A 461,373-nucleotide genomic window follows, 5' to 3' on the forward strand; every position below is an offset into this window, starting at 1 on the left:
TGACGACGGCATATAAGAAGACGCAACACTCACACTGATCAAGGATGAATACATGCAACCGTCACTCAATCGAATCATGTTGTATGTCCGGAACGCTCAGGCAACCTGCAATTTTTACTACGGTAATTCCATCTCCAGCAGAGCGTTTGCATGCCACTGAGCTTTCATAAGATGCATGCCAATGGCGACGACTTCATTATTGTCGACTCGCGCAATGCAGCCAGCCCAGTGACAAGTGCCCTGGCCCGGCGTATGGGCGATAGGAACCGGGGCGTGGGCTTCAACCAGCTCGCGGTGTTGCTCGATTGCGACGATGCCGATGCGCGGGTGATGTTCTGGAACGCAGATGGCTCCCCGCTGGATGTTTGCGGCAGCGCGACGCGAGGAGCGGCGGATCTGTTGATGCGCGAAGCAAATGCTACTTCGCTGGTACTGCGCACCAACCGCGGTCTGCTGACTTGCGAGCGTACTCCAACCGGCGACATTTCCGTCGCCATGGGCGTGCCGCTTTTCGGCTGGTCGGACATTCCTTTAGCGCAAGCACTGGACACCGCCGCCTTGCCACTGGCCGGCAGTCCCGCCGCGTGCAGCATGGGTAATCCGCACTGCACTTATTTTGTCGATGATCTGGCCAGCGTTGATATCGCGACGATCGGCCCGGCCATCGAAACCAACGCCCTGTTTTCGCTCAAGACCAACGTTCATTTCGTCCAGATCATTGATCGCACGCATATTCGGTTGCGCATCTGGGAGCGCGGTGCAGGGATTGCGCAGGGGTCGGGGTCCTGTTCGTGTGGTGCGGTTGTTAACGGCATCCGTCGTGGTTTGTTGGACAGCACCGTCGAGGTTGAATGTGATGGCGGAAGCGTAACGGTTCAGTGGAATGGCGTGGGTGCGGTCGTTCTTATCGGGCCGGTGGAGGAAAGTTTTTCGGGAACGATGAGTCAAGGTTGAGTGGGTGGTGTTTAAACCCTGATACTGATATTTGCAGGACGTTGTGCATCATTAAATCAAAAGGAAGTTTTACTCATGTCGGAGCAACGCATTCGGCCCCTCGCTCTTTGTATCTTTCATCATCACGGAAAAATACTGGTCAACCAGTTTTACGATGCCAATAAAAAACAGATGTTTTTTCGTCCCGTTGGCGGTGGTATTGAGTTCGGCGAAAGAAGCCATGAGGCCATCGTCCGAGAAGTGCAAGAGGAGCTGGGTGCCTCGATCAGCGACCTTCGACTGATTGGCACCTTGGAAAGCATTTTCACCTACGCCGGCAAGCCTGGGCACGAGATCGTCCAAGTCTACGATGCAAGGTTTGACGACGCCGATCTCTACAAACAACCCTGGCTGGAAGGCTTTGAAAGCGACGGTGCATCGTTCAAGGCCACGTGGTGCTCCAGTGACAGCTTCACGGCTCTGTCACCGCTGGTGCCTGAAGGACTTTACGATTTGCTCAAGTCGGCTTCGCTCCTGGAATAAGTCGGATCAGTGAAGGTCATCCATAATCCGGAGCTACGGCTAAGATGCCTGGACCGGATCGTGCCGCAAAGGCAGCTCTCAACTGATAGTCCTGTGTTTTTTTACACATGATCCGCGAAGCCGGCAGCAAGTACACACATAATCTTAATAGATACACACTCCGTGGCGAGGGAGCTTGCTCCCGCTCGGCGGCGTAGCCGTCGTAGACCATTGTCCCCGTTTTTTCTGAAAAAAGTACTTTGGGGCGGCTTCGCCACCCAGCGGGAGCAAGCTCCCTCGCCACGGGATTATCGAGATTGGCATCATTTCTCCACAATCCTGAGCCACGGCCAGCGAGCCTGATAACTCTTCGCCTTCTCATCGAACAAATCCGGCTGCGGATTATTTGGATTGATACGCAGAAAGCCTTGCTCGATATCCTCTAGGCCAAAGGGCGCATAGACCTCACCGGTTTCAACATCCAGCCCAACACACGTGCCCGCAATCAGGTAACGATCAATGCCATCCTTGGCCGACTGAAGCTGAGGATAAGGCTTGCCAAACCGCTGACCGTACCAAAGGTGGACGCGAGCCTGATTCTTGACCTCAATGTTGACGTCGAGGTCCTGGAAGAGTCGCTGGGCGGCGTTGATCACTTCGTTCTCGGCTTCCCAAGACAGGTCCGGGTCAAAGTAAAAAACATCGTAATCCTTAACGCCCCAAGAAGGCGGTTGCTGTGATTGTTGATTCCAGACGGCTTGGAACAGGCAGCCTGCCGTGAGCATGCATTGATTTAAACCGAGTGCAGGCAAGCGCGAAGTGATTTGTGCGTTGATTGGATTGGTCATTGCTATTTCGACCAAACGTTCGACCGTCAATGTCATGTTCATCTTTGAAATCTATCCAGTCCTGCCGCCCGACAGATGCCTGAGCAAAATCAGCTGAGCTAAGATACCAAACGCATCAATCTCAAGGACGCCCAATGACATTGCAAAGCAGGCCAGTGACGGCCGATGACATCAAGACCATCTGCAGCTTTGTGCTGGACGCTCGGGAACTGTTTTATATGTTCCCGAAAGCCCAATACCCTTTGACCAGTGCTCAGTTGGCTGACGCTATCGCTCAACGATTCGATTCGACGGTCGTGGAGGCAGGGAAGCGTGTCGTTGGTTTTGCTAATTTCTATCGGGCTGAAAAAGGTGGAGTTTGCTGTATCGGTAATCTCATCGTCGCCCAAGAAGCGCGAGGTAAAGGAGTCGCAACCTTTCTGGTGGAAACGATGACGGCCCTGGCGTTCGACCGCTATGACGCCTCTGAGGTACAGATATCGTGTTTCAATGAAAACACGGCTGGCTTGCTGCTTTATCCAAAGCTGGGCTTTTTGCCCTTCGCTGTCGAAGAGCGAGTTTCTCCAGATCATCGTAGAACCGCACTTATCCATATGCGTCGCGGTAGAACGGGCGGGGCATAGGCCTGCGCCTCATCATCCTGACCACGTTTTCATATCTACTCCAACACGCCACAATGCAATCGACGCCTGCCATCGGATCAGCGAATGCTGACGCGGATGACGCCGAGCGAAAACCCAGCAAGGAACGCCCATGAATTTCTTCAAGAAGCTCTTCGGTTCATCAAAAGCCCCTGAAACCCAACACGACCAGCCCGCGCCGCAATCCCCTGAGCTTGTCGACCTGACTGAGGCTGAAGCCGCCAGTCTGGCCGTCCGGGAAGCCGGCGCAGCGTGCCTGGATCGTCATTGGAGTGCTGTCGGCACGGTCGAGCGGGATGTCCTTGCCTACTTGATCAGCCCGACCTTTTCCGGCGGCCCGTACTGGCCTTCGACTCGCCAGGCCTATCGCGTGGTTCGCCGTGGCGACACGATCATCCTCGCCACCGAAGGCCTGTCCGATCCATTCGATGATACGGAAGGCATGGGCAACGGTTTCGAAATGGAGTTGTTCGTCGAAACCGCGGACATCCCCGAACACGCCCATGGCCCCGTGGGCGAGGTCGATCCTTTCAAGGGCAGTTGGGCATTCGAATTGGTGGAACACGTCGCCAAGACGGTGGCCGACGCGGGCGGCATCACCCACCAACTCGACCAGTATGGGGCGCTGTCCCTTGAACTTCCTGGGCTCAGCCAATCGCACCACATGAGCGACCAATTGCCCAAACACTTCGTGACCGATGACGATTCCACCGGCGTTCTGCTCGGTGCCCCGGCGCCGGATTTCCCGACCCAACTGGATGACATGCCGTTGTCGCCGGTCAGATTGGTGCCGGTGGTATTGATCACCGCGGCGGAGCTGGAGTACGTGCGTTCGGGTGGGCGAGCTGCGCGGGAGGATTTGGTGAGTCGTTTGCAGGCGGCGGGCGTTGGGCATTTGAGCAGCTTGCATCGGGCGAGCGTGGTGTGATGGCGCAGGGGTACCTTCTTGGACGCAGCAGTGCTACAGATCCAAGGTTTTCGTCATGATGATCGTGCGCTCTGATTTGTGAAACTCATCCCGGACTTTTTTAAACCCAAGCGAAGCATAAAAGCCTTCTGCGGTGATTGAAGAGGGGACCCGCAGCAGCTTCAGGCCTGCGTTGATGGCGATCGATTGAATCCTCGCCATCAGGTGTCTCCCGAGACCCTTCCCTTGATAGCTCGGGTCGACAAACACGCTTCGGACCACGTCCTGATCGAGACTCGCCGTTGCAACGATATGATTGTCGACTGTTGCTACGAGTATCTGGCGTTGAGCCAATAATTGAAGAATTGCCGGCGGGGAAAAATTTTGCGCCACTTGATCGATAATTTCGGGTGAGTAGTCTTGGGCATTGGACTGGCGCAAGGCATTGATGATCGTTTGACTGATGGCCGGGGCATCGGTATCCATAGCGTTTCGAATCAGGTAATCCATTAGGTGGCTCCTTGCGCATAGTCGCTTGAGCATAGAAGGATTCGGCTTCACTGACCAAAACGGACGGCGCAATGGCTGCTGTCGTCCACAATCTCTCTTTCATAAAGGGCCGCTATGGATGATAGCTCTGCCTTCTTGCTGACCCTTTCAATTCCACGCTCAAGGACGAACCCGTGACCGCATCCCCCGCCAAACTGATCTTCTTGCCCGGCGCCTCAGGCAACACCCAATTCTGGCATCCGGTCGCTGAACGCTTGGCCCACCCGGCGCAGCAAGTACACATCGGCTGGCCCGGCTTCGGAGACACGCCGCCCGTGCCCGGCGTGACCGGCATGAATGACCTAGTGGCGCGAGTGCTGACCGAGATCGACCGACCCACAGCGCTGGTGGCGCAATCCATGGGCGGTATCGTCGCTGTGCTCGCAGCACTTGAACGCCCTGAGCTGATCACCCACCTGGTGCTGACCGTCACCTCGGGCGGTGTGGACATGTCGGCGCTGGGCGCGCACGACTGGCGTCTGGATTTTGCCGCCGCCAACCCGACACTGCCGAGTTGGTTCCTCGACGACTGCACCGACCTCACACACCGCTTGGTCGAGTTGCGCATGCCGGTCCTGCTGCTCTGGGGCGACGCCGATCCGATCAGCCCCGTTCGCGTCGGCCAGCACCTTGCCCAACTGTTGCCTCGCGCTGAACTGCACGTTTTCCCTGGCGCCGATCACAGCCTGGGCTTTACTCACGCAGATGAGGCGGCGAGGCTGATCGAGAGACATCTGGCCAGCGAGTGAGCGGAGCACTCGTCATCGACGTGTCGGACTGATTGTGCGGCGCGGTGTGTTTCAAGACCTCCAGGACTCAATACCTTTTCGAGATAACAATGGCTAACTACCGCGGACTCATCCTCGAAGACACCCGTGAAGGCGCCACCGAGCGTGCCATCGCGCAACTGGAAAGCAGCCTGGGGGCTCGCTTGCCGGACGACTATCGCCATTTCCTCAAGACCTGCAACGGTGCCTACGTGGGATACGATGTGCTGGCGACCCTGGCCAATGGCGACGAGGAGCTACTTAGTTTTTCACTGTACGGGCTGGATCTGGACGAAAAGTATGAATCCAACCCTTTTGAGCTGGAGCAACTGCGGGCCCAGCCCGGCTTCCCCGAGACGGGATTGTTGCCGATAGGTCGCGACGGCGGCGCGAGTATCTTGCTGCTGGATGTGCGGGAAGGGCGCCAGGACGTGGCGGCGATGGTGGCGGGTTTACCGGCCTGGACCGGGCGCCGTCAGCAGGGCGATGAGTACGTGGTGTTGGCGGATTCTTTCAATGGCTATCTGGACTTGCTGCATCTATCTGAAGAGCGGGTCGAGGAGCATATCAATCACTTCATGATCAGCCCTGAGAGTGTTGAAGCGACGTTGGAGTGGTTGGATAAGGGGAGCCCGGGGTGGCGGGAGCGGTATCGGGATTTGTGGAATGCGCGGGTTTTGGATTGGTTGATTTGATGACTTGCCGGTGAGTGACATCCTTGGATGTATACAGGCTCCTTTGGGTCGACTATGCCTGAAGGGGCTGCAGCCGACTCTTTATGGACTCTCAGCGTTATCCATATCGGTCTGTCCCCGATGCTTCGGGGTCTTGGCTCGATAGCTGCGTCGTAGCAGGCAGCAGACGGCAAGTAACGGTCGGTCGACTGATTGGACTGGGACAGTTACGCTGGGGTTTCTCATCTGCACGGAACGGCCTATGACACAGCTATACCGAGGAAGCTGCTTATGCGCTGCCGTCAGTTACGAGCTACTCGTCTCACCAAAAGCAGTGAGTCATTGTCATTGTAGCCAGTGTCGCAAGGGGCACGGGGCAGCATTTGCATCGTACGGCAGCATTCCCCGTAGCGCGCTTCGAGTACTTCGCGGTTCCACCAACATCAAAAGCTATGCTTCGTCAGAGGCCGTATTACGTGAGTTCTGCATTGATTGCGGTTCGACTCTGTTTTGGTCCCGATCTGAAGGTAAATTCTCCGACTGGGTCTCGATAGCGTTGGGCACGCTTGATACACCCTTCCTGCCTCAAAAGCAGAAGCATGTTCATGTCGACTCCGCAGTCCTCTGGTTCAAGTCATCTAACCTGTGTTCTCAGGTCGACTGACGGCTCTGATCGCTTTCTGCCGGTCTCAGTTACCCAGCGTGTCGGTTAAGTCCGATGCAAACGATAGGTCAAGTCGAATTCAAAGAGTGGACAAGCCTGTGCAATACCCAGTTGAGAACAACATGAAAGTTCGAAAAGCCTTACTAACCGATGCAGAATCTGTGTCCAGGCTCCTGGGCCAGTTAGGCTACCAAGCCTCGCCGAAGCTGATCCGAGATAAGCTTGAAGCATTAGAACTTAGCGCTCGCGATACCGTGCTGCTGGCACAAGACGGTAAAAATATTATCGGTGTCATAAGCTTACATGTACTTGAGCTGTTTCATCAGTCGGGTAGGCTCGGACGCATTACCTCGCTTGTCATCGATGAAGACTCCCGAGGACAAGGAGTAGGGGCAATGCTAGTTTTCGCTGCTGATGCATTTTTTATAGAACAACTTTGCGTCCGGTCTGAGGTGACTAGCAGCGACCACCGAATGCAGGCTCACATTTTTTATCAGCAGCAAGGTTACGCGGTCGACGAGCGTCGGTTTGTCAAACGGTATGATTCTTCCGGGGCATAGTAAGTTTAAATTCGACGAGCACGTCACCTTGATCAAGATTTGCAGCTTGATTAGATGGCTGAGTCCCGATTTTTCGAATGACGGCGGTCACCATGGTTGAGCGCCGGCGGATCTGAATATCCCTTCGCGGCTTGAATCCAGCCTTCAGTCGAGACGTTCGATGGCGCGTGCAAGATTGGCGCGCGCCTGCTGCTCAAATGCATCGAAGTACGCTGCGTTCGTATAGATCCGTCCACGCGCCAGGAAGCCTTCAAGGACCTGGCGCCGTTTCTGGCGGTACACAGGCAGAGGCACAAACGAGTACTCGCGGCGAATTTGTTGGTCGTATTCCTCGAACCGCTCGAACGATGCTCCAAGGATCGCCAGATCCGTGTCCACCAAGACCGCTTCGTCTGCCGTTGCCGGGGCGCCGTCGTGTCGCGTCACCATCACCAGGTCGTAAAGCCTGCGTCGCGTTTCATCGTCCAGGCCGCTATCGCGTGCCACGTCGTCCAACCATTGCGCACTGCGCAACTCGTTGTCGCTGCGAAGGGGATCATAGATCGCGTCATGGAACCACAGCGCGAGGTCGACTTCTGCGGGAGCCTGGCAGGCCGCGTTGATGTATCGGCGCACCTGAAGGCATTCCTTCAGATGCTGGAGATTGTGATAGGCGCGGTGCGGCTCGCCGTAGTGTCGAAGGAGTTCTTCGTACGTTTCTCGTGACGCGTCTCTGACGCCAAGCTCTGCCCAGACGCGAACCCAGGGGGCGAAAACTGTGCCATCGGCCACGTCGAGGTCATCGTGTGTGCTGGCCGGGAATAGACCGTTCCTTTCTGGCGAACCCGTCATCGTTTCTCCTGCGCTTCAAAAATGGAAAAAGGGCAATTACCCATGTTCTGCTGCCAACATCGACCTGAACTCAGAAATGATCTCTGAAGATAACCCGGCACCTTCGAACACTGCGCAGGTGAAGCTCACGGGGGCAGGGCCTGGAGCAGTGATGATGCGGTCCGCAACCACAGCGACTGGGCTGCTTCGATAAAACTCATTTCCTTCATAACCCACGGCATTCTTTTGCAAGAAGTCGGCGCTGTTCGAGGTATGAGGAACCGTGTCGAGAAGCCCGGCCCTGGCAAGGGCTAGCGTTCCTCCGCAGATACCGGCAATTGTCGCGCCACTTGATCGACTCGCTTGAAGAAAATCGCGAATGTCGGGTGCTTCGGCACGTTCCCAGACCATTCCTCCAATGACGACGACAACGTCCGGTTTCCAATCCAGGCATTCTTGCAAACTGCTATCAACCGTTACGGCCAATCCACCCTGGGAACGGAACTGCCCCGCAGCGGGAGCGAAAAACCTGAGGTCGATCCCGTAAAAAGGGGACGCAGTTCCAGCGATGAAAGCATATTCCCAGTCCGCAAAACCGGGTGTCAGTATCAAACCCATGCGTGCCATCAGTCAGAATCCTCCATGAATGCCAAATGTTTACCACGGCATTTTCGTTAAGCCGCTGCAAGTCAGTACCACCGGTTACAAACTGGCTTTTTTGTCTGCTGGGGATTGCGCCAGAAACTCCGCGATCAGCGACACAACCTGCTGCTGAATCACCCCCCGAGCACGACCGCCATCACCATCCCGACAAATGATCCCATCCCCTGGCACTTCCTCTTCAAGCATTTCTTCCGCGCCAGGTTTGCACATCGACATGAAGCTGAAATGGCTCGCGTCTTTGATCTCGACGTAACGGCTTGTCGCCGATGAAAGTCGCTTGGCCAAATTGGCAGACTCCAACTCGGCGGGAAGCTCTTGCGACGGTACACCGGCAGCGATCACCAGGGCGGGGACAGGCAGCGTGGCCAAGCTCTCATCGGTCATCCCCCGTGACAGGCCCAAGTCCAACGTCACCACGGCAGTGACGCGTTTATCGCGCCAATCAGCGGCCAGTTCGGTCTTTGCTTCCGAGGTACTGGCGGGGTTCATCTGTTGGTAAACGGTGCAACTGGCTAGCTGCGAATGAGCCTTACAGTCTTGGGCGAAGCGCACAGGGTCGAAGCGCGCGCCGGCGATTTCCAGGGCGGTCCAGCCGCCGAGTGAATGGCCCACGGCTGCAATTCGGCCATTGGCGACACGGCCAAATTTTTCCGGTTGAGCCGTGACCGCATCGATGGCCCGACGCAGGTCAACGGGTCGCTGCCATAGCTGCGCCGCTGCTTGGGGGCTGCGGTCATGGGTGGTGCTGCCGGGGTGATTGAGGGCGGCGACGATGTAACCCTTTTGGGCCAAGGCGCTGGCCAGCCAGATCTGGTTGCTCCAGTTGCCCCTGTAGCCGTGGGAGAGCACCACCAGTGGATGTTCGCCGTCCGTTGGCTGCGCGTTACGCACGGCGGAGGCGCCGACAAATACCGCGTTATCGGCGATCAGTTGCGCGGTTGCGGTGGTTGCGCTGGGGTACCAAACGACCATCTCCAGGGCGCGGTCATTGTTTGGATCCGGCAGGGTGGAGGACTGGAAACCGATGGGGTGTTCGTTAGCGAATGCGGTAGTTGTCAGGCAGGCCAACAGCAGAGCGCCGAGAGCTGTTTTCAATGTCGTTTCTTCCTTGATTAGACGAATGGAGCTGTCGATAGGCCCCGGCATTAAAGCTCAGATTCGAACCGCAGTGCATAACTTTTATCGACCCGAGAAACTAGCTCGAAGGCAAACTTCAAGAGGGAGAATTTATCACCGGTGTCCATACGAATATTGCGCAACGCCACTACGTTTCTTGGCGCGTCTTTTTTCTTGAAGGTACTCACCTTGGAGCGTCAGGATCTCAGACTTGCTCAGAATGCCCTTCCTCTTGAGATTGACGAGCAACTGTTCGACGTTATCCAGTTCGACGACGTCGCCGGTCAGACGGGTGATGGTCACGGCCATACGACTTATGGCGTCTAGCTCAGCAGTAACATTGTGGGTTTCAGCAAGCCTGCGGACCTGAGTTGCGACACTGTCGGTAGCGGTTGGCGTCATTGGGGAGTCCTCCACTACAGCCAAACCATGACATGGAGCTGTTTCTTTTGTGGCGAGGGAGCTTGCTCCCGCTTGAGTGCGCAGCGCTCACAAAAGGGGCCGCTGCGCAGCCCAGCGGGAGCAAGCTCCCTCGCCACAGGTTGTCGGATAGCAGGCTTATTCGGCGGGCAGGCTTATAGAGTGGAACCGGCCGGTGCCGCATCCAATCTTCGGGCAATCACATCGATCACGTCGCACCCATCACGCAGTGGGATGCAGCAAAGCTGTGCCAAATCTTGCAAGGTCGCGGGATCGATGGTCAGTTCATCGCGCATCGCCAAATTCTCCAGGAATTGGGTGGCAGCACGGATTCGGTAGGCGGCTGAGTCGAGCAGGATGTGTAGTGGGGCGGTGGTATCGACGTAGAGGGGTTGGTCGTCGGTGTTGCTGGTAAGGCCCATGTATTGATTCATAAGTAAGCTCCACTGGAAAAGTTTCACCACCTAATCGTCGCCAAACGAAAGGTGGCAACTGTACGCAGGTTGGCGAACCGGAGTGGAAGCCGGCAGACCCGAAGGTCTCCCGCGTACAGCTGCCATAACGACAACTCTACAGATGCAAGAACGCCTGCAACAAAGCAAGCGCTTTTGCATCCCACTGCGGGTCGCCAAACCCGGCCACCATTTGGGCGACGCCAAGACTATAGTCGCCACCGCAAAAAATACGCAAGGGATTGATAGGGAAGGGGATTCCCAATCATATGTAGGACGTCGCCATAGCCCTGACTATCCGAGCTGTATGTCTTACAACCAGGCAAGCCCCTCACGTACATCCGGCCAAAACACAACGATTTGTAGGATATTTCTGTAGCCTTATCGCCCATATCTGCCCGTTACCCCCCATTTACCCCCCGACGCATCCCACATTCCAATCGCACATTCCCACCCCGCGCGGGATAATACGGCCCTGCCTGGGGTCACAAGCTTTCCCCTCGTTGGTATTGGCGTCTCAGAAGGATCGAACGCATGACAGATTGGCTCCAGAGCTACGGAGAAATGGCTGAACGGGTCCGCCGCCATCCTTGGGAGGGCACGTCGCTGGGGCCGCCAGGGCAGTGGCCCGATGTGTTGAAGACCACCGTGGCGCTGAGCCTGGCCTCGCATTTTCCCCAGGCCATCGTCTGGGGCCCGGACCTGATCACGCTGTACAACGATGCGTTCCTGCCGATCCTTGGCAGCAAGCCCGAGGCGCTGGGGCGAGGGTTCGATGAGGTGTGGCAGGAGGTCTGGCGCGATATCGGGCCGATCGTGCAGGCCGCCTTCGAGGGGCAAGCCACTTATATAGAGAACTTCCCCCTGATCATCGAGCGCGGCGGCGGTCCTGAACAGGCCTATTTCACGTTCTGCTACAGCCCCATCCGTGACCAGTTCGGCAAGGTGGTGGGCATGCTGGATACGGTCACCGAGACCACTTCCACGGTGTTCATGACCCAGCGGCTGGCGGTGCTGGACGCCATCGGCACCGCCGTGGCGAACGCCACCGACCCGCAGGCCATCATGGCGACCACCACGCGGATCCTGGCGGCGCACTTGAACCTGTCCAATTGTGCCTACGCCGACATGGATGAGGACGAGGACGGTTTCACCATTCGCGGCGATTGGGCCCGGGTGGGCTCGCCGCATATTCTTGGGCACTATCGGCTGGCTGATTTTGGCCGACTGGCGGTCACGAATCTGCGGGCCGGCAAGCCGCTGGTGCTCAACGATAATCTCAAGGAGCTGCCGCCGGAGGAAGCGGCGGCGTTCCAGGCCCTTGGCATCGCGGCGACCATTTGCGTGCCGTTGATCAAGGGCGGGCGATTGACCGCGCTGATGGCTATTCACGACAAGACGCCGCGGATCTGGTCGTCCAACGATCTGGCGCTGCTGATGGAAGTCACCGAGCGCTCCTGGGCCCACATTGAGCGCGCCCGTGCCGACGCCGCTGTGCGCGAAGGCCTGGCGGCCCTGGCCGAGTTGAACGCGACGTTGGAGGAACGGGTCGAGGAACGCACCACGCGGTTGAAACAGACCGAAGCGGCGCTGCGCCAGTCGCAAAAGCTCGAAGCCATCGGCCAGCTCACCGGCGGCGTGGCCCATGATTTCAACAATCTGCTGACCATCATTCGTTCTTCTGTCGACTTTTTGCGAATGCCCAACCTGTCCGACGATCGCCGGCAACGCTACATGACGGCGGTGTCCGAAACGGTGGAGCGCGCCTCCAAGTTGACCAGCCAGTTGCTTGCGTTTGCCCGGCGCCAGCCCTTGAAGCCGCAAGTCATTGACGTGGGCAAGCTAGTGCAGAGCCTGGGGGACATGCTGCAAACGGTCACGGGGGCGCGGATCCAGGTCAACGTCGAGTTGTGCGATCGGCCCTGTTACATCCGTGCGGATTTGAGCCAGTTCGAGACGGCGCTGATCAATATGGCGCTCAATGCGCGGGATGCCATGAATGGCCAGGGCACGCTGTGGCTGCGGCTCAGCTGCGGCGGTGGCATGCCGCCGATCCGTGGTCATGCCGGCGCCGGGCAATCCTTTGCCGCCATTGCCCTGGCTGATACGGGTACGGGTATCGACGCGCAAGTGCTCGAGCACATCTTCGAACCCTTCTTCACCACCAAGGAAGTGGGCAAGGGCACGGGGTTGGGCTTGTCCCAGGTGTTTGGCTTTGCCAAGCAGTCCGGTGGCAACGTCGATGTTTCCACCGTGGTGGGCGAAGGGACGGTGTTTACCTTGTACCTTCCGGAAGTGGAGCCAGAGAAAAACCACGAGCCGGTCAAGGAAGAACACACGCCCCTGGTGCTGGAAAAGGGCAAGCGTCGGGTGTTGGTCGTGGAAGACAATTTGGAGGTGGGGCGTTTTGCCAACCAGATCCTCCAGGACCTGGGCTACGAAACCGCCTGGGCGACCAACGCCGAAGAAGCGCTGGAGATGGTCGGCCCGGATGCGATGGCGTTCGACGCGATATTTTCTGACGTGGTGATGCCCGGCATCAGCGGGATTGCCCTGGCGAGGGAACTGCGCCAACGTCGCCCGGACCTGCCAGTGGTGCTGACTTCTGGTTACAGCGAAGAGTTGGCCCACAGCGGTCATGAGGGCTTCGAGTTCTTGTCCAAACCCTATTCAGCCGATCAGGTTTCCCGGGTTTTGAACCGGACGATGCTGGGCGCTGAATGAGTGTTTCCTTTCTGAAACAGTGAGTTCCATTCGTCGGCGAAGGGCGTTGTTGAATCAACAGTCTGTTGATGACCGACTAGTCTCACTGTCGTGAAGGTCGATATTGTCAGGCAACCGGTTGTTGCCGGTATGGACCTCAATGAAAGGGGAAAGGCAATGGGAACACCGTACAGCGAGGAGCACGGAGCCGCATATCCGATCAATGAAGGGTTGCAGTGTGGCCAGTCGACCTACCATGCAGACTTTGGCGATGAGCCGATCAAGTCCATCAGGACGAAGGTGGCTAAGGTGGAGCGAGGGGAGAAGGCCAAGTTTTTGCCCAGGGTTCCGGTCAAGAAGTGACGACGAGTCGTGGCCAGAGATCGTTCCCGCCGGGGCTGCGCAGGAGCTATGTGGGAGCTGTGTAGGAGCTGTCGAGTGCAACGAGGCTGCGATCTTTCCCCAGACAATTGAGTCTCAAGCGAAAGATCAAAAGATCGCAGCCTTCGGCAGCTCCTACAAGGATATCCCGGTCGTTACATAAATATTTTTCATCTTTTCTCAATCGGCGGTTTCTTTCACGTTTCTTTCACAAGCAGGTACGTACTCTGAGCTCATCCGTTAGAAAGCAGTACCTGCCCGTTTCCCCAGCGGGCTTTTTTTTGCCTGTCATAAAATAATCCGCCGTTTCGTTGTCCAACCGTCATGGCTGACGTTGTGTGGCGTAAACTCGCGCCCGCACGCATCGGCCATTTCTCCCCGATGCGGCATTCTTGAGGTTTCTATCATGCGTTTGACTTTGTCCACCTTGTTACTGGGGTTAGTGGTTGCCCAGGGCGCGATGGCTGCCGGCGACGGTACCGCCGCGGTCGGCGGTGGTCTGGGCGGTGTGTTGGGCAACGTGGTCGGCCAGCAGATGGGCGGCAGCACAGGCGCCGCGATTGGCGCCGGTGTCGGCGGCGCAGCCGGTAGCGCCGTGGGCGCGCGCAAAGGCAGCCGCACGGAAGCCGCCATCGGCGGTGGCCTGGGCTCGGCCGGTGGCTCGATTGTCGGTAACCGCCTGGGCGGCTCCACCGGCTCCACCATCGGCGCAGGCATCGGCGGCGCGGCGGGCGGCGCGTTGGGCAGCAACCTGTCCAATGACAACGACGGTCACTCCGGTGGCAAGAAGCACAAGCACAAGAGAAAGCACCGCTAAGCGGAGGCTTGGATGAATGGATCCGGCCTCATGCCGTGATGCTGTTCAACTGGAAAAAACGGCGCTTCTTTCAGAAATGAAAAGCGCCGTTTTTTTGGGGGCTTCTTTTGATGCCTAAAGCAAGGGCAACAAACAGCGCCAGCCGCTATGTAACAGCGGCACCGCCATCGCGAGCAGGCTCGCTCCCACAGGGGATTTGGGGTGTTCGTAACATCTGCGTACGACACAAAAAAACTGTGGGAGCGAGCTTGCTCGCGAAGAGGCCAGCACATCCAACATCGTCATCGACTGTGACACCGCCTTCGCGAGCAAGCCCGCTCCCACACAGGGGAACGATTGCCGCCGCCCCGCCTCAAATTCATACATCCATCAGCAATCGCGAGGTGTGTCATGACGCCGGAAACTGAAGGCAAGGAAGAAAAAGGCCCGACGGGCGTTCCCTTCATCAATGACCCAGGCCCCAACGACCCAGGCAACGAAGACCCCGGTTCCCTGATGGACGACGCCCAAGTGCCCTTGCTCGACGATGAGGATGCTGAACTTGAGGACGAATCCTACAAGTGAAAGCCCTTAAACGGATCGCCCGCGTTCTTTAAGCTGCAGAACAGGTGCGTTCACCTGCCAGGAGGTTATATATGACTGCCCATTCGCCCGCCCGCGACGACGAAGAAACCCCGGAATACCCGCTGCCGTCGCCGACCAACCCGCTGAGCCGCGACCAGCTGCCGCCCGATGACGAAGCGGGCGTCGAGCAAGTGCCCAGCGACGACGAGGATGTCGAGGCGACCCCGGATGATCCGGACATCGCCGGTGAAGACGCCTCCGGCAAGCCGAGCTGATCGACAGCCCCGCCCGTCGATCCAGTGGCACCATCGCCCCTTCACGCATGCCACACATCAGGTAAGTACCTTGAAAAGGAGACTCACCATGATGAAGTCCAACATGACAGCGCTGACACTCGCCGGGATTCTTTCGGTCAGTTCGTTGGCCGCTTTCGCACAATCTTCCAGCGGCACGCCTCCCGTGGACAAGGGCGGGATGCCACCTTCTTCGGAAATGGAGGCTGGCTCAACGTCCGGTGCCAGCGGTAACGCCTTGCCCCCAGGCTCCGTCGGTGGTGGCAATGGCGGCGATGCCAGCGGCAGCAGCACCAGCCCCGGCACCGGCAGCGGTTCGATGAGTGGTGGCAGCACGATGGGCGGCGCCGACGCCGGCGGTGGCACCAGCGGAGGAACCGGTACCAGCGACAGCGGTGGCAGCTCGGGCGGCAGCGGCTCGGGATCGGGCGGCTCCGGCAGCTCGGGTCAATAACCGCTGCATCGTCATCCAAACCGATCCGCTTTTGTGGCGAGGGAGCTTGCTCCCGCTGGGGTGCGAAGCAGCCCCACGATCTTACGGTCGCTGCGCAACCGAGCGGGAGCAAGCGCCCTCGCCACAAAACCCGTCCATGGATTTCCCATTGCCGGTTCCAAGCCCCCTTCGTTATCCTGCTGAATCCTTTAAGGCAAACACGCTACCCTGGCCGCACCTGAGCCATCCCTGGAATGTTGTGTTGATAACGGATCAGATGCGATGAATGCACCGCTGAAAGAGTTTGGCCCGATCAAGGCTGTGATTTTCGACATGGACGGGCTGTTGTTGGACACCGAGGGGATCTACACCGAGGTGACTTCCATCATCGCCGAGCGCTATGGGCGCACGTTCGATTGGAGCGTCAAACAGAACATCATCGGACGCGGGGCCGTGGACCTGGCCAATTACGTCGTCCAGGCGCTGGAATTGCCGATCACGCCCCAGGAATTCCTGGCCATCCGCGAGCCCTTGATGCGCGAGCGTTTTCCTCACGCCCTGGGCATGCCCGGCGCCGAGGAACTGGTGCGGCATCTGAAGGCCCACAACATTCCGATAGCGGTGGGGACCAGTTCGTCGAGCCCTACGTTCGAGCTGAAAACCACCTTGCACCGGGACTGGTTCGCGCTGTTCGATTGCATCGTGACGGCGGATGACCCCGAAGTCGGCGCGGCAAAACCGGCACCGGATATCTTCCTCACCGCCGCCCGGCGCCTGGGTGTCGAGCCGCGCGATTGCCTGGTGTTCGAGGATTCCCCGTTCGGCGTGACGGCCGCGAAAGCGGCCGGCATGACCGCCATTGCCATTCCGGATTCGGCCATGGCAGACGAAAAATACGCCCATGCCGACGGGATCATCCGCTCCTTGAGGATGTTCCAGCCAAGCCTTTGTGGTTTGCCGGAGTTGGAGTGGGCCTGAAAAAAAGGGCCGCTGCGCGGCCCAGCGGGAGCAAGCTCCCTCGCCACATGGGATGAAGCCATGACCGGCGTTTTTCCATGCCTGGATCAGGCGCCGAAACCACCGTCTATGGTCAGGCTGGCACCGGTGATGTAACCGGCTTCCGGCCCGGCCAGGTAGGCGACGAAACTGGCGATTTCTTCGACGTTGCCGTAGCGCCCGACCGCCATCAGCGACATCAGGCTCGAGGCGAAGTCGCTGTCGGCCGGGTTCATGTCGGTGTCCACCGGGCCGGGCTGCACATTGTTGACGGTGATGCCGCGCGGGCCGAGGTCACGGGCCAGGCCTTTGGTCAGGCCGACCAGCGCCGATTTACTCATGGCGTACGTGGCGCCGCCAGCGAAGGGCATGCGGTCGGCATTGGTACTGCCGATGTTGATGACGCGACCGCCTTCGGTCATGTGCCGCGCCGCCGCCTGGGTGGCGACGAACACGCTGCGCACGTTGATGGCCAGGGTCTGGTCGAAATCTTCGAGTGTGAATTCCTCCAGCGGTCCCATGGCCAGCACGCCCGCATTGTTGACCAGGATGTCCAACCGACCAAACGCCTCGACCGTGGCGGCGACGGCGTTACGCACGGCGTCGGCATCGGCGCTGTTCGCCTTGATCGCCAGGGCCTTGCCGCCCGCTGCGGTGATGCTGTTCTGCAGTTCTTCAGATTTCGCGCCGGAGCTGACATAGGTGAAGGCCACGGCGGCGCCTTCTGCCGCGAGGCGTTTGACGATAGCGGCGCCGATGCCGCGCGAACCGCCTTGGACCAAGGCGACTTTACCGTTCAGTGCTGGGTTGTTCATGATGTTCTCCAAAGTGTGCCGGGGCGAGATGCCGCGGTGATGGAGCGAGTATCAAGAAGCGGTCATGGGCTGTGTAGACCGTCGTTGCTATAGTCTGTCTAAACCAAAAGTTTAGAGTGGCGCCCATGGAGACCTTCAACAGTATCGAATGCTTTGTGCGCAGCGCCGAAGTCGGCAGCTTTGCCGAGGCGGCGCGACGCTTGAGCGTGACCCCGGCGGCGGTGGGTAAAAGCGTCGCCAAGCTGGAGGCGCGAATGGGCGTACGCCTGTTCCAGCGCAGCACCCGCAGCCTGCGGCTGACCGAAGCCGGCCAATTGTTCTTGACGGAGGTCGGCAGCAGCTTCAACACCATCCAGAACGCTGTCGCCAACCTGGCCAGCGCTGGTGGGCAACCGGCGGGGACGCTGAAGGTGAGCATGGGCACGGCGTTCGGTCGATTGTATGTCGTGCCATTGCTGGGGACGTTCCTGCGGCGCTACCCAGCGATCAACCCGGATTGGCATTTCGATAATCGCCAGGTGGACCTGATCGGCCAAGGCTTCGATGCCGCCATCGGCGGCGGTTTCGAGCTGCCCCAGGGCGTGGTGGCGCGCAAGTTGACGGTGGCCCATCGGGTGCTGGTGGCTTCCACGGACTACCTGCAAACCCATGCCGCGGTGAAAGAGCCGGAAGATCTGTCACAGCACCAGGGCATCCTGATTCGCTCGCCACAAACCGGGCGCGTGCGTTCCTGGCAGTTGACCAGCCGCAGCCGCGAACATAGTCCGTTGACGCTCAAGACGCGCATGACCATGAGTGATTCGGAAGCCGACTGCGCGGCCGCGGCCCAAGGCCTTGGCATCGGTCTGGTGAGCATGCCGATCGCCGTTCCCTTTCTGGAAAACGGGGCGCTGCAGCGGGTATTGCCGGATTGGTACGTCGACGACGGCAACATCTCCATCTACTACGCCGAGCACAAGTTGCTGCCGGGCAAGACCCGGGCGTTCGTGGATTTCATCATCGAGCAGTTTGCCGAGCAGGGGTTGGCGCGGCGGTTTAGTGCGGTTTGAGCCAGGCTTCGGACCGAGTCGCGCCCTTCGCGAGCAAGCCCGCTCCCACATTTGATTGTATTGATCAAAAGATTTGTGTACGACACAGATCTTCTGTGGGAGCGGGCTTGCTCGCGAAGGGGGCGCCCCGGTCTAAAGTCATGCACTCACCGCCCAAACCGCCCCGGCCAGCCAATGATGGTCTTGGGCCGCGGCGTGGCATAGGTGCGCACTTTCGACGTCGACAATCCCAACCGCACCAGCGATTCGGCAATGGTCACCGCCGCCGTCACCCCATCGACCACCGGCACCCCGGTGCGCTGGCGGATCTGTTCATCGAGCCCGGCCATGCCGCCACAGCCCAGGCAGATCACCTCGGCCTTGTCCTGGCTGACTGCCAGCTCGGCCTGCCGCACGATGGCTTCAACCGCCCGCTGCGGATCCTGCTCAAGCTCCAGCACCGCCAGGCCACTGGCCCTTACCGAAGCGCAGCGGTCGAAAAGGCCGGACAGCTTGAGCCGGTCTTCGATCAGCGGCACGGTGCGGTCCAGGGTGGTGACCACCGAATAGGCATGGCCGAGGAACATGGCCGTGCTGGCGCCCGCATCGGTGATGTCCACCACCGGCACGTTCAGCAGTTCCTGCAGGCCTTCGCGGCCATGTTCGCCATAGCCGGCCTGGATCACCGCGTCGAACGGCTGGTCGTAGGACATCACCCGGTCCATCACCGCGATGGCCGCTAGGTAGCTTTCAAAATTGCCCTCGATGGAATCGGCGCCGAAATGCGGCGTGAGCCCGACGATCTCGGTGCCCGGCGCGGCGACGGCCTGGGCTTGGCGGGCGATGGCTTGGGTGATGGATTCGGTGGTGTTGACGTTGACCACGAGAATTCGCATGAGCTGTCCTCCTTAACACACAAAAGTAAGCGGCCCGAACCGGGCGGGCCGTTCGGGCGATCAATGATGAACGTTATCCACAGCGATGGACTCACCGCTGACGTCCTCGTAATACGGCTGGCGCTTGGCGATGATCAGGTACAACAACCCTGCAATCGAAGCGCCAATCAGCCAGGAAAACGGTGAGACGGCGTCAAAACCGGGCACCAGGGCCAGGATGATGGCGATCAGCGCGGCTGGAATGAATGCCGCCACGGCACGCAGGTTGACCCCGTTGCTGTAGAAATACGCACCGTTTGGGTCCTCGCTGTACAGTTGCGGCACGTTGATGCGGCCTTTTCGCAGCAGCCAGTAGTCGACCATGATCACGCCGTACAACGGCCCGAGCAGGGCGCCGAGGCCGGATAGGAAGTACACGATCACCAGCGGGCTGTTGTAGAGGTTCCACGGCAGGATCAGCACGGCGATGGCGGCGCTGATCAGCCCGGCGCGGCGGAAGGTCAGGTACTTGGGCGCCAGGTTGCTGAGGACAAAGGCCGGGGCGACGAAGTTGGCCATGATGTTCACCGCCACGGTGACGATCAGGAAGGCCAGGCAGCCGAGCACGAGGAAGAACGTGTTGGGGATCGAGGCAATGACCTGGGTCGGGCTTTCGATGATTTGCCCATTGATCTGGAATTGGGCGCCGCAGAGCAGGATGGTGATCCCGGCAAACACCAGGATGTTCACCGGCAGGCCCCAGAAATTGCCGACGATGATGGTCCGGCGGCACGGCGAGGAGCGGGCGAAATCGCAGAAGTTGAGAATCAAGGTGCCATAGATCGACAGCCACAGCGCGCCACCGGCAAAGATATTGCGCCACATTTCGCCTCCGGTCAGCGGCTCGCGAATTGACCAGGCAATGGTGGCGTCGGCCTGGGTGTACATCCAGCCGGCGAGGGCCGCGACAGTCACCAGGATCACCGGGCCAGCAAAGCCTTCATAGCGGCGCACCATCTCCATGCCGTAGGCCAGGATCACCAGTTGCACGAACCAGATCGCCACGAAACACACCCAGCCCAGGCTCGACAGGCCGAGGATCGAGTCGCGGTCGTAGTCGGCGAATCCCGGGTGTATCGCCACCAGCAACACGCGGAACACCACCGATGCCAGGTAGGTCTGGATCCCGAACCAGGCAATGGCGATGACCGCGCGGATCAACGCAGGAATCTGCGCGCCGTGGATGCCGAAGCTGATCCGGCTGATCACCGGGAACGGCACCCCGGTTTTCTGGCCCATGTAGCCGGACAGGTTCATGAAGCCATACACCAGCGCCGCGCCGATCCCCAGGGACAGCAAGATTTGCCAGCCACCCAGGCCCAAGGCATAGAGGCCGATGGCGAAGGAGTAGTTGGCGATGTTGTGTACGTCGTTGGTCCACAGGGCAAAGATGCTGTAGCGGCCCCAGCGGCGGCCTTCGGCCTTGGTCGGCGCCAGGTCCTTGTTGTGCAGCCTCGGGCTCAGTGCCAGGGACGCGGTGTGGTCTTCGAGGGCGGGGGTGGAGGAGGGCAGATCCAGCGCGATGTTATTGGAGAGACTTGTACGCATTCCGGCAGGCTCCTGATTCTCGGCGCTGCGATGACTGTGCATGAGCGCGAGGCTCGACAAATCTTCGTCGCGGCGGGCGAGCATCATTGGTTACGGGGCATCTGCAGCCTGTACGGGATAGGGCGCTTCAGGCTTGCGGATCTAAAGTGTGTGTATGTTTTGTAGATCTTGTATACAAAACACTTTTCGACTCAAGCCAGATTTATGCCGCTTACGGACCTATCCGTTGCAGCACTAATTTCGTTTTGTTATGGGCTTTAAATAACTAGCTGAAATACCGTGATTTAAAACTGACCGTTTAAACAGGTATTTATTTTTTGGCGAACGCCAGTGAAGAAGGGAGAACGGATAACGCGGGAGGGAAGGTGTAACCTTTCGGGGCAGTTACGAAGTAAGTGCACACAAAAATGGCACTTGTGGTGACATTTTTGTGTACAGAGTCTGGCGCTCGCTTAGACGGTCTTGGATTTGGCAATGATGTTGCCGGCGTGCAGCCCGCATTCTTTCTGCGTGGCTTCTTCCCACCACCAGCGGCCTTCGCGCTCGTGTTGGTTCGGCAGCACCGGGCGCGTGCAAGGTTCGCAGCCAATGCTGATGAAGCCGCGTTCATGCAGGCTGTTGTAAGGCAGTTCGAGCATGCGGATGTAGCCCCAGACTTCTTCGCTGGTCATCTGCGACAGCGGGTTGAACTTGTACAGGGTGCGCTCGGGGGTAGAGAACGCCGTGTCGATTTCCAGCACCGCCACCTGGCTGCGGGTGCCGGGGCTCTGGTCACGGCGCTGGCCGGTGGCCCAGGCGCGGACATCGGTCAGTTTGCGCCGCAGCGGCTCGATCTTGCGGATGCCGCAGCACTCGCCATGACCGTCCTTGTAGAAGCTGAACAGGCCTTTTTCCTTCACGAAGGGTTCAAGTTTCGTGTGGTCCGGCGACACCAGTTCGATGTCGATCTTGTAGTGCTCGCGCACTTGGTCGATGAACCGATAGGTCTCCGGGTGCAGGCGACCGGTGTCGAGGCTGAACACCTTGACGTTCTTGTTCAGTTTCCAGGCCATGTCCACCAGCACCACGTCTTCGGCGCCGCTGAAGGACAACCACAGGTCATCGCCGAATTCGGCGAAAGCCAGCTTGAGGATGTCCTGCGGGGACTTGTTGGCATAGGTCGTGGCGAGTTCCACGACGTCAAACGATGGGCTCATCAGGGCGGTTTCCTACAGGTCGGTGGCGCTGGGCGCTCTATATGGGGCTGATGGTAACAAAAGCTGTCGGGGCTGGCGCGTCCCTGTGCGTTGCGCGGGCTTCGACGAATGGCTAGAGTCGGCAGGCCTTTTGTTCGCTCAACCGATAAACATCAAAAAAATGGGAGTGTCTTGTGGAAATTGCCTGTCTCGACCTGGAAGGTGTGCTGGTCCCGGAGATCTGGATCGCCTTCGCTGAAAAAACCGGGATTGAATCCCTCAGGGCAACCACTCGGGACATTCCCGACTACGATGTGCTGATGAAGCAACGGTTGCGCATCCTCGACGAGCATGGCCTCAAGCTCTCCGATATCCAGGAAGTCATCGCCACCCTCAAGCCGCTGGACGGTGCCATCGAGTTCGTCGACTGGCTGCGCGAGCGCTTCCAGGTGGTGATTCTGTCCGACACGTTCTATGAGTTTTCCCAACCGCTGATGCGCCAGCTGGGCTTCCCGACCTTGCTCTGCCATCGCCTGATTACCGATGACGGCGGGCGGGTGACCGGCTACCAGTTGCGTCAGAAAGATCCCAAGCGCCAGTCGGTCCTGGCCTTCAAGAGCCTGTACTACCGGGTGATTGCGGCGGGGGATTCCTACAACGACACCACGATGCTGGGCGAAGCCGATGCCGGGATTCTGTTCCATGCGCCGGAGAATGTCATTCGTGAGTTCCCGCAATTCCCGGCGGTGCATACGTTTGCCGAGTTGAAGCAGGAATTCCTCAAGGCCTCGAACCGCAATCTGAGCCTGTAACCCCAACCCCTGTGGGAGCGAGTCTGCTCGCGATTGCGGTATGCCAGCTGGCATTGATGTCGACTGACACACTGTCATCGCGGGCAAGCCTTGCTCCCACAGGTGGCACCACACCAACCTGTGGGAGCAAGGCTTGCCCGCGATGCTTTAGAGGTTCTGCAAGGTTTCGAGCAACACCCGAACCTTGGTAATCGACTCCTGATACTCGGCCTCCCAATCCGAGTCCGCGACAATCCCGCCACCGCCCCAGCAGCACACTTGCCCATCCTTGACCAACAGGCTGCGGATGGCGATGGAACTGTCCATTTCCCCGCGCACGTCCAAGTACAGCAACGAGCCGCAATACAGCCCGCGCCGGGTCGGTTCGAGTTCGTCGATGATTTGCATGGCGCGGATTTTCGGCGCGCCGGTGATCGAACCTCCAGGGAAGCTGCCCGCGATCAGGTCCAGGGCGTCTTTATCCACAGCCAGTTCGCCCGTCACGCTGCTGACCAGGTGATGCACGTTGGGGTAGCTTTCCAGGCTGAACAACTCCGGCACCCGCACCGAGCCGATGCGGCAGGTGCGGCCCAGGTCGTTGCGCAGCAGGTCAACGATCATCAGGTTTTCCGCCCGGTCCTTGGGGCTGGCCAGCAGCTCGGCGGCGTGGGCCGCGTCCTCCTCGGGCGTTGTGCCACGGGGGCGGGTGCCCTTGATCGGACGGGTTTCGACCTGGCCTTCGCTGACCTTGACGAAGCGCTCCGGGGACAGGCTCAGCACCGCGCCGCCCTCCGGCAGGCTCTGGAAACCGGAAAACGGCGTTGGGCACGCCGCCCGCAGCGCCTGGTAAGCGGCCCAGGCATCACCCTGGCAAGGCGCGCGAAAGCGTTGGGCAAAGTTGACCTGGTAGCAGTCGCCGGCCTGGATATACGCCTGGATGCGTTCGAACGCCTGTCGATAGGCGTCGACGCTGAGGTCCGGCGTCATCGGTCCTTCAAGGCTGAACGGCAGAACGGGCGCCGGGGTCGGCTGGCTGAACAGTGTAATCAGGCGCTGGCGTTCGCCTTCGCCGCAATGGGGGTGGAACACCAGTTGGCTGGTACCCGCCTGATGGTCGCTGACCAGCGCCCAGTCGTACACGCCGAAACGTGCGTCGGGCAGTTGCAAGTCGTCCTGGGCGTGGGACGGCAGGGTTTCGAGGTGCCGGCCGAAGTCGTAGCTCAAGTAGCCGATCAGGCCGCCGGCGAAGGGCAATTGCACCGTGGCCGGCAGTACCGCGTCGCCCAGTTGCGTCAGATGAGTACGCAGGCGTTGCAGGAAATCGCCGCCGCTCTCGTTCGGCAACACCGCCAGTTGTGCCAGCGGCCAGGCGCTGAGCAGGTCGTAACGCCCACGCTCGGCGCTTGGCCGGCCACTGTCGAGCAGCACGCTGCCGGGAGCATGACGAATCGCCGCGAAGTAGTCGGCGGGGTTGGCGCGGTAGGGCAACGGGTATACGGAGCAGGTTGGCATGGGCGGGGTGGGTCGGCCGTTCAGGCGGGGGAGCGATTGTAATCCCCTGTAGGATTTGCTCCTAGGGGGATGTCGGTATTGAACAGGTCTGAAGCTTCAATGAGACCCGTGGCGAGGGAGCTTGCTCCCGCTGGGCTGCGAAGCGGCCCCCTGGGCAGTTGAGCGCATCATTCTGATACACCGAGGTGCTGGGCTTTGGGGTTGCTGCGCAACCCAGCGGGAGCAAGCTCCCTCGCCACAGGGTTCAACCTTCAGCTTCGGTTTTCATCCTCAGCTTCACCCCTCAACCGGCGGAATATGCCCAAACAACTCCTGGGCAAACGCCACGCGCTCTTGCGCGGTTTCGATAACGCCGCGGGCCTGGAGTTCTTCCAGGCGGGCTTCCACCGCGTGGGTGCGCAAGGTCAGGCCGCAATCGTTGGCGATCTGGATGTTCAGGCCCGGGCGGGCGTTCAGCTCCAGGATCAACGGCCCTTTCTCCTGGTCCAGCACCATGTCGACGCCGATGTAGCCCAGCCCGCACAGTTCATAGCAACCGGCGGCCAGTTTCATGAAGCCGTCCCAGTAGGGCAGTTGCACGCCGTCCACCGCGTTGGTGGTGTCGGGGTGTTTGGTGATGATGTTGTTCAGCCAGGTGCCGCGCAGGGTCAGGCCGGTGGCGAGGTCGACGCCCACGCCGATGGCGCCCTGGTGCAGGTTGGCCTTGCCGCCGGACTGACGGGTCGGCAAGCGCAGCATGGCCATCACCGGATAGCCCATCAGCACGATGATGCGGATGTCCGGCACGCCTTCGTAGCTGATGCTCTTGAAGATCTGGTCCGGCGTCACGCGGTACTCGATCAGCGCCCGGTCACGGTGACCGCCCAAGGAATACAGGCCAGTGAGGATGCTGGAGACATGGTGCTCGATCTCCTCATGGCTGATGATCTTGCCGGACACCGTGCGGTAGCGACCTTCGAAGCGGTCGGCGATGACGATGATGCCGTCGCCGCCCGCGCCCTGGGCTGGCTTGATGACGAAGTCGGTGCGCCCGCCGATGATCTCGTCGAGCTTGTCGATTTCCTTCTCGGTGGAGATCACCCCGTACAGCTCCGGCACATGGATGCCGGCGGCGATGGCCCGTTCCTTGGTTATGATCTTGTCATCGACGATGGGGTACAGGCTGCGCTTGTTGTACTTGAGCACGTAGTCGGCATTACGCCGGTTGATGCCCATGATGCCCCGGGCCTCCAGGGCCTTCCAAGTCTTCCAGAAGCCGAACATCAGGAGTCTGCCTTGAGGAAGGCCTTGAACCGCACCAACTCGGTCAGGCGGTAGCCGCGATAACGACCCATGGCCAGCATGAAGCCCACCAGGATCAGCAGGATCGCCGGGAAGGTGAACACGAAGTAGACCAGTTCCGGCACGCTCATGATCAGGTGCGCCAGGGACGCGGCGAACAGGGTGCCAATGGCGACTTTCATCGCGTGGCCGGCGCCGCGCTCTTCCCAGGTGATGGACAGGCGTTCGATGGTCATGGTCAGGATCACCATTGGGAACAGCGCCACCGACAAGCCGCGCTCCAGGCCCAGCTTATGGCTGAACAGGCTGATGGCGGCGATCAGCACCACCACGAACGTCAGCACCACCGAGAGCCTCGGCAGCATTTGCAGCTTGAGGTGCTCCAGGTACGAACGCAGCGACAGGCCCAGGGTGGTGATCACCGTGAACAGGATGATGCCGAAGCCCAGTTGGGTTTCGCGGAAGGCCAGGGCGATCAGCACCGGGGTGAAGGTCCCCAGGGTTTGCAGGCCGATCAGGTTGCGCAGCACCAGGATCACCAGCACACCAATCGGGATCATCACCATGATCATGAAGGTTTGCTGGGTCTGCAGCGGCAGGCCATAGAGGGAATATTCGAGGAAGTTGGCGTCGGTGTTCTCGTCCGTCAGCTTGGCCAGGCGAATGGCGTTCATTTCGCTGTTGTTCATGCTGAAGGTGACGGTGGCTTTCTTGCCGCCATCGACGGTGATCAGGTTTTCATCGCCGGTCCACCACAGCAGGCGGTCGGTGGGCAGGCCCTGTTCGCCGGAGTCCGGGTTGAAATACAGCCAGTCGGTGCCGTTGAAACTGCGCAGCCACAACTCAGGTGTCTGCGGTTGGTCGGCCACCAGGCGGATGGTGTGGACCTTTTCCACCGGCACGTGGGCGATGGACAGCACCAATTCGACGATGCGCGCCTTGTTGGCCGACGAAGGGTCACCGGCCAGCAACAGCTTGACGTTGTCGTCGTTGAGGTTGTTGACCCGCTTGATCGCTTCGCTGATGAATGTCTCGACGTCGGCCGAGTGCTGGCGGATCGGTGCGAGCAGGGCTTCGGCGGCGAGTTTTTCCGGGCCTTCGACGGCGATGCTGTCGCGGAAGGTCGGGCCCTTGACCTTGGTTTTCTCGGCGCTGTAGCGCTTGGTCAGCACCAGGCGGTAATACAGGGTCTGGTTGCCCTTGGCGCGACGGGCCGACCAGGTCACCTTGCGGTTGCCGTCGACCCGGTTCACCGCCACACCGTAGTTATTGGAAATGAAACTCTCGTTGAGGCTCACGTAGTCACGGCTCAGGGGCGGCACGAACATCTGGATCTTCACCGGATCCTTGGCGTTGGGCATGAACTCGACCTTGGCGTCGATGTTCCACAAGTCGTCGGTGGCGTCTTCGGTGACCGGGATGCCGAGCACGAAAATCTGATAGGCCGTTACCGACAGGCCCAGCACCACCAGGATGGCGATCAGCATTTTCAGATGGAGGGTAAGGGAGCGCATTGGAATTACTCTGCGGTTTGAGCGGCATTGGCGCAGGCGGGTTTGCCGGCAGCGTATTTAAGACTGGGGTCGACCAGCGCGTCGAAGCGCTTGAGCGCCTCGGAACCGATCAGCAACGGGTATTGGAAGGCGCTGCGGTCGGTCAGGTTCACTTCGATGCTGCGCAGGGCCGAGCCCATGCAGATGTCCAGTTCGATGACCGGCCGGGCCGTGTATTTCTTGCCTTCATCCGGGTCGTAGTCACCGGCGCGGCGCTTGATCTTGCTGACCCGGGCCAGCGGACGTTCGATGGGGTGCGAGTGGGCCGCGTCGATGGCCAGGTAAAAGCGCACCCAGGATTCGCCCTTGCGCTTGAAGCGCTTGATGTCCCGGGCACTGAGTGAGGCGGTCTTGGCGCCGGTGTCCAGCTTGGCGGCGACCTCCAGGTCGATGCCCTGCAGGGCGGCATATTCGTTGAGGCCGTACACGGTTTTTTCACCCGCCACGGCAAGCCCCGGCAGGCACATGAAATAGAAAGCAGCAGATAAGGGCTTGAGTGTCATAGATCCTGGTGCGCAGCGTTCCGTTTATCGGTTCAGGCCCTGGCATTGCTGCACAAGCTCCCTAGGCAGCCTTTCTCTATAAAAGGAGAGCGGCGAATAACCGCGGCATTCTAGCACGGTGGTTTTCTGACGCCACCGCTGGCCGGACGCTACGAGTCTCTTCATGCAGCAGGGTTATCGCTAAGGCGTTTATTAGACGATTGTCGACAATGTTGATTTTTGTTTTGACGCTAAGGGCGATATTGGTTAGTTTTTGCCGTATTGATTTTCAAGGTGTCGACAATATGCTCGATCAGCTCGAAACCCCGGTGATGGTTCAGGACGACTCGGAGACCCTGTCCGAGAACGTCTTCCGGCGTATCCAGGCCGCCATCGTCAAGGGCGAGATCGCCCCCGGCAGCAAGATCTCCGAGCCCGAGCTGGCGCGCACCTACGGCATCAGCCGCGGGCCGCTGCGCGAGGCCATTCACCGCCTGGAAGGCCAGCGCCTGCTGGTACGGGTGCCCCACGTCGGTGCCCGGGTGGTCTCGCTGAGCCACGCCGAGCTGCTGGAACTCTACGAGATCCGTGAATCCCTCGAAGGCATGGCCTGCCGCCTGGCGGCCGAACGCATGACCCTGGAAGAAATCGACGAACTGCGCCGGGTCCTGGAGACCCACGAGCGCGATGCGGCGTTCCAGGCCGGGGTCGGTTACTACCAGCAGGAAGGCGATTTCGACTTTCATTACCGGATCATCCAGGGCAGCGGCAACCGCACCCTGACGCAGATGCTGTGCGGCGAGCTATACCAATTGGTGCGCATGTACCGCATCCAGTTTTCCACCACGCCCAACCGTCCGCGCCAGGCCTTTGCCGAGCATCACCGGATTCTCGACGCCATCGCCGACCGTGACGGCGAACTGGCTGAATTATTGATGCGCCGGCACATCGGCGCTTCCAAACGCAATATCGCGCGTCATTTCCAGGACAGCGCCGCCACTGAACGAGGTGAGTCATGAGTTCCAGCAAGAGCACGCCAGGCCAGCGTTTCCGCGATGCGGTCGCCAACGAGCATCCGCTGCAAGTGGTCGGCACGATCAACGCCAACCACGCGCTGCTGGCCAAACGCGCCGGTTTCAAGGCGATCTACCTGTCGGGTGGCGGTGTGGCGGCCGGTTCCCTCGGCGTGCCGGACCTGGGCATCACCGGCCTGGATGACGTGCTGACCGATGTGCGTCGCATCACCGACGTGTGCGACCTGCCGCTGCTGGTGGACGTGGACACCGGTTTCGGCTCCTCGGCGTTCAACGTGGCGCGCACGGTCAAGTCGATGATCAAGTTCGGCGCGGCGGCGATCCATATTGAGGACCAGGTTGGCGCCAAGCGTTGCGGCCACCGTCCGAACAAGGAAATCGTCTCCCAGCAGGAGATGGTCGACCGCATCAAGGCCGCCGTCGACGCCCGTACCGATGACAGTTTCGTGATCATGGCCCGTACCGATGCCCTGGCGGTGGAAGGCTTGGAATCGGCCCTGGACCGCGCCGCCGCGTGCATCGAGGCCGGTGCCGACATGATTTTCCCCGAAGCCATCACCGAACTTGAAATGTACAAGCTGTTCGCCAGCCGCGTGAAAGCGCCGATCCTGGCCAACATCACCGAATTCGGCGCGACACCGCTGTACACCACCGAACAGCTGGGCGGAGCCGACGTGTCCCTGGTGCTGTACCCGTTGTCGGCCTTCCGGGCCATGAACAAGGCGGCCGAAAACGTCTACACCGCGATTCGCCGCGACGGCACGCAACAGAATGTCATCGACACCATGCAGACCCGCATGGAGCTTTACGATCGCATCGACTACCACACCTTCGAGCAGAAGCTCGATGCGTTGTTCGCGGCGAAAAAATGAACAGATCGCAGCCTCGCTTCGCTCGGCAGCTCCTCGTAGGAGCTGTGTAGGAGCTGTCGAGTGCAACGAGGCTGCGATCTTTTTCCAATCTCTACAAATCTAAAAAATGGAGACAGCCAATGGCCGAAGCAAAAGTACTCAGTGGCGCCGGGCTCCGTGGCCAGGTGGCCGGGCAAACCGCCTTGTCCACTGTGGGCCAATCGGGCGCCGGCCTGACCTATCGCGGCTACGACGTTCGCGACCTGGCGGCAGATGCGCAATTTGAAGAAGTCGCCTACCTGCTGCTGTACGGCGAGCTGCCGACCCAGGCCCAGTTGGACGCCTACACCGGTAAACTGCGCCAGTTGCGCGATTTGCCCCAAGCCTTGAAAGAAGTGCTGGAGCGCATTCCCGCCGACGCCCACCCGATGGACGTGATGCGCACCGGTTGCTCGTTCCTGGGCAACCTGGAACCCGAGCAGGATTTCTCCCAGCAGCACGACAAGACCGATCGCCTGCTGGCCGCGTTCCCGGCGATCATGTGCTATTGGTATCGCTTCAGCCACCAAGGCCAGCGCATCGACTGTGTGACCGACGAAGTGTCCATCGGCGGGCACTTCCTGCACCTGCTGCACGGCAAGAAACCGAGCGAGCTGCAGGTCAAGGTGATGAATGTCTCGCTGATCCTCTACGCCGAGCACGAATTCAACGCTTCGACCTTCACTGCCCGGGTCTGCGCCTCCACCTTGTCGGATCTGTTCTCCTGCATCACCGCCGCCATCGGTTCGCTGCGGGGCCCGTTGCATGGCGGGGCCAACGAAGCGGCGATGGAAATGATCGAGCGCTTCAGCTCGCCCCAGGATGCTATCGAAGGCACCCTCGGCATGCTGGCGCGCAAGGACAAGATCATGGGCTTCGGCCACGCGATCTATAAGGACAACGACCCGCGCAACGAGGTGATCAAGGGCTGGTCGAAAAAACTCGCTGACGAAGTGGGCGACACGGTGCTGTTCCCGGTCTCCGAAGCCATCGACAAGACCATGTGGGAGCAGAAAAAACTGTTCCCCAACGCCGATTTCTACCATGCCTCGGCGTACCACTTCATGGGCATCCCGACCAAGTTGTTTACGCCGATCTTCGTTTGCTCGCGCCTGACCGGCTGGGCCGCCCACGTGTTCGAACAACGCGCCAACAATCGCATCATCCGACCGAGCGCCGAGTACACCGGCGTCGAACAGCGCAAGTTCGTGCCAATCGAACGACGCTGAGCTGGAGGGTTCTAGCCGCCGGAACTGAAGGAACCGAAAACCCCTTGTGGGAGCGGGCTTGCTCGCGAAGACGGACTGACATTCAACATTGATGTCGGCTGATACACCGCATTCGCGAGCAAGCCCGCTCCCACAGGGGAATGTGTTGACTTCAATGGTTGCGCCAACCCTTCTGAAACCACCGTGACCCGAGTCCTGACGATGAACACAGAATTTCGCAAACCGCTGCCCGGCACTTCGCTGGATTATTTCGACGTTCGCGGGGCAGTGGAGGCCATCCGCCCCGGCGCCTATGACGGCCTGCCGTATACCTCCCGCGTGCTGGCGGAAAACCTGGTGCGGCGCTGCGACCCGGCCACGCTGCGCGAGTCGCTGCTGCAACTGATCGAGCGCAAGCGCGACCTGGACTTCCCGTGGTTCCCGGCGCGCGTGGTGTGCCATGACATCCTCGGCCAGACTGCCCTGGTGGACCTCGCCGGTTTGCGTGACGCCATCGCCTTGCAGGGTGGCGACCCGGCGCAGGTCAACCCGGTGGTGCCGACGCAACTGATCGTCGACCATTCCCTGGCGGTGGAAAGCGGTGGTTCCGACCCGCAAGCCTTCGCCAAGAACCGCGCCATCGAAGACCGCCGCAACGAAGACCGCTTCCACTTCATCAACTGGACCAAGAAAGCCTTCAAGAACGTCGATGTGATTCCGCCGGGCAACGGGATCATGCACCAGATCAACCTGGAAAAAATGTCGCCGGTGATCCAGCAGCGTGACGGCGTGGCCTTCCCCGACACCTGCGTCGGCACCGACAGCCACACGCCCCACGTCGATGCCCTGGGCGTGATCGCCATCGGCGTCGGTGGCCTGGAAGCCGAGAGCGTCATGCTCGGTCGCGCCTCGTGGATGCGCCTGCCGGAAATCGTCGGCGTCGAGCTGGCCGGCAAGCTGCAACCGGGCATTACCGCCACCGACATGGTGCTGGCGCTGACCGAGTTCCTGCGCAAGCAGAAAGTCGTCGGGGCGTGGCTGGAGTTCTTCGGCGAAGGCGCCAGCGCCCTGACCTTGGGCGACCGCGCGACCATCTCCAACATGGCCCCGGAATACGGCGCCACGGCGGCGATGTTCCATATCGATCAACAGACGATCGATTACCTGAAGCTCACCGGCCGCGAAGACACCCAGGTGCAGTTGGTGGAAACCTATGCCAAGCACGTGGGCCTGTGGGCCCATAGCCTCAAGGGCGCGCAATACGAGCGTGGCCTGACCTTCGACCTATCGTCGGTGGTGCGCAACATGGCAGGTCCCAGCAACCCCCACGCCCGTGTCGCGGTGTCGGACCTGGCCGCCAAAGGCATCTCCGGCCGGTGGGACGATGTGCCCGGACAAATGCCCGACGGCGCGGTGATCATCGCCGCGATCACCAGTTGCACCAACACCAGCAACCCGCGCAACGTGATCGCCGCCGGCCTGCTGGCGCGCAACGCCAACCGCCTGGGCCTGGCCCGCAAGCCGTGGGTCAAGTCGTCCCTGGCGCCGGGTTCGAAAACCGTGGCGTTGTACCTGGATGAAGCCGGCCTGACGTCCGAACTCGAGAAGCTGGGCTTCGGCGTGGTGGCGTTCGCCTGCACCACCTGCAACGGCATGTCCGGCGCGCTGGACCCGGTGATCCAACAGGAAATCATCGATCGCGACCTGTACGCCACTGCGGTGTTGTCGGGCAACCGCAACTTTGACGGGCGTATCCATCCGTACGCCAAGCAGGCGTTCCTGGCCTCGCCGCCGCTGGTGGTCGCGTATGCCATCGCCGGGACCATTCGTTTCGACATCGAGAAGGATGTGCTGGGCGTGGTGGACGGTCGGGAAATCCGTCTCAAGGATATCTGGCCGAGCGACGAAGAAATCGACGCGGTGGTCAAGGCCTCGGTGAAACCGGAGCAGTTCCGCCAGGTGTACATCCCGATGTTCGCCATCCAGGAAGACACCGGGCCGAAAGTGACGCCGCTGTACGAATGGCGTTCACAAAGCACCTACATCCGTCGCCCGCCGTATTGGGAAGGCGCGCTGGCCGGTGCGCGACCGCTCAAGGGCATGCGCCCGCTGGCGGTGCTGCCAGACAACATCACCACTGATCACCTGTCGCCGTCCAACGCCATCATGCTGGACAGCGCCGCCGGTGAATACCTGGCGAAAATGGGCTTGCCGGAAGAGGACTTCAACTCCTACGCAACCCACCGCGGCGACCACCTGACCGCGCAGCGCGCCACTTTCGCCAACCCGAAACTGTTCAACGAAATGGTCGTTGAGGACGGTAAGGTCAAGCAGGGTTCCCTGGCCCGGGTCGAGCCGGAAGGCAAGGTCATGCGCATGTGGGAGGCCATCGAGACCTACATGGAGCGCAAGCAGCCGCTGATCATCATCGCCGGTGCCGACTATGGCCAGGGTTCGTCCCGGGACTGGGCGGCCAAGGGCGTGCGCCTGGCGGGTGTCGAGGCGATCGCGGCCGAAGGGTTCGAGCGCATCCACCGCACCAACCTGGTGGGCATGGGCGTGTTGCCGTTGGAGTTCAAGCCCGGTACCGATCGCAAGATCCTGGGCATCGACGGCAGCGAAATCTATGACGTGATCGGCGAGCGCACCCCGCGGGCGACGCTGACCCTGGTCATCACTCGCAAGAACGGCGAGCGCGTCGAAGTGCCAGTGACCTGCCGCCTCGATACCGCCGAAGAAGTGTCGATCTACGAAGCCGGGGGCGTGCTGCAACGTTTTGCCCAGGACTTCCTTGAGTCGGCGGTGGCCGTTTAAATCGCTTGGGTGGCCCTTTTCCGGCCACCCGTTTTTTCAGGAGTTGGAGCACCATGGCTCACTCGCCTCAAATCAAGATCCCCGCGACCTACATGCGTGGCGGCACCAGCAAAGGCGTGTTCTTCAGCCTGCAAGACCTGCCCGAAGCGGCCCGCGTCCCTGGCCCGGCCCGGGACGCCCTTCTGCTGCGGGTGATCGGCAGCCCTGACCCGTACGAGAAGCAGATCGATGGCATGGGCGGCGCGACCTCCAGCACCAGCAAGACGGTGATCCTGTCCAAGAGCACCCGGGCCGAGCACGATGTCGATTACCTGTTCGGCCAGGTGTCCATCGATAAACCGTTCGTGGACTGGAGCGGCAACTGCGGCAACCTGTCGGCGGCGGTGGGGTCGTTTGCCGTTAGCCGTGGCTTGGTGGAGCCCGACCGTATTCCGCACAACGGCGTGGCCGTGGTGCGGATCTGGCAGGCCAACATCGGCAAGACCATCATCGCCCATGTGCCGATCACCGAGGGCGCGGTGCAGGAAACCGGTGACTTTGAACTCGACGGCGTGACCTTTCCGGCGGCCGAAGTGCAGTTGGAATTCATGGACCCGGCGGCCGAGGAAGAGGGCGGTGGCGGCTCAATGTTCCCGACCGGCCATTTGGTGGATGATTTGGAAGTGCCCGGTGTCGGCCCTTTGAAGGCGACGCTGATCAACGCCGGGATCCCGACGATTTTCATCAATGCTCGCGATGTGGGCTACGCCGGCACCGAGTTGCAAGGTGCTATCAATGGCGATCCCAAGGCGTTGGCGATGTTCGAAACCATCCGCGCCCACGGTGCCTTGCGCATGGGCTTGATCAAGCACCTGGACGAAGCCGCCCAGCGCCAGCACACACCGAAAGTGGCATTCGTCGCACCGCCGGCGGATTACCTTTCTTCCAGCGGCAAAGGCGTGGCGGCGGGTGACGTTGATCTATTGGTACGAGCGCTGTCCATGGGCAAGCTGCACCACGCCATGATGGGCACGGCAGCGGTGGCCATCGGCACGGCCGCGGCGATTTCCGGCACTCTGGTGAATCTCGCGGCGGGGGGCATCGAGCGCAACGCCGTGCGCTTCGGTCATCCGTCCGGTACCTTGCGCGTCGGCGCCGAGGCCAGCCAGGTCAACGGCGAATGGACCGTGAAAAAAGCCATCATGAGCCGCAGTGCGCGGGTGTTGATGGAAGGGTTCGTGCGGGTGCCGGGGGATGCTTTCTAACTCAATACTTCAGGAATAACCAAAACCTGTGGGAGCGAGCCTGCTCGCGATGGCGGTGTATCAGTCGACGCCAATGTTGAATGCGCCGACCCTTTCGCGAGCAAGCCCGCTCCCACAGTGGATTTGTGGTGAACACAGAATCTTCGAACATCCACGATCAAACCTGTGGGAGCGGGCTTGCTCGCGATGGCGGTGTATCAGTCGACGCCAATGTTGAATGCGCCGACCTCATCGCGAGCAGGCTCGCTCCCACAGTGGATTTGTGGTGAACACAGAATCTTCGAACATCCACGATCAAACCTGTGGGAGCGAGCCTGCTCGCGATGGCGGTGTATCAGTCGACGCCAATGTTGAATGTGCCGTCCCTTTCGCGAGCAAGCCCGCTCCCACAGTGGATTTGTGGTGAACACAGAATCTTCGAACATCCACGATCAAACCTGTGGGAGCGGGCTTGCTCGCGATGGCGGTGGATCAGTCGACGCCAATGTTGAATGTGCCGACCCTTTCGCGAGCAAGCCCGCTCCCACAGTGGATTTGTGGTGAACACAGAATCTTCGAACATCCACGACAAACCTGTGGGAGCGGGCTTGCTCGCGAAAGCGGTGTGTCAGTCCACATCAATGTTGAATGCGCCGGCCCTTTCGCGAGCAAGCCCGCTCCCACAGTGGATTGGTGGTGAACACAGAATCTTCGAACATCCACGACAAACCTGTGGGAGCGGGCTTGCTCGCGAAAGCGGTGTGTCAGTCCACATCAATGTTGAATGCGCCGACCCCATCGCGAGCAGGCTCGCTCCCACAGGTTGATCGTATTTCTTCCGTCAGTTCGCCGTCAGTGCGGTGACCACCAGCCCAACATTGCTTTCCAGCTCGGCCACCGGATCGGGCCCGTCGGTGCTCAACACCAGCAGTTGGCTACCTCCTTCGGTAATGGCGGCCTTCAGCGCATCCGAGGGCTGGCGGTGATGCAGCACCAGCGCCACGTCGTTGTCTTTCAATGTCGCACTCAACTGCTTGAGGGCTTCGGCTGTCCACTCGGCGTCGGGTCGGGTGTCGGTGCTGATGGCGTCCAGGTTGAGTCCGCTGATCAGGTAGCCGAAATGCTCGCTCAGGCTGACCACGCTCAAGTTATCGGCGCTGGCGAGGCGTTTTTCGCTGTCGGCGCTGAGTTTGAGCAGGCGCTGCTTGAGGGCCGCCAGGTTGGCGTCGATTTTCGATTTGTCCGCCGGGGCCAGGCGCACCAGGTCGGCGGCGATCACGTCGGCCATGCGCCCCAGGTTATGGCTGGCCATCCATGGTTGGCTTGCCAGGCCGTCAGCCATGCCCGGTTGCACGGCGATACCGGGCAGGGCGCCGTCCACCGGGCGCGCGGCATCGACTTCGACGATGCGGATATTGCTGCGTCGGGCCATGGGGTACAGCGGATCGTCCGGCCACAGCGAGCGCAGGCCGATCACCCCGTCGGCATTGCTGGCCAGTTTGCTCAAGGCCGGTGCTCCCCGGCCGCTGAAGTAGGCGCTCTGGCGGGTGCCGGGCAGATTGTCGGGCGCGGCCCGCTCCAGGCTGACCTCGGTGCCCTTGAGCAAGGCCTCGCTCAACCCATAGGTGACCGGCAGCGATGCCAGCAGACGGACCTTTTCGTCGGCGAATGACGAGGTGACGGCCACGCCGCACAACGCGACGGCCAGGGTCAGTTGTCGCAATGAAAAAACCATTTATCCAAGATTCCCTTTGAGGCTGGGGACGACACCACGGGCGATGGCGCTCAGGGCGAAGGCGATGCCGGCCACCAGGATGATCGCGGCACCGGACGGGATCGGCAGGTCGAACACAATCGGCGCGAGGATCCCGCACAAGGTACTGACGGTGGCGATCAGCACCGAACACCAGAAGAAGCCTTTCAATGATTGGCTGAGCAAGCGCGCCGCCGCAGCGGGAATCACCAGCAACGCGCCCACTAGGATGGCACCGATGACTTTCACCGCCGCCACGGTGATCAACGTCACCAGGACCACGAACAGGTAGTCCAGGGTCTTGACCGCCACCCCGCGTACCGCCGCCAATTGCGGGTTGAAGCTGGCGAGCATGATGCGGTTGTACAGCGGCAAGGCCAGGGCCATCACCAACGAGCCGACCACGGCCAGTACCAGCAGGTCGTTGCCATTGACCGTCAGCACCGAGCCGAACAGCACGTTCTCCAGGATGTGCACGTTGATCTTGCCCGCCAGGATCAGCAGCAGGCTGGCCCCCAGGGCCAGGGACACCGACAGGAACACGCCGATCAGCGTATCGGGCGCCAGGCCGGTGCGGTTGCGCAGGTAATTGAGCAGGATGCCGAACAACAGGCAGTAGCCGAACAGGCTACCGTAAGGCCCGGTGTAGGGTTCACCGAGCAGGATACCAATGGCCACGCCAGTCAGCGCCGCATGGCCCACGGCCTCGGAGAAAAACGCGAAGCGCTTGACCACCACCAGCGTGCCGAGGCCGCCCAGTACCGGGCCGATCAACAGCCCGGCCAGCAATGCATTGACCACGAAACCGTAGGCCAGCGCTTCAGGCAAGTAACCGGCCGATGCCCAGCCCTGGACCATCAAACGAAAGGCTTCATAACTCATCGGGCCGCGCTCCCGTTCGTGCGTGGATGGGTGGAAAACAGCGTCAGCAGCCGCTCCGGGGTCAGGGTCTGGCGTGGCGGGCCGTCGAACAGCACCCGGCGATTCAGTCCCGTGACGCGGTCGGCCAGGCGCCCGACGGCTTCCAGGTCATGTTCGATCCACAGCACGGTAATCCCGGCCTGGCGCCAGTCCTGCAGCAACCGTTCGAACACTTGGATGCCGGCCTCGTCCAGGGCTGACATCGGTTCATCCAGCACCAGCAGTTGTGGCGAGGGAATCAGCCCTTGGGCCAGCAATACCCGTTGCCGCTCGCCGCCGGACAGCGCACCCATGCGCCGCTTGCGCTTGTCTTGCATGCCGACCCGCTCCAGGGCCTGGCCAATGGCGCCAGCGTAGTGCTTGCTCAAGCCAAGAAAAGCGGGGCGCCGCTGACACATGGCCGCCATGAAATCGTCCACCGTCATCGGCAGGCCCCGGTCGAATTCCAGCGCCTGGGGCACGTAGCCGATCACCCCGGGTTCGCCCGGCCATTGCAGGCTCAAGCGGCCCTGGTGCGGCATCTGCCCCAACAAGGTCTTGATCAGCGAGCTCTTGCCGCCGCCATTAGGGCCGACCAGAGCATGAATGCTGCCGGGCTCCACCTGGAAGGCGACGTTATCGAGAATGGTGGTGCGGCCCAGGTTCAGGCTGACCTCGGCGAACGCAATCAAGGGACCCGCGCGGTGCAGGGTGAGGGGTTCCTGGACAGTCATGCGCCGGACTCCTGGATCGCCCGGACCACGGTGTCGAGGTTGCCGGCCATTTCCTTTTCGTACTTCTCGGCACTGTAGTCGCCGTAGGAAATGTGCGAGAGCGGGTACAGCTTCACGCCCGATTCACGCTGGATGGTGTCGACGTAGGTGGAAGGGAAATCCATCTCCGAGAAGATCACCTTCACGTCCAGCTCGCGCAATTGATCGATGGTTTTCTTCAATTGGCTGGGGCTCGGCTCGATGCCATGGGCCGGCTCGACCACGGCAGTCACTTCCAAGCCGAATTCGCGCAGCAGATAGTCGTAGGCGGCATGCACCGTGGCGACCCGCAATTCGGCATTGGGGGCCTGGGTCAGTTTCGCCAGGGCGGCGGCGCGCATCTGCCGCAGGCGCTTGCCGTAGGCGCGAGCGTTCTGGGTGTACGCCTTGGCATTGTCCGGGTCGAGCTTGCCCAACTCCCGGGCAATGTTATTGACCTGGGCGATAGAGGCGCTGATGGACAGGAAGGTGTGCGGGTTCACCACCTTGCCCGCGCCTCGGGCGGCGGTGCCGGTGGCGGCCAGCAGGGGCACGTTCTCGTTGGCCTCGATGACCTTCACGTTCGGGGTTTCGCTGGCGGCGATCATGCGGTCGGCGAAATCGTCGTGACCGACGCCGTTTAGCACGATCACGTCGAGGCCGCCGATACGCTTGATGTCTTCGGCCCGGGGCTCATAGGCGTGGGGGTTGAAACCGGCCGGGATCAGCGGCACGACCTCGGCCTTGTCGCCGACGATGTTGGCCACGTAGCTGTAATACGGGTGCAAGGTGATACCGATGCGCAGGCGCTTGGCTGTTTCGGCGCTCACCGGCGAGGTGAACAGGCAGGCCAGCAGGCCGATCAACAGCAGGCGCAGCAAGGGTCGGCGTTGGGATGCAATAGGCATGGGCAAACGGTCTTCTCTCGAATGAAGGCGTGGGGTCAGTGCCGGTGCTGGCGGGTTACGCCGGCATCGTATTGCGCGACGATCTGTCGCCAGCCAGCGGCGGACAAAGCCGCGTCGTCCAGGGTGGTGGGCGTCGCGAGGTCCGTGCCGCGGTTGAGCCAGATGTCCGGGGCGGCGTCGGACGCTTCGCCGATGCGCATCAGAAACGAACCGGCCACGGACGAATTGGCACTGGCGCCGAAGTAGGCCTGGTCCTGCAGTTGTTGCCAGGCATGGCCGCCGCGGCTGACGGAACTGGCGTCCTGGGCGAACGGCGCAAAGCCTTCCTCGGCCAGGGTTTGCGGGGCGGGCAGGGTATGTTGGTCTTCGCGCAGCAAGCGGATTTCATCCAGGGTCACCCGCAGGTCGGCATAGATACCTTGCTCGGCGGCGCTGAGATCGCGGCGGGCGTCGAGTTGGTTCGAGGCCAGGTGAGGGGCCTCTTCGGCTTTGCCATGCCACGCCACCACGGACCCGGCCACCAGCACGATGACCAGGCACAGCAACAACACATACAGGGTTTCATGACCCGCGCCGGCGGGACGGATGACTTGAGTCGTGGCGTTGCTCATGGGGCCTCGATGTCGGCTTGGTCGATTTCCACCACGTGGCCGGGGCCGGCGTCGAAGAGTACGTAGAATTCAGCGTTCGGTTTCTTGAAGGTCAGCTTCGAGTCGGCGCCGAGCTTGCCCGGGACGAGGATGGTTTCGTCATAACCGATCACGTCGAGGGTCACCCCCGGCGCACCGCTGCCGTCGGAAAAACCACCGGTGCATTGGATCTGCTCGGCGTCGATGGCCTTGCACTCGCACATCGGGTTGTGGGCCAGGACGCTGGTGCTTGCGCCCGCGCATAACAGCAGCGCCAGGCCCTTGGATAAGGCGCGAAGGGTCATGGTTTGGCTCCTTGATTCTTCAGCCAGGCAACAGTGGCCGGGGAGGCCTGGCTCAGGGGGATGGAAGCCTGATGCATCGAACCGTCCCAACCCTCCAGGGTTATCCACAGTTCGGCGTCGGGCTGGGTCTTTGCCGGGACTGGCAACAAGGCACCCATACGGTAGGGCGAGCCGAAGAAAATCACCCCGGCGGCCCTAAGGCTGCGAGGTTTGCCGATGCGCAGGTAGGTGGCCTTGACCTGGCCGATACAGCTTTGGCACAGGGCCGCGTTGAAGTGTTTCATGGGCCCGGCAGGCCCTTGGACGCGTGGGGCTTCGTTGCGAAATTCCGCCAGGCGCAGGCTCCAGGGGCCGACCTGGACTTCGCCGACTTCCCGCTCGCCCAGCCCGGCATCACCGCGGAACAGCGCGGCTTCGGAGAGGTATTTGGGCATGAACCCCAGGGGGATCAGCAGCAACAGCACGTTGAGGTGGAAGCGCCATTTATGCCAGAACAGGCTCAGGCGCGACGGTGATGAAGCGGCATTGGATGGGTTCACAGGCTGCCCTCCGACGATTCGCGGTGGACGGACGGCTGCAATGCCTGCGTGAGGCGGGCGCCACGGGTAGGTTTCTGGCTACGCTTGAAGGCATTGGCGGTGGCCAGGGCCGTGCGTTTGGTCCAGATCAGCAGCCCGCTGAGGACCATCATGCTCATGATCAAACCGAAGAAAAACCAGATGAGCTTGATCCAGAGGCCGCCAAAATCCCCGGTGTGCAAGGGCCGCATGGATTCGGTGACGAACTCCAGGGTCGTGCGATCGGACAGCAGCCGCGAGGCGGCCACGTCACCGTTGTAGGGGTTGATGGTGGCAGTCTGGAACATCAGCGGATACCAGCCGCGACCGCCGATTTCCAGATGGCTGTAGGCATTGGCGGGCAGGCTGATGAAACTTGCTTCCAGTCCCGGGATGCGTTGCTGGGCGATCTCGATGGCTCGGTCCAGGTTCAACAGCGGGGGGGGCAGGCCGTCGACGGATAACGGCACGTTTTCACGGGCCACCACCGGGATGACCGGTTCGCTGGAAATGGAGATCTGGTTGTCGCCCAGCAAGGCCTGGATCAGGAACCAGGTGCCGGTGACGGAGATGACCGCGATGAACCAGATCGACCAGATCCCGCTGAGCCGGTGGAAATCACCCCAGAAAATCCGCGCGCCATGGCGAATTCGCAGGGTCGGACGCAAGAAGCCTTTCCAGAAACGCTTGTAGACCACCAGCCCGGTCACCAGGGACGCGAGCAACGGCAGGCCCAGGAACGACACCAGGTACCAGCCCCAGCTGTAGCCGTTGGTGAACGGCACCAGCCACCAGCCATGCAGGGCGCGGGTGAAGGCCTGGAAGTTGAACGTCGGCGCCGAGCCCTGGATGGCGCCGCTGTACGGGTTGACGTAGACCGTGTCGGGACGTCCGTCAGGGTAGGTCACGCCGACTTCCAGGGCAAAATGCGACTCGTCCGGGCGAATGATTCTTTGCACCTGGGTTTGCGGCTGGGCCTGCTTGATCGCGCTGATGATCTGGTCGTAGCTGAGCAGCGCGGCATCGTCCGACGGCTTGCTGGCGCGCATCTCAGGGTTGACGAGCCAGACGATCTCCTGGCTGACCACCGCCAGGGTGCCGGTGACGCAGACAATGAGCACGAAGAACCAGATGGGCAATGCCAGCCAGCTATGGACCAGGAACCAGAGTTTGGAGCGGGATTTCTTCGACATGATTGAGCGTCTTGATTCGATGAAAGGTTCCGTATTACGGGCTTCGTAACACCAGTGAACCCAAAAAGCAGGCCGTGGCTTTTGCCGACGCGGCCTGCTGCATCTAATTAAGACGAACGAGCGATCCCAATCCTGAAGGGAAAGATGAAAGAAAATGTTTCGTGTTTAGTTTTAGTACCTCTGTGGCCAGGAACTGAGCCCCCTGGCCACGGACGGTCAGCCTTGTTGAAACATCTCCCTGGCCCGTTGCTCGATTTGTTCCTGGCTCAGATCCTCTTTGTGTGTCGCCAGGAACCATAGATGCCCATAGGGATCCTTCAAGGTGCCGGTGCGATCCCCATAGAACTGGTCCTTGACCTCGGAAATCACCGTGCCGCCCGCGGCAATGGCCTGGGCGAATGCGCTGTCCACATCTTCGACATAGAGATGCAGGCCGACCGATGGCGATGTGTCCGGGTTACTCAGCGGGCCTTGATCGCAAGGCGTGCCGAGCATGATCGGATATCCGTTGATCCGCAGTTCGGCATGCCCGATGCCGCCATCGGGCATGGCCAGGCGCATGACCTCGGTGGCATTGAAGGCTTTTTTATAGAAGTCGATGGCTTCGGCGGCTTTTTGAATGCCAAGGTAAGGCGTGATGTTATGGAAACCTTCGGGAATAGCGTTGACGCCCATGACGTTTCTCCTTTTGTTATGGGAGGCGAAGAGAGTCTTCGTCGATTTGCGCCCCTCCACTATAGGCCTGCGAGCCTGAGTGGGCGTGGAGCCCGACGAACGCTTCAGGGCTGTTCCAGCAGATGGGCTCCCGGCCCGTGCTGGCCCAGCACATCGCCCTGATTGCGCAGCGGACACGCTTCCATCGACAGGCATCCGCAGCCAATGCAGCCGTTGAGTCGATCACGCAGCGCCATCAATTGGCTGATGCGCTCGTCCAGGTCCTGGCTCCACTGCGCCGACAAGGTCTGCCAGTCGGCGGCCGTTGGGGCACGGTTGTCCGGCAGTTTTTTCAACGCCTCGCCGATCTCCGCCAAGGGAATGCCCAGGCGCTGGGCGACCTTGATCAGTGCCACGCGGCGCAATACCGCCCGTGGATAACGACGTTGGTTGCCCTGATTGCGCGTGCTTTTGATCAGTCCCTTGGATTCGTAGAAGTGCAGGGCAGTCACCGCCACGCCGCTGCGGGCGGCCACTTGGCCGACGGTGAGTTCCTTGTGGACATCGATTTGCGCCATCGCCTCAATTCACTGCTTGACCTTGACTTAACTAGAGGTTTTACCCTGCACGCCTTCGGATCGCAAGATCCGCCTGACCTGCATAGGGGACCTTTCATGCAATCGCCAAGGAACAATCGCAGTTTCACCCAACTAATGGAATTCGACATCGAACCTCAATGGCAGCAGGCGCTGGTCACGGCCTTGTCGGAACAGACCGAGCGCCTGGCCCGGGACCACCAGGGTTTCCTGAGTGCGAGTATCCAGGCCAGCGAGGATGGTCGGCGCGTGCTCAACTATTTGCAGTGGCAAACCCGCGAGGCCGGCGAGGCGGCGCTTCGAAGCTTCGAAAGTGGCGACTCGGGTTTCTGGCGGCTGATCCAGGTTCATCGAGCCAAAGCCGTCACATTCGGCTCGTTCCAGGTGCTACGCAACATTGAGCGCAGCCTGGACAACGCGCTGCATTGCCAGTTGGTCGATTAAGCGCAACGGCTGATCCAAGTAGGCAATACCCACTATCGAGAGGGTTGATTTCTGCAGCGCAAGGCCGGCGGGTAGCCTTTGTTCATCGCCCAACTCCAGAACACCGGACACCTGCCATGAACCGTACCTTAGCTGTTTTGCTGCTGTTGACCGCCACCCTCTTGGGCGGCTGCGCCAGCTCCTCCCCGGAGCTGCGCCCCTACACCGCCGACGAGACTCGCGAGCTGGCCCTTGAAGCCTTGAATCGCCGAGGCCTTTCGTTCGAGGAGTACCACGCAAAGAAAGCCGAGCTGCTCGGCTCGTCACAGAAAAACGTGGGGTTCGACGATCAAGGCCAGATGAGCGCCGAGCAGGTCGTGCAACAGCCAGGTCGGTCAAGCTAAGGGACTGTACCGCTCAAAGTTTTGCCTAACTGTCCGTGGGTTTGGGCCAGGACGTGGGGTAGGGTCGTGACTTGACTGACCGCCCCTGATGGACTGACCTGACATGACCCTTTCGCTTGACCTGCTGCTGGGCTTCGCCCTGTTTGCCCTGGTGACTTCGATCACGCCCGGCCCTAACAACACCATGTTGTTGGCCTCGGGTGTCAATTTCGGTTTCAACCGCACCATTCCGCACATGCTGGGCATTACCTGCGGCTTCTTTTCCCTGGTGCTGGCGGTAGGCCTTGGCCTGGGTGCGGTGTTCCAGACTTATCCACTGCTCTATACCGCGCTGCGCTACATCGGTGCCGCATACCTGTTGTACCTGGCGTGGAAAATTGCCCACTCCGGTCCGGTTTCGGACAGCCAGCCGGGGAACAATACGCCGATCAGCTATTGGGGCGCCGCGGCGTTCCAATGGGTCAATCCCAAGGCCTGGATCATGGCCATCGGTGCCATCAGCACCTACACGCCACTCCAAGGCTACTTCTTCAATGTGCTGGTGATTGCGGCGGTGTTTGCCTTGATCAACCTGCCAAGCGTGAGCCTGTGGGTGGTGTGCGGCAGCCTGTTGCGCAACCTGTTGCGGGACCGTCGCTGGCTGCGCGTGTTCAACTGGGGCATGGCGCTGTTGCTGGTCGCTTCGATGTATCCGTTGTTGCTCGAAAGCATCAGTTGAGGGCTGAGCTTCGACGCGATGCCTGCTAAGCTCGCTGTTCAGGAGCGTTCCTACGCACTTTTAAATGAAGTCCGACTTCTTTAAGGTCTTTGATCAGGTATTGCTAGTCTCGAACCCAACGAGGGCGCCTGATCCCGGAGCAGGCTCTGCGAGTTTCCTATGAATAAACGTCCTTTGTATTTCGACTACGCCGCCACCACGCCGGTGGATGAGCGGGTCATCCGAGTCATGGTCGAGTGCCTGGGTTTTGACGGCAACTTCGGTAACCCAGCTTCCAGTTCCCACGCCTTCGGCCAGGAGGCCCGGCGCTCGGTGGAGCGTGCCCGCCAGCAGGTGGCGCAGTTGGTGGGGGCCCAGCCCGAACAGATCGTCTGGACGTCCGGCGCCACCGAATCCAACAACCTGGCCCTCAAGGGTGTGGCCCAGGCACGGGGTGCTTGCGCCGGCCACATCATCACCAGCCTGATCGAGCACAAGGCGATTCTCGATACGGCACGCCAACTCGAAGAGAGCGGCGTCGCGGTCACCTGGCTGGCGCCGGACGCCGAGGGGCTGGTCAGCCCACAGGCGGTTCGCGAGGCGTTGCGTGAAGACACGTTCCTGGTGTCGCTGATGCTGGTGAACAACGAACTGGGCACCGTCAACGACGTCATCGCCATCGGCGAGATCGTTCGCGAGCACGGTGCGTTGTTTCATGTGGACGCCGCCCAAGGCGCCGGCAAGGTACAGATCGACCTGTCCCGCTGGCCGGTGGACCTGATGTCTTTTTCCGCGCATAAAATCTACGGCCCCAAGGGCATCGGTGCGCTCTACGTCGGCGACCGTGCCCGGCCACGGCTGTCGGCGCAGATTCATGGCGGTGGTCATGAGGGCGGTTTGCGTTCCGGGACCCTGGCGACCCACCAGATTGCCGCCATGGGCGCCGCATTCGAATTGGCAGCCACGGCATTCGACGAAGAACTCGCTAAAGTCGCCCGATTGCGCAATCGTTTGCTCGAGCCGCTGCTGGCCTTGCCCGGAGTGTGTATAAACGGCAGTGCAAGCTGCCGGATTCCCCACACCCTGAGCCTGACGTTCAACGAAGGTGAGTTCAATCCGGCGACATTGGGCGCATCGATTGCGTTTTCCGCGACCTCGGCCTGCAATTCGGCGCAGAACACGCCGTCCCACGTGCTGCTGGCCCTGGGGCACGATGCCCGGGCGGCCGGGCGGACCATTCGCTTGAGCTTGGGGCGTTTTACCACCGAGCAGGATATCGATGAGGCGGTGCGGTTGATCAAGGCCGCGTGCGCGACTGCGCCGGCATTCTGGGCCACCACTCAATAAGCCGTCTTCGGCATCGAACAACAATTTCAATGAGCAGGAGAAACAATGAGCACCGAGCCTTTGCCCCATGGACTGGTTCCCCAGCGCCTGGCCCGAATCCGTCAACTGATGAGCCGAGAGGGCGTTCACGCATTGCTGGTGCCATCGGCCGACCCGCATCTGTCTGAATACCTGCCGGGTTATTGGCAGGGACGACAATGGTTGTCGGGGTTCCATGGTTCGGTGGGTACCTTGATCGTCACCGGCAGTTTCGCCGGTGTCTGGGCCGACAGCCGTTATTGGGAGCAGGCGACCAAGGAGCTGGAGGGCAGCGGTATCGAGTTGGTCAAGCTCATTCCGGGCCAGCCCGGTCCGCTGGACTGGCTGGCCGAACAAACGCCCGAGGGCGGGGTGGTCGCGGTCGATGGTGCAGTCATGGCCGTGGCCTCGGCCCGCACCTTGGGCGGCAAGCTCGCCGAACGCGGCGCGCGGTTGCGCACCGACATCGACCTGCTCAAGGAGGTCTGGGACGATCGCCCTAGTTTGCCGGATCAACCGGTCTATGCCCATTTGCCACCCCAGGCGACCGTCAGCCGCGTTGAAAAGCTCGCCAAGTTGCGCGAATCCCTCCAGGAGCGTGGTGCCGACTGGCATTTCATCGCCACGCTGGACGACATCGCCTGGTTGTTCAACCTGCGCGGTGCGGATGTGTCGTTCAACCCGGTGTTCGTCTCCTTTGCCTTGATTAGCCAGCAGCAGGCAACGCTGTTCGTGGCCCTGGACAAGGTTGACGCACCGTTGCGGGCCGTTCTGGCGCAGGACGGCGTGACCCTGCGTGATTACAGCGAAGCCGCCGCCGCGTTGCGTGAAGTGCCGGACGGCGCGAGCCTGCAGATCGATCCGGCGCGGGTGACGGTCGGTTTGCTGGATAACCTGGGCAGCGGCGTGAAGCTGGTCGAAGGCCTGAATCCAACGACGCTGGCTAAATCGCGCAAAAGCCTGGCCGACGCCGAGCACATCCGTCGCGCCATGGAGCAGGACGGCGCGGCGCTCTGTGAGTTTTTCGCCTGGCTGGAAGGGGCCTGGGGCCGCGAGCGCATCACCGAGCTGACCATCGACGAGCACCTGACCGCCGCCCGCACGCGCCGGCCAGACTTCGTCTCCCTGAGTTTCAACACCATCGCTGCCTTTAACGCCAACGGCGCGATGCCTCATTACCACGCGACGGAAGAAGCCCATGCGGTCATCGAAGGTGATGGCCTGTTGCTGATCGATTCCGGCGGCCAGTATTTGGGAGGCACCACGGACATCACCCGTATGGTGCCGGTCGGAACACCCACCGCTGAGCAGAAACGTGATTGCACGCGCGTGCTCAAGGGGGTGATTGCCCTGTCCCGGGCCAAATTTCCGCGGGGTATTCTTTCGCCCTTGCTCGATGCCATTGCTCGGGCGCCGATCTGGGCGGAGCAGGTCGATTACGGCCACGGCACCGGCCATGGCGTAGGCTATTTCCTCAATGTCCACGAAGGCCCGCAGGTGATTGCCTATCAAGCCGCTGCCGCGCCGCAAACGGCGATGCAGGCCGGGATGATCACCTCGATCGAACCGGGCACTTATCGTCCCGGCCGCTGGGGTGTGCGCATCGAGAACCTGGTGCTGAACCGCGAAGCCGGAAGCAGCGAGTTCGGTGAGTTCCTTGAGTTCGAAACCCTCACCCTGTGCCCGATCGACACCCGCTGCCTGGAACCTTCGCTGCTGACCCAGGATGAAAAAGACTGGTTCAACGCCTACCATGCCGAGGTTCAGCGTCGATTGAGCCCATTGCTGGACGGTGACGCACTGCAATGGCTCAACACCCGGACGATGGCGATCTGATCTATAGGATCAGGCGAGGGCTTCACGGACGAAGTCCAGCCGATCCTGGCCGAAAAACAGCTCGTCGCCGACAAACATGCTCGGGGCGCCAAATATGCCCCGGCCGATGGCTGCTTCGGTGGCGCTCTTGAGTGCTTGTTTAACGTGCTCGTCGCTCGTCAGGGCCAGCACGTAGTCGGCGTCGAAACCGCCTTCGTTCAGGACCGATGCGACAGTCGCCGGGTCATTGAGGTTGCGGGCGTCCACCCAAAAGGCGCGGAACAGGCAATCGACGAATACCTCGAAGCGTTCGGGGTGGCGCAGTTGCATGCCGGTCACTGCGCGCATCAGCAACAGTGTGTTGACGGGAAAGTGTGGATTGAACTGGAACGCGACGCCGTAGCGTTTGGCGAAGCGATTCAGATCCTTGAACAGGTAAGGGTTCTTGGCCGGCACTGTTGCCGGCGATGCGTTGCCGGTCGCCTTGAAGACGCCCCCCAATAACATCGGACGGTAGATCAACTGGCTGTTTGTCTGTGCACTCAGCGTTGGCAGCTGGGTGTAGGCCAGGTACGTGGTCGGACTGCCCAGATCGAAGTAAAACTCCACGGATTTGCTCATGGTAACTGTGCTCTTGTTGTTATGAGGGGAGGGGTTACCAGCGTTCGCTCCAAGGGCGCAGGTCCAGCTCGAAGGTCCAGGCGTCGCGGGGTTGGCTGTGCAGGTACCAATAATTGTCGGCAATGTGTTCGGGGTTCAGGATGCCGTCCTGATCCTTGGTGGCATACTTTTCCGGGAAATGATCGCGGATGAAGTCGGTGTCGATTGCGCCGTCCACCACCACATGAGCCACATGGATATTCAGCGGTCCAAGTTCACGGGCCATGCTTTGGGCCAGCGCCCGAATGCCATGCTTGGCCCCCGCGAATGCGGCGAACCCCGAAGCACCACGTAATCCCGCTGTTGCCCCTGTAAACAGGATTGTCCCGCGCTGGCGCTTGACCATGCGCTTGGCCACTTCCCGTGCGTTGAGAAAGCCTGAGAAGCAGGCCATTTCCCAGATCTTGAAATACTTGCGCGCGGTTTCTTCCAGGATGCTGCAGGGGACGTTGGCGCCGATGTTGAACACGAAGGCTTCGATCGGGCCGATCTGGTTCTCTATTTGCTCGATGAGTGCGATCACGTCGTCTTCTTTGCGTGCGTCACAGGCAAACCCGTGGGCTTCGCCGCCTTCGGCGCGGATGCGGTTGACCAGCGGCTCGAGTTTATCGGCGCTGCGACGGGTCACACAGGCCACGTAACCTTCCTGGGCGAAGCGTTTGGCAATCGCTCCGCCAGTGGCATCGCCTGCGCCAACAACCAGTACGACCTTCTTGTTATTCATGGTTAGCCTCATTGGTAAACGATCGTTAACTAAACGGACGTTATGCTAAGATCCGGCAAGCGTCAAGGTGAGCGATCAGGGGCAGGACCATGCGATATTCAGCCAATCACAAAATGGAAACCCGCGAGAAACTGCTGGCCAGCAGTGCCGTATCCGCCAAGAAATCAGGTTTCTCCACGGTCGGTGTCGATGGCCTGATGAAAGCGATCGGGTTGAGCGGCGGCGCGTTCTACAGCCACTTTTCATCCAAGGATGAGCTGTTCAAGGCCATTGTTGAGCGGGAACTGGCCCAAAGCCTCGACCGCTTGAGCGGCGACGGTGCCATGGACTCGATGAAACTGGAGCGCTGCCTCAAGCAATACTTGAGCATGAGCCATGTCGAGCAGCCCGAGGCAGGGTGTGCGTTGCCGGTACTGGGCGCTGAGATCGCACGATCGGATGTCCAAGTGAGGGAGGCGGCGCAAACGTGGATCTGTCGCTTGCACGAAAGTTGGGCACGAATATTGGGAAGCGACAGCCTGGCCTGGGCCATCCTGTCTCAATGCGTGGGAGCGTTGGTGGTTGCGCGGATGCTGGTCTCGCCGCAAGTCCAGCGTGACGTACTCAAGTCCAGCCATGAGGAAATCAGTCGTCGAATGGCCGACCAAGGGCTCGACTAAGGTCGCTTATTTGCAGATGACAATCATGCTGCGGCTGGTATAGCCGGCGGGATTGAGGCCGAAGGGATAGTCCCCGGGTTCTTCGACGGCGTCGCCGGACTTGGCAATGACCTTGTAACCCTTGGGAGCGCATGAGTTGGCGGCGCTGGCGGCGCACTGGTCCCAGGATGAGGACAGGCCGGAGCAGTTGATGTGCAGGCCTTTTTTGCCGCGCTTGACTTCAGTTTTCGATGTCGCCGCACAGCCCGCTACTGCCAGTACGGCGATCAGTATCAAAATTCGTTTCATTCCCGTCCTTATAATCGCCGCGGATCTTGTGTCCGCGTACGATCGTGTTCGCTCTTGCGTGAAGCGTTCATGACGTCCTGTATGAAAAAATCCATGTCTGACATTAGGTTACGGACCTAAACATGGCCTAAATGCGCGGCAAATACCAGAGCTTCGTTAAATCCTGCTTCAATCTGCCGCGACGGCAGGCTTTGCCGTGTTGGCCATGGTCAGCGTTGCACCCACCGACGCGAGGATGATGCAGGTGATGGCCATCCACTGGGCCAGGGACAAGTACTCATGAAGAAAGACGAGTCCCGACAAGGCTGCGATTGCCGGTTCGATGCTCATCAGGGTGCCGAAGGTGCGGGCAGGCATTCGAGTCAGGGAAATCATTTCCAATGTATAGGGTAGGGCTGTGGACAGGATGGCGACGCCGATGGCGATTGGAATCAGGCTCGGTGTGAGCAGTGCGGCGCCCGCGTGGACAATGCCGATGGGCGCGACGAACAGGGCCGCGATCATGACCCCCAGTGCAGCGGTCTGCACACCATTGTCCGCTCCGGCTTTCTGGCCAAACAGGATGTACAACGCCCAGCAGAAGCCGGCACCGAGTGCGTAGCCGGCACCCACCAGGTCGATACTGGCGCTGGTCGCGCCGGTCGGTATGAGCAGCAACAGACCCACCACTGCCAGGGCAATCCAGAGAAAGTCGATGGCCCGGCGCGAGGCGTAAATGGCGACTGCCAGAGGCCCGGTGAATTCCAATGCAACGGCGATGCCCAGCGGAACGGTACGAACTGACATATAGAAGAGGAAATTCATGCCGCCCAGTGCCATCCCATAGACGATCACCGTGCGCAGGGACTGGGCGGTGAGCTTGGCGCGCCAGGGGCGTAGCATCAACAGCATGATGAGGCTGGCAAAGATGAGTCGCAGCGTCGTAGTCCCTTGTGCGCCCACTACCGGGAACATGCTTTTGGCGAGGGAAGCCCCCGCTTGAATGGAAGCCATGGCTATTAATAGCAAGGCAACCGGGTACAGGGTGGAGGCCAGGTTGCGATGTGAAGGGGGTGTCATTGCGAAGTGTCGTCCAGAGTAAGGGCGGAGAAGCTGAGTTGAGCAGTATATTGCGCATCTGCAGCGATTCCGTCTATATAGCGGCCATATTTAAGTGCCGTCTCGACGCGTTAGATAGAAAAATCAAATTAAGGGTTGACGGCAGATTCTGGAAGTCTATAATTCGCCCCACTTCCGGCGCAGTCGAAACGGAAAACTCCTTGAGATTCAACGAGTTAAGTAGGTTTTGAAGGTGCAGGGCTTCAGTTCATCGAAGCTTGGAAGGAGCAGATGGAGCGGTGATGTTTGGCTCTATCGGCGGTTCGATCTTCTCGGTCGAAAGCGGTGAAAAAGAGGTGTTGACAGCAGCGAGTAACGCTGTAGAATTCGCCTCCCGCTAACGAGAGATCGGAAGCGCAAGTGGTTGAAGTTGTTGATGTTTCCGAAGCGAAACTTTGAAAACTTCTTAAAATAACCGCTTGACAGATACACGGGGCGCTGTAGAATGCGCGCCTCGGTTGAGACGAAAGGCTCAGCCAACCGCTCTTTAACAACTGAATCAAGCAATTCGTGTGGGTGCTTGTGGAGTCAGACTGCTAGTCAACAGATTATCAGCATCACAAGTTACTCCGCGAGAAATCAAAGATGTAACCAACGATTGCTGAGCCAAGTTTAGGGTTTTCTCAAAACCCAAAGATGTTTGAACTGAAGAGTTTGATCATGGCTCAGATTGAACGCTGGCGGCAGGCCTAACACATGCAAGTCGAGCGGTAGAGAGGTGCTTGCACCTCTTGAGAGCGGCGGACGGGTGAGTAATGCCTAGGAATCTGCCTGGTAGTGGGGGATAACGCTCGGAAACGGACGCTAATACCGCATACGTCCTACGGGAGAAAGCAGGGGACCTTCGGGCCTTGCGCTATCAGATGAGCCTAGGTCGGATTAGCTAGTTGGTGGGGTAATGGCTCACCAAGGCGACGATCCGTAACTGGTCTGAGAGGATGATCAGTCACACTGGAACTGAGACACGGTCCAGACTCCTACGGGAGGCAGCAGTGGGGAATATTGGACAATGGGCGAAAGCCTGATCCAGCCATGCCGCGTGTGTGAAGAAGGTCTTCGGATTGTAAAGCACTTTAAGTTGGGAGGAAGGGCATTAACCTAATACGTTAGTGTTTTGACGTTACCGACAGAATAAGCACCGGCTAACTCTGTGCCAGCAGCCGCGGTAATACAGAGGGTGCAAGCGTTAATCGGAATTACTGGGCGTAAAGCGCGCGTAGGTGGTTCGTTAAGTTGGATGTGAAAGCCCCGGGCTCAACCTGGGAACTGCATTCAAAACTGTCGAGCTAGAGTATGGTAGAGGGTGGTGGAATTTCCTGTGTAGCGGTGAAATGCGTAGATATAGGAAGGAACACCAGTGGCGAAGGCGACCACCTGGACTGATACTGACACTGAGGTGCGAAAGCGTGGGGAGCAAACAGGATTAGATACCCTGGTAGTCCACGCCGTAAACGATGTCAACTAGCCGTTGGGAGCCTTGAGCTCTTAGTGGCGCAGCTAACGCATTAAGTTGACCGCCTGGGGAGTACGGCCGCAAGGTTAAAACTCAAATGAATTGACGGGGGCCCGCACAAGCGGTGGAGCATGTGGTTTAATTCGAAGCAACGCGAAGAACCTTACCAGGCCTTGACATCCAATGAACTTTCCAGAGATGGATTGGTGCCTTCGGGAACATTGAGACAGGTGCTGCATGGCTGTCGTCAGCTCGTGTCGTGAGATGTTGGGTTAAGTCCCGTAACGAGCGCAACCCTTGTCCTTAGTTACCAGCACGTTATGGTGGGCACTCTAAGGAGACTGCCGGTGACAAACCGGAGGAAGGTGGGGATGACGTCAAGTCATCATGGCCCTTACGGCCTGGGCTACACACGTGCTACAATGGTCGGTACAGAGGGTTGCCAAGCCGCGAGGTGGAGCTAATCCCACAAAACCGATCGTAGTCCGGATCGCAGTCTGCAACTCGACTGCGTGAAGTCGGAATCGCTAGTAATCGCGAATCAGAATGTCGCGGTGAATACGTTCCCGGGCCTTGTACACACCGCCCGTCACACCATGGGAGTGGGTTGCACCAGAAGTAGCTAGTCTAACCTTCGGGAGGACGGTTACCACGGTGTGATTCATGACTGGGGTGAAGTCGTAACAAGGTAGCCGTAGGGGAACCTGCGGCTGGATCACCTCCTTAATCGACGACCGCAGCTGCTTCATGAGCTCCCACACGAATTGCTTGATTCATTGAAGAAGACGATAGAAGCAGCCAAAAGGGTTGTAGCTTGGTTGGTTAGAGCGCACCCCATGCTCTGTGGTAAAGAGCAGGGTGAGGTCGGCCTTAGTAGCTCGAAATTGGGTCTGTAGCTCAGTTGGTTAGAGCGCACCCCTGATAAGGGTGAGGTCGGCAGTTCGAATCTGCCCAGACCCACCAATTTTGTGTGGGAAACGCCTGTAGAAATACGGGGCCATAGCTCAGCTGGGAGAGCGCCTGCCTTGCACGCAGGAGGTCAGCGGTTCGATCCCGCTTGGCTCCACCACTACTGCTTCGATTGTATAAAGCTTAGAAATGAGCATTCCATCGGTTCGATGGTGAATGTTGATTTCTAGTCTTTGACTAGTTCGTTCTTTAAAAATTTGGGTATGTGATAGAAAGATAGACTGAACGTTACTTTCACTGGTAACGGATCAGGCTAAGGTAAAATTTGTGAGTTCTCTTAGTTGAGAAATTCGAATTTTCGGCGAATGTCGTCTTCACAGTATAACCAGATTGCTTGGGGTTATATGGTCAAGTGAAGAAGCGCATACGGTGGATGCCTTGGCAGTCAGAGGCGATGAAAGACGTGGTAGCCTGCGAAAAGCTTCGGGGAGTCGGCAAACAGACTTTGATCCGGAGATGTCTGAATGGGGGAACCCAGCCATCATAAGATGGTTATCTTGTACTGAATACATAGGTGCAAGAGGCGAACCAGGGGAACTGAAACATCTAAGTACCCTGAGGAAAAGAAATCAACCGAGATTCCCTTAGTAGTGGCGAGCGAACGGGGACTAGCCCTTAAGCTTCTTTGATTTTAGCGGAACGCTCTGGAAAGTGCGGCCATAGTGGGTGATAGCCCTGTACGCGAAAGGATCTTAGAAGTGAAATCGAGTAGGACGGAGCACGAGAAACTTTGTCTGAATATGGGGGGACCATCCTCCAAGGCTAAATACTACTGACTGACCGATAGTGAACTAGTACCGTGAGGGAAAGGCGAAAAGAACCCCGGAGAGGGGAGTGAAATAGATCCTGAAACCGTATGCGTACAAGCAGTGGGAGCCCACTTTGTTGGGTGACTGCGTACCTTTTGTATAATGGGTCAGCGACTTATTTTCAGTGGCGAGCTTAACCGAATAGGGGAGGCGTAGCGAAAGCGAGTCTTAATAGGGCGTCTAGTCGCTGGGAATAGACCCGAAACCGGGCGATCTATCCATGGGCAGGTTGAAGGTTGGGTAACACTAACTGGAGGACCGAACCGACTACCGTTGAAAAGTTAGCGGATGACCTGTGGATCGGAGTGAAAGGCTAATCAAGCTCGGAGATAGCTGGTTCTCCTCGAAAGCTATTTAGGTAGCGCCTCATGTATCACTGTAGGGGGTAGAGCACTGTTTCGGCTAGGGGGTCATCCCGACTTACCAAACCGATGCAAACTCCGAATACCTACAAGTGCCGAGCATGGGAGACACACGGCGGGTGCTAACGTCCGTCGTGAAAAGGGAAACAACCCAGACCGTCAGCTAAGGTCCCAAAGTTATGGTTAAGTGGGAAACGATGTGGGAAGGCTTAGACAGCTAGGAGGTTGGCTTAGAAGCAGCCACCCTTTAAAGAAAGCGTAATAGCTCACTAGTCGAGTCGGCCTGCGCGGAAGATGTAACGGGGCTCAAACCATACACCGAAGCTACGGGTATCACGTAAGTGATGCGGTAGAGGAGCGTTCTGTAAGCCTGTGAAGGTGAGTTGAGAAGCTTGCTGGAGGTATCAGAAGTGCGAATGCTGACATGAGTAACGACAATGGGTGTGAAAAACACCCACGCCGAAAGACCAAGGTTTCCTGCGCAACGTTAATCGACGCAGGGTTAGTCGGTCCCTAAGGCGAGGCTGAAAAGCGTAGTCGATGGAAAACAGGTTAATATTCCTGTACTTCTGGTTATTGCGATGGAGGGACGGAGAAGGCTAGGCCAGCTTGGCGTTGGTTGTCCAAGTTTAAGGTGGTAGGCTGGAATCTTAGGTAAATCCGGGATTCCAAGGCCGAGAGCTGATGACGAGTTACCCTTTGGGTGACGAAGTGGTTGATGCCATGCTTCCAAGAAAAGCTTCTAAGCTTCAGGTAACCAGGAACCGTACCCCAAACCGACACAGGTGGTTGGGTAGAGAATACCAAGGCGCTTGAGAGAACTCGGGTGAAGGAACTAGGCAAAATGGCACCGTAACTTCGGGAGAAGGTGCGCCGGTGAGGGTGAAGCACTTGCTGCGTAAGCCCACGCCGGTCGAAGATACCAGGCCGCTGCGACTGTTTATTAAAAACACAGCACTCTGCAAACACGAAAGTGGACGTATAGGGTGTGACGCCTGCCCGGTGCCGGAAGGTTAATTGATGGGGTTAGCTAACGCGAAGCTCTTGATCGAAGCCCCGGTAAACGGCGGCCGTAACTATAACGGTCCTAAGGTAGCGAAATTCCTTGTCGGGTAAGTTCCGACCTGCACGAATGGCGTAACGATGGCGGCGCTGTCTCCACCCGAGACTCAGTGAAATTGAAATCGCTGTGAAGATGCAGTGTATCCGCGGCTAGACGGAAAGACCCCGTGAACCTTTACTATAGCTTTGCACTGGACTTTGAATTTGCTTGTGTAGGATAGGTGGGAGGCTTTGAAGCGTGGACGCCAGTCTGCGTGGAGCCATCCTTGAAATACCACCCTGGCAACTTTGAGGTTCTAACTCAGGTCCGTTATCCGGATCGAGGACAGTGTATGGTGGGTAGTTTGACTGGGGCGGTCTCCTCCTAAAGAGTAACGGAGGAGTACGAAGGTGCGCTCAGACCGGTCGGAAATCGGTCGTAGAGTATAAAGGCAAAAGCGCGCTTGACTGCGAGACAGACACGTCGAGCAGGTACGAAAGTAGGTCTTAGTGATCCGGTGGTTCTGTATGGAAGGGCCATCGCTCAACGGATAAAAGGTACTCCGGGGATAACAGGCTGATACCGCCCAAGAGTTCATATCGACGGCGGTGTTTGGCACCTCGATGTCGGCTCATCACATCCTGGGGCTGAAGCCGGTCCCAAGGGTATGGCTGTTCGCCATTTAAAGTGGTACGCGAGCTGGGTTTAGAACGTCGTGAGACAGTTCGGTCCCTATCTGCCGTGGACGTTTGAGATTTGAGAGGGGCTGCTCCTAGTACGAGAGGACCGGAGTGGACGAACCTCTGGTGTTCCGGTTGTCACGCCAGTGGCATTGCCGGGTAGCTATGTTCGGGAAAGATAACCGCTGAAAGCATCTAAGCGGGAAACTTGCCTCAAGATGAGATCTCACTGGGACCTTGAGTCCCCTGAAGGGCCGTCGAAGACTACGACGTTGATAGGCAGGGTGTGTAAGCGCTGTGAGGCGTTGAGCTAACCTGTACTAATTGCCCGTGAGGCTTGACCATATAACACCCAAGCAATTTGCTGACTCGAAAGAGCGCCAGATTGCGGTGTGTGAAGACGAAACGAACCGAAAGTTCGAATCTCACAAAACACCGACGCTATCACATACCCAATTTGCTGAAGCGAGGCCATCAGGCCACGACTCGGTACCCGAATTTCTTGACGACCATAGAGCATTGGAACCACCTGATCCCATCCCGAACTCAGCAGTGAAACGATGCATCGCCGATGGTAGTGTGGGGTTTCCCCATGTGAGAGTAGGTCATCGTCAAGATTAAATTCCGAAACCCCTATCTGCTGATGCAGGTAGGGGTTTTGTTTTGCCCGTAATAAAAGCGCTGACCAAAAAAAGGATGACCTGCAGAGGTCATCCTTTTTACATCCCGGCTATCAAGCCTCGGGTACAGGGCAGCTCAGATCCCCTTCCTTGCACTTGAGATAGGTTTTGAATGCCTCGACCCGGGCTTTGGTCTGGGCGGTGATGCAATTGCCATAGATCAGCGGATAGACGCTGCCGCCCTCGACGCCAGAGGCGGAGAATTCACATTCGGCATCACGGAAGCCTATCCAGGCACGCTGTGCCTTGACCAGCATTTTCGTGGTCTCTGGATTGTCCTTCAGGCGTGCGGTGATCTGCTTGTACAAGCTGTTCAGCTCGTTGTCGGCGGCTTTGCTTTCCTTGGCTGCGCACTGGTTCATTTCGCCTTGGGTGATGGCGTTGGCGCAGTCGTCGGCCTGGGCGGCGGCGACAAAAAGCAACGGTGTCAGGGTCAGAAGCCAGCGTGGGGACATGTCGGGTCTCTCCTTGAGGGGTGGAAAACGCCGGGGGAGTTTACAACGCTCCATACTGTTTTAACGTCGGCAGCGCTAAACAACTCTCTGATACAACTTTCCGGTTGGCCTTGTGGTCTTACAAGCCTACTGTTGAAACACAGGAGGTGACACATGCATTCATCCGACCGCATCGAACGAAAGATCCTGCTCAAGGCCCCGCGCTCCCAAGTCTGGCGCGCCCTGGCCAATGCCGAAGCCTTCGGCCAGTGGTTTGGTGTCGCCCTTGAGGGGAAACGGTTTGTGGCAGGTGAGCGTACCCAGGGGCAAATCACTTACCCAGGTTACGAACACCTTATCTGGGACGTCGCGGTGGAGCGGGTGGAACCCGAGCGAGTGTTTTCGTTTCGCTGGCATCCTTACGCAGTCGAACCGCAGGTGGATTATTCAAAAGAATCTGAAACCCGGGTGTTATTCGAACTTGAAGACATGGATAGCGGTACTTTGCTCAAAGTCGTGGAGTCGGGTTTCAACAACATCCCCGAGGCTCGCCGACTGAAGGCTTTTCGCATGGACAGCCGTGGCTGGGATGAGCAAATGGCCAATATTGAAGCCTTCCTGAACAAGGCTTGAGATCGAACGGCTGGTGGCGCTAAGGGTTTTCGGAAGGGCAGGTATAGCGAATGTCTTACACGAGATGGTAGCTATGTCGTCTATTTCGCTTTGGATCCGAGGCGTAATCTGGACTCATCCACTGAAGCACAGGAAGTGCTCAGGATCAGGGACGATCGACCATGCAAGGATTAGCTATCGACAGGGAGTCGTAATGGTCTTGGAAAAACCCGCTTCGGCGGGTTTTTTTTCGTCTGCTGGAAAGTGTCAAAGGGTTCTATAGCGAAACGCTTACACGGCGTTGCTGCTTTCTCGTCTTTTCCCAGGACACCGGGAGGCCTAATCTATATTCATCCACTGGGTACAGGGAGTGCTCAGGGTCATGGATGATTGGACCAGGCATGGAATGCCGGACAGGGAGTCAAATTGGTCCTCAAAAAACCCGCTTCGGCGGGTTTTTTTTCGTCTGTGAAAAAGTAGCCTGATGTGCCAAACGCAGGGTCAAGCGCCACTGGCTTGCAGCGCCTGGGCACGCAAACGAGCGATGTCCTTGCTCGGCGAGGCGCCAAATAGACGGCTGTATTCGCGGCTGAACTGCGAAGGACTTTCATACCCCATCTTGTAGCCGATTGACGAAACATCGCTGCTCTGCGCCAACAACAACCGGCGGGCCTCTTGCAGGCGCAGCTGTTTCTGATATTGCAGCGGGCTCATGGCGGTCACGGCCTTGAAGCGGTGATGCAGGGCCGAAGGGCTGAGGTTGATCATTTGTGCCAGGCTGTCGATGTTCAGCGGCTCGGCGTAATGGCTATTGAGCCACTCGATGGCGCGGCTGATGCGATGGGTCTGGGTGTCGGGAATGGCGATATCGTGCAAGCGCCGGCCTTGGACGCCACGCAGCAGCCGGTAGAAAATTTCCTGTTGGGCCAGCGGCGCGAGCGTGGCGATATCGTCCGGGCTGTCCAGCAGCCGCAGCAAGCGCAACACCGCGTCCAGCAATGGCGCATCGATGCGATCGAGGAACAACCCGCGTCCGGTTCTTTCGCTCGGTACGCCGATGGGACTGGCGTCGGCAATCAGGCGACAGATCTGTGCCGGATCGATGTCGAGGCGGATGCACAGGTAGGGGCGCTCGGGACTGGCTTCAATCACCTGGCCGGCCAACGGCAGGGTCACCGAGACGACGAGGTAATTGAGCGGGTCATACACGTAGCATTCATCCGCCAGGCGCACTTCCTTGCGCCCCTCGACAATCACGCACAAACCAGGCTTGTGCACGGTGTGCAGGGCTTCGGTTGGCTCGTCGCTGCGGATCAGGTGCAAGGCCTCGATGGCCGTGGGATGGACGCCGAAGTCTGGAGCGAAGCGCATCATCAGGCTCGCCAGTTCGGCGCGACGCTGACTAACGCCGTCGTCTGACGCCATGTGGATGGACGTGGATACCGACATGCCGATCAATCTCCCAGGCCAAATGAGTGGACCGCGCTAGTAAAACCGATTGCGCGGTTGTCGGCCAGAGTCGGATTTATCGCTACAGGATCGTGCAAGTGCGCAGGAGGATCCGACTAACCCAGGCAAAGGTCGGTTGCCTAATCTGGACCTGTCAAAACGCTCCCACCCGGGGGCCAACACGTCCAGACGAGGAGACCATCATGTCCGATATTCAAAACAAAGTCGTGGTCATCACCGGCGCCAGCAGCGGGATTGGTGAAGCGGCGGCGCGGTTGCTCGCGGCTCGCGGTGCTCGTGTCGTACTCGGCGCCCGGCGTATCGATCGTTTGCAAGCGCTGGTGCAGGAACTCGAAGCCGCCGGCCAGCAGGCGGCCTGCAAATCCGTGGACGTGAGCCGCCGCGATGACGTCCAGAGCCTGATTGACTTCGCTGTCGAACGGTTCGGTCGGGTCGACGTGATCATCAACAACGCCGGGGTCATGCCGCTCTCCAAACTCGAGGCGCTGAAAGTCGAGGAGTGGGACCGTATGATCGACGTCAATATCCGTGGCGTGCTTCACGGCATCGCCGCCGGCCTGCCGCTGATGCAGCGCCAGCGTAGCGGGCAGTTCATCAACATCGCATCCATCGGTGCCTACGCCGTCAGCCCGACGGCCGCTGTGTATTGCGCCACCAAGTACGCCGTGCGGGCGATTTCCGAGGGCTTGCGCCAGGAAGTCGGAGGCGATGTGCGCGTGACGGTGATTTCCCCCGGCGTGACCGAGTCGGAACTGGCCGAGAGCATTTCCGATGAAGGGGGGCGTGCCGAAATGCGTGAGTTTCGCAAGATCTCCATTCCGGCCGAAGCCATCGCCCGGGCAATCGCCTATGCCATTGAACAACCCGCGGATGTGGACGTCAGCGAACTGATTGTGCGACCCACTGCCAGTCCGTTCTAAGTCGAGTTGAACCGACAAGGAAACCCTTTGTGGCGAGGGAGCTTGCTCCCGCTGGGTTGCGAAGCGACCCCAAGATTTTGCGATCGCTGCGCAGTCGAGCGGGAGCAAGCTCCCTCGCCACAATGGGACTGCCTCAAGGTTGTGTCCAACCCGACATAGTCTGTGCGCCGGCTTTGGGGCTTATCGTTACGCCAGTTCCAACCGCGCCGCAGCACGCTGGGTGATCTGCGAGCGCACCCGGAACGACTCGGCCGCACGCCGTTGGGCTTCTTCCAGGACGCGCGTTGGCGCGGTGTCCGGGCTGCCGGCGGTAAACGGCGGGGCAGGGGCGTATTCGAGTTGCAGCTGGACCAGCTCGGCGGTGTCCTGGTCGAACAGTTCGGCCGCCAGGGTCAGGGCAAAATCGATCCCGGCCGTGATGCCACCCCCGGTGAGCAGGTTGCCGTCGCGGACCACGCGGTCCTTGACCGGCGTCGCGCCCAGGGTTTGCAACAGGCTGTGATAGGCCCAGTGAGTGGTGGCGCGCTTACCTTGCAACAGGCCTGCCGCACCGAGCACCAACGCACCGGTGCACACCGAGGTGATGTATTTCGCGTCGGCGGCTTGCCGCTTGATGAAGGCCAGCGTCTGCTCGTCTTCCATCAGCGGCCCGACGCCGGTCCCGCCGGGGACGCAGATCACATCGAGCTTCGGGCAGTCCTCGAACGTGGTGGTAGGCAGCAGTACCAGCCCGGTACTCGCGGTGACCGGGGCCAGGTCCTTCCAGATCAGGTGGACCTTCACATCTGGCAACGAGGCCAATACGTCATAAGGGCCGGTCAGGTCCAACTGCTGGACTTGGGGGAATAACAGCAAACCGATCTGCAACGTCATGTCGCGTTCTCCTTTGGATGATGCCCGAGGGGTGGACGGTTTGACTTTAGATCCGTAGGCTCTGGCGTATACGCCAATAAGCCCACGAATCACGCCAATATGCCCAACCCACCGAAAACCGTTCATGTCCTGGCCTTCGCCAACGTGCAAGTGCTGGATGTCACCGGGCCCTTGCAGGTGTTTGCCTCGGCCAACGATTTGGCTCGCCAGCAAGGCCTGCCGCTGCCCTACACACCAACGGTCATCGCGGTGGGTGGCGGGGCGGTCATGTCCTCGGCGGGCTTGGCGCTGATGGCCGAGCCGCTGCCGAGCGAAGGCAGCGACACGTTGCTCATTGCCGGTGGTTGGGGCGTGTATGAAGCGGCGAAAGACGCGGCGCTGGTGGCCTGGGTCAAGGCGCACGGCCTGCGTTCGCGAAGGGTGGCGTCGGTGTGCACCGGGGCGTTCCTGCTGGCCGCCAGCGGTTGGCTGGACGGACGGCGCGTGGTGACGCACTGGACCCGCTGCGAGCAATTGGCCGAGCAACATCCGCAATTGCGGGTCGAACCCAACCCGATTTTTATCAACGACGGTCCGGTCTGGACCTCGGCCGGGGTGACGGCCGGCATCGACCTGGCCCTGGCGCTGGTCGAGGAGGACTTGGGCCGCGCGGTGGCGCTGGAGGTCGCCCGGCAACTGGTGGTGTTCCTCAAGCGTCCTGGCGGGCAATCGCAGTTCAGCGTGACGTTGTCGCTGCAAAAACAGGGCAGTCGGTTCGATGACCTGCACGCCTGGATCGCCGAAAACCTCACCCGTGACCTTGGCCTGTCGAGCCTGGCCGCCGAGGTGAGCATGAGCGAGCGCAGCTTTGTGCGTCACTACCGCGCCGACACCGGCCAGACCCCGGCGCGGGCCGTCGAGTTGATTCGCGTGGAAACCGCGCGCCGTTTGTTGTCCGACACCGCGGTGTCAATCAAACGGGTGGCGGTGCAATGTGGCTTTGGCAGCGAAGAAACCTTGCGCCGAAGTTTCCTACGGGCCATGGGCGTGACACCCCAAGCCTATCGCGAGCGGTTCGCCGTCAACCCTCAAGCAGATCCAGCAACGCCTTGAGCGTGGCCTCGGGGGCTTCCTGGGGAATGTTGTGGCCGACACCGGCGAGCACTCGGCGCTCGTAAAAACCGCTGAAATGCTCGGCATCTTCATCGTGCTTCGGCGCGGGCCCCACGCCGTCGTCGCCCCCGCACAGGGAAATGCTCGGCACGCTGATGGCCGGTTGCGCCGTCAATTTTTCCTCCATCCACTCCAGCGTCGGATCGCCCGGTGCGTACATGAAGCGATGACGGTAGGAGTGGATTACCACGTCGACGAAGTCCGGGTTGTCGAACGACGCTGCGCTGAGGGGATACAGTTCGGCGCCACGTTTCCAGGTCGGCGACCACAGGCGCCAAAGCAAGCCACACAGCTCGCGCCGGTTCTGGGTCAGGCCCTCGACACCCCGGGCCGTGTGGAAGTAGTACTGATACCACAGCCGATGTTCGGTTTCCGGATCCAGCGGTTGCCTGGAGCGCGGAATATCCTGCAGATTGTAGCCATCGCCGGTCACCAGGCAGCGCACGCGTTCGGGCCACAGCGCCGCGACGATACACGCCGCCCGACCGCCCCAGTCGTAGCCACACAGCGCCGCTTGGGGGATGGAGAGCGCGTCCATCAGATCCAACAGGTCCTGGGCCAGGGCGGCTTGCTGGCCGGAGCGCAGGATGGCCGGGTTGTTGAAACGGGTCGGGCCGTAGCCGCGCAGGTAGGGCACGACGACCCGATAGCCACGTTGGGCCAGGGCCGGCGCGACTTCGTCGAACGCCCTGGGATCGTAAGGAAAACCGTGCAGCAGGATGATCGGGTCGCCGCTGGCGGGACCGTGTTCTTCGTAGGCAATGCGCAGCAACGGCGTGACGGCGAAGTTGATCCTGGGCTCAAGGTTCATGTCGGCCTCCGGCAGTGTGCGGTTGTGTTCAGGCAGGTTCCTGGTTGACGTATTTGGCCCGATCCGGCGTGAACGTCACAATCATATTGGTGTTGGAACAGGTCAGGGTGCGCTCCTGGGTCAGGTCGATGTCCAGGTCTTCACCGCGCAGGCCCTGCCATTGGGCGAGGTATTTGAGGCAACCGAATTTTTCGTTTTTCTTCAGGCTGCGGCTGACGCCACCTTTCCAACCCAGCACCGGCAACTCCCCGGCCACACAGCGTTGCGCCAGTTCGGGAAACTTCGCCGAACGTTCGCGGCCGATTTCCCAGCACTTGATCAAGCCCCGGTCGTGGCCTTCCCAGAGGTCTTCGCGGGTCAGGCCTGTTCGGGGTGGGGTGGTGATGGGGCGTTTGATATGGGTCATGTCAGGTCCTTGAGTCGGGTTTTTATCGGGCAGCTCCGCTGCACCCGTGAGAGCGTCGATCTTAGGAGGGGTTGGCGGGGCTGGCAACTCGAAAGGGGGCGTAACGCTAAATGGGTGACTTGCGGTGATTGCTTCTGTGGCGAGGGAGCTTGCTCCCGCTGGGTTGCGAAGCGACCCCATACCAGACGCTGGTTCTTTGGAGGCTGGAAGATTTTTGCGCCTGCTGCGCAGTCGAGCGGGAGCAAGCTCCCTCGCCACGGGGTTGTGTTCCTACAAAAAAATAGGTGAACCGGAATTTTCTGACGAGTCGCGTCGGTTGTCGGTTCGGAAGGGGCGGGGATAGGCTTTGCCCGTCGCTGCAAAATCAGCGACCGGGTTTGGTCACCCGTCCAATGTCAGGCGCACACGCGCCAACCTCAGCATGTCGGCGCTTTTTTGTGTGCTTGTCGGTATGCTTTGCGGTGGGCTGTGCGCGGGGCACTTTCGAGTGCGCCGGGTGCCTGACTTCCCGGTTGACCAACCTGCGTATAGCCCACCACCCTCGTTTGGTCACGAGGTGGGTGAGCTCAACTTCAAGTCAGGAGTTTCACAATGGTCAAGATCACCCCCAACCCTCCTAGGGCCGAAAACCTCTCCGCCTACACCACCTTCGATACACAAAAACTCCGTGAAGCCGCCGACCGGGCGCTGAACGTTCACTTGTCTCCTCCCGCCCCACCCAAGCCCGACACCCAGGACGGTCAGGTTTTCACCGTGGTTCCCGGCCTCAACGCCGAGTCGGTGCTGACCACCCTCAGCGAAACCCTGGCCTCGGCCGATGCGCTGGTCAGTGACTTGGGGTTCGAGTTGGAAGGTTCCCGGCGTCATGTTGCGTTGGGGATTCAGCAGTTGATCGAACTGGCCAGGTTGCTGGCCAACCGAGCGTTGGATGACCTCGAACTGGCTGACTCAACACAATAGTCAGCCCACCGTTTTCCCTGTGGCGAGGGAGCTTGCTCCCGCTGGGTTGCGAAGCGACCCCAGGATTTTTGCGCCTGCTGCGCAGTCGAGCGGGAGCAAGCTCCCTCGCCACAGGGACTGTGCCCAGTCTGAAGGGCCATTCAGCTCACGGCTGCCAATGATTTTTCTCGCCGCTCAACTTGCGGTCCAGGAAGCTCGCCGCACTGATCAGCGCCAGGTGGGTCAGGGCCTGGGGAGTATTGCCCAGGTGGTAGCCGTGGCTGTCGAACTCTTCGGCGTACAACCCCAGCGGGTTGGCGTAGCGCAGCAGTTGTTCGAATTCCAGCTGGGCTTTTTCCACGCGGCCGGCGCGGGCCAGGCATTCGACGTACCAGAAGGAGCAGGCGGCGAAGGAGCCTTCGGTGCCGCTGAGGCCGTCGATGGGGCTGTCGTCGTTGCGGTAGCGGTAGACCATGCCGTCGCGCACCAGGCTTTTTTCGATGGCATCGAGTGTCGACAGCCAGCGCGGGTCGCGGGCGCTGACGAAACGCACCAAAGGCATCAACAGCATTGAACCGTCCAGGGCGGTGCTGCCCAGGCGTTGGATAAAGTGCTGGTGTTCGTCGTTCCAGAAGTTGGCCCAGATGTCTTGGTAAATGGCCTGGCGGGTCTCGTCCCAGCGAGCGAACGGGGCGGGCAGGGAGCGCTTTTCGGCCAGGCGGATGGCGCGGTCGACGGCGACCCAGCACATCAGCCGCGAGTGCAGGAAATGTTGTTTGTCACCGCGCATTTCCCAGATGCCCACGTCCTTGTCCTGCCAGACAGTGCATACCTGGTCGATCACTTCGACGGTGTGTTTCCAACCTTGATGGGAAATGGCTTCGCCGTATTTGTTGACCAGGTACACGGCGTCCATCAGCTCGCCGAAAATATCCAATTGCACCTGTTGGTAGGCCAGGTTGCCGATGCGCACCGGTTGCGCGTTGCCGAAGCCGCTCAAGTGCGGCAGCTCGGTTTCCGGCAGTTCCTGCCTGCCGTCCAGGCCATAGAGGATGTTGAGTTTGGTCGGCTGGTCGCAGCAGTCGCTTACCCGGCCCCGCAGCCAGCGCATGTAGGCGTTGGCTTCGTCGACGAAACCCAGGCGCATGAACGCATAGACCGTGAACGAAGCGTCGCGGATCCAGGTGTAGCGGTAATCCCAGTTGCGCTCGCCCCCGCGGGTTTCCGGCAGGCCGAAGGTGGCGGCGGCGAGGATGGCGCCGTGTTTGCGCGAGGTCAGCAGTTTCAGCGCCAGGGCCGAGCGGTTGACCACTTCGCGCCAGCGCCCGCGATAGTTGGATTGGCCGATCCAGCCGCGCCAGAACGCCAGGGTCCGCTCCAGGCACATCGCGCTGGCATCGTCCTGCAGGCGCGGGTCGTCGATGCCGCCCAGCAGGAATTCGGCGCGCTGGCCCTGTTCCAGGGTGAACTCGGCCACGGCGGCGTTGCCGTCCAGCGTCATGGGCTGATCGCCGCATAAACGCAGGCTCGGATGCCCTGGCGCGCTGAAGCAAATGTGGCTGCCGTCCTGGCTCGCGGTCGTCGCGGCCCGGGCATAGTCATGCCGCACCGCGCAGCGCAGGCGAAACGTCGCACTGCCGGCGGTCATGTGGACCTTGCGCATCAGCACCGGCAAATCGTCTTCGCTGTCGCCGATGGGCAGCAGGTCGGTGATTTCCACCACAGCGCCGTCGCTCAGCCAACGGGTTTGCAACACGTTGGTGTCGGGCAGGTAGATCTGTTGCCGACGGGCGTTCGGCAGGTCAGGCGCGAGTTGGAAAATGCCCGCCTCCGGGGTGTCGAGCAGGGAACAGAAGATCGACGGGCTGTCGAATTCCGGCCAGCAGAAGAAATCGACGCTGCCCCGGTCGTTGACCAGCGCGGCGCTGCGCATGTCGCCGATGATGCCGTGGTTCTCGATGGGGCTTTGCGGTTCGTCATGATCAGCCATTGCCGCGAAACCCCGGATAAAGGCTCATCCCGCCATCGATGAACAGCGTGGTGCCCACCACATAATCGGACCAGTCCGAGGCCAGCCAGACCACCGCATTGGCGACGTCCTCGACATCGCCGACGCGACCGTAAGGAATCAGCTCCAGCAGTTTCTGCTCCTGCTCGCCCTCGGTGGCTTCGCGGTTGATGGCCGTGCGGATGGCGCCGGGAGCGATGCTGTTGATGCGGATGCGCTGGTGGCTGGTTTCCTGGGCCAGGCTCTGCATCAGCAGATCGACACCGCCCTTGGACGCGGCGTAATTGACGTGGCCGGCCCAGGGAATGCGCTGGTGCACCGAGCTCATGTGGATGATCTTGCCGGCGGCCCGGGACACGCCCTGGCGAATGCCCTGGCGATTGAAGATTCGCAGGGCGGCGCGGGCGCAAAGGAACTGGCCGGTGAGGTTGGTGCCGATCACGGTGTTCCAGTCTTCCAGGCTCATATCGACGGCGGCGGCGTCTTTTTGCAAACCGGAATTGGCCACCAGGATGTCCAGTGTGCCAAAGGCATCGAGGGCTTGGGCAAACAGGTGCTCGACCTCCTGTTCCTTCGACACGTCGGCCCCCACGGCGATGGCGCGGCCGCCGTTGGCGTTGATTTCACGGGCCAGTTCTTGCGCCGGCTCGGCGTTGGAATGGTAGTTGAGCACCACGGAGGCACCCACATCTGCCAACGCCTTGGCCGCGCCTGCGCCAATGCCGGAGCTGGCGCCGGTGACCAGGGCAACCTGTCGGGCGAGGGATATCTGCATGGTCTAGCACCTTGAGTTGAGGGCCTTACCTGCTGACTGGTTTGAGGTGGGTGGAGTTCAGTTGGGTGAGGTGGTCTTCATATTCCAGGTCCAAACACAAACCTGTGGCAAGGGGACTGTGGGAGCAAAGCTTGCTCGCGAAACAGGCGACTCGATTTCCGAAAGACCGCATTGTCTTCATCGCGGGCAAGCCTTGCTCCCACAATCTGTCTGCCAGAAAAAGAATGTGCTTCAGGGCCGCTGTTACCACCCCCGCCCCGAATTCACCCAGAAATTAACCGACAACGACGTCGACACCGACTCCACCTGGTGAAACCAGCCTTCCGGCAAAAACAGCAAATCTCCAGCCTCCAGCGTCACGCGCAGGAAGGTCACGTCACGGGCCCGGGGGAAGCGTTGGTAGTCCGGCGCGTCCGGGTTGAAATCGCAGCCGTCCAGCCCGCCTTGGGGCGCCGTGGACCAGGTGCCCAGGGCTTCGCGGTGATGAGGCGCGGCGAGGGTGAAAGTTTTCTGGCCCCAGACCTGGGCGAACAGATTGTCGGTGTCGTCGCGATGCAGGGGCGTCAGGGTGCCCTTGGGGCCGATCCAGATACGCGGTGGGATGAACAACGACGGGTCGAAGTAGGGCGGGTACTTGATCTGCTCCATCAGCTGCGCCGGCAGGATGTTGTTGCCCATGTAGGCCGGTGGTTCACCGTCGGCACCCTTGGCCGCCGGACTGTCGAGGGAAGCGATAAAGTCGGCCATGGACGTGGCGCGAAAATCCCGCTCGGTGGAGAAGGTCTTCTTCACGTAGTCGCCATGACGGGTGATGCCTTGCAGCTCGGCGAAATGCACCAGGGATTCTTCGCGGCTGAGCTTGAACAATGGCCAGTCCTGCAGGGCATCGCTGATGACCAGCGGAATGCCGTGGGGCAGGTACTGGGCGCGGAACTGCTGCACCGACAGCCCGCTGCGCGGCCGCCGTTCCACGCTGCGTTGGGTCGGCAGGCTGGCGGTGAGTTTTTCGCTGAAGCGCGGCGGGGTCGGGTAGCGCTTGTTCATGTCGACCTTTTCCACCACGCCACCGCCATGCCGGGCATGGTCGATGATCTGCGGCAGCAACGTCGCCAGGCCCATGTTGCCGCCGATTTTCAGGCGACCGCTGGCGAACAGTTCCTCGACATTGGCCATGCCGGCCATGATCCCGAGGAAGTCCTTCTCCGCCACCTCGATGGTCACGTCGGGGCTGGTGTGGCGGCCCGCCTCGGTGCGGCTGCTGGCCTTGACCTCGGACCAGTACGCCTGGTGCGGGCCGAACACGAATTGGAAGACGCCTTCGATACCAACGGCGCCGGCATTGGCGAACAGCTTGCCCAGGATGGTGTGCAGGTCCACGGCGGTCACTCTTGCGGGTTTTTGGTCTTAGCAGGTAACGAGGGCCCGGATCAGAAATTTAGGCCCTGTCGCTGCGTCATCGACCCTCGCCCTAGCGCGTCGCGACCATGAACAGCCGGGGAAACGGCAGCAGCACCGTCCCATCGTCCTGGGCTGGGTAAGTCTGTTCGATCGCCTTGAGATACTGCTCCAGGTATTGCTCGCGCTGTGTTTCGTCCAGCGGCTCGAGAAACGGCCGCAAGGCGCTGCCCTTGAACCATTCCACCACGCCTGCGGCACCGCCGGCCAAGGGGTGATGGTAGGTGGTGCGCCACACATCGACGCGGCTGCAGTGGGGCTTGAGCATCGCGTAATAGGCGCTGGCATCCGCCATCTCGGTACGCGAATCAGCCGCCGCGGCCAGTTGGCTGGCCCAAGGCCCGTTGGCGGCGATTTCCCGCATCAAGCGGTGGGAGGGCTGGTGCAGGTTGTCGGGCATCTGGATCGCCAGGCTGCCGCCGGGGGCGAGTTTGCCGATCAGCGAGGGCAGCAGGGTGGCGTGGTCGGGCAGCCATTGCAGCACCGCGTTGGCGAAGATCACGTCGAACGGCCCGGGTTCATCCCATTGGCCAATGTCGGCCGTATCGAATGCCACGGCGGGCAAGCGCTTGCGTGCGGCGTCGATCATGTCGCTGGAACTGTCCAGGCCGCGTACCGTGGCGCCGCTGAAATGTTCCACCAACAACTCGGTGGAGTTGCCCGGGCCGCATCCCAGGTCGATCACCGTGCGTGCCTCCACGGGAGGAATGGCGGCGAGCAGGTCCCGGGACGGACGGGTGCGTTCCTGTTCGAAGGTGACATATTGCTTGGCGGACCAGCCCATGGCGTTCTCCTGTGCAGTGATCGAGATGTCGCCAGTATAAGGTCGTGTGGGAAGATGAACCGCGTTATCGTTCATCGCGGGCAAGCCTTGCTCCCACATGCCTTGCTCTCACAAGCCTTGCTCCCACATGCCTGGCTCTCACAAGGGGTAGGCATCTCGTCGCGAACGTCACGGTTTTGACTAATTCCATGGGTTAGGATTTCGTTATCTTCCCTACACGACCGATCGGAGAAAACCGCAGTGACCCAACTGACCCTGCTGTGCCTGCCTTATTCCGGCGCCAGCGCGATGGTGTATAGCCGCTGGCGGCGCACGTTGCCGCAATGGCTGCACGTGCAACCGGTGGAATTGCCGGGGCGCGGTGCACGCTTCGACGAGCCACTGCACACCGACATGGGCCCGTTGGCGATGCAACTGGCGCGGGAGCTGCACCCGACGCTCCAGGCCCCGTACGCCTTGTTCGGCCACAGCCTGGGCGCGCTGCTGGCCTGCGAAATTGCCCATGCCCTGCGTGAGCTTGGCAGCCCGGAACCGGTGGCGCTGTTTGCCTCCGGCACCGCGGCGCCGACGATGCGCGCCGACTATGATCGCGGTTTTGCCAAGGCGAAAACCGACGCTGAGTTGATCGAGCAACTGCGCACCCTCAATGGTACGAGCGAGGAGATCCTGGCCAATGAAGAGCTGATGGACCTGACCCTGCCGATCCTGCGGGCCGACTTTTTGCTGTGCGGTCGTTTCCAGCCACGGCAGCGGCCGCTGCTCAAGTGCCCGGTGCATGTATTCGGCGGCACGGCCGACAAGGCCACCACGGAGCAACTGATGGGCTGGCGGCGGGAAACCACGGGCAGTTTCTCGGTGGACATGCTGGCGGGCGGGCACTTCTTCATTCATGAGCACGAGGCCAAAGTGCTGCGGCTGATCAAGGATCAGTTGAGCGTGCATCATCGGCGGCATGGGTTGGCGATCAGCGCCTAGCCCGTTCAAGACCCGCTTCTGTGGCGAGGGAGCTTGCTCCCGCTGGGCGGCGAAGCCGCCCCAAAGAAACTTGCAGTAGTCCAGACAGACCGCATCAGCCGGTTTACGACTGCTGCGCAGCCGAGCGGGAGCAAGCTCCCTCGCCACGGGTTTCTTCCTTTCTGACACTTGTTCCCAAGCGCTAATTTTTCCGGTTTGCATTCGTTTCATAGGGACGACTTGCCTTTGTGCCTTGTGCCCACTGATTCCGGATACCCCAGAAATGAATGCTGAAGACGCCTTGAAACTTGCTCGCCGGTTTATCGGGTTGCCCCTGGAAAAGCGCCGGATGTTCCTGGCCGCGTTGGCCAAGGAGGGCGTGGAGTTCAGCGGGTTTCCCATTCCCCAGGGCGTCGAGGCCGAGGACCGCCAGGCGTCGTCCTATGCCCAGCAGCGCATGTGGTTTCTCTGGCAACTGGAGCCGGACAGCGGCGCCTACAACCTGCCCGGGGCGGTGCGGCTCAAGGGCGCGTTGAGCCTGCCGGCGCTGGAGCAAGCCTTCGCCAGCCTGGTGGCCCGTCATGAAACCCTGCGCACGGTGTTCCAGCGCCAGGCCGACGACAGCCTCCTGCAAGTGCCCTCCAGCGCCGCACTGGTGATCGGGCACAAGGACTTCAGTGCCTTGCCGGTTGCCGAGCGCGAGCAGGCGGTGCGCCAGGCCGCCGAAGCCCAATCGCTGCAGCCCTTCGACTTGTCCAGCGGCCCGTTGCTGCGGATCGAACTGCTCAAGCTCGATGATCAAGAGCACGTGCTGCTGCTGACCTTGCATCACATCGTCTCAGACGGCTGGTCGATGAACGTGCTGATCGACGAATTCATTCGCTGTTATGACGCCCATGAGGCGGGGGTGGAACCACAGCTGGCCGACTTGCCGATCCAGTACAGCGACTATGCCTTGTGGCAGCGCCGCTGGCTGGAAGCCGGCGAGCTGCAACGTCAACTCGATTACTGGCAAGCACAACTGGGCGACGAACATCCGGTGCTGGAGCTTCCTATCGATTATCCACGCCCGGTGCTGCCGAGTTATCGCGGTCGTCGCCTGGAACAGGTGGTGGACGCCGCGCTGGTCGAGCAACTGCGCGGCGTTGCCCGCCAGCATGGGGTCACGTTATTCATGCTGCTGCTGGGGACGTTCAATGTCCTGCTGCACCGCTACACCGGGCAGGACGACTTGCGCGTCGGCGTCCCGATCGCCAACCGCAACCGCCGGGAAATCGAAGGGCTGATTGGTTTCTTCGTCAACACCCAGGTATTGCGAGTGCAACTGGATGGCCGGACGCGCCTCGGCGACCTGTTGCATGACATCAAGGAAACCGCCCTCGGCGCCCAGGCCCACCAGGATCTGCCCTTCGAACGGCTGGTCGAGGCGCTGAAACTTGAGCGCAGCCTCAGCTACAACCCGTTGTTCCAGGTGATGTACAACCACCAGCCGGAAGTGGCCGACGTCACCACGCTGAAAGTCGGCAGCGGTCTGGAGCTGGGGGTCATCGAATGGGAAAGCCGCAGCACCCAGTTCGACTTGAGCCTGGACACCTACGAAAAGGGCGGACAGTTGCATGCGGCGTTCACCTACGCCAGTGACTTGTTCAACCCCGACACCATCGAGCGTATGGCGCGGCATTGGACGCTGCTGTTGCGCAACATCGTCAACGACCCGCAGCAGCGCGTCGGCGAGCTTGCGTTGTTGGCGCCGGCCGAATATCGGCAGTTAGTCATGGATTGGGGGCGTCACGACGCGACCTGGCCGAGTGATCGCCCGGTGCATGAACTGTTCGAGGTGCAAGCTGAGCGCAGCCCGGATGCCGTCGCCTTGATCTGCGATGGACAACGATTGAGCTATGGCGAGCTCAACGCCCGCTCCAACTGCCTGGGGCGCACGTTGGTGGCGGCGGGCGTCGGTCCGGACGTGCTGGTGGGCATCGCCGTCGACCGGAGCCCGGACCTGGTGGTGGCCATTCTCGCCGTGCTCAAGGCCGGTGGTGCCTACGTGCCGCTGGACCCCCAATACCCGGTCGATCGCCTGCGCTTCATGATCGAAGACAGCGCCAGCCGTTTGCTCTTGAGCCAAAGCCATTTGCTTGAACGGCTGCCGGTGCCCGACGGCGTGCGTTGCCTGTGCCTGGATCAGGCCGAGTCCTGGGAAAGCGCCGAACCCGGCAATCTGCAACGCAAGGTGTGGGTCGATAGCCTGGCCTACGTCATGTTCACGTCCGGCTCGACGGGGCGCCCGAAAGGTGTCGGTATCAGCCACGGCGCGCTGAGCAAGCATGGGTTCGCCTCGCAGCACTATTACGGCTTGAGCAGCGCTGATTGTGTGCTGCAATTCGCGACCTTCAACTTTGATGCTTTTGGCGAGCAGCTGTTCGGTCCGCTGACCTGCGGCGCCTCGGTGGTGTTGCGCGGCAACGAGGTGTGGGACAGCGAAACCCTGTACCGCCAGATCGTCGAGCAGGGCATCACGGTCATGGACTTGACCACTGCCTACTGGAACATGATCGCCAAGGAATTTGCCGCTGTCGGTCCGCGTGACTATGCGGCGCTGCGCCAGGTCCACAGTGGCGGTGAAGCCATGCCGCCCGAAGGCGTACAGGCCTGGCGCCGGGCCGGGCTGGAGCAGGTCAAGTTGCTCAACACCTACGGTCCGACCGAGGCCACGGTCACGGCCACCACCCTGGATTGCAGCGATTACGTCTTCAATCGTCGGCCGCTGCCGCTGACCTTGCCCATTGGTCAACCGCTTCCTGGCCGGCATACCTATCTGCTGGATGCGCATCTGGCGCCCACGCCGGTTGGGGTAACCGGCGAGCTGCTGATTGGCGGCGAGTTGCTGGCGCGTGGTTACTTCCAGCGTCCGGCCTTGACCGCTGAACGTTTCATTCCCGATCCGTTTTCCACCACGGGTGCGCGCCTGTATCGCACCGGCGACTTGGCGCGCTTCAATGCCTTGGGCCAAATCGAATACGTGGGCCGCGTAGATCATCAAGTGAAGATCCGCGGCTTGCGCATCGAACTGGGCGAAATCGAAGCGCACCTGCTGGAACTGGAGGCGGTCAGCGACGCCGTCGTACTGGCGGTGCAAGGTGGCAGCAGCCTGCAACTGGTGGGTTACGTGGTGCCCAAGGATGCAACGCTGGTGTCGGCCTCGGCGGATGAACAGGGCGCTGCGCGGGAATCCCTCAAGGCGCAACTCAAGGACCGCGTGCCAGACTACATGGTCCCGACCCAATGGTTGTTCCTTGGGCGATTGCCGCTGAGTCCCAACGGGAAGCTCGACCGCAAGGCCCTGCCTTCAGCCGATGCCAGCCAACTGCAACAGGCCTTTATCGCCCCTCGCAGCGAACTGGAGCGAGGCATCGCGGCGATCTGGCAGGACGTGCTCAAGCTTGAACAGGTCGGCTTGACCGACAACTTCTTCGAGCTGGGCGGTGACTCGATCATCTCGATCCAGGTGGTCAGCCGCTCGCGGCAGGCCGGGATCCATTTCACCCCCCGTGACCTGTTCCAGCATCAAACCGTGCAAGGCCTGGCGAGCGTCGCGCAACAAGGCGGCAGCGAGCTGCAGATCGATCAGGGACCGGTCAGCGGCGAACAGCCGTTGCTGCCCATCCAGCAGATGTTTTTCGAGGAGGCGATTGCCCAGCGCCACCACTGGAACCAGGCCGTCTTGTTGCGCAGCCATCTACCCTTGCAGGCACCCGCGCTGCTGCAGGCGCTCAACGCCGTGTTGGCGCATCACGATGCCTTGCGTTCGCGCTTCGTCGAAACCCCGGCGGGCTGGCGGGCCGAGGTGGTGCCGATCGTGGTCGATCCTGAGGTGTTGTGGACGGCGGACAACCTGAGCGCCGCTGAGCTGCAAGACTTCTGTGCCAAGGCCCAGTGCAGCCTCGGCCTGCACAACGGCCCGTTGCTGCGTGCGGTGCTGGCGAGCATGGCCGATGGCAGCCAGCGTCTGTTATTGGCCGTGCACCACCTGGCCGTGGACGGTGTGTCGTGGCGCATCCTGTTGGAAGATCTGCAACGGGCTTATCAACAGGCCAGCGTCGGCGCCGCCGTCAAGCTGCCGGCCAAGACCAGCGCCTATAAAGCCTGGGGTGAGCATTTGCAGGCCTACGCCACGACCGAAAACGTTCAGTCCGAGCTGACGTTCTGGCAGCAACAACTGCAAGGCGCTGTCGTGGATCTGCCATGGGATAACCCCCAAGGCAGCCGACAAAGCCGTTACGCCAAAGTGCTGCACAGCCGTCTCGACAAAACCCTCACTCAGCAACTGCTGCAACAGGCGCCCGCGGCGTATCGCACCCAGGTCAACGATCTGTTGCTAACCGTCCTGGCGCGGGTGATCTGTCGCTGGACCGGCCACGTCGACACCTTGATCCAACTGGAAGGCCATGGCCGCGAAGAGTTGTTCAGTGGCGTCGACCTAACTCGTACGGTCGGCTGGTTTACCAGCCTGTTCCCTGTGCGCCTCACACCGGCGGATGGCGTGGCCGCCACGATCAAGCAGATCAAGGAGCAACTGCGGGCGATCCCGAACAAGGGCATCGGTTTCGGTGTGCTGCGCTACCTGGGCGACGAGGCGGCGCAAGCCTGTCTCAAGGCCTTGCCATTGCCGTGCATCACCTTCAATTACCTCGGCCAGTTCGACGGCAGTTTCGATGCCCGGGAGGGGGCGCTGTTCAGCCCGGCGGGGGAAAGCGCCGGGCGCGAGCAGAGCCTTGATGCGCCCCTGGACAACTGGTTGGGTGTCGAAGGCCAGGTCTATGACGGCGCGCTCGACTTGCGTTGGACGTTCAGCCATGAGCAATTCAACGAGGCGACCATCGCCCGCCTGGCCGATGACTATACCCGCGAGCTGGAAGCGCTGATTGGCCATTGCTGCCAGGCCGATGCCATGGGCACCACGCCGTCGGATTTCCCGCTGGCGCGCATCACCCAGGCGCAGTTGGACGCGATCCCAGTGCCGGCGACCGCTATCGAAGACATTTATCCACTGTCGCCAATGCAGCAAGGCATGCTGTTTCACACCCTGTACGAGCAGGGCACCGGGACCTACATCAACCAGTTGTGCGTGGATGTCGATGGCCTGGACCCCGAGCGTTTCCGCGCGGCGTGGCAGGCGACAATGGATGTCCACGAAATTCTGCGCAGCGGTTTCATCTGGCAGGGCGAGTTGCAGCAACAGTTGCAGATCATCCACCGCCGCCTGGCGCTGCCCTACACACTGCTCGATTGGCGCCAACGCCGTGACGTCGACCAGGCTCTCAAGGATTTCATTGCCGCTGATCTGGCCATGGGCTTCGACCTGACCCAGGCCGGGCTGCTGCGGGTCACGCTGATTCAACTGAGCGATGAGCGTCATCATCTGATCTTCACTAACCACCATATTTTGATGGATGGCTGGAGCAGCGCGCAGATGCTCGGTGAAGTGCTGCAACGCTATGCCGGTCAACAGCCGCCGCGGCCGGTCAGCCGCTATGCCGATTACATCCAGTGGTTGCAGCGCCAGGACGCCGCCCTCAGCGAAGCGTTCTGGCTGGCGCAACTGGCCGATCTCCAGGAGCCGACTGTACTGGCGAACGCCGCTGCGGCGAGTGGCGAAATGCGCAGCGAAAGCGCTCATGCGCTCAGGCATTACCACCTGGATGCGCCGGGCACTGGCCGTCTCAACGCCTTCGCCCGCCAGCAGAAAGTCACCGTCAACACCCTGGTGCAAGCGGCGTGGCTGCTGCTGTTGCAGCGCTACACCGGCAGCGACTGCGTGGCATTTGGCACCACCGTGGCCGGGCGGCCGGCAGAGCTGGTTGGCATCGAGCAACAGGTCGGCCTGTTCATCAACACCTTGCCGGTGATCGCCGGCTCGCGTCCGGACCAGACCGTCGCGGCCTGGCTGGCCGCCGTACAGGCCCGGAACCTGAGCCTGCGCGAGTTCGAGCACACGCCGCTGGCAAGCATCCAGCGCTGGGCCGGGCAGGGCGGGGGAGCGCTGTTCGACAGCCTGCTGGTGTTCGAAAACTTCCCGATTTCCGCGGCGTTGCAACACGGCACCGCCCAAGGCGTGGTGTTCGGCGAAGTCGCCAACCAGGATCAGACTCACTACCCACTGACCCTGGGCGTGACCCTGGGAGAGACGCTGGCCCTGCACATGAGTTTCGACCAGGCGCATTTCAGCGTTGCAACCATTGAGCGCTTGAGTGCGCAGTTGCTGCTCCTGCTGGAGCGGTTTGCCGAATCCGCCGAGCGTCGCCTCGGCGAGATAGCCCTGGCCAATGACGAGGAGCACAGCGGGCAACAGGCCGCCAATCATCCGCAGCCGTACCCGACCGACATCCCCGTACATCAACGCATTGCCGATCTGGCGGCGCACAAGCCCCACGCCACGGCAGTGATCTTCGACGGCCAGCGTTTCAGCTATGGCGACATCGACCGTCGCGCCAACCGCCTGGCCCACCAGCTCATCGAACTGGGCGTGGGGCCGGAAACCCGCGTTGGCGTGGCCCTGCCGCGCAGCGAAGGGGTGATCGTCGCGCTGCTGGCGGTGCTCAAGGCCGGCGGCGCCTATGTGCCGCTGGACACCAGCTACCCACGGGAACGCCTGGCGTACCTGATCGAGGATTCCGGGCTGGCGCTGTTGCTCACCGACTCCCGGGTGTCGGCGCAATTACCGCTGGAGGGTGCCGACCAGGTGCTGGAGCTCGATCGCCTGGACCTGAGCCAGCAACCGAGCAACGCCCCAGCCGTGTGTATCGATCCGCAGAACCTGGCCTACGTCATCTACACCTCCGGCTCCACCGGCAACCCCAAAGGCGTGAGCGTGGCCCACGGTCCGCTGGCGATGCACTGCCAGGCCATCGGCGAGCGCTACGAGATGCGCGACAGTGATTGCGAATTCCATTTCATGTCCTTCGCCTTCGACGGTGCCCATGAGCGCTGGCTCACCAGCCTGACCCACGGCGCCTCGCTGCTGATTCGCGACGACAGCCTGTGGACCCCGGAACAGACCTACAACGCGATGGGCGAGCACGGCGTGACGGTAGTGGCGTTCCCGCCGGTGTACCTGCAACAACTGGCCGAGCACGCCGAGCGCGAGGGCAACCCGCCGAAGGTGCGCATCTACTGCTTCGGCGGCGATGCGGTGCCCAACGCCAGCTTCGAACGGGTCAAGCGTGCCCTCGACCCGGACTACATCATCAACGGCTACGGCCCGACCGAAACCGTGGTCACCCCGCTGATCTGGAAGGCCGGCCGCGATGTAGCGTGCGGCGCCGCCTATGCACCCATCGGCAGCCGCATCGGCGACCGCAGCGCCTACGTGCTCGACGCTGACTTGAACCTGCTGCCCCAAGGCATGGCCGGCGAGCTGTACCTGGGCGGCAGCGGCCTGGCGCGGGGTTACCTGAACCGTCCGGGCCTGACCGCCGAGCGATTTGTCGCCGACCCGTTCAGTCGCAGCGGAGGCTTGCTCTACCGCACCGGCGACCTGGTGCGCCAACGCGCCGATGGCACTTTTGATTACCTGGACCGTATCGACAATCAAGTGAAGATCCGTGGCTTCCGCATCGAGCTGGGGGAAGTCGAAGCCAGCCTGCAAGCCCTTGAAGGCGTGCGCGAAGCGGTTGTCGTGGCGCAGGAAGGTGCTGCTGGCAGCGGCAAGCGCCTGGTCGCCTATGTGGTGGCCAATGAAGCCGTGCAAAAGGATTTCGCCGAGCACCTGCGTGGACAACTCAAGGCGACGTTGCCGGCGCACATGGTACCGGCCTATCTGCTGCTGCTCGATCGCCTGCCGCTGACCCCCAACGGCAAGCTCGACCGCAAGAACCTGCCCAAGCCCGACGTCAGCCAATTGCAGCAATCCTATGTGGCCCCGCGCAGCGCGCTGGAGCAGCAACTGGTGTCGATCTGGCAGGACGTGCTCAAACTTGAACGCGTGGGCCTGCGGGACAACTTCTTCGAACTGGGCGGCGATTCCATCGTCTCGATCCAAGTGGTTAGTCGCGCGCGGCTGGTCGGTATCCACTTCACGCCGAAGGATCTGTTCCAGCACCAGACCATCGAGGCGCTGGCCGCCGTGGCACAGACGGGCGCGCGACTGCAATTGATCGACCAGCAACCCGCGACCGGCGAAACCGCACTGCTGCCGATTCATCAATGGTTCTTCGCCCAGCCGATCCCCGACCGCCATCACTGGAACCAGTCGGTGATGCTCAAGCCGACCCAGGCCCTCGATCCCCAGGCATTGGAGCGGGCCTTGGGTGCGCTGGTCGTGCACCACGACAGCCTGCGCCTGGACTTCATCGAGCAGGACGAACGCTGGACCGCGCGTTATCGCGATGTCGAGGCGCAGGCCGCCGACACGCTGCTCTGGCAAGCCGATGTCGCCGATCTCGCCGCACTCGAAGTGCTGGGCAACCAGGCCCAGCGCAGCCTGCGACTGGCGGGCGGGCCGCTGATCCGCGCACTGCTGGCGAACCTCGCCGATGGCACCCAGCGGCTGTTGCTGATCGTCCATCACCTGGTGGTGGACGGTGTGTCCTGGCGGATTCTGTTCGAAGACCTGCAAAGCGCTTATCGGCAGGTCCTCACCGACGCGACGGTGCAATTGCCGGCCAAGACCAGCGCGGTCAACGCCTGGACCGCTGCGTTGCAGGACTATGCCGCCGGTGCGCCCCTGCAGGCCGAACTGAGCTTTTGGCAGCAGCAGTTGCACGGCGCCCCGGTCGGTTTGCCGTGGGACAACCCCCAGGGCGGGCAGCAACAGGGCCAAGCCGTGACGATTCGCACGGCACTGGACAAAAAGCTCACCCGGCAATCGCTGCAGCAAGCCCCGGCGGCCTATCGCACCCAGGTCAACGACCTGCTGCTGACGGCGCTGGCGCGGGTGATGGTGCGCTGGACCGGCGATGACAGTGTGTGGGTGCAGCTCGAAGGCCACGGCCGTGAGGATCTGTTCACCGACATTGACCTGAGCCGTACCGTCGGCTGGTTCACCAGCCTGTTCCCGGCCCGATTGACGCCGGTAGCGGATGACATTGGCGCCTCGCTGAAGCAGATCAAGGAACAACTGCGGGCCATCCCCAACAAGGGCGTTGGCTTCGGGGCCCTGGCGCACCTGGGCGATGACCTTGCGCGTGAAACCCTGCAGGCCTTGGCGAAACCGCAACTGACCTTCAATTACCTTGGTCAGTTCGACGGCAGTTTCGATGCGGCCGCCGATGCCTTGTTCGTCCCGACCACAGAGCGCGGCGGCGAGGAAGTGAACCTGCAAGCCCCGTTGGGCAGCCCGCTAGCCCTCGACGGCCAAGTGTTTGGCGGCGAGCTGGACTTGAGCTGGACCTTCAGCGGCGAGCTGTTCAATACCGCGACCATCCAGCGCCTGGCGGATGACTATCTGCAAGAGCTCACTGCGCTCATCGTCCATTGCTGCGACAGTCACAGCCGGGGCGTGACGCCGTCGGATTTCCCGTTGGCGCGGCTGACCCAGGCGCAACTGGATACGCTGGTCCCAGCCCCCCAAGCCATCGACGACCTCTACCCGTTGTCGCCGATGCAGCAAGGCATGCTGTTCCATTCCTTGCTTGGGCAGGGCAGCGGCGACTACATCAACCAGATGCGCCTCGACGTCGACGGTCTCGATCCGCAGCGTTTTCGCGCCGCCTGGCAAGCGGTGGTCGATGCCCATGACATCCTGCGTACCGGGTTCTTCTGGCAGGGCGACCTGGAGCAGCCAGTGCAAATCGTCCAGCGTCAGGTCGAGGTGCCGTTCCGTGTGCTCGACTGGAACGGGCGGACGGAGATTGAGGGTGCCTTGCAAACCCTCGCCGATGAAGAGCGGGCCCAAGGCGTGGACCTGACCCAGGCGCCGCTGATGCGCCTGGTGCTGGTGCGCACGGCGACTGATCGGCATCACCTGATCTACACCAACCATCACATCCTGATGGATGGCTGGAGCAGCGCGCAGTTGTTCGGCGAAGTGTTGCAGCACTACCGCGGCGACAGCGTGGCCCGCCCGGCTGGCCGTTATCGCGATTACATCGCCTGGCTGCAACGCCAGGACGCGAGCCTCGGCGAAGGGTTCTGGATGCAACAATTGCGCACACTGGATGAACCGGTGCGCCTGGCCCAGGTGTTTGCGCGCCCGGCCCAGGACGTCTCGGCGAACCTGTACGGTCATCATCATGTGCAACTGGATGCGCAGCAGACCCAACGCCTGGCCGAATTCGCCCGCGAATCCAAAGTGACCGTCAATACCCTGGTGCAAGCGGCCTGGCTGTTGCTCTTGCAGCGCTACACCGGCAAAGCCAGCGTGGCGTTCGGCGCGACGGTGGCGGGGCGGCCGGCGGACCTGGTGGGCGTCGAGGGCCAGATCGGCCTGTTCATCAACACCTTGCCGGTCATCGCCAGCCCGCGTCCCGAACAGGCGCTGGGCGACTGGCTGCACAGCGTCCAGGCGCAGAACCTGGCCTTGCGCGAGTTCGAGCACACGGCGTTGTTCGACATCCAGCGCTGGGCCGGGCTGGGCGGCGAAGCGTTGTTCGACAACATCCTGGTGTTCGAGAACTACCCGATTTCCGAAGCCCTGGAGCACGGTGCGCCTGACGGCTTGCGTTTCGGTGCCGTGGATAACCTGGAACAGACCCACTACCCGCTGACCCTGCTGGTCAGCCTTGGTGCCGAGCTGGCGGTGCAGTTCAGCTACCAGTGCGCCAGTTTCGCCCCGGCCTCGGTCGAGCAGATCGGTGCGCATCTGCGGCGCTTGCTGCTGCAAATGACCGCCGGCACGCAACGGCCCCTGGGGGAGCTGAGCTTGCTCGACAGCGGTGAAACCCACCAGCAGGTGCAAGACTGGAACGCCACCGCGGCCGACTATCCGAACGAGCGTTGCGTCCATCGCCTGTTCGAGGCCCAGGCCCGCCGAACGCCGGATGCCACCGCGCTGGTGTTCGCTGAACAGGCGCTGACCTACGCCGAACTCAACGTCCGGGCCAACCGCCTGGCCCATCGCTTGATCGAGCAAGGCGTCGGGCCCGATCAATTGGTCGGCGTCGCCCTGGAGCGTGGCGTGGAGATGATTGTCGCCTTGCTGGCCATCCTGAAGGCCGGTGGAGCCTACGTGCCGCTCGACCCGCAGTACCCGGCCGACCGGCTGGCGCACATGATCGAAGACAGCGGCATCGAACTGCTGCTGACCCAACGTTCGCAACTCAACCAGCTACCGCTGTCCTGTGGGAGCGAGCCTGTGGGAGCAAAGCTTGCTCGCGATGGCGGTGGTTCAGTCAATGGTGATGGTGGGTGTGCCGACGCTATCGCGAGCAAGCTTTGCTCCCACAGGCTATCCCCCACAGGGGCCGGGGTTGGGGTCGAGACATTGGTATTGGACCAGGAGGGCGGCTGGCTCGACGGTTATGCCGACGAGGCGCCGGCGACGCGCCTGGATGCGGAGCACTTGGCCTACGCCATCTACACCTCGGGCTCCACCGGAAAACCCAAAGGCGTGATGGTACGGCATGGGGCGCTGGTGAATTTCGTCGCGAGCATGGTCCGCGAACCGGGTATCGCTGCCAGTGATCGGGTGCTGTCACTGACCACGTTCTCGTTCGACATCTTCGGCCTCGAACTCTATGGCGCGCTGTTGAGCGGTGCCTGCGTGGTGCTGGTGGACAAGCAGAGTGCCCACGACCCCGAGGCGCTGCTCAAGACCATCGACCAGCAACAGGTCAGCGTGGTCCAGGCCACGCCATCGACCTGGCGCATGCTGCTCGACCACCCGGCGTCCGCCTTGCTGGCCGGGCGCAAATGCCTGTGCGGTGGCGAGGCGTTGGCCGAGGACCTGGCGGAGCGGTTGCTGGATGTCGCCGGCGAAGTCTGGAACCTGTACGGCCCGACCGAAACCACCATCTGGTCGGCGGCCTACCGCTTGACCGCAGAGCAGCGCCTGCCGTACCTCGGCCGGCCGATTGCCAACACGTCGCTGCATATCGTCGGCGATCACTTCGCGCCGAACCCGGTCGGGCTGATCGGCGAACTGTTGATTGGCGGCGACGGCCTGGCCCGGGGTTACCACGACCGTGCGGCGCTCACCGCCGAGCGCTTCCTGCCGGACCCGTTCGGCAACGGCGCACGGGTGTACCGCACCGGTGACCTGGCGCGCCAGCGGGGCGACGGCGTGATCGAGTACATCGGCCGGGTCGATCATCAGGTGAAGATCCGCGGTTTCCGCATCGAACTGGGGGAAATCGAAGCCTGCCTGCTGGCCCAGGCGTCGATCCGCGAAGCGGTGGTGGTGCCGCAACAAGGGCCAGGCGGCCTGCAGTTGGTGGCATACCTGATCGCCGCGCATCCAGAAACGGCGGAACCGGCGGCCCTGCGCGACGCCCTCAAGGCCCAGCTCGCGCCTTTACTGCCCGACTACATGATGCCGGCGCACTGGCTGTTGCTCGAACGCTTCCCGCTGACCCCCAACGGCAAGCTCGACCGCAAGGCTTTGCCGCTGCCGGACGCCCAGCAACTACTGCGTGCCTACGTGGCGCCCGAGGGCGCGCTCGAGCAGGGCATCGCCGCCATCTGGCAAGACGTGCTCAAGCTCGAGCGAGTAGGGCGCGACGACAACTTCTTTGAACTGGGTGGGCATTCCCTGCTGGCGACGCAAGCGACGGCGCGCCTGCAAATGCAGCAAGGCGCCGCGGTGCCCCTGGACTTGCTGTTCAGCACCCCATCCCTGGCCGACTACGCCGCGCAACTGGCGGCCCACCTGAGCCCTCACTCCAGCGACGACCTGAGTGAGATGCATGATTTCCTGGCAGACCTGGAGACCCTTTGAATGACTCAGCTCGATAACCTGTCTCTGGTTCAGCGATTCATCCGTTTACCGCTCGCCCAACGGCAAGCGTTCCTGCACAAGCTGCACAGCAAGAACATGAGCCTGGCGGCATTGCCGATCCCGGCGATGCGCGACGAGTTCGCGACGCTCGACCTGTCCTACGCCCAGGAACGCCAGTGGTTCCTCTGGAAACTGGACCGCCACAGCGCGGCCTACCACGTGCCCACGGCGCTGCGCTTGCGCGGCGCCCTCGACCTGTCGGCGCTGCAATGCAGTTTCGACGCCTTGCTGGCCCGTCACGACGTGCTGCGCACGGTCTTCATCGACAGCACGGAGGGCCCCCAACAAGAGGTGCAGGCCCACTTGAGCCTGGCGATCGAACCCCAGGTGGTGTCGGGGCCAGCGGATGAGGCTGCGCTCAAGGCCCTGATCGATGATGAAATCGCTGGATTGTTCGACCTGCAACAGGGGCCGCTGTTGCGGGTCAAGCTGCTGCAACTTGACGCGGACGATCATGTGCTGGTGCTGACCCAGCACCACATCATTTGCGACGGTGCGTCGGCGCAGATCATGGTCAATGACCTGGTCCAGCTCTACGCCGCTCACCGCAGCGGTCAGACGCCGACCCTGGCGCCTTTGCCGATCCAATACGCCGACTATGCGATCTGGCAGCGCAAATGGATGGAGGCCGGCGAGCTGGAGCGGCAACTGGCCTATTGGACCGAACGACTGGGGGACGGCGGCGAAGTCCTGCCGTTGCCAACGGACCGCCCGCGCCCGGCGGTGCAGAGCCATCGCGGCGCACGCCTGGACCTGACCGTTGACGCCGGGCTGACCCAGGGCCTGAAGCAATTGGCCCAGCGCGAAGCCTCGACGCTGTTCATGGTCTTGCTGGCGTCGTTCCAGGCCTTGTTGCACCGCTATAGCGGCCAATCGGACATCCGTGTCGGCGTACCGGTGGCCAACCGTAATCGCCCGGAAACCGAAGGCCTGATCGGATTTTTCGTCAACACCCAAGTGCTTAATGCCCAGGTGCGCGGCGACCTGCCTTTCGACCAATTGCTGGCGCAGGTCAAACAGGCTTCGCTGGGCGCGCAGGCCCATCAAGACCTGCCGTTCGAGCAGTTGGTGCAGGCACTGGCACCCCAGCGGCAGGCGAGCCACAGCCCGCTGTTCCAGGTGATGTTCAACCACCAGAGCGGCGGCGCGGCCCAGGCCCTGCAACTGCCGGGGCTGCAGGTCGAGAGCCTCGACTGGAGTTCCCACACCGCCCAGTTCGACTTGACCCTCGACACTCACGAAACCCACGGTGAACTGGGCGCATCCCTGAGCTACGCCACTGACCTGTTCGACGCCAGCACCGTGCAGCGCCTCGCCGAGCACTGGCTGAACTTGCTGCACGGCATCGTCGCCAATCCCGGCCAACGCATCGGTGAATTGCCGTTGCTGACGGCCACCGAGCACCAGCAACACATCACCCAATGGAACCCGGCGCCACGCAGTTTCCCGGGCGAGGCCTGCCTGCATCAGCGCATCGCCGAACAGGCGCGCTTGCGTCCCGACGCCATCGCGTTGCGTTGCAACGCCCAAACCCTGACCTACGGTGAACTCAACACCCAGGCCAACCGCCGCGCCCATCAGTTGATCGCCCACGGCGTCGGCCCGGATGTACGGGTGGGATTGGCCGCCGAGCGGGGCTTCGACATGCTGGTGGGCCTGCTGGCGATCCTCAAGGCCGGCGGCGCCTACGTGCCGCTGGACCCGACGTATCCCCAGGATCGTCTGGCCTACATGATGCAGGACAGTGGCATTCGCTTGCTGCTGACTCAAGCGGCCCTGGTCGGTCAGTTGCCAGTGCCGGAAGGCGTGCAGACGCTGCTGCTGGACGCCGATGTCGGCACGTTTGCCGACAGCGATCCGCACGTAGCGATGGACGCTGCGAACCTCGCCTACGTGATCTACACCTCCGGTTCCACCGGTAATCCAAAAGGCACCTTGCTGCCGCACCACAACGTGCTGCGCCTGTTCGAGGCCACCGAACCCTGGTTCAACTTTGGCGCGGAGGATGTCTGGAGCCTGTTCCATTCCTACGCGTTCGACTTCTCGGTCTGGGAAATTTTCGGCGCACTGCTCCACGGTGGCGAGTTGTTGATCGTGCCGTATGACGTCAGCCGCTCACCGCAGCAGTTCCATGAACTGCTCTGCGACGCCGGGGTGACGGTGCTCAACCAGACACCGTCGGCGTTCAAGCAGTTGATGCACGAAGCCTGCGCCGATGACCGGGCCAACGCCTTGCGCTACGTGGTGTTCGGCGGCGAGGCGCTGGACGTCAAGTCCCTGCGCCCGTGGTTCGACCGTTTTGGCGATGCCGCGCCGCAACTGATCAACATGTACGGCATCACCGAAACCACCGTGCACGTGACCTACCGTCCGCTGTCGATAGCGGACCTGGAACAGGACGCCAGCAGCCCGATTGGCGAGCCGATTGCCGACCTGTCGTGGTACTTGCTGGACGGTGATTTGAACCCAGTGCCGAAAGGCTGCATCGGTGAACTGTACGTCGGTCGTGCCGGCTTGGCCCGGGGTTACCTGAACCGTGGCGACCTCACCGCGTTGCGGTTCATCCCTGATCCGTTCGGCGAAGTCGGCGCACGGCTGTACCGCACCGGCGACCTGGCGCAGTACCGCAGTGATGGCGTGATCGAGTACATCGGTCGCATCGATCATCAAGTGAAGATCCGTGGTTTTCGCATCGAACTGGGCGAGATCGAAGCACGCCTGAACGCCCTGGCAGCGGTGCGCGAAGCGCTGGTGCTGGCCCAGGAAGGGCCGAGCGGCCAGCAACTGGTGGCGTACGTGATCTCGGCGCAAATCGGCGAGGATAAAGCTGGCCTGCGCGACCAGATCAAGACCCAGCTCAAGTCAGATTTGCCGGACTACATGGTGCCGACGCACCTGTTGTTCCTCGACCAATGGCCGTTGACCGCCAACGGCAAGCTCGACCGCAAGGCCTTGCCCACCGCCGACGCCAGCCAGGTCCAGCAGGACTATGTGGCGCCGCGAAGTGAACTGGAACAACAGATCGCGGCGATCTGGCAAGACGTGCTCAAGGTCGAGCGGGTCGGCTTGAGCGATAGCTTCTTCGAACTGGGCGGCCACTCGCTGCTGGCGACGCAGATGGTGTCGCGCATTCGCCAGGCCCTCGGCCTGAACCTGCAATTGCGCCAGTTGTTCGAGAACGCCAGCCTTGAGGCTTGTGTGGCGGCGCTGATGGACGGCGACGTGGCACGGCCGGCGAGCATCCCGCGTCTTTCCCGGGACCAGGCACCGTTGCCGTTGTCCTACGCCCAGCAACGCCAGTGGTTCCTCTGGCAGATGGAGCCCGACAGCGCGGCGTACCACATTCCGGCGGCGCTGCGGATTCAGGGCAACCTGGACCTGGAGGCTTTGCAGCAGAGTTTCGCCGCCCTGGTGCGGCGCCACGAAAGCCTGCGTACCACCTTCGTCCAGGTCGACGAGCAAGCGTGCCAGGTCATTCACCCACAGATGAACCCGGTGGTAATCCCGCAGATGCTCGAGGGCGGCAATGAACAGATCCAGGCCTTCGTCCGCCAGCAGATCGCCCAGCCCTTCGACCTGCAAAACGGCCCGCTGCTGCGGGTCGGCCTGCTGCGGGTGGCGGCCGACGAGCATGTGCTGGTGCTGACCCAGCACCACATCGTCTCCGATGGCTGGTCGATGCAATTGCTGGTGCAAGAACTGATGCAAGGTTATGCCGCGTGCCGCCAGGGTGAGTCCCTGGCATTGGCCGAGCTGCCGATCCAGTACGCTGATTACGCGGTATGGCAACGTCAGTGGATGGACGCCGGCGAGCGGGAACGGCAACTGGCGTATTGGACCGATGTGCTGGGGGGCGAGCAGCCGTTGTTGGCGCTGCCCACCGACCGGCCGCGCCCGACCCGGCAGAGTTTTGCCGGCGCCCGCCTGGCGATCGACTTGCCGCAGGCCTTGGGCCAACAACTGCGACAGCTGGCCCAGCGCGAAGGCAGCACGCTGTTCATGGTCTTGCTGGCCTCGTTCCAAGCCTTGCTGCACCGCTACAGCGGCCAGTCGGACATTCGTGTCGGCGTGCCCATCGCCAACCGCAACCGGGTGGAAACCGAAGGCCTGATCGGCTTTTTCGTCAACACCCAGGTGCTCAAGGCCGAGGTCGATCCGCAGCAGCGTTTCAGTGAATTGCTGGCGCAGGTCAAACAGGCGGCCATCGGCGCCGAGGCCCATCAGGACCTGCCGTTCGAACAGTTGGTCGAAGCCCTGCGGCCTGAGCGCAACCTGAGCCACAGCCCGTTGTTCCAGGTGTTGTACAACCACCAGAGCGTGGCTCGCCAGGCACTGCCGGCGCTGCCCGGTCTGGTGATCAAGGCCCAGGAATGGGAAAGCCAGACTGCCCAGTTCGACCTGACCCTCGACACCCTGGAAGCCGAGGGTGAACTCGGTGCGGCACTGACCTATGCCACTGACTTGTTCGACGCCAGCACCGTGCAGCGCCTCGCGGAACACTGGCTGAACCTGCTGCACGGCATCGTCGCCGATGCCCGCCAACGTATCGGTGAATTGCCGTTGCTGACGGCCACCGAGCACCAGCAACACATCACCCAATGGAACCCGGCCCCGCGCAGCTTCCCGGGCGAGGCCTGCCTGCATCAGCGCATCGCCGAGCAGGCGCGCTTGCGTCCCGACGCCATCGCGTTGCGTTGCAACGCCCAAACCCTGACCTACGGCGAACTCAACACCCAGGCCAACCGCCGCGCCCATCAGTTGATAGCCCACGGCGTCGGCCCGGATGTGCTGGTGGGATTGGCGGTCGAGCGGGGCTTCGACATGCTGGTGGGCCTGCTGGCGATCCTCAAGGCCGGCGGCGCCTACGTGCCGCTGGACCCGACGTATCCCCAGGATCGTCTGGCCTACATGATGCAGGACAGCGGCATTCGCTTGCTGCTGACTCAAGCGGCTCTAGTCGATCAATTACCGGTGCCGGATGGCGTGCAGACGCTGCTGTTGGACGCCGACGTCAGTGCTTTCACCAACAACGATCCGCACGTAGCAATGGACGCTGCGAACCTCGCCTACGTGATCTACACCTCTGGCTCCACCGGTAATCCGAAAGGCACCTTGCTGCCGCACCACAACGTGCTGCGCCTGTTCGAGGCCACCGAACCCTGGTTCAACTTCGGCGCGCAGGATGTCTGGAGCCTGTTCCATTCCTACGCGTTCGACTTCTCGGTCTGGGAAATCTTTGGCGCGTTGCTGCATGGCGGTGAGTTACTGATCGTGCCGTATGACATCAGCCGTTCACCGCAGCAGTTCCACGAATTGCTCTGCGATGCCGGGGTGACGGTGCTCAACCAGACACCGTCGGCGTTCAAGCAATTGATGCATGAAGCCTGCACTGACTCGCGAAGCAATGCCTTGCGCTACGTGGTGTTCGGCGGCGAGGCGCTGGACGTCAAGTCCTTGCGCCCGTGGTTCGAGCGCTTTGGCGACGCGGCGCCGCAACTGATCAACATGTACGGCATCACCGAAACCACCGTGCACGTGACCTACCGTCCGCTGTCAGTGGCGGACCTGGAACAGGACGCCAGCAGCCCGATTGGCGAACCGATTGCCGACCTGTCCTGGTACTTGCTGGACGGCGATTTGAACCCGGTACCAAAAGGCTGCATCGGTGAGTTGTACGTCGGTCGCGCCGGCCTGGCCCGGGGCTACTTGAATCGTGGCGACCTCACCGCATTGCGGTTCATCCCCGACCCGTTCGGCGAAAGCGGCGCACGGCTGTACCGCACCGGCGACCTGGCGCAGTACCGCAGCGACGGTGTGATCGAGTACATCGGTCGCATCGACCATCAAGTGAAGATTCGCGGTTTCCGCATCGAACTGGGGGAGATCGAAGCGCGCCTGAATGCCTTGGATTCCGTGCGCGAAGCGTTGGTGCTGGCCCAGGAAGGGCCGAGCGGCCAGCAACTGGTGGCTTACGTGATCCCAGCGCACATCGGCGAAGACGAAGCGGGCCTGCGCGAGCAGATCAAGACCCAGCTCAAGGCCGATCTGCCGGACTACATGGTGCCGACGCACCTGTTGTTCCTCGAACAATGGCCGCTGACCGCCAACGGCAAGCTCGACCGCAAGGCCTTGCCCACCGCGGACGTCAGCCAGGTCCAGCAGGATTACGTGGCGCCGCGAAGTGAGCTGGAACAACAGATTGCGGCGATCTGGCAAGACGTGCTCAAGGTCGAGCGGGTTGGCTTGAGCGATAACTTCTTCGAGTTGGGCGGCGACTCGATTGTCTCCATCCAGGTGGTCAGTCGCGCCCGCCAGGCGGGCATTCGCTTTACTCCCAAAGATTTGTTCCAGCACCAGACCGTGCAGGCGCTGGCAGGTGTCGCCCAGACCGGTGGGGAAGCGTCGGCAATCGATCAGGCGCCGGCCGAAGGGTCGACGCCGCTGCTGCCGATTCAACAGGCGTTTTTCGCCGAGGCGATTCACCAGCGTCACCATTACAACCAGTCGGTGCTGCTGCAACCGGCCAGTCCGTTGCAAGCATCCGTGGTGGAGCAGGCTTTGCAGGCGTTGGTGCTGCACCACGACGCCTTGCGTTTGTCCTTCAATGAAACCGCCGAAGGTTGGCGCGCCGAGCACCGTGAGGTGGCGGCGCAACAGCAAGCTTGGGGGAACGACGGTTTGCTGTGGCAGCGTGACGTGGCCGATGCCAGCGCGTTGGAAACCCTCGCCAACCAGGCCCAGCGCAGCCTCGACCTGCACGCCGGGCCGCTGCTGCGCGGCGTCCTGGCGACCTTGGCCGACGGCAGCCAGCGCCTGTTGCTGGTGGTCCATCACCTGGCGGTGGACGGTGTGTCGTGGCGGATCCTGTTCGACGACCTGCAAACCACCTACCAGCAGTTGCTCGCCGGCCAAAGGCTGCAACTGCCGGCCAAGACCAGCTCGGTCAAGGTGTTTGCCGAGCAGTTGCAGGCCCACGCCCGCAGCGCGGAACTGCAACAGCAATTGGCCTACTGGCAAGGGCAACTGCACGACGCCCCGACCGACCTGCCGTGCCTCGACCCCGAGGCGATCGGGCAAAACCACGAGGCCGTCACCGTTCATACACGGCTCGACGCGCACTTGACCCGGCAGCTGCTGCAAGAGGCGCCGGCGGCCTATCGCACCCAGGTCAACGACCTGTTGCTCACGGCCCTGGCCCGGGTGATCTGCCGCTGGACCGGTTACGACAGTCTGTTGCTGCAGCTCGAAGGCCATGGTCGCGAAGAGCTGTTCGCCAATGTCGACCTGACCCGCACGGTGGGGTGGTTCACCAGCCTGTTCCCGGTGCGGTTGTCGCCGGCCGTCGAACTGGCGGACTCGATCAAGTCGATCAAGCAGGGGCTGCGGACGATTCCCGACAAAGGCGTGGGGTTCGGTGCGCTGCGTTACCTGGGCGACGACGCCAGCCGGGCGGCCCTGGAAGCACTGCCGGTGCCGCGCATCACGTTCAACTACCTCGGTCAGTTCGACGGCAGTTTCGATCAGGACCAAGGCGCGCTGTTCAGCCCGGCCAGCGAAAGCGCCGGTGACGAGCAAAGCCCGCTGACCACCTTGGGCAACTGGCTGACGCTCAACGGCCAGGTGTTCGATGGCGCGCTGCGGTTGGGCTGGACGTTCAGCCAGCGACAGTTCGAGCCGGCGATCATCCAGCAGCTGGCCGATGACTACGCCAGCGAGCTGGCGCTGCTGATCGCCCATTGCTGTGACCCGACGAACCAGGGCATGACGCCGACGGATTTCCCCCTGGCCGGCCTGACCCAGGCGCAGCTCGATGGCCTGGCGCTGTCGGCGCGCGGGGTGGAAGACCTTTACCCGCTGGCGCCGATGCAGCAGGGCATGTTGTTCCACAGCCTCTACGAGGCGGGCAGCGGCCAGTACATCAACCAGATGCGCCTGGACATCGAAGGCCTCGACCCACGGCGTTTCGAGGCCGCCTGGCAAGCGGCGGTCGATGCCCATGACATTCTGCGCAGCAGTTTTATCTGGCAGGGCAGCGAGCGCCCGGTGCAGGTGGTGCACAAGCAGGTGCGCGTGCCATTCACCTCCCTGGACTGGAGCGCCCGTGCCGATGTCAGTCAGGCCCTGGACGCACTGGCGGATGCCGAACGCGAGCAGGGCTTCGACCTGGCCTGCGCGCCGTTACTGCGCCTGGTGCTGGTGCGCACCGCCGAGCGGCGTTATCACCTGATTTACACCCATCAACACATCCTGATGGATGGCTGGAGCAACTCGCAGTTGCTCGGCGAGGTGCTGCAACGCTATGACGGCCAGGCCCTGCCACGCCCGGCCGGGCGTTATCGGGACTACATCGCCTGGCTGCAAGGCCGCGACGCCCAGGCCAGCGAAACCTTCTGGCTGGCGCAACTGCAAGATTTGGAGGCACCGACCCGTCTGGCCGAGACCCGCGTTGCGACGCTGCAACCAGCGTTGGAAAGCAGCCACGCCAGCCACTATCACCACCTGACGCCCGAGCAGACCCAAGGCCTGAGCGAGTTCGCCCGCCAGCAGAAAGTCACCCTCAACACCGTCGTCCAGGCGACCTGGCTGTTGCTGCTGCAACACTACACCGGACACGCCACCGTGGCCTTCGGCGCCACCGTGTCGGGGCGTCCGAGCGAGCTCAAGGGCGTCGAACAGCAGATCGGCCTGTTCATCAACACCTTGCCGGTCATCGCCAGCCCGCGTCCGGAGCAAGCGCTGAGCGAGCTGCTGCTACAGGTCCAAGGCCAGAACGTGGCCTTGCGCGAGCACGAACATACGCCGCTGTTCGAGATCCAGCGCTGGGCCGGGCAGGGCGGCGACGGTTTGTTCGACACCTTGCTGGTGTTCGAAAACTACCCCGTGTCCCAGGCCCTGCAAGAGCAGGCGCCCTCGGGCTTGAGCTTCGGCAGCGTGGCCAGCCAGGAACAGACTAATTTCCCGTTGACCCTGGCCGTCAATCTAACTGACATCCTGAGCCTGCACTTCACCTATGCCCATGCTGCTTTCCCTACACACACCGTCGAGCGCCTGGCTGAGCAGGTGGCACACATGCTCGCGCAGATGGTGAGCCTGCCGGCTGGCGGTTGCGTGGGCGACATCCAACTGCTGGATGCGACGACCCGCGACAGGCTGCTGGGCGACTGGAACGCCACGTCGGTGGTGGAACCGCCTCGGCGCCTGGTTCATCAATGGATCGAGGCCCAGGCCCAAAACAGCCCCGACGCGGTCGCCCTGGTCAGCGAGCAGGAAACGCTCACTTACGCCGAGCTCAATGCCCGGGCCAATCGCCTGGCCCATGGCTTGATCGAACGCGGCATTGGCCCCGATGTCTTGGTGGGCCTGGCGTTGTCGCGCAGCGTGCAGATGGTGGTCGGCTTGCTGGCGGTACTCAAGGCCGGTGGCGCCTACGTGCCGCTGGACCCGGCCTATCCCCGGGATCGACTGGCGTACATGGTCGAGGACAGCGGTATCGCCTTGCTGCTCACTGAAACCGAGGTGCTGCCGCTGTTCGGCGACGCTGCCGTGGCCGCGCTGCTGTTGGATCAACCCGGGCAATGGCTGGCCGGCTACAGCGAGCGCGACCCTGGCGTGGTCATCGACGGCGAGAACCTCGCTTATGTGATCTACACCTCCGGCTCTACCGGCAAGCCCAAGGGCGTGACCTTGCGCCATGCCGCCCTGAGCAACCACATGGCGTGGATGCAAGGTTGCTTGAAACTGACGGCCGCCGACCGCGTCCTGCAGAAAACCGCGATCAGTTTCGATGCCTCGGTCTGGGAGTTCTGGCTGCCGTTGATGAGCGGCGCGCAGCTGGTGCTCGCCAACCCGCACCTGAACCTCGACCTGACCACCCTCTGGGCCGACGTGGCGCGGTGGCGCATCAGCGTGCTGCAAATGGCGCCGTCGCTGTTGCAGGCCTTGCTGCCAGTGGCGACCCGCGAACAGCTGGCCTCCCTGCGCCTGCTGCTGTGCGGTGGCGAAGCCCTCAGCGCGCACCTGTCGCGCCAGGTCATGGCGCTGTTCGAGGGTGAACTGCGCAACCTGTATGGCCCGACCGAAGCGACCATCGACACCAGCAGCCATGCCGTGGTGCGCGACAGCGAGGACGACGCCGAGCGAATCATCGCCATTGGTCGTCCCATCGATAACGTGCGCACCTACGTGCTGGATGCGGCATTGCAGCCTTGCGCCGTGGGCGCCGTCGGCGAGTTGCACATCGCCGGTGATTCCCTGGCCCGTGGTTACCACCAGCGACCGGCCCTGAGCGCCGAGCGCTTCATTCCCGATCCGTTCGCCCCCGTTGCGGGCGGTCGCCTGTATCGCACCGGTGACCTGGCGCGTTATGGCGCGGACGGGGTGATCGAGTACCTCGGCCGGATCGACCATCAAGTGAAGATCCGTGGCCTGCGCATCGAACTGGGGGAAATCGAAGCGCGCCTGCAGGCCGATGCCGAGGTGCGCGATGCGGTGGTGCTGGCGCGGGACGACGTGAGCGGACCGAACCTGGTGGCCTATCTGGTCGGCCAGGACGGCTCCCTGGATTCGGCCAGCCTGGGCGACCGACTCAAGGCGCGACTGGCGGCCCAGGTGCCGGACTTCATGGTGCCGACCCATTGGGTCTTCCTCGACCGCTTGCCGCTGACCCCCAACGGCAAGCTCGATCGCAAGGCCTTGCCGGCACCGGACACCCGTGCCCTGCAACCGGCTTACCTGGCGCCCCGGAGCGACCTGGAATGCCGGGTCGCGGCGATCTGGCAAGACGTGCTCAAGGTCGAGCAGGTCGGGCTGGGCGACGACTTCTTCGAGCTGGGCGGGCATTCGCTGCTGGTGGTGAGCGTGGTCTCGCGCCTGCAACTGGAACTGGGCTTGACCTTGACCCCGCAACTGATTTTCCAATTCCCGGTACTCGGCGCGTTCGTGGCGCAACTCGAGCCTGCCGGCGAACCCATGAGTACGTCGAAATTGAGCAAGCTTGAAGCGCTGCTCGATGAATTTGAGGAGGTTTGATGGACACCGCTGTCGCACAACGTATTGCCAGGCGCTTCATAACGCTGCCGCTGGAAAAACGTCGCTTGTACTTGCAGAAAATGCTCGAAGAGAACGTTTCCCCGGCGAACCTGCCCATTGCGCCTGTCAGTGCCGAGTTCGACACGTTGTCGCTGTCGTTTGCCCAGGAACGCCAATGGTTCCTCTGGCAGTTGGACCCCGAGAGCGCGGCTTATCACATGCCCACGGCCCTGCGCTTGCGCGGGCCGCTGGACATCGCTGCGCTGGAGCAAAGTTTCACGGCGTTGGTGGCGCGTCACGAGAGCCTGCGCACCACCTTCCAGATCCATGGCGAGCAGGTCGTGCAGCAAGTGCACGCGGCGGCGCCGGTGCGTTTGCAGGCCGACGCCCTGGAACCATTGCCGGACGAGACGCAGCTGCGCCGGTTGATCGAAGCAGAAACTCGCCAGCTCTTCGACCTACAACAGGGGCCACTGCTGCGTACGCGCCTGCTGCGGTTGGCTGCGGATGATCACGTGTTGATCGTGACCTTGCACCACATCGTTGCCGATGGCTGGTCGATGCAGGTGATGGTCGAGGAATTGGTCAACGGCTACGCCGCCTTCAGCCAGGGCCGCGCGCTGGAACTGCCGGCGCTGCCGATCCAGTACACTGACTACGCCATCTGGCAGCGGCACTGGATGGAAGCGGGCGAGCGCGAGCGCCAGTTGGAATACTGGACCGCACGCTTGGGGGGCCAGCAACCGGTGCTGGAACTGCCGACCGATTTCCCGCGTCCGGCGGTGATGAGCTATCGCGGCGCGCGGCTGGAGCTCGCCATCGACGGGGTACTGGCCGGCGACCTCAAACACATGGCCCAGCGTGAGGGCGTCAGCCTGTTCATGATTTTGCTGGCCTCGTTCCAGGCGCTGCTGCATCGCTACAGCGGCCAGAACGACATCCGCGTCGGCGTGCCGACGGCCAACCGCAACCGGGTCGAGACCGAGCGCCTGATCGGCTTTTTCGTCAATACCCAGGTGCTCGACAGCGATGTGCAGAGCGAGGATGCGTTTGGCGCCTTGCTGCAACAAGTGAAACAGACAGCCCTGGGCGCCCAGGCTCACCAGGAGCTGCCGTTCGAACAATTGGTCGAAGCGTTGCAGCCTGAGCGCAACCTGAGCCACAGCCCGCTGTTCCAAGTGATGTTCAACCACCGGACCCAAGGCCCGGCGGGTGAGGGGCCGGTCGGTGCGTTGAAAGTCGAGGGGCTGAGCTGGGATTCGCACACGGCACAATTCGACCTGACCCTGGAAACCGTCGAGCATGGCGAAGGCCTTTCGGCTGCACTGATCTATGCCACCGACCTGTTTGGCGCCGAGACGATTGCGCGCATGGCCGGGCATTGGCAGAACCTGTTGCGGGCCATCGTGGCCGACCCGGCACAGCGCATCGGTGAATTGCCGTTGCTCGACGCGGCCGAGCGCCGGGCCTTGCTCGACGACGGCCAGCGCACCGCGGTGCCGGCGCCCGAGGCGGGTTTTGTCCACCAACTATTCGAAAGACAAGCGGCGCGCACCCCGGACGCCCCGGCGCTGGTGATTGACGGCGAGCGCTGGAGCTACGGCCAACTCAATGCCCGGGCCAATCAACTGGCGGGGAAACTGCAAAGCCTCGGCGTGACTTCCGATGTCCTGGTGGGCATTGCCGTGGAGCGCAGTGCGCACATGTTGGTGGGCCTGCTGGCGATCCTCAAGGCCGGCGGCGCCTACTTGCCGCTGGACCCGGCGTTCCCCCAGGACCGCCTGGCATACATGATCGAAGACAGCGGCATCGAGCTGCTGCTGACCCAGAGTTCACTGCTCAACCAGCTACCACTGTCCTGTGGGAGCGAGCCTGTGGGAGCACAGCTTGCTCGCGATGGCGGTAGTTCAGTCAATGGTGATGGTGGGTGTGCCGACGCTATCGCGAGCAAGCTGTGCTCCCACAGGCTCGCTCCCACAGGGGCCGGGGTTGGCGTTAAGACATTGGTATTGGACCAGGAGGGTGACTGGCTCGACGGCTATAGCTGCGAGGCGCCGGCAACGCGCCTGGATGCGGAACACCTGGCCTACGCGATCTACACCTCCGGCTCCACCGGCAAGCCCAAGGGCGTCATGGTGCGCCACGGCGCGCTGACCAACTTCGTCGCGAGCATGGCCAAGGCACCGGGCATGACGGCCCAGGATCGGGCGTTGTCGCTGACCACGTTCTCGTTCGATATTTTCGGCCTGGAAATCTACGTGCCGCTGATGGTCGGCGCATGCATCGTGCTGACCGGCCAACACGTCGCCCAGGACCCATACGCGGTGTTGGCGTTGATCGCGGCCGAGCAGGTCAATGTGCTGCAGGCCACGCCGTCGACCTGGCGCATGTTGCTGGACAATGAAAACGCCCAGGGTCTGCGCGGCTGCAAATGCCTGTGCGGGGGCGAGGCGTTGCCCCGGGAACTGGCCGTGCGCATGCTCGCCCTCGGCGGTGAAGTGTGGAACCTCTATGGCCCGACGGAAACCACCATCTGGTCGGCCTTGCACCCGTTGCAAACCCAGGCCGCGCAACCGTGGCTCGGCGGGCCGATCGACAATACCGCGCTGTACATCGTCGGTGCCGACCTGATGCCAGTGCCTTATGGCGTGGCCGGTGAATTGCTGATCGGCGGCCAGGGCCTGGCCCGTGGTTATTTCCAACGTCCGGCGCTGACCGCCGAACGTTTCGTGCCCCATCCTTTTATCGCCGGCGAGCGTTTGTACCGCACCGGTGACCTGGCGCGCCAGCGTGCCGACGGGATCCTCGAATACCTCGGGCGCATCGACCATCAAGTGAAGATCCGCGGCTTTCGCATCGAGTTGGGAGAGATCGAGGCACGCCTGCTGGAACAGGGCAGCGTGCGGGAAGCGGCGGTGCTGGCCCAGGACGCGCCGGGCGGCCAGGCGTTGGTGGCGTACATCGTGCCGAGTACAGAGCTGAGTGACCTGGACGCCACCGCCCAGAGCGGCCTGCGCGACAGCCTCACCACACGGCTCAAGGTCAACCTGCCCGACTACATGGTGCCGTCCCACGTGGTGCTGTTGCCGCGCTTCCCGCTGACGCCCAACGGCAAGCTGGATCGCAAGCAATTGCCCAAGCCCGATGCCAGCCAATGGCAGAAAACCTATGTCGCGCCGCAGACGTCCAGGCAGCAGGCGGTGGCGACGATCTGGGCGGATATCCTCAAGGTCCAGCGGGTCGGCCTGGACGACAGTTTCTTTGAGCTGGGTGGCCACTCCTTGCTGGCGACCCAGGTGATGTCACGGATTCGCCAGCAACTGAATATTCAGGTGCCGTTGCGCCTGTTGTTCGCCCATCACAGCCTGCGGGCGTTTGTCGAGGCCATGGGCACGGCATCGGCGCACGATGAAGCGAGCATCCCACGCATTGCTCGCGACCAGCCGCTGGCGCTCTCGTTCGCCCAGCAACGGCAGTGGTTCCTCTGGCAACTGGAACCCACCAGCAGCGCCTATCACATTCCCGCGGCCCTGCGTTTGCGCGGTACCCTCGACCGTGGAGCGTTGCAACGGAGCTTCGATGCGCTGGTGGCGCGTCACGAGAGCCTGCGGACCCGCTTCGTGCTCGATAACGAGCGCCCCCTGCAAGTGATCGACGAACCGGCGCCGCTGGCCCTGGCGGTCGAATCAATCGACGCCACTGTCGATGACCAGGCCTTGCGCGGCTTGATCGAAGCCGAAACCCGGCAGTTGTTCGATTTGCAGCGCGGCCCGTTGCTGCGGGTCAAGTGGCTGCAACTGGGCGCTGATGACCATGTGCTGATCCTGACCCAGCACCACATCGTCTCCGATGCCTGGTCGATGCAGATCATGGTCGACGACCTGCTGCAGCTGTACGCAGGTTTCAGCCAGGGCCAGGCCGTGGAACTGGCGCCGCTGCCGATCCAGTACGCCGACTACGCGCACTGGCAGCGGCAATGGCTGGCGGCAGGGGAGCAGCAGCGTCAACTCGATTACTGGATCGAGCAGTTGGGCGGCGAGCAACCGATTCTCGAACTGCCGACCGACCATCCGCGCCCGGCCCAGCAAAGTTATCGCGGCGCACGGCTGCCCATCGTCATCGAACCGGCGTTGGCCGAAGGCCTCAAGCGCCTGGCCCAGCAGCACAACAGCACGCTGTTCATGCTCTTGCTCGCCGGCTTGCAGACCTTGTTGCACCGCTACAGCGGCCAGGACGACATCCGCGTCGGCGTGCCGATTGCCAACCGTAACCGGGTGGAAACCGAGCGCCTGCTGGGTTTCTTCGTCAACACCCAGGTGCTCAAGGCCGACATCGACGGCAACCTGCGATTCGACCAGTTGCTCGATCAGGTCAAGCAACGCGCATTGGGTGCCCAGGCCCACCAGGACCTGCCATTCGAACAACTGGTGGAACGGCTGGAGCCAGCGCGCAACCTGAGCCACACGCCATTGTTCCAAGTGATGTTCAACCATGCCAGCGATGCCCGCCGGGACCTGTCGGCGTTGCCGGGCCTGAGCCTGGAGCCACTGACCTGGGATGCAGGCACCGCCCAGTTCGACCTGACCCTGGACACCTTCGAATACGCCGATGGCCTCAGCGCCGCGCTGACTTACGCCAGCGACCTGTTCGAGCCGAGCACCATCGCCCGCCTCGGCGAGCACTGGCTGAACCTGTTGCGCGCCATCGTCGTCAACCCGACCCAGCGCATCGCCGAACTGCCGATGCTGGACGGGGCGCAGCGGCGCCTGATCGTCGAGGACTGGAACCGCACCTTCGCCGATTACCCGAACCATTTCCCGGTGCATCAGTTGATCGAAGCCCAGGTCGAGCGTGACCCCAACGCCGAGGCGCTGGTGTTCGAAGGGCAGTCGCTGAGCTATGCCCAGCTCAACGCCCGCGCCAACCCGTTGGCCCACGCCTTGATCGCTCGCGGCGTCGGCCCGGATGTGCTGGTGGGCATCTCGGTGCAGCGCAGCGTGGAAATGGTCGTTGGCCTGCTGGCGATCCTCAAGGCCGGCGGCGCCTACGTGCCGTTGGACCCGGACTACCCGCCGGAGCGCCTGGCCTACATGATCGAGGACAGTGGCATCGAGTTGCTGCTGACCCAAAGCTCATTGCTCAACCAATTCTGTGGGAGCGAGCCTGCTCGCGATAGCGGCCTGACAGTCGATATTGATGTTGAATGTGATGGCCTCTTCGCGAGCAGGCTCGCTCCCACAGAGGGTGGTGTCACCACGTTGGTGCTGGATGGGGATGACGATTGGTTGCGCGACAACCCCACCGACAATCCGCCTGTCCGGGTCGTCGCCGAGAACCTGGCCTACGTGATCTACACCTCTGGCTCCACCGGCAAGCCCAAGGGCGCCGGCAACAGCCATGGCGCGCTGACCAACCGCTTGTGCTGGATGCAACAGGCCTATGGCCTGGGCGCTGGTGACAGCGTCCTGCAGAAGACGCCGTTCAGTTTCGACGTGTCGGTCTGGGAGTTCTTCTGGCCGTTGGTGACCGGCGTACGCCTGGTCGTCGCGGCACCGGGCGATCATCGTGACCCGCAAAAACTGGTCAGCCTGATCGAACGGGAAACCATCACCACCCTGCATTTCGTGCCGTCGATGCTGCAAGCGTTCGTGCTCGACGCCAACGTCAGCCGTTGCACCAGCCTGTCTCGCATCGTCTGCAGCGGCGAAGCCCTGCCGGTGGATGCCCAGCAGCAGGTGTTCGCCAAGTTGCCCAATGCCCGGCTGTATAACCTCTACGGTCCGACCGAAGCGGCCATCGACGTGACCCATTGGACCTGCCGCGACGAAGGGCGCGATGCAGTGCCCATTGGCGAGCCGATTGCCAACCTGATGACCTACATCCTCGACGATGAGCTGAACCCGGTGCCGAGCGGCGTCAACGGCGAGCTGTACCTCAGCGGCCAGGGCCTGGCCCGCGGTTATCACCGTCGTCCCGAACTGACGGCCGAGCGTTTCGTCGCTAGCCCGTTCGTGGCCGGCGAGCGGCTGTACCGCACCGGCGACCTGGCGCGCTATCGCCCGGACGGGGTGATCGACTACATCGGCCGGATCGACCATCAGGTGAAGGTCCGCGGGTTCCGTATCGAGTTGGGGGAAATCGAAGCACGTTTGCTCGAACACGGGGCGGTGCGCGAAGCGGTGGTGGTGGCCCAGGACAGCCGCAGCGGCAAGGTGCTGAGCGGCTACGTGGTCGCCCAGGCCGAGGCAACCGGCGCTTGGTCCCAATTGCGTGAAGCGCTCCTGGGCCATTTGCGCCTGAGCCTGCCGGAACACATGGTGCCGACGCACCTGACCCGCCTGGAACACATGCCACTGAGCCCGAACGGCAAGCTCGACCGCAAGGCGTTGCCGGCGCCGGACCTGGCCGAGCGCCAAGAGGCGTTCACCGCACCGGTCAACGCCATCGAGCGGGCGCTGGTGGAGATCTGGCAAGGGGTGCTCGGCGTCGAGCGGGTGGGCACCGCCGACAACTTCTTCGCCCTGGGCGGCGACTCGATCAACTCGATCCAGGTGGTCAGCCGGGCGCGTGCCCAAGGCATCGGCCTGACCCCCAAGGATCTGTTCCTGCACCAGAATATCCAGGCCCTGTCGCGGGTCGCCACCGCCACCGACGAAGGGCTGATCGACCAGGGGCCGGTCACCGGCGACAGCGCGCTGGTGCCCATGCAGCACTGGTTCTTCGCCAGCGATATCCCGCACCGCGATCACTGGAACCAATCGGTCCTGCTGACCCCGCGCGAACCGCTGGACATCGCGCACCTGCAACAGGCCCTCGCTCAGGTGGTGGCCCATCACGATGCCCTGCGCCTGCGGTTCACCCAGGCCGACGATGGCCGTTGGCACGCCAGCCACCAGGCCATGGATGAGCAGCCCCTGGAGATCTGGCGGCGCACTGCGCAGGATGCCACCGAGATCGTCGCCATCGCCGACCAGGCGCAACGTAGCCTCGACCTGCAACACGGCCCATTGCTGCGTTGCAGCCTGATCGCGGTGCAGGACGGCAGTGCGCGCCTGCACCTGGCGATTCATCACCTGGTCATGGACGGCGTGTCGTGGCGGGTGCTGCTGGAAGACCTGCAAAACGTCTATCGCCAATTGCGGGCGAACCAGGCGCCAGCCTTGCCGGGCAAGTCCACGGCGTTCAAGGCCTGGGCCGCGCGGTTGCAGGATTACGCCCACGGCGAAACCCTGAACAAGGAATTGGATTACTGGGTCGGGCAACTGGATCAGCCCTTGCCGCCATTGCCACGGGCCCGTCCCGAGGGCAGCCAGGCTGCGGCCCATGGCCGTTCGGTGAGCACGTGCCTGGATGCCAACCAGACCCAGCGTTTGCTCAAGCAAGCGCCGACGGCCTATCGCACCCAAGTCAACGATTTGCTGCTCAGTGCGCTGGCGCAAGTGGTCTGCCAATGGACCGGGCAACCGGCCTGCCTGGTGCAGCTCGAAGGCCATGGCCGCGAAGAGCTGTTCGAGGGCGTCGACCTGAGTCGCACCGTCGGTTGGTTCACCAGCCTGTTCCCGGTGTTGCTGACGCCGGCGAGCGACCCCGCCGAATCGATCAAGCGGATCAAGGAACAACTGCGCGCGGTGCCGAACAAGGGCTTGGGCTACGGCGTCCTGCGTTACCTCGGCGCCGAAGCGGTCCAGCAACGGCTGGCAAAACTGCCGCCAGCGCGCATCACCTTCAACTACCTGGGGCAGTTCGACCAGAGCTTCGATGAGCAGGCGCTGTTCGTCCCGAGTGAGGAGGGCAATGGCGCAGGGCATGGCGACGACGTGGCGCTGGGCAACTGGCTGACCATCGACGGGCGGATTTTCAACGGCCAGTTGTCCCTCGATTGGACCTTCAGTGGCGATGTCTTCGACGAGGCCACGCTCCAGCAATTGGCCGATGCCTACTCGGTGGCGTTGCAGCAACTGATCGACCACTGCTGCACCGACGGGCACCTGGGCCTGACACCTTCCGACTTCCCGCTGGCACGGCTGAGCCAGGCGCAACTCAACGGCCTGCCGGTGGCGCAGGTGGAGGACATCTATCCACTGTCGCCGATGCAGGACGGCATGTTGTTCCATACCCTGGCCGACGACAGCTCCGGCTTGTACATCAACCAGATCTGCCTGCCGGTGCATGGCCTGGACACCGAGCGTTTTGCCCGGGCCTGGACCTCGGTGATCGAGCGCGAGGACATCCTGCGCACCAGTTTCCACTGGCAGGATGGCTTGAGCGCGCCGGTGCAAATCGTCCATCGCCACGTTGAATTGCCGCTGCAGGTCGAAGACTGGCGCGGACAGGACATCAGCGAGCAGGCGATCAGCGCCCGGGCGACCGCCGACTACCTGGCCGGTTTCGACTTGAGCCGCGCGCCCCTGCAACGGGTGTTATTGCTGCGCCTGGAAGATGATCGCTACCAGATGATCTGGACCTGCCACCACATCCTCATGGATGGCTGGAGCAGTTCGCGGTTGTTCGGTGAAGTGCTGCAATTCTACGCCCACGGGCAGGTGCCCAGCCGCAATGGCCGCTACCGCGAATTCATCGAATGGCTGCAACGCCAGGACCAGGGTGCGCTGGAACGCTTCTGGCGCAGCCGCCTCGATACCCTGGAGCAGGCGACCTCCCTCAACCAGGCGATGTTCCCCCGGCATGCCGAGGCACTGCCGGGGCACGAGGCGTTGTATTCGCGCTGGGACGTGACGCAGACCGCTCGCCTGCAACAGGCCTGCCGCGCCTTGCAGATCACCCCCAATACCTTGATCCAAGGGGCGTGGCTGCTGTTGCTGCAACGCTTTACCGGGCAGGACACCGTGGTCTTCGGCGCCACCGTCGCCGGGCGTCCGGCGGGGCTGGTCAACGCCGATAACATTCTCGGCCTGTTCATCAACACCTTGCCGGTGATCCAGACCCTGGATCCCGAGCAGCCGCTGGATCAATGGCTGCAACAGTTGCAGGCCTACAACCTGGACCTTCGTGAGCATTCCCATGCGCCACTGGCGGACATCCAGCGCTGGTCGGGCCTCGGCGGGCAGGGCTTGTTCGACAGCATCATCGTGTTCGAGAACTACCCCATCGACGAACGCCTGGGCGAGCAGCAGGACACCGGCCTGAGCTTCGGCGAGTCGCGCAACCATGACGTGACCAACTTCCCGATGGACCTGGCGGTGAACCTGGGCGAAACGTTGTCCATCGAGTACCTGTTCCTGCGTAACGCCTTCAGCGTCGAAGCGGTGGAACGCATCCGCCGGACGATGGAAGACACCCTGGAAGCGATGATCCATGCACCCCACGCGTGCCTGGGCAATTTGCAGCGCTTGTCGGTGGAACAATGGCAGGCCTTCGAACAATGGAGCGCGGCGCCGAACGGCTGCTATCAGCCGCAGCTGTTGCCGGAGCTGATTGGCCGGCATGCCCAGTCGCGACCGCAGGCCTCGGCGCTGGTGTGTGGCGACGATTCGTTGAGTTACGGCGAACTGGAGCGCCGGGCCAACCGCCTGGCCCACCGCTTGATCGAACTCGGCGCCGGCCCGGAAGTGGTGGTCGGCGTGGCCCTGGAGCGTTCGGTGGACATGGTCGTGGCGCTGCTGGCGGTGATGAAAAGCGGCGCGGCGTATGTGCCGCTGGACATCGATTATCCACCCGAGCGCCTGGCGTTCATGATCGACGATTCGGCCATGGCGCTGTTGCTGACCCACAGCCGGGTACAGGGGCGCTTGCCGGATCTCGACGGTTTGCCGCGCCTGGCCATCGACGGTTTCGACAGCCGTGGCTACAGCGACTTGCCGCCGCGCAGCGGTTTGCTCGGCGGCAACCTGGCCTACCTGATCTACACCTCGGGTTCCACCGGTCGACCCAAGGGTGTCGCCGTGGCGCACGGGCCGATGAGCATGCACTGCCAGGCCATCGCCGGGCTGTATGACATGGACGAGGACACACGTGAGCTGCATTTCATGTCGTTCGCTTTCGACGGTGCCCATGAACGCTGGCTAAGCACCTTGTTCAGTGGCGGCACCCTGGTGATTCGCGATGGCGCACTGTGGACACCGGAGCAGACCTTCGACGCCTTGCACCGCCATGGCATTACCATCGCCTGCTTCCCGCCGGCCTACCTCAAGCAACTGGCCGAATACGCCGCCCACAGCCAACTGGCGCCACCGCCGGTGCGGGTGTACTGCTTCGGCGGCGATGCGGTGCCGGACCAGACCTTCGAGCAAGTGAAGACGGCGCTGCGCCCACGATTCTTCACCAACGGCTACGGCCCGACGGAAACCGTGGTCACACCCATGTTGTGGAAGGTGCCGGCCAGCCAACGTTGCGAGGCCGCCTACGCGCCGATCGGGCGGGCGGTGGGCGAGCGCGCCTTGTATGTGCTCGACGACCACCTCAACCCGTTGCCGCCGGGCATTGCCGGCGAGTTGTACATCGGTGGCGCGGGCATCGCCCGTGGTTATCACCGTCGCCCGGACCTGAGTGCCGAGCGCTTCGTGCCGGACCCGTTCGGCCAGCCGGGCGATCGCCTGTATCGCAGCGGCGATCTGGTGCGCCAGCGCGCCGACGGCGTGCTCGATTACGTCGGGCGTATCGACCACCAGATCAAGGTGCGGGGCTTCCGCATCGAACTGGGGGAAGTCGAGGCCAGCCTGCGGCAACTGGACGATGTCAGCGATGCGTTGGTGATCGCCCGTGACAGCGCCTCGGGCAAGCAACTGATCGGCTACGTGGTCACCCCCGATGGCGTGGCCATCGGCGATCGGCTCAAGGCCGAGCTGCGGGTGCAATTGCCGGACTACATGGTGCCGGCCCAGGTGATCTGCCTGGAGGCGTTGCCGGTCACGCCAAACGGCAAGCTCGATCGCCAGGCCCTGCCGGAGCCGGAGTTCAAGGGCAGCGAGTATGTGCCGGGGCGCAACCGCGATGAGCAACTGTTGGCCGAGGTCTGGGCTGATGTGTTGCAAGTCGAGCGGGTGGGCATCACCGACAATTTCTTCGAGTTGGGCGGTGACTCGATCCTCAGCCTGCAAGTGGTCTCGCGGGTGCGCAACCATGGCGAGCTGAAGATGGAGCTCAAGCTGCGGGACTTGATGCGCGGCCAGACCATCGAGGCGATTTTCGACCAGCGTTCGAACATGCGCGCCGTGACGGCCGAGGATATGACCCAGGTGGCCGCCGAAGGGCAGTTCAACCTGATTCCGATCCAGCAGTGGTGGTTCGACCAGCGCATGAGCGAACCCCATCACTACAACCAGGCACTGATGCTGCGGGCCCGCCAAGGATTGAACCTGACGGCGTTGGAATTGGCGTTGCGCGGCATGATGCAGCAGCACGACGCCTTGCGCCTGCGCTTCAGCGAAGCCGGCGGACGTCACCTGCAGCATTACCAGGCGCTGGAAGACATGCAGGCGCAGTGGGCCAGCGAACCCTTGCTGTGGCAGCACAGCGTGGCCGATGAGGCTGAACTGGAGTTGTACGCCGAACAGGTGCAACGCAGCCTCGATCTGCACAACGGCCCGGTGTGGCGCACGGCGCACGTGACCTTGGGCAACGGTGAAATCCGCGTGTTGATGGTCATTCATCACCTGGTCATCGACACGGTGTCGTGGCGTTTGCTGCTGCAGGATTTGCAGACCGCTTATACGGCCTACAGTGAGGGCCAGGCACCGAACCTGCCGATTCGCACCAGCAGCTACCGGGCCTGGGCCGAGGGCCTGCAAGTCTATGCGCTGGATTATCCGGCGCAGGAAAAAGCCTGGTGGCTGGAACAGATTGACCAGCCGGGCAGCGAGTTGCCGTGTGACAACCTGCGGGGCAAGAACCAGGTGCAGTACCAGTCGGTGGCGCATTTGAGCTTGTCGGAGCAGCACACCCAGCAGTTGCTCAAACAAGTGCCGGCGGTCTACCAGACGCAGATCAACGACGTGTTGCTGGCGGCGCTGAGTCGGGTGTTGTGCCGTTGGAGCCAGCAGCCTTCGGTGCTGATCCAGTTGGAGGGGCATGGTCGCGAGGACTTGGTCAAGGACATCGACCTGAGCCGTAGCCTGGGCTGGTTCACCAGCATGTTCCCGGTGCGACTGGCCCCGAACCCTGAAGCCGATATCGGCACGTCGGTGCGGGCGGTGCAGCGGCAGTTGGCCGCGGTGCCGAACAAGGGCTTGGGCTACGGCGTGTTGCGCTACATGAGCGGCGAGCCGCTGGCCGCCACCTTGGGGCGTGCGCCCCAGGCCCGGGTGACGTTCAACTACCTGGGGCAGTTCGACCAGAGCTTCGACGACAAGGCATTGCTGGTGCCGGCGGCGGAAAGCTACGGCAGCTGCTACAGCCCCCATGCCGCACTCGGTAACTGGCTGGAAGTGGTGGGGCAGGTGTACGACGGACGCCTGGCGCTGCGTTGCATCTTCAGCACCCGCCGCTACCGTGCCGAGACTGTCGAGGGCTTGATGCGTGCTTACCAGGAGGAACTGGAAGCGTTGATCGAGCACTGCGTGGCGCAGGCGGCTTAAACCTTGTCTCTGTGGCGAGGGAGCTTGCTCCCGCTGGGTCGCGAAGCGGCCCCAAGCCTTTTGTCTGGGAACAAAAACTTGGGCCTGCTGCGCAGTCCAGCGGGAGCAAGCTCCCTCGCCACAGGGTTTTGCATGGGCCTGTGTGGCTCAGCTTTTATCCCTGGTTTTTCATAAGGAACCCCTCCGATGTCCCTGCATCCGGAACTCAATGCCTTCCTCGACCTGGCCGAAGAAAGCCAGGCCGAGGGCCCCGGGCCGTTTCACCTGTCGACACCGGCCCAGGCCCGCGAGGCGTTCGAGCGCACCACGGTGCAATTGCGCTGGAGCGCTCCGGCGGATGTGCAGTGCGCCGCTCACTCATTCACGACCCGTGACGGCGCGACGCTGGCGCTGCGCCTGTACCGTCCCGCCACGGCTCCGGCCCAGGCGCTGCCGGTGCTGGTGTACTTTCACGGCGGTGGTTATGTGGTCGGCAGCCTGGAATCCCACGACGGCGTCTGCCGCGAATTCTGCGCGCGGACACCCTGTGCGGTGTTGTCGGTGGGCTATCGCCTGGCCCCGGAACACACTTTCCCGACCCCGCTGAACGACGGCGCCGATGCCCTCGACTGGCTGGCCCGGCAGGCCCACGTCGAGGGTTTGGATATCAGCCGCGTGGCGTTCGGCGGCGACAGCGTCGGCGCGACCCTGGCGACGGTGCTGGCGCTGCAATCGGCCTTGGAACCCGCCTCCCTGGCGGTCAAGCCGTGCTTTCAACTGCTCTGCTACCCGGTGACCGATGCGTCCACCAGCAGCCCGTCCACCGAGTTGTTCGGCGAAGGTTATCTGCTGGAGAGCGAAACCCTCGAGTGGTTCTACCGGCACTACGCCAATGAGCCCACCGATCGTCTGGACTGGCGTTTCTCGCCGTTGCTGGCGCCCGGTTGCCCAGGCCTGGCCCCGGCCCTGATCGCCCTGGCCGGCCATGACCCGCTGCTCGACGAAGGCCGCGCCTACGCCCGGCGTTTGCAGGCGCAGGGGGTGAGCGTGGAACTGATCGAATACACCGGCCTGATCCACGACTACCTGCGCTTGCAGAGCGTGGTGCCGGAGATTGATGAGGTGTATGGGCAACTGAGCCAGGCGCTGCGGGTTGCACTGACTGCCTGAGGGCCTACTATTCCCTGTGGGGTGGCCTCAGGATTTGCATACGCCACAAATCCCTTGTGGGAGCGGGCTTGCTCGCGAAAGCGGAGGGTCAGCCGGCATTTGAAGCGACTGATACACCGCTATCGCGAGCAGGCTCGCTCCCACAGTTATGTTTGGGTGGTCTGAGGATTTGCATACGCCACAAATCCCTTGTGGGAGCGGGCTTGCTCGCGAAAGCGGTGGGCCAAACGACATCGATGTTGACTGTGCTGCCGTCTTCGCGAGCAAGCCCGCTCCCACAGTATTTTTGGGATGACTTCAAGATTTGCAGGCACAAAAAAACCGGGCCAGGCCTAATGCCTGTCAGTTAAGTGGATAGCACGGGCAAACACACAAACCGTGGCGAGGGAGCTTGCACCCGCTGGGCCGGTCCGACGCCTCGGGCGTAGCAGCCCCAAAACAGGGCCGCTTCGCGACCCAGCGGGAGCAAGCTCCCTCGCCACAGGGTTACTGCCGGGTTTTATTTCGCTTAACTGATCGGCATTAGGGCCAGGCCCGGTTTTTTCGTGTGCGGTGTTGCTTAGAAGTCGTAGGTCACGTCCAGCGAGGCCACGCGTTCCTGGCCGTAGTAGCAGCCGAACGAGTAGTTGCAGTTGGACACGTACTCGCGGTCGAAGACGTTCTGCACGTTCAGGCTGGTGGTGACGCCACGCAGGCTTGAGGTGGCCTTGCCCATGTCATAGCTGATGGTGGCGTCGAACACGGTGTAGGCAGGGACGTCGAACGAGTTGGCCGCGTCGCCCGGCTTGCGGCCGGTGTGGCGGGCGCCTGCGCCGAAGGTCAAGCCATTGAGCGTGGCCTGGGTGAAGTGGTAGTTGGCCCACAATGTGGCGGAGAACGGTGCCTGTTGCTCGCTGCGGTTGTCCTCGTTGCCGTAGTTGTCCTTGGTGTAGAACGAGTCGAGGTAAGTGGCGGCGGCCATGACTTCGATGTTGTCGAGGGTGGATTTGATTTCCAGCTCGACACCCCGTGAACGTACCTGGCCCGACTGGATCGAATTCTGGGGATCGGCAGGGTCGCCGGTGACCAGGTTCTTCTGTTTGATCTGGAACACCGACGCGGTAATCATCGTTTTGTCGAACGGCTGGTATTTCACACCCACTTCGTATTGTTCACCCTCGGTCGGCTTGAAGGCATTGCCGCTAGCGTCCGTGCCCGTGGTCGGCAGGAAGGATTCCGAGTAACTGATATAGGGCGCGAGGCCGAAATCGGTGACATAGGTCAGGCCGATCCGGCCGGTGAACTTGTTGTCACGCAGTGAGGAAACGGTGCGTGCCAGCAGGTCCTTGTTATCCACTTCGGCCCAGTCCTGGCGACCCCCCACGGTCAGGATCCACTTGTCCAGCTTGATCTGGTCTTGCAGGTAGACGCCGGTCTGGCGAACGGTGTTGTCCCATTGGGTGTCCAGCGTCGGGGTTACGTCGCTGGTGTCATAGTTGTTGTTATTGCCGTACAGGTCGATTGGCGCGCCTGTGATGTTGTAGCCCTTGTATTTGCGGTTGAAATGGCGATAGTCCACGCCCGCCAGGGTGGTGTGCTCGAGGGCGCCGGTGTTGAATTTGTATTCCACATTGTTATCGATGGTGTAGGCGGTGTTGTGCTGCTGCCAGTCGAGTTTGTTGCGAGTGGCCTGGGTCTGGTCATTCCCAACGAAACCACGCAGGTAGAAGCCCCGATACTGGTCACGCACATCGGTGTAACGGGCGGTGGAGCGGAATGTCAGGTCATCGGTGAAGTTGTGGCTGAAGTCGTAGCCGAGAACGAACTGGTCACGCTTGTAGTCGTTCCACCGAGTGTCGCCGGAGAAAAAGTCCCGGTCGATCCGCTGGCCGTTGGGGCCGCGCTTCAGGGAGCCGATCATCGGCAGGGCCTGATAGTCTTCCAGGCCGTCATCGCGCTGGATCTGCGCCAGCACCGTCAGCGAGGTGTCTTCATTGGGCGCCCAGGTCAGGCTCGGTGCGAGCAGCATGCGTTCGCTGTGGGTGTGATCGACCTGTTGGTTGCCTTTTTTCGCCACGCCGATGACGCGGTAGCTGAATTCCTTTTGATCGTCGATCGGGCCGCTGGTGTCGAACGCGCCGTTGACCCGGTCGTAGCTGCCCGCGCCCAGTTTGATCTGGCTGCGCTGTTCAGTGGTCGGGCGCTTGGAGACCATGTTGATCAGGCCGCCCGGCTGGTTCTGCCCGTACAGCACCGATGAAGGGCCCTTGAGCACTTCGATGCGTTCCAAGGTATACGGATCGATTTGCGGCGCGCCGCCCAGGCTGCCGGCATAGGGCAGGTAGGCACCGTCGAGGTACAGCTGTGTCGGCGCGAACCCGCGGCTGGTGATTTCATCGGCGATGGTGTTGCGGTCGGTGAAGCCACTGGTGTCCAGGCCCGGCGTGTAGCGCAAGGCCTGGGTCAGGTTGCGTGCGCCCTGGATGGCGATCTGGTCGGCGGTGACCACGTTGATGGTCTGCGGGATCTCCAGGATCGGCGTGTCGGTCTTGGTGCCGGTGGCGCTGCGGGTGGCGACGTAGCCGTCCACCGGACCGTAGGCCGATTCCGCGGTTTTACCGGTGATGGTCGTGGCGCCCAGTTCCAGCGAATCCCCTGACGTTCTGGCGCGCACGCTGGCCGTGTTGCCCTGGATCGTGAACATGACGCCGGTTCCCACCAGCATCTGCGACAACGCTTGCGCCGGCGACAACCGGCCACTGACCGGCTGGCTGCGCAGGCCCTGGACATCATCGGCGCTGTAGAGCACTTGCATGTTCGTTTGATTGCTCAACGCCTGCAGGGCACTCGACAGCGACTGCGCCGCGATGTTGAGGTCGACTTCCTGTGCCTGGACCTGTGCGCTGAACGGCATGGCCAGTGCCAGGCTGAACGCGGTGGCGCTGAAGCCTGGTTGCAGCAGGCGCCGCATGATCAGTGCCTTGGTAAAACGTGGAATCCCCGGAGTTGCTGGCATGTGTTTCACTCTTGCAGGTTTTAGTTTTAATAGGGTGTAGTTGTGATCGATTCTTAATTAGGACGCACCACCCCAGAAAAACCAGAATGAGAATCGTGATTATTCAGGCGGATGTCAGTTCGGTGATGACGCGGCCGGCTTCCATGCGCACCAATTGGTCGGCCACGTCGAAGTAACGGTCGTCGTGGGAAATCACGATGATGGTCTTGCCCAGGCGCTTGAGGTCCGGCAGCAACTCCGTGTAGAAAATCCGCCGGAAGGTCGGGTCCTGGTCGGCCGCCCACTCGTCGAAGACCAGCACCGGACGCTCTTCCAGCCACGCATTGACCAGCGCCAGGCGCTTGCGCTGGCCGGTGGACAGGTCGGTGGTGGTGAAGGCGCCGTCGCGCACGCTGACCTTGTGGGCGATCTCCAGGCGTTGCAGGTATTGGTTGGCGTCGTCCGGGATATGGGTGTCGCCCTGGACGATGTCGTCGAACAGGTAGTAGTCGGCAAAAATCGTCGTGAACAACTGGCGATAGTCATCGCGGGTCACAGCCGTCACGGCGTGGTCGTTGAGGCGGATTTCCCCTTGCTGCGGCGCGTAGAGGCCCAACAGCAGCTTGATCAGCGTGGTCTTGCCACAGCCGTTTTCACCCACGATGAACACGATGTCGCCCTGGTCGATCTTCAGGTTCACCGGCCCCAGGCGGAACGGCGCGGCGCCTTCCACCGCCGGGAAGCTATAGGACACGTTACTCAGTTCCAGCGTCTGCACCGGCGTTTTTGGCTGGCCTTGGTCGTTGAGTAGCAAGTGGGGTTCAGGGGATGAAAACTGTTCCGACAATTCGGCGATGCGGCGGAAGGCGATCTGCGCACGACTGACGATGGGCAGGGTACCGATCAGGTGTTCCAGCGGGCCTTTCATGTACAGCAACACCAGCACGAAACCGCTCATCACCGCTTTGTCGGCGCTCGGCCACAGTGACTGCAGGGCCAGGGCCAGGCCGATCACCACGAAGAACAGCATCGAGCCGAAGGTCTTGGCGATCACGAAAATGTTCACCGAGCGGATCTGCGTGTCGCAGATCTTGTCGGCGGTGTGCTCGATGCCCGAGACGAACATGCGGTGCCGACGAGGGCGATGGATGCGCAGCTCCTTGGCGCCTTCGGCGATGGCGTTGTAGTGCTTCTGCAACTCGTCCTCGGAGTCGCGCGCCTCCATGAAGCCCTTGATCCCCCGCCCGCGGGCGATGTACTGCACCACGGTGCCGATGATGATCGCCACGACCATCATCAGGAACATCGGCCACGACAGCATTGCCAGGTACCCCATGCACCCAAGGGTGACGGTCAGGGAAATGGCCAGGGGGGCGAAGGCGAAGGCGAAATCGCTGATGGTGTCGACGTCGTGGGTCAACACCGGGATCAGGCGATGGCTGCGGTAGCGTTCGATCTGCTGGATCGGTGCCGACAGGACTTTTTCCCCCAGCTCCTTGCGCAGCTTGGCGATGATCTTCTGGCCAACGTAGTTGGTGCCGATGTCGGAACAGATGGAGCTGATCAGGGCCAGCAGGCACAACCCGGCGAACACGCCCACCACGGTGTGACTCAGCCCGCCTTCGGCGTGCAGCACCTGGTTGATGGTGGCCAGCAGCACGGTGACGCTCAGGCCACCGACCATGCCCAGCAGGATGGCGCCGATGACAATCAGCCGGAAGGGTTTGAGCAGGGTGAACAATTCATTGATCACCCCGCGTTTTGGTTGGCTCATGGAGGTTTCCCTGCAAGATGAAAAGGACGAACGCCATCGCGGGGACATGCACCGCATGGGCTGGAGGACGGCGGCACGCCGGGTTGGGTCGCGCCCATCTGTAGAACGATTGGACGGGAGGGGGATTTAGCGAGGAACCGGCTGACACACAATTGTGGCGAGGGAGCTTGCTCCCGCTCGGTTGCGCAGCGGCCGCAAAATCTTGGGGCCGCTTCGCCCGAAGCGTCGGACCGGCCCAGCGGGAGCAAGCTCCCTCGCCACCGTTGTGTTCGCAGCCCTGGTATTGGCTGTGTCCATGGAATCCAGGATTAAAAGGTCGGCGCCCAACAGAGCCGGCCTTTTTTTTGATCATTTTCGCGAATGATAAGTAAAGTCATTCCGGTTTTGCCAGATGCTGCGTCTTACTTAGGTAGGTGGGCACATCGGGTCGGCCACGCCCTGACACATTGCCCTGGGGCGGGTTCACGTGTGCCGGCGAGCGGCGGGCCCTTCGGCCCCATGGACTTTTACTTCGACCAATAATAGAGAACACGATGTCATCCATTCATGAGTTGAAACCTCTTTTCAAGGCACTCGTCATGTCCCGCGGCCTGCGTTCGCGGCGGGTGTTGGCCGGTTTGGGGTGGGTCTGCGTACTGCCCCTCAGCACTCAGGTAATGGCGCAAGACGTCAGCATCGACATCCCAGCGCAACCGCTGCCGCAGGCACTGCAAGCCTTCGGTCAGCAGACCAACCAGCAAGTGATCTACAACGCTGGCGACATGGCCGGGCTGAAAAGCACCCGCGTCAGCGGCACGATGAGCCCGCAGGCGGCCATCGCCGAATTGCTCAAGGGCACAGGCGTGCGCTACAGCCTCGAGGGCAATACCTTGATGCTGATGCGCAGCCCTGCCACGGGAGGCCTTGAGCTGGGTGCGACCACCATCAGTGCACAAGCGTTGGACGCGACAACCGAAGGCAGTCATTCCTACACCAGCAAGGCCGTGACCCTCGGCAAGGGCACCCACACCCTCAAGGAAATTCCCCAGTCGGTCACCGTGATGACGCGCAAGCAGATGGATGACCAGAACCTGGTCAGCCTCAAGGACGCCGTCAACCAGACCACCGGCATCGTCGGCCTGCAGGGCGTCGGCCAAGGCATGATCCTGTCGTCACGGGGTTTCCAGATCGACGATTGGCAATACGATGGTGTGCCGATCCTGCGCAATAACTATTCGCTGGGCAACTGGGCGACCCAGGACCTGATCTTCTTCGACCGCCTGGAAATCATGCGCGGCGCGGCCGGCTTGCTGCAAGGCACTGGCAGCCCCGGCGGTGCCGTCAACCTGGTGCGCAAGCGTGGCCAGCATGCCCCGACCGTAACCCTGACCGGCAAGGCCGGCTCCTGGGATCACTACGGCCTGCAACTGGACGCTGGCGGCCCGCTGAACCAGGCCGGCAATATCCGCGGCCGTGTCGTCATCGACGAAGACCAGAGCAATTCGTTCGTCGATCATGCGTGGAGCAAGACCCATTCGCTGTACGGTGCGCTGGATGTCGACCTGAGCGAAGACACCACCCTGGGCCTTGCAGTCAGCCAATCCAACGGCGAATCGCGCGGCAACATCCGTGGCCTGCCACGCTACGCCGACGGGTCGATGCCGGACGTGTCGCGTTCGACCTATACGGGGGCGCGGTGGAACCGTTCGGAAATCGATGTCACCACCTACTACACCGACCTGGAGCATCGGTTCAACGATGACTGGGCGTTCAAGGTGGGTGCCGTGTACATGACTGAAGACAACCAGGCGAAAAACCAGCGAGTGCAAAGGGGGGGTGGTCTATTGCCTGATGGCAGTGGCGTGCAATATGCCGATTTCGTGACTGATTTCCAGTCCACGAAGTCTGGTCTGGACATGAACCTGATCGGCAAGTTCGAAGCCTTGTCGATGGAGCAGGAAGTCATGCTGGGCGGCAATTTCTCGCAGTTGGAGACGGATGATCGCTACGCCCGTACATTCAACAGCACCAGCGACTCCATCTTCGACCTGAACAATAACCGGCCGGACATCAGCTATGAGAGTCTGATCAACAGCCCGGGCGGGCGGGGCGTCCTCAGTAAGTACGATATCCGCCAGAAGGGTGTGTATGGCACTTGGCGCGTCAAGCCGATCGATGATCTGACGCTGGTGCTGGGTTCCCGGGTCAGCTGGTATGACTTCAGCTACAAGTCGAGAACCGAAGACTCAGCCGGTATTACCCCCTACACGGCAAACACTGGAACTGAAACCGGAGTGGTCACGCCCTACGGCGGTATCATCTATGACCTGAGCCGTGAGTGGGCGGTGTACGCCAGCTACACCGATGTATTCCAGCCCCAGACCGAGGTCGATACCAGCGGTTCGGTGCTCAAGCCCATCGTTGGCACCAACTACGAAGTCGGCCTCAAGGGTGAGCTGATGGACGGTCGGGTCAATACCTCCCTGGCTGTCTTCCGTTACGATCACGAGAACCGCGCCATCCAAGACATCGCCGGCGGGATGGTATGTGAGGGAGGGTATTGCTCGGCAGCCTCGGGGAAAGTGCGCAGCCAGGGTTTCGATGCGGAAATCAGTGGTGAAGTGGTAGACAATCTGCAGTTGTTCGCGGGCTACACCTACAACACCACCAAGTACCTGGAGGAGCCGGGGAAGGAAGGTGTTGTCTTCAGTAGCTGGACGCCGAAACACATGCTGCGGGTATGGGGCAACTACCAGCTGACCGGCGACTGGAGCCGTGTCAGCACTGGCCTGGGCTTCACCACCCAAAGCCACACACTGGTTTACCAGGAAAAGACCGACGTACCGGGTTATACCGTGTGGAATGCCCGTGTCGGCTACCAGCTGACGCCAGAAATCGCTTTGGCGCTCAATGCCAACAACCTGTTTGACAAGACGTATATAACGCCCGCTTACAACCAGCTTGATGGCAACAACAACTTCGGTGATCCGCGAAACCTGATGTTCAGCGTGAAGTACACCCCGGAGTTCTGATTCTTGTGGGAATGAAATAGACCTGCCTTGTGCGTGATGCTGTTCACTTAGAAAAAACGGCGCTTCTTCAGAAATGGGAAGCGTCTTTTTTTTGTCTTTTTTTGGGGGGGGGGATTACAGCCAATGAAAAGGTTGGATGTGCCGGCCTCATCGCGAGCAAGCTTTGCTCCCACAGAATGACTCCGGGTGCACGCGGATATTGTGGCTGCTGAAGATCCAATGTGGGAGCGAGCCTGCTCGCGAAGGCGGCGTCACAATCAATGAAAAGGTTGGATGTGCCGGCCTCATCGCGAGCAAGCTTTGCTCCCACAGAAGGACTCCGGGTGCGCGCGGATATTGTGGCTGCAGAAGATCCAATGTGGGAGCGAGCCTGCTCGCGAAGGCGGCGTCACAATCAATGAAAAGGTTGGATGTGCCGGCCTCATCGCGAGCAAGCTTTGCTCCCACAGAAGGACTCCGTGTGCACGCGGATATTGTAACTGCTGAAGATCCAATGTGGGAGCGAGCCTGCTCGCGAAGGCGGCGTCACAATCAATGAAGAGGTTGGATGTGCCGGCCTCATCGCGAGCAAGCTTTGCTCCCACAGAAGGACTCCGGGTGCGCGCGGATATTGTGGCTGCAGAAGATCCAATGTGGGAGCGAGCCTGCTCGCGAAGGCGGCGTCACAATCAATGAAGAGGTTGGACGTGCTGGCCTTATCGCGAGCAAGCTTGCTCCCACAGGGGGCGCCTACATATCCCGCGCTACCCGAAAACCGATCCAGTCGCCGCGGTCGCCCGGCACCAGCGCATTGCGATTGCCGGAGCGGGAGAACACCGGCGCCTCGCCCCAGTCGTTGCCGCGGATGCGTTTGAATTCGCATTTGCCGGTCAGCCAGGCGCTGCCGTCGCTCGGGGCGCCCACGTAGTTTTCGTTGTAGCAATCGGCGGTCCATTCGTAGATGTTGCCGTGCATGTCATACACGCCGAAGGCGTTGGGTGCGAAGCTGCCGGCCGGGGCGGTGAAGTTGTAGCCGTCGGCGGCGCCGTAGGTGTTGGCATGCTGGGCGATGCTGTAGTCCTTGCCCTCGTCGAACGGGAAGGGGAACGGCCCGGTGCTGCCGCCGCGTGCCGCATACTCGCGCAGGGATTCGCTGACCAGCCGGTATTGCTTGCCGGTCTTTTTCGACAACCAGGCCACGTAGGCATTGGCCTCGGCGAAGTCCATGCACACCGCCGGGTGCCGGTCGGTGTACTGCTTGCGCGGGTCGCTGCCCTGGTAGTCCGGGATGCCGGCCTTGCATGCCCGGCCGGGGCGCTCGTCGCCGTCGGGCATCGTGTAGCCGGTGTCGCGCAGGTAGGCGACCCATTCACCCTTGAGCACTTGGAAGCGACTGATCGCCAGCGGTTTGGCGAACGTCACCGGGTGCATCGGGCCTTCGTCGGGCTCGCGGCCTACTTCGTCTTCCGGGGTGCCCATCTGGAAGGTGCCGGTGGGCAGCACGACCATTTCCGGGCAGTCCTTGCAGTCGCGAAAGACCTGGCCCGCTTGAGACGCCTGGGCGCCGGAGGGCAGCAGGGCGGCGAGGGCCAGTACCGGGAATAACGTCAACGAAAAACTGTTCATCCATCTCTCTCGATAAGTCAGGTTCAGAGTGTCTTGCCCAGCAAGCCCATGAAGCGATCGATCTCGGCTTCGGTGTTGAGCAGCCCCGGCGCGGTGCGGACCACCGGCCCCGCATCGCGATGCACGGCGTCGGCGATCACGTGGTTTTTCATCAGGTAAGCGGCGACCTCGTCGCTGTCGCGGCCCTTGACCCGGAAGAAGGTGAAGCCGGCGGACAGCGCCGGGCTAATCGGGGTGACCAGTTCGATCTGCGGCTGTGCCAGCAGCTGTTTTTTCAAATAGCTATTGAGGGCATGGATGCGCGCCTGCACCTCGGCCCTGCCCAATTGCAGGTGCAACTTGAACGCCTCGTCGGCCGCCCAGCGATGCTCGAAGGCGTGGTAGCCGCCCGGGGTCATGGTGGTGGAAAACGCCGTGGCTTCAGAGAACGTTGGGATGATCGGCGTGACGTACTTGAGCTCTTCGCTGCGGCTGCACACCAGGCCCGTACCGCGCGGGCCGAACATCCACTTGTGGGTGCCGGCGATGAAAAAATCGCAATTCATGGCAGGGAAACTGAGGTTTTCGACGCCGAAACCGTGCACGCCGTCCACTACATAAATGATCCGCTGCTCATCGCTGCGGCCTTGGTTGTGCTTGTCCACCAGGGCGCCGATCTTGCCGATCGGCAGCTTCACGCCGCTGCCCGAGTGCACCCAGGTCATGCCCAGCACGCGGGTTTCGGGACGGATGTTGCGGTCGATGGCCGTGAGGATTTCCTCGTGGCTGGCGTTGTGGGCGTTGTCGAATAGCTTGATTTTGCGCACCCGGGTGTCGTCCCGTTGGGTGCGCAGCTCAAGAATGGTCTGGGTCGCGTAATGCTCATGCGCGGTGGTGAGGATTTCCTGGTCGGCCGCCACCTGGATACCGCCGTAGATGATAGACAGGCCTTCGGTGGTGCTGCCGGTGAGGGCGATCTGCGCAGGATTCGCCTGCAGGTAGCGGCCGGCCCAGGTGCGGACGTTTTCCTCGCGTTCTTCGGTGACGCCCAGGTCCCAATCCATCAACAGCCCGGGGTTGTTATCCAGGGCTGCGCGGTGTTTTTCGATGGCCTCGCGCACCGGGCGCGGGTGGGTGGTGACCAGGAAGTTGGAGAAGTGCAGGTAGTCCGGGTCCTGGTTGAACAGCGAGCGCAGTTGCGCCCATTTGTCCTTGGGCAGCGGTGGCAGGGGAGCGGCGTTGGCTGTGGCGGGCAGGCTGGCGGCGAGGGGCAGGCCGGCGGCGAGGATCCCGGCCTGCTTCAGGAAGGTGCGACGCTCATTCATGGCTGGGCCGCCTTCTGGGTCGAGGCGATGGCGGGGCGGGCGGCTTTCTGGACCTGATCCCAGACCCGCAGGAAATTGCCGCCCCATAGTTTGGCGATGTCGGCTTCCGAGTAACCGCGGGTCAGCAGTTCGGCGGTGACGTTGCGAATGTCGCCGACGTTCTCCCAGCCTTCCACACCGCCGCCTTCGTTGAAGTCCGAGCTGATGCCGACGTGGTCGATGCCGATCTTGCGTACGGTGTAGTCGATGGCGTCCCCCAGGTCCTTGAGGCTGGCCTTGGGTTCCTCTTCGAGGATGCCGTAGAGCTGGCCGGCATATTCGCCGAACTTTTGTTCCGGCCACGCGGCGATGATCGGGTCGCCGGGCATCAGCGCCATCGCCAGGTTGGGCAGTGGCGGCAGGTCGAAGCGTTCGCGCAGGGCGTTGAGTTTGTCCTGGGTCTTTTGCGTCAGCGGCCGCAGGTACTGGGAGAAACCGACGACCTGCACCACGCCGCCGCTGGCCTTGATCAGTTGCATTTCCTTGTCGCTGAGGTTGCGCGGAATGTCGACCATCGCCCGTGGCGCCGAATGGGAGGCCACCAGCGGCGTGCGGCTCAGTTGCGCGACTTGCTCCAGGGCCTGGGTCGACATCTGTGACACGTCGATGATCACACCCAGGTCGTTCAAGCGCGTCACCGCTTGCTTGCCGATGTCCGACAGGCCGCCGAGGGCGTCGGGCGAGTCGTTGAAGAACGGCAGCGGACGGGAGGAGTCGGCCCAGTCGTTGTTGCCGATGTAGCTGAAACCGAACATGCGCATGCCCCGTGCGGTCCACAGGTCCAGCAGGCTCAGGTCGTGGCCGAGGGGATAGGCGTTGAGCATGCTGATGAAGATCGCGAACTTGCCTTCGCCGTGCAGGCGGCGGAAATCATCCGGGGTGTAGGCGATGGCGACCTGGTTGGGAAAGTCGCGGACCAGGCCGGTGATGATCTTGTAGCGCACTTCCTGCTGGTTGCGCGCTTCCTCGACGAAGCCGGCGGTGGGCTTGTGCGGCGCGTTGGGGCCGTTCCACATTTCGGGCCAGCCGAACACCGTCAACGCCGCACCGGACAGTTGCCCGCGGTTGGCTTTCACCAGGTCGAACTGGCCGCTGCCGTCCTTGTCCGCTTCGTTGCCGGCGGTGCCGAAATCCAGCGGCACGGTGATGTGGCTGTCGAAGGACAGCAGGCGTTCGTGCAGCTCCCTGGCTTCGTTCATGACTTTGACCGGGTAGCCGGGGTTATCCCGCCACCAGTGGTCCCAAGCCGCGACGCCAGCACCGACGGCCAACGCCAGGGCCAGGGGCAGGCCGATGAAAAGAGCCTTTTTCGAACGAGGTGTTGTCATTGCCGATCTCAGTCAGGTTCGCCTTGGAAGGACAGGCGCGGGGCCTTTGCTATCTGGGGAGAACGAGTGATCGGGCGGGAAATTTAGGCGCTCTCGGGGCGGCCATCGCGAGCAAGCTTTGCTCCCACAGTGGAATTGCAATGCGCTCACCTGTGGGAGCAAAGCTTGCTCGCGATAGTGGCCTTGAAACCCACCCATCTCTTGCGGATGTACTCAGATCCATTGTGGGAGCGAGCCTGCTCGCGATGAGGCCCTCACAGCTGCCTATAAATTTGTCAGCCCACCCAACGTTCTAGCTTGGATAAAGCCCACCCCAGGGCGAACACAGGTAAGGCAATGACGATTTCTCGACGATGGTTCATGGCAGGCCTGGCGCTGACCGGTGCCGCCGTGCCTGCGGTGTATTACGGGCATCGCGAACTGACCCGGCCGGACCCGACCATCACCCCCGGCGAGGCCTCGTTCGACGTGGCCGACGTGGCGGGCCAGCGCCGGGCCGATACGTTGCGGGGCATCTGGACGATCCGTTTCACCGGCCGCGACGCCGGCCTCGAAGGCTTGCCGCAGGATGATTTGCAACTATTGCTCGATATCGGCCAGAGGGGCCGTGGCCTGGTGGGCTACCTCGACAGCGCCGAACGCTTGCGCGCTACCGATGAGCCGCGTTATCGGGTGCTGGGCGACCTGGCCGGCACCGACCCGAAGCAACTGAGCTGGCGGCTGATGAGTGCTCGCCAGGACGCGCCGGACTACGAGTTCATCATGACCCTGGACGAAGTCTGGGCCGGCTTCGGCAATGCCGGCAGCGCCACCCTCAGCGGTCGGGTGTTGCGCCTGGACCGTCCCCTGGCGCTGCCTGAACAGGACAATCATTTCATCGCCATCAAGCAACGCTTCCCCGAGGCCCGGGAGCGCACGCCGCTGAGCCCGCCGTTGCTGGCCTGGCTGGTGTCGCCCGAGCATCGGCTGTTCCATCAGCTCTGGCACGCCTCTCGGGACAAATGGCACACCCTGGACGAGGACAAGCGCAATGCCCTGCGCGGCATCGGCTGGCAGCCCGGTCCACGGGACCAGGAGCGTGATGCCCGCGGGCCGCGCAAGGATCGCAACGGCTCGGGCGTGGACTTCTTTTTCATGCACCGGCACATGCTCGGCACGGCCCGTTCGTTCCAGCCGCTGCCGTCGTGGCCGCGCTTCCCCTTGCCGCAACCGGAACTGGAGCGCGATCGCCTTGGGTTTGCCCGCTACCTCGACAACCACGACGGCACGGCCTTGCCGCCGACCTGGCTGGCCGATGGCGACGAGCAGTACGCCCAGTGGGTCAGCGACATCAAGACCGCCGAGACCTATCACAGCAATTTCCAGGTCTGGGAATCGCGCTACCGCGACCCGCGCTATCTGTCGAAACTGACCTTGGGCCAGTTCGGCTCGGAAGTGGAATTGGGCCTGCACGACTGGCTGCACATGCGTTGGGCCTCGGTGCCGCGTGACCCTTCCAACGGCCACCCGGTGCCGTTCGCCCGCGACCCGGACGACTTCGCCGCGCGCTGGTACGCCCCGGAAAACGACTTTCTCGGTGATCCGTTTTCCTCCCACGTAAGCCCAGTGTTCTGGGCCTTCCATGGCTGGATCGACGACCGCCTCGAAGACTGGTTCCGTGCCCACGAACGTTTTCATCCGGGGGAAGTGAGCCGACTCGACGTCAACGGCGTGCCCTGGTTCGCCCCGGGCCGCTGGGTCGAAATCGCCGACCCCTGGCTCGGCCCGGACACCCACGGTTGCAGCACCACGCCGGGGCTGCAGGTTGGACGTTCGGTGGAGATGGACCCGGAAACCATGAAGCTGGCCCTGCGCATCACCTTCGGCAGCGATGACAAAAAGCTCTCTGAACTGTTCCGCCGCGTGCCGCAGCGGCCTTGGTATGCGCGCAATCTCAAATCCAAACCGGTTTAACCCCAACTTGGACTGATCGAACCTGGGTTGTGCGAATGATCGCTTTTGTGGCGAGGGAGCTTGCTCCCGCTGGGTTGCGAAGCAGCCCCAAAACCAGCCCCCTCAAAAACACCTGACCCACCGAGGTGCTAGCCATTGGGGCTGCTGCGCAGCCCAGCGGGAGCAAGCTCCCTCGCCACAGGTGTTGCTTGGCTCTGAAGAGGTGTCAGCGCGGCGCGGCGATGTCCAGGGCACGGTTCGCCAGCAGCTCACTCAGCTCGACCACCTGCTGGATGCCCAGGGCAAAACTTCGCCGTGCGCCTTCTAGATCAAAGGCCAGCTCGTTGGCCACGGCATTGACCGAGGCGAGGGTTTCGCTGAGGTTGGCCAGCAGGCATTCCAGGTCCGCACTCTCTGCAACGGTGAACAACTGGCCCGGTGGTGGCTTGGGTGTTTCAGGTTTGGGGTCGAGGTAGTAGGCGAGGGCGCGGTCAGCGGCTTCGTCGAGTTTCTTGGAATCGTCTGCGGGAGGGTTGGGGGTGATCTTGAACATGGTGCAACTCCTGGTTATTTACGAGGCGTTGCCAGACATCACTTGCAGATGATGGGTGGCAGCTATGCGCGGGTCTGCAAGACCGGGAAACCAGGAACCCGGCAGACCCGAAGGTCTCCCGCACACAGCCGCCATTGAGCGACACGGATGTGTCGATTGGCTTGTGGCTATGCGCCTGGTATTTCGTCGGGCTTGCAGACCCGATCACTGATGGGCAGTGACGGGAAACAAGTTATCGATGGGGGCCCAAGCGCACAAGCCGGCGGATTCTGGCGTAGTTGTAGGCAATGACGCAAGGCAACGTAGCCTCGCTCGGGAGTCCTACATGGCCGGATAAACAGAACCCAAGCCGAACACCGTTTATGAGAAGTAGAGAATCATCTGTGGCGAGGGAGCTTGCTCCCGCTGGGCTGCGATAGCGGCCCCCAAACCAGCCCCTCAAATACATCTGACCCACCGAGGTGCTAGCCATTGGGGCTGCTGCGCAGCCCAGCGGGAGCAAGCTCCCTCGCCACGGGTGTCGCTTGACTCTGAAGGGGTGTCAGCGCGGCGCGGCGATGCCCAGGGCGCGGTTCGCCAGCAACTCACTCAGCTTGACCATCTGCTGGATCCCCAGGGCAAACTCCGGCGCGCGCGCTCCAAATCAAAGGCCAGTTCGTTGACCATGACATTGACCGAGGCGAGGGTTTCGCTGAGGTTGGCCAACGGGCATTGTTTGATAGCGCTTTCAAGGGTGGCGCTATTGCGCGTTTAGGTTTGACATGCATACATGTAAAATCGGTGGATCTGGAGCCCGCTTCGTTTCACAGAAAAACTAGGTCAGGTAGGTAATTGAGCATGCTATGTGGGACGGGGAAACTAGCGGCATGCCGGCAACAGGGAGCAGCCTTGATCTTCGTGCTATGGGCTGTCGCGGTTCTTGGTTTATTGATGGCCGGTGTGTTGTCGGGCGTTCGTATTGAGAATCGCCAGAGCCATAACGGGTTACAACGAAGCAAGGCTCTGATCGCCGCTGAAAGCGGTATAGCCTTAGCGGTAAAAAATTTACTAAGCGACCCTGGTGCTTTCATCGCCGACGGAAGAGAGCATCGATACGATCTTGACGGGATTCGCCTGACATTCTCCGCTCGCAGCGAACATGGCAAGCTGGATCTGAATTTCTGTCAACTGGATCACTTTTCCAGCTTGCTTCGATTCATGGGGGCTACGCAACACGAGGCGGCCTCATTTTCAGAACTGCTGTCTCAGCGCCGAATCGAAGGAAAGCCATTAGGTCATTTGGAAGAGCTTTTAGACGTCACATCGATGAATGTCGATCTGTACCGGCGAATTCTGCCACTCGTTACTTTGTGGAGCGGCAGGGGGGTACCGGACGCTGCATTCGCCGCCGAGCCATTGCTCCAAGCACTGCAAAACAAGATTTTGCCAGGCGTCATGAGCAATGCGGGCTCCGTTATCAGTATTGAATCTTCTGCTGAACTGAGTAACGGCTTCAAGGCGGGCCTTGTTGCCACGATTTCGCTCAACCGTAGCGCAGACGGAAGCATGCTTTATAGCGTCTATCGCTGGCAGGAGCGCTAGGTAGGTATTCACATTTGGAATGGTAGTGAAGCTAGGGGCAAACTGATATCATTCGCGTTTTCTAACGTGTTTTCTCCTCGGGAAGCACCCATGTAATCCCTAGTTCAGTGGCGAAATGGATATCACCGCAAGCCTAATAGAGCGTCTGCTCCAGCAAGGAAGCTTAAGTGCTGATGGGTTAGAGCACCTGGCTCGTTTGCGCAGTTCCCAGCCCGAAACTCCTGTTCCAGACCTGCTTAGTCGGCTCGGACTGGTATCAGAAGGGAACCTTGCTGCTGCATGGTCCAGCTCGCTAGGTTGGCCGCGATATAGTGGGCAGCCTGTGACCGAGATTCCTGAGGGGCTCCCTGCGCTTCCACTGCGCTTTCTAAAACACTACGCAGTGGTCCCGGTTGGGTTCACCTCGGACAACGCTCTAGAAATTGTTAGCTCAAGGCCATTGAATGACTATCCATTCAAGGCCATTGAGTACGCGACGGGATTGAGTGTTAGACCGCTGGTGGGCTTGCAAACCGAGGTCGAGCATTTGATCGAGCATCTATATGGGCAGGGTCGAACGGCAATGGGGTCGTTGACTGACCAGTTTGATCATACGGCGCAACTTGACGACATCGATCATCTCAAAGATCTGGCGTCTGAGGCGCCGGTAATTAAGCTGGTGAACCTGATTCTCCAGCGAGCCGTCGAGATGTTCGCCTCTGACGTACATATCGAACCCTTCGAGAATCGTTTGAATGTCCGCTATCGCGTTGACGGTTTATTGCGAGAGTCCGAATCACCTCCGGTCAGTTCCGCAGCAGCGGTCATTTCCCGCATCAAAATCATGGCCAAGCTGGACATCGCCGAGCGGCGTTTACCCCAAGACGGTCGAATCGCTTTCAGGGTTCAAGGACGACAACTCGATTTGCGTGTGTCGACTCTGCCAACCAGTTTTGGTGAGTCGGTGGTCATGCGTCTGTTGGACCGGCAAACCATAGCGTTCGAATTCACAAAATTGGGTTTTGATGGCGAGCGCCTTGACCGGTTTCTCGAGGTTCTGCAGCGTCCGCACGGCATCCTGTTGGTCACGGGCCCTACCGGGTCAGGCAAAACTACAACCCTTTATGCTGCGATTTCTCGACTCAATACGGCGGAACGCAAGATCATTACTGTTGAAGATCCCGTGGAGTATCAACTCGAGGGGATCAATCAAATGCAGGTTAAACCGGCAATAGGTTTGGATTTTGCCGGAGCGCTACGCTCCATCGTTCGTCAGGACCCTGATGTGATCATGATTGGCGAAATCCGCGATTTGGAAACTTGCCGTATCGCGATTCAGTCGGCGCTCACCGGGCACTTGGTTCTGTCGACCCTACATACCAACAGTGCCTGTGCCAGTCTGGCTAGGTTGCTGGATATGGGCGTCGAGAGTTACATGTTGGCCTCCACTATCAATGGTGTTTTGGCTCAACGCCTGGTGCGCAGGCTTGATCCGGCTCAGCTTGACGCCTTTGACGCGCCTGCTGCCGTGATCGCTGAGCACAAACTTGATCAGTACACCAACGAGCGCCCAGTCCGGCTATATCGCCCCAGGTCGGGAGCATCGAATGGTGGGTATCAAGGGCGTGTGGCTATTACTGAATTGCTGGTCATGTCCGACGAGATTCGTGCGCTGCTGATGGATAAAGCCGACAGCACCACTGTCGAGCAGGCTGCGCGCAGGGGCGGTCTGCGTACCCTTTATGAAGACGGTCTGCGCCTTGCTTTGGCTGGTGTCACCAGCCTGGAAGAAGTCTTGCGAGTTACACGGGACGATGGGGCAATTGTGTCATGACCCTATTTCGCTATCGGGTGTTGGATCGTGACGGCCTGAGTACACGTGGTCAAATGCAGGCCAAGACCATTGAGCAAGCAATCAGCAAATTGCAAGAATCAGGATTGCTGATCGTGGACATTCGTCCCGCAGTGACGACATTTTTGTCAGGTGGGCTCTTCCAAAAAAAACAGATTCCTGGTGTCGAAATTGTTCGATTCACGCAGCAACTCGCGACACTCCTTGATGCTGGACAGCCTTTAGAAAGTGCTCTGGCACTACTGGCACGGCAATCAGATAAACGACCCGTTGGCGAACTGATCAGTCGATTACGGGAACAGGTAAAAGGTGGGAGCCTGTTGTCGGCAGCGATGGAAGAGGAAAACGGTTCGTTTTCGAATTTTTATCTTAGTCTGATCCGAGCGGGCGAAGCGGCTGGTATGTTGGCTCAAACGCTGGTGCAGTTGTCGCATTACCTGGAACGAACTCAAACCCGAAACCGTGAGTTGGTCAGTGCTTTAATTTATCCGGCGTTCTTAATAGTTGGTGTAGTGGGCTCACTGGCGCTTTTGATGGTGTACGTTGTTCCGCAGTTTGTGCCAATTTTTAGAGACCTAAACGTTACACTTCCGCTGCTCACCGAGTTGATTCTTGTATCGGGTGAGTTTCTCATGCAGTGGGGGCTCTATCTGATATTACTGGCGGTGATCGGTGCGTGGTGGTTCAGCCGGCACTTGCGTGACCCGATTCGACGCTTACCTCTAGATGCACGCCTGCTGCGAATGAAGGTTTGGGGAACGTTACTGCAGGGCATTGAGACGGCACGCTTTGCGTTGACTCTGGGCACGCTTTTGGAAAGAAAAGTTTCGTTGCTCTCAGGGATGAGCATCACCCGGCAAGTCGTTAGCAATCTTGCTATTCAAGGTGCTTTGGAGCGAGCAACCCTTCTGACTAAAGAAGGTTGTTCATTGTCTACGGCCTTGGAGCAGACAAAAGTTTTCCCCGAGTTGGTCGTGCAGATGATTCGAGTGGGGGAGCAGGCCGGGCAATTGAGCGAGATGTTGCTAAAGTTGGCTGATATTTATGATAAAGAAACGCAAAGTACTTTGAAGCGCTTTATGGCCGCGCTGGTTCCCGTTTTGACATTGATTATGACGCTCTTGGTTGCCATCGTCATGTTGGCAATCATGCTGCCGCTGATGAGTTTGACCAGCAATATCTAAGGAAAGAGAAAATAAAATGCGTCAGATCTATCGTATGAAAAGTTTTAGCAACCGTAATAAAGGTTTCACCCTGCTGGAAATGCTCGCGGTCATCGTGCTGTTAGGTATTGTTGCGACTCTTGTCGTTCGCCAGATTGGTGGTGGCGTCGACAAGGGGAAATACGGGGCTGGCAAGGCGCAGTTGGCCAGCCTGAGTATGAAGATCGAAAATTACGCCATGGATGTAGGGAGCGCCCCGGCCAGGTTGGAGGATTTGGTAGTTAAGCCCGCAAATGCCCAGTCTTGGCAAGGACCGTACGCAAAAAAAAGTGACCTACTTGATCCGTTCGGTCATGCATTCGATTACCTAAACCCGGGTGAGCATGGAAGCTTTGACTTGGTGTTCCGGGGGCGCGATGGGAGGCCTGGCGGAACGGGGCCGGATCTGGATTTGGGGAGCTGGGAGTAATTGCGCCAGAGCGGTTTCACTCTCCTCGAGATGTTGGCGGTTCTAGTACTGATCAGTATTGCGTTTATGCTACTGGCGTCGGGGATTACACGTGGCCTGGCTCATGCGCGCGAGCGCCAGAGCGTCAATGAGTTGTTGCAGAGTTTACGGCAAGCGCGAACGCAAGCGATAGTTGAGGGGCGTCCTATGTCCCTGCTATTCGACCTGGATAGCACCTGTTATCGCGTCGAGCAGTTTCCACCCCGTTGTTTGAGTGCCGGTACACAATTACGAATAGAAACAGCTGAGGGGCTGGGCAAAGACGTTACGTTGATTTTTTATCCGGACGGCAGCTCAAGCGGCGGCAACCTCAGCTTGAAAAATGAGTCCCGTGAAGCACGTATCGATGTGGGTTGGCTTACTGGCAACGTCAGCCTTGTCGAGCGCGTTCAATGAGGCGTGCTTATAACCCCCAGCAGTCCGGCTTCACCCTTATAGAAATATTGGCAGCGACAGCGCTATTGGCTGTGGCCCTTGGCATTTTCATGAGTAGCATGGGGCAGTCCATGCAGTTGTACACGAAGGACGAGTTAAAAACGCGGATGGGGTTATTGGCCCGATCTTTGATCGTAGACAGAGCCTCAGGCCGACTGGAACCTGGTGTCACCACTGGTCAACAAAGCGGGATTGACTGGCGGCTTGAGTGTACGGAAGGAGAGGTGCATTCGGGTGTTCAGTTGTTCCAGTTAAAACTGATTTTACGTCACGCGGACACTATTGAGAGCTTCAGTACGTTGCGTGTTCAGCCCTTGAATCAAGGGCGATATCCGTGAGGCGAATGAGCGGCTTCACCCTCCTCGAAGTGATGGTGGCGATCAGTCTCCTAGGCATTTTGTTGATGTTAGTGAGCGGAAGTCTTTTGGCCACCAATCGAACCGTCCAAGGTACCGAGTGCTATGCCGTGAGGCTTGACGAAGTGAGAGCGGCTCAACGATTTTTACGTCAGGCATTGCAAGAAACAAGATCTATCGCCTTACCTGAAAAACGTACTCCACAACATCTGTTTGAGGGGGATCCTCAGAGATTACGGTTTTTTGCACCAGTACCATCGGGTGTTGGTGGCAAGTTGAAAATTCACCAACTTGAGTCGTTCAAAACGGAAACAGGTGATTTACAGCTGCGTATTACGTTTTTCGAATCTGATGGCGTGCAGCCTTGGGGAGGCCCTCAAGTGTTGATGGGTAAGTTACGTAAGGTCCACTTCAGTTACCGCGGGCTCGATGAAAAAAATTTCAGCACTGGATGGTTGGCGCAATGGCCGTGGCCAGAACGCTTACCACAATTTATCCGAGTCGAGATTGACGCCGATGGACCAGTGCAATGGCCGTTGATGAGCGTTGCGGTGCGTACAAACCAGCAGTTGGGAGCGGCTCTGTGAAAGGAGAAATGATGTTATTTAGCTCACTTCGCTATCACCTGCATGAACGTTGGGAAGGGTCGCCTATACCAGCATTTTTTAAGTGGTGGTTCAATGAACTCCTGGCATGCGTGCCATCCACCTGGCGCCATCGGTTGAGCGACCGGAATTTAACTCCGATCATTCACTGGCCATTAAAAACCCCCTTGGATCATGAGACCGATAGAGCGGTTGTCTTGCTGCTGGCTGCCGATCAAGTTTTGTTGTGCCAACTGCAGTTGCCCCTTCAGAGTGCTCGCAATCTCAAGTCAGTACTGACCTTCGAACTAGATAAATACACGCCTTTCAAGGCAGAGCAGATCTACTTTGATGCCCGGTCCCGTGCATCTGAAAACCAGGCTCTACTGCAGATATCTCTGGTGCTTATTGAGCGCAGCCGTCTGGATGTGGCGGTACAGTCGGTCGAAGCACAGGGGGTGCGAGTGGTTAGTGTGGATGCAATGGATGAGACGGGGCGCCCGTATGGGGTCGACCTGCTGCCAAGGCAACATCGCGACATTCGGGCGACGCGTTTACGGTATACCAAATATGCTCTCAGTGTGGGCATTGGGTTTCTGGTCCTGTTACTCATGATGACCTGGGTTGGCAATTGCGAAAAAGAGCTCATTGAGATGCGAGAGCAGGTAGTTTCGCTTCGGACTCGAGCAATGGAAGTTGACAGGATGCGCAAGCAGTTGCAGGAGCGCACAGAAATAGAAAAAGCCTTAGTTCTGCAAGATAAGCAAAAGCAAACAAGCGTTGCTTTTCTCAATGAGCTTACCAACTGTGTACCTACAGATACCTGGCTAGAGCAACTAGAGATGCACCTTGACGGAAGTGTCACTCTCAGCGGGCTGAGCCGTCAGTCAAACTTGTTACCCGCTGAGCTTATGCGTTGTGCAGGCCTTGAGAAAGCAACCTTTCAGGGCGGAATTCAACCCGATCGTGAAAGTGGCCTGGAGCGTTTCAATATTGTGGCTCATCGTCGGAAAGCGGGAGTGTAACGCGTGTACAAGACTCGGCGCGCACAGCGATTCTACGCGATCGCCCTAGTGGTCTTGATGGGCACTTTTTTGTATTGGGCACTCCTGCATTGGTGGTTCATCGCGCCGCTACAGCAGATGGCTGAGGAAACGGAAATTCTGCAGGTGTCGTATCAGCGGTTTTCGACGCTGGAAGCACAGCGTGGATTTATCCAGGCTGAACTTGAATCGGTAACCCGACGTCCTCTCCCTAGCGAAGGGTTGTTAACAGCAGATGAGCCTGAAGTCGCGACTGCTCAACTCATGCAACTGGTTTCGGAGCGGCTATCACTTGAGCCAGCAACAGGGATCGCTTGTACCGTACTGAGTCGTAGCCCTCAAACAGCGACCCCGAATGGGCAGCTTCTACAGATCAAGGTCAACGTCGATATGGAATGCGGCATCGAGTCGTTGGCGGGTACCCTCCATAGACTCGAGAGTGAACAGCCCTATTTAGTCGTGGACACGCTTAGCATTCAACGTGCACCCAATTCAACGGAGGCTCAGGATCAGCAGGGTCGTCTAGCGGTGAAAATGCAGGTGAGCGGACTCCTGAGCGCTATGCAGGTTGCTGGACATGAATGAGCGCCTGTATATCTACAGAACGCTGCTGCCCTTGGCTGGCGTTGCAACCACATTACTGGTCCTCTGGATCATAATGCTTAACGGTGCGGGGGCGACAGTAGAGTGGCGATCTCACGTTACCGTGCCTGCGAAGTTTCCATCGATGGCTGATCAGCCTGAAGTCACGACCTATCGATCCCAACCGACTCTGCAAGAATATCTTCAGGTTTGGTCTGCACCACTGTTTAACTTCGAACGCCAACCCGACGCTACAAACGCCGCGCAACTGATTGAGGCGCCAGCGCCTGCACTGGATAACGTGATACTCACCGGTGTGGTGATCGCCCAGGAGCTGAAGGTTGCATTGCTCAGAGTAAATAACGAAGCGCTTGCGGTGAGAGAAGGGCAACCTCTTCCCAACGGTTGGCTGGTCGAGCGCGTTAGCGAACGGCGGATCGAGTTAGTAAATGGACAAACCCGGCAGAGCCTGGAGATCGAAAGCCCCAGGTTACCGATGACTCTCCCCTGAACTCATTATTACTAGTTTTATCAAGGATTTAATTTCGTGGTCAGTCGTTTGGCTCTTTCCTGTGTGGCAACGATATTGCTGCAAGGCTGTATTAACCCAGCTACTCAACAAGATGATCGCCTTCTTCACGAAGGTCTCGCCGGAACCGAGGCTGACAATTCATCGGTCAGACCGCTGGGCAAGGTTGCTCCAACCGACAATGCACAGGTTTCCCCGCAGCCTCCGAGGCAGCAGATTATTCGCGGAAACCAACACTTTGTCAGCAAAGTGGCCGCCCGCCCAGAGCGTAAGTCTGAAGAAGGTCAGAGCAAGGTAACGTTCAACTTCACCAATCAACCTATTGCTGCTGTGATCAACACCATCCTTGGGGATTTGCTAAATGAGGACTTCAGCATCTCCCAAGGTGTCAGCGGTGATGTTTCATTTTCGACAGCAAAACCTGTAGACAAAGATCAAGCCTTATCGATCCTTGAAACACTGCTGTCTTGGACCAATAACGCGCTGGTACGACAAGGGAATCGCTACTTAGTGGTTCCCGCCAATCAGGCGGTAGCTGGGCAACTGACACCACAATACCGAATGCCAGCTCCGAGCATTGGGTTAAGTGCCAAGTTATTCACCCTTGACTACATCTCTGCCGTGGAAATGCAAAAGCTGCTCAAGCCATTCGCTCGGGAAAATTCATTTCTGCTAATGGATCCTGCTCGCAACATTTTAGTCATGGCCGGTACGGCCGATGAACTGAATAATTACCAGGACACAATTGATACCTTTGACCTTAACTGGCTCAAAGGAATGTCCATTGGTGTCTACGGTTTGCAGCGCGCCAATGTTGCCGAGTTGATACCTGAGTTGAATCAACTTTTCGGACCGCGCAGCGGCACGCCGCTGGCAGGGATGGTGCGTTTTCTGCCCATTGAGCGGACCAATGCGATTGTCGCTATTTCCTCCCAGCCAGAGTATTTGGATGAGGTCGGTCGCTGGATCGATACAATCGATCAGGGCGGGGGATATGAGCCCCAAATGTATGTGTACGACGTGCGTAATATGAAAGCCACGGACTTGGCCCACTATCTGCGGCAGATCTACGTCAGCAACGCGGTAGAACATAAAGAACGTGCTCAGGTCACGCCGGGGTTACGCACGATCACTCTGTCATCGAATAAAAATACGGGCGGACTTGGTAGTCTGTCTTCCGCACCTACGAATAGCGATGAACTAGAGCCGAGGGTAGACTCTTTGGAGACTGACGAGTTGCAAGAGCAACAGAGTGAGGAGACCCCTGAAGGTAATTCTACGACCGTAGGTCAGACCGATAACCCCGTACGTATTACAGCTCAGAAAAGCAGTAATCAACTGTTAATACGCTGTCGTCCGACACAGTGGCAGGAGATTCAGGCCGCGATTCGCAGATTGGATAATCCTCCTTTGCAAGTACAAATTGAGACCCGGATTCTTGAAGTCAGTCTTACAGATGGTATGAATCTCGGCGTGCAGTGGTATCTGGGCCGGTTAGCCGGTAAGTCAGGAACTCCTGGAATTCAGAACGCTTCAGGCAGTCAAGGAGCTCTGGGGGCAGGCGGCGCTGCACTTAAAGCCACGGATACGCTTTTCTACTCTTTTGTCAGTGATAATCTGCAAGTTGCACTGCACGCTTTGGAGAGCAACGGTAATACCCGTGTGCTTTCGGCTCCATCTTTAGTGGTAATGAATAATCAGAATGCGCAGATCCAAGTTGGGGATAATATTCCAATCAACCAAACTACAATAAATTTGGATAATACGTCAGTTAGTACTAGCAGTGTTCAATACATACAGACAGGCGTCATTCTTGACGTCGTGCCTCGGATAAATCCTGGTGGCTTGGTATACATGGATATTCAACAGCAGGTTAGCGATGCTAGCAAGATCGTAGATAGTAACGGTAATCCAAGTATTTCCACTCGTTCCGTATCCACTCAGGTTGCTGTGCAGAGTGGGCAGACAATTTTGCTTGGAGGGCTTATCAAGCAGGACGAAGCACGACAGGATAATCGTGTGCCGTACTTGGGGGCAATACCGGGACTAGGCTGGTTGTTCAGCGATAAGCGGAGCAGCCATGACCGAACCGAATTGATCGTATTAATTACGCCGAAAGTCATATCGGATGGCGATGCGGCGAGGAGGGTAACCAATGAGTATCGCCAAAAAATGCAACTCATTAAGCCCTTATGACAACAGGTTTCTGCGATGGATGTCGTGCTGGTTAGAACGGCAAAACTAGCGGATGCCAAAGTCTGCTATAGGTTTCGAAAATCATAAAATAAAAGCTTCAAAATAAACGATTATTATGCAGGCGCAATGGAATGATGAAAATAATTAATAGTTTTGTTGTTGGGAAAACGCCGTTAATAACTAGCATTTTGGGCGCGCTATTTTTTTCGAACGTCGTGTTGGCTCTTGGAGTTACGGACACTAGCTCACCGGGTAGCGTGTATTTTTTGCCGGGTGCCGGTGGCGGTAGTGAGAACTCATCGGGGCCTGACTCAATTGAGCCTCAAAGTGGAAATCTTTGGATCAAGCAAAAGGATATGATTTTGCCCGGTAATGGAGGGCTTGATCTAACCGTGTGGCGAACATACAGCATGATGCGTGCTTCTGCTGCCATGACGGCCACACTTACGGGGTCCTATCGTTGGGCTCAATTAGGTCCTGGCTGGTCCATTGATGTAGCTCCCAAACTCAGTGTTGAAAACTTTTGGCTTATGGGCAATTCAGCTGGGAGGGGGTTTGCGTACTATAGGCGTAATTTATTGGTAGATTTATGTACTACCAATACTAGTCATGCCCAGTTCAGCGTCAATACGACCAAGCAATTTAATCAAGGGGCGTTGCCGGTAATTGAACACCCTGATGGTTCCGTTGAGAATATATATAGTATAGGGAATCATGAGGCCTGGACAAAAAGTAATTGGCGAATTCGTTGTATTAATAATGTTGTCACGGCGGTTTCGCCGGGCGGCATAACTTACGATTATGGAAATATATCCGAGCGACGTATCGGGGAGCGTTATCTCAATCAAATTGAAGCCGATCCTTATTGGGTTGAAGCATCTTTTGTCCCTCCGCATACAGAAACCTATATGGTTGCAAAGTCTGCTAGCGACCTGAATGGCAATCGTATGACGTATACATATAAAACCCTTGGGGCTCCTTTTTCTCCCTGGGCAATGCCAGGATATATACAGCAGCCGCCTAATCGTTGGGCTGGTTATGGAGACCTAGCAGTTCTTGAGAAGCCCGTAACTTTACTGACCAAGGTAGTGGCCAGCGATGGGAGGGTGGTTGATTTTATTTATAATGATTCAACCGCTCGACTTTCTGAGATATCGAGCAATACCGGCTTGACGGTTAAATATGGATATTTAAATCCCGACAAGCTAAATTCGCGCGCACTCAATGCGGTTAAATACAGCACGGGCGAAAGCTGGGGATATAGTTACTTTGCTGGGGCATATAAGCAAGCCGGAAACATGGAGAATGATGGGCTTATCGAAGGAGACGTACCAACAATAAGTGCGCGCAAACTAAAATCAATTACCTACCCAGCAGGTGGCGTTGCATCCTTCACTTATACATATTCTTTGCAACGTGTTCATGTACGGCATAGGGATAGCAGGTACACACTTAGGAGCGTGGGGGAGAAGGTTTCTAGTCGGAGTCTGTCAACAGGGGGGGTATGGAACTATAGCTACCAAAAAGGTACGGGGGGAACCTATGATGTAACGACTATTAATGGGCCGGAAGGGAAAACGGTATTGAAATATGTGGGGCCTTCCTATAAGGTATCCTTGGCACCAGTAGACGGAAGTGAGGAAACTGTCTGGATGGTAGGAAGTCTTATAGAAAAGACTGACCCACTTGGAAATACAGAATTTTATACTTGGCAGCCTCGAACAATTACCGGTGGTAAAGAGGTAGTTGTCGATCTAGGCTATGCTATGGATACTGCAATTCGAGCGGCTGATATTCAAGTTAAAAAAATAGTTAGAGCGGGAGTGGCTTATACAACTACATATTCCAACTATGATATCTATGGCAATCCAGGCACTCGTACAGAAGTGGGCCCCAATGGAGGTAGTCGAACAACAACCCTTAGTTACTTCAATGACCCCAACAAGTGGATCATCGGTCACCTGAAGAGCGAGGTATCTCCTGGCGTTTCGATGACCCGCACCTTCGACGCCAATGGCAAGGTTCTGACCGAAACACGTGATGGGGTGACTACGAAGTTTACCTATGACGCTCAAGGCAACATCGCCAGCAAGACTACCCCAGGCGGCAGGGTTTATACCTACTCAAACTACAAAAGGGGCATTGCACAAACCGAAACCCACCCCGAAGGTATTACCCTTACCCGTGTAGTGGACAATGCGGGCAATATTACCTCTGAGACCAACGGTGAAGGTAAAACCACTACTTATACTTATGACGGTCTGAACCGCCAGACGTCGTTTACACCACCGGTGGGCAGCCGCGAAACCATTGCCTATACCCCTACCTCGAAAACCGCTACTCGCGGCGCTTTGGTGGAGAAAACGGTATACGGCCCGTTCGGCCACCCCGCCAGTGTCACATTGGCCGGTGTCACCAGAACTTTCACTTATGACGGCTTGGGCCGAAAAAACGTTTGAGTCCAACCCAGGCGTGGCGACCGGTACGCGCTATCAATATGACGCCCTGAATCGCCTGACTCGCCAGACCAATGCCGATGGCACCTTCCAATCTCGCACCTATGGTCCGGCCAATATGTCGGTCGTGGATGAGCGAGGTAAAACCACGACCTACACCTACCGCGCTTACGGTAATCCGGATAAACAGTTGCTGATGGCCATTGCCGCGCCTGAAGCGTCCGCTAACGTGAGTATTGAACGCAGCCCTAACGGTCTTATGACAGCGGTTACACAGGGCGGACGAAAGCGCACTTACGGCTATGACGCCCACAATTACCTGATCAGTGTCACCAACCCAGAAACCGGTATCACCACCTATGGTCGTGATATCGCAGGGAATATGATCACCAAGAAAGTGGGCGCTTCGGGCATCACAAAGTACACCTATGACGCTCTCGATCGCCTTAAGTCAACCGTCTATCCTGGCACCACACCTGCGATCACCAACACCTACAACAAGGACAGTAAACTGCTGACCAGCAATGCCAGCGGCGGTAATCGCAGCTTTGCATACGACGCCGCAGGTAACCTGATCCAGGAAAGTCTGGCATTGGACGGCAAGGTGTTCACTGCTAAATATGCCTACAACGGCAATGATCAGTTGAGCAGCATCACCTACCCGCAGTCCGGTCGTGTGGTGAGCTACACACCCGATGCCCTGGGACGACCCACCACGGTTTCGGGCTACGTTACCAACGTGAAGTATTGGCCGTCCGGGTTGATTCAAAGCGTCACCTACAGCAACGGTACCGTCTCCACTTATGGTCAGAATGCGCGCCTGTGGCCGACCAATTTCATCACCCAAAAAACAGCCACTGCCGGGGTCTACCTCAACAGCAGCTACTCCTATGATGGCGTCGGCAACCTGGCCACAATCAGAGACACCGCTGACAGCAGCTTCAACCGCACGCTGGGCTACGACAACATCAACCGCCTGACCAGCGCTGTCGGCTTCTGGGGCCCGGGCAGCATTACCTACGACGGTGGCGGCAACCTCACCAAGCAAACCCTCGGGCAATCCAGTCTCGCCTACGTCTATGACACCAGCAACCGTCTCAGCAGTGTGAGTGGGTTGCGAGCCAGCACCTTCGGCTATGATGCCTATGGCAACGTCAGCAGCAGCCTGGGCAACACCTATACCTACAATGACGTACCCAACCTCACCTGCATCAACTGCGCTGTTCCTGCGAAAAAAGTGGAATACAGCTATGACGGCCTTAACCACCGCAGTGCCGTGACCAAGGCCAGCGGCAAGGTTTACGAGATGCACGACTCTAATGGCAAACCGTTGATCGAACTGAATGCAGGCGTGCTCACCGAGTACCTCTATCTGGGTGACAAGCGCATCGCTCAGCGGGTCAGCCCATGAGCCGGAAAAAAGGAGAGAGACACATGGATGCTTTGAAAAAACTGGGTAAAAAACTCGGGGCGGGCTTGTTGGCGATCATGCTGAACAACGTTGCCATCGCCGACACCATCACCTACTTTCACAATGACATTTCGGGCAGCCCGATGGCTGCCACGGATGCCGCTGGCAATCTGCTGTGGAAGGAGAACTACAAGCCTTATGGGGACAAGCTGAATCGCTCGGCGCCCAGCAGCAGTAACAAGATCGGCTACCACGGCAAAGCCTATGACGATGCTACCGGTTTGTCGTACATGGGCGCCCGGTATTACGACCCGGTGCTGGGAAGGTTCATGGGCATTGACCCGGTCGATTTTCAGACCGACAACCTGCACAGTTTTAACCGCTACGCCTATACCAATAACAACCCTTACAAATATGTAGACCCTGACGGACGTTTTGCGTTTCTGGTGGTTCCAGCATTTTACGCGCTGACTGCGCTTGCGGGCGCGCTGACAGTGAACACAATGCTCAACGGCGGCGGTGGACAAACGGGCGATGATTTTAGCTTTGGAGGCTCACCGGGATCGGCGACTCAAATATCAAATGTGCCAACCTCTACGAATTACTATAATGAAAAATCCGAAAGTGGGGGGGGCGATAAACAGAGTGACTCTAAGTCGGACAAAGGTGAGCGCACTCGCGGGAGGCCTTGGACGGGGGAGCCGGGTTCAACTACAGATCGAGATGCCGGAGGCAATGCCCGGCGTTATGGAAACGATGGGTTCCCGGAAGTCGACTACGATGATCCTCATCCTAATGAGGCCGGCGTTGGGAACGGGCACCATACGCATAATTGGGATAGGCCAGCAGATGGTAGCCCGCCTACATACAAAGATCGTAATGTCAGCACCCCCTATAGCCCTCTGCCTAAAAGGTGAATAACGTATGCTATCCAGCACTTTTCATGATGGGAAATTAATATCCATTGCTGTGAAGGATGATATTTTGGCTATCGAGGTTTTCGCACAAGATAAAATAACTAAAATTCAATTGAGTGGGTTGGAAAAGCTACGCGTAACTGATTTCAAAGAAGGTAACATAATAAATGCTGTGCGAGTAGTTCGCCCGAGTCTGCCCCCAAGTAATGACGATGTAGGCAAATCACTGATGAAGTTCGCCTATGAGTTAGATGATGCAGTTCTTGAGCGCAACGAGAAGTTCTCATTTTTTTTGGATAAGAAACTGAAAGAGTATGAGGAAGGCTCCGTCCTGATTCTGGAAATAGAACCCTCCTATGGAGCGTATCTGGTCGCTATCGGAAAAAAAATCTCAGAAGAGGAAACATCTATTTAATATTTATTACACGTCAAAGGGGACAGAGTGGTAATTACTGACAACAGAGGCAATACTGTGTCGCAATTTAAAAACTCCCGTGCAAATACTAATGGTCGGGTCGCTAGCGGCAAGTGGACCCCATCAGATTAATGGAGATAACATGCTAAAGCCTCATGAAGTATGGAAGACCATAGACTCACGCACTCTTGCTATTTATTTTTGCTTTGAAAATTTAAATAGTGGCGAGCATTGCGTTCAAAATGTTGAGTTCTTCCGTCTACCTTTAACGCATGAATACCAATTAAACGCTCTAAAAAACACAATGGAGCTTTTTATGGAGGAGAGTCCTTTATCTCGCTGTGAATGGCTGCCATCTCTAGAAGAGGCGATAACGCTACATGACCAAAACTTTGAAAACTGAATAAGGCAATTAACACACCTCCTCCTTACAGGAGGAGGTGACGCACCTATTATAATAACAGCAACTAAAAGATAGGCGCTCGAGCTACACTGCCTTGCAACTCATACTTTAAGCCGTTAAAGCATTGACTCACGCGCTCGCACTCAAATGCCGCAGGATAAAAGTAGGCGCATCATAAACCCCACAACGCAGGCGGCGCGCTAGAAAGAGGTAAATACTTCCGTCACCCAGGCGGTGCAGACTTAGTCCACGCGCCCATCCGGTCAGGCTCATCTCCCCTCCAAAACAGTATTGGATAGGACGAATGAGCCTCATCAGATTGGCTACCATCAAGGTTACAACACATTGAATCCAACCTTTCAGTCGGACCATCCCACACTCTTTACTGGGAGCCGAGACCTAACAAAAATAGCAATGAAATACGTTAGAAGCCATGATGACCTGTCACAAACCTCAAACGCTTACCAGTCGACGGCTGATGCCCCAGCCTGAAACGCTTGAAAAGCTCCGCGACCGCATATAGAATAATTCTCGTTCGTATTTATAGGGTGAAATCCATATTCCATCTCCGTCTGAAACAGCGCTCCACGAAATGGCGGCGCGGCTGACTCATTCGCCCTGACAACAACATTCAACGTACTGAAAGGCATGTCTCAAACTTTTTTACAAGCCACTCCTAGCCTACTTAAAGGCAAAGAAAACTCGTCACCAGTCTTCCCGATTACACCACACAAGCTTGCACTATTTAAGACCTAAACCAAGGATCAAGGTTCATGCGACTGCAAAAAATAGGAAACCCTCATAGCGCGCTGGCATTATTACTTGCCGGCAGTGTCTTTTCGGTAATGGCTAATGACCTTCCAAGTACAAGGGAGGCTTCACCAAATACTTTGCCAGAAGCTAATGCTAGCATTCAACCTAACGTTGATACTGTCGACCCATATAGCGGGTCATTAAAAATAAAGCATCTAGATATTTCGCTTGCCACACATAGCGCACTCCCAATTAAAATATATCGCAACTATGATCTCCGCGCACTCTCTGCGGGACTTAAGGCTCAGCATAATCAAAGCCACTGGTGGACCTCGTTAGGGGCTGGCTGGCGTTTAGATGCTGCACCAATTATATCATTTGAAAATTTTTGGTCGATGTCGACAAGGCCAGGATCAGGAGACCGAGTCCCCCAGGCGAATTATTCCCCAACGGCGATGGATGCAATATGTGCAAATGTATCAACCTATTCGAGAGCGCAGTATTTAACGCTTAGATTGCCGACGGGTGAAACAACACTGTTATTTAACCAAGGAAACAAAACAGCACTAAGCAAAGATAACTGGAAGCTTAAATGCGACAACTGGAATATTACTTTATTTGCACCCGACGGTATCCGTTACAATTTCGGCAATTTCAATCTGAAAAAAACAACAGGGCTTTTTCGCTTTACCAAACCTAAACCTCCGATTCAGCCTGTGATGTGGTCTCCGCCTGAAGAATCAGAAACCTATATCACTGCTGACACAGCGACTGATCCTAATGGAAACTGGCTGAAATATACCTACGCCCGCATAGGCGCAGCGCTTCCGACATGGACCACGCCTAAATTCTATGATGGTCCGAGCTATTTTTCCTATACTGGCGGTGGCACTGAGCTAGAAGGCCGAACTATGCAGCTCACAAAAATTGAGTCCAGTGGGGGGGCTACAGCAACACTATCGTATGCAGCGAGTGGACGACTTCAACAAATCGTCGATAACACAGGTAGAAAAACTACTTATAGCTACTCTGCTACCGATAGCGTGCTTGGTGGATTTCTTATTAAAGTTTTACTTCCTACAGGGGATGCATGGAGTTATGACTATCAACCAGGCAAATATAGCCTCGGCTATCCAGATGATACAATCTTGCCTCTGAATACCAGCACTGTCGCTGCTCGAAAATTGACGGCCATTCATTTCCCTACGGGTGGAGTTACGTCATATGGATATACCTACCTCAACGCAACAGCACAAGTAAAGAGCACTGACAAATTATATCTTCGCGAAGAACGAGTTTCTAGCAGAAAGCTTTCAAGTGGACACGCTTGGAATTATACATATACTCGCGGCGGTACAGGCAAGCTTGATCAGACCGTAGTTTCAGGCCCAGATGGACAGCATACTTATAGGTATTTCGGATTAGGCTTTTCAATACAGACTAGCATTCCTGCCTTAGCTAACAACAATACCGCTTGGAAAGTAGGTCATTTAGTAGAACAGATTACCCCCAATGGGGCGCGACTCACGAATGAATGGCAACCAAGAAAAATCGCCAACTATCAGTACAGAATCTTTGAGCTGGGAACAGTCTTAGACCAATTTGTCTGGGCTGCAGACCAAAAATCTCAAATTATTGTTCGCGACGGTGTATCCTACTCAACTACTTTCTCCAATATCGATAGTTATGGAAATGTTCTCACCAAAATAGAGGTCGGCCCCAACGGAGGCAACCGCACCACTGCCTATACCTACTTCAACGACCCAACTAAATGGATCATAGGTAAGGTTGCTAGCGAAACCTCCCCAGGTAAATCGCTCACTCGCACGTTCGACGCCAACGGCAAGGTTCTGACCGAAACGCGTGATGGGGTGACCACAAAGTTCACCTATGACACTCTAGGCAACATCGCCAGCAAGACTACCCCAGGCGGCAGGGTTTATGCCTACTCAAACTACAAGCACGGCATTGCACAAACCGAAACCCATCCCGAAGGTATTACCCTTACTCGTGTAGTGGACAACGCGGGCAATATTACCTCTGAAACCAACGGTGAAGGTAAAACCACGACTTATACTTATGACGGCCTGAACCGCCAGACGTCGTTCACACCACCGGTGGGCAGCCGCGAAACCATTGCCTATACCCCCACTTTGAAAACCACCACTCGCGGCGCTTTGGTGGAGAAAACGGTATACGGCCCGTTCGGCCACCCCGCCAGTGTCACATTGGCCGGTGTCACCAGAACTTTCACTTATGACGGCTTGGGCCGAAAAACGTTTGAGTCCAACCCAGGCGTGGCGACCGGTACGCGCTATCAATATGACGCCCTGAATCGCCTGACTCGCCAGACCAATGCCGATGGCACCTTCCAATCTCGCACCTATGGTCCGGCCAATATGTCGGTCGTGGATGAGCGAGGTAAAACCACGACCTACACCTACCGCGCTTACGGTAATCCGGACAAACAGTTGCTGATGGCCATTACCGCGCCCGAAGCGTCCGCTAACGTGAGTATTGAACGCAGCCCTAACGGTCTTATGACAGCGGTTACACAAGGAGGACGAAAGCGCACTTACGGCTATGACGCCCACAATTACCTGATCAGTGTCACCAACCCTGAAACGGGTATCACCACTTATGGCCGTGATATCGCTGGCAATATGATTACCAAGAAAGTGGGCGCTTCGGGCATCACAAAGTACACCTATGACGGCCTCGATCGCCTTAAGTCAACCGTCTATCCTGGCACCACACCTGCGATCACCAACACCTACAACAAGGACAGTAAATTGCTGACCAGCAATGCCAGCGGCGGTAATCGCAGCTTTGCATACGACGCTGCAGGTAATCTGATCCAGGAAAGTCTGGCATTGGACGGCAAGGTGTTCACTGCTAAATATGCCTACAACGGCAATGATCAGTTGAGCAGCATCACCTACCCGCAGTCCGGTCGTGTGGTGAGCTACATACCCGATGCTCTGGGACGACCCACCACGGTTTCGGGCTACGTTACCAACGTGAAGTATTGGCCGTCCGGGTTGATTCAAAGCGTCACCTACAGCAACGGTACCGTCTCCACTTATGGTCAGAATGCGCGCCTGTGGCCGACCAATTTCGTCACCCAAAAAACCGCCACTGCCGGCGTCTATCTCAACAGCAGCTACACCTATGATGGCGTCGGCAACTTGGCCACAATCAGAGACACCGCTGACAGCAGCTTCAACCGCACGCTGGGCTACGACAACATCAACCGCCTGACCAGCGCTGTCGGCTTCTGGGGCCAGGGCAGCATCACCTACGACGGTGGTGGTAACCTCACCAAGCAAACCCTTGGGCAATCCAGTCTCGCCTACGTCTATGACACCAGCAACCGTCTCAGCAGTGTGAGTGGGTTACGAGCCAGCACCTTCGGCTATGACGCCTATGGCAACGTCAGCAGCAGCCTGGGCAACACCTATACTTACAATGACGTGCCCAACCTCACCTGCATCAACTGCGCTGTTCCTGCGAAAAAGGTGGAATACAGCTATGACGGCCTCAACCACCGCAGTGCCGTGACCAAGGCCAGCGGTAAGGTTTACGAGATGCATGACTCCAATGGCAAACCCTTGATCGAACTGAATGCAGGCGTGCTCACCGAGTACCTCTATCTGGGTGACAAACGCATCGCCCAGCGGGTCAGCCCATGAGCTGGGATAAAGGAGAGAAACACATGGATGCTCTGAAGACGCTGATCAAGAAACTCGGGGTGGGTCTGCTAGCCCTAATACTGAACAACGTGGCCATCGCCGACACCATCACCTATTTTCACAACGACATTTCGGGCAGCCCGATGGCTGCCACGGATGCCGCTGGCAATCTGCTGTGGAAGGAGAACTACAAGCCTTATGGGGACAAGCTGAATCGCTCGGCGCCCAGCAGCAGTAACAAGATCGGCTACCACGGCAAAGCCTATGACGATGCCACTGGTTTGTCGTACATGGGCGCGCGATATTATGACCCGGTGCTGGGACGGTTTATGGGGATCGACCCGGTCGATTTTCAGACAGACAATCTGCACAGTTTTAACCGCTACGCCTATACCAATAACAACCCTTACAAATATGTAGACCCTGACGGACGTTTTGCGTTTCTGGTGGTTCCAGCTTTTTATGCATTGACTGCACTGGCCACAGCTGTGACCGTGAACACAATTGTCAATGGCAGAGGTGGTCAATCCGGTTCCAGCGATTTCAACACCGGTGGAATATCCTATCCAGGCTCTGATGTCGGCAGTCCATCCACATGGAATACGGTTAACAACAGTAGCGATGAATCCAGTACCTCAAAGCAACCATCGAAAGATACGTTAAAACCAGGAGAGTTTGCAGGCGACTCCATTCCAGCCCGGGGACCAGGTCGGGACTTTACTCAAGACGAACGCGATGCAATTAACAGCGCCGGGCGCGATACCGGCTGTCATACTTGCGGCAAAACTGATCCAGGCACTAAAAGCGGCAACTACATACCTGATCATCAACCGGCCAACGCGCTGAACCCTACTGGGGGTGAGCAGCGACTTTACCCACACTGTCTGGGCTGCAGTCGTGTCCAGGGGGGCCAAGTACGTGGTGCTACGAGGTACAATCAATGAACATCAGCAGTATTGAAGCAGGCTCTGGTCTGACATTGAAAACCGAGGGACTTGCGGAGCGGTTTGACTATGAGATCAGCATCATGGTCGACGACGCCAGCCTGAAAGAAGATGCCATAGACTTCATCAATCTCGTCGTTCGGTATGTTGAAGCGGGCTATAGAGTCGCTCCAGACGAAACCTTGGGGTATGGATGTTGGGTCACGAAGATGCATCTGAACGACAAACGAGAATTGTTGTTTTTTGAGCAGTCGCCGGTGACTGGAGTATATGTACCAGGCATCAGCACCACTCTGAGACTCTGGGCCGAACAGCATGCGGTGTGTGAGAAGGTAGGCGCGGACTACGCCGCACCGACCTTTGACCAGATGATTGTGATCTCAGATGGCATCCTGGAAGGCGATCCTGCTGAGGGAGTACGCTACCCCTCCCCTGAGCATATGTCAGGTTGGTGGCTCACCACGGACAGATTTGATGGGGATGTAAAAAATCTGAAGACGGTTCATACCCAGCATGTCTCGGTAAATCGACCGGACTTGGTGAAGTTTCTAGCATTGCCGTATGGCTACCGATTCCACGGTCCTACAAACGACGTCTGGCTGGATAAAAAAATAAACAACTGATACTGCTTTGAATAAGGAGTCCGCCCAACTGGGCGTGCTCCTGACTTATCGGTATTAGTCGTATGGTCGACGTTAAACTGCAAGCGATGTCGCTGTTGCGGATGAGGCTAGCGATCAACGAAGTTGTAGTGAGGGGGTTTCCCCGCTGGGCTGCGCCCTAAAAACCCAACTCCCTCAAAACATCTGACCCACCGAGGTGCTGGCCATTGGGGCTGCTGCGCAGCCCAGCGGGAGCAAGCTCCCTCGCCACAGGGATAATCTTAGCCACACTGGTTTTAAAGGCGTGTTTGAGGCCTACATCACCCGCCAACCCCCACCCAACGCTCTGTACAACGCCACGCTCGCGTGCACCCGCGCCAATCGCAGTTGCACGTTCATGTTCTGGGCGGCGTACAGCGTGCGTTGGGTTTCCAGTACCGTGAGCAAATCTTCGGCGCCGGCCTGGTAGCGGCGTTGGGCGATGTCGAAGGCGGTCTGGGCCTGGTGCAGTTCCTCGCTTTGCCATTGCCGCTGACGGTCCAGGCCGTGGATGCCGTTCAGGGCTTTTTCGACGTCGGCGAAGCCGTTGATGATGGCGGCGCGATAGAGCTCCAGCAGTTCCTCTTGCCGGGCGGTGGCTTTGTCCCGTTCGGCCTTCAAGCGGCCGTTGTTGAAGATTGGCGCGGCGAGGCCAGCCGTGAGGTTGTAGACGTTGTTGCGCAGCAACTGGTCGGCGATGTCGGCACCCGTGCCGAGGCTCAAGCCCAGGGTCATGGTGGGCAGCATCGCGGCGCGGGCCACGCTGATGTCGGCCTGGGCGGCGGCGAGGCGTGCTTCGGCGGCGGCAATGTCCGGGCGGCGGCGCAGCAGATCGCTGGGCACCCCGGTATCGATGGCGGGCCAGTGCAAGCGGTCGAAACTGTCGTCGTCGAGTGTGATCGACTGCACCGGTTGCCCCAGCAGTGTCGCCAGGGTGATCAACGCTTCGCGGGCCTGTTGCTGCACTTGCGGTAACCGGCGTTCTTGAGCCGCCACCAGGCTTTTTTGCTGGGACAGTTCCAAGGCCGTGGCGCTGCCGGCGTCGTAGCGGGTCTGCACCAGGTCGAGTACACGCTGGGCGTTGTCCAGGTTCTGTTCGGCGATGCGCTGTTGTTCGCGCAGGGACAAGGCCTGGGTGTAGCTGTTGGCAACACCGCTGAGCAGGGTCAACTCCACCGTCGCGCGGTCGAACTGGCTGGCCGACAACGTCTTTAATGCACTGTCCCGGGCCGCCCGTTTGCCACCCCAGAAATCCAGCTCATAGGTGGCGCTGAGATTGGCGTCGTAGTAGTCGATGGTGCGGTTATCCCGGTCGACGTCCAGTTGGCTGTAGCCCTTGCCGCGCAACAATTCCTGGCGATTGCCGTTGAGCCCGGCGGTAACGGCCGGCAACAACGGCGCACCGGCGATCACGGCGCTGGCCTGGGCCTGGCGCACCCGGGCCATGGCGGCGGCCAGGTCGTGGCTGTCCAGGCGCGCTTGTTCGATCAAGCGATTCAATTGCGGGCTGCCGAAGTGCGTCCACCATTGCTGGTTATCCGCTTGGGCGCTGGGTGTATCAATATTCTGCCAAGTCGATGGCGGCTGGATGCCGCTGTCCGGTGCCGATGTCGGGGTGGCGCAGGCCGCCAGCAACAGGCTGGCGGCCAGGAGGGTCAGGTGCGCTTTCATAAAGTGGGGTTCATTCACTGGTGAGGGCCGCCACCGGGTCGAGGCGGGCGGCCTTGCGGGCAGGCATGAAGCCGAAGACAACGCCGGTGACCAGGGCGCAGCCAAAGGCGCCGAACACCGCCAGCCATTCGAAGGCCACGGCGATCTTGCCCAGCAACAGGGCGCCACCCACCAGCAGGGCCAGGCCGATACCGGCGAGCCCGCCGACCACCGAGAGCATCACCGCTTCGGTGAGGAATTGGCGCAGGATGTCCCGTTGGCGGGCGCCGGTGGCCATGCGGATACCGATCTCGCGAGTGCGTTCGCGCACGGTCATGAGCATGATGTTCATCACGCCGATGCCGCCCACCAACAGCGAAATAGCCGCGATAGCGCCGAGCATCAGCGACAGCGTGCCCTGGGTACGGGCCTCGGCCTGGATCATCGCGGCGTTGTTGGTCAGTTCGAAATCCTGCTTGCCTTCATGCAGGCGCAACAGCGTTCGGGAGACGGCTTGCTCGGCCTCCTGGACCTTGCTTGCATCCCGGGCGGCGATCACTACGTACTCGGGATGGCGGCTGCCGAACAGCCGCACACTGGCGGCGGAGTATGGGATGGCGACGCGATTGTCGGCGTCCGAATCCCCGGAGCTGGCGCCTTTTTCCGCCAGTACGCCGACCACCTGGAACGGCATGTTCTCGATCAGGATGTAACGGCCGATGGGGTCGGCGACGTCCTTGAGCAGTTTCTGCCGGACCTTGTGGCCGATCACCGCCACCGCCGCGGCGCCGCGTTCGTCGGCGTCGCTGAAGTAGCTGCCTTCGGCCACCGGCCAATTGAAGATGATCGGGAAGTTGGTGTCGTTGCCGCCGACGTAGCTGGTGTGGTCGAGGTTGCCGAACCGTACGCTGGCTTCGGCGCCGTTGACCGGCATGATGCGCTGCACTTCGGGCAGGGCGGCGAGGGCGGCCAGGTCGTATTCGCTGATGATGCCCTTGGTGGCTCGCGGCGTGGGCGCGATGCCGTTGAGGTAGATGATGTTCGAGCCGAACGCGCCCATCTGGGCCATGACTTGGCGCTTGCTGCCTTCGCCCACGGCCAGCATCACCACCACCGAGGCCACGCCGATGACGATGCCGAGCAGGGTCAGGGCGGTGCGAAAGCGGTTGATCCACATCACCCGCCATGCCGCTTGCACCGCGTCCACCAATTCGCCTTTCCAGGCACCGTTGTGTTCGCTGCCGGCACTCAGGCGCTGGCGCAGGTCCACGGCCTGTAAGGCCTTTGGATTGGCTTGCACGTCGTGCGGCAAAGCGGTGGCGCTGTCACTGATGATCAACCCATCGCGGATCTCGATGATGCGCTTGGCCCGGGCCGCCACCTCGCGGTCGTGGGTGATCAGGATCACCACGTGGCCCTGGCTCGCCAGTTCGTCGAGCAACGCCATGACCTCGATGCCGCTCTGGCTGTCGAGGGCGCCAGTGGGTTCGTCGGCGAGAATGATATGGCCGCCATTCATCAAGGCCCGGGCGATCGACACCCGCTGCTGCTGCCCGCCAGAAAGTTGATGGGGACGGTTGCCGGTGCGGCTGGCCAGGCCCAGGCGGTCAAGCAAAGCGCTGGCCCGGGCGTGGCGCTCGGCGGCGGAAGTGCCGGCGTAGATCGCCGGCATTTCGACGTTTTCCTGGGCGGTGCCGGAGGGAATCAGGTGATAGCCCTGGAACACGAAACCGAACGCTTCGCGCCGCAGCCAGGCCAATTCATCGCTGCCCAGGTTGGCGACGTCTTCGCCCGCGAAACGGTACTCGCCGCGGGTGGGGCGGTCGAGGCAGCCAAGGATGTTCATCAAGGTGGATTTGCCGGAGCCGGACGCCCCGACAATCGCCAGGAACTCCCCGGCGTGAATGGCCAAGTCGATGCCGCGCAGCACCTCCACCCGAGGGCTGTCGCCGCCGCCATAGGCCTTGCGAATGTCCCGCAGTTCGATCAGGGGCGTATTCATTCAGCCTCCGCTGCCGCTGGCCGAGCCGATCAGCACCCGGTCGCCTTCGCTCAAGCCGTCGAGAATCTGCGTGCGCAGGCGATCGCTGACGCCCGTGCGAACGGTGCGCGGCTGGACATCGCCATTGTCGGCCAGCACCTGCACCTGATTGGCGTCTTGCAGGGCAGCGATGGGCACGGTCAGCACGTCCTTGGCTTGGGCGGCAACGAAAAACACCTGGGCGGTCATGTCGGTCATCAAGGCGCGGTCGGCGTTGTCCACGTCCAGCAACACGGTGTAGAGCACCACCCGTTCGCTGCCGCTGCGGCCACCGGTGGGGCTGCCGCCCTGGCTGGCTTCCAGCGGGCGCGGCGGCACCGGGAGGATCTGGCGCACGGTGCTGCTCCAGCGCCGGTTGCCGCCGGCCAGGGTGGTGAAGTAGGCGGTCATGCCCGGCTTGACGTGGCCGATATCGGCTTCCGACACTTCGGCCCAGACCGTCATCGGCGACAGCCGGGCGATGCGCAGGATCAACGGCGTCTGCTGCTGGGCGTTGAGGGTCTGGCCTTCCCGGGCGCCGACGGCGACCACGGTGCCGCTCATCGGCGCATAGATGCGTGTGTAGCCCAACTCGGCCTCGTCGCTGCGCAGGCTGGCCTGGGCCTGGCGGATCTGGGCCTGGAACATGTCGATGCGAGCCTGGGTCGCGCGCACTTCGGCCTGGGCGGTCTGCACGTCTTCCTCGCGGGTGGCGCCGCCGGCCTTGAGTTGCTGCTGGCGACGGAATTTCTGCTGCGCCAGGTCGTGCTGGGCGCGTTGCTCCTGAAGCTGGGCTTTGAGGTTCTCGATGGAAAAGCGCCCGGCGTCGAGCTTGGCTTTTTGCGTGGACGGGTCGATTTCCACCAGCAACTGGCCTTCACGGACCTCGTCGCCGGCTTCCACATGAATCTTCTGGATCTGCCCGGACGCCTGGGCGCCGACGTCGACATAACGCCGCGGTTGCAAGGTGCCCAGGGCAGTGACGCTGTTTTCGATATCGCCCCGGGTGACGGGGGCAGTGACCAGGGGCTCACGACTTGGCGCGACCGCTTGCCACGCGGCGAAGGCCACGGCCGGAAGCAGGGCGAAGGTGAGAAGCCAGGCGCGTCGGGTAGGGCGGGGACGTTTCATGCAGGGTTCCGGCCAGTGATATCGGGCCCGTCCGAGGAAGGGCAGGGATGGGAGGCTGTTCTGGTAAACGAGCGTTCCGGGCGGGAATTTACTGGTGTGAAACACTTGGTAGCAGGTTGGAAAAAATCAATTGCAGCGCCACAGCCCCTGTGGCGAGGGAGCTTGCTCCCGCTGGGGCGCGAAGCGGCCCTAAAACCTGAATCCCGGTTATGTCAGATTCAATGGTGTTACCTGCCTTGGGCCTGCTGCGCAGGCCAGCGGGAGCAAGCTCCCTCGCCACAAAAGCAATACCTGGCGGCGGTTGAAGTAAACGAATCAGCCTTGATACAAACCAACCCTTTAAATCTATATGAGAATTACTATAAATTACGCGATTGAATCTGCCACTATCGTGCCATGCCCTTTTCAGGCATGCCGGGTGGCACAAGGATAGCTGTCGCAGTCATTGCGCACGGGAGTCATGTTGGAAAACTACTATCGCGAGCTGGTGTGTTTCCTGAACGCCAGGCTAGGCAACCGCCAGGCGGCCGAGGATGTGGTGCATGACGCTTATGTGCGGGTGCTGGAGCGTGCCAGCGACACGCCCATCGAACAGCCGCGGGCGTTTCTCTACCGTACGGCGCTGAACCTGGTGATCGACGGGCATCGGCGCAATACCCTGCGTCAGGTCGAATCCCTGGATGTGCTGGACAGCGAAGAACGCTTCTTCACCCCATCGCCCCATATCAGCTTCGACCATGGCCAGCGCCTGGACATGCTGCAGCGTGCCCTGGCCGAGCTGCCGCCGCTGTGCCGCGAGAGTTTCCTGCTGCGCAAGCTCGAAGGCCTGTCCCACCCGCAGATCGCCGAGCGCCTGGGCATTTCCCGGGCGCTGGTGGAAAAACACATCGTCAACGCCATGAAGCACTGCCGCGTTCGCGTGCGACAGTGGGACGCGCCCTGATTCGATCGTCACCGGTCACCCTGCGGTAAATTTTTTTTCATTGTCCTCGTTCCTCTCAACAGACGACTTGCCGGCGCCTCGAGCGCCGGTCAGGTTCCCCAGGCTTTTCGTGCCCTGTTGAGGGGCTTTTCCAGAGGACACTGGACATGACACAGGCAATTGCATCGCCCATCGTTCACGACTTGATCGGCATTGGCTTCGGCCCTTCGAACCTGGCGCTGGCCATCGCGCTGCAGGAGCGGGGGCCGGCCCAGGGTGAACTGGACGTGTTGTTCCTCGACAAGCAGGCCGATTACCGCTGGCACGGCAACACCCTGGTGACCCAGAGCGAGTTGCAGATTTCCTTCCTCAAGGACCTGGTGACCCTGCGCAACCCCACCAGCCCGTATTCGTTCGTCAATTACCTCAAGCACCACGGCCGCCTGGTGGATTTCATCAACCTGGGCACCTTCTACCCGTGCCGCATGGAGTTCAATGACTACCTGCGCTGGGTGGCCGGACACTTCACCGAGCAGAGCCGTTATGGCGAGGAAGTGCTGCGCATCGAACCGGTGCTGCATAACCAGCAGGTCGAAGCGCTGCGAGTGATTTCCCGCGATGCCCAGGGTGAAGAGTTGATCCGCACCACCCGCTCTCTGGTGGTCAGTGCCGGCGGTACCGCGCGCATCCCCGAGGCGTTCAAGGCGTTCAGGGATGATGCGCGGGTGTTCCACCATTCCCAGTACCTGGAGCGCATGGCGAGCCAGCCGTGCGTGAAGGGCCAGCCGATGAACATCGCCATTATCGGCGGCGGGCAGAGCGCGGCGGAGGCCTTTATCGACCTCAACGACAGCTTCCCTTCGGTACAGGTCGACATGATCCTGCGCGGCTCGGCCCTCAAACCGGCGGATGACAGCCCGTTCGTCAACGAAGTGTTCTCTCCGGAATTCACCGACCTGGTGTTCCAGCAACCCCACAGCGAGCGCGAGCGGTTGGTCAACGAGTACCACAACACCAACTATTCGGTAGTGGACATCGATTTGATCGAACGCATCTACGGGATTTTTTACCGCCAGAAAGTCTCCGGCATCGCCCGTCATGCGTTCCGCACCCTCACCACGATTGAGAAAGCCACGGCCACCGACGCGGGCGTGGAACTGGCGGTGCGCAACAACGCCACGGGCGAGCTGACGGTGCGCCGTTATGACACCGTGGTCTTGGCCACCGGTTACGAGCGGCAGATGCACCGCACCCTGCTGGAGCCGCTGGCGCAGTACCTGGGGAATTTCGAGGTGGATCGCAACTACAAGCTGATCACCGACGAGCGCTGCAAGGCGGCGATCTACATGCAGGGCTTCTGCCAGGCCAGCCATGGCCTGAGCGACACCCTGTTATCGATCCTGCCGGTGCGTGCCGATGAAATTGCCGGCTCGCTGTATGAACATGGGAACAATCGTGGGCAGGCGCGTCCGGTGCGCGATCGGTTGCTCGCCGCTGTGTAGGCCAGACCTGCGCCAAGTGTCAATCAATGCAAAACCCCCTGTGGGAGCGGGCTTGCTCGCGAAGGCGGTGTGACAGTTGGCATCAATGTCACTGACCCACTGCCTTAGCGAGCAAGCCCGCTCCCACAGGTCATAGGTTTGGCCCTGAAGGGGGCGACCTGGGTCACTCGCAGGAAATTTTTCAGAAACTTCCTACACTCATGTCATGCGTCTGTTCGACAGGCGCATCGACGGTTCGCTGTTCCCTCGTATTGGCAGTCTGAACCCACAACCGGTCACCCTGACTGAAGTCGGTGGTTTCCGGGCCGACTACGCCATGCGAAACACCTCGAACAGATGAAGCTCCTTCTACGCACGGGCCTGGTGGCGCTGCTGGGCTCATTGAGTATGGCGCCACAGGTGGGCGCGGCGCCTGAGTCGTTGCAGGTGCTCGGGCGCTCCCATGTGGATGATTATTCGGTGTCCCTCGCCGCCGCCGACTGGGGCTGGTTGCGCCAGAAGGGCACGTTGCTGCTGGGCGCCTCGGCGCCGGACTATGCGCCTTTCAGCATCACCGGCAATGGCCGCGACTACGAAGGCCTGACCGCGGACTACGCACAATTGCTGGGGCAACTCCTGCACATCAAGGTGCAGGTCCAGCGCTACCCGTCCCGTGCCGAATCGCTCCAGGCCCTGCGCGGCGGTGAGATCGACCTGCTCGGCACCGCCAATGGCTTCGAAGCCGCCGATCCGGACCTGGCGATGTCCCAGGCCTATGCCGATGACCTGCCTACCCTCGTGGCCCGCATCGACGACAGCCAGGATTTGCCCACGGACCTGGCCGGCAAGCGCGTGGCGATGCTCTATCACTACTTGCCGCCGGAGACGGTCGAGGCATTTTATCCCGACGCTGCCTTTCAATTGTTCCCCTCGACCTTGGGTGCCATCGGAGCCGTGGCGTTCGGTCAGGCCGACGTCTACCTGGGAGACTCGATCAGTTCCAACTACCTCATCAGCAAGAATTACCTGAACAACGTCCAACTGGCCGATTTCTCGCGCCTGGAGGTGCAGCCGTTCGCCTTTGCGGTCAGCCGCGACAATGCGCGGATGCTGCGCATCGTCAACGCCGCGCTGCAAGCCATTCCTGCCAGCGAACGCATGATCATCCTGCGGCGCTGGAGCGCTGGCGGGGCGAGCATGCCGGGGCAGCAGGCCTTGCATTTCAGCGTCAAGGAACAGCGTTGGCTAGACGCCCATCCGCGGATCAAGGTGGCGGTCAACGAAAACTTCCTGCCGCTGACGTTCTTCGATGAACAAGACCATTTGCGCGGCATCGGCGCCGATGTGCTGGCCCGGATCAGCTTGCGCACCGGTTTGAAATTCGATGTGCAGCGGGGCGATTCGGTTGACGATTTGATCGGCCAGATCAAGAGCGGCAAGGCCGACGTCTTGGCCACCGCCATCCCCAGCGCCGAACTCGAAGATGAGTTGCGTTTTACCCGACCCTACCTGGCGAACCCGTTCGTGCTGGTGGTGCCGCTCAAGGCCAAGGCGCTGACCCTGGACCAGATGGCCGGCAAGCGCCTGGCGCTGGTGCGTGGCAACGTGCTGCGCGAATTCCTGCTGGAGCAGTTCCCCCGGGTGCAGTTGGTGGCGGCGCAGAACGCGGCCGACGCCATGGCCATGGTCGCCGCCGGCACGGCGGATGCGGCGATCAATCCGCTGATCAGTGCCCGCTACATGATCTCCCGCCAGTACCGCGACACCCTGCAAGTCACCAGTACCGTGGGCACCTTGCCCGCGTACGTTGCCCTGGCGACGAACCGGGACGCCTTGGCGCTTCATTCGATCCTGGACAAGGCGCTGTTGAGCATTTCGCCCGAGGAAATGGACGAGCTGACCAACCGCTGGCGCAGTGAAGTGGTGATCGACAACAGTTATTGGCTGCGCAACCGCACCACGATTCTGCGAGGGTTTACCGTTGCTGCGTTGCTGTTGCTGGTGGCCTTTGGCTGGGGCGTTTATCTGCGGCGGCTGCTGGAACAGTTGCGCGTGGCCAAGGAAAGCGCCGACGAAGCCAATCGGGCCAAGACCACCTTCGTGGCGACCATGAGCCATGAGATCCGCACGCCGATGAATGCGGTGATCGGCCTGCTGGAGCTGGCCCTGAAAAAAGCCGACCAGGGCGTCGTGGACCGCTTCGCCATCGAAGTCGCGTCGGGCGCCGCCCATGGCATGCTGGACTTGATCGGCGACATCCTCGACATCGCCCGAATCGAGTCGGGCAAGCTGTCGCTGGCGCCGCAACGGGCCAATTTACGCGGGTTGATCGAGTCGGTGGCGCGGATCTTCGAGGGCCTGGCCTGGCAGAAACACTTGCGTTTGCACTGGGTACTGGATGCTACGGTCGATTGCGACGTGTTGGTCGATCCGTTGCGTTTCAAGCAGGTCGTCTCGAACCTGCTGAGCAACGCCATCAAGTTCACCGACCAAGGCGAAGTGCGCCTGAGTGTGCGCGGCGAGTTGAACCCTGAGCACAAGCACTTGGGCATTTGCCTGCGGGTCGAGGACACCGGTTGCGGTATTTCCCCCGAGGACCAGCGCCGCCTGTTCAGCCCCTTTACCCAGGCCGGCCATCACCCCCAGTCGGCCCGCAGCGGTTCCGGGTTGGGGTTGGTCATCAGCCGCACGTTATGCGAAATGATGGGCGGCACCCTGGCATTACACAGCGTGCCAGGGGAGGGCACGCAGGTCGAAGTCTTGCTGGAGTTGCCCATGCTCGACGCGCTGTCGACGCTGCCGCCCAGCCAGGACGAGGCGCCGCCGGCGGTCCGGGCGCTGAGTATCCTGGTGGTCGACGACTACCCGGCCAACCGCTTGCTGCTGTCTCAGCAACTGGGCTACCTGGGTCATCGTGTCCAGGAGGCACAGAACGGTATCGACGGCCTGCAGGCTTGGCGCAGCGAACATTTCGATGTGGTCATCACCGACTGCAACATGCCCTTGATGAGCGGCTACGAACTGGCCCGGGCCATTCGCGACGAAGAGCGCGAGCGCAATTTGTCGCCCGTGGTGATCCTGGGGTTCACGGCCAACGCCCAGCCTGAGGAAAAGCAGCGCTGCGCCGAAGCCGGGATGGACGATTGCCTGTTCAAGCCCATCGGCCTCAGGGAGCTCAATGCGTGCCTGGCCTCGGTCACGCCGGATGCGCTGGCGCCCCGGCCCCGCGATGGCATCGACTTGGCCGGCCTGGAACAACTGACCGGCAGCGACACGAGCGCCATGAAGGCGTTGTTGGAAGAACTGGTCAGCAGCAATGCCGAAGATCTCGTGCGACTGCTGCACTTGGCCACCCGACAAGACTTGCCGGGCCTGGCGGACCTGGCGCACCGGATCAAGGGCGGGGCGCGGATCATCCAGGCGCAACGCCTGATTGCTGCCTGCGAGGCGCTGGAAGAGGCTTGCCGAGAAGGCAACGTGTCGCTGCTCACCGAAGCCGTGGAAAACCTACGCCAAGCCATCGACCACCTGGCCGAACAACTGAAAACCTACATGGAAGGGGTAAAAACTGAGTAGGAGCTGTAGGAACTGTAGGAGCCGTAGGAGCTGACGAGTGCAACGAGGCTGCGATCTTTCCCCTGACACTTGAGTCCCAAGCGAAAGATCAAAAGATCGCAGGCTTCGCCAGCTCCTACAGAATCCGAGCAAAAAGATAAATGTCTTCGCCACAAGGGCTTCGTCTGGCTTCATTTTAGGAATAGTCCTACATCGCCCTTCAAACGCTTCCTCTAGCCTGAGCGCCCTTAATGTTCTTGAGCCGGTGCCTACCTGGCGCGTTGCTATTGGAAAGCTTGCCATGCCGAACAAAGCACTTCGTATCCTGATTGCCGATACCCAACACACCCATCGAATCGTGCTGGAACGTCTGTTCAATCAACAAGGCTACTTCCGGATTGTCCCCGTGAGCCATTTGCAAGAGTTGCTGACGCTGGTGGAGTACGGCAGCGAGCCGTTCGACCTGATTGTCGTCAACGCGCAGTTGGCAGGCGAGGCGCTGGATTTGCACGATTTTGTTGTCTATAACCCACAGGTTCGCCACGGGATGCTTTACAACGCGCAATCGGCCAGTCAGTCGCCGGTGCCTGTCGCGCGTCGATCGAACCTGCATCTGAGCCCGGCGCCACTGCCGGACCTGGCTTCGCTGCGGCGTTTGATGGAGCGGGTTGATCCTCAGGTCCATGAGCCGTTGCAGGCGTGGGCGCGCGCCCTCAGGCAGGGTCATGGACACTGAACCCGACCGTCGGTCCGCACTGTCAGGTCTGACAGGTGGCACGGCCAGACGTTTGTGCAAGAGTCCGGTGCGGTCATGGCGCCGGTGCCGTTTGTATTGTTTTGGGGAGTTGCCTTGAAAGACGTGTTGATCGTGGATGACCACCCTGTCATACGAGGGGCGCTGCGGCTCATTTGCCAGAATGAGGCATTCACCCACATCCGGGACGCCAGCGGGGCGGCCGATGCCAGGGCCATCATCAAGGAGGGCGCGCCGGACCTGGTGATCCTGGACCTGGTGATGAACGGTTTCGATGGCCTCGACCTGCTGGTCTGGATCATGGCCCAGTTTCCTGAATGCAGCGTGTTGGTGTTCACCTCCCAGGACGCTCAGCACTTCTGCAACCGCTGCATCTCGGCCGGGGCCCGGGGGTTTGTGACCAAGAAAAGCGACTTGAAGGAGCTGACCAAGGCCATCCAGGCGTTGAAGTCCGGTTATGCCTATTTTCCCCAGACATCCGTCCGGCTGGATTTCCAACAACGCAGTGAACAGCAGGCCCTGGAAAGCCTTTCCACCCGCGAACTGTCCATCTTGCGCATGCTGGCCATGGGCATGCGTGGCAAGGACATCGCCGAAAGCCTGTTCTTGAGCCCGAAAACCGTCAGCACCTACAAGACGCGCCTGTTGGAAAAACTCTGCTTGCAATCCCTGGTGGGGCTGTCGGAGTTTGCCAAGCGCAATCACCTTTGAATGAGTGATACCGAAACCTGTGGGAGCGGGCTTGCTCGCGAATGCGGTGTGTCAGCAAGCATTTACTTCACTGACACTCCGCATTCGCGAGCAAGCCCGCTCCCACAAGGGGAACTGTGGGGACATTGTAGTTTTTCCAGATGCTTAATCGTTCTCTGGATAGAACGCTATAGCCGGTTTTTGCCGTCTAGTGCTTCAAGGGTGTCGGTTTTAAGCTATCTCCATCGAGTTGCAACACCTGATTTGGAGACACGGCATGAAAAACATCATCGGCCTCTACACCAGCCCGCGGCCCCATTGGGTCGGCGATGGCTTCCAGGTGCGCACGCTGTTTTCCTACGACAACCTGGGCAAGCACATCAGCCCGTTCCTGCTGCTGGACCACGCCGCCCCCACCGAATTCACGCCCACCACCGAGCGGCGTGGCGTCGGCCAGCACCCGCATCGTGGGTTCGAAACCGTGACCATCGTCTACCAGGGCGAACTGGAGCACCGTGATTCCACCGGCAGCGGCGGCAAGATCGGTCCCGGCGACGTGCAATGGATGACTGCCGCTTCCGGCATCATCCACGAAGAGTTCCACTCCGAAGCCTTCGCCCGGCAGGGCGGCTTCATGGAAATGGTCCAGCTGTGGGTCAACCTGCCCGCCAAGGACAAAATGGCCCCGGCCGGCTACCAAACGATCCTCAAGGGCGACATTCCGAACATTGCCCTGAAGGACAACGCCGGCAGCCTGCGCCTGATCGCCGGGCGCTTCGAAGGGCATCAAGGCCCGGCACGGACCTTCACGCCCATCGACGTCTGGGACATTCGCTTGAATGCCGATAAGAACCTCACCCTTGACCTGCACGAAGGGCACAACACCGCCCTGGTGGTGCTGCGGGGCTCGGTCCAGGCCAATGGCCGCGAACGGATCGAGGCCGGACAGATGGCCCTGTTCGACCGGGCCGGCGACCAATTAAGCCTGCAAGCCAATAATGACGCGGTGGTGCTACTGCTCAGTGGCGAGCCGATCGACGAGCCCATCGTCGGCCATGGTCCGTTCGTGATGAACAGTGAACAGGAAATCCACCAGGCCTTCGAGGATTTCCATTCCGGACGCTTTGGCCGGATGCAAGACTGACGCTAGCCACGCAGGGCCAATGTGGGAGCGGGCTTGCTCGCGAAGGCGGTGTGTCAGTGAAGTAAATGTCTGCTGACACACCGCCTTCGCGAGCAAGCCCGCTCCCACAGGAGTCTTGTGGGGGATCTCTACAGCGTCTTCAATCTGTGCCAATCTTCGCCAATCGCCCTCCTGGAGCTGTTCCGATGCTGTTTCTGATCTCCGAGCACCCGTTGCTCTGTGCCCTGGCACTGCTGGTGTTCGACTTGTTGATGTGGCACTTGGTCAGTGCGGATCGGATCTATTGGAAAGTCGGCGCAAGGCTGGTGATTTTTTCGCTGTTCAGCGTGCTGCTGTTCAACGAAGGCCTCAACCCCATGGTGCCGGCGCAGTGGGTCGACGATGTGCCTCGGCACCTGGCGGCGACCGGTTTGCAGATCACCTGGTGGCTGTTCGCCGCGCGAACCCTGACCGTGCTGATCGTGGCGGCGTTGATGCAACGGGTCGGCCACACCGGGCGCTTGTTGCAGGATTTGCTCGGCGCGGTGATTTTCCTCATCGCCGTCATCGCGGCACTTGCCTATGTGCTGGATCTGCCGGTCAAGGGCGTGCTGGCGACGTCCGGCGCAATGGCGATCATCGTTGGCCTGGCCTTGCAGAGCACACTCAGCGACGTGTTTTCCGGGATCGTGCTCAATACCACTAAGCCCTACCAGGTCGATGACTGGATTTCCATCGATGGCACCGAAGGCCGGGTCACCGACATCGACTGGCGTGCCACGCGATTGCAAACCTCCCAAGGCAGCATGGCGGTGATCCCCAACTCGCTGGCGGCGAAAGCCAAGATCGTCAACTTCAGCCGACCCAGCGACATGCATGGCTTGGCCATCAGTCTCCAGGTCAGCCCCCATGCGCGTCCGCAAAAGGTGATCGACGCGTTGGAGCGGGCAATGATCGGTTGTCGTGCGCTGCTTGCCACTCCGGCGCCCTGTGTCACGCTCAAAAGCACCGGTAGCGGCGGGGCGGAATACGAGATCAGCGGATTCGTGGCGTCGATGGGGCAGAAGCGGGAGGTGCGCAATCAACTATTCGACCTGGCGTTCCGGCATTTGCAAGCGTCGGGCGTGAGTCTGTTGTCCACCAGCGAAAGCACGGCCTCCATCGGCGTGTCGCGCCCTCGGGCGCTGCTGGAAAGCTCGAGCATTTTTTCGACGCTACGCCCGGACGAAAAAGATGTTTTCAGCCAGAACATGACATTACAAAGCTTCCGCGCCGGCGATGTGATCCTGGCGGCGGGAGAGGTCAGCGATCATCTGTTCATCATTGAATCCGGGGTGGTCAGCGTGACCCTCATGCGCAACGGCCAGCCACTCGAGGGCGGGCGCATGGGGCCAGGGGAGGTGATCGGCGAAGCCGGGATCGTCGCCGAGCAGGCGGCGCTGGCTAATTTTAACGCCAAGACCTTCTGCACTCTTTACCGCATCGAGAACAGCTACCTCAAGCCGTGCCTCGAAGCCCGTCGCGACATCAACGACGCGATGAAAAACCTGCTGGACGTGCGCATGCACCTGGCCCAGAACCTGACCCGCGAAGCCCCCAAGCCGATCGCCAAGAAGCGCTTTTTGCAATGGTTGCGTAGCCGGGCCTGAAGCACTCTCGAACGCTCACGGCCCCCTGTGGCGAGGGAGCTTGCTCCCGCTGGGTGGCGCAGCCGCCCCAAATGACCTGACACCGTTTCCCTGTCGGACCGTGTCGGCTGGGTTACGACTGCTTCGCAGCCGAGCGGGAGCAAGCTCCCTCGCCACAAAGGCTTGCGTCCATTTCCAGGTTGAGCCTCGGCCTTCATTGGCCACCCGAACTTCCCAACAATTGGCTATTTGTACCGCGCCCCTGCACCGCTAACGTAGCGCTACACCCAATTGCTGTCCTGGAGTTCACCATGCAACCGCGCATCGATTTCTACACCGCTTCCCCCGACGCTTTCAAAGCCATGCTGGCCCTGGAAAATGCCGCCTCGAACCTGGGCCTGGAGAAGTCCCTGCTGGAGCTGGTCAAGCTGCGTTCCTCACAGATCAACGGCTGCGCCTTCTGCATCGACATGCACACCGCCGATGCCCGCAAGGACGGCGAGACCGAACGTCGCCTGTACGCCGTGACCGCCTGGCGTGAAGCGCCATTCTTCACCGGCCGCGAGCGCGCCGCGCTGGCCTGGACCGAAGCCCTGACGCGCCTGAGCGACACCCACGCGCCGGACGCCGACTATGCCTTGCTGAGCGAACATTTCAGCCCCAAGGAAATGGTCGACCTGACCGTAGCGATCAACGCCATCAATGGTTGGAACCGCTTGGCGGTGGGCTTTCGCAAGATGCCTGAGGCCTGAGACGCCTCGATCCAGAAAGGGTGAGCCCTGTGGGAGCGAGCCTGCTCGCGATAGCGGTCTGACAGTTCATGCACCATTGACTGACACACCGCCATCGCGAGCAGGCTCGCTCCCACAGATTGATCATCGATAGGCTCTTTCCTAGGCGCCCAGGCTCCAGTCATCCCGCGCTGGGAACTTCGCCCGTTTGATCTTCTTCTACCTACAACAGGCGGCGTCAGCCGTCTTTTGCAAAGGAGTCGATCATGCAAGTTCAAGTCAATAGCAACGATATCGAAGGCAGCGCCCGCCTGCAGGAGTGGGTGGGCGGTACGGTGGTGGACACGCTGCAGCGTTTCGAGGGGCAACTGGCCCGGGTTGAAGTTCATGTCAGCGATGAGAATGCCCAAAAGGGCGGCGCTGCCGACAAGCGCTGCCAGATCGAGGCACGCCTGCAAGGGCTCTCGCCGATGTCTGTCTCCCACAAGGCCGCAAGCCTCGAACTGGCCGTGGAGGGCGCCGCCGATAAAATGCTGCACGCGCTCGATCATCAGATCGGCAAACTCAACCCCGCCATCGAACCGATGGGACGCGTGACTGCGCCCACTGATGAAGCACCACCCGAGGTGGTGGACGCGATGCTGGAGGAAGATTTCCTCGAAAACCAAGAGGCGCGTGGCAAAGAATAAGGAGGCGATCATGACCGCTCATCAACCTTTCAACCGGCAGGTATTGGCCGAACTCCTGGCGTTCGACGAACAGCCGAGTCTTTCGTTGTACATGCCCACGCACCGTACATTCCCTGAACGCAGCCAGGACCCGATCCGCTACAAGAACCTGGTTCGCGACCTGCAGGCGCAACTGGAACAACAGCACCCGGACCTTGACGGTGCGCCGTTGCTCCAGTCTTTTCACGCGTTGGTGGACGACCAGGACTTCTGGAACTCTAATCGGGACGGCATTGCGGTGTTCGGCGCCCGCGACTACTTCAAAGTCATTGCGGTGAATCAACGCTTGCCGCAACGCGCCGTTGCCAACAGTCACCCTTATCTCAAGCCGTTGTTGCGGCTGGTCCAATCCACCGACCGTTATCAAGCGCTGTGCCTGACCCGCAACGAAGTCTGGCTGTATGAAGGCTCCTCGGAGCAGCTAGAGAAAATCGAGCTGGCCGAGCAGGTGCCGCGCAACCAGAACGAGGCCCTGGGCGACGAGCTGACCCCGGGCAACCAACAGGGTTTTCCTAACGGTTTCAGCCGCAGTGGCGAGCGTGGCGATGCGATGATGCATGAGGCCGCCGGCGGCGGTAAGCAGGACGAAATCAACCTCGACCGCGAGCGCTTTTTCCGCGTCGTGGATAAAGCGATCCTGCAATACCATTCACAACCTTCAGGGCTGCCCATGATCCTGGTGGCCCTGCCGGAAAACCAGGCCGTGTTCCGTGCCGTCAGCCACAACTCGCAACTGCTGCCCCAGGGGATCGAGATTGACCCGTCCAGGCTTGGCGTCGAGGCGTTGCGTGTCCACTGCTCGAAGCTCATGGCCCACAGCTATGCCGATCACGTTGTCGACAGCTTGAATCGCTACGGCATCGCGGTGGGGCAGGGACGGGCACTGGATAACCTGGCCGACATCGCCAAGGCCGCCAGGGAAGGCCGCGTCGCGCTGCTGCTGGTGGAGGCCGAGCGCCAGGTTCCTGGCCAGCTCGACTTGGACAAGGGACGGTTGCTGATTGACGAGAGCGGCGATGAACTGGCCCCGGATGTACTGGATGAACTGATCCTGGCCGTGACCCGGCAGGGGGGCGAAGTGGTGGTGATTCCACCCGAGCATGTGATGCCGACCGGCACGGGCGCGGCGGCGGTGTGCCGGTTCTAGTTCAATCGTGGTTTAGCGCTAAACCCTGTGGGAGCGGGCTTGCTCGCGAAAGCGGCGTGTCAGGCGACATCATTCTCGAATGTGCTGCCGCCTTCGCGAGCAAGCCCGCTCCCACATTATTTTTATGTCAGGCGGTCGGACGGCGTTTGCTTCCTATTAATAGGAAGCATTACTATTCACGCCCCGTTTCCACAGCGCGCCGTGATGACCCCCAAGCTGCCCCGCAGACCCGGCTTTTTCGAGCATTACGAAGAGTTGATCGGCACCTGGACCCGTCGCCTGCGCAATCGCCAGCAGGCCGAGGACCTGGCCCACGACACCTTCGTACGGGTGCTTGAGGCCGATTCGAGCGGGGTCGAGCTGCCGCGGGCCTATTTGCATCAGACGGCGCGCAACATTGCAGTGGATGGCTATCGGCGCGAAGATCGACGGGGGGCCATGGAAGAGGCTGTCATCGACCCTGGTCAGTCGTTTTCGGGCGACCCGGAGCATTTCATGCACGCGATCCAACTGGCGGACTCCATCGAGCGGGCGCTTGCCGAGCTGCCTGCCAACTGCCGCACGGTGTTCGTCTGGCAGAAGATCGAAGGCCTGACCCAGGCGGAAATCGCCGAGCGCCTGGGCCTGTCAAAAAACATGGTGGAAAAGTATATGATCCGCACCCTGCGGCATCTGCGCGATCGCCTGGACGGACCAGGCCAATGATCCGTCGCCCTCTTTCACCTGAGCCACAGGACCTTCCATGATGGATAGCCGTGAATGCCCGTGCGGGCAGGACAGGGTTCGCGACGCGGCGGCGCATTGGTTCGTGCGTTTGCAAGCGCCCGCCATGAGTATCGAGGAGCGCCAGGCTTTCAACGCCTGGCTGGACGAACATCCCAACCACCGCGACGAAATCCAGTTGCTCCAGGGCATCTGGAGCGCCACCGACCTGCTGCCCAAGGAACGCCTGCAAGCCTTGTGCGAACCACCTGCCGAACGTCCCAAGCGTCGGCCGCTGTTGCGCTACGCCGTTGCCGCCGGATTGTTCGCGGTGGCCTTGGGGTTGGGGCTGTTCAGCGGCTTGAGTTCTTCCACCGACTACAGCGGCGAATACGCCACCGCCTTCGGCGAGCGTCGGCATATTGCCCTGCCGGACGGCTCGGTGATCGACCTCAACAGCCGCAGCCGCGTGCGGATTGAATTCGCACACCGTCAACGCCGGGTGGAACTGGCCGAAGGCGAGGCCTTGTTCACGGTCGAGCATGATGCGGGCCGGCCCTTCACCGTCGAGACGGGCAACGGCCAGGTGACGGTGACCGGAACGCGCTTCGATGTGCGCCGTGACGCCGACAGGACTCGGATTGCGGTGGCGCAGGGCAGCGTCAAGGTCCAGGGACGCGCCGCGCCGCCGGCTCGGTTCGTCAGCCTGACGGCGGGCCTGGGCACCCAGATTGATGCCCAGGGCCAAGTCGCCACGCCTTACGCGGTCAACGCCGAGGCGCTCACCGCCTGGCGCAGCGGCAAACTGGTGTTCGACAACGCGCCGCTCAAGGATGTGGTTGAAGAAGTTTCCCGCTATCGCACCCAGCCCCTGCGGGTCGGCAGCGCGGCGGTGGGCAACCTGCGCCTGACCAGCGTGTTCCGCGCCGACGATCCCGAGGCACTGCTCAAGGCGCTGCCGAACATTCTGCCGGTGGCCGTGCGCACGCTGGATGACGGCAGCCAGGAAATAATTTCGAAATAAATTCAGGTTTTTTCCGAGTTCATCGTCTTCTTGTCCAACTGCAACTGGTTTGCATTAACAGACGCGTATTCTTGCGATCAACAGGACAAGGTTCGACGTGAAAAAAACCGCCAAACACCACAACCGTACCCCGGCACGCTGGCTGCCGCTGGCCCTGACCCTGGCGGTCAGCGCCGCAGTGCCCCAGGCGTTCGCCGCCCAGGCCGCCACCGCCATTCACATCCAGGCGCAGCCGTTGGGCCAAGCCTTGAGCCAGCTCGGCCAGCAAACCGCGTTGCAGGTGTTCTTCAGCCCCGAGCTGGTGGCGGGCAAGCAAGCGCCGGCGGTGGACGGCAACCTGTCCCCGGAGGCGGCCTTGCGCCAATTGCTCCAGGGCAGCGGCCTGCAATACCAGATCGATAATGGTTCGGCGACCGTGTTGCCGGCGCCCTCGGCCTCCAGCGCTGGCCCGCTGGAACTGGGTGCCACTGAGATCCAGGTGGTCGGTGACTGGCTCGGCGACGCCAATGCCGAGGTGGTGCAGAACCACGCCGGTGCGCGTACGGTGATCCGCCGCGAAGCGATGGTGGAGCAGGGCGCCATGAATGTCGGCGATGTGCTGCGCCGCGTACCGGGTGTGCAGGTCCAGGACGCCAACGGCACCGGCGGCAGCGATATTTCCCTGAACGTCGGCGTGCGCGGCCTGACCTCGCGCTTGTCACCACGCTCCACGGTGTTGATCGACGGCGTACCGGCGGCATTCGCGCCCTACGGCCAGCCGCAACTGTCCATGGCGCCGATTTCCTCGGGCAACCTGGACAGCATCGACGTGGTGCGCGGCGCCGGTTCCGTGCGCTACGGGCCGCAGAACGTTGGCGGGGTGATCAACTTCGTGACCCGTGCCATTCCGGAAAAAGCCACCGGTGAAATCGGCACCACCCTGGAAACCTCCCAGCGCGGTGGTTGGAAACACATCGACACGGCTTTCCTCGGTGGCACTGCCGACAACGGCCTGGGCGTGGCGCTGTTGTATTCGGGCGTCAACGGCAACGGCTATCGCCAGAGCAACAACGGCAACGACATCGACGACGTGATCCTCAAGACCCATTGGGCACCGACCGACGTCGACGACTTCTCGCTGAATTTCCACTATTACGACGCCAAGGCCGACATGCCCGGCGGTCTGAAACAGGCCCAATACGATGCGGACCCGTACCAGTCCGACCGCGACTGGGACAACTTCAGCGGCCGGCGCAAGGACGTGTCGTTCAAATGGATCCGCGAGATCAACGAGCGCACCCAGGCCGAGGTGCTGACCTATTACTCCGACAGCTACCGTGGCAGCACCATTGCCTCCCGGGACCAGCGCAACCTGGTGTCCTACCCGCGCACCTATTACACCTTCGGCATCGAGCCTCGGGTCTCCCACGTGTTTGACCTGGGGCCCACCACCCAGGAAGCCAGCGTCGGTTATCGCTACTTGAAGGAAGGCATGCACGAAGAGGCTAGCCGCCTGGCGTTGGTGGATAACAAGCCAGTGGTGGGCCCGGGTTCCGACGGCCACGTCTACCAGGACCGTACCGGCGGCACTGAAGCCCACGCGGTGTATATCGATGACAAGATCGATGTCGGCAAATGGACCATCACCCCGGGCATCCGCTTCGAAAGCATCAGCACCGAATGGCACGACCGTCCGGTGCTCGACACCGCCGGCCGTCCCGTGGAGGAAAAACGCCGCAGCATCGACAGCAACGAGCCGCTGCCGGCCCTGAGCGTGATGTATCACCTGTCGGACGCCTGGAAGCTGTTCGCCAACTACGAAACCTCGTTCGGCAGCCTGCAATATTTCCAGCTCGGCCAGGGGGGCGACGGCAACAACACCGCCAACGGCTTGAGCCCGGAAAAGGCCAAGACCTACGAGATCGGTACGCGTTACAACGATGACGTGTGGGGCGGGGAAGTGACGCTGTTCTACATCGACTTCGACGACGAGCTGCAGTACATCAGCAACGACGTGGGCTGGACCAACATGGGCGCCACCAAGCACCAAGGCCTGGAAGCTTCCGTGCACTACGACATGGCCGCGCTCGACCCTCGCCTCGAAGGCCTCACCGCCACCGCCGGTTTCACCTACACCCGGGCGACGTATGAAGGTGAGATCCCCAGCTTCAAGGGCCGTGACCTGCCGTTCTATTCCCGCCAGGTGGCCAACATGGGCCTGCGGTACGAGGTCAACCGCTGGACCTACAACCTCGACGCCTTCGCCCAGTCCAAGCAACGCTCACCGGGCAACAGCGTGAACGCCGATGGCAGCTTCAGCGGCGACTACATCACCGATGGCACCGCCGATGGGCAATACGGCGACATGCCGGGTTATGTGCTCTGGAACGTGCGCGCCGGCTATGATTTCGGCGAGCAACTGTCGAACCTGAAAGTCGGCGCCGGGGTGAAAAACCTGTTCGACCACCAGTACTACACCCGCTCCAGCGACAACAACTCGGGCATTTACGTCGGCGCACCGCGCACGTTCTTTGTGCAGGCGAGTGTGGGGTTCTGATCTGGAACCCAGATTCCAGGGGCTGAAAACAGCTTTTGCAGCTCAATACCCTCCTGTGGCGAGGGAGCTTGCTCCCGCTGGGCCGCGAAGCGGCCCCAAAACCTACTGAACACCGCATCCACAGGTTTACGACTGCTTCGCAGCCGAGCGGGAGCAAGCTCCCTCGCCACAGGGAATGGGATGAGGCCTCAACAAGCGGTGCCAGGCCTCAGACCTTCAACACTTTCCCACTGGCCGCCACCGCCACCAGCGATAGCGCAATCAGCCCGAAGGCAATGCTCAAGCTGCTGCCATGGGCAACGAAACCGATCAGCGCCGGGCCGGCGAGGATGCCGGCGTAGCCGATGGTGGTGATGGCCGGCACGGCGATCGCTTCCGGCATCAGGGTCTGTTTGCCGACAGCGGTGTACAACACCGGCACGATGTTTGAACAGCCGGCGCCCACCAACGCATACCCCAGCAACGCTGCTTGCCACATCGGTGCGAGGGTCGCCAGCAGGAACCCCGCCGCAGCGATCGACCCGCCGTAGATGATCACGCGTCTGGCGCCCAGGCGATGCACCACCGCGTCGCCGGTCAGGCGGCCTACGGTCATGGTCAGCGCGAACGCGGCATAACCCAACCCGGCATAGGCGGTATCCACCGCGCGCTCGGTGGTCAGGAACACCGCGCTCCAGTCCAGCACCGCGCCTTCAGCCAGGAACACGATGAAACACAGGATGCCGATAAACAGCACCACGCCATGGGGAATGGCAAACGCCGGTCCCGAGCTTTCACTGCCATACGGCAACAGGTGCGGCGCCGCCTTGAACAACGCCACCAACAGCACCCCATTGACCACCAACGTCGCCCCCAGCGGCGAAAGTCCCAGGCCGAGCAGGGCGCTCACTCCGGCTGCGCCAATGATCCCGCCAAGGCTGAACATGCCGTGGAAACCCGACATCATGGTCTTGCCGCTGGCCCGCTCGACGATCACCGCTTGCAGGTTCACGGTCGAGTCCACGGTGCCGAGCCCGGCGCCAAACAGGAACAGCGCAGCCACCAGCCAGGGCAGGAAGGTCATCGTCGCCAGCAACGGCAACGCCAGGCAGATCAGGATCGTGCCGCCGCTGAGCACCCGACGGCAGCCGAACCGCGTCGCCAGCGCGCCGGAAATCGGCATCGCCAGGATCGACCCGACCCCAAGGCATAGCAGCAGCAAGCCGAGGGTGCCTTCATCCAGGTTCGCCCGCACCTTGGCGTAAGGCACCAGCGGCGCCCAGGCGGCGATGCCGATGCCGGCGATGAGATAGGCGATGCGGGTGGACATTTGTTCCAGGCGTCCGGGGACAAAGGTAGGCGGGGGCGTGATGGCAGTCATGAAACGTCCTTGGCTTTCGTGCGGTGCGGTGCGGTGATGCAGGCAGGGGGCCTATGCTTGCATATCCACTGACCGCACCGCGACCCCAAGGTGCCGACGGGAATGGCCGGGTTGCCCAGCCAACTTTGCTCCCCCGGCCTTTGCCGACATAAAGTAGCGGCCCTTGCTGGTTGATATTGGGTCTGGTCCATGACGCAGTTTTATGACGCACGCGGCAATATTTATGGGGTCGTTTCACCGCAGCAGGTGCGTGATCACGGCATTGCTCTGCCCCAGTCAGCCGCCCAGGCCGCACAGGCTCGCGAATCCTGGGCAACGGCGGTCGTGCACGCCTTCTGCGCCTGGGCGCCGGGCGAAGCGCCGCCGGATGCCAAGGCCCATCGCAGTGATGGTTTGCTGATTGGCCCATTCCAGAATGAGCCACCCTTTGATCTGTTGATCGTCAATACCGACGGGACATTGGCCGAGCGCAGTGGCAATGGCTTGACGATTTTCTCCCAGGCCCTGCAAGAACAAGGCTTGATGGCGGCGCCTGGTGATTGCGTGCTGCAGGTTCATCACGATAAACCCGACGGCGTGTCACCGCTGCAAACCTCGGTTCGCGCCGCTGGATTCGAAGGGGTGCAAGGTTTCTGGCTGGACCTGGGCAAACCGCTGTTCGGGCCCCAGGCCGTTGGCGCCCAAGAGGTCGAGCGGGTGATGTTCAACCAGCGTGATGTCAGCCGTGTGGCGGCGCTTGAACGGTTGGACCCGGCGTGGGGCAACAGTCAGTTCGTGAACATGGGCAATCCGCATTGCGTGACGTTGGTGGAGGGGGGCGAGGCGTTGCCAAGCAATGCGCAGATGCGTGCTGCGGCGCTGTCACGGGGCTTGACCCGCATCGCTTATGCGGTGCCCGGTGGGGCTGGTGTTCCATGCACCAGGGGGGTGAATCTGCAATGGGCCCGGCTCGAAGCCGAAGGGCAAATCGCCGCCCGGGTGTTTGAGCGGGGCGAAGGCCCTACCGCGTCCTCGGGCACCAGCGCCAGCGCCGTGGCCAGTGCCGCCTGGCGGGTGGGTTGGGTGAAGGCGGGGGCGGTGAGGGTGGTGATGCCCGGCGGTACTGCGCCAATCTTGTTGGAGGAAGAGGCGGGGGAGCTGGTGCGGGTCAGGTTGTTTGGGGCGGCGCGGCTTGTGCCATAAGCGCTTCTGGAAGTTTTGCGGTGTGGCCGAGGCCGTCTTCGCGAGCAAGCCCGCTCCCACAGTGGACCGGTGTCGGACACAACATTTGTGATCACCGAAGATCCCTTGTGGGAGCGGGCTTGCTCGCGAAGACGGCGGCACATCCAACCTTGATGCAACTGACCCACCGCCATCGCGAGCAGGCTCGCTCCCACAAGGTATTGGGGAGTCAGCCTGGCTGCTGGGCAAACTCCACCACCGGCATCTGCCGCTTCATCAGCACTTCGCCATTGCGAATCGAGTAGAGCGGCAACCCTTGGCTGCGAATCACTTCGTAATCGCTGTCCGCTGAAAGGATCAGCAAGTTCGCCGGGCGGCCCGGTTCCAGTCCGTAGCGCTCGCCCAGGTTCATGGCCTTGGCGCTGTTGTCGGTGACCAGGTCGAGGGCGCTTTGCAGGTTGCGATAGCCGAGCATGTGGCAGATATGCAGCCCCGCTTCCAGCACCCGCAGGATGTTGCCGTTGCCCAATGGGTACCACGGGTCGACGATGGAGTCCTGGCCGAAACACACATTCATCCCGGCTTCGAGCAGCTCATTGACCCGGGTGACGCCGCGGCGTTTGGGAAAGGTGTCGAAGCGGCCTTGCAGGTGGATGCTTTCGGTCGGGCAAGAGACAAAATTGATGCCCGAGTGCCCGAGCAGGCGGAACAGCTTGGCGCAATAGGCGTTGTCGTAGGAGCCCATCGCCGTGGTATGGCTGGCGGTGACGCGGGCGCCCATGTCGCGGCTGCGGGCTTCTTCGGCGAGCACTTCGAGAAAGCGCGAATGCGGGTCGTCGGTTTCGTCGCAATGTACATCCACCAGGCACCCGGTACGTTCGGCCAGGTCCATCAGGAACTTCACCGAGCTGACGCCTTGGTCGCGGGTGTATTCGAAGTGGGGAATGCCGCCCACCACGTCGGCACCCATGCGGATCGCTTCTTCCATCAGCTCGCGGCCGTTGCGGTAGGACTCGATGCCTTCCTGGGGGAACGCGACGATCTGCATGTCGATCAAGTGACGGCTTTGCTCGCGCACCTCCAGCATTGCCTTGAGGGCGGTGAGTTCGGGGTCGGTCACGTCGACGTGGGTGCGCACATGCTGGATGCCATGGGCGGCGAGGGCCTGGATGGTTTTCTTGGCGCGGGTGCTGGTGTCTTCCTGGGTGATGGTGGCCTTGCGTTCGCCCCAGCACTCGATGCCTTCGAACAACGTGCCGCTCATGTTCCAGCGCGGCTCGCCGGCAGTGAGGGTGGCGTCCAGGTGGATGTGCGGTTCGACGAAGGGCGGGACCACCAGGTTGCCGCCGGCATCGAGGTCTTCCGGGCCGAGGCTGGGGGCCTCGGTCTGGCGGGCGATGCTGGCGATCAGGCCGTTTTCCAGGTGCAGTTCATGCAAGCCTTCGCGGTTGCGCAGGCGGGCGTTGATGATGTGCATCGGGCGAATCCTTTATAGGTCTTGTAGGGGCGCGTCAGCGGTGCGGGTACCCATTACGCCGATCAATAGCACATACGTTAGCGCGCCGGTGGCGATTCCTACCAGTGGCGCGACCCACGGCGAATTGAACGCGGCGAGCGTGCCGAGCCCATAGGCCGCCAGCCCCGGCCAGTTGAACGCCGGCAACCGGGCTTCGGCCAGGCGCGGATAACGGCCACGCCAGCGGAAGAAGAAATCGGCCATGATCACCCCGCCAATGGGCGGTATCACGGTGCCCAGCAGAATCAGGTATGGCACCAGCAGGTCATACATGCCCAGCAGCGCCAGCAACGTGCCGATCACCGCGCCGCCGAGGGTCACGGCTCTGCGCCGGCGGGTGCGCAGCAGGTTGCAGCCCGCCACGGCGAAGTTGTAGATGGTGTTGTCCTGGGTGCTCCAGATGTTGAGCAGCAGCATCGCCATCGCCGCCGTGGCGAAGCCCTGCAGCAGCAACACTTCGACCACGTCCGGTTGTTGATAGACGATGGCCCCGTAGGCGCCGATCAGCACCATCAAACCGTTGCCCAGGAAAAAACCGATCAGGCTCGCCAGCACCGCGACCTTCGCCGAGCGGGAGAACCGCGTCCAGTTGGTGGCCTGGGTCGCGCCGCTGACGAAGGTGCCGAACACCAGGGTGATGGCCGTGGACCAATCGAGGCTGCCGGTGGGCACCACCGCCAACAAGCCCTCGAAGCCACCGACCTTCACCGTGGCGACCCACATCGACAGCATCAGCAGCAACATCATGGCCGGCACGGCGAGGTACGAGAGAATTTCCAGGCCACGATAACCGACATAGGCCGTGGCACAGAACCCCAGGCCGAACAGCACCATCAGCCACAGCACCGTGCCCTGGCCCAATTCGAAATACTTGCCCAGCACCACCGCGGCTGTCGCCGTGCCCCAGGCGTACCAGCCGATCTGGGTGAACCCCAGGATCAAGTCACTGAGCTTGCTGCCCACCTCGCCGAAACAGAAACGGCCCATCAATACCGAATTGAGCCCGCTCTTGAAGGCGATGTAACCCAGGCCGGCGGCATAGAGGCCCAGCAGCAGATTACCGATGACGATGACCGTGAGCATCTCGGCAAAACTGAACGCCACGCCGAGCTTGCCACCGGCAAACATCGTGGCGGTGAAAAAGGTGAAACCCAGCAGCACCATGGCCGTGGAGGCCAGGCCCTTGCGCGCGTACAGCGGCACTTCGCTCAGGGGATAGTCATTGCCCGGATCGTTCTGAGTCATGTGGCGGTCCTTGCGGATGAGGGGATGTCGCAAGCGTGCAGCGGCCGTGCCAAACGGGTGAGCGTGAGGTTATGTATAGACAATCCTGGGGATTGGGTGGGCGAAGGGGGCGAAAGCGGTGCGGTGGTGATTCAAGTTGGAACACAGTTCTCTCAGTCTACGATCTCTCCCTTGTGGGAGCGGGCTTGCTCGCGAAGGCGGTGTGTCAGCCGATGTATTCATAACTGATACACCGCCTTCGCGAGCAAGCCCGCTCCCACAGGGGGAATGCAGTGTTCTTCAGGTCGGGGAACGCAACGCCAGAAACCGCAACACCGCCGCAACCACCGCTTCCGGCGCATCTTCCTGGACCAGATGCCCGGCATTCGGCACCGGGTGCAGTTGCGCCCCTGGAATCAGTTGGTGCAGGGCCCGGCCGCGCTCGATGGGGATCCACTGGTCCTCCTCGCCCCAGAGGATCTGGGTCGGGCAGCGCACGGTCGGGTACAGGCCTTCGACCTCGCGGGTATAGCGCTCGTCCATCTGGGCGATCTGCCGGTAGAGCGCCGCCTGGCCCGGTTCGCCAAGCCATGGTTGCACGTAGGGCGCCAGTTCGGCGTCCGGGATGTCCCGTTTGATCGCGCCGCGAATATAGGTCGGCACGATGGCCCGTTGGATGTAGTCGGGCAGGCCGCTGAAGGCCGCTTCGTGCTGACGGACATGCTGCACGAAGGGCGAACCCCAGGGCGATAGCGCCACAGGATCGATCAGGGTCAGGCTGCGATAGTCCTTGCCGTTGAGCAAATGCGTACGCAGGACCGTGGCGCCGCCGAAGTCATGGGCCACCACGTCCGGGCAATCCAGGCCCCAGTGCTCCAGCAATTGCGCAAGCAGATGGTTTTGCACACCGAGGGACACGTCGGCATCGGGCTGGGCGGACTGGCCATACCCCAGCAGGTCGAAGTAATGCACCCGGTGGGTGGCGAAGAACAGCGGGGCGATGCGGTGCCACACGTAGGAAGAGAAGGGCGTGCCGTGGACGAACACCAGCGGCGGGCCATCGCCGTGGATGGCATAGCGGATGGGGTGTCCCTTGAAGTCGTAAGTTTGATCCAGCGGCCAGTGGGTCATGCTTGATACTCCCCTGAAAATGGCTCAGGGGACCAAGCATAGGCCAATGCGATTCAGCAGGGGAGACACCTTTGTGGCGAGGGAGCTTGCTCCCGCTGGGGCGCGAAGCGGCCCTGAAACCTGGCGGCGCGGTGTTTCAGGCGGATTGAGTGGCCTTTTGGATGGGGCTGCTTCGCAGCCCAGCGGGAGCAAGCTCCCTCGCCACAGAAGGCTCCCAGGCCAGGAAGCAGCACCTGTCTTATTCGCCGTGGTAAATGCAACCGCTGGTGCAGGTCTCGTGGATGCGGATGGCGCTGAGTTCCGGCAGCAACGGCTTCAACTCATTCCAGATCCACTTGGCCAAGACTTCACTGGTGGGGTTTTCCAGGCCAGGGATGTCGTTGAGGTAGTTGTGGTCCAGGCGTTCGTAGAGCGGTTTGAAGATCGCCTTGATCTCCGAGAAGTCACGAATCCAGCCGGTGTGCGGATCGATATCGCCGCTCAGGTGGATCGCCACCTTGAACGAGTGACCGTGAAGGCGGCCGCACTTGTGGCCGTCCGGCACGTGGGGCAGGCGGTGGGCGGATTCGAAGGTAAACTCTTTGAAGATTTCCACAGGTTCGGGCTCTTTAGATATCGGTCGCGAGGCAGGCGGCGGAGTTTATCAGTTTGATCACGGCGTTGCGCGACCGTGCTGACTAAAGGGTCAGCAAACGCTCGCCCAAGCCACCGTTGGCCGTCAGCTCCAGAAACTCATCACCGAGCCGCCGGCTCTCATCCATCGCCGTGCGCCAATACTTGCGGCGGCTCGAGTCATCGCCCATGAAACGCTTGAAATCGTTGCGGTCCGGCAGCTTGCCGTAGGGCAGGCGCGCCAGGTATTCCCGGGACGGTGCCAGCAGCAACACGTCTTGCAGGCGTTCGACGTTGCCCCGGCGCCACGGCAGGCCCTTGTCGAACCAGCCGGGAATGACCCGGTCGGTGAAGTGCGGGTACAGTACGATATCCTCGCCGCTGTACGGCAAGTCCAGGTGATAGTCCAGCAAACCGCCGTCGCGAAAGGTGCCGGCACCGGCACCCGGCAGGTCGCGCACGCCTTCCATGACCATCGGGATCGAGCCCGAAGCCAGCAGGGCCTGGCGCAGGTTGCCGGCCGCCAGGGGCACGAAGCGCGACGGAAAGTCATTCAGCGGATGCAGGGGTGGGGCCAGGCGCGGGTCATGGATGATCAACCGTTCGAAATGCCGCGACAACCGCCCACGGCCCCGCAGGTTGTCGGCGATCACCGACGACAATCCCAGGCCCAGCCGGCCGCGATGATCCTGGGCGAGCAGACCATGGCTCTTGACGACCATGATGTTGAGCCGGTATCGCGGGTTGTCGAGGATCGAAGTGTCGCGGCCGTCGAGCAAGTCATCGAGCATGCGCTGCGAACTCTGGCTGACCCCGGCCATGGTCACGCCTTTGGCGAAGCTTTGTTCGTTGTACAAAGTGCCCAGGCGTCGGATCCCTTCGGCGGCATCCGGCAGGCAGGCGCTGGCGAAGCGCCACGCCCCCACCGAGGCCCCGATCAGCGAGCGCTCCCGGGGCGCGGCGGGTAGCCATTCGCCGAACAGCGCAAGATCGAGCCCCTGGATGCCCAGGGCCTTGGGGCCACCGGCGGCGCCCGGCAGGATGCCGACGTCGACGGCGTTCAAGCCGGCCTGGCGAATCCGTCCGAACGCACGGGGGCCGGCCTTGAGGGTGAGGGCGGGAAACTTGATGTGGATAGCGGTCATACCGGGCTCGAATACGGGTAGGCGGCTGATTATAACGACACAAGTCAATGTGGGAGCGAGCCTGCTCGCGATAACGTCGGTTCAGCTACATCGATGCCAGGCAGAGAGACCGCTATCGCGAGCAGGCTCGCTCCCACAGAGGATTTTTCACGCATGATGGCCATTCAGTTTCAGTTAAGTTCACCCCGATACAGTCCCCGGGCAAAGATTATAAAAAGGAGACAACCCATGAACCGCCTGACTGCCTTTTTCATCGCGACCCTCATGGCCCTCGGTACGAGCCTGGCTCACGCACGAGACCTGGGCGTGGACGAAGCCCGTAAGCTGCAAGACGCTGGTACCATCCTGTCCGTCGAAAAGCTCGATGCCGCCGCCCTGGCCAAGCACCCTGGCGCCACCTTGACCGAGACCGAGTTGGAGGAAGCGTACGGCAAGTACATTTACCAGGTGGACCTGCGCGATACGAAGGGCATCGAGTGGGATCTGGAATTGGACGCCACCAATGGCAAGGTACTCAAGAATCATCAGGATCTGTAATGAAGCTTAATTTATGCGCCCGCAGCCGATGGGCGCTGGCGTTGCTGGCGTTTTGTTCGCTGGCCATGGCCCGTGACCTGGACCAGGACGAGGCCCTGCAACTGCGCCAGCAGGGCGTTATCCTGCCGCTGGAGCATCTGTTGCAACAGGCGCTGGACCGCCACCCGGGCGCCAAACTGCTGGAAGCCGAGTTGGAGGAGAAACACGGCGTCTATATTTACGAAGTCGAGCTGCTGGACACCGACGGCGTCGTGCGCGAACTGGACCTGGAGGCCACGACCGGCCGTTTACTCAAAGATAAGGAAGACTGATGCGCCTGCTTCTGGTGGAAGATCACGTGCCCCTGGCGGACGAATTGATGGCCGGGCTTGCACGGCAAGGGTACGCCGTCGATTGGCTCGCCGACGGGCGCGACGCGGTGTACCAAGGCAGCAGCGAGCCCTACGACTTGATCATCCTCGACCTCGGCCTGCCAGGTGTGCCGGGGCTCGACGTGTTGGCCCAGTGGCGTGCTGGTGGCCTGGCGACGCCGGTGTTGATCCTCACCGCCCGAGGGTCCTGGGCCGAGCGCATCGAGGGGCTCAAGGCCGGCGCCGATGACTACCTGACCAAGCCGTTTCATCCTGAAGAACTGCACTTGCGGATCCAGGCACTGCTGCGCCGCTCCCATGGGCAGGTCAACCAGCCGACGCTAAAGGCCGCCGGGTTGCACCTGGATGAGAGTCGCCAGTGCGTGGTCCGCGACGGCACCGACATCCAGCTCACGGCGGCCGAGTTTCGCCTGTTGCGCTATTTCATGCTGCATCCCGAACAGATCCTTTCCAAAAGCCATCTCGCCGAACACCTGTACGACGGTGAGACCGAGCGCGATTCCAACGTACTGGAAGTTCATGTCAATCACCTGCGGCGCAAGCTGGGACGCAGCGTGATCGAAACCCGTCGCGGCCAGGGTTACCTGTTCGGCGGGCAGGCGCAGTGAGATCCATCCAGCGGCGCCTGAGCCTGGGCCTGATCGGTGTAATGCTGGTGGTCGGCCTGATCCTGGCGCAAACCAGCCTGTGGCTGTTCGAGCTGGGCTTGCAGCGTTACCTGGAAGCCGGCCTGCGCAACGACAGTGAAAACCTGCTGGTGGCCCTGGTGCGCGGCCCGCTGGGCTTGCAACTGGATGAACGGCGCCTGTCGCCGGCCTATCAGCGACCGTTCTCCGGGCATTATTTCCGCATCGATTTTGCCGATGTGCATTGGCGTTCCCGCTCGCTGTGGGACCAGGAGTTGCCCCGGCTCGACCACCCAGGCTTGCACAGCAATCTGCAACTGGGCCCGGAGGGCCAGAAGCTGCTGGTGCTGCGTACCGACTATCGGCGGCTGGGCCAGGCGATTTCCATCAGCGTGGCCCAGGACTATACGCCGGTGCGTGACAGCTTTCGCCGGATGCAACAGGTTGGCCTCGGGCTCGGGTTGGCGGGGCTGTTGCTGATCCTGTTGCTGCAACGCCTCACCGTGCGCCGGGCCTTGCGTCCGCTGGACCGGGCCCGGGAGCAGATTGCCCAGTTGCAGCGCGGGCAGCGCACGCAACTGGACGAACAGGTGCCACGGGAGCTTGAACCGTTGGTCGCGCAAATCAACCATCTGCTGGCCCACACCGAAGACAGCCTCAAGCGTTCGCGCAACGCCCTGGGCAACCTCGGCCATGCCTTGAAAACCCCATTGGCGGTGCTGCAAAGCCTGGCATCGAACGAGAAGCTCGACCCCTATCCCGAGCTGCGCAAACTGTTGCTCGACCAATTGGAGCAGGTCCGCCAGCGCCTCAACCGCGAACTCAACCGTGCCCGGCTGTCCGGCGATGCCTTGCCCGGCGCGCACCTGGACTGCGACGCCGAACTGCCAGGGCTGCTGGCCACGCTGAACATGATCCATGGCGAGCACCTGCACCTGAGCTACGTCGCCCCACCGGGCCTGCACCTGCCCTGGGACCGTGAAGACTTGCTGGAACTGCTGGGCAACCTGCTGGACAACGCCTGCAAATGGGCCGATGCCGAGGTGCGCCTGACCCTGACCGAAACCGCCGAAGGGTTCAGCCTGGCGGTGGAGGACGATGGCCCGGGCATTCCCGCGGACCGCCGCGAGCAGGTGTTCAGCCGCGGCACGCGATTGGACGAACAGACCGATGGCCACGGCCTGGGCCTGGGCATCGTGCGGGACATCGTCGACACCTGGGGCGGGCTGTTGGCGTTGGATGACAGCGAGTGGGGTGGGTTGAAGGTTGTGATCGAGTTGCCCAGGCGCTGACAACTACTTCATGGCACCGCCCTCCTGTGGGAGCGGGCTTGCTCGCGAAAGCGGAGTGTCAGTCATGAGTTTTTAGCTGACACATCGCATTCGCGAGCAAGCCCGCTCCCACAGGGGGAGTGGTGGCTGCAAACATTGCGAGGCTTGAAAACCCGCCCCACGGCCCTTGCAGCTTGCCGCCGCTTGCTGCAAAGTCGCGACCTTTTTGTCCGGTGGCTTTCCATCGCTGTGCGTTGAGGTAACGATGATAAATGCAGTAATTGCCGCGGTTGGCGTCATGCTCGTGCTCAGCTTGTCTCGTGTGCACGTGGTGATCGCGCTGATTATCGGCGCGTTGGTGGGCGGCCTGACGGGCGGCCTGGGGATCGAGGCGACGCTCAAGGCGTTCAATGCCGGTCTGGGTGGCGGTGCGACGGTGGCATTGTCCTATGCCTTGCTCGGCGCCTTCGCCGTGGCGATTGCCAAGTCCGGCATGGCCCACGCCCTGGCGGACAAAGCCCTGGCCCTGGTGGATCGCCAGGACGTCGCCGGTGGCTCGGGCGTCAAATGGGTGCTGATCGGTCTGCTGGGCACGGTCGCGGTCGCTTCCCAGAACATCCTGCCGATCCACATCGCTTTCATCCCGCTGCTGGTGCCGCCGCTGCTCTACGTGCTGACCAAGCTGCAGCTGGACCGTCGCTTGATCGCCTGCGTCATGACCTTCGGTCTGATCACCCCCTATATGTTCCTGCCGGTGGGCTTCGGCAACATCTTCCTCAATGAAATCCTGCTGGCCAATGTCGCCCGCAGCGGCGTCGACATCAGTGGCATCAATATCACCCACGCCATGGGCATCCCGGCGCTGGGCATGGTGTTTGGCCTGGCGCTGTCGTTCATCACGTACCGCAAGAAACGCGTCTATGACCTGAAGAAGATCGCCAAGGCCGAGCAAGTGGCCGTGCGCTACAACCCGCTGAGCCTGATCGTGGCCGGGGTTGCGGTGGCGGCGGCATTCGCGATCCAGCTGCTGGTGGACTCGATGATCATCGGCGCCCTGGCCGGGTTCCTGATTTTCTCGCTGTCGGGGGTGGTGCGCTGGCGTGAGACGGACGACCTGTTCACCGAAGGCATGAAGATGATGGCGATGATCGGCTTCATCATGATCGCCGCCTCAGGGTTCGCCGAGGTGATGAAGGCCACCGGTGAAGTCCAAAGCCTGGTGGAAGCTTCGGCGGCCTGGATCGGCCACAACAAGGGCATCGGCGCGCTGATGATGTTGCTGGTGGGCCTGCTGGTGACCATGGGCATCGGCTCGTCGTTTTCCACGGTGCCGATCCTGGCGACGATTTTCGTGCCGCTGTGCCTGCAGCTGGGCTTCAGCCCGCTGGCAATCGTCTGCATCGTCGGCACCGCCGGCGCCCTGGGCGATGCCGGCTCGCCTGCCTCGGACTCGACCCTGGGCCCGACCTCCGGCCTGAACATCGACGGCCAGCATCATCACATCTGGGACACCGTGGTCCCGACCTTCATCCACTACAACCTGCCACTGCTGGCGTTTGGTTGGGTGGCGGCGATGGTGTTGTAAGGCTGATTCAACAAGACTCTAGGACTGAGTCGCAACCTTCGCGAGCAAGCCCGCTCCCACACTGGATCTGCTGTGAACACGGAATGTGTGCACACCAGCAATCCCTTGTGGGAGCGGGCTTGCTCGCGAAGAGGCCCTTGAATCCAGCGACTCTGCCAACTGACTGTTCACCTTGTCCTACAGTTTTGCCGTGCGCTGCCGTTAATACAGCTAACCACGCCAATAACACCAACAAGAGTGAACAGCATGCGCCTGAGCCTGAAGGCTAAAGTCCTGTCCCTTGCGATACTGCCGGTATTGCTGTCCGCCGTGATCATCAGCCTGACCACGGCTTTCATCTTGAAGGAACAAGCGAGTAAAGAAGTCCAGCAAACCCGCGAGCGCCTGCTCAGCGAGGCCAAGGCCACGCTGCAGAACTACGTGGCGGTGGGCCTGACCGCGATCAAGCCGCTCTACGATGCCGCCGCGCCGGGTGATAACGAGGCGCGCGCCCAGGCCATCAAGCTGCTGTCGAACATCAGCTACGGCAAGGACGGCTATTTCTTCGGTTACGACTCCGAGACCATTCGTCTGTTCAAGGCCAACAGCCCCGATGGCGTGGGCAAGAGCTTCAAGGACAACCGCGATCCGAACGGTGTCTACGTCAACCGCGACCTGGTGAAAGTCGCCAAGGACGGCACGCATTACCTGGAATACAGCTCGCCGCTGCCCGGCAGCAAGGACCTGGTGCCCAAGCTCGGCTACACCGAATACCTGCCCAAGTGGGACTTGGCGGTCGGTAGTTCAGTCAACCTGGACGGCATCGAAGCCCAGGTGGCGCTGGTGGAAGCCAAGGTCCACGATCGCCTGCAAGGCGTGGTACTGAGCATCGTCGGGATCGCCGCCGTGGTGTTGCTGGTGATTGCGGTGGTGGGCCTGGTGCTCGCCAACACGATCCTGCGCCCCCTGCACCTGATGAAAGACAACCTCGATGACATCGCGGCGGGCGAGGGTGACCTGACCCGGCGCCTGGCGATTACCAGCCAGGATGAACTGGGCCAACTGGCCGGTTCGTTCAACCGCTTCGTCGACAAGATCCACGGCCTGGTGCGGCAGATCACCGACATGACCTCGCAACTGACCGGCCTGGTGACCCAAGTCTCCGAGCAGGCCCAGCGCTCCGAACAGGCGATGGAGCGTCAACGCCACGAAACCGATCAGGTCGCCACGGCGATCAACGAGATGTCCTCGGCGGCCCAGGAAGTCGCTCGCAGTGCCCAGGGCGCTGCCGTCGCGGCCCAGCAGACCGACGAAGAAGGCCAATCGGCCAAGCGCGTGGTGGCAGGCAGCATCCAACAGATTCATGCGCTGGTGAACGATATCCGCAGCAGCGGCGTGTCCTTGGACAGCCTGCAGCAAGACGTGGCCTCGATTGTCAGTGTGCTCGGGGTGATTCGTTCGATCGCCGAGCAGACCAACCTGCTGGCCCTCAACGCCGCCATCGAGGCCGCGCGTGCCGGCGAGGCGGGGCGTGGGTTCGCGGTGGTGGCCGATGAAGTGCGGGCCCTGGCCAGCCGGACCCAGCAAAGTACCCAGGAAATCCAGGGCATGATCGACCGGCTGCAATCGGGCACCCACGCGGCAGTGGAAGCGATGCGTCGTTCCAGCGAGGCCGGCGATGGCACCTCGGAACGGGCCAACGAGGCGGGCGCGTCCCTGGACACCATGGCGCAGCTGATCGGCACCATCAACTCGATGAACGCCCAGATCGCCAGCGCCGCCGAAGAACAGACTGCCGTGGCCGAAGAAATCAACCGCAGCGTGCATCAGATCGCCGTGGCCGTGGACAGCGTCGCCGACGAAACCCAACTCGGCGCCCAGACGTCCCGCAGCCTGGCCGACCTGGGCCAGCGCCTGGGTCAACTGGTGGGGCAGTTCCGCATCTGACCCGGAGCAGCAGGAGCTGCCGAAGGCTGCGATCTTTCGCTCTCGATCCAGATGTTTTCGCCTGGGCTACCAGGCCCTATCGGAAGCGGAGGATCGCAGCCTTCGGCAGTTTCTGCCGGGAGCTAAAGATTTGTGGCATGCAGAATCTTGTGTCCATCACAAATCCCCTGTGGGCTTGCTCGCGAATACAGTGTGTCAGCCAATGTATTCACTTCTGACACACCGCCTTCGCGAGCAAGCCCGCTCCCACATTTGTTCGGTGGCGACTATGGCTCACGCACATCCCGCATCAACAACCCAAACCGCAGATCCACCGCATCCGGGATCGGCACGTACACCACATGCCCATCCCCCGGTGCCACTTCGATGGCCTGGCCCTTGATGTCCTGCAACTGATGCAGGTCGAAGTGAAAGTTGCCCTTGGGGGTCATCAGTTCCATGTGATCACCCAGGCCAAAACGGTTCTTCACCCGCACTTCGGCCAGGCGTTCGCGCCGTTCGCCGGTCAGTTCGCCGACGAACTGCTGGCGCTCCGACACTGAGCTGCCGTTCTGGTAGTTCTGGTATTCGTCATGCACGTGGCGTCTCAGGAAGCCTTCGGTGTAGCCACGCTGGGCCAGGGACTCCAGGTCGGTCATCAGGCCGCGATCGAATTCCCGGCCGGCCACCGCATCATCGATGGCCCGGCGATACACCTGGGTGGTGCGCGCGCAATAGAAGTGCGACTTGGTGCGGCCTTCGATCTTCAAGGAATGCACGCCCATGCGCGCCAGGCGCTCGACGTGTTGCACGGCCCGCAGGTCCTTGGCGTTCATGATGTAGGTGCCGTGCTCATCCTCGAAGGCCGGCATGGACTCGTCCGGGCGATTGGCTTCCTGGAGTAGAAACACCTGGTCGGTGGGCGCGCCGAGGCCCAGGGTCGGTTCGGGCTGATAGCTCTGCACAATGTCGCCCACGGCATTTTCCACCGCCGGCTGCGCCGAGTATTTCCAGCGGCAGGCGTTGGTGCAGCTGCCCTGGTTGGCATCGCGCTTGTTCATATAACCGGACAGCAGGCAGCGCCCCGAATAGGCCATGCACAGCGCCCCATGGACGAACACTTCCAGCTCCATGGCCGGGACTTGCTCGCGAATCTCGGCGATTTCTTCCAGGGACAGTTCCCGGGACAAGATGATCCGACACAGACCTTGCTGCTGCCAGAACTCAACGCTCGCCCAGTTCACCGTGTTGGCTTGCACCGACAGGTGAATTGGCATCTGCGGAAAATGCCGGCGAACCAGCATGATCAACCCCGGGTCGGACATGATCAGCGCGTCCGGTGCCATGGCAATCACCGGTTCGAGGTCTTTGAGAAAGGTCCGCAGCTTGGCGTTGTGCGGGGCAATGTTCACCACCACGTAGAAGCGCTTGCCCATGGCCTGGGCCTCGGCGATGCCCAAGGCCAGGTTCCCGTGGTCGAATTCGTTGTTGCGCACTCGCAGGCTGTAGCGCGGCTGGCCGGCGTACACCGCGTCGGCACCGTAGGCGAAGGCATAACGCATGTTTTTCAGGGTGCCGGCGGGCGCCAGCAGTTCGGGGGCGGCGAGGGTCATGGTGGGGGCGGGTCGCAAAAAGCGCGGAGGGTACGCCAGGGTCGGCCAGGCCTTATTGACTTGGATCAAGGGCACAGTGCAAGCGTGACGGCACTCCGGCGAGTCCTGGCTGACTAATGTGTATCTCGCCTTTGGACATGGAAAGCTGATGAATCGAAAGATGCTGCAAAACAAAGCCCAGATGTTGCTGCTGGTGCTGGTCACGGTCGCCTTTATCTGGATTCTGCTGCCGTTCTACGGGGCGGTATTCTGGGCGGTGATCCTGGGTATCGTCTTTGCGCCGATGCAGCGCCGCCTGCAGTTCAAGTTCGGTTGGCACCGCAATCTCACGTCGTTGTTCACCTTGAGCATCTGTGTGGTCATCGCGATCCTACCGGTGATTGTCATCAGCATGTTGCTGGTCCAGGAGGGAGCGGCGCTGTACAAGAGCCTGGAAAGCGGTGAGCTGGACATTGCCGATTACCTGGCCCGCTTCAAGGATGCCTTGCCGCCGTACTTCCAGCACCTGCTGGACCGCTTCGGCCTGGGCAACCTGAACGGCTTGCGTGACAAGATCGTCAAGAGCGCGATGCAGGGCAGCGAATTCTTCGCCACCCAGGCCTTCAGTTTCGGCCAGGGTACCTTTCAGTTCCTGGTCAGCTTCTTCGTGATGCTCTATCTGCTGTTCTTCTTTCTGCGCGACGGTGCGGAGCTGGTGCGCAAGGTGCGCACGGCCATTCCCTTGGCGGAACATCAAAAACGCCGCTTGCAGTTGAAATTCAATCGGGTGGTGCGGGCTACCGTGAAAGGCAACCTGTTGGTCGCCATTACCCAAGGTGCGCTGGGTGGGCTGATCTTCTGGATCCTGGGGATCCCGACGGTATTGCCCTGGGCGGTGCTGATGGCGTTCCTGTCATTGTTGCCTGCGGTGGGGGCAGGCCTTGTCTGGGCGCCGGTGGCGGTGTATTTCCTGCTTTCGGGAGCGATTTGGCAGGGCGTGGTGTTGACGTTGTTCGGGGTGTTCGTGATTGGCCTGGTGGACAATTTCCTGCGGCCGATCCTGGTGGGCAAGGACACCAAGATGCCCGACTACCTGGTGCTGGTCTCGACACTGGGTGGGCTGGCGGTGTTCGGACTGAACGGCTTCGTGATCGGGCCGCTGATCGCGGCGCTGTTCATGTCGTGCTGGGCCTTGTTTGTCGAAGGCTCACCGCGGGTGCAACTGCCCTAGGCGTTCATCAGGTAGGGGCCGATACGTTGTGACAGTGCCTCGGCGGCAGGCAGTGAAGTCAGCGGGCCGCTGATGGTCACGCCGTCCTGCACCAGATACCAGCAGGCCAGCAACCCGAGCTCCCGGAGTGGGGCGGGGACGGCGCTGCCAATGACAGACATGATTTGAACCTTGGGCATGGGAAACCTCCATCAATCGATGGGGTTACCTTAAGGCTCAGGGGGAAGGACGGAAAATCAACTGGCTCAATAGTAGGAATCGATGCCGCTCAATCGACGACCAGATCGAGCATGTGCACCACTTCCTGCTCATTGAGCAGGCCCTTGCGCACCAGGTTTTCCGCCAGCAGGGAAAGGAATTTGGCGCTGCGGTGGCCTTCCAGTTGCTTGAGTTCGGTCAGTACGTTGTACACCTTGCTGGAGGTGCACAGGCCGACAATGCGATGGGGGTTTTGTGTGGGCATACCTTCGTCCTTGTTTTTATGAAGCTGTTGTTGGCGGACAGGACCAGTGTGCGGCCCTGTCATGACGCTCACGTGACAGCTTGGGTTGTCGGAAAAAGAAAGCAGGATCCGGACCATATTGCCTTTTTGGTGTCGGATTGTTGTTCCGGCAGCGACCTCGGCCAGGCTTATATGGCCATCCATCTGTTTTTTGCCCACAAAAAAGCCCCTGGATCTTTCGAACCAGGGGCTTTTTGTGTGTTGCTGTCTGGCTCCACGACCTGGACTCGAACCAGGGACCCAGTGATTAACAGTCACTTGCTCTACCAACTGAGCTATCGCGGAATGGCGCGTATGTTACTGATTGGAAAAGAGAAGTCAAGCGTCTATTGCCGGGCGGCGCATTCCTGCTGCCCATTGAAGGACAATCAACGATTGGCAGTTACCGCATGGGCAGGAGAGGGCTACCATGGTTGCCCGGAAGTGGCAGGACGCGCTGCCGGCCATTCGCCGACATTGAGGTACGTGCCATGAACCATCTGTTACCCCTTCACACAGCCCGTTGCGCGCAGGTGTGCCTGTGAGTACCGCCCAGATCAGTTTGCCCAAGGGCGTGGGGCCTCATGCCGAGAAATTGTACGACGCCATTACCCAGGCCAGCACCGCCGAGGCGCTGAATCGCGCCGGTGGCAAGGCCGAGGGGTTTGTCCTGGGGCTGGAAAGCACCAAGGCGATCAAGAGCCAGGTTGCCGAGTCGTTGTATGTCATCTATGACGATGCGGCGAGCCAGCGGGCTACGGAGCTGTAGCTTCAGCCAGAGTGTCGTGCCCGGTGCTTTTGTGGTCTTGTTTTTGTGGTTTTGCTTTTGTGGTTTTGCTTTTGTGGCGAGGGAGCTTGCTCCCGCTGGGCTGCGAAGCAGCCCCAAAATGCTTGGTTAAATCAGTCTGAAATACCGAGGTGGTTGGTTTTAGGGCTGCTGCGCAGCCCAGCGGGAGCAAGCTCCCTCGCCACAGAAGCAGGCTACAGAAGCAGGCCACAAAAACATCGGGTCAAAAAAAGGGAAGCCAATGGCTTCCCGTTTTTTCATCCAGCGTCGAGGCGTCAGATCACCTGGACGATGGCCTTGGTCACCGCATCGATGTTGTTCTGGTTCAGCGCGGCCACGCAGATGCGACCGGTGTCCAGGGCATAGATGCCGAACTCGTTGCGCAGGCGCGTCACTTGTTCAACGGTCAGGCCGGAGTAGGAGAACATCCCGCTCTGGCGGGCGACGAAGCTGAAGTCGTGGTGCGGCGCGGCCTTGGCCAGCATGTCGACCATCTGGTCGCGCATGCCGCGAATCCGCAGGCGCATTTCGGCCAGTTCGGCTTCCCATTGCGCGCGCAGCTCGGGGCTGTTGAGCACAGCGGCGACGATGCTGGCGCCGTGGGTTGGCGGGTTGGAGTAGTTGGTGCGGATCACGCGTTTGACCTGGGACAGCACGCGGGCGCTTTCTTCCTTCGATTCACTGACGATCGACAGGGCGCCAACGCGCTCGCCGTACAACGAGAACGATTTGGAGAACGAGCTGGAGGCAAAGAAGGTCAGCCCCGACTCGGCGAACAGGCGCACGGCCGCCGCGTCTTCGTCGATGCCTTCGCCAAAGCCCTGGTAGGCCATGTCCAGGAACGGTACGTGGTTCTTGGCCTTGACGACCGCCAGCACGTTTTTCCAGTCTTCCGGGCTCAGGTCCACGCCGGTCGGGTTGTGGCAGCAAGCGTGCAGCACAACGATCGAACGGTCGGGCAGGGCGTTGAGGTCTTCCAGCAGGCCGCTGCGGTTCACGTCGTGGGTGGCGGCGTCGTAGTAGCGGTAGTTCTGCACCGGGAAGCCGGCGGTTTCGAACAGGGCGCGGTGGTTTTCCCAGCTCGGGTCGCTGATGGCGACGACGGCGCCAGGCAGCAGTTGCTTGAGGAAGTCGGCACCGATCTTCAGTGCGCCGGTGCCGCCCACGGCCTGGGTGGTGATGACGCGGCCGGAAGCGATCAGCGCCGAGTCCTTGCCGAACAGCAGGGTCTGCACGGCCTGGTCGTAGGCGGCAATGCCGTCGATTGGCAGGTAACCACGGGAAACGTGCTGAGCCACGCGAATCGTCTCGGCTTCGACAACGGCGCGCAGCAATGGAATGCGCCCTTCCTCGTTGCAGTAAACACCCACCCCCAGGTTCACCTTATTGGTACGGGTGTCGGCGTTGAAAGCTTCGTTGAGGCCCAGGATGGGGTCGCGGGGTGCCAATTCGACAGCGGAAAACAGGCTCATTAGTGCGCGGCTCTGAATGGAGAGTGAGGGGACGTGTGGCGCTCCAGCCGAATGCACTAGAGCGGTGCACAAACGGGGAGCTAGTATAGAGGCCATCACCCGGCACGGCGACAGGCGATTCGGCTTTTACGGTAAGTTTTTTCGATTTTTTTCGACCGTTAGTCCTCTCGCCGCGTCAAAGTCTTCAAGGCGTGTAGGACGTTCGTCTTGAAAGCGAAGGCATTCACCTCCACATTGTGTGCATCCCAGCTTTTTCCTCGGACGACATCAGTCGTTTCGGTCTTTCTCGTTCCTGTCGGCTGGCCGACAGGGGTGAATCCAGAGGTTATGTCATGTCTGAATTCCAGCTAGTCACCCGCTTCCAGCCCGCCGGCGATCAGCCGGAAGCCATCCGCCTGATGGTCGAGGGTATCGAGGCCGGGCTGGCGCACCAGACGTTGCTCGGTGTGACCGGTTCGGGCAAGACCTTCAGCATCGCCAATGTGATCGCCCAGGTGCAGCGCCCGACCCTGGTGCTGGCGCCGAACAAGACCCTGGCGGCGCAGCTCTATGGAGAGTTCAAGGCGTTTTTCCCGAACAACGCCGTGGAGTACTTCGTTTCCTACTACGACTACTACCAGCCCGAGGCCTACGTGCCGTCCTCGGACACCTTCATCGAGAAGGATGCCTCGATCAACGATCACATCGAACAGATGCGACTGTCGGCGACCAAGGCGTTGCTCGAGCGCAAGGACGCGATCATCGTCACCACGGTGTCGTGCATCTACGGTCTGGGCAGCCCGGAAACCTACCTGAAGATGGTGCTGCACGTGGACCGTGGCGACAAACTCGACCAGCGTGCCTTGCTGCGGCGCCTGGCGGACTTGCAGTACACCCGCAACGACATGGATTTCGCCCGGGCGACGTTCCGGGTGCGCGGCGATGTGATCGACATCTACCCGGCGGAATCGGACCTGGAAGCGATCCGCATCGAGCTGTTCGACGATGAAGTGGAGAGCCTCTCGGCGTTCGACCCGCTGACCGGCGAAGTGATCCGCAAGTTGCCCCGCTTCACTTTCTACCCCAAGAGCCACTACGTGACGCCTCGGGAAACCCTGCTGGACGCCATCGAAGGGATCAAGGTCGAGTTGCAGGAGCGCCTGGAGTACCTGCGTTCGAACAACAAATTGGTGGAAGCCCAGCGCCTGGAACAGCGCACCCGCTTCGACCTGGAGATGATCCTGGAGCTTGGCTACTGCAACGGCATCGAGAACTACTCGCGCTACTTGTCGGGTCGCCCGGCGGGTGCGCCGCCGCCGACGTTGTATGACTACTTGCCCGCCGATGCCTTGCTGGTGATCGACGAATCCCACGTCAGCGTGCCCCAGGTCGGCGCCATGTACAAAGGCGACCGTTCGCGCAAGGAAACACTGGTGGAGTACGGTTTCCGCCTGCCCTCGGCCCTGGACAACCGGCCGATGCGTTTTGACGAATGGGAGAGCGTGAGCCCGCAGACGATTTTCGTCTCGGCCACGCCTGGCAACTACGAGGCCGAGCATGCCGGTCGCGTCGTCGAGCAAGTGGTACGGCCGACTGGGCTGGTGGACCCACAAGTCGAGGTGCGTCCGGCCCTGACCCAGGTCGATGACCTGCTGTCGGAGATCACCAAGCGCGTGGCGGTGGAGGAGCGGGTGCTGGTCACCACGCTGACCAAACGCATGGCCGAAGACCTCACCGACTACCTGGCCGACCATGGCGTGCGGGTGCGTTACCTGCACTCGGACATCGACACGGTGGAGCGGGTCGAGATCATCCGTGACCTGCGCCTGGGCACCTTCGATGTGCTGGTGGGCATCAACCTGCTGCGCGAAGGTCTGGACATGCCGGAAGTGTCGCTGGTGGCGATTCTCGATGCGGACAAGGAAGGTTTCCTGCGTTCCGAGCGCTCGTTGATCCAGACCATTGGTCGCGCGGCACGTAACCTCAATGGCCGGGCGATTCTGTACGCCGACCGCATCACCGGTTCCATGGAGCGGGCCATCGGCGAGACCGAGCGCCGCCGCGACAAGCAGATCGCCTTCAACCTGGCCAACGGCATCACCCCCAAGGGCGTGTTCAAGGACGTCGCCGACATCATGGAAGGCGCCACCGTGCCCGGCTCACGCAGCAAGAAGCGCAAGGGCATGGCCAAGGCCGCCGAAGAGAGCGCCCGCTACGAGGCCGAACTGCGCTCGCCGAGCGAAATCACCAAGCGTATCCGGCAGTTGGAAGAGAAAATGTACCAACTGGCCCGGGACCTGGAGTTCGAGGCGGCGGCGCAATTGCGCGATGAGATTGGCAAGTTGCGGGAGCGGTTGCTGACCGTTTGAGTTTTGCGGTGGTTTCGATGGCCTCTTCGCGAGCAAGCCCGCTCCCACAGTTGACCGAGTCTTTCAGGCTGCATGCGATCTCCTGTGGGAGCGGGCTTGCTCGCGAAGGAGGCGACTCGGTCTGGGAGATGCCACACAAATCCCGCTCTCACTGGAGCCCGCCCGCCATCGCCTGTTACCATTCGCCCCCTGTTCGATCTTCGCTTTTATATTCTTTCCGAGACATGCCATGACCACCGTCCGCACCCGCATCGCGCCTTCGCCTACTGGCGATCCCCATGTCGGCACCGCCTATATCGCTTTGTTCAACTATTGCTTTGCCAAGCAGCATGGCGGCGAGTTCATCCTGCGGATCGAGGACACCGACCAGTTGCGTTCGACCCGCGAGTCCGAACAGCAGATCTTCGATGCCCTGCGCTGGTTGGGGATTGACTGGAGCGAAGGCCCGGACGTCGGCGGCCCGCACGGCCCGTATCGCCAGAGCGAGCGCGGCGAGATCTACAAGCAGTACTGCCAGCAGTTGGTGGACATGGGGCATGCGTTCCCTTGCTTCTGCACCGCCGAAGAACTGGACCAGATGCGCGCCGAGCAAATGGCCCGTGGCGAAACCCCGCGCTACGACGGCCGGGCGCTGCTGCTGTCCAAGGAAGAAGTCGCCCGTCGCCTGGCCGCTGGCGAGCCCCATGTGATTCGCATGAAAGTACCGACCGAAGGCGTCTGCGTCGTGCCGGACATGCTGCGTGGCGATGTCGAGATCCCGTGGGATCGCATGGACATGCAAGTGCTGATGAAGACCGACGGCCTGCCGACGTACTTCCTGGCCAACGTGGTCGACGATCACTTGATGGGCATCACCCACGTCCTGCGCGGTGAAGAATGGCTGCCGTCGGCGCCGAAACTGATCCTGCTCTACGAGTACTTTGGCTGGGAACAGCCGCAGCTGTGCTACATGCCGCTGCTGCGTAACCCGGACAAGAGCAAGCTGTCCAAGCGCAAGAACCCGACCTCGGTGACGTTCTACGAGCGCATGGGCTTCATGCCCGAGGCCATGCTCAACTACCTGGGTCGCATGGGCTGGTCGATGCCGGACGAACGCGAGAAGTTCTCGCTGCAGGAAATGGTCGAGCATTTCGACCTGTCGCGCGTCTCCCTGGGCGGGCCGATCTTCGACGTCGAGAAGCTGTCGTGGCTCAATGGCCAGTGGCTGCGGGACCTGCCGGTGGAAGAGTTTGCCGCTCGCGTGCAGAAGTGGGCGTTGAACCCTGAGTACATGATGAAGATCGCTCCCCATGTGCAGGGCAGGGTAGAGACCTTCAGCCAGATCGCTCCGCTGGCCGGCTTCTTCTTCGCCGGTGGCGTGACGCCGGACGCGAAGTTGTTCGAATCCAAGAAGCTCTCCGGCGACCAGGTGCGCCAGTTGATGCAACTGATCCTGTGGAAGCTGGAAAGCCTGCGTCAGTGGGAGAAGGACAGCATCACCGCGACCATCCAGGCCGTGGTGGAGTCGCTGGAGTTGAAATTGCGCGATGCCATGCCGTTGATGTTCGCCGCCATTACCGGCCAGGCCAGCTCGGTGTCGGTGCTCGATGCGATGGAAATCCTCGGGCCGGACCTGACCCGTTTCCGTCTGCGCCAGGCCATCGATCTGCTCGGTGGCGTGTCGAAGAAGGAAAACAAGGAGTGGGAAAAACTGCTGGGCGCGATCGCCTAAGCGCTCCATGAGGCAGGACATACCCCGGTTTTCCGGGGTTTGTCGGTAAGTGATTGTTATCCCGGCAAAAAATTTTCAAATTTGTTGAAAATAAATTTGACAGCCCTCCGATACGCCCTTAAGATTCGCCCCGTCCTCAGCGATGAGGGGCTATAGCTCAGCTGGGAGAGCGCTTGCATGGCATGCAAGAGGTCGACGGTTCGATCCCGTCTAGCTCCACCAATTTACACTTCAAGGCCTGGCCACGCCGGCCTTGAAGCGATCAACACTCAGCGTTGATCAGTTGTATAGAAGGGTTTGCGTCCCCTTCGTCTAGTGGCCTAGGACACCGCCCTTTCACGGCGGTAACAGGGGTTCGAGTCCCCTAGGGGACGCCAGTTTTACAGAAGCGATGTTGCAAGATGTCGCTCCGCCGCGAGGCGAAAAATCCGGGGCTATAGCTCAGCTGGGAGAGCGCTTGCATGGCATGCAAGAGGTCGACGGTTCGATCCCGTCTAGCTCCACCAATTTACACTTCAAGGTCTGGCCACACCGGCCTTGAAGCGATCAGTTCTCAGCACTGATCACGTTAGAAGGTTTGTGTCCCCTTCGTCTAGTGGCCTAGGACACCGCCCTTTCACGGCGGTAACAGGGGTTCGAGTCCCCTAGGGGACGCCACGATTACCCGCTCTGCGGGATTTTATAAGGGTCATTCAATTCTTGAATGGCCCTTTTGTTTGTCTGGCGTTCGGCCAATTTCCTATCCTTGAAAAACACTTCTGACCGGCGGTCAAAATTTCCGCTTGCGGAAAATTATTACATGGATAATATTTCAATCGTAATATTCGGAGGCGACGATGAGCGATAAAAAGGCACAAACCCGTGAACGCATTCTCAAGGCCGCCAGCGACGCGCTGATCCAGCGTGGGCCGGCAGAGCCGAGCGTGGGCGAGGTGATGGGCGCAGCCGGACTGACGGTGGGCGGTTTTTACGCCCATTTCGAAAGCAAGGATGCCTTGATGCTGGAGGCTTTCAAGCAATTGCTCAATCGCCGCCGCGGCTTGATCGCGGATATGGACGGGGAGCTGACAGGCGAAGAGCGGCGCGCCCTGGTCGCCGCGTTCTATCTGTCACGCAAGCACCGCGATTCCACCGAGCAAGCCTGCCCGATCCCGGCGTCGGTCGGTGAACTCGGGCGGCTGCCGGATGCGTTTCGTGAAGTACTCAATGAGCACATCGAGTTGATGGTCGCGCAATTGGCGGCCAGCCCGGAGGACGCCGACAAGGCTTTGGCCGACATCGCCTTGATGGTCGGTGGCCTGGCCCTGGCACGGGCATTGGGCCCGGGAGAGTTATCGGATCGTTTGCTGCGTGCCGCCAAGTCGGCGGTGCGTTGAACTGAGGCGCAAGCCCTGGAGATGAGCGATGGACAGGTTGAGCTGGATTCGTGGCGTCAATGGCACGCTGGGTTGGGTAGCTCCGGGCTTGGTGGCAAAACAGATGCGCTCGCTGTTCATGCGCCCTCGAAACTTGCCGCCACGGGATTGGGAACTGCCGCTGCTGGCGACGTCCCAACGAGTCACCTTGCGCTTCGGTCTCTCGGCCTTACGCTGGGGCAAAGGTCCGGCAGTCCTGCTGATGCACGGCTGGGAAGGGCGGCCCACCCAGTTCGCGGCGCTGATCACCGCCTTGGTAGACGCCGGTTACACGGTCGTGGCACTGGACGGTCCGGCCCATGGTCGCTCGCCGGGTCGCGAGGCGAATGTCCTGTTGTTCGCCCGGGCCATGCTCGAAGCCGCCGCCGAGTTGCCGCCGTTGCAGGCGGTGATCGGGCATTCCATGGGCGGCGCCAGTGCCATGTTGGCCGTCCAGCTGGGGTTGCGTACCGAGACGCTGGTCAGCATCGCCGCGCCTGCGCGCATTCTTGGGGTGCTGCGCGGTTTCTCCCGGATGATGGGCCTGCCGCCCAAGGCGCGTTCGGCCTTCATTCGCCAGGTGGAAAACGATGTGGGCATGCCGGCCTCGAAGATGGATGTAGCGCATTATCAGCTGGACGTGCCGGGGTTGATCGTCCATGCCGAGGACGACACATCGGTTTCGGTCAAGGAGTCGCAGTTGATTCATGAGGCCTGGTTCGATAGTCGCTTGCTGCGACTGCCGCAGGGCGGGCATCAGCGGGTGCTGGCCGATCCTCGTGTCATTGATGGCGTGTTATCACTGCTGGCCGGTCGCAGCCTGCAAGCGCGGCAATCGGCTTGAGCATCCGGTACACTGCCCCCATCCAAATTCGACCGGGAGAGGGGCATGGGCTGGGATCGGGCAACGCCATTCATCATTGATCTTCAGGTCAATGCCGAAGACATCGACGGGCTGGGCCACGCCAACAACGCGGTGTACGTCACCTGGCTCGAGCGCTGCGCCTGGCGCCATTCCCAGCGCCTGGGCCTGGACCTGGTGGAGTACCGGCGCCTGGATCGAGCCATGGCGGTGGTGCGCCATGAAATCGATTACCTGGCGGCCGCCTATGAAGGCGACGAGTTGCAATTGGCGACCTGGATCGTCGACTGGGACCAGCGCCTGAAAATGACCCGGCATTTCCAGCTGGTCCGTCCCAGCGACAACACCACGCTGCTGCGGGCCCAGACCACCTTTGTTTGCATCGAACTGTCCAGCGGCCGGCCCAAGCGCATGCCGCCGGAGTTCATCGAAGGCTATGGCGTGGCGCTGAACTCATCTGGCCTCCTCATGGACTGACCCACCGCCATCGCGAGCAAGCTCGGCTCCCACAGGGGATTTGTGGTGAGTGCAGGATTTTGAACGCTCCAGGATCTGTGTGGGAGCGAGCTTGCTCGCGAAGACGGCAGCACATCCAACATCAATGCAAGCTGACCCACCGCCATCGCGAGCAAGCTCGGCTCCCACAGGGATTGATGGTGGACTCCAATTCCGTGAACACCTCGGAACCCTGTGGGAGCGGGCTTGCTCGCGATAGCGGCGGTACATCCAGCATCTTCGCAAGCTGACCCACCGCCATCGCGAGCAGGCTCGGCTCCCACAGGGATTGATGGTGGACTCCAATTCCGTGAACACCTCGGAACCCTGTGGGAGCGGGCTTGCTCGCGAAGACGGCAGCCCATCCAGCATCACTGCAAGCTGACCCACCGCTTTCGCGAGCAAGCCCGCTCCCACGAGGGATTTGTGGTGGATGCCGGAAATGTGAGCAAAATCCGGTAAACTGCCGCACGTTTTTCGTTCGAGTGTGTGTTTCCATGCAAATTGCCCTGGCGCCCATGGAGGGGTTGGTCGACAACATCCTGCGGGATGTCCTGACCCGTGTTGGCGGTATCGACTGGTGTGTCACCGAGTTCATCCGCGTCAACGACCGTCTGCTCACGCCGGCCTATTTCCACAAGCTCGCTCCTGAGCTGCTGACCGGTGCCCAAACGGCTGCCGGCGTGCCGTTGCGGGTGCAGTTGCTCGGCTCCGATCCGGTATGCCTGGCGGAAAACGCCGCGTTGGCATGTGAATTGGGCTCGGAGGTGATCGACCTGAACTTCGGTTGCCCGGCCAAGACGGTGAACAAATCCCGGGGCGGGGCGGTATTGCTCAAGGAACCGGAACTGCTTAACGAAATTGTCGAGCACGTGCGCCGCGCCGTGCCGAAACACATTCCCGTCACGGCCAAGATGCGCCTGGGTTTCGATAGCCCGGACGGTGCATTGGTCTGTGCCACGGCGTTGGCAGAAGGCGGCGCGGCGCATATCGTGGTGCATGCGCGAACCAAGGTCGACGGCTACAAGCCCCCAGCCCATTGGGAGTGGATCCCCCGCGTCCAGGAAGTGGTCAAGGTGCCGGTGTTCGCCAATGGCGATATCTGGAGTGTCGAGGATTGGCGCCGTTGCCGCGAAATCAGCGGTGTCGAGGACATCATGCTCGGTCGCGGCCTCGTTTCCCGCCCTGACCTGGCCCGGCAGATCGCCGCCGCCCGGGCTGGCGAAGAGGTGGTCGAGATGTCCTGGGCCGAGCTGCAACCGATGCTCCACGACTTCTGGGTGCAAGTGGTCGAGCAACTGACTCCGCGCCAGGCGCCGGGCCGTCTGAAGCAGTGGCTGGCGATGTTGACCCGCAATTACCCCGAAGCGGTGGCGCTGTTTACCGCCCTGCGCCGGGAAACCGACCTCGACGCGGTGGGGCATTTGCTGGGAGTTCAGCGCACCGAAGCGGCCTGAAAAAAAATTCAGAAAAACCTCTTGAAAAGTATTTGGCGGACCCTAGATAGGGGTTACGCGATGCCGAATTCGGGTCGCGGAGACAAAAAACCTTGCTGAATTTTTCAGGAGATTTGAATCATGAGTACTGCATTTTCGCTGGCCCCCCTGTTCCGTTCCTCGGTAGGCTTCGACCGTTTCAACGATTTGTTCGAAACCGCCCTGCGCAACGAACCAGGCAGCAGCTATCCACCCTACAACGTGGAAAAACACGGTGATGACGAGTACCGCATCGTGGTCGCCGCCGCCGGGTTCCAGGAAGAAGACCTGGACCTGCAAGTGGAAAAAGGTGTGCTGACCATCAGTGGCGGCAAGCGTGAAGCCAGCAACGACAGCGTCACTTTCCTGCACCAGGGCATTGCCCAGCGTGCGTTCAAGCTGTCCTTCCGGTTGGCGGACCATATCGAGATCAAGTCCGCTGGCCTGCGTAACGGTCTGTTGAGCATCGACCTGTTGCGAGTGGTTCCGGAAGAGGCGAAAGCCAAGCGCATCCCGATCAACGGGACGCAGCAGCAACCCGCGCTGCAAAACTGATGCATCGCAACTGAAGAAGGGCGCCATATGGCGCCCTTCTTCATTTTTTGGTGGGGGTATGGAAGATCAATTGTGGCGAGGGAGCTTGCTCCCGCTGGGCGCGAAGCGACCCTGAAACCAGTCAACTCGGTGCGTCATGCTGGTCTGAGGCGAATCTTCTATTTTTGGGGCCGCTGCGCAGCCCAGCGGGAGCAAGCTCCCTCGCCACAAAAGCTCCCTATCCCGAACACCTACGGCAACAACCGCTCAAACGCCTCCAGCGGCAACGGCCGACTGTGCAGGTAACCCTGGTACAAATGGCAATCGAGCCCTTGCAGGAAGTGCAATTGCTCCAGGGTCTCCACGCCTTCGGCAATCATTATCAGGTTGAGGCTGCGGGCCATGGCGACGATGGCGCGGATGATTTCGGCGTCGTTGGGGTCGCTGGTGGCGTCGCGCACGAATGACTGGTCGATTTTCAGTGTGTCCACCGGCAGGCGCTTGAGGTAGGTCAGCGACGAATAACCGGTGCCGAAATCGTCCATGGCGAAGCTCACCCCCAATTTCTTGAGCCGGCGCATCTTGGCGATGGTGTCGTCGAGGTTCTGGATCACGATGCCTTCGGTGATCTCCAGTTTCAGCAGCGAGCAAGGCAGGCCGTGGTGGGCCAGGCTGTTTTCGATGCGTTCGACGAAGTCACTCTGGCGGAACTGCCGTGGGCTGATGTTGACGCACAGGCTGAATCGCTGCGGGTCGATCTTGCCCTTGGCGATCAGTTGCTTGAAGCCGTCGCAGGCTTCATCGAGGATCCAGGTCCCGACTTCGAGGATCAGGCCGCTGTCTTCCAGCACTTTGATGAATTCATTGGGCGATTGGGCCCCGAGCTCCGGGTGGTGCCAGCGCACCAGGGCTTCGGCGCCGACGATGCGGTTGTCCCTGGCATCGACCTGAGGCTGGAAATGCAGGCTGAACTCGCCGCGGGCCAGGGCCTGGCGCAGATCGGTTTCCATGCGCAGCCGTTCGCTGGCAGCTTTTTGCATGGTGTTGTGAAACATCTGCGAGGTGTTGCGTCCCGAATCCTTGGCGCGGTACAGCGCGATGTCCGCGCGCTTGAGCAAATCGGTGGGCGTGGAACCGTGGTCGGGGATCAGCGCGATGCCGATGCTAGGCGTGACCTGCAGGCGTTGGCCATCGAGAAACATGGGTTCCGAGAGCAGTTCACGCAGGGTGTCGGCCAGGGTCTGCACTTGCTTGCTGACCTGGCTGCGCGAACCTTCCAGGCCGCTGAGCAAGACCACGAACTCGTCGCCGCCCAGTCGTGCAACGGTGTCTTCCAGGCGCACGCTGGCTTCCAGGCGGGCGGTGATGATTTTAAGCACGGTATCGCCCACCGGGTGACCGAGGGAGTCGTTGATGTGCTTGAAGTGGTCCAGGTCGAGAAACAGCAGGGCACCCCGCAAGTTGTGACGCTTGAGCAGGGCGATCTGCTGGCTCAGGCGGTCCAACAGCAAGGCCCGGTTGGGCAGGTTGGTCAGCGAGTCGTGATAGGCCAGGTGACGGATCTGGGCTTCGGCGTTGCGCAGCAGGCTGACGTCCCGGGCGGTCAGCAGCAGGCAGGCGGTTTCATTGAGGGTGATGGGCTCGACCGAGACCTCCACCGTAAGGATTTCCCCTCGTTTATTGCGCCCGAGCATTTCCTGGTGGACTACACGACCCTTGAGTTGCAGTTCGGCCAGCAGGGCGGCGCGCTGTTTTTCTTCGGCCCAGATGCCCACTTCGTGGACCGTACGCCCGATCACTTCGTCGGCGCGGTAGCCGGTCAGCCGGCAGAAGCCGTCATTGACCTCCAGGTAGCGACCGCTTTCGAGTTCGGTGATGGTGATGGCGTCGGGGCTGGAATGAAACGCCTTGGCGAATTTCTCCTCGCTGGCCTTGAGGGCGGCTTCGGAGCGTTGCTGCTGCGTGATGTCGCGCAAGGTCGTGACGATGCACGGCTGGTTGCCAACGTTGATTTGCCGGCTGGAAATCACGCAGGTCAGCGGCTGGCCGTCCTTATGGTGAACGACGATGGCGACATTGTTCAGCGATTGTTCACGGATCACCCGTTCGATGCGTTGCAGGCTGCTGCCCGAGGCATCCCAGAGGCCAATTTGGTCGGCACTGAGGCCGATCACGTCGCGGGTGGTCCAGCCAAAAGTCTGGGTGAAGCTGGAGTTGATCTCGAGGAACCGACCACTGTCCTGGTGGGTGACGCAGATCGGGTCGGGACTGACCTGGAACAGCGTGGCGAATTTCTCTTCCGAAGCGGCCAGGCTCTGTTCGCGTTCCACCTGGTCGGTGATGTCCAGCAAGGTCCCGGCCATGCGCAAGGGGCTGCCGTCGTTGTTGCGGTAGAGGCGGGCGCGGCTTTCCAGGTAGCGCGAGCTGCCGTCCGGCAGTTGCACGCGGTAGGTCAGCTGGTAGTTGCCCGCCGGGCCTTCCCGCAGGCTGCGGTAGGCGTTGCGCATGTTATTGCGTTCTTCCGTGGGGACCCCTTCGAAAAACGCATCAAACGATTCGTGGAACGGCTTGGGTTCCAGGCCATGGAGCTGCGCGGCCCGGGCCGAGCCGTAGAGCATGCCGCTGGGGATGTGCCAGTCCCAGGTGCCCAGTTGCGCCGAATCGAGGGCCAGGTCCAGGCGTTCCTGGCTGTCCTTGAGCGCCTGCTCGGCGAGTTTGCGCTCTGTGGTGTCGAGGAAGGTGCTCAGCAGGTACGGCTGGCCTTCGAGTTCGACTTTCTGCGCACTGAGAATCCCGTTATGGATCTGACCGTTGCTGGCCCGGAATTCCACCTCCATGCTGATCAGTTCACCTTTGGCCTTGGTCGCCTCCACCAGTTTCGCCCGCTGTTTGGGGTCAACCCACAAGCCCAGCTCCAGCGTGGTGCGGCCGATCACGTCATGCACCGGCCAACCGAACAGGCTTTCGAAATACTGGTTGGCCTCGCTGATCAGGCCGTCTTCCTGGCGGGTCAGCAGGACCATGTTCGGGCACAGATGAAAGAGCGTGGCGAAGCGTTTTTCCGAGCTGCGCAGCGCCTGTTCCCGCTCGCGCTGATGGGTGATTTCGCGAATCACCCCGATCATGCGCGGCCGACCGTGTTTGTCGGGCAGCACGCTGCCACTGATCTCCAGCCAGTGCAGGCTGCCGTCGGGCCAGACGATGCGATGGTGCATCGCCTGCTCCAGCGGCGCCCCGGCCACTGCCGCATGAAAGGCGCGCACGGCCCTGGCCCGGTCTTCGGGCAACAGCAGGTCGAGGTAGTCCACGTCGGCTGGCAACGGCTGGCGCGGATCGAAGCCGAACAGCGCCTGGGTGCCGCGGGACCAACTGATCCGTCCGCTCTCGATGTCCCACGACCAGGCGCCCAGCCGCGCGCCGTTCAGGGCGGCCAGCAACTGTGGCGCGCTGTCCCAGCTTTGCTCGGACCGCTTCGGGTCGAGCGCCTGGATGCGCGGCAGGGGCGGGAGATGGTCAGCGGGTTTGGGCATTTTTCTAGCGAGCCTTGAGCGGGTGTGGGCATTAAGCACAAGCATTCAAGGCCCTACAGGCGTGGCACAACCTATGCCTTTTTCCTTGGCAAATCGATTTGTGCGTCCAGTAAGGCCATGAAAGCCCGTGCGGCGTTCGATAGCGTCCGTTCGGTGTGCAAGATATAGCCTAGCTGGCGACTGAGCTGTATGCCCGGTAAAGGAATGCGCGCCACCTGTTCATCGAGCATGGTGCGCGGCAGGACGCTCCAGGCCAGGCCGATGGAGACCATCATCTTTATGGTTTCCAGATAATTCGTGCTCATGGCGATGTTCGGCGTCAGGCCCTGGGCCTCGAACAGCCGTTGAACGATGTGATGGGTAAAGGTGTTGCCCCCGGGGAACACCGCCGGATGCAAGGCGATGTCCGCCAGGCTCACCGCGCCCTTCTCCAGCAAGGCATGCTCCGGGGCGACCACGAAATCCAGGGGGTCGTCCCACACCGGCGTGGCCCGTACCAGCGTGTGGGGTTCGGGGGCGAGGGTGATGACGGCCAGTTCCGCCCGGCCATGGAGGATTTCTTCGTAGGCCACTTCCGAATCCAGGAACTGGATGTCCAACGCCACCTGGGGATAGCGGCGGGTGAACTCTCTCAATAAAGGCGGCAGGCGATGCAGGCCGATGTGGTGACTGGTGGCGAGGGTCAGGCGCCCGGTCACTTCGCCGGTCAGGTTGGTCAGGGCGCGGCGGGTGTCGTCGAGCACGTTGAGGATCTGATAAGCCCTTGGCAACAGGGCTCGGCCGGCCTCCGTCAGGCCCACTTCACGACCCAAGCGGTCGAACAGGCGCACCTTGAGCTGCTGCTCAAGACCGGCAATACGCTTGCTGATGGCCGGCTGGGTCAGGTGCAGGCGTTCGCCGGCGCCGGAGAAACTGCCCGTCTCGGCGATGGCAATAAAAGCATTGAGGTTGGCGAGGTCCATGGCGGTTCCGGTCGGATTCCAGTTGGTTATGCAAAGCATGAAAAATATGAATTTGAGTTATTTAATGTAACCCCATAGGATCAGCCTCACAAGCCAAGGGGTTATTGATTCGTTCAAGGCCCGGGGCATAGAAACAAGCTGATGAGGAAACCGTCTGATGGCCGGCAAAACGCTCTACGACAAGCTCTGGGATTCGCATTTGGTCAAGCAGCGCGACGATGGCTCGGCGCTGATCTACATCGACCGTCACATCATTCACGAAGTGACGTCGCCGCAGGCCTTCGAAGGCCTGCGCCTGGCCGGGCGCAAGCCGTGGCGCATCGATGCCAACATCGCGACCCCGGACCACAACGTACCGACCACGCCGGAGCGCAAGGGCGGTATCGAAGCGATTGCCGACCAGGTCTCGCGCCTGCAAGTCCAGACCCTCGACGATAACTGTGACGAATACGGCATCGTCGAATTCAAGATGAACGATGTGCGCCAGGGCATCGTCCACGTCATCGGCCCGGAGCAGGGCGCGACCTTGCCCGGCATGACCGTGGTCTGCGGCGACTCGCACACCTCGACCCACGGCGCTTTCGGCGCCCTGGCCCATGGCATCGGCACGTCCGAGGTGGAGCATGTGCTCGCCACCCAGTGCCTGGTAGCCAAGAAAATGAAGAACATGCTGGTGCGCGTCGAAGGCAAGTTGCCGTTCGGGGTGACCGCCAAGGACATCGTCCTGGCCGTGATCGGCAAGATCGGCACCGCCGGCGGTAACGGCCATGCCATCGAGTTCGCTGGCAGCGCGATCCGCGACTTGTCCGTCGAAGGCCGCATGACCATCTGCAACATGTCCATCGAGGCCGGCGCCCGCGTCGGCCTGGTGGCCGCCGATGAAAAAACCGTGGAATACGTCAAGGGCCGCCCGTTCTCGCCAAAAGGCGCGGAATGGGACATGGCGGTCGAGGCCTGGAAAGACCTGGTCTCCGATACCGATGCCAAGTTCGACACGGTGGTCGAGCTCGACGCGACGCAGATCAAGCCGCAAGTCAGCTGGGGCACGTCCCCGGAAATGGTCTTGGCCGTGGACCAGAACGTACCGGATCCGGCCAAGGAAATGGACCTGGTCAAGCGCGATTCCATTGTCCGCGCCTTGAAATACATGGGCTTGAGCGCCAACCAGGCGATCACCGACATTCAGCTCGACCGCGTGTTCATCGGTTCCTGCACCAACTCGCGGATTGAAGACCTGCGCGCCGCAGCGGTGATCGCCAAGGGCCGCAAGGTGGCCTCGACCATCAAGCAGGCCATCGTGGTGCCGGGCTCGGGCCTGGTGAAAGCCCAGGCCGAAGCGGAAGGGCTGGACAAGATTTTCCTCGAAGCCGGTTTCGAGTGGCGTGAGCCAGGGTGCTCGATGTGCCTGGCGATGAACCCAGATCGCCTGGAGTCGGGCGAGCATTGCGCCTCCACCTCCAACCGTAACTTCGAAGGCCGTCAAGGCGCCGGTGGCCGTACGCACCTGGTGAGCCCGGCCATGGCCGCCGCGGCCGCCGTCAACGGCCGTTTCGTCGACGTCCGCGAATTGATCTGAAGGAGCGCAGCATGAAAGCTTTTACCCAGCACACCGGTCTTGTCGCGCCTTTGGATCGTGCCAACGTCGACACCGACCAGATCATTCCCAAGCAGTTCTTGAAGTCCATCAAGCGCACCGGTTTCGGCCCGAACCTGTTCGACGAATGGCGCTACCTGGATGTCGGCCAGCCGTACCAGGACAACTCCAAGCGGCCGCTGAACAAGGATTTCGTGCTCAACGCCGAGCGCTACCAGGGCGCCAGCGTGTTGCTGGCCCGGGAGAACTTCGGCTGCGGTTCGAGCCGCGAGCACGCGCCATGGGCCCTGGAAGAATACGGTTTCCGCAGCATCATCGCGCCGAGCTACGCCGACATCTTCTTCAACAACAGCTTCAAGAACGGCTTGCTGCCGATCATCCTCAGCGATGCTGACGTGGATGAACTGTTCCAGCAGGTCGAGGCCAACCCTGGCTATCAACTGCAGATCGACCTGGCCGCCCAGACCGTAACCCGTCCCGACGGCAAGGTGCTGGGTTTCGAGATCGATGCGTTCCGCAAGCATTGCCTGCTCAACGGCCTGGATGACATCGGCCTGACCTTGCAGGACGGCGAGGCGATTGCCGCGTTCGAAGCCAAGCACCGGGCGAGCCAGCCTTGGTTGTTTCGCGATGCTTGATTGACCTGAGATTGATGTAGTCAGCGCTGGCCCCTTCGCGAGCAAGCCCGCTCCCACACTGGATTTGCGGCGTTCACAAAGCCCCTGTGGGAGCGGGCTTGCTCGCGAAGGCGGCAGTACCGACACCACAAGGCTACACCCCAAAAGGAAGTCCCCATGACCAGCACCGCCCACAGCCAAGTCGTCCAAAAGCAATTCGGTGAACAGGCCTCGGCCTACCTGAGCAGTGCCGTGCACGCCCAGGGTGCTGAATTCGCGCTGCTACAGGCTGCGCTGGCCGGGCGTGGCGATGCCCGTGTGCTGGACCTGGGGTGCGGCGCTGGCCATGTGAGTTTCCATGTGGCGCCACTGGCTGGTGAAGTGGTGGCTTATGATTTGTCCCAGCAGATGCTTGACGTGGTCGCCACGGCGGCTGCCGAGCGTGGCTTGGGCAATATCAGCACGGTTCGTGGCGCCGCCGAACGCCTGCCGTTCGCCGACGCTGAGTTCGACTTCGTGTTCAGCCGTTATTCGGCGCATCATTGGAGCGACCTCGGCCTGGCGCTGCGGGAAGTACGGCGGGTGCTCAAGCCGGGCGGGGTGATGGCGTTCATCGACATCCTGTCGCCGGGCATGCCATTGCTGGACACGTACCTGCAAAGCATCGAAGTGCTGCGCGACACCAGCCATGTGCGCGATTATTCGGCCGACGAATGGTTGCGCCAGGTCAGTGACGCGGGGCTGCACACCCGCAGCACCTCGCGCCAGCGCCTGCGCCTGGAGTACCGCTCCTGGGTCGAGCGCATGCGCACGCCCGAGGTGATGCGTGCGGCGATTCTCCAGCTGCAGCGTTCGATGGGCGACGAAGTGCGTGAATATTTTGAGATTGAGGCCGATGGTTCGTTCAGTACAGATGTACTGGTGCTGTGGGCCGAGCGATAGCATTTTTCCCGGCCCGGCCTTGGGTACGAAGCCCGGGCCCGTGTCGACAGAGCAAATGAGGAAAGCATGAGCAAGCAGATTCTGATTCTTCCAGGTGATGGCATTGGTCCGGAAATCATGGCCGAGGCGGTCAAGGTCCTGGAACTGGCGAACGACAAGTACGGCCTGGGCTTCGAACTCAGCCACGACGTGATCGGCGGCGCCGCCATCGACAAGCACGGCGTGCCCCTGGCCGATGAAACCCTGGATCGTGCCCGTGCCGCCGATGCCGTGCTGCTGGGCGCCGTGGGCGGCCCGAAATGGGACAAGATCGAACGCGACATCCGCCCTGAGCGCGGCCTGTTGAAGATTCGCGCGCAACTGGGCCTGTTCGGCAACCTGCGCCCGGCGATCCTTTACCCGCAACTGGCCGATGCCTCCAGCCTGAAGCCGGAAATCGTCTCGGGCCTGGACATCCTCATCGTCCGTGAGCTGACCGGCGGTATCTACTTCGGCGCCCCGCGTGGCACCCGTGAGCTGGAAAACGGCGAGCGCCAGGCCTACGACACCCTGCCGTACAGCGAAAGCGAAATCCGCCGTATCGCCCGGGTCGGCTTCGACATGGCCCGCGTGCGTGGCAAGAAGCTGTGCTCGGTGGACAAGGCCAACGTGCTGGCTTCCAGCCAACTGTGGCGTGAAGTGGTCGAGCAGGTGGCCCAGGATTACCCGGACATCGAGCTGAGCCACATGTACGTCGACAACGCCGCCATGCAACTGGTGCGTGCGCCGAAGCAATTCGACGTGATCGTCACCGACAACATGTTCGGCGATATCCTGTCCGACGAAGCGTCGATGCTCACCGGTTCCATCGGCATGCTGCCGTCGGCCTCCCTGGACGCCAACAACAAGGGCATGTACGAGCCGTGCCACGGTTCGGCGCCGGACATCGCCGGGCAAGGCATTGCCAACCCATTGGCGACCATCCTGTCGGTGTCGATGATGCTGCGCTACAGCTTCAACTTGAACGATGCCGCCGACGCGATCGAGAAAGCCGTCAGCGTGGTCTTGGACCAAGGCTTGCGCACCGGTGATATCTGGTCGCAAGGTTGTACCAAAGTCGGTACGCAGCAAATGGGCGATGCAGTAGTCGCGGCGCTGCGGAATCTGTAATCTTTCGGGCCCACCGCTTCGACGGTGGCCCACTTTTGTATAGGTGTAGTTGCGATGAAACGTGTAGGTCTGATCGGTTGGCGCGGCATGGTCGGTTCCGTGCTCATGCAGCGAATGCTGGAAGAGCAGGATTTCGATCTCATTGAGCCGGTGTTTTTCACCACGTCCAATGTCGGTGGCCAGGGCCCGTCCGTGGGCAAGGACACCGGTGTGCTCAAGGATGCCTACAGCATCGAAGAGCTCAAGACCCTCGACGTGATCCTGACCTGCCAGGGCGGCGACTACACCAGCGAAGTATTCCCCAAGCTGCGTGAAGCCGGCTGGCAGGGTTACTGGATCGACGCCGCTTCCAGCCTGCGCATGCAGGACGACGCGGTGATCATCCTCGACCCGGTGAACCGCAAGGTCATCGACCAGCAGCTGGACGCGGGCACCAAGAACTACATCGGCGGCAACTGCACCGTCAGCCTGATGCTGATGGGCCTGGGTGGCCTGTTCGAAGCCGGTCTGGTGGAGTGGATGAGCGCCATGACCTACCAGGCGGCGTCCGGTGCCGGCGCGCAGAACATGCGCGAGCTGATCAAGCAGATGGGCGCGACCCACGCCGCCGTCGCCGATGACCTGGCCAACCCGGCCAGCGCCATCCTCGACATCGACCGCAAGGTCGCCGAGGCGATGCGCAGCGATGCCTACCCGACCGAAAACTTCGGCGTGCCGCTGGCCGGCAGCCTGATTCCTTGGATCGACAAGGAACTGCCTAACGGTCAGAGCCGTGAAGAATGGAAGGCCCAGGCCGAAACCAACAAGATCCTGGGTCGCTTCAAGAGCCCGATCCCGGTGGACGGCATCTGCGTGCGCATCGGCGCCATGCGTTGCCACAGCCAGGCGCTGACCATCAAGCTGAACAAAGACGTGCCGATCGCCGACATCGAAGGCCTGATCAGCCAGCACAACCCTTGGGTCAAGCTGGTGCCGAACAATCGCGAGACCAGCATGCAGGAGCTGAGCCCGACCAAGGTCACCGGCACCCTGAATGTACCGGTGGGCCGTCTGCGCAAACTGAACATGGGTTCGCAATTCGTCGGTGCCTTCACCGTCGGCGACCAACTGCTGTGGGGCGCGGCCGAACCGCTGCGCCGCATGCTGCGGATCCTGCTCGAGCGTTGATCGATTGTCGCTGTGAAAGAACCCGTGCCTTGTGAGAGGCGCGGGTTTTTTTATGGAGCTGGATGCATGGGATCAATTGTGGGAGCGGGCTTGCTCGCGAAAGCAGAGTGTCAGTCACTAGTTTTTAGCTGGCACACCGCATTCGCGAGCAAGCCCGCTCCCACATTGGATCTTCAGTGGTCACAAAACCTGTGGGAGCGAGCCTGATCGCGATGGGGCCAACCCAGGCACCGCAAATCCCCCTGCCCAATTGCCTGCCTACCCACCACCCGGTAAAGTGCCGCTCCCCACGTTTTACCTGAGGTAGACCCATGAGCCAGTCCTTTGATATTGCCGTGATCGGCGCCACCGGTACTGTCGGCGAAACCCTTGTCCAGATTCTCGAAGAGCGGGACTTCCCGGTCGGCAACCTGCATCTGCTGGCCAGCAGCGAATCGGCAGGCAGCTCGGTGATGTTTCGCAATAAAAACGTGCGGGTACGCGAGGTCGACGAATTCGATTTCAGCAAAGTCCAACTGGTGTTCTTCGCCGCCGGCCCGGCGGTGACCCTGAGTTTCGCCCCGCGAGCCACGGCGGCCGGCTGTGCGCTGATCGATTTGTCCGGCGCGTTGCCGCCCGAGCAGGCGCCGCAGATCGTGCCGGAAGCCAACGCCCAGGTCCTGGCTGGCCTGGGCAAGCCGCTGCAGGTCAGCAGCCCCAGCGCATCGGCCACGGCCTTGGCGGTGGTGCTCGCGCCGCTGCGCGAATGCCTGGATCTGCAGCGCATCAGCCTGACCGCCAGCCTCGCGGTATCGGCCCAGGGCCGCGTGGCCGTGAGCGAGCTGGCGCGCCAGACCGCCGAGCTGCTCAACGCTCGTCCGCTGGAGCCAGCGTTCTTTGACCGGCAAATGGCGTTCAATCTGTTGGCCCAGGTCGGTGCGCCGGACGAGCAGGGCCATACGTCGCTGGAAAAGCGCCTGGTCCGTGAGTTGCGCCAGGTGCTGAATCAACCTTTGTTAAAGATTTCCGTCACTTGCATTCAAGCCCCGGTGTTTTTTGGCGATAGCTTTAGCGTGACCGTGCAGTCTGCCAATGCCGTCGACCTGGCCAAGGTGAACGCGGCCTTGGAAGCGGCGCCCGGTATCGAGTTGGTGGAGGCGGGCGATTACCCGACCGCGGTGGGTGATGCAGTGGGGCAGGATGTGGTCTACGTTGGTCGGGTACGCGGTGGGATCGACGATCCGGCTGAACTAAATATGTGGCTGACGTCAGATAACGTGCGCAAGGGCGCGGCGCTCAATGCCGTGCAGGTGGCTGAGTTGTTGATAAAAGAGTTGCTGTAAAAGATACTTGGCGTCAATTTGTCGAATGATTCTAGCTGGGCGCTATGCTTGGTCGGAATGCTGAAGGCGAACATCCCTCTGGGGGACTTCCCGGGGCATGAGTGAAATGATCGCGCGCACCGTCGCTTCAGGGCTGCGCGCAATGCCTTACGGCAGCGGCATCAATACCTTCTCGCTGGCCGAGGAATGTTCAAACAAAGGAAGAGGCTATGGTTCAAGTTCGCAAACTGGTGTTAGCAATAGCGGCCGCCTCGGCGCTGTCCTCCGGTATGGCGCAAGCGCTCGGGCTCGGGGAATTGACCCTCAAGTCGCCGCCGAACCAGCCCCTGGTCGCCGAAATCGAACTGCTCGATGTCCAGCAACTGACTGCCGCCGAAGTGGTGCCGAGCCTGGCTCCACCCGAAGAATTCGCCAAGGCGGGCATTGATCGCCAAGCCTTTCTCAGCGACCTGAGCTTCACCCCGGTGATCAACGCCAACGGCAAGAGTGTCCTGCGGGTCACGTCCAGCCGGCCGTTGTCCGAACCGATGGTCAAGTTCCTGGTGCAAGTGATGTGGCCCAACGGCCGCCTGTTGCGCGACTACAGCGTACTGCTCGACCCATCCAAATTCTCGCCACAGGCCGCCGATGCCGCCCGGGCGAAACCGCCCCAGGTCGTGTCCACGCCGGTCACCGGGGCCACCAAGCCTTCCCAGTACACCACCACGCCGCGCGATACCCTGTGGGAAATCGCCGCGAAGGTGCGCAACGGTGGATCGGTCCAGCAAACCATGCTGGCGATCCAGGCGTTGAACCCGAACGCGTTCATCAATGGCAACATCAACCTGCTCAAGACCGGCCAGGTGTTGCGCCTGCCTGACCCGGTACAAAGCACAGCGTTGCCGCAACCCCAGGCCATCGCCGAAGTGGCGGCGCAGAACGCCGCCTGGCGCTCGGGACGGCGTGGCGTGGCGGGTGCCGGCAAGCAGCAGTTGGACGCCACCAAGCGTGGCCGTGGTGAAGGCGCGCCGGCCCAGGCGGCCGGTCGCGACAACTTGAGCCTGGTGTCGGCCGATGCGGCGAAGGCGGGCGGCAAGGGTGCTGCCGGCGATGCCCAGGCGCTTTCCAACAAGCTGGCGGTTACCCAGGAAAGCCTCGATTCGGCGCGCCGGGATAACGAAGAACTGAAAAGCCGCATGGCGGATCTGCAGAGCCAACTGGACAAGCTGCAGCGCCTGATCGAGCTGAAGAACAATCAACTGGCGAAGATGCAGGCCGAAGGCGCCGCCATTCCTCCGGCTGGCGAGGCACCCGTTGGCGAGGTGCCCCCGGCGATGTCCGCCGAGTTGACCCCTGCGCCAGCGCCACAGGCCCCGGCAGCTGCACCCACGCCGGCCCCGGAAGCGACCCCGCCTGCCACAGCGGTCGAGCCGACGCCTGCCGCGTCCAACGAGCAAAAATACAATGACCTCCTGACCAATCCGATCCTGTTGGGTTTGATTGGCGGTGGCGCGCTGCTCCTGCTGTTGCTGCTGTTGTTGCTCGCCCGTCGCCGCAAAGCCCAGCAGGAAGCGGAAAAACACTTGCGCATGGCCCGGGCCCTTGAGGAGGAGGCTGACTTCTCCCCGGAGCTCGATCTGCCCCCGAGCAGCTTCGAGGGCATTGATGTTCCACCGCCTAGCGTAAAACTCGAGCCAAAACCCGCGCCGGCTCCTGCACCAGTGCCCAAGCCGGCCCCGGTGGTCGCGCCCGTGGTGGTCACGCCGCCTATCGCCGCGCCCTTGGTGGCCCCGGCCGCCGAGCGCTCCGACGACGTGCTGCCCCAGGCCCAGTCCCATATCGACCGCGGCCGCTTGAACCAGGCCGCCGACCTGCTCGAACAGGGCATCAAGGCCGAGCCCCAGCGCAGCGACCTGCGCCTGAAACTGATGGAAGTCTACGGTCAGCAGGGCGACCGCGACGCCTTTGTCGCCCAGGAACGCCAATTGGTGGCCAATGGCGACAACTTCGCCCAGGTCGAACAGCTGAAAAGCCGTTTCCCGGCCATGGTGGTCGCGACCGCCGCTGGCCTGGCCGCTGCGGCCGTTGCGGCAGAACTGGACGCGCAGTACGTCAAGGACTTGCTGGAAGACAAATCGCCGACCGATGAGGAGCTGGACAGCGCCTTCGACCTGAGCCTGGATGACCTGGAGACGACCCCGGTCGCGCCGGCACCGGAGCCTGTCGCCGAACTGGACGCGTTCCCGGAAGACGACGACCTGAGCTTCGAATCGGTGCTCAAGCAGCAGACCGAGGCCAACGAAAGCCTGGATGACTTGTCGGAATTCGACCTGGACCTGGGCGCCGATGCGCCGACCCCGATCCCTGCGCTCGACGATGAAGACTTCCTGCTGGACCTGGACGACGACCTCAAGGGCCTGGATGTGCCTGCGCCTGAAACGCCGGCCTTGGCCGATACGCCGGCCGACGATCTTGAGCTGCCGGCGGATTTCGATCTGTCCCTGTCGGACGAAATGGATGCGCACGATGCGCCCAAGGATGCCTTCGAGTCCGAGCTGGACGATGTCAACGCCGAGCTGGATCGCCTGTCCGACAGCCTGGGCCAGCCGACGTTCACCGCCGAAGATGCCCTGGTTGGCGCTGAAGACGAACCGGACTTCGACTTCCTCAGCGGCACCGATGAGGTGGCGACCAAGCTCGATCTGGCCCAGGCCTACATCGACATGGGCGACAATGACGGCGCCCGCGACATCCTCGGCGAAGTCCTCAGCGAAGGCGACGCCACCCAGAAGAGCGAAGCGCAGGAGATGTTGTCGCGCTTGGCGTGAGATTGTCGGGTTTAAGCCGATAGGTGTGGGAGCGGGCTTGCTCGCGAAGGCAATGTGTCAGGCGACATCAATGTTGACTGTACCGCCGTCTTCGCGAGCAAGCCCGCTCCCACATTGGTTTGCGGCGTTAACAAATCCTTGTGGGAGCCGAGCTTGCTTCGGGCGGCGATCCGACGATGGTGTCACTCCATTCACCACAGGGCCATCTATTGCACTGGCATCCCGCCCAGCCGGCCTTATAATGCCCGCCTTTGCGTACCTCAGCAGGCTGTAATTCCTTGGCAAACATAGACAACCCGGCCGCCGAAATGGCGGCCGACGGCTTTTTCCGGATCGCCCTGGGCGTTGAATACAAAGGCTCGCGCTACCGTGGCTGGCAGCGCCAGGCGTCTGGTGTATTGACGGTGCAGGAAACCCTCGAAAACGCACTGTCCAAAGTCGCCGATTCACCCGTGTCGCTGCATTGCGCTGGCCGTACCGATGCCGGTGTGCATGCCTGTGGCCAGGTGGTGCATTTCGACACCCAGGTCGAGCGCTCGATGAAGGCCTGGGTCATGGGCGCGAACATCAACTTGCCCCACGACGTCAGCGTCAGTTGGGCCAAGGTGATGCCGGCGCATTTTCACGCGCGCTTCAAGGCCATCGCCCGGCGTTACCGCTACGTGATCTACAACGACCAGATCCGCCCGGCGCACCTGAACGAAGAGATCACTTGGAACCACCGCCCACTGGATGTCGAGCGCATGGCCGAGGCCGCGCAATACCTGGTCGGCGTCCACGACTTCAGCGCCTTCCGTGCCGGCCAGTGCCAGGCCAAGTCGCCGATCAAGGAGTTGCATCACCTGCGGGTGACCCGTCACGGCAAGATGATCGTGCTCGACATCCGCGCCAGTGCCTTCTTGCATCACATGGTGCGCAACATTGCCGGCGTGCTGATGACCATTGGTGCCGGCGAGCGGCCGGTGGAATGGATCAAGGAAGTGCTCGACAGTCGCATTCGCCGTTCCGGTGGCGTCACGGCGCACCCGTTTGGCTTGTATCTGGTGCAGGTCGAATATCGCGATGAATTCGAACTGCCAGAGCGTTACATCGGGCCACATTTCCTCACGGGCTTCTCGGAACTTGACGGCTGACGCCCTCCGCAGCATTTGTTACCATCCGGGACTTTCAAGGATTTGCCCGAGGTTTTAGCCACCATGCCGGTCGTTCGCAGCAAGATTTGCGGGATCACTCGCGTCGAGGACGCGTTGGTGGCGGTCGAGGCCGGGGCCGATGCCATCGGGCTGGTGTTCTACGCCAAGAGCCCGCGGGCGGTGACGGTGCAGCAGGCGCGGGCGATCATCCAGGCCCTGCCACCGTTCGTGACCCCGGTAGGGTTGTTCGTCAATGCCAGTCGTTGCGAGCTGGGTGAGATCCTCGATGCGGTGCCGCTGGGCCTGTTGCAGTTCCATGGCGATGAAACTCCGGCCGATTGCGAAGGCTGGCATCGTCCGTACATCAAGGCGTTGCGGGTCAAGGCCGGTGACGACATCGCCGCCGCTTGCGAAGCCTTTGCCAGTGCCAGCGGCATCTTGCTGGACACCTATGTGGAAGGCGTGCCCGGCGGTACCGGCGAAGCCTTTGATTGGTCGCTGGTGCCACAAGGGCTGAGCAAGCCGATCATCCTGGCCGGTGGCTTGACGGCGGAAAACGTCGCCTCGGCCATTCGCCAGGTTCGTCCGTATGCGGTGGATGTGAGTGGCGGGGTGGAGCAGGGCAAGGGCATCAAGGATCCGGCAAAGGTTCGTGCATTCCTGGCTGCTGTTCGCAACAGCCAGTAGTCAATGTGACGGCTGGCAGACTGCCGCCGTCCATACCTGCACTGTACAAAGCAGGCAGGCACCGCCCTCGGGTGGGCCGATAGCGTAGGGGCAACCGCGGTGCAGCGGTTGCCGGGATGGCAGAGGAGGTTGGGCTGCACGCAGGTCATGTTTCGCGCTGACCGTGGTGGCCGTTCGACCCTCGCCGCACAATGAATTTAGCTCAAGGGCATACGCGGGGCCGCGAACCAGAGCGTTCGGGCCGCCGGTACTGGAGAAAGAAAGCATGAGCAACTGGTTGGTAGACAAACTGATCCCTTCGATCATGCGTTCCGAGGTGAAGAAAAGCTCGGTGCCTGAAGGTCTGTGGCATAAATGTCCCTCCTGCGAGGCGGTGCTGTACCGTCCCGAGCTGGAAAAGACCCTGGACGTTTGCCCCAAGTGCAACCACCACATGCGCATCGGCGCGCGTGCCCGTATCGATATCTTCCTGGACGCGGAAGGCCGCGTGGAGCTGGGCGCCGACCTGGAGCCGGTGGATCGCCTGAAATTCCGTGACGGCAAGAAGTACAAGGATCGCCTGACCGCTGCCCAGAAGCAGACCGGTGAAAAAGACGCCCTGGTGTCCATGAGCGGCACCTTGCTGGGCATGCCGGTGGTGGTCTCGGCTTTCGAGTTCTCCTTCATGGGCGGTTCCATGGGCGCCATCGTCGGCGAGCGTTTCGTTCGCGCCGCCAACCATGCCCTGGAAAACCGTTGCCCGATGATCTGCTTCGCCGCTTCCGGTGGTGCGCGGATGCAGGAAGCACTGATCTCCCTGATGCAAATGGCCAAGACCTCTGCGGTGCTGGCGCGTCTGCGTGAAGAAGGCATTCCGTTCATTTCGGTGCTGACCGACCCCGTCTACGGTGGTGTTTCCGCCAGTCTGGCGATGCTGGGCGACGTGATCGTCGGCGAGCCGAAAGCCCTGATCGGTTTTGCCGGGCCGCGTGTGATCGAGCAGACCGTGCGTGAAAAACTGCCGGAAGGCTTCCAGCGCAGTGAATTCCTGTTGGAGCACGGCGCCATTGACATGATCATCCATCGTCAGGAGCTGCGTCCGCGCCTGGGCAACTTGCTGGCGCAACTGATGGGGCTGCCGACGCCGAAGTTCGTCGCCGCGCCGATCGAGCCGATCGTCGTTCCGCCAGTGCCTGCCGGGCTATGACCCAACGCACCTTGGGCGACTGGCTTGCCTACCTCGAGCAGTTGCATCCAACAGCCATCGACATGGGGCTGGAGCGCTCGCGAACGGTAGCGTCCCGCATGGGACTGGCCAAGCCGGCACCCCGGGTGATCACCGTCACCGGCACCAATGGCAAAGGTTCGACCTGCGCCTTCGTGGCCTCGCTGCTGCGGGCCCAGGGGCTGAGCGTCGGTGTCTACAGCTCGCCACATCTGCTGCGCTACAACGAGCGGGTGCAGGTGAACGGCGTCGAAGCCACGGACGCCCAGCTGTGCGAAGCCTTTGCCGCGGTGGAAGCCGGGCGAGGCGATACAACCCTGACCTATTTCGAGATGGGCACCCTGGCGGCGTTCTGGTTGTTTGCCCGTGCCGGTCTCGATGCCGTGGTGCTGGAAGTCGGCCTGGGCGGGCGCCTGGACACGGTCAACCTGGTGGACGCCGACATCGCACTGGTCACCAGCATTGGCGTGGATCATGCCGATTACCTGGGCGATACCCGCGAATCCGTGGCCTTCGAGAAGGCCGGCATCTTTCGCCAGGGAGCGCCTGCACTCTGTGGCGATCTCAATCCTCCCCAGCCATTGCTGGACAAGGTCCGCGAGCTCAGTTGCCCGTTCTTTCTGCGTGGGCGGGATTTCGACCTGGCGATGACCGAACAGCATTGGCAGTGGCGCGGCACTGACCCGCGCGGCAATCCGGTGGAGTTACGCGATCTGCCACTGCTGGACCTGCCGATGGAAAACGCCGCGCTGGCGCTCCAGGCCTACCTGTTGCTCGGCTTGCCCTGGGAAGCCGGGCAAATTGTCCAGGCGTTGCAGGCGACCCGTGTGGTCGGGCGCCTTGATCGCCGTCAGTTCGATTGGCAAGGCAAGCGCCTGAACCTGTTGCTGGACGTCGGCCATAACCCCCATGCGGCGCAGTACCTGGCCGAGCGCCTGGCGCGGCGGCCCGTGGCAGGGCGGCGCCTGGCGGTGTTTGGACTGCTGTCCGACAAGGATCTGGATGGCGTTGTCGAGGCGTTGAATGCTAGTGTCCAGCACTGGGCGGTGACGCCGCTGGATTCGCCGCGCACGCGTACGGCCTCTGAGTTGCACGGCGCTTTGCAGCGTCATGGCGCTCCAGTGCAAGCCTACGCCAGCGTGGCCGCCGCCCTGGAAGGGCAGTGTGCCCTGGCGACGGCCGATGATGAAATCCTGCTGTTCGGATCATTTTTTTGTGTTGCCGAGGCCCTTCAATGGTTGGCCCGGCGCTCCACGGAGGAAGCTGCAGATGGCATTGCTGGATAAGGCGTACAAGCAGCGCATGGTCGGGGCCCTGGTGTTGGTGGCCCTGGCGGTGATTTTCCTGCCGATGCTGTTTTCCCGTCAGGACGAGCAGCGCCAGGTCACGGTCGACGCGCCAGCCGCGCCCCAGGCGCCTTCGATGCCGCCCGTACAGGTCGAGCCCGTGGTCGTGCCTGAGCCCCAGGCGTTGCCTCAAGAGCCTGTGCCAAGCGACGAGGAACTGGCTGAGCAACCTGTTGTGCCTTCCACGCCGATTGCACCTGCGTCTGCCACGCCGGCTCCCGCCGCGCCAAGCAAACCGTCTGTCGCACCCGTGCCTGTTCCGTCGACGCCGGCGGTCAAGCCGGCCCCGAGCCAGCCGATCACCGCTGCTCCGGCCAAGCCGGACACGACCCAGAGCCGTGTGGATGCCAATGGCCTGTCGGTCAGTTGGTCGGTACAACTGGCCAGCCTGACCAGTCGCGAAAGTGCCGAGAACCTGCAGAAAACCTTGCGCAGCCAGGGCTACAACGCCTATATCCGTTCCGCCGATGGCAAGAACCGGGTGTTCGTCGGTCCGCTGATCGAGCGCGCCGAGGCCGACCGCCTGCGTGACCTGCTCAGTCGCCAGCGGAACCTCAAGGGTTTCGTGGTGCGCTTCCAGCCAGAGCGCGGCTGACAGCGTTTTAGCTGATTTGAATCACGCAGCTTACCGACAGCCCTGCGCTCTGCTAAAATGCGCCGCCTTATCCGTCTGTAGGCTGCACCGTGCCATTTACCTGGGTTGACTGGGCGATCGTTGCGATCGTCGCCATCTCCGCATTGATCAGTCTGAGCCGCGGCTTCGTCAAGGAAGCCCTCTCGCTGTTGACCTGGATCATCGCGGGAGTCGTCGCCTGGATGTTTGGTGGTTCGCTGTCCCAGTACCTCGCCGGATACATCGAAACTCCCTCGGCCCGCGTGATCGCGGGCTGTGCCATCTTGTTTATCGCCACCTTGCTGGTGGGCGCAATGATCAATTATCTGATCGGCGAACTGATTCGCGTCACCGGGCTTTCCGGGACGGACCGGTTCCTGGGCATGGCCTTCGGCGCGGCGCGTGGCGCGTTGCTGGTGGTCGTGGCCGTCGGGCTCTTGAGCCTGGGGCCGGTACAGCAGGATACGTGGTGGCAGGAGTCCCGGCTCGTGCCACAATTTCTATTGGTCGCAGACTGGTCCAAAAACCTGATCCTGGGTTGGAGCAGTCAGTGGCTTGCCAGCGGTATCAGCGTACCCGCTGAAATACCGTTCAAGGAACACCTCTTGCCGACGGCCAAAACGCCGCAGTAAGTGTGTTCAGTTCAGATCCATTAAGTAGGGGTTGCGTCGCATGTGTGGCATCGTCGGTATCGTCGGTAAGTCGAACGTCAATCAGGCGCTGTATGACGCGCTAACCGTGCTCCAGCACCGCGGCCAGGACGCTGCCGGTATCGTGACCAGCCATGACGGCCGGTTATTCCTGCGCAAGGACAACGGCCTGGTGCGTGACGTGTTCCACCAGCGTCACATGCAGCGCCTGGTCGGCCACATGGGTATCGGCCACGTGCGCTATCCGACCGCGGGCAGCTCGACGTCGGCTGAAGCCCAGCCGTTTTACGTCAACTCGCCTTACGGCATCACCCTGGCGCACAACGGCAACCTGACCAACGTCGAGCAGCTGGCCAAGGAGATCTACGAGTCTGACTTGCGCCACGTCAACACCAGTTCCGACTCGGAAGTGATGCTCAACGTGTTCGCCCATGAGCTGGCCCAGCGCGGCAAGCTGCAGCCGACCGAAGAAGACGTGTTCGCCGCCGTGACCGACGTGCACAACCGTTGCGTGGGCGGCTACGCAGTCGTGGCGATGATCACCGGCTACGGCATCGTCGGTTTCCGCGATCCCCACGGCATCCGTCCGATCGTGTTCGGCCAGCGTCACACCGACGAAGGCGTCGAGTACATGATCGCCTCGGAAAGCGTGTCCCTGGACGTGCTGGGTTTCACCCTGATCCGCGACCTGGCCCCGGGCGAAGCGGTCTACATCACTGAAGATGGCAAGCTGCACACCCGTCAGTGCGCGACCAACCCGTCCCTGACCCCGTGCATCTTCGAACACGTCTACCTGGCGCGTCCGGACTCGATCATCGACGGCATCTCGGTCTACAAGGCGCGCCTGCGCATGGGCGAGAAGCTGGCCGACAAGATCCTGCGCGAGCGTCCGGAACACGACATCGACGTGGTCATCCCGATCCCGGACACCAGCCGCACCGCGGCCCTGGAGCTGGCGAACCACCTGGGCGTCAAGTTCCGCGAAGGCTTCGTGAAGAACCGCTATATCGGCCGGACCTTCATCATGCCGGGCCAGGCCGCACGGAAAAAATCCGTACGCCAGAAACTCAACGCCATCGAACTGGAATTCCGCGGCAAGAACGTGATGCTGGTGGATGACTCCATTGTCCGTGGCACCACCTGCAAGCAGATCATCCAGATGGCCCGTGAAGCCGGCGCCAAGAACGTGTATTTCTGCTCCGCGGCCCCGGCCGTGCGCTACCCGAACGTCTACGGCATCGACATGCCGAGTGCCCACGAGCTGATCGCGCATAACCGCACGACCCAGGACGTGGCCGACCTGATCGGCGCCGATTGGTTGATCTACCAGGACCTGCCGGACCTGATCGAAGCAGTGGGCGGCGGCAAGATCAAGATCGAGCAGTTCGATTGCGCGGTATTCGACGGCAAGTACGTCACCGGCGACATCGACGAGGTCTACCTGAACAGGATCGAGAACGCGCGTAACGATGCGTCCAAGGCCAAGACCCAGGCGGTCAGTGCGATCATTGATCTGTACAACAACTGAGTCACCAACCGGCCCCAAGGGGCCGGTTTGCGTTTAACCGATTACAGGAGTGGCAGCATGAGTCAGGATTGGGATGCCGGTCGGCTGGACAGCGACCTTGAAGGCGTAGCGTTCGATACCCTGGCGGTTCGCGCGGGTCAGCACCGTACACCGGAAGCCGAACATGGCGATCCGATGTTCTTCACCTCCAGCTACGTGTTCCGCACCGCCGCCGACGCCGCGGCGCGGTTTGCCGGCGAAGTGCCGGGCAACGTCTACTCGCGCTACACCAACCCGACCGTGCGTGCGTTCGAAGAACGCATCGCCGCGTTGGAAGGCGCCGAGCAAGCCGTGGCGACCGCCACCGGCATGGCCGCGATCATGGCCGTGGTGATGAGCCTGTGCAGTGCCGGCGATCATGTGCTGGTATCGCGCAGCGTCTTCGGTTCGACCATCAGCCTGTTCGAAAAGTACTTCAAGCGTTTCGGTGTGGAAGTCGACTACGTGCCCCTGGCGGACCTGTCCGCTTGGGATGCTGCCATCAAGGCCAATACCAAGCTGCTTTTCGTCGAGTCGCCTTCCAACCCCCTGGCCGAATTGGTGGACATCGCCGCGCTGGCGCAAATCGCCCACGCCAAGGGCGCCATGTTGGTGGTCGATAACTGCTTCTGCACCCCGGCGCTGCAGCAACCGCTGAAGCTGGGCGCGGACGTGGTGGTGCATTCGGCAACCAAGTTCATCGACGGCCAGGGCCGTTGCATGGGTGGCGTGGTGGCCGGTCGTGGCGAGCAGATGAAAGAAGTGGTGGGTTTCCTGCGCACCGCTGGGCCGACCCTCAGCCCGTTTAACGCCTGGATTTTCCTCAAGGGCCTGGAAACCCTCGGCCTGCGCATGAAAGCCCATTGCGCCAACGCCCAGGCCCTGGCCGAGTGGCTGGAGCAGCAGGACGGCATCGAGAAAGTGCACTACGCCGGCCTCAAGAGCCATCCGCAACATGACCTGGCCCTGCGTCAGCAACGCGGTTTCGGCGCGGTGGTGAGCTTCGAGGTCAAGGGCGGCAAGGAGGGCGCCTGGCGCTTCATCGACGCGACCCGGTTGATCTCCATCACCGCCAACCTGGGCGACAGCAAGACCACGATTACCCACCCGAGCACTACGTCCCACGGTCGCCTGTCGCCCCAGGAACGTGAGTCGGCGGGTATTCGTGACAGCCTGATCCGCGTGGCGGTCGGCCTGGAAGATGTGGCGGACCTGCAAGTCGACCTGGCCCGCGGGTTGGCGGCCTTGTGATCGAGCTGGCTACGCCGCCGAGCGGCACTCATGGCCGGGTTGCACTGGTTACGGGCGCCGCACGGGGCATTGGCCTGGGCATTGCCGCCTGGCTTATTTGTGAAGGCTGGCAGGTGGTGCTGACGGATCTGGATCGCGAGCGCGGGTCCAAGGTGGCGAAGAGCCTGGGTGAGAATGCCTGGTTCATCGCCATGGACGTGGCGGATGAGGGGCAGGTTGCCACCGGTATCGCCGAGGTGCTTGGACAGTTCGGACGGCTGGACGCGCTGGTGTGTAACGCGGCCATCGCCGATCCGCACAACATTACCTTGGAAAGCCTGGACCTGGCTTATTGGAATCGGGTCCTGGCGGTGAACCTGGGTGGGCCGATGCTGCTGGCCAAGCACTGCGCGCCGTATTTGCGCGCCCACAACGGCGCCATCGTCAACCTGGCCTCGACCCGCGCTGCGCAGTCAGAACCGGACACAGAAGCCTATGCGGCGAGCAAGGGCGGCCTGTTGGCCCTGACTCATGCCCTGGCGATCAGCCTTGGGCCGGAGATCCGGGTCAACGCTGTCAGCCCCGGCTGGATCGATGCACGGGATCCGTCCCAACGTCGCGCGCAACCCCTGACCGACGCCGATCACGCCCAGCATCCTGCCGGCAGGGTCGGTACGGTAGAGGACGTAGCGGCGATGGTGGCGTGGCTGTTGTCGCGCAATGCCGGTTTTGTCACGGGGCAGGAGTTCGTGGTGGACGGTGGCATGACCAAGAAAATGATTTATGAGTGAGGGGCAGCTGCAAGCGGCAAGTTTTAAGCTGCAAGCAGCGTGGTGCGGGTCCGGTGCTTTTACTTGTAGCTTGGCGCTTGCCGCTTGAAACTGTTTTTGAAAAAAATCCAACGCTGCTATTGACTTAGCTTCGGTACCTGCGTAAATTTCGCGGCCTCAACGAAGCAAAGGGTGATTAGCTCAGCTGGGAGAGCGTCTGCCTTACAAGCAGAATGTCGGCGGTTCGATCCCGTCATCACCCACCATGTTTTACGAGAGTTTTGCGAAAGCAAGACGGAAGCTGTCAAAAGCCTCCACCGACGCGCAGCGGTAGTTCAGTCGGTTAGAATACCGGCCTGTCACGCCGGGGGTCGCGGGTTCGAGTCCCGTCCGCTGCGCCATATTTTCCGAAGCAGGTTCGCCTGGTTCGAGATCCAGACCCAAGGGTTTTGATCAGACGAGTTAACTGGACGCAAGTCCATAGCGATACGCAGCGGTAGTTCAGTCGGTTAGAATACCGGCCTGTCACGCCGGGGGTCGCGGGTTCGAGTCCCGTCCGCTGCGCCATATCTGCTTCGAGGCCCACTGAACGCCTTGAAGCTAGGAAGAAAGCTGCAAAGCTCCTTTTAGTCGATAGCAAAGACCCTGGTCGAAAGACCGGGGTTTTTTGTTTTCGGGATTTGAAAGATTGGAACAAACCCCGTGGCGAGGGAGCTTGCTCCCGCTGGGCTGCGTAGCAGCCCTTGTTGTAGGTGGCCTCAGAACCCCAATTTATCCCGCAACCCGTAATACCAAGCCCCCAACGCCGCAAACGGCGTACGCAACAACTGACCGCCGGGGAAGGGGTAGTGGGGCAGGTCCGCAAACGCATCAAAACGCTCAGCCTGCCCACGCAGCGCCTCGGCCAGGACCTTGCCCGCCAAGTGCGTATACGTCACGCCGTGACCGCTGCAGCCCTGGGAATAATAAATGTTATCCCCCAGCCGCCCGACCTGCGGAAGACGCGACAGCGTCAGCAGGAAATTGCCGGTCCAGGCGTAATCGATCTTCACGTCCTTGAGCTGCGGGAACGCCTTGAGCATCTTCGGCCGAATGATCGCCTCAATGTTCGCCGGATCCCTCGCGCCATATACCACGCCACCACCGAAGATCAGACGCTTGTCGCCTGTCAGACGGTAGTAGTCGAGCAAGTAGTTGCAGTCTTCAACGCAATAATCCTGTGGTAACAGGCTACGAGCCAGCTCATCGCCCAACGGCTCGGTGGCGATCACCTGGGTACCACAAGGCATCGACTTGGCCGCCAACTCCGGCACCAGGTTGCCCAAGTAAGCGTTACCGGCCACGATAATGAACTTGGCCCTCACCTTGCCCTGCGGCGTATGCACAACCGGGCTGGCGCCACGCTCGATGCGCACCGCGGGCGATTGCTCATAAATCACCCCGCCCAGCGACTCCACCGCCGCCGCTTCGCCCAGCGCCAGGTTGAGCGGATGAATATGCCCGCCGCTCATATCGAGCATGCCGCCCACATACTCGTCGCAAGCCACCACCTCGCGAATGCGCCGCTGGTCCAGCAGTTCCAGCTGGGTATGACCGAAACGCTCCCATAAACGTTTCTGCGACTCCAGGTGGCCCATCTGTTTAGCGGTCAGGGCGGCGAATACACCGCCGTCCTTCAGATCACACTGAATCTGATACTTCGCCACCCGCTCGCGAATGATCCGTCCACCCTCGAACGCCATGTTGCCCAGCAACTGCGCCTGCTGAGGACCGACGCTGCGCTCGATCACATCAATGTCGCGGCTATAACTGTTAACGATCTGCCCGCCGTTGCGACCCGAAGCGCCAAAGCCGACCTTGGCGGCCTCAAGCACGGTGACCTTGAAACCGTTCTCCAGCAAAAACAGCGCAGAAGACAACCCCGTATACCCCGCACCGATCACGCACACATCGGTTTCGACATCGTCCTGCAGGGCAGGGCGCGACGGCGCCGGGTTGGCCGATGCGGCGTAATAGGACGCTGGGTAGGATGTGTTCGTCATTCTGGAACCTCTGTTTTATATTTTTTACGAATGCGACGATCCTACCCGAGATAAAAATCGGCCGCCAGCCACCCCCGATTCTTCGTTGCGGCAGGGAAATTAAATATTTTGCATATTCATAGGGTTAGGTGAAAAAAAGGTGTTGACACCCCTCCGGAATTCCGTAGAATGCCGCCTCACAGCAGGCACGTAGCTCAGTTGGTTAGAGCACCACCTTGACATGGTGGGGGTCGTTGGTTCGAGTCCAATCGCGCCTACCAAACAAAATCCGCTCTGCTGGGCGGTCTAGAAGGGCTCACCGAAAGGTGGGCCCTTTTTGCGTCTGGGGGTTTTTAACGCTGCGACGTAGGAGGTTTCTGAAAATGTCTTCAAGGGCACTAATCTGACCCCAAGCCCCTCGCCGGAGGTTTTTTATCGCGTTACGCTCTGAGCGTTTTCAGGAAAGAGGTTTGGTAAGGCGATGGATAGGCGTATCGGTGGCGTTAATGTGCAGTTTCTTATGAAACGTGTTGTTGCCGATCTGAGCAAGCTCGATACAGACATGAGTCAATGCACCAAGATTTTATGCGAGGAAAGCGTTCCCGAACGTTATCTGGAAGGCCACCCTTTTGGCCTGGTCGCAGATAACCTGAGGTTCGCAGAGAAGAAGCTCCGTGAAGTTGGCGCTCCGCTTGGGCGCGAAAAAGAGCTCAATACGCTGCTTCGAGCTGTAGCTAAGGCACGCTCGGTCGCGGCGATGAATGATTCCCTTATACGCCAACGCACCATCGTTCCGAATATCATCGAGAGCGATATCGACTTGGAAGGGCTGAAAACCCTGACGACACGCAACACTCAGCGTCTGATCGATCAAGTCGGATAGTGGTTATTCGAGTCGAAATCCATCCTGAATTGCGGGCTGATATCGAGTTGGCACTCGCAGCCCATCCTTTTGCACTAGACCAGATAATCAAGGATTTTACCGTTTGAGGGAAAACGGGGGCCGACCACGATTGTGATACGGTCCGATTACCAGCTCAAACGTGGTCTGTCCTCGATTTTCCGTCGGCAAAGCCAAACCAGGCAGCCGTGAATGCGACGTAGACGAACATGAACATCAGCGCCTCAAACCGGCGCATCGCTGATAAGCGATTAGGGGGGGGCACGTTCTCCAGGCCGAACGAGAGGGCTACCTTCATCTCGTAGTGGCGAATTAATGGTGCTAAATTCTGCGCATCCGTCAAAGGAAACCATCACAGGAAGTGGACTATGAAAATCATCACCCTTGTACTGGCCGCAGTTCTCGCAGTCGCCTCTGTTTCTGCAATCGCTCACGGTGGCCGCACGGACAGCCAGGGCTGTCATAACGACAAGAAAGCTGGAACACGTCACTGTCACTGATCGCCTTAGAACTCTTGACCCAGGCACGGTTAACCGGGCCGAATCAGGAGGCTGCGTCTCGGCCTTCAAGAGGATCGCCCCTTTCAAGCGGTCTAGCGCAGATCTGACGTTGCGGTCGACCATAAACTAGGGGATGGAGATAGGCGAAGGCGGGAATGACTGCGCGGGTGAGGCTGAGTACGTCAACAACATCAAGGAGTGGTAATGCACAAAGACACCTGGCTAGACGACTGTCGCCAGTGGTGCCAGCGGATAAAATTTCTATCGGAAGATGTGGAGTGGTCCGAAAAGCCCTCCCACAGCGGATGGCTTGAAGCTACCAGCATGCTGCTGGATGATCGTCGCGTTACCATTCCGCATCTATACTTCAAGGGCGAGTTTCAGCCTGGGAGGATGGGCGAGCGGGTTAGTTATGGGCTTATGTACCGGGAGGGCAAGGAAAAGCGCCGCGTTTTCATGCTTGAGGTTTGGCCAGAGCATGAGCGATCCCATAGAGAAAAAGGAATGGACATGTTCGGGCCTCACCTTCATCTTGGTGACGAGCGTTTGGCTCAAGTGACGAAAAAGGTCCGGTCGTCTATCAGTGGTGCCACCGAGCGCCGGTGGGTTGAGCGATTCGTGCGCCACGCTAGAATTGTAAGCAGCAGTGGTCGTTCAATATCGACTCCTTTCGAGGACGATCTATTTGGGTGAGGGTATGTGCAGCATTGGATGCGGAGATTTTTTCTCAAAATCGGGATGGCATTGCCAGACCGTTAATGTAGGTAGCGGACCGGCTACCTACATAAGCACGCCTATAACCTTGCCAGGGGGAAAGCCTCTCGATTTCTACCTGATTAAGCGTGGAAACCATATTGAATTTACCGATGACGGAATAACAATTTTCGCGCTTCGCTCGCTTGGCTACGCTCTCGGCGACAAGAGAAACTGGAAAGGTCTCGAGAATCTTGGCGTCCGCCACGGTTTTGAATTGACCAGCGCAGGCGCCTTTGAATGCGTTTTTCCCGAAGATGATCTCGATATTTGGGGAGCGAAGATTCTTCGGCTTATGGCTGCGATTGCTACCTGGGAGGAAGACAGGTTTTTTGAAGGAGATACTGACTTCTCGTTGACTGAGGAAGTTGAAATGCTGCTTCGGGCCAAAGACCCGGAAAGGAAGCTGCTCAGAAATGCTGCTCTCAGGGTAGGCAAGGTTGATGTCACCTTCGACTTCTTGTGGGGAGATACATACGTTGATGCTGTCGCTCCGGTGCAACAGTCAATCAATGCTCGGCTCAGGAAGGCCGTGATCATCAATAAATCCGAAGAGCCAGTTGATGTATTGTTCATAGTTGATGATCGGGACAAGAAACAAAAAGCCGAGGACGAAATCAATGTTCTTGGCGGACTGTCCCCAACGATATTGTTCAGTGACTTCCAGGCGCATTACAGCTCCGCCGTTCACTGACTCCAGCCCGGCCCTGCGCCGGGCTGCTTGTATCTGCCTACCGATTCCTGGCCGAATCATAGACGCCGCTTCGTTACCGCTTGCCGACAGTCGCACCAGAATGACAATCCGTGCATTCTCAACGCGGTACACGAGTCGGTAGCCGGCTCCGCGCAATTTGATCTTGTAGAAATCCTTCTTCCCGTGAAGCGCATCTCCTGGCACTCGTGGCCCGGCCTGCCGTTCTTGGAGCTTTCGCAAGAACTGGAGGCGGATGGTGCCGTCGAGTTTGCGCAGTTCCTTCAGCGCTTTCGGATCCCACTCGACTCCGTACTCAACGGCCATTGGCGATATCTGCCTCGGCCTCGCTGATGAGATCGTCGAGAGATGCTTGAACGGGTGTTTCGTTGGCGTCGAGCCGTGCCTTGACCAAGTGAACCAGTTCCAGTTCGTCCAAGCGCTCAACCATCGCCTCGTACACGTTGGCAGGGACCATGTAACCCATAACGCGGTTGTGATTCAGCACGGCCACGGGCAAGCCGTTGGCGCCGCTCAGGACCGCAGAGGGATTCTTCTTGAGTTCGGATACGCTGACGGCCACATCGGCCAGGATATTCTGCATAGATAAGACTCCGATTTAGGTCGTTATTCTGGTCTTTTGGTGCTGTGTAGGCAAGCGTTCAGCGTTCCAATCCCTCGTTCTAAGGTTGGATGGAGCTTGACTGCGCCGGACGTTTTTGTTGCGGGAGAAAGGAGGGCGGGAAAAGGGAAAAGGAGAGGGTTTTTTTGCCGCTGTGGCTTATGAAGGCTCAAACGAGCGCCGCGAGAGGCATTGACGCAAATTCCTACACAAACCTCGGAAACCAGCGCATTGCAGCATCTGGAATGGCGACTTATTGTCTCCCTGTCGCCCAGATGGCGATTCGGGTTTGGCGACTCGATTGAATGAAGCGCAGAAGCTCCTGCTCCTTATCAATTGAAGAGGTACTGCTCATGACCCGATACATGCCCATCACCGGCATCGACTGCATCCCCGCAACCCTGCTCATCGACACCGAAGCGCCTCTAGACGTCCTTTTCGAAACCGCCGATTACCGCATCCGCACGGTGACCCAAGTCTTGGAAAATATCGCGTTTCGCTCGGACATCAGCTCAGACACCGTGGTGCTCACTGATTTTTGTAAATTGCTGACCACATCGTTACGCGATGGTTGTGATGTCATGGATGTGATCGGAAGACGATTGCGGGCGCAGGTGGCGGAATAATGAAAACGGGCGACTAATCAGTCGCCCGTTTTCATAAAGCTTGGGAAAAAATTCAAGAGGGCCAGGGAATGTGTCCCGATTGACTGCTGGGCATGGGTCAAGAAGAGGACAAGCCAAAGAACAAGAAGGAACCCACTCTCAGGCTGGTGAATGATTACCCGCATGCCCAGGCTGCGCATGAAGATCAATGCCTAGCGCATGAATGACCTTGAGTACGGTATCGAATCTCGGCTTTGATCCAGGTGCGAACGCCTTCTACAAGCTTTCTCGGCCCCTGCCAGAGTCTTTAGCGATCTGCGCCATGCCTTGGGCCTTGGCGACATAACCGATCGCTCGGAGAAACTCCTCGCTATCACCATCAGCCAGCACTTGAGAAAGGTACTCACTGATTGCTTCGTCGCTATCGAGCAGTGCCACCATGTCAAATGTCGTCAAGTGTTGGCTCATGTTCAAATCTCCTTTGCCAATTTCTTAGCTCAAAACCCTGGTCTGTTCCTAGTCTTTCGCCATCCCTTTTTAGGGCGGCTTCGCCACCCAGCGGGAGCAAGCTCCCTCGCCACGGGGTTTGTGGTGTCGCGCCTCAGGCAGCCAAAGGCCAACCAATACGCGCTGCACGGCGCAGGCTCGCCTTAACAACCAAGCGATGAAATGGCGCAATTACGAAGATGTAGGCCCGGCCCAGTCGGTTGTGGCACTGCACCACGGTTGAAAAAACCAATTGGCGACTGCCTTCCTGCTCTACCTCTCCAGAACACAGGATCGATATGCGGAAGTCGAGGTGCTTGTCGTCCTCTCCCAACACGATTTCAGTCTGGTCGGTGCTGTAGACCTTGAAGATTTGAATCCGATGAGCAAGTGTTGCCAAATGCCTGGCTGTCTTGAGCCCAAAACAGGCAACGACAGTGTCTCGGACTTTCATGAGCCATCCGATCCAGGATGGCTGGTGGGAAAGGATGAATCGAGCGAGCACCTCTGGATCGCTGGATGTGCCCGCAGGGAGTCGAATCGCAAAAGCGTCCGCCAGGTTCGTCGACTTGTAAAGGTGGGTGACGCCGGACCTCGAGGGGACCGGCACAGACATAATGAGCTCAAATTCTCGGGGCATCGGGGATCTCTTCCTGAGTACTAACTACCAATTAGATGACATGCCTTGTCGCGTTTCTTGTTGGGAGGCGGCCACTTCTCCTTGTCGGATACTGAGCCCGATCAGCGCATCATACAGCGCCTGCTGCCCAGCGGGCAGGACAGGGAGCAGCGTCGCACGGCGCTTGTCGGCATCGAACCAGGATTCAACCAACCATCCCACCAGATAGAGCGCCGAAAGGCATCCGCCAGCGGTTGCGACGTTGCCCTGGCATACAAGGGGTTGATCCACGGGCTCGAGTCCCAGGGCTTGCAAGCCCGATCGTGCATCCGGGTGTGTCGTTGCTCGGCCGCTGAGCAGCCCAAGCCGTTGGAGAATGAAAGCGCCGGCGCAGATGGAGCCGATTCGCTGGCGTCTGGGGTCAAGTTCAAACGACGGCAGGAAATCCGGGGAGGCCAGTGCGGCGGGTATTCCTTCCTTGCCGCTGGCGAACAATACCGCGTCGGCACTATTGGCCTCGGAAAGCGGACCGTGCACCGAAACAGGCAGGCCATGCGCCGATCGTACGACAGGGCTGGAACCCAATATTCGGACGTGCCAGTCCTCGGTGTTGCGGCCTAAGATGTCCCACATCAGGAATAGGTCGATATCGGTGAATTGGTCGAAAGCAACCAGGACGATTTTCTTCAAGGCGAGCTCCATGAAAAGTGCTGGCGTGCAAAACGCAACGGCCATCTTTGCTGGTGTTCGCAGGGTATCGATCGGTTGCGCGCCATACACAGCCTGTATGGCGATAAATTAGGAGCGAAATAACGGATGGAAAAACTAACGCGTCACCATTGGATCGCGGCTGGTTTCGAGGCCCTCGACCAGACAGGGCATATTGGCGTGTCAGCCGAGAGTCTATCGCGCCGATTGAATGTGACCCGCGGATCGTTCTATCACCATTTCCGCAATCGCGAAGACTTTGTCCGCACCTTGCTGGCCGCTTGGGAAGAAGACTACACGGAGCGCATGCTCGCTTTTGCGGCGCAAGGTCGTAGCGCGGGCGAAATCTTGAAACGCTACTTGAGTATCGCTGCTGAGAAACAACCTGGGCGAGAAGTTTCCATCCGGGCCTGGTCGCTGCACGATCCGTTGGTAGGCGAGGTTCAGCAGCGTGTTGACGCACGACGATTGGACTTCGCGATACGGACGTGTCGTCGCTTGGCCCATCGGCCAGGCGAAGCAGAAGTGATGGGGCAGGTGGCCCACCTGTGCTTGATTGGGGGGCAGCAGGCGGGGCTGCGGCGTGATGCCGCTCGCTTCAACCGTTTCGTGCATCGAGCCTTTTCGCTTTTCGAAGGGGTTCTTCCACCGTGGCGGTCCAGGTCGTGAGAAGAAATGAGCAGGGGAGTGCCTGACCTGATAGCGTTGTGGGAAAAGGCCATGAATGAGCTGCGAATGGGCAAGCCATGTGTTTCGATGTCTATTCGGGATGAGGACCGATAATGCCGTACAACTACACGAACGGCCGCTACCTGGTCTTCAAAGGCAATGGCAGCGATGGGGCGCCCTTGGGCCGGCTTCATCAGGACGGAATAGTTCGAAATCTTCAGGGTGAGCCGCTGTATTACGTAAACACGGACGAACATGCGTTCAGTTCGGTGGATTTTATCTTTCAAGGCGGTATACAAAAATGTAGGGGCACGTTTTATGTGCTCGGCGACAAAGTTCTGTTCACATTTTCCGAGATGACGGTTAAGCCACAGGGAAACGAGACCGAGGAGGAGGCGCTTCACAGGGAATTCAAAAAAAGGGCGTTAAGTTTGGCAGGGCAGATCGTCCAGGCGAAAAATGAGATGGTGCAGGCACGCCTGGATATGGCCTGGTCCAATTTAAATCTTTTCCGCCGTTTTCGTGCTTTCTTGACGAGCCGAGCCCGTAGGGAGCGAACATCACCAGGGTGGCGTTACAGCGGGCTCGACAGTGATCATGAGCTCAAATCGAATGTCTCTTCATCGTCACTTGCGACAATGGTTTTGTGCGCTGCGGACGCCAGGAAAACGCGGGCAGACCGCGATTATGAGGCGGTCCGATTACACGTGAACTCAAATCGCGGTCTGTCCTCAGCCTTCTGGTGTCCGCCGTTTGAGGTGGGTTCTATAGCTGCACTTGCAGGAAGTCCTCGTCGTAACTCGCGCTGGGAAAACATCCAGTCAATCTATACGCCGCGTTTTGCCCGGACACTCGTCAAATTGATTGGGAATTAAATGAAACAGGTAGTGTTGGCACTTTCGCTGGTCACATTGGCAGCCTGTATGCCTTATCAATCAGTGAGCTCGCCAGATCCAAATTGGATGCGTCTGGGTGGATATGAACCTGAAGGCTATCCGAGGACGTTTGTCGAGAACCTAAGCGGCGATTGCTCTTTGGTTACCGAGTCATGGTCTGACAGTAGAATCAACGGTCGTATTCTGTGGAAGAAGCGGCAGTCTCGAGAGCCTGTTGCCTGTCCATAGGCGCCTGTGTAAGGGCTGACTTCGCGTCGAAAAAAGGGGACAACCCACGATTTTGAGACCGACAGATTAATGTACGCAATATCGAGGGCTGTCCCAGTTGCTCTGACTCCCGCCCTTGGCTCGTAGCAGCGAAGCAATGGTGCTAAATTCTGCGCGTCCAGCGTGTGGGCCCATCTGGCTCGGCGAGGATATTTAACGCCTCTCTCAACCGATTTTGTGGATATGGAAATTCAATGAACACACCTAAGCTTTCGATTGCGCTGTCCTGTGCTGTTGCAGTTTTGATGTTGAGCGGGTGCGCTGCCTCTGTAAAAAGCGGCGGAACTGAAACGCTCGTCATTCAGGAGTCAGCCAAGCAGAACCTGGTCGTAAACTTTGAGGGAAATAGCAAGGTTCAACAAAACGAGGACTGGCCTCGCTTGAAGCGGGAGTGGAATGACGCTCTGCAAGTCGAAGCAACTCGCGCCGGCTACAGGCTTACAGAGGCTCAGGCATCAAGCCAAGAGGGTAAGGAGGGTGTCGGTATCAAGATCAACGTGACCAATTTCCGTTACCTGACCCCAGGCGCTCGTTACGGAGCAGGGGTCATGGTGGGGAATGCGTGGGTCAATTCCAGTGCCGATTACTCGGACCTGAAATCAGGCCGCCTGATTGGAACTCGCACCTATGACACCTCCTCGTCGGCTTGGGAAGGCGTTATGTCGGCCATGACCCAAGAGCAGGTTCAGGCTATTTCTCAGAAAATCATAAGTGACATCAAGAGCGCAAAAGCCAAGTAATGCGATCTTGGGTTTGCCAGTGTTGGTTAACCGGGGCATCGGCGGTGAAAGGTGCGGAGCTCCAGCCTAGCGTCCTGCCGTGCGATGTATTCGTGTCGAAGCTGATGAAACAACGCGCCCAAGGACGATTAATCAATGCCAAAGAAACTTCAGGAAAGCAAAGCAGCGACGGCTGCTGACATTGAACGCTCCATCCAGGCACTGAACAAAATGGCAGAGCGCCTCTGGGGCGACGGTCGGGAGGCTGAGGCGAAAGCCTTGCTCGATGCCCTAGATGCTTTAAACAGGGCGCTCGACAGGATCAGGATTGGGGAGAGCCGCAGGGTTCTTCATTGAGCATCAGAGTGTTTACGAGATGCCCGCTCATCAACGGTCATCGCGATTGCGCAGCAGCCACTCATCGACGGCGTCCCCGAGCGTTTTCGGGACGCCATCACGTATCCAGGCCATGAAGTCCCGGTCAAATTTAAAGTTGTCGCCGCAGTGCTCCACCATGAATCGGCGGACGTTCTGTGTGTTTCGGTAGTGCTTGCAAACTGGCGTATCTCTTGTGAGCTGGTCACTGTGCCAATTAAAACTCATGGGACGGGCTCCGTACTGGATGGTCAGACCTATAAATCCATGACACCGGCTGCTTGGCGTCTAGCAAGCGGTATCCACACGTCCACGTAGCCCTTCCCTCGGGAGGGTTCGAAATCCGCGCTGTACTGCTCGAACTCAGGCGCGTCGGCTGTCTCATATTCAGACTCAGGCAACCAGTGATTGAAAATGGTGAAGAACGTCTGATGGATCGTCGAGATATGGCCTTGGTGTCGAAACACGCCATAGTTTTGCTGCGGCACCCTGAAATAGCGAAAAGCCGGAGGAAGACCATCGACGCAGGACACTTCTGTGCCGGCAATGTATTCAAAACTACCGTCCAGTCCAGGGTTACAGCACAGGCCATAGCTCCAGTTGTTGACCTGATCGGGTACCTGTCCCAGGTAGTGGGAGAAAGCTTGCCACAAACCGACGATGCCTTCGTTCTTATCGAAGGTATAACGATCCCCCAGACCTGCGATGAAAAACGCTGCCCTGGTTTCAAAGCGAGGTTCGGAGAGTGTTATGAGCTTCCTTTCTTTCATACGTAAAGGCTCCACCAGCGAGAGATGTTCATCCTCGTGCCCACGCACTTGCTTCGGCGTGACCCCAAACAGATCGCAGAAGGCGCGCGTAAACGCTTCATGGGAACCGTAGCCGGCATCCAGCGCTACTTGCAGAATGTCCGGCGCACCTCGACGCAAGGCCAGTGCTGCTTGGCTCAACCGCCGAGCACGGATGTACCGCATCACCGACCAGCCCGTCGACAGCGCAAACAAACGGGCCAAGGCAAAGGGAGACAGGTTGCAATGGCGCGCGACACGTCCCAGATCGAGTTGGGATCCCAGCTCCAACTCGATGTACCACAGGGCCCTTTCGATATTCAGCATGACGGTCCTCCATGAATGCTGAAAGCGACGTTATCAAATGCATGGGGAGAACATTTGATCGTTCTTGCGGTTTTTGCTTTCTACTGCCGTATAACTGGCTGCTGCCTATACGGGATTAACTCACTCATTCAAGGACCTGGAATGCTCATCGTCTTCAGCGGCCTTCCCGGCACCGGGAAAACGACTATCGCCCATGATCTCGCCGCTACGACAGGCGCCGTGTACCTGCGGATCGATACGATTGAACAGGCGATTCGAAACTCGGGGGCGCTTGCGCAAGATGTGGGGCGCAGTGGTTACATGGTTGCCAACGAGCTGGCCCTGAGTAATCTTCGTTTGGGCCGCACGGTTGTCGTTGATTGTGTCAATCCGGTCCTCGACAGCCGAACCGCGTGGAGCGAAGTTGCCTCACGGGCGGGTAGTCGGTTGGTAAATATTCAAGTGATTTGCTCCGATAAAACTGAACATCAGCGCCGGGTAGAAACGAGGAAAGGTGACATCCCCGGGCTGACGCCACCTACCTGGCAATCTGTACTGGATCATGAATTTGAGCCATGGGACGAAGCTCCGTTTTGCATAGACACAGCCATGGCCTCTGCGGCGCAAGCGGTCTCGATGATCATCAAGCGATTTCTGTCCAGGGAGTAGGATTGGGACCGGTAGAAGGTTGGCTTCGAAATGAATTGACCGGCGGTCCGACCGTTTGGAATTACCGCCGCCCGGGGAACTCCATTCATCGAGGAATATGTATTCCTCAATGGCGGTGAACACCGCCCGAGGCAAATGGAATGACGTCGTTCGAAGAATTCAGGGCCACATCCCATGAGCTTCTCAAAGAGCTGGATGCCGCGACGATTAAGATGATGATGTTGGTTTCTGCGAAAGAGGTATCCGGTCCTTTTTGGGAAGATGCCGCCCAACGGCATCATGACGCTGTAGATGCCTGGCATTCCTTTCTCAATATCCCTACGGATTTCGCGGCGAGTCCGCCTCTTCCCTGAGGGCGAGGAAAGGAGGGGCGCGAGTCGCGCTCCGCTGTCCTACTGCGCTGAAGGCGCTACAGGGATCCGTTGTGCTCGGACGGCCACAGATTCAGAAGATGGATTTTCCTTCTTGGCCTGGGGTGGGCTGGCAGGAGCATCCGGTTTATCGTCAGGCGTGTGCTGCGCGCTCAAACACCTCGTCGGCCCATTGGTTCAGGCTCTTGCCAGCAGCTTGGGCGGCAATGGTCGCGGCAGCATGCACTTCAGGACGAATGCGCAGCATCACCTTTCCAGAGGCAGGCTTCTCGGGGCTTACCCCTTGTTCGACACAGTCCGCCAAATAATCCTCGATAGCACTAGCAAGTTCGGCGCGCAGTTCTGTCACTGAGGCGGCGTGAAAGCTGATGATGTCACGTACTCCCAGAACTCGACCGACGAAGATGTCGTCACGCTCATCAAACTCAACACGGGCTGTGTAGCCCTTATAGGTCATGCTGTTCATAGTTCAACTCCTGCCCGCTGGAGAAATTCTCGAGCTTCTTCTACCTGATACTTCTTGGCTTCCTTTCCAGGATGCGGCCGATGGCAGCGCCACTGGGTCTCTCGTAACACGAGCTTGACCCGCGATCCTTGGCGCTCCAGTATTTGGCCGCCCAAATGAACGACTAAGGCCTCAATGTCAGCAAACACTACTGCCGCGCTGGTTGGCGTGCGGTAGATCGCTTCTAGGATTTTCCGGTGCCTGTTCTTCATTTCGCTCATGCTATCAAAAAAAGATAGCAGGATCCTATCAGTACAAATCCACCAAGGCTTGGACCAGAGACGAGATTTTCATTTCTGCCTTTTTCTAAAGGAACAAATCTGTCCATACCCTACGCTCTGGTGCGGCTTCCTATGCAAGGATCCAAAAAAAATCCGCTCTTTAATCGGACAGCAAACGATCTTTCATGCTGATCCAATTCAACCAATACTCCACCCCAATAACCACTCACTAAAAGCCCTCACCTCCACCTGCCGCTCCCGCCCCGGCACGCACACCACCGTATATCGCGCGCCCGCCAAACGAACCTCAGGCCGGTAATCAATCAACTCCCCCCGCGCAACCGCGTCGGCAACCAGCACATTGCTGGCGAGCACCAGCCCATGCCCGGCGATCGCCGCTTGCAGGGCGTGCTGTTCCTCGTCATAACGCCGAAAACGCGCATTTTCCAGCCAGCCCAGGGTACCGGCCTTGGCGCACCATGCCGGCCAGTCGATCGCCACCTTGGCGCTGCTCAGCCATGGCACGTCGATCAGTTCAACAGGCGAGCCTGCTGCGGGTGGTTGCCAGCCGGGGCGGCAATACACACCGAAATACTCATCCAGCAACGGCTGTTCGAACAGCTGTGGATCCGGCGTGAACAGGGCGCGGATCGCCAGGTCGATGCTGGCGTCACGTCGCAGGTCCACTACGTCGTTGCTGCTGTGCAGGCTGACGTCGATCTCCGGATGCAACCGGTGGAAATCCCCGAGCCGAGGGATCAGCCACAGACTGGCGAACGCCGGCGTAGTGCTCACCACCAGCGACTGGGCGGCACACAAGGGCGACAGTATTTGCAGGCCCTGTTGGATATCGAGCAGGGCGCGGTGCATGTAAGGGTGAAGGCGCTCGCCGTCGGCGCTCAGGCGCACGTTTTGGCTGGAACGTTCGAACAGGCGTACACCCAGGAAGGCTTCAAGGCTTTTGACTTGATGGGAGATCGCCGCCGGGCTGATGTTCAGTTCCTGGGCCGCGGCCTTGAAGCTGCCCAGCCGTGCGGCGGACTCGAAGCCGCGCAAGGCGGTGAGGGGCAGTTTGGCGAACATGCGGGTGGGTTACTCAGGTTGAGCGTGGCTCAATTTAGCTCAATTGTGCGCGGGGGCTCAACTTGCCAGGCTGTGGTCTTCCAACCCAGCCAAGGAGCCCAGCAATGCAAGGCACGCCCCGTAAAATCCTCCAGGCCATCCTCTATGAAGCCGGCGGTGTGCTGTTCGTGGCACCGGCGCTGGCGCTGACCTACGAACAAGGAATGGGCTATTCAACCCTGCTGTCCCTGGTGATTTCCGCCGTTGCGCTGGCCTGGAACATGCTTTTCAACGGCCTTTTCGAATGGTGGGAGCGTCGCCAACCCAGCCGCCATCGCAACTGGCAGCGGCGGTTGCTGCATTCCCTTGGTTTTGAAGGCGGCTTGACGCTGATCCTCACGCCGGTGATTAGCGCATGGTTGGGCATCAGCCTGTGGCTGGCGCTGGTGACCAACCTGGGGTTGTTCGTGTTTTTCTTTTTTTACTCGCTGGTTTTTCAGTGGGTGTTTGATCGAGTGTTTGATGTTCCGCTTTCGGCGCAGGCCGATCAGGGTTCCGTTTCCAACGCCCGTTGAGAGGAGTAGGAGGACGGATTGGACAGATGCATGGCAAAACAGTAGCGTTCAATTCCCAACTCAAAAACCTCAGGGACGGCTATGTCACTCAGACTCGTTTCGTTAATGGCAGTAGCCTCCCCATTGCTCGTGGGCTGTATTTTTCTGCCCATGAGCGCAGAGGAAAAGGCGAAGTACGCCGAGTACCATCGTACTACCGAGTCTCCTGCAACCTATGAGGCTATGGACTGCAATACGTTGTTGATTACTCGGGACAGCTATGACCAGTACCCCACGCCTCGGACTGAAAGAATCCGGCAAGCGATTCATCAAGTGGTCGCTCAGCGAGATTGCTCCCGCGGCGGCGCAACCCAGCCAAATGCTGCCGCCGATCCTGTTCCCTCTGCGGCAGCAGCGCCAGCCCCGATACTTGCCAAAAGTATTGCCGCCCCCGTGCCCGTCGCGGCTGGACACCTAGGGGCGCACCTCGGCGCAGTCACCCCTGCTGTTGTTAAGAGCTTCGGTTTGCCTTCCGAGAAAGGGGTGTTGGTGTTTGGTCCGGAGGCAGGGGCCGATTCCGCGAAAATGGGGCTTTTGGCGGGGGACATCATTTTGGAAATCGCCGGGGCGGTGGTGAACAGTCCTTCCGAGGTCACGGCCATCATCGGTCGCATGACGCCGGGTGACAGCGCTTCGATAAAGGTCTGGCGTTATCGGGCGGTGACGGATGTTCGGGTTGTTGTTTCTGACGGGAGTACGGCACTCTGATGCAAGACACGTAACTTATCTCGCCCGTTTCACAAGGCTTGGAGTAGAGTGCGGATTGCTCTTTTTCCGGCCCGCATTCTTGAGTGACCGCATGAAATTCCTCCTAGGCATATTCGCCGTTGCTCTGCTGGCAGGCTGTTCGACGCTCTCTGAAACCTTTGATGATCGTCCAAGCTGTGGCCCCCATCCGTATTGCGGGACCTCTACCGATATTGAAGTGATCAAGGCCGCCACGGACGAAAACGCCGGGGTATTTCGTGTCTTGGCACCACTGGAATTGATTGACCTGCCGTTCAGCCTGGTCGCCGATACGTTATTTTTGCCCTATACCCTGTTTGCTAAAGAACCGACTCGGAATTAGTTGGACCGGCCCCGAAATTCGGGGCTGCGGAGGTCTAAAGGCTGGGCCATCCACATTCCCACGACCCGGAAACAAAGAGCCCGCACACTCATGACGAGGTGCGGGCTCTTGATGACTCAAGGGTGCAATCAGAGACGCATGCCTTTGAACGGGTTCCAGCCTTGTTCGCCTTTCACTTCCTTGAGGTAGTACGCGTAGTTGGCCATCAGCGCGTACATCATCGACATGGCAACGCTCAGCCCCGTGCTCAACGGCCGCGGAAACTCCATGCCAATGATGGCGAAAATGACGCTCAAGGCGATGTTGATCGCCAGGAAAATACCCAGCAGCGCCAGGTTCTTCTTCCAGAGGCCCAGGACGAACAGGTAGATAGGGCCGAAGAAAAATGCGATCACGTTTGCATTGATGAGGATTTTTTTCTTGAAGCCAGGCAGCGCCTTGAAGGCTTCCTTGTAGCGCGGGTCGCTTGGCGCACCGTAGGTGTCAAAGAAGTCGAAGCGTTCCTGCCATTTGGCGCTGTATTTACCGGTGCTTCCTACTTGTTCAGTCGTGCTCATTTTCAAGGCTCCTGTTTTCCATAATTAATTTTTTCTTTCTTCCAAGAAATCCTGTGCTCTGGTTCAGAGCATTGGCTGCTTTGGTTTTTGTCGCAGAACGCGCGTGAATCTTCAGGGCGCCCATTTTGCCGCTTTATGGCGGGAGGTGTGGAACATTCCGCACTGGCCGCTTGTGCGGTCGCCTGGTCTGTGACGGGCTTCACTCTATTGATTCGCTGGATTGCCCGGTAAAAAGTTTTCGGTATACAGAATGAGCCTCATACTCCCAGTTTTACACCGTGGATAACCAGAAGAGGCGATGTTTTGTCGAGCGATCAACCCCATTTGCATGAGCTAACGCTGAAGCACATTTACGACGGTTTCAAGCAACTGATCCCCATTTCTCTTTTTGTCGTCGTGTTCGGCGTTGCTTTCGGCCTGGCGGCTGCGCAAACGGGCTTGAGCGATGCGTCAGCCGTGCTCATGAGCACCCTGGTTTTTGCGGGCGCTTCTCAATTTGCCGCGCTGGATCTGTGGGGGCAGCAAGTGCCGGTCGTTCCGCTGATGATCACCGTTTTCGCGATCAACGCCCGGCACCTATTGATGGGCGCGACACTTTAGCCGTGGTTGCGGGAGCTGCCCGTCGCCAAACGCTACGGTGTCATGCTGGTTGTTTCGGACGCCAACTGGGCCATGGCGATGCAGGCGTTCAGTCGGGGCAAGCCGGGGCTGGGGATTCTATTCGGCGGCGGCATTGCGCTCTGGGTCACTTGGATCCTGGGCAGTTGGCTGGGGCTTCACTTTGGCAGCGCCATCGAGAACCCGGTCAGTTTCGGGCTCGATATGGTGATGGGCTGTTTCTTGTTGGCGATGGTCGTGGGCGGGAAAAAGAACCTGCGCATGTTCATCATCTGGACGGTGGCGGCCTGCTCATCGCTATTGGCCTTCTGGTATTTGCCGGCTAACAGCCATGTCGTGGTGGGCGCTTTGGCGGGAGGCGTTCTGGGCGCCGTGTGGATGGAGAAACAACGATGAACATTGAAACGGCGGGTTATGGCACCTTGCTTGTCATCTTGATCATGGCCGCAGTGACCTTGGCCACTCGGTGGGGCGGTGTTTTCGTGATGTCGTTCGTGCCGATCAACTATCGGGTGCAGCAGTTCATCACAGCCATGTCCGGCTCGGTGTTGGTGGCGGTACTGGCTCCGCTGGCGGTTAAAGGTGACAACGGCGCACGCCTGGCTTTGCTGGCCACCGCAATCGTCATGCTGACCCTTAAAAAGCCGCTGCCGGCAATTGCGGCCGGCATACTTGCAGCGGCTTTAGCCAGACAGTTTTGAACGGCCGAGTCGCCCGCTTACAAACGGGCGACGGAGGCTCATCAACGCCCAGGTCAAAAACTCAGCGCAGCCGCTTCGCCGAACGAGTGATCTTGTACACCTGTCATAAAATGCAGCGACATCTCTTGGGGCGCCTCGATGGGGGGAATTTCAAAACTTCCCACTACCTGTCCCTGAAGCGCACTCAACCGCATCGACTCTTCTTCCTTTAACTTTGCCATTCTCGCGTGGTTCGCTGCGATTTCGTTGAGAGTTGACACGGTACATCTCCGTTTGCTGACCAAGCATTGATTAATTTGCCGCCGCGTCAGAATTATGTCGTTCTTGGCTGCTGAGACAGGCCAGTGCAAACCCTGAGCCAGACATGGTCGCCTGCAGATTCCAACATTTAACAGGTGACGAATGGTGGGAAGACGCGCATCGACGCTGGCAACGATGCAACCATGCCTCAAGAATAAGTCACTGATAATACAAGCCGAGGGTCAATCTGCATCGGTGCGGTAGACGCTTGTCCCCTGTGTTGATTGCCTGTTCATCACGACCACACCGACTCCGATCAGGCTGGTGACCACCGCCAGCAGCAGAATCACTTCCTGCGTCCCAACAGGCGCCGCCAACACCGCGACGAGCAAGCCCGCGAACGGTTGCGAGAGGTTGTTGAGCAGCGTAATCACGCCGACGGTCTTGCCAAAGTCCTGTGGGGGAATGACCTGCTGACGGATGCTGCGCATGTACACGTTGAACATCTTGTCGAAGCCGACGATCAGCAGGAAACCGACGACGTACCCCCAGAGGGTCGGGCTGAGCGCGGTGATGAAAGCGCCGACGGCAATCAGCGTGTAGGAGAGGGCGCCGAGAAGTTTCAAGGGCAAGGTGATCCGGGCCAGGAGAAACAGGATGACGATGGTGGTCACGGCACCGGCCGCCTGCAACCCGGCGTAATCATCTTTTCCGGCGCCATAATGGCCGATGACCATGGCTGCCGACGTGGCGAGGGTGACGCCGATGATCAGGTTGACGCCCACCGCCAGGCTGATGACTTTTTTCAGTTCCGCCAGGTTGCAAATGTGGCCCAGGGCAATGCGCAGCGGGTTCAACCAGAGGTCATGGTGTTGCTCGAAGGACTCAAGGGCGACCGAGCTGGTGCGCTGCCAGTACAACATGGCCAGGTCTGCCAGCAGGAACAGCCCGGCGATCGCCAGCACCACCCAGTGCCACGCCCACACCTCAAGCAGCAGCGCAGCGACCAGCGGGCCCAGTACCAAGCCGGTCTGGTCGGCGATTTGCGAATAGGACAGCGTCTTGGTGTAGGTGTAGTGCTTGAAGATGTAAGGCAAGACCACTTCGCGGGCCATGATGCCTTGGGTGGTCAACACGCCACAGAGGGCCGACAGTGCCACGATCCAATAGACACCGCCGAAGACGCCATAGAGCACGACTGCGACGCCGCAGGCTGCGGCGCGATAGACCTGGCTGATGTGCAGGATGCGAATCGGCGGGAACTTGTCGCACAGCGCGCCGCAGATCGGGAACGCCAGGTAGCGCGGCAGGGATTCGACAAAGAACGCCAGGCCCGCCCAGGAGACGCTGTTGGTGGTCTGGAAAACAATCAGCGGGACGATGAACAGCAAGATCTGATCGGCCAACCGCGAGAGGAACATCGAGACGAAAAAAGCCAGGTAATCCTTGCGCATGGAGCTCCTTGATTGCGGTGTTCAGGTGTTTCCGGTCCAGGCAAGCGACGCGCAGCGTGATATGGAACTAATATCACCGTTAGTCTCTATATCTTTACAGGGGATGTCCCTTTTTCGAGAGAACTGCCATGTTCAAATCGCGCTCGTTGATTGCTGCTGTTACCTGTTTCGCCTTGGCGGCGGGCCCAGGCATTGTTGTCGCGGACCCGGGAAACGGCAAGGGAAACGCTCAATTCGATCAAGGGCCCGGTCAAGGGCAAGGAGGCAAGGGCGGGCAGGGCAACAAAGGTGGGCAAGGCAATCCTGGTAACAAGGGTAATCAGGGCGGTCAAGGCAATCCCGGCAACAAGGGCAACCAAGGCGGCAAGGGAAACCAAGGCGGTGGCGGTGATTGGCATAACGCCCCCAGCATCGACCGGGGCGGCATCCTGGGTGTGATTGGGGGTTATCGCGATTATTGGAGCCCCGGCCCGGCATTGCCGCCGGGCATCCAGAAAAATCTGGCCCGAGGCAAGCCGTTGCCACCTGGCATTGCCAAGAAGCTCGATGGCCGGCTGTTGGGGCGCTTGCCGCACTATGACGGTTATGAATGGCAGCAGGTCGGCACGGACCTGATCCTGGTGGCGATTGCCACTGGCATCATTTATGAAGTGCTCAACGGTGCGTTCGACTGAGTCGGTACTTCCAGTTAGGAAATGAAACCTGTGGGAGCGGGCTTGCTCGCGATAGCGGTGTGTCATTCAACGTTGATTTGGCTGACGCGACGCCTTCGCGAGCAAGCCCGCTCCTACAGGTTTTGTATCAGCTCTCCAACTGCCGCAGGCGTTTGTACAAGGTATTGCGGCTGACCCCCAGTCGTCGCGCCAGGTGCGAGATATTCCCGCCCACGGCTTGCAACTGGCGGTTCAAGTCCTCGGCATCGTTGAGGTCCACCGTCAGTGGTTCAGGCGTTTCCACCGGTTCCATTTCCAGGTCGACAAAAAAGTCGTCGGGCAGGTGTTCCGGACGGATCGGCTGTTCCTCGGCCATCGCCAGGGCCACTTGCAGCACGCTGCTGACCTGTCGCAGGTTGCCCGGCCAGGGGTGGCGTTCAAACAGGTCCAATACCTCACGGCTCAGGCCGGCCCATTGGGTCGGTTCGCGGTGGTGTTCCCACAGGCGCTTGAACAGGGCCTGCTTGTCGCTGCGTTCGCGCAAGGGCGGCAGTTCCAGGGTCAGGCCGCCGATGCGGTAGTACAAGTCTTCGCGAAACCGCCCCAACTGCACCTGTTCGCGCAGCGAGCGGTTGGTGGCGGAGATGATGCGGATGTCCACCGGGAACAGCTCGGCGCTGCCCACCGGTTGCACACAACGTTCCTGCAACACCCGCAGCAGCCGGGCCTGGGTCGGCAGGGGCATGTCGCCGATCTCGTCGAGGAACAGCGTGCCGCGGTCGGCCTTGCGGATCAGGCCAATGCTGCCTTTCTGGTTGGCGCCGGTGAACGCGCCTTTTTCATAACCGAACAATTCCGACTCCACCAACTCGGCGGGGATCGCGGCGCAGTTCACGGCAATGAATGGCTGCTTGGCGCGCGAACTGGCCTGGTGCAGGGCCTTGACGAACACTTCCTTGCCGACGCCCGTCTCGCCATGGATCAACAGTGGAATGTCCTTCTCCAGCAAGCGCTCGGCCTGGCGCACGGCTTTCTCCACGCGGCTGTCACCGAAGTGCAGGGTGTTGAGGCCGATGATGTTGCTGGCGGGGGCCGGCGCAGGCGTTGCTTCGGTGAACACGCGTGCCCTGATCGACACCTGACTCGGGCGCCTGAGCAAACATTGGAATCGATTGCTGCCAGACGCTTGCAGGGCGAACGGCAGGCCGTCGGGCTGGTTCAGCAGTTCCAGCAGCGACACCTTGAACAGGCTTTCGATGCTGACCCGTGACAAGCTCAGGCCCAGCAGGTTATCCGCGCGTCGATTCGCCGAGAGCACCTGGCCGCTTTCATCGAAAATCAACAGCCCGGCCCACTGGCTGTCGAGGTTGTTCAAACCGGTGTTGAACGTCAGTTGGAAGTGTTCACCGCGAAACAGGTTGAGGATCAACCGGTTCTCCACGGTCTGGCTCATCATCTTGACCATGCCCAGGGTGTGGGACGGCGGCAGGTAGCTGTCGCTGGAGACGTCCAGCACGGCGATGACCTTGCGCTCGGCATCGAAGATCGGCGCGGCGGAGCCGGTCATGAAGCGGTTGGCCTTGAGGAAGTGTTCATCGTGTTCGATGTGCACCGCCTGTTCGCAGGCCAGCGCGGTGCCGATGGCGTTGGTGCCGGTGCAGCGCTCCATCCAGCTCGCCCCGGCGCTGAAGCCATGGGCCAGTTTCGGCTCGATGAAGCGCTGGGTGCCCCAGGAGGTCAGCACTTGGCCCTGGTTGTCGGCCAGCATGATCAGGCAATTGGAGTTGCTGAGGATGTTCTCGTAATACGGCAAGACCTCCTGATGGGTGGTCTGCACCAGCGAATGCTGGCTTTCCAGCAAGTGGGCGATGCCTTGGGCGGGCAACTGATCGAAGGCCGGCACGCTCTGGTGATTCAGGCCGAAGGCGCGGCAACGGGACCAGGAAGCCTGGATAATGGCCTCGTGGGACAAGGCAGGAGCAGGTGCGGCCATGGGGCACTCTCGCAGGAGCTGTTTTTATTGTTGTGGCAAGTCTCGCACAGACTCCTTGTGCTGGGGCAGGCCTGAATACCACTTCATACACAGATCCTGTGGGAGCGGGCTTGCTCGCGAAAGCGTCGTGACAGTCGACATTTGTGCTGGCTGACACACCGCCTTCGCGAGCAAGCCCGCTCCCACAGGATCGCAGCCAGGCTAGCCGAAAACGTTCTTTCAGTGTTGTTCAAAATTGTTCATTGTCAACCCGTCCATTGTTCAGTTGTTCATTCCTGATTGTTCACTTCTGTTCATCAACGAAAGCCTTTTGCCTGCTAATCCATGGAAACATCAGCCTGATCAAGGGCTTGTGATTTCTGGCACGGCTTTCGCTTTGGAGCTCGGGTCGCTTGACTCCAAATAATAAAAAGGCCGAGCCATGTCATTAAAGCTTGAGCACATCTGTCGCACCGTCGAAGGCCAGACCTGGATCGACGATGCCAATCTGAATTTCGAACCCGGATCCTTCAACGTCCTGCTCGGCCGCACCCTGTCCGGCAAGACCAGCCTCATGCGCCTGATGGCCGGTCTGGACAAGCCCGACAGCGGCCGCATCCTGATGAACGGCGTCGACGTTACCCACCGTCCGGTGCGGTTGCGCAACGTGTCGATGGTTTACCAGCAGTTCATCAACTACCCGACCATGACCGTTTTCGAAAACATCGCCTCGCCGTTGCGCCAGGCCGGTGTGTCCGAAGAAATCATCCAAAGCAAGGTCCTGGAAACCGCAAAAATGTTGCGGATCGAGAAGTTTCTCAAGCGCCATCCACTGGAATTGTCCGGCGGCCAGCAGCAGCGCACGGCCATGGCCCGGGCCTTGGTCAAGGACGCCGAGCTGATCCTGTTCGACGAGCCTTTGGTGAACCTCGACTACAAGCTGCGCGAAGAGCTGCGCCAGGAAATGCGCGAGCTGTTCCAGGCCCGCCACACCATCGCCGTCTACGCCACCACCGAGCCTAACGAGGCACTGGCCTTGGGCGGCACCACCACGATCCTCCACGAGGGCCGGGTGATTCAGAGCGGCAAGTCGTCTTCCGTCTACCACCAGCCGCAAACCGTGCTGGCCGCCGAGCTGTTTTCCGAGCCACCGATCAACCTCATGCCGGGTCGTATTGCCGGCAATGAAGTCAGCTTCGCCAATTTCGTGCATTTCCCGCTGAACGTCGACCTGCGCCCGGTGGGCGAGGGTGAGTTTCGTTTCGGCGTGCGCCCCAGCCATATTTCCCTGGTGCCAAGCAATGACGACGACCTCGAACTGGCGGTGACCGTCGAGGTAGCCGAGATCAGCGGCTCGGAGACGTTCCTGCATGTGCGCAACGAACATTTCCTGCTGGTGCTGCACTTGCCAGGGGTGCATGAGTACGACGTGGACGCGCCGATCCGCATCTACATTCCGACCCATAAACTGTTTGTCTTCGATGCCCAAGGCAAGCTGGTCCAGGCCCCGGGCCTGCGTATTGCGAGGGTTGCCTGATGGCTGAAATTCGTTTGCAGAACCTCGCCCACAGCTACACCAGCACCCCGGCGGGCCCCGAGGACTATGCGATCCGCGAGATGAACCATATCTGGGAGCAGGGCGGCGCCTATGCGCTGCTCGGCCCTTCGGGCTGCGGCAAATCCACCTTGCTCAACATCATTTCCGGCTTGCTCAGCCCTTCCGAAGGGCAGGTGATGTTCGACAGCAAAGTCGTCAACGACCTGACCCCGGAACGCCGGAACATCGCCCAGGTGTTCCAGTTCCCGGTGGTCTACGACACCATGACGGTGTTTGACAACCTGGCGTTCCCGCTGCGCAACCAGGGCATGGCCGAGGCGAGGGTCCACACCAAGGTGCAGGAAATCGCCGAGGTCCTGGACCTGCAGAACCTGCTGGACAAAAAGGCCCGCAACCTCACCGCCGATGAGAAACAGAAAGTCTCCATGGGCCGCGGGTTGGTGCGCGACGATGTGTCGGCGATCCTGTTCGACGAGCCGCTGACGGTGATCGACCCGCACCTGAAATGGAAACTGCGGCGCAAGCTCAAGCAGATCCACGAGCAGTTCAACATCACCATGGTCTACGTCACCCACGACCAGTTGGAAGCCTCGACGTTCGCCGACAAGATCGCGGTGATGTACGGCGGCCAGATCGTGCAGTTCGGCACGCCTCGGGATTTGTTCGAGCGCCCCAGCCACACCTTTGTCGGCTACTTCATCGGCAGCCCGGGGATGAACCTGATCGAGGTCACGGCGCAGCCCGGTGGCGTCGGCTTCGCCTCGACCCATTTGCCCCTGTCGGACACCTTGCAACGGCGTATCGCCGAAGCCGAGGGCAAAAGCCTGAAGGTCGGCATTCGCCCCGAGTTCGTGCATGTCTGGGATGGCCCTTACGACGACGCGATGCGGGCCGACGTGGTCCACGTCGAAGACCTGGGCACCTACAAGATCCTGACCCTCAACCTCGATGGCGCACCGCTGAAGGTCCGCCTGGCCGAAGACAAGCCTGTACCGGAAGGCACGGCGTACATCAGTTTCCCGGCGCAATGGCTGATGGTCTATGCCGATGAATATCTGCTCGAATCCACTGGCGAGGTGCAGCCATGAACAAGGTGCAGAACAACAAGGCCTGGTGGTTAGTGCTGCCAGTATTCCTGCTGGTGGCCTTCAGCGCCGTGATCCCGATGATGACGGTGGTCAACTATTCGGTGCAGGACATCTTCGATCAGTCCAGCCGCTACTTCGTCGGCGCCGATTGGTACAAGCAGGTGCTGCTCGATCCACGGCTGCACGATTCGCTGCTGCGCCAATTCATCTACTCGGCGTGCGTGCTGCTGATCGAAATTCCCCTGGGCATCGCCATCGCCCTGACCATGCCGACCAAGGGCAAGTGGTCGTCCCTGGTGCTGATCATCCTGGCGATTCCGTTGCTGATCCCGTGGAACGTGGTTGGCACCATCTGGCAGATTTTCGGCCGCGCCGACATCGGTTTGCTGGGCTCCACCCTTAACGGCCTGGGCATCAACTACAACTATGCGGCCAACACCATGGACGCCTGGGTCACCGTGCTGGTGATGGACGTCTGGCACTGGACGTCGTTGGTGGCGCTGCTGTGTTATTCGGGGCTGCGGGCGATTCCCGACGTCTATTATCAAGCGGCGCGGATCGACCGGGCGTCCAACTGGGCGGTGTTCCGGCACATCCAGTTGCCGAAGATGAAGAGCGTGCTGCTGATCGCCGTGATGCTGCGCTTCATGGACAGCTTCATGATTTACACCGAGCCGTTCGTGCTCACCGGCGGCGGGCCGGGTAACGCCACCACGTTCCTCAGTCAGACCCTGACGCAGATGGCCATCGGCCAATTCGACCTGGGCCCGGCGGCGGCGTTTTCCCTGGTGTACTTCCTGATCATTCTGTTGGTGTCCTGGCTGTTCTACACCGCCATGACGCACTCCGACGCCAACCGTTGAGGCCCGCACAATGAGCAAGAGAAAGCTGATACCCCTGCTGATCTACATCCTGTTCCTGCTGGTGCCCATCTACTGGCTGCTGAACATGTCGTTCAAGAGCAACACCGAGATCCTTGGCGGCCTGACCCTGTGGCCCCACGATTTCACCTTCCACAACTACAAGGTGATCTTCACCGACCCGAGTTGGTACACCGGTTACCTCAACTCGCTGTACTACGTGAGCCTGAACACGGTGATTTCCCTGGGCGTTGCGTTGCCGGCGGCCTATGCGTTTTCCCGTTATCGGTTCCTGGGGGACAAGCATCTGTTCTTCTGGCTGCTGACCAACCGGATGGCGCCACCGGCAGTGTTCCTGTTGCCGTTCTTCCAGCTGTATTCGTCCATCGGCCTGTTTGACACCCATATCGCCGTGGCCCTGGCTCACTGCCTGTTCAACGTGCCGTTGGCGGTGTGGATCCTCGAAGGGTTCATGTCCGGGGTGCCGAAAGAAATTGACGAGACCGCCTACATTGACGGCTACAGTTTCCCCAAGTTCTTCGCCAAGATCTTCATTCCGTTGATCGGCTCCGGCATCGGCGTCACGGCATTTTTCTGCTTCATGTTTTCCTGGGTCGAGCTGTTGCTGGCCCGTACGCTCACCTCGGTGAATGCCAAGCCGATCGCGGCGGTCATGACCCGTACGGTGTCGGCGTCCGGTATCGACTGGGGGGTGCTGGCGGCGGCGGGGGTGTTGACCATCCTGCCGGGCATGCTGGTGATCTGGTTCGTTCGCAACCACGTAGCCAAGGGCTTTGCCCTGGGCCGGGTCTGAGGAGTCGATGATGGAATGGATGAACTGGACCGTCCCGACGGCGGCGTTTTTTGGTGTCATCGCCTTGCTGCTGGTGGGCATGACGACGTGGGAATTGCGTTCGCCGAGTATCCCTCGGCGTGGTTTCCTGCCGATTGCCACGACCCGTGGCGATCGGTTGTTTATTGGTCTTCTCGGTAGCGCCTATCTGCACCTGCTGGTGATTGGCGTGACCGACTGGAGCATCTGGATAGCGTTCGCGTTGTCTTTGGTGTGGCTGTTGGCAGTGATGCGGTGGGGCTAATCGCGACAACGCGACGATCAGGCTCTTAAACCCAAACAGGAGAGGTCTCTATGTTCGATAAAAACAATAAGCTGCGACATAGCGTTTCATTGGCAGCCATGCTGGCACTCAGCGGGCTGAGCGCTACGGCCTGGGCCGACGCCTATGAAGACGCCGCTAAAAAATGGATCGGCAGTGAATTCAAGCCGTCGACCCTGACAGCCGAGCAGCAGCTTGAAGAATTGAAGTGGTTCATCAAGGCCGCCGAACCGTTTCGCGGGATGAAAATCAACGTAGTGTCGGAAACCATCGCCACCCACGAGTATGAATCCAAGGTATTGGCCAAGGCCTTTAACGAAATCACCGGGATCCAGCTGACTCACGACCTGCTTCAGGAAGGCGACGTGGTGGAGAAGCTGCAGACCCAGATGCAGTCGGACAAGAATATCTATGACGGCTGGGTCAACGACTCGGACCTGATTGGCACGCACTTTCGCTACGGCAAAACCGAGTCGATCACCGACCTGATGGCCAACGAAGGCAAGAACTTCACTTCGCCGACCCTGGACCTGAAGGACTTCATCGGTATTTCCTTCACCACCGCGCCGGACGGCAAGGTTTATCAACTGCCCGACCAGCAGTTCGCCAACCTGTACTGGTTCCGCGCCGACTGGTTCGAGCGTGCGGACCTGAAGGCCAAGTTCAAGGAAAAGTACGGCTACGAGTTGGGCGTACCGGTGAACTGGTCGGCCTATGAAGACATCGCCAAGTTCTTCTCCGAAGACGTCAAGGAAATCGACGGCAAGCGCGTCTACGGCCACATGGACTACGGCAAGAAAGACCCGTCCCTGGGCTGGCGCTTCACCGATGCCTGGTTCTCCATGGCCGGTGGCGGCGACAAGGGCCTGCCCAACGGTTTACCCGTGGACGAGTGGGGCATTCGTGTCGAGGACTGCCATCCGGTCGGTTCCAGCGTGACCCGTGGCGGCGACACCAATGGTCCTGCGGCCGTGTTCGCCACCACCAAATACGTGGATTGGATGAAGAAATACGCGCCACCGGAAGCGGCGGGCATGACCTTCTCCGAATCCGGCCCGGTGCCGTCCCAAGGCAACATCGCCCAGCAGATTTTCTGGTACACCGCTTTCACCGCCGACATGACCAAGCCGGGCCTGCCGGTGGTGAATGCCGACGGCACGCCGAAATGGCGCATGGCGCCGTCGCCACGCGGTCCGTATTGGGAAGAGGGCATGAAGCTGGGGTATCAGGACGTGGGTTCGTGGACGTTCATGAAGTCCACGCCTGAGAAGCAGAAACTCGCGGCCTGGCTCTATGCGCAGTTCGTGACGTCCAAGACGGTATCGTTGAAGAAGACCATCGTCGGCCTGACGCCGATTCGTGAGTCGGACATCAACTCCCAGGCCCTGACCGACCTGGCGCCGAAGCTCGGTGGCCTGGTGGAGTTCTACCGCAGCCCGGCCCGCGTGCAATGGACCCCGACCGGGACCAACGTGCCGGATTATCCACGCCTTGCGCAACTGTGGTGGAGCCACATCGCCGAAGCGGCCAGCGGCGAGAAGACCCCACAGCAAGCCCTCGATGGCTTGGCCAAGGACCAGGACGCGATCATGACGCGTCTGGAACGCTCCAAGGCCCAAGCCACCTGCGCACCTAAGATGAACCCTGAGCGCGACGCGCAATACTGGTTCGACCAGCCGGGTGCTCCGAAGCCGAAACTGGCGAACGAGAAGCCGAAAGGCGAAACCGTGAGCTACACCGAGCTGTTGAAGTCGTGGGAGGCGGCCCGCAAGTAAAGCCCCCGCTGTGAGTGTGAAAACGGCACCGAAAGGTGCCGTTTTTTTTTTGCCTGGGCTTACGGCGACAGGCAGGCCCACCGCCTTCGCGAGCAGGCTCGCTCCCACAGGGTTTTGTGGTGAATGCAGGTATTGCTGGCACCATAAGTCCACTGTGGGAGCGGGCTTGCTCGCGAAAGCGGCGTGCCTGTCACCGGAATGCTGAATGTCCCGCCGCCATCGCGAGCAAGCTCGGCTCCCACAGGGTTTGTGGTGAACGCAGATATTGCTGGCACCACAAGTCCACTGTGGGAGCGGGCTTGCTCGCGAAAGCGGCGTGCCTGTCACCGGAATGCTGAATGTCCCGCCGTCATCGCGAGCAAGCTCGGCTCCCACAGGGTTTTGTGGTGAATACAGATATGGCTGACATCACAAGTCCAGTGTGGGAGCGAGCCTGCTCGCGAAGGCGGTGGGTCAGCTTGCATCAGTATTGACTGTGCCGCCGCCATCGCGAGCAAGCCCGGCTCCCACAGGGTTTTGTGGTGAACGCAGATATGGCTGGCACCACAAGTCCACTGTGGGAGCGGGCTTGCTCGCGAAAGCGGTGTACCTGTCACGGGTATGTTTGAATGTCCCGCCGCCATCGCGAGCAAGCCCGGCTCCCACAGGGTTTTGTGGTGAACGCAGATATGGCTGGCACCACAAGTCCACTGTGGGAGCGGGCTTGCTCGCGAAAGCGGTGTACCTGTCACGGGTATGTTTGAATGTCCCGCCGCCATCGCGAGCAAGCTCGGCTCCCACAGGGTTTTGTGGTGAACGGAGATATGGCTGGCACCACAAGTCCACTGTGGGAGCGGGCTTGCTCGCGAAAGCGGTGTGCCTGTCACCGGAATGCTGAATGTCCCGCCGCCATCGCGAGCAAGCTCGGCTCCCACAGGGTTTTGTGGTGAACGCAGATATGGCTGACATCACAAGTCCACTGTGGGAGCGGGCTTGCTCGCGAAAGCGGTGTGCCTGTCACCGGAATGCTGAATGTCCCGCCGCCATCGCGAGCAGGCTCGGCTCCCACAGGGTTTTGTGGTGAATGCAGGTATTGCTGGCACCACAAGTCCACTGTGGGAGCGAGCCTGCTCGCGAAGGCGGTGGGTCAGCTTGCATCAGTATTGACTGTGCCGCTGCAACCGCGAGCAAGCCCGCTCTCACATTTGATCTTCAGTGGACGTAAGCCCGGTTTAGAACTTGAAGCGCCCCACCAACCCCTTGAGCTGTCCAGAAATATCCGTCAAGCGCCCCGAGCCGGTCTGCGCCGTGTGAGCAAACTCTTCAACCAGCTGCGCATCGGCATGAATCTGCGCGATGTGCCGGTTGATGTCCTCGGCGACCTGGTGCTGTTGCTCTGCCGCCGTGGCGATTTGCGTGTTCTGGTCGCGAATCGAGTCCACCGAGTTGCGGATCTTGTCGAAGCTGTCCCGCGCCTGCTGGATGCGCTCGACGCTGGTGTGTGACACCTGCAGGCTGCTTTGCATCTGCTGGGTTACTTCCTGGGTGCGCCGTGCGAGGTTGCCCAGCAGGCTGTCGATCTCGCCGGTGGAGTCGGCGGTGCGGCGGGCCAGGGCCCGTACCTCATCGGCTACCACCGCAAAGCCGCGACCCTGGTCACCGGCGCGCGCGGCCTCGATGGCGGCGTTGAGGGCCAGCAGGTTGGTCTGCTCGGCGATGGAACGAATGGTGTCGAGGATGGTGTTGATGTTCTTGCTGTCCTGCTCCAGCGCCTGCATGGTCTGGGTCGACTGCTGCAGGTCCTCGCTCAGTTTCAGCACGCTGCCCGTGGCTTCGCCGATATGGTGCTGACCATCGTGTACATCGCGATAGCCCTCGTCCGCACTGGTGGCGGCCTGGCTGCACGAGCGGGCCACTTCGTTGGCGGTGGCAACCATTTCGTTGAATGCGGTGCTCACCAATTCAACTGCCTGGCGTTGGCGCCCGGCGGCGTCGTTCATGTTCTGGGCCACGTGGCTGGTATCGGCTGCGGCGGTCTGCAAGTCGGAAGAGGCGCTGCCGATGCGCTGCATCAGTTGGGCGATCATGCCCAGGAATTGGTTGAACCAGCCCGCCAGGGTGGCCGTTTCGTCCTTGCCTTGCACCGAGAGTTTACGGGTGAGGTCGCCTTCACCCTCGGCGATTTCCTGCAGGCCGTTGGCTACGCCGCGAATCGGCCGCACGATGACGCTGGCGAAACTGGCGCCCACCACAGCGAAGACCGCGGCCAGCGCGGCGGCGATGATGGCGATCAGCCAAGTCAGGCTCGAAGCCTCGGCCATCACTTCATCGCGTTTGATCAGGCCAATGAAGCGCCAGCCCAACCCTTTGGAACTGACCACGTTGGCCATGTAGGGCACGCCGTCGATCTCGATCTGGGTCACGCCATCGCTGCTTTTGGCCAGCTCGGCATAGTTGGGGCCCAGGTCGGCCAGCGGCTTGAAGTTGTGCTTGGCATCGGCGGCGTCCACCAGGACGTTGCCGTTGGCTTCCACCAGCATCAGGTAGCCACTGTCGCCCAGCTTGATGTTCTTCACCAATTCGGTCAGTTGCTTGAGCGACACGTCCAGGCCGACCACGCCCACCAGCTTGCCGGCGGCGTCGGAAACCGTGTGCACGATGCCGATCAACGACACATCATCCGGCGCCCAATAATAAGCGTCGGTGCGCACGGTGGTGCCCGGCGCGGCGATGGCCGCCTTGTACCATGGACGCACCCGTGGGTCGTAGTTGGAGATTTTGGGGTCGTCAGGCCAACTGGCATAACCGCCGTCGGCCAAGCCCAGGGAAAGGTAGGCGGTCGTCGGGTGACTCTTGGCGAATCGGTCGAAGATCTCCAGCAGCTGTTTATTGTTCTCGGTAAGCGGGGTTTGTGCGGCGTCGGCACCGGAGTAGTTTTTCAGATCCTTGGCTGCGACGATCCGTGGATCCTTGGCGAAGTATTCGACGTTCTGGCTGATGCCATCGAAGAACTGCTTCATGCCGTTGTCGATCTGGCGGATTTCTCGGCCGCTGCTGTCCAGGAAGTTGGCTTTCGCAGCGTCGCGCAGGTTCAGTACGACAAGCACCGCCACCAGGATAACGGGAAGGCAGGCGATGGTCGCGAACGCCCATGTCAGCTTCTGTTTGATATTCATGACTTCTCCCGCGGAATATTTTAAGTGTTGGAACGGCGGAAACGGCTGTGGTTGGCGTTGCGAGTCTCTGGAAGGGAAAAGCGCCCATGCCTACTGCCAGTGTATCGACCAAAGTCTTAGGCACTTGAGGCTTGCCTTTTTTGGCGCGGGCCGACCGGTAGACGGCGCAGGTGCGAATGCAGCCGGCTTGACTTGTCTGGAAGATAACGTGGTCTGTGCTGCGCCTTCGCCCTTCGGCAGGGCACCCACGTGCAGCCAATCCTCATCTTTAATGTACTAACGAGGCCCTATGCCAAGCGCATTCGAGAGCGTACTCAAAAACAAGAACATGGCTTATCGGCCACTCGGATCGGCACCCGCCAGCCAGGCGCCGATCCGCGTCGCGTTTGTATTGATGGACAACTTCTCGATGATGTCTTTCACCGGCGCCGTGGACGCGCTGGTGACCGCCAACCTGATGAGCGACATGCCCCTCTACGAGGTGCTGACGGTGGGGGTGTCGGGTGGGCAGGTGACGAGCGACCTGGGCATTGTCATCTCGACGGACATCGAACTGGCGCAGATACCGGAAAACCAGGATGTGCTGATCGTTGCCGGGGGCTTTCGCGTGAAGTTGCAAGGCCATCCATTGCTGCGCCGCAAGCTGCGGGCCAACGCGACGTCCGGGGCGATCCTGGGCGGGCTGTGGAACGGCGCCTTCTTTGTGGCGGATGCCAATCTGCTGGATGGTTTCGAATGCGCTGTTCACCCCGAAAGCCGCGCCATGATGGCGGAGGTGTTCCCCCATGTGAAGGTGTCCAATCGAGCCTATGTGGTTGACCGGGAGCGGGTCAGTTGCGCGGGGGCCAACAGTTCGCTGCGCATGATGCTCCAGTTGATCCGCCAGACGGGCGGGGCGATGTTGGTGGGGGCTATCGAGGAAATCCTGCGTTGCGATGAGTCCGGCGAGGATGCGACAGACTTGCCGCCGGTTTTTGTCGAGACCGACCCGACGCTGCCGGAAAGCCTCAAGTTGGCGTTGGAACTGATGTGGCAGAACGTAGAAGAGCCCTTGACCATCGATGAACTGGCGGCGTGCGTAAAGATTTCCAAGCGCCAGTTGGAGCGGCGCTTCTGCAGTTTTCTCGGTGCGACCCCCACACGTTATTACCTGGAGCTGCGCCTGACGCGCGCGCGCCAACTCATCCAGCAGACCAATCGGTCCGTGACCGAAATCGCCGTGGCGACAGGTTTCGTCAGTTCGCCGCACTTCCAGCGTCGTTTTCGGGATTTCTTCGGTGTACCGCCTGGCAGCTACCGTTCGAAATCGGAGCGCAAGCAAGCCTTGCGATGAAGACGCTGGTTGATCAGGGATGAGTATCTGGGGCGGGGATAGGGCATTGCCGGGGAGCTATGTGGGAGCAAGGCTTGCCCGCGATGAAGATGACGCGATCTTCTGGGAAAACGAGGCGCCTGCATCGCGAGCAAGCTTTGCTCCCACACAGCTCACGCGTCAGCTGTTATCGTCGGTTTGTGTTTCGGTAGGCAGGTCTTCGGTTTGCGGTGCGGCTTGCGATGCGGTCAAGGTCGTCTCCTTGCACAGCGTCTTGCCGACTTCGTCGGCGATCGAGCCGTCGATGATTCGTCCTTGCATCTGGTCGAACTCGGCTTTCTCCAACCCTGCGAGACTGTTGTACATGCCCATGTGCCGTACATTGCGGCTGGCACAGTCGAGTTCCAGTTTCGTGTAGTTGGTGAAGTAAGTGCCCTTTCTCTGCACGGTGGCCTGGATGGCTGAACCGCTGTCGACAGACGAGACGATGGAGTACACGGCGTCCGAATCATCATATAGGTATTTGATGTTCTGAACGTCCGCGGTCGCACTGCACGCAATCGAGATTAAAGCGAAGGATATGGCGGTTTTCATGCTTTCTTCCGTGAATAAGCAAGTCGGGAGAGAATTGGTGGCAAAGTGAAATCATTTTGCCTAGGCTCTTGCGTTGGGTCAATTTACTTCAGACAGTATCAATGACCGTCGGTCAGAAACGAAATATTTTCGGGAACTTTATAGTTCGCCGTGCTTCGTGGCAACAGACGAGCGCGTTCAGATTAGACGATGATGCTGTCCGAAGCGTGCTGTAGCTCCAAATAGATCAAAGCCTGAATTTGACCCATCGTTAATCCAATGTGGGAGCGAGCTTGCTCGCGATGGCGTCAGGTCAGCTGATACTCATGTGATTGACACTCCGCTATCGCGAGCAAGCTCGCTCCCACAGGGGTTAAAGGTTGATCCATGTCATCTGTGGCAGTTTCTCCCACGGTGCTTCATGGCATCTGCGGCAATTCCTGCGGCCGCAGATCGAACACCAGCACCTCGGCATCCTGGCCATTGCTCAAGGTCAGGGCCTGCTCCTGGCGCACCCGCACGCCATCCCCTTCCTGTAATTGCACGCCGTTAAGCTCGACAGCGCCCCGGGCCACGTGCACGTAGGCATAACGATCCGCTGCCAGGGCCAGGGTGGCGCGTTGCTCGCCATCGAACAACCCGGCGTAGACCCGCGCGTCCTGGCGCACCTGGAGCGAGCCGTCGGCGCCATCCGGGGAGATGATCAATTGCAGGCGTCCCTGTTTCTGCTCGCGGCTGAAGTGCTCCTGTTGATAACGGGGGGTGGCACCGCTGACGTCGGGCACGATCCAGATCTGCAGGAAGTGCACCGGCTCGTCCGCGCTGTGGTTGAACTCGCTGTGGGCCACGCCGCTGCCGGCGCTCATCAACTGCACGTCACCGGGGCGAATGACCGAGCCCGTGCCCAGGGTGTCCTTGTGTTCCAGCGCCCCTTCGAGCACATAGGAAAAGATCTCCATGTCCCGGTGCGGATGCTGGCCAAAACCCTTGGCGGCGGCGACCCGGTCGTCGTTGATGACCAGCAGGTCGGAGAAGCCCTGTTCGTTGAGGTTGCGGTAGCTGGCGAACGAGAAGGTGTGGAACGAGGTCAGCCAGCCGTGGCGAGCAATGCCGCGGTCCGAAGCTTTGCGAAGGGTCAGCATGATGAATTCTCCTGATGTCTTTGGGCGGCGGCTGGGGCCGTTCGCCGGGTTCAGAAGAAGGTTAATGGTTACCGAGATATTCAATAAGCAGGTGGAAAATGAAAGACTGTCCGTTTTGAGTGGACAATCGAGAATGCCTACCGGCGGATGCTTCGCTTCGACATAATGCTAATCGTCAGCCCGACGATGAACCTGTGGGAGCGGGCTTGCTCGCGAAAGCAGCGCAACAAGCAGTATTTTCGTCGACTGACACACCGCTTTCGCGAGCAAGCCCGCTCCCACATGGGATCATCTGTGGCCTACAGTTCCCCTCGATTTTTTGGCGTCTTTCTTGATGAAAACCGTTGCAATGGTGCTGTTCCCGGATTTCTTGCTGCTCGACATGGCCGGGCCGCTGGAGGTGTTTTCCATCGCCAATCGTTACCTCGACACGAACCAGCGTTATCAACTGCTGACCCTGGGGACCGAACGCGGGCCGTTGCGCGCATCCAACGGCGTGGCGGTGCAGGCCGATATCCATATCGACCAGGCCTGGGCGGCCTATGACGTGTTGTTGGTGCCGGGCGGGCCGGGGGCCTATAACGACCAGCATCCGGGGCTGCACACCTGGCTGCGCGCCGCGGCGCAACGGGCGACGCGCTACGGTTCCATCTGCACCGGCGCCTTTGTGCTCGGTGAGGCGGGCTTGCTCGACGGTTATCGCGTCACTACCCATTGGCATTACACCGAACGCCTGATCCAGCATTTCCCCAAGGCCCTGGTGGAAACCGACAAGATCTTCCTGCAGGACCGCCGCCTGATCACCTCGGGCGGCGTCACCGCCGGGATCGACCTGGCCCTGTCCATCGTCGCCCAGGACCATGGCCGCAAAGTCGCGTTGGACGTGGCCAAGGTGTTGTTGGTGGTGATGAAACGCCAGGGTGGCCAGGCGCAGTTCAGTCCCTCGGTGGCGGCGGTGTCGACACAGGAATCGGCCATCACCCGGGTGCAGAATCATGTGATGGAGCACCTGGAAGAGCCCTTCACCATCGAACGCATGGCCGCGCTGGCCGCCATGAGTGCGCGGCATTTCGCCCGGGTCTTTGCCCGAGAAGTGAAGATGACGCCCATGGAGTTCCTGCAAGGCGCACGCATCGACCGGGCGCGTCAGTTGCTGGAAACCACTGACCTGCCACTCAAGACCGTGGCGTTTCGCAGCGGCTTCGGCAGTGTGCGGCACATGCGTTTTCTGTTCGGTGAAAAGCTCGGCCTGACTCCGGTGCAATATCGTCAGCAGTTCAGTTGAGCCGTCGGTGTCCGTCCAAGGCACCGTGATGTCCGTGGTGCTCCCTGTGCCAGCATTGTCCTGCGGCGTGCGCCTGCCAAGATAACGGCGACCCCCTTGGAAAGGATGCGCAGGAGCCCAGGGCAGACGTGTTCGGTGATCCGCACGCTGACGCCCGCACCGGTTTTCCGGCACTGGATCGCCCATGAACAGTTTCGTCAAACCCGACAGCGAGCCGGCGGTGAGCTTCGGTCCGTTTGCCTTCTACCGGCAGCAGCGGCTGGTCACCCGTGACGGCCAGCCACTCGCATTGGGTGGTCGCGCCCTGGATGTTCTGCAGGTGCTGGTGGAGCACGCCGGCCGTTATGTCAGTAAGCAAACCCTCATCGCCCACGTCTGGCCTGACAGCGTCGTGGAAGACATCAACCTGCGGGTGCACATTGCGGCGCTGCGGCGGGCCTTCGGCGACGGGCGGGACGGCGCGCGCTATATCCTCAACCATCCACGACAAGGCTATTGCCTGGCGGTTCACGAGGACATCGAGACGCCGTTCAGTCCCCCAGCGGAGCGACACAACTTGCCCACGCGCTTGAGCCCGTTGGTCGGCCGCGACAGAATCCTGGGACGGTTGTTGGCGCAAGTGCCTCGTCAAGCCCTGACCACCGTGACCGGCCCGGGCGGGGTCGGCAAGACCACCGTGGTGCTGCGGGCGGCAGAGCTGTTGCTTGAACATTTTGACGACGGTGCCTGGTTCGTTGACCTGGCCGCCATCAGCGAGCCCTCGCAGGTGACGGCTCAGGTGGCCGGCGCGCTGGGCCTGGCGCACGGAGCTTTAGGCCGGGGCCTGGAATCCTGCCGGATGTTGCTGGTGCTCGATGGCTGCGAGCATGTGCTCGGCGCCTGTCGGGAACTGGCCCAGGCGCTGGCTGCGACGGCACCGGGGGTGGCGCTGTTGTGCAGCAGCCGCGAACCGCTGGAACTGTCGGGCGAAAGAATCGTGCCACTGCCGGGCCTGGCCGTGGCATCGCCTCTCGAGCCGGAGCACCAGATCGTCGCATGCCCGGCGGTGCAACTGCTGGTTGAGCGGGTTAGCGCCCGGCAGCAGGATTTCAAGCCCCATGGCCGCGACTGGCTGATCCTGGCCCAGATTTGCCAGCGCCTGGACGGCTTGCCGCTGGCGCTGGAATTGGCGGCGGCCCAGGTCGACGCCTTGGGGGTGGCTGGGGTGCTCGAACAGTTGGACTACGGTTTGTCCCTCTTGAGCCATGGGCGGCGTACCGCAGTGGCCCGGCATCGGAGCCTGGAGGCGGTGTTGGATTCGAGTGTCGAGCGTTTGAGCGCTGACGAACGAACCGCGTTCCAGCGCCTGGCGGTGTTCGAGGGACCGTTTACGCTCAAGGCGGCACAGGCCGTGATCAGTTGCGCTGAACTGAGTGTCGGGCAGGTGCCCAGGTTGCTGTTGCGGTTGGCGAGCGTGTCACTGCTGATGGTCGAGCCGTTGGCCGAGGGCGGGCGTTTTCGACTGCTGCACACCACCCGCGCCTACGCCATGGACAAACTGCGGCGCAGTGGACAGTGGCCTGTGTTTCATCGGCGTTACGTACTGCAAGGTGCTTGGGGGGCGCGGCGTTCACGGCCCCAACCGGCGAGTCAGCGTTTGGAGCAGCGCGTCGGCTTTCAATAGATCGGGAGTGTCGAAGCCCTCGCTGAAGCGGCGGTAGACCGGCCCGAGCAGTTCCTGCGCGGCATGCACCTGCCCTTGACGTTGCCACAAGCGGGCCAGGGAGGTCGCGCTGCGCAGCTCCCAGGCCAGGGCTTGTTGACGACGGGCCACGGCCATGGCGTCCAGCAGTTGCGCTTCGGCGGCTTCCTCCAGGGACGGCTCGTTCCGCGCCAGCAAGGTTTCGGCGCCGGCCCGCAGGATCTCCGCCGAACACCAGCCCGCGGCGCCACTGCGGGCCCGTTCCAGTTGCGCGGGGCTGACCAACTCAGGGCGCAGAGTGACCGCGATGTCTTGGATCAGCCCGTTTTTCGTGCTCGTCTCCAGCGTCTCGCCATCCAATACGCAGCCGTAATGGCAGGCCCAGTCATGGAACAGCATCACCGAATGTTTCTTGGCCTGTTGCTTCAACAGATCGAGCCTTTCCCGCGTGGTCGAATGCTCGCCGGTGTAGTGGGCGATCACGCAACCGGTGAGTGCCAGGGTGTAGCAGATCGAAATGCCGTGATTGATCTGCAAGGCGATCTGCAACGCCAGGTTGGCGGTGCGCCGGGCTTTCTCGGCAAAACCTTGTAGCCAGAGGATCCGCGCCAGAATCGTCAGCGCCGCCACGCTCTGGTCGTATTGCACGCCGAAGCCATGACTGAAGCGGCTGAGGTGGCCGCTCTGGGCCAGGCGCTGGATCACTTGCTCGGCTTCATGCCGCGCCGCGCCCTGGTCGCCGATGAAATGCAGTGCCAGCACCCGCAGGCGTTGGGCGCTCAAGGACAGGGTCGGGTCGCCCTGCAAACCCAACCGATCAAAATCCAGGCTGTGGTCCAAGGCCTGTTGGTAGTGGCCGCAACTGAGATCGACGGTCATTTGCCCGGACACGGCCCGCAGCTCGCCGGCCAGGTCCTGGCATTGCCGGGCCAGTTGTCGGGCGGTGGCAAAGGCCCGCACGGTGGCCGCTGTACCGCCCTCGGTGTGGTAGTTGAAACTGGCGTGGGCCAGTTCCAGGGCCAGGGTCAAGCGTGGGCAGGGACTGGGGCTGGCCCGCAGCAAGTTCAGCGCCCGGTTGACGTAGAGGCCGTGTTCCTTGAGCAGCGACAGTTCCTGCCAGAGGGGCAGGGTGCGAGCAGTCAGGCGAATCGCCACGGCGTGTGAACCCTGCGGGCCCAGGCCTCGGTCGAGCGCGGCGCGGATGTCATCGCGATAGTCGGCGTAGCGGGCGATCCACAATCGGGTAGGGGTGTTTTCCCAATCGCGTTCCGCTTGCCCCATGAGCGCCAGGCAGCGTTCGGCGTGGCGCTCCTGGCTGGCCGCCAGTTCCCCGGCTTCGGCGAGTTTTTCCAAGGCATAGCGGCGGGTGGTGTCCAGCAGGCGATAGCGCACCTCTTCATCGCCAATCTCAACGTTGAGCAACGACTTGGCGACCAACTGGCTGATCGACACCAGCACCTGTTCGGGCGCCACATGCTGGCCGACGATCACCGCCGCGGCCGAGGCCAGGTTGAAACTGCCCATGAACACCGCCAGCCGCCGCAGGCAGGTCTGCTCGCAGGCCGTGAGCAGCGCGAAGCTCCAGTCCAGCGTGGCACGCAGGGTCTGCTGGCGCGGTGCGGCGCCGGTGTCGTTGTGGAGCAGGGCGACGCTGTCTTGCAGGTGTCGGTGAAGCTCTTCCAGGGTGAAGCGGCCAAGCTGTCCGGCGGCCAGCTCGATGGCCAGGGGAATACCGTCCAGTCGCTGGCAAATGTCGATCACCAACGGCACCTCGCGGTCGGTCAGTTCGAAGTCGTCACGGCTGGCCATCGCACGCTCGGCAAACAGTTGCAGCGCCGGGTACTCCAGGGCGGGATAACCCTCGATGGGCATTTCACGGGGCGGGAACGCCAGGGCGTCCAGGCGCTGCATGTGTTCACCTTCGGCGCGCAGGCCTTCGCGGCTGGTGGCCAGGATGTGCAGGTGAGGGGCACCACGCAGCAAGGTTTCGCTGAGCTGGGCGATGGCGTCGATCAAGTGCTCGCAGTTGTCGAGCACCAGCAACAGATGTCGTTCCTTGAGCTGTCGGCCGAGGGTGTCCAGCGGATCGCCGTCTTGCAGGGGCAGGTCGAGCAACGCACAGAGGTTGGGAGCGATCATCGCCGCGTCGTTGAGCGACGCCAGGTCCAGCAGGTGGGTGCCGTCACGGTAATGGCCGATCAGCCGTTCAGCGACCCGCAGGGCAACGGTGGTCTTGCCGATGCCGCCGGTGCCAACCAGGGTAATGAAGCGTTTTCGCGGCAGCTGGGCCACCAGGTTTTCCACCAGGGCCTGGCGGCCGATCAGGCGCGTGCGCTGCAGTGGCAGGTTGCGCGCCAGGGATGGATGGGGGATGCGCGCCAATGGGTCAAGGGATTCGAAAGCCAGCGGCGCGACAAAGCTGTAGCCACGCTGCGCCACGGTGACGATGTAGCGCTGCCCGGCCTGGCCGTCCCCGAGGGCCTTGCGCAGGGCTGCGACGTGTACACGCAGGTTGGTGTCTTCCACCACGCTTTTGGGCCAGACCCGGGCGATCAGTTGCTGCTTGCTCACCACCTCGCCAGCATGTTCGAGCAACACCAGCAGGATCTCCACGGCCCGCCGCCCCAGGCGCAACGGTTGCTCGCCTTCCAGCACCAGGCGCTGGCGCGGATGGACCCGGTAAGGGCCGAAGTGCACCGTCTGTTCGACGGGCAGGCTGAGGTAGTGGCTCATGGTGCTCTCAATGTTCTGGTCCCGATGCCCGGGCTTTACCCGAGCATATTCCTCAGGTTTGGTGTCAAGCGCAACGGTGCAGGCTCTACTCCCGGCCTTCCAGACGCCGAACCTGTGGCGAGGGAGCTTGCTCCCGCTGGGCCGCGAAGCGGCCCCAAAGGCCCCACCTCCCAATCAATCTGACACTCCGAAGTGACAGTTCTGGGGCTGCTGCGCAGCCCAGCGGGAGCAAGCTCCCTCGCCACAAAAGCGGGCTTTTAACACCGCCGTTCCGGAAAAATTAACAACGTTTAACTCACGCAAACGCCTCCTCTGACCGGACCATGAAGCGCTCCACCCACCTCAAGGAACCCTGTCATGAGCACCTTCATCACCCGCGACGGCACCGAGATTTACTACAAGGATTGGGGCACTGGGCAACCGGTGGTCTTGAGCCACGGCTGGCCGCTGAACTCGGACAGTTGGGAGGGGCAGATGATGTTCCTGGCGTCCAACGGCTACCGGGTGATCGCCCACGACCGCCGTGGACACGGGCGCTCCAGCCAACCCTGGGACGGCAACGACATGGACACCTACGCCGATGACCTGGCTGAGCTGATCGAACGGCTGGACTTGAAAGACGCGGTGTTGATCGGCTTCTCCACGGGCGGTGGTGAAGTGGCGCGCTACATCGGCCGCCATGGCGCGGCCCGCGTCGCCAAGCTCGGCCTGATCTCGGCGGTGACGCCGTTGATGCTCAGGACCGCGGCCAACCCCGGTGGCTTGCCCGTCGAAGTGTTCGACGGTTTCCGCCAAGCCTCCCTGGCCGACCGTTCTCAGCTATACAAAGACGTGGCCAGCGCGTTTTTCGGCGCCAACCGCCCGGGCGCCAAGGTCTCCCAAGGCATGATCGACTGGTTCTGGATGCAAGGCATGCAGGCCGGCCACAAGAACACTTACGACTGCATCAAGGCATTCTCGGAGACCGATCTTTCCGAAGACCTGCGCAACATCGACGTGCCGACCTTGGTGGTGCACGGCGATGATGACCAGATGGTCCCCATCGAAGCGGCCGGCATTGCCGCTGCCCAGTTGCTCAAGAACGCGCAGTTGCTGGTCTACCCCGGCGCGCCCCATGGCCTGACCGATACTCACAAGGACCGGCTGAACGCGGACCTGCTGGCGTTCATCCAGGGTTGATCAAGCCATGAAACTGTGGGAGCGGGCTTGCTCGCGAATGCGGTGGCACATTCGACATAAGTGCCAACTGACCCACCGCTTTCGCGAGCAAGCCCGCTCCCACAAGATCGGCATTCAACAGGAACAACACCCATGAACCGCAACGATTTACGCCGTCTCGACATGAACCTGCTGGTGATCTTCGAGGCGCTGATGTTCGAGAAAAACCTGACCCGCGTCGCCGAAAAGCTGTTCATGGGCCAGCCGGCGGTGAGTGCGGCGCTGGGGCGGTTGCGGGATCTGTTCGATGATCCGTTGCTGATCCGTCACGGTCGCGGCATGGAACCGACGCCGCGGGCCCTGGCGATCCTGCGAGAGCTGCAACCGGCCATGGACACCATCTCCGGCGCGGTCAGCCGGGCCAAGGCGTTCGATCCGTCCACCAGTTGCGACGTGTTTCGCATCGGTCTGTCCGACGATGCCGAATTCGGCCTGTTTCCTCCGCTGCTGAGCCAACTGCGCGAAGAAGCGCCGGGGATCATCGTGGTGGTGCGCCGGGCCAATTTCCTGCTGATGTCCTCGCTGCTGGCCAGTGGTGAAATCAGCGTCGGCGTCAGCTACACCACCGACCTGCCGGCCAATGCCAAGCGCAAGAAACTGCGGGACATTCCCTGCAAGGTCTTGCGCGGCGACAAGCGCCCGGGGCCGCTGACCCTGGACGAATACTGCTCGCGCCCCCATGCCATGGTTTCGTTTTCGGGCGACCTGAGCGGCAACATCGACTTGGACCTGGCCCGCATCGGCCGGTGCCGCAAAGTGGTGTTGGCGGTGCCGCAATTCAGCGGGCTGCGAGCATTGTTGGCGGGCACCGAGCTGATCGCCACCGTGCCCGACTACGCCGCCTGCGCACTGGTGGAAGGCTGCGCCTTGCGCGCCGAGGACCCGCCGTTCGAGATCAATGCCGCCGAACTGTCGATGGTCTGGAGCGGCGTGCATGACAACGACCCGGCCGAACGCTGGCTGCGTTCGCGCATCGCCAGCCACATGTCGCAACCACTGCCGGCCGCTGCGGCCGCGGACGGAGCCCACCGATGAACCTGACCGATGAGCGCCCGTTGCAGGACCTGGGCTTGTTGTTCCTGCGCCTGAGCGGCGGGTTGTTTTTGCTGTGGGTCCACGGCTTGCCGAAGCTCTTGAATTACAGCAGCGAGCTGACCCGCATCGAAGACCCGTTCCACCTCGGCGCCGCGCCGACCCTGGTCCTGGCGATTTTCGCCGAGGTGCTGTGCCCACTGTTGATCATGGCCGGTGTGCTGGTGCGCCTGGCGTGCCTGCCGATCCTGTTCCTGCTGGCCGTGGCGCTGCTGGTGGTGCACCCGCAGTGGAGCCTGGAAGAAGGCCAGTTTGGCTGGTTGCTGTTGATTGTATTTACCAGCGTGTTCATTGCCGGCCCTGGACGCCTGGCGCTGAACGCGCGTTTTGATGGAGTGCTGCGTCATGCCTGAGTCCCAAACCCTCGGATCCACCGCGAGCCCGGCGGTACCCGGTTTCGATGAAATCGTCACCTTGGTGGTCAAGCACCGAATCAAAGCCGGGCAGAACGATGCCTATGAGGCCTGGTTGCGGCGCATCGTCACCGTGGCTGGCCAGTGGCCGGGCCATCTGGGCGTCGACGTTGTGCGGGGCAAGCAGGACGGATTGTCATTGTTTACCTGCGTGCTGCGTTTTCGCTCCACCGAGGCCATGCAGCGCTGGCTGGACTCCCCCGAGCGGCGTGAATTGGTGGCCGAGGCTGCGCCACTGTTGGTCGACGGTGATCAGATCGAGGTCGGTTCGCACAAGGAATTCTGGTTCGCCCCGTTGGCCGATGCCGCCACGCCACCGCCGCGCTGGAAGCAATCGGTGGTGACGCTGCTGGTCATCCTGCCGCACACCTTGCTGGTGCCGTTGCTCTGGGGCCCGTTGCTGCAACTCAACGCCTTTCTGTCCAACTACGTGGTCGCCACGTTTTTGATCACCGTGACCATCGTGCTCTCGGTGGTGTACGTGTGCATGCCGCTGGCGACCCGGCTGTTCGCGCCGTGGCTGGAAGCCTCCACAACCCACGAACACTTGGAGCCCGGCCATGGCCGATAAGGACGACCCAACCGATCCGCTGCGCCGCCAATTGCTCGCCGCCGGGTCCTTGCTCAGTGCGGCGGCGGCCTTCTGGCCACGCCTGTCCCTTGCTTCTTCCTCTTCACAAGGAAATCCGATGAACGCCGACCTGATTCTGTTCAATGGCCAATTCCACACCGTCGATCGCGAGAAGCCTCGCGCCAGCGCGGTCGCCATCAGCCAGGGCCGCTTTGTCGCCGTGGGCACCGACGCCGAGGCCATGGCCCTGCGCGGCAGCGGTACCCAGGTCATCGACCTCAAGGGCCGCACCGTCATTCCCGGTCTCAACGACTCGCACCTGCACTTGATCCGGGGTGGCTTGAACTACAACCTGGAGCTGCGTTGGGAAGGCGTGCCGTCGTTGGCCGATGCCTTGCGCATGCTCAAGGACCAGGCCGACCGCACGCCAACGCCGCAATGGGTTCGCGTGGTGGGCGGCTGGAACGAATTCCAGTTTGCCGAAAAGCGCATGCCGACCCTGGAAGAACTCAACCAGGCCGCCCCCGATACGCCCGTGTTCGTGTTGCACCTGTATGACCGCGCCTTGCTCAACCGCGCCGCGCTGCGTGTCGCCGGCTACACCCGCAACACGCCGAACCCGCCGGGTGGCGAGATCGTACGCGACAGCAAGGGCGAGCCCACCGGCATGCTGGTGGCGCGGCCCAACGCGATGATCCTGTACTCGACGCTGGCGAAAGGGCCGAAGTTGCCGCTGGAATACCAGGTCAACTCCACCCGCCAGTTCATGCGCGAACTCAATCGCCTGGGCCTGACCAGCGCCATCGACGCCGGCGGCGGCTACCAGAACTACCCGGACGACTACGAGGTCATCGAGCAGTTGGCCCGCGAGCAGCAGTTGACGGTGCGCATCGCCTACAACCTGTTCACCCAGAAGCCCAAGGAAGAACTCACCGATTTCAAGAACTGGACCGGCAGCGTCAAGCTGCACCAGGGCGACGATTTCCTGCGGCACAACGGTGCCGGGGAAATGTTGGTGTTCTCGGCGGCGGACTTCGAAGACTTCCTCGAACCGCGCCCGGACCTGCCACCGGGCATGGAACAGGACCTGGAGCCGGTGGTGCGTCACCTGGTGGAGCAGCGCTGGCCGTTCCGCCTGCACGCCACCTACGACGAATCCATCAGCCGCATGCTCGACGTGTTCGAGAAGGTCAATCGCGACATTCCGTTCAATGGCCTGCCGTGGTTTTTCGACCACGCCGAAACCATCACGCCGAAAAACATCGAGCGTGTACGGGCACTGGGCGGTGGTATTGCGATCCAGGACCGCATGGCCTTCCAGGGCGAATACTTCGTTGACCGCTACGGCGCCAAGGCCGCCGAAGCCACGCCACCGATCAAGCGCATGCTCGCCGAAGGCGTGCCGGTGGGCGCCGGCACCGACGCCACCCGCGTGTCGAGCTACAACCCGTGGACTTCGTTGTACTGGATGGTCAGTGGCCGCACCGTCGGCGGCCTGTCGTTGCACGAAGAGGGCCTGCCGCGCCTGACCGCGCTGGAGTTGTTCACCCACGGCAGTGCCTGGTTCTCGTCGGAGCAGGGCAAGAAAGGCCAGATCAAGGTCGGCCAACTGGCGGACCTGGCGGCCCTGAGCGCGGACTTCTTCAGCGTCGAGGAAGAAGCCATCAAGTGGATCGAGTCGGTGCTGACCGTAGTGGACGGCAAAGTGGTGTACGCCGCTGGCGACTTCGAAAAACTCGGCCCGGCCAGCGTCCCGGTGCTGCCGGACTGGTCGCCCGTGGTCAAGGTCCCGGGCCACTGGCGCCCGGCCTCACCGCTGCAGGCGCAAGTCCACCAGTGCAGCGGGCCGTGCAAGGTGCATTCCCACAGCCACGAACGGGCGCGACTCTCGAATGTGCCGGTCAGCGATTTCCAGGGTTTCTGGGGCGCGTTTGGTTGTTCCTGCTTTGCCTTTTGACTAACACATTTTCCCCTGTGGGAGCGGGCTTGCTCGCGAAAGCGGTGTGTCAGCTTGCAAGGCTGTCGGATGTGACGACGCCTTCGCGAGCAAGCCCGCTCCCACAGGGGGCCTGTAACATCCATCCCAAAGGAGTCACCCCATGAGCAACGTTCCCGCCTACAACCGTCTGAACAAAGACGACGCGGTCGTCCTGCTGGTCGATCACCAGACCGGTCTGATTTCCCTGGTCCAGGACTTCTCGCCCAACGAGTTCAAGAACAACGTATTGGCGCTGGCCGACCTGGCGAAGTTCTTCAACTTGCCGACCATCCTGACCACCAGCTTCGAACAGGGCCCCAACGGCCCGATCGTGCCGGAACTCAAGGAAATGTTCCCGGACGCGCCGTACATCCCGCGTCCAGGCCAGATCAACGCCTGGGACAACGAAGATTTCGTCAAGGCAATCAAGGCCACCGGCCGCAAGCAACTGATCATCGCCGGCGTGGTCACCGACGTCTGCGTGGCGTTCCCGACCTTGTCGGCGCTGGCTGAAGGCTTTGACGTGTTCGTCGTCACCGACGCTTCGGGTACCTTCAACGAAACCGTGCAACAAGCCGCCTGGGTGCGCATGACCGCCGCTGGCGCGCAGATGATGAACTGGTTCTCGGTGGCCTGTGAGCTGCACCGCGACTGGCGCAACGACATCGAAGGCCTCGGCAACCTGCTGTCCCAGCGCATTCCGAACTACCGCAACCTGATGAACAGCTACTCGGCGCTGACGGCCAAGTAAGCGGTTCATGTTGTATGACGCCCGCCTTGTGCGGGCGTTTTTGTGCAGGGCATTAAACCCTTGCAAACCGAACCACCGCTATCGCGAGCAAGCTTTGCTCCCACATGGGATCGGGAAAAACCTGTGGAAGCAGCTTGACCAGATCAGCCTTGCTTCCACATGGGATCGAGGGAAAGCCTGTGGGAGCAAAGCTTGCTCGCGATGACGGTGGCACATCCGACACCTTTCCAACCTGCATTACACCACCCACAATGCCCAACTCATCTCCCTGACTGTCCACTCCAGGAATGACAATGAATCCCTTCGAAGAAATGCGCATCTTTGCCCAGGTCATGGAGTCAGGCAGTTTCACCGCCGCCGCGGACAAGCTCGGGCTGTCCAAGCAGTTCGTCAGCCGCAAGCTCATGGCACTGGAGCAGCGCCTGGGCGTGCGCCTGCTCAATCGCTCGACCCGCCGGCTGGACGTCACCCCGTTGGGCCAGCGTTACTACGAAGCGGCGCTGCGCCTGCTCAATGACGTCGAACAAGTGGAGCAGGGCATCAGCGGCCAGACCAGCGAGCCCCGCGGCACGATTCGCCTCAGCGCACCGCTGTCCTTCGCTGTGGCGCACCTGGGCAGCCTGTTGCCGCTGTTTCTGCAACGCTATCCGGGCGTCAGCGTCGAGGTGGACCTGAGCGACCGTTCGGTGGATCTGCTGGGGGAGGGCTATGACCTGGCGCTGCGCATCGGCGTGCTGGAAGATTCGACCCTGATTGCCCGGCGCATCGCGACCATCGAGCGGGTGTATTGCGCCAGCCCCACCTACCTGGCGCAAAAAGGCACACCCGCGCGGCCTGAAGACCTGCGCAGCCATGACTGCCTGCCCTATGGTCACAGTCGTCAGGTGCAGTGGCGTTTCGCGGGGGCGGGCAAACCGTTGACGCTGGAGGTCACGGGGCGCATGCGCGCCAATAACGGTGATTTGCTCAGGGACGCGGCCATTGCCGGCATGGGCATCACCTATCTGCCCGCTTTCATCCTCGGCGATGCCTTGAAGGATGGTCGGCTGATCAAGGTCCTGGAAGGCTTCGAGACCGAACCGTTGGCGCTATCGGCGGTGTATCCCCAGCATCGGCAAAGTGCACGCCCAGTGCAGGCGTTGGTGGAATTCTTACGCGAACAAATGCAGTAAAGGGGCGCAACGCATTCAGCCGCCACATGACGGCTGAAGCATCTGGCGCTTTGATCAGGCGGCGAGGTTGGCGCTGCTCAGTTCTTTTTTGTACTGCGCTTTCATGGTTTCCATTTCCGCGCCCAAGGCGTCGAGCTTGGCCTTACCCAGCAGTTTTTTCGCGTGGGGGAACATTTCCTTTTCTTCTTCTTCGATGTGGTGCTCAAGCAGTTCCTTGACCACCTTCACCCGACCGGCGAATTCCGGCTGGGTTGGATCGGTGGTTTTCAGGTCCGGCAGCACCAGCGAGTCGACGGTGCGGTGTTCTTCCTTGGCCTCGTAATACATTTCAGCCTCGTCCTTGCCACCGGCTTGCTTGAACGCCGGATAAAGAATTTCTTCTTCCAGGCGAGTGTGGATGGAAATTTCCATTTCCAGTTTCGCCAACAGGTCGGTGCGTTTTTTCACGGCGCGCTCGGTCGACTCGCTCAGTTGAGTCAAGATGGCTTTGACGCGCTCATGGTCGGCTTTCAACAGATCGATGGCATTCATGGGGAGCTCCTCGGCAATTCACGGATGCGGGCAGGCTTCGAGCGCCGACGCCGCGTAAGAGCTGAATTGCATGAGCTGTGCCAGCCGAGACGGGTTTTAAAACGCTTTAAAAACAATGGGTTGAAATGTTCTTGATTTTCACCGTCGTGCAAGCTGCATGAGCTGGGGAAAAAACGCGTTGCAGTTTGCGCTGATGGCTAGCCACGGCGCGTTCAATATCGACATTCATCTCAGCCGATCACCAAATGGAAAGGCCACTGCGCTTTGGCAGTCAGGTGGGGCGAGCCAACGTTGAGACTATCGGCCCAAGCCTGGACTATCTGGTGGTCAATCACTCGGCCAGCGTCAACATCGGTCAAGGCCTCACGAGTCAGACGATTACGCTTCTGCTGGTTTGTACAGGCCGTTAGAGCCTGTTTGGAAACTCGATTGCTCATCCCCCCGCAGCCCCACGCCCCTCCAGAAATACCCGCCCCGGCAACGTAAACCCCCGCAACCTGAGCAACGCCATCGGCCCGGCATCCAGCTCGGTGCGCAGGTGCCAGGTCAAGCCCAGTCCATCGGGGGCCTTGAGCACCATGCGGTAGCGGCTGTCGCCGTCATCCAATGCGGTGAACGTGGCTTGCTCCAGCAAGCGGATCAGTCCCCAAGTGCCGGCGTAATCCGCGAACAACCGCTCGCCGGTGTGGACGCTGGTCCAGGTCAGGCTCACGCCGGGGTAGTCGCTGCGTCCCGGCCAGCCAAAGCGCTGCCAGCGTTCCTTCTGGTTGAAGTACTCGTGTTTTTCACCGTTGAGGATGAAGGTGGTCTGCACCACATCGCGCACGCCTTTGCCGCTCAGTTCAAAACTCAAGCCCAGGTTGCCGTCGGTGAAGAGCACGTCGGCCAAGTCGCTCAGTTGGTTGATTGCCGCGAGGAACTGCGGGTTGACCCGCAAGCCTCGACCATGGCGCGGGTCGGCCACCCAGCGGTTGCCTTCCTTGCGCAGCACGCCGCTCAACTGGCTGTGCAGGAAGCGTTCGATGCGCCCCGTGTCGGCGCGGATCATCTGCCCCAGCATCGGCAACGAGGCATCGCTGGCGGTCGCGGCGAACGGATAACGGCCGGTGAAGGCGGTGTTCCAATGCGCGACGATCGAGCGCTGCCACTGACTGTTGAGCCCTGCCGCCGAGGGTTGCAGCACGCGCTGCCAGGCCTGTTCCAGCGGCTGCACGAACAGCGTCTCGCCGATGCCGGCCCATTGCGCGCCGAGGCTGGCGGCCATCAGCCGGCCATAGGATTGGGTGTCGGTCAGGTCGATGCCGCGGCCTTGGAACACCGTTTGCGCCAAGGCCTGGGTCATCTCCAGCGGGTCGGTGGCGGTGCTGACCTGTTGCAATTTGAGGCGCACGCGGGTCACTTGGGTGAGGTAGGACTGCAGGCTCAGGCCATCGCTGGCGTTACGACCTTCGACGCCCTTGCCCAGCAGCGCCAACAACGGCCCGAACGTCGCGTCCAGGGGGCCGCTCGACAAATCCACGAGTTGATCGATCACCGGCGCCTTATCCGGTCCGATCAGCTTTTGCGCGGACTTCATCAGCGAATCGCTCAAGGCCTGACCGCGAGTGCCGGCCTGTCCTTGGTAGGCCAGAGTATTGATTAGCGCGATCAGCGGCGATTGGCGCACGTCACTCATCAGCGTCAGTTGGTCGATCACCCCATCCAGGCTTTTGGCTTGATTGGCACGCAGGCTGTTGAGAAACCCCAGCCAGGCGCTGGCGTAATCCTGAAAATAGCGCTCGGTCAGGCGCGCCTTGAGCACGTCGGGGGTCAAGCGGTCATCAATATCGCCGGGTTTGTCGCTGAGCACCCAGTCGATTTCTTCACGGCGCGCCTGGGCGATTTCATCGATGGCCCGGCGCACCTGACCCTCCCAGGCCTGGCGAGTGAATACACCCGGCACACGGGCCTTGCTGGAAAACAGCGCGGCGGCCTCGGTGTCGCCGACCATCTGTTGCAGGCCCAGGGCCGGATAATGCTGGGCGGCCTCGTCGAGCACGCGTTTGTACAGGCCGGCCTCGGCGTTGCGTTGGCCCATCTGGTCGAGCAACACCTGGCGCACCTGTGCCACCAAACGTGGGTCGGCCTCGATGCGCCAGTCCGGGTGCGCGGGCAATTGCTCGGCATAGAACTGCCACAGGTTCGGTGCGAAAGTTTGCCAAAAACCAGGAGAGATGCCGTCACGCGTGGGATCGACGTGGCCCAGGGTCTTGACCAACAGGTCCACCTCGGCTTTTTCCGGGCGCGCCATCATCAGGTACGCCTTGAGCTGATCGTAGGCGTCACGGGTGCGCTCGATGCGTTCGGGGCTGCCTGGCGCGAGCTGGACCAACGCGCTCAATTGCTCGCGCAAACGGGCCGCCGCCGGGTCGCGGACCAGGCGGTTATTGGCTTCGACGTAACGGGGCCACAGCGCTTCGAGCAATGTTTCATTGCGGTTCAAACCAAAGCGCTGGTACCACGGCGCACCGTGCACGACGCGGTGATCCAGGCGCGCCAACTGGTGCACCAGTTCATTGAGTGCCAACAGGTGTTCATCGCCCTGAGACGATTGCTGCAACGTCGCCAACACGGACTGCACCTGGACGATCTGCGCCCGATTACTCACGAAGGACAGCACCGTCCCCGCGATGCCCACCAATGCCAGGCCCATGAACAGCGCATAAGCGACTCGCGGTACGCCCCAGCCCAGGCGAGCGCCGACCGCCTTGTCGCGCTGCACGCCATGCCAGGCCGGATCCGGCCACCAGAAGTGCAGGTTTTCACTGCTGTGCGCCACGGGCAGCGGCAGGCTGAACCACAGCCCGCGCAGCAGCACGCCCGGGTTCATCCCACCCCACAACGGTGCCAACGCCTGACGCCAATGGGCAATGCCATCGACCTTCAGATCCCGGGACAGGCGCAGCAGGAAATCGTGGTGCATCTGCTTGTTGACCTGCATCTGCTCCAGCCCCTCATGACGCAAGGGGCCCAGCAGGTTGCGCAGGCTCGTCTCCAACATCGGCGCCGTGACCCGCGCCGGCAACAAACACCCCACCGGCTGGGTCTCGCGCTTGTCCTGCGGCCAGGCGCTCTCGCAAACCTGCCACACATGCAAGGGCAACTGCCGCCGCACCCGCCGCGCCAGGTCGTGCACGTGCCGCAAGGCCTTGGCCATCGCCGCGTCGTCGGTGCTTTGAGGTTTGTCCAACGCCCAGACCACCCCATCGAACGCCCGGCCACGGCGCAGGGTGAGCCATTGGTTCAGCAGCGGGGTTTCCAATTTTTCTTGAAGGCCGCCGCCCCATAGGAGCACGGTGCGTTCGCCTTCGAGCCATTTCTTTTTTTCCAGTTCCGGGGCGATGGCGGCGATCTGGGTGGGTTCGCCGACGATGAGCAGGAGGCGGACTTTGTGGCGCCAGAGGGGGCCGTATTGGAAGCGTAGGTGTTCGCGGAGCCCGTTCGATGCTTCTTCGTTTACCGATTGGGATTCGACCTTATCGACAGTCGGGCCATTGTCTGTCTGATACGTTCGATAAGCCGAACGCCCCATCACATTGCCTAGAAAATGGAAGCCACCCAAGAACAACACCGACAGCAGGGCCATTGCGGATATGCCCAGCAACCAGAGCGCCTGATGGTCGCTGCCAGCCTGAACACCCAGCCATTGAGGGTAACGCCACACCAGGGCGCCCATGATCGCGTTGATCAGCAACAGACCACTGGCCACCGCCCACACGACTATAAAAGTTCGCAGCTGCATTCGAATGTCCTATTCCGATAATGAAGGCGCAGGCGTCAACGCCATGCTCCATAGCCTGGAGTCAGCGCAGCCATTGCCGCTGAAAATAAACTGCGGCCCCGCGCCAAACTGGATGGCTTGCGTGGCCGCGACAATCGCCAGCCATGGCGAGGCTTTGCCTGGGTTCCCCAGCACCCCGTCCAAATCACGAAGCCCTTGTGCATGCTGCATCGGTATCGATAGTTGGGTTGAAACGCTGGTCAGGGCGGCATGACGTTGTGCATTCACACCTGCTCGCCAGACATGCCGGATCGACTCAGCCTCCAACGGTACCCAGGCAAGCGCCTGCGTTGCGGTATCGCGCAATGCGTCGGGACAAGGTTGTCGCTCCTGTTCCGGGCGATGAAGAAACGCGATCGGCGCCAAGGTGGTTTGCGCCAGAGGATTGCCCAGGAGCAAACCGGCGACCACTTCCGCCGTGCCTTCAGGCTGTTGCGGCGCAAACTGCAACGCGATGCCCAGCAGCACCGCCCGATCATCGAAGCGCTGGTCGAGCCAATGGTCCAGCGCTTCCAAACCATCGCCTTCGAGGGAGACCGGCGCCTGGCGGATGTCGGACGCTTGCCATGCCTGCGCCCATGTCCGATCCCACACTGGGCCCGACAAGCCGCTATTGCCCTCCAGCAACAACGCCAGCGGTGTATGGGCCGGCAGTTGCGCCAAGGTGGGGGCCAGCTCGCCAAGTAGCTGTTGCAACGTACGCAGCAATACCGGTTCGAGCTCTTCAGCCGCATCGCCCGGTAGACGGCTGTGGCATGACGACGACGAGGCGAGCCTCGAAGGTTGCACCCTCTGCACCTTGATGCCGCTCTGCAAAGCCTCCTGTTGTACCGCTGGTTCTTCGCCTGGGGCGCGCAGGGCGGTGTGCAGGTCGACCTTCAACACCCGTAGAAAACGCCGTCCTTGACGGGTTTTCTGGAACAAATCCTCTTCGCGTGCCTGATCCCAACCATCGGCCACTGCTCGTTCGCCGAGATACAGCAACGCCCGTCCGAACGCCAGGGCACACCACCCCAGGAAGGGCACGCCCAAGGTCAGGCTCCAGAAAATCTCAGGTCTCTGATGTAACGCTTCGGGAGCGAACCACACCATGCCACCAGCGCCCAACAGCCAACAAAACGCCAATAACCCGAGCCACCGCCAGGCGCGGGGACGCACAGGCCTGGGCGCCAAGGCCGGGACGTCATCCATTCGGACCGGCATGATCAGCGTGCCCTCGCGCCAGGCATCGACGAAATCAGCGCACAGCCACAGGCGCAACGATGACCGTCAAAAGCCACCGGCACGCCATTGTCCTTGAACGTAGGGTGGCCTTCGGCGATGACCGTCCGGCCGTGGCCTGGAATCGGGCAGTCCACTGGATCGCCTTCCCGAGCGACTCCGATGCCGCCGAACTTCATGACGGTTGAGCCTGATTGGACGGTACCGTCTCCGGTTGTTTTGTCGCCAATGCGGATGATGTTTTTCATGTCGTTTTCCTTGTTCAAAAAGCCCGTCCATGGGCAAAATTCGGCACAGCCCAGTTGACTGATGCCTTTCACGTCTCATCCCATCAACAGCCGTCGATAGCTCATCCGTAAAATATCCAGTCCACCTTTTCTGGGCCGACCGTCACCCGGTCAGGGAGCAGGAAACGGTACTCGCGATGACGCACGTTCAGCGTCGGCAGGGTCTGCCCCTCTTCGAAGCGGCGGATGACGGCGTACCCGGCGGCGATCCAGTAGCCGGTTTGCGTACAGGCCTGGCCGCTTTGGCAGGTTGTCGAGGGTTGCTCGGCCTTGATGAAGGCGGGTGAATCGGGCGTGGGTTTGCCGGTGGCGGGTTCAAGACCCTTGGCCTTGGCCAACTCGCGGATCAGCGACTCGCTGGGTTTTGGCGGCGGGACGTTGGCCAGGCGGGCTTCGAGCCATTGGAGCTTGCCGTCCCATTCAGGCAGTTCGGCGGGCGGCAGGGGGAGGATTTCGTTGATTTCGGGGACGGTGGGGTTGGCGTAGGAGTAGTTCGCCAGGATTCGCCAGATGGTTTTGTAGCGCTCGGCGCGTTCGAGGTCTTCTTGTTGGCCGAGGTAATATAATTTGTCGGTAATGGGATGAGCTCGAAATGCCTCTTCCAGCCAACCGGACGAGGCTTCATCACCAGCAACCACTCCTAATTGGAATGCCTCTATGGCCTGTTGATACAGGCCCTTGTTTTTAAGATTGATACCTAAGGCCAGGGCTGCCTTACCATTACCCTGTTCAGCAGCGCAACGACGCATCTGGCGGGCGATGTCCGGCGCAACGTCGCTGGGTGCCAGCCTATCGCCAACAAGATACTGGGCCTGGGCGTTGCCCTCGTCAGCCGCCTTACGGAAGTAACGCAACGACATCTCGGCGTCCTGCCACAACCCCGCCGAGCCTTGTTGCAGGAAGATCCCGACGAAGTAATAACCCGTCGCCACGCCTGCTTCGATTAATTGTTGGCTCATACGCAAGTGCTGGGCGCCACTGAGCTCGAAACGACCGCGCATTGCACCGTTCTGCAGATTGATATTGGCCTTGTAATGGCCGTTCTCGGCGGCGATGCGATACAGCCGTTCAATCTCGGCATCGACGCTCTCGTCTTGCTTGAGCTGGTTATTTTTTTGCAACCAGCGCGCATATTGAAACAGCACATCGCTCTCGGCGGATGGTGCGGGGATCGTTTCGTGTTTGCAGGTAAAGGCCAGCTTGGCCTTGATTTCAGTTAAAGGCTTCACGGAGGGGTCCTTCTTGGGAAAATTAAACGTGCCAGCAGTGCCGCAAGCGGCCAGCAACAGGCAGGACAGCAGAAAAGCCCGGCGCATCAGTCGAGGTCCTTTAAAATGGCTTTGTCGTAATAAAACTCAACAAGCGAAGCCTCAGGCACCCCATTTTCTTTATCTTCCTGGCGCTCTTTGTTGTTGTTGATAATCTCCTGCCAAGCCTTAAACGCCTCCCCCGCATCATCCTGCGACCCCTTCTTTTTCGTATGCAGATCCCACAACCGCCGCCGCAACGCCTGGGTCACGCTCATCCACTCATGGGCAATGTTCAGCTCGCTGTCCACCTGCATGCTGCGAGTGTTGATGTTGGCCGAACCCAGCGTGGTGAACACGTCATTGACGATCATCAACTTGGAGTGGATGTACACCGGCATCCAGGTTTTGCCCGCCGGTGAATCGGGGGCAACCAGCGAGCATATGTGGACCTTCAAGCCGGGTATTTCCTCGGGCACAACGGTGCTGTCGAGGATTTTTTGTTTCTTACGTTCGAGCTCGGCCTTCCATCGGGCCTGTTCCAGTTGGCCAATACGGTCGTTCGGGTCGGCGCGGGGCATGGGCGGGGTTTCCTGTTGCATTTTTTGGATACGCCGCAGTTTGGTAACGCCGGGGATGGTATTGGCGCGCCCGAGGCTTGCGAGCATGCGTTGGGTGTTCACGGTGCCGGCGCCGATGCCATCGTCGGTGGCGTTGGTGACCACGAACAGATGCAACGCACCGTGCAGGCCGGGGTCGCGCCCGCCCTTGGTCTGGGTGGCGGCGACCGATTTGATGAACTCGGCCAGCGGCGGCCAGCGAAAGTACTGGTTTTCGATGTAGATGAACTGGGTCGCGTTGTTGACAGCCTTCATGTAGAGCTGCTCGATATCGCGTTTGCCCTCCTGCGGTTGGGTTCGCAGGATCTGAGCGATTTGCGGCATGCCGTGGGTGCGCAGTTGCGGCCCCACTTTCATGGACTGGCGCGAGGCGAGCAGGTCTTCACCGGTTTCCTTGCGCCAGGCGGTGGCGAAGTTGTGGTGCAGGTGTTCCAGGATCGGCCCGCTGAGCTGGCTGGAAATGTCCTGGCGCGGTGTATCGCCGCGTGGGCCACGGTTGGGCGCGGGTTTGCTGTCCTGGGTGCGGTTCAGTGCCGAATGTTTGTCCGTGTCCCAGTACTCGTCGAGCATGTTGTGGCCCATGATGAAGCCGACCGCGCAGTCCGGTAACTCATAGTCGACCAGGACACTTTTCTGGTGGTGGGTGGCCGTCCACCTCAGCGTCTGGCGCATCTTGGTACTGATTTCACTGTCCAGGCTTGCGTATTTCACCCAGTGGGCGATCTCGCCCCTTTCATCCAGGTTGAAACCACGACTGACAAACACCGGAAGTCCTCCCTTGGCGGTGCGTTGCGCGGCTTCGTGGTCGGCGACTGCACAGGTCGCAAACCACTGGCGATCGAAGGCGTACTGCTCTTCGGTGGCGCGCTGCATTACTCGGTCCATGAGGCGGATCGAGCCTTTGCCGGGCAAGTTGGCTTCACCGCCAAAACCGGCGGTATTGAAGGGCATCTCCCACCCCAACAGCCGCACCTGGACGCCTTCCCGGGCCTTGGCCATGAGCAGTTCGCCAATGCTCGGCGCCATGCCGTCGCGGATGAAATACATGGACGGTTGGAAGCCCCAGCAAATGATGTCGATGCTCTTTTGGGCCTGGGCAATGGCCTGGTGCACGGCCGTGAAAGTTTCCTCACCATTGACCAGCGCTTGATAGCTGGCGATCACGGGATGGTATTCAGTGTTGTGGACGTACCACGGCGCAGTGCAAATGGCTTCATTGGTGTGCCGTAGGCAAATGGGGACCACGATGTCGGGTTGCATCATTGCTCTGTCTCTTCCTTGTTATGGTTGGGGCCATTCGTTACGACGGCATATAGCGCACGGTGATCCGTGCGCGCAGAGGGCGCAGTCACTTCGGCATTGGTCTGTACGGAGTGGTTATGCAAACCACGATTGGCCAAGTGCGCCTGCTCGGCGTTGCGGTACTCGGTGGGCACGGGCAGTTGGTAGCTCACGCCGTTGACCATCGTCAGTTGGTAACTTCGGGTGACGACCTGATGGGCGATCGTGAGTTGCCCACTGCCATCGAGCACGCCTTGCTGGACCGGTACGCCATCGGCCTTGAGTGTGTAAGGCATACCCGCCCAACCTTGACCCGATGCATTGGGTGTTTGCGGTAGGCGCAGGCGCAGCGGTTGTTTGAACAAGCGCTGCGGGTAGTCCGGATGTGCGGCTTTCATGCTGGCAGCGCCTTTTACATATTCGAAATTCGCCGACCTGACGACAAAGTCCCCCAGCGTCCCCGACTCGATGACGCCCTCATCCAGCGTGATGTAGCTGCCGCCTGCGTTAAGGGTGATTTTCTTTTTCGCGACGATGCGGATCTCGTCCTCGGTGCTGGTGATGTCCAGCCCATGGCGGGCCATCAGTTCCAAGCTGTCGTTCTGCGCTTGCACGGTCACCGGGCCTTGGTTGGCAATCAACTTGAGGCCCAGCTTGCGCACGAACAGGCTCAGCCCCTGGCCCACCCCGATGAACAGGCGCTTGACCACGCTGAGATCGGCTTCGCCACCGGCGTTGAGCATCAGGTTGTGTTGCGCCGCCAGTTGCAGGTGTTTGCCGCTGGTAAGCGCGATGCCGTGCGGGGCGCTGAGCAGCAGGACGGAGGACTTGAGTTGTTCCAGATCCTGGCGTAGCAGTTGCAGTTGCGCGGCCACATCGGCCGGATCGGCCCGGCTCGCCTGGGCGTCGTTGGACAGGCTTTCCAGCTGATCGGTCGCTTGCTGCAAGCGGTCTGTTGCCGCGTTCATTTCTAGCACCTGGCCTTGGGCGCGGGGCTGCTCATCCGCACTGATAAACACCCCCTTGCCACCCCGAATCGCCCCCCAGCCATCCGTGCGCAACTCAAACCCTTCCCCTCGTTTCTTACGCTCGGCATCCACCAGATGCCCCAGGTTCAACTGGCTCTTGCCACTGTGCTCGGTACTGAGCTTGACGTGCTCCTGCCCCCGCGTGTCGTCCATGCGCAATTTGTTGTTGGTCGGGGTGCGCAGCACGTTGCGTCTTTCATTGCGCGCCGTGACCAGGTCGGGGTGTTCGTTGTCGTGCAGGGCGTGGGCGATGTAGGGGCGGTCGGGGTCGCCTTGTTCGAAGGCGACCGCCACTTCGGTGCCGGCCTGCAGCGGAAAGTGCAGGCCGTGGGTGTCGCCGCCGTAGGGCCGGGCCAGGCGCAGCCAGGCGCTTGAGCGGGCGGATTCCCAGGTGTCGCGGTCGAACAGAAAGCGCACCTTGTAACGGCCTTCGAAGTCGAGGTCGGCGTACGGCGGGTTGGTTTCCGGGTGGTTGATACGGGCGGGGATGGTGCCGCTGATGCGTGGCTTGGGCAGTAGCGCCGGGCGAAAGCACACGGTTTCCGAATAGGGAATGGCCTGGAAAGTGGCGATGAAACTGCGGTCGCGGGCAGCTTCGGTGCGCAGGCCGACGATCACCGCGCCGGGATCAAAGGCCTGGGGTGCGCCGCCGGTGATCTTGAGCAGTTGCGCTGGGGCCAGGGTGGCGCTGGTGGTGGTGCCGCTGAGGCGGACGTGGTCGTTGAGGTAGCGTTCGTGGCGCAGGCGGGCGTAGAAAAAGCCGCTTTCGCTTTGCAGATCTTCGTCCAGGGCATAGCGGTCGCCCAGCACCGTGTAGGGTTCGGCGTAGTGATAGGCCTCGCCGTAGGTGCCCTTGGCGCCTCGGGTGTGGTCGACTTCGCCGTCCAGAAACGCGTAGGCCTCGCGGTGGTTGTAGGCGCGAAAGTTAATGTGTTTTTCCACCACCTGATGGGCCGTTTGCAGCTGCCAGACCGCATCCTGTCCGTTGCTGGTCAAGCCTGACGGCGGGCGACACGGCAACTCGACGCCGCGCTGGTAGTGGCGCTGATCATCGTGGAATTCCACCACGTCGATGCCCAGGCGATCGTCGCTGACGATGCGATACCAGATGCCGACCTCGGCCAGCAGGCGCTCGATGAACGCCAGGTCGCTTTCGTCGTATTGCATGACCTGTTCGCGGCGAGGGTATTTGCGCACCACATTGAAATAAAAGTGCTGGCCGAGGAAATCGTGGCGCGTGCGCAGGATGTGTTCGACGATCTCCGGCACCGACTGGTACTGGTAGATCCGAAACTGTTTGCCCCGGTCCAGCAGCGCGAAACGTGGTTGCAGGGTGATTTCGTAGCGGGCTTCGTCGTGGGAACCGGACAGGCGCTTGAACTCGGTGACCGCACCGTGGAAGGTGCGCAGCGGCTTGATCACCGGGGGCTTGAAGCCCTTCGGTGTCGGCGGTGGCGGCATCGGGTACAGGCTGAAATGGGCGTCCCGCTTGAGCAGGTCGGTGGGGACCAGATCGCGCTCGGTGCAGGTGAACTCGATGCGGTAATGGTAGGGGCGGCTCAGGTGCTCCTCGCCGACGAAGGCCAGGACGTCGAGGTGGGCCTTGAGGTCGTAGACGCTGAGGGTGTGGCGGCTGTGGTCGAAGAAGGTGGGGCGTTGGCTAGACATGTTGCCGATCTCCCCAAGTGTTTCCCGCCGCTTGTTTCAGGTGGGAAGGTGACGGGGACAAAACCTTGTCGGCGTTGTTTCGATTGAAATCGACTTTGCGTTTTTCAGAGCGGTTTGCTGGCATGACATCCCTTGCTGCCTGCGTCTTTGCGCAGGGATTGGTTTCTCAAGGGTAGTCAGCGTGAATCAGCTCAAAGGATGGTTCCATCTTTTCGCATGGGGTTCGGCGACGTTTGGGAAGCGTCCTATAGGGGAGGGGCGCAATTTCTTAGGAAACGGCCCACACGGGATCAAAAAAAAGCCCATATCTCGCGATACGGGCATTTTTTCTGCTCGGACGCTCAGGTCTTCAACCCGTCAAGCCGCCTCCTGATCTTGCCCAAAAGCGCGGGTTCCGCAAAGTCGCTTTGAAATTGACTTGTCTGGCCACCCACAGCACTATCTGCCCATGATTTACATACGCCGAATGAACATGATGTATTCCTCCATGACCGCTACTGGCGGGCCATGAGGTCATGCGTGCATAGCATTTGACGTGTTACCCCAAGCCCCGCCAGAGATGGACGGGGCTTTTTGGTTCTCCGTCCGAACATGGCTGACGGAGAGTGAAATGTTCGAGATTAGACGAGCCAGCCACAGCGATTCCCAGACAGCATTCGACATTCGCCTGTTAGCGATCCGGCACCAATGCATCGGCGCCTACAGCGAGACGCAGCTATTGGCCTGGACGGCCGGTGCGGCCGATGATGGCTATTACACACTGATGGAGAAGCACTTCTATCTGGGCTGTATGAATGGAGAGCCGGTGGCGACAGGCATGCTTGACTTGGAGAACAGCGAAATCGGCGCAATCTTTGTGCATCCTGGCTTTATGCAGCAGGGTATCGGCGGGAGAATCCTGAAGCACCTTGAATGCCTGGCGCGAGAGTTGGGTCTGAAAGAAGTCAAGCTTGATGCGACATTGAATGCGGCTGACTTTTACCGACGCTGCGGTTTCGTGGGGGAGGAGCCTGCAATTTACCATTCCCCTTCGGGGCTTCAATTGGCATGTATTCCTATGGTGAAGCGGTTTTTATAGTGCAGGTTGATTTGATTGCTCAGGAACGGGAGCAAGGAAAAGGCAGTGATCACGGCTTCTGAAAACCATCATCGCCCAAACGCAGAAACGGCACCCAAAGGTGCCGTTTCTGTTTTCTACGATCCATCGCTACACGATCAACCCGTCAGCCCAGCCTGCTGAACCAACGTCAGCAACGGCTGCGGGTACACACCCAGGAAGAACGCCAACACGGCGATGGCCAGCAGCATCACGCCGCCTGCCTTCTGTTCCCAGTGCAACTCGGCGTCGTGGCGACGCAGGTTCGGTTCCATCAGGTACAGGGTGACCATGACGCGCAGGTAGTAGAACACGCCGATGGCACTGCCCAGCACCAGGGAGCCGACCAGCCACCATTGGTGGGCCTCGACGCCGGTGGCGATGATGTAGAACTTGCCGATGAAGCCGGCGGTCAGCGGAATGCCGGCCAGGGACAGCATCATCACGGTCAGCACGGCGGTCAGGTACGGACGGCGCCAGAACAGGCCGCGGTATTCGTACAGGGCGTCGGCGTCGCGGCCGTTGTACGGCGAGGACATCAGGGTGATCACGCCGAAGGCGCCGAGGCTGGTGATCACGTAGGTGACCAGGTACACGCCGATGGCTTCCACGGCCAGGCCCTTGCTGGCGATCAGGGCGATCAGCAGGTAGCCGAAGTGGGCGATGGACGAGTAACCCAGCAGGCGCTTGAGGTTGCTCTGGGTCAGCGCCAGCAGGTTACCGAACAGGATCGACGCGATGGCGATGATGGTCAGCACGTTGCTCAGCACGCCGCTGCTGGCCACTGGCGAGATCTGGAACAACCGCACCATCACTGCGAACACCGCCACTTTCGACGCGGTGGCCAGGAACGCCGCCACGGGCGCCGGGGCGCCTTCGTAGACGTCCGGGGTCCAGAGGTGGAACGGGACCAGCGACAGCTTGAACGCCAGGCCGATCAGCATCATGCCCAGGCCCAGTTGCGCGATCGGGCTAGGCAGGCCGGTGGCGGCCAGGGCCTGGCCGATGCCGACGAAGCTCAGGGTGCCGGCTTCGGCGTAGAGCAGGGCCATGCCGAACAACAGGAACGCGGAACCGGCCGCCGACAACACCATGTACTTGATGCCGGCTTCCAGGGAGCGCTTGTTGAAGAAGGCGTAGGCCACCAGGCCGTAGACCGGTACCGACAGCAGTTCCAGGCCGATGAACAGGCTGGCCAGGTGCTGCGCGCTGACCAGGACCAGGCCACCGGCGGCAGCCATCAGGATCAGCAGGTACAGTTCTTCGCGGTTGCCCGGATAACCCGAACCGCCATCGCCGAGGTAGGCGTGGGCGAGGGTGACGCAGGCCAGGGTGGCGACCAGGATCAACGCCATGTAGAGGCAGGCGAAGCTGTCGATCTGGATCAGCGGCGTGACCGCCAGTGGCGCGACTTTCAAGGCCGGCAAGATCGACAGCAAGGCCAGGTTCAGCCCCGCCACCGACAGCAGGAAGGTCTGTGAGTGATTGCGCCGCCAGGCGATCGCCAGCATCACCACGATGATCGTGGCGCTGGTGATCAACAGCGGCGCAAGCGCGATAAAGTGTTGAATCGTGAATTCCATAGCGCTCTTACCGGGCCGAAGCGAGTTGAGAGAAGGCGGTGCCGAGCCACTGCTGCACGCCATGCATCGTGGCGGCAGAGGTGTCGAGGAACGGTTGCGGGTAGACGCCGAGGTAAACCAGCAGCACCGCAAGGCCGAGCACCATGATCAGTTCGCGACCGTCCATGCCACGCAACACTTCATCCGACTTGGCCGGACCGAAGTAGGCGCGGTGGATCATGATCAGCGAGTAGACCGAACCGAACACCAGGCCGGACGTGGCAATCGCCGTGATCCATGGCGCGCTGACGAACGAGCCGATCAGGATCAGGAACTCGCCGACGAAGTTGCCGGTACCCGGCAGGCCCAGGGAAGCGGCCGCGAAGAACAGGCTGATGGCTGGCAGGTAGGCGATGCGCGACCAGATGCCGCCCATCTCACGCATGTCCCGGGTGTGCAGGCGCTCGTACAACTGACCGCTGAGGATAAACAGTGCGGCGGCCGACAGGCCGTGGGCGAGCATCTGGATCACCGCGCCTTGCAGGGCCAGCTGGCTGCCGGAGTAGATCCCGATCAGCACGAAGCCCATGTGCGAAACGCTGGAAAAGGCGATCAGGCGCTTGATGTCGCTCTGGGCGAACGCCAGGAACGCACCGTAGAAAATCCCGATCAGGCCCAGGGTCATGGCAATCGGCGCGAACTCGGCCGAGGCATTGGGGAACAGCGGCAGGGCGAAGCGCAACAGGCCGTAGGCCGCCGTCTTCAGCAGGATACCCGCCAGGTCCACGGAACCGGCGGTCGGCGCCTGGGCGTGGGCGTCCGGCAGCCAGGAGTGGAACGGCACCACCGGCAGCTTCACCGCAAAGGCGATGAAGAAACCGAGCATCAGCACGTACTCGGTGGTCTTGGACATCTGCACTTTCAACAGGTCGGCGTAGTTGAAGGTAATCACGCCAGTGTTGTTGAAGTTCACCAGGACCAGGCCAAGGATCGCCACCAACATGATCAGGCCGGAAGCCTGGGTGAAGATGAAGAACTTGGTCGCCGCGTAGATCCGGGTTTTCTTTCCGTCCGAAGAACTGTGACCCCAGAGCGCGATGAGGAAGTACATCGGCACCAGCATCATTTCCCAGAAGAAGAAGAACATGAACAGGTCCAGCGCCAGGAACACGCCGACGACGCCGCCCAGGATCCACATCAGGTTCAGGTGGAAGAAACCGACGTGACGCTGGATCTCTTTCCAGGAGCAGAGCACCGAGAGGATACCCAGCAGGCCGGTCAGCAGGATCATCAGCAGCGACAGGCCGTCGAGGGCCAGGTGCACGCTGATGCCGAAGCGCGCGATCCAGGCGTGCTTGAACTCAAGCGCCCAGGTCGGATCGGCGCCAGGGGCCGGTGCAAATGAATAGTCACCGGTCGCCCACAGCCAGAGGCCGAGCGCGAGTTCCAGGGACATGGTCAGCAGCGCAATCCAGCGCGGGAGCGTGGAGCTGGAGCGCTCCGCGATCCAGCACAGCAGGCCGCCGATGAAGGGGATCAGGATTAGCCAGGGCAGAATCATGACGGGCTCGTTTCCTTTCGCAAGTTCGCAAGGTTCATATCAGACCGCTACCAGCACGATGGCGCCGATAACCAGCACGGCGCCAGCCGCCATGGAAGCCGCATACCAACGCAGTTGACCGGTCTCGGTACGGCTCAGGGCAGTGTGGCCGCCCTTGGCCATGCGCGGGATCAGGCCAATGGTCTGGTCGAGCGGGTCTTTGCGCAGAATGTGGCTGATCGCAAGGTATGGCTTGACGAACAGTTTGTCGTAGATCCAGTCGAAGCCCCAGGCGGCGAACCACCAGGCCGAGAGGAAACGCCCGATGCCGCTGTTGGCGATTGCCGTGACGAAGCGACGCTTGCCGAGGAACAGCAGGGCAGCCAGCAGGATACCCGCCAGGGCGATGGCGCCCGAGGCGATTTCCAGGCTGTGCTTGGCTTCGCCGCCGGCATGGCCGACGCTTTGCGGCAGCACATCGGCCAGCGGTGGGGTGATCATGGCGCCGACGAAGGTCGACAGCACGATCAGCACCGACAGCGGCAGCCAGTGGGCAATGCCGTGGCCGGCGTGGGCTTCGGTCTTGGCTTCACCGTGGAACGCGATGAAGATCAGGCGGAAGGTGTACAGCGAGGTCATGAACGCACCCACCAGGCCCGCGTAGAGCAGACCCTGGTTACCGCTGGCGAACGCTTCCCAGAGGATCTCGTCCTTGGAGTAGAAACCGGCGGTGACCAGGGGCAGGGCCGCCAGGGCCGCGCCGCCGACGATGAAGCTGGTGTAGGCCAACGGCAGTTTTTTCCACAGGCCGCCCATCTTGAAGATGTTCTGCTCGTGGTGGCAGGCAACGATCACCGCACCGGAGGCAAGGAACAGCAGCGCCTTGAAGAAGGCGTGGGTCATCAGGTGGAAGATAGCGCCTTCCCAGGCACCGACGCCCAGGGCCAGGAACATGTAGCCGATCTGGCTCATGGTCGAGTAGGCGAGGATGCGCTTGATGTCGGTCTGCACCAGGGCGGCAAAACCGGCCAGCACCAGGGTCACACCGCCGACGATGCCGACCAGGTGCAGGATGTCCGGCGCCAGGGCGAACAGGCCGTGGGTACGGGCGATCAGGTAGACACCGGCGGTCACCATGGTCGCGGCGTGGATCAGTGCCGAGACCGGTGTAGGGCCGGCCATCGCGTCCGCCAACCAGGTTTGCAGCGGCAGTTGCGCGGATTTACCGACGGCGCCGCCCAGCAGCATCAGGGTCGCCAGGACGATCCAGAAGTCACCGACCTTGAAGTGCTCGGGTGCCTTGACCAGCAGTTCCTGGATGTTCAGCGTACCCAGTTGCTGGAACAGGATGAACAGGCCGATGGCCATGAACACGTCGCCGATGCGGGTGACGATGAACGCCTTGAGCGCGGCGTTACCGTTGTTGCGGTTGCTGTAGTAGAAACCGATCAACAGGTACGAGCACAGGCCCACGCCTTCCCAGCCGAAGTACAGGAACAACAGGTTATCGCCGAGCACCAGGAACAGCATGCTGGCGATGAACAGGTTGGTGTAGGCGAAGAAGCGCGAGTAACCGGCTTCACCGCGCATGTACCAGGAGGCGAACAGGTGGATCAGGAAACCCACGCCGACCACCACGCCGAGCATGGTCACCGACAGGCCGTCCAGGTACAGGGCGAAGGTCGGCGTGAAGCCTTCCACCGCCATCCATTGCCACAACACCTGCACGTAACGGCCACCTTCCGGTGGGGCGACGTTGAATTGCCAGATCACATAGGCCGTGACGATGGCGGACAGGCCGATGGAGCCCACGCCCACCAATGCCGACAGGTTTTCCGACCAGCGTCCACGGGAGAACGACAGCAGCAGGAAACCGACAAGGGGAAATATGAAAGTCAGGAAGAGAAGGTTCATCCGCGCATCTCGCTGGCAGCGTCAATATCGAGAGTGTGGAAGCGGCGATACAGCTGCAACAGGATCGCCAGGCCGATACTGGCCTCGGCGGCTGCCAGGCTGATCACCAGGATGAACATGATCTGTCCATCCGGTTGCGCCCAGCGAGCGCCCGCGACGATGAAGGCCAGGGCGGAGGCATTCATCATGACCTCCAGGCTCATCAGCACGAACAGGATGTTGCGGCGGACCATCAGGCCGACCAGACCGAGGCAGAACAGGATGCCGGCAACCGCCAGGCCATGTTCGAGAGGGATAGCAGGCATGTGATTACTCCTTCGCCTCGTTACGGCCCAAATGGAACGCCGTGACGGCTGCGGCAAGCAGCAGCATCGAGGCGAGTTCGACCACCAGCAGGTACGGGCCGAACAGGCTGATGCCCACGGCCTTGGCGTCTACGGTAGTGTGGCCGATGGCCTGGCCGCTCTGGTGAGCGAACAGCACATACAGCAGTTCACCCAGCAGCAGGGCGGACAGGATCACCGGCCCCGCCCAGATGCCGGGCTTGAGCCAGGTGCGTTCCTGCTGCACCGCGGCCGGGCCGAGGTTGAGCATCATCACCACGAACACGAACAGCACCATGATGGCGCCGGCGTAGGCGATCACTTCCAGGGCACCGGCGAACGGCGCGCCGAGGGCGAAGAAGGTCATGGCCACGGCGATCAGCGAAATGATCAGGTAGAGCAGGGCGTGCACGGGGTTGGTGTTGGTGACCACACGAAGCGTGGACACCACCGCGATACCCGATGCGAAATAGAAAGCGAATTCCATCTTTCTTCCTTAAGGCAGCAAGCTCTTCACGTTGATCGGTTCGGCTTCGTTCTGCGCGGCGCCTTTTGGCTTACCGGCAATGGCCATACCTGCAACACGATAGAAGTTGTAATCAGGGTTTTTACCGGGACCGGAAATCAGCAGATCTTCTTTCTCGTACACCAGGTCCTGACGTTTGAACTCGGCCATTTCGAAATCCGGCGTGAGCTGGATCGCGGTGGTCGGGCACGCTTCCTCGCAGAGGCCGCAGAAAATGCAGCGCGAGAAGTTGATGCGGAAGAAGTCCGGGTACCAGCGACCGTCTTCGGTTTCAGCTTTCTGCAGCGAGATGCAACCCACCGGGCACGCCACGGCGCACAGGTTGCAGGCCACGCAGCGTTCTTCGCCGTCGGGGTCGCGGGTCAGGACGATGCGGCCACGGTAGCGGGGCGCTAGATAGACCGGCTCTTCCGGGTATTGCAGGGTGTCGCGTTTGCGAAAGCCATGGCCGAAGATCATGACCAGGCTTCGCAGTTGGGTACCGGTACCCTTAACGATGTCGCCAATATATTTGAACATGGGTCAAATCCTCACTGAACCGCGGCCGCAGGCGCGTTCATCAAAACGATCGCAGCGGTCACCAGCATGTTGATCAGGGTCAGCGGCAGGCAGAATTTCCAGCTGAAGTCCATCACCTGGTCGTAGCGTGGGCGCGGGATCGAGGCGCGCAGCAGGACGAACAGCATGATGAAGAACGCGGTCTTCAGGGCGAACCAGACGAAGGACAGTTGCGGCAGGATGCCGAACGGACCGTGCCAGCCACCGAAGAACAGCGTTACCAGCAGTGCCGAGATCAGGATGATGCCGATGTATTCACCGACGAAGAACATGCCCCACTTCATGCCGGCATATTCAATGTGGTAACCGTCGGCCAGTTCCTGCTCCGCTTCCGGCTGGTCGAAGGGGTGACGGTGAGTCACGGCCACGCCAGCGATGAAGAAGGTACAGAAACCGAAGAACTGCGGAATGATGAACCACAGGTTCTGGGCCTGGTACTCGACGATGTCGCGCATGTTGAACGAGCCGGCCTGGATCACGATGCCCATGAGCGCCAGGCCCATGAACACTTCGTAGGACACGGTCTGGGCCGAGGCCCGCAGGCTGCCCAGCAGGGCAAACTTGTTGTTGCTCGACCAACCGGCGAACAGCACCGCGTACACCGACAGGCCGGCCATGGCGAAGAAGAACAGCAGGCCGATGTTCAGGTCCGCCACGCCCCAGGTCGGGGTGATCGGGATGATCGCGAAGGCGATCAGCAAGGCGCTCATGGCCACGATCGGCGCCAGGGTGAAGATCACCTTGTCGGCAAACGGTGGTGTCCAGTCTTCCTTGAAGAACATCTTGATCATGTCGGCGGCGATCTGGAACATGCCGAACGGGCCGACGCGGTTCGGACCGTAGCGGTCCTGCCACCAGCCCAGCAGGCGACGTTCGACGAAGCTCAGCAACGCGCCGCAAACCACCACGGCCAGCAGGATCACGATGGCCTTGAGGACCGTCAGGATCACAGCGATCACTTCAGGGGTGAACCAGCTCATTGCGCTGCCTCCTGCAGACCGTCGACAGTCTTGCCGAAAATCGCCGGTGGAATACCCGCCAGGCCAGCCGGCAGGGCCACCAGGCCGGCGCCCAGTTCTTCATTGATGCGCAGCGGCAGACGCAGGGTCTGGCCGGCCACGTTCAGGCTCAGCAGGGCGCCGTCGTTGACGCCCAGGCGATCGGCTTCCGACTTGGCCAGCGACACGTAGGCGGCGGGGATGCGTTCCTGCACCGGTGCGGCTTTGGAAGAGTTCTCTTCGCTGCCGAACAAGTGATGGAACGGCACGACCTGCCAGGTGCCCGGTGCCGGGTTGAAGGCGCGTGGCACGCTGGCGAACCAGCCCAGGCCATCGCCCTGGCTTTCGATCAGGCGGGTGCCCGGGTCACCGGCACGCAGGTGTCCACCGACTTCGTCCTGGAACTTGTTCCAGGCTTGCGGCGAGTTCCAGCCCGGCGACCAGGCGAACGGCACTTGCGAGCGCGGTTCGGCGGAGCCCGAGTAACCTTCCATGGAGAACGAGAACGCGGTGTCCTTGTCCTGGGAAGTCCGGGGTTCGTGGACACTGATGTTGGCGCGCATCGCGGTGCGACCGGAGTAGCGCAGCGGTTCGCGGGCCAGCTTCAGGCCCTTGATGCGGAACGCGGCCGATGGCGCGGCATCGACGATGCGAGCCAGTTGCGGGCTGCTCGACGCGACGGCGGCGGTGACGTGGTCCAGTTGCGTCCAGTCGATCGGCTGGTCCAGCAGGGTGGCGCGCAGGGCATGCAGCCAGCGCCAGCCTTCATGGACCAGGATGCTGGCGTCCAGGTAAGTCGGGTCGAACACCTGGAAGAAGCGCTGGGCGCGACCTTCCTGGCTGACCAGCGTACCGTCGCCTTCGGCGAAGCTCGCCGCCGGCAGCACCAGGTGGGCGCGGTCGGTGGTGGCGGTTTTCTGATGGTCGGCGACGATCACAACCTTGGCGGCGTTCAACGCGGCATCGACCTTGGCCTTGTCAGTGCGGGTGAACAGGTCGTTCTCCAGCACGACGATGGCGTCGGCGTTGCCGTCGATCACGGCTTGCAGGGCTGCATCGACGGATTCGCCACCGAGCATGGCCAGGCCGAGGCTGTTGGCTTCCGGCACGATCAGGCTGATGGAACCGTTCTTCTCCCGCAGCTTCAAGGCCTTGGCGATGTTGGCGGCGGCTTCGATCAGCGCCTTGGAACCCAGGGAGGTGCCGGCGATGATCAAGGGGCGCTTGGCCGCCAGCAGGGCGTCGGCGATGCGTTGGGCGAGGGCGGCCGCTTCGCTGTCCAGGCCGTCGACGGCCGGGGCGCTGGCGTCCAGGGCGTGGGCCACGGCGAAACCGATGCGGGCCAGGTCGTCCGGGGCGGCGTGGACGCATTCTTCGGCCACGTCGTCGAGCTTGGTTTCAGCGAGGCTGGCGATGAACAGCGGGTTCAGCGCGTCCTGGCCGATGTTCTTCACGGCGGCGTCGAGCCATGGCTGCACGCGCATGGCGTCGGCCATGGCCTCGGCCTTGCCCTTGACCGACTGGCGCAGGGCCAGGGCCATGCGGGCGGCGGTTTGGGTCAGGTCTTCGCCAAGGACGAACACCGCGTCGTGGTCTTCGATGTCGCGCATCGTCGGCACCGGCAGCGGGCTGTCCTTGAGCACTTGCAGCACCAGGCGGATGCGTTCCAGCTCGCCGGCTTCGATGCCGCTGTAGAAGTGCTCGGCGCCGACCAGCTCACGCAGGGCGTAGTTGCTTTCCAGGCTGGCGCGAGGCGAACCGATGCCGACAATGTTGCGACCGCGCAGCAGCTCGGCGGCCTTGTCCAGGGCCTCGTCCAGGCTCAGCGTGGCGCCGCCCGCCAGCAGCGGCTGGCGTGGGCGATCCTTGCGATTGACATAGCCGTAGCCGAAACGGCCACGGTCGCACAGGAAGTACTGGTTGACCGAACCGTTGTAGCGGTTTTCGATGCGACGCAGTTCGCCGTAGCGTTCGCCCGGGGAAATGTTGCAACCGCTGGAGCAGCCATGGCAGATGCTCGGCGAGAACTGCATGTCCCACTTGCGATTGTAGCGCTCGGAGTGGGTCTTGTCGGTGAACACACCGGTCGGGCAGACCTCGGTGAGGTTGCCGGAGAATTCGCTTTCCAGGGTGCCGTCTTCAACGCGACCGAAGTACACGTTGTCGTGGGCGCCGAACACGCCCAGGTCGGTGCCGCCGGCGTAGTCCTTGTAGAAACGCACGCAACGGTAGCAGGCGATGCAGCGGTTCATCTCGTGGGAGATGAACGGGCCCAGTTGCTGGTTCTGGTGGGTACGCTTGGTGAAGCGATAACGGCGCTCGTTGTGACCGGTCATCACGGTCATGTCTTGCAGGTGGCAGTGGCCGCCTTCCTCACAAACCGGGCAGTCGTGAGGGTGGTTGGTCATCAGCCATTCGACGACGCTGGCGCGAAACACTTTCGCTTCTTCGTCGTCGATGGAGATCCAGCTGCCGTCGGTGGCGGGGGTCATGCAGGACATGACGATCCGACCACGCTTGTCGTTTTCGTCGGTGTACTGCTTGACCGCGCACTGGCGACAAGCGCCAACGCTGCCAAGGGCGGGGTGCCAGCAGAAATAAGGGATGTCGAGGCCCAGCGACAGACATGCCTGTAACAGGTTGTCTGCGCCATCGACTTCGAGCTCTTTGCCGTCTACGTGGATAGTGGCCATGGTTCAAAGTTCTTCGTTGGCCCGGTGTCAGCGGGCGTGGCTAATGGAATCTTGTCGTTCGTCCGAATCCAAACAGCCTGGTAAAAGGCGTCATCGGACGAAAGGCGCAGGGCACGGACCCTGCGCCTTTTTAAGCGTCGTTACGCGCCGACCATGGTCGGCGTGACCACCTGATTAAGGTCGCCCGCGCGGGTTGGCGCGATGCCGGCCTCGAATTCAGGGCGGAAGTATTTGATCGCGCTGCCCAACGGCTCCACGGCACCCGGTGCGTGAGCACAGAAGGTCTTGCCTGGGCCGAGGAAACCCACCAGACCCAGCAGGGTCTCGATGTCGCCGGGCTGGCCTTCTCCGTTCTCGATGGCCATCAGCAGCTTGACGCTCCAGGGCAGGCCGTCGCGGCAAGGGGTGCAGAAACCGCAGGATTCGCGCGCGAAGAACTGCTCCATGTTGCGCAGCAGCGAGACCATGTTGACGCTGTCGTCCACCGCCATGGCCAGGCCGGTGCCCATGCGGGTGCCGACCTTGGCGATGCCGCCGGCGTACATTTGCGCGTCCAGGTGTTCCGGCAACAGGAAGCCGGTACCGGCGCCGCCAGGCTGCCAGCACTTGAGCGTGTAGCCGTCGCGCATGCCGCCGGCGTAGTCCTCGAACAACTCGCGACCGGTGACGCCGAATGGCAATTCCCACAGGCCAGGGTTCTTGACCTTGCCGGAGAAGCCCATGAGCTTGGTGCCCATGTCTTCGCTGCCGTCGCGGGCCAGGGATTTGTACCAGTCCACGCCGTCGGCGATGATCGCCGGCACGTTGCACAGGGTCTCGACGTTGTTCACGCAGGTCGGCTTGCCCCACACGCCGACGGCGGCAGGGAAGGGCGGCTTGGAGCGTGGGTTGGCGCGGCGGCCTTCCAGGGAGTTGATCAGCGCGGTTTCTTCACCGCAGATGTAGCGCCCGGCACCGGTGTGGACGAACAGCTCGAAGTCGAAGCCTGAGCCCAGGATGTTCTTGCCCAACAGGCCGGCGGCCTTGGCTTCTTCCACGGCACGGTTCAGGTGCTTGGCGGCGGTGGTGTACTCGCCGCGCAGGAAGATGTAGCCACGGTAGGTCTTCAGCGCACGGGCGCTGATCAGCATGCCTTCGATCAGCAGATGGGGCAGTTGCTCCATCAGCATGCGGTCCTTCCAGGTGTTGGGTTCCATTTCATCCGCGTTGCACAGCAGGTAGCGGATGTTGATGGATTCGTCCTTGGGCATCAGGCCCCACTTCACCCCGGTGGGGAAGCCCGCGCCACCACGGCCCTTGAGGCCGGCGTCTTTCACGGTCTGGACGATGTCGTCGCCGGCCATGTCGGCGAACGCCTTGCGCGCGGCGGCGTAGCCGTTCTTGGCCTGGTATTCGTCCAGCCACACCGCTTCGCCGTCGTCACGCAGACGCCAGGTCAGGGGATGGGTTTCGGCCGAACGCTGGATGCGGTTGGCGGGCCCGAAGGAAGTCAGGGTCATACGTAGCCCTCCAGCAGTTTGGCGACGCCGTCAGGCTTGACGTCACCGAAGGTGTCGTCGTCGATCATCAACGCCGGTGCCTTGTCGCAGTTGCCCAGGCAGCACACCGGCAGCAGCGTGAAGCGGCCGTCGGCGGTGGTCTGGCCCAGGCCGATGCCCAGTTTGCTCTGGATCTCGCCGACCACCGATTCGTGGCCGCCGATGTAGCAGACCATGCTGTCGCAGACACGAATGATGTGACGGCCGACTGGCTGGCGGAAAATCTGGCTGTAGAAGGTGGCTACGCCCTCGACGTCACTGGCCGGGATGCCGAGGATCTCGCCGATGGCGTAGAGCGCGCCATCAGGCACCCAGCCACGTTCCTTCTGGACGATCTTCAGGGCTTCGATCGACGCCGCGCGCGGGTCTTCGTAGTGATGCAGCTCGTGCTCGATGGCCGAGCGCTCGGTTTCGCTCAGGGCGAAACGGTCAGTCTGGATAAGCGTGCTGTTCATGCTTAGCGGTCCACGTCGGCCATAACGAAATCGATACTACCCAGGTACGCGATCAAGTCCGCGACCATGCTGCCTTTGATCACCGAAGGGATCTGCTGCAGGTGCGGGTAGCTTGGGGTACGAATCCGGGTGCGGTAGCTCATGGTGCCGCCATCGCTCGTCAGGTAATAACTGTTGATGCCCTTGGTCGCTTCGATCATCTGGAAGGATTCGTTGGCCGGCATGACCGGGCCCCACGAAACCTGCAGGAAGTGCGTGATCAGGGTCTCGATGTGCTGCAGCGTGCGCTCCTTGGGCGGCGGCGTGGTCAGCGGGTGATCCGCCTTGTACGGGCCTTCCGGCATGTTGCGCAGGCACTGGTCGATGATCTTGATGCTCTGGCGCATTTCCTCGACGCGGACCATGCAGCGGTCGTAGGCGTCACCGTTGGCCGCCAGCGGAACTTCGAACTCGAAGTTCTCGTAGCCGGAATACGGACGCGCCTTGCGCAGGTCGAAGTCGCAACCGGTGGAACGCAGGCCGGCACCGGTGACGCCCCATTCCAGGGCCTCCTTGGTGTTGTAGGCGGCGACGCCGATGGTACGACCCTTGAGGATGCTGTTCTGCAGGGCTGCCTTGGTGTATTCGTCCAGGCGCTTGGGCATCCACTCGACGAAGTCCTTGACCAGTTTCTCCCAGCCGCGGGGCAGGTCATGGGCCACGCCACCGATGCGGTACCAGGCCGGGTGCAGGCGGAAGCCGGTGATGGCTTCGATCACCGTGTACGCGCGCTGGCGGTCGGTGAAGGTGAAGAACACCGGGGTCATCGCGCCGACGTCCTGGATATAGGTGCCCAGGAACAGCAGGTGGCTGGTGATGCGGAAGAACTCGGCCATCATGATGCGGATGACATCGACCCGGTCCGGCACCTTGATCCCGGCGAGTTTCTCGACCGAGAGCACGTACGGCAGGTTGTTCATCACGCCGCCGAGGTAGTCGATGCGGTCGGTGTACGGAATGTAGCTGTGCCAGGACTGGCGCTCGGCCATTTTCTCGGCGCCACGGTGGTGGTAGCCGATGTCAGGCACGCAGTCGACGATCTCCTCGCCGTCCAGCTGCAGGATGATGCGGAAGGCACCGTGGGCCGAAGGGTGGTTCGGGCCCAGGTTGAGGAACATGTAGTCCTCGTTGGCGCCCGAACGCTTCATGCCCCAGTCTTCAGGCTTGAAGCGCGCGGCTTCTTCCTCGAGCTGTTGCTTGGCCAGGGACAGGCTGAACGGGTCGAACTCGGTGGCACGGGCCGGGAAGTCCTTGCGCAGCGGGTGACCTTCCCAGGTCGGCGGCATCATGATGCGGGTCAGGTGCGGGTGGCCGGGGAAATCGATCCCGTACATGTCCCACACTTCACGCTCGTACCAGTTGGCGTTCGGCCAGATGCCGGTCACGGTCGGCACGCTGAGGTCGCTCTCGGACAAGGCGACCTTGATCATTACGTCACTATTACGCTCGATCGACATCAAGTGATAGAACACGGTGAAGTCGACGCCGTCGGGCAGCCCTTGACGCTTGGTGCGCAGGCGCTCGTCCACGCCGTGCAGGTCATAGAGCATGACGTACGGCTTGGGCAGGTTGCGCAGGAAGGTCAGGACTTCGACGAGCTTGGCACGGGCAACCCAAAGCACCGGCATGCCGGTGCGGGTCGGCTGGGCGGTGAACGCCTCGGGGCCAAAACGGTTGTTCAGTTCGACGACCACATCCTGGTCGTCTGCCTTGTAAGGCGGGATGTACAGAGCACTGCCTGTAGTCATGGTTATTTATCGCTTTCGGTCAACGTAAAGAATGAAGCCAGGTTCTCGTTTCTTGTACAGAGCAGAGCTGGATCAGACTTCGTCGGGGCTGCGCAGGTTGGTGACTGCGATACGCTGTTCGCGGCGCTGTTCCTTTTGCGACGGCATCTCGGCGCGATAGACGCCTTGATCGCCAACGACCCAGGACAGTGGGCGACGCTCCTGGCCAATCGACTCCTGCAACAGCATCAAGCCTTGCAGGAACGCTTCAGGGCGAGGTGGGCAGCCAGGCACGTAGACGTCCACGGGCAGAAATTTGTCCACGCCTTGAACGACGGAATAGATGTCGTACATGCCACCGGAGTTGGCGCACGAACCCATGGAGATGACCCACTTGGGTTCGAGCATTTGCTCGTAGAGACGCTGGATGATCGGCGCCATCTTGATGAAGCAGGTACCGGCGATAACCATGAAATCCGCCTGGCGCGGCGATGCCCGGATCACCTCGGCGCCAAAGCGCGCGATGTCGTGGGGCGCCGTGAAGGCGGTGGTCATTTCCACGTAGCAGCACGAAAGGCCGAAGTTGTACGGCCACAGGGAGTTCTTGCGACCCCAGTTGACCGTGCTGTTCAGCACGTCTTCGAGCTTGCCCATGAAGATGTTCTTGTGGACTTGATCTTCTAACGGATCGGCGACGGTTTCCCGCTTGCCAATCGGATACTGCTCGTTAGGAGCATCGGGGTCGATCCTGGTGAGATTGTATTGCATTGCCAAAGCCTCATTGTTTCAGCTTCGCTTGCCGCTTGCGCCGAGCTTCCGGAGCCCAATCAAGTGCCCCCACCCGGTAAAGGTAGACAAGACCTGCCAACAGAATTGCTATGAAAACGAGAGCTTCGACGAATCCGGTCCAGCCGCTTTCGCGGACGGACACAGACCATGCAAAGAGAAAGAGGGCTTCGATATCGAAGATCACGAACAGCATCGCGACCAGATAGAATTTGGCTGAGAGCCGCAAGCGGGCGCCACCGGTAGGTAGCATGCCGGACTCGAACGGTTCATTTTTGCTGCGGCCCCAGGCTTTTGACCCAAGCAGGCTCGACACGCCGAGCATGAAAGCACACAGGCCAACAACGCCCAGAAGGAAAATGGCAAAGCCCCAGTTGTGGGCCATGAGTCCTGTCGCTTCGGACATGCTGGAAATCCTTAACAGAGAGCAAAGGTCTCTGAGCTTGAATGAAATAACGCAGTGACGATATGTCGCAGCAATCAATCGCGGTGATTTTATGGCTAAACACCGGGCAAGTAAAATTCCTATAGCGAAATTATTTATTGGAATAAGGACATAGCGCGCCTCCATGACCCCGCAGCCCCGGCGGGGCGGGCATTGACCCGTTATTCAACAATTATATTTCGTGCAGGTTGTAACAAAGAAAGCCTCAGCTAAATGATAATTATTATTGTTTGGCGTGGCTTTTGATCAATGCTGCGCCGCAGTGGCTGAGAACTTTTCTTACATGCTCGTTAACTGCAGTTGTCAGCGCCGGCCGTTTTACTCTTTTTCAGACTGCCTGATACTGCGTTCGATCAATTTTTTTGTCTTTCCTGTAGGAACGCTTCCTTAAGGCTTGTCTGAATCTTGTGGCGAGGGAGCTTGCTCCCGCTTGAGCGCGAAGCGCTCACAAAAAGGCTGCTGGGCAGCCAGCGGGAGCAAGCTCCCTCGCCACGGAATCATTTCATGCGACTACATTGCTGCCAAAGCATAGGCAAAAAAAAGCCCCGAACCAGTCGGGGCGTCAGATCGTCGGCTTTGCGGTTAGCTTTTATTCGGTCCGCAAGGGCCGTTTAGCTCAGGATCAGTGGAACTGTTCTTCTTCGGTGGAGCCGGTCAGTGCGGTCACCGACGAAGTGCCGCCCTGGATCACGGTGGTCATGTCGTCGAAGTAGCCGGTGCCCACTTCCTGCTGGTGAGCCACGAAGGTGTAGCCCTTGGCGGCGTCAGCGAACTCCTGCTCTTGCAGCTTCACGTAGGCAGTCATGTCGTTGCGGGCGTAGTCGTGCGCCAGGTTGAACATGCTGTGCCACATGTTGTGAATGCCGGCCAGGGTGATGAACTGGTGCTTGTAGCCCATGGCGGACAGTTCGCGCTGGAACTTGGCGATGGTCGCGTCGTCCAGGTTTTTCTTCCAGTTGAAGGAAGGCGAGCAGTTGTACGACAGCAGTTGGTCCGGGTATTCCTTCTTGATCGCTTCGGCGAAACGGCGGGCTTCGTCCAGGTCCGGCTTGGCGGTTTCGCACCAGATCAGGTCGGCGTACGGCGCATAGGCCAGGCCGCGGGCGATGGCTTGGTCGAGACCGGCGCGCACTTTGTAGAAGCCTTCCTGGGTACGGGTGCCGGTGACGAACGGCTGGTCGTACGGGTCGCAGTCCGAGGTCAGCAGGTCGGCGGCGTTGGCGTCGGTACGGGCCAGGATGATGGTCGGTACACCGGCAACGTCGGCGGCCAGGCGGGCAGCGGTCAGCTTCTGCACGGCTTCCTGGGTCGGCACCAGGACCTTGCCGCCCATGTGGCCGCATTTCTTCACCGAAGCCAGTTGGTCTTCGAAGTGAACGCCAGCGGCGCCTGCCTCGATCATGCTCTTCATCAGCTCGTAGGCGTTCAGGACACCGCCGAAACCGGCTTCAGCGTCAGCCACGATCGGTGCGAAGTAGTCGATGTAGCCTTCGTCGCCGGGGTTCTTGCCGGCTTTCCACTGGATCTGGTCGGCGCGACGGAACGAGTTGTTGATGCGCTTGACCACGGTTGGAACCGAGTCCACCGGGTACAGCGACTGGTCGGGGTACATCGACTCGGCGGAGTTGTTGTCCGCGGCCACTTGCCAGCCCGACAGGTAGATCGCCTGGATGCCGGCCTTGACTTGCTGTACAGCCTGGCCGCCGGTCAGGGCGCCCATGCAGTTGACGAAATCTTTCTCGGGACGGAAGGCTGGCTTGGCGCCCTGGGTGACCAGGTTCCAGAGCTTCTCGGCGCCCATCTTCGCAAAGGTGTGCTCAGGTTGAACCGAGCCACGCAGACGGACGACGTCAGCAGCGGAATAATTGCGCTTCACGCCTTTCCAGCGCGGGTTTTCAGCCCAGTCTTTTTCAAGGGCTGCAATTTGCTGTTCGCGTGTCAGTGCCATGGAGATAAACCTCGTCGCATAGGTCTTGGTGGAAAATTCCGGCTCCTGCCGACCAGGGGGCTGGCGTACAAGTCGGTTCAGGCGGGGTGGCGACGGGATGAACGATGGGCTCGAGGGGAAAGTGAGCAGGTAGGGGCGAACTGCGGGCGCATTCGGGCGTCGTGGGCCTTTCATACGAACTCAGAGTGATGCCGGGTTACCTAGTTACGCTTCCGTCCCTCGGGACAACTTCGTTCCAGTCGCAACCTCGTCAAACACACCTTGTGGGCGGTACAGACACGAATCGGCTCGCAGGGTAGTTGCAAGCGTCGACCCGAAGGCCCTTGCCAGGGCCCCTGATTAGCGGGAGCGAGGCCATCATGCCTTCGGTTTTTTGCCTCGTCAAACGTTTTGTAGTGCTTTTTTTATGGCACTACATCTTTGGTCTAATACGACTCATCAGTCAGTTTTTGGTGCTTCAGTTCAGGGTATCGACCTTGACCCGCAAAATCATGTCGTCGCGTCCCTGGGTCGAGTAGCTGCGGGTCAGGCCCTGTTTATCGGCCTGAGTCTGGCGATTCACGCCGGCCAGGGTGATCCATTCGCCCAGGCGTCCGCTGACCGTTGTGTCGGTACTCTGAACGTTCACTACATCGGGACGCTCCTGGCTCATGCGGTCACGGTTGGTACTGATGCTCAGGTGAACGGTTTCGCCGGTGACGCTGGCGGTGACATAGAAACCTTGGGTGACGTTACGGTATTCGGTCTGGCTTTGCAGGCGACCATAGTTGTCGGTCTGGCTGCTGGTGAACGGTACGCTCTGGCCGACCTGAATCAGCGCCGGCTGGCCTTCGCTGGCCTGCACCTGCTGCACGCCGCCGTCACGGCTGGCGGTGCTGCGGTTGATGATGCGGGTCTGGCTGGGCGCGGCGCCGTTGATGGAATAACCCTGGTCGCCCTGCAGGTTGTTTTCGTTGGTATCGACGGTGATCAGCAGGCGCTTGGGCGCGGTGTCCAGTTGGGCGAGGAATTGCCGGAGTTCTTCGATCTTGCCGGGCTCGGCATTGACGATCAGTTGGTTGCCGTAGGCACTGACCTGGCCGTCCTTGCCGATGAAATTCTGTGCCACCGACAACAGGTCGGCGCTGGTGCGGTAGTTCAGTGGCACGATTTGCGTGTCGGCCATGGCTGACAGGCTGCCACCCAGCAGCAGGAGGGTCAGCAGGGTACGTAGAAGCATGTCCATTTCTCCGTGAGACAAAGGCCTGATATTGCCAGTTTGTCGGCCTCGGGTGGGGCAAGTTGAATGGTAGACGGCAAAACGCCCCGGCATCGGTGGATGGCGGGGCGTTTTGTGGTGTTGATGGTGCTCTTGTGGCGAGGGAGCTTGCTCCCGCTGGGCTGCGCAGCGGCCCTCTTTTTTTGGGGTCGCTGCGCGACCCAGCGGGAGCAAGCTCCCTCGCCACAGGGTAGTGTGTTGCTGCTTCTGGCAGTGTCAGGCCGAGCGCCGCACCATGTCCACATGAGGAATGCCGGCCTCCAGGAACTCCTCGCTGACCACCGCAAACCCCAGCCGCTCATAGAACGGCGTGGCGTGCACCTGGGCGCTGAGCATCTGTTGCTGGAGCCCACGCTTCTCGGCTTCGGCGATCACGGCGTGCATCAGCGCATCGCCCACCTTCAGGCCGCGCCAGTCCTTGAGGACCGAGACCCGGCCGATATGGCCATCGGTCAGCAGGCGCGCGGTGCCGATGGGGAAGTCGCCTTCGAAGGCCAGGAAATGTACAGCGTCCTGATCATCCGAATCCCATTCCAGTTCGGGTGGTACGGATTGTTCGGCAATGAACACGGTCTCACGAATGCGCCGGATCTCGGCGTTATCCTTTTGCCAGTCTGCGACACGAACGTGAATTTTATTCATCGGCGAACCCCAGGCTGCCTTGCTTGACCAGCTCGCAGACGAGGCCGCGACCGTCTTCGTCGGCCAACCATGGGCCGAGGTTTTCGATGTGCAGGGCGTCGGCGGCGCAGATCATTTTCAGCAATTCACGCAGCTTGCCCGGCAGGTAGCGGCTCTGGCCGCTGGCGAACAGCAGCAGGTCATCGTCGACTTCCGACCAGGCCAGGCGTGCGCTCGGGTTGCGGATGATCACGGCGCCTTGTTCCAGGCTGGCCAGCAGGTCGTCTTCTTCCAGTTCCGGGCCCACCACCAGCTCCGGGTAGCGTGGCTCGGTCATGAATTGGCCGAACCAGGTCAGCAGCAGGCGCTCGTCGCTCATGTGCTCGGCCAGCAGGCCCTTGAGGCGGTCGAGGGCGTCGTGCTGGATCTGGTGCGGGTCGGCCACCGGGCGCGCGTCGGCGTCGGTGTAGCGCTCTTCGTCCGGCAGGAACTGGCTCAAGAAGTCGGTGAAGTGGGTCAGCACTTCAGCGGCGCTCGGCGCACGGAAACCCACCGAGTAGGTCATGCAGTCGTCCACGGCCACGCCGCAGTGGGCCAGGCGCGGCGGCAGGTAGAGCATGTCGCCGGGTTCCAGGACCCACTCGTCAGTGGCTTCGAAGTCGGCGAGGATGCGCAGGTCGGCGTGTTGCAGCAGTGGGCTTTCGGAGTCGCACATCTGGCCGATTTTCCAGTTGCGCTGGCCATGGCCTTGCAGCAGGAACACGTCATAGTTATCGAAATGCGGACCCACGCTGCCGCCCGGGGCGGCAAAGCTGATCATCACGTCGTCGATGCGCCAGCTCGGCAGGAAGCGGAAGTTCTCCAGCAGTTCGCTGACTTCCGGTACGAACTGATCCACCGCCTGCACCAGCAGGGTCCACTCGCGCTCCGGCAGCTTGCTGAATTCGTCTTCGGCGAACGGGCCGCGACGCAATTCCCAGGGGCGCTCGCCGTGCTCGATCACCAGGCGCGATTCGACTTCTTCTTCCAGTGCCAGGCCGGCCAGCTCGTCGGCATCGATCGGGCTTTGGAAGTCAGGAATCGCCTGACGGATCAGCAGGGGTTTTTTCTGCCAGTAGTCGCGCAGGAACTCCCGTGCCGTGATGCCGCCCAGGAGTTGCAGAGGAATATCAGGATTCATGTGTAACCTATTGAAAAAATATACTTTTCAGACGCGAATAAAAACGCCCGGCGCGGCCGGGCGTCTCAAAGGTAAAGCGATGGATCAGATGCGCTTGGCTTGTGCCGCCGCGTTGCCGATGTAGCTGGCTGGCGTGAGCTTCTTCAGCTCGGCCTTGGCTTCGGCAGGCATGTCCAGGCCATCGATGAAAGTCTGCAGCGCTTCAGGGCTGATGCCCTTGCCACGGGTCAGTTCTTTCAGCTTTTCATACGGGTTTTCGATGTTGTAGCGACGCATCACGGTCTGGATCGGCTCGGCCAGGACTTCCCAGCAAGCGTCCAGGTCGGCGGCGATCTTCTGCTCGTTCAGTTCCAGCTTGCTGATGCCCTTGAGGCTGGCTTCATAGGCAATGACGCTATGGGCAAAGCCCACGCCCAGGTTGCGCAGCACGGTGGAGTCGGTCAGGTCGCGCTGCCAGCGGGAGATCGGCAGTTTGCTCGCCAGGTGCTGGAACAGTGCGTTGGCGATGCCCAGGTTGCCTTCGGAGTTTTCGAAGTCGATCGGGTTGACCTTGTGCGGCATGGTCGAGGAGCCGATTTCGCCAGCGATGGTGCGCTGCTTGAAGTAACCCAGGGAGATGTAGCCCCAGATGTCACGGTCGAAGTCGATCAGGATGGTGTTGAAGCGTGCGATCGCATCGAACAGCTCGGCGATGTAGTCGTGCGGTTCGATCTGGGTGGTGTACGGGTTGAAGCTCAGGCCCAGTTCGTCTTCGATGAAGGCGCGGGCGTTGGCTTCCCAGTCGATGTCCGGGTAGGCCGACAGGTGGGCGTTGTAGTTGCCCACGGCGCCGTTGATCTTGCCCAGCAGCGGCACGGCGGCCACTTGGGCGATCTGGCGCTCCAGGCGGTAGACGACGTTCGCCAGTTCCTTGCCCAGGGTGGTCGGCGAAGCCGGTTGACCGTGGGTGCGCGACAGCATCGGCACGTCGGCGAAGCGTATCGCCAGCTCGCGGATGGCCTGGGCGGTCTGGCGCATCAGCGGCAGCATCACCTCATCACGGCCTTCGCGCAGCATCAGGGCGTGGGACAGGTTGTTGATGTCCTCGCTGGTGCAGGCGAAGTGGATGAACTCGCTGACATTGGCCAGTTCCGGCAGCTTGGCCGCCTGCTCCTTGAGCAGGTATTCGATGGCCTTGACGTCGTGGTTGGTGGTGCGCTCGATCTCTTTGACGCGCTCGGCGTGCTCCAGCACAAAGTTTTCCGCCAGGGTGTCGAGCACCGCGTTGGCTTCGGCGGAGAACGCCGGGACTTCAGGGATGGCAGGGTGAGCGGCCAGGCGCTGGAGCCAGCGCACTTCAACCAGGACGCGGGCACGGATCAGGCCGTACTCGCTGAAAATCGGGCGCAGGGCCTGGGTTTTGCCGGCGTAGCGGCCGTCAACAGGGGAAACCGCAGTGAGCGAAGAGAGCTGCATGGGGTGTTCTCGGACAGTCGGGCAACGAAATGGGGCGCGTATCATACATGAAAACCAGCGCCGGTCCGTCGCCAACTGACCGGCGTGTTACGCGTAACAAGATAAAGCTAAAGCTATTGAACACCTGTGGCGAGGGAGCTTGCTCCCGCTGGGGCGCGAAGCGGCCCTGAATCCAAGCCGCGCGCTAGATCCGCCGGGCTCAGGGGGGGGCTGCGTTGCAGCCCAGCGGGAGCAAGCTCCCTCGCCACAAAGGCGACTTATTCGTTGCGCATCAACGGGTAAAGCTCTTTGAGCAATTTGCGTCGGCTGATCACCAGTTGCCAGCGGTGGCCACCCAACTGCCGCCACAGCCGTGCCGAGCGGATCCCGGCCAGGAGCAGGGCGCGGATCTTCGAGGCATTGCTCGGCTGTTGCAGGTTACGCATGTCGCCATGCACCTGGATGCGCTGGCGCAAAGTGCTCAAGGTGTCCTGGTACAGCGAGCCGCAGGCCGCGACGACGTTTTCGTGAGCCGGGCCGAAGTGTTCGACCTGGGACTGGATCTGCGGCAAGCGTTTGCCGATGGTTTCCAGCAGGTCGTCGCGTTTGGCCAGCTGGCGCTCGAGGCCCAGCATCGACAGGGCATAGCGCAGCGGTTCGCGTTGCAGGGCGCTGGGGTCGCGCTCCAGGGCGCCAATCAGTGCACGGTAACCTTCACGCAGGTTCAAGTCGTCGCCGCCGTAGACCTCCAGGGTGTCCTTGGGGTCGCGAACCAGCAGGCTGCCGAGCATGCAGGCCACGCCTGCTTCGGAGGCCTGGCCGGTCTTGGCGATCCGGTCCACCAGCACGGCGGCGAGAAACACACCGCCCAATGCCGTCAGTTGTTCCTGGGTAGGGGTCATGCCTCGCTGCTCCAGGGTTGCGCGACTTCGATCACGCCGCCGCCCAGGCAGACGTCGCCGTCGTAGAACACCACGGACTGGCCGGGGGTGACCGCCCGCTGCGGGTCATCGAAGGTGGCACGGTAGCCCGTGGCGGTTTTTTCCAGGGTGCAGGGCTGGTCGCTCTGGCGATAGCGAACCTTGGCCGTCAGGCGGCGAGGTTCGCTGAGGTCGATCGGGTTGACCCAATAGATGTCGGAGGCGAGCAGGGCGCGGGAAAACAGCCAGGGATGGTCGTTGCCCTGGCCGACGATCAGCTCGTTGTGTTCCAGGTCCTTGACCAGCACGTACCACGGCTCTTCGCCGGCGTCTTTCAGCCCGCCAATGCCCAGGCCTTGGCGCTGGCCGATGGTGTGGTACATCAGGCCATGGTGACGGCCGATGACCTCGCCTTCGGTGGTCTTGATCTCGCCCGGCTGGGCCGGCAGGTATTGCTTGAGGAAATCGCTGAAACGACGTTCGCCAATGAAGCAGATCCCAGTGGAATCTTTCTTCTTGGCTGTGGCCAGGTCATGTTTCTCCGCAATTGCCCGTACTTCGGGCTTTTCCAGTTCGCCCACCGGGAACAGGGTCTTGGCGATCTGCTCGCCGCCGACGGCATGCAGGAAGTAGCTCTGGTCCTTGTTCGGGTCCAGGCCCTTGAGCAGTTCGGTGCGGCCGTCGATGTCGCGGCGACGTACGTAGTGGCCGGTGGCGATCAGATCCGCGCCGAGCATCATGGCGTAGTCGAGGAACGCCTTGAACTTGATTTCGCGGTTGCAGAGGATGTCCGGGTTCGGCGTGCGGCCGGCCTTGTATTCGGCCAGGAAATGCTCGAACACGTTGTCCCAGTATTCGGCGGCGAAGTTGGCGGTGTGCAGCTTGATGCCAATCTTGTCGCACACGGCCTGGGCGTCCGCCAGGTCGTCCATGGCGGTGCAGTATTCGGTTCCGTCGTCTTCTTCCCAGTTCTTCATGAACAGGCCTTCCACCTCGTAACCCTGCTCGATCAGCAGAAGGGCGGAAACGGAAGAGTCCACGCCGCCGGACATGCCGACAATGACGCGTTGCTTGGGAGTGTTCGAAGAGGCTGGATCACGCATAGGAATTCAATGAGTGTCTTGAAAAAGGACGCGATTCTATCAGGCCCGGGCGCGCAAGGCTAAAGAGAAGGACGGATAAGCTCCAGGCTATGGCGATGGCCGGCCAGATAATCGTCGATGCAGCGGATGATCAGCTCGCTGCGCCAGTGTTCGCGCTGTTCGAGCAGTTCGTCGCGGGTCAGCCATTTGGCGCCGAGGATGCCGTCGTCCAGTTGGTATTCGGGATGGTGTTTCAGGGCCTTGGCGGCGAAGCAGACCCGTTGGTAAGTCACACCGTTGCTAGGGGCGGTGTAGAGGTAGATGCCGGTGACGCTGGTGGGCTCGACGTCCCAGCCGGTTTCTTCGAGGGTTTCGCGCACGGCGGCTTCGATGAGGGTTTCGTTCGGGTCCAGGTGGCCGGCGGGCTGGTTGAGTACTGCGCGTCCGCCCTTGGATTCTTCCACCATCAGGAAGCGGCCGTGGTCTTCGACGATGGTGGCGACGGTGATGTGGGGGTGCCAGTTCATGATGGTTCCTCTATTTTCAGATTGGAATGCCGATCTTGTGGGAGCGAGCCTGCTCGCGAAAGCGGAGGAACATTCAACATTGATGCTAAGCGATACACCGCTTTCGCGAGCAGGCTCGCTCCCACAGGGGATTGTTATCAGGGACGGCAGAAACACAAACCCCGGCACAAGGCCGGGGTTCGTGGTGCTTCCTTACAACCTTACACCAGCGCAGCAATCGCCGCGTTGAAGGTGTTGCTCGGGCGCATGGCCTTGCTGGTCAGTTCCGGGTTGGCGAAGTAGTAGCCGCCGATGTCCACGGGCTTGCCTTGCACGGCATTGAGTTCGGCAACGATTTTTTCTTCGTTGTCGGTCAATGTCTTGGCCAGGGTGGTGAACTGGGCCTTGAGGGCTGCGTCGTCATCCTGGGCGGCCAATGCCTGGGCCCAGAACAGGGTCAGGTAGAAGTGGCTGCCGCGGTTGTCGATGCCGCCGACCTTGCGCGAAGGCGACTTGTTGCGGTCCAGGAACTCGCCGGTAGCCTGGTCGAGGGTCTTGGCCAGCACCAGGGCTTTCGGGTTGTCGTAGGTCACGCCCAGGTGTTCCAGGGACGCGGCCAGGGCCAGGAACTCGCCCAGGGAATCCCAGCGCAGGAAGTTCTCTTCCAGCAACTGCTGAACGTGCTTGGGTGCCGAACCGCCGGCGCCGGTTTCGAACAGGCCACCGCCGTTCATCAGCGGCACGATGGACAGCATCTTGGCGCTGGTACCCAGTTCCATGATCGGGAACAGGTCGGTCAGGTAGTCGCGCAGCACGTTGCCGGTCACCGAAATGGTGTCCTTGCCTTCGCGGGTACGGCCCAGGGTGAACTTCATCGCGTCGACAGGCGACATGATGCGGATGTCCAGGCCGCTGGTGTCGTGGTCCTTCAGGTAGGCCTGGACCTTCTCGATGACCACGCCATCGTGGGCGCGCATCGGGTCCAGCCAGAAGATCGCCGGGGTGCTGCTGGCGCGGGCACGGTTGACGGCCAGCTTGACCCAATCCTGGATCGGCGCGTCCTTGGTCTGGCACATGCGGAAGATATCGCCAGCCTCGACGTTCTGCTCCAGCAGGGTCTGACCGTTGTTGTCCGAAACACGTACCACACCGGCGACCTTGATCTGGAAGGTCTTGTCGTGGGAGCCGTACTCTTCGGCTTTCTTGGCCATCAGGCCGACGTTCGGCACGCTGCCCATGGTGGTTGGGTCGAAGGCGCCGTGTTGCTTGCAGTCTTCGATCACCGCCTGGTAGATGGTGGCGTAGCAGCGATCCGGGATCACGGCCTTGGTGTCGTGCAGCTGGCCGTCGGTGCCCCACATCTTGCCGGAGTCACGGATCATGGCCGGCATCGAGGCGTCGACGATGACGTCGCTCGGCACGTGCAGGTTGGTGATGCCTTTGTCGGAGTTGACCATCGCCAGGGATGGGCGCGCCGCGTAGACCGCCTGGATGTCGGCTTCGATCTGCGCCTGCTGTTCGGCCGGCAGGGCCTTGATGCGGGCGTACAGGTCGCCGATGCCGTTGTTCAGGTTGAAGCCGATCTGCTCCAGCACTTGCGCGTGCTTGGCCAGGGCGTCTTTATAGAACTCGGCCACGATCTGGCCGAACATGATCGGGTCGGAGACCTTCATCATGGTGGCCTTGAGGTGAACCGACAGCAGCACGCCTTTTTGCTTGGCGTCTTCGATTTCGGCGGCGATGAACTCGCGCAGGGCGTTTTTGCTCATCACGGCGCAATCGAGGATCTCACCGGCTTGTACGGTGGTCTTTTCCTTCAGGACAGTGGCAGTGCCGTCCTGGGCGATCAGCTCGATTTTCACGCTGCCGGCGGCGTCGATCAGGGCGGCTTTTTCGCTGCCGTAGAAATCGCCGGTGATCATGTGGGCTACGTGGGACTTGGAGTCCGCGGCCCAGGCGCCCATCTTGTGCGGGTGCTTGCGGGCGTAGTTCTTGACCGACAGCGGCGCGCGACGGTCGGAGTTGCCTTCGCGCAGGACCGGGTTCACGGCGCTGCCCTTGACCTTGTCGTAACGGGCGCGCGCGTCTTTCTCGGCAGCAGTGGTCACGGTTTCCGGGTAGTCCGGCAGTGCGTAGCCCTGGGCCTGCAACTCCTTGATCGCGGCCTGCAGTTGCGGCACCGAGGCGCTGATGTTCGGCAGCTTGATGATGTTGGCTTCAGGCGTAACGGCCAGGTCGCCCAGTTCGGCGAGGTGGTCGGCTACGGCTTTGTCACCCAGTTGCTCGGGGAAGCTGGCCAGGATGCGCCCTGCGAGGGAGATATCGCGAGTTTCCACGGCGATATCGGCCGAAGCGGTAAAGGCTTCGACGATCGGCAGCAGCGAATAGGTGGCGAGGGCAGGCGCTTCGTCGGTGAAGGTATAGATGATCTTCGAGCGGGTGGGCATATTCGGATTAACTCTCTTCTTTGCTAAAGCATGCGCAGAAACTCGAGGGGCGCCGGGTAAGCGCGTTCGTTCAAAGTCATCCGTGAGCCGAATGTCGAGGTTTCTTCGCGGTGATGTTGGGTGCATCAGTCGAGCGTCAAGCGGTCGGGCCGCGGTAACGGTCCGGCTTTCAAAATGGCGGAAAGTCTCGTAATAGAGCCATCAGCCGTCGTGACCCTGTGGTCAGCGGCGGCATTATACATAGGTAGCTGGCGATCTGCCGATGGTTCATAGACTTCCGTACACGTCCATTGGTCTAAACGTCGCAGTACTCCTGAGGCGGACTATGCTCATGTTTGGCGCTTTTCCCTTGGTTTTCAGGCTTGTACACGGCGAAGTGCAAGGCTTTGCCATGGATGGGCCTAACGTAGGGTTTGCGTGCCGATTCAACTGGGGTACGCTCGAACGCAGCCAGATGTTCAATCCAAGCAATGGAGTTCAGCATGGGGTATCAAAAGATTCAGGTTCCAGCCGTCGGTGACAAAATCTCCGTCAATGCAGACCATTCTCTTAATGTTCCCGACAACCCGATCATCCCCTTCATCGAAGGCGACGGCATTGGCGTCGATATCAGTCCGGTCATGATCAAGGTTGTGGACGCTGCGGTTCAGAAGGCCTATGGCGGCAAGCGCAAGATCTCCTGGATGGAAGTCTATGCGGGTGAGAAAGCGACCCAGGTCTACGACCAGGACACCTGGCTGCCCCAGGAAACCCTGGATGCGGTCAAGGACTACGTGGTGTCCATCAAGGGCCCGCTGACCACGCCGGTCGGTGGCGGTATCCGTTCGTTGAACGTAGCCCTGCGCCAGCAGCTCGACCTGTATGTCTGCCTGCGCCCGGTGCGCTGGTTCGAAGGCGTGCCAAGTCCGGTCAAGAAGCCTGGCGACGTGGACATGACGATCTTCCGTGAGAACTCCGAGGACATCTACGCGGGTATCGAGTGGAAGGCCGGTTCGGCCGAGGCCGCCAAGGTCATCAAGTTCCTGAAAGAAGAAATGGGCGTGACCAAGATCCGCTTCGATGAGGATTGCGGCATCGGCGTCAAGCCGGTTTCCAAGCAGGGCACCAAGCGCCTGGCTCGCAAGGCCCTGCAATATGTGGTCGATAACGATCGCGATTCGCTGACCATCGTGCACAAAGGCAACATCATGAAGTTCACCGAAGGTGCCTTCAAGGAATGGGCCTACGAAGTGGCGGCCGAGGAATTCGGCGCGACCCTGCTCGACGGTGGGCCGTGGATGCAGTTCAAGAACCCGCGGACCGGCAAGAACGTCATCGTCAAGGACGCCATCGCCGATGCGATGTTGCAGCAGATCCTGTTGCGTCCAGCTGAATATGACGTGATCGCCACCCTGAACCTGAACGGTGACTACCTGTCCGACGCCCTGGCGGCGGAAGTGGGCGGCATCGGCATCGCGCCGGGCGCCAACCTGTCCGACACCGTGGCGATGTTCGAGGCCACCCACGGTACCGCGCCCAAGTACGCTGGCAAGGACCAGGTCAACCCGGGTTCGCTGATCCTGTCGGCGGAAATGATGCTGCGTCACATGGGTTGGACCGAAGCGGCCGACCTGATCATCAAGGGCACCAATGGCGCGATTTCGGCCAAGACCGTGACCTATGACTTCGAGCGCTTGATGGAGGGTGCCAAGCTGGTGTCGTCCTCGGGCTTCGGTGATGCCCTGATCTCGCACATGTAAGCGGATCGGCGCCTTGCGCAAATGCCCGGCTCGAGTGATCGAGCCGGGCATTTTCATTTATGCGCGGTGGTGACTGCTGGTCAATGGGTCTCGGTGATTCTGGTCTTCACCGGGACGGGATCCTTTTCGACGGGAACGGTCCTGATCTTGACCGCGTGCAAGCCCCTGGGGCCCTGGATGATTTCGAACGTCACGGGCTGCCCGGCCTTCAGGGTCTTGTAGCCTTCCATCTCGATCGCCGAATAATGGGCGAACAGGTCTTCGTTATCCCTGCCGTCCGCGAGAATGAAACCGTAGCCCTTGGCATTGTTGAACCATTTCACCTTGCCTTTCATCTTGCCGACCGACATAACCCATTTCCCTCTGCAACGCACTCCATCACTGGAGTATCATCCAGTCCATCCGCAGGCTAATCTTGTTAACAGGATAGATTCCACGGACCTTTTTAACCCACGATGGGCTCTATTGGTTGTAACACCGATTTCCCGATAGTCAAGGTGGCTCCGGTGGTCGTGGTTGAAATCGCCCACAAGCGCCCCCATCACTGTATTCGCCAACTAAACGAACCTTTCTTTCCATGCATGCAGTCAGCCAGATTCGACTAACATTCAATCAGGATCGCCCGGATCTACACGACGACGATTCCGCAGGCATTGCTGTTCAGGAAGCAAAGCCCGCATTACAGGCGCCACCGATGTACAAGGTGGTTTTGTTCAACGATGACTACACACCGATGGATTTCGTCGTCGAAGTGCTCGAGGTGTTTTTTAACCTGAATCGGGAGCTGGCGACCAAGGTCATGCTGGCCGTCCATACAGAGGGACGGGCAGTATGTGGAGTGTTTACCCGCGACATCGCCGAGACTAAGGCCATGCAGGTCAACCAGTACGCCCGGGAAAGCCAGCATCCGCTACTCTGTGAAATCGAGAAGGACGGTTAACGCCGACCACTTGGGTATGAGGTGAAGCTATGTTAAACCGCGAGCTCGAAGTCACCCTCAATCTTGCCTTCAAGGAGGCTCGTTCGAAGCGTCATGAATTCATGACCGTCGAACACCTGCTGCTGGCCCTATTGGATAACGAGGCTGCCGCCACCGTTTTGCGTGCCTGCGGCGCGAACCTCGATAAACTCAAGCATGATCTGCAGGAGTTCATCGACTCCACCACGCCATTGATCCCCGTTCATGACGAGGATCGCGAAACCCAGCCAACCCTGGGCTTCCAGCGTGTCCTGCAACGTGCTGTCTTTCATGTGCAGAGCTCGGGCAAGCGTGAAGTCACCGGCGCCAACGTGCTGGTTGCGATTTTCAGCGAGCAGGAAAGCCAGGCGGTGTTCCTGCTCAAGCAGCAGAGCGTTGCGCGTATCGATGTCGTCAACTACATCGCCCATGGCATCTCCAAGGTGCCGGGGCATGGCGATCATTCCGAGGGTGAGCAGGATATGCAGGACGACGAGGGCGGTGAGTCTTCTTCTTCAGGCAACCCGTTGGATGCCTATGCCAGCAACCTGAACGAACTGGCGCGCCAGGGACGTATCGATCCGCTGGTCGGGCGCGAGGCGGAAGTCGAGCGCGTGGCCCAGATCCTGGCCCGGCGTCGCAAGAACAATCCCTTGCTGGTGGGCGAGGCGGGCGTGGGCAAGACCGCGATTGCCGAAGGCCTTGCCAAGCGCATCGTCGACAACCAGGTGCCGGACCTGCTGGCCAACAGCGTGGTGTATTCCCTCGACCTGGGTGCCTTGCTGGCCGGTACCAAATACCGCGGCGATTTCGAGAAGCGCTTCAAGGCGTTGCTCGGCGAATTGAAAAAACGTCCGCAGGCGATCCTGTTCATCGACGAAATCCACACCATTATTGGTGCCGGGGCCGCGTCGGGCGGGGTCATGGATGCGTCCAACTTGCTCAAGCCGCTGTTGTCGTCGGGTGATATCCGTTGCATCGGCTCGACCACGTTCCAGGAATTCCGCGGGATCTTCGAGAAAGACCGTGCCCTGGCCCGGCGTTTCCAGAAGGTCGATGTGTCAGAGCCTTCGGTGGAAGACACCATTGGCATCCTGCGCGGCCTGAAGGGGCGTTTCGAGCTGCACCACAACATCGAATACAGCGATGAAGCCCTGCGCGCGGCGGCTGAACTGGCCTCGCGCTACATCAATGACCGGCACATGCCGGACAAGGCCATCGATGTCATCGACGAAGCGGGTGCCTACCAGCGCCTGCAACCCGTTGAGAAGCGGGTCAAGCGCATCGAAGTGCCGCAGGTCGAGGACATCGTCGCGAAAATCGCGCGTATTCCGCCCAAGCACGTCACCAGTTCCGACAAGGAACTGCTGCGTAACCTGGAGCGTGACCTGAAGCTGACGGTGTTCGGCCAGGATGCGGCCATCGACTCGCTGTCGACCGCCATCAAGCTGTCCCGTGCCGGTCTCAAGTCGCCGGACAAGCCGGTCGGTTCGTTCCTGTTCGCCGGTCCTACTGGTGTCGGCAAGACCGAGGCGGCACGGCAGCTGGCCAAGGCGATGGGCATCGAGCTGGTGCGCTTCGACATGTCCGAGTACATGGAGCGCCACACTGTATCGCGTCTGATCGGTGCGCCTCCGGGTTATGTCGGTTTCGACCAGGGCGGCCTGTTGACCGAAGCCATCACCAAGCAACCGCACTGCGTATTGTTGCTCGACGAAATCGAGAAGGCGCATCCGGAAGTCTTCAACCTGCTCCTGCAGGTCATGGACCACGGTACGCTGACCGATAACAACGGGCGCAAGGCGGACTTCCGTAACGTGATCGTCATCATGACCACGAACGCCGGTGCCGAAACCGCGGCTCGCGCTTCGATCGGTTTCACCCATCAGGACCACTCGTCCGATGCGATGGAAGTGATCAAGAAGAGCTTCACGCCTGAGTTCCGCAACCGCCTGGACACCATCATCCAGTTTGGTCGCCTCAGCCATGAAGTCATCAAGAGCGTGGTGGACAAGTTCCTTACCGAACTTCAGGCCCAGCTCGAAGACAAGCGTGTGTTGCTGGAGGTCACCGACGCGGCCCGCAGCTGGCTGGCGGAAGGTGGTTACGACGTGACGATGGGGGCGCGGCCGATGGCTCGCTTGATCCAGGACAAGATCAAGCGTCCGCTGGCGGAGGAGATCCTCTTCGGCGAGCTGGCCGAGCATGGCGGTGTGGTTCACATCGACATCAAGGACGGCGAGCTGACCTTCGACTTCGAAACCACGGCCGAAATGGCCTGATCGTTAGCTGCAATAAAGCAAAAGGCGCCGAAAGGCGCCTTTTTGCTGGCTTCAGAAACACGCCGACTTCCTGTGGGAGCGGGCTTGCTCGCGAATGCAGTTGCACATTCAACATCTATGCAAGCTGACCCACCGCCTTCGCGAGCAAGCCCGCTCCCACAGTTTGTCTTGGGCAAGGCACAAGATTAGGTTTCACCCAATACCCTGTGGGAGCCGAGCTTGCTCGCGATGGCGTCGGTCCAGTCGACATTGATATTGGCTGACGCTCCGCTATCGCGAGCAGGCTCGCTCCCACAGTTTGTCTTGGGCAGGGCGCAAGATTAGGTTTCGCCCCAATACCCTGTGGGAGCCGAGCTTGCTCGCGATGGCGTCGGTCCAGTCGACATTGATATTGGCTGACGCTCCGCTATCGCGAGCAGGCTCGCTCCCACAGTTTGTCTTGGGCAGGGCACAAGATTAGGTTTCGCCCCAATACCCTGTGGGAGCCGAGCTTGCTCGCGATGGCGTCGGTCCAGTCGACATTGATATTGGCTGACGCTCCGCTATCGCGAGCAGGCTCGCTCCCACAGTTTGTCTTGGGCAAGGCACAAGATTAGGTTTCGCCCCAATACCCTGTGGGAGCCGAGCTTGCTCGCGATGGCGTCGGTCCAGTCGACATTGATATTGGCTGATACTCCGCTATCGCGAGCAGGCTCGCTCCCACAGTTTGTCTTGGGCAAGGCACAAGATTAGGTTTCGCCCCAATACCCTGTGGGAGCCGAGCTTGCTCGCGATGGCGTCGGTCCGGTCGACATTGATGTTGGCTGACGCTCCGCTATCGCGAGCAGGCTTGGCTCCCACAAACAAAAACGCCCGGCATCAGCCGGGCGTCTTGTATTGACTTGTTAGCGAGCGCGGTAAGTGATGCGCCCTTTGCTCAAGTCATAGGGCGTCAGCTCGACGCGCACTTTGTCACCGGTAAGAATACGAATGTAGTTCTTGCGCATCTTGCCGGAGATATGCGCGGTTACGACGTGCCCATTTTCCAACTCCACACGAAACATGGTGTTGGGCAGGGTGTCGACGACAGTGCCTTCCATTTCGAAGCTGTCTTCTTTCGACATGCAGTAAAGCCCTCGGTATCCAGTGAATGGCCCGGTGCAACTGCGCCAGGCAAAAGCGGCGTGCATTGTGCCCGAAAAAGGGGGTTCAAGCCAAGGGGTTCTAGCTTTTAAGCCGAAGGGGGCTAACTCAGGACAACCCACCGCTGGTTAACCAGCAATTCGATAGGCCGATATTGGGTCTTGTAGTTCATTTTCTTGCAGTTCTTGATCCAGTAGCCCAGGTACACCGCTTCCAGCCCCAGGCGCCGCGCTTCGTTGATTTGCCAGAGAATGGCAAAGCGCCCCAGGCTGCGCCGTTCCTCTTCGGGCTCATAGAAGGTGTACACCGCTGAAAGGCCGTTGGGCAGCAGGTCCGTGACAGCGATGGCGACCAGTCGCCCCTCGAGGCGGAATTCATAAAAGCGGGAAAACGGCAGGTCACGCACCAGGAAGGTCGAAAACTGATCCCGGCTGGGCGGGTACATGTCGCCATCGGCATGGCGTTGTTCGATGTAGCGTTGATACAGGTCGAAATATTCTTCGGTGAATTGCGGCTTGGCCGGGCGGACCTGAAGGTCGGCGTTGCGCTTGAAAATGCGCTTCTGCTGGCGATTGGGCAAAAATTGCGCCACGGGGATCCGCGCCGGGACGCAGGCGTTGCAATGTTGGCAGTGGGGCCGGTAAAGGTGGTCGCCGCTACGACGAAAGCCCATTTCCGACAGGTCTGCGTAGACATGCACATCCATGGGCTGGCTAGGGTCGAGGAACAGCGTCGTGGCCTGCTCCTCCGGCAGGTAACTGCAAGAGTGGGGCTGAGTGGCATAGAACTTCAAACGCGCCAACTCGGTCATGAATCAACCCTCGGATGAGCTTTAAATCTAATTGTAAGCCAGGAGCGCGGATGTCGCTCAGCAAACCCAGGTCGCGTGGTTGGGTTGGTCCAGGTGCGCCTCCAGATACTCGGCGAATCGCGTACGCGGGATCGAGCGGGCACCGAGGCTGTGCAGGTGCTCGGTGGGCATCTGACAGTCGATCAGCACGAAACCGGCGGCCTTGAGGTGTTGGACCAGCATGGCGAAGCCGAATTTCGACGCATTGTCGGCTCGGCTGAACATGGATTCGCCAAAAAACAGCTGGCCCATGGCCAAGCCGTACAGGCCGCCCACCAACGCCCCTTGGTCCCAGACTTCCACCGAGTGGGCGAAGCCGCGCCGGTGCAGTTCCAGATAAGCGGTTTGCATGGCCTCGGTGATCCAGGTGCCGTCGGCGTAGTCCCGTGGCGCGGCGCAGGCCTGGATAACCGCGGCAAAATCCTGGTCGAACGTCACTTCATAACGCTGCTTGCGCAACAGCTTGCCCAGGCTGCGGGAGATGTGCAGTTCGTCGGGAAATAACACCGTGCGGGGGTCTGGCGACCACCACAGGATCGGTTGCCCCTCGGAAAACCAGGGGAAGCAGCCGTGGCGATAGGCCTGGATCAGCCGGTCGGCAGACAGATCGCCACCGGCCGCCAATAACCCGTTGGGATCGCGCATGGCTTTTGCCAGTGGCGGAAATTCGAAGCTGTTGCGTTGTAACCAAGTCAGCATGGGTGTCCGGCTTGTAGAAGGGGAGGGCGGGTGACGGGGCTCGTCCGTCACGAGCACCCGCCGGGAAGGTTAACCGTCAAACGGCCGGGATGTCATCGAGATACTTCTCCGCGTCGAGCGCGGCCATGCAGCCGGCGCCGGCGGAGGTAATCGCCTGGCGATAGACATGGTCGGCCACATCGCCAGCGGCGAATACGCCTTCGATATCGGTCGCGGTGGCGTTGCCTTCGCTGCCGCCGCGCACGAGCAGGTAGCCGTCGCGCATCGCCAACTGGCCCTGGAACAGATCGGTGTTGGGTTTGTGGCCGATGGCAATGAACACCCCGGCCAGAGACAGGGTGCTGGTTTCACCGCTCTCGCTGTGTCGCAGGCGCGCGCCGGTCACGCCGCTGGCGTCGCCCAGGACTTCATCCAGGTTCTGGTTCCAGTGCAGCTTGATATTGCCGCTGCTGGCCTTTTCGAAGAGTTTGTCCTGGAGGATTTTCTCGGCGCGCAGCTTGTCGCGGCGGTGGACCAGGTGCACTTCTCGGGCGATGTTCGACAGGTACAGGGCTTCCTCGACCGCGGTATTGCCGCCGCCAACCACCGCCACCACCTGGTTGCGATAGAAAAAACCATCGCACGTCGCACAGGCGGAAACCCCTTTGCCGGCGAAGCTTTCTTCCGAGGGCAGCCCCAGGTACTGGGCCGAGGCGCCGGTGGCAATGATCAGCGCATCACAGGTGTAGGTGCCGCTGTCGCCGATCAATTCGAACGGGCGCTGCTGCAACTTGGCGGTGTGGACATGGTCGTAGACGATCTGCGTGTCGAAGCGCTCGGCGTGCCGTTGCATGCGCTCCATCAATACCGGGCCGGTCAGGCCTTCGACATCGCCGGGCCAGTTGTCGACTTCCACGGTGGTGGTGAGCTGGCCACCGGCCTGTATGCCGGTTATGACAACGGGTTTGAGGTTGGCGCGGGCGGCATAGACAGCGGCGCTGTACCCCGCAGGGCCGGAACCGAGAATGATCAGGCGTGAATGCTTCACTTCGCTCATAAAAAACACCTCATAAGCCTTTGTCACAAAAGAGAATGCATGGTCCAATTGACGCGTGTGCACCTTGAGTCCGGCTATGCTGCTACCCAGCGCGCGGCCAATGCCTTGGCGTCGACAAACCCGTACAATGCATGGGTTTTGAACGCAGGGTGACCCAAAGATCAAAATTTTCCGCCGCGCCGGCAGTTTTCTGGATGCACCTCACAGTGGTAAAAGTAGTACCGGTTGTGCACATTCACTTTTTTACCTGCTCGTCATGGGCAGTTTTTTATAGTCATTCAACAGATGGACGCGCCATTGGCGCAGGAAAAGAAGCGTTTTGAAGAAATCCACCGCAGCACCCAAACCAGTCGTTCCGCTCTGGCGCCAGCAATTGCACTACCGGCTCAAGGAAGGTGCGTTGATCGCCATCGGCGCCCTGTGCCTGTTCCTGATGATGGCCTTGCTGACCTACGGCAAGGACGATCCGGGCTGGAGCCATAACAGCAAGATCGACGATGTGCAGAATTTCGGCGGTCCGGCCGGCTCCTACAGCGCCGACATCCTGTTCATGGTGCTGGGCTATTTCGCCTACATTTTCCCGCTGCTGCTGGCGATCAAGGCCTACCAGATCTTCCGTCAGCGCCACGAGCCGTGGCAGTGGAGCGGCTGGCTGTTCTCCTGGCGCCTGATCGGCCTGGTGTTCCTGGTGCTGTCGGGGGCCGCGCTGGCCCATATCCATTTCCATGCGCCCACCGGCTTGCCGGCCGGGGCGGGCGGCGCCCTGGGGGAAAGCCTCGGCGACCTGGCCAGGAACGCCCTGAACATCCAGGGCAGCACGTTGTTGTTCATTGCCCTGTTCCTGTTCGGCCTGACGGTGTTCACCGACCTGTCCTGGTTCAAGGTCATGGACGTCACCGGCAAGATCACCCTCGACCTGATCGAACTGATCCAGGGCGCCGTCAACCGCTGGTGGGCGGCGCGCACCGAGCGCAAGCAACTGGTGGCGCAACTGCGTGAAGTCGACGACCGCGTCCACGACGTGGTGGCCCCGACCACACCGGACAAGCGCGAGCAGGCCAAGGTCAAGGAACGCCTGATCGAGCGTGAGCAGGCGTTGAGCAAGCACATGTCCGAGCGCGAAAAACAGGTGCCGCCGGTCATTACCATGGCCCCGCCCAAGCCGCCGGAGCAGAGCAAGCGCGTGCAGAAAGAGAAACAGGCGCCGCTGTTCGTCGACAGCGCGGTGGAAGGCACCTTGCCGCCGATCTCGATCCTCGACCCGGCCGAAAAGAAGCAGCTCAATTATTCCCCCGAATCCCTGGCGGCCGTCGGCCACTTGCTGGAGATCAAGCTCAAGGAGTTCGGCGTGGAGGTCTCGGTGGACTCGATCCATCCGGGCCCGGTGATTACCCGTTACGAAATCCAGCCGGCCGCTGGCGTGAAGGTCAGCCGCATCGCCAACCTGGCGAAGGACCTGGCGCGTTCCCTGGCCGTGACCAGCGTGCGGGTGGTGGAAGTAATTCCCGGCAAGACCACCGTGGGCATCGAGATTCCCAACGAAGACCGGCAGATCGTGCGCTTCTCCGAAGTGCTGTCGACGACTGAGTATGACAACCACAAGTCGCCGGTCACCCTGGCCCTTGGCCACGACATTGGCGGCAAGCCGGTCATCACCGACCTGGCGAAGATGCCCCACCTGCTGGTGGCCGGTACCACCGGTTCCGGTAAGTCGGTGGGGGTGAACGCGATGATCCTGTCGATCCTGTTCAAGTCCGGCCCGGAAGACGCCAAGCTGATCATGATCGACCCGAAAATGCTCGAATTGTCGATCTACGAAGGCATCCCGCACTTGCTATGCCCAGTGGTCACCGACATGAAGGACGCCGCCAACGCCTTGCGCTGGAGCGTCGCCGAGATGGAGCGCCGCTACAAGCTGATGGCGAAGATGGGCGTGCGCAACCTTTCGGGCTTCAACGCCAAGGTCAAGGAGGCCGAAGACGCCGGTACGCCATTGACTGACCCGCTGTATAACCGCGAGAGCATCCACGACGAAGCGCCGCTGCTGCACAAGCTGCCGACCATCGTGGTGGTGGTGGACGAATTCGCCGACATGATGATGATCGTCGGCAAGAAGGTCGAAGAGCTGATCGCCCGTATCGCCCAGAAGGCCCGTGCGGCCGGTATCCACCTGATCCTCGCCACGCAGCGGCCGTCGGTGGACGTGATCACCGGCCTGATCAAGGCCAACATCCCGACCCGCATGGCGTTCCAGGTGTCGAGCAAGATCGACTCGCGGACCATCATCGACCAGGGTGGCGCCGAGCAATTGCTGGGTCACGGTGACATGCTCTACATGCCGCCCGGCACCAGCCTGCCGATCCGTGTGCACGGCGCGTTCGTGTCCGACGACGAAGTGCACCGCGTGGTGGAAGCCTGGAAGTTGCGCGGCGCCCCTGAATACAACGACGACATCCTCAACGGTGTCGAGGAAGCCGGCAGCGGTTTCGAAGGCAGCAGTGGCGGCGGTGACGACGATGCTGAAACCGATGCGCTCTATGACGAAGCGGTGCAGTTCGTCCTGGAAAGCCGTCGGGCCTCGATTTCCGCCGTACAGCGCAAGCTGAAGATTGGCTACAACCGCGCCGCCCGCATGATCGAAGCCATGGAAATGGCCGGGGTGGTGACGGCCATGAACACCAACGGTTCGCGCGAAGTACTGGCGCCGGGCCCGATGCGCGACTAATGACCCGGGCGGCCTGCTGAAGCGCCGCCCGAACCCCCACGACTTCATGAGGACTCCCATGCGCCTGATTCGCATGCTGCTGTTGCCCGTACTGGCCTTGTCTACTTTCTCGGCCCACGCCGGCGAAAAGGACGTGGCTCGCCTGACCCAGTTGCTGGGCGGCTCCCAGACCCTGACCGCACGTTTCTCCCAGCTGACCCTCGATGGCGGCGGCACCCAGTTGCAGGAAACCGCCGGCGACATGGCCCTGCAGCGCCCGGGCCTGTTCTACTGGCACACCGATGCGCCAGCCGAACAGCTGATGGTCTCCGATGGCAAGAAAGTCTCCCTGTGGGACCCGGACCTGGAACAGGTCACCATCAAGACCCTCGACCAGCGCCTGACCCAGACCCCGGCGCTGTTGCTCTCCGGTGACATTTCCGAGATCAGCCAGAGCTTCGAGATCACCTCCAAGGAGGCCGGTGGCGTGATTGACTTCACCCTCAAGCCCAAGACCAAGGACAGCCTGTTCGACAGCCTGCGCCTGTCGTTCCGCAACGGCCTGGTCAACGACATGCAACTGATCGACAGTGTCGGCCAGCGCACCAATATCCTGTTCACCGGGGTCAAGGCCAACGAGCCGATCGCGGCATCCAAGTTCAAGTTCGACATCCCCAAGGGTGCCGATGTGATCCAGGAATAAACCCCGGATCCCTGTGTGTGGGAGCGGGCTTGCTCGCGAATGCGGTGTATCAATCGACATTATTGTTAACTGGCACACCGCATTCGCGAGCAAGCCCGCTCCCACAAAGGCATCTTGGTACAGACCAAGACCAGCGGAGGTTTTGTCGTAATCATGGACCTGTTTCGAAGCGCCCCGATTGCCCAGCCATTGGCCGCCCGCCTGCGCGCGACCAACCTGGATGAGTACGTCGGCCAGGAACATGTGCTCGCCCGCGGCAAGCCTCTGCGCGAGGCCCTGGAGCAGGGCGCCCTGCACTCGATGATCTTCTGGGGCCCGCCGGGCGTGGGCAAGACCACCTTGGCGCGGCTGCTGGCGGAAGTCTCGGACGCGCACTTCGAAACGGTGTCGGCGGTGCTGGCCGGGGTCAAGGAAATCCGCCAGGCGGTGGAAGTCGCCAAGCAGCAGGCCGGGCAGTACGGCAAGCGCACGATCCTGTTCGTCGACGAGGTGCACCGGTTCAACAAGTCCCAGCAGGACGCGTTCCTGCCCTACGTCGAAGACGGCACGCTGATTTTCATCGGTGCCACCACCGAAAACCCCTCGTTCGAACTCAACAACGCGTTGCTGTCGCGGGCACGGGTCTATGTGCTCAAGAGCCTCGACGAAACGGCGATGCGCAAGCTGGTGCATCGGGCGCTGACCGAGGAGCGCGGCCTGGGCAAGCGGCATTTGAGCCTCAGCGATGAAGGCTTCCAGATCCTGTTTTCCGCCGCCGATGGCGACGGTCGACGCTTGCTCAATCTGTTGGAAAACGCCTCGGACCTGGCCGAAGACGACAGCGAGATTGGCGTCGAGCTGCTGCAAAGCCTGCTGGGCGATACTCGCCGGCGTTTCGACAAGGGCGGCGAGGCGTTCTACGACCAGATTTCGGCGCTGCACAAATCGGTACGCGGCTCCAATCCTGACGGTGCCCTGTACTGGTTTGCGCGGATGATCGACGGCGGCTGCGATCCGCTGTACCTGGCGCGGCGCGTGGTGCGCATGGCCAGCGAAGACATCGGCAATGCCGACCCGCGGGCCCTGAGCCTGTGCCTGGCGGCGTGGGACGTGCAGGAACGCCTTGGCAGCCCGGAAGGCGAACTCGCCGTGGCCCAAGCCATCACCTACCTGGCCTGCGCGCCGAAGAGCAACGCCGTGTACATGGGCTTCAAGGCGGCGATGCGCAGCGCCACCGAACACGGCTCCCTCGAAGTGCCGCTGCACCTGCGCAACGCGCCAACCAAGCTCATGAAGCAGTTGGGTTATGGCGATGAATACCGTTACGCCCATGACGAGCCGGACGCCTATGCGGCTGGCGAAGACTATTTTCCCGATGAACTCGACCCCCAGCGCTTCTACCAGCCGGTGCCTCGGGGCCTTGAGCTGAAGATCGGCGAGAAACTCAACCACCTGGCGCAACTGGATCGCCTGAGTCCACGGCAGCGGAGAAAACCTTGATCCCCTTGATACTGGCCGTTTCCGCTGGCGGCGTTGCCGGCACCTTGTTGCGTTTCGCCACGGGCAACTGGATCAATGCAAATTGGCCGCGGCACTTCTATACCGCGACGCTGGCCGTTAATATCGTGGGCTGTCTGCTGATCGGCGTTCTATACGGTCTGTTTTTGATTCGCCCGGAAGTGCCCATCGAGGTGCGGGCCGGGCTGATGGTTGGCTTTCTCGGCGGCCTGACGACTTTTTCATCCTTTTCACTGGATACGGTGCGCCTGCTGGAAAGCGGGCAGGTGCCGCTGGCCCTGGGCTATGCGGCCATCAGCGTATTCGGCGGGCTGCTCGCCACGTGGGCCGGCCTGTCCTTGACCAAACTTTGATAACGAGAGACCGACATGCTCGATTCCAAACTGTTACGTAGCAACCTCCAGGACGTAGCGGACCGCCTGGCTTCCCGTGGCTTTGCCCTGGACGTCGCGCGCATCGAAGCGCTGGAAGAACAGCGCAAGACCGTCCAGACCCGCACCGAAGCCCTGCAGGCTGAACGTAACGCGCGCTCCAAGTCCATCGGCCAGGCCAAGCAGCGTGGCGAAGACATCGCGCCGCTGATGGCCGATGTCGAGCGCATGGCGGGCGAATTGAGCGCGGGCAAGGTCGAGCTGGACGCGATCCAGACCGAGCTGGATTCGATCCTGCTGGGCATCCCGAACCTGCCTCACGAATCGGTGCCGGTCGGTGAAGACGAAGACGGCAACGTCGAAGTGCGCCGTTGGGGCACGCCGACCACCTTCGATTTCCCGGTGCAGGACCACGTGGCATTGGGCGAGAAGTTCGGCTGGCTCGATTTCGAAACCGCCGCCAAGCTGTCGGGCGCGCGTTTCGCCTTGCTGCGGGGGCCGATCGCCCGTCTTCATCGGGCCCTGGCACAGTTCATGATCAATCTGCACGTGACCGAGCACGGCTACGAGGAAGCCTATACGCCGTACCTGGTCCAGGCCCCGGCGCTGCAAGGCACCGGCCAGTTGCCGAAGTTCGAGGAAGACCTGTTCAAGATCAGCCGCGACGGCGAGGCCGACCTGTACCTGATCCCGACCGCCGAAGTCTCGTTGACCAACATCGTCGCTGGCGAGATTGTCGACGCCAAGCAACTGCCGATCAAGTTCGTTGCCCATACGCCGTGCTTCCGCAGCGAAGCCGGGGCGTCGGGCCGCGACACCCGTGGCATGATCCGCCAGCACCAGTTCGACAAGGTCGAGATGGTCCAGGTCGTCGAACCTTCGAAGTCCATGGAAGCCCTGGAAAGCCTGACCGCCAACGCCGAGAAAGTCCTGCAACTGCTGGAACTGCCGTATCGCACCCTGGCGCTGTGCACCGGCGACATGGGCTTCAGCGCGGTGAAGACCTATGACCTGGAAGTCTGGATCCCGAGCCAGGACAAGTACCGCGAGATTTCGTCGTGCTCCAACTGTGGCGACTTCCAGGCCCGCCGCATGCAGGCGCGCTTCCGCAACCCGGAAACCGGCAAGCCGGAACTGGTCCACACCCTCAACGGCTCCGGCCTGGCGGTGGGGCGTACCCTGGTGGCCGTGCTGGAAAACTACCAGCAGGCCGACGGTTCGATCCGGGTGCCCGAGGTGTTGAAACCCTACATGGGCGGCATCGAGGTCATCGGCTAAATGGACTATCTGCCACTGTTCCACAACCTGCGCGGCAGCCGCGTGCTGGTGGTCGGCGGCGGGGAAATTGCCTTGCGCAAGTCCCGCCTGCTGGCCGATGCCGGCGCGTTGCTGCGGGTGGTCGCACCCGACATCGAACCGCAGTTGCGGGAACTGGTCAGTGGCAGCGGCGGCGAGTGTGTCCAGCGCGGTTACCTGGAGACGGATCTGGACGGTTGCGTGCTGATCATTGCCGCCACCGACGACGAACCGCTCAATGCCCAGGTCTCGGCCGACGCTCACAAGCGTTGCGTGCCGGTCAACGTGGTGGACGCGCCGGCCCTGTGCAGCGTGATCTTTCCGGCCATCGTCGACCGCTCCCCATTAGTGATTGCGGTGTCCAGTGGCGGCGATGCGCCGGTGCTGGCGCGGCTAATCCGGGCCAAGCTGGAAACCTGGATTCCTTCGACTTACGGGCAACTGGCGGGGCTGGCGGCGCGTTTCCGCAATCAGGTCAAAGGTTTGTTCCCCGATGTCCAGCAGCGCCGGGCGTTCTGGGAAGAAGTGTTCCAAGGCCCCATCGCCGACCGTCAGTTGGCCGGGCAGGGCGGCGAAGCCGAGCGCTTGCTGCGGGAAAAGATCGACGGCCAGGCGCCGAACGCGCCGGGCGAAGTCTATCTGGTGGGGGCCGGGCCGGGTGATCCAGACCTGCTGACCTTCCGCGCCTTGCGCCTGATGCAGCAGGCGGACGTGGTGTTGTACGACCGCCTGGTGGCCCCGGCGATCCTCGAACTGTGCCGGCGTGACGCCGAGCGCATCTACGTCGGCAAGCGCCGCGCCGACCACGCCGTGCCCCAGGACCAGATCAACCAGCAATTGGTCGACCTGGCCCGCCAAGGCAAGCGTGTGGTGCGGTTGAAGGGCGGTGATCCGTTCATTTTCGGCCGTGGTGGGGAAGAAATCGAGGAACTGGCGGCCCATGGCATCCCGTTCCAGGTCGTCCCCGGCATCACTGCCGCCAGTGGTTGCGCGGCCTACGCCGGGATCCCGCTGACCCATCGCGACTACGCCCAGTCGGTGCGTTTCATCACCGGCCATCTCAAGGACGGCACCAGCGACCTGCCGTGGGCCGACCTGGTGTCCCCGGCGCAGACGCTGGTGTTCTACATGGGGTTGGTTGGCCTGCCGATGATCTGCAACGAGCTGATCAAGCACGGCCGTGCGGCGGACACGCCGGCGGCGTTGATTCAGCAGGGTACGACGTCCAACCAACGGGTTTTTACCGGTACCTTGGCGGATTTGCCAAGGCTGGTGGCCGAGCATGAAGTGCATGCGCCGACGTTGGTGATTGTTGGGGAAGTGGTGCAGTTGCGCGAGAAGTTGGCCTGGTTTGAAGGGGCTCAGGGGCAGGTCTGAAGACCGCGTCGCCCCCTTTCGCGAGCAAGCCCGCTCCCACATTTGATCGCGTTCAGCCGAAGAATCAAGGCCTACGCCGATCCAATGTGGGAGCGGGCTTGCTCGCGAAGAGGCCCTCAATTGCAACAAAGATCCCGGTTCAATCCCCAGCCCCACGCCAAATCCCTTTCCCACTCAACCGCTCCCGATCATGGGCCACGGTGAAATCCTGCTTCGGCCCCTTGGGCACGATCCCATTCGGATTGATGGTTTTGTGGCTGCCGTAGTAATGGCCCTGGATATGGGTGAAATCCACGGTTTCGGCAATCCCCGGCCATTGATACAGCTCCCGCAGCCAGTTCGACAGGTTCGGGTAATCGGCGATGCGCCGCAAGTTGCATTTGAAATGGCCGAAGTACACCGCGTCGAAGCGGATCATCGTGGTGAAGAGCCGGATGTCGGCCTCGGTCAGGTATTCGCCCGCCAGGTAACGACGGTTTGCCAGCAACGTTTCCAGCCAATCCAGCTCGGCAAATAATCGGTCGAAGGCTTCTTCGTACGCCGCTTGGGCCGTGGCGAATCCAGCGCGATAGACGCCGTTGTTCACCGCCGGGTAGATGCGCTCGTTCAACGCGTCGATCTCGCCGCGCAGGTGTTCGGGATACAGGTCCAGGTCGTTGCCGGTCAAGCCGTCGAAGGCGCTGTTGAACATGCGGATGATTTCCGCCGATTCGTTGCTGACGATGCGTTGTTGCTGTTTGTCCCACAGCGCCGGCACGGTGACGCGACCGGTGTAGTCCGGCGTGTCGGCGGTGTAGCGCTGATGAAGGAATTGCAGATCGTCGAGTTTGTCACCCGTAGAGCCGTGGGCCTTGTCGAAGGTCCAGCCGTTCTCCAGCATCAGGTAGCTGACCACCGACACGTCGATCAGGTTTTCCAGGCCCTTGAGCTTGCGAAAGATCAGCGTGCGGTGGGCCCAGGGGCAGGCCAGGGAGACATACAAATGGTAGCGCCCGGCCTCGGCGGCAAAGCCGCTCTCGCCGGAAGGGCCGGCGCTGCCGTCGGCGGTCACCCAATTGCGGCGTTGCGCCTGCTCGCGCTGGAAACTGCCATCCTTGCTTTCATACCACTGGTCCTGCCAGCGGCCCTCGACCAACAAACCCATCTGAATGTCCTCGCTCAATATTTATTGGAGACGAGTCTATTCCGATAGGTTCGAACTAAAAGCGCAAAGGTTGGGCGTTAATGATCGGTTAAATCGAACGGTCCCGTGCATCCCAATATTGCTGGGCTTTTTCGAACGCTGCTTCGCGAGTCATGCCCAAACCGCGCAAGGCCAACGCCATGGTGGCGATCAGCGCCAATTGCGGATAACTGTCTTCGACGTCACCACGCCAGATCGCCTTCAAGTGCTCGGGGTCGAGGCTCTCCGGTTTGACGTGGCGCTGCTCGGCCAGTCGCGGCCATTCTTCGTCCCAACTGGCGCCGCCGGTGGTGCCATACAGGTGGCTATCGGCGTCCGGGTTGATCTCGATCTCGCCGCCGTCGCCCTTGATTACGATGACGGTGTCACCGAGCAGGCCGCTGGCATCGCGATGCACGGCCTGGTAGCCCGGGTGGAAGATGCTTTGCAAGCCGCAACGAGCCGCCAGCGGATTGAGGATCCGCGCCAGGGAATGGATCGGCGAGCGCAGGCCCAGGGTGTTGCGCAGGTCGATCATCCGCTGCATTTGCGGCGCCCAATCCACCAGCGGCATGAAGGCCAGGCCGCCGTTGTCCAGCGCGCTGCCGACCTGTTGCCAATCCCGGCACAGCGGGATCCGCAGCAAGCCCAGCAATTGTTCGGTGTAGAGCCGCCCGGCGGTGTGAGCGCCGCCGCCGTGCATGAAGATCCGCACGCCGTTCTGCCCCAGGCATTTGGCCGCCAGCAGGTACCACGGCAAATGGCGCTTCTTGCCGGCGTAGGTCGGCCAGTCGAGGTCCACCGTCAACGCCGGAACCACCAGGCGCTCACGCAGGGCTTCGGTGAAGCCGGCCATTTCCTCGGCGCTTTCTTCCTTGTGCCGCAGCAGCATCAGGAAGGCGCCCAGTTGGGTGTCCTCGACTTTTTCATCGAGGACCAGGCCCATGGCTTCGCGGGCTTCTTCGCGGGTCAGGTTGCGGGCGCCGCGCTTGCCTTTGCCAAGGATGCGCACGAACTGGGCGAATGGGTGTTCGGCCGGGGTTTCAAGGGTCAGCGCTGGGAAGTCGGTCATAAGCAATTCGTCGGTTTGGGCAGGCCCGCCAGCTTGGCGGCGAGTTTGGCGGGAGTGCCTTTGAACAATCGGTTCAGGTGCAGGCTGTTGCCTTTGTCCGCCCCCAGTTTCAGCGCCGTGTATTTGATCAGCGGCCGGGTCGCGGGGGAGAGTTGGAATTCGTCGTAGAAGCCGCGCAGCAGTTGGAGGATTTCCCAGTGTTCGGGGCTCAAGTCGATGTCTTCGGCGCCGGCCAGGGCGGTGGCGACTTCGGCCGACCAGTCGTCCAGGTCGACCAGGTAGCCGTCCTTGTCCAATGCGATGGCGCGACCGCCCACGTTCAGCGTATTCATAGCCAGGTGTTGACCTTGTCGTGCTCGATCGACAGTTCGACGAAACCTGAGTAGTTGATGGCTTCGGCCCAGTCTGGCGTGTCCAGGGCGCGGGCCTGTAAGTCTTCGGCGAGCACGAACAGGCTCACGCCCGCAGCCTGAAGCACTTCGAACGGTGGGCTGCCCGGTTGCAACGCGTACGTCGCGTCGCCGCACAACAGCAGCGCATCCTGATTGCCCAGTACCCGCAGGCAACTGGCGAGGCGGTTGTCGCCGAAGGGCGAATGAGACAACACATGCAAAGTCGACATCAGAGGGTGATCACCTGGTCGTAGCGGTCGATGAGCGCGGCGATGTCCGCGGCGCCCAGTACTTTCACCTCGCCCAGCGCCAGGGCATCGGTGGCGACGCCGCGTTCGGCGGCGCTGTCGGCGCAGAGAAACAGGTCGTCGACACCGAACATCGGCAAGGCCTGCAGGTTGGCGCTCAGGTCCTTTTGCTGGACGGCCTTGGCGTTTTGGCCGGCGCTGAGCTGGAACACGCCGTCATCGAGAAACAGCAGGCCGATGGGCAGGTCGAACGCCCCGCCGGCGAGGACGATGTCCAGCGCTTCACGGGCGCCGGGGCCGGACCATGGGGCTTGGCGGCTGATCAGCAGTAAAGACTTGGCCATCATGCGCCTCCAAAACAGATCAAGCGGTCGGCGTCCTGGATTGCGTCGTGCAACTGGCCCAGCCCGGACAAGGCCCAGGGCGCTTCGACACTGGCTGCCGAGCGCTGGTAGCGCTGGGCCTCTTCCTCGTTCAACACGCCACGGCGCAACGCCGCGGCGATGCAGACCACGCCGTCGAGCCGGTTGTCGCTGACAAAGGCGCGCCACTGCTGGGGCAGGTCCTGCTCGTCCTGGGGCGTGACGACACTGGCACAGGCGTTGTAGACGCCGTCCCGATAGAAAAACAGCCGTACGATCTCATGCCCACCCGCCAGCGCCGCCTGGGCAAACAGCAAGGCACGGCGCGAGGAGGGCGCATGAGTGGCGGAAAACAGCGCAATGGCGAACTTCATGACAGACCCGATCAGCAAAACTGCGGCCATGATAAAGCTTTATGGGCGGTGGGGCGATTGCCAGGGAAGGGTGAGATTTTTTGGGGGTTAACCCTGTGGCGAGGGAGCTTGCTCCCGCTGGGCTGCGCAGCAGCCCCTGGATCCGGCAACGCAGTGTCAGGTTGAATGAGTTGCTTTTTTTAGGCCTGCTGCGCAGGCCAGCGGGAGCAAGCTCCCTCGCCACAAGGGTTCAGTGCTTGGCCTTTAGGCCATTGAGCTCGCAATACTCGGCCCACTCCATCCCCGCCATTTCCGCCACTTCCTTATGCACCTCCAGGCGCTGGGCCTGGTAGTCCTCGGGCGAGGCGGCGGTCAGTTGCAGGGTCAGTTCCCAGGCAAACAGCCCCAGGCGCTCGGCCTCGGCTTCGAACGCTTCATGCAAGCGCTCGGCGCGGTACTGCGTGGCGGTCTCGCCCTTGGCCTGGGCCAGCAGCGGGTTGAGGTGGTCCAGTTCGTGGCGCAGTTCGGGGCGCTCATCGAGAAACCGTTCCAAGGCTCGTTCGTGTTGCTGTTCGGTTGCCGCCATGGTCACTCCTTGGGGGACAGGGCGCGACAGAGTGCGTGAATCGGCGTTCGCTGTCGCGGGTAAATTTCAGTAAAGCAGCACGATGGCTGGGGCCGCAGTGCTACAGTCCGTTTTTTTCTCGATGAGTGAACGCAATGCGAATGTTGACCGTGGCCCTGGCCGCCACCTTGCTGGCCGGCTGCGCGGGTTCGGCGATGAATGAAGCCCGGACCCAGGCCCCTTACAAGACCCTGAGCTCGGACAAACCGGAACAGGTCGTGGCCCAGTGCGTGCAGTTTTCCTGGCAGGACGAGGCAGTATTCGGCGTTGATGCCGGCGCCTACCTGCAACCGGGCAAGAAGGGCGGCTCGACGGTCTATACCCGCTCCGCCGAATCGTTTGTCGATTTGCACGCCGGTGCGACGGGCACCGAGTTGAGTTATTACGCCAAGCAAGACGACTTCGTGGCCAAGCGCCGGTTGGCGGCGTTGGCGACTTGTCTTTAAGCAATCCGAATTGAAAACCGGATCGAGTGTGGGAGCGGGCTTGCTCGCGAAAGCGGTTAATCATTCAACATTGTTGTCGACTGATTCTCCGCCTTCGCGAGCAAGCCCGCTCCCACAGGATCAGTATTTCAATGGGCCTGAGTCAGGCGCTTCTGGAAGAAGAAGTGCTGGTGGCCCGGCGGGTAGTCGTCGATCTGGCCGATTTCCGTGAAGCCGTGTTTGCGGTAGAACGCCGGCGCCTGGAAGTCGAAGGTGTCGAGCCAGATGCCCACGCAGTTTTTCTCCCGGGCCAATTCTTCGGCCATTTGCATCAGGGTCGAGCCGGTGCCCTGGCCCCGGGCCTGTTCCGGCACGACCAGCAATTCGATGTACAGCCAGCTAAAAAACACTCGGCCGTACAGCCCACCGACAATTTCCCCCTGTTCATCCCGCACCAGCCAAGCCACCAGTTCCGGCACCGTCCCGCCGGTCTTGGCGGTGTTATAGGCGCGTAGCGGCGCGAGGATGGCCTGGCGTTCTTCGTCGGTGGGTGTGTCCGTGCGTTCGATTCGTAGCGTCATCGGCGATGTCCTTATGCAGTCAAGATGAACCGCAGGAGCCTATCCCAAAGGTTGCCTTGACGTCATCCGGTTGACTTGAAACGGGCGAATTACCCAAACCCAGCCATACTGAAATGTCCTGAAACATCCACTCGTCAAAAAAAGTCGGAGCAAGGCTTGCCCGCGATGCACGCATCTCGGTGTAACTGAAAAGCCGAGGCGATACCATCGCGGGCAAGCCTTGCTCCCGCAGGTGATACAGGACACTTGTGCTCTTGATGCGCTCCCCCGACTTTTTAAAACAAGAAGAGGCCGACTCATGAAGTTCGAATCCTTAGCCCGGACCCTCATCGCTACGTCATTGACCCTCGGTTGTTTATCGACGTACGCCGCCTCCCAGGCGCCAGTGGCCGCCGAAAACGGCATGGTGGTCACCGCCCAGCACCTGGCGACCCATGCCGGGGTCGACGTGCTCAAGAACGGCGGCAATGCCGTGGATGCGGCGGTGGCGGTGGGCTATGCCCTGGCGGTGGTGTATCCGGCGGCAGGCAACCTGGGCGGGGGCGGTTTCATGACCCTGCAACTGGCCGATGGCCGCAAGACGTTCCTGGATTTCCGCGAAAAAGCCCCCCTGGCCGCCACAGCGAACATGTACTTGGACAAGGACGGCAACGTCGTGCCCGAACTCAGCACCCGCGGCCACCTGGCAGTGGGTGTGCCCGGCACCGTGTCCGGCATGGAACTGGCGTTGAGCAAGTACGGCAGCAAGCCCCGGGCGGAATTGATCGCCCCGGCCATCCAGTTCGCCGAGGAAGGCTTCACCCTGGAGCAGGGCGATGTCGATCTGCTGGAAACCGCCACCGAGGTGTTCAAGAAAGACATGCGTGACTCCGGTGCGATCTTCCTGCACGACGGCGAGCCCATGCAGGTCGGCCAGAAGCTGGTGCAAAAGGACCTCGCCAAGACCTTGCGGGAAATCTCCGCCAAAGGTGCCGATGGTTTCTACAAGGGCTGGGTCGCCGATGCCCTGGTCACTTCCAGCCAGGCCAACAAAGGCATCATCACCCAGGCCGACCTGGACAAATACAAGACCCGCGAGCTGGCCCCGGTGGAGTGCGACTATCGCGGCTACCACATCATCTCGGCGCCGCCGCCCAGTTCCGGCGGAGTGGTGCTGTGCCAGATCATGAACATTCTCGACGGCTACCCGATGAAGGAGTTGGGGTTCCATTCGGCCCAGGGCATGCACTACCAGATCGAAGCCATGCGCCACGCCTACGTGGACCGCAACAGCTACCTGGGTGACCCGGACTTCGTGAAGAACCCCATCGACCATCTGCTGGATAAAAACTACGCCGCCAAGCTGCGGGCGGCGATCGAGCCGCAAAAGGCCGGCGACTCGCAGAAGATCAAGCCCGGCGTAGCACCCCATGAGGGCAGCAACACCACCCATTACTCCATCGTCGACAAGTGGGGCAACGCCGTTTCGGTCACCTACACCTTGAACGACTGGTTCGGCGCCGGTGTCATGGCCAGCAAGACCGGGGTGATCCTCAACGATGAGATGGACGACTTCACCGCCAAGGTCGGCGTGCCCAACATGTATGGCCTGGTGCAGGGCGAGGCCAACGCCATCGCGCCGGGCAAGGCGCCGTTGTCATCCATGAGCCCGACCATCGTCACCAAGGACGGCAAGACGGTCATGGTGGTGGGCACCCCGGGCGGCAGCCGCATCATCACCGCGACGTTGCTGACCATCCTCAACGTGATCGACTACGGCATGAACCTCCAGGAGGCGGTCGACGCGCCGCGTTTCCATCAACAGTGGATGCCGGAGGAAACCAACCTGGAGACCTTCGCGGCCAGCCCGGATACCCAGAAATTGCTGGAAAACTGGGGGCACAAGTTCGCCGGCCCGCAGGACCCCAACCACATTGCCGCGATCCTGGTGGGCGCGCCATCATTGGGCGGCAAGCCCGTGGGCAAGAACCGCTTCTATGGCGCCAACGATCCCCGTCGCAACACCGGGCTGTCGTTGGGTTATTGAGGGCGCGCGGCTCCGATACCGTCAGAAGAGGGAAATATGAACACCGCATTGCTGATCATCGATGTCCAGGAGGCGCTGTGCAGCGGCGAAGAAGAGTGCTTCGATCGCCAGCGCATCCTCCAGACCATCAACGACCTCAGTGCCAGGACCAGGGCTGTCGGCCGGACAGTGATCCTGATCCAGCATGAAGAACTGGAGGGCGCGCTGGCCTATGGCGCTGCCGGCTGGCAACTGACCGCCGACCTGTTGACCGCGGCGGATGACCTGCGGGTGCGCAAGACCACCCCCGATGCCTTCTACCAGACCGACCTGCAACCGTTGTTGCAAGCCCGGGGCATCGACCGCCTGGTGATCTGCGGGTTGCAAACCGATTGTTGCATCAATGCCACCGTGCGCCAGGCCCATGCCCTGGGGTACGACGTGGTCCTGGCGGCCGACGCCCACTCCACTGTGGACAATGGCAGCATGGCGGCCGAGCAGATCATTGCCAACCACAACAACCGGCTGGGGCGGCTGAGCAGCGCGGTGTCGCGGATCGATGTGGTGGCGGCGGCTGGCATTCGCTTGTAGCCGATACCCATTGCTTGGGCTGCGGCAGGTTTGGGTTGGGGCACGCATTTGTGGCGAGGGAGCTTGCTCCCGCTGGGGTGCGAAGCGCCCCCCATGAAGCTGCCCACATCAACCTGACACACCGTGGCGCCTGGCCTTCGGGCCGCTGCGCAGCCCAGCGGGAGCAAGCTCCCTCGCCACAAAGGTCGTCGTTCATGAATCACGAGATCACCACGGCAGCGCGCGCACTGGCAGCGGGAGACCCCGTGGCCGCGCTCAATCGCATCGCCTTGCGCAACGATGCCCCGGCCCTCGCGCTTCGCGGCATTGCCATGGCGCAGTTGGGCGATCTGGCCAAGGCCCGGGCCCTGATGCGTCGGGCCGGCGCGGCCTTCGGGCCTCAGGAGGCGGTAGCACGGGCGCGTTGTGTGATCGCCGAAGGTGAAATCGCCCTGGCGTCCCGTGACCTGGCATGGCCGATGAAACGCCTCGACGCCGCGCGGGCGGTGCTCGAAAGCCACGGCGACCGAGCGAACGTCGCCCATGCCCACACGATCGAGATCCGCCGCCTGCTGTTGATCGGTCGACTCGACGAGGCCGAGCTCAAACTCGTCGATCTGGATCTTGCCTGGCTGCCCTTGGCATCACGGGCGACTTGCGAGTTGGTCGCCGCGGGGATCGCCATGCGGCGCCTGCAAACGCAAACCGCCCGCGCCGCCCTCGAACGAGCCAGGCACGCCGCTCAGCAAGCGGGAATCGGTGCGCTGGGCGCCGAAATCGAAAGCGCCTGGCAACTGCTGAGTACGCCCGCCGCGCGCCTGATCGCCCGGGACGAAGAGCGCCTGCTCGTGCTGGAAGAGGTGCAAGCCCTGTTGGCCGGGTCGGCGCTGGTGGTGGACGCGTGCCGCTATGGAATCAGTGGCGCTGGCATTCAGGTCGACCTGGCTCGGCGCCCGGTGTTGTTCGCCCTGGCGCGGGCGTTGGCGCACGCATGGCCCGGCGACGTGTCGAGGGAAGCACTCATGACCCAGGGCTTTGGCTTGAAGCTGACGGATGAGTCCCATCGCGCCCGGCTGCGAGTCGAGATGGGGCGGTTGCGGGCGATGCTTCGCCCGTTGGCGGAGGTGAAGGCCACCCCGCGCGGCTTTACCCTGGTGCCGCGGCAGGCTGAGGAGGTCGTGGTGCTCGCGCGCCCCGTCGAGGAACCCTACGGGGCGGTGCTGGCGCTACTGGCCGATGGCGAAGCCTGGTCCTCGTCGGCTTTGGCGCTGGCCCTGGACATCAGCCAGCGCAGCGTGCAGCGGGCCCTGGAAACACTGGCCGCCGCCGGCAAGGCGCAGTCGTTCGGGCGCGCCAGGGCCCGGCGTTGGATGGCGCCGCCGATGCCTGGATTCGCGACGGTATTGTTACTCACGGCACTGCCATCCGATGGCTAGGATGCACTCAACCCCTACCGATGAGGCGAGTGAAATGAAACGTTCAGAGGCACAGATCCTGCGTGAATACGGCCCGTTCCCGGGCGTCGACTGCGTGCACGGCGTCAGCCATGATGGCGAGCGCGTCTGGTTCGCTTCAGGCGAGAAGCTGCACGCCCTCGACCCCGCCAGCGGCCAGACCGTGCATGCCCTCGATGTCCCGGCGAACGCGGGCACGGCGTTTGACGGTGAGCATTTGTTCCAGATCGCCGGTGACAGCATCCGCAAGATCGACCCACGCACCGGCCAGGTCCTGGCCACGATTCCTGCCCCCAACAGCGGTGATGATTCCGGCCTGGCGTGGGCCGAAGGCTCGCTCTGGGTCGGTCAGTACAAGGCGCGCAAGATCCTGCAGATCGACCCCGCCGACGGCCGGGTCCTGCGCACCATCGAGTCCAACCGCTTCGTCACGGGCGTGACCTGGGTCGATGGCGAACTGTGGCATGGCACCTGGGAAAACGACGAGAGCGACTTGCGGCGCATCGATCCGCAAACGGCGCAAGTGCTGGAAAGCGTGACGATGCCGCCGGGGATCGGTGTGTCGGGGTTGGAATCCGATGGGGCCGACCGGTTTTTCTGTGGCGGCGGAGGCAGTGGCAAGGTGCGGGCGGTGCGTCGGCCTATATGAGCGCTGGCCGATTCGCCGTAGCCCTTGTGGCGAGGGAGCTTGCTCCCGCTCGACCGCGAAGCGGTCGCCAATGCCTTGGGCCTGCTTCGCAGTCCAGCGGGAGCAAGCTCCCTCGCCACCACAGCGTATGGTTCAGCGCTGGGAGTAATGTTTCACGGCGCGCCAAGCACCATCGTCCAATACACCCCCGCATCGCTGCGTGAATCGCGGGCCGAGGCTGCGCCCATTTGGGTGAACATCGGATTCATCAGGTTGGCGCAATGTCCGGGGCTGGCAAGCCAATCGTGCAGGGCCTGGCTTGGTGAACGTTGGCCGGCGGCGATGTTCTCGCCCAATTTACGTCCGCGAAAACCGGCGCTCTTGGCCCGATCGGAAGTGGAGCGTCCGTCCGGGTCGCGATGGGCGAAATAATTCTCCCGGGCCATCGACCGGCTGTGGCCTTGGGCCGCCGTGCCCAAGGCGGCGTTCCAGCTCAGCGGCCGAGTCGCCGCGAAGCGCTGGCGCCCGCACATCCGGGGCTTGGCCCTGGCGGCATTGACCTGGGTCAGCAGCGCCTTGTCCGACGCCCCCGCATCGCTCATCCGCGTGCCGCCCATGGGCTGCGCCAGCACGACGCGCCATTCATCATCGACCCGATTGACGCCGATATCGGCGTACTGGTTGTCCAGCAGCGCTGCGCAATGTTCATCGGCCAGCATTTCAAAGGCTTCTTCGGCGTCCCGCGCATCGGTCAGGCGAATGCTGCGCACGGCCTGGGCTTGATAGCCGGCGTCTTTCAAGGTCTCCCGCAGACCGCCGCGAAAACCGATCGGCAAGCCCAGGCTCGAACGCAGCACCAGCGGCTGCGTCGCCCGCACCGTGCGCCATTCACAACGGCGGGACTGGCTACGGAAGTCGTTGATGGCTTCCACCAGCTGCCTTTCGCCGCGGGCCTGGGCGGGGCTGGTGAGTAAGGGAAACAGGGCAAGCAGGCACAGCGAAACGAAACGGCAAGAGCGAACAGGGTGGCGCATGGGGCGAACGGCTCAAGAAGGGGGAGTTGCGTTAGCGCCAGGCTCGGCGCCGATCAGTTGGAAAATTCGTCGCTGCAGGTCGGCGAGGTTTTCACGGCTGGGGTAGGACTGTGGGTTTGGGAACAAGTTTCCGCAGGGCGGAGACTAAATTTCAGGTCCGTGTGGGTCTGTCTGGACCCATGACGGGGCATACGCTGTAGCGCTGACTGAACACATTTGTGGCGAGGGAGTCCCCGCCCGCTGGCCTGCGAAGCAGGCCCAAGGCATTGGCGACCGCTTCGCGCTGGAACGCCAGCCCGGCCGAGCGGGAGCAAGCTCCCTCGCCACAAGGGTGGTCAGTCAGTTCAATTCGCTGTTCCAGCCACCGGCACCTTGGCCCGCTCAACCTTGCGATAGGTCAGCAACACGATGCCCGTCACCACAATCGCGCCGCCCAGGATCTGGCCCGGGTTGAGCATCTGGTCCAGCACCAGCCAACCGATCAGCAGCGTCGCCAGCGGTTCGATGTTCATCACCGGGGCGTTGCGCGGCATGTCCAGGCGGGGTACGGAAATGAACAGCACGATGAACCCGGTGCCATAGAGCACCACCAAGGTCGCCAGGGCGAGCCAGCCGGTGCTGCTGGCCGGCAGGTCGAAACCGCCGGGCAGGGCACCGGTCAGGCCGGCGAGGTTGACGCTGCTGAACACGATGAAAATCGTCAGCAGGCTGCGGACTGAACCGCGCACCTGGGACAACTTGTGATCAGTGATCCACAGCGCACAGGCGAACACACACGCGGCGCAGAAGGCCAGGCCCACCCCGAGCAGCCATTGCGGGCCAACGTCCTGCCCGGACGACAACCGCGCCGGCACTTCCAGCACGAACACCAGCCCCACCAGGATCATGCCCATCAACGCGGCGGTGCGCGCCGTCGGGCGGGGGCCACCCAACGCCCAGGTCAGCAAGGCCAGCAGGATCGGAAACACGTTGCCCACCAACAAGGCCAACGCCACCGGCACCCGCGCCACAGCGGAGTACAGGCACAGGCTCTGGGCGCCGATCAACAGCCCCAGGGTCAATTGCCAACGCCACGCACCGGGCGGCAAGCGCAGGCTCTGCCGTTGCCAGAGCACCATCGCCGCCAGCACCAGCAGCGTCCCGCCCGAACGCAGCAGGATCGCCAGCAACACCCCGGCACCGTCATCGAACGCGGCCCGGGCGGCGACGTGGTTGCCGGCGAAGGCGCAGCCCATGCACAGCAGGACAAGTACGGCGAGGTGGCGGGGTAATGGCGTGGAAGCGGCAGGTGTAGCGGTGGAGCGGGTCATGGCAGATGTCTCGAAGGCGGCCGCCAAGGCAAAAGGCCCCGGATCGGTTATTTTTAGGTTATAGGTTGTCGTACAACTCTAAGGTTTTTACCTCATGGGGTGCAAGGGACAAGATCGGCGGGCCTATTCGCTCGGTTGCATGGGGGCGGTCGCGATAGCGGTGGTCCAGTCAATGAAGATGTTGGATGTGCCGGCCTCTTCGCGAGCAAGCCCGCTCCCACAGGGGTCCTGTGCCTGGACGCAGGAGCTGTGGACACCCGGAAGCCAGTGTGGGAGCGAGCTTGCTCGCGATAGCAGTGTTCAGTCACATGGATGCTGGGCTTGCCGGCCTCTTCGCGAGCAAGCTCGCTCCCATAACGGCTTGGTGAACAGCATTACGCACATTGCCCAGTGCTTTGCTGTACAACCATCAGGCCGCTGTGTCGTCTACAGCATTGCCTTCTTGCGGAAAAACTCATGCGCCTGGCCGATTTCATCCTCGACAACATCGAGCCGATTCTTCAGGCGTGGGAAGACTTCGCCAAAACCATCACCCCCGCGTCGATTGGCATGGATTCCGTGGCCCTGCGCGACCATGCCGAGCAGATGCTGCGCACCATCGCCGCAGACCTGCGCACTTCGCAAACGCGCCAGGAGGCGATTACCAAGTCCCACGGGGAAGCGCCGGCGACCGAGGCCGAAACCGCCGCCGAAACCCATGCGGTCATCCGTCAGTCCTCGGGTTTCACCGTCGAGCAAATGGTTTCCGAATACCGGGCCCTGCGCACTAGCGTGCTCATGCTTTGGATGCCGCACATGCAACTGGATCACAAACAGGTCATGGACGATCTGATTCGATTCAACGAGGCCGTGGACCAGGCCTTGGCCGAGTCCGTGGTCAGTTATTCGGCAGCGGTGGATGCGTCGCGCAACATCTTCCTGGGAATTCTCGGGCATGACCTGCGCAGCCCCTTGGGCGCGATCCTGCTGAGTTCCGAAGTGCTGCTACGGGCCGGGGACCTACCCGCCAAAGCCACCAAGATCACGTCGCGCATCTACACCAGCGTCAAGCGGGCCAACAAAATCGTCGGCGATCTACTGGATTTCACCCGTACCCAGCTCGGCTCGGGCATTCCGGTGCAGCGTTTCAACGGTGATCTGGTGGCGGCTTGCGAAGGCATGGTGGAGGAGGCGCGGGCCTATCACCCGGAAAGCGAAATCCTCTTTGAAACGACCGGTGCCCTGGAGGGGCTGTTCGATCCAGCCCGTATGGAGCAGGTGTTCGCCAACCTGATCGGCAACGCTGTCCAGCATGGCACCGAAGGCACGCCGATTACCGTTTCGTTGAGTGTTGAACGAGATATGGCAGTGATCGCAATCAACAACCAGGGCAAGCCTATCGAGAAAGAGGCCATCGCCAGCATCTTCAATCCGATGGTCCGAAATCTGCGCAGCGGTGAAGCGCAATACGGTTCCACGGCCGGGCTCGGACTGGGCCTGCACATCGCCTCGGCGATCGTCTCGGCCCACCAGGGCACCATCGAGGTGCATTCGAAGGCGCGAGGCGGCACGACCTTCACCGTGCGTATACCGCTGCACCCGGACTGATGAATTCTCCGGGCAAGCCGTTCCGTCCACTTGTACGATGTCTTATCACGGAGTAAAACTATCGTCCCCGTCCAATAATAATTAACGGAGACGCACGATGGATGCTTCGCAATCTGCAACCGCCGCCGATCAAGGCCGCCGGGTCTTCCTGAAAAAATCCCTGGTGGTCTCGGCCGCCGCCGCTACCCTCGGCAACCTGCCGGGACTCGCCCAGGCCGAGCCCTTGAGCCAGCGTTACCCGGACCCGCTGGTTAACATCCTCGACCCCAGCTTCATGGACTTGCGCATCTTCAACGCCAGCGTGGAGAAGCTCGCCAGCGGCCTGCGTTGGGCAGAAGGGCCGGTGTGGGTCGGTGACGGGCGTTACCTGCTGGTCAGTGACATCCCCAACAACCGCATCGTGCGCTGGGATGAAATTACCGGTGGCCTGTCGGTGTACCGAGAGAACTCCAATTTCTCCAACGGCATGTGCCGTGATCGCCAGGGGCGACTGCTGGTGTGCGAAGGCTCCACCACCGCCAGCGAAGGCCGGCGTATCACTCGCACCGAACACAACGGCACCCTCACTGTGCTGGCGGACAGTTTCGAGGGCAAGCCTTTCAACTCGCCCAACGACATCGTCTGCAAGCGGGACGGTTCGGTCTGGTTCACCGACCCACCGTTCCAGACCGGCAACAACTACGAAGGGCACAAAGTCACCCCGGTCCAACCCCACGCGGTGTACCGCATCGACGGCGAAACCAGCAAGGTCAGCCGGGTGATCGACGACCTGGCGGGGCCGAACGGGTTGTGTTTCTCCCCGGACGAGAAAACCCTCTATGTGGTCGAAGGCCGGGCCAAGCCCAACCGCTTGGTCTGGGCCATCGCGGTCAAGGCCGACGGCACCCTGGGCGAGCGGCGCAAGCACATCGAAGGCCTGGATTACGCGGCGATCGATGGCATCAAGTGCGACGAGAGCGGCAACCTCTGGTGCGGTTGGGGCGGCAATGGCGACCCCAAGGCCGACCTGGAAAAACTCGACGGCGTGCGGGTGTTCAACCCCGAAGGCAAGGCCATCGGGCACATCTCCCTGCCGGAGCGATGCCCTAACGTCTGCTTCGGCGGCCGGGAAGGCAATCGGTTGTTCATGGCCGGCAGCCACTCGTTGTATTCGCTGTTCGTGAATACCCGAGGGGCGACGTTTGCCTGATTGAAGCACCCATCTTCGATGGCGTGATGGTCTCTGTGGCGAGGGAGCTTGCTCCCGCTGGGGCGCGAAGCGGCCCCCAATGAAACTGATTGAATCAACCAGACACACCGCACTACCTGGTTGAGGGGCTGCTACGCAGCCCAGCGGGAGCAAGCTCCCTCGCCACAGACGTCTACTTTTTCTCAGGTGTTTTCTGATGGGCTCAGGATTGTCCGCAACTCCACAGCTCCACCGTCGGTTGGCCCGCCGTAGGCGGCCCCAACCAATGACTCATCGGCCGACAACCCCCGTCGAAACACAATTGATAATCACCGGCCTGGGGCGTGCGCCCCAGTTTCAGCGGTTGCAGGGGTGGCACCTGGCGCTGATAGTGCCAACTGCCATTTTCCAGCCGGGCATCGTCGGGAATCTCCATGCCCGCGCCATTGCCCTTGACCCTTGCCTCACCCAGGACCAGGCCCTGCTCACTGACGCGATAGTCTTCCTCCCAGCGGATCTTCTCGATGGTGTGGTTCCACGCCAGGGTGAAATCGGTCACGGCAAGCTGGGCCCAGACCACGCCGGACAGGCCCAGGCACAGCCCGATCACGCCAAGGCCCGTCCGCTACGTCGCGCGCGCCAAACATGCTGGAAGATCAGCAGCCCACCCAGCACGAAGCCAATCTCATCGGTCAGGGGCAGGGCAACCACCAGTAACGCGCCAGCGGCGAAGCACAGCAGGCGTTCCCACACCGGCATTTTCTGTTGCAGGTAACCGGTGGAGGCCATCCCCCAGAGCCCGACAGCCAGTAACGTCTTGATCAGCATGTACGTCGTCATCCACAGGTTGTCGCCCTGGAGCATCAAGGCCGGGTTATAGACCGTCATGAACGGGATGACGAAACCGGCGAGGGCGATGCGCACCGCCCAGAAGCTGATCTTCAGGCCACTTTCCCGGGCAATGGGCGCGGCGGCGAAACACGCCAGTGCCACCGGTGGCGTCAGGTCGGCGAGGATGCCGAAATAAAACACGAACATGTGCGACACGATCAGCGGCACGCCCAGTTCCAGCAGGGCCGGCGCGGCGATGGAGCTGGTGATGATGTAGTTGGGAATGGTCGGGATACCCATGCCCAGCACCAGGCAGGTGAGCATGGTCAACAGCAGCGACAGGAACAGATTGTCCTTGCCGATCGCCAGGATGTAACCGGCGAAGGTGGACGCCACGCCCGTCAGCGACACCACGGCGATGATGGTGCCGACCAAGGCGCAGGCGATCCCCACCGGAACGGCGTGGCGGGCACCGTCCACCAAGGCGTGCAGGCAGATGACCAGGGTTTCCCGCGTGCCTTGCATGAACCAGCACGCCACCACCAGCAGGCCGATCACCGCAAACACGATGCCGATGCCCATCCTGAAGAATCCGACGCAGAGTATGCCCAGCGCGACCCAGAAGGCGCAGCGCAAGGCGTAGCTCGAGACTTTGAGAATGATCGCCGAACCGAGAATCACGATGGCCGTCAGCGCCAGCCCGACCATGCCGGAGAACAGCGGCGTGCGTCCGGAAAACAGCAGATAGACCAGCACCCCCAGCGGGATCAGCAGGAACCAGCTCTCCTTGACCGCGCCCCACGCGCTGGGGCATTGGTCCTTGGGCAGGCCCTTGAGGTCGGAGCGCTTGGCTTCCAGGTGAACCATCCAAAATACCGAGCCGAAATACAGGCACGCCGGTATCAGCGCGGCCTTGGCGATTTCCACGAACGGCACGTTGATGGTCTCGGCCATGATGAACGCCACCGCGCCCATCACGGGTGGCATGATCTGGCTGCCCATGCTCGACGTCGCTTCCACGCCGCCGGCAAACGCCGCCTTGTAGCCAAAGCGTTTCATCAGCGGAATGGTGAACTGCCCGGTCGTCACCACGTTGGCGATGCCCGAGCCGGTGATGGTGCCCATCAGCGCCGACGACACCACCGACACCTTTGCCGGACCGCCCAGCTTGTGACCGAACAGGCCCATGGCGAAATCGGTGAACAGCTTGATCATGCCGGCCTTTTCCAGGAAGGCGCCAAACAGGATGAACAGGAAAATGTAGGTGGCCGACACATAGGTCGGCGTGCCGTAGAGCCCTTCGGTGCCGAAGGACAATTGATTGACCAGTTGATCGACACCGTAGCCGCGATGGGCCAGGTCGCCTGGCAGGTGTTCGCCGAACAGGCCATAGGCCAGGAACAGGCCGCAGATGATCGGCAAGGCAATGCCCATCACCCGCCGCGCCGCCTCGAACACCAGCACGATCAGGATGACCCCGATGACCATGTCGGCAGTCGTCAGGTCGCCGGAACGCTGGATCAGGTCGGCCTCGAACACCCATTGATAGAGCGCCGTCGCCATTCCCGCCAGGCCCAACGCCCAGGCCAGGGGTTGCCAGGGTCGTTGCTTGCCATGGGCGGGGTAGCTGAGGAACACCACCCACAGCAGAAAGCCCACATGCACCGCCCGCAGCACAATGCTGGAAACCGGTGAAAAGGCTGCCGTGATGATTTGAAAGATGGAAAACAGCAACGCCACGTAAAACAGCGTCTTGGGCCAGTCCCTCGGGTCCGTGGCGATGCCGTGCTGGTCTTCACTCATGAAATGCCTGCCTGTTGTCGACGTGCGGATGCGAAAGGCAATGCTGCAACGGCGACGCGCGCCGTTGCAGGCCAGGGGCTATAGCGCGCCCACTTCCTTGTAGTAGCGCTCGGCACCGGGGTGGAGCGCGATGGGCAGGTTTTTCGCGGCGTTTTTCAGGTTGATGTCCTTGGCCGCCGAATGGGAAGTGCCCAGGCGGGCGAGGTTGTCGAACAGCAGCTTGGTCATCTGGTAGGCCACTTCGTCCGGGACGTCCGCGCGGGTCACCAGGATATTGGTGATGGCCACGGTGGGCACGGCATCAGCCTGGCCATCGTAGGTGTTGGCGGGGATCATCGCGCTCTGGTAGGCCGGGTTGCCGATTTTCTCCACCACATCGGTGGGAATCGACACGTAATTCAACTTCATCGTCGACGCCAGGTCACGAATGGCCGCCATGCCCAGGCCGGAGGATTGCAGGGTGGCGTCCAGTTGCCGGTTCTTGATCAGGTCAACCGACTCGGCGAACGGCAGGTATTGGACCTTCATGTCGTTGTAGGTGAGGCCGGCCGCCTTGAAGATCGCCCGGGCGTTGAGCTCGGTGCCGGATTTCGCCGCGCCCACGGAAACGGTCTTGCCCTTGAGGTCCGCCAGGGTCTTGATCCCCGATTCCTCGCTGGCAACGATCTGGATGTAATTGGGGTACGCGCCGGCAATCGCCCGCAGCTTGGTCAGCGGTGCCTTGAAGCCGGCATCCTCCACGCCGTTTTTCGCGTCGGCCACCGAGTCGCCCAAGGCGAGGGCCAACTCACCGCGCCCGGCTTGCAGCAGGTTCAGGTTTTCCACCGACGCCTTGGTAGCCTGGACCGACGTCTTGGAACCTTCGATGCCGCTGCTGTAGATCTGTGAAAGCCCGACCCCGATCGGGTAATACACACCACTGGTGCCTCCGGTCAGGATATTGATGAACACCGGGGGAGCCGCGTGAGCGGTGGTGGTGACCGCCAAGGCTGCCGCGGCGGCCAGGAGGGTGAAGCGCTTGTTGACTCGCATGGGAAACTCTCCGTCTTGTTATGGCTTTATGCAGAGTCCTTCCACTGTAGTTCAAACGGGGGCGGAGGCGAGTCGAGGCACCGTAAAGGCTTTTTGTGGCGAGGGAGCTTGCTCCCGCTGGGCTGCGTAGCAGCCCCTCGACCAGGCAGCGCGGAGTGTCAGGTTGATTGAGTCCTGCTTTGGGGCCGCTGCGCGCCCCAGCGGGAGCAAGCTCCCTCGCCACAGGTTCCCGGTCACGCCAGGGGCGCTGTACTGCCCCGCACCGTCAACTCAAACGGCAACACCACATGCCGTTCGGCAATCGGCTTCTTCTCGATCAAGGCAATCAGCATCTGCACCGCCTTTTGACCAAACGCTTCGGCAGGCTGGGAAATGGTGGTCAGGGGCGGGTCGCAGTAGGCGGCGAATGGGATGTCGTCAAAGCCCACCAGGGAAATATCCTCGGGCACCCGCAGGCCCATTTGCTTGATGCGCCTGAGCGCGCCGATGGCCATTTCGTCGTTTTCACAGAACAGCGCGCTGGGGCGGTCGGCCAACGCCAACATCGCACCGGCACCGTCGTCACCGGCCTTCAAGGTGAAGTCGCCATGGCAGATCAGGCTGGGGTCGACGGCGATGCCGGCCTGGCCCAGGGCATCCTGGTAACCGGCCACGCGGTCCAGGGTCAGCGGGCTGCTGCGTGGTCCCTTGATGATGCCGATGCGGCGGTGGCCGAGGCCGATCAGATGCTTGGTCATGGCCTGGGCGGCGGCGCGGTTGTCGAGGCTGATGGTCGGGTAGGGTGCACCCTTGACCACTTCACAGGCGTTGACCAGCGGCAGGCTTTCAGCGCCTGTGGGCATCGATTCGTAAGGATCGCTGGCGCGCAACTGGATCACCCCGTCCGCCTGGTGGGCATAGACCAGGGCGGCGAACTCCCGCTCGACCTCCACCCGGCCCTGGGTGTCGCATAGCAGCAATCGGTAGCCCGCCGCCTGCGCGGCCTGCTGCGCGCCACTGATGACCCGGGCGAAAAACGTGTTGGCGATGGCCGGCACCAGGATCACCAGGTTGCCGGTGCGGCGGGAGCGAAACTGCACCGCCATCAGGTTGGGCCGGTAGCCGGCCTGTTCCACTGCCGCGTTGACCTTGTCCCGGGTCTCGGGAAGCACCCGCTCGGGGGATTTCAGCGTTCTGGACACCGTGGCCACTGAAACACCCGCCAGCCGGGCCACTTCACGAATGTTGGACAAAATCACCTCGGGGAACAGGGGTACGGTGGGGGAGCTTACCGCAGGTTGGGCGCCTGACAAATGTTCAGGTGTGAACCCGTTGGGTTTGACACGGAGGGAAACTGAGCCTAGATTTCCGCCATGATGTAACCGGTTACATCATCATCCTGACAGGAAGAGAATCACGATGAATCCTGTAGCACCGAAAATAAGAATGGGCTTCGTCGGCGGTGGAGAGGGCGCGTTCATCGGCCAGGCCCATCGTGAGGCGGCGGGCCTGGATGGCGGTTTCGAGCTGGTGTGCGGCGCGTTCAGCCGCGACCCTTACAACACCCGGCAAACCGGCACGGCCCTGGGCCTGACGGCGTCGCGTTGCTACCACGACTGGCAGCAGATGCTCGACACCGAAGCGCTGCTGCCGCTTGACCAGCGCATGGAACTGCTGGTGATCGTCACGCCCAATCACCTTCACGCACCCATTGCCAGCCAGGCCTTGAAGGCCGGTTTCCATGTGTTCAGCGAAAAGCCCGCCGCCCTGGACCTCAAGGAGTTGCTCGCCCTCAAGCAAGTGCTGCAAGGCAGCCGTTGCCTCTACGGCCTGGCCCACACCTACCTGGGCTATCCCATGGTGTGGCAGGCCCGGGACATGGTGCGTTCGGGTGTGATCGGCGCGGTGCGCAAAGTGCTGGTCGAGTACCCCCAAGGCTGGCTCAGCCAGGATGTCGCCGCCCAGGGCAACAAACAGGCCGAGTGGCGTGACGACCCCTCGCAGTCCGGCCTGGGCGGTTGCATCGGCGACATTGGCACCCATGCGTTTTCCCTGGCCGAGTTCGTCGCCGACCAGCCGATCCAGCAGCTGTGCGCGGCGTTGGGCACCCATGTCCCGGGCCGGCAGTTGGACGACGACGCGGCGATGCTGTTCAAGATGGCGGGCGGTGCCAGCGGTGTGTTGATCGCCAGCCAAGTCTGCACCGGCGAAGAGAACCCGCTGAAGATTCGCGTCTACGGCGACAAGGGCGCCTTGGAGTGGCGCCAGGAAGAACCGGCGAGCCTGATCCATCGCGCCTTCGACCAACCCTTGCGCATCCTGCGCAGCGGTGTCGGCCAGCCGTGGCTGTGCGAGGCGGCTCAACGTCGCATGCGTCTGCCGGCCGGGCATCCCGAGGGTTACCTGGAAGCCATGGCCAACCTCTATGGCGATTTCGCCCAGGCCATTCGCAGCCATGCCGAAGGCCCTGACGCCCCAGGCGTACCCGGCATCGAGACCGGTTTGCGGGGCATGGCGTTCATCGAGGCCGCCATCCTCAACCACCGCGGCGAGGCGAAATGGACCGCCGTGCAAAGTGGAGCATCCTTGTTGTGAATACCCCCGACCCAACACCGAGCGGCCTGCGCGGCCCAGGTATTTTCCTGGCGCAGTTCATGTCTGCCGAGGCCCCGTTCGACACCCTGGCCAACATTGCCCAGTGGGCCGCTTCGCAAGGCTACAAAGCCATTCAAGTGCCGACCTCGGGCACGCAATACATCGATCTGGCCCGGGCCGCCGAGAGCCAGGATTATTGCGATGAACTCAAGGCCACCTGTGCCCAGGCCGGTGTGGAGATCAGCGAGTTATCGACGCACCTGCAAGGCCAGTTGGTGGCGGTGCACCCGGCGTTCGACGCGCTGTTCGATGACTTCGCCCCGGCCCATGTGCGTGGCCAGCCCCAAGCGCGGACCGAGTGGGCGATCGAGCAACTCAAGCTGGCCGCCCGCGCCAGCCAGCGTCTCGGCTTGAAGGCCCATGCGACATTTTCCGGTGCGCTGTTGTGGCCGTATGTCTATCCGTGGCCGCAACGCCCGGCGGGTTTGGTGGAGCAGGGCTTTGCCGAGCTGGCCCGGCGCTGGTTGCCGATTCTCGATTGCTTCGACGCGGCGGGGGTGGACCTGTGCTACGAAATCCACCCCGGCGAAGACCTCCACGACGGGGCCTCGTTCGAACGTTTCCTGGAGGCGGTGGATCATCACCCACGGGCGGCGATTCTCTACGACCCCAGCCATCTGCTGTTGCAACAGATGGACTACCTGGGCTTCATCGATCGCTACCACGAACGCATCCGCATGTTTCACGTCAAGGACGCCGAATTCCGCCCCGATGCCCGTTCCGGCGTGTACGGCGGCTACCAGGGCTGGGTCGATCGCCCTGGGCGGTTCCGTTCATTGGGTGACGGCCAGATCGATTTCAAATCGATCTTCAGCAAGCTGACCCAATACGACTTCAGCGGTTGGGCGGTCCTGGAATGGGAATGTTGCCTGAAGGATTCGCAACAGGGGGCTGCTGAAGGGGCGGCGTTCATCCAGCGGCACATGATCAGCAAGACCGGCAAGGCGTTCGATGATTTTGCCAGCGTCACGGCGGATGAGGACTCCAATCGGCGGTTGTTGGGTTTGTCCCCAATACCAAAAGCGTGACCCCTGTGGCGAGGGAGCTTGCTCCCGCTGGGCTGCGCAGCAGCCCTAAATAGGCTGGCGCGGTTTTCCAGAAACACCGCGCCAGTGGATTTTACGACTGCTGCGCAGCCGAGCGGGAGCAAGCTCCCTCGCCACAAAATCAGGCCATAAAAAGCAGGCCACAAAAGCAGGTTACAAAAGCAAGTTACAAAAGCAGGCCACAAGCGCTGTGCAAGCTTTTCATTTTCACAAGAACAACAATAAAACGGTGACTGTCATGACCACGATGAATGCACGCCTGAGCGTGATGATGTTCCTGCAATTCTTTATCTGGGGCGGCTGGTTCGTCACCCTCGGCACCTTTCTGTCCAGCACCCTGGGCGCCAGCGGTGGGCAGATCGGCATGGCCTTCTCCACGCAATCGTGGGGGGCGATCATTGCGCCATTCGTCATCGGCCTGATCGCCGACCGCTACTTCAACGCCGAACGGATCCTGGCGGTGCTGCACCTGCTCGGCGCGGTGTTGCTGTATCAGCTGTATTCAGCGGCGGATTTCAGCGTGTTCTACCCGTATGTGCTGGTGTATATGGTGGTCTACATGCCAACGCTGGCCCTGGTCAATTCCGTGGCGTTCCGGCAGATGCGCGACCCGGCGCTGGAGTTCTCTCGCATCCGGGTGTGGGGCACCATTGGCTGGATCGTCGCCGGCGTGGTGATCAGCTTCGTGTTCGCCTGGGATTCGCGCGAAGCGATCGCGGCTGGCGGCTTGCGCAATACATTCCTGATGGCCGCCATCGCGTCCCTGGTCCTCGGGCTCTACAGCTTCACGCTGCCGGCCACGGCACCGCTCAAGGAACAGGCCAGCGCTGGCGGCGTCAAGCAACTGCTGGGGCTGGATGCGTTGGGGCTGTTGAAGGATCGCAGTTACCTGGTGTTTTTCATCGCCTCGATCCTGATCTGCATTCCCTTGGCGTTCTATTACCAGAATGCCAACCCGTTCCTGGCCGAAACCGGGATGACCAACCCCACGGCGAAAATGGCCATCGGGCAGGTCTCGGAAGTGTTGTTCATGCTGCTGTTGCCGCTGTTCATCCAGCGCTTCGGCATCAAGCTGGCGCTGCTGGTGGGCATGCTGGCGTGGGCGTTGCGCTACGTATTGTTTGCCTACGGCAATAACGGCGACCTGGCGTTCATGTTGTTCACCGGCATTGCCCTGCACGGCATCTGCTACGACTTTTTTTTTGTCTCGGGGCAGATCTACACCGACGCCAAGGCACCGGAGCGCTTCCGCAGCTCGGCCCAGGGCCTGATTACCTTGGCGACTTATGGTGTGGGGATGCTGATCGGCTTCTGGGTGGCGGGGCAGGTGACCGATCACTTTGTCGTGGCCGGTGGGCATGATTGGCAGAGCATCTGGCTGTTCCCGGCCGGTTTTGCGCTGCTGGTGTTGGTCGGCTTTGTGTTTACCTTCCGTGGCCAGCAGTCGCTCGCCACGCCATCAAAGGCTTGAAGCGGGGCTGAGCGTCAGTCATTTGTGACTGGCGCTCAGTTTGGTGTAGGTCACTTTCCCGCCTTCATTGGAATAGCCCTTGTTATCCAAGGTGTAGACGCCGGCCTTGAAATAGAAGTTGTAGCCTTGCCAGGACTTGTCCAACTTCACCTGTTTACCGCTCTTGCCGATCAGCACCGAGAGCTGGCCTTGCTTGTCCATTTGCAGCGTATACGAGAAGGATTTGTTCAACGGCACCTTGGGCACGGTGTAGATCACCGGGCTTTTCTTGTCCTTGGGCTTGAACCGGTATTCCACGTCGATATTGCCGATGCCCTTTTCGTAGCGGTACACCAGTTTCAACAAGGGCGTCGGCGCATCCTTGGCGTGAATCTGCGCCACCACCACACGGCCTTCGGAAGGCACCTGGTTCACCGACAGCTCGCCCTTGAGGGTATTGATGCCGCTGTTGTAGCGCCAGTTGCGGTGTTTCCCGTCCCGGCTGGTTTCCCGCAGTTCGGAACGCGGGTATTTGCTGTTACCGGTATGGGAGCCGGTCACGGGCGCCCAGAAGATGATCCTCTGGCCGTTATTGTCGAAATACTTGTTCTTCAAGGTCGGCATGGCTTTGGTCGCCACGACCTGCGCCGGCGTTTGCACCGGCAGGGTTACGCTCCAGACAGTCACGTCAATCATATGAAATCCTCCAACGGGAGCGGCCGTTACCTGGCGGCCGTCAAGACAAAGAACGGCCTTCCGTGGCGTAGTTTTCATGTTATCGACGAGGGTCTGTTTCGCTGGAGGCGCACCTGACGGATGGCTCTGCGATGAGCCTCTTGGGCACTGAATTGGGCGGATTATGGTGTGTCAATTTATTACTGATCGGTTAGAGTACGCGCCGCCCGAGAGACGGATCCCGGGCGTCTTCCCATGGAGCGTCAAATGAATCACATCAGTAAAGTTGTAGCGTGCGCAGTGTTCGGCCTGGCCCTGGCGGGTTGCACCGGCACCCCGATGAAAACCCAGCAATACGACAGCACCCAATACACCGTTGTCGGCCACAGTGAAGCCAAGGCCACCGGCCTGCTGCTGTTCGGTCTGATCCCGATCCAGCAGAACAACCGTTTCGTGCGCGCCCAGACCGCCGCGATCAAGGCCAAGGGCGGCGACGCCATGATCAACACCCAAGTCCAGGAAAACTGGTTCTGGGCCTGGGTCCTGACCGGCTACACCACCTCGGTGTCCGGTGATGTGGTCAAGCTGAAAAGCGTTCAGTAAAACGTGCATTTAAGGTAGGTGCGCCTATCTGATTTGAAGGCGTTCACCCGTGGCGAGGGAGCTTGCTCCCGCTGGGGCGCGCAGCGGCCCCGTTTTTTGCGGTCGCTGCGCAACCGAGCGGGAGCAAGCTCCCTCGCCACAACAGCCCGAGCATGCCCGACCCTCCGTCAATGTCCGCCGACGACCATATGCGTGAACGGCGCCACATACGCCTGCAACGTCACCAGCCCGCCCACCAGGATCGCCAAGACCACCGAGTGGAAAAACACGTAGCGCAGGATTTCGCCTTCGTGGCCGTACCAACGGGTCGCGGTGGAGGCGACCACGATCGACTGGGCGTCGACCATTTTCCCCATCACCCCACCAGAACTGTTGGCCGCGGCCATCAGCACCGGGCTGATGCCCAACTGTTCCGCCGTCACCCGTTGCAAACCGCCGAACAATACGTTGGACGCCGTGTCCGAACCGGTCAGCGCCACGCCGAGCCAGCCCAGCAGGGTGCCGAACATCGGATAGAAAATGCCCGTGGCGGCGAAAGCCAGGCCCATGGTCGCGTCCAGGCCTGAATAACGCGTGAGGAACCCCAGCGCCAGCATCGCCACGATGGTGATCAGCGAGTAGCGCACCACCCACAGCGTTCGCAGGTAGTGGCGCACCAGTTGCGGGATGGAGTAGCCCATCAGCAAGCCACCGAGAATCGCCGCCAGGAAGATGCCGCTGCCCGTGGCGGTGAACCAGTTGAACTTGTAGACCGCTTCCTCGGTTTTCGGCTGCGGGACCACGGGCGGGACTTTCTCGATCTGCTGGTGGATGGTGCCGAAGGTCACCAGTGGCGAGAAGATCGGGTTGGCCTCGCGCATCGGCTTGCCTTGGGGGTCGAGCTTGGCCGATTGGGTTTGCGGGTCCAGTGCCGGGCGGGTGTCGAACAGATTCTTGAAGCCCTGGGTGCCCCAGGCGAAGACGAATACCGTGAGGATGATCCAGGGCATCCAGGCACGCAGCACGGCGGGGCGGTTGTCACTGCCGAAAGCGCCGGTGGTGACCGGTTGCTGCTGCTCGCTCGCCTCGATCTTCGAGTCATCGTGGCGCCCCGTCAACGCCGCGGACGTATGCACCGTGGCCGGTTTCCAGACCTTGAGGAAACCGGTGAGGCAGGCCATGGAGATCAACGCGGCGATGACATCCACCAGCATCGGCCCGTGGTAGTTGGACACCAGGAACTGTGGGATGGCGAAGCTGACGCCGGCCACCAGGATCGCCGGCCAGACCTCCAGCATCTTGCGCCACCCGGCGAAGGCCCAGATCAACCAGAACGGCACCAGCACCGAGAAGAACGGCAACTGCCGACCGACCATCATCGACAATTCCATTTCATCCAGCCCGGTGACTTTGGCCAGGGTGATGATGGGCGTGCCGAGGGCGCCGAACGCCACCGGCGCGGTGTTGGCGATCAGTGCCAGGCCCGAGGCGGCCAAGGGGGAAAAACCCAGCCCGATCAAGATCGCGCCGGTCACCGCCACCGGCGTGCCGAAGCCCGCCGCGCCTTCGAAGAACGCGCCAAAACAAAAGGCGATCAGCAGCAGTTGCAGGCGCCGGTCGTCGGTGATGCGCGCGAGGGAGTCCTGCAGGACCTTGAACGAGCCGTTTTCGGTGGTCAGCCGGTGCAGGAAAATGATGTTGAGGACAATCCAGCCGATGGGCAGCAGGCCGTTGGCCGCGCCATACAACGCCGCCGAACCGGCCATGTCGGCCGGCATGCCGAAGGCGAAGATCGCGATCAGCAAGGCCGAGGCCAGGGCGTACAACGCCGCCAGGTGCGCCTTGACATGAAAAAACGCCAGGGACGCCAGCATCACCACCACCGGAACCGCCGCCAGGAGCGTCGACAGCACCGCATTACCGAAGGGATCGTAGACTTGTTGCCAGACCATGTTCCACCTCTGCTTTTTATTGTTGGAAGTGCAGGCCCCGGGGGGATTGGCAGAGAAGTATAGGCGGGGATTTGTTAAGCAATTGCCAGGCAAACCCCTGTGGCGAGGGAGCTTGCTCCCGCTGGGTGGCGAAGCCGTCTCAAGATTTCTGCATTGAGCAAAAAACTTGGGCCTGCTTCGCAGTCCAGCGGGAGCAAGCTCCCTCGCCACAAAAGCGGGTTCGCGCTGGCCTCTGGGCGCTCTTCCTCAGAGGCCAGTTTCAAGGGGTGGATTGGCTAGCGTGCTTCGACGTTATCCAGCGCACGGTTCGCCAGCATTGCGCTCAGTTCGATCAATTGCTGGATACCCAGGGCAATGTGGCGTCTTGAGCCTTGATTGGTTGAGCCACCACGACCTATCGCTAAACAAGTAAAGGTGGCGGCTGTACGCAGGTTAGCGATCCGGGTCGCAGAAACCCCGGGTGGACCAGAAGGTCTCCCACGCACAGCCACCATAAAGCGAGTTGCAGACGTAAAGACTGCAATCGAGACTGGGCATTGTTGCGTCTGTGTTGAGTCGGATCGCTAAACCCGATCGCTGATTTATCAGCGACGGGGAAACGATAAAGCCCGACCTCCAGGCGCACAAGCCGGCGGATTCTGGCGTAGTTGTAGGTAACGGCGCAAGACAACGTAGCCCGAACCCGAACGTTCCTGCATCGGGATAAACAAGGTCTCCTGCTGGACGGGGGACCTGGGTTAATAAAACACCTGTGGCGAGGGAGCTTGCTCCCGCTGGGTGGCGAAGCCGCCCCAAAATTTCTGCATTGAGCAAAAAAACTTGGGCCTGCTTCGCAGTCCAGCGGGAGCAAGCTCCCTCGCCACAAAAGCAGTGCAGCGCTACAACGGTGCAGTGCGTCCGCTTAACCCTTCGCCGCCATCGCCGTCACTTCCACCTTCATCCCCTCGACCGCCAACGATGCCACGCCCACGGCGGCGCGAACCGGCCAGGGTTTGGCGAAGAAGCGTTGGTAGACCTCGTTGAACGCGGCGCGATCGGCCATGTCGGTCAGGTAGATGGTCAGGTGCAACACCCGGTCCATGGAACTGCCGGCACCCTTCAAGGCGGTCTTGAGGGCTTGCAACGTGCATTCGCTCTGCAGCGTGATGTCGCCCAGTTCCAGGCTGCCGTCGGCGCGGGTGGGGATTTGCGTGGAAACCAGCAGGCCGCCGAAGCCGGCGACGTCGGAGGAAATCGAATCGGCGTCCGGATCTGGAATAAACGTGATGTCTGGGTTGCTCATGCAAAGCCTCATGCAGGAAAGAAAAAGGACCGCCGCAGTTTACCGTCCATTGCCGCGCCGTTCCTGCATTCCTTTAGCCGTGCGTTTCCAGGCCATGATTTTGCACCAGCGCCTGGATGTAGGCCTCCAGCGTCGTGGTGCCGTGCAGGGCCGCGTCGTCGCCCACCTCGAAGCCGCTGTCGAGGCTGACGGCGCTCATGCGCGCATAGGATTGCGCCGCAGCGGGGCTGAAGCCGAGGCTCCGGAAATGGCTTTCCCATTGGTCCCTGGGGATCACCTGGACCTCGACCGGCCGGCCGAGTGCCTGGGTAAACGCCTGTGCCACATCGTTGGGCGAATACAGGCGAGGCCCTTGCACATGACGCACGCCAACGTCGTCAATCGGCGAAAGCAAGCGCGCGGCGGCGACCTCGCCCAAGTCCCGGGGCGCCGCCATGGGAAACGCCAGGTCGGCGGGAAACAGCGTGGGCAGCTTGCCGGTCTCGCGGACGGTGTCGAGCAGGTTGTCCCAGTTACTCATGTAGTAAGCTCCGCGATTGATCGCCGCCGGGATCGACTGGTTGCGCACGCCTTCTTCCAGTTCCCACAAGACGCTGAGATCGCCGATGCGCTCACCGGGCTGGGCGCCGGCGGTGGATTGCACGACGATTTTCTCCAGCCCCGAGCCGTCGAGGGCCGCGAGGATGTTGGCGACCGTACGCCGTTCCACCGCGTCGGTATCGGTACTGGGTGCGGCGGGCGGGTTGAGAATGAAGGCCCTGCGCCCGAGCCGAAAGGCGGCACGCAATGACTCGACATTTTCAGCATCGGCTTCGACGATTTGAGCGCCCCTGGCGTGCCATTCAGCGGCGTGGCTGGCATCGCGGGTCATGACCATCACGGCATGCCCTGGGGCCAGCAAGGCCCGGACCGTGGCCGATCCAACGTGGCCCGTGGCGCCCATGATCACGTACATGGCTTCATCTCCTGGAATCAAAGGCCGCCCTGGGCCGGACGTTGGCTGGTTTGCGCCGGTTCAAGGGGCGGTTGCGTGCCGTTCAGGCGTGCGACCAGTTGTTGTGCCTGTTCCCATCCCAGATCGGGCTCCAGCCAGTCGAGAGCGTCGTCGGCGCTGAAGGCCAGGACTCGTTGTTGCTGGTTGGCGATGTCGCCATAGGTCACCAGGGCCAGGCCGTCACAGCCAAACGAGGTCTCACTGGCCTGGGCCAGAGCGGCCAGGAAGATCGGCGCCGATTGCCGAGCGGTCAGGTAGGCGAGGCGTGGCGCCTGGGACGGCGAGGCGGGTGCTTGCGACTCATACCAGCCCTCCACGGCGACCAGCACGCGGCCTTCATGCTTGATGGGATCGAATACCTTGGAACGCATGACCAGGTGCAAGGGCAGGTGCGTCAGCGGGGGCATGGTTCCCACCGACCAGATCGGCGACCAGCCCCAGCGAACCTTGATGCATTCCAAGTGCCCGCCGCGACGGCGAATGGCGCTGACCTGCATGTTGGGCTTGACCAGGCTGTGCTGCTCCTGGGCCTTGGGCGGCGTTGTCTCGTACAGGTCCAGGGGCGTGACGGATGTACCGAAACGGCTGCCGGAGGTGTCTCGCTGGGCGAAATATGCCAGGGAATCTTTTGAAGAAACATGTTGAACCAGACCGTCACACATAGCGAAAACTCCGGCAGTGAAACGCGAAGAAGCCTTGATGTACCCGCCGTTCAAACCGTGGTTGCCGTGGCTTTCAGCGGTGTCATGTAGGTCCGAACCCGTGGCGAAATGCTTGGTTCGAAAATCCTTGCGGCGGGGAGACGAGCGGGCAATTGGGGTGGATGCACTGACGCCATCGCGAGCAGGCTCGCTCCCACAGTGGAATGGTGGTGGGTCAGGATTTTCAGCTACACCGCCAAGCCCCCGGTGGGAGCGAGCCTGCTCGCGAAAGCGGTGGATCAGCTTGCATCAATGCTGAATGTGCCGGCGCCTTCGCGAGCAAGCCCGCTCCCACAATGGAGTTGTGGTGGGTCAGGATTTTCAGCTACACCGCCAAGCCCTTGTGGGAGCGAGCCTGCTCGCGAAAGCGGTGGATCAGCTTGCATCAATGCTGAATGTGCCGGCGCCTTCGCGAGCAAGCCCGCTCCCACAATGGAGTTGTGGTGGGTCAGGATTTTCAGCTACACCGCCAAGCCCCCTGTGGGAGCGAGCCTGCTCGCGAAAGCGGTGGATCAGCTTGCATCAATGCTGAATGTACCGCCGCCTTCGCGAGCAGGCTCGCTCCCACAATGGAGTTGTGGTGGGTCAGGATTTTCAGCTACACCGCCAAGCCCCCTGTGGGAGCGAGCCTGCTCGCGAAAGCGGTGGATCAGCTTGCATCAATGCTGAATGTGCCGGCGCCTTCGCGAGCAAGCCCGCTCCCACAATGGAGTTGTGGTGGGTCAGGATTTTCAGCTACACCGCCAAGCCCCTGTGGGAGCGAGCCTGCTCGCGAAAGCGGTGGATCAGCTTGCATCAATGCTGAATGTGCCGGCGCCTTCGCGAGCAGGCTCGCTCCCACAATGGAGTTGTGGTGGGTCAGGATTCTCAGCTACACCGCCAAGCCCCTGTGGGAGCGAGCCTGCTCGCGAAAGCGGTGGATCAGCTTGCATCAATGCTGAATGTGCCGCCGCCATCGCGAGCAGGCTCGCTCCCACAATGGAGTTGTGGTGGGTCAGGATTCTCAGTTACACCGCCAAGCCCCCGGTGGGAGCGAGCCTGCTCGCGAAAGCGGTGGATCAGCTTGCATCAATGCTGAATGTGCCGCCGCCTTCGCGAGCAGCAGGCTCGCTCCCACGGCGTTGTGCATGGATGAAGTCTATAAACGCCCTCAACGGCGAAGGCAAGTAGCGCCGCCCGGGGTAGTAGAGGAACGGCCCGGTGAAGCGTTGCCACCAGGGTTCGAGCACCGGTTCGAGGGCGCCGCTGTCCAGGTGGGGCCGTAGCCAGTCCTCGAACAGGTGGACAATGCCCAGCCCATCCACCGCCGCCTGCACCGCCAGGTCCATGGCGCCGCCGATGCGCACGATCAACGGGCCGCTCGGGTCGACGCTCACGGTTTCGCCGTCACGTTCGTATTCCCACAAGGGCAAGGCGCCGCTGGGAAACTTGCCCGTCAGGCAGGCGTGCCCCAGCAGGTCCCGTGGATGTTCGGGGCGGCCCCGGGCGTCGAGGTACGCCGGGGCCGCGGCCGTGGCGAAGCGCTGGAACCGCGGGCCGATGGGGATGGCGATCATGTCTTGCTCCAGGCGTTCGTCGTAGCGAATGCCGGCGTCACAGCCAGCGGCCAGCATGTCGACGAAACTCTCTTCGGTGACCACTTCCAGGCGGATGTCGGGGTAGCTTTTCAGGAACGGCGTGATAATCGCCGGCAACACCAGCCGGGCAGCGCTGACGGGCACGTTCAGCCTGAGGGTGCCCGAAGGGCGGTCGCGAAAATCGTTGACCACGTCCATCGCCGCCTCGACTTCGCCCAGGGCCGGCACGATGCGCTCCATCAACCGGGCGCCGGCCTCGGTCGGCACCACGCTGCGGGTGGTGCGGTTGAGCAGGCGCACGCCGAGCCGGCTTTCCATCCGCCGTACGGCATCGCTGAGGCTCGACGCGGACTTGCCGCTCAACCGCGCGCCTTCACGAAAGCCCTTCGCATTGACCACCGCCACGAAGGCCAGCAAGTCTTGAATATCCGTCGCCATTGTTCTCTCCACCGTACAACCCGTGCTGATTGCACCTGATTATCACGGGAATGGTCAACGCCTATAGTCGGCCCACTCACATCGATCCGAGGGCTACGAGATGAACATTGCAGGCAAGGCGGGCAACTTTTTATTGGGCGAGCGCACGGTCAATCGCATGGGCTATGGCGCGATGCAGTTGGCGGGGCCCCAGGTCTTCGGCCCGCCGAAAGACCCGGCTGCCGCCGTCGCCGTGCTGCGCGAAGCGTTGGCGAGCGGGGTCAACCACATCGACACCGCCGATTTCTATGGGCCCCATGTCACCAACCAGCTGATCCGTGAAGCGCTGCACCCTTACGCTCAGGACTTGGTCATCGTGACCAAGGTCGGCGCCGTGCGCGGTGCCGACGCGTCCTGGAACCCGGCCCACAGCCCCGCCGAATTGACCCGTGCGGTCCACGATAATCTGCGCAACCTCGACGTGGAGGTCCTGGACGTGGTCAACCTGCGGGTGTGGGGCGATCTGCATTCGCCCACCGAAGACTCCATCGAGGCATCCTTCACGGCACTGGCCGAGCTGCAGCGCCAAGGCCTGATCCGCCACTTGGGCCTGAGCAACGTCACAGCCGCACAGGTCAGGGAGGCCCAGGGCATTGCGAAAGTGGTCTGCGTGCAGAACCACTACAACCTGACCCATCGCGACGATGAACAACTCATCGCCGACTTGGGCCAGCAGGGCATCGCCTATGTGCCATTCTTCCCGCTGGGTGGGTTTACGCCACTGCAATCGGAAACCCTGTCCAGCGTGGCGGCGCGCTTGCAGGCGTCACCGCTGTGCGTGGCCCTGTCGTGGTTGCTGCAACGCGCGCCGAATATCCTGTTGATTCCCGGCACATCGTCCGTGGCGCACCTGCGGGAAAACCTCTCGGCGAGTGCGCTGACGATTCCTGCGCAACTGCTCGCCGAGCTGGATGCAATCTAGGCCGCCTGGAACACCAACGTCTCGCCATCCTCCGGTATCAACAACCGGCTTGCGACACCGGCCAGTGCGGCAGCCTCGGCCAAGGCCTTGCGGGTCGTCGGGCAGTGGCTGATCGCTTCCAGGTGATTGGCCACCACGGTCCCTCGGCTCAGGCGGGTGAATTCCAGCGTCTCGTCGATGCCCATGATGATGTCGCCGCCGATATCGAACCGTGCCCCGCCTGCCGGCACCACGCTGACCTGCGGCTGGTGGCGCAAGACGAATTCGCGCACGGTGGGGGTGAGCACGGTGTCGCCGGTGAGGTAGACACTCGGTTCGCCGGGCAACTCGATCAGGTAGCCGACCCCATGCTCCATCAACTTGCCCACCAGGCCCAGCCCATGGGTGCATCTCACAGAGCGAATGGTGCCACCCAGGAAGGGGTTGGGCTGGTCATGTGCCTGGGCAAGTGGCTGGACGTTCAAGCCACGCTTGGCCAGGTACGGGGCGTCATGGGGTGTGCAGATGACGGGGATCTGTCTTTCCCTCAGCCAGCGCTTGGCCGCGCGGTCCAGATGATCGAAATGGCCTTTCTGGCAGTGGGTGATCAGGCAGTGCGTGACCGTCTCCAGGTCCTTCGCTGTTGACGCCGGAAGCGCCACCAGCGGATTGCGCTGGTTGGCACCAAACAGTCGAAGCGGCGGCAGCGTGCCCTTGTCCGCCAGCATTGGGTCGACGAGCACGCGATACGGGCCGAATTCAAGAAGGATGGTGGCGTTACGGATCTGCTGGATGTTCATGAGGCGTTCCTGTGGGGCGAGCGCTTCATGGTGCCGATTAGGTCCCGTGTGCATAATGGCCGGATCTGACATCTTTGATTCGTTTCATGCCATGACCCAAAAACTCCGCATCGGTCTGCTCCTGTTTCCCGGCTGCATGCCTGCCGGCCTGTTCGCCTTTGCCGATCTGCTGCACGCCGCCAACCGCAGGCGAGGGCGGGCGCTGTTCGAGGCACGCTACATCGCGTTGCAGGCCGGGCCGGTGGTGTGCGCCCATGGCGTGACCCTGCACGCGGAAGCGGCCCTGGAAAACGCCGGGCTGGATGCGGTCCTGGTTCCCGGTTTCTGGGCCGAATCGGCCGAGCAGGTGAATGCCGTCCTGACCGAGCAGACAGCCCTTTTGAGCGCGTTGTCGAAGCAAGCCCGAGCACTGCAGCTCTGGTCCTATTGCACCGGTGTCTGCCTGCTGGCCGCCAGCGGTCGATTGGACGGGCAGGGCGCGACGGTGACCTGGTGGCTGGCGCAAGCGATGCAACAGCAATACCGAAAGGTTCATTGGCAAAGCGAACAGAACTGCGTGTTCAACGCGCGCACGGCGACCGCGTCCGGGGTGAACGGCTACCTGCCCATCGCCGAACAACTCATCGAGCGCAGCGTCAGCAGCGACGTCCTGCGCGACATCACCCGGCTCATGGTGCTACCGCGCCCGGCCATTCCCCATGCGGCGTTCCAGGGCAGCACGCTGATCGAGCAACCCAGCGGATGGTTGCGGCAGTTGCATGGGTTGATCGAGCAGATGCCGGCCGAGGGGATCACCGTGCAGGCCCTGGCAAGCGCGCTGGCGGTGTCCGAGCGCACCTTGGCGCGCAAGGTCAGCCGTGAAACGGGGCAGGCCGTCGCGGCCTACGCCCGGCGCATCAAGTTGAACCAGGTCAGCGAGCGCCTGACGTTGACCTCGCTGCCCCTGGCCAGCATCGGCGCCGAGCTGGGTTTCAGCAGCAGCTCCAACTTGCAGCGCATGTTCAAGGCGCTGACCGGGCTGACGCCGATGGCATACCGACGCAAGTTCGGGCGTGTGTGACGTCGGTCAGCCCGGCGTCTTGTCGGTTTCGTTGCGATGGTGTTCCGGCCAGTTGTCCACGGGGTGGGCACGGTCCTCGTTGAACATCTCCGTGAGCAGCGCGTTGGCGCGGCGGTAGGCGTCATGCCGGAACTTGAGGTCGTCTTCCGGCTGGGCGACGATTTCCTCCAGCATCTTGAGGTTCAATCGGCGGAACTGATCCGCGCGCTCACGCGCTTCGTAAGCCCCGACGCCCATGCGCTCCAGCGCGCTGCGACCTAAGGACAGCGCGCTCTCGAAGGTCTCCCGCTCGGCCGCCTCCACGCCCATCTGCCGCAGGATGATGAGGTGGCCCATGTCCCGCGCCCGTACGATCAACTGCAGCGCCGGGAAATGTTCCTGGGCCAGTCGGGTCAGCGTCAGGTTGTCTTCCTGGTTGTCGATGGCGTTGATCAAGACCACCGCTTGGGCCGCGCCGGCTGCGTGCAGCAAGTCGAGGCGCGTGGCATCGCCATAAAAGACTTTCACGCCGAATTTGCGCAGCGTCTCGATGTTGTCAGGGTCGTGGTCCAGAACCACCACGTCGACGCCGCAGGACATCAGCAGGCGTCCGGCGATCTGCCCGAAGCGGCCGAAGCCAGCGATGATCACGCGGGGATTCTGCTGGTCGACGAGGTCGGATTCGCGCTTGTTTTTCTGGGTGACGGACTCGAAGCGATCCAGCAGCAGGATCAGCAGAGGCGTCAGGCACATGGACAACGCCACCGCCAGGGTCAGGCTCTTGCCCCATTGGTCGGTCAGGATCCCGGCCAGCGTCGCGGCACCGAACACCACGAAGGCGAATTCGCTGCCCTGGCCCAGCAACACCGCTTGCCAGGAACGCTGGCCGGCAGGGACATTCAAGAAGCGGCTGATGGTCTTGATCACCAGCAACTTGATCAGGATGAAACCCAGGGTCAGGGTGATGACTTTCAGCGGTGCGTTGATCAACGTGCCGAAATCGATCGACATGCCGACGCCGATGAAAAACAGACCCAGCAGCAGGCCCTTGAACGGCTCGATGTCGCTTTCCAGGGCATGGCGGTATTCGGAACTGGCCAGCAGCACGCCGGCGAGGAATGCGCCCATGGCCATCGACAAGCCGGCTTCCTCCAGCAGGAAGCCGAAGCCGAACACCAGGAAAAGTGCGACGGCGCTGAAAATCTCGCGCAAGCCTGAGCGTGCGGCGAAGCGCAGCAGCGGTCGCGTCACGTAGCGCCCCAGCAGTACGACGATGGCGATGGCGGCGACGATTTTGCCAATCGACAGCAACAATGCGGTGCCCGATGGCGTGTCGCCGTGGGCCGACAACAACGGGATCATCGCCACCAGCGGAATGGCCGCGATGTCCTGGAACAGCAGCACGGCAAAGCTGCTGCGGCCGACGGCGGTGGCGGTCAGGTTGCGTTCGCTCATGGCCTGCATGGCGATGGCCGTGGAGGACAGGCTCAGGGTCAGGCCAACCAGCAGCGCCGCCGTCCAGTTCAGGCCCAGGGCCGCGCAGAACGTTGCGATCGCGCCGCCGCAGGCGAGCATCTGCAAGGCGCCGCCGCCGAAGACCATCCGGCGCAGGGCCCAGAGCCGCTTGGGATCGAGTTCAAGGCCGATGATGAACAGCATCAGCACCACGCCGATTTCAGCGAACTCCAGGATCGCCTTTACATCGGTAATCAGCTTCAGCCCCCACGGGCCGATGATGCACCCGGCCAGCAGGTAACCCAGCACCGGGCCCAGGCCGAACCGAACGGCAATCGGTACGATCAGCGTCGCCGAGGCCAGGTAGATCAGCATTTCAATCAGGCTGTGCGTCTCCATCTCAATCTTCCTTCCAGGCGGCCAGGCGTTCGCCGTAATGTTCGATTTGGGCGCGTTGGGCCTCGGAGTCGGCGGCATACGCGCCATGCACGGCAACGGGTTCCAGCCAGCGCATGCCGCAATAAATGGCCGTGGCGTGGAGGGGTTGGGCCAACGCCGAAAAACCCGGGTAGGCGCCGATCTGGAAATGATCCTGTTCGCCACCCGTGGTCACGGCCCACAGCAACCGCTTGTCCTTGAGCACCGTGGCGCCTTTGCCATAGGCCCAGCCGTGGGTGAAGACTTTATCGATCCACAGTTTCAGCAGCGGCGGGGCGCTGTACCAGTACATCGGGTGCTGGAGGACGACCAGCTCCGCTTGTTCCACTGCGCGTTGTTCCGCTTCGACATCGATATCGAAGTTGGGATAAAGCGCATACAGCGAACGTATGACCACGTCCGGATTGCTGGATACTCGCTTGAGCATCTGCTGGTTGACCCGCGATTTGTCGGGGTAGGGGTGCGCATAAATGATAAGAATCATCGGTGAATTCCTTGGTTTGGCTCCGTCGATTCTTGTCTGTCGTGAGCGCGAGCGATGGCACATGGAGCCGAGCGATACAAACAAGAGCGCCTTCCCAGGCAGGGCCAGGCCGGAAAGGCCCGACATCCTACCGAGGAAGGCGCTGATTGTTTAGCGCGGATCGATGCATCGGGACACTTCAGCCAAGCGGCAGCGAGACCCTGGCCTCCAACCCGCCACCCTTGCGATTCCTCAGGGTCAGTGTCCCGCCATGCTCCAGTACCGTCGCCCGGGCCGCCGACAGGCCCAGCCCGACGCCGCCGGTGTGCTTGTTGCGCGAGCCTTCGATGCGAAAGAACGGCGTGAAGACCTGCTCAAGGTGTTGGGCATCGATGCCCGGCCCACGGTCGAGGATGCGAATGTCCACCCGGTGGGCGTCGGCTTGGAGCCGAACCGTCGGCTCGCCGCCATACTTGATCGCGTTGTCGATCAGGTTGACCAAGGCACGCTTGATGCCGATGGGCCGGCCGACGTACACGAAGCGCTGGGCGCCTTCGAATGCGACCTCGGTGCCGGCGTCCTTGAGGTCATCGACGATGGTGTGCAGCAGTTCGGCCAGGTCGAACGCGGTGGCATGTTCCAGCCGGGCATCGTCGCGGAAAAACTCCAGGGCGGAATTGACCATCGCCTGCATTTCATCCACGTCCCGGAACAGGCGCGATTGCTGTTCGGCATCCTCGATGAACTCCCCGCGCAGGCGCATGCGGGTCAACGGTGCGCGCAGGTCATGGGAGATGGCCGCGAGCATCTGCGTGCGGTCCTGCAGGAAGTGCTTGAGCTGGGCCTGCATGGCGTTGAACGCGAGGATCGCCTGGCGGATTTCGTGGGGGCCGATGACCGGAATCGGCGGCGCCTGATGGTCGACGCCAAAGCGCCGCGCACCTTCGGCAAAGCGTTCCAGCGGTGCGGCCAAGTGCCGGGTGGCGATCAGCGCGACGATAAACGTCGAGAGCAGGATCAGCGCGATGATGATCAGGTTGCGCGCCCATTCGCCCAGCCCCCAACTGCGCGACGGCACGGAGAAAATCACCCAGGAATGGTCGGCCAGTTCGATGATCACCGCGTAGCGCGCATCCGCTTGGTTGGCCGGCCAGTCGGCCGGTTCGTAGGCTTCGATCCTGGCGTCCGGTCGGCCCAATTGCTGGCGCAGGAGCGCCGAGCCTTCGCTGAATTCCGGGTCATCGATCACCGGTAGCCGGGCATCCTCATGGCGTTGTAGCCATTGCGCGTTGAATGCCTGGTTGCTAGCGGCCTTGGCAATCGCCGGCCGTTGTTCAGCGGCGACGGAGTCGATGATGCGGGTGATGGTGGCGGCCCTTTCCATCAGGCCGGTTTCCATCAGGGGAGGGCGCGCCCAGGCACCGGCCAGCAGGCTGAACAGCTCGTTGAGGGCGAGCAGGGTCAGCATGGCGATCATGGTGGTCAGGGCGATCCAGCGCGCCACCGTGTCCCTTGGTCGATGAATGCCTGGGCGCGAGCGCTTCATCGCTTCACCACGTGGGGGCTGAACAGATAGCCGCTGTTACGCACGGTGCGAATCATCGAGGCGCCGGGGATGTCGGTTTCCAACTTGCGTCGCAGGCGGCTGACCTGGACGTCGATGCTGCGATCGAACGCCTCGAAGGTTTCCCCACGGGCCAGGTCCAGCAACTGCTGGCGCGTCAGCACCCGGCGCGGGTGTTCGGCAAACACCAGCAGCAATTCGAACTCGCCGCTGGACAGCGGGATCATGACCTTGTCCGGTGAGCGCAACTCGCGGCGGGTGACGTCCAGCTGCCAGTTTTCAAACTCCAGGATTGGCCGGGACGAGTCGTTCAGCGTGGCCCTGGCTTCACCGGTGCGCCGCAGCACGGCACGCACCCGGGCCAACAACTCCCGGGCGTCGAACGGCTTGGTCAGGTAATCGTCCGCTCCCAGCTCCAGGCCGACGACGCGGTCGCTCAATTCACCCATGGCGGTGAGCATGATGATGCCGACCGTGTGCTCGGCCCGCAGCCGTTGGCACAGCACCAGGCCGTTGTCCCCCGGCAACATGACGTCGAGGATGATCAGGTCCGGCACTTGGCGTTCCACCGCTTGCCACAGGGCATTGCCGTCGGCGGCCACGTCCACGCTATAGCCATGTTGTTCGAGGAATTTGCGCAAGAGGGCGAGGACTTCGAGGTCATCGTCCACCAGTAGTAAATGGCTCACGGTGGGCACGCAGGGTAATGAATACAGGGGGAATACTAGGGTCAATCCAGGGCCTGCGTCATATATTTCAACCCGGAAACAAAGTTGCCGGCGGGCAATATTGTGGAAATCTGTGGGCAAAAAAACGGCGGCAGGATGGCCTTGATGTCGGTCAGTTGAACAGCCAGCCAACGCCGAACCCGTGGCGAGGGAGCTTGCTCCCGCTTGAGTGCGAAGCGCTCATCGCTTTTTAGGGCCGCTTCGCGCCCCAGCGGGAGCAAGCTCCCTCGCCACAGAGGGTGGTGTTTGGCTTTTTGACCGGCCTATGCAGCATCCCAATCCTCGCCGAGATCATCCCGTATGCCGATCACCAAGCCCGTTCCGTTGTTCGTTCGCTCCACCGTCGTGGTTGTATTGGCGGCACTCGCCAGTGGTTGCTCCAGCACGCCAGCCGCAAAACCAGGCTCGTGTGAAAGCGCGACCTACACCGTTTACGATCCCGCCGAACCCGTCAACCGTGGCATCTTCGCCTTCAACCGAACCGTGGATGACTACGCACTGGCACCGGTGGCCCGTGGTTATCGCAAGCTGCCGGAGATGTTCCAGGCCGGGGTGCATAACTTCGTGGCGAACTTCGGCGAGCCCAAGGTGTTCATCAACGACTTGCTGCAAGGCAATGCCCAGCGCTCGGTCAACACACTGGGCCGTTTCGTCATCAACTCCACGGCGGGCATCGTCGGGCTGATCGACGTGTCGGGCAAACTGGGCATCGAGCGCCACAAGGCCGACTTCGGCCAGACCTTCGGCGTCTGGAACCTCGCCCCTGGGCCCATCCTGGAACTGCCACTGCTGGGCAGCGCCAACCTGCGGGATGCGACGGGTAAAGTGCTGAGCTTTGCCGTCGACCCGTTCGGCGACAACAGCAGCACGGTCGAGACCCTGGGCACGATCAACACCGTCGGCGGCATTGTCGATGGCCGTGCCGAGGCGTTGCCAACCACCGATCAATTGCAGACCGAAGCGGACTACTACGCGGCCCTTCGCGATGCCACGGCGCAGCGGCGTGCCGATCTTGTCGCCCAGGGCAAGTTGGGGTCGGTGGTGGAGGACAATCCGCAATGCCAGGAGGAAGGGGCCGCTGATGAGTAACGAGGCGCTGGTCTTGCATCGGCGAATGCGTTTGCTTCAGCCGGATGCATTGCATTGCCGTGAGGTGGAACTGCGGTTGGCCGAGGACGGTAGCCACGTGCTGCTCAACCATTATGTCGAGCTGTATCGCCATCAACGTCTCGGTTGGTGCGCCCTACGGCAACATCGGGTGCCGTTGGCGGCGATAGTGCGCTGGATGATCGATAACGGCGAACAGATGAGGGGTTAGTGGCAATCTGCTGCTTAATACAACGGCATTTTGAGCGCAAATGCCGTGAAATATTTATACATAATTACGGATTAATTATGGTTGTACGACGTCGTATCTAATATGTTCGACTGTGGCCGTTTCTTACAAAAAAAATAAACGGAGATTCACCCATGACGAGCATTCCTACCGCTGAGGAACAAGCTGCGGCGCCCGTGCAAGGCCGTTTCGTACGCCTGCTGAAGCTTCTCGGCCCCGGCATCATCGCCGTTCTTTCCTGGCTGGGCGCCGGCGACCTCATCACGTCATCCGTGGCCGGCGCGAACTACGGCTACGCGATGATGTGGGTGCTGGCGGTCTCTCTGCTGCTGCGCTACCTGATCGTCAATATCATCGCGCGTTTCCAGCTCTGCAATAACCAGGGCATGACCATCCTGCAGGGGTATGCCCAGCTCAATCCGTTTTTCGCCTGGTTCCTGCTGGTGTATGCGCTGCTCATGGGGCACCTGATGAATGCCTACATGATCAAGGGGGCCGGTGAGGCCTTGGCCATGCTGCTCAAGATCGACTACCCGCTGCTGTGTTCGGTGGCGGTGGTATTGGCGGTGTGGATGCTCGTCGGGCGCAATATCTATTCGATGATCGAAGGCGTGATGAAAGGGCTGCTGGCGATCATGACGCTGGCGTTCCTGGCCCTGGCGGTGATGTCCGGCCCGGATGTCGCCGGCATCGTCAAAGGCACCATCGGCTTCAGCATTCCGCCCGATGAAGGCGTGCATGGCGCGCTGTTGGTGGCCGTCTCGGTGATCGGCGCAGTGGCCGGTTCCATCGCCAACTTCGTTCATCCGTATGTGATGCGCCAGAAGGGCTGGGTAGGACCTGAACATAAGCGTATCCAGCGCAACGACCTGCTGTTTGCGGTGTTTGTCGGGATCATCATCAACCTGGCCATCTGGATCGTCGGCGCGGAAATCCTGCGACCCAACGGCATCGAGGTCAAAACCCTGGGCGACCTGGGCAAGGCCCTGGAAATATTCTTTGGTCCGATCGGTTGGTACGTATTCTTCGTGGGTGTGTTCGCCACGCTGTTCGCCAGCATTTCGGGCAAGACCACGGCGTTCCCGATGCTCATCACCGACGCCTTCCAGCATGTGCGCCCCGAGCGCCGGGAGCGTTACGGCAAAGAGTTCCACCGTGACCCGATGCACAAATGGTTCATGCTGTTCATCCTGGTGACGCCACTGATCTGGTCGCTGCCGGGCATGCCGGACTTCGTCACGCTGACCATCGGCGTCAACGCGCTGAACATCGTCGGCTTGCCAGTGATTTCCCTGGGCCTTTTGATCATGTCCAACCAGAAGTCCTTGCTGGGCAAGGAATACCGCAACAACCTGTTCGAGAACATCGCGCTGGTGTTTGCCACAGGCCTGGCATTGTGGGTTGCGTTCCAGTTGGGAGTCGATCTGTTTACCTGAGGCCCGGCCATCTGCAACGTTCGGGGGGACTGCTAGACTTTACCGTCCAGTCCCTTTCGGAGAAGCGGAATGAACAATAAAAACAGGATCTGCCTCTGGTACGACGGCAACGCCGAGGAAGCTGCGCGGTTCTACGCAAAAACCTTTCCCGACAGCGCGGTGAACGCTGTCTACCATGCCCCAAGTGATTATCCGTCGGGCAAGGAGGGCGATGTGATCACCGTTGATTTCACGGTGATCGGTATTCCTTGCGTCGGCCTCAACGGCGGGCCGGTGTTCAAGCACAACGAGGCCTTTTCATTCCAGATTACAACTGAAGACCAGGCCGAAACGGACCGTTTGTGGAACGCCATCATCGACAACGGTGGCCAGGCAAGCGCTTGTGGCTGGTGCAAGGACAAGTGGGGTTTGTCGTGGCAGATCAGCCCGCGGGTGTTGCTTGAAGCGGTCGGCAGTCCTGACAAAGCCGCGGCCAAGCGGGCCTTCGAAGCGATGATGACCATGACCAAGATCGACATTGCCGCGATTGAAGCGGCGGTGAAAGGCTAGCCGGCGAATCACCGCCATCACTTTCCTGTGGGAGCGGGCTTGCTCGCGAAGGCGGTGGGTCAGTCAACCTCAATGCTGACTGATGCGACGCCTTCGCGAGCAAGCCCGCTCCCACAGTTGTGTTGCGGTGGCTTCGATTTCTCGGCCTGCCTAGGTCCCCCTGTGGGAGCGAGCCTGCTCGCGATGACGGCGGCACAGCCAACACCCATGCAAGCTGACCTACAGGGTGGCCTCAGGCACCCTGGCAATCACCTTGATCTCGAACTGAAAACCATACAGCCACGTCACCCCCACCGCCGTCAGTGTCGGATGCGGTGCGTTGCCCCAGAATTCGGGCACGACGCTCCAGACCCGTTCGAAGATCGACTCGGGATCGACCATGAACACCGTCACATCCACCACATCGTCGAAACTGCAATCGGCCGCGGCGAGGATCGCCTTCAGGTTGTTGAACGCCAGCCGGACCTGAGCCTCCAGGTCCGGCTCTGGCGAACCGTCGTCGGTGCTGCCGACTTGCCCGGAGACGAACAGGAAACCATTGGAACGAATCGCCGGCGAATAGCGATTGCGCTCATACAGTGCCTGGCGTCCAGGCGGAAAAACCACATCGCGCTGTGTCATGAATACCTCCATCAAAAAGTGGTTCCAAACGATGAACTCACTCTAGGGGCTTGTATCCGGGCGATAAACGAGCAACCTTGGCGCACACTGTTTGTGAATCCCAAACAATCGAACCATGCCGGGGCAGAAATGGACCGTTTTGATGCGATGCAAGCGTTCGTGCGAGTCGTGGAGGCGGGCAGCTTTACCAAGGCGGCAGAAACCCTGCACATGAGCAAGACCACCGTGACCCAAATGGTGCAGCAACTCGAGGCACGGTTGCGGGTCAAGCTGCTCAACCGCACCACACGCAAAGTCAATGTCACCGCCGACGGCGCGGCTTATTACGAGCGGGTGATCCGGTTGCTGGCCGACATGGACGATGCCGAGACCAGCGTGGCCGGCGCCCAGGCGTTACCTCGCGGGCGACTGCGGGTGGACGTGCCGAGTCCGCTGGCGGCGATGATCCTGATACCAGCCTTGCCGGCGTTCTACGCGCGTTACCCGGACATCCAGATCGACATGGGCGTCAGCGATCGCATCGTCGACATGCTTGATGAAAACGTCGATTGCGTGGTGCGCGGCGGTGAATTGCGGGATCAGTCGCTGATCGCCCGACGCGTTGGCGACCTGGCCCTTGGCGTCTTCGCCGCCCCGAGTTACCTGGCACGGTTTGGCCCGCCCGCGCACCCTCGCGAACTGGAAGACTCGCACCATCGCACCGTAGGTTTCCTCTGGGCTCGCACCGGCAAATCCTTGCCCTACGCCATGCGCCGTGACAGTGAGCTGCTTCACGTCAAAGGGCGCTACGCGTTGGCTATCGACGACGGCAACGCCTACCTCGCGGCCGGGCTGGCGGGGCTGGGCGTGCTCTGGCTGCCTCAGTACATGTCCAGGCCGCATGAAGCGCAGGGTGAGTTGGTGCCGCTGTTCGAAGACTGGCAGTTGGAGTCGATGCCGCTTTATCTGGCCTATCCCCCGAACCGGCATATCAGCGCCAAGTTGCGGGTGTTCATCGATTGGGTCGTGGAGCTGATGGCGCAGCATGCGCCTATTATTGATCGATCTGTTTCGTGAAATTTGGCTGTCCAGTTGTAGAGGAGATACACCATGGACCGATTCACCGGCGGTTGCCTGTGCGGCAACGTTCGACTTGAAGCCTCAGGACGCCCGTATCGTGTTGGTCTTTGTCACTGCCTCGATTGCCGCAAGCATCACGGGGCACTGTTCTACGCGGCTGCGGTGTTTCCCCAGGACGCGGTGACGATCGAGGGTGAAACCCGGGATTATGCCGGACGATTTTTTTGTCCTCGCTGTGGCTCGTCGCTGTTTGCCCGCTCGGGCGATGAGATCGAAGTGCACTTGGGGATTCTGGATAGCCCCGATCAACTGCTGCCCACCTACGAAAGCTGGACCGTGCGCCGTGAGTCGTGGTTGCCGGCGTTTGCGCTTACCCGATGTTATGAGCAGGATCGTGAGGGTACGGGGCGGTCTGAGGAATAGATGCAATGTGTTCCACCGCTATCGCGAGCAGGCTCGCTCCCACAGTTTGGTCTTGGGTGTACGCCAGCTCTGGATTCACAACCAACCCCCTGTGGGAGCGAGCCTGCTCGCGATAGCGGTAGGTCAGTCGCCTTCAATGCCGACTGATCCGACGCCTTCGCGAGCAAGCCCGCTCCCACAGTTTGATCTTGGGTGTACGCCAGTTCTGGACTCACAACCAAACCCCTGTGGGAGCGGGCTTGCTCGCGAAAGCGGTAGATCAGTCGATGAAGAAGTTGGATGTACTGCCGCCTTCGCGAGCAGGCTCGCTCCCACAGTTTGGTCTTGGGTGTACGCCAGTTCTGGATTCACAACCAACCCCCTGTGGGAGCGGGCTTGCTCGCGAAAGCGGTAGGTCAGTCGCCTTCAATGCCGACTGATCCGACGCCTTCGTGAGCAAGCCCGCTCCCACATGGCATCTGCGCTTTTATTCCTTGAGGAACGTCAGCAGATCCTGGTTCAACCGGTCCTTGTGGGTCTCGGTCAAGCCGTGCGGTGCGCCAGGGTAGACGATCAGTCGAGCGCCTTTGATCAGCGCCGCCGAGGCCCGGCCTGCTGCGTCGATCGGCACGATCTGATCGTCATCGCCATGGATGACCAAGGTCGGCACGTCGAACTTCTTCAAATCGCCGCGGAAATCTGTCGCCGAGAAGGCCGCGATCGAGTCATAGGTATTCTTGCTGCCACCCTGCATACCCTGCACCCAGAACGATTGGATCAGTCCCTGGGACGGCTTGGCGCCCTTGCGGTTGTAGCCGTAGAACGGGCCCGAGGCGATGTCCAGGTACAGCTGCGAGCGGTTCTCCAGGGACGCCTTGCGCAGGCCGTCGAACACTTCGATAGGCAAGCCACCAGGGTTGGTTTCTGTCTTGAGCATCAGCGGTGGCACCGAAGAAACCAGCACGGCTTTTTTCACCCGGGCGGTACCGTGGCGACCGATATACCGCGCCACTTCACCGCCCCCCGTCGAGAAGCCCACCAGCGTCACGTTCTTGAGGTCCAGTGCTTCAATCACCGCCGCCAGGTCGTCGGCGTAGTGGTCCATGTCGTTGCCTTCCCAAGGCTGGCTGGAGCGACCGTGACCGCGACGGTCGTGGGCAATCACCCGATAGCCTTTCGAGGCGAGGAACATCATCTGGCCTTCCCAGCTGTCGGAGTCCAGCGGCCAGCCGTGGCTGAACGTCACGACCTGGCCGTCGCGCGGGCCCCAGTCCTTGTAGTACAGCTGCACGCCATCCTGGGTGGTGATGTAGCTGGCGGATTGGACCACGCTGCCGACAGCAGACACGCTGGCAGCGGCCTGGACCGGCGAGGCGGCTTCGGCGTTGAGGGTGGCCAAGGCCAGGGTCGCGACAGCCAGGGTGCGGTTGAAGGTGTTCATCGTGTCTCTCTCCATAAGGTCGGTTTGATCTGCGGCGATCGTCATCGATCGCGTTGGTAGGCAGATTAGAGAGAGAGGCCGATGACGAGAACGGCGTGGGCATCGATAGCAACTATAGGAAAATCGGATAGCTGCGTTGCGCTTCGGTTGCCGTGACTCGTTCGTGGCGAGGGAGCTTGCTCCCGCTGGGTGGCGCAGCCGCCCCAAACGGAGCGACGCGAATCTTCCTGGTGTATTTCATTGGCCGATGTGCGACGGCTGCGCCGCCGAGCGGGAGCAAGCTCCCTCGCCACAATGTATTGTTCAAGCGCCCTGAAATCGCCCTCAACCAAACGAAGGCATCGGCCCCAACGAATTAATGATCCACACGACCACCGCTACGGCCGCCAGCACCGCGACCACGATGCTGATAAGCACCCATTTAAGAATTTTCAGCCCTTTCGACGGAGCCCCCGGCGCGAGGGGCTCCACCGGGAACGTCATCTCCCCGGCGCATCGCGGGCAAACAGCGGTGTCGTCAAGGAGGAGGTACCCGCAGTGTTCGCAGTTTGTCATGTCGTCACTTCAAGGCTCAAAGGAGGGTAGCCCTCTATGGGCTTGTAAAAGCGGCCAAAAACACCGGGCGCCAGTCGCTTAATATTTGTAGACGATGCCCAGCCTGCCCATGATCTCCAGGGCAGTGACCAGGCCCAGGCCATTCATGTGCAGGCAGGCGAAGGCTTGGTATTCATCGAAGTGCGTGCCGATGGCCAGCAACTTCAAATCATGGGTTTCCAGCTGCCCATTGAAGTAGTGCAGGAGCGCGCGTTCCCAATCGTCGGCGCGGTTGACCGCCTCGATGGTTTTACGCTCGGGCGTCGGAATTTCAATGTCCAGCTGCCGCAATGGGGCCAAGGCATTGACCGCATCGACGCCGCAGGACGACCATTCCTTCCATTCGAACCCGGCCAATTGATTGGTCTCGGTGAGCGCTGACTCGACTTGCGTCCAGGCCCAATCCCACTGCCCGGTAGGCGCCGGCAGGTTCTGAATGAGTACCTGTGCTTGAGCCTCGTCGAACAGGCTATCGAACAGGTCGGCCAGGGTATCGGCCAGGTCGGGCTGCGGCCCTTGCCCCTGGGTGTCCAGGTCGTGGCTCAAACGCTGCCACAGGCTGCCCAGCTCGTCCCAATCCTCGTCATCCATGTCATCCTCGATCACCTGGGCCTTATGGCCGCGCAGGTAATTGTCCAGCCGCGTCTTGCGCACACGCACGCTGCCTTCGGCAAGATCGACATCATAGCTGCGGTAATCCAGGTAGTTGGTCTGGAACACGATGCGGTCGGGAAACACTTCATGGGCAAGGCTTTCCTCCACATCGAAATACGCCGCGCCTTCGAAATCGCCATGGGCGCTGATGATGCGTTGCAACGACAAGGGATCGATTGGGTTCATGTGGGCTGGGTCACAAGGAGGAGGGCGAGAGGAGAGCGCCGGGTATCGGGTTCGCGCTGATCCTACACCAAGCTCCATTGGCTGCTAAGGGGCGGAATGTGGACTGCGTCAACTGCCGGGCAAGTGTTTGGGTCTATGCTTACCTTGCCTTCGTGAATCAGGCCCACCCATGCACGAACACCGAACGGTCCACAGGGAGTACGCGTGAGACATTCGATACCGGCTGCAGCGTTGTTTTGCCTATTGCTCGGCACGGTTGCCAGGGCCGAGCAGTATCAAATCGTCACCGAAGAATGGGCTCCGTACAACTACCAGGAAAACAACCGGCTCACCGGCATGATCACCGAAATCGTCCGGGCCATCATGGCGCTGACCGGGGATGATTTCGAGCTGTTGCTGCAGCCCAGCATGCGCGCCAGCCAGATACTCAAGCACCGCCCCAAGACCATCATGTACTCCATGTTTCGCACGCCGGAGCGCGAATCGCAGTTCAAATGGGTAGGGCCGATCGTGGAAGAGTCCATCCACCCTTATCAACTGGCCAATGCGCCTCCACTGGACACCCTGGAACAACTCCTTAACGCCCCGCAGATCACCACCCGCCACGCCGGCCTGGTACCTCAAAGACTGCAATCACTGGGCTTCAACAACCTGGACAAAAGCGCCACCGAGAGCAAGCTGCTCTACCGCATGCTGCTTGCCGGTCGCACCCAGATCATTGTTGGCGACACCGATGCGGGCGTGGCTTATTACAGCCGCCAACTGAACATCGCCCCGGGCACCCTGCGACGGATTCCTATCGAACTGTATCGCTCATCGCTGTACATCGCTTTCAGTCCCGACAGTGAGGATGAAGTGGTGGCGGCGTGGTCCCGGGCGTTGGAGCAGTTGCGGCGTTCGGGGGAATTGGAGCGGATTCAGCGGCGGTATGAGGGGGCGGTTGGGCAGTGAGGGAAATGGGGCTTTCCTCTAAGCGAAATAAAGCCGGGCAATAACCCTGTGGCGAGGGAGCTTGCTCCCGCTGGGTCGCGCAGCGGCCCTGTTTTGGGGGCTGTTTACAGCCCAGCGGGAGCAAGCTCCCTCGCCACGGTTGTGTGTTTGTCAGGGGTAGGGGGATAGGCCCGTTTCCAGACAAGTAGAGCCTCCGTTCAGGCCGAAAGGGGGCGTTCCAAATGGCGCCCGTTTCTTCTAGAAACTGTACTTGGCCGTCAACATCATATTGCGCGGGCTACCGTAGGCATCACCGCCATAGCTTGCGGAGTTGGCGATGGTCGAATAGTACCGACGGTCAAAGATGTTGTTGGCGTTGACCTGCAAATCCAGGTTTTCGTTGACCCGGTAGCCGGCCATCAGGTCCGTAACCGCGTAGCTACCTTGTTTTAGCCGGTATTCACTGCCATTAGCCAATGGGATGTCGTTGTACATGCGGCTCTGCCAGGAGACGTTGCCACCCACGCGCAGTTTTTCCAGCGGGCCCTGGAGTTGGTAGCTGGTGGTCAGCTTGAACAGATGCTCCGGTGTATCGGTGTCGAACTGCTTGTTCACATTCTGTGGATTGGCCGCATCCTTGACGGTGTGGGTGCGCGCGTAGGTATAGCCACCGCCGACTTGCCAGTTTTCGGTCAAGGCGCCTTGCAATTCGAAGTCGATACCTTGGCTGCGAATCTCTCCGGACGCCTCATAACAGCTTGCCTGTGGGCAGTTTGCCGTGAACAGTTGCACGGCGCGATTTTCCTGATCGACGCGAAACAGCGCCACGCTCGCATTCAGCGCGCCACCAAAATATTCGCCCTTGATACCGACCTCGTAGTTCTTGCCAATGATCGGCTTGACCGGGGTGCCCGAGGTGTCCTTTTCACGTTGCGGCGTGAAGATGTCGCTGTAGCTGACGTAGGCCGAGTGATGGTCGTCCAGGTCGTAGATCAAGCCAGCGTAACGGGTGACGTTTCGGGTGACCTTGTAGTCGGTGTCGCCGTCCCGGTTATCGTAGTCGTACCAGTCCAGGCGCCCGCCGAGGATCAGCTTCAGCGGGTCGGCCAAGTTCAGGCGTGTGGTGAGGTAGACGCCATCTTGAGTGGTCACTTCACGCTGGTCGTTGGTGTGGACGAAATTCGGTTTACCGGCGTTGATCGGCCAGTTCATGTCGTACGGGCTGTAGTTGTGGGTGGTCATGTCGTAGATGCGCTTGCTGGCGCCCACCACCAGTTCATGGGTGCGCCCGAATGCCTCGAAGGGGCCACTGGCAAAGGCATCCACGCCGGCCTGGTTTTCATCGAAGTCGGCCTGGTAAACCGTGCGGGCCAATGTGTTGTTGACCCAGCGCGATTGGTAAGAACCGGAGAACAACGCGTTCTGTTCGGCGTAGTTGGCGTTGACCTGAAGGCTCCAGTCATTGGCCAGGCGATGACGGACTTCGGCGAATACGGTGTTGATCTCCTGATCCTTGTTCTCCCAATCCGTACCTGGATTGTAGGAGCGCGGGAGGTCCAGGTGATGGCCGTCCTGGCCGATCATCGAAGAACCCCAGAAGTAATTGGTCTTGTCCTTCTGATGGGAAAACCCCAGGGTCAGGGTGGTGTCTTCGCTCAGGTCCGCTTCGGTGACCGCATAGAACAGGCCGTGATCCTCCTCGACATTGTCGATGAAGCTGTTGGCATCGCGGTAAGAGGTCACGGCCCGGCCGCGCAATGTGCCACTGTCATTGAGCGGGCTGGAGGCATCGACCTCGCCGCGGTAGTCGTCCCAACTGCCGGCGGCACCGGTCAGGGTCACTTTCTGCTCGGCCAATGGCCGCTTGCGGATCAGGTTGATGGCGGCCGAAGGGTTGCCTGCACCCGTCACCAGGCCGGTCGCACCGCGCACGACCTCGACTCGATCAAACATCGCCAGGTTAGGCTGGGCGCCGACGTTAACGCCGTCGTAGCCACTCGGGATGCCGTCATACATCAGGTTGTCGATTTCAAAACCGCGCGCCTTGTAAGTCTGCCGGCCAGGACCGCCGGAAAAGTCCAGGAACAAACCGGGCGTCGCCTTGACCACGTCGTTGATGCTGGTCATCACCTGGTCATCCATGCGCTGGCGCGTAATGACGGTGACGGCTTGTGGGGTTTCACGCATGGTCAGCGGGAGCTTGGTCGCGGTCGACATCGCGCCGGTGGTGTAGGACTCGGTGCCTTCCGTGGTGCTGCCCAGTTGACCGCTGCCGGAGACTTCGGTCGCGTCCAGTTCCAGGGTGGCGGGTGGGGTGATGCTGTTGTCATCGGCGTAGGCGGGGGCCAGGGTGGTCATGCAAATGACCATGGCGAGAAGATTGCGGGCAGGGGTGAAGTGACGCGGCGGGGTGGTGCGAGTCGACATGAGCAGGTCCTGAGTTACCAATGCTTGTGAGAGTGATTCGCATTAAGTATTGCAGGATTTATCTGACGGATAAAGCTTGTAGAGGTTGGACTAGGCGATGCGCAGGGGCTTGCGGCGGGTACACTCTGGAGCCGCGTGACCGGGCGGCGGTAAATCGCTTACTGGAGGCTATTAAACAGGCGTTTATTTTGCGCGATGCTACTGTTACATCGCTACCTGCGGCGGGAGGCGACCGCTGACGGAAGACCTATATCGGACGTGAATTCTTCATTGGCCAGGAGGCTAGCACTATGTCAGCACAATCCCTCACGCACCTGCTTATCGATACCGATGTCGATTTCGACGACTACATGGCCATCTCGTATTTGCTGAAGCATCCTGCCGTCAAGGTCGAAGGCATCACCGTGACAGGGGTGGGCGCTGTTCACTTGAGTCACGGCGTTCAAAACATCAGCAACTTTCTCACCGTGTTCAATGACCCGGAGATCGAGCGCATCCCCGTTGTCGCTGGCTTTCAGCGGCCCATGGTGTACAGCAATACCTTTCCCTTCGAAACACGCCAGGCAGCGGATCAACATTACGACGCGTCGTTTCCACGGACAAACCTGAACCCCACGCGAACAGACGCGATTGCTTTCCTAAGGGAAACATTGAAGAACGCCGATCATAAATTTACCGTATTGATGATCGGTGGCGGCACGACCTGGGGGCATTTGTTTCAGCAGGCTCAAACCGATCACGCATTACAAGACTTGTTGCGCGGCAAAATAGATCGCATCGTGATGATGGGAGGCAATTTGTTGCCGCAGTACGTCCAGCCCGGCGCGGGCGGCAATATTATTGATGCTCTGGGCAAGACGCCTTACTACACCAATCAAGTGGCCGAGTGGAACATCTTCCTGGATCCGCTTGCTACCCAATATGTCTTTAATGGCGGGATTCCAGTGCAATTGGTTGCACTGAACGCTTGTAACCAGATACTCATTACGCCGGATTTTCTGCGACAACTCTCCAGAATCAGCAACCCGGTTGCTCAATTCCTCACGCAAGTGCTGCAAAGCTCGACCATAGCCCCCGGTATCGGCGCTTATCTGTATTTTTGGGACCCGTTGGCGGCCATCGCGATAACCGACCCTCGGTTTCTCCAATTTACCCGTTATGGCCTGCGGGTCGAGCAAGAGCTGAACGAAGAACAGGATACGAGCGGGCAGTTGATTCCGGATGACGCTGGCGCTCCGGTCGACGTTGCCCTGGGAACGTCACCTGGGTTCGTCTTGTCGCTTTACCTGGGCACTATTGCCGGAAAGTCGGCCGAGGCCACGACATCGATAGCAGAGTAGTAGGTCGTCCAAGAACTTCCCTTCGTCTTGTAAGGTGGCAACCTGACTGAGCCGTGTCTATTGTCTTTGGCGACAGATAGCTATCGGAGGCATCGACATGACTCAGATCATTTCGCCCGCCGCTTCAGCTGGGCGGAACACGGGCATGGTCGCCACAACTTTATGGGGCTCGGACAAAATCGGCGGTATCGCGGTCGATCCGGACGGTACTCTCTGGCTTGGCGCTTATAGTCGCCTGGGGCTCGGCGGCGAAGAGGATTCAGGTTTCACCGGTAGCCTGGTCCGGTTCAATGCCGACGGCAGCCTGGACCGCAACTTCAGTGGAGACGGTAAATCCCTCCTCCCGGTGGCGCTCGATATCGAGGACGGCGGTAATGCGGCCGTGCAGCCGGGAGGCGGTTACCTGGTGACGCGCTACGTGAAAGTCGGCGATGCCTGGGTGTCGGGCATCAGTCGTAACTTGGCTGACGGCAGCCTCGATACGAGCTTCGGGAACGGCGGCACCGCGACAGTGCCTTTCTATTGGAATGAAGATCTGGGCCAGCAAGCGTCGTTCTCCGTGCAACGCGACGGCAGCTTTTTCGCAAGCGCTGGGTATGCCTCTGGGGAGCTCTACATCGCCCGCTTCGACGCGACGGGGACCTTGGTCTCGTCTTTCGGCGAGGCTGGGGTCCTGCATCTGCCGGCGTCCGTCGGCATTCACCCCAGCCGCACGCTCGACGTTTCGCTGCAGGCAGACGGGAAGGTCTTGGTCACGGGGCAAACTACCCTGACCCGCCTCAACCCGGACGGCACCCTGGACAGCAGCTTTGCAAACGGCGGCAGCCTGGCCCTGGATGTTCACGCAAACGCCCTCGTCATCCAGGATGACGGCAAAATCCTCCTGGCGGGCGCCTCGGGCGGTGTAGCGACCGTCATTCGACTCAACACCGACGGCTCACTCGACACCCAATTCGGTGATGGCGGTCAGGTACGTTGGGGCTCGGAAAGCGCTCCTTTCGCGGTAGCCGACATGATCGTGCTGGCCGACGGCAAGCTATTGATTGGTGGAAGCCAGGGCACGCGGGCGGACGGTTATCTGGCCGCCTTGGTTCAGTTGAACCCCGACGGCAGCCTGGACCACAGCTTTGGCAATCCCGACGACGGTTATCACCACCTTGACGGTGGCCGCGATGACGACTACTTGCTAGGTACCGCCTCATTCGACGATGCAATCTTTGGCGGGGCCGGTAACGATCTGCTCGATGGCCAGCAAGGTCGTGACCTGCTGACGGGCGGCGCCGGGGCCGATACGTTCCGTTATGAGTCAGTCACCGACAGTTACCGAACCGCAACCGCTGCCCATAGCGACCGAATCACCGACTTCGACCCCAACACCGACACGATCGATCTCTCGTCCCTGGGCTTCCTCGGGCTGGGTGATGGACATGACGGAACGCTGGCAATACGCGTCAATGAAAGCGGGACGCGGACCTACCTGAAAAGTTTCGAGGTCAATGCGGATGGCGAACGTTTCGAAGTGGTCTTCGACGGTAACTTGGGCCAAGCGCTGAATGAAACCAACATCCTGTTTCAGCAACCCAGGTTGACGGGCACCGAAGGGGCCGATCATCTACAAGGCAACGCCCGAGGCGAAATCATCGAAGGGCGCGCGGGCGATGATCGCCTGTATGGCGCGTTAGGGAATGATGTCCTGGTGGGCGGAGAGGGCCGGGACCTGTTGGTGGGTGGCGGCAACAACGATGTGTTTCGCTTCGGCTTGCTGAGCGACAGCTACCGTACCGCCACCGAAAACCACACTGATCGCCTGATGGACTATACCGTGGGTGAGGACACGATCGATGTGTCCGCCTTGGGCTTTACCCGGCTGGGAAATGGTTACGACGGCACGTTGGACGTGGTTTTTAATGAAGCCAAGGACCTGACTTATTTGAAGAGCTATGAAGCTGACGCGGATGGGGCTCGATTCGAGTTGAGCTTGGTGGGGGATTATTCCGGGTATCGTAATTTGGATGTCGTCTTTGCCGAGCCGTTGGGGGAGGAGGCCGTTCAATTGATCGGAGTGGCTGATAACTTCTGGGTGTAAAACGCAAATCTGGAAAAGGGGAGCGGACTGTACTCCCCTATGATTTTCATGAAACTCGATGATAGAAGGTCCGCTTCTGCGGGCCTGTCCGGTTAAATGAACTTGATCAGCTACTTGGTGACGGTGGCCACCGTGCCGATCATGTCGGTGGCGATCGCGACTGGATACCAGAAAGTTTCGCGAGAGAGTGGGTCATAGATGGCTCGCAGGCGCGCTGGTCGTGTGTACCTTGGCCAGGCGCAAGCGCCAGTCGCCGCCATGCCGGAGGCGGCATTCTTCTTCGGAGTCGAAACTGACGCAGCGGGCCATATGGGGGACGTGTACGCCGACGTCGTTCAGGGCGACGGCGGTCAGCTCACGCATGCGTTTGTCTGCCCCCGTTGAGAGGGCGTGTTCCTGGCTGGCGCGGCTGTCGAAAATCCAGATCACGCGCGGTGTGTCAGGCTAATTGAGTTGACGACATGGGGCTGCTGCGCAGCCCAACGGGAGCAAGCTCCCTCGCTACAAAGGCAATAGCTTGCACCTGATGAACTGACCCGCCACCGAACCGCTCTTGTGGCGAGGGAGCTTGCTCCCGCTGGGGCGCGAAGCGGCCCTGAAACCTGGCACCCTTGGCTTTGGGGAAAGGCGCGATAGTCGACGGTGTGGGTGAGCCAGGCGAAGCCAGGGATTTCAGTTTTGGCGGTTTCACAGGCTTCGGTCAGGGTGGCGATGAGACGACGCTCAATACGGGCGTCGTCATCGTTTCATGGTCCGGTCCATTCATTTCTGCATGCCTGTTGTTTCCAACGTCGAAGCAATAAGCTCGCGTAGCCACATGTGGGCAGGATCGCGATGCAGTCGCTCGGGCCATAACATCAGCATTTCAAACCCGGGGATGGCGAGGGGAGGTGGCTGGACGTGAAGCGCTGGCTCATGTTTCACCAGGCTTTCCGGCACCACCGCAACCAAATCGCTGTGCATCAATGCTGAGACCAGCGAGTTGAAATTGGACACGGACAATACCACTCGCCGTTCCAGACCTTCAGCTGCCAGCGCGTGATCGGTACTGCCAACGAAGCCGGCGCCATCAGGTGACATGATGGCATGTTCAAGGGCGCAGAACGCTTTGAGCGACAGCTTGGTTGCCAGAGCGGGATGGCCGCGCCGCGCCGCCAGCACATAGCGTTCGTGAATCAAGGAGCGCTGACGCAACTTGGGCGGCGCTTCATCGCGGGTGTGCAGCGCCAGATCGATAAGGCCGTTCTCCAGATCCTTGGCATAGTCGCCAGTCGGTTTATTCATAAGCGCCAACCGCATGTACGGGGCCAGGTGCCTGAGCTGCGAGAGCGACGGCCAGATCAAGGCAGTCGTCGCATAATCACTGGCAGCGATCTTCCACGTTTGATGGGACCGTCCGGGTTCAAAAGCGGCAACAGGACTCAGTGCGCTTTCCAGCGCGGCCAACGCGTCACGCAGGGGCCCCTGCAACTCGCGAGCTCGCTCGGTGGGCGACATTCCTCGGGGGCCAGGCAGCAAAAGCGGATCATCAAGCAGATCTCTCAGCCTGCCCAGCTGCAGGCTGACGGTCGGTTGCGCGAGATTGAGCAAGCGCGCTGCCCGCGTCACATTCTGCTCGGCCAGCAAGGCATCCAATGTGACCAGCAGATTAAGATCCAGACGGCGCAAGCTATTGTGCATGCAAATACCATGTGTTTCGGGAATTCATTTCTATCATAGCGGATGCATGCTTACGCTGAGGGACAAACTCAACGCGGAGCCCTCATGAACATACTGCTGATCTACGCCCACCCCGAACCTCGTTCGCTCAATGGCGCACTCAAGGATTTTGCGATCACTCACCTGGAAACAGCAGGCCACGAGGTCCAAGTCTCGGATCTCTACGGCATGGGGTGGAAAGCATCCCTCGATCCGGACGACGCCCCAGGCTATGACGCAGAAATGCCTTTCAACCCGGCGCTTGAATCCCAGCGTGTATTTGCCGCTGGCAGCCAACCGGCGGACATCCAGGCAGAGCAGGCCAAATTGCGCTGGGCCGATGCCGTCATCTTCCAATTTCCGCTGTGGTGGTTCTCGATGCCCGCGATTCTCAAGGGCTGGATCGAACGCGTCTACGCTTACGGGTTTGCCTATGGTGTCGGCGAACATAGCGAAAACCACTGGGGCGATCGCTACGGCGAAGGCAGCATGACAGGCAAGCGCGCCATGTTGGTGGTCACCATGGGTGGTTGGGAATCCCACTACAGTGGCCGAGGGGTGAACGGCGCGTTGGATGACCTGCTATTTCCCATCCAGCATGGGGTGCTTTTCTATCCTGGCTTCACGGTCATGCCGGCCTTCCCAATCTATAAGACCAGCAAGATGGACGCCGCCCGGTTTCAATCCATTTGCACGGCTTATGCCGCTCGCTTGGATACGCTTTTTAGTGATCAACCCTTGTCATTTCGTCGCCAGAATCATGGCGATTATGAAATCCCGGCGTTGACGCTTAAGCCGCATCTTGCAGTTGGTCGTTGTGATCTTGGTATTCATATCGGTGACGGTGAGAGGGTTTGAGGTGAAATACGCATTGGAGAAAGTGGCCTAGCGCGCGACTTGGCGCGTAGCTGGAGGCTTGAGCCCAAGGGTGCTGGTAGCCGGGTTGTGTGCCTCAGGATTGATCATTCCTGGAGGTCAGAACGAGAAAGGGGACGGATTTAATTGCTTTTAAATATATCCGTCCCTTTTTGGTGGTAGGGGACCACTTCGGGTATCGTAATTTGGACATCGTCTTTGCCGAGCCGGGGGCCTGTCCGGTTAGATGAACTTGATCAGCAGCGTGGTGACAGTAGCCACCGTGCCGATCAAACCGGTGGCGACCGCGACTGGATACCAGAAAGTTTCGCGAGTCATTTTCCCGGCTTCGGCGTTGAGCTTCTTCGTCTCGGCCATCAACTTAGCGATTTCGACGTGGACCTTTTCCAGCTCTGCGCCGCTCATATTGAATTCCTGCATGGTGTTCATCCTTTCGGGTCAAGTCGCGCTTTGTGCGCTGCCCATGAGACCCATGCGGTCTATCTCTTGCGGGACACGTCCGGTGAGCACCAGGAAGCGTCGCCAAACGCCATAGGGCGGGGCCTTGCTGCCGTTCATAAAGCCCTAACCCGGCGATCCGATGACAGCCCCAACAGCATAGAAAAGGGGACGGGTCTATTTGCTTTGGCTTTTTATACTTGAAACAGACTGCCGTCATCGTTCAGTGGCCGAAAGTAACCTTTGATGCAGCTGATTTCACGTATGCAGATTTGTATATGAGTTTTTTCCCGAAAGCTTGTCCCCGGATAAAGTTCTAATCCTTCATTAAATGGTGAACGCACTGTTTCATAGGAAGGGACGTCAAGTTTTGTACGGGCTGCATGCATGTTCTCAAATACAGCGCAGTCCAAATGACGTTTCAGCAAATCCAAGTCGCCGTGGAACCCTGGGCTGTTTATTGGTAGAGGATTACCGGTGGCGGCTGTGGTTGCTTCCAATAGTGCATAAGCCCCCTGAAGCTCCAACAAGGCGCCTTCCTCGGTCAAGTTGAAGCAGAGTCCAAGATCAAGCACTGCACCAATGACATAAGGGTTCTTGATCGCTCCCTTGCCTCGTTTCTTGTAGCGTCTGATGCTTTCGGCGTAACTCAGGGCGCGCTCTGGACTGTTTTCCCAGAAATAGATCCCTTGCCCTAACCAGTCATAATCGTTCGTGCTTGGTGTGAGAGACTCGCCAGCAAGGACTGCCTCACCGACATCTCGATCACATCCATGAAAGCCCAAAACAAATGACGGGAGGTTTTGATACATTATCGATACGCAGCCGTAAGTTCGCCCGAATTAGTGTAGACCCCCGTCTTTTTAGCGAACACCTTGGCTTCTTCAGGATCCTGTGACAGGAATTGAGCTAACTGCATCATTCGTTCCGCCACGTCAGAATGAGAATTGTGCATTCGCTTTGAAGCAACGGCCTTTGCTCGGGGAGCCTTCGCTTTGGAAGCGGTCTTTGGTTTGGCGGCGAGATTTTTCACCGGCTCGGCGGTATGGGCTTTCGCGGCTGCGATCTTAGGTTTTTTGGCCATCACGACCTCCTGCGATGTTCAGTTCTACGGGTTGACTCTATCGTCAAAGCGACCAGAAGTCAGCCACATTGATATTCTGCAACGTTTTGAAGCGCGAGTAGGAAGCGGCCACTCTCAACGTAAGGACCTACTGGCGAAGGCAGGTGGCCAAGTCGGTGCATTTTTTAGTCTGTCTAAAACACAAAAAAACGGGCGCTCTCAGGCGCCCGTCGCGCCATTAGCTCTCGACCCGCGCCTGAAGCCGCCGACCAATCACCTCCAGCAAATCACACCCATCGCGTAACGGAATCACCAAAAGCTGAGCGAAGTCCGAAAGCACCACCGTATCGCTGGTGATCTCAGAGCGAAACGCAATGTTCTCCAATACCTGCGTCACCACACGGATGCGGTAATCAGCGGTTGCATGCAGGACGTCCAGCGGGGCTTGGGTGTCGATGAGCAGGGAGGCGGGGGTACAGTCGATGCCAGTGATAGGGACGTATCTTTCCATGTTAAAAACTCCGATCTAATGAGGTTTTAACCACTCAATCGTCGCCAAACAATTAGGTGGCAGTTGTACGCAGGTTGGCGAACCGGGATCGAAAACCGGCAGACCCGAAGGCCTCCCACGCACAACTGCCGTAACGGGCAGCCGTGCAAGTGTGCCAAAGCCTCCGCAAAAAACGCAGTACTTTCGCACTCGATCCTCAGGTCGCCAAACCTGATCGCCATTGAGCGATGGGCATCACTATAGATTTTGTCGGATTGGGTGGGGAAGGTGACGGGTTCCTAAAGCTTCGTAGGAGTTGCGATCGTTTTTTGCCGGAGGGATCTGACGAGGTCGAATCGACTTATTCAAAATCATCAACAGGCCGAGCTGTCAGCTTGCCTGGGCTTCAGCAGTTCCCTCTCAAACACAGTCCCAAGTTTCCAGTCTGAAAAAAACACCTTCAGTCCGCCTCTCTTGAAATCGGCGAAGCCCCGAACGCCTCCCGCAACCTTTCAATCACCTGGCTAATAGAAGGCCCTTGGATCGCGGGCGGCGTAGGGCTCTCACCAAACTCACGCCAGATGAACAATGTCAGCTCCGCACCATCGGTCAATGCCTGGGCGTTTTCTTGAACCCCAAAGGTTTCCAGCAACCTGTACCGCGCATCTTTCCAGAACAGTGCCTCGACCCAGTCGTACACCGGGATGAAATGGAAGTGGATGGGATAGCGGGGATCGTGGCCGAAGCGGCTGATGTAAAGCCATTTGGGGTTCAGTTGTGTTTCAAGAACGCTCTGGATGTTTGCCATCAGGCTGCCCAGCTCTGCGAGTGCGGGTTCGGGCAATTGGGCCAGTGAGTTAACGTGGTGCTTGGAGCCGAACATGAGGTAGCCGGGTAGGGCGGAGGCCAGGTGGTGGTTGACTATCCAGTGGGTGGTTTCGTGGAGGATGAAGTGGGGGGCTAATTTCAAAGCTGACTCCCTGTTAATTTGAAATCTTCGTTTATCAGGATGATCGGGTATTGGGACTGCTTCGCAGTCCAGCGGGGATAAATCCCCTCGCCACAGGGGAGAGTGCTGCAATTAGCCTTCGAACTCCGTTTGTAACATCGTCAAAAACGCCTCCCGGGCAGGATGCCGGCCGGAGTTTTCGTGCCAGTAGAAAAGGTTATCGATGCCCGTCAGCTCGGGAAACTCATACCCTGTCCAACCCGCCCCCTGGCGATATTGCTCATAGATCCCTCGGGGCACCAGCGAGACGCCGGCACCGGCGCTGACACAGCCAACAATGGCGCCATAACTGGCGATGCTGATGATCGGTTGCACTTGGTCATGACGCAGCAGCCACTGCTCCAGCGCCAAGCGGTACGGACAGCCTGTGGGCCACATGAAGATCGCCTTGCCTTGCAGATCGGCGGCGCTGCGCAACGGGCCATGGGATTCGGAAGCGATGAGCACCAGGTCTTCGCGGTACATCACGGCTCGCTTGAGTCCAGGCCGTTCGATGTCCACCGCGACGATCACGCCGTCGAGCCGGTGATGCTGGATATCGTCCAGCAGCTGCGCCCAGGTGCCCGTGCTCAGTTCCAACGACACCTGCGGATACTGCGCGTGGTATTTGGCGAGCAGCTGGGGTAGGCGGCCCGTGGCGCTGGACTCGATTGCGCCGATACGCAGTGGGCCACTCGGGGCGCGGGTGGGAGCGACTGCGCGGCGGGCTTCTTCCGTCAGGCTCAGGATTTTGGTCGCGTACTCCAGAAACACTTCGCCCGCCGGGCTGACCCGTAGCCCGCGGCCTTCGCGGAAAAACAGCGGCGTGCCGAGTTCCCGTTCCAGGGCCTTCAGGCGTGCGGTGATGTTGGACGGCACGCAGTGCAGCACTTCGGCGGCGCGGGCGATACTGCCGGTGTCGCAGACCGTCTTGAGCATGCGCAGTTGGGACAGTTCCATAGCTCACCAAAAGTGAATGGTGGGCTGAGTTTAAGTCACTTGTGCTGAGGTTGGGTGGTTTCGATACTTCGAGGCAAATCGGCCAGTGAGCAGGAACTCTAGATGGAAACGCGTTTTGCGCTGGTTGAAGGTTCCTCCGGCAAAACCGGTGTGAAGGTCATTCTGGCAACGATGTTGGTGATTGTTTGCTGGGCCTATTCGCCGATTGGTATCCGCATTGGCTTGCAGGCTTATGAGCCGGGTCAATTGGCGTTGATGCGGTTTCTCATCGCGTCAGTGTTCATGGGCTTCGTTGCGATGGTGAAGGGTATTTCCTCGCCGCGTCTCAGGGATTTGCCGTTGCTGGCGGTGTTGGGTTTCTTTGCCGTCAGCCTGCACCACATCGCTCTCAATTACGGTCAGCGGGGCGTCAGCGCCGGGGCGGCCAGTGTGCTGGCCCAGTCCACACCGTTGTTCAGCACGCTGCTGGCGCATTTTGTCTTCAAGGACAGGGTCAGTGGTTGGCAGTGGGGGTGTGTGCTGTGCGGCTTGCTTGGCGCAGGCGTGGTGGTCGCGGGGGATCGTGGCTTGGGTGACATGGACGCTCATGGGCTATTGATCCTGTTGGCGGCGCTGTCCTGGAGTTTGTATTTCGCTTTGCAGAAGCGCCATGCCCATCGTTATGACGGTTTGACCGTGGTTTGCTACACCGTTTGGTCGGGCACGATCCTGTTGTTCATTTTTGCGCCGGGGGTGTTGAGCGCGGCGCGACAGGCTTCGGCTTCGGTGAATCTGGCGGTGTTGGTTCTCGGTATTTTTCCCAGTGCGTTGGCGTACCTTGCTTGGGCTTACGTGTTGGCGCACAGCAACGTGAGCCGCGCTTCCATGGCGCTTTACCTGATACCGCCCACGGCGATGTTGATGGCCTCTTTGGTGCTGGCTGAGCGCCCGTCAGCGATGGTTATTGTGGGGGCGGTGATTGTGTTGATGAGTGTGGTGGCGTTGAGGCTTGAGCCGGGGAGTGGGGCAAAAGTCGGTTGATGCTGTCGTGGGTTTAGACAATGAAGGGGATGTTGTAGCGGCTTTTTTTGGGGCTGCTGCGCAGCCCAGCGGGAGCAAGCTCCCTCGCCACAGGGTGTGTTATGGCTACAACTTTTTCCATCCTCGTCCATCGGTCGTGTGGTAGGTTCCCCCAGTGGTGGCGGGCCCTTGAAAACGAGCTCAGGTGGCGCGTCGAGCAGGGCGGTTTTTAGCGCGTCTGGCTCTGAGCTGTACTCGCAAGCCGTTAGCGTGCACATGGCGAGAACCAGGCACGCTTGCCAGCACGCTGCGGCATTACTTCTTGACCGGGTAATCCTCCCCCCACATCCGCACCGTGCTGACCGCCTCGTTCATGCCTTCAAACACGAACTTCTGGCGCACGGCGGTCTTCGGCGGGATGGTGACTTCGTCCGGGTTGTCCAGGCCGGTGAGGCGGTTGGAGTAGCCCGCCTGGTCAATCGCCAGCAGCACGCCGGTCTGGCCGAGGTTGACCACGCGCAGTTGGGTGTCGGTGCTGTTCTTGAAACCGAGGGTAATGCTGACGTTTTCGTCGCTGGGTTCGAGCTTCAACACTTCAACGGCGATGCGGTCTTTCATTTGCTCGCCGGAGGAAATGATCGCGGCGCCATCGGTGCCTTGGGCTGATTCGCGGCCATCGAGCACGCCTTCACTGACGCCGCCCAACAGGTTCTTGCCGGCGGTAATGAACGTTGAAACGGCGGCTTTGGTCGAGTCCTTGATGAGGCTGCCGTCGGTTGGCTCGCCTTCGGCAAAGCACAGGGAGCTGAGCAGGAGGCTGGAGACGAAGAGGGTGGTGCGTGACGGCAGAAAAATCATACCTGGATCCTTGAGGGTGGCCTGCGACATCGCCTGTCAGAAGGGCGAGCGGCAATCATAGCCGTGATCGAGGACCGTTAGCGATTTACCTGCTTGAGTTTTCGGTCGTGCGCGGCGGCCCGGTCCCAGGTTAATTGCATTGAGCGAGCCCTGTGCTGGCCTGGGGGGCGTCTGATCCGTACTTTCCTGCCTCAGGTGCCTCTGTAACGCGCCCAGTCCCCACCCCAGAATAACCACGCGGTTGGCCTATCGGACGGCCCGTGTACTGCAATTTCTTGATTCAGGAGTGCTCATGGCGAAGATGGCGATTTTTCTAGGTGGGTTTTTGGCACTGACGCTTTTGATCGGCGTACTGGCGACAATTTCGCCGGTATAGGCAAAGTTGTTGGCGCTTTTTCCTGGCGACGACGTGACGATTTCATTGAACACTGCGGTGCCCATAACGACTAATCCCCAACAGGCCACTTGATTTGCGCAAGGGATCAAGCGGCGTTTGACCTGGCGCGGCTCCATCACTCATGCGTAGCCGCCGGACTTCAAGGGTGGGGCGATGATTGAGGGTTTCGAGGCGTTTTTCACGGGGTACATGATTCTAGGTATTTCACTGGCTAGCTGGATCTTTGCATTTTGTGCGGCTGTGCTCAGCTACGTGCTTGTAAAAACCGCGATCCGGTTTGTGTTCAGGAGAATCCAGGCAAGGGCGAAGGCGGGCAATGGTCATCTCAGCTACATTGCCAGCCAAGTGCTGTCGGCGACCAGTAACACGCTGCTGTTATTGGCGTCGATTCTGGTCGGGATAGGCATCCTTGATTTACCTGAGCGCTGGCTCAGTCGTGTCAGCAGCCTTTGGTTCGTGGTGGCGGCGTTGCAGGTCGGCTTATGGACGAACCGAGCGTTGGCGCTGTTGCTGCATCGCTATTTCTCGGTCCATGGTGCGAACGGGACATTCCAGGCAAGTGCCTTGGCGACCCTGAGCCTTTGGGGCGCAAGGGTGCTCCTGTGGGCGGTGATCCTCCTCGCGATGCTCTCGAACGTTGGCGTTAACATCACGGCTTTCGTGGCGAGCCTTGGTGTCGGTGGTATCGCCGTGGCACTGGCGGTGCAGAATATTCTTGGCGATGTGTTCGCCTCGCTGTCGATCGCCGTGGACAAGCCATTCGAGGTCGGCGATTTCATCGTGGTGGGTTCGCTTGCCGGTACGGTGGAGCACGTTGGCCTGAAAACCACCCGGATACGAAGCCTGGGGGGCGAGCAAATCGTCATGGCCAACGCCGATATGATCGGCAGCACCATCCAGAACTACAAGCGGTTGCAGGAGCGTCGGATCGTCTTCGAGTTTCGCCTGACTTATGAGTGCTCCACCGAACAGATCAGGCAGATCACGCAACGGGTTGAAGCGATCATCAGGAATGAAGACAAAGCCCGGTTCGACCGGTGTCATTTCAGAAGTTTTGGCGAAAGCGCCCTGGAATTCGAGACGGTGTATATCGTTCTGGACGCCAGTTACAACGTCTACATGGACGTCCAGCAACGGATCAACCTGGCGATAATGGAAGCGGTTGCAGAACTCGACACGCAGTTCGCTTTCCCGTCACGCATGGTCCATGTCGCGTCATTGCCCGACTCGGTGGCACTGCGCCCGGTCACACAGCATTCGTCGCGTGCCGGGCGTGCTTGATCCATTCCGTTGCTAGCGATGCAAAATCACCTGCGCAATCTCCTGCAACCCCATCACCCGTTGCGCGGCATTGAGCTTGATCGCTTCCTTGGGCATGCCGAAGACCACGCAGCTGGCTTCGTCCTGGGCCACGGTGCTGGCGCCGGCGTCGAGCATTTCCTTCAGGCCGCGGGCGCCGTCGTCGCCCATGCCGGTCATGATGATGCCGGTGGCGTTGCGGCCGGCGAACTTGGCCACGGAGCGGAACAACACGTCCACCGAGGGCCGATGGCGGTTGACCAGCGGGCCGTCCACCACTTGCACGTGATAGAACGCCCCGCTGCGAGTCACCATCATGTGTTTGCCGCCCGGTGCGATGAGCGCCAGGCCCGGGTGGATACGGTCGTTGTTGCGGGCTTCGCGCACTTCGATCTGGCACAGGCTGTTGAGCCGGGCCGCGAACGAAGCGGTGAATTTTTCCGGCATGTGCTGGACGATGACGATGCCCGGGCTCACGCGCGGCAGGGCGGTGAGCACCGCTTCCAGCGCCTGGGTGCCACCGGTGGACGTGCCGAGGGCGACGATGCGTTCGGTGGTCTGCGCCATGGCGTGGCCGTTGGCGGCGGGCAGCATGGCGTCGGCGGTGAGTTTGGTCGCTGGCGTCAACGCCGCCGGGGCCGGGCGCTTGCCCAGGTTGCGCACGTTGACCTGGGCCGCGGCGCGGATCGCCGAGACCAGTTCCGGTGCCGATTCCAACAGGAAATTCTTCAGCCCGGTGGTGGGCTTGGTGATGATTTCCACCGCGCCAGCCGCCATCGCTTGCAAGGTGGTTTCCGCACCCCGGGGCGTCAGGGACGAGCAGATCACCACCGGCGTGGGCCGCTCGCTCATGATTTTCTTCAGGAAGGTGATGCCGTCCATGCGCGGCATTTCCACGTCCAGCACGATCACGTCGGGCCATTCCTTGGCCAGTTTGTCCATGGCGAAAATCGGGTCGGACGCCGCGCCCATGACGTGGATGTCCGGCGTGTCGCTGAGGATCGCCAGCAACACCTGGCGAACCACGGCAGAGTCATCCACCAGCAGTACATTGATCTTTTTTGACATGGTCAGTGCCGGGTCCTTATGGGTTGGTGCCTGACCCACACATCGCCACTGCACAGGTCGAAGATAATGCTGCGGTGGCCGGTGCTGCCCATGTCCTGGGCGATCAGGTCGAGGCGATAGAGGGCGGCCATTTCCAGCGCGGCGTTGACGTTGAGCCGCGCCACATCGCCATAGGGCACGTGGCGTTGCAGCTCGGGGAACATCTCGCCGCCGCCGAACAGCTTGAGTTGGTAGTCCTCGGGGTCGGTGCGATGGGCCCTGGCCTGGCGGATGAACAATTCGATGGCTTCGTCGGCGTAGAGGCCGTTCAGTGCGGTGGAGCAGCGCACCCGACTGGGCAGCATGAAATGGCACATGCCGCCGATTTTGCGTTCCGGATGCCACAGCGTGATCGCCACGCAAGAACCGAGGATCGTGCGCAGGCGGGTCGGGCAGGTGGCGAAGCGAAATTCCCCGGGCGCCAGGTACACCTCGGCCACATCCCTGATGGCGGCGCTCATGGTTTGCGGTAGATCGAGGGCGCCACCAGTTTCAATGCATCGGACACGCCGTTGAGGCTTTCCGAGTGGCTGACGATGAAATAGCCGCCGGGCTTGAGCCGGGGGAGCAGGCGGGCAACCACTTTGCTTTTGGTGGGCTGGTCGAAATAGATCATGACGTTGCGCAGGAAGATCACGTCGAACTCACCCAGCTCCGGCAAGGTGTCGTTGAGGTTGACCTGGATGAAGTCGACTCGGCTGCGCAACGCCCGGTCGATGAGGAACGTGCCTTGCTGGCTGCCGGTGCCCTTGAGGCAGTATTTCACCAGCAACGGCTGGGGCAGGGTACGGGCGCGTTCCATCGGGTAATGCCCCGAGCGCGCCTTGGCCAGCACCTGGCTGCTGATGTCCGAACCGATGACTTCCCAAGGCGTGGTGCCGAGCCCTTCGGCGAGGGTCATGGCCAGGCTGTAGGGTTCTTCCCCCGATGAGCTGGCCGCGCTCCACAGGCGGAAGGTCTTGCCGGGCGTGGCGTGGGGCAGTACGTGTTGGCGCAGGAAGTCGAAATGCTTGGGCTCGCGGAAAAAATAGGTCTCGTTGGTCGTCAGCAGGTCCAGCGCCACCTGCAATTCATCGGTGCGCTGGCCGTTCATGATCAACTTGAAATACTCGCCGTAGCTGTCCAGCCCATAGTGCTTGAGGCGCTTGAACAAACGCCCGGCCACCAAGGCTTTCTTGGCCTCGGACAAGCTGATGCCGGCGGCTTGGTACAGCCAGGACTGGAACTGGCCGAACTCTCGGTCGGTGAGCGCCTGCGCGTTCAGCGTGCGTTCCTTGCAGGTATCGGCGTTCACGGGGCATCCACTTCCAGCGCGTTCGGGCTGGCTTCGGCGAGTTGGGACATTTCGTCGATGGACAGCACGCGGTCCACCTCCAGCACGATGACGAACTTGCCATCGACCTTGGCCATGCCACTGATGAAGTCGGCACGAATCTTCGCACCGAAGCTCGGTGGCGGCTCGATCTGCGAGGCCGGGATTTCCAGCACCGCCGACACCGTGTCCACCAGCAAGCCGATGTCCTGGGCGAGGCCGTCGGCGCTGGACGCTTCGATGATCACCACGCACGAACGCCGGCTGATCGCCGAATTCGGCCGACCGAAACGGGCCGACAAATCCACCACCGGGACCACCGCGCCCCGCAGGTTGATCACCCCGCGCACGAAGGCCGGCATCATCGGCACCACGGTGAGGTTGCCGTACTCGATGATTTCCTTGATGCACAGGATGCCGATGGCAAACATCTCCGTGCCCAGCATGAACGTCAGGTATTGCGCTTCTTCCTCGACCGCGAGGGCGGTTTGACGTGTGGTCGCGATGGCGCCCATTGCCTTTTCTCCTTTAAGCAAACCTGTGGAACCGGGCCATCAGAACCGTGTGAAGTCCGATTCGTTGAGCTCGTGGGCCGTGTTGTAGGCATACACCGGGGGCTTGACCGGAGCAGGTGCCCGCGCTGGTTTGCGGCTGGACGGACCTGGGGTGTTATCGACCCTGGCAACTTGCACGGCAGACTTGGGCGGCGTGTCCAAGGTGAAGAAACTCATGGCCTGTTGCAGTTGTTCGGCCTGGCTGCTCATTTCCTCGGCGGTGGCGGCCAGTTCTTCGCTGCTGGAGGCGTTTTGCTGGGTCACCTGGTTGAGCTGGGTCATGGCGGTGTTGATCTGCGCCACGCCGGCGGCCTGTTCCTCGGAGGCGGCGCTGATTTCCTGCACCAGGTCCGAAGTCTTGTTGATGGAGGGGACCATCTCGTTGAGCAGGTTCCCGGCCTTTTCCGCCATGTCGACGCTGCTGGAGGACAGCTCGCCGATTTCCTGGGCGGCCACCTGGCTGCGTTCGGCCAGCTTGCGCACTTCGGCGGCGACCACCGCGAAGCCTTTGCCGTGTTCGCCGGCACGGGCAGCTTCGATGGCGGCGTTGAGCGCCAACAGGTTGGTCTGGTAGGCGATGTCGTCGATGATGCTGATGCGCTGGGCGATTTTCTTCATCGCCACCACGGTCTGCTGCACCGATTCGCCGCCGTCCGTAGCTTCCTTGGCGGCCTTGCTGGCCATGCCGTCGGTGACCTTGGCGTTCTCGGTGTTCTGGTTGATGCTGGCGCTCATTTGCTCGATGGAGGCACTGGTTTCCTCGACGCTGGCCGCCTGCTCGCTGGTGGCCTGGCTCATCGATTGGGCGGTGGCGCTGACTTCTTCGGAGGCGCTGGCCAGGTTGTCCGCGGCGTTACGCACTTCGCCGATGATGTGCGAGAGCTTGCCGACCATGTTCTGCATGGCGTTGAGCACCATGCCGGTTTCATCCTTGGAGCCGCTTTCGATTTTCGCGTTCAGGTTGCCTTCGGCCAATTGTTCGGCGACGACGGCGGCCTGTTTCAGCGGCCGAGAAATGATCCGCGAGATGAACAGTGCCAGGCCCACGCCCACCAGCAGGGCGGCAACCAGCACGGCGATGATCGACAGGCGTGCGTTTTCATACAGCTTGGTGCCGTGTGCACTGGCGACATCAGCGCCAGCCGCGTTGAGCTCGACCAGTTTTTGCAGGTCGCCGGTCACCAGGTCGAACCGACGCTTTGACTCGCCCTTGAGCATCGCATTGGCCTGCTCGGTCAGGTTCTGCCGCGACAATGCGAGCAGGTCTTTGCTGATCGCCAGATAGGCGGCCCAGTCGTTGCGGGTGGTGTCGAATACCTGCCGATCTTCAGCGCTGGAGAGCAGTTTTTCGTAAGTGTCCAGGCGCGTGTCGAAGGCCTTCTTGGCTTCCTCGGCTTCTTGCTCGAGGGTGACGCGCTCTTGCTCGGAATCGGCGGCAATGTGGCGATTTTCCTTGAGGCGATAGCTCGCCGCGTAGAAACGCATGCCGGAGGCGGCGCGCATGGACGGCATCCAGTTTTCACGGATGTCGAGGGCGGTGTGGTTCACCTGGCCCAGTTGGATGATCGAGAACACCCCCATGACGGCGGTCAGCGCCAGCACCACAAGAAATGAAGTGATCAGTTTGGTGGCGATTCTAAGGTCGTAGAACCATTTCATTGGGAAGTACCTCTCCATGGAATTGCTAAAGCGTCAGCGAGCGTTGGCTTGTTGTAATTGAGTCGGGTTGAAGCGGTTTTCGGCCTGGGCGATCTGCGTGAGCAGGGCCGGTACGTCGAGAATCAACGCCACGGCGCCACTGCCCAGGATGGTCGAGCCACTGATGCCGCGAAGGGCGCCAAACAGTTTGCCCAGGGGCTTGATCACGGTCTGGAATTCACCCAGCAAGTCATCCACCACCAGCCCGGCCTTGAGTTCGGCATAGCGCACCACCACCACGTTCTGCCGACGCGCGGGCGGGCCTTCATGGTTGAAGTGATCGCGCAGGTAGACCAGGGGCAGCACCTCGCCACGCAGGTCGAGGTAGCCTTGTTCGCGGCTGGCGAGTCCATCGTCTTCGCTCAGCTCGATGCATTCCTGGACCATGTCCAGCGGAATGACATAGGTCGACTGACCGATGCCCACCAAAAAACCATTGATGATCGCCAGGGTCAGCGGCAGGCGGATGCGCACCACGGTGCCTTTGCCGGGCTGGCTGTCCAGGTCGACGGTGCCGCGCAGCAGGGTGATGTTGCGCTTGACCACGTCCATGCCCACGCCACGCCCCGACAGGTTGGTGACGGCCTGGGCGGTGGAGAAGCCGGGTTCGAAAATCAGGTTGTAGATCTCCTGGTCGGTGGGGCTGGCACCCTGGGGCACCAGGCCACGTTCCTGGGCTTTTTCCAGGATCCGGTCGCGGTTCAGGCCGGCGCCGTCGTCGGCGATTTCCAGCACGATGCTGCCGGAGTCGTGGTACGCATTGAGGTGCAGGTGCCCCTTGGCCGGTTTGCCGGCGGCCAGGCGGGCCTCGGCGGTTTCAATGCCGTGGTCCATGGCGTTGCGCAGCAGGTGCATGAGTGGGTCGCCGATTTTTTCCACCACGGTCTTGTCCAGCTCGGTCTCGGCGCCGCTGATGATCAGGTCGATGTCCTTGCCCAACTCCTGGCTGACATCGCGCACCACCCGACGGAAGCGATTGAAGGTTTCGCCGATGGGGATCATGCGCAGGCGCAGGGCGCCGTCGAGGATTTCTTCCACCAGCCCGGAGACGGACGAGGTGGCTTCCTGCAACGGGTCGTTGTGGCAGGTGCGGGCCAGCAGGCTCGCACCGGCGCTGGCGATGACCAGTTCGCCCACCAGGTTGATCAACTCGTCGAGCTTGTCGGCATTGACCCGCACGTAGGTGCCGTCCTTGCCCTTGCTGTCGCTGGTCACCGGTTGTTTGTCGGTGGCGATCTGGGCGGGCATGCGCGGCGTCTTACGCTGGTCGCCGAGCAATTCGCCGGTGGCGACCAACGCGGTGTTTTCCTCGGGCGGCTCCGGCGAGGTCGTGACCAGGCCAGTGTTTCCCTGTGGCGCGGCGGCGTCATCGATGGCAACGATGTCGATTTCGCAGTCTTCCCGGACGAAGTCGAACACTTCGTTGATCGCGCTGTGACTCGCGGCCGAGCGAAACGCGATGTCGAAGCCCAGGTAGCAGGACTCGGCGTCCCAGGCCTCGGCGGCGGGCAGGGCGTCGGTCAGGGTGGCGATGTCGACGATTTCACCCAGGGTTTGCAGGTAGCGCAGGAACGACAGCGGGTCCATGCCGTTGCGGAACACGTCCTGGCCGAAGCGCAGGGAGATGTGCCAGAGACGCGTTTCGCCGGGTTCGCTGGGGTTGGTTTCAGGGGCTGGTGTCGGGGCCGCGGCGGGCGAGGGCGCCTGGTACTCCTGCAGGATCTGGCACAGCTCCACTTCCCGTTGCAGGGCCGGCGGCGGCAGCGTTCCGCCCTGGTTGGCGGCCACGTTGATCAGTTCCAGCATGTGATCGCTGGACTTGAGCAGCACCGCGATCAGGCCGGCGTCCACTTCGACGCTGCCGTTGCGCAGGCGATCGAGCACGTCTTCGACGATGTGGGTGAAACTGACGATCGGTTCCAGGCCGAACAGCCCGGCCGAGCCCTTGATCGTGTGGGCCGCCCGGAAGATCGCGCCAATGGCGTCATCGTCGCCGGGGTCGGTTTCCAGTTGCAGCAGCGACTCTTCCATCGCTTGCAACTGTTCCCGTGCCTCGACGATGAAGGTCTGTTGTGCCTGATCGAGATTGATGCTCACGCTCATATCCTTTGTCGTGTCCGACGTCCCTAGGCAACCAGGTTGCACAGGGCAAGTGTTTCGGTGACGGCCTTGCTTTGGCCGGTCAGGCTCAGTTGAGTCCCGGCCCTGGAGGCCTCGCGCTGTACCATCAACAGCAGTTGCAGGCCGGCGCCGTCCATCTCGGTGATCTGCGACAGATCCAGGGCCATCCGCGGTGTTGCGCCCAGGTGCGGCAACCATTGCGCGGCCAGTTCGGCCGCGGTGTAGATCGTCAGCTCGCCGTCGATGTGCACCTGGGCGGTGTCATCGGTTGTTTCGTAGTGCAACGGCATCTAAGCCTCCGGCCATCAAGGAAGAATCAGCTTGGAGACCGCCGCCAGCATCTGCGCCGGCTGGAACGGCTTGACCACCCAGGCTTTGGCCCCAGCGGCCTGGCCTTCCTGTTTCTTCGATTCCTGGGATTCGGTGGTGAGCATGATGATCGGCGTGAACTTGTAGCTGGCCAGCTTCTTGACCTCCTTGACGAAGGTGATGCCGTCCATGTTGGGCATGTTCACGTCGCTGATGATCAGGTGCACTTTCTGGCCGTTGAGCTTGCCCAGGGCGTCCCTGCCATCGCTGGCTTCGATCACGTCATAGCCGGCACTTTTCAACGCGATGCCGACCACCTGCCGAACGCTCGCGGAGTCGTCGACAACCAATACACTTTTAGCCATGAACGGCTCTCCTAAAAGAAGGTTATTTCCTGTGAAGTCTGTTGCGCGCTCGAGTCGCCGTGGTGATTGCGGCGTTGCTCGTCGGTGGCGTAAGTGGTTTCCATGCGCGCCAGCCATTGGCGGGCGTCGATGGAGACGGCCTGTTCGGGCGACTGACTGGCCTGCTGCAAGTGCACATGCAGGTCCTCGATGTTGTCGCGCACGTGGCTGAGGATCTGGCTGACCCGGTCCTGGAATTGCAGGCTGACCAGCACCTCGGTGAGTTCATCGCGGATGCCGAAGCTTTCCCGTTGCAGCATGTCGGCCGAGTCGGCCAGCCGGCCAGTGACACTCTTGAAGCGCTCCAGCACCTGCTGGATGCTCTGCTCGGAGGCGCTGACGGAATGGCTGTCCTGGTCCGCGCCGCTGGACGCGGCATGGACCAGTTGGGTGATGGCGGTGTTGATGATGTCGACCTTGGCCGACATCTGCTGGCCGGTCTCGCTGGACTTGCTCGACAGGCTGCGCACGGCGTCGGCCACCACGGCAAAGCCACGCCCGGCTTCGCCGGCACGGGCGGCTTCAATGGCGGCGTTGAGGGCCAGCAGGTTGGTCTGCGCGGCAATCGCCGCGACGTCGGCGGCCATGGTCCGCAGTTCGCCGGTATAGGCCGTCAGGTTGCGCACCTGGGCCAGGGTTTCGTCGCGGCTGGCCTGGGTGGCCTTCAGGGAATCGATGACCTTGACCAGTTCACCTTCGCTCTGGGCCAGCACCTGCACGGCGCCGCCACTGCTCTGGCCGGCCAGTTCACCGGCGGCCAGTTGCGAGGCTTGCACGGTGTCTTCCAGGCGCGACGAAATGCCGGTGAAGCGGCTGGTCAGGGAGACGATCGCGGTTTCGGTCTGCTGTCGGGAGCTTTCGACTTGCTTGGCCCAGATCGGCATGGCACCGAGAATGACTTCGTTGAATTGTGCGTGGGTTTTATGAGCCTGGTGCTCGCTGCCCTGCAGGTCGTGGTCGGCCATGGCGGCGGCGAGGGCGCTGTCGAACTGCTGGCGTTGTACGCGCGCTCCCCATATGCCACTAACCACGCCCAAGGCCAGGATCGCCACGCTCAAGCCAATGTTCGATGCACTCGCGCCATTGAGCGCGAGCACGCCAACGCTCGCGGCAATGGCCACCAGCACGGCACTCCAGAGGATGCGCGGTTGTGGTTGGGAAAGGGAATGACCGTGAGAATACGACGTCATGGTTCGGTCCTTGAACAGTGTTGCGGACAGGTTATTTGCGAATAACTGGTTATCTGCGACCCTTACTCGGACTTTAAGACCGGCTGTCCGATTCCGATATTGCCGTAGGCATTGGCCTACCCAGTACGTGGCACTGTGCCTTCAGATTAGACGCTGTGTGGGAAATGTCGAATGGCCCCGACGAAGGTATGAACCCCATTGGCGAGATAGCGGGTGCGCGGGGCTTTTGTGGCGAGGGAGATGGCTCAAGGGAACCTTTGTGGTGAGGGAGATGGCTCAAGGGGCCTTTGTGGCGAGGGAGCTTGCTCCCGCTGGAGCGCGAAGCGGTCCCAAAAGCGGCTGGCGAGGTCAGCCTGATACACGGCGTGTCCAGGTTTCGGGGCCGCTGCGCAGCCCAGCGGGAGCAAGCTCCCTCGCCACAAGAGCCACAAGAGCCACAAGAGCCAAAAGAGCCAAAAGAGCCAAAAGAGCCAAAAGCCAAGAGCCACAAGAGCCACAAGAGCAGCCTGCGCCGAATCTTCTGAAACGAGTTGTATGGATTGAGCTAAATTACCGGCACCCGGATTTTCAAACCTGCCATCAGAGTCCTCATGCCCACCCAGCCTCTCTGGAAAACCTATCTCCTATTCCTGCTTCCCATGGTCCTGTCCAACTTCCTGCAGTCCATGTCCGGCACGCTCAACAGCATTTACATCGGTCAGATGCTGGGGACCCAGGCGTTGGCAGCGGTGTCGGGCATGTTTCCCATCGTGTTTTTCTTTATCGCGTTGGTGATCGGCCTGGGCGCGGGGGCCGGGGTGTTGATCGGGCAGGCCTATGGCGCCGGCGAAACCGGCAAGGTGAAGGCGATTGCCGGGGCAACCTTATTGCTGGGGGCGATCATCGGCCTGGCGGCGGCGGTGCTTGGCAGTGTCTTTGCGCGACAGGCGCTGCAGGGGCTCGGCACGCCGGCCGATGTGCTGGAGGACGCCGTTTCCTATGCCCGGGTCATGCTGTGGATCTTGCCGATGTTGCTGGTATTCGTGCTGTTCACCCAACTGCTGCGCGGGGTGAGCGATACGGTGTCACCGATGCTGGCGCTGCTGGTGTCCACCAGTGTCGGGCTGCTGCTCACGCCGGCGTTGATTCGCGGCTGGCTGGGTTTGCCGCAAATGGGCATCCAGAGCGCGGCATGGGCGGGGCTGGTGGGGACGACGTCGGCGATGCTGATGCTGGCGTGGCGCCTGAATCGTCGCGAGCATGCCCTGGCGCCGGACCGTGCGTTGTTCGCGGCGATGCGCCTGGACAAGGACATCCTCGGCAAAGTGCTGCGCATTGGCCTGCCCACAGGGTTGCAGATGGTGGTGATCTCGCTGTCGGAGTTGGTGATCCTCGCGCTGGTCAATCGCCACGGATCCGAGGCCACGGCGGCCTACGGCGCGGTGACGCAGATCGTCAACTATGTGCAGTTTCCGGCGCTGTCGATTGCCATCACCGCCTCGATCCTCGGCGCCCAGGCCATCGGTGCCGGCCGCCTGGAGCGCCTGGGGCCGATCCTGCGCACGGGGCTGGCGATCAACCTCTGGCTCACCGGTGGGCTGGTGCTGCTGGGCTATCTGTTGTCCCACTGGCTGTTGGGGCTGTTCATCACTGACCCGGCGGCGCGGATCCAGGCCGAACACCTGTTGCATATCATGCTTTGGAGCTTGCTGTTGTTCGGTTTCCAGGCGATCGTCGGCGGCATCATGCGCGCCAGCGGCACGGTGCTGGCGCCGGTGGCCATTTCGATCTTCTGCATCGTCGCCGTGCAAGTGCCGGCGGCGTATCTGCTGGACGCCCGCTTCGGGCTCCAAGGGGTGTGGATGGCGTTCCCGGTGGCTTACCTGAGCATGCTGCTGTTGCAGACGCTGTACTACAAGCGGGTGTGGCAGCATCAGCCGATCGAGCGGTTGGTGTAGATCGCTGCTGTGTGACACAACTCAAATCCAAATGTGTGAGCGGGCTTGCTCGCGAATGCGGTGTTGCATTCAACAACAACATTGACTGATCCACCGCCTTCGCGAGCAAGCCCGCTCCCACAGGTTCGGGGCATAGCGATGTTACAGTGGCCGTCATGCGCCCCTTCATCATTGAGAATCCGATGCCTGTCACTCTGCGCTCCAACATCGCCTACCGCGCCTTCCTGTTCGACATGGACGGCACGCTGCTCAATTCCATCGCCGCCGCCGAACGGATCTGGACGCGCTGGGCCCTGCGCCACGGCGTGGACGTGGCGACGTTCCTGCCGACCATCCATGGCGTGCGCGCCATCGACACCATTGCCCGCCAGCACCTGCCGGGGGTGGATGCCGAGGCGCAGGCCCAGCAGATTACCCGGGAAGAAATCGAAGACGTCGAAGGGGTGGTGCAAGTGCCCGGTGCGCTGGCGTTCCTGGAAAGCCTGCCGCCGGAGCGCTGGGCAATCGTTACCTCCGCGCCCATGGCGTTGGCCTTGCGTCGCATGGAAGCGGCGGGCATCCCCCGTCCCGCCGTGATGGTCACCGCCGAAGACGTCAGCGACGGCAAGCCCAACCCCGCCTGCTATCGCCTGGCCGCCGAACGCCTGCACGTGGCGCCCCAGGAGTGCCTGGTCTTTGAGGACGCCGAGGCCGGAATCCGGGCAGGCGAGGCCGCCGGGGCTGACGTCCTGGTGGTGACGGCAACGCACACGCACCCAGTGGTGACCCTTCATCCGCAGATCAAGGATTACCTCGGGCTAGGCCTTGAAGTGGATGAAGCCGGGCTGATGCGACTGACCCCTCTTTCGTAATCTCAGCAGATCCCCTTTATGGATGCGAGCCTGGGGGCAAACCTGTGGGAGCAAGCTTTGCTCCCACCTTGGACCTGCAGTGGTCTTTGAACCGGTCAGGTCACCACGCGATAGCACGGCACATACGCCGCGCCGCCCGGCAGTTTCATGCGGTGCTGGGCGACGAAGGCCTGGAGCAGGCGGTCGAGGGGTTCCATGATGGCGGGGTCGCCGTGGATTTCGTAAGGGCCGTGTTCCTCGATCAGGCGGATGCCCTTGTCCTTGACGTTACCGGCCACGATTCCCGAAAACGCCCGGCGCAGGTTGGCGGCCAGTTCGTGGGCCGGCAGGTCGCGGCTCAGGCCCAGGCTGGCCATGTTGGCGTGGGTCGGGTCGAACGGGCGCTGGAAGCCCTCGTCGATCTTCAGCAGCCAGTTGAAGTGGAAGGCGTCGTTGCGCTCGCGGCGGAACTGCTTGACCTCCTTGAGCCCCTGGGTCATCTGCCGGGCCACTTCGGCCGGGTCATCGATGATGATCTGATAGTGCTTCTGCGCCGCCTCGCCCAGGGTGGCACCGACAAACGCGTGCAACTGGTCGAGGTACGGCGCGGCGCTTTTCGGCCCGGTGAGCACCACTGGGAAGGGCAGGTCCTGGTTGGCCGGGTGCATCAGGATACCCAGCAGGTAGAGGAACTCTTCCGCCGTGCCGGCGCCGCCCGGGAAGATGATGATGCCGTGGCCGACCCGCACGAAGGCTTCCAGGCGTTTCTCGATGTCCGGCAGGATCACCAGCTCGTTGACGATCGGGTTCGGTGCCTCGGCGGCGATGATGCCCGGCTCCGTCAGGCCCAGGTAGCGCCCGCCATGGATGCGCTGCTTGGCGTGGGCGATGGTGGCGCCTTTCATCGGGCCTTTCATCACGCCCGGGCCGCAGCCGGTGCAGATGTCCAGGCTGCGCAGGCCCAGTTCGTGGCCGACCTTCTTGGTGTATTTGTATTCTTCGGTGTTGATCGAATGACCGCCCCAGCACACGACAATTTTCGGCTCGACACCCGGGCGCAGGGTGCGGGCGTTGCGCAGCAGGTGGAACACGTAGTCGCTGATACCCTGGGACGAGCTGAGGTCGATGCGCTGGCTGTCCAGCTCGTTCTCGGTGTAGACGATGTCGCGCAAGGCGCTGAACAGCATTTCCCGGGTGCTGGCGATCATCTCGCCGTCGACGAAGGCGTCGGCTGGCGCGTTCAGCAGCTCCAGGCGCACGCCCCGGTCCTGCTGGTGAATGCGGATCTCGAAGTCCTTGTAGGCTTCCAGGATGGTCTTGGCGTTATCGACATGGGCGCCGGTATTGAGGATGGCCAGGGCGCACTGGCGGAAGAGGTCGTAGATGCTGCCGGAGCCGGCTTCGCTCAGTTGTTGCACTTCGCGCTGGGACAAGGTTTCCAGGCTGCCTTTCGGGCTTACCGAAGCGTTGATTACATGTCTTTGAGTCATTCAGCTTTCCTTGAAAACGATGCCATGCACACAACGACGGCATCTTGAAAAAAACGTCCACACCGAAAGATCGCACGATCCTTGCGCCATCGCCATGGACTTCGATCCTCGCCCGGCGAGTCGGTAGCGATACAAAATGAGCCCCAGCATAGCTAAATCGACCGGGCAGGCGATAATGCGTGACTCTTTTGATGCCGTACAAGGAAATTGCGCCACGATGTTCGAGATCAAACCGTGGGATGGCGACACCTACCGCAGGCAGACCCGCCGCAGCACCCTGATCATCGCGGTGGTGTTCCTGGCCCTGGCGATGTTGCTGTCCAGCCTGGCCGTGATGCTGTTGGGTACGCCCGGAGGCGATAACTTTCGCTTCAACCTGGGCGGAGTGATGGTCGCCGTGTTGGCGATGGCGGTGCTGATGCGCCAGTATTTCTGGTCGCAGCCGTGGATGGCCGCCGCGGTGTACGGCTGGCAGCTCAAGCGCAGCCTGATGAAAATCACCAACGTCATGCACCAGGTGACGGCCGGTGTGCAGGCCCAGGACCCCGCCGCCATGAAGCTGCTGCGCTTCTATCACCTGGGGCTGGCGCAGATGCATCAGCTGGACGCCAACTCCAGCGCCCAGGGTTCCCTGGCGCGAGAGGCCGACGCGCATCTGGCCAAGATGCAGGCGTTGGGCCTGGACCCTGAACAGTCGCGCCTGGACCCGAGCTGGATCGAGACGGTGAAGCAAATCCATAGCGCCGGTTGATCGCAGAGTTGCCGAGGCGCGCCATTCGTCGGTAGGCCGCCAGGAAAATCAAACCCGCCCCCGGCACTGTCTTTCTCATGAACAGTCATGAAAAGGAGAGATGACATGCCAGATCGAAGCGTTTATGGCGTCTGGACACTGCTTTGGGCGACGGCTTTGGGATTGACCGGTTGCGCGGGCGGCACGAGCGGCTCGCCCGTCGATGCGCCGGGCGCTGCGAAGACCCCGACCACCGCGACGCTGGAAACCGGAGCGCGGCTCATGCAGGACAAACCGCCGTTGCGGGCCCTGGACACCTACCTCGATGGTTTTCATTTCTATAACGGGCGGATGTCCGGGCAAATGGAAGCGCATCACTACTGCACGGCGCTGAACGAGGAAGTCTTTCAGTGCGCGATCTTCGACGGCAACACCGCCAGCGCCAAGCTGATGGGCGTCGAGTACATCATCAGCAAGCGTTTGTTCGAAGGGTTGCCTGCCAGTGAAAAACAGCTGTGGCACAGCCATGTGCATGAGGTGAAATCCGGACAATTGATCGCGCCGGGGATCCCCCAGGCCGCGGAAACCCGGCTGATGGAAAACCTGGTCGGCACCTATGGCAAGACCTGGCACACCTGGCATACCGAACAGGGCAACGCACTGCCTTACGGTGTGCCTCAGTTGATGATGGGGTTCACGGCCGACGGGCAGATCAGCTCACGGCTGGTACGCGAGCGGGACGGTCGGATGGGCATCGACAGCGAAGCGAAAAAGCGGGCCCGAGCGGGTATTGAAGCGCCGGCGATTGATCCTGGTGCGGATGCCTGGCAGAAAGGGCAGGTGTGGCAAATCAAGGATCCGACTGGGGATCACACCCATTAAGAGGTTGTCGAAATTCCGCTTTTTTGTGGCGAGGGAGCTTGCTCCCGCTGGGCTGCGCAGCAGCCCCATTAACCCTCAGGCATATCACTGACCGAGTTGAGCAATAGAGGGGGCTGCTTTGCAGCCCAGCGGGAGCAAGCTCCCTCGCCACAGGGTATTCGGAGTAATAAAGGGAGTAAGTGCGTTTCGGAATAGTTTGAACTACGGCTGTTTGAAATGCCCCGGCACACCATGTTCTTCTTCGTTGGGCCGGGTTTTTTTCTGAACTTGGACATCGCTGAGTTCAACATCCTTGAGTTCACTGAACGTCGCCCTCAAGAGTGCTTCGGCTTCGTCGGCACTCAATGTCTCGGTGCTCGCCTCCACCACACGATTGTCAGGTTGGTTGTTGCTGATGAAACTGATGATGAATCGATCCTGGTTGCTCATGGGCGGCCTCGCTGCGGTTAAGCGCCAGGGCGCAGCAGTACTGCGCCCCGACGGTTTTCCAGGTTACGATTTCCTGCCGCCGCCATGGCTGCGTTCGCCACCTTTGCGGCCGGCTTCAGAGGCTTTTTCCCGGTCATTTGCAAAATTGCCGCCCGAAGCGTGTCCGCCTTTCTTGCCGGCTTCCGAAGCTTTCTCACGATCATTTGCGAAATTACCTGGGTTCTTGTTTCCGGTGTTAGCCATTTTGAGAATCCTCATTTTGGTTAAAGCGAGCAAAAACTGCCTCGCCTAACTGTGAAAGAAAATTCCCGAGGGAAGTTTAAAGAAAACGTTTCGTTGGCGACGAACGGTAACCAGCTTGTTAGGTACAGGAAAAAAGTTATACAGCCGCTTCGCTTGGAAGTTATACAAGATTGCCGCTTTTAATTGAAAAGCCAACGAACATGTTATTTGTCAATGCCATTGTTTAATCTTCACCGCCACTGACTTTCCAATGCTTGGCTTGCGCAGGGAACACCACTTGTTCGACCCGGTGGGCGATGCCAAAGGCCAGGGAATTCTCGGCCGGAATCACTCGTTCCTCGGCGCACAGGCACTTGAAGATATCCAATTGGGTCGCCGCGCCGGCGGTTTCCTTGACGTAGATCTCCACGTACCGCGCCACGTCGTTGTCCAGGCTGGACAGGTACTCGCGCAAGCGTGAGTGGTCCACGGATTTCTGGCCGAAATACCAGTTCATCGGATGAATCAGGAAGCGCGAATGGGGGGTGGTGGTGCGGTCGCTGGCGGCCAGGAACATGACGATGCCCATCGACTCGATATTGCCGGCGTTGACTGCACGCACCGGCACCGGAAGGGACTTGATGAAGGTATACAGCGTAAAACCGAAGTTGGTGCTGCCGCCGACGGTGGAGAGGTTGAGCATCAGTGAGTCGGCGCCTTGCTCGATGGCCTCCAGGCAGTTGTCGCGAAAGCGTTCCGTGGTTCCCTGGTCGATCTGGCAATGAAAATGGACGATGTGTTCGGACATCTGAAACTCCTGTCGATTTCACCCTTTTTGAATACCTGCGCAGTGGTCGTGCCCTACAGTTGGGAGTCCGGTGGTCTGCCGATGTTCCACCGCCTTGACTCGCCGCGGGTCCATTGCGTTAACCCGATTGCGCCTGTTCGCAGGCCTCGGCCGTTTGGGTCATCCGCTTCAAGAATAGCGCCAGTCCGGCTTCTTCTTCGCTGAGGCCTTTGCGGGCCCGGGGTTTGGGCAAGGCCTTCAGGGCACCGAGCAGGAAACCTTCTACTACTGCGGGGTGGATGTAGCATTTACGACAGACGGTCGGCGTGTTGCCCAGCTGTCGAGAGACCTGCCTGACCATCTCGGTGACGTGTTTCTTGGCTTCGGTCTCGGTTTCCCAACGCAGCGCCCGCAGCCCGGCCAGCGCCGCTGCGCTGCCGGCCCAGGTGCGGTAGTCCTTGGCGGTGAAATCGGCGCCGGTCAGCGTCTTGAGGTAGGCGTTGATGTCCGAGGAGCTGATGGAGTGGCGCTCGCCATGTTCGTCCAGGTACTGGAACAGGTTCTGCCCGGGGATCTCCTGGCAGCGCTTGATGATCCGCGCCAGGCGCCGGTCCTTCACGGTGATCTGGTGCTCGACGCCGCTCTTGCCACGGAACTGGAAGGCGATGGCGCTGCCGTTGACCTCGACATGTTTGTTGCGCAGGGTGGTCAGGCCGTAGGAGCGATTGGCGCGAGCGTATTGGGGGTTGCCGACGCGAATCAGGGTCACGTCCAGCAGGGTGATGACCGTGGCCAGCACTTTGTCCCGGCTGAAGCCAGGCGTGGCGAGGATTTCTTCCAGGCGTTTGCGCAAGCGTGGCAGGGCGCGCCCGAACTCCAGCATCCGCGAATACTTGTCCGCGTCGCGCACCTCACGCCAGCGCGCATGGTAGCGATATTGCTTGCGCCCGCGGGCATCGCGCCCGGTGGCCTGGAGATGACCACGGGGGTCGGTGCAAATCCAGACATCGGTGTAGGCCGGCGGCACCGCCAGGGCGTTGATGCGCTGGATCTCGGCGGCGTTGGTGATGCGTTGGCCCTGCGGGTCGAAATAACAGAATTTGCCCCGGAGCTTCTTGCGGGTGATGCCCGGGGCCGTGTCATCGACATAATGCAGGTCGGCCGGCAGTGCATCCGGCGGCAGGGTGTCGGGCATGAAAAAAGTCCTTGGCAACGAATCCGGTGGCCTGTGAATTCATTGACCGCAGCCCGTTGCGGTCGTGCCAAGATTCTGAGGTCCCCCCAAACCTGTGGGAGCGGGCTTGCTCGCGAAAGCGGTGGGTCAGCCAGCAAAAGTATTGAATGTGCCGTCGCCTTCGCGAGCAAGCCCGCTCCCACAATAGAGTGGTGTGGCTCGATACCCTAAGCCAACACCGCCACCGCCTTGATCTGCGCCCACAACACCTGCCCCGGGTGCAGCTTCAACTGGTCGCGGGAGTAGCGAGTAATGCGCGCCAGCAGCGGGGTGCCGGCCGCTTCCAGGCGGATCAGCACATGGGCGGCGTTGTCGGCGGCCTGTTCGCTGATCACGGTGACCGGCAGGCGGTTGAGAATACTGGTCCGGGCATCGTTCGCCAGGCTGAGGCTGACATCCCGGGCCTGGACCTTGAAGCGCAGCGATTGGCCGAGGGCCAATGAAGTATGGGGCACGCGAACGTTCAGTTGGCTGTCGGGCAGGTTCAAGGTCAGCAATTGATACGCCGGGTCATAGCCGCTGACCTTGCCTTCGATCACCACCCCGGCGTCATCCCCCAAGGCCAATGGCAGGTCGAGTCGGGCCAGGGTTTCACCGATGGGGCCGCTGGCTTGCGCGCGGCCAGCGTCGAGCAGCACGATATGATCGGCCAGGCGCGCCACTTCGTCCCGGGAATGGCTGACGTACAGCACCGGGATGTCCAGCTCATCGTGGAGCCGTTGCAGATAAGGCAGGATCTCGTTTTTACGTCGGGTGTCGAGGGCCGCCAGCGGCTCATCCATCAGCAACAGTCGCGGGCTGGTGAGCAAGGCGCGGGCGATGCCCACCCGTTGGCGTTCGCCGCCGGAGAGGTTGTGCGGCTGCCGATCGAGCAAGTGCCCGATGCCCAGCAGGTCGGTGGCCTGGTCCATGTCCACCCGCCGTTGTGCCGGTGCAATGCGCTTGAGGCCGAATGCCAGGTTGGCCCGCACCGACAGATGGGCAAACAGGCTCGCCTCCTGGAATACGTACCCCACGGGACGCTTGTGGGGCGGCACGAACACACCGTGCTCAGTGTCCTGCCACACCTGGCCGTTGACCTCGATAAACCCCTGGGCCGGCCGTTCCAACCCGGCAATGCAGCGCAGGCAGGTGGTCTTGCCGGAGCCGGAAGGCCCATACAAGGCTGTCACGCCACGGCCCGGCAGTTGCACATCCAGGTCCAGGGAAAACGCCCCATGGTCGAGCTGCAAACGCGCGTGAATCATCGATCAGCTCCAGCCAGCGCGGGCTCGGCGGCTGGAGTACAGCGCCAACAGCACGAAGAATGAAAACACCAGCATCGCCGCCGCCAGCCAGTGGGCCTGGGCATACTCCAGGGCTTCGACATGGTCATAGATCTGCACCGACACCACCCGGGTTTTCTCCGGGATGTTGCCGCCGATCATCAGCACCACGCCGAATTCGCCAACGGTGTGGGCGAAACCGAGGATCGCTGCGGTGATGAAACCGGGGCGGGCCAGGGGCAGGATCACGCTGAAAAACGTGTCCCAGGGCCCAGCCCGCAAAGTGGCGGCGACTTCCAAGGGGCGACTGCCGATGGCGGCGAAGGCGTTCTGCAACGGCTGCACCACAAACGGCATGGAATAGATCACCGAGCCGATCACCAACCCGGTGAAACTGAAGGTGAGGGTGCCCAACCCGAGGGCTTGGGTGAACTGGCCGATCCAGCCGTTCGGCCCCAACGCCAGCAATAAATAGAAGCCGATCACCGTGGGCGGCAGCACCAATGGCAACGCCACCACCGCACCCACCGGCCCGCGCAGCCAGGAGCGGGTGCGCGACAGCCACAAGGCGATGGGCGTGCCGATGAGCAGCAGGATCACCGTAGTCAGTGACGCCAGTTTCAGGGTCAGCCAGATGGCGGCGTAATCGGCGCTGGTCAGGGGCATTTAGCGTTGGTAACCGTAGGTCTGGATGATGGCGGCGGCTTTCGGGCCTTTAAGGTAATCCACCAGGGCGGCGGCGGCGGGGTTGTCCCGGCCTTTGTCGAGGATCACCGCGTCCTGTTTGATCGGATCGTGCAGGTCGGCAGGGACGATCCATGCCGAACCGCTCGTGACTTTGCCGTCCTTGTACACCTGGGACAAGGCGACGAAGCCCAGTTCAGCGTTACCGGTGGAGACGAACTGATAGGCCTGGGTGATGTTCTGGCCTTCGACCCGTTTGCCTTTGACCTGGGCGTTCAAGCCGAGCTTGTCCAGCACCTGGGTCGCGGCCAGGCCATAGGGCGCGGTTTTCGGGTTGGCGATGGACAGGTGTTGGAAGTCGCCATGCTGGAGGACCTGGCCCTTGTTGTCGACATAACCGGCCTTGGCCGACCACAGCGCCAGGGTGCCGATGGCGTAGGTGAAACGCGAGCCCTTGACGGTGTCGCCTTCGCTTTCGAGCCTGGCCGGGGTGGTGTCGTCCGCGGCGAGGAACACTTCGAACGGCGCGCCGTTCTTGATCTGCGTGTAGAACTGCCCGGTGGCGCCGTACGCTGCTACCAGTTTATGCCCGGTGTCTTTTTCGAAATCGGCGGCGATGGCCTGGATCGGCGCGGTAAAATTGGCAGCGACCGCCACCTGCACCTCGGCGGCCTGGACGGCACCAATCGTCATGAGCGGGAACAGTAACGGCGCGAAGTGGGTGAGGCGCATGGGTGAGGCTCCGGGGCAGGTTCGCTATATACCAGAATATATAGCGAATGACCGACAAACGGAACGCGGCATTTTGCCTGGGTAGTGAGGGTGCCAGGGCTGACCCCATCGCGAGCAGGCTCGCTCCCACAGGTCCGGCGGTGTATCCAGATTTGGCGGTTGCCCCCCTATCCCTGTGGGAGCGGGCTTGCCCGCGAAGACGGCGGCACATTCAACACCATTGCCAACTGACCTACCGCTTTCGCGAGCAAGCCCGCTCCCACACGAGGCCTGAGGAGGCAGCAGGATTTATGTTCACCCCAGAACCCTGTGGGAGCGGGCTTGCTCGCGAAGACGGCAGCGCAATCAACACCTATGCCAACTGACCCACTGCTATCGCGAGCAAGCTCGCTCCCACAGGTACATTGGCATCACCCAATGTTGTGGTTGCCAGCAATCCCTTGTGGGAGCGAGCTTGCTCGCGATAGCGCTCGATCAGACATTCGCCCTGTGGAGTCGGGCCAATGCCTCCTCGGCCAACCGCCGCGTCAACTCGGCCGCCGGCAACTCGCGGCCCAGAGGGAAGGCCTGGCCGGCCCAGAGGTTGCTGAAGTCCGCTTCGCCCTTGGCCCGCAGCGGCATCAACGCGCCGCCGGCCAGGGGGAACGCTGGGGCCAGCGGACTCATCGGGCCCACTTCGCGCATCACCCGGTTGACGATGCCCCGGGCCGGACGGCCGGTGAACAGGTTGGTGACCGCGGTCTGGCTTTCCTTGGCCGTGCGCAACGCCCGGTGATGGGACGCGCTGATCTTCGCCTCGGGCGTGAACAGATAGGCGCTGCCCAATTGCACCGCCGAGGCACCGAGGGCGAACGCCGCGACAATTCCCCGCGCATCGCCAATGCCACCGGTGGCGATCACCGGCACCTTCACCGCATCCACCACCTGCGGCAACAAGGCAAACAGCCCGACCTGGGTGTTGAGGTCGTCGCTGAGGAACATTCCGCGATGCCCCCCGGCTTCATAACCCATGGCAATGATCGCGTCGCAACCGTGCTGTTCAAGCCAGATGGCTTCCTCGACGGTGGTGGCCGAAGAAAGGATCTTCGCCCCGGTGGCCTTGACCCGGTCCAGCAGGGATTTTTCCGGCAAACCGAAGTGGAAACTCACCACTTTGGGACGGATCTCCTCCAGCACCCGGCAGGCTGCATCATCGAAAGGCGTGCGGTTGGACACTGGCGTCGGTGCGTCGAAGTCGACGCCCAATTCCTCGTAGTACGGCTTGAGCCGTTGCTTCCAGGCCTCGGCCCGTTGTTCGTCGAAGGCCGGTGGCTGGTGAGCGAAAAAATTCACATTGAATGGTTTGTCGGTCTGCTCGCGGATGGTCGTCAGCGCCTGGCGCAGTTGTTCGACATCGAGCATCGCCGCCGGCATCGAACCCAGCCCGCCGGCATTGCAGGTCGCGACCACCATGGCCGGCCCGGTCACCCCGGCCAACGGCCCCTGGATGATGGGCAGCTCGATGCCGAGCAAGTCAAGAATGCGAGTGTCTGGCCACTGGCTCATGTACGGGTCTCCGACGGCAGAAGGAAACAGCGTTTTTAACAGGTGTGGGCCGGCGACGGCCAGTCGAGTTTTTCAATCGAGTACTCGCCGCTTGATCCCGGCGCCGTGAGGGTTACCATGCGCGCTTCATACACAAGGAGCCTGACCCATGGATGTGAAACTCAAGACTGTCGAACCCTTCACCGTGGCCGGTTTGCAGGTGCGCACCCGCAACGCCGACGAGCAGCATCCCGACACGGCGAGGATCGGCCCGTTGTGGCAACGATTCTTCACCGAAGGGTTGTTCGACACGATTCCGGCCCGGCAGTCGGAGTCGTTCGTCTACGGTGTCTATTCCCATTACGAGTCCGACGCCACCGGCCACTTCGACGTAACGGCCGGGGTGCAGGTGGATGCGACCAGCGCAGGCTACCCCGCCGTGGACATCGAGGGCGGGGATTACCTGGTGTTTTCGGCCAAGGGGCCGATGCCCGATTGCGTGATCCAGACCTGGGGCTTGATCTGGGCGTACTTCGCCGATAACCCGCAGACGCTGCGCCGTTTCACCACCGATTTCGAGGTCTACAGCGGCCCCGAATCCGTGGCGATCTACATCGGCATTCAATCCCCGGACGAGCGCTCCAGCGCCAGCAACTGACGCTTGCGCTCCACGCCCCAGCGATAGCCCGACAGGTTGCCGTCGCTGCGCACCACCCGGTGGCAAGGAATCGCCACCGCCAGGCTGTTGGCGCCACAGGCCTGGGCCACGGCGCGCACGGCCTTGGGCATGCCGATGCGCTGGGCGATCTCGGCGTAGCTGGCGGTGCTGCCGGCGGGGATGTCCCGCAACGCTTGCCAGACTCGCTCCTGGAAGGCGGTGCCGCGCAGGTCCAAGGGCAGGTCCAGGCCCAAGGCGGGAGCTTCGATGAAGCCCACCACTTGGGCGATCAACTGCTCGAACTCCCGGTCGGCACCGATGAGGTTGGCCCGGCGGAATTTGTCCTGCAGGTCGCGCACCAGCGTATCCGGATCGTCGCCCAGCAGGATCGCGCATACGCCACGCTCGCTTTGCGCCACCAGGATCGCCCCGAGGGAGCACTGGCCGACGGCGAAACGGATGTCGGTATTCTGCCCGGCGGCGCGGTAGTCGGCGGGCTTCATGCCCAACACCTTGTCGGCCGCCTCATAGAAACGGCTGTTGGAATTGAAACCGGCGTCGTACAACGCCTCGGTGATGGTGCCGCCATCGGCCAGGCGTTCGCGGACCTTGCGTGAGCGGTGGGCGGCGGCGTAACCCTTTGGGGTCAAGCCGGTGACGGCCTTGAAGACCCGATGAAAATGGAAGGGACTCAAGCCGGCGCTGTCTGCCAGTTCATTCAGGCCGGGCAGCGCCTCGGCCGCCTCGATCTGCCGGCAGGCCGCCGCGACCCGGGCCGCTTGTTGGGCGGCGACCTGGGTCTGGTCCCGGGCCACGCGCTTGCTGGGCCGGTAGCCGGCGGCCTGGGCCTGTTCCGGCGTGTCGAAGAATTCGACGTTGCGCGGGTTGGGCAGGCGCGACAGGCTGCTGGGGTGGCAGTAGATGCCAGTGGTTTTCACGCCATAGACAAATGTTCCGTCGGCGCGCGGATCGCGGGCGAGCACGGCGGCCCAGCGGGGATCCTGTTCAGCGGCGAGATTGTTTGAAGTGCTGTTCATGGTCGTTATTCCATTGGCCCGTTTTGGCTACATTAGCCAGCCTGCGAGAGGGCGACACTCCGGGTCTTGCGGTCGAATTCTGCACCTTCACCCGGCGGTGCGAAACGTCAGGTTGATCCGCTGGGCGCCCAGGCGCGGGTGTTGTCCTTCCTTGAGCGGCAGCACGCCGTGATAACGCAAGCGGTCCACGCCGCCCCAGACCACGATGTCGCCATGGAACAGCGGGATGCGCAGGCTTTTGTCGCTGCGCGCGAAGCCGCCGAACTGGAACACCGCCGGCAAGCCCAGGGACATCGAGACGATGGGGGCGTCGAGGGAGCGCTCGTTCTTATCCTGGTGCAGCGACATTCGCGCGCCGGGCACATAGCGGTTGATCAGGCAGGCGTCGGGCTCGAATGCCTCGAACCCCGCCTGGCGGGCGGCGGCCTGGGCCAGTTCGCGAAACACCGTCGGCATGTCGGGCCAGGGGCGGCCGGTCTGCGGGTCATGGGCAGTGTAGCGATAGCCGCTGCGGTCGGTGGTCCAGCCCAGCGCGCCGCAACTGCTCAAGGCCACCGACATGGTAAAGCCGCCGGGCGTGACCATCTGCCGGAACGGCGCAGCTTGCAAGACGTTCTCCAGGGCCGGCAGCAAACGCTCGAGCCAGGGCAGGGCGAACCCGCGCAGCACGAACGCTTGCTGGCCGATCTGTTCGACCTGGCCGGGCGTGGTGGGCGCCTGCTCGGCGAACAGGTCCAAGGTGACCGGTGTGTCGTCATTGCGCATCATGAAAAATGATTCCCAAGGTGTGCCGTCTGCCGCTGCGCACGCAGCTGACGCCATGGCGCATGTTCACCCGATAATAACCGCGAACGCCTTTGACCGGCCGCTGGTGCACGGCAAACACCAGCGCATCGCCCTGTTTCAGATCCATGACCTGGGGCCGCGACTGCATGCGCGGGCGTTGTTCGGTGAGGACAAACTCGCCACCGGTAAAGTCCTGGCCCGGTTCCGACAGCAGGATCGCGACTTGCAAGGGGAACACCTGTTCGCCGTACAGATCCTGGTGCAGGCAGTTGTAGTCCTGCGGGCCGTATTGCAACAACAACGGTGTGGGGCGCGATTGTCCGGCGGCGTGACAGCGCTGGATGAAGTCGGCGTGTTTGTGGGGGTAGCGCACGTCCAGGCCCATGCATTCATTCCAGCGGTTCGCCAGCGGCACCAGCATGGGGTACAGCGACTGACGCAGCTGTTGGACGAGGTCCGGTAGCGGATAGCGAAAATACTGATACTCACCGCGCCCGAATCCATGACGGGCCATGATCACCCGTGAACGGAAAAGACTGGGGTCGGTGTACAAACCACTCAGTTGTCGACACTGCGATGGCGGCAGCAGGTTGCGAATGATTGCACAGCCGTCCTGGTCGAGACTGTGCTCCAGGGTGGGCCAGTCCTGGTTGACGAGGTGTTGGGGCAGGGAAAGCGTAGGGGGCATGATGGCAATCCTTATTGGAAAGGACTGTTCAGTCTGCGCAGTGCGGCGATGCCGGGCACTCCGATTTTTGCGGTGCACCATTGAGCACAATGCTCTTGTGGCGAGGGAGCTTGCTCCCGCTGGGCGGCGAAGCCGACCCAAAATGACTGATGTGTTCTTGCAGGCAGGCCGCGCCAGCAGGTTTTGCGACTGCTGCGCAGCCGAGCGGGAGCGAGCTCCCTCGCCACAAAAGCATCATGCCGACCCAGTGGCTACAAAAAACAATCAGGATGAGCCGTTACAGCGCCTTGCTGACTTTGACCTCGCTGATCACATCGTCGGTCTCGCCGTGCAGTTTTTGCAACGCGGCCCGGGCTTCTTCCTCGGTACCGGTTTCCAGTTGCGCGAATTCGAAGCGGCGTACGCCGTTGAGCTTGTAATTGATAACGTATTTGGTCGTCTGGGCCACGGTTTTGCCTTTCTTGAAAGGGCGATGTTCAGCTCAGTTTCGAGCTGGAGCGCCGGATGATCTTGATCTTGTGGGTCAGGGTCGGCTTGCGCGTGACGCTGATTGCACGGCGGTTGACGGTGTCGATGGTGATGTTCCAGAAACCGGTGCTCGGCGCCGTGATCCTGGCCGGGAAGGTGTCGAACGCGCCACCGTGATACGTGTGCCGGCCGCCGTTCTTGAAGCTGCGGAAGTTGGCGTCGTTCATCAAACGGATGTTGCACATCTGCGAGCATTCGATGACGACAATGTCGTCTTCGTTCAGGTGCTCGCGCTGGTGAATGAATTTCATGGGCGCCTCCAGAAGGGCTTTTTCTACAAAATCAAAACGATAGCAAGGGGCAATGAGGCGCAGTTTATCAGCCCCGAGTGTTAATATCCGGCCCGCGCGCCAGGCTTTGTTCATTTATCGCAGGTAGCGGGAAAAAAAAGCGGTCCGGCACCGGAGCAAAACGGTGTTTGCACTGTCGGAGCATCTTTATTGGAGGAAACATATGAAGCGCAGCGTGTGGGTGTTGGCATTGGCCATGAGTGGATGTGCATCGGTATCGGACATCAACCAGACGCCCCCCACCATGAGCGTCATCTCCGGAAAGAAACCCCACGAATATGCCAAGTGCGTGGCCGACAAGCTGGCCAGCAGCCGTGGCTCGCTGCAAATGGAGCCGCACAAGAATGGCGTGCGGCTGATCGTCCCAGGCAAACTGTCGGCCCTGCCAGCGGCAGTGTTCGACATTGACGAGCGTTCCAGTGGCAGCAGCATCAAGCTGCACGAAAGCATGTCCAACGTGCCCGTGCGTCCGGGCGACGTGCAGGATGCCGCCAACGCCTGCATTTCCGGCTGAACACCGTCAGCGCCTGACGAGCGGACCGGCCATCGGATAAACTGCTGTCCCTCGACAAAAAATGCCGCCACGGTCAACGTTGGCGGCATTGTCATTCATGGAGTCACTCGATGAAACGCGAGCAGGTGCGCGAGCGCCATGCAGAAGGCCTTATCTTTGCTACCCACGTGATCCAGAACCCGGCGAGCCCGGGCGAATGGATCGTATTCTTCAAGAAAAGCGCCGGGCGCAGTTTTTTCCTGGTCGATGAGCAGGACGAAGTCGAGTCCTTCAGCCAGCTCGATGACCTGGTCGAGACCATACGTGGGCTGGGCATCAAGTTCGCCGAGATCCACATCTGATTTCTTTGCAAACTTATTTGCAGACCACCACGACACTGCGGCTGCTGAAGTTGCCGACGTCGACGCCCAGGGTCTTCTCGCTGTCCTTGGCCTGGGGCGTGCCGTCGGTGCCGACGATGCGGTAGCCAGTGCCGGCACAGGACGCATCGGCCTTTTCATAGCAAGTCGCCCAGGAATTGGCCTCGCCCGAACAGTCGATCGCCAAGCCTTGCTCACCATTATCGAGATAGGTTTTTTCGGCCGAGGCACAGCCCGCCAGGGCCAGGACTGTAAACAGCGCCAGAAGTGTTTTCATGGGATCGTCATCGAGGAGGGAAGGGCAATGGCGAGGTTATAGCGAATGGCCATTGCGGTACAGCTAAACAAGCCTCGTTCGATGCGCCGGTGGCATTTACTAGAGGCTCGTCTGTTTATTTCCTGCGGCTCATTTCTTGCGGCGGGGGCTGCGTGCAGGGGCGCTTTCGCGTTCTTTCGCCGCCGGAGCCTCGCGCTCGTCCTGGAATACCGCAGCCACTTCCACTGCCATGGCCTTGGTAGGCAAGGGGCCGGCGACCTGCTCGCCGTGGTAGTTGATAATCCACCATTGGCCGTCCTTGCCCTGGCTGACCGAATAACCGTTTGCGTTTCTTGCCGACATCTAGCTGCCTCGTTGGCGTTATCAAGGCCGCCATGATACGTCAAATGCTCGCAAACAGTGCTCACTGGCGTACAGTGGACCGCTGCAGCCATCGAAACGAAAGGCGATTGAACTATCCGCCGTTTTTTATTTCTCTATGATGGCACCGGTTGGCCAGTGCGGGCATTGTAAGGTGCCCGTCGCCTGATTAGACTGCGCCGAAACTCGTACACACCGCCTTTTCAAGGACTTATATGATCAAGAAATGCTTGTTCCCAGCAGCCGGTTACGGTACTCGCTTCCTGCCAGCGACTAAAGCCATGCCCAAAGAAATGCTGCCGGTGGTGAACAAGCCACTGATCCAGTACGGCGTCGAAGAAGCCCTTGATGCGGGTCTGACTGAAATTTCCATCGTGACTGGCCGTGGCAAGCGCGCCCTGGAAGACCATTTCGACATCAGCTACGAGCTGGAAAACCAGATCAAAGGCACCGACAAGGAAAAGTACCTGGTCGGCATCCGCAAACTGCTGGATGAGTGCTCGTTCTCCTACACCCGCCAGACCGAAATGAAAGGCCTGGGCCACGCGATCCTGACCGGTCGCCCACTGATCGGTGACGAACCGTTCGCCGTGGTCCTGGCGGACGACCTGTGCGTCAACCTCGAAGGCGACGGCGTCCTGACCCAGATGGTCAAGCTGTACAAGCAGTTCCGCTGCTCCATCGTGGCGATCCAGGAAGTCGATCCGCAGGAGACCAACAAGTACGGCGTGATCGCCGGCGAAATGATCCGCGACGACATCTACCGCGTCCACAGCATGGTTGAAAAACCAAAGCCTGAAGACGCGCCGTCGAACCTGGCGATCATCGGTCGCTACATCCTGACCCCGGACATCTTCGACCTGATCGAACAGACCGAGCCAGGCAAGGGCGGCGAAATCCAGATCACCGACGCCCTGATGAAACAGGCCCAGAACGGCTGCGTCATGGCCTACAAGTTCAAGGGCAAGCGTTTTGACTGCGGTGGCGCCGAAGGCTACATCGACGCGACCAACTTCTGCTTCGAGAACTTCTACAAGACGGGCAAGGCTTACTGATAGCCTGCGCCACGCCATAAAAAACGCCCCGACTGGTTCGGGGCGTTTTTTTTGGCTTGGGGAAAATCTCTCGCAAGCCATACAAGGGATTCACCTTGTGGGAGCGGGTTTGCTCGCGAAGAGGGCGGCACAACCAACATTGATGTCGTTTGACACACTGCATTCGCGAGCAAGCCCGCTCCCACAGGTTTTGGGCTTGACCGCTCGACATGATCCAGTCCAGCTGGCTTTTCCATTTTCCGCCCCCATAACCATCGCAACGCTGCCTCAGGCGAAAACAGCAGGTATGCTGGTGACCTGCCGAAGGAGATAGAAGATGGCCTACGATTTTGACTTGTATGTGATTGGCGCCGGTTCCGGTGGCGTGCGGGCTGCGCGGTTCGCCGCCGGGTTCGGGGCCAAGGTGGCCGTGGCGGAAAGCCGCTACCTGGGCGGGACCTGCGTGAATGTGGGCTGCGTGCCGAAAAAGCTGCTGGTCTACGGCGCGCATTACGCCGAGGACTTCGAGCAGGCATCGGCCTATGGCTGGACGGCGGGCGAGGCGAGTTTCGACTGGGCCACGTTGATCGCCAACAAGGACCGCGAGATCAATCGCCTCAACGGTATCTACCGCAACCTGCTGGTCAACAGTGGCGTGACGTTGCATGAAGGCCACGCCAGGATCAGCGGCCCGCACGAAGTCGAGATCAACGGCCAGCGCTACACCGCCGAACACATCATGATCGCCACGGGTGGCTGGCCGGTGATTCCTGACATTCCAGGTCGCGAGCATGCCATCAGTTCCAACGAGGCGTTTTTCCTCAAGACGTTGCCCAAGCGCATGCTGGTGGTGGGCGGCGGCTACATTGCCGTTGAATTCGCCGGGATTTTCCATGGCATGGGCGCGCAGACGTCCTTGCTCTATCGCGGCGACTTGTTCCTGCGTGGCTTCGACGGCGCCGTGCGCAAGCATCTGGCTGAAGAGCTGCAACGTCGTGGCCTGGATCTGCAATTCAACGCCGACATCCAGCGCATCGATAAAGAAGCGGACGGCAGCCTCAAGGTGACACTCAAGGATGGTCGCACGCTGTCGACCGATTGTGTGTTCTACGCCACGGGCCGACGGCCGATGCTGGACAACCTTGGGCTGGAGAACACGGGCGTCAAGCTGGACGAAAAAGGCTTCGTACAGGTCAACGAAAAGTACGAGACCACCGAACCGTCGATCCTGGCCATTGGCGACGTGATCGGCCGTGTGCAGCTTACGCCGGTGGCCCTGGCCGAAGGCATGGCGGTGGCGCGGCGGCTGTTCAAGCCCGAGCAGTATCGATTGGTGGATTACCGGATGATCCCCACCGCCGTGTTCAGCCTGCCGAACATCGGCACGGTGGGCCTGACCGAAGAGCAGGCCCGGGAGGAGGGGCACGAGGTTCAGATTTTTGAAAGCCGTTTCCGGCCGATGAAGCTGACCCTCACCGACTGCCAGGAACGCACCTTGATGAAACTGGTCGTCGATGCCAACACCGATAAAGTCTTGGGCTGCCACATGGTCGGACCGGACGCCGGGGAAATCGTCCAAGGCTTGGCCATCGCCCTCAAGGCCGGCGCCACCAAGCGCGACTTCGACGAAACCATCGGCGTGCACCCAACTGCCGCCGAAGAATTCGTGACGATGCGTACCCCCGTCGCCTGACGCGGTATGTAGGCGCCGTGTAGGAGCTCCTACACGGCCCCACAGATTTCTTCTATCTATATAGATTCCTGATAGCCAAAACCAATCATTCACATCAGGTTTGCCAATGAGCCAGCCTGGGGATGAGTGGGTAAGATCCTCTCCATCAACTTTTCAACCCTGACGGAGAAACATCGATGCCTATCATCAACAGCCAAGTTAAACCGTTCAACGCCACCGCTTTCAAAAACGGCGCTTTCGTCGAAGTGTCGGACGCCGACCTGAAAGGCAAGTGGTCTGTCGTGTTCTTCTACCCGGCTGACTTCACCTTCGTCTGCCCAACCGAACTGGAAGACCTGGCCGATAACTACGCCGAATTCCAGAAACTGGGCGTCGAGATCTACAGCGTTTCCACCGACACTCACTTTGCCCACGCGGCCTGGCACAACACTTCGCCAGCCATCGGCAAGATCCAGTACACCATGATCGGCGACCCGACCCACGTCATCTCCCGCAACTTCGACGTGCTGATCGAAGAAGTCGGCCTGGCTGACCGCGGTACTTTCGTGATCAACCCAGAAGGCCAGATCAAGATCGTTGAAATCAACGACGGCGGTGTAGGCCGTGACGCTTCCGAGCTGCTGCGCAAGATCAAGGCCGCTCAGTACGTTGCCGCTCACCCAGGCGAAGTCTGCCCAGCCAAGTGGAAAGAAGGCGAGGCCACCCTGGCTCCGTCCCTGGACTTGGTCGGCAAGATCTAAACCGGTGAGTCATCCGAGGGCGATCCGCTCTTAATCAAGTAAGCCGCTTCGCCCCACAAAACGCCCGGGCGAGATTCGCTCGGGCGTTGTTTTTTCTGAAATTAAAAAATGGAAATCGCCCGTATGTTGGACGCCAATCTTAAAGCTCAGTTGAAGTCATACCTGGAACGGGTCACCCAGCCGATCGAGATCGTCGCCTCCCTCGACGACGGTGCGAAATCCCAGGAAATGCTCGCGTTACTCCAAGACGTTGCCAGTCTTTCCCACCAGATTACGTTGCTCGACAACGGCACCGATGCGCGCAAGCCTTCGTTTTCGTTGAACCGCCCGGGAGCCGATATCAGCCTGCGTTTCGCCGGCATTCCCATGGGGCATGAATTCACTTCGCTGGTGCTGGCCCTGCTGCAAGTCGGTGGCCACCCGTCGAAGGCCAGTGTCGAAGTCATCGAACAGATCCGCGCCCTTGAAGGCGAGTTCAACTTCGAGACGTATTTCTCGCTGTCGTGCCAGAACTGCCCGGACGTGGTCCAGGCGCTGAACCTGATGGCGGTGCTGAACCCGAACATTCGCCACGTCGCCATCGACGGCGCGCTGTTCCAGGCCGAAGTCGATGAGCGCCAGATCATGGCCGTGCCCAGCATTTACCTGAACGGCGTGAACTTTGGCCAGGGCCGCATGGGCCTGGAAGAGATTCTCGCCAAGATCGATACCAGCGGTATCGAACGCCAGGCCGAGAAAATCAGCGCCAAGGACGCCTTTGATGTGCTGGTGGTCGGCGGTGGCCCGGCCGGCGCTTCGGCGGCGATCTACGCGGCCCGCAAAGGCATTCGCACCGGTGTGGCGGCCGAGCGTTTTGGTGGCCAGGTGCTCGACACCATGGCCATCGAGAACTTCATCTCGGTCCAGGAAACCGAAGGGCCGAAACTGGCGGTTGCCCTGGAAGAACACGTCAAGCAGTACGACGTGGACATCATGAACCTGCAACGTGCCGACGGCCTGGTGCCGGGCAAGGACGGCGGGCTGCATGAAATCAAGTTCGCCAGCGGTGCGAGCCTCAAGGCCAAGACCGTGATCCTGGCGACCGGTGCCCGCTGGCGCGAAATGAACGTGCCGGGCGAGCAGCAATACCGCAACAAGGGCGTGGCGTACTGCCCGCACTGCGACGGCCCGCTGTTCAAGGGCAAGCGCGTGGCGGTGATTGGCGGTGGTAACTCCGGCGTCGAAGCGGCGATCGACCTGGCCGGTATCGTTGCCCACGTCACCTTGCTGGAGTTCGATGTGCAATTACGTGCCGACGCGGTGTTGCAGCGCAAACTGCACAGCCTGCCGAACGTGACCGTGATCACCAACGCCCAGACCACCGAAGTGACGGGTGATGGCCAGAAGGTCAACGGCCTGCGCTACAAGGATCGTCCGAGCGGTGAAGTGCGCGACGTGGCGCTGGAAGGGATCTTCGTGCAGATCGGCCTGTTGCCTAACACCGATTGGCTCAAGGGCACCGTCGAGTTGTCACCCCGTGGCGAGATCATCGTCGATGCCCGTGGCGAAACCTCGATCCCTGGCGTGTTCGCCGCTGGTGACGTGACCACCGTGCCGTACAAGCAGATCGTGATCGCCGTGGGCGAGGGCGCCAAGGCTTCGCTGAGCGCCTTCGACCACCTGATCCGCACCTCCGCGCCGGCCTGAACAAACCAATAGCGGAAAACACAAAACCCCATGAGCCATTGGCTCATGGGGTTTTTTATTCGAATCACGCATTCTCCTGTGGGAGCGAGCTTGCTCGCGATAGCTGCAGCCCATTCAATATTGATGTGCCAGACAGACCGCCATCGCGAGCAAGCTCGCTCCCACAAGGTAATGCCGTTCACTTAAGAAAAATGCTGACCCTGTGGCGAGGGAGCTTGCTCCCGCTCGGCTGCGAAGCAGTCGTAAACCGGCGGGGGCGGTGTGTCTGATACGCCGCACATGGCAGGTTTTGGGGCCGCTTCGCGGCCCAGCGGGAGCAAGCTCCCTCGCCACGGGGTTGTCGATTGCCTCAAGTGAACAGCATTGGCTTCCACAAGGGGCTGATGTGGTTGTAGAACTTGTGATCCTGCTGTGGATTTACAACGGCGCAGGCTGGATGATCTCGACCCAGTAGCCATCCGGGTCCTTGATGAAGGCCAGGCTTTTCATGCGACCGTCGCTCAGGCGCTTCTGGAAGTTGCAGCCCAATGCTTCGAAGCGCTCGCAGGCTGCGACGACGTCCGGTACCGAGATGCAGATATGGCCGAAGCCGCGAGGGTCGGTGTTGCCGTTATGGTAGGCGAACGCCGGGTCGCTTTCGGTGCCGTGGTTGTGGGTCAGTTCCAGGATGCCAGGGATCGACTTCATCCATTCGGTACGCGCCGCCGCGTCCGCCGGGATCTGGTGCTTGTCCACCAACGCCAGGAAATACAGGCTGAATTCGGCTTCTGGGAAGTCGCGCTTTTCCACCAGCGAGAAACCCAGCACGCGGGTGTAGAAATCCAGGGACTGGGTGATGTCCTTGACCCGCAGCATGGTGTGGTTGAAGACGAACTGGGCCGTGGCGGCGTCAGGTTGGGCGGTGACGCCAGGGAAAGTATTGAGTTCGTGCAGGCTCATGGGCCCTCCGGAGAAAAAGTGGGGCAAACGGCGTCGCAAGCGTGGTCGCGACGGTTCCTGGGCTTGCGTCAACGGCTTCCTTGCAGCTGCGCCCATGATACGCAAGGGACACGGTGCCGCCAAACCGCGCGCGGCTATTGCCTGGTTCTGCCTCGGCCTTCAGACTTCACGCTTCGTCCTTGAGTGCCAATGCAATGATTCGACCGTTCCTTTCGCTGTTTGTCCTGCTGCTGGTGAGCGTCGGCGGCGTCCAGGCGTCCGAACCGCAAATTACCTGGCCCCAGGGCTGGGTCGTCGAACCCATGCCCGCAGAGGCATCGGCCTCGGCAGCCCCGGGGACCCTGCGCCAACGGGCTACCAAGAGTGATCCGGCCGGCAATGCCGTGATGGTCTTGGAACTGACCACGACCCCCGTTGCCCCCGATCACCAAGTCAACTTGCAGGGCGTATTGTTGGAAATGCGCAAATCAATCCAGAAGGATTTTTTCCAGGGCGGTTATCAAAGTGTGTGCACTAAGGTGCATGCTTCCATGTTGGGTGGCGTAACTGCATTGGAAACCACTTGCACGATCACGCAAAACGGACGACATGTATTGTCTCAGGCACTCGTCGCGGCACTAAATGAGGGCAAGGCTTATGTGCTGTCCTATGCCGGGCAGGCGCAGGCGTTTGTTGAAAGCCAGGATGAAATACAGTCGGTGCGAAACAGTTTGAAACTATGATGCCTTCAACGTAATACCCCAAAGGGGTTAACCCTAAAGTTTAGTCCATAAAAAAGCCCTGAATATTCAGGGCTTTTTGGCCTGGGCTGTCAACGCACTGTCAACCACGCAACCAAGAATCAACAGTCGCTGCACCGTATTGTTCTTTCCAGGCTTTCAGGCCGCGGTGATTGCCGCCCTTGGTCTCGATCAACTCACCGGTGTGCGGGTTCTGGTAGACCTTCACCACGCGCGCACGACGGGTCTTGGTAGGCTTGGTCGACTGCAGGCTTGCCTTGGACGGGTTCGGGTCGAGGATCGCGACGATGTCGCGCAGGTTCTTGCCGTAGGTTTTCATCAGGCCCTGGAGCTTTTCCTCGAATTCGATTTCCTTCTTGAGCCCGGCATCGTTCTTCAGCGATTCCAGCTGCTTGAGCTGTTCTTGAAGGGCCTTTTCGGCTGCACGAAATTCAGCGAGTCTGGACAAAATGATTACTCCAATCAAAATATTTGGCTGATACCAACCGCAAACAAAGCTATAAGCCAAGCGCCTTGAAGCGACTCGGTGTTAATGACTCTCTCCTGTTATGTGGCACAGGTAGAAAAATTGTAGTAGTTAATCCGGAAAGTGTAAATCGTAACTTTTTCGTTATGTAACAACAGCAAGCGTTTTATCAATGGGCAGGTCGTCGTCAATAGATCGACGGCAGTTAACTGCCATTAGTGCCGGTCAACGCCTCAGCGAATGCCTGCCCGCTAATGGGGCGACCAAATAGATAACCCTGCAGAAAGTTCACCCCATTTGCGCTCAGGTAGTCGCTCTGTTCGACGGTTTCGACGCCCTCGGCCACCATGTCCAGATCCAACTTGCCCGACAGTTCGATGATGCTATCAAGGAGGTGACGCGACAGCGCGTCGGCACCGATCATCGCGACAAAACTCTGGTCAATTTTCAGAAAATCCACGTTGAACTGGCGCAAATACGCCAGGCTGGAATGGCCGGTGCCGAAATCGTCGAGCGCGATCTTGACCCCCAGTTCTCGCAGTAGGTCGAACAGTTGCCGGGTCACGGGCGTCGGTTCGATCAGCTCGCGTTCGGTCAACTCCAGCACCAGGGTTATCGCACCCGGCGCGAAGGCGCCGAGAAACTCGCGACAATCGTCCACCAGCGCCAGGTCCTGGCAGTGGCGGGCGGTAATGTTGATGCCGACGTGAAACGGCGCTTCGAGTCGTGGCGCGAGCGGCACCAGCAGGCGCATGGTCTGCTGCATCAGCGCACGGGTCATCGGCACGATCACGCCGCTGTGTTCGGCGAAGGGAATGAACAGGTCCGGACGGACCAGGCCTTCCTTGGGGTGGTTCCAGCGCATCAGCACCTCGACGCCGGCCCAGCGTTTGCTGTCGCTGTGCACGACCGGTTGCAGGTAGGGCACGAACTCGCCGGCTTCCAGCGCCCGTTGCAGTTCACGGCTGGGAGACGAGGCGCGCTTTTGCAGCCAGTGTCCGAGTGTCCCCGCCACAGCGCCAAAGAAGATCAGCAGGCTGAACAGTGGAGGATATTCCCTGGCCATGTAGCGCCAGGTTTCACCCTCCTCGAATCCGGCTTCCACATGAAAGGGGTAGCGCGATGAGCCCAGCTCGCTCTGGGCCACCGGCAGCCCGGGCAAGGGCGCTGGCCGGACCTTGCCGTCCGCCGCCAGCCAATTCGGCCCGACTTGCAGCCGCAGCCGGGTCTGGCCGCCGATCAGGCGCAGGACATTGGCCAAGTGATACCCGTCAAGTGTGGCCAAGGCGCCTTGCCGACCCTCATTGAGCCTGTAGATCAGCAGTGCGGAATCCGGCGTGACCGGGTTGCCATCCATGAGCCACAGCGTGCCCTGATGATAGTCGCTCGGGTTGACCCGCTCCTCGACGGCGCCGAACAGCGAGCTGCAATACAGGCTGTCGTCCCAGATCAGGTTGGTCGAGCGGACAAATGGCCGGCGCGTCACTTGTTCGCGTAGGGCCAGCTTCACCGCTTCGCAGGGCTGGCCGGCCAGGGGCAACAATTCACGGGCCGCCATGGCGGTGTTGTCGAGCATCAGCTCGATCTGCCGGACCAGTTCCTCGGCGGTCTGCCGGGTGTGTTGCGCCAGCGTCCGTTCGGCCTGCATGTACAAAATAGCCAGCCCTGACAGCATCGGCACCAGGCCGCACAGCAGGGTGACCAGGTAGCGGCGGGGCCGAGTGTGCGAGCGGGTGGTGGTCAAGGGCATCGGCACGACCTGATGAAAAAGGGGGTAGGGGGGAAGCATTGGATGCCGACCATGATAGATGGCCTGTCGGTGACTTGCTGGCACCAGTGTGACTGTGGGAGCAAGGTCTGTGGGAGCAAGGCTTGCCCGCAATGAACGATCATGCGGTCCACCTGGAGAACCGAGGTGCTTTCATCGCGAGCAAGCTTTGCTCCCACAGGTTCAATGCCAGGCTCCCACAGGTTTGATGCCGGGCTCATGACTGCCGGGCCAGTTCGATGAACGCCAGGGTGGCGGGCGAGGCCTGGCGGCTGTCCAATACCGCCAGGCCGATCTGGCGCGGCACCCGGGGCGACAAGGGCCTGGCGACGTAACCAGGGTTCTTGTCATCTGGCAACGACCCTTCGGACACCACGCTCACCGCCTCGCCACGCCTGACGACATCCAGGGTGCTGAGCAATTGCGAGCAACGCAAGCGCACGTTCGGTGTCAGCCGGGCGGCATTGAACAGGCGCGTGACCAACTCCGACGATCCCGCCTCGGTGAGCACGAAGGGGTCGTTGCACAGATCCTTGAGGCTTAGGCTGGCCTGGGCGGCGAGGGGGTGTGCGGTGGGCAGCAGGGCGACCATCTGATCTTCCATCAGCATGTACGTATCGAAACGCTCCTCGGGCAGCACCACGAAACCGACATCGATCCGCCGTTCGTCCAGCCATTGGACCACCTGCCTGTCGGGCCCTTCATCGATGTGCACTTCGATGCCGGGGTGCAAGGCTCGATAGCGCCGCAGGATCCCGGGCAGCAGTTTCATCGATGACGTCGGCCCGAACGAGCCGATGCGCAACGTGCCCCGGCGCATGCCCCGGGCATCGGCGGCTTCCTGGCGCAAGGTGTTCGCCAGCCCGAGCATGGCCCGGGCCCGCAGCAGCAATTGCTGGCCAATATCGCTGAGCTCCACCACCGACTGATGCCGCCTGAGCAATTCCACGCCCAGTTCTTGTTCCAGGGATTTGATGGCGTGGGACACCGCGGATTGACCAATGCCCAAGCGCGTGGCCGCAGCGGTGAAACCACGCAGTTCGGCGACCAGGGAGAAGATTTCGAGTTGGGTGAGGGTCATGAGGGATTGCTCATTTTACGATGATCGAACATGAGCCGAACAATACGGCATCTCAACCGTCCACGGAACTGTGGCCCAGGCGCTTTTCCGTGGCGAGGGAGCTTGCTCCCGCTGGACCGCGCAGCGGGCCCATTGCGGGTGAATCAGAGGGCTGCTTCGCAGCCCAGCGGGAGCAAGCTCCCTCGCCACAGGTCATTCGTCTCATTTCAATGTGGTGAAACCATGAAAACCCTCGAACAAGCCGTCCCAATCCCCTCGGACCTGCCGGTCTACCTGAAGCTCGCCATGGTCACCATGATCTGGGGCGGAACCTTTGTGGCCGGCCGGATCCTTTCCGATGCCCTGGCACCGATGTTTGCCGCCAGCCTGCGTTTCCTGCTGGCAAGCATCGCGCTGCTGGTGTTTCTCGCGTTGGCCGGGATTGCGCTGGTCCGGCCCAGTGTGAAGCAAGGGCTGCAGCTGGCTGCGCTGGGGTTCTTCGGGATCTTTTTCTATAACCTGTGTTTCTTCTACGGCTTGCAGTACATCAATGCATCCCGGGCCTCGCTGATCGTGGCGTTGAATCCGGCGGTGATCGGGCTGGCGTCCTGGTGGCTGTTCAAGGAACGGCTGAGCCGCTTGAAAGTAGCGGGCATCGTGTTGTGCATCGGCGGGGCGGGATTGGTGATCGTCAGTCGTGATCCGTCCTTGTTACAAGGCGCGGCGCAGGCCTGGATCGGCGACCTGCTGATTTTTGGCTGTGTGCTGGGCTGGGGAATCTATTCGCTGTTTTCGAAAAAACTCAACGAAAGCCTCGGCCCCTTGCAGACCGTGACCTGGTCGATTCTGTTGGGCACGCTGATGTTGTGGCTGGCCTGCGCGGCGGCGGGAGAGATTCGTCTCCAAGCCCTGGGCGGGCTGGACGTGGAGCAATGGTTGAGCCTTTTGTACCTCGGCGTGCTGGGCTCGGCCCTGGCTTATATCGCCTGGTACGACGGCATTCGTCGGATCGGCGCGACCCGCTCCGGCGTATTTATCGCGCTCAATCCGCTGACGGCGGTGCTGCTGGGCGCGCTGTTGCTGGACGAACGGCTCACGGCGTTGATGTGCGTCGGTGGGGCTGTGATCCTGCTGGGCATCTTCCTCTGTAACAAACCCCTTGCGCGGTCGAAGGAAAAGGCGATTTGATACAGGAGGCGGACAAATTCGGTTACGCTGTGTAGAATCGATTTACGCATATAAGAATAACGTCTTCTGGCAGCAGAAGCCTCGCCCGCAAGAGCCTTGGGTCGACAATGAAGATACTTGGGTTTCAACTGATCTACGGCGATTTCCTCGCCCGCAGCGTTCGTGGCATTTCCTGCGCGCCGCCCCGTGCCCTCAGCATTGCCTGCAACTAACGTTTTTTTGTTAATTGACCCGCATGATGAGGCGCCGACATGGCAGATCTATACGAAAACCCCATGGGCCTGATGGGCTTCGAATTCATTGAGTTCGCATCCCCGACCCCCAACACCCTGGAGCCGATCTTCGAGATCATGGGCTTCACCAAGGTGGCCACACACCGGTCCAAGAACGTGCACCTGTATCGCCAGGGCGCGATCAACCTGATCCTCAACAACGAACCCCACAGCGTCGCTTCGTACTTCGCTGCCGAGCACGGCCCGTCGGTGTGCGGCATGGCGTTCCGGGTCAAGGATTCGCAGCAGGCCTACAAGCGCGCCCTGGAACTCGGCGCCCAGCCGATCCACATCGAGACCGGCCCGATGGAGCTGAACCTGCCAGCCATCAAGGGCATCGGCGGCGCGCCGCTGTACCTGATCGACCGTTTTGGCGAAGGTAGCTCGATCTATGACATCGACTTCGTGTTCATCGAGGGCATTGATCGCAACCCGGTGGGGGCGGGCCTGAAGATCATCGACCACCTGACCCACAACGTTTACCGCGGGCGCATGGCCTACTGGGCCGGCTTCTACGAGAAACTGTTCAACTTCCGTGAGATCCGCTACTTCGACATCAAGGGCGAATACACCGGCCTGACCTCCAAGGCCATGACCGCGCCGGATGGCATGATCCGCATCCCGTTGAACGAAGAGTCGTCCAAGGGCGCCGGGCAAATCGAAGAGTTCCTGATGCAGTTCAACGGCGAAGGCATCCAGCACGTGGCCTTCCTCACCGATGACCTGATCAAGACCTGGGACCAGTTGAAAAGCATCGGCATGCGCTTCATGACCGCGCCGCCGGACACTTACTACGAAATGCTCGAAGGCCGCCTGCCGAACCACGGCGAACCGGTGGATGAACTGCAATCGCGGGGCATTCTGCTGGACGGTGCTTCCGAGCAGGGTGATAAGCGCCTGCTGCTGCAGATCTTCTCGGAAACCCTGATGGGGCCGGTGTTCTTCGAGTTCATCCAGCGCAAGGGCGACGATGGTTTTGGCGAAGGCAACTTCAAGGCGCTGTTCGAGTCGATCGAGCGTGACCAAGTGCGTCGTGGTGTGCTCGCGACCGAGTAAGGCCTGATGAAAAAAGCCCGTCCGGCAGTGATGCCGGGCGGGCTTTTTTTGTTGCCGATGCAGTCCCGAATGTGGGAGCGGGCTTGCTCGCGAAAGCGGTGTATCAGTCGATATAAATGGCGCCTGACACGCCGCTTTCGCGAGCAAGCCCGCTCCCACAGGTTCGATGCAGGCTCAGGCCCTGCGTCGCTGCCGTACCAAGTGCTTGAACCCTTCGAACACCAGCACCGCCACGGCCATCCAAATGGGGATATAGGTCAGCCATTCCTCGGCCTTGATGCTTTCCCCCAGCAACAGCGCAACCCCCAGCAGCAACACCGGTTCCACATAGCTCAACAATCCGAACAGGCTGAACGGCAGCAACCGGCTGGCGACGATGTAGGACACCAGCGCGCTGGCGCTGATCACGCCGAGCAATGGGATCAGCCAGGTCAGCCGCGGGTAGTGATCGAACACGGCGAAACCTTGTTCGCCGCTTTGCACGAACCACAGTGCCACGGGCAACATCAGCGTCATGTCCAGCCAGAGCCCGCCGAGGTTGTCGGTCTTGATGCGTTTGCGCAGGATGAAATAGATCGGATAGCCGATCACCACCAGCAACGTTGCCCAGGAAAAACCACCCACTTGGTACAACTCGTTGAACACGCCGAGGGTGGCGAAGAACACCGCGACTTTCTGCAGATAGGAAAGGCGCTCGCCATAGACGAGCCGCCCGGTGAGGACCATCGACAGCGGCAACAGGAAGTACCCCAGCGACACGTCCAGGCTGTAGCCATTGAGTGGCGCCCACATGAACAGCCACAGTTGTGCGCCCATCAAGGCCGATGACGCTATCGCGCCCAGCAGCAAGCGCGGTGTGGTGATCAATCGTGCAACCAGATCCGAAACGAGCTTCCATTCACGGGAAATCAGCATGAACGCGGTCATGCACGGCATCGTCAACAACATCCGCCAACCGAAAATCTCCAGGCCGGTCAGTGGCGTGAGCAATGAGGTGTAGTAATACATGACGGCGAACAGCGCAGAGGCCGAGACCGATAGAGCGATGCCTTTGGACACGGATGCCTCTTGTTATTGGAATTGCAGCACGATACGGAAAGCCGTTTACCGGTGGCGAGGGAGCTTGCTCCCGCTGGGTCGCGTAGCGGCCCCAAAAAGAGCGACTGCTGCGCAGCCGAGCGGGAGCAAGCTCCCTCGCCACAGTCTGTGCATGTTACGACGTACGCGGCACTCGCCCAGGCACGAAATGACTCACATCATTGAACCCCGGCGTCGAAGCGTGCCCCGGCGTCACCAGCGAATCGATGAAGGCTTCATCTTCCGCGCTGATCTTCACCGCTTGCGCCTTGATGTACGAATCCCATTGTTCCTCGGTGCGCGGTCCGACGATGGCCGAGGTCACGGCGCTGTTGTTCAGCACCCAGGCGATGGCGAACTCGACGATGCCCACGCCTCGGCCCTGGGTGTACTGCAGGATTTGCTGGGCAATGCGCAGGGATTCGACCCGCCATTCGGTTTCCAGGATGCGTTTGTCCTGGCGGCCGGCGCGGCTGTTGGCGTCCGGCGCCACGTCCGGCGCGTACTTGCCGCTGAGCACGCCACGGGCCAGGGGGCTGAACGGCACCACGCCGAGGCCGTAGTTCTGGGCCGCGGTGATCTGCTCGGTTTCTGCCTGGCGGTTGACGATGTTGTACAGCGGTTGGCTGATCACCGGCCGGTCGATGCCCAGGCTGTCGGCGATCCGTATCACTTCGGCGATGCGCCAGCCACGGTAGTTCGACAGGCCCCAGTAGCGGATCTTGCCCTGGCGAATCAAGTCGCCAATGGCCGACACGGTCACGTGCAGCGGGGTGTTGTGGTCTTCGCGGTGCAGGTAATAGATGTCCAGGTAATCGGTGCCCAGGCGCGTCAGGCTGGCCTCGATGCCATTGAACAGATGCTTGCGGCTCAGGCCGCTGCGATTGGGCACGCCGTCCGGCGGGCCGAAACCGACCTTGGTGGCCAGCACCCATTCCTGGCGGTGACGGGCGATCGCCTCGCCGACGATCTCTTCGGAACGGCCGTTGGTGTAGACGTCCGCGGTGTCGATGAAATTGATGCCCTGGTCCCAGGCCTTGTCGATGATCCGCAGCGAATCCTCGGCGCTGGTCTGTTCACCGAACATCATCGTGCCCAGGGTCAACGTCGAGACTTGCAACCCGGAATGGCCTAGCGTGCGGTAGCTCATGACAAGATCCTTTTATCCATGGGGAAAGGTCCAATCAAATACCAGAACCGCCGCGTGGATCCAACCGATTTCTCAACCCCTCACCCATCAACTGTGGGAGCGGGCTTGCTCGCGATAACGTCAGGTCAGCCAACATTGATATCGACTGATACACCGCCATCGCGAGCAAGCTCGCTCCCACAGTGGGTCTGTGTTGTATGCAGATCCTGAGTTTACGCAGGCCCATGTGGGAGCGAGCCTGCTCGCGATGAGGCCGGCCGCTTTAACCTGAACTTCCCTGGAAAACCAATTTTTGTAATCTTGAACAATAATGCCCAGTGTCTTTTGTGCGGCGGACCGGCATCACGGCTGCGGTCAGCTGGCAGCATGCAGTGCATCGGAACCGGAGAATAATATGAAAATAATCATCGCCCCCGACTCGTTCAAGGACAGCCTCAGCGCCCAGGGCGTCGCCGATGCCATCGCCCAGGGGCTGGCCGAGGTCTGGCCGGACGCGCAGTTGATCAAATGCCCGATGGCGGACGGCGGGGAGGGGACGGTGGAGTCGGTGTTGGCGGCCTGTCACGGTGAGTGGCGCCGCACCCGGGTCCGCGGTCCGTTGGGTGTCGCCGTCGAGGCGCGCTGGGGCTGGTTGGCCGAGAGCCGCACCGCGATCATCGAGATGGCCGAGGCCAGTGGTTTGCAATGGGTGCCGCCGGGGCAACGCGATGCCTGTTCCAGCAGCACCTACGGCACTGGCGAGCTGATTCGCGCGGCCCTCGATGCGGGCGCCGGGCGGGTGATCCTGGCGATTGGCGGCAGTGCCACCAACGACGGCGGTGCCGGTGCGATGCAGGCCCTGGGCGTGGCATTGCTGGATGAGCAAAGCCAACCCCTTCCACCCGGAGGCCTGGCCTTGGCGAACCTGTCGCGCATCGACCTGAGCGACCTCGACCCGCGCCTGGCCCAGGTCAGCTTCGAGATTGCCGCCGATGTCGATAACCCGCTGTGCGGCCCCCACGGCGCGTCTGTGGTTTTCGGTCCGCAGAAGGGCGCCACTGCCCAGCAAGTGCAGGCGCTGGACCGGGCCCTTGGGCATTTCGCCGAACAGTGCGCCCGGGCGTTGGCCAAGGATGTGCGCGACGAGCCGGGTAGCGGCGCCGCCGGTGGCCTGGGCTTCGCGGCCAAGGCGTTCCTGGGGGCGCAGTTTCGTACCGGGGTGGACGTGGTCGCCCAGTTGACCGGGCTGGCCGAAGCGGTCAACGGCGCCGACCTGGTGATTACCGGCGAAGGCCGTTTCGATGCCCAGACCCTGCGCGGCAAAACCCCCTTCGGTGTGGCCCGCATCGCCCGGGAGCATGGCGTACCGGTGGTGGTCATTGCCGGCACGCTGGGGGAGGGCTACCAGGCGCTGTATGAACATGGCATCGACGCCGCCTTCGCCCTGGCCAACGGGCCGATGACCCTGCAAGAAGCCTGCACCGACGCCCCGCGCCTGCTGAGCGAGCGCGCCCGGGACATCGCCCGGCTTTGGCGGGTGGCCGCGCGGTAAGCTCGATAGGCACTTGGCCCAGGAGTAGGGTGAACCTGTGGCGAGGGAGCTTGCTCCCGTTGGGTTGCGAAGCGGCCCCAAATGGAAGTGCCGACCAGATGCATTGAAGTGAATGGTTTCAGGGCCGCTTCGCGCCCCAGCGGGAGCAAGCTCCCTCGCCACAAAAGCGCTGCGAGGGTGGCGTGGTGTGTGATTTGAGATAGGGTTGAGGCTGGATATCGCGCAATCAGGAGAGATACATGCGCTTCTCAGCTTTGACCCAACGCATCACCGGCGACGGTGCCGCCGCCTGGCAGATTCACGACCGGGCGCTGGCCATGCGCGAACAGGGCATGGATGTGTTGTTGCTGTCAGTGGGCGATCCGGACTTCGACACCCCGCGCGCCATTGTCGAGGCCGCCGTGGGCAGCCTGCGGGCCGGTGAGACCCACTATTCGGACATCCGCGGCTTGCACACCTTGCGGGCCAGCATTGCCCGGCGTCATCGCTTGCGCTGCGGCCAGCCGGTGGGGGCCGAACAGGTCGTCGTGCTGCCGGGCGCGCAGTGTGCGGTGTATGCGGTCGCGCAATGCCTGCTCAACCCCGGCGACGAAGTCATCGTCGCCGAGCCGATGTATGTCACCTACGAAGCGGTGTTCGGTGCCTGCGGCGCGAAAGTGCTGCCGGTGGCGGTCCGCCCGGAGAACGGTTTTCGGGTCGAGCCGGCGGACGTCGCCCGTCTTGTCACCCCGCGTACCCGGGCGATGCTGCTCAACAGCCCGAACAACCCATCCGGCGCCAGCCTGCCGATGTCCACTTGGCAAGCATTGGCGCGGTTGTGCATTGAACATGACCTGTGGCTGATCAGTGACGAGGTCTACAGCGACCTGCTCTACGACGGCGAACACATCAGTCCGGCCAGCCTGCCGGGCATGGCCGAGCGCACCGCGACGATCAATAGCTTGTCCAAATCCCACGCCATGACCGGTTGGCGGATCGGCTGGGTCGTTGGCCCCGAAGCCCTCACTGACCATCTGGCGAACCTGTCGTTGTGCATGCTGTTCGGCCTGCCGGACTTCGTGCAGCGCGCAGCCCAGGTTGCCCTGGAGCAAGAATTGCCGGAAGTCGCGCAGATGCATGAAGAATATCGCCAGCGCCGCGACCTGGTGTGCGCCATGCTCGGCGATTGCCCGGGGCTCAAGCCGGTGCGGCCCGATGGCGGCATGTTTGTGATGGTCGACATTCGCCAGACTGGCCTCGATGCTCAGGCGTTTGCCGAGTGCTTGTTGGACGATCACGGCGTGTCGGTATTGGCCGGCGAGGCGTTTGGGCCCAGTGCGGCGGGGCATATCCGCATCGGGCTGGTGGTCGATCAACTGAAACTGGCGGATGCGTGCCAGCGGATTGCTTCGTGTGCGGCGGATCTGCTACGGGCCCAGCGGTAAAGTTTTGTAGAGGCTGTGTGAAATTGTGTAAGGGTTTTGCTCGTGGATGAGCGGGGGCGTATATCCTTGGCAGCTTGATTCCTTGGTGACTGTAGTGACGCCTTCGCGAGCAAGCCCGCTCCCACAGTGGTCACGCGAACCCTGTGGGAGCGGGCTTGCTCGCGAAGGCGATCTATTGGGCGCCACAGTACTTTTTCTGGAAACACCCATGCCCAACATCCTCCTGGTCGAAGACGACACCGCACTCTCCGAACTGATCGCCAGTTACCTGGAACGCAACGGCTATCAGGTCAGCGTGCTCAGCCGTGGCGATCATGTGCGTGAACGGGCGCGGGTCGATCCGCCGGACCTGGTGATCCTCGACCTGATGCTGCCGGGGCTGGACGGCTTGCAGGTCTGCCGCCTGCTGCGGGCCGACTCGGCGACTTTGCCGATCCTGATGCTCACCGCCCGGGACGACAGCCACGACCAGGTCCTGGGCCTGGAAATGGGCGCCGACGACTACGTCACCAAGCCTTGCGAGCCCCGGGTGTTGCTGGCGCGGGTGCGCACCTTGTTGCGCCGCAGCAGCCTCACCGAGCCGCAGACGGCCAACGACCGCATCCTCATGGGCAACCTGTGCATCGACCTCTCCGAGCGCACCGTGACCTGGCGCGGGCAGCCGGTGGAGTTGTCCAGTGGTGAATACAACCTGCTGGTGGTGCTGGCCCGGCATTCCGGCGAAGTGCTGAGCCGTGACCAGATCCTGCAACGCCTGCGGGGCATCGAATTCAACGGCACCGACCGTTCGGTGGACGTGGCGATTTCCAAGCTGCGGCGCAAGTTCGATGACAACGCCGACGAAGCCCGCAAGATCAAGACCGTGTGGGGCAAGGGTTATCTGTTCAGTCGTTCCGAGTGGGAATGCTGAGCCGATGTGGAAGCTGCTGATTCGTCTGTACCTGGTCACCATCGTCTCCTACAGCGCGGCGATCTACCTGATGCCGGAGCTGGTGATCCGCCTGTTCCAGGAGCGTTTCCTGACCTACAACCTCGATTATTCCCGGGGCCTGCAAACCCTGATGATCAAGCAGTTCCGCGCCGTGCCCAGCGAGCAGTGGCCGGCGCTGGCGGCGCAGATGGACAAGGAGTTCGAGCCGCTGCGCATCGAACTGGCCGCGGTCGATGACGAGGGCTTCAGCGCCGATGAGCAGGCGCGTCTCAAGCGCGGCGAGAACGTGGTACGCCTCGGCGACTGGGCCTGGCGAACCCTGGCGGCGGCACCGCTGGACGAGCGCACGGCGGTGAAGATGGTCGTGCCGCCGGACCCGGCCGATGTCAGTTGGTTGTACTGGAGCATCAACGTGTTGATCGGCGCGACGATGCTGGCCTGCCTGTTGCTCTGGCTGCGGCCGCACTGGCGTGACCTGGAGCGCCTCAGGCGCACCGCCGAACGTTTTGGTAAAGGTCATTTGGATGAGCGTACGCACATCGCTTCCAGCTCGAACATTGGCAGCCTGGCCCATGTGTTCGACACGATGGCGGGGGACATCGAGAATCTGCTCAACCAACAGAGGGACTTGCTCAACGCCGTGTCCCACGAATTGCGCACGCCCCTGACGCGGCTCGATTTCGGCCTGGCCCTGGCGCTGTCCGATGACCTGCCGGCGCCCAGCCGCGAGCGCCTGCAAGGGTTGGTGGCGCACATTCGCGAACTCGATGAGTTGGTGCTGGAACTGCTCTCCTACAGCCGTTTGCAAAACCCCCAGCGCCTGCCCGAACGGGTCGACGTGGCGCTGGACGAATTCATCGACAGCATCCTGGGCAGCGTCGACGAGGACCTGGCGGCGCCGGATGTGGTCATCGACGTGCTGTTGCACGGGGCGTTGGAGCGTTTCGTGCTGGACCCGCGCCTGACCGCCCGAGCGTTGCAGAACCTGCTGCGCAATGCCATGCGGTATTGCGAAAAGCGCATCCAGGTCGGTGTGCTGGTCGGTGACCAAGGCTGTGAGATCTGGGTCGACGACGACGGCATCGGCATTCCCGACAGCGAGCGCGAGCGCGTGTTCGAACCGTTCTATCGCCTGGACCGCAGCCGCGACCGCGCCACGGGCGGTTTTGGCCTCGGCCTGGCCATCAGCCGCCGGGCCCTGGAAGCCCAGGGCGGGACGTTGACTGTCGAGGCTTCGCCACTGGGCGGGGCGCGCTTCAAGTTGTGGTTGCCGACACCGTCCTGAGCTTCCCCGCGCTGTCTATTGCCCGACGCTGACCCTGTGGCGAGGGAGCTTGCTCCCGCTGGGCCGCCAAGCGGCCCCAAATGCGCCTCACCCAAACAACCCCGCCGCAATATTGATCGAAAATCCCAGGATCGCCGTGTTGAACACAAACCCGATCAACGATTGCGCCAACACGATCTTGCGCAATTGCCGCGTGGCAACTCCCACATCCGAGGTCTGCACCGCCACGCCGATGGTGAAAGAGAAGTAGAGGAAGTCCCAATAGTTGGGCGTGGTCAGCCCTTCGGCAAACCGCAGCGCCGGCTCCTTGCCGTCCCAGGTGTAATACAACCGCGCGTAGTGAACGCTGAAAATCACCCCGATCAGCAACCATGAACCGGTCACGGTCATCGCCGTGAAGCCGTAATGCAACAGCTTGCCGGCGGCTTGCAGGTCGCGGCTGCCTGCCAGCTCGAAGGTGATGGTCGCCAGGCTGGCCAATGCCGCGACGCAGACCATCAGCAGCACCAGCCCGGCATTTTCATCTTCGATTTCGGCGATGCGTTTCACATCGGGCGCCTTGGCCCGCACGGTCAGCCAGAACATCAGCACCAGGTAGGTCCAGACCCCGGCATTCCAGCCGATCAGGACCTTGCTGATGATCGAGTCCACGGGAACCAGGATTCCCACCGCCAGGCCAAGGACCGTGGCGCTGGAAAGACGCGGGTGGGTGCGGGCGAGGAGGGGCATGGAGGCTCACTGTCCGGAAAAGAACCTAGTATGAGCCATCAGGCAAAGGGCCGGCGGTCTATCGCGCTCGACTCGATCAATTGCACACCCGCTTCCTGAATCCGCCGGATCGCCGCCGCCAACGAGCCATCCTGATCGATGCTCGCTCCCACGATGGATTTGCGGTGGACGCATGACGGATAGCTAGCCGGTTAACCTGTGGGAGCGAGCTTGCTCGCGAAGAGGCCAGCACATCCAACATCCCTGCAAGCTGGCCCACCGCCTTCGCGAGCAGGCTCGCTCCCACAATGGATTTGCGGTGGACGCATGGCCGATGGCTAGCCGGTTAACCTTGTGGGAGCGAGCCTGCTCGCGAAGAGGCCAGCACATCCAACATCCCTGCAAGCTGACCCACCGCCATCGCGAGCAGGCTCGCTCCCACAATGGATTTGCGGTGGACGCATGGCCGATGGCTAGCCGGTTAACCCTGTGGGAGCGGGCTTGCTCGCGAAGAGGCCGGCACATCCCACATCTATGCAAGCTGATCCACCGCCTTCGCGAGCAAGCCCGCTCCCGCAGGCCATCTGCGGTGAGCAGATCGCGATGGCTCCCCAAAAAAATATTCACCCTGCTGCCGGTAGTGTCTTTCGTCGAAAATATTCCAGGTTTGATGGCTTTTTGACATTTGGTTCGTGCGTCCCAGCCACGATTCAGTACAATCGCCGGCCCCCACCGGGCATGGAAGCCGTCCGGTTCTCCTGTTACGAGAAAAAACCATGCTCATCGGCAGTTATTCCCCCGCCCTTGTTTCGATTTCCTTGTTTGTTGCCGTGCTGGCTTCCTACACCGCGCTGGATTTGGCCGGGCGGATCGCGACCGCCAAGGGGCGCGCCGCGCATTTGTGGATGACCGGGGGCGCGCTGGCGATGGGAGTGGGCATCTGGTCCATGCATTTCATCGGCATGCTGGCGTTCACCTTGCCGATCGAGCTTGGCTACGACCTACCGATCACCGCGTTGTCGCTGCTGACCGCGATTCTTTCCAGCGGGTTTGCCTTGTGGCTGGTCAGCCAGCCGCGATTGCCGGCGTGGCAGTTGGCTTTCGGTGCGCTGATCATGGGCGCCGGAATCAGCGCCATGCATTACACCGGCATGGCCGCGCTGCGGATGCAGCCGGGCATCGATTACGACCCGACGCTGTTCACCGCTTCGTTGGTGATTGCCGTCGGCGCGTCTGCCGCGGCGCTGTGGATTGCCTTTCGCCTGCGCCAGAACACCCCCCACGTGCGTCTGGCACGGGCGGGCGCCGCGGTGATCATGGGCATCGCCATCGTTGGCATGCACTACACCGGCATGGCAGGGGCGCGCTTCAGCGAGGGCAGCTTTTGCGGCTCGCTGGATGGCTTGAGCGGCAAGGGCCTGGACAATCTGGTATTGATCACCACCCTGGCGGTGTTGGCCATTGCCCTGCTGACCTCGATTCTCGATGCGCGCCTGGAAGCCCGCACCGCCGAGCTGGCCCAGTCCCTGACCCAGGCCAACCGGGAACTGACCCAGTTGGCCCTGCACGACCCCCTCACCGGACTGCCCAACCGTGTGCTGCTGGCCGATCGGATCGACCAGGCCATGCATCGGGTGCAAGAGCAGGGCGGTTGCTTCGCCTTGATGTTCATCGACCTCGACGGTTTCAAGCCAGTCAACGACGCCTTTGGTCACCACATGGGCGATCTGTTGCTGCGGGACGTGGCCCTGCGCCTGCGCGAAGACCTGCGCAGCCAGGACACCCTGGCGCGGATCGGCGGTGACGAGTTCGTGCTATTGGTGCAACTGGCCGAGCCCGACGATGCCCTGCGCCTGGCAGCCCGTCAGGTCGGCTTGATCGGGCGCACGTTCCGGGTGGCTGATCATGACTTGCAGATATCCGCCAGCGTCGGCATCGCCGTTTACCCTGGCAACGGCCAGAGCGCCGAAGAGCTGCTGATGAATGCCGATGCGGCGATGTATCACGCCAAGGGCGCCGGCAAAAATGGCTACAGCTTTTTCGACGCCTCGATGAACAGCAATGCCCGCAAGCAATTGCAACTGCTGCAAGACTTGCGCACGGCCGTCGAACAGCGGCAGTTCAGCCTGCATTACCAACCCAAGTTCGACGCGGCCAACGGCCGTCCGGTCGGGGCGGAAGCCTTGTTGCGCTGGACCCACCCGACCCAGGGCCTATTGATGCCCGACACGTTCATCGACCTGGCGGAAAAGACTGGCTTGATCATCCCCATCGGCGAATGGGTACTGAACGAAGCCTGCCGGCAGATGCGCGAATGGTACGTGCTCGGCTATACCGACTGGCGCATCGCGGTGAACCTCTCGGCCTTGCAGTTCTGCCACACCGGCTTGGTGCAGAGCGTGGCCAAGGCGTTGGAGATGCACAAACTGCCGGCCAACAGCCTGACCCTGGAAATCACCGAAACCACTGCCATGAGCGATGCGGACGCGAGCATGACGGTGCTGCAACAGCTGTCTGACATGGGCGTGGATCTGTCCATCGACGACTTTGGCACCGGCTATTCGAGCCTGATGTACCTCAAGCGCCTGCCGGCCAACGAGCTGAAGATCGACCGCGGCTTCGTGCGTGACCTGGAGCACGACAGCGATGACGCGGCCATCGTCTCGGCCATCGTCGCCCTCGGCCAGGCGCTGGGCCTGCGGATCGTCGCCGAAGGCGTGGAGACCGATGTGCAGCAAGACTTCCTGACCCAGCTGGGCTGCGATTCGCTGCAAGGTTACCTGTTGGGCCATCCGCTGCCGGCCGAGCGTTTCCTGCAGGAGATTCGCCAGGCCAAACGCCTGGCGGTGGTCTGAGACGCCCTCAGGGAACGATATCGAACGCCGTGCTACCCAGTCGCTCGCCGTTGACCAGCAGGTGCACGGCATGCCGGCCCGCGTAGTGTTTGCGGGTGGTCAACTCGCGAATGTATTGGGAACGGCTGAGGTTGACGCGACCCTGGGCGGGCAGGTCGAAGGTCTTGAGCTTGAAGACCTTCGCCGAGGTGCCGCCCGAGGCCTTCACGTAGTCGATGGCGTAGTCGATCACCAGGCGCTGGCTCTGTTCGAGGGTTGATTGCACGGTGAAGGACAGCGTGACCTGCTCCCCCAGGCGAATCACCGCTGGCGTCACCTGCAAATCCAACACCTGGACCTGCGCCTTGCCGCCGGCACCGATCACCCCCAGGGCCCTGGGGTTGCCTTGCTTGATCAAGCTACGCAGCGCATGCCGGGCGATCCACGCCGTGTGACGGTCGTGCAGTGGCCAGCCTTCGATCTGGTCCAGTACCCAGTCGGGATGCTGCTTGGTGACATCGTTGAGGTGGTTGGCCACGGATTTGCGCACATAAAGGCTGTCGTCGGCCTTGAGCGTGTCGAGGATCGCGGCGGCGAGGTCGGGGTTGGCCTGGATCGGCTCCAAGTGGAACGACCACGGCAAGCGTGGCCGGCTGCCTTCGCTGGCGAGGCGGCGCACGTGCTCGTTGGCGTCCAGCGCCCAGTCGTGCATGACTTTGAGGGTGCGTTCCAGGTCGTCCCGCAGGAAGTGGCGCACGGCGAACTCCGACGAGCCGAACCGGGTGAAATACTTGAGCGCGTCCAACGACACGTCGAAGTGCTGCCGGCCGTAGGACGCCACGTAGTGCGGCAGGAACATGCTGACGAACATGCTGTTCAGGCGTGGAGCCAGGGCGCGCAGCACCTCCAGCGACGCCTCGTAATCGAGGGGCAGCACCGCGTGCAGGCACTCACTGACCCGGGCCATGCGCTGCATCACCGACAAATCGGCCAGCCCATCGTTGGCCATGTGCAAGAACGCCTTGGCGTCGAAGGCAGGGTACACCCCGCGCATTTCGCCGGCGATGTGCTCCAGGCGGGCGTTATTGAAGATTTCCTTGAGGGCAGGGGAAGAGGTGGTGGTGCTCATGGTGGGTCCGTCCGGCGGGTTGTCGTTCAGGCTTGCCACTATGCCATGCACAACCGTGGCGAGGGAGCTTGCTCCCGCTCGACTGCGCAGCAGTCGCAAACCCGGTGAATGCGGTATCACTGGATGAACGCGTTGCCTGGATTGGGGTCGCTGCGCAACCCAGCGGGAGCAAGCTCCCTCGCCACAGGGGAAGGGGGCCTTCAGAAGCAACAGTAAACGGAATGATTCGCCGCCCGCGCAGTCCCAGATTCTAGTCTTTTGAATAATTTGGAGTTTTTCTATGCGCCAACCCACCCTGATCGCCAGCCTGTTCCTGATCGCCGGCCTCACCGCCTTCGGGCCTGTCGCCCAAGCGGTCGAGAAAACCGGTGACGCCCTGGAGCATTCGCCGAGCAATGGCCGCAGGTTGGTGGAGAACGACCGGGTACCGGCGGACTACCAGCGTGCGGACAGGGCCGTGAAAGACTGGAAGCAGAAGGAACTCGAGCAGCCGACAAACGACCAGCAATGGGTGCAGATCGACGACAAGTACTTGCTGATCGAAACCGTGTCCGGCGCCATCGTCAAGATCGTTCCGGCCACCCGTTAAAGCACTTCGCCTTTGTCCCACAAATGCACCAACTCGCCAGGTGCCCGGTCCTCGGGCACCTGCAGCACCATCTCGTCGTCCTGATCGTTGGCGCGATAACGCACCTCGATCTGGAAAAACCGCTGGTCCCCGCGCCCGGGCGTGGAGGAGGTCAGCGGCAGGCAGCCCTCCAGGACCGAGCAGATGCGGGTGCGCTGGTCGAGGTCGCACTGGGCGAACTCGATTTCCCGTGGCCGGGTCAACGCATGGATGGCGGCCACGCCGCCCTGGCGCGACAGCCGTACCACGGCCTTGTCGTCGAGGTCTGGAAGGGTTTTCATCAGCTCTCCTGTGTCAGGTCGACGCCGACCTGGGCCCAGCCGTTCTGCACCGCTTGCACTTCCCGCGTGCCGAAGCGCTGGCGGGCGTGCTCGACAGTCAGGCGGGCGAAGGCGCTGAAGGACGCGTCATTGGCCAGTCTTCGGTCGCACAAGGTTTCATACCAGATCCGGCCGGCCTTTTCCCAGGCAAATCCGCCCAGCGTGGTCGCCGCCAGATAAAAGGCCCGGTTGGGAATGCCCGAGTTGATGTGCACGCCACCGTTGTCTTCACGGGTAATCACGAACTCGCGCATGTGCGCCGGTTGTGGGTCCTTGCCCAGCAACGGGTCGTCGTAGGCGGTGCCGGGGTTGGACATGCTGCGCAGGCCGTCGCCGTTGATCTTGTCGGTGAGCAGGTCGGCGCCGATCAGCCAGTCGGCCTGGTCGGCGGTCTGTTCGAGCACGAACTGCTTGACCAGCACGCCGAACACGTCGGAGATGGACTCGTTCAGCGCACCGGACTGGTTGGCGTAGATCAACCCGGCTTCGCTTTCGGTGACGCCATGGGCCAGTTCGTGGGCCACCACGTCGAGGGAGCGGGTGAAGCGCTGGAAGATTTCGCCATCGCCGTCGCCGAATACCATCTGCGCGCCGTTCCAGAAGGCATTTTCATAGCCCTGGCCATAATGCACGCTGCCCACCAGGGCGAAGCCTTTGTTGTCGATGGAGTCGCGTCCCAGGACCTTCCAGAAAAAATCATAGGTGGCGCCGAGGGCATCGTAGGCCTCGTCCACGGCCGGGTCGCCACTGGCCGGCTGGCCTTCCAGGCGTACCGGCTGGCCGGGCAGTTCCATGCGGTTCTGGGCGTCGTGCACGCTGCGTTGCGGGTGTCCGGCCTTGCCGGGCTTGGGCAGCGCGGCCGCGACGGGCGGGTGGCTGGGCGGGCCAGGGTTGTGCCGCAGGTTGCGCACGTGGGTCAAGGTGCCGAGGGCGCTGGAGCGTTGCTGCTCGGAGCCATGGGCAATGATGCGATTGAGGATGTACGGCGGAATGAAACCGTGGAGCGGGCGAGAGTCGATCATCAGAAAATCCTTATCTGAAATGCAGGGTCGATACCCATGTGAACCGAAGAGGCCGTTGCGGTTCCGTGGCCATGGCAGACAACGTTTGCCATGGGCCCTGATTTCTGCGAAAACCCCGCGCCAGGATCACACGAGGGATACGCCATGAATGAAGAACTGCAAATCATCGACCTGCAACAGGGCGACGGCAAAAGCGTAGTCAAAGGTGCGCTGATCACCACCCAATACCGCGGCACCCTTGAAGACGGCACCGAATTCGATTCGTCCTACAGTCGCGGTAAGCCCTTCCAATGCGTGATCGGCACCGGCCGCGTCATCAAGGGCTGGGACCTGGGCCTGATGGGCATGCAGGTCGGTGGCAAGCGCAAGCTGCTGGTGCCGGCGCACCTGGCCTACGGTGAGCGGTCCATGGGCGCCCATATCAAGCCCAACGCCAACCTCATTTTCGAAATCGAGTTGCTGGAAGTCCTGACCCGGGACGATTGAGGGGCGTGGAGCGGGTCAGGATCGCTCGCTGAACACTGGGATGCGTCCGTTGACCGAGGGACGGTAGCGCCAAGTCAACTGCTCCAATCCGGGTTCGCTTTCCAGAAGTACCGCCAGGGTGGCGTGGGCGATGCCCATGGCCAGGGTTTGGCCCGGACATTCATGACGCCCGCTGCCGAAGCTGAAACTGCGGCGGTTCGGCCGGTCGAGCAACAGCGTGTCCGGTCGTGGGTTGAGCTGCGGGTCGCGGTTGGCCGAGGCCAGCAGCACCAGGATCGTTTCGCCGGGGTTCAAGGCGCTGCCGAGGATTTCGCAAGGGGCGGCGACGAAGCGGCGGGTGTTCTGCACGGGCGGGTCGAAACGCTGGATTTCGGCCAGCAACGGGCCGACTTGTGCCGGATCGTCCCGCAGTGCCTGGCGCAACGCCGGGTCGCCGATCAGCGCCAGCAGCGTGTTGCCGATCAGGCCAGCCGTGGCTTCGTAGGTTTGCGAGAGCAGGCCGATCAGGTTGGCGATCTTGCTGTCCGGCGCCGTGCCTTCGAAGCCTTGATCAATGTGCGTCAACAAAGGGTTGTCCTGCGCCTCGATCCGTTCCTCGAACAACCTGGCCAGTTGCTCGCTGGCCCGGTGCGCCGCGTCCAGTTGCGGCGCCTGGCTCAGGGGCGACAGGCAGGCGACGAAGCTCCCTGTCAATTCGCTGATCAGGTGACTGTCCGTCGGGTTGAAACCCAGCAACGCCGCGACCACGCTGACCGGCCCGATGAACTGGGCCTGATGCAGGCCTTCGGCGCCGTCCCGGAACAAGCGAGCCCTGACCCGTGCTTCGACCTGTCGGGGGGCGATGTCCTGCAACCCCGGCGCAATCGCCGCCCTCGGGCACCGCTGGCGTTCGCCTTCGTTCATGCGCATCAGGTGGCCGAACACGCGGCCGGCCGGCCCCCCGGCGATGGCCTTGGGCACGGGCTCGTGGGCCGGGCGCACGTGGCAATCGGGATGATGCAAGACTGCACACACTGCCTCGGCGCTGCTGGCGATCCACAGGTTCAGCCCGGGGTCGAAGGCCAGACCGCCGGCGGCGCGCAGGGTGGCGTAGAAAGGGTAAGGGTCGGGATGCGTCGCGGCGGTGATCGGGTCCATGAAGCGCTGCCTTGTTCGTGAGGAAGAAAGTGTTGCTACTATCTCCAGTCGATGCATGGCTTGATTCGTCAGGGAGCGAAATATGAACGCAGAACAACATGATCTGGGCGTGTCCCACGTGGCCGCGGCCATCGCCGAGCCGGCCCGCACCCGAATGCTCTGTGCGCTGATGGACGGCCATGCCCGCACCAGTACCGAGTTGGCGAGCATCGCCGAGGTCAGCGCTTCAACCGCCAGCGCCCATCTGGCGAAACTCAAGCAGATGGCCCTGGTGCGCCTGCATGTCCAGGGGCGGCATCGTTATTACAGTTTGGCGGACCCGCGCGTGGCCCAGGCACTGGAGGCGCTGATGGTGATCGGCCAGAGCGCCGCGCCGACCTTCACGCCGCGCACGCCGGATCGCCTGCAATTTGCCCGCACCTGCTACGACCACATGGCCGGCACATTGGCGGTGCGCCTGCACGATCGCATGCTCGAGATGGGGTGGTTGGTGGAGGTGGAGGTGGAGGGCGAGGGTTATCGACTGAGTGAATCCGGCGAGGCGCTGTTCGACGGATTGGGTATCGATGTCCAGCGCCTGGCCACGCAACGCCGCCGATTCGCCTGCCCCTGCCTGGACTGGAGCATGCGCCGCCCGCACCTGGGGGGAGCCTTGGGCGCGGCGTTGCTGCAAGTGGCGATCAAGCGCAAATGGGTGATCCAGGATTTGGACAGCCGGGCGCTGGGAGTGACGGCCAGTGGTCGCAGGGAGATGGTGTTGCGGTTTGGGATCAATGCCGAAATCGACGTCAAACCCACTGGCGTTTTCGCGAGCAAGCCCGCTCCCACAATGGATCTGCGCTGACCACAAGGCCCATGACCACCCCCAAATCCCCTGTGGGAGCGAGCCTGCTCGCGAAGGGGCCTTCACATCCACCCTCCATGCAAGCTGATCCACCGCTTTCGCGAGCAGGCTCGCTCCCACAGTGGACCTGCGTTGAACACAAGACCCCTGACCACCCAAGATCCCTGTGGGAGCGGGCTTGCTCGCGAAGGTGCCTTCACATCCAACCTCCATGCAAGCTGATCCACCGCTTTCGCGAGCAGGCTCGCTCCCACAATCGATCTGCGCTGAACACAAGACCCATGACCACCCCAAATCCCCTGTGGGAGCGAGCTTGCTCGCGAAGGGGCCTTCACATCCAACCTCCATGCAAGCTGATCCACCGCTATCGCGAGCAAGCTCGCTCCCACAGTGGGCCTGCGCTGAACACAAGGCCCATGTCCACCCCAAATCCCCTGTGGGAGCGAGCCTGCTCGCGATAGCCATTCCAGCACCACCCTCATCACCCAGCCATGTGCCTGCGCCGATATTCATCCGGCGTGGTGCCCATCATTTTGCGGAACATGCTGATGAATGCCGAGGCGCTGCTGTAGCCCAGGTCCAGGCCGATGGTTTCCACGCTCTGGCCGCGTTCCAGCAGGGCCAGGGCCTCGATGACTTTCAGGCGCTGGCGCCATTCCACCAAGGACATGCCCAGGTCCCGTTGGGCCCGGCGCATCAGTGTGCGCTCGGTGGTGTTGGCGGCGCGGGCCAGTTGCGGCAAGGAACGCGGGTCGCTGGGGTTCGCCTCCAGGGCCCGCAATACGGGCCCCAGCAGTGGGTCATCGGAGAAAGGCAAGTAACTGCCGACATGGGGCGCTTGCGTCAGTTTGTCCACCAGCACCTGCAACAAGCGCTGCTGCTCGGGCGTCTGCGGTTGGCTCGGTGGGTCGCTGCGCAGCTCTTCCAGCAACGCGCGGATCAGTGGGCTCAAGGTCAGCGCGCAGGGTACCGCCGGCAGCGCAGCGCACAGTTCAGCCGCCAGGTACAGCGAACAATGGCAGGCCTCATGCCGATTGAAGCCCACGTGTTCCATGTCCGGCGGCAGCCAGATGCCGTACTGCGGTGGCGCCAGGTAATGGTGCTGGGCGATCTCGATTTCCATCACCCCACTGTAGGAATAGACGAACTCACCCCAGGCATGCCGGTGCCGCGGGTAAGTGGCGTGGGCCGGCATGCAGGCGCTGCGGAAGAAAATCGGCGAGGGCAGGGCCGCGTCGAACGGAGGAATCTTCAGGTGTTGGGCTGGAGGCTGCATATCGACCGCAATGGCGGATTACCGGGATGGCTTGTCGGGTAATCACTATATCCAGCAAAGGTGTCAGGCAGACAATCCTTTCATCTGTTATTTCTGCCCAAAGGACCTTTCCCATGACCACCCGCCGTGCCTTGGATGGCCAGGTCTGCGCCCTGATGACTGGCCTCTGTGCCATCTGGGGTTTCCAGCAAGTCGCGATCAAGGCCGGTGCCGTCGACATGGCGCCGATGCTGCAGCTGGGCGTGCGCTCGGCCATCGCCGCGGTACTGGTCTGGCTGTTGGTGCTGGCCCGCGGTGAGCGTCTGTCCCTGGCCGATGGCAGTTGGCGCCCCGGCCTGCTGGTGGGGTTGTTGTTTGCCTTGGAGTTCGTATTGGTGGGCGAAGGCTTGCGCCATACGACGGCTTCGCACATGGTGATTTTCCTCTACACCGCACCGATGTTCGCCGCCCTCGGCTTGCACTGGAAACTGCCGAGCGAGCGTCTCAAACCGGCGCAATGGTTGGGCATCGCCGTTGCATTCGGCGGGGTCGTGGTGGCCTTCAGTGGCGGCTCGGGTGCAGCGAACGGTAGCTCATTGCTTGGCGATGGCATGGGCTTGCTGGCGGGTGCGCTGTGGGGCGCAACCACGGTGACGGTTCGTTGTTCGCGGTTGACCGACGTACCGGCCAGCCAGACGCTGCTTTATCAATTGGTGGGCGCCGGGGTGCTGTTGATCGGAATGTCGGCGGTGCTGGGACAAACGACGATCAATCCCACGCCGCAACTCATCGCCAGTATGGCGTTCCAGGTGTTGCTGGTGTCCTTCGCCAGTTTCCTGGTCTGGTTCTCCCTGCTACGCCGTTACCTGGCTTCGCAACTGGGGGTGCTGTCGTTCATGACGCCGCTGTACGGCGTCGGATTTGGCGTCTGGTTGCTGGATGAGCCGCTGGAACCGAACTTTATCGTTGGCGCGGTGATGGTGCTCGGCGGGATCTTGCTGGTCAGTGGTTACGGATGGTTTCGCCAGCGTTGGGGGCGGTGGCCGGTTTTACGGCGGGAGTAACTGAGCGAAGTGAAGTGTAAAAAAAGCCCACCCCTGCAAGAACAGGCGTGGGCTTTTTGTTACTGACCTCACCACTCAGTCAGGTGTAGCCACTGTGGCGAGGGAGCTTGCTCCCGCTCGGTTGCGCAGCGACCGCAAGATCTTGGGTCTGCTGCGCAGCCCAGCGGGAGCAAGCTCCCTCGCCACAAAAGCGTTGGCTCAAACCTTGACGATCCAACCCGCCGGCGCTTCCACGTCGCCGGTCTGCACGCCGGTCAGCTCTTTGTAGAGCTTCTGGGTGATCGGGCCGACTTCGGTTTCGCTGTGGAACACGTGCAGCTTGTCCTTGTAGCTGATGCCGCCAATCGGCGTGATCACCGCAGCGGTACCGCAGGCGCCGGCTTCCTTGAAGTCCGCCAGTTTGTCGATGAACACGTCGCCTTCGATCACTTCCAGGCCCAGGCGCGATTTGGCCAGTTCGATCAGTGACAGGCGGGTGATGCCCGGCAGGACCGAAGGGGAATTGGGGGTGATGAATTTGTTGTCGTGGGTGATGCCGAAGAAGTTGGCCGAGCCGACTTCCTCGATTTTCGAGTGGGTCAGCGGATCCAGGTAGATGCAGTCGGCGAAACTGGCCTTCTTGGCCTGGGAGCCGGGCATCAGGCTGGCGGCGTAGTTGCCACCGACCTTGGCCGCACCGGTGCCTTGCGGGGCGGCACGGTCGAAGCTGGAGATCAGGAAGTTGTGCGGGGTCAGGCCGCCCTTGAAGTAGGCGCCGACCGGGATGCAGAAGATCGAGAAGATGAACTCGGGTGCGGTGCGCACGCCGATGTTGTCACCCACGCCGATCACGAACGGGCGCAGGTACAGCGCGCCGCCGGTGCCATACGGCGGGATGAAGCGCTCGTTGGCGCGGACCACTTGCTTGCAGGCTTCGACGAACTGCTCGGTGTCGACGTACGGCATCAGCAGGCGGGCGCAGCTGCGTTGCATGCGGGCGGCGTTCTGGTCCGGGCGGAACAGGTTGATCGAACCGTCCTTGCAACGATAGGCCTTCAGGCCTTCGAAGCACTGCTGACCGTAGTGCAGGGCAGTGGAGCCCTCGCTGATGTGCAGCACGTTGTCTTCGGTCAGGGTGCCTGTGTCCCAGGCGCCATCGCGCCAGTGCGACAGGTAGCGCTTGTCGGTCTTGATGTAGTCAAAGCCCAGTTTGTCCCAATTGATGCTCTCGTTACCCATGACACCCTCTATTTCCTGACAACCGTCGAAACGGTTCAAGGCTTCTGACGTTTTGAATGGGGACAACAATACTTCATTCCGGGGGTGTTTCGCAGCCTGCGCGATAAGGAGCAGGAGATATTTGCTGACGACTCCCCGTGGCGAGGGAGCTTGCTCCCGCTCGGCTGCGAAGCAGTCGTAACCCGGTGAACGCGGTGTGACTGGATAATCCCGTCGCTTGGATTAGGGCCGCTTCGCAGCCCAGCGGGAGCAAGCTCCCTCGCCACAGGTGAAACTCATGCCTACAGATGCGCTACACGTCTACAGATGCAACGCATGCCCCAACGCCCGCAACGCCGCTTCCTGCACGGCCTCGCCCAGGGTTGGATGGGCATGGATGGTGCCGGCGATGTCCTCCAGGCGCGCACCCATTTCCAAGGATTGGCCGAATGCGGTGGACAGCTCCGACACGCCCACGCCAACCGCTTGCCAGCCGACGATCAAGTGATTGTCCCGGCGCGCCACGACGCGGACGAAACCGCTCTTCGATTCCAGGGTCATGGCCCGGCCGTTGGCGGCGAACGGGAAGCTCGACACGATGCAATCCAGACCGGCAGCCTTGGCCTCGTCCGGCGTCTTGCCCACCACGACCAGTTCCGGGTCGGTAAAGCACACCGCCGCGATGGCCGTCGGGTTGAATTCCCGGTGCTGGCCGGCGATCAGCTCGGCGACCATCTCGCCCTGGGCCATGGCCCGGTGGGCGAGCATCGGTTCGCCGCTCAAGTCGCCGATGGCCCAGACATTGCGCATGCTGGTCTGGCAACGGCTGTCGATCTTCACCGCCGCACCGTTCATCGCCAGGTTCAGCGCTTCGAGGTTCCAGCCCTGGGTGTTGGGTTTGCGTCCAACCGCCACCAGCACCCGGTCGGTGTCCAGGTTCAACGTGTCGCCATTGGGATCACGCACTTGCAAGGTGCTGGCCTGGGCGTCGAACCCTTCGACGCTGTGCTTGAGGTACAGCTTCACGCCCAATTGCTTGAGCGCCTCGTGCACCGGTTGCGTCAGCTCGCCGTCGTAGGCCGGCAGGATCCGTTCCTGGGCCTCGACCACGCTGACCTCGGCGCCGAGCTTGCGATAAGCAATGCCCAGCTCCAGGCCGATGTAGCCACCGCCGACCACCACCAGGTGCTTGGGCACCGAGGTGGGGGCGAGGGCTTCGGTGGAGGAAATGATCGGCCCGCCCACGGGCAGCATCGGCAGGTTGACGCTTTTCGAGCCGGTGGCCAGCAGCAGATGTTCGCACTGGATGCGGGTATCACCGACCTCGACAGTCTTGCCATCGATGACCTTGGCCCAGCCGTGAATGACCTGGACCTTGTGCTTCTTCAGCAACGCGGCGACGCCGGTGGTCAGGCGATCGACGATACCGTCCTTCCATTCCACGCTCTTGCCGATGTCCAGCGATGGCGCCGAAACCGTGATGCCCAAGGCTGAGCCCTGGCTGTGATGCCGGGTCTGGTGGAACTGCTCGGCCACATGGATCAACGCCTTGGACGGGATGCAGCCGATATTCAGGCAGGTACCGCCCAGCGCCTGGCCTTCCACCAGGATCGTTTCAATGCCCAGTTGGCCGGCGCGGATTGCCGCTACGTAACCGCCCGGGCCGCCGCCGATGATCAGCAGCTTGGTGTTCAGAGTTTGCATGGCTTACTCCACAAATAAAGTGGCAGGTTGTTCGAGCAAGCCACGCAGGGCCTGGATGAATTGCGCCGCGTCCATGCCGTCGACCACCCGGTGATCGAAGGAACTGGAGAGGTTCATCATCTTGCGAATCACGATCTGGCCCTTGATCACCATGGGCCGCTCGACGATCTTGTTCACGCCGACAATCGCCACTTCCGGCAGGTTCAGCACCGGCGTGCTGACGATGCCGCCCAACGCGCCAAGGCTGGTCAGGGTGATGGTCGAGCCGGACAGTTCATCGCGACTGGCCTTGCCCGTGCGGGCCGCCGTGGCCAAGCGGGAAATTTCCGCCGCGCTGTCCCACAGGCTGCGAGCCTCGGCGTGACGCACCACCGGCACCATCAGGCCGATGTCGCTCTGGGTGGCAACACCGACATGCACCGCACCGGAGCGATGGATGACCTGGGCCTCGTCGTCGTAGCGCGCGTTCATTTGCGGGAAGTCCCGCAGGGCCACGACCAGGGCGCGGACCAGGAACGGCAGTAAGGTCAGCTTGCCGCGACTGGCCCCGTGTTTTTCATTCAGGTGAACCCGCAGCTCTTCCAATGCGGTGACGTCGATTTCCTCGACGTAGCTGAAGTGCGCGGCGCGCTGGGTCGCTTCCTGCATGCGCTGGGCGATCTTGCGGCGCATGCCGATCACCGGGATCTGCTGCTCGTCATGGCGCTCGGCATAACCCGAGCCGCCCTTGGCCTGGGTCGACGAACCCTGGGCCAGATAGGCTTCCAAGTCTTCATGCAGAATTCGCCCGGCAGGGCCGCTGCCCTGGACCAGGCGCAACTGGATGCCCAGGTCCAGCGCGTGTTTGCGCACGGCCGGCGAGGCCAATGGACGCTCTTCCGGGTCGCGGGCCACAGGCGCTTGCGGGGCGCAACGTGGCGCGGCGGCTTTTTCCACCACCGGTTCAGGCGTGGCCACTGGCGCTGGCTTTGGCGCCTGTACAGCCGCCGCTGCTGGAACCGGTTGCGCCGATTCTTTCAAGTTACCCGCACCTTCGACTTCAATGCGGATCAGTTCGCTGCCCACCGCCATCACTTCACCGGGCTCGCCACCCAGGGCGATGACCCGGCCATGCACCGGCGAAGGGATGTCGACCATCGCCTTGTCGGTCATGACATCGGCCAGCACCTGGTCTTCGACCACCATGTCGCCGACCTTGACGTGCCACACCGACAGTTCAACTTCCGCGATGCCTTCGCCGATGTCCGGCATCTTGATAACGTGCGTGCCCATTCAGACCTCCATGACCCGTTTCAACGCCGCGCCCACACGGGACGGCCCTGGGAAATACGCCCACTCCTGCGCGTGCGGGTAGGGGGTGTCCCAACCGGTGACACGTTCGATGGGCGCTTCCAGATGATGGAAGCAATGTTCTTGCACCAGTGACACCAGTTCGGCGCCGAAACCGCAGGTGCGAGTGGCTTCGTGGACCACCACGCAACGGCCGGTCTTCTTCACGGATTTGACGATGGTGTCCAGGTCCAGCGGCCACAGGCTGCGCAGGTCGATGACTTCGGCGTCGATGCCGGTCTCCTCGGCGGCGACCTGGGAAACGTAGACCGTGGTGCCGTAGGTGAGGATGGTCACGTCCTTCCCCGGACGGGTGATGGCGGCGACGTCCAGCGGCACGGTGTAGTAGCCGTCGGGTACTTGCGCCTGCGGGTGTTTGGACCACGGGGTTACCGGACGGTCATGGTGACCGTCGAACGGGCCGTTATACAGGCGCTTGGGTTCGAGGAAAATCACCGGGTCATCGTTTTCGATGGAGGCAATCAGCAGGCCCTTGGCGTCGTAGGGGTTGGACGGCATCACGGTACGCAGGCCGCAGACCTGGGTGAACATCGCCTCGATGCTCTGGCTGTGGGTCTGGCCGCCATAGATCCCACCGCCGCAAGGCATGCGCAGGGTCATCGGCGCGGTGAACTCGCCGGCCGAGCGATAGCGCAGGCGCGCCGCTTCGGAAATGATCTGGTCCGATGCCGGGTAGACGTAGTCGGCGAACTGGATCTCGGCCACCGGCCGCAACCCGTAGGCGCCCATGCCCACCGCCACGCCGACGATGCCGCTTTCGGAAATCGGTGCGTCGAACACCCGCGAGGTGCCGTACTTGTTCTGCAGGCCTTCGGTGCAGCGGAACACGCCGCCGAAGTAACCGACGTCCTGGCCGAACACCACGACGTTGTCGTCGCGCTCGAGCATCACGTCCATGGCCGAGCGCAGGGCCTGGATCATGGTCATGGTGGTAGTGGTCATGGCGGTGTCCAACGCAATATTGTTGTTGTGATCGTTCATGTCAGATCCCCAACTGCTGACGCTGGCGCTTCAAGTGCTCCGGCATCTCTTTGTAGACGTCTTCGAACATGGTCGCGGCGCTTGGAATCTGCCCGCCGGCGAGAGTGCCGTACTGCTCGGCTTCCTTCTGCGCGGCGATCACCTCGGCTTCGAGTTCGGCGGTGACGGCGGCATGTTCCTCTTCGGACCACTGGCCGATCTTCACCATGTGCTGCTTGAGGCGGGCAATCGGATCGCCCAGCGGGAAGTGACTCCAGTCGTCGGCGGGGCGGTACTTCGAAGGATCGTCCGAGGTGGAGTGCGGGCCGGCGCGGTAGGTGACCCATTCGATCAGCGCCGGGCCGAGGTTGCGGCGGGCGCGTTCGGCGGCCCAGCGCGAGGCGGCGTAGACCGCCATGAAATCGTTGCCATCTACACGCAGGGAGGCGATGCCGCAACCGACGCCGCGTCCGGCAAAGGTCGTGGCTTCACCGCCGGCAATCGCCTGGAAAGTGGAAATCGCCCACTGGTTGTTGACCACGTTGAGGATCACCGGGGCGCGGTAGACGTGGGCGAAGGTGAGGGCGGTGTGGAAGTCCGATTCGGCGGTGGCGCCGTCGCCGATCCAGGCCGAGGCGATCTTGGTGTCGCCCTTGATCGCCGAGGCCATGCCCCAGCCCACGCCCTGGATGAACTGGGTGGCGAGGTTGCCGGAAATGGTGAAGAAACCGGCGTCCTTGACTGAGTACATGATCGGCAACTGCCGGCCCTTGAGCGGATCGCGCTCGTTGGACAGCAGTTGGCAGATCAGGTCCACCAGCGGCACTTCGCGGGCCATCAGGATGCTTTGCTGGCGGTAGGTGGGGAAGCACATGTCGTCGATGTTCAACGCCAGGGCCTGGGCGCTGCCGATGGCTTCTTCGCCAAGGCTCTGCATGTAGAACGACATCTTTTTCTGGCGCTGGGCGACTACCATGCGGTTGTCGTAGATGCGCGTCTTGAGCATGGCGCGCATGCCCTTGCGCAGGATCTCGACGGGGATATCCGCGGCCCAATCGCCCAGGGCATTGCCCTGGTCATCGAGCACGCGGATCAGGCTGCGGGCCAGGTCGGCGGTGTCGGCGGGTTCGACGTCGATGGGTGGTTTGCGCACCGTGCCGGCATCGGACAGATGCAGGTAGGAAAAGTCGGTCTTGCAGCCGGGACGGCCCGAGGGTTCGGGAACGTGCAGGCGTAGCGGTTCATACGCTGGGTTCATGGCTTTCTACGCTCGATCTTGTGAATTTCTTGTAGTGGGCGCGCTAGCTGACGAATTTCCCTGGGTAGGTGGGAAATTGTCCTACAACAATCATAGGCTCGACGAAGAAGAATATTTTTCTCTGTTCGCTTGCTGTTCAGATCATTTGCAGATAAAAAATCTGCACAATGATAAAAAACAGGACTATTTGTCTCATGCGTAAATTGGATCGCACCGACATCGGCATTCTGAACAGCCTTCAGGAAAACGCCCGCATCACCAACGCCGATCTCGCCCGTTCGGTCAACCTGTCACCCACGCCGTGCTTCAACCGCGTCCGGGCCATGGAAGAGCTGGGGGTGATTCGCGAGCAGGTCACGCTGCTGGATGCCGACTTGTTGGGGTTGCACGTCAACGTGTTCATCCATGTGAGCCTGGAGAAGCAGGTGGAAGAGGCGCTGCAGCACTTCGAGGAGGCGATTTCCGACCGGCCGGAGGTGATGGAGTGTTACCTGATGGCGGGCGATCCGGATTACCTGATTCGCGTGCTGGTGCCGACGATCCAGTCGTTGGAGCGGTTCATGATGGACTTTTTGACCAAGGTCCCGGGCGTGGCGAACATCCGCTCCAGCTTTGCCCTCAAGCAGGTGCGCTACAAGACCGCGCTACCGTTGCCGGCCAATGGGTTGACCTTGGGTACCTGAACATCAAAGGATCGCAGCCTTCGGCAGCTCCTACAGTTGTGGTTTTCTGACGGCTCATTGTTGCCTGACCCACGGCCATCGCGAGCAAGCTCGCTCCCACATTGGATTTGTGGTGTTGCCGGGTACTGCGACCGCCGCCAATTCTTGTGGGAGCAAAGGCTTGCCCGCGATGACGGCGGCACATTCAATATCGCTGCAAGCTGACCCACCGCCATCGCGAGCAAGCTCAGCTCCCACGGGGATTGTGGTGTTGCCGGGTACTCAGACCGCCGCCAATCCCCTGTCGGAGCGAGCTTGCTCGCGATGGGGCCACCACATCCAACATCACCCAAAGCAGACCCACCGCCGTGGCGAGGGAGCTTGCTCCCGCTGGGTCGGTCCGACGCCTCGGGCGCAGCAGCCCCAAGCTTCTAGAGCTGGTTGATCGGAATCTTCAGATAAGTCACGCCATTGCCCTCGGCCGGTGGCAGGTGTCCGGCGCGCACATTCACCTGGATCGCTGGCAGCAGCAGGGTTGGCATGCCCAGGGTCTTGTCGCGCTGGGTACGCATGGCCACGAACGCGGCTTCATCGATCCCATCGCGGACATGAATATTGTGCTGGCGCTGTTCACCCACGGTACTCACGCACTGGGGCTCGCGCTCCTCCGGTGGATAGTCATGACACACATACAGCCGCACGCCCGCAGGGAAGGCCAGCAGCTTGCGGATCGAGGCGTAAAGCTGACGGGCGTTGCCACCGGGAAAGTCGCAACGGGCGGTGCCCACGTCGGGCATGAACAGCGTGTCGCCCACCAATATCACGTCGCCATCGATCAGGTAGGCCATGTCCGCCGGGGTGTGGCCGGGCACGTGCAGCGCGGTGGCCTTGAGGTTGCCGATCAGGAAGGACTCGTCGGCCGCGAACAGGTGGTCGAATTGCGAACCGTCGACGGCGAATTGCGGCTCCAGGTTGAACAGGGCCTTGAACACGTTCTGCACCTGGCCGATGGACTCGCCAATGGCAATCTTGCCGCCCAGTTCCCGACGCAGATAAGGCGCGGCGGACAGGTGATCGGCGTGGGCGTGGGTTTCCAGCAGCCATTGCACCGTCAACCGATGTTCACGCACGAACGCGATTACCCGATTGGCCTGCACGGTGCCGCTACGGCCTGAAGCCGGGTCGTAGTCGAGCACCGGATCGACCACCGCGCAGTGCCCGCCGTCGTGTTCGTACACGACGTAAGTAAAGGTCTTGGAGGCGGGGTCGAGAAAACTTTGGATCTGCGCGGGCATGACAGCGAACCTATGCGGGAAGAACTCATGAGGGGGCTGCTACGCCCGAGGCGTCGGACCGGCCCAGCGGGAGCAAGCTCCCTCGCCACCTCTCTATCTTGGATAAATGGCATTTGTTGCAAACCTTGAGGTTTACAACTTATGGTCCGCAGCTTAGTGAGGGCCAAGGCGTCCTGCAAATGCGATCGCACCTGCCAACAGGTGTGCGCGGCTTGAGAGAACCTGAATGTTACTGGCAAGTTTTTTTGGTGTGGTCATGGGCCTGGTCCTTGGCCTGACGGGCGCGGGCGGCGGCATCCTCGCGGTGCCAGCATTGGTGTTGGGACTGGGCTGGAGCATGACCCAGGCCGCGCCGGTGGCGTTGTTCGCGGTGGGCAGCGCCGCGGCGGTGGGGGCCATCGATGGGCTGCGTCATGGGCTGGTGCGCTATCGGGCGGCATTGCTGATTGCGCTGCTGGGTGCGGTGTTTTCGCCGCTGGGCATCTACCTTGCCCACCAGCTTTCGGAAAAAATCCTGATGATCCTGTTCAGCCTGTTGATGGTGCTGGTGGCGGCGCGCATGTTGCGCCGGGAAACGCCGCAAGCGGGGCCCAGCGATCACGGTGCCGCCAGTTGGGGCCAGAAGAATTGCATGCTCGACCGCCAGACCGGGCGCCTGGCCTGGACCGCCCGCTGCACAGCTACGCTGTCGGCATTGGGGGCAGTGACAGGCATGGTCTCGGGGCTACTGGGCGTGGGCGGCGGCTTCCTGATCGTGCCGGCGTTCAAGCAACTGACTGACGTGCAGATGCGCGGGATCGTCGCGACGTCCTTGATGGTCATCAGCCTGATTTCGCTGATTGGCGTGGTGGGCGCGTTTCATGCCGGCGTGAGCATCGACCGGGTCGGTGCGGTGTTCATTGCGGCGAGTATTGCTGGGATGGTGCTCGGGCGGCGATTGTCGACCCAGGTCCCGGCCCGGGCGTTGCAGGTGGGGTTTGCCGTGGTGTGCCTGACGGTGGCGGTGTTCATGTTGGTGCGGGCTTAGCGACGACGAATCAGGATTGCACATTGCCTTTGTGGCGAGGGAGCTTGCTCCCGCTGGACTGCGAAGCAGGCCCATACGGTCTTGACCCACGGCGTCTGCTTTGCAGCCGAGCGGGAGCAAGCTCCCTCGCCACAGGGGGCGATGTGATCCGCCTAACCACAGGGATCGCGTGATGTTTACAACGTTCGGCACTGCATCGAAAACCCCAACGCCACCGATTGCCCTTGCTCAAGCAAACGCAACCCCGGCCGTCCTGGCAGGTGGTGGGCATTGACCGGATGACTGACCGGTTCGATGCAGAAGAAATCCAAACCCACTGGGCAGTACAGCAGGAAAAATTCGCTGCCGCTGGCACGGCATTCCAGTTCATAACCCAGGTCCGGTTGTTGGATCAGGCACTGCCCATCCCAGCCACCGAAACCGTTGTCGACAAGGGTGTCCGGCAGTAACCGGGATTGCTGGAAATCCCACTCCGAGGGAACGCCCCTCAATTCCGTTGGCAGTTTCGAGGCGTCGCACATCCACACTTCGCTGGCACCGGTTTGCAGGCGGGTACCGCTTGTGCGCGGGAAATACGGATGCAAACCCAGCCCGTGCCAGGCGGCCTGTTCGGCCATGTGTGTTACGTGCAGAGCGATTTGCAATTGGCCGCCGCTGAGGCGGATCCGCAGGCTGGCGCAATAGGCAAATGGGGTTTGGCTGTCGAGTTGCAACAAGGCTTCCTGGGCACTGTGCTCTGTCACTTGCCACGGTTGCTGCCAGGCACTGCCATGGATCGGAAACGGATCGTTGGGGCTGTTGGCTTCCAGGGCGAGCCAGCCGCCAGGGCAATCGAAACCGCCTTGGGCGATCCGATTCGACCACGGGATCAACGGGAAGCAGCCGAGTTTGCCTGGCAGGCCGTTTTCCAGTGCGTGCGGCGCGGGCGGGCGTAGCAGGGGAGCGCCGGTGCTGCGCAATGTCCATTCAACGAGGCTGGCGCCCAGGTGCGGGGCCAGGGTCAGGCGGGTCAGTTCGTCTTCGAGGTAGAGAAGGGGCTGCGTCATGGTGGTCGCGTCTATTGGGAAGGGCAGATATAGGACGGGCAGATAGCTTTTTTGGGAAGGGCAGATAGCTTTTGTGGCGAGGGAGCTTGCTCCCGTTCGGCTGCGGAGCAGACGCCCGAGTTCAAACCGGGTGGGCCTGCTGCGCAGTCCAGCGGGAGCAAGCTCCCTCGCCACAAGGGGGCTTGCTCGCCTACAGGGTTACAACACCAGATTCGGCAACCACAGCGAAATGGCAGGCACGTAGGTCACCAGCAGCAGCACCAGGAACAGCATGGCGTAGAACGGCAGCAGGGCCTTGACCGTGCTTTCGATGCTGACCTTGCCGATGGCGGAACCGACGAACAACACCGCGCCCACCGGTGGCGTGATCAGGCCGATGCCCAGGTTCACCAACATGATCATGCCGAACTGCACCGGGTCCACGCCGATGCCGACGATCACTGGCATCAGGATCGGCGTCAGGATCAGGATCAGCGGCGCCATGTCCATCACGGTGCCCAACAGCAGCAACATCACGTTGATGCACATCAGGATCACGTAGCGGTTGTCCGACAGGGTCAGGAACGCGGTGGTGATCTTCGCCGGGATTTCCATCAGCGTCATGATGTAGCCGAAGCTGGCGGCGAAGCCGATCAGGATCATCACGATGGAGATGGTGCGTACCGTACGGTGCATCAGTTTCGGCAACTCGCTCCACTTGTAGTCGCGATAGATGCACATGGTCACGAAGAACGCCCACACCACGGCAATGGCGGCCGATTCGGTGGCGGTGAACACACCCGAGAGAATGCCGCCAAGGATGATGAACAGGGTCATCATGCCCCACATGGCTTCCTTGCAGATCTTCAACGCTTGTTTGAGCGGAATCACTTCGCCCTTGGGGTAATTGCGCTTTTTCGCAAAAACCAGGCACAGCGCCATCAGGCACAGGTTCATCATGATGCCGGGGACGATGCCGGCCATGAACAGCGAACCGATGGAGACGGTGCCGCCGGCGGCAAGGGAGTACAGCACCGCGTTGTGGCTTGGCGGCGTCAGCAGCGCTTGTACCGAACCACTGACGGTGACGGCGGTGGCGTACTCACGCGGGTAGCCCCGGCGTGTCATTTCCGGGATCAGCACCGAGCCGACCGAGGCCGTATCGGCCACCGAGGAACCGGAGATCGCGCCAAAGAAACTCGAGGCCACGAGGTTGACCAAGGACAGGCCACCGCGCACGAAACCTACCAGCACGCTGGCGAACGCCACCAGTCGGCGGGACATGCCGCCCTCGGCCATGATCGCACCGGCTAGCACGAAGAACGGAATGGCCAGCAGCGAGAATTTGTTCACCCCGCCCGTTATCTGAATCATCATGGCCTGGAACGGAATATCGATCCACCACGCCCCGATCAGGGCGGCAGCGCCCAGCGCGTAGGCGACCGGCATGCCGATCAGGATCAACAGCAAAAAACTGCCCAGCAGAATCAGAGCGTCCATTAAGCGGCACCTTCGTTTTCTTCAACCAGGTCGAACTGCACGACCCGACGCTGGCTTTGATCACCCAGCAAGAGTTTTTCCAGGACAAAAATCAGGGTCAGGAAGCCACCGACCGGGATCGGCATGTACGTGATGCCGACGCGCAGGGTAGGGATGGCGCTCATGAATTGATTCCAGGTGGTCATGCACAGCTTGGTGCCCCAGATGGTCATGAAAATGCAGACGGCTGCCATCAGCAGTTGGGAGAAAATCGACGCTGCGTTTTTCAAGTGAGGTGGCAGGCGGCTGGTGACCATGTCCACGGCCATGTGCGAGCCGGAGCGGTAACTGGCGGCGGCACCGATGAAGGTGAACACGATCATCAGCAAAATGGCGGTGGGTTCCGGCCAGCTCGAGCCTGAGCCCAGCACGTAGCGGGCGAATACCCCCCATGGAATCATCAGGGCAACTGCCAGGACGGAGAGGCCGGCGACCCAGATGCAAGTCATGTAAATCTTGTCGTTGATACGCAGCAGCAAATTCTTCATCGGGTTCCACCGTAACTGGGCGCGCCTCTTAACCGCAGGCGAGCCCAGCCGTTTCATGAGTACAGATTAAGAGGCCTTACTGGACAGCTTCGATGCGCTTGATCAGGTCGGCGTACGGCGCACCGTATTTGGCCCGGATTGGCGCAGTGGCGTCATAGAAGGGTTTCTTGTCGACGGTGATGAACTCGACGCCGGCGGCCTTGAGTTTTTCTTCACTGGCGGCGGACTTCTTGTCCCACAGCACGCGCTCTTCAGCCTGGGCAGCCTTGGCGGCTTTCTTCACCATGTCCTGCTGCTCTGGGGTGAGCTTGTTCCAGGTGATTTTCGACATCACGATTGGCTCAGGCAGGATCAGGTGGCCGGTCAGGCTGTAGAACTTGGCGTTCTGGTAGTGGTTGTGCTCGAGCATGGTCGGCGGGTTGTTTTCCGCGCCGTCGATCACGCCGGTCTGCAAGGCGCTGAAGATCTCGCCGGTGTCCATCGCGATGCCGTTGGCGCCCATGGCGTTGAAGGTCTCGATGAACATCGGGTTGCCTTGGACGCGAATCTTCATGCCCTTGAGGTCTTCGATCTTGCGCACCGGCTTCTTGGTGTAGAGGTTGCGCGTGCCGCCATCCATCCACGCCAGGGCTACCAGGCCGAACTCGGAGTTGGTGATGCGGTCGAGGATCGCATCGCCGACTTCACCGTCGATCACGGCGCGCATGTGCGCCTGGTCGCGGAAGATGAACGGCATGTTGAAGACGTTCACGTCCGGCACCACAGGGCCGACGATGCCCAGGCTGACGCGAGACATCTGGATCGCGCCGGCTTGCATCTGCTCGATGACTTCTTTTTCGGAACCCAGTACGCCGCCCGGGAAGTACTTGAACTTCAGTTCGCCTTTGCTCTCGGCTTCCAGGGTCTTACCCATGGACTCCTCAGCGACCACGGTCGGGTAGCCCTTGGGGTGGATGTCGGCGATCTTGATGTCCAGAGCGTGTGCCGCCTGGGCCAGGAAGGCCAGGGGCAAGGCCGCGATCAGAAGTGTGCGTTTGAAATTCATGGTCAATCTCCAGTGTTGTTGTTTTTATGTCTATCGATGTGAAGCGGCAAAGCAGATCAGTTCGCGGAGTGTTTCCATCCTCCGAACGCAGGTTCAGCCAGGCCCTTCACGCCGGGGTGGAGGGCGAACACGCCACCGGCCAGGGATTGCGGGTCGTTGTCGTCACCCGGGCGGATCGAGGTGACGAAAAGGGTGTCCAGCTGGCTGCCGCCAAAGGCGCACATGGTCGGTTTTTTCACCGGCACTTCCAGCGAACGGTCGAGACGTCCGTCCGGAGTGAAACGGTGAATCAGCCCCGCATCGTTGGCGCAGATCCAGTAGCAACCGTCGGCGTCCACCGCCGCGCCATCCGGGCGGCCGGCCAGGGGCATCATGTCGACGAACAGGCGCCGGTTGGACGGGGTGCCGCTGTCGATGTCGTAGTCGAAGGCCCAGATCTGCTGCACCAGCGGGTGGGAGTCGGAGAGGTACATCGTCCGGCCGTCGGGGCTGAAACCCAGCCCGTTGGGCACGATGAACCCACTCAGTTGCGCCTCCACCGGGCTGCGTTGCCCGGCGTCATAACGGTACATCCGGCCTTCGTCGGCGTTGGCGCCCATGTTCAGCACCATGCTGCCGGCCCAGAAACGGCCCTGGCGGTCGCAACGGCCATCGTTGAGGCGCATGTCGGTGCGGCTGTGTTCGACGCTTGCACAGAGTTCGCTGTCCAGGCTGCCGTCGTCATGGGGATGCAGGCGAAAGAAACCGCTTTCCATGCCCGCGATCCAGCCGCCGTCCTGGTGGCGGGCGATGCAGGCGAGCATTTCGGGGGCTTCCCAGCCTTGGATTTTTCCGCTGCTGGCGTTCCAGCGTTGCAGGCCGCCGTTGGGAATGTTCACCCAGTACAGCGAGTTTTCCTCGGGAACCCACACCGGGCTTTCCCCGACAGCATTGCGTGCATCGATAATCAATTCGGCTTGCATGGTGATTCCTTGGTTCGTTCGTATCCCATGAACAACAGACGAATCAGTCGTCGAACGGGCCGGCTGCGACAAAGGCGCCACCCTGGTAGATCCTGGCCGGATCATCGGCGGCCGGCATCGGCTGCGCTTCGACCTTGTCGCGGAAAATTTCGGACGTGTCCTTGGGCTGGTAGCCCAGGTGCGCGGCGTGGCTGTTGTCCCACCAGACATCGCGGTTGGCGGACACGCCATAGACCACGGTGTGGCCGACCTTCGGCGTGTAGAGCGAGCATTCGATCAGTTGGGTGAGGTCGTCGAAGCTCAGCCAGGTGCTCATCATCCGGCGGTTCTGCGGCTCCGGGAACGACGAGCCGATGCGGATGCTCACGGTCTCGATGCCGTAGCGATCGAAATAGAAACTG

393 protein-coding genes, 11 tRNA genes, 3 rRNA genes and 9 pseudogenes (2 of these 416 only partly in view) are annotated in these 461,373 nt (G+C 61.2%); 210 read left to right on the forward strand and 206 right to left on the reverse strand.

The window, feature by feature from the left end; genetic code table 11:
- From M1D99_RS09365 to M1D99_RS09375, 3 genes are all read left to right on the forward strand, one after another.
- On the forward strand, window positions 1-38 hold the final stretch of the coding sequence (locus tag M1D99_RS09365; protein WP_238349498.1) for a helix-turn-helix domain-containing protein. Its footprint begins 772 nt before the window's first position; 38 of the gene's 810 nt are visible here — the last part of the coding sequence; its start codon lies beyond the left edge, outside the window; the stop codon is at window positions 36-38.
- Window positions 39-150: 112 nt separating this feature from the next.
- The gene (gene dapF / locus M1D99_RS09370) at window positions 151-954 is read left to right on the forward strand and encodes a diaminopimelate epimerase (protein WP_434574827.1); all 804 of its coding nucleotides are present in this window, start codon (window positions 151-153) and stop codon (window positions 952-954) included.
- 75 nt (window positions 955-1,029) lie between these two features.
- Window positions 1,030-1,476, forward strand: a complete 447-nt coding sequence (locus M1D99_RS09375; RefSeq protein WP_207964854.1) for an NUDIX hydrolase — start codon at window positions 1,030-1,032, stop codon at window positions 1,474-1,476.
- Between the two features lie 302 nt (window positions 1,477-1,778).
- On the opposite strand, the gene M1D99_RS09380 is transcribed toward M1D99_RS09375, so the two are convergent.
- Window positions 1,779-2,339 (reverse strand): nucleotidyltransferase family protein, encoded by a 561-nt coding sequence (locus M1D99_RS09380; protein WP_458132122.1) that lies wholly within the window; start codon window positions 2,337-2,339, stop codon window positions 1,779-1,781.
- A 98-nt stretch (window positions 2,340-2,437) separates the two neighbouring features.
- Between M1D99_RS09380 and M1D99_RS09385 the strand changes: the two genes are divergently transcribed.
- Together M1D99_RS09385 and M1D99_RS09390 are read left to right on the forward strand one after the other, a co-directional pair.
- Entirely contained in the window at window positions 2,438-2,926 is a 489-nt protein-coding gene (locus tag M1D99_RS09385; protein WP_458131670.1) for a GNAT family N-acetyltransferase, read from the forward strand.
- Window positions 2,927-3,056: 130 nt separating this feature from the next.
- Entirely contained in the window at window positions 3,057-3,872 is an 816-nt protein-coding gene (locus M1D99_RS09390) for a suppressor of fused domain protein (protein WP_434574831.1), read from the forward strand.
- Window positions 3,873-3,905: 33 nt separating this feature from the next.
- Here M1D99_RS09390 and M1D99_RS09395 read toward each other — a convergent pair whose 3' ends face one another.
- Complete coding sequence (locus M1D99_RS09395) at window positions 3,906-4,361, reverse strand: GNAT family N-acetyltransferase (protein WP_458131671.1); 456 nt, start codon at window positions 4,359-4,361, stop codon at window positions 3,906-3,908.
- A gap of 173 nt (window positions 4,362-4,534) precedes the next feature.
- Here M1D99_RS09395 and M1D99_RS09400 point away from each other — a divergent pair, with 173 nt between their 5' ends.
- The 4 genes from M1D99_RS09400 to M1D99_RS09415 all read left to right on the forward strand — a co-directional run bounded on the left by M1D99_RS09400 (window position 4,535) and on the right by M1D99_RS09415 (window position 7,065).
- Window positions 4,535-5,149, forward strand: coding sequence for an alpha/beta fold hydrolase (locus M1D99_RS09400; RefSeq protein WP_458131672.1), 615 nt, complete (start codon window positions 4,535-4,537; stop codon window positions 5,147-5,149).
- Between the two features lie 89 nt (window positions 5,150-5,238).
- A complete protein-coding gene (locus tag M1D99_RS09405; RefSeq protein ID WP_458131673.1) occupies window positions 5,239-5,862 on the forward strand; it encodes an SMI1/KNR4 family protein in 624 nt (207 codons plus the stop codon).
- Window positions 5,863-6,103: 241 nt separating this feature from the next.
- On the forward strand, window positions 6,104-6,505 hold the full coding sequence (locus M1D99_RS09410; protein ID WP_434574839.1) for a GFA family protein: 402 nt from the start codon (window positions 6,104-6,106) through the stop codon (window positions 6,503-6,505).
- A gap of 122 nt (window positions 6,506-6,627) precedes the next feature.
- Window positions 6,628-7,065 (forward strand): GNAT family N-acetyltransferase, encoded by a 438-nt coding sequence (locus M1D99_RS09415; RefSeq protein WP_434574840.1) that lies wholly within the window; start codon window positions 6,628-6,630, stop codon window positions 7,063-7,065.
- Window positions 7,066-7,209: 144 nt separating this feature from the next.
- Here M1D99_RS09415 and M1D99_RS09420 read toward each other — a convergent pair whose 3' ends face one another.
- The 5 genes from M1D99_RS09420 to M1D99_RS09440 form a co-directional block, all read right to left on the reverse strand.
- The gene (locus M1D99_RS09420; protein WP_434574842.1) at window positions 7,210-7,896 is read right to left on the reverse strand and encodes an HD domain-containing protein; all 687 of its coding nucleotides are present in this window, start codon (window positions 7,894-7,896) and stop codon (window positions 7,210-7,212) included.
- 36 nt (window positions 7,897-7,932) lie between these two features.
- Window positions 7,933-8,502, reverse strand: a complete 570-nt coding sequence (locus M1D99_RS09425; RefSeq protein WP_434574844.1) for a DJ-1/PfpI family protein — start codon at window positions 8,500-8,502, stop codon at window positions 7,933-7,935.
- A gap of 75 nt (window positions 8,503-8,577) precedes the next feature.
- A complete protein-coding gene (locus tag M1D99_RS09430; RefSeq protein ID WP_458132123.1) occupies window positions 8,578-9,633 on the reverse strand; it encodes an alpha/beta hydrolase family protein in 1,056 nt (351 codons plus the stop codon).
- A 135-nt stretch (window positions 9,634-9,768) separates the two neighbouring features.
- Window positions 9,769-10,056 (reverse strand): hypothetical protein, encoded by a 288-nt coding sequence (locus M1D99_RS09435; protein ID WP_458131674.1) that lies wholly within the window; start codon window positions 10,054-10,056, stop codon window positions 9,769-9,771.
- Between the two features lie 173 nt (window positions 10,057-10,229).
- On the reverse strand, window positions 10,230-10,508 hold the full coding sequence (locus M1D99_RS09440) for a short-chain dehydrogenase (protein WP_458131675.1): 279 nt from the start codon (window positions 10,506-10,508) through the stop codon (window positions 10,230-10,232).
- A gap of 552 nt (window positions 10,509-11,060) precedes the next feature.
- Here M1D99_RS09440 and M1D99_RS09445 point away from each other — a divergent pair.
- The 7 genes from M1D99_RS09445 to M1D99_RS09475 all read left to right on the forward strand — a co-directional run bounded on the left by M1D99_RS09445 (window position 11,061) and on the right by M1D99_RS09475 (window position 16,695).
- Window positions 11,061-13,250 (forward strand): response regulator, encoded by a 2,190-nt coding sequence (locus tag M1D99_RS09445; protein ID WP_458131676.1) that lies wholly within the window; start codon window positions 11,061-11,063, stop codon window positions 13,248-13,250.
- Between the two features lie 90 nt (window positions 13,251-13,340).
- A complete protein-coding gene (locus tag M1D99_RS09450; RefSeq protein ID WP_225917600.1) occupies window positions 13,341-13,592 on the forward strand; it encodes a hypothetical protein in 252 nt (83 codons plus the stop codon).
- 424 nt (window positions 13,593-14,016) lie between these two features.
- The gene (locus M1D99_RS09455; RefSeq protein WP_186709693.1) at window positions 14,017-14,427 is read left to right on the forward strand and encodes a glycine zipper domain-containing protein; all 411 of its coding nucleotides are present in this window, start codon (window positions 14,017-14,019) and stop codon (window positions 14,425-14,427) included.
- Window positions 14,428-14,817: 390 nt separating this feature from the next.
- Entirely contained in the window at window positions 14,818-14,991 is a 174-nt protein-coding gene (locus tag M1D99_RS09460) for a hypothetical protein (protein ID WP_162893857.1), read from the forward strand.
- A gap of 71 nt (window positions 14,992-15,062) precedes the next feature.
- Window positions 15,063-15,266 (forward strand): hypothetical protein, encoded by a 204-nt coding sequence (locus M1D99_RS09465; protein WP_434574854.1) that lies wholly within the window; start codon window positions 15,063-15,065, stop codon window positions 15,264-15,266.
- Window positions 15,267-15,354: 88 nt separating this feature from the next.
- Entirely contained in the window at window positions 15,355-15,738 is a 384-nt protein-coding gene (locus M1D99_RS09470; RefSeq protein ID WP_186709690.1) for a hypothetical protein, read from the forward strand.
- A 261-nt stretch (window positions 15,739-15,999) separates the two neighbouring features.
- On the forward strand, window positions 16,000-16,695 hold the full coding sequence (locus tag M1D99_RS09475) for an HAD-IA family hydrolase (protein ID WP_186709688.1): 696 nt from the start codon (window positions 16,000-16,002) through the stop codon (window positions 16,693-16,695).
- Between the two features lie 86 nt (window positions 16,696-16,781).
- On the opposite strand, the gene M1D99_RS09480 is transcribed toward M1D99_RS09475, so the two are convergent.
- Window positions 16,782-17,528, reverse strand: a complete 747-nt coding sequence (locus tag M1D99_RS09480; RefSeq protein WP_458131677.1) for a 3-oxoacyl-ACP reductase family protein — start codon at window positions 17,526-17,528, stop codon at window positions 16,782-16,784.
- Between the two features lie 125 nt (window positions 17,529-17,653).
- Here M1D99_RS09480 and M1D99_RS09485 point away from each other — a divergent pair, with 125 nt between their 5' ends.
- Entirely contained in the window at window positions 17,654-18,577 is a 924-nt protein-coding gene (locus M1D99_RS09485) for a LysR family transcriptional regulator (RefSeq protein WP_434574858.1), read from the forward strand.
- Window positions 18,578-18,723: 146 nt separating this feature from the next.
- Here the strand turns inward: M1D99_RS09485 and M1D99_RS09490 are convergent, their stop codons facing one another.
- The 3 genes from M1D99_RS09490 to M1D99_RS09500 form a co-directional block, all read right to left on the reverse strand.
- Window positions 18,724-19,452 (reverse strand): aspartate/glutamate racemase family protein, encoded by a 729-nt coding sequence (locus tag M1D99_RS09490; protein ID WP_060741345.1) that lies wholly within the window; start codon window positions 19,450-19,452, stop codon window positions 18,724-18,726.
- 60 nt (window positions 19,453-19,512) lie between these two features.
- The gene (locus M1D99_RS09495) at window positions 19,513-21,039 is read right to left on the reverse strand and encodes an NCS1 family nucleobase:cation symporter-1 (protein WP_186730178.1); all 1,527 of its coding nucleotides are present in this window, start codon (window positions 21,037-21,039) and stop codon (window positions 19,513-19,515) included.
- Between the two features lie 452 nt (window positions 21,040-21,491).
- On the reverse strand, window positions 21,492-22,235 hold the full coding sequence (locus M1D99_RS09500; protein WP_434574862.1) for a phosphoadenylyl-sulfate reductase: 744 nt from the start codon (window positions 22,233-22,235) through the stop codon (window positions 21,492-21,494).
- Window positions 22,236-22,408: 173 nt separating this feature from the next.
- Between M1D99_RS09500 and thrH the strand changes: the two genes are divergently transcribed.
- Complete coding sequence (thrH, locus tag M1D99_RS09505) at window positions 22,409-23,026, forward strand: bifunctional phosphoserine phosphatase/homoserine phosphotransferase ThrH (RefSeq protein WP_186730177.1); 618 nt, start codon at window positions 22,409-22,411, stop codon at window positions 23,024-23,026.
- A 147-nt stretch (window positions 23,027-23,173) separates the two neighbouring features.
- Here thrH and pabB read toward each other — a convergent pair whose 3' ends face one another.
- From pabB to rloA, 4 genes are all read right to left on the reverse strand, one after another.
- Window positions 23,174-24,517 carry an aminodeoxychorismate synthase component I gene (gene pabB / locus M1D99_RS09510; RefSeq protein ID WP_458131678.1) on the reverse strand — a complete coding sequence of 448 codons (1,344 nt, stop codon included), beginning with the start codon at window positions 24,515-24,517 and terminating at the stop codon, window positions 23,174-23,176.
- Between the two features lie 276 nt (window positions 24,518-24,793).
- Complete coding sequence (locus M1D99_RS09515; RefSeq protein WP_186709677.1) at window positions 24,794-25,780, reverse strand: alpha-L-glutamate ligase-like protein; 987 nt, start codon at window positions 25,778-25,780, stop codon at window positions 24,794-24,796.
- A complete protein-coding gene (rloB, locus tag M1D99_RS09520; RefSeq protein ID WP_458131679.1) occupies window positions 25,780-27,312 on the reverse strand; it encodes an osmotic stress tolerance membrane protein RloB in 1,533 nt (510 codons plus the stop codon). The genes M1D99_RS09515 and rloB overlap by 1 nt, the downstream gene beginning before the upstream one ends.
- Before the next feature lie 5 nt (window positions 27,313-27,317).
- On the reverse strand, window positions 27,318-27,854 hold the full coding sequence (gene rloA, locus M1D99_RS09525) for a retropepsin-like aspartic peptidase RloA (protein WP_434574866.1): 537 nt from the start codon (window positions 27,852-27,854) through the stop codon (window positions 27,318-27,320).
- Window positions 27,855-28,138: 284 nt separating this feature from the next.
- Between rloA and M1D99_RS09530 the strand changes: the two genes are divergently transcribed.
- From M1D99_RS09530 to prpF, 5 genes are all read left to right on the forward strand, one after another.
- Window positions 28,139-28,852 carry a GntR family transcriptional regulator gene (locus M1D99_RS09530; RefSeq protein ID WP_053186063.1) on the forward strand — a complete coding sequence of 238 codons (714 nt, stop codon included), beginning with the start codon at window positions 28,139-28,141 and terminating at the stop codon, window positions 28,850-28,852.
- Window positions 28,849-29,739, forward strand: a complete 891-nt coding sequence (gene prpB, locus M1D99_RS09535; RefSeq protein WP_458131680.1) for a methylisocitrate lyase — start codon at window positions 28,849-28,851, stop codon at window positions 29,737-29,739. The genes M1D99_RS09530 and prpB overlap by 4 nt, the downstream gene beginning before the upstream one ends.
- Before the next feature lie 119 nt (window positions 29,740-29,858).
- On the forward strand, window positions 29,859-30,986 hold the full coding sequence (gene prpC / locus M1D99_RS09540) for a bifunctional 2-methylcitrate synthase/citrate synthase (RefSeq protein WP_458131681.1): 1,128 nt from the start codon (window positions 29,859-29,861) through the stop codon (window positions 30,984-30,986).
- A 201-nt stretch (window positions 30,987-31,187) separates the two neighbouring features.
- Window positions 31,188-33,779 (forward strand): Fe/S-dependent 2-methylisocitrate dehydratase AcnD, encoded by a 2,592-nt coding sequence (acnD, locus tag M1D99_RS09545; RefSeq protein ID WP_458131682.1) that lies wholly within the window; start codon window positions 31,188-31,190, stop codon window positions 33,777-33,779.
- Between the two features lie 53 nt (window positions 33,780-33,832).
- Complete coding sequence (prpF, locus tag M1D99_RS09550) at window positions 33,833-35,023, forward strand: 2-methylaconitate cis-trans isomerase PrpF (RefSeq protein WP_458131683.1); 1,191 nt, start codon at window positions 33,833-33,835, stop codon at window positions 35,021-35,023.
- An 820-nt stretch (window positions 35,024-35,843) separates the two neighbouring features.
- Here prpF and M1D99_RS09555 read toward each other — a convergent pair.
- From M1D99_RS09555 to soxR, 10 genes are all read right to left on the reverse strand, one after another.
- The gene (locus tag M1D99_RS09555) at window positions 35,844-36,737 is read right to left on the reverse strand and encodes a metal ABC transporter substrate-binding protein (RefSeq protein ID WP_186730985.1); all 894 of its coding nucleotides are present in this window, start codon (window positions 36,735-36,737) and stop codon (window positions 35,844-35,846) included.
- A complete protein-coding gene (locus tag M1D99_RS09560) occupies window positions 36,738-37,637 on the reverse strand; it encodes a metal ABC transporter permease (RefSeq protein WP_014339414.1) in 900 nt (299 codons plus the stop codon). It abuts the gene before it with no gap.
- Window positions 37,634-38,389, reverse strand: a complete 756-nt coding sequence (locus tag M1D99_RS09565) for a metal ABC transporter ATP-binding protein (protein WP_458131684.1) — start codon at window positions 38,387-38,389, stop codon at window positions 37,634-37,636. The genes M1D99_RS09560 and M1D99_RS09565 overlap by 4 nt, the downstream gene beginning before the upstream one ends.
- A complete protein-coding gene (locus tag M1D99_RS09570; protein ID WP_053123647.1) occupies window positions 38,386-39,315 on the reverse strand; it encodes a metal ABC transporter substrate-binding protein in 930 nt (309 codons plus the stop codon). The genes M1D99_RS09565 and M1D99_RS09570 overlap by 4 nt, the downstream gene beginning before the upstream one ends.
- Window positions 39,316-39,350: 35 nt before the next feature.
- A complete protein-coding gene (locus M1D99_RS09575; protein WP_434574873.1) occupies window positions 39,351-39,926 on the reverse strand; it encodes a DUF6162 family protein in 576 nt (191 codons plus the stop codon).
- Window positions 39,923-40,249: a hypothetical protein gene (locus M1D99_RS09580; RefSeq protein ID WP_186709646.1), complete on the reverse strand. Its 327-nt coding sequence runs from the start codon at window positions 40,247-40,249 to the stop codon at window positions 39,923-39,925. Before M1D99_RS09580 ends, M1D99_RS09575 begins: the two co-directional genes overlap by 4 nt.
- Window positions 40,246-40,788 (reverse strand): thiamine pyrophosphate-binding protein, encoded by a 543-nt coding sequence (locus M1D99_RS09585; RefSeq protein ID WP_186709644.1) that lies wholly within the window; start codon window positions 40,786-40,788, stop codon window positions 40,246-40,248. The genes M1D99_RS09580 and M1D99_RS09585 overlap by 4 nt, the downstream gene beginning before the upstream one ends.
- Window positions 40,785-41,999, reverse strand: a complete 1,215-nt coding sequence (locus tag M1D99_RS09590; protein ID WP_434574877.1) for a PepSY-associated TM helix domain-containing protein — start codon at window positions 41,997-41,999, stop codon at window positions 40,785-40,787. Before M1D99_RS09590 ends, M1D99_RS09585 begins: the two co-directional genes overlap by 4 nt.
- A gap of 216 nt (window positions 42,000-42,215) precedes the next feature.
- Window positions 42,216-42,674: a VOC family protein gene (locus M1D99_RS09595; protein WP_186730980.1), complete on the reverse strand. Its 459-nt coding sequence runs from the start codon at window positions 42,672-42,674 to the stop codon at window positions 42,216-42,218.
- Window positions 42,675-42,778: 104 nt separating this feature from the next.
- Window positions 42,779-43,231, reverse strand: a complete 453-nt coding sequence (gene soxR / locus M1D99_RS09600) for a redox-sensitive transcriptional activator SoxR (RefSeq protein WP_446534673.1) — start codon at window positions 43,229-43,231, stop codon at window positions 42,779-42,781.
- Between the two features lie 96 nt (window positions 43,232-43,327).
- Between soxR and M1D99_RS09605 the strand changes: the two genes are divergently transcribed.
- From M1D99_RS09605 to M1D99_RS09625, 5 genes are all read left to right on the forward strand, one after another.
- Window positions 43,328-43,693, forward strand: coding sequence for an antibiotic biosynthesis monooxygenase (locus tag M1D99_RS09605; RefSeq protein WP_186709636.1), 366 nt, complete (start codon window positions 43,328-43,330; stop codon window positions 43,691-43,693).
- A 116-nt stretch (window positions 43,694-43,809) separates the two neighbouring features.
- Entirely contained in the window at window positions 43,810-44,076 is a 267-nt protein-coding gene (locus M1D99_RS09610; RefSeq protein ID WP_122568696.1) for a hypothetical protein, read from the forward strand.
- A gap of 103 nt (window positions 44,077-44,179) precedes the next feature.
- Window positions 44,180-44,794, forward strand: coding sequence for a LysE family translocator (locus M1D99_RS09615; RefSeq protein ID WP_053123629.1), 615 nt, complete (start codon window positions 44,180-44,182; stop codon window positions 44,792-44,794).
- 159 nt (window positions 44,795-44,953) lie between these two features.
- Entirely contained in the window at window positions 44,954-46,120 is a 1,167-nt protein-coding gene (locus M1D99_RS09620; RefSeq protein WP_186730978.1) for a cysteine desulfurase family protein, read from the forward strand.
- A gap of 45 nt (window positions 46,121-46,165) precedes the next feature.
- Entirely contained in the window at window positions 46,166-47,974 is a 1,809-nt protein-coding gene (locus M1D99_RS09625) for an aminopeptidase P family protein (protein ID WP_434574884.1), read from the forward strand.
- Between the two features lie 9 nt (window positions 47,975-47,983).
- Here the strand turns inward: M1D99_RS09625 and M1D99_RS09630 are convergent, their stop codons facing one another.
- Together M1D99_RS09630 and M1D99_RS09635 are read right to left on the reverse strand one after the other, a co-directional pair.
- Window positions 47,984-48,574: a 2-hydroxychromene-2-carboxylate isomerase gene (locus M1D99_RS09630; RefSeq protein ID WP_458131685.1), complete on the reverse strand. Its 591-nt coding sequence runs from the start codon at window positions 48,572-48,574 to the stop codon at window positions 47,984-47,986.
- A gap of 34 nt (window positions 48,575-48,608) precedes the next feature.
- Window positions 48,609-49,337 carry an SDR family oxidoreductase gene (locus M1D99_RS09635; protein ID WP_458131686.1) on the reverse strand — a complete coding sequence of 243 codons (729 nt, stop codon included), beginning with the start codon at window positions 49,335-49,337 and terminating at the stop codon, window positions 48,609-48,611.
- Window positions 49,338-49,426: 89 nt separating this feature from the next.
- Between M1D99_RS09635 and M1D99_RS09640 the strand changes: the two genes are divergently transcribed.
- The gene (locus M1D99_RS09640; RefSeq protein WP_434574890.1) at window positions 49,427-49,996 is read left to right on the forward strand and encodes a TetR/AcrR family transcriptional regulator; all 570 of its coding nucleotides are present in this window, start codon (window positions 49,427-49,429) and stop codon (window positions 49,994-49,996) included.
- Window positions 49,997-50,002: 6 nt separating this feature from the next.
- Here M1D99_RS09640 and M1D99_RS09645 read toward each other — a convergent pair whose 3' ends face one another.
- Both M1D99_RS09645 and rhtA read right to left on the reverse strand, forming a co-directional pair.
- On the reverse strand, window positions 50,003-50,284 hold the full coding sequence (locus M1D99_RS09645) for a hypothetical protein (RefSeq protein ID WP_014337379.1): 282 nt from the start codon (window positions 50,282-50,284) through the stop codon (window positions 50,003-50,005).
- A gap of 168 nt (window positions 50,285-50,452) precedes the next feature.
- Window positions 50,453-51,343: a threonine/homoserine exporter RhtA gene (gene rhtA, locus M1D99_RS09650; RefSeq protein WP_186709621.1), complete on the reverse strand. Its 891-nt coding sequence runs from the start codon at window positions 51,341-51,343 to the stop codon at window positions 50,453-50,455.
- Between the two features lie 681 nt (window positions 51,344-52,024).
- Between rhtA and M1D99_RS09655 the strand changes: the two genes are divergently transcribed.
- The 5 genes from M1D99_RS09655 to rrf all read left to right on the forward strand — a co-directional run bounded on the left by M1D99_RS09655 (window position 52,025) and on the right by rrf (window position 57,314).
- Window positions 52,025-53,561, forward strand: a 16S ribosomal RNA gene (locus tag M1D99_RS09655).
- A 160-nt stretch (window positions 53,562-53,721) separates the two neighbouring features.
- Window positions 53,722-53,798 (forward strand) — tRNA-Ile (locus M1D99_RS09660).
- A 30-nt stretch (window positions 53,799-53,828) separates the two neighbouring features.
- Window positions 53,829-53,904 (forward strand) — tRNA-Ala (locus tag M1D99_RS09665).
- Window positions 53,905-54,150: 246 nt separating this feature from the next.
- Window positions 54,151-57,042, forward strand: a 23S ribosomal RNA gene (locus tag M1D99_RS09670).
- Between the two features lie 156 nt (window positions 57,043-57,198).
- Window positions 57,199-57,314, forward strand: a 5S ribosomal RNA gene (rrf, locus tag M1D99_RS09675).
- Together the 16S, 23S and 5S rRNA genes with 2 tRNA genes alongside form the textbook arrangement of a ribosomal RNA operon.
- A 116-nt stretch (window positions 57,315-57,430) precedes the next feature.
- Here rrf and M1D99_RS09680 read toward each other — a convergent pair.
- Window positions 57,431-57,832, reverse strand: a complete 402-nt coding sequence (locus tag M1D99_RS09680; RefSeq protein WP_434574893.1) for a lysozyme inhibitor LprI family protein — start codon at window positions 57,830-57,832, stop codon at window positions 57,431-57,433.
- 153 nt (window positions 57,833-57,985) lie between these two features.
- On the opposite strand from M1D99_RS09680, the gene M1D99_RS09685 reads away from it, so the two are divergent.
- On the forward strand, window positions 57,986-58,444 hold the full coding sequence (locus tag M1D99_RS09685) for an SRPBCC family protein (RefSeq protein ID WP_434574895.1): 459 nt from the start codon (window positions 57,986-57,988) through the stop codon (window positions 58,442-58,444).
- Window positions 58,445-58,924: 480 nt separating this feature from the next.
- On the opposite strand, the gene M1D99_RS09690 is transcribed toward M1D99_RS09685, so the two are convergent.
- Window positions 58,925-59,872: an AraC family transcriptional regulator N-terminal domain-containing protein gene (locus tag M1D99_RS09690; RefSeq protein WP_458131687.1), complete on the reverse strand. Its 948-nt coding sequence runs from the start codon at window positions 59,870-59,872 to the stop codon at window positions 58,925-58,927.
- A 203-nt stretch (window positions 59,873-60,075) separates the two neighbouring features.
- Here M1D99_RS09690 and M1D99_RS09695 point away from each other — a divergent pair, with 203 nt between their 5' ends.
- Window positions 60,076-60,813 (forward strand): SDR family oxidoreductase, encoded by a 738-nt coding sequence (locus M1D99_RS09695; protein ID WP_186710396.1) that lies wholly within the window; start codon window positions 60,076-60,078, stop codon window positions 60,811-60,813.
- Window positions 60,814-60,999: 186 nt separating this feature from the next.
- On the opposite strand, the gene inhA is transcribed toward M1D99_RS09695, so the two are convergent.
- Window positions 61,000-61,686, reverse strand: coding sequence for an isonitrile hydratase (gene inhA, locus M1D99_RS09700; RefSeq protein ID WP_434574898.1), 687 nt, complete (start codon window positions 61,684-61,686; stop codon window positions 61,000-61,002).
- 99 nt (window positions 61,687-61,785) lie between these two features.
- Here inhA and M1D99_RS09705 point away from each other — a divergent pair, with 99 nt between their 5' ends.
- Window positions 61,786-62,778 (forward strand): GlxA family transcriptional regulator, encoded by a 993-nt coding sequence (locus tag M1D99_RS09705; RefSeq protein ID WP_458131688.1) that lies wholly within the window; start codon window positions 61,786-61,788, stop codon window positions 62,776-62,778.
- Here M1D99_RS09705 and M1D99_RS09710 read toward each other — a convergent pair.
- Both M1D99_RS09710 and M1D99_RS09715 read right to left on the reverse strand, forming a co-directional pair.
- Complete coding sequence (locus tag M1D99_RS09710) at window positions 62,747-63,649, reverse strand: alpha/beta fold hydrolase (RefSeq protein ID WP_186710393.1); 903 nt, start codon at window positions 63,647-63,649, stop codon at window positions 62,747-62,749. The two genes, M1D99_RS09705 and M1D99_RS09710, sit on opposite strands and share 32 nt — an antisense overlap.
- Before the next feature lie 28 nt (window positions 63,650-63,677).
- Window positions 63,678-64,055, reverse strand: a complete 378-nt coding sequence (locus tag M1D99_RS09715; RefSeq protein ID WP_186710392.1) for a hypothetical protein — start codon at window positions 64,053-64,055, stop codon at window positions 63,678-63,680.
- A gap of 591 nt (window positions 64,056-64,646) precedes the next feature.
- On the opposite strand from M1D99_RS09715, the gene M1D99_RS09720 reads away from it, so the two are divergent.
- Window positions 64,647-65,015, forward strand: a complete 369-nt coding sequence (locus M1D99_RS09720; protein ID WP_458131689.1) for a DUF6124 family protein — start codon at window positions 64,647-64,649, stop codon at window positions 65,013-65,015.
- Window positions 65,016-65,160: 145 nt separating this feature from the next.
- Here M1D99_RS09720 and M1D99_RS09725 read toward each other — a convergent pair whose 3' ends face one another.
- From M1D99_RS09725 to tam, 4 genes are all read right to left on the reverse strand, one after another.
- Complete coding sequence (locus tag M1D99_RS09725) at window positions 65,161-66,984, reverse strand: glycoside hydrolase family 15 protein (RefSeq protein ID WP_458131690.1); 1,824 nt, start codon at window positions 66,982-66,984, stop codon at window positions 65,161-65,163.
- Window positions 66,977-67,777, reverse strand: a complete 801-nt coding sequence (locus M1D99_RS09730; protein ID WP_434574908.1) for an SDR family oxidoreductase — start codon at window positions 67,775-67,777, stop codon at window positions 66,977-66,979. The genes M1D99_RS09725 and M1D99_RS09730 overlap by 8 nt, the downstream gene beginning before the upstream one ends.
- A 243-nt stretch (window positions 67,778-68,020) precedes the next feature.
- Entirely contained in the window at window positions 68,021-69,154 is a 1,134-nt protein-coding gene (locus M1D99_RS09735; RefSeq protein ID WP_434574910.1) for a cupin-like domain-containing protein, read from the reverse strand.
- A 91-nt stretch (window positions 69,155-69,245) separates the two neighbouring features.
- On the reverse strand, window positions 69,246-70,016 hold the full coding sequence (gene tam, locus M1D99_RS09740; RefSeq protein ID WP_458131691.1) for a trans-aconitate 2-methyltransferase: 771 nt from the start codon (window positions 70,014-70,016) through the stop codon (window positions 69,246-69,248).
- A gap of 240 nt (window positions 70,017-70,256) precedes the next feature.
- On the opposite strand from tam, the gene M1D99_RS09745 reads away from it, so the two are divergent.
- The 5 genes from M1D99_RS09745 (at window position 70,257) to M1D99_RS09765 (ending at window position 108,614) form a co-directional block, all read left to right on the forward strand.
- Window positions 70,257-70,991, forward strand: coding sequence for an alpha/beta fold hydrolase (locus tag M1D99_RS09745; protein WP_186710381.1), 735 nt, complete (start codon window positions 70,257-70,259; stop codon window positions 70,989-70,991).
- Between the two features lie 262 nt (window positions 70,992-71,253).
- The gene (locus tag M1D99_RS09750) at window positions 71,254-83,844 is read left to right on the forward strand and encodes a non-ribosomal peptide synthase/polyketide synthase (RefSeq protein ID WP_458131692.1); all 12,591 of its coding nucleotides are present in this window, start codon (window positions 71,254-71,256) and stop codon (window positions 83,842-83,844) included.
- Window positions 83,845-94,932, forward strand: coding sequence for a non-ribosomal peptide synthase/polyketide synthase (locus tag M1D99_RS09755; protein WP_458131693.1), 11,088 nt, complete (start codon window positions 83,845-83,847; stop codon window positions 94,930-94,932). It abuts the gene before it with no gap.
- Window positions 94,932-107,465 (forward strand): non-ribosomal peptide synthase/polyketide synthase, encoded by a 12,534-nt coding sequence (locus M1D99_RS09760; protein WP_458131694.1) that lies wholly within the window; start codon window positions 94,932-94,934, stop codon window positions 107,463-107,465. Before M1D99_RS09755 ends, M1D99_RS09760 begins: the two co-directional genes overlap by 1 nt.
- Before the next feature lie 186 nt (window positions 107,466-107,651).
- Complete coding sequence (locus M1D99_RS09765) at window positions 107,652-108,614, forward strand: alpha/beta hydrolase (protein ID WP_434574919.1); 963 nt, start codon at window positions 107,652-107,654, stop codon at window positions 108,612-108,614.
- A gap of 559 nt (window positions 108,615-109,173) precedes the next feature.
- Here M1D99_RS09765 and M1D99_RS09770 read toward each other — a convergent pair.
- Both M1D99_RS09770 and M1D99_RS09775 read right to left on the reverse strand, forming a co-directional pair.
- The gene (locus M1D99_RS09770; RefSeq protein WP_434574921.1) at window positions 109,174-111,609 is read right to left on the reverse strand and encodes a TonB-dependent siderophore receptor; all 2,436 of its coding nucleotides are present in this window, start codon (window positions 111,607-111,609) and stop codon (window positions 109,174-109,176) included.
- A gap of 103 nt (window positions 111,610-111,712) precedes the next feature.
- Window positions 111,713-113,362, reverse strand: a complete 1,650-nt coding sequence (locus tag M1D99_RS09775; RefSeq protein ID WP_186708668.1) for a cyclic peptide export ABC transporter — start codon at window positions 113,360-113,362, stop codon at window positions 111,713-111,715.
- 533 nt (window positions 113,363-113,895) lie between these two features.
- On the opposite strand from M1D99_RS09775, the gene M1D99_RS09780 reads away from it, so the two are divergent.
- A complete protein-coding gene (locus M1D99_RS09780; protein WP_458131695.1) occupies window positions 113,896-116,373 on the forward strand; it encodes a TonB-dependent siderophore receptor in 2,478 nt (825 codons plus the stop codon).
- A gap of 729 nt (window positions 116,374-117,102) precedes the next feature.
- Here M1D99_RS09780 and pvdO read toward each other — a convergent pair.
- From pvdO to pvdM, 3 genes are read right to left on the reverse strand one after another with little or no spacing between them, the layout of a single operon-like run.
- Window positions 117,103-117,978: a dihydropyoverdine dehydrogenase gene (gene pvdO, locus M1D99_RS09785; RefSeq protein WP_434574925.1), complete on the reverse strand. Its 876-nt coding sequence runs from the start codon at window positions 117,976-117,978 to the stop codon at window positions 117,103-117,105.
- Window positions 117,979-118,001: 23 nt separating this feature from the next.
- Complete coding sequence (gene pvdN, locus M1D99_RS09790) at window positions 118,002-119,282, reverse strand: pyoverdine-tailoring periplasmic protein PvdN (protein WP_458131696.1); 1,281 nt, start codon at window positions 119,280-119,282, stop codon at window positions 118,002-118,004.
- A complete protein-coding gene (gene pvdM / locus M1D99_RS09795) occupies window positions 119,279-120,649 on the reverse strand; it encodes a pyoverdine-tailoring dipeptidase-like protein PvdM (RefSeq protein WP_458131697.1) in 1,371 nt (456 codons plus the stop codon). Before pvdM ends, pvdN begins: the two co-directional genes overlap by 4 nt.
- A 336-nt stretch (window positions 120,650-120,985) precedes the next feature.
- Between pvdM and pvdP the strand changes: the two genes are divergently transcribed.
- Window positions 120,986-122,602, forward strand: a complete 1,617-nt coding sequence (gene pvdP / locus M1D99_RS09800) for a pyoverdine maturation tyrosinase PvdP (protein ID WP_458131698.1) — start codon at window positions 120,986-120,988, stop codon at window positions 122,600-122,602.
- A gap of 205 nt (window positions 122,603-122,807) precedes the next feature.
- Here the strand turns inward: pvdP and M1D99_RS09805 are convergent, their stop codons facing one another.
- Window positions 122,808-123,134 (reverse strand): DUF6124 family protein, encoded by a 327-nt coding sequence (locus M1D99_RS09805; protein WP_458131699.1) that lies wholly within the window; start codon window positions 123,132-123,134, stop codon window positions 122,808-122,810.
- A 541-nt stretch (window positions 123,135-123,675) separates the two neighbouring features.
- A pseudogene (locus M1D99_RS09810) lies at window positions 123,676-123,848 on the reverse strand (DUF6124 family protein); the annotation flags it as partial.
- 183 nt (window positions 123,849-124,031) lie between these two features.
- Here M1D99_RS09810 and M1D99_RS09815 point away from each other — a divergent pair.
- The 19 genes from M1D99_RS09815 (at window position 124,032) to M1D99_RS09905 (ending at window position 145,556) form a co-directional block, all read left to right on the forward strand.
- Complete coding sequence (locus M1D99_RS09815) at window positions 124,032-124,715, forward strand: type II secretion system protein GspK (RefSeq protein WP_458132124.1); 684 nt, start codon at window positions 124,032-124,034, stop codon at window positions 124,713-124,715.
- Between the two features lie 115 nt (window positions 124,716-124,830).
- Window positions 124,831-126,528, forward strand: a complete 1,698-nt coding sequence (locus M1D99_RS09820; RefSeq protein ID WP_458131700.1) for a GspE/PulE family protein — start codon at window positions 124,831-124,833, stop codon at window positions 126,526-126,528.
- On the forward strand, window positions 126,525-127,730 hold the full coding sequence (locus tag M1D99_RS09825; protein WP_458131701.1) for a type II secretion system F family protein: 1,206 nt from the start codon (window positions 126,525-126,527) through the stop codon (window positions 127,728-127,730). Before M1D99_RS09820 ends, M1D99_RS09825 begins: the two co-directional genes overlap by 4 nt.
- 16 nt (window positions 127,731-127,746) lie before the next feature.
- Window positions 127,747-128,178 carry a type II secretion system major pseudopilin GspG gene (gspG, locus tag M1D99_RS09830; RefSeq protein WP_434702537.1) on the forward strand — a complete coding sequence of 144 codons (432 nt, stop codon included), beginning with the start codon at window positions 127,747-127,749 and terminating at the stop codon, window positions 128,176-128,178.
- A complete protein-coding gene (locus tag M1D99_RS09835) occupies window positions 128,179-128,613 on the forward strand; it encodes a GspH/FimT family pseudopilin (RefSeq protein WP_434702536.1) in 435 nt (144 codons plus the stop codon). It abuts the gene before it with no gap.
- The gene (locus M1D99_RS09840; RefSeq protein ID WP_458131702.1) at window positions 128,610-128,990 is read left to right on the forward strand and encodes a prepilin-type N-terminal cleavage/methylation domain-containing protein; all 381 of its coding nucleotides are present in this window, start codon (window positions 128,610-128,612) and stop codon (window positions 128,988-128,990) included. The genes M1D99_RS09835 and M1D99_RS09840 overlap by 4 nt, the downstream gene beginning before the upstream one ends.
- 5 nt (window positions 128,991-128,995) lie before the next feature.
- Window positions 128,996-129,595: a prepilin-type N-terminal cleavage/methylation domain-containing protein gene (locus tag M1D99_RS09845; protein ID WP_458131703.1), complete on the forward strand. Its 600-nt coding sequence runs from the start codon at window positions 128,996-128,998 to the stop codon at window positions 129,593-129,595.
- Window positions 129,538-130,617 carry a type II secretion system protein GspL gene (locus M1D99_RS09850; protein WP_458131704.1) on the forward strand — a complete coding sequence of 360 codons (1,080 nt, stop codon included), beginning with the start codon at window positions 129,538-129,540 and terminating at the stop codon, window positions 130,615-130,617. Before M1D99_RS09845 ends, M1D99_RS09850 begins: the two co-directional genes overlap by 58 nt.
- A 3-nt stretch (window positions 130,618-130,620) precedes the next feature.
- Window positions 130,621-131,220 (forward strand): type II secretion system protein GspM, encoded by a 600-nt coding sequence (gene gspM / locus M1D99_RS09855; protein WP_434702532.1) that lies wholly within the window; start codon window positions 130,621-130,623, stop codon window positions 131,218-131,220.
- A complete protein-coding gene (locus M1D99_RS09860) occupies window positions 131,213-131,728 on the forward strand; it encodes a type II secretion system protein N (RefSeq protein WP_458131705.1) in 516 nt (171 codons plus the stop codon). The genes gspM and M1D99_RS09860 overlap by 8 nt, the downstream gene beginning before the upstream one ends.
- Before the next feature lie 36 nt (window positions 131,729-131,764).
- Window positions 131,765-133,942, forward strand: a complete 2,178-nt coding sequence (gspD, locus tag M1D99_RS09865) for a type II secretion system secretin GspD (RefSeq protein ID WP_458131706.1) — start codon at window positions 131,765-131,767, stop codon at window positions 133,940-133,942.
- Between the two features lie 131 nt (window positions 133,943-134,073).
- On the forward strand, window positions 134,074-136,401 hold the full coding sequence (locus M1D99_RS09870; RefSeq protein WP_458131707.1) for a hypothetical protein: 2,328 nt from the start codon (window positions 134,074-134,076) through the stop codon (window positions 136,399-136,401).
- Window positions 136,373-137,809, forward strand: a complete 1,437-nt coding sequence (locus tag M1D99_RS09875) for an RHS repeat protein (protein WP_458131708.1) — start codon at window positions 136,373-136,375, stop codon at window positions 137,807-137,809. Before M1D99_RS09870 ends, M1D99_RS09875 begins: the two co-directional genes overlap by 29 nt.
- A gap of 23 nt (window positions 137,810-137,832) precedes the next feature.
- Window positions 137,833-138,726, forward strand: coding sequence for an RHS repeat-associated core domain-containing protein (locus tag M1D99_RS09880; RefSeq protein WP_458131709.1), 894 nt, complete (start codon window positions 137,833-137,835; stop codon window positions 138,724-138,726).
- 7 nt (window positions 138,727-138,733) lie between these two features.
- Window positions 138,734-139,141 carry a hypothetical protein gene (locus M1D99_RS09885; RefSeq protein WP_458131710.1) on the forward strand — a complete coding sequence of 136 codons (408 nt, stop codon included), beginning with the start codon at window positions 138,734-138,736 and terminating at the stop codon, window positions 139,139-139,141.
- A gap of 142 nt (window positions 139,142-139,283) precedes the next feature.
- Window positions 139,284-139,544 carry a hypothetical protein gene (locus M1D99_RS09890; RefSeq protein WP_458131711.1) on the forward strand — a complete coding sequence of 87 codons (261 nt, stop codon included), beginning with the start codon at window positions 139,284-139,286 and terminating at the stop codon, window positions 139,542-139,544.
- A 773-nt stretch (window positions 139,545-140,317) separates the two neighbouring features.
- Complete coding sequence (locus M1D99_RS09895) at window positions 140,318-143,989, forward strand: hypothetical protein (protein WP_458131712.1); 3,672 nt, start codon at window positions 140,318-140,320, stop codon at window positions 143,987-143,989.
- A 23-nt stretch (window positions 143,990-144,012) separates the two neighbouring features.
- The gene (locus tag M1D99_RS09900) at window positions 144,013-144,933 is read left to right on the forward strand and encodes an RHS repeat-associated core domain-containing protein (protein WP_458131713.1); all 921 of its coding nucleotides are present in this window, start codon (window positions 144,013-144,015) and stop codon (window positions 144,931-144,933) included.
- The gene (locus tag M1D99_RS09905) at window positions 144,930-145,556 is read left to right on the forward strand and encodes an immunity protein Imm33 domain-containing protein (protein WP_458131714.1); all 627 of its coding nucleotides are present in this window, start codon (window positions 144,930-144,932) and stop codon (window positions 145,554-145,556) included. The genes M1D99_RS09900 and M1D99_RS09905 overlap by 4 nt, the downstream gene beginning before the upstream one ends.
- A gap of 294 nt (window positions 145,557-145,850) precedes the next feature.
- Here M1D99_RS09905 and M1D99_RS09910 read toward each other — a convergent pair whose 3' ends face one another.
- Genes M1D99_RS09910 through M1D99_RS09920 form a run of 3 tightly spaced genes read right to left on the reverse strand, consistent with a single transcriptional unit; the run spans window position 145,851 to window position 150,375 of the window.
- Complete coding sequence (locus M1D99_RS09910; protein ID WP_458131715.1) at window positions 145,851-147,245, reverse strand: efflux transporter outer membrane subunit; 1,395 nt, start codon at window positions 147,243-147,245, stop codon at window positions 145,851-145,853.
- Window positions 147,246-147,255: 10 nt separating this feature from the next.
- Window positions 147,256-149,226 carry a MacB family efflux pump subunit gene (locus M1D99_RS09915; RefSeq protein WP_458131716.1) on the reverse strand — a complete coding sequence of 657 codons (1,971 nt, stop codon included), beginning with the start codon at window positions 149,224-149,226 and terminating at the stop codon, window positions 147,256-147,258.
- Window positions 149,227-150,375, reverse strand: a complete 1,149-nt coding sequence (locus M1D99_RS09920) for an efflux RND transporter periplasmic adaptor subunit (RefSeq protein WP_186708685.1) — start codon at window positions 150,373-150,375, stop codon at window positions 149,227-149,229.
- A 460-nt stretch (window positions 150,376-150,835) separates the two neighbouring features.
- On the opposite strand from M1D99_RS09920, the gene M1D99_RS09925 reads away from it, so the two are divergent.
- The 13 genes from M1D99_RS09925 (at window position 150,836) to M1D99_RS09985 (ending at window position 167,396) form a co-directional block, all read left to right on the forward strand.
- Window positions 150,836-151,318 carry a sigma-70 family RNA polymerase sigma factor gene (locus M1D99_RS09925; RefSeq protein WP_186708687.1) on the forward strand — a complete coding sequence of 161 codons (483 nt, stop codon included), beginning with the start codon at window positions 150,836-150,838 and terminating at the stop codon, window positions 151,316-151,318.
- 146 nt (window positions 151,319-151,464) lie between these two features.
- Window positions 151,465-152,799 (forward strand): lysine N(6)-hydroxylase/L-ornithine N(5)-oxygenase family protein, encoded by a 1,335-nt coding sequence (locus M1D99_RS09930; protein WP_458131717.1) that lies wholly within the window; start codon window positions 151,465-151,467, stop codon window positions 152,797-152,799.
- Between the two features lie 336 nt (window positions 152,800-153,135).
- Entirely contained in the window at window positions 153,136-156,354 is a 3,219-nt protein-coding gene (locus M1D99_RS09935) for an ATP-binding protein (protein WP_458131718.1), read from the forward strand.
- Between the two features lie 280 nt (window positions 156,355-156,634).
- Window positions 156,635-157,069: a PleD family two-component system response regulator gene (locus tag M1D99_RS09940; protein ID WP_434574939.1), complete on the forward strand. Its 435-nt coding sequence runs from the start codon at window positions 156,635-156,637 to the stop codon at window positions 157,067-157,069.
- Between the two features lie 114 nt (window positions 157,070-157,183).
- Window positions 157,184-157,798, forward strand: a complete 615-nt coding sequence (locus tag M1D99_RS09945) for a response regulator (protein WP_458131719.1) — start codon at window positions 157,184-157,186, stop codon at window positions 157,796-157,798.
- A gap of 256 nt (window positions 157,799-158,054) precedes the next feature.
- Window positions 158,055-158,921, forward strand: a complete 867-nt coding sequence (locus M1D99_RS09950) for a pirin family protein (protein WP_186708695.1) — start codon at window positions 158,055-158,057, stop codon at window positions 158,919-158,921.
- Window positions 158,922-159,106: 185 nt separating this feature from the next.
- Window positions 159,107-160,549, forward strand: coding sequence for a mechanosensitive ion channel family protein (locus tag M1D99_RS09955; protein ID WP_186708697.1), 1,443 nt, complete (start codon window positions 159,107-159,109; stop codon window positions 160,547-160,549).
- Between the two features lie 290 nt (window positions 160,550-160,839).
- Window positions 160,840-161,280 carry a carboxymuconolactone decarboxylase family protein gene (locus M1D99_RS09960; RefSeq protein ID WP_053123536.1) on the forward strand — a complete coding sequence of 147 codons (441 nt, stop codon included), beginning with the start codon at window positions 160,840-160,842 and terminating at the stop codon, window positions 161,278-161,280.
- 245 nt (window positions 161,281-161,525) lie between these two features.
- Complete coding sequence (locus tag M1D99_RS09965; RefSeq protein ID WP_186730762.1) at window positions 161,526-161,948, forward strand: HPF/RaiA family ribosome-associated protein; 423 nt, start codon at window positions 161,526-161,528, stop codon at window positions 161,946-161,948.
- A gap of 10 nt (window positions 161,949-161,958) precedes the next feature.
- Window positions 161,959-163,134 (forward strand): baeRF3 domain-containing protein, encoded by a 1,176-nt coding sequence (locus M1D99_RS09970; protein ID WP_434574943.1) that lies wholly within the window; start codon window positions 161,959-161,961, stop codon window positions 163,132-163,134.
- 204 nt (window positions 163,135-163,338) lie between these two features.
- Window positions 163,339-163,839 carry a sigma-70 family RNA polymerase sigma factor gene (locus M1D99_RS09975; protein WP_186708703.1) on the forward strand — a complete coding sequence of 167 codons (501 nt, stop codon included), beginning with the start codon at window positions 163,339-163,341 and terminating at the stop codon, window positions 163,837-163,839.
- A 37-nt stretch (window positions 163,840-163,876) separates the two neighbouring features.
- Window positions 163,877-164,860 carry a FecR family protein gene (locus M1D99_RS09980; protein ID WP_186708705.1) on the forward strand — a complete coding sequence of 328 codons (984 nt, stop codon included), beginning with the start codon at window positions 163,877-163,879 and terminating at the stop codon, window positions 164,858-164,860.
- 97 nt (window positions 164,861-164,957) lie between these two features.
- Window positions 164,958-167,396: a TonB-dependent siderophore receptor gene (locus M1D99_RS09985; protein ID WP_458131720.1), complete on the forward strand. Its 2,439-nt coding sequence runs from the start codon at window positions 164,958-164,960 to the stop codon at window positions 167,394-167,396.
- A 208-nt stretch (window positions 167,397-167,604) separates the two neighbouring features.
- On the opposite strand, the gene M1D99_RS09990 is transcribed toward M1D99_RS09985, so the two are convergent.
- Window positions 167,605-168,756, reverse strand: coding sequence for an MFS transporter (locus tag M1D99_RS09990; protein ID WP_458131721.1), 1,152 nt, complete (start codon window positions 168,754-168,756; stop codon window positions 167,605-167,607).
- A gap of 189 nt (window positions 168,757-168,945) precedes the next feature.
- Between M1D99_RS09990 and M1D99_RS09995 the strand changes: the two genes are divergently transcribed.
- The gene (locus M1D99_RS09995) at window positions 168,946-169,938 is read left to right on the forward strand and encodes a diaminopimelate epimerase (RefSeq protein WP_434574947.1); all 993 of its coding nucleotides are present in this window, start codon (window positions 168,946-168,948) and stop codon (window positions 169,936-169,938) included.
- A gap of 208 nt (window positions 169,939-170,146) precedes the next feature.
- Here M1D99_RS09995 and codA read toward each other — a convergent pair whose 3' ends face one another.
- The 5 genes from codA to M1D99_RS10020 all read right to left on the reverse strand — a co-directional run bounded on the left by codA (window position 170,147) and on the right by M1D99_RS10020 (window position 175,545).
- Window positions 170,147-171,394: a cytosine deaminase gene (gene codA / locus M1D99_RS10000; protein WP_458131722.1), complete on the reverse strand. Its 1,248-nt coding sequence runs from the start codon at window positions 171,392-171,394 to the stop codon at window positions 170,147-170,149.
- A 12-nt stretch (window positions 171,395-171,406) separates the two neighbouring features.
- A complete protein-coding gene (gene codB / locus M1D99_RS10005) occupies window positions 171,407-172,678 on the reverse strand; it encodes a cytosine permease (protein ID WP_458131723.1) in 1,272 nt (423 codons plus the stop codon).
- 279 nt (window positions 172,679-172,957) lie between these two features.
- Window positions 172,958-173,788, reverse strand: coding sequence for an alpha/beta fold hydrolase (locus tag M1D99_RS10010; RefSeq protein WP_458131724.1), 831 nt, complete (start codon window positions 173,786-173,788; stop codon window positions 172,958-172,960).
- Between the two features lie 238 nt (window positions 173,789-174,026).
- A complete protein-coding gene (gene queD, locus M1D99_RS10015; protein ID WP_003203918.1) occupies window positions 174,027-174,383 on the reverse strand; it encodes a 6-carboxytetrahydropterin synthase QueD in 357 nt (118 codons plus the stop codon).
- Window positions 174,384-174,465: 82 nt separating this feature from the next.
- Entirely contained in the window at window positions 174,466-175,545 is a 1,080-nt protein-coding gene (locus tag M1D99_RS10020) for a patatin-like phospholipase family protein (protein ID WP_186708715.1), read from the reverse strand.
- Between the two features lie 228 nt (window positions 175,546-175,773).
- On the opposite strand from M1D99_RS10020, the gene M1D99_RS10025 reads away from it, so the two are divergent.
- The 6 genes from M1D99_RS10025 to M1D99_RS10050 all read left to right on the forward strand — a co-directional run bounded on the left by M1D99_RS10025 (window position 175,774) and on the right by M1D99_RS10050 (window position 181,861).
- Complete coding sequence (locus M1D99_RS10025) at window positions 175,774-176,082, forward strand: PepSY domain-containing protein (protein ID WP_186708716.1); 309 nt, start codon at window positions 175,774-175,776, stop codon at window positions 176,080-176,082.
- Window positions 176,082-176,393, forward strand: coding sequence for a PepSY domain-containing protein (locus M1D99_RS10030; protein WP_434574953.1), 312 nt, complete (start codon window positions 176,082-176,084; stop codon window positions 176,391-176,393). The genes M1D99_RS10025 and M1D99_RS10030 overlap by 1 nt, the downstream gene beginning before the upstream one ends.
- Window positions 176,393-177,061, forward strand: a complete 669-nt coding sequence (locus tag M1D99_RS10035; RefSeq protein ID WP_053123507.1) for a response regulator transcription factor — start codon at window positions 176,393-176,395, stop codon at window positions 177,059-177,061. The genes M1D99_RS10030 and M1D99_RS10035 overlap by 1 nt, the downstream gene beginning before the upstream one ends.
- Window positions 177,058-178,371, forward strand: a complete 1,314-nt coding sequence (locus tag M1D99_RS10040; RefSeq protein ID WP_186730956.1) for an ATP-binding protein — start codon at window positions 177,058-177,060, stop codon at window positions 178,369-178,371. The genes M1D99_RS10035 and M1D99_RS10040 overlap by 4 nt, the downstream gene beginning before the upstream one ends.
- A gap of 247 nt (window positions 178,372-178,618) precedes the next feature.
- Window positions 178,619-179,935: a Na+/H+ antiporter NhaC family protein gene (locus M1D99_RS10045; RefSeq protein WP_186708740.1), complete on the forward strand. Its 1,317-nt coding sequence runs from the start codon at window positions 178,619-178,621 to the stop codon at window positions 179,933-179,935.
- A gap of 246 nt (window positions 179,936-180,181) precedes the next feature.
- Entirely contained in the window at window positions 180,182-181,861 is a 1,680-nt protein-coding gene (locus M1D99_RS10050; protein ID WP_186708719.1) for a methyl-accepting chemotaxis protein, read from the forward strand.
- Window positions 181,862-182,127: 266 nt separating this feature from the next.
- Here the strand turns inward: M1D99_RS10050 and trhP are convergent, their stop codons facing one another.
- Window positions 182,128-183,453, reverse strand: a complete 1,326-nt coding sequence (gene trhP, locus M1D99_RS10055) for a prephenate-dependent tRNA uridine(34) hydroxylase TrhP (protein ID WP_434574955.1) — start codon at window positions 183,451-183,453, stop codon at window positions 182,128-182,130.
- A gap of 148 nt (window positions 183,454-183,601) precedes the next feature.
- On the opposite strand from trhP, the gene M1D99_RS10060 reads away from it, so the two are divergent.
- The gene (locus M1D99_RS10060; RefSeq protein ID WP_186708721.1) at window positions 183,602-184,663 is read left to right on the forward strand and encodes an AI-2E family transporter; all 1,062 of its coding nucleotides are present in this window, start codon (window positions 183,602-183,604) and stop codon (window positions 184,661-184,663) included.
- On the opposite strand, the gene M1D99_RS10065 is transcribed toward M1D99_RS10060, so the two are convergent.
- From M1D99_RS10065 to M1D99_RS10075, 3 genes are all read right to left on the reverse strand, one after another.
- Window positions 184,660-184,842, reverse strand: coding sequence for a hypothetical protein (locus M1D99_RS10065; protein WP_186708722.1), 183 nt, complete (start codon window positions 184,840-184,842; stop codon window positions 184,660-184,662). The two genes, M1D99_RS10060 and M1D99_RS10065, sit on opposite strands and share 4 nt — an antisense overlap.
- 89 nt (window positions 184,843-184,931) lie before the next feature.
- On the reverse strand, window positions 184,932-185,126 hold the full coding sequence (locus tag M1D99_RS10070) for a hypothetical protein (protein ID WP_003203896.1): 195 nt from the start codon (window positions 185,124-185,126) through the stop codon (window positions 184,932-184,934).
- Between the two features lie 248 nt (window positions 185,127-185,374).
- Window positions 185,375-185,450: transfer RNA gene (locus tag M1D99_RS10075), tRNA-Asn, on the reverse strand.
- A 235-nt stretch (window positions 185,451-185,685) separates the two neighbouring features.
- Between M1D99_RS10075 and M1D99_RS10080 the strand changes: the two genes are divergently transcribed.
- A complete protein-coding gene (locus M1D99_RS10080; RefSeq protein WP_014337443.1) occupies window positions 185,686-185,913 on the forward strand; it encodes a hypothetical protein in 228 nt (75 codons plus the stop codon).
- Window positions 185,914-186,206: 293 nt separating this feature from the next.
- On the opposite strand, the gene M1D99_RS10085 is transcribed toward M1D99_RS10080, so the two are convergent.
- Complete coding sequence (locus M1D99_RS10085; RefSeq protein ID WP_250965490.1) at window positions 186,207-187,403, reverse strand: amino acid aminotransferase; 1,197 nt, start codon at window positions 187,401-187,403, stop codon at window positions 186,207-186,209.
- Between the two features lie 332 nt (window positions 187,404-187,735).
- Here M1D99_RS10085 and uvrB point away from each other — a divergent pair, with 332 nt between their 5' ends.
- From uvrB to M1D99_RS10140, 11 genes are all read left to right on the forward strand, one after another.
- The gene (gene uvrB / locus M1D99_RS10090; protein WP_186708725.1) at window positions 187,736-189,751 is read left to right on the forward strand and encodes an excinuclease ABC subunit UvrB; all 2,016 of its coding nucleotides are present in this window, start codon (window positions 187,736-187,738) and stop codon (window positions 189,749-189,751) included.
- A gap of 229 nt (window positions 189,752-189,980) precedes the next feature.
- On the forward strand, window positions 189,981-191,462 hold the full coding sequence (gltX, locus tag M1D99_RS10095) for a glutamate--tRNA ligase (RefSeq protein ID WP_411385178.1): 1,482 nt from the start codon (window positions 189,981-189,983) through the stop codon (window positions 191,460-191,462).
- 146 nt (window positions 191,463-191,608) lie between these two features.
- Window positions 191,609-191,684 (forward strand) — tRNA-Ala (locus tag M1D99_RS10100).
- 79 nt (window positions 191,685-191,763) lie between these two features.
- Window positions 191,764-191,839: transfer RNA gene (locus M1D99_RS10105), tRNA-Glu, on the forward strand.
- Between the two features lie 53 nt (window positions 191,840-191,892).
- Window positions 191,893-191,968 (forward strand) — tRNA-Ala (locus M1D99_RS10110).
- Between the two features lie 75 nt (window positions 191,969-192,043).
- Window positions 192,044-192,119: transfer RNA gene (locus M1D99_RS10115), tRNA-Glu, on the forward strand.
- A gap of 179 nt (window positions 192,120-192,298) precedes the next feature.
- Complete coding sequence (locus M1D99_RS10120) at window positions 192,299-192,838, forward strand: TetR/AcrR family transcriptional regulator (protein ID WP_058546579.1); 540 nt, start codon at window positions 192,299-192,301, stop codon at window positions 192,836-192,838.
- A 28-nt stretch (window positions 192,839-192,866) separates the two neighbouring features.
- Window positions 192,867-193,700 carry an alpha/beta fold hydrolase gene (locus tag M1D99_RS10125; protein WP_186708730.1) on the forward strand — a complete coding sequence of 278 codons (834 nt, stop codon included), beginning with the start codon at window positions 192,867-192,869 and terminating at the stop codon, window positions 193,698-193,700.
- Window positions 193,701-193,745: 45 nt separating this feature from the next.
- Window positions 193,746-194,195 (forward strand): acyl-CoA thioesterase, encoded by a 450-nt coding sequence (locus tag M1D99_RS10130; protein ID WP_186708733.1) that lies wholly within the window; start codon window positions 193,746-193,748, stop codon window positions 194,193-194,195.
- A gap of 515 nt (window positions 194,196-194,710) precedes the next feature.
- Entirely contained in the window at window positions 194,711-195,670 is a 960-nt protein-coding gene (locus tag M1D99_RS10135) for a tRNA dihydrouridine synthase (RefSeq protein ID WP_186707432.1), read from the forward strand.
- Between the two features lie 120 nt (window positions 195,671-195,790).
- Complete coding sequence (locus M1D99_RS10140) at window positions 195,791-196,243, forward strand: Hsp20 family protein (protein ID WP_186707433.1); 453 nt, start codon at window positions 195,791-195,793, stop codon at window positions 196,241-196,243.
- Between the two features lie 230 nt (window positions 196,244-196,473).
- Here the strand turns inward: M1D99_RS10140 and M1D99_RS10145 are convergent, their stop codons facing one another.
- Both M1D99_RS10145 and M1D99_RS10150 read right to left on the reverse strand, forming a co-directional pair.
- The gene (locus tag M1D99_RS10145; RefSeq protein ID WP_434574967.1) at window positions 196,474-199,752 is read right to left on the reverse strand and encodes a PAS domain S-box protein; all 3,279 of its coding nucleotides are present in this window, start codon (window positions 199,750-199,752) and stop codon (window positions 196,474-196,476) included.
- A gap of 71 nt (window positions 199,753-199,823) precedes the next feature.
- On the reverse strand, window positions 199,824-200,714 hold the full coding sequence (locus tag M1D99_RS10150; protein ID WP_186707435.1) for a LysR family transcriptional regulator: 891 nt from the start codon (window positions 200,712-200,714) through the stop codon (window positions 199,824-199,826).
- A 157-nt stretch (window positions 200,715-200,871) separates the two neighbouring features.
- Between M1D99_RS10150 and leuC the strand changes: the two genes are divergently transcribed.
- The 19 genes from leuC (at window position 200,872) to M1D99_RS10245 (ending at window position 220,058) form a co-directional block, all read left to right on the forward strand.
- Window positions 200,872-202,290 (forward strand): 3-isopropylmalate dehydratase large subunit, encoded by a 1,419-nt coding sequence (gene leuC, locus M1D99_RS10155; RefSeq protein ID WP_186707436.1) that lies wholly within the window; start codon window positions 200,872-200,874, stop codon window positions 202,288-202,290.
- A gap of 11 nt (window positions 202,291-202,301) precedes the next feature.
- Window positions 202,302-202,946 carry a 3-isopropylmalate dehydratase small subunit gene (gene leuD, locus M1D99_RS10160; protein WP_003203864.1) on the forward strand — a complete coding sequence of 215 codons (645 nt, stop codon included), beginning with the start codon at window positions 202,302-202,304 and terminating at the stop codon, window positions 202,944-202,946.
- 156 nt (window positions 202,947-203,102) lie between these two features.
- Window positions 203,103-203,867 carry a class I SAM-dependent methyltransferase gene (locus M1D99_RS10165; protein ID WP_186707437.1) on the forward strand — a complete coding sequence of 255 codons (765 nt, stop codon included), beginning with the start codon at window positions 203,103-203,105 and terminating at the stop codon, window positions 203,865-203,867.
- Window positions 203,868-203,933: 66 nt separating this feature from the next.
- Complete coding sequence (gene leuB / locus M1D99_RS10170) at window positions 203,934-205,016, forward strand: 3-isopropylmalate dehydrogenase (RefSeq protein ID WP_207966796.1); 1,083 nt, start codon at window positions 203,934-203,936, stop codon at window positions 205,014-205,016.
- A gap of 54 nt (window positions 205,017-205,070) precedes the next feature.
- Complete coding sequence (gene asd / locus M1D99_RS10175) at window positions 205,071-206,183, forward strand: aspartate-semialdehyde dehydrogenase (protein WP_053185893.1); 1,113 nt, start codon at window positions 205,071-205,073, stop codon at window positions 206,181-206,183.
- 311 nt (window positions 206,184-206,494) lie between these two features.
- Entirely contained in the window at window positions 206,495-207,505 is a 1,011-nt protein-coding gene (locus tag M1D99_RS10180) for an aspartate-semialdehyde dehydrogenase (protein WP_434574971.1), read from the forward strand.
- 209 nt (window positions 207,506-207,714) lie between these two features.
- Complete coding sequence (locus M1D99_RS10185) at window positions 207,715-210,312, forward strand: FimV/HubP family polar landmark protein (RefSeq protein ID WP_458131725.1); 2,598 nt, start codon at window positions 207,715-207,717, stop codon at window positions 210,310-210,312.
- A gap of 308 nt (window positions 210,313-210,620) precedes the next feature.
- Complete coding sequence (gene truA / locus M1D99_RS10190) at window positions 210,621-211,445, forward strand: tRNA pseudouridine(38-40) synthase TruA (protein ID WP_003203852.1); 825 nt, start codon at window positions 210,621-210,623, stop codon at window positions 211,443-211,445.
- 63 nt (window positions 211,446-211,508) lie between these two features.
- Window positions 211,509-212,132, forward strand: a complete 624-nt coding sequence (locus M1D99_RS10195) for a phosphoribosylanthranilate isomerase (protein WP_458131726.1) — start codon at window positions 211,509-211,511, stop codon at window positions 212,130-212,132.
- Between the two features lie 265 nt (window positions 212,133-212,397).
- A complete protein-coding gene (gene accD / locus M1D99_RS10200; RefSeq protein WP_003179765.1) occupies window positions 212,398-213,318 on the forward strand; it encodes an acetyl-CoA carboxylase, carboxyltransferase subunit beta in 921 nt (306 codons plus the stop codon).
- Window positions 213,315-214,622 carry a bifunctional tetrahydrofolate synthase/dihydrofolate synthase gene (gene folC, locus M1D99_RS10205; protein WP_458131727.1) on the forward strand — a complete coding sequence of 436 codons (1,308 nt, stop codon included), beginning with the start codon at window positions 213,315-213,317 and terminating at the stop codon, window positions 214,620-214,622. The genes accD and folC overlap by 4 nt, the downstream gene beginning before the upstream one ends.
- Window positions 214,606-215,277, forward strand: a complete 672-nt coding sequence (locus M1D99_RS10210) for an SPOR domain-containing protein (RefSeq protein WP_458131728.1) — start codon at window positions 214,606-214,608, stop codon at window positions 215,275-215,277. The genes folC and M1D99_RS10210 overlap by 17 nt, the downstream gene beginning before the upstream one ends.
- An 89-nt stretch (window positions 215,278-215,366) precedes the next feature.
- A complete protein-coding gene (locus M1D99_RS10215) occupies window positions 215,367-215,927 on the forward strand; it encodes a CvpA family protein (RefSeq protein WP_030142022.1) in 561 nt (186 codons plus the stop codon).
- Window positions 215,928-215,967: 40 nt separating this feature from the next.
- A complete protein-coding gene (gene purF / locus M1D99_RS10220; protein ID WP_186707444.1) occupies window positions 215,968-217,473 on the forward strand; it encodes an amidophosphoribosyltransferase in 1,506 nt (501 codons plus the stop codon).
- Window positions 217,474-217,530: 57 nt separating this feature from the next.
- Window positions 217,531-218,742 (forward strand): O-succinylhomoserine sulfhydrylase, encoded by a 1,212-nt coding sequence (locus M1D99_RS10225; protein ID WP_186730747.1) that lies wholly within the window; start codon window positions 217,531-217,533, stop codon window positions 218,740-218,742.
- Window positions 218,739-219,512, forward strand: a complete 774-nt coding sequence (locus M1D99_RS10230) for an SDR family oxidoreductase (protein WP_458131729.1) — start codon at window positions 218,739-218,741, stop codon at window positions 219,510-219,512. Before M1D99_RS10225 ends, M1D99_RS10230 begins: the two co-directional genes overlap by 4 nt.
- 169 nt (window positions 219,513-219,681) lie before the next feature.
- Window positions 219,682-219,757, forward strand: a tRNA-Val gene (locus M1D99_RS10235).
- Window positions 219,758-219,815: 58 nt separating this feature from the next.
- Window positions 219,816-219,892: transfer RNA gene (locus tag M1D99_RS10240), tRNA-Asp, on the forward strand.
- Window positions 219,893-219,981: 89 nt separating this feature from the next.
- A tRNA-Asp gene (locus tag M1D99_RS10245) sits at window positions 219,982-220,058 on the forward strand.
- 191 nt (window positions 220,059-220,249) lie between these two features.
- Here the strand turns inward: M1D99_RS10245 and M1D99_RS10250 are convergent.
- Window positions 220,250-221,533: an NAD(P)/FAD-dependent oxidoreductase gene (locus M1D99_RS10250; RefSeq protein WP_186707447.1), complete on the reverse strand. Its 1,284-nt coding sequence runs from the start codon at window positions 221,531-221,533 to the stop codon at window positions 220,250-220,252.
- A 183-nt stretch (window positions 221,534-221,716) separates the two neighbouring features.
- Here M1D99_RS10250 and M1D99_RS10255 point away from each other — a divergent pair.
- From M1D99_RS10255 to M1D99_RS10275, 5 genes are all read left to right on the forward strand, one after another.
- A tRNA-Val gene (locus tag M1D99_RS10255) sits at window positions 221,717-221,793 on the forward strand.
- Window positions 221,794-222,032: 239 nt separating this feature from the next.
- Window positions 222,033-222,395, forward strand: coding sequence for a hypothetical protein (locus tag M1D99_RS10260; protein ID WP_458131730.1), 363 nt, complete (start codon window positions 222,033-222,035; stop codon window positions 222,393-222,395).
- A gap of 386 nt (window positions 222,396-222,781) precedes the next feature.
- The gene (locus M1D99_RS10265) at window positions 222,782-222,913 is read left to right on the forward strand and encodes a YHYH domain-containing protein (protein WP_208666147.1); all 132 of its coding nucleotides are present in this window, start codon (window positions 222,782-222,784) and stop codon (window positions 222,911-222,913) included.
- Between the two features lie 204 nt (window positions 222,914-223,117).
- Entirely contained in the window at window positions 223,118-223,606 is a 489-nt protein-coding gene (locus M1D99_RS10270; protein ID WP_434575099.1) for a hypothetical protein, read from the forward strand.
- A gap of 4 nt (window positions 223,607-223,610) precedes the next feature.
- The gene (locus M1D99_RS10275; RefSeq protein ID WP_458132125.1) at window positions 223,611-224,360 is read left to right on the forward strand and encodes a DUF1828 domain-containing protein; all 750 of its coding nucleotides are present in this window, start codon (window positions 223,611-223,613) and stop codon (window positions 224,358-224,360) included.
- A 73-nt stretch (window positions 224,361-224,433) separates the two neighbouring features.
- Here M1D99_RS10275 and M1D99_RS10280 read toward each other — a convergent pair.
- Window positions 224,434-224,684: pseudogene (locus tag M1D99_RS10280) on the reverse strand (type II toxin-antitoxin system RelE family toxin).
- Window positions 224,674-224,961, reverse strand: a complete 288-nt coding sequence (locus M1D99_RS10285; protein ID WP_458131731.1) for a type II toxin-antitoxin system Phd/YefM family antitoxin — start codon at window positions 224,959-224,961, stop codon at window positions 224,674-224,676. The pseudogene M1D99_RS10280 and the gene M1D99_RS10285 overlap by 11 nt, the downstream one beginning before the upstream one ends.
- 371 nt (window positions 224,962-225,332) lie before the next feature.
- Here M1D99_RS10285 and M1D99_RS10290 point away from each other — a divergent pair, with 371 nt between their 5' ends.
- Window positions 225,333-225,605: a hypothetical protein gene (locus M1D99_RS10290; RefSeq protein WP_018610855.1), complete on the forward strand. Its 273-nt coding sequence runs from the start codon at window positions 225,333-225,335 to the stop codon at window positions 225,603-225,605.
- Between the two features lie 138 nt (window positions 225,606-225,743).
- Here the strand turns inward: M1D99_RS10290 and M1D99_RS10295 are convergent.
- The 3 genes and pseudogenes from M1D99_RS10295 to M1D99_RS10305 form a co-directional block, all read right to left on the reverse strand.
- Window positions 225,744-226,052: pseudogene (locus M1D99_RS10295) on the reverse strand (addiction module antidote protein).
- 133 nt (window positions 226,053-226,185) lie between these two features.
- Window positions 226,186-226,710: a DUF2867 domain-containing protein gene (locus tag M1D99_RS10300; RefSeq protein WP_186707503.1), complete on the reverse strand. Its 525-nt coding sequence runs from the start codon at window positions 226,708-226,710 to the stop codon at window positions 226,186-226,188.
- Window positions 226,711-226,734: 24 nt separating this feature from the next.
- Complete coding sequence (locus tag M1D99_RS10305; RefSeq protein WP_434575105.1) at window positions 226,735-227,379, reverse strand: DJ-1/PfpI family protein; 645 nt, start codon at window positions 227,377-227,379, stop codon at window positions 226,735-226,737.
- A gap of 126 nt (window positions 227,380-227,505) precedes the next feature.
- Here M1D99_RS10305 and M1D99_RS10310 point away from each other — a divergent pair, with 126 nt between their 5' ends.
- From M1D99_RS10310 to M1D99_RS10325, 4 genes are all read left to right on the forward strand, one after another.
- Window positions 227,506-228,066 (forward strand): TetR/AcrR family transcriptional regulator, encoded by a 561-nt coding sequence (locus M1D99_RS10310; protein WP_186730732.1) that lies wholly within the window; start codon window positions 227,506-227,508, stop codon window positions 228,064-228,066.
- A gap of 113 nt (window positions 228,067-228,179) precedes the next feature.
- Window positions 228,180-228,941, forward strand: a complete 762-nt coding sequence (locus tag M1D99_RS10315; RefSeq protein WP_434575107.1) for a hypothetical protein — start codon at window positions 228,180-228,182, stop codon at window positions 228,939-228,941.
- Window positions 228,942-229,423: 482 nt separating this feature from the next.
- Window positions 229,424-229,969 carry a DUF4410 domain-containing protein gene (locus tag M1D99_RS10320; RefSeq protein ID WP_186707507.1) on the forward strand — a complete coding sequence of 182 codons (546 nt, stop codon included), beginning with the start codon at window positions 229,424-229,426 and terminating at the stop codon, window positions 229,967-229,969.
- 135 nt (window positions 229,970-230,104) lie between these two features.
- Entirely contained in the window at window positions 230,105-230,305 is a 201-nt protein-coding gene (locus tag M1D99_RS10325; protein WP_013693816.1) for a hypothetical protein, read from the forward strand.
- 30 nt (window positions 230,306-230,335) lie between these two features.
- Here the strand turns inward: M1D99_RS10325 and M1D99_RS10330 are convergent, their stop codons facing one another.
- Entirely contained in the window at window positions 230,336-230,551 is a 216-nt protein-coding gene (locus M1D99_RS10330) for a DUF6434 domain-containing protein (protein ID WP_186707508.1), read from the reverse strand.
- Window positions 230,552-230,580: 29 nt separating this feature from the next.
- Window positions 230,581-231,438, reverse strand: a complete 858-nt coding sequence (locus tag M1D99_RS10335) for an AraC family transcriptional regulator (RefSeq protein WP_434575109.1) — start codon at window positions 231,436-231,438, stop codon at window positions 230,581-230,583.
- 141 nt (window positions 231,439-231,579) lie between these two features.
- Between M1D99_RS10335 and M1D99_RS10340 the strand changes: the two genes are divergently transcribed.
- Window positions 231,580-232,086, forward strand: a complete 507-nt coding sequence (locus M1D99_RS10340; RefSeq protein WP_434575111.1) for an AAA family ATPase — start codon at window positions 231,580-231,582, stop codon at window positions 232,084-232,086.
- Between the two features lie 140 nt (window positions 232,087-232,226).
- A complete protein-coding gene (locus M1D99_RS10345; protein ID WP_053123419.1) occupies window positions 232,227-232,439 on the forward strand; it encodes a hypothetical protein in 213 nt (70 codons plus the stop codon).
- A 151-nt stretch (window positions 232,440-232,590) separates the two neighbouring features.
- Here the strand turns inward: M1D99_RS10345 and M1D99_RS10350 are convergent, their stop codons facing one another.
- The 3 genes from M1D99_RS10350 to M1D99_RS10360 form a co-directional block, all read right to left on the reverse strand.
- Window positions 232,591-232,923, reverse strand: coding sequence for a type II toxin-antitoxin system HicB family antitoxin (locus tag M1D99_RS10350; RefSeq protein ID WP_053123417.1), 333 nt, complete (start codon window positions 232,921-232,923; stop codon window positions 232,591-232,593).
- On the reverse strand, window positions 232,920-233,183 hold the full coding sequence (locus tag M1D99_RS10355; RefSeq protein WP_331716618.1) for a type II toxin-antitoxin system HicA family toxin: 264 nt from the start codon (window positions 233,181-233,183) through the stop codon (window positions 232,920-232,922). Before M1D99_RS10355 ends, M1D99_RS10350 begins: the two co-directional genes overlap by 4 nt.
- Window positions 233,184-233,381: 198 nt before the next feature.
- Window positions 233,382-234,266: a LysR substrate-binding domain-containing protein gene (locus tag M1D99_RS10360; RefSeq protein WP_458131732.1), complete on the reverse strand. Its 885-nt coding sequence runs from the start codon at window positions 234,264-234,266 to the stop codon at window positions 233,382-233,384.
- A gap of 104 nt (window positions 234,267-234,370) precedes the next feature.
- Between M1D99_RS10360 and M1D99_RS10365 the strand changes: the two genes are divergently transcribed.
- The 3 genes from M1D99_RS10365 to M1D99_RS10375 all read left to right on the forward strand — a co-directional run bounded on the left by M1D99_RS10365 (window position 234,371) and on the right by M1D99_RS10375 (window position 235,928).
- Window positions 234,371-234,820: a PACE efflux transporter gene (locus M1D99_RS10365; RefSeq protein ID WP_458131733.1), complete on the forward strand. Its 450-nt coding sequence runs from the start codon at window positions 234,371-234,373 to the stop codon at window positions 234,818-234,820.
- A gap of 105 nt (window positions 234,821-234,925) precedes the next feature.
- Window positions 234,926-235,567 carry a PDZ domain-containing protein gene (locus tag M1D99_RS10370; protein ID WP_458131734.1) on the forward strand — a complete coding sequence of 214 codons (642 nt, stop codon included), beginning with the start codon at window positions 234,926-234,928 and terminating at the stop codon, window positions 235,565-235,567.
- 91 nt (window positions 235,568-235,658) lie between these two features.
- Entirely contained in the window at window positions 235,659-235,928 is a 270-nt protein-coding gene (locus M1D99_RS10375) for a YceK/YidQ family lipoprotein (protein ID WP_458131735.1), read from the forward strand.
- 128 nt (window positions 235,929-236,056) lie between these two features.
- Here the strand turns inward: M1D99_RS10375 and M1D99_RS10380 are convergent, their stop codons facing one another.
- Window positions 236,057-236,485 carry a DUF2628 domain-containing protein gene (locus M1D99_RS10380; RefSeq protein WP_458131736.1) on the reverse strand — a complete coding sequence of 143 codons (429 nt, stop codon included), beginning with the start codon at window positions 236,483-236,485 and terminating at the stop codon, window positions 236,057-236,059.
- Window positions 236,472-236,609 carry a hypothetical protein gene (locus M1D99_RS10385; protein WP_458131737.1) on the reverse strand — a complete coding sequence of 46 codons (138 nt, stop codon included), beginning with the start codon at window positions 236,607-236,609 and terminating at the stop codon, window positions 236,472-236,474. Before M1D99_RS10385 ends, M1D99_RS10380 begins: the two co-directional genes overlap by 14 nt.
- 179 nt (window positions 236,610-236,788) lie before the next feature.
- Here M1D99_RS10385 and M1D99_RS10390 point away from each other — a divergent pair.
- Both M1D99_RS10390 and M1D99_RS10395 read left to right on the forward strand, forming a co-directional pair.
- Window positions 236,789-237,499: pseudogene (locus tag M1D99_RS10390) on the forward strand (AzlC family ABC transporter permease).
- Window positions 237,496-237,804 (forward strand): AzlD family protein, encoded by a 309-nt coding sequence (locus M1D99_RS10395; protein WP_186707518.1) that lies wholly within the window; start codon window positions 237,496-237,498, stop codon window positions 237,802-237,804. Before M1D99_RS10390 ends, M1D99_RS10395 begins: the two are co-directional and overlap by 4 nt.
- Window positions 237,805-237,857: 53 nt before the next feature.
- Here the strand turns inward: M1D99_RS10395 and M1D99_RS10400 are convergent, their stop codons facing one another.
- Together M1D99_RS10400 and M1D99_RS10405 are read right to left on the reverse strand one after the other, a co-directional pair.
- Window positions 237,858-238,064: a hypothetical protein gene (locus M1D99_RS10400; protein WP_027912993.1), complete on the reverse strand. Its 207-nt coding sequence runs from the start codon at window positions 238,062-238,064 to the stop codon at window positions 237,858-237,860.
- A 222-nt stretch (window positions 238,065-238,286) separates the two neighbouring features.
- Window positions 238,287-239,498 (reverse strand): MFS transporter, encoded by a 1,212-nt coding sequence (locus M1D99_RS10405; RefSeq protein WP_458131738.1) that lies wholly within the window; start codon window positions 239,496-239,498, stop codon window positions 238,287-238,289.
- A 128-nt stretch (window positions 239,499-239,626) separates the two neighbouring features.
- On the opposite strand from M1D99_RS10405, the gene M1D99_RS10410 reads away from it, so the two are divergent.
- Entirely contained in the window at window positions 239,627-240,172 is a 546-nt protein-coding gene (locus tag M1D99_RS10410; protein ID WP_186707520.1) for an anti-virulence regulator CigR family protein, read from the forward strand.
- Between the two features lie 127 nt (window positions 240,173-240,299).
- On the opposite strand, the gene M1D99_RS10415 is transcribed toward M1D99_RS10410, so the two are convergent.
- Window positions 240,300-242,144 carry a sigma-54-dependent Fis family transcriptional regulator gene (locus M1D99_RS10415; RefSeq protein WP_186707521.1) on the reverse strand — a complete coding sequence of 615 codons (1,845 nt, stop codon included), beginning with the start codon at window positions 242,142-242,144 and terminating at the stop codon, window positions 240,300-240,302.
- A 421-nt stretch (window positions 242,145-242,565) separates the two neighbouring features.
- Here M1D99_RS10415 and M1D99_RS10420 point away from each other — a divergent pair, with 421 nt between their 5' ends.
- The 6 genes from M1D99_RS10420 to M1D99_RS10445 are packed head-to-tail and all read left to right on the forward strand — an operon-like array spanning window position 242,566 to window position 248,519.
- Window positions 242,566-243,660, forward strand: a complete 1,095-nt coding sequence (locus M1D99_RS10420) for an ABC transporter ATP-binding protein (protein WP_458131739.1) — start codon at window positions 242,566-242,568, stop codon at window positions 243,658-243,660.
- A complete protein-coding gene (locus tag M1D99_RS10425) occupies window positions 243,660-244,769 on the forward strand; it encodes an ABC transporter ATP-binding protein (protein WP_186707523.1) in 1,110 nt (369 codons plus the stop codon). The genes M1D99_RS10420 and M1D99_RS10425 overlap by 1 nt, the downstream gene beginning before the upstream one ends.
- Window positions 244,766-245,632 carry a carbohydrate ABC transporter permease gene (locus M1D99_RS10430; RefSeq protein WP_030142069.1) on the forward strand — a complete coding sequence of 289 codons (867 nt, stop codon included), beginning with the start codon at window positions 244,766-244,768 and terminating at the stop codon, window positions 245,630-245,632. The genes M1D99_RS10425 and M1D99_RS10430 overlap by 4 nt, the downstream gene beginning before the upstream one ends.
- A 10-nt stretch (window positions 245,633-245,642) precedes the next feature.
- Window positions 245,643-246,443 (forward strand): carbohydrate ABC transporter permease, encoded by an 801-nt coding sequence (locus tag M1D99_RS10435; RefSeq protein ID WP_014337490.1) that lies wholly within the window; start codon window positions 245,643-245,645, stop codon window positions 246,441-246,443.
- Between the two features lie 10 nt (window positions 246,444-246,453).
- On the forward strand, window positions 246,454-246,726 hold the full coding sequence (locus tag M1D99_RS10440) for a DUF2160 domain-containing protein (RefSeq protein ID WP_186707524.1): 273 nt from the start codon (window positions 246,454-246,456) through the stop codon (window positions 246,724-246,726).
- Between the two features lie 50 nt (window positions 246,727-246,776).
- Complete coding sequence (locus tag M1D99_RS10445; RefSeq protein WP_186707525.1) at window positions 246,777-248,519, forward strand: ABC transporter substrate-binding protein; 1,743 nt, start codon at window positions 246,777-246,779, stop codon at window positions 248,517-248,519.
- A gap of 1,211 nt (window positions 248,520-249,730) precedes the next feature.
- Here M1D99_RS10445 and M1D99_RS10450 read toward each other — a convergent pair.
- Window positions 249,731-250,252: pseudogene (locus M1D99_RS10450) on the reverse strand (methyl-accepting chemotaxis protein); the annotation flags it as partial.
- A 339-nt stretch (window positions 250,253-250,591) separates the two neighbouring features.
- Window positions 250,592-251,674: pseudogene (locus tag M1D99_RS10455) on the reverse strand (HAMP domain-containing protein); the annotation flags it as partial.
- Window positions 251,675-251,963: 289 nt separating this feature from the next.
- On the opposite strand from M1D99_RS10455, the gene M1D99_RS10460 reads away from it, so the two are divergent.
- Entirely contained in the window at window positions 251,964-253,007 is a 1,044-nt protein-coding gene (locus tag M1D99_RS10460; protein WP_186709725.1) for a GlxA family transcriptional regulator, read from the forward strand.
- Window positions 253,008-253,166: 159 nt separating this feature from the next.
- Here M1D99_RS10460 and M1D99_RS10465 read toward each other — a convergent pair whose 3' ends face one another.
- Together M1D99_RS10465 and M1D99_RS10470 are read right to left on the reverse strand one after the other, a co-directional pair.
- Window positions 253,167-253,580 carry a hypothetical protein gene (locus M1D99_RS10465; RefSeq protein ID WP_186709726.1) on the reverse strand — a complete coding sequence of 138 codons (414 nt, stop codon included), beginning with the start codon at window positions 253,578-253,580 and terminating at the stop codon, window positions 253,167-253,169.
- A 398-nt stretch (window positions 253,581-253,978) separates the two neighbouring features.
- Window positions 253,979-254,701, reverse strand: a complete 723-nt coding sequence (locus M1D99_RS10470; protein WP_186709727.1) for a pirin family protein — start codon at window positions 254,699-254,701, stop codon at window positions 253,979-253,981.
- Between the two features lie 334 nt (window positions 254,702-255,035).
- Between M1D99_RS10470 and M1D99_RS10475 the strand changes: the two genes are divergently transcribed.
- Together M1D99_RS10475 and M1D99_RS10480 are read left to right on the forward strand one after the other, a co-directional pair.
- Window positions 255,036-255,986: a GlxA family transcriptional regulator gene (locus tag M1D99_RS10475; RefSeq protein ID WP_458131740.1), complete on the forward strand. Its 951-nt coding sequence runs from the start codon at window positions 255,036-255,038 to the stop codon at window positions 255,984-255,986.
- Between the two features lie 184 nt (window positions 255,987-256,170).
- Window positions 256,171-257,649 (forward strand): ATP-binding protein, encoded by a 1,479-nt coding sequence (locus M1D99_RS10480; protein WP_458131741.1) that lies wholly within the window; start codon window positions 256,171-256,173, stop codon window positions 257,647-257,649.
- Here M1D99_RS10480 and M1D99_RS10485 read toward each other — a convergent pair.
- Entirely contained in the window at window positions 257,596-260,400 is a 2,805-nt protein-coding gene (locus M1D99_RS10485; RefSeq protein WP_458131742.1) for an ATP-binding protein, read from the reverse strand. The genes M1D99_RS10480 and M1D99_RS10485 overlap by 54 nt on opposite strands.
- Before the next feature lie 357 nt (window positions 260,401-260,757).
- Between M1D99_RS10485 and M1D99_RS10490 the strand changes: the two genes are divergently transcribed.
- The 7 genes from M1D99_RS10490 (at window position 260,758) to M1D99_RS10520 (ending at window position 267,595) form a co-directional block, all read left to right on the forward strand.
- On the forward strand, window positions 260,758-261,579 hold the full coding sequence (locus M1D99_RS10490; RefSeq protein WP_411387047.1) for an alpha/beta fold hydrolase: 822 nt from the start codon (window positions 260,758-260,760) through the stop codon (window positions 261,577-261,579).
- 132 nt (window positions 261,580-261,711) lie between these two features.
- Complete coding sequence (locus tag M1D99_RS10495; RefSeq protein ID WP_186730306.1) at window positions 261,712-262,653, forward strand: LysR substrate-binding domain-containing protein; 942 nt, start codon at window positions 261,712-261,714, stop codon at window positions 262,651-262,653.
- The gene (locus M1D99_RS10500; RefSeq protein ID WP_186709749.1) at window positions 262,650-263,063 is read left to right on the forward strand and encodes a DoxX family protein; all 414 of its coding nucleotides are present in this window, start codon (window positions 262,650-262,652) and stop codon (window positions 263,061-263,063) included. The genes M1D99_RS10495 and M1D99_RS10500 overlap by 4 nt, the downstream gene beginning before the upstream one ends.
- Window positions 263,056-263,694 (forward strand): antibiotic biosynthesis monooxygenase, encoded by a 639-nt coding sequence (locus M1D99_RS10505; protein ID WP_434575138.1) that lies wholly within the window; start codon window positions 263,056-263,058, stop codon window positions 263,692-263,694. The genes M1D99_RS10500 and M1D99_RS10505 overlap by 8 nt, the downstream gene beginning before the upstream one ends.
- 118 nt (window positions 263,695-263,812) lie before the next feature.
- A complete protein-coding gene (locus M1D99_RS10510; protein WP_434576406.1) occupies window positions 263,813-265,651 on the forward strand; it encodes an amidohydrolase in 1,839 nt (612 codons plus the stop codon).
- A 142-nt stretch (window positions 265,652-265,793) separates the two neighbouring features.
- A complete protein-coding gene (ycaC, locus tag M1D99_RS10515) occupies window positions 265,794-266,423 on the forward strand; it encodes an isochorismate family cysteine hydrolase YcaC (protein WP_186709752.1) in 630 nt (209 codons plus the stop codon).
- A 293-nt stretch (window positions 266,424-266,716) separates the two neighbouring features.
- Window positions 266,717-267,595 (forward strand): LysR family transcriptional regulator, encoded by an 879-nt coding sequence (locus tag M1D99_RS10520; RefSeq protein WP_186709753.1) that lies wholly within the window; start codon window positions 266,717-266,719, stop codon window positions 267,593-267,595.
- 54 nt (window positions 267,596-267,649) lie between these two features.
- Here the strand turns inward: M1D99_RS10520 and M1D99_RS10525 are convergent, their stop codons facing one another.
- From M1D99_RS10525 to M1D99_RS10560, 8 genes are all read right to left on the reverse strand, one after another.
- The gene (locus M1D99_RS10525) at window positions 267,650-268,126 is read right to left on the reverse strand and encodes a hemerythrin domain-containing protein (RefSeq protein ID WP_053123224.1); all 477 of its coding nucleotides are present in this window, start codon (window positions 268,124-268,126) and stop codon (window positions 267,650-267,652) included.
- 230 nt (window positions 268,127-268,356) lie between these two features.
- A complete protein-coding gene (locus tag M1D99_RS10530; protein ID WP_434575140.1) occupies window positions 268,357-268,563 on the reverse strand; it encodes a CopG family ribbon-helix-helix protein in 207 nt (68 codons plus the stop codon).
- Window positions 268,560-271,907: an ImcF-related family protein gene (locus M1D99_RS10535; RefSeq protein WP_458131743.1), complete on the reverse strand. Its 3,348-nt coding sequence runs from the start codon at window positions 271,905-271,907 to the stop codon at window positions 268,560-268,562. The genes M1D99_RS10530 and M1D99_RS10535 overlap by 4 nt, the downstream gene beginning before the upstream one ends.
- Before the next feature lie 9 nt (window positions 271,908-271,916).
- A complete protein-coding gene (locus tag M1D99_RS10540) occupies window positions 271,917-272,972 on the reverse strand; it encodes a hypothetical protein (RefSeq protein ID WP_458132126.1) in 1,056 nt (351 codons plus the stop codon).
- A 179-nt stretch (window positions 272,973-273,151) separates the two neighbouring features.
- Window positions 273,152-273,487 (reverse strand): PAAR domain-containing protein, encoded by a 336-nt coding sequence (locus M1D99_RS10545; RefSeq protein WP_458131744.1) that lies wholly within the window; start codon window positions 273,485-273,487, stop codon window positions 273,152-273,154.
- 29 nt (window positions 273,488-273,516) lie between these two features.
- On the reverse strand, window positions 273,517-274,770 hold the full coding sequence (locus M1D99_RS10550) for an SEL1-like repeat protein (protein ID WP_434575147.1): 1,254 nt from the start codon (window positions 274,768-274,770) through the stop codon (window positions 273,517-273,519).
- Window positions 274,770-276,584 (reverse strand): phospholipase D-like domain-containing protein, encoded by a 1,815-nt coding sequence (locus tag M1D99_RS10555; RefSeq protein ID WP_434575149.1) that lies wholly within the window; start codon window positions 276,582-276,584, stop codon window positions 274,770-274,772. Before M1D99_RS10555 ends, M1D99_RS10550 begins: the two co-directional genes overlap by 1 nt.
- Window positions 276,581-279,298 (reverse strand): type VI secretion system Vgr family protein, encoded by a 2,718-nt coding sequence (locus tag M1D99_RS10560; RefSeq protein ID WP_458131745.1) that lies wholly within the window; start codon window positions 279,296-279,298, stop codon window positions 276,581-276,583. Before M1D99_RS10560 ends, M1D99_RS10555 begins: the two co-directional genes overlap by 4 nt.
- A 610-nt stretch (window positions 279,299-279,908) precedes the next feature.
- Here M1D99_RS10560 and M1D99_RS10565 point away from each other — a divergent pair.
- Window positions 279,909-280,376, forward strand: coding sequence for a GNAT family N-acetyltransferase (locus M1D99_RS10565; protein ID WP_434575152.1), 468 nt, complete (start codon window positions 279,909-279,911; stop codon window positions 280,374-280,376).
- A gap of 137 nt (window positions 280,377-280,513) precedes the next feature.
- On the opposite strand, the gene nuoN is transcribed toward M1D99_RS10565, so the two are convergent.
- The 22 genes from nuoN to M1D99_RS10675 form a co-directional block, all read right to left on the reverse strand.
- Window positions 280,514-281,977 carry an NADH-quinone oxidoreductase subunit NuoN gene (gene nuoN, locus M1D99_RS10570; protein WP_003203388.1) on the reverse strand — a complete coding sequence of 488 codons (1,464 nt, stop codon included), beginning with the start codon at window positions 281,975-281,977 and terminating at the stop codon, window positions 280,514-280,516.
- Between the two features lie 7 nt (window positions 281,978-281,984).
- Complete coding sequence (gene nuoM, locus M1D99_RS10575; protein ID WP_411387052.1) at window positions 281,985-283,517, reverse strand: NADH-quinone oxidoreductase subunit M; 1,533 nt, start codon at window positions 283,515-283,517, stop codon at window positions 281,985-281,987.
- A gap of 39 nt (window positions 283,518-283,556) precedes the next feature.
- Entirely contained in the window at window positions 283,557-285,410 is a 1,854-nt protein-coding gene (gene nuoL, locus M1D99_RS10580; RefSeq protein WP_458131746.1) for an NADH-quinone oxidoreductase subunit L, read from the reverse strand.
- Window positions 285,407-285,715 (reverse strand): NADH-quinone oxidoreductase subunit NuoK, encoded by a 309-nt coding sequence (gene nuoK / locus M1D99_RS10585; RefSeq protein ID WP_003180046.1) that lies wholly within the window; start codon window positions 285,713-285,715, stop codon window positions 285,407-285,409. The genes nuoL and nuoK overlap by 4 nt, the downstream gene beginning before the upstream one ends.
- A 4-nt stretch (window positions 285,716-285,719) precedes the next feature.
- Window positions 285,720-286,220: an NADH-quinone oxidoreductase subunit J gene (nuoJ, locus tag M1D99_RS10590; RefSeq protein ID WP_053123215.1), complete on the reverse strand. Its 501-nt coding sequence runs from the start codon at window positions 286,218-286,220 to the stop codon at window positions 285,720-285,722.
- A gap of 9 nt (window positions 286,221-286,229) precedes the next feature.
- Window positions 286,230-286,778: an NADH-quinone oxidoreductase subunit NuoI gene (gene nuoI / locus M1D99_RS10595; protein WP_003180051.1), complete on the reverse strand. Its 549-nt coding sequence runs from the start codon at window positions 286,776-286,778 to the stop codon at window positions 286,230-286,232.
- A gap of 11 nt (window positions 286,779-286,789) precedes the next feature.
- Window positions 286,790-287,797 (reverse strand): NADH-quinone oxidoreductase subunit NuoH, encoded by a 1,008-nt coding sequence (gene nuoH, locus M1D99_RS10600; protein WP_053123213.1) that lies wholly within the window; start codon window positions 287,795-287,797, stop codon window positions 286,790-286,792.
- Window positions 287,794-290,508 carry an NADH-quinone oxidoreductase subunit NuoG gene (nuoG, locus tag M1D99_RS10605; RefSeq protein WP_186709764.1) on the reverse strand — a complete coding sequence of 905 codons (2,715 nt, stop codon included), beginning with the start codon at window positions 290,506-290,508 and terminating at the stop codon, window positions 287,794-287,796. The genes nuoH and nuoG overlap by 4 nt, the downstream gene beginning before the upstream one ends.
- Window positions 290,509-290,648: 140 nt before the next feature.
- On the reverse strand, window positions 290,649-292,007 hold the full coding sequence (nuoF, locus tag M1D99_RS10610) for an NADH-quinone oxidoreductase subunit NuoF (RefSeq protein WP_053123209.1): 1,359 nt from the start codon (window positions 292,005-292,007) through the stop codon (window positions 290,649-290,651).
- Window positions 292,004-292,501 carry an NADH-quinone oxidoreductase subunit NuoE gene (gene nuoE, locus M1D99_RS10615; RefSeq protein ID WP_186709765.1) on the reverse strand — a complete coding sequence of 166 codons (498 nt, stop codon included), beginning with the start codon at window positions 292,499-292,501 and terminating at the stop codon, window positions 292,004-292,006. Before nuoE ends, nuoF begins: the two co-directional genes overlap by 4 nt.
- A gap of 2 nt (window positions 292,502-292,503) precedes the next feature.
- Window positions 292,504-294,288: an NADH-quinone oxidoreductase subunit C/D gene (nuoC, locus tag M1D99_RS10620; RefSeq protein WP_186730309.1), complete on the reverse strand. Its 1,785-nt coding sequence runs from the start codon at window positions 294,286-294,288 to the stop codon at window positions 292,504-292,506.
- Between the two features lie 72 nt (window positions 294,289-294,360).
- Entirely contained in the window at window positions 294,361-295,035 is a 675-nt protein-coding gene (locus tag M1D99_RS10625) for a NuoB/complex I 20 kDa subunit family protein (RefSeq protein WP_030141322.1), read from the reverse strand.
- A gap of 10 nt (window positions 295,036-295,045) precedes the next feature.
- Complete coding sequence (locus M1D99_RS10630; RefSeq protein ID WP_003203367.1) at window positions 295,046-295,459, reverse strand: NADH-quinone oxidoreductase subunit A; 414 nt, start codon at window positions 295,457-295,459, stop codon at window positions 295,046-295,048.
- Window positions 295,460-296,120: 661 nt separating this feature from the next.
- Window positions 296,121-297,446: an isocitrate lyase gene (aceA, locus tag M1D99_RS10635; protein WP_014337679.1), complete on the reverse strand. Its 1,326-nt coding sequence runs from the start codon at window positions 297,444-297,446 to the stop codon at window positions 296,121-296,123.
- A gap of 457 nt (window positions 297,447-297,903) precedes the next feature.
- Entirely contained in the window at window positions 297,904-298,665 is a 762-nt protein-coding gene (locus tag M1D99_RS10640; RefSeq protein WP_434575157.1) for a secretin N-terminal domain-containing protein, read from the reverse strand.
- A 255-nt stretch (window positions 298,666-298,920) separates the two neighbouring features.
- Window positions 298,921-299,346: a GNAT family N-acetyltransferase gene (locus M1D99_RS10645; RefSeq protein WP_186709768.1), complete on the reverse strand. Its 426-nt coding sequence runs from the start codon at window positions 299,344-299,346 to the stop codon at window positions 298,921-298,923.
- Entirely contained in the window at window positions 299,339-300,505 is a 1,167-nt protein-coding gene (locus M1D99_RS10650) for a ribosomal protein uL16 3-hydroxylase (RefSeq protein ID WP_122568505.1), read from the reverse strand. Before M1D99_RS10650 ends, M1D99_RS10645 begins: the two co-directional genes overlap by 8 nt.
- A gap of 84 nt (window positions 300,506-300,589) precedes the next feature.
- Window positions 300,590-301,960 (reverse strand): adenylosuccinate lyase, encoded by a 1,371-nt coding sequence (gene purB, locus M1D99_RS10655; protein WP_186730311.1) that lies wholly within the window; start codon window positions 301,958-301,960, stop codon window positions 300,590-300,592.
- 257 nt (window positions 301,961-302,217) lie between these two features.
- Window positions 302,218-302,841, reverse strand: a complete 624-nt coding sequence (gene hflD, locus M1D99_RS10660; RefSeq protein ID WP_434575162.1) for a high frequency lysogenization protein HflD — start codon at window positions 302,839-302,841, stop codon at window positions 302,218-302,220.
- The gene (gene mnmA, locus M1D99_RS10665; protein ID WP_434575164.1) at window positions 302,838-303,962 is read right to left on the reverse strand and encodes a tRNA 2-thiouridine(34) synthase MnmA; all 1,125 of its coding nucleotides are present in this window, start codon (window positions 303,960-303,962) and stop codon (window positions 302,838-302,840) included. Before mnmA ends, hflD begins: the two co-directional genes overlap by 4 nt.
- Before the next feature lie 59 nt (window positions 303,963-304,021).
- Entirely contained in the window at window positions 304,022-304,468 is a 447-nt protein-coding gene (locus tag M1D99_RS10670) for an NUDIX hydrolase (protein ID WP_434575166.1), read from the reverse strand.
- Window positions 304,469-304,668: 200 nt separating this feature from the next.
- On the reverse strand, window positions 304,669-306,894 hold the full coding sequence (locus tag M1D99_RS10675) for an NADP-dependent isocitrate dehydrogenase (protein WP_458131747.1): 2,226 nt from the start codon (window positions 306,892-306,894) through the stop codon (window positions 304,669-304,671).
- A gap of 482 nt (window positions 306,895-307,376) precedes the next feature.
- Between M1D99_RS10675 and icd the strand changes: the two genes are divergently transcribed.
- Window positions 307,377-308,633 carry an NADP-dependent isocitrate dehydrogenase gene (icd, locus tag M1D99_RS10680; protein WP_458131748.1) on the forward strand — a complete coding sequence of 419 codons (1,257 nt, stop codon included), beginning with the start codon at window positions 307,377-307,379 and terminating at the stop codon, window positions 308,631-308,633.
- An 80-nt stretch (window positions 308,634-308,713) separates the two neighbouring features.
- On the opposite strand, the gene cspD is transcribed toward icd, so the two are convergent.
- Window positions 308,714-308,968 carry a cold shock domain-containing protein CspD gene (gene cspD, locus M1D99_RS10685; RefSeq protein WP_458132127.1) on the reverse strand — a complete coding sequence of 85 codons (255 nt, stop codon included), beginning with the start codon at window positions 308,966-308,968 and terminating at the stop codon, window positions 308,714-308,716.
- A gap of 242 nt (window positions 308,969-309,210) precedes the next feature.
- Between cspD and clpS the strand changes: the two genes are divergently transcribed.
- Together clpS and clpA are read left to right on the forward strand one after the other, a co-directional pair.
- Complete coding sequence (gene clpS / locus M1D99_RS10690; RefSeq protein ID WP_003180089.1) at window positions 309,211-309,573, forward strand: ATP-dependent Clp protease adapter ClpS; 363 nt, start codon at window positions 309,211-309,213, stop codon at window positions 309,571-309,573.
- A gap of 29 nt (window positions 309,574-309,602) precedes the next feature.
- The gene (gene clpA, locus M1D99_RS10695; protein ID WP_024616766.1) at window positions 309,603-311,873 is read left to right on the forward strand and encodes an ATP-dependent Clp protease ATP-binding subunit ClpA; all 2,271 of its coding nucleotides are present in this window, start codon (window positions 309,603-309,605) and stop codon (window positions 311,871-311,873) included.
- An 884-nt stretch (window positions 311,874-312,757) separates the two neighbouring features.
- On the opposite strand, the gene infA is transcribed toward clpA, so the two are convergent.
- From infA to trxB, 4 genes are all read right to left on the reverse strand, one after another.
- On the reverse strand, window positions 312,758-312,976 hold the full coding sequence (gene infA, locus M1D99_RS10700) for a translation initiation factor IF-1 (protein WP_002553999.1): 219 nt from the start codon (window positions 312,974-312,976) through the stop codon (window positions 312,758-312,760).
- A 122-nt stretch (window positions 312,977-313,098) separates the two neighbouring features.
- On the reverse strand, window positions 313,099-313,806 hold the full coding sequence (locus tag M1D99_RS10705; protein WP_186710162.1) for an arginyltransferase: 708 nt from the start codon (window positions 313,804-313,806) through the stop codon (window positions 313,099-313,101).
- A gap of 57 nt (window positions 313,807-313,863) precedes the next feature.
- A complete protein-coding gene (aat, locus tag M1D99_RS10710) occupies window positions 313,864-314,544 on the reverse strand; it encodes a leucyl/phenylalanyl-tRNA--protein transferase (RefSeq protein WP_458131749.1) in 681 nt (226 codons plus the stop codon).
- 76 nt (window positions 314,545-314,620) lie between these two features.
- Entirely contained in the window at window positions 314,621-315,580 is a 960-nt protein-coding gene (gene trxB, locus M1D99_RS10715; RefSeq protein ID WP_186710171.1) for a thioredoxin-disulfide reductase, read from the reverse strand.
- A 319-nt stretch (window positions 315,581-315,899) separates the two neighbouring features.
- On the opposite strand from trxB, the gene M1D99_RS10720 reads away from it, so the two are divergent.
- The 6 genes from M1D99_RS10720 (at window position 315,900) to cysG (ending at window position 323,528) form a co-directional block, all read left to right on the forward strand.
- Entirely contained in the window at window positions 315,900-318,305 is a 2,406-nt protein-coding gene (locus M1D99_RS10720; RefSeq protein ID WP_458131750.1) for a DNA translocase FtsK, read from the forward strand.
- Between the two features lie 58 nt (window positions 318,306-318,363).
- Window positions 318,364-318,987, forward strand: a complete 624-nt coding sequence (gene lolA / locus M1D99_RS10725; RefSeq protein ID WP_458131751.1) for an outer membrane lipoprotein chaperone LolA — start codon at window positions 318,364-318,366, stop codon at window positions 318,985-318,987.
- 153 nt (window positions 318,988-319,140) lie between these two features.
- The gene (locus tag M1D99_RS10730; RefSeq protein WP_186710181.1) at window positions 319,141-320,466 is read left to right on the forward strand and encodes a replication-associated recombination protein A; all 1,326 of its coding nucleotides are present in this window, start codon (window positions 319,141-319,143) and stop codon (window positions 320,464-320,466) included.
- Window positions 320,463-320,837 carry a fluoride efflux transporter CrcB gene (crcB, locus tag M1D99_RS10735; protein ID WP_018608522.1) on the forward strand — a complete coding sequence of 125 codons (375 nt, stop codon included), beginning with the start codon at window positions 320,463-320,465 and terminating at the stop codon, window positions 320,835-320,837. Before M1D99_RS10730 ends, crcB begins: the two co-directional genes overlap by 4 nt.
- 15 nt (window positions 320,838-320,852) lie before the next feature.
- Entirely contained in the window at window positions 320,853-322,133 is a 1,281-nt protein-coding gene (gene serS / locus M1D99_RS10740; RefSeq protein ID WP_053185694.1) for a serine--tRNA ligase, read from the forward strand.
- Window positions 322,134-323,528, forward strand: coding sequence for a siroheme synthase CysG (gene cysG, locus M1D99_RS10745; protein WP_434575177.1), 1,395 nt, complete (start codon window positions 322,134-322,136; stop codon window positions 323,526-323,528). It begins immediately after the preceding gene.
- A gap of 139 nt (window positions 323,529-323,667) precedes the next feature.
- Here cysG and M1D99_RS10750 read toward each other — a convergent pair whose 3' ends face one another.
- From M1D99_RS10750 to M1D99_RS10780, 7 genes are all read right to left on the reverse strand, one after another.
- Window positions 323,668-324,672: a glutathione S-transferase family protein gene (locus M1D99_RS10750; protein ID WP_458131752.1), complete on the reverse strand. Its 1,005-nt coding sequence runs from the start codon at window positions 324,670-324,672 to the stop codon at window positions 323,668-323,670.
- Window positions 324,673-324,760: 88 nt separating this feature from the next.
- Window positions 324,761-325,762 (reverse strand): glycosyl transferase family protein, encoded by a 1,002-nt coding sequence (locus M1D99_RS10755; protein ID WP_458131753.1) that lies wholly within the window; start codon window positions 325,760-325,762, stop codon window positions 324,761-324,763.
- The gene (locus tag M1D99_RS10760) at window positions 325,759-326,094 is read right to left on the reverse strand and encodes a TusE/DsrC/DsvC family sulfur relay protein (protein WP_458131754.1); all 336 of its coding nucleotides are present in this window, start codon (window positions 326,092-326,094) and stop codon (window positions 325,759-325,761) included. Before M1D99_RS10760 ends, M1D99_RS10755 begins: the two co-directional genes overlap by 4 nt.
- Complete coding sequence (tusB, locus tag M1D99_RS10765; protein ID WP_186710187.1) at window positions 326,091-326,384, reverse strand: sulfurtransferase complex subunit TusB; 294 nt, start codon at window positions 326,382-326,384, stop codon at window positions 326,091-326,093. The genes M1D99_RS10760 and tusB overlap by 4 nt, the downstream gene beginning before the upstream one ends.
- Entirely contained in the window at window positions 326,384-326,746 is a 363-nt protein-coding gene (gene tusC, locus M1D99_RS10770; RefSeq protein WP_186710189.1) for a sulfurtransferase complex subunit TusC, read from the reverse strand. The genes tusB and tusC overlap by 1 nt, the downstream gene beginning before the upstream one ends.
- Complete coding sequence (tusD, locus tag M1D99_RS10775) at window positions 326,746-327,138, reverse strand: sulfurtransferase complex subunit TusD (RefSeq protein ID WP_458131755.1); 393 nt, start codon at window positions 327,136-327,138, stop codon at window positions 326,746-326,748. Before tusD ends, tusC begins: the two co-directional genes overlap by 1 nt.
- Window positions 327,139-327,367: 229 nt before the next feature.
- On the reverse strand, window positions 327,368-327,703 hold the full coding sequence (locus tag M1D99_RS10780) for a DUF6388 family protein (protein ID WP_186710191.1): 336 nt from the start codon (window positions 327,701-327,703) through the stop codon (window positions 327,368-327,370).
- Window positions 327,704-327,837: 134 nt separating this feature from the next.
- On the opposite strand from M1D99_RS10780, the gene M1D99_RS10785 reads away from it, so the two are divergent.
- Window positions 327,838-328,188: a hypothetical protein gene (locus tag M1D99_RS10785; RefSeq protein ID WP_186730893.1), complete on the forward strand. Its 351-nt coding sequence runs from the start codon at window positions 327,838-327,840 to the stop codon at window positions 328,186-328,188.
- Window positions 328,189-328,316: 128 nt separating this feature from the next.
- Here M1D99_RS10785 and M1D99_RS10790 read toward each other — a convergent pair whose 3' ends face one another.
- Window positions 328,317-328,748, reverse strand: a complete 432-nt coding sequence (locus tag M1D99_RS10790; protein WP_458131756.1) for a GNAT family N-acetyltransferase — start codon at window positions 328,746-328,748, stop codon at window positions 328,317-328,319.
- 298 nt (window positions 328,749-329,046) lie between these two features.
- Between M1D99_RS10790 and ggt the strand changes: the two genes are divergently transcribed.
- The 4 genes from ggt (at window position 329,047) to M1D99_RS10810 (ending at window position 333,426) form a co-directional block, all read left to right on the forward strand.
- Window positions 329,047-330,774 (forward strand): gamma-glutamyltransferase, encoded by a 1,728-nt coding sequence (gene ggt / locus M1D99_RS10795; RefSeq protein ID WP_434575188.1) that lies wholly within the window; start codon window positions 329,047-329,049, stop codon window positions 330,772-330,774.
- Window positions 330,775-330,810: 36 nt separating this feature from the next.
- Window positions 330,811-331,344 (forward strand): cysteine hydrolase family protein, encoded by a 534-nt coding sequence (locus M1D99_RS10800; protein ID WP_434575190.1) that lies wholly within the window; start codon window positions 330,811-330,813, stop codon window positions 331,342-331,344.
- 194 nt (window positions 331,345-331,538) lie between these two features.
- Window positions 331,539-332,759 (forward strand): helix-turn-helix domain-containing protein, encoded by a 1,221-nt coding sequence (locus M1D99_RS10805; RefSeq protein WP_458131757.1) that lies wholly within the window; start codon window positions 331,539-331,541, stop codon window positions 332,757-332,759.
- A gap of 34 nt (window positions 332,760-332,793) precedes the next feature.
- On the forward strand, window positions 332,794-333,426 hold the full coding sequence (locus tag M1D99_RS10810) for a Vgb family protein (RefSeq protein ID WP_186710202.1): 633 nt from the start codon (window positions 332,794-332,796) through the stop codon (window positions 333,424-333,426).
- A gap of 152 nt (window positions 333,427-333,578) precedes the next feature.
- On the opposite strand, the gene M1D99_RS10815 is transcribed toward M1D99_RS10810, so the two are convergent.
- Window positions 333,579-334,439 (reverse strand): CAP domain-containing protein, encoded by an 861-nt coding sequence (locus tag M1D99_RS10815; RefSeq protein ID WP_434575194.1) that lies wholly within the window; start codon window positions 334,437-334,439, stop codon window positions 333,579-333,581.
- Window positions 334,440-334,783: 344 nt separating this feature from the next.
- Window positions 334,784-335,749, reverse strand: a complete 966-nt coding sequence (locus M1D99_RS10820) for an EamA family transporter (RefSeq protein ID WP_434575196.1) — start codon at window positions 335,747-335,749, stop codon at window positions 334,784-334,786.
- A gap of 456 nt (window positions 335,750-336,205) precedes the next feature.
- On the opposite strand from M1D99_RS10820, the gene M1D99_RS10825 reads away from it, so the two are divergent.
- The gene (locus tag M1D99_RS10825; protein ID WP_434575197.1) at window positions 336,206-337,336 is read left to right on the forward strand and encodes a sensor histidine kinase; all 1,131 of its coding nucleotides are present in this window, start codon (window positions 336,206-336,208) and stop codon (window positions 337,334-337,336) included.
- 97 nt (window positions 337,337-337,433) lie between these two features.
- Window positions 337,434-338,525 (forward strand): SMP-30/gluconolactonase/LRE family protein, encoded by a 1,092-nt coding sequence (locus M1D99_RS10830; RefSeq protein WP_434575198.1) that lies wholly within the window; start codon window positions 337,434-337,436, stop codon window positions 338,523-338,525.
- 202 nt (window positions 338,526-338,727) lie between these two features.
- Here M1D99_RS10830 and M1D99_RS10835 read toward each other — a convergent pair whose 3' ends face one another.
- From M1D99_RS10835 to M1D99_RS10850, 4 genes are all read right to left on the reverse strand, one after another.
- A complete protein-coding gene (locus tag M1D99_RS10835; RefSeq protein WP_434575200.1) occupies window positions 338,728-339,114 on the reverse strand; it encodes a DUF1850 domain-containing protein in 387 nt (128 codons plus the stop codon).
- On the reverse strand, window positions 339,111-341,138 hold the full coding sequence (locus tag M1D99_RS10840; RefSeq protein ID WP_434575201.1) for a TRAP transporter permease: 2,028 nt from the start codon (window positions 341,136-341,138) through the stop codon (window positions 339,111-339,113). Before M1D99_RS10840 ends, M1D99_RS10835 begins: the two co-directional genes overlap by 4 nt.
- 78 nt (window positions 341,139-341,216) lie before the next feature.
- Window positions 341,217-342,170 carry a TAXI family TRAP transporter solute-binding subunit gene (locus tag M1D99_RS10845; RefSeq protein WP_186710213.1) on the reverse strand — a complete coding sequence of 318 codons (954 nt, stop codon included), beginning with the start codon at window positions 342,168-342,170 and terminating at the stop codon, window positions 341,217-341,219.
- Window positions 342,171-342,403: 233 nt separating this feature from the next.
- Window positions 342,404-343,402, reverse strand: coding sequence for a LacI family DNA-binding transcriptional regulator (locus M1D99_RS10850; protein WP_434575204.1), 999 nt, complete (start codon window positions 343,400-343,402; stop codon window positions 342,404-342,406).
- Between the two features lie 166 nt (window positions 343,403-343,568).
- Between M1D99_RS10850 and M1D99_RS10855 the strand changes: the two genes are divergently transcribed.
- The 3 genes from M1D99_RS10855 (at window position 343,569) to M1D99_RS10865 (ending at window position 347,321) form a co-directional block, all read left to right on the forward strand.
- Window positions 343,569-344,744: a Gfo/Idh/MocA family protein gene (locus M1D99_RS10855; RefSeq protein ID WP_458131758.1), complete on the forward strand. Its 1,176-nt coding sequence runs from the start codon at window positions 343,569-343,571 to the stop codon at window positions 344,742-344,744.
- Window positions 344,741-345,832 (forward strand): sugar phosphate isomerase/epimerase family protein, encoded by a 1,092-nt coding sequence (locus M1D99_RS10860; RefSeq protein ID WP_434575208.1) that lies wholly within the window; start codon window positions 344,741-344,743, stop codon window positions 345,830-345,832. The genes M1D99_RS10855 and M1D99_RS10860 overlap by 4 nt, the downstream gene beginning before the upstream one ends.
- 256 nt (window positions 345,833-346,088) lie before the next feature.
- The gene (locus tag M1D99_RS10865; protein ID WP_458131759.1) at window positions 346,089-347,321 is read left to right on the forward strand and encodes a nucleoside permease; all 1,233 of its coding nucleotides are present in this window, start codon (window positions 346,089-346,091) and stop codon (window positions 347,319-347,321) included.
- 18 nt (window positions 347,322-347,339) lie between these two features.
- Here the strand turns inward: M1D99_RS10865 and M1D99_RS10870 are convergent, their stop codons facing one another.
- Window positions 347,340-347,996, reverse strand: a complete 657-nt coding sequence (locus M1D99_RS10870) for a polysaccharide lyase family 7 protein (RefSeq protein WP_458131760.1) — start codon at window positions 347,994-347,996, stop codon at window positions 347,340-347,342.
- Between the two features lie 246 nt (window positions 347,997-348,242).
- On the opposite strand from M1D99_RS10870, the gene M1D99_RS10875 reads away from it, so the two are divergent.
- The gene (locus tag M1D99_RS10875; protein ID WP_186710227.1) at window positions 348,243-348,578 is read left to right on the forward strand and encodes a hypothetical protein; all 336 of its coding nucleotides are present in this window, start codon (window positions 348,243-348,245) and stop codon (window positions 348,576-348,578) included.
- A gap of 167 nt (window positions 348,579-348,745) precedes the next feature.
- On the opposite strand, the gene M1D99_RS10880 is transcribed toward M1D99_RS10875, so the two are convergent.
- The 6 genes and pseudogenes from M1D99_RS10880 to M1D99_RS10905 all read right to left on the reverse strand — a co-directional run bounded on the left by M1D99_RS10880 (window position 348,746) and on the right by M1D99_RS10905 (window position 355,501).
- Window positions 348,746-350,509 carry an L-lactate permease gene (locus M1D99_RS10880; protein WP_434575213.1) on the reverse strand — a complete coding sequence of 588 codons (1,764 nt, stop codon included), beginning with the start codon at window positions 350,507-350,509 and terminating at the stop codon, window positions 348,746-348,748.
- Window positions 350,510-350,784: 275 nt separating this feature from the next.
- Window positions 350,785-350,883: pseudogene (locus M1D99_RS10885) on the reverse strand (DUF6124 family protein); the annotation flags it as partial.
- A 527-nt stretch (window positions 350,884-351,410) separates the two neighbouring features.
- Window positions 351,411-351,791 carry a RidA family protein gene (locus M1D99_RS10890; protein ID WP_458131761.1) on the reverse strand — a complete coding sequence of 127 codons (381 nt, stop codon included), beginning with the start codon at window positions 351,789-351,791 and terminating at the stop codon, window positions 351,411-351,413.
- A gap of 73 nt (window positions 351,792-351,864) precedes the next feature.
- Window positions 351,865-352,746: an NmrA family NAD(P)-binding protein gene (locus tag M1D99_RS10895; RefSeq protein ID WP_458131762.1), complete on the reverse strand. Its 882-nt coding sequence runs from the start codon at window positions 352,744-352,746 to the stop codon at window positions 351,865-351,867.
- A gap of 17 nt (window positions 352,747-352,763) precedes the next feature.
- Window positions 352,764-353,447 (reverse strand): SOS response-associated peptidase family protein, encoded by a 684-nt coding sequence (locus tag M1D99_RS10900; protein ID WP_458131763.1) that lies wholly within the window; start codon window positions 353,445-353,447, stop codon window positions 352,764-352,766.
- Between the two features lie 1,097 nt (window positions 353,448-354,544).
- Window positions 354,545-355,501: a LysR family transcriptional regulator gene (locus M1D99_RS10905; protein ID WP_186710701.1), complete on the reverse strand. Its 957-nt coding sequence runs from the start codon at window positions 355,499-355,501 to the stop codon at window positions 354,545-354,547.
- A 100-nt stretch (window positions 355,502-355,601) separates the two neighbouring features.
- Here M1D99_RS10905 and M1D99_RS10910 point away from each other — a divergent pair, with 100 nt between their 5' ends.
- Window positions 355,602-356,462: an aldo/keto reductase family oxidoreductase gene (locus M1D99_RS10910; protein WP_458131764.1), complete on the forward strand. Its 861-nt coding sequence runs from the start codon at window positions 355,602-355,604 to the stop codon at window positions 356,460-356,462.
- On the opposite strand, the gene M1D99_RS10915 is transcribed toward M1D99_RS10910, so the two are convergent.
- Window positions 356,459-357,241, reverse strand: coding sequence for an MBL fold metallo-hydrolase (locus M1D99_RS10915; RefSeq protein WP_434575222.1), 783 nt, complete (start codon window positions 357,239-357,241; stop codon window positions 356,459-356,461). The genes M1D99_RS10910 and M1D99_RS10915 overlap by 4 nt on opposite strands.
- Window positions 357,242-357,332: 91 nt before the next feature.
- On the opposite strand from M1D99_RS10915, the gene M1D99_RS10920 reads away from it, so the two are divergent.
- Entirely contained in the window at window positions 357,333-358,301 is a 969-nt protein-coding gene (locus M1D99_RS10920; RefSeq protein ID WP_434575224.1) for a GlxA family transcriptional regulator, read from the forward strand.
- 6 nt (window positions 358,302-358,307) lie between these two features.
- Here the strand turns inward: M1D99_RS10920 and kefC are convergent, their stop codons facing one another.
- The 4 genes from kefC to M1D99_RS10940 all read right to left on the reverse strand — a co-directional run bounded on the left by kefC (window position 358,308) and on the right by M1D99_RS10940 (window position 362,889).
- Window positions 358,308-360,134 (reverse strand): glutathione-regulated potassium-efflux system protein KefC, encoded by a 1,827-nt coding sequence (gene kefC / locus M1D99_RS10925; protein ID WP_434575226.1) that lies wholly within the window; start codon window positions 360,132-360,134, stop codon window positions 358,308-358,310.
- Between the two features lies 1 nt (window position 360,135).
- Window positions 360,136-360,657: a glutathione-regulated potassium-efflux system oxidoreductase KefF gene (gene kefF, locus M1D99_RS10930; RefSeq protein WP_458131765.1), complete on the reverse strand. Its 522-nt coding sequence runs from the start codon at window positions 360,655-360,657 to the stop codon at window positions 360,136-360,138.
- 178 nt (window positions 360,658-360,835) lie between these two features.
- On the reverse strand, window positions 360,836-362,182 hold the full coding sequence (locus M1D99_RS10935) for an ATP-binding protein (protein ID WP_434575230.1): 1,347 nt from the start codon (window positions 362,180-362,182) through the stop codon (window positions 360,836-360,838).
- Entirely contained in the window at window positions 362,179-362,889 is a 711-nt protein-coding gene (locus tag M1D99_RS10940) for a response regulator (protein WP_186729669.1), read from the reverse strand. The genes M1D99_RS10935 and M1D99_RS10940 overlap by 4 nt, the downstream gene beginning before the upstream one ends.
- Window positions 362,890-363,228: 339 nt before the next feature.
- Between M1D99_RS10940 and M1D99_RS10945 the strand changes: the two genes are divergently transcribed.
- The 4 genes from M1D99_RS10945 to M1D99_RS10960 all read left to right on the forward strand — a co-directional run bounded on the left by M1D99_RS10945 (window position 363,229) and on the right by M1D99_RS10960 (window position 366,249).
- Window positions 363,229-364,017, forward strand: a complete 789-nt coding sequence (locus M1D99_RS10945; RefSeq protein WP_434575234.1) for an MlaA family lipoprotein — start codon at window positions 363,229-363,231, stop codon at window positions 364,015-364,017.
- Window positions 364,010-364,246: a hypothetical protein gene (locus tag M1D99_RS10950; protein ID WP_186710719.1), complete on the forward strand. Its 237-nt coding sequence runs from the start codon at window positions 364,010-364,012 to the stop codon at window positions 364,244-364,246. Before M1D99_RS10945 ends, M1D99_RS10950 begins: the two co-directional genes overlap by 8 nt.
- Before the next feature lie 152 nt (window positions 364,247-364,398).
- Window positions 364,399-365,700 (forward strand): Nramp family divalent metal transporter, encoded by a 1,302-nt coding sequence (locus M1D99_RS10955; protein ID WP_186710723.1) that lies wholly within the window; start codon window positions 364,399-364,401, stop codon window positions 365,698-365,700.
- Between the two features lie 69 nt (window positions 365,701-365,769).
- Window positions 365,770-366,249 carry a VOC family protein gene (locus M1D99_RS10960; RefSeq protein WP_458131766.1) on the forward strand — a complete coding sequence of 160 codons (480 nt, stop codon included), beginning with the start codon at window positions 365,770-365,772 and terminating at the stop codon, window positions 366,247-366,249.
- A gap of 219 nt (window positions 366,250-366,468) precedes the next feature.
- Here M1D99_RS10960 and M1D99_RS10965 read toward each other — a convergent pair whose 3' ends face one another.
- Window positions 366,469-366,870: a RidA family protein gene (locus M1D99_RS10965; protein ID WP_434575239.1), complete on the reverse strand. Its 402-nt coding sequence runs from the start codon at window positions 366,868-366,870 to the stop codon at window positions 366,469-366,471.
- 129 nt (window positions 366,871-366,999) lie between these two features.
- Here M1D99_RS10965 and M1D99_RS10970 point away from each other — a divergent pair, with 129 nt between their 5' ends.
- Window positions 367,000-367,926, forward strand: a complete 927-nt coding sequence (locus M1D99_RS10970; RefSeq protein WP_434575241.1) for a LysR family transcriptional regulator — start codon at window positions 367,000-367,002, stop codon at window positions 367,924-367,926.
- 33 nt (window positions 367,927-367,959) lie between these two features.
- On the forward strand, window positions 367,960-368,352 hold the full coding sequence (locus M1D99_RS10975) for a GFA family protein (RefSeq protein ID WP_186729672.1): 393 nt from the start codon (window positions 367,960-367,962) through the stop codon (window positions 368,350-368,352).
- 466 nt (window positions 368,353-368,818) lie between these two features.
- On the opposite strand, the gene M1D99_RS10980 is transcribed toward M1D99_RS10975, so the two are convergent.
- Together M1D99_RS10980 and M1D99_RS10985 are read right to left on the reverse strand one after the other, a co-directional pair.
- Complete coding sequence (locus M1D99_RS10980; protein WP_186729673.1) at window positions 368,819-369,772, reverse strand: alpha/beta fold hydrolase; 954 nt, start codon at window positions 369,770-369,772, stop codon at window positions 368,819-368,821.
- Window positions 369,773-370,405: 633 nt separating this feature from the next.
- Complete coding sequence (locus M1D99_RS10985; protein ID WP_458131767.1) at window positions 370,406-371,206, reverse strand: hypothetical protein; 801 nt, start codon at window positions 371,204-371,206, stop codon at window positions 370,406-370,408.
- A 204-nt stretch (window positions 371,207-371,410) separates the two neighbouring features.
- Here M1D99_RS10985 and M1D99_RS10990 point away from each other — a divergent pair, with 204 nt between their 5' ends.
- Window positions 371,411-372,157, forward strand: a complete 747-nt coding sequence (locus M1D99_RS10990; RefSeq protein ID WP_434575246.1) for a substrate-binding periplasmic protein — start codon at window positions 371,411-371,413, stop codon at window positions 372,155-372,157.
- Between the two features lie 237 nt (window positions 372,158-372,394).
- On the opposite strand, the gene M1D99_RS10995 is transcribed toward M1D99_RS10990, so the two are convergent.
- Complete coding sequence (locus tag M1D99_RS10995) at window positions 372,395-374,563, reverse strand: TonB-dependent siderophore receptor (protein ID WP_458131768.1); 2,169 nt, start codon at window positions 374,561-374,563, stop codon at window positions 372,395-372,397.
- Between the two features lie 290 nt (window positions 374,564-374,853).
- Between M1D99_RS10995 and M1D99_RS11000 the strand changes: the two genes are divergently transcribed.
- Together M1D99_RS11000 and M1D99_RS11005 are read left to right on the forward strand one after the other, a co-directional pair.
- Window positions 374,854-375,903 carry a nucleoside hydrolase gene (locus M1D99_RS11000; protein ID WP_458131769.1) on the forward strand — a complete coding sequence of 350 codons (1,050 nt, stop codon included), beginning with the start codon at window positions 374,854-374,856 and terminating at the stop codon, window positions 375,901-375,903.
- Between the two features lie 97 nt (window positions 375,904-376,000).
- Complete coding sequence (locus M1D99_RS11005; RefSeq protein ID WP_458131770.1) at window positions 376,001-377,989, forward strand: M10 family metallopeptidase C-terminal domain-containing protein; 1,989 nt, start codon at window positions 376,001-376,003, stop codon at window positions 377,987-377,989.
- A gap of 192 nt (window positions 377,990-378,181) precedes the next feature.
- Here the strand turns inward: M1D99_RS11005 and M1D99_RS11010 are convergent.
- Both M1D99_RS11010 and M1D99_RS11015 read right to left on the reverse strand, forming a co-directional pair.
- Window positions 378,182-378,421, reverse strand: a pseudogene (locus M1D99_RS11010) (hypothetical protein); the annotation flags it as partial.
- 330 nt (window positions 378,422-378,751) lie between these two features.
- The gene (locus M1D99_RS11015; RefSeq protein ID WP_458131771.1) at window positions 378,752-379,669 is read right to left on the reverse strand and encodes a LysR family transcriptional regulator; all 918 of its coding nucleotides are present in this window, start codon (window positions 379,667-379,669) and stop codon (window positions 378,752-378,754) included.
- Between the two features lie 84 nt (window positions 379,670-379,753).
- Here M1D99_RS11015 and M1D99_RS11020 point away from each other — a divergent pair, with 84 nt between their 5' ends.
- Window positions 379,754-380,545 (forward strand): NAD(P)H-dependent oxidoreductase, encoded by a 792-nt coding sequence (locus tag M1D99_RS11020; protein WP_458131772.1) that lies wholly within the window; start codon window positions 379,754-379,756, stop codon window positions 380,543-380,545.
- A 240-nt stretch (window positions 380,546-380,785) separates the two neighbouring features.
- Here M1D99_RS11020 and M1D99_RS11025 read toward each other — a convergent pair whose 3' ends face one another.
- The 6 genes from M1D99_RS11025 to M1D99_RS11050 all read right to left on the reverse strand — a co-directional run bounded on the left by M1D99_RS11025 (window position 380,786) and on the right by M1D99_RS11050 (window position 384,502).
- The gene (locus M1D99_RS11025; protein ID WP_186709347.1) at window positions 380,786-380,968 is read right to left on the reverse strand and encodes a hypothetical protein; all 183 of its coding nucleotides are present in this window, start codon (window positions 380,966-380,968) and stop codon (window positions 380,786-380,788) included.
- Window positions 380,969-381,195: 227 nt separating this feature from the next.
- A complete protein-coding gene (locus M1D99_RS11030) occupies window positions 381,196-381,813 on the reverse strand; it encodes a hypothetical protein (protein WP_434575254.1) in 618 nt (205 codons plus the stop codon).
- A complete protein-coding gene (locus tag M1D99_RS11035; protein ID WP_411387161.1) occupies window positions 381,813-382,085 on the reverse strand; it encodes a hypothetical protein in 273 nt (90 codons plus the stop codon). Before M1D99_RS11035 ends, M1D99_RS11030 begins: the two co-directional genes overlap by 1 nt.
- 217 nt (window positions 382,086-382,302) lie before the next feature.
- Window positions 382,303-382,575: a hypothetical protein gene (locus M1D99_RS11040; protein WP_434575256.1), complete on the reverse strand. Its 273-nt coding sequence runs from the start codon at window positions 382,573-382,575 to the stop codon at window positions 382,303-382,305.
- 439 nt (window positions 382,576-383,014) lie between these two features.
- Window positions 383,015-383,524, reverse strand: coding sequence for an HIT family protein (locus M1D99_RS11045; RefSeq protein ID WP_434575258.1), 510 nt, complete (start codon window positions 383,522-383,524; stop codon window positions 383,015-383,017).
- A 111-nt stretch (window positions 383,525-383,635) separates the two neighbouring features.
- Complete coding sequence (locus M1D99_RS11050) at window positions 383,636-384,502, reverse strand: LysR family transcriptional regulator (protein ID WP_434575259.1); 867 nt, start codon at window positions 384,500-384,502, stop codon at window positions 383,636-383,638.
- A 102-nt stretch (window positions 384,503-384,604) separates the two neighbouring features.
- Between M1D99_RS11050 and M1D99_RS11055 the strand changes: the two genes are divergently transcribed.
- A complete protein-coding gene (locus M1D99_RS11055; protein ID WP_434575261.1) occupies window positions 384,605-385,522 on the forward strand; it encodes a DMT family transporter in 918 nt (305 codons plus the stop codon).
- 294 nt (window positions 385,523-385,816) lie between these two features.
- On the opposite strand, the gene M1D99_RS11060 is transcribed toward M1D99_RS11055, so the two are convergent.
- Window positions 385,817-386,359, reverse strand: coding sequence for a hypothetical protein (locus M1D99_RS11060; protein ID WP_458131773.1), 543 nt, complete (start codon window positions 386,357-386,359; stop codon window positions 385,817-385,819).
- Between the two features lie 246 nt (window positions 386,360-386,605).
- A complete protein-coding gene (locus tag M1D99_RS11065; RefSeq protein WP_458131774.1) occupies window positions 386,606-386,800 on the reverse strand; it encodes a hypothetical protein in 195 nt (64 codons plus the stop codon).
- Window positions 386,801-386,909: 109 nt separating this feature from the next.
- Here M1D99_RS11065 and M1D99_RS11070 point away from each other — a divergent pair, with 109 nt between their 5' ends.
- The gene (locus M1D99_RS11070) at window positions 386,910-388,037 is read left to right on the forward strand and encodes a mechanosensitive ion channel family protein (protein ID WP_458131775.1); all 1,128 of its coding nucleotides are present in this window, start codon (window positions 386,910-386,912) and stop codon (window positions 388,035-388,037) included.
- A gap of 12 nt (window positions 388,038-388,049) precedes the next feature.
- On the opposite strand, the gene M1D99_RS11075 is transcribed toward M1D99_RS11070, so the two are convergent.
- The 9 genes and pseudogenes from M1D99_RS11075 to M1D99_RS11115 form a co-directional block, all read right to left on the reverse strand.
- The gene (locus M1D99_RS11075; RefSeq protein ID WP_186709264.1) at window positions 388,050-389,123 is read right to left on the reverse strand and encodes a protein-glutamate methylesterase/protein-glutamine glutaminase; all 1,074 of its coding nucleotides are present in this window, start codon (window positions 389,121-389,123) and stop codon (window positions 388,050-388,052) included.
- A 2-nt stretch (window positions 389,124-389,125) separates the two neighbouring features.
- Complete coding sequence (gene cheD / locus M1D99_RS11080; RefSeq protein WP_186709266.1) at window positions 389,126-389,623, reverse strand: chemoreceptor glutamine deamidase CheD; 498 nt, start codon at window positions 389,621-389,623, stop codon at window positions 389,126-389,128.
- Window positions 389,620-390,456: a CheR family methyltransferase gene (locus tag M1D99_RS11085; RefSeq protein WP_434575265.1), complete on the reverse strand. Its 837-nt coding sequence runs from the start codon at window positions 390,454-390,456 to the stop codon at window positions 389,620-389,622. The genes cheD and M1D99_RS11085 overlap by 4 nt, the downstream gene beginning before the upstream one ends.
- On the reverse strand, window positions 390,453-390,989 hold the full coding sequence (locus M1D99_RS11090; RefSeq protein ID WP_186709271.1) for a chemotaxis protein CheW: 537 nt from the start codon (window positions 390,987-390,989) through the stop codon (window positions 390,453-390,455). Before M1D99_RS11090 ends, M1D99_RS11085 begins: the two co-directional genes overlap by 4 nt.
- A gap of 39 nt (window positions 390,990-391,028) precedes the next feature.
- A complete protein-coding gene (locus tag M1D99_RS11095; protein WP_458131776.1) occupies window positions 391,029-392,687 on the reverse strand; it encodes a methyl-accepting chemotaxis protein in 1,659 nt (552 codons plus the stop codon).
- Between the two features lie 33 nt (window positions 392,688-392,720).
- Window positions 392,721-394,823 (reverse strand): chemotaxis protein CheA, encoded by a 2,103-nt coding sequence (locus M1D99_RS11100; protein WP_458131777.1) that lies wholly within the window; start codon window positions 394,821-394,823, stop codon window positions 392,721-392,723.
- Between the two features lie 29 nt (window positions 394,824-394,852).
- Window positions 394,853-395,137 carry an STAS domain-containing protein gene (locus M1D99_RS11105; protein ID WP_186709274.1) on the reverse strand — a complete coding sequence of 95 codons (285 nt, stop codon included), beginning with the start codon at window positions 395,135-395,137 and terminating at the stop codon, window positions 394,853-394,855.
- 15 nt (window positions 395,138-395,152) lie between these two features.
- Window positions 395,153-395,521 carry a response regulator gene (locus M1D99_RS11110; RefSeq protein WP_186709275.1) on the reverse strand — a complete coding sequence of 123 codons (369 nt, stop codon included), beginning with the start codon at window positions 395,519-395,521 and terminating at the stop codon, window positions 395,153-395,155.
- A gap of 11 nt (window positions 395,522-395,532) precedes the next feature.
- Window positions 395,533-396,474: pseudogene (locus M1D99_RS11115) on the reverse strand (methyl-accepting chemotaxis protein); the annotation flags it as partial.
- An 866-nt stretch (window positions 396,475-397,340) separates the two neighbouring features.
- On the opposite strand from M1D99_RS11115, the gene M1D99_RS11120 reads away from it, so the two are divergent.
- Window positions 397,341-398,687: an MATE family efflux transporter gene (locus M1D99_RS11120; protein ID WP_458131778.1), complete on the forward strand. Its 1,347-nt coding sequence runs from the start codon at window positions 397,341-397,343 to the stop codon at window positions 398,685-398,687.
- Window positions 398,688-398,869: 182 nt separating this feature from the next.
- Window positions 398,870-399,538 carry an HAD family hydrolase gene (locus M1D99_RS11125; protein ID WP_458131779.1) on the forward strand — a complete coding sequence of 223 codons (669 nt, stop codon included), beginning with the start codon at window positions 398,870-398,872 and terminating at the stop codon, window positions 399,536-399,538.
- 95 nt (window positions 399,539-399,633) lie between these two features.
- On the opposite strand, the gene ppnN is transcribed toward M1D99_RS11125, so the two are convergent.
- The gene (gene ppnN, locus M1D99_RS11130; protein ID WP_053122984.1) at window positions 399,634-401,007 is read right to left on the reverse strand and encodes a nucleotide 5'-monophosphate nucleosidase PpnN; all 1,374 of its coding nucleotides are present in this window, start codon (window positions 401,005-401,007) and stop codon (window positions 399,634-399,636) included.
- Window positions 401,008-401,224: 217 nt separating this feature from the next.
- Here ppnN and M1D99_RS11135 point away from each other — a divergent pair, with 217 nt between their 5' ends.
- Together M1D99_RS11135 and M1D99_RS11140 are read left to right on the forward strand one after the other, a co-directional pair.
- Window positions 401,225-401,758 (forward strand): DUF3087 family protein, encoded by a 534-nt coding sequence (locus M1D99_RS11135; RefSeq protein ID WP_434575270.1) that lies wholly within the window; start codon window positions 401,225-401,227, stop codon window positions 401,756-401,758.
- A gap of 105 nt (window positions 401,759-401,863) precedes the next feature.
- On the forward strand, window positions 401,864-402,619 hold the full coding sequence (locus tag M1D99_RS11140; RefSeq protein WP_458131780.1) for an OBAP family protein: 756 nt from the start codon (window positions 401,864-401,866) through the stop codon (window positions 402,617-402,619).
- 201 nt (window positions 402,620-402,820) lie between these two features.
- On the opposite strand, the gene M1D99_RS11145 is transcribed toward M1D99_RS11140, so the two are convergent.
- From M1D99_RS11145 to M1D99_RS11180, 8 genes are all read right to left on the reverse strand, one after another.
- Complete coding sequence (locus M1D99_RS11145) at window positions 402,821-403,048, reverse strand: hypothetical protein (RefSeq protein ID WP_434575273.1); 228 nt, start codon at window positions 403,046-403,048, stop codon at window positions 402,821-402,823.
- A 63-nt stretch (window positions 403,049-403,111) separates the two neighbouring features.
- Window positions 403,112-403,291: a con-10 family general stress protein gene (locus M1D99_RS11150; protein ID WP_082343568.1), complete on the reverse strand. Its 180-nt coding sequence runs from the start codon at window positions 403,289-403,291 to the stop codon at window positions 403,112-403,114.
- Window positions 403,292-403,514: 223 nt separating this feature from the next.
- Window positions 403,515-404,078: an ATP-dependent Clp protease proteolytic subunit gene (locus M1D99_RS11155; RefSeq protein WP_186709285.1), complete on the reverse strand. Its 564-nt coding sequence runs from the start codon at window positions 404,076-404,078 to the stop codon at window positions 403,515-403,517.
- 118 nt (window positions 404,079-404,196) lie between these two features.
- Entirely contained in the window at window positions 404,197-405,252 is a 1,056-nt protein-coding gene (locus M1D99_RS11160; protein WP_434575275.1) for a DNA topoisomerase IB, read from the reverse strand.
- Window positions 405,253-405,458: 206 nt separating this feature from the next.
- Window positions 405,459-406,538, reverse strand: a complete 1,080-nt coding sequence (modC, locus tag M1D99_RS11165) for a molybdenum ABC transporter ATP-binding protein (protein ID WP_458131781.1) — start codon at window positions 406,536-406,538, stop codon at window positions 405,459-405,461.
- A gap of 3 nt (window positions 406,539-406,541) precedes the next feature.
- Window positions 406,542-407,222: a molybdate ABC transporter permease subunit gene (modB, locus tag M1D99_RS11170; RefSeq protein WP_458131782.1), complete on the reverse strand. Its 681-nt coding sequence runs from the start codon at window positions 407,220-407,222 to the stop codon at window positions 406,542-406,544.
- Window positions 407,223-407,972 (reverse strand): molybdate ABC transporter substrate-binding protein, encoded by a 750-nt coding sequence (gene modA, locus M1D99_RS11175; RefSeq protein ID WP_458131783.1) that lies wholly within the window; start codon window positions 407,970-407,972, stop codon window positions 407,223-407,225. It abuts the gene before it with no gap.
- Window positions 407,973-408,446: 474 nt separating this feature from the next.
- Complete coding sequence (locus tag M1D99_RS11180; RefSeq protein ID WP_434575281.1) at window positions 408,447-409,517, reverse strand: NAD(P)H-dependent flavin oxidoreductase; 1,071 nt, start codon at window positions 409,515-409,517, stop codon at window positions 408,447-408,449.
- A 148-nt stretch (window positions 409,518-409,665) separates the two neighbouring features.
- Here M1D99_RS11180 and M1D99_RS11185 point away from each other — a divergent pair, with 148 nt between their 5' ends.
- A complete protein-coding gene (locus M1D99_RS11185; RefSeq protein ID WP_434575283.1) occupies window positions 409,666-410,154 on the forward strand; it encodes a GyrI-like domain-containing protein in 489 nt (162 codons plus the stop codon).
- Here the strand turns inward: M1D99_RS11185 and ada are convergent.
- The 5 genes from ada to M1D99_RS11210 form a co-directional block, all read right to left on the reverse strand.
- Window positions 410,118-411,191 (reverse strand): bifunctional DNA-binding transcriptional regulator/O6-methylguanine-DNA methyltransferase Ada, encoded by a 1,074-nt coding sequence (gene ada, locus M1D99_RS11190; RefSeq protein ID WP_411387183.1) that lies wholly within the window; start codon window positions 411,189-411,191, stop codon window positions 410,118-410,120. The genes M1D99_RS11185 and ada overlap by 37 nt on opposite strands.
- Window positions 411,192-411,278: 87 nt before the next feature.
- The gene (alkB, locus tag M1D99_RS11195; protein WP_437182506.1) at window positions 411,279-411,959 is read right to left on the reverse strand and encodes a DNA oxidative demethylase AlkB; all 681 of its coding nucleotides are present in this window, start codon (window positions 411,957-411,959) and stop codon (window positions 411,279-411,281) included.
- Entirely contained in the window at window positions 411,946-412,665 is a 720-nt protein-coding gene (locus tag M1D99_RS11200) for a 2OG-Fe(II) oxygenase (RefSeq protein WP_458131784.1), read from the reverse strand. Before M1D99_RS11200 ends, alkB begins: the two co-directional genes overlap by 14 nt.
- Before the next feature lie 277 nt (window positions 412,666-412,942).
- Window positions 412,943-413,113 carry a hypothetical protein gene (locus M1D99_RS11205; protein WP_458131785.1) on the reverse strand — a complete coding sequence of 57 codons (171 nt, stop codon included), beginning with the start codon at window positions 413,111-413,113 and terminating at the stop codon, window positions 412,943-412,945.
- Window positions 413,114-413,141: 28 nt separating this feature from the next.
- A complete protein-coding gene (locus tag M1D99_RS11210; RefSeq protein WP_003182962.1) occupies window positions 413,142-413,444 on the reverse strand; it encodes a DUF1883 domain-containing protein in 303 nt (100 codons plus the stop codon).
- A 202-nt stretch (window positions 413,445-413,646) separates the two neighbouring features.
- Here M1D99_RS11210 and M1D99_RS11215 point away from each other — a divergent pair, with 202 nt between their 5' ends.
- A complete protein-coding gene (locus tag M1D99_RS11215; RefSeq protein WP_186709305.1) occupies window positions 413,647-413,997 on the forward strand; it encodes a hypothetical protein in 351 nt (116 codons plus the stop codon).
- Between the two features lie 110 nt (window positions 413,998-414,107).
- Window positions 414,108-414,338: a hypothetical protein gene (locus M1D99_RS11220; protein WP_186709307.1), complete on the forward strand. Its 231-nt coding sequence runs from the start codon at window positions 414,108-414,110 to the stop codon at window positions 414,336-414,338.
- A 13-nt stretch (window positions 414,339-414,351) separates the two neighbouring features.
- On the opposite strand, the gene M1D99_RS11225 is transcribed toward M1D99_RS11220, so the two are convergent.
- A complete protein-coding gene (locus M1D99_RS11225; protein ID WP_186709309.1) occupies window positions 414,352-414,633 on the reverse strand; it encodes a hypothetical protein in 282 nt (93 codons plus the stop codon).
- Window positions 414,634-414,762: 129 nt separating this feature from the next.
- Entirely contained in the window at window positions 414,763-414,975 is a 213-nt protein-coding gene (locus M1D99_RS11230; RefSeq protein ID WP_053122947.1) for a hypothetical protein, read from the reverse strand.
- Window positions 414,976-415,208: 233 nt separating this feature from the next.
- Here M1D99_RS11230 and galU point away from each other — a divergent pair, with 233 nt between their 5' ends.
- From galU to ahpF, 4 genes are all read left to right on the forward strand, one after another.
- On the forward strand, window positions 415,209-416,048 hold the full coding sequence (galU, locus tag M1D99_RS11235) for a UTP--glucose-1-phosphate uridylyltransferase GalU (RefSeq protein WP_003182953.1): 840 nt from the start codon (window positions 415,209-415,211) through the stop codon (window positions 416,046-416,048).
- A gap of 316 nt (window positions 416,049-416,364) precedes the next feature.
- Window positions 416,365-417,720, forward strand: a complete 1,356-nt coding sequence (gene gorA, locus M1D99_RS11240) for a glutathione-disulfide reductase (RefSeq protein WP_458131786.1) — start codon at window positions 416,365-416,367, stop codon at window positions 417,718-417,720.
- Window positions 417,721-417,896: 176 nt separating this feature from the next.
- Window positions 417,897-418,460, forward strand: coding sequence for an alkyl hydroperoxide reductase subunit C (gene ahpC, locus M1D99_RS11245; RefSeq protein ID WP_053122943.1), 564 nt, complete (start codon window positions 417,897-417,899; stop codon window positions 418,458-418,460).
- A 123-nt stretch (window positions 418,461-418,583) separates the two neighbouring features.
- A complete protein-coding gene (ahpF, locus tag M1D99_RS11250) occupies window positions 418,584-420,146 on the forward strand; it encodes an alkyl hydroperoxide reductase subunit F (RefSeq protein WP_434702878.1) in 1,563 nt (520 codons plus the stop codon).
- Between the two features lie 417 nt (window positions 420,147-420,563).
- Here ahpF and gloA read toward each other — a convergent pair whose 3' ends face one another.
- Complete coding sequence (gene gloA, locus M1D99_RS11255) at window positions 420,564-421,085, reverse strand: lactoylglutathione lyase (protein ID WP_186709321.1); 522 nt, start codon at window positions 421,083-421,085, stop codon at window positions 420,564-420,566.
- A gap of 194 nt (window positions 421,086-421,279) precedes the next feature.
- Here gloA and M1D99_RS11260 point away from each other — a divergent pair, with 194 nt between their 5' ends.
- Entirely contained in the window at window positions 421,280-421,807 is a 528-nt protein-coding gene (locus M1D99_RS11260) for a DUF4946 domain-containing protein (RefSeq protein ID WP_434575297.1), read from the forward strand.
- A gap of 100 nt (window positions 421,808-421,907) precedes the next feature.
- On the opposite strand, the gene M1D99_RS11265 is transcribed toward M1D99_RS11260, so the two are convergent.
- The 3 genes from M1D99_RS11265 to M1D99_RS11275 all read right to left on the reverse strand — a co-directional run bounded on the left by M1D99_RS11265 (window position 421,908) and on the right by M1D99_RS11275 (window position 425,140).
- Window positions 421,908-422,273: a histone-like nucleoid-structuring protein, MvaT/MvaU family gene (locus M1D99_RS11265; RefSeq protein WP_072411532.1), complete on the reverse strand. Its 366-nt coding sequence runs from the start codon at window positions 422,271-422,273 to the stop codon at window positions 421,908-421,910.
- Between the two features lie 223 nt (window positions 422,274-422,496).
- A complete protein-coding gene (locus M1D99_RS11270; protein ID WP_458131787.1) occupies window positions 422,497-424,041 on the reverse strand; it encodes an EAL domain-containing protein in 1,545 nt (514 codons plus the stop codon).
- Window positions 424,042-424,276: 235 nt separating this feature from the next.
- Entirely contained in the window at window positions 424,277-425,140 is an 864-nt protein-coding gene (locus tag M1D99_RS11275) for a LysR family transcriptional regulator (RefSeq protein ID WP_458131788.1), read from the reverse strand.
- 222 nt (window positions 425,141-425,362) lie between these two features.
- Between M1D99_RS11275 and M1D99_RS11280 the strand changes: the two genes are divergently transcribed.
- Together M1D99_RS11280 and hppD are read left to right on the forward strand one after the other, a co-directional pair.
- On the forward strand, window positions 425,363-426,307 hold the full coding sequence (locus M1D99_RS11280; RefSeq protein WP_186709332.1) for a DMT family transporter: 945 nt from the start codon (window positions 425,363-425,365) through the stop codon (window positions 426,305-426,307).
- A 251-nt stretch (window positions 426,308-426,558) separates the two neighbouring features.
- Window positions 426,559-427,635: a 4-hydroxyphenylpyruvate dioxygenase gene (gene hppD, locus M1D99_RS11285; RefSeq protein WP_458131789.1), complete on the forward strand. Its 1,077-nt coding sequence runs from the start codon at window positions 426,559-426,561 to the stop codon at window positions 427,633-427,635.
- Between the two features lie 174 nt (window positions 427,636-427,809).
- On the opposite strand, the gene rarD is transcribed toward hppD, so the two are convergent.
- Window positions 427,810-428,694 (reverse strand): EamA family transporter RarD, encoded by an 885-nt coding sequence (gene rarD / locus M1D99_RS11290; protein ID WP_186709337.1) that lies wholly within the window; start codon window positions 428,692-428,694, stop codon window positions 427,810-427,812.
- A gap of 154 nt (window positions 428,695-428,848) precedes the next feature.
- A complete protein-coding gene (locus M1D99_RS11295) occupies window positions 428,849-429,862 on the reverse strand; it encodes an aldo/keto reductase (protein ID WP_186709346.1) in 1,014 nt (337 codons plus the stop codon).
- 394 nt (window positions 429,863-430,256) lie between these two features.
- Between M1D99_RS11295 and M1D99_RS11300 the strand changes: the two genes are divergently transcribed.
- The 4 genes from M1D99_RS11300 to M1D99_RS11315 all read left to right on the forward strand — a co-directional run bounded on the left by M1D99_RS11300 (window position 430,257) and on the right by M1D99_RS11315 (window position 435,033).
- Window positions 430,257-431,393: a glycerate kinase gene (locus M1D99_RS11300; protein ID WP_434575307.1), complete on the forward strand. Its 1,137-nt coding sequence runs from the start codon at window positions 430,257-430,259 to the stop codon at window positions 431,391-431,393.
- A 239-nt stretch (window positions 431,394-431,632) separates the two neighbouring features.
- Window positions 431,633-432,817: a pyridoxal phosphate-dependent aminotransferase gene (locus tag M1D99_RS11305; RefSeq protein WP_458131790.1), complete on the forward strand. Its 1,185-nt coding sequence runs from the start codon at window positions 431,633-431,635 to the stop codon at window positions 432,815-432,817.
- 208 nt (window positions 432,818-433,025) lie between these two features.
- A complete protein-coding gene (locus tag M1D99_RS11310; RefSeq protein WP_122566285.1) occupies window positions 433,026-433,727 on the forward strand; it encodes a response regulator transcription factor in 702 nt (233 codons plus the stop codon).
- Window positions 433,728-433,731: 4 nt separating this feature from the next.
- Window positions 433,732-435,033 (forward strand): ATP-binding protein, encoded by a 1,302-nt coding sequence (locus M1D99_RS11315; protein ID WP_434575310.1) that lies wholly within the window; start codon window positions 433,732-433,734, stop codon window positions 435,031-435,033.
- 87 nt (window positions 435,034-435,120) lie between these two features.
- Here M1D99_RS11315 and M1D99_RS11320 read toward each other — a convergent pair whose 3' ends face one another.
- Window positions 435,121-435,762 carry a DUF1345 domain-containing protein gene (locus tag M1D99_RS11320; protein ID WP_434575312.1) on the reverse strand — a complete coding sequence of 214 codons (642 nt, stop codon included), beginning with the start codon at window positions 435,760-435,762 and terminating at the stop codon, window positions 435,121-435,123.
- Window positions 435,763-436,517: 755 nt separating this feature from the next.
- On the opposite strand from M1D99_RS11320, the gene M1D99_RS11325 reads away from it, so the two are divergent.
- The gene (locus M1D99_RS11325) at window positions 436,518-438,596 is read left to right on the forward strand and encodes a putative bifunctional diguanylate cyclase/phosphodiesterase (RefSeq protein WP_458131791.1); all 2,079 of its coding nucleotides are present in this window, start codon (window positions 436,518-436,520) and stop codon (window positions 438,594-438,596) included.
- Window positions 438,597-438,603: 7 nt separating this feature from the next.
- On the opposite strand, the gene M1D99_RS11330 is transcribed toward M1D99_RS11325, so the two are convergent.
- Window positions 438,604-439,704 (reverse strand): DNA alkylation repair protein, encoded by a 1,101-nt coding sequence (locus M1D99_RS11330; protein WP_186729717.1) that lies wholly within the window; start codon window positions 439,702-439,704, stop codon window positions 438,604-438,606.
- A gap of 280 nt (window positions 439,705-439,984) precedes the next feature.
- On the opposite strand from M1D99_RS11330, the gene M1D99_RS11335 reads away from it, so the two are divergent.
- Window positions 439,985-440,293: an RcnB family protein gene (locus tag M1D99_RS11335; protein ID WP_186706146.1), complete on the forward strand. Its 309-nt coding sequence runs from the start codon at window positions 439,985-439,987 to the stop codon at window positions 440,291-440,293.
- Here the strand turns inward: M1D99_RS11335 and M1D99_RS11340 are convergent.
- Window positions 440,290-440,613 (reverse strand): protealysin inhibitor emfourin, encoded by a 324-nt coding sequence (locus M1D99_RS11340; RefSeq protein WP_053122893.1) that lies wholly within the window; start codon window positions 440,611-440,613, stop codon window positions 440,290-440,292. The genes M1D99_RS11335 and M1D99_RS11340 overlap by 4 nt on opposite strands.
- The gene (locus tag M1D99_RS11345; RefSeq protein WP_411387197.1) at window positions 440,613-441,674 is read right to left on the reverse strand and encodes a M4 family metallopeptidase; all 1,062 of its coding nucleotides are present in this window, start codon (window positions 441,672-441,674) and stop codon (window positions 440,613-440,615) included. The genes M1D99_RS11340 and M1D99_RS11345 overlap by 1 nt, the downstream gene beginning before the upstream one ends.
- A gap of 144 nt (window positions 441,675-441,818) precedes the next feature.
- On the opposite strand from M1D99_RS11345, the gene M1D99_RS11350 reads away from it, so the two are divergent.
- The gene (locus tag M1D99_RS11350; RefSeq protein ID WP_092254046.1) at window positions 441,819-442,160 is read left to right on the forward strand and encodes an FKBP-type peptidyl-prolyl cis-trans isomerase; all 342 of its coding nucleotides are present in this window, start codon (window positions 441,819-441,821) and stop codon (window positions 442,158-442,160) included.
- A 15-nt stretch (window positions 442,161-442,175) separates the two neighbouring features.
- On the opposite strand, the gene M1D99_RS11355 is transcribed toward M1D99_RS11350, so the two are convergent.
- Window positions 442,176-443,297, reverse strand: coding sequence for a cytochrome P450 (locus tag M1D99_RS11355; protein ID WP_434575319.1), 1,122 nt, complete (start codon window positions 443,295-443,297; stop codon window positions 442,176-442,178).
- Between the two features lie 82 nt (window positions 443,298-443,379).
- Here M1D99_RS11355 and M1D99_RS11360 point away from each other — a divergent pair, with 82 nt between their 5' ends.
- The gene (locus M1D99_RS11360) at window positions 443,380-444,141 is read left to right on the forward strand and encodes an ArsR/SmtB family transcription factor (protein WP_458131792.1); all 762 of its coding nucleotides are present in this window, start codon (window positions 443,380-443,382) and stop codon (window positions 444,139-444,141) included.
- A 481-nt stretch (window positions 444,142-444,622) separates the two neighbouring features.
- On the opposite strand, the gene M1D99_RS11365 is transcribed toward M1D99_RS11360, so the two are convergent.
- Entirely contained in the window at window positions 444,623-445,417 is a 795-nt protein-coding gene (locus tag M1D99_RS11365) for an AraC family transcriptional regulator (RefSeq protein WP_186706150.1), read from the reverse strand.
- Window positions 445,418-445,530: 113 nt separating this feature from the next.
- On the opposite strand from M1D99_RS11365, the gene M1D99_RS11370 reads away from it, so the two are divergent.
- Complete coding sequence (locus M1D99_RS11370; protein WP_434575323.1) at window positions 445,531-446,460, forward strand: DMT family transporter; 930 nt, start codon at window positions 445,531-445,533, stop codon at window positions 446,458-446,460.
- A 198-nt stretch (window positions 446,461-446,658) separates the two neighbouring features.
- On the opposite strand, the gene M1D99_RS11375 is transcribed toward M1D99_RS11370, so the two are convergent.
- The 5 genes from M1D99_RS11375 to M1D99_RS11395 form a co-directional block, all read right to left on the reverse strand.
- Entirely contained in the window at window positions 446,659-447,678 is a 1,020-nt protein-coding gene (locus M1D99_RS11375) for a branched-chain amino acid aminotransferase (protein WP_458132128.1), read from the reverse strand.
- Window positions 447,679-447,978: 300 nt separating this feature from the next.
- Window positions 447,979-449,361, reverse strand: a complete 1,383-nt coding sequence (gene lpdA / locus M1D99_RS11380; protein WP_186729721.1) for a dihydrolipoyl dehydrogenase — start codon at window positions 449,359-449,361, stop codon at window positions 447,979-447,981.
- A gap of 3 nt (window positions 449,362-449,364) precedes the next feature.
- Window positions 449,365-450,633 carry a dihydrolipoamide acetyltransferase family protein gene (locus M1D99_RS11385; RefSeq protein ID WP_458131793.1) on the reverse strand — a complete coding sequence of 423 codons (1,269 nt, stop codon included), beginning with the start codon at window positions 450,631-450,633 and terminating at the stop codon, window positions 449,365-449,367.
- On the reverse strand, window positions 450,634-451,692 hold the full coding sequence (locus M1D99_RS11390) for an alpha-ketoacid dehydrogenase subunit beta (protein ID WP_434575328.1): 1,059 nt from the start codon (window positions 451,690-451,692) through the stop codon (window positions 450,634-450,636).
- 1 nt (window position 451,693) lies between these two features.
- Complete coding sequence (locus M1D99_RS11395; RefSeq protein ID WP_030141238.1) at window positions 451,694-452,929, reverse strand: 3-methyl-2-oxobutanoate dehydrogenase (2-methylpropanoyl-transferring) subunit alpha; 1,236 nt, start codon at window positions 452,927-452,929, stop codon at window positions 451,694-451,696.
- Window positions 452,930-453,123: 194 nt separating this feature from the next.
- On the opposite strand from M1D99_RS11395, the gene bkdR reads away from it, so the two are divergent.
- Window positions 453,124-453,612, forward strand: a complete 489-nt coding sequence (gene bkdR / locus M1D99_RS11400) for a Bkd operon transcriptional regulator BkdR (protein WP_003202929.1) — start codon at window positions 453,124-453,126, stop codon at window positions 453,610-453,612.
- 410 nt (window positions 453,613-454,022) lie between these two features.
- Here bkdR and M1D99_RS11405 read toward each other — a convergent pair whose 3' ends face one another.
- A complete protein-coding gene (locus tag M1D99_RS11405) occupies window positions 454,023-454,886 on the reverse strand; it encodes an MBL fold metallo-hydrolase (protein WP_434575330.1) in 864 nt (287 codons plus the stop codon).
- A gap of 226 nt (window positions 454,887-455,112) precedes the next feature.
- On the opposite strand from M1D99_RS11405, the gene M1D99_RS11410 reads away from it, so the two are divergent.
- Window positions 455,113-455,913: a sulfite exporter TauE/SafE family protein gene (locus M1D99_RS11410; protein WP_458131794.1), complete on the forward strand. Its 801-nt coding sequence runs from the start codon at window positions 455,113-455,115 to the stop codon at window positions 455,911-455,913.
- A gap of 176 nt (window positions 455,914-456,089) precedes the next feature.
- On the opposite strand, the gene M1D99_RS11415 is transcribed toward M1D99_RS11410, so the two are convergent.
- From M1D99_RS11415 to M1D99_RS11440, 6 genes are all read right to left on the reverse strand, one after another.
- On the reverse strand, window positions 456,090-456,959 hold the full coding sequence (locus M1D99_RS11415; RefSeq protein ID WP_458131795.1) for an aldose 1-epimerase: 870 nt from the start codon (window positions 456,957-456,959) through the stop codon (window positions 456,090-456,092).
- A gap of 198 nt (window positions 456,960-457,157) precedes the next feature.
- Entirely contained in the window at window positions 457,158-458,438 is a 1,281-nt protein-coding gene (locus M1D99_RS11420; RefSeq protein ID WP_458131796.1) for a TRAP transporter large permease, read from the reverse strand.
- The gene (locus M1D99_RS11425) at window positions 458,438-458,965 is read right to left on the reverse strand and encodes a TRAP transporter small permease (RefSeq protein WP_186706158.1); all 528 of its coding nucleotides are present in this window, start codon (window positions 458,963-458,965) and stop codon (window positions 458,438-458,440) included. Before M1D99_RS11425 ends, M1D99_RS11420 begins: the two co-directional genes overlap by 1 nt.
- 76 nt (window positions 458,966-459,041) lie before the next feature.
- Window positions 459,042-460,010 carry a TRAP transporter substrate-binding protein gene (locus M1D99_RS11430; protein WP_186706159.1) on the reverse strand — a complete coding sequence of 323 codons (969 nt, stop codon included), beginning with the start codon at window positions 460,008-460,010 and terminating at the stop codon, window positions 459,042-459,044.
- 56 nt (window positions 460,011-460,066) lie between these two features.
- On the reverse strand, window positions 460,067-460,972 hold the full coding sequence (locus M1D99_RS11435; protein WP_458131797.1) for an SMP-30/gluconolactonase/LRE family protein: 906 nt from the start codon (window positions 460,970-460,972) through the stop codon (window positions 460,067-460,069).
- Between the two features lie 43 nt (window positions 460,973-461,015).
- Window positions 461,016-461,373, reverse strand: the 3' end of a protein-coding gene (locus M1D99_RS11440) for an NAD-dependent epimerase/dehydratase family protein (RefSeq protein WP_458131798.1). 464 nt of this gene lie beyond the right edge of the window; only the last 358 of its 822 coding nucleotides appear in the window; its start codon lies beyond the right edge, outside the window; it ends in the stop codon at window positions 461,016-461,018.

Source organism: Pseudomonas sp. R3-41, assembly GCF_054161485.1.

Coding starts and splice junctions, on each gene's coding strand:
- dapF (WP_434574827.1), top strand. CDS start 151: ATGCCACTGAGCTTTCATAAGATGCATGCCAATGGCGACGACTTCATT.
- M1D99_RS09375 (WP_207964854.1), top strand. CDS start 1,030: ATGTCGGAGCAACGCATTCGGCCCCTCGCTCTTTGTATCTTTCATCAT.
- M1D99_RS09380 (WP_458132122.1), bottom strand. CDS start 2,339: ATGACATTGACGGTCGAACGTTTGGTCGAAATAGCAATGACCAATCCA.
- M1D99_RS09385 (WP_458131670.1), top strand. CDS start 2,438: ATGACATTGCAAAGCAGGCCAGTGACGGCCGATGACATCAAGACCATC.
- M1D99_RS09390 (WP_434574831.1), top strand. CDS start 3,057: ATGAATTTCTTCAAGAAGCTCTTCGGTTCATCAAAAGCCCCTGAAACC.
- M1D99_RS09395 (WP_458131671.1), bottom strand. CDS start 4,361: ATGGATTACCTGATTCGAAACGCTATGGATACCGATGCCCCGGCCATC.
- M1D99_RS09405 (WP_458131673.1), top strand. CDS start 5,239: ATGGCTAACTACCGCGGACTCATCCTCGAAGACACCCGTGAAGGCGCC.
- M1D99_RS09410 (WP_434574839.1), top strand. CDS start 6,104: ATGACACAGCTATACCGAGGAAGCTGCTTATGCGCTGCCGTCAGTTAC.
- M1D99_RS09415 (WP_434574840.1), top strand. CDS start 6,628: ATGAAAGTTCGAAAAGCCTTACTAACCGATGCAGAATCTGTGTCCAGG.
- M1D99_RS09420 (WP_434574842.1), bottom strand. CDS start 7,896: ATGACGGGTTCGCCAGAAAGGAACGGTCTATTCCCGGCCAGCACACAC.
- M1D99_RS09425 (WP_434574844.1), bottom strand. CDS start 8,502: ATGGCACGCATGGGTTTGATACTGACACCCGGTTTTGCGGACTGGGAA.
- M1D99_RS09435 (WP_458131674.1), bottom strand. CDS start 10,056: ATGACGCCAACCGCTACCGACAGTGTCGCAACTCAGGTCCGCAGGCTT.
- M1D99_RS09440 (WP_458131675.1), bottom strand. CDS start 10,508: ATGAATCAATACATGGGCCTTACCAGCAACACCGACGACCAACCCCTC.
- M1D99_RS09445 (WP_458131676.1), top strand. CDS start 11,061: ATGACAGATTGGCTCCAGAGCTACGGAGAAATGGCTGAACGGGTCCGC.
- M1D99_RS09455 (WP_186709693.1), top strand. CDS start 14,017: ATGCGTTTGACTTTGTCCACCTTGTTACTGGGGTTAGTGGTTGCCCAG.
- M1D99_RS09460 (WP_162893857.1), top strand. CDS start 14,818: ATGACGCCGGAAACTGAAGGCAAGGAAGAAAAAGGCCCGACGGGCGTT.
- M1D99_RS09465 (WP_434574854.1), top strand. CDS start 15,063: ATGACTGCCCATTCGCCCGCCCGCGACGACGAAGAAACCCCGGAATAC.
- M1D99_RS09470 (WP_186709690.1), top strand. CDS start 15,355: ATGATGAAGTCCAACATGACAGCGCTGACACTCGCCGGGATTCTTTCG.
- M1D99_RS09475 (WP_186709688.1), top strand. CDS start 16,000: ATGAATGCACCGCTGAAAGAGTTTGGCCCGATCAAGGCTGTGATTTTC.
- M1D99_RS09480 (WP_458131677.1), bottom strand. CDS start 17,528: ATGAACAACCCAGCACTGAACGGTAAAGTCGCCTTGGTCCAAGGCGGT.
- M1D99_RS09485 (WP_434574858.1), top strand. CDS start 17,654: ATGGAGACCTTCAACAGTATCGAATGCTTTGTGCGCAGCGCCGAAGTC.
- M1D99_RS09490 (WP_060741345.1), bottom strand. CDS start 19,452: ATGCGAATTCTCGTGGTCAACGTCAACACCACCGAATCCATCACCCAA.
- M1D99_RS09495 (WP_186730178.1), bottom strand. CDS start 21,039: ATGCGTACAAGTCTCTCCAATAACATCGCGCTGGATCTGCCCTCCTCC.
- M1D99_RS09500 (WP_434574862.1), bottom strand. CDS start 22,235: ATGAGCCCATCGTTTGACGTCGTGGAACTCGCCACGACCTATGCCAAC.
- pabB (WP_458131678.1), bottom strand. CDS start 24,517: ATGCCAACCTGCTCCGTATACCCGTTGCCCTACCGCGCCAACCCCGCC.
- M1D99_RS09515 (WP_186709677.1), bottom strand. CDS start 25,780: ATGTTCGGCTTCTGGAAGACTTGGAAGGCCCTGGAGGCCCGGGGCATC.
- rloB (WP_458131679.1), bottom strand. CDS start 27,312: ATGCGCTCCCTTACCCTCCATCTGAAAATGCTGATCGCCATCCTGGTG.
- rloA (WP_434574866.1), bottom strand. CDS start 27,854: ATGACACTCAAGCCCTTATCTGCTGCTTTCTATTTCATGTGCCTGCCG.
- M1D99_RS09530 (WP_053186063.1), top strand. CDS start 28,139: ATGCTCGATCAGCTCGAAACCCCGGTGATGGTTCAGGACGACTCGGAG.
- prpB (WP_458131680.1), top strand. CDS start 28,849: ATGAGTTCCAGCAAGAGCACGCCAGGCCAGCGTTTCCGCGATGCGGTC.
- prpC (WP_458131681.1), top strand. CDS start 29,859: ATGGCCGAAGCAAAAGTACTCAGTGGCGCCGGGCTCCGTGGCCAGGTG.
- acnD (WP_458131682.1), top strand. CDS start 31,188: ATGAACACAGAATTTCGCAAACCGCTGCCCGGCACTTCGCTGGATTAT.
- prpF (WP_458131683.1), top strand. CDS start 33,833: ATGGCTCACTCGCCTCAAATCAAGATCCCCGCGACCTACATGCGTGGC.
- M1D99_RS09555 (WP_186730985.1), bottom strand. CDS start 36,737: ATGGTTTTTTCATTGCGACAACTGACCCTGGCCGTCGCGTTGTGCGGC.
- M1D99_RS09560 (WP_014339414.1), bottom strand. CDS start 37,637: ATGAGTTATGAAGCCTTTCGTTTGATGGTCCAGGGCTGGGCATCGGCC.
- M1D99_RS09565 (WP_458131684.1), bottom strand. CDS start 38,389: ATGACTGTCCAGGAACCCCTCACCCTGCACCGCGCGGGTCCCTTGATT.
- M1D99_RS09570 (WP_053123647.1), bottom strand. CDS start 39,315: ATGCCTATTGCATCCCAACGCCGACCCTTGCTGCGCCTGCTGTTGATC.
- M1D99_RS09575 (WP_434574873.1), bottom strand. CDS start 39,926: ATGAGCAACGCCACGACTCAAGTCATCCGTCCCGCCGGCGCGGGTCAT.
- M1D99_RS09580 (WP_186709646.1), bottom strand. CDS start 40,249: ATGACCCTTCGCGCCTTATCCAAGGGCCTGGCGCTGCTGTTATGCGCG.
- M1D99_RS09590 (WP_434574877.1), bottom strand. CDS start 41,999: ATGTCGAAGAAATCCCGCTCCAAACTCTGGTTCCTGGTCCATAGCTGG.
- M1D99_RS09595 (WP_186730980.1), bottom strand. CDS start 42,674: ATGGGCGTCAACGCTATTCCCGAAGGTTTCCATAACATCACGCCTTAC.
- soxR (WP_446534673.1), bottom strand. CDS start 43,231: ATGGCGCAAATCGATGTCCACAAGGAACTCACCGTCGGCCAAGTGGCC.
- M1D99_RS09605 (WP_186709636.1), top strand. CDS start 43,328: ATGCAATCGCCAAGGAACAATCGCAGTTTCACCCAACTAATGGAATTC.
- M1D99_RS09610 (WP_122568696.1), top strand. CDS start 43,810: ATGAACCGTACCTTAGCTGTTTTGCTGCTGTTGACCGCCACCCTCTTG.
- M1D99_RS09615 (WP_053123629.1), top strand. CDS start 44,180: ATGACCCTTTCGCTTGACCTGCTGCTGGGCTTCGCCCTGTTTGCCCTG.
- M1D99_RS09620 (WP_186730978.1), top strand. CDS start 44,954: ATGAATAAACGTCCTTTGTATTTCGACTACGCCGCCACCACGCCGGTG.
- M1D99_RS09625 (WP_434574884.1), top strand. CDS start 46,166: ATGAGCACCGAGCCTTTGCCCCATGGACTGGTTCCCCAGCGCCTGGCC.
- M1D99_RS09630 (WP_458131685.1), bottom strand. CDS start 48,574: ATGAGCAAATCCGTGGAGTTTTACTTCGATCTGGGCAGTCCGACCACG.
- M1D99_RS09635 (WP_458131686.1), bottom strand. CDS start 49,337: ATGAATAACAAGAAGGTCGTACTGGTTGTTGGCGCAGGCGATGCCACT.
- M1D99_RS09640 (WP_434574890.1), top strand. CDS start 49,427: ATGCGATATTCAGCCAATCACAAAATGGAAACCCGCGAGAAACTGCTG.
- M1D99_RS09645 (WP_014337379.1), bottom strand. CDS start 50,284: ATGAAACGAATTTTGATACTGATCGCCGTACTGGCAGTAGCGGGCTGT.
- rhtA (WP_186709621.1), bottom strand. CDS start 51,343: ATGACACCCCCTTCACATCGCAACCTGGCCTCCACCCTGTACCCGGTT.
- M1D99_RS09680 (WP_434574893.1), bottom strand. CDS start 57,832: ATGTCCCCACGCTGGCTTCTGACCCTGACACCGTTGCTTTTTGTCGCC.
- M1D99_RS09685 (WP_434574895.1), top strand. CDS start 57,986: ATGCATTCATCCGACCGCATCGAACGAAAGATCCTGCTCAAGGCCCCG.
- M1D99_RS09690 (WP_458131687.1), bottom strand. CDS start 59,872: ATGTCGGTATCCACGTCCATCCACATGGCGTCAGACGACGGCGTTAGT.
- M1D99_RS09695 (WP_186710396.1), top strand. CDS start 60,076: ATGTCCGATATTCAAAACAAAGTCGTGGTCATCACCGGCGCCAGCAGC.
- inhA (WP_434574898.1), bottom strand. CDS start 61,686: ATGACGTTGCAGATCGGTTTGCTGTTATTCCCCCAAGTCCAGCAGTTG.
- M1D99_RS09705 (WP_458131688.1), top strand. CDS start 61,786: ATGCCCAACCCACCGAAAACCGTTCATGTCCTGGCCTTCGCCAACGTG.
- M1D99_RS09710 (WP_186710393.1), bottom strand. CDS start 63,649: ATGAACCTTGAGCCCAGGATCAACTTCGCCGTCACGCCGTTGCTGCGC.
- M1D99_RS09715 (WP_186710392.1), bottom strand. CDS start 64,055: ATGACCCATATCAAACGCCCCATCACCACCCCACCCCGAACAGGCCTG.
- M1D99_RS09720 (WP_458131689.1), top strand. CDS start 64,647: ATGGTCAAGATCACCCCCAACCCTCCTAGGGCCGAAAACCTCTCCGCC.
- M1D99_RS09725 (WP_458131690.1), bottom strand. CDS start 66,984: ATGGCTGATCATGACGAACCGCAAAGCCCCATCGAGAACCACGGCATC.
- M1D99_RS09730 (WP_434574908.1), bottom strand. CDS start 67,777: ATGCAGATATCCCTCGCCCGACAGGTTGCCCTGGTCACCGGCGCCAGC.
- tam (WP_458131691.1), bottom strand. CDS start 70,016: ATGGGCTGGTCCGCCAAGCAATATGTCACCTTCGAACAGGAACGCACC.
- M1D99_RS09750 (WP_458131692.1), top strand. CDS start 71,254: ATGAATGCTGAAGACGCCTTGAAACTTGCTCGCCGGTTTATCGGGTTG.
- M1D99_RS09755 (WP_458131693.1), top strand. CDS start 83,845: ATGACTCAGCTCGATAACCTGTCTCTGGTTCAGCGATTCATCCGTTTA.
- M1D99_RS09760 (WP_458131694.1), top strand. CDS start 94,932: ATGGACACCGCTGTCGCACAACGTATTGCCAGGCGCTTCATAACGCTG.
- M1D99_RS09765 (WP_434574919.1), top strand. CDS start 107,652: ATGTCCCTGCATCCGGAACTCAATGCCTTCCTCGACCTGGCCGAAGAA.
- M1D99_RS09770 (WP_434574921.1), bottom strand. CDS start 111,609: ATGCCAGCAACTCCGGGGATTCCACGTTTTACCAAGGCACTGATCATG.
- M1D99_RS09775 (WP_186708668.1), bottom strand. CDS start 113,362: ATGAGCCAACCAAAACGCGGGGTGATCAATGAATTGTTCACCCTGCTC.
- M1D99_RS09780 (WP_458131695.1), top strand. CDS start 113,896: ATGTCATCCATTCATGAGTTGAAACCTCTTTTCAAGGCACTCGTCATG.
- pvdO (WP_434574925.1), bottom strand. CDS start 117,978: ATGAACAGTTTTTCGTTGACGTTATTCCCGGTACTGGCCCTCGCCGCC.
- pvdN (WP_458131696.1), bottom strand. CDS start 119,282: ATGAATGAGCGTCGCACCTTCCTGAAGCAGGCCGGGATCCTCGCCGCC.
- pvdM (WP_458131697.1), bottom strand. CDS start 120,649: ATGACAACACCTCGTTCGAAAAAGGCTCTTTTCATCGGCCTGCCCCTG.
- pvdP (WP_458131698.1), top strand. CDS start 120,986: ATGACGATTTCTCGACGATGGTTCATGGCAGGCCTGGCGCTGACCGGT.
- M1D99_RS09805 (WP_458131699.1), bottom strand. CDS start 123,134: ATGTTCAAGATCACCCCCAACCCTCCCGCAGACGATTCCAAGAAACTC.
- M1D99_RS09820 (WP_458131700.1), top strand. CDS start 124,831: ATGGATATCACCGCAAGCCTAATAGAGCGTCTGCTCCAGCAAGGAAGC.
- M1D99_RS09825 (WP_458131701.1), top strand. CDS start 126,525: ATGACCCTATTTCGCTATCGGGTGTTGGATCGTGACGGCCTGAGTACA.
- gspG (WP_434702537.1), top strand. CDS start 127,747: ATGCGTCAGATCTATCGTATGAAAAGTTTTAGCAACCGTAATAAAGGT.
- M1D99_RS09840 (WP_458131702.1), top strand. CDS start 128,610: ATGAGGCGTGCTTATAACCCCCAGCAGTCCGGCTTCACCCTTATAGAA.
- M1D99_RS09845 (WP_458131703.1), top strand. CDS start 128,996: ATGAGCGGCTTCACCCTCCTCGAAGTGATGGTGGCGATCAGTCTCCTA.
- M1D99_RS09850 (WP_458131704.1), top strand. CDS start 129,538: ATGGCCGTTGATGAGCGTTGCGGTGCGTACAAACCAGCAGTTGGGAGC.
- M1D99_RS09860 (WP_458131705.1), top strand. CDS start 131,213: ATGAATGAGCGCCTGTATATCTACAGAACGCTGCTGCCCTTGGCTGGC.
- M1D99_RS09870 (WP_458131707.1), top strand. CDS start 134,074: ATGATGAAAATAATTAATAGTTTTGTTGTTGGGAAAACGCCGTTAATA.
- M1D99_RS09875 (WP_458131708.1), top strand. CDS start 136,373: ATGACGGCTTGGGCCGAAAAAACGTTTGAGTCCAACCCAGGCGTGGCG.
- M1D99_RS09880 (WP_458131709.1), top strand. CDS start 137,833: ATGGATGCTTTGAAAAAACTGGGTAAAAAACTCGGGGCGGGCTTGTTG.
- M1D99_RS09885 (WP_458131710.1), top strand. CDS start 138,734: ATGCTATCCAGCACTTTTCATGATGGGAAATTAATATCCATTGCTGTG.
- M1D99_RS09890 (WP_458131711.1), top strand. CDS start 139,284: ATGCTAAAGCCTCATGAAGTATGGAAGACCATAGACTCACGCACTCTT.
- M1D99_RS09895 (WP_458131712.1), top strand. CDS start 140,318: ATGCGACTGCAAAAAATAGGAAACCCTCATAGCGCGCTGGCATTATTA.
- M1D99_RS09900 (WP_458131713.1), top strand. CDS start 144,013: ATGGATGCTCTGAAGACGCTGATCAAGAAACTCGGGGTGGGTCTGCTA.
- M1D99_RS09905 (WP_458131714.1), top strand. CDS start 144,930: ATGAACATCAGCAGTATTGAAGCAGGCTCTGGTCTGACATTGAAAACC.
- M1D99_RS09910 (WP_458131715.1), bottom strand. CDS start 147,245: ATGAAAGCGCACCTGACCCTCCTGGCCGCCAGCCTGTTGCTGGCGGCC.
- M1D99_RS09915 (WP_458131716.1), bottom strand. CDS start 149,226: ATGAATACGCCCCTGATCGAACTGCGGGACATTCGCAAGGCCTATGGC.
- M1D99_RS09920 (WP_186708685.1), bottom strand. CDS start 150,375: ATGAAACGTCCCCGCCCTACCCGACGCGCCTGGCTTCTCACCTTCGCC.
- M1D99_RS09925 (WP_186708687.1), top strand. CDS start 150,836: ATGTTGGAAAACTACTATCGCGAGCTGGTGTGTTTCCTGAACGCCAGG.
- M1D99_RS09930 (WP_458131717.1), top strand. CDS start 151,465: ATGACACAGGCAATTGCATCGCCCATCGTTCACGACTTGATCGGCATT.
- M1D99_RS09935 (WP_458131718.1), top strand. CDS start 153,136: ATGAAGCTCCTTCTACGCACGGGCCTGGTGGCGCTGCTGGGCTCATTG.
- M1D99_RS09940 (WP_434574939.1), top strand. CDS start 156,635: ATGCCGAACAAAGCACTTCGTATCCTGATTGCCGATACCCAACACACC.
- M1D99_RS09950 (WP_186708695.1), top strand. CDS start 158,055: ATGAAAAACATCATCGGCCTCTACACCAGCCCGCGGCCCCATTGGGTC.
- M1D99_RS09955 (WP_186708697.1), top strand. CDS start 159,107: ATGCTGTTTCTGATCTCCGAGCACCCGTTGCTCTGTGCCCTGGCACTG.
- M1D99_RS09960 (WP_053123536.1), top strand. CDS start 160,840: ATGCAACCGCGCATCGATTTCTACACCGCTTCCCCCGACGCTTTCAAA.
- M1D99_RS09965 (WP_186730762.1), top strand. CDS start 161,526: ATGCAAGTTCAAGTCAATAGCAACGATATCGAAGGCAGCGCCCGCCTG.
- M1D99_RS09970 (WP_434574943.1), top strand. CDS start 161,959: ATGACCGCTCATCAACCTTTCAACCGGCAGGTATTGGCCGAACTCCTG.
- M1D99_RS09975 (WP_186708703.1), top strand. CDS start 163,339: ATGACCCCCAAGCTGCCCCGCAGACCCGGCTTTTTCGAGCATTACGAA.
- M1D99_RS09980 (WP_186708705.1), top strand. CDS start 163,877: ATGATGGATAGCCGTGAATGCCCGTGCGGGCAGGACAGGGTTCGCGAC.
- M1D99_RS09990 (WP_458131721.1), bottom strand. CDS start 168,756: ATGACTGCCATCACGCCCCCGCCTACCTTTGTCCCCGGACGCCTGGAA.
- M1D99_RS09995 (WP_434574947.1), top strand. CDS start 168,946: ATGACGCAGTTTTATGACGCACGCGGCAATATTTATGGGGTCGTTTCA.
- codA (WP_458131722.1), bottom strand. CDS start 171,394: ATGCACATCATCAACGCCCGCCTGCGCAACCGCGAAGGCTTGCATGAA.
- codB (WP_458131723.1), bottom strand. CDS start 172,678: ATGACTCAGAACGATCCGGGCAATGACTATCCCCTGAGCGAAGTGCCG.
- M1D99_RS10010 (WP_458131724.1), bottom strand. CDS start 173,788: ATGACCCACTGGCCGCTGGATCAAACTTACGACTTCAAGGGACACCCC.
- M1D99_RS10020 (WP_186708715.1), bottom strand. CDS start 175,545: ATGACCGCTATCCACATCAAGTTTCCCGCCCTCACCCTCAAGGCCGGC.
- M1D99_RS10025 (WP_186708716.1), top strand. CDS start 175,774: ATGAACCGCCTGACTGCCTTTTTCATCGCGACCCTCATGGCCCTCGGT.
- M1D99_RS10030 (WP_434574953.1), top strand. CDS start 176,082: ATGAAGCTTAATTTATGCGCCCGCAGCCGATGGGCGCTGGCGTTGCTG.
- M1D99_RS10035 (WP_053123507.1), top strand. CDS start 176,393: ATGCGCCTGCTTCTGGTGGAAGATCACGTGCCCCTGGCGGACGAATTG.
- M1D99_RS10050 (WP_186708719.1), top strand. CDS start 180,182: ATGCGCCTGAGCCTGAAGGCTAAAGTCCTGTCCCTTGCGATACTGCCG.
- trhP (WP_434574955.1), bottom strand. CDS start 183,453: ATGACCCTCGCCGCCCCCGAACTGCTGGCGCCCGCCGGCACCCTGAAA.
- M1D99_RS10060 (WP_186708721.1), top strand. CDS start 183,602: ATGAATCGAAAGATGCTGCAAAACAAAGCCCAGATGTTGCTGCTGGTG.
- M1D99_RS10065 (WP_186708722.1), bottom strand. CDS start 184,842: ATGCCCAAGGTTCAAATCATGTCTGTCATTGGCAGCGCCGTCCCCGCC.
- M1D99_RS10070 (WP_003203896.1), bottom strand. CDS start 185,126: ATGCCCACACAAAACCCCCATCGCATTGTCGGCCTGTGCACCTCCAGC.
- M1D99_RS10085 (WP_250965490.1), bottom strand. CDS start 187,403: ATGAGCCTGTTTTCCGCTGTCGAATTGGCACCCCGCGACCCCATCCTG.
- uvrB (WP_186708725.1), top strand. CDS start 187,736: ATGTCTGAATTCCAGCTAGTCACCCGCTTCCAGCCCGCCGGCGATCAG.
- gltX (WP_411385178.1), top strand. CDS start 189,981: ATGACCACCGTCCGCACCCGCATCGCGCCTTCGCCTACTGGCGATCCC.
- M1D99_RS10120 (WP_058546579.1), top strand. CDS start 192,299: ATGAGCGATAAAAAGGCACAAACCCGTGAACGCATTCTCAAGGCCGCC.
- M1D99_RS10125 (WP_186708730.1), top strand. CDS start 192,867: ATGGACAGGTTGAGCTGGATTCGTGGCGTCAATGGCACGCTGGGTTGG.
- M1D99_RS10130 (WP_186708733.1), top strand. CDS start 193,746: ATGGGCTGGGATCGGGCAACGCCATTCATCATTGATCTTCAGGTCAAT.
- M1D99_RS10135 (WP_186707432.1), top strand. CDS start 194,711: ATGCAAATTGCCCTGGCGCCCATGGAGGGGTTGGTCGACAACATCCTG.
- M1D99_RS10140 (WP_186707433.1), top strand. CDS start 195,791: ATGAGTACTGCATTTTCGCTGGCCCCCCTGTTCCGTTCCTCGGTAGGC.
- M1D99_RS10145 (WP_434574967.1), bottom strand. CDS start 199,752: ATGCCCAAACCCGCTGACCATCTCCCGCCCCTGCCGCGCATCCAGGCG.
- M1D99_RS10150 (WP_186707435.1), bottom strand. CDS start 200,714: ATGGACCTCGCCAACCTCAATGCTTTTATTGCCATCGCCGAGACGGGC.
- leuC (WP_186707436.1), top strand. CDS start 200,872: ATGGCCGGCAAAACGCTCTACGACAAGCTCTGGGATTCGCATTTGGTC.
- leuD (WP_003203864.1), top strand. CDS start 202,302: ATGAAAGCTTTTACCCAGCACACCGGTCTTGTCGCGCCTTTGGATCGT.
- M1D99_RS10165 (WP_186707437.1), top strand. CDS start 203,103: ATGACCAGCACCGCCCACAGCCAAGTCGTCCAAAAGCAATTCGGTGAA.
- leuB (WP_207966796.1), top strand. CDS start 203,934: ATGAGCAAGCAGATTCTGATTCTTCCAGGTGATGGCATTGGTCCGGAA.
- asd (WP_053185893.1), top strand. CDS start 205,071: ATGAAACGTGTAGGTCTGATCGGTTGGCGCGGCATGGTCGGTTCCGTG.
- M1D99_RS10180 (WP_434574971.1), top strand. CDS start 206,495: ATGAGCCAGTCCTTTGATATTGCCGTGATCGGCGCCACCGGTACTGTC.
- M1D99_RS10185 (WP_458131725.1), top strand. CDS start 207,715: ATGGTTCAAGTTCGCAAACTGGTGTTAGCAATAGCGGCCGCCTCGGCG.
- truA (WP_003203852.1), top strand. CDS start 210,621: ATGGCGGCCGACGGCTTTTTCCGGATCGCCCTGGGCGTTGAATACAAA.
- M1D99_RS10195 (WP_458131726.1), top strand. CDS start 211,509: ATGCCGGTCGTTCGCAGCAAGATTTGCGGGATCACTCGCGTCGAGGAC.
- accD (WP_003179765.1), top strand. CDS start 212,398: ATGAGCAACTGGTTGGTAGACAAACTGATCCCTTCGATCATGCGTTCC.
- folC (WP_458131727.1), top strand. CDS start 213,315: ATGACCCAACGCACCTTGGGCGACTGGCTTGCCTACCTCGAGCAGTTG.
- M1D99_RS10210 (WP_458131728.1), top strand. CDS start 214,606: ATGGCATTGCTGGATAAGGCGTACAAGCAGCGCATGGTCGGGGCCCTG.
- purF (WP_186707444.1), top strand. CDS start 215,968: ATGTGTGGCATCGTCGGTATCGTCGGTAAGTCGAACGTCAATCAGGCG.
- M1D99_RS10225 (WP_186730747.1), top strand. CDS start 217,531: ATGAGTCAGGATTGGGATGCCGGTCGGCTGGACAGCGACCTTGAAGGC.
- M1D99_RS10250 (WP_186707447.1), bottom strand. CDS start 221,533: ATGACGAACACATCCTACCCAGCGTCCTATTACGCCGCATCGGCCAAC.
- M1D99_RS10260 (WP_458131730.1), top strand. CDS start 222,033: ATGAAACGTGTTGTTGCCGATCTGAGCAAGCTCGATACAGACATGAGT.
- M1D99_RS10265 (WP_208666147.1), top strand. CDS start 222,782: ATGAAAATCATCACCCTTGTACTGGCCGCAGTTCTCGCAGTCGCCTCT.
- M1D99_RS10270 (WP_434575099.1), top strand. CDS start 223,118: ATGCACAAAGACACCTGGCTAGACGACTGTCGCCAGTGGTGCCAGCGG.
- M1D99_RS10275 (WP_458132125.1), top strand. CDS start 223,611: ATGTGCAGCATTGGATGCGGAGATTTTTTCTCAAAATCGGGATGGCAT.
- M1D99_RS10285 (WP_458131731.1), bottom strand. CDS start 224,961: ATGCAGAATATCCTGGCCGATGTGGCCGTCAGCGTATCCGAACTCAAG.
- M1D99_RS10290 (WP_018610855.1), top strand. CDS start 225,333: ATGACCCGATACATGCCCATCACCGGCATCGACTGCATCCCCGCAACC.
- M1D99_RS10300 (WP_186707503.1), bottom strand. CDS start 226,710: ATGCCCCGAGAATTTGAGCTCATTATGTCTGTGCCGGTCCCCTCGAGG.
- M1D99_RS10310 (WP_186730732.1), top strand. CDS start 227,506: ATGGAAAAACTAACGCGTCACCATTGGATCGCGGCTGGTTTCGAGGCC.
- M1D99_RS10315 (WP_434575107.1), top strand. CDS start 228,180: ATGCCGTACAACTACACGAACGGCCGCTACCTGGTCTTCAAAGGCAAT.
- M1D99_RS10320 (WP_186707507.1), top strand. CDS start 229,424: ATGAACACACCTAAGCTTTCGATTGCGCTGTCCTGTGCTGTTGCAGTT.
- M1D99_RS10325 (WP_013693816.1), top strand. CDS start 230,105: ATGCCAAAGAAACTTCAGGAAAGCAAAGCAGCGACGGCTGCTGACATT.
- M1D99_RS10330 (WP_186707508.1), bottom strand. CDS start 230,551: ATGAGTTTTAATTGGCACAGTGACCAGCTCACAAGAGATACGCCAGTT.
- M1D99_RS10335 (WP_434575109.1), bottom strand. CDS start 231,438: ATGCTGAATATCGAAAGGGCCCTGTGGTACATCGAGTTGGAGCTGGGA.
- M1D99_RS10340 (WP_434575111.1), top strand. CDS start 231,580: ATGCTCATCGTCTTCAGCGGCCTTCCCGGCACCGGGAAAACGACTATC.
- M1D99_RS10345 (WP_053123419.1), top strand. CDS start 232,227: ATGACGTCGTTCGAAGAATTCAGGGCCACATCCCATGAGCTTCTCAAA.
- M1D99_RS10350 (WP_053123417.1), bottom strand. CDS start 232,923: ATGAACAGCATGACCTATAAGGGCTACACAGCCCGTGTTGAGTTTGAT.
- M1D99_RS10355 (WP_331716618.1), bottom strand. CDS start 233,183: ATGAGCGAAATGAAGAACAGGCACCGGAAAATCCTAGAAGCGATCTAC.
- M1D99_RS10360 (WP_458131732.1), bottom strand. CDS start 234,266: ATGTTCGCCAAACTGCCCCTCACCGCCTTGCGCGGCTTCGAGTCCGCC.
- M1D99_RS10365 (WP_458131733.1), top strand. CDS start 234,371: ATGCAAGGCACGCCCCGTAAAATCCTCCAGGCCATCCTCTATGAAGCC.
- M1D99_RS10370 (WP_458131734.1), top strand. CDS start 234,926: ATGGCAGTAGCCTCCCCATTGCTCGTGGGCTGTATTTTTCTGCCCATG.
- M1D99_RS10375 (WP_458131735.1), top strand. CDS start 235,659: ATGAAATTCCTCCTAGGCATATTCGCCGTTGCTCTGCTGGCAGGCTGT.
- M1D99_RS10380 (WP_458131736.1), bottom strand. CDS start 236,485: ATGAGCACGACTGAACAAGTAGGAAGCACCGGTAAATACAGCGCCAAA.
- M1D99_RS10385 (WP_458131737.1), bottom strand. CDS start 236,609: ATGGGCGCCCTGAAGATTCACGCGCGTTCTGCGACAAAAACCAAAGCA.
- M1D99_RS10395 (WP_186707518.1), top strand. CDS start 237,496: ATGAACATTGAAACGGCGGGTTATGGCACCTTGCTTGTCATCTTGATC.
- M1D99_RS10405 (WP_458131738.1), bottom strand. CDS start 239,498: ATGCGCAAGGATTACCTGGCTTTTTTCGTCTCGATGTTCCTCTCGCGG.
- M1D99_RS10410 (WP_186707520.1), top strand. CDS start 239,627: ATGTTCAAATCGCGCTCGTTGATTGCTGCTGTTACCTGTTTCGCCTTG.
- M1D99_RS10415 (WP_186707521.1), bottom strand. CDS start 242,144: ATGGCCGCACCTGCTCCTGCCTTGTCCCACGAGGCCATTATCCAGGCT.
- M1D99_RS10420 (WP_458131739.1), top strand. CDS start 242,566: ATGTCATTAAAGCTTGAGCACATCTGTCGCACCGTCGAAGGCCAGACC.
- M1D99_RS10425 (WP_186707523.1), top strand. CDS start 243,660: ATGGCTGAAATTCGTTTGCAGAACCTCGCCCACAGCTACACCAGCACC.
- M1D99_RS10430 (WP_030142069.1), top strand. CDS start 244,766: ATGAACAAGGTGCAGAACAACAAGGCCTGGTGGTTAGTGCTGCCAGTA.
- M1D99_RS10435 (WP_014337490.1), top strand. CDS start 245,643: ATGAGCAAGAGAAAGCTGATACCCCTGCTGATCTACATCCTGTTCCTG.
- M1D99_RS10440 (WP_186707524.1), top strand. CDS start 246,454: ATGGAATGGATGAACTGGACCGTCCCGACGGCGGCGTTTTTTGGTGTC.
- M1D99_RS10445 (WP_186707525.1), top strand. CDS start 246,777: ATGTTCGATAAAAACAATAAGCTGCGACATAGCGTTTCATTGGCAGCC.
- M1D99_RS10460 (WP_186709725.1), top strand. CDS start 251,964: ATGCCAAGCGCATTCGAGAGCGTACTCAAAAACAAGAACATGGCTTAT.
- M1D99_RS10465 (WP_186709726.1), bottom strand. CDS start 253,580: ATGAAAACCGCCATATCCTTCGCTTTAATCTCGATTGCGTGCAGTGCG.
- M1D99_RS10470 (WP_186709727.1), bottom strand. CDS start 254,701: ATGCTGACCCTTCGCAAAGCTTCGGACCGCGGCATTGCTCGCCACGGC.
- M1D99_RS10475 (WP_458131740.1), top strand. CDS start 255,036: ATGAAAACCGTTGCAATGGTGCTGTTCCCGGATTTCTTGCTGCTCGAC.
- M1D99_RS10480 (WP_458131741.1), top strand. CDS start 256,171: ATGAACAGTTTCGTCAAACCCGACAGCGAGCCGGCGGTGAGCTTCGGT.
- M1D99_RS10485 (WP_458131742.1), bottom strand. CDS start 260,400: ATGAGCCACTACCTCAGCCTGCCCGTCGAACAGACGGTGCACTTCGGC.
- M1D99_RS10490 (WP_411387047.1), top strand. CDS start 260,758: ATGAGCACCTTCATCACCCGCGACGGCACCGAGATTTACTACAAGGAT.
- M1D99_RS10495 (WP_186730306.1), top strand. CDS start 261,712: ATGAACCGCAACGATTTACGCCGTCTCGACATGAACCTGCTGGTGATC.
- M1D99_RS10500 (WP_186709749.1), top strand. CDS start 262,650: ATGAACCTGACCGATGAGCGCCCGTTGCAGGACCTGGGCTTGTTGTTC.
- M1D99_RS10505 (WP_434575138.1), top strand. CDS start 263,056: ATGCCTGAGTCCCAAACCCTCGGATCCACCGCGAGCCCGGCGGTACCC.
- M1D99_RS10510 (WP_434576406.1), top strand. CDS start 263,813: ATGAACGCCGACCTGATTCTGTTCAATGGCCAATTCCACACCGTCGAT.
- ycaC (WP_186709752.1), top strand. CDS start 265,794: ATGAGCAACGTTCCCGCCTACAACCGTCTGAACAAAGACGACGCGGTC.
- M1D99_RS10520 (WP_186709753.1), top strand. CDS start 266,717: ATGAATCCCTTCGAAGAAATGCGCATCTTTGCCCAGGTCATGGAGTCA.
- M1D99_RS10525 (WP_053123224.1), bottom strand. CDS start 268,126: ATGAATGCCATCGATCTGTTGAAAGCCGACCATGAGCGCGTCAAAGCC.
- M1D99_RS10530 (WP_434575140.1), bottom strand. CDS start 268,563: ATGAGCAATCGAGTTTCCAAACAGGCTCTAACGGCCTGTACAAACCAG.
- M1D99_RS10535 (WP_458131743.1), bottom strand. CDS start 271,907: ATGCAGCTGCGAACTTTTATAGTCGTGTGGGCGGTGGCCAGTGGTCTG.
- M1D99_RS10550 (WP_434575147.1), bottom strand. CDS start 274,770: ATGCGCCGGGCTTTTCTGCTGTCCTGCCTGTTGCTGGCCGCTTGCGGC.
- M1D99_RS10555 (WP_434575149.1), bottom strand. CDS start 276,584: ATGATGCAACCCGACATCGTGGTCCCCATTTGCCTACGGCACACCAAT.
- M1D99_RS10560 (WP_458131745.1), bottom strand. CDS start 279,298: ATGTCTAGCCAACGCCCCACCTTCTTCGACCACAGCCGCCACACCCTC.
- M1D99_RS10565 (WP_434575152.1), top strand. CDS start 279,909: ATGTTCGAGATTAGACGAGCCAGCCACAGCGATTCCCAGACAGCATTC.
- nuoN (WP_003203388.1), bottom strand. CDS start 281,977: ATGGAATTCACGATTCAACACTTTATCGCGCTTGCGCCGCTGTTGATC.
- nuoM (WP_411387052.1), bottom strand. CDS start 283,517: ATGATTCTGCCCTGGCTAATCCTGATCCCCTTCATCGGCGGCCTGCTG.
- nuoL (WP_458131746.1), bottom strand. CDS start 285,410: ATGAACCTTCTCTTCCTGACTTTCATATTTCCCCTTGTCGGTTTCCTG.
- nuoK (WP_003180046.1), bottom strand. CDS start 285,715: ATGCCTGCTATCCCTCTCGAACATGGCCTGGCGGTTGCCGGCATCCTG.
- nuoJ (WP_053123215.1), bottom strand. CDS start 286,220: ATGGAATTCGCTTTCTATTTCGCATCGGGTATCGCGGTGGTGTCCACG.
- nuoI (WP_003180051.1), bottom strand. CDS start 286,778: ATGTTCAAATATATTGGCGACATCGTTAAGGGTACCGGTACCCAACTG.
- nuoH (WP_053123213.1), bottom strand. CDS start 287,797: ATGAGCTGGTTCACCCCTGAAGTGATCGCTGTGATCCTGACGGTCCTC.
- nuoG (WP_186709764.1), bottom strand. CDS start 290,508: ATGGCCACTATCCACGTAGACGGCAAAGAGCTCGAAGTCGATGGCGCA.
- nuoF (WP_053123209.1), bottom strand. CDS start 292,007: ATGACCCTGACTTCCTTCGGGCCCGCCAACCGCATCCAGCGTTCGGCC.
- nuoE (WP_186709765.1), bottom strand. CDS start 292,501: ATGAACAGCACGCTTATCCAGACTGACCGTTTCGCCCTGAGCGAAACC.
- nuoC (WP_186730309.1), bottom strand. CDS start 294,288: ATGACTACAGGCAGTGCTCTGTACATCCCGCCTTACAAGGCAGACGAC.
- M1D99_RS10625 (WP_030141322.1), bottom strand. CDS start 295,035: ATGCAATACAATCTCACCAGGATCGACCCCGATGCTCCTAACGAGCAG.
- M1D99_RS10630 (WP_003203367.1), bottom strand. CDS start 295,459: ATGTCCGAAGCGACAGGACTCATGGCCCACAACTGGGGCTTTGCCATT.
- aceA (WP_014337679.1), bottom strand. CDS start 297,446: ATGGCACTGACACGCGAACAGCAAATTGCAGCCCTTGAAAAAGACTGG.
- M1D99_RS10640 (WP_434575157.1), bottom strand. CDS start 298,665: ATGCTTCTACGTACCCTGCTGACCCTCCTGCTGCTGGGTGGCAGCCTG.
- M1D99_RS10645 (WP_186709768.1), bottom strand. CDS start 299,346: ATGAATAAAATTCACGTTCGTGTCGCAGACTGGCAAAAGGATAACGCC.
- M1D99_RS10650 (WP_122568505.1), bottom strand. CDS start 300,505: ATGAATCCTGATATTCCTCTGCAACTCCTGGGCGGCATCACGGCACGG.
- purB (WP_186730311.1), bottom strand. CDS start 301,960: ATGCAGCTCTCTTCGCTCACTGCGGTTTCCCCTGTTGACGGCCGCTAC.
- hflD (WP_434575162.1), bottom strand. CDS start 302,841: ATGACCCCTACCCAGGAACAACTGACGGCATTGGGCGGTGTGTTTCTC.
- mnmA (WP_434575164.1), bottom strand. CDS start 303,962: ATGCGTGATCCAGCCTCTTCGAACACTCCCAAGCAACGCGTCATTGTC.
- M1D99_RS10670 (WP_434575166.1), bottom strand. CDS start 304,468: ATGAACTGGCACCCCCACATCACCGTCGCCACCATCGTCGAAGACCAC.
- M1D99_RS10675 (WP_458131747.1), bottom strand. CDS start 306,894: ATGCCCACCCGCTCGAAGATCATCTATACCTTCACCGACGAAGCGCCT.
- icd (WP_458131748.1), top strand. CDS start 307,377: ATGGGGTATCAAAAGATTCAGGTTCCAGCCGTCGGTGACAAAATCTCC.
- cspD (WP_458132127.1), bottom strand. CDS start 308,968: ATGAAAGGCAAGGTGAAATGGTTCAACAATGCCAAGGGCTACGGTTTC.
- clpS (WP_003180089.1), top strand. CDS start 309,211: ATGCATGCAGTCAGCCAGATTCGACTAACATTCAATCAGGATCGCCCG.
- clpA (WP_024616766.1), top strand. CDS start 309,603: ATGTTAAACCGCGAGCTCGAAGTCACCCTCAATCTTGCCTTCAAGGAG.
- infA (WP_002553999.1), bottom strand. CDS start 312,976: ATGTCGAAAGAAGACAGCTTCGAAATGGAAGGCACTGTCGTCGACACC.
- M1D99_RS10705 (WP_186710162.1), bottom strand. CDS start 313,806: ATGACCGAGTTGGCGCGTTTGAAGTTCTATGCCACTCAGCCCCACTCT.
- aat (WP_458131749.1), bottom strand. CDS start 314,544: ATGCTGACTTGGTTACAACGCAACAGCTTCGAATTTCCGCCACTGGCA.
- trxB (WP_186710171.1), bottom strand. CDS start 315,580: ATGAGCGAAGTGAAGCATTCACGCCTGATCATTCTCGGTTCCGGCCCT.
- lolA (WP_458131751.1), top strand. CDS start 318,364: ATGCGCCTGATTCGCATGCTGCTGTTGCCCGTACTGGCCTTGTCTACT.
- M1D99_RS10730 (WP_186710181.1), top strand. CDS start 319,141: ATGGACCTGTTTCGAAGCGCCCCGATTGCCCAGCCATTGGCCGCCCGC.
- serS (WP_053185694.1), top strand. CDS start 320,853: ATGCTCGATTCCAAACTGTTACGTAGCAACCTCCAGGACGTAGCGGAC.
- cysG (WP_434575177.1), top strand. CDS start 322,134: ATGGACTATCTGCCACTGTTCCACAACCTGCGCGGCAGCCGCGTGCTG.
- M1D99_RS10750 (WP_458131752.1), bottom strand. CDS start 324,672: ATGGGTTTGTTGGTCGAGGGCCGCTGGCAGGACCAGTGGTATGAAAGC.
- M1D99_RS10755 (WP_458131753.1), bottom strand. CDS start 325,762: ATGACCGACTTCCCAGCGCTGACCCTTGAAACCCCGGCCGAACACCCA.
- M1D99_RS10760 (WP_458131754.1), bottom strand. CDS start 326,094: ATGAATACGCTGAACGTGGGCGGTCGCGCCATCGCATTGGACAAGGAC.
- tusB (WP_186710187.1), bottom strand. CDS start 326,384: ATGTCGACTTTGCATGTGTTGTCTCATTCGCCCTTCGGCGACAACCGC.
- tusC (WP_186710189.1), bottom strand. CDS start 326,746: ATGGCCAAGTCTTTACTGCTGATCAGCCGCCAAGCCCCATGGTCCGGC.
- tusD (WP_458131755.1), bottom strand. CDS start 327,138: ATGAAGTTCGCCATTGCGCTGTTTTCCGCCACTCATGCGCCCTCCTCG.
- M1D99_RS10780 (WP_186710191.1), bottom strand. CDS start 327,703: ATGGCGGCAACCGAACAGCAACACGAACGAGCCTTGGAACGGTTTCTC.
- M1D99_RS10785 (WP_186730893.1), top strand. CDS start 327,838: ATGCGAATGTTGACCGTGGCCCTGGCCGCCACCTTGCTGGCCGGCTGC.
- M1D99_RS10790 (WP_458131756.1), bottom strand. CDS start 328,748: ATGACGCTACGAATCGAACGCACGGACACACCCACCGACGAAGAACGC.
- ggt (WP_434575188.1), top strand. CDS start 329,047: ATGAAGTTCGAATCCTTAGCCCGGACCCTCATCGCTACGTCATTGACC.
- M1D99_RS10800 (WP_434575190.1), top strand. CDS start 330,811: ATGAACACCGCATTGCTGATCATCGATGTCCAGGAGGCGCTGTGCAGC.
- M1D99_RS10805 (WP_458131757.1), top strand. CDS start 331,539: ATGAATCACGAGATCACCACGGCAGCGCGCGCACTGGCAGCGGGAGAC.
- M1D99_RS10810 (WP_186710202.1), top strand. CDS start 332,794: ATGAAACGTTCAGAGGCACAGATCCTGCGTGAATACGGCCCGTTCCCG.
- M1D99_RS10815 (WP_434575194.1), bottom strand. CDS start 334,439: ATGCGCCACCCTGTTCGCTCTTGCCGTTTCGTTTCGCTGTGCCTGCTT.
- M1D99_RS10820 (WP_434575196.1), bottom strand. CDS start 335,749: ATGACCCGCTCCACCGCTACACCTGCCGCTTCCACGCCATTACCCCGC.
- M1D99_RS10825 (WP_434575197.1), top strand. CDS start 336,206: ATGCGCCTGGCCGATTTCATCCTCGACAACATCGAGCCGATTCTTCAG.
- M1D99_RS10830 (WP_434575198.1), top strand. CDS start 337,434: ATGGATGCTTCGCAATCTGCAACCGCCGCCGATCAAGGCCGCCGGGTC.
- M1D99_RS10840 (WP_434575201.1), bottom strand. CDS start 341,138: ATGAGTGAAGACCAGCACGGCATCGCCACGGACCCGAGGGACTGGCCC.
- M1D99_RS10845 (WP_186710213.1), bottom strand. CDS start 342,170: ATGCGAGTCAACAAGCGCTTCACCCTCCTGGCCGCCGCGGCAGCCTTG.
- M1D99_RS10855 (WP_458131758.1), top strand. CDS start 343,569: ATGAATCCTGTAGCACCGAAAATAAGAATGGGCTTCGTCGGCGGTGGA.
- M1D99_RS10865 (WP_458131759.1), top strand. CDS start 346,089: ATGACCACGATGAATGCACGCCTGAGCGTGATGATGTTCCTGCAATTC.
- M1D99_RS10870 (WP_458131760.1), bottom strand. CDS start 347,996: ATGATTGACGTGACTGTCTGGAGCGTAACCCTGCCGGTGCAAACGCCG.
- M1D99_RS10875 (WP_186710227.1), top strand. CDS start 348,243: ATGAATCACATCAGTAAAGTTGTAGCGTGCGCAGTGTTCGGCCTGGCC.
- M1D99_RS10880 (WP_434575213.1), bottom strand. CDS start 350,509: ATGGTCTGGCAACAAGTCTACGATCCCTTCGGTAATGCGGTGCTGTCG.
- M1D99_RS10890 (WP_458131761.1), bottom strand. CDS start 351,791: ATGAGCAACCCAGACATCACGTTTATTCCAGATCCGGACGCCGATTCG.
- M1D99_RS10895 (WP_458131762.1), bottom strand. CDS start 352,746: ATGTACGTGATCATGGGCGCCACGGGCCACGTTGGATCGGCCACGGTC.
- M1D99_RS10900 (WP_458131763.1), bottom strand. CDS start 353,447: ATGTGTGACGGTCTGGTTCAACATGTTTCTTCAAAAGATTCCCTGGCA.
- M1D99_RS10905 (WP_186710701.1), bottom strand. CDS start 355,501: ATGGCGACGGATATTCAAGACTTGCTGGCCTTCGTGGCGGTGGTCAAT.
- M1D99_RS10910 (WP_458131764.1), top strand. CDS start 355,602: ATGAACATTGCAGGCAAGGCGGGCAACTTTTTATTGGGCGAGCGCACG.
- M1D99_RS10915 (WP_434575222.1), bottom strand. CDS start 357,241: ATGAACATCCAGCAGATCCGTAACGCCACCATCCTTCTTGAATTCGGC.
- M1D99_RS10920 (WP_434575224.1), top strand. CDS start 357,333: ATGACCCAAAAACTCCGCATCGGTCTGCTCCTGTTTCCCGGCTGCATG.
- kefC (WP_434575226.1), bottom strand. CDS start 360,134: ATGGAGACGCACAGCCTGATTGAAATGCTGATCTACCTGGCCTCGGCG.
- kefF (WP_458131765.1), bottom strand. CDS start 360,657: ATGATTCTTATCATTTATGCGCACCCCTACCCCGACAAATCGCGGGTC.
- M1D99_RS10935 (WP_434575230.1), bottom strand. CDS start 362,182: ATGAAGCGCTCGCGCCCAGGCATTCATCGACCAAGGGACACGGTGGCG.
- M1D99_RS10945 (WP_434575234.1), top strand. CDS start 363,229: ATGCCGATCACCAAGCCCGTTCCGTTGTTCGTTCGCTCCACCGTCGTG.
- M1D99_RS10950 (WP_186710719.1), top strand. CDS start 364,010: ATGAGTAACGAGGCGCTGGTCTTGCATCGGCGAATGCGTTTGCTTCAG.
- M1D99_RS10955 (WP_186710723.1), top strand. CDS start 364,399: ATGACGAGCATTCCTACCGCTGAGGAACAAGCTGCGGCGCCCGTGCAA.
- M1D99_RS10960 (WP_458131766.1), top strand. CDS start 365,770: ATGAACAATAAAAACAGGATCTGCCTCTGGTACGACGGCAACGCCGAG.
- M1D99_RS10965 (WP_434575239.1), bottom strand. CDS start 366,870: ATGACACAGCGCGATGTGGTTTTTCCGCCTGGACGCCAGGCACTGTAT.
- M1D99_RS10970 (WP_434575241.1), top strand. CDS start 367,000: ATGGACCGTTTTGATGCGATGCAAGCGTTCGTGCGAGTCGTGGAGGCG.
- M1D99_RS10975 (WP_186729672.1), top strand. CDS start 367,960: ATGGACCGATTCACCGGCGGTTGCCTGTGCGGCAACGTTCGACTTGAA.
- M1D99_RS10980 (WP_186729673.1), bottom strand. CDS start 369,772: ATGAACACCTTCAACCGCACCCTGGCTGTCGCGACCCTGGCCTTGGCC.
- M1D99_RS10985 (WP_458131767.1), bottom strand. CDS start 371,206: ATGAACCCAATCGATCCCTTGTCGTTGCAACGCATCATCAGCGCCCAT.
- M1D99_RS10995 (WP_458131768.1), bottom strand. CDS start 374,563: ATGTCGACTCGCACCACCCCGCCGCGTCACTTCACCCCTGCCCGCAAT.
- M1D99_RS11000 (WP_458131769.1), top strand. CDS start 374,854: ATGTCAGCACAATCCCTCACGCACCTGCTTATCGATACCGATGTCGAT.
- M1D99_RS11005 (WP_458131770.1), top strand. CDS start 376,001: ATGACTCAGATCATTTCGCCCGCCGCTTCAGCTGGGCGGAACACGGGC.
- M1D99_RS11015 (WP_458131771.1), bottom strand. CDS start 379,669: ATGCACAATAGCTTGCGCCGTCTGGATCTTAATCTGCTGGTCACATTG.
- M1D99_RS11020 (WP_458131772.1), top strand. CDS start 379,754: ATGAACATACTGCTGATCTACGCCCACCCCGAACCTCGTTCGCTCAAT.
- M1D99_RS11025 (WP_186709347.1), bottom strand. CDS start 380,968: ATGAGCGGCGCAGAGCTGGAAAAGGTCCACGTCGAAATCGCTAAGTTG.
- M1D99_RS11030 (WP_434575254.1), bottom strand. CDS start 381,813: ATGTATCAAAACCTCCCGTCATTTGTTTTGGGCTTTCATGGATGTGAT.
- M1D99_RS11035 (WP_411387161.1), bottom strand. CDS start 382,085: ATGGCCAAAAAACCTAAGATCGCAGCCGCGAAAGCCCATACCGCCGAG.
- M1D99_RS11040 (WP_434575256.1), bottom strand. CDS start 382,575: ATGGAAAGATACGTCCCTATCACTGGCATCGACTGTACCCCCGCCTCC.
- M1D99_RS11050 (WP_434575259.1), bottom strand. CDS start 384,502: ATGGAACTGTCCCAACTGCGCATGCTCAAGACGGTCTGCGACACCGGC.
- M1D99_RS11055 (WP_434575261.1), top strand. CDS start 384,605: ATGGAAACGCGTTTTGCGCTGGTTGAAGGTTCCTCCGGCAAAACCGGT.
- M1D99_RS11060 (WP_458131773.1), bottom strand. CDS start 386,359: ATGATTTTTCTGCCGTCACGCACCACCCTCTTCGTCTCCAGCCTCCTG.
- M1D99_RS11065 (WP_458131774.1), bottom strand. CDS start 386,800: ATGGGCACCGCAGTGTTCAATGAAATCGTCACGTCGTCGCCAGGAAAA.
- M1D99_RS11070 (WP_458131775.1), top strand. CDS start 386,910: ATGATTGAGGGTTTCGAGGCGTTTTTCACGGGGTACATGATTCTAGGT.
- M1D99_RS11075 (WP_186709264.1), bottom strand. CDS start 389,123: ATGTCAAAAAAGATCAATGTACTGCTGGTGGATGACTCTGCCGTGGTT.
- cheD (WP_186709266.1), bottom strand. CDS start 389,623: ATGAGCGCCGCCATCAGGGATGTGGCCGAGGTGTACCTGGCGCCCGGG.
- M1D99_RS11090 (WP_186709271.1), bottom strand. CDS start 390,989: ATGGGCGCCATCGCGACCACACGTCAAACCGCCCTCGCGGTCGAGGAA.
- M1D99_RS11095 (WP_458131776.1), bottom strand. CDS start 392,687: ATGAAATGGTTCTACGACCTTAGAATCGCCACCAAACTGATCACTTCA.
- M1D99_RS11105 (WP_186709274.1), bottom strand. CDS start 395,137: ATGCCGTTGCACTACGAAACAACCGATGACACCGCCCAGGTGCACATC.
- M1D99_RS11110 (WP_186709275.1), bottom strand. CDS start 395,521: ATGGCTAAAAGTGTATTGGTTGTCGACGACTCCGCGAGCGTTCGGCAG.
- M1D99_RS11120 (WP_458131778.1), top strand. CDS start 397,341: ATGCCCACCCAGCCTCTCTGGAAAACCTATCTCCTATTCCTGCTTCCC.
- M1D99_RS11125 (WP_458131779.1), top strand. CDS start 398,870: ATGCCTGTCACTCTGCGCTCCAACATCGCCTACCGCGCCTTCCTGTTC.
- ppnN (WP_053122984.1), bottom strand. CDS start 401,007: ATGACTCAAAGACATGTAATCAACGCTTCGGTAAGCCCGAAAGGCAGC.
- M1D99_RS11135 (WP_434575270.1), top strand. CDS start 401,225: ATGTTCGAGATCAAACCGTGGGATGGCGACACCTACCGCAGGCAGACC.
- M1D99_RS11140 (WP_458131780.1), top strand. CDS start 401,864: ATGCCAGATCGAAGCGTTTATGGCGTCTGGACACTGCTTTGGGCGACG.
- M1D99_RS11145 (WP_434575273.1), bottom strand. CDS start 403,048: ATGAGCAACCAGGATCGATTCATCATCAGTTTCATCAGCAACAACCAA.
- M1D99_RS11150 (WP_082343568.1), bottom strand. CDS start 403,291: ATGGCTAACACCGGAAACAAGAACCCAGGTAATTTCGCAAATGATCGT.
- M1D99_RS11155 (WP_186709285.1), bottom strand. CDS start 404,078: ATGTCCGAACACATCGTCCATTTTCATTGCCAGATCGACCAGGGAACC.
- M1D99_RS11160 (WP_434575275.1), bottom strand. CDS start 405,252: ATGCCCGACACCCTGCCGCCGGATGCACTGCCGGCCGACCTGCATTAT.
- modC (WP_458131781.1), bottom strand. CDS start 406,538: ATGATTCACGCGCGTTTGCAGCTCGACCATGGGGCGTTTTCCCTGGAC.
- modB (WP_458131782.1), bottom strand. CDS start 407,222: ATGCCCCTGACCAGCGCCGATTACGCCGCCATCTGGCTGACCCTGAAA.
- modA (WP_458131783.1), bottom strand. CDS start 407,972: ATGCGCCTCACCCACTTCGCGCCGTTACTGTTCCCGCTCATGACGATT.
- M1D99_RS11180 (WP_434575281.1), bottom strand. CDS start 409,517: ATGAGCCAGTGGCCAGACACTCGCATTCTTGACTTGCTCGGCATCGAG.
- M1D99_RS11185 (WP_434575283.1), top strand. CDS start 409,666: ATGGATGTGAAACTCAAGACTGTCGAACCCTTCACCGTGGCCGGTTTG.
- ada (WP_411387183.1), bottom strand. CDS start 411,191: ATGAACAGCACTTCAAACAATCTCGCCGCTGAACAGGATCCCCGCTGG.
- alkB (WP_437182506.1), bottom strand. CDS start 411,959: ATGATGCGCAATGACGACACACCGGTCACCTTGGACCTGTTCGCCGAG.
- M1D99_RS11200 (WP_458131784.1), bottom strand. CDS start 412,665: ATGCCCCCTACGCTTTCCCTGCCCCAACACCTCGTCAACCAGGACTGG.
- M1D99_RS11210 (WP_003182962.1), bottom strand. CDS start 413,444: ATGAAATTCATTCACCAGCGCGAGCACCTGAACGAAGACGACATTGTC.
- M1D99_RS11215 (WP_186709305.1), top strand. CDS start 413,647: ATGAAGCGCAGCGTGTGGGTGTTGGCATTGGCCATGAGTGGATGTGCA.
- M1D99_RS11220 (WP_186709307.1), top strand. CDS start 414,108: ATGAAACGCGAGCAGGTGCGCGAGCGCCATGCAGAAGGCCTTATCTTT.
- M1D99_RS11225 (WP_186709309.1), bottom strand. CDS start 414,633: ATGAAAACACTTCTGGCGCTGTTTACAGTCCTGGCCCTGGCGGGCTGT.
- M1D99_RS11230 (WP_053122947.1), bottom strand. CDS start 414,975: ATGTCGGCAAGAAACGCAAACGGTTATTCGGTCAGCCAGGGCAAGGAC.
- galU (WP_003182953.1), top strand. CDS start 415,209: ATGATCAAGAAATGCTTGTTCCCAGCAGCCGGTTACGGTACTCGCTTC.
- gorA (WP_458131786.1), top strand. CDS start 416,365: ATGGCCTACGATTTTGACTTGTATGTGATTGGCGCCGGTTCCGGTGGC.
- ahpC (WP_053122943.1), top strand. CDS start 417,897: ATGCCTATCATCAACAGCCAAGTTAAACCGTTCAACGCCACCGCTTTC.
- ahpF (WP_434702878.1), top strand. CDS start 418,584: ATGTTGGACGCCAATCTTAAAGCTCAGTTGAAGTCATACCTGGAACGG.
- gloA (WP_186709321.1), bottom strand. CDS start 421,085: ATGAGCCTGCACGAACTCAATACTTTCCCTGGCGTCACCGCCCAACCT.
- M1D99_RS11260 (WP_434575297.1), top strand. CDS start 421,280: ATGATTCGACCGTTCCTTTCGCTGTTTGTCCTGCTGCTGGTGAGCGTC.
- M1D99_RS11270 (WP_458131787.1), bottom strand. CDS start 424,041: ATGCCCTTGACCACCACCCGCTCGCACACTCGGCCCCGCCGCTACCTG.
- M1D99_RS11275 (WP_458131788.1), bottom strand. CDS start 425,140: ATGACCCTCACCCAACTCGAAATCTTCTCCCTGGTCGCCGAACTGCGT.
- M1D99_RS11280 (WP_186709332.1), top strand. CDS start 425,363: ATGAAAACCCTCGAACAAGCCGTCCCAATCCCCTCGGACCTGCCGGTC.
- hppD (WP_458131789.1), top strand. CDS start 426,559: ATGGCAGATCTATACGAAAACCCCATGGGCCTGATGGGCTTCGAATTC.
- M1D99_RS11295 (WP_186709346.1), bottom strand. CDS start 429,862: ATGAGCTACCGCACGCTAGGCCATTCCGGGTTGCAAGTCTCGACGTTG.
- M1D99_RS11300 (WP_434575307.1), top strand. CDS start 430,257: ATGAAAATAATCATCGCCCCCGACTCGTTCAAGGACAGCCTCAGCGCC.
- M1D99_RS11305 (WP_458131790.1), top strand. CDS start 431,633: ATGCGCTTCTCAGCTTTGACCCAACGCATCACCGGCGACGGTGCCGCC.
- M1D99_RS11310 (WP_122566285.1), top strand. CDS start 433,026: ATGCCCAACATCCTCCTGGTCGAAGACGACACCGCACTCTCCGAACTG.
- M1D99_RS11315 (WP_434575310.1), top strand. CDS start 433,732: ATGTGGAAGCTGCTGATTCGTCTGTACCTGGTCACCATCGTCTCCTAC.
- M1D99_RS11320 (WP_434575312.1), bottom strand. CDS start 435,762: ATGCCCCTCCTCGCCCGCACCCACCCGCGTCTTTCCAGCGCCACGGTC.
- M1D99_RS11325 (WP_458131791.1), top strand. CDS start 436,518: ATGCTCATCGGCAGTTATTCCCCCGCCCTTGTTTCGATTTCCTTGTTT.
- M1D99_RS11330 (WP_186729717.1), bottom strand. CDS start 439,704: ATGAGCACCACCACCTCTTCCCCTGCCCTCAAGGAAATCTTCAATAAC.
- M1D99_RS11335 (WP_186706146.1), top strand. CDS start 439,985: ATGCGCCAACCCACCCTGATCGCCAGCCTGTTCCTGATCGCCGGCCTC.
- M1D99_RS11340 (WP_053122893.1), bottom strand. CDS start 440,613: ATGAAAACCCTTCCAGACCTCGACGACAAGGCCGTGGTACGGCTGTCG.
- M1D99_RS11345 (WP_411387197.1), bottom strand. CDS start 441,674: ATGATCGACTCTCGCCCGCTCCACGGTTTCATTCCGCCGTACATCCTC.
- M1D99_RS11350 (WP_092254046.1), top strand. CDS start 441,819: ATGAATGAAGAACTGCAAATCATCGACCTGCAACAGGGCGACGGCAAA.
- M1D99_RS11355 (WP_434575319.1), bottom strand. CDS start 443,297: ATGGACCCGATCACCGCCGCGACGCATCCCGACCCTTACCCTTTCTAC.
- M1D99_RS11360 (WP_458131792.1), top strand. CDS start 443,380: ATGAACGCAGAACAACATGATCTGGGCGTGTCCCACGTGGCCGCGGCC.
- M1D99_RS11365 (WP_186706150.1), bottom strand. CDS start 445,417: ATGCAGCCTCCAGCCCAACACCTGAAGATTCCTCCGTTCGACGCGGCC.
- M1D99_RS11370 (WP_434575323.1), top strand. CDS start 445,531: ATGACCACCCGCCGTGCCTTGGATGGCCAGGTCTGCGCCCTGATGACT.
- M1D99_RS11375 (WP_458132128.1), bottom strand. CDS start 447,678: ATGGGTAACGAGAGCATCAATTGGGACAAACTGGGCTTTGACTACATC.
- lpdA (WP_186729721.1), bottom strand. CDS start 449,361: ATGCAAACTCTGAACACCAAGCTGCTGATCATCGGCGGCGGCCCGGGC.
- M1D99_RS11385 (WP_458131793.1), bottom strand. CDS start 450,633: ATGGGCACGCACGTTATCAAGATGCCGGACATCGGCGAAGGCATCGCG.
- M1D99_RS11390 (WP_434575328.1), bottom strand. CDS start 451,692: ATGAACGATCACAACAACAATATTGCGTTGGACACCGCCATGACCACT.
- M1D99_RS11395 (WP_030141238.1), bottom strand. CDS start 452,929: ATGAACCCAGCGTATGAACCGCTACGCCTGCACGTTCCCGAACCCTCG.
- bkdR (WP_003202929.1), top strand. CDS start 453,124: ATGCGTAAATTGGATCGCACCGACATCGGCATTCTGAACAGCCTTCAG.
- M1D99_RS11405 (WP_434575330.1), bottom strand. CDS start 454,886: ATGCCCGCGCAGATCCAAAGTTTTCTCGACCCCGCCTCCAAGACCTTT.
- M1D99_RS11410 (WP_458131794.1), top strand. CDS start 455,113: ATGTTACTGGCAAGTTTTTTTGGTGTGGTCATGGGCCTGGTCCTTGGC.
- M1D99_RS11415 (WP_458131795.1), bottom strand. CDS start 456,959: ATGACGCAGCCCCTTCTCTACCTCGAAGACGAACTGACCCGCCTGACC.
- M1D99_RS11420 (WP_458131796.1), bottom strand. CDS start 458,438: ATGGACGCTCTGATTCTGCTGGGCAGTTTTTTGCTGTTGATCCTGATC.
- M1D99_RS11425 (WP_186706158.1), bottom strand. CDS start 458,965: ATGAAGAATTTGCTGCTGCGTATCAACGACAAGATTTACATGACTTGC.
- M1D99_RS11430 (WP_186706159.1), bottom strand. CDS start 460,010: ATGAATTTCAAACGCACACTTCTGATCGCGGCCTTGCCCCTGGCCTTC.
- M1D99_RS11435 (WP_458131797.1), bottom strand. CDS start 460,972: ATGCAAGCCGAATTGATTATCGATGCACGCAATGCTGTCGGGGAAAGC.